General features: G+C 71.4%; 404 protein-coding genes, 1 tRNA gene, 20 pseudogenes and 2 riboswitches (1 of these 427 running past the window's edge). Of the genes and pseudogenes, 196 read left to right on the forward strand and 229 right to left on the reverse strand.

Going from position 1 to position 446,933, the window contains the following annotated elements; genetic code table 11:
• The first annotated feature begins 178 nt into the window (after window positions 1–178).
• A complete protein-coding gene (locus ACZ6K0_RS08620; RefSeq protein ID WP_469234325.1) occupies window positions 179–805 on the forward strand; it encodes a hypothetical protein in 627 nt (208 codons plus the stop codon).
• A gap of 64 nt (window positions 806–869) precedes the next feature.
• Here ACZ6K0_RS08620 and ACZ6K0_RS08625 read toward each other — a convergent pair whose 3' ends face one another.
• The gene (locus ACZ6K0_RS08625; RefSeq protein WP_469234324.1) at window positions 870–1,277 is read right to left on the reverse strand and encodes a hypothetical protein; all 408 of its coding nucleotides are present in this window, start codon (window positions 1,275–1,277) and stop codon (window positions 870–872) included.
• 262 nt (window positions 1,278–1,539) lie between these two features.
• Between ACZ6K0_RS08625 and ACZ6K0_RS08630 the strand changes: the two are divergent.
• The 3 genes and pseudogenes from ACZ6K0_RS08630 to ACZ6K0_RS08640 all read left to right on the forward strand — a co-directional run.
• Window positions 1,540–1,947, forward strand: a pseudogene (locus ACZ6K0_RS08630) (transposase); the annotation flags it as partial.
• Between the two features lie 481 nt (window positions 1,948–2,428).
• On the forward strand, window positions 2,429–2,611 hold the full coding sequence (locus ACZ6K0_RS08635; protein ID WP_376413168.1) for a hypothetical protein: 183 nt from the start codon (window positions 2,429–2,431) through the stop codon (window positions 2,609–2,611).
• 109 nt (window positions 2,612–2,720) lie between these two features.
• Window positions 2,721–3,266, forward strand: coding sequence for an MOSC domain-containing protein (locus ACZ6K0_RS08640; protein WP_469234322.1), 546 nt, complete (start codon window positions 2,721–2,723; stop codon window positions 3,264–3,266).
• A gap of 230 nt (window positions 3,267–3,496) precedes the next feature.
• Here ACZ6K0_RS08640 and ACZ6K0_RS08645 read toward each other — a convergent pair whose 3' ends face one another.
• Window positions 3,497–3,745 carry a hypothetical protein gene (locus ACZ6K0_RS08645; RefSeq protein ID WP_469234321.1) on the reverse strand — a complete coding sequence of 83 codons (249 nt, stop codon included), beginning with the start codon at window positions 3,743–3,745 and terminating at the stop codon, window positions 3,497–3,499.
• A gap of 478 nt (window positions 3,746–4,223) precedes the next feature.
• Window positions 4,224–4,571, reverse strand: a complete 348-nt coding sequence (locus ACZ6K0_RS08650) for a hypothetical protein (RefSeq protein ID WP_469234320.1) — start codon at window positions 4,569–4,571, stop codon at window positions 4,224–4,226.
• Between the two features lie 415 nt (window positions 4,572–4,986).
• On the opposite strand from ACZ6K0_RS08650, the gene ACZ6K0_RS08655 reads away from it, so the two are divergent.
• Window positions 4,987–5,469: a WapI family immunity protein gene (locus tag ACZ6K0_RS08655; RefSeq protein WP_469234318.1), complete on the forward strand. Its 483-nt coding sequence runs from the start codon at window positions 4,987–4,989 to the stop codon at window positions 5,467–5,469.
• Between the two features lie 231 nt (window positions 5,470–5,700).
• On the opposite strand, the gene ACZ6K0_RS08660 is transcribed toward ACZ6K0_RS08655, so the two are convergent.
• From ACZ6K0_RS08660 to ACZ6K0_RS08670, 3 genes are all read right to left on the reverse strand, one after another.
• Window positions 5,701–6,900: a HEAT repeat domain-containing protein gene (locus ACZ6K0_RS08660; protein WP_469234316.1), complete on the reverse strand. Its 1,200-nt coding sequence runs from the start codon at window positions 6,898–6,900 to the stop codon at window positions 5,701–5,703.
• Window positions 6,901–6,957: 57 nt separating this feature from the next.
• Window positions 6,958–7,353, reverse strand: a complete 396-nt coding sequence (locus tag ACZ6K0_RS08665) for a hypothetical protein (RefSeq protein ID WP_469234314.1) — start codon at window positions 7,351–7,353, stop codon at window positions 6,958–6,960.
• A gap of 94 nt (window positions 7,354–7,447) precedes the next feature.
• Window positions 7,448–7,699 (reverse strand): hypothetical protein, encoded by a 252-nt coding sequence (locus ACZ6K0_RS08670; RefSeq protein WP_469234312.1) that lies wholly within the window; start codon window positions 7,697–7,699, stop codon window positions 7,448–7,450.
• 326 nt (window positions 7,700–8,025) lie between these two features.
• Between ACZ6K0_RS08670 and ACZ6K0_RS08675 the strand changes: the two genes are divergently transcribed.
• Together ACZ6K0_RS08675 and ACZ6K0_RS08680 are read left to right on the forward strand one after the other, a co-directional pair.
• Window positions 8,026–8,574, forward strand: a complete 549-nt coding sequence (locus ACZ6K0_RS08675; RefSeq protein ID WP_376413142.1) for a hypothetical protein — start codon at window positions 8,026–8,028, stop codon at window positions 8,572–8,574.
• A gap of 324 nt (window positions 8,575–8,898) precedes the next feature.
• The gene (locus ACZ6K0_RS08680; protein WP_469575987.1) at window positions 8,899–11,526 is read left to right on the forward strand and encodes a M48 family metallopeptidase; all 2,628 of its coding nucleotides are present in this window, start codon (window positions 8,899–8,901) and stop codon (window positions 11,524–11,526) included.
• On the opposite strand, the pseudogene ACZ6K0_RS08685 reads toward ACZ6K0_RS08680, so the two are convergent.
• A pseudogene (locus ACZ6K0_RS08685) lies at window positions 11,507–11,851 on the reverse strand (ATP-binding protein); the annotation flags it as partial. The gene ACZ6K0_RS08680 and the pseudogene ACZ6K0_RS08685 overlap by 20 nt on opposite strands.
• A 225-nt stretch (window positions 11,852–12,076) precedes the next feature.
• Here ACZ6K0_RS08685 and ACZ6K0_RS08690 point away from each other — a divergent pair.
• Window positions 12,077–12,556: a diadenosine tetraphosphate hydrolase gene (locus tag ACZ6K0_RS08690; RefSeq protein ID WP_469234308.1), complete on the forward strand. Its 480-nt coding sequence runs from the start codon at window positions 12,077–12,079 to the stop codon at window positions 12,554–12,556.
• A 27-nt stretch (window positions 12,557–12,583) separates the two neighbouring features.
• Here the strand turns inward: ACZ6K0_RS08690 and ACZ6K0_RS08695 are convergent, their stop codons facing one another.
• The gene (locus ACZ6K0_RS08695; protein WP_376413133.1) at window positions 12,584–12,802 is read right to left on the reverse strand and encodes a hypothetical protein; all 219 of its coding nucleotides are present in this window, start codon (window positions 12,800–12,802) and stop codon (window positions 12,584–12,586) included.
• Between the two features lie 165 nt (window positions 12,803–12,967).
• Between ACZ6K0_RS08695 and ACZ6K0_RS08700 the strand changes: the two are divergent.
• The 3 genes and pseudogenes from ACZ6K0_RS08700 to ACZ6K0_RS08710 form a co-directional block, all read left to right on the forward strand.
• Window positions 12,968–13,429 (forward strand): annotated as a pseudogene (locus ACZ6K0_RS08700) (RNA polymerase sigma factor); the annotation flags it as partial.
• A gap of 175 nt (window positions 13,430–13,604) precedes the next feature.
• Window positions 13,605–14,585: a CU044_5270 family protein gene (locus ACZ6K0_RS08705; protein WP_376413130.1), complete on the forward strand. Its 981-nt coding sequence runs from the start codon at window positions 13,605–13,607 to the stop codon at window positions 14,583–14,585.
• Window positions 14,586–14,714: 129 nt separating this feature from the next.
• Window positions 14,715–15,308 carry a peptidase inhibitor family I36 protein gene (locus ACZ6K0_RS08710; RefSeq protein ID WP_469234305.1) on the forward strand — a complete coding sequence of 198 codons (594 nt, stop codon included), beginning with the start codon at window positions 14,715–14,717 and terminating at the stop codon, window positions 15,306–15,308.
• A gap of 511 nt (window positions 15,309–15,819) precedes the next feature.
• Here ACZ6K0_RS08710 and ACZ6K0_RS08715 read toward each other — a convergent pair.
• Window positions 15,820–17,106 (reverse strand): alpha/beta hydrolase family protein, encoded by a 1,287-nt coding sequence (locus ACZ6K0_RS08715; protein ID WP_469234303.1) that lies wholly within the window; start codon window positions 17,104–17,106, stop codon window positions 15,820–15,822.
• A 262-nt stretch (window positions 17,107–17,368) separates the two neighbouring features.
• Here ACZ6K0_RS08715 and ACZ6K0_RS08720 point away from each other — a divergent pair, with 262 nt between their 5' ends.
• The 3 genes from ACZ6K0_RS08720 to ACZ6K0_RS08730 all read left to right on the forward strand — a co-directional run bounded on the left by ACZ6K0_RS08720 (window position 17,369) and on the right by ACZ6K0_RS08730 (window position 19,801).
• Window positions 17,369–18,559, forward strand: coding sequence for a sensor histidine kinase (locus ACZ6K0_RS08720; RefSeq protein ID WP_469234302.1), 1,191 nt, complete (start codon window positions 17,369–17,371; stop codon window positions 18,557–18,559).
• Window positions 18,556–19,227, forward strand: a complete 672-nt coding sequence (locus tag ACZ6K0_RS08725; protein ID WP_376413120.1) for a response regulator transcription factor — start codon at window positions 18,556–18,558, stop codon at window positions 19,225–19,227. The genes ACZ6K0_RS08720 and ACZ6K0_RS08725 overlap by 4 nt, the downstream gene beginning before the upstream one ends.
• A 334-nt stretch (window positions 19,228–19,561) precedes the next feature.
• The gene (locus ACZ6K0_RS08730; protein WP_469234300.1) at window positions 19,562–19,801 is read left to right on the forward strand and encodes a hypothetical protein; all 240 of its coding nucleotides are present in this window, start codon (window positions 19,562–19,564) and stop codon (window positions 19,799–19,801) included.
• Between the two features lie 39 nt (window positions 19,802–19,840).
• Here ACZ6K0_RS08730 and ACZ6K0_RS08735 read toward each other — a convergent pair whose 3' ends face one another.
• Window positions 19,841–23,188 carry a S8 family peptidase gene (locus tag ACZ6K0_RS08735; RefSeq protein WP_469234299.1) on the reverse strand — a complete coding sequence of 1,116 codons (3,348 nt, stop codon included), beginning with the start codon at window positions 23,186–23,188 and terminating at the stop codon, window positions 19,841–19,843.
• 338 nt (window positions 23,189–23,526) lie between these two features.
• Here ACZ6K0_RS08735 and ACZ6K0_RS08740 point away from each other — a divergent pair.
• The 3 genes from ACZ6K0_RS08740 (at window position 23,527) to ACZ6K0_RS08750 (ending at window position 25,137) form a co-directional block, all read left to right on the forward strand.
• A protein-coding gene (locus tag ACZ6K0_RS08740) for an IS5 family transposase (RefSeq protein WP_469234369.1) occupies window positions 23,527–24,326 on the forward strand; the annotation gives its coding sequence in 2 pieces (ribosomal slippage) (window positions 23,527–23,866 and window positions 23,866–24,326; 801 coding nt in all).
• A 117-nt stretch (window positions 24,327–24,443) separates the two neighbouring features.
• Window positions 24,444–24,683 carry a hypothetical protein gene (locus ACZ6K0_RS08745; RefSeq protein WP_469234297.1) on the forward strand — a complete coding sequence of 80 codons (240 nt, stop codon included), beginning with the start codon at window positions 24,444–24,446 and terminating at the stop codon, window positions 24,681–24,683.
• A 19-nt stretch (window positions 24,684–24,702) separates the two neighbouring features.
• Complete coding sequence (locus ACZ6K0_RS08750; protein WP_469234296.1) at window positions 24,703–25,137, forward strand: hypothetical protein; 435 nt, start codon at window positions 24,703–24,705, stop codon at window positions 25,135–25,137.
• Window positions 25,138–25,302: 165 nt separating this feature from the next.
• On the opposite strand, the gene ACZ6K0_RS08755 is transcribed toward ACZ6K0_RS08750, so the two are convergent.
• Together ACZ6K0_RS08755 and ACZ6K0_RS08760 are read right to left on the reverse strand one after the other, a co-directional pair.
• Window positions 25,303–26,079, reverse strand: a complete 777-nt coding sequence (locus tag ACZ6K0_RS08755) for a hypothetical protein (RefSeq protein WP_469234294.1) — start codon at window positions 26,077–26,079, stop codon at window positions 25,303–25,305.
• Window positions 26,080–26,369: 290 nt separating this feature from the next.
• A complete protein-coding gene (locus ACZ6K0_RS08760) occupies window positions 26,370–27,647 on the reverse strand; it encodes an IS4 family transposase (protein ID WP_469234292.1) in 1,278 nt (425 codons plus the stop codon).
• A gap of 274 nt (window positions 27,648–27,921) precedes the next feature.
• Between ACZ6K0_RS08760 and ACZ6K0_RS08765 the strand changes: the two genes are divergently transcribed.
• The 3 genes from ACZ6K0_RS08765 to ACZ6K0_RS08775 all read left to right on the forward strand — a co-directional run bounded on the left by ACZ6K0_RS08765 (window position 27,922) and on the right by ACZ6K0_RS08775 (window position 30,958).
• Window positions 27,922–28,668, forward strand: a complete 747-nt coding sequence (locus ACZ6K0_RS08765; protein WP_469234290.1) for an ISAs1 family transposase — start codon at window positions 27,922–27,924, stop codon at window positions 28,666–28,668.
• Window positions 28,665–29,072 carry a transposase gene (locus tag ACZ6K0_RS08770; protein ID WP_469234288.1) on the forward strand — a complete coding sequence of 136 codons (408 nt, stop codon included), beginning with the start codon at window positions 28,665–28,667 and terminating at the stop codon, window positions 29,070–29,072. The genes ACZ6K0_RS08765 and ACZ6K0_RS08770 overlap by 4 nt, the downstream gene beginning before the upstream one ends.
• 149 nt (window positions 29,073–29,221) lie before the next feature.
• Window positions 29,222–30,958 (forward strand): eCIS core domain-containing protein, encoded by a 1,737-nt coding sequence (locus ACZ6K0_RS08775; protein ID WP_469234287.1) that lies wholly within the window; start codon window positions 29,222–29,224, stop codon window positions 30,956–30,958.
• Window positions 30,959–31,079: 121 nt separating this feature from the next.
• Here ACZ6K0_RS08775 and ACZ6K0_RS08780 read toward each other — a convergent pair whose 3' ends face one another.
• Window positions 31,080–31,538, reverse strand: a complete 459-nt coding sequence (locus ACZ6K0_RS08780; protein ID WP_469234285.1) for an RICIN domain-containing protein — start codon at window positions 31,536–31,538, stop codon at window positions 31,080–31,082.
• Window positions 31,539–32,201: 663 nt separating this feature from the next.
• Here ACZ6K0_RS08780 and ACZ6K0_RS08785 point away from each other — a divergent pair.
• Both ACZ6K0_RS08785 and ACZ6K0_RS08790 read left to right on the forward strand, forming a co-directional pair.
• Entirely contained in the window at window positions 32,202–32,486 is a 285-nt protein-coding gene (locus ACZ6K0_RS08785) for a hypothetical protein (protein ID WP_469234284.1), read from the forward strand.
• Between the two features lie 886 nt (window positions 32,487–33,372).
• Entirely contained in the window at window positions 33,373–33,630 is a 258-nt protein-coding gene (locus tag ACZ6K0_RS08790) for a hypothetical protein (protein WP_376413100.1), read from the forward strand.
• Window positions 33,631–33,818: 188 nt separating this feature from the next.
• Here the strand turns inward: ACZ6K0_RS08790 and ACZ6K0_RS08795 are convergent, their stop codons facing one another.
• From ACZ6K0_RS08795 to ACZ6K0_RS08805, 3 genes are all read right to left on the reverse strand, one after another.
• Window positions 33,819–34,982, reverse strand: a complete 1,164-nt coding sequence (locus tag ACZ6K0_RS08795; protein WP_469234282.1) for a pentapeptide repeat-containing protein — start codon at window positions 34,980–34,982, stop codon at window positions 33,819–33,821.
• A gap of 552 nt (window positions 34,983–35,534) precedes the next feature.
• Window positions 35,535–36,005, reverse strand: coding sequence for a hypothetical protein (locus ACZ6K0_RS08800; protein ID WP_469234280.1), 471 nt, complete (start codon window positions 36,003–36,005; stop codon window positions 35,535–35,537).
• 158 nt (window positions 36,006–36,163) lie between these two features.
• Window positions 36,164–36,604 (reverse strand): MarR family winged helix-turn-helix transcriptional regulator, encoded by a 441-nt coding sequence (locus tag ACZ6K0_RS08805; RefSeq protein ID WP_469234278.1) that lies wholly within the window; start codon window positions 36,602–36,604, stop codon window positions 36,164–36,166.
• 134 nt (window positions 36,605–36,738) lie between these two features.
• On the opposite strand from ACZ6K0_RS08805, the gene ACZ6K0_RS08810 reads away from it, so the two are divergent.
• Window positions 36,739–38,232 carry an MFS transporter gene (locus ACZ6K0_RS08810; RefSeq protein WP_469234276.1) on the forward strand — a complete coding sequence of 498 codons (1,494 nt, stop codon included), beginning with the start codon at window positions 36,739–36,741 and terminating at the stop codon, window positions 38,230–38,232.
• A gap of 296 nt (window positions 38,233–38,528) precedes the next feature.
• On the opposite strand, the gene ACZ6K0_RS08815 is transcribed toward ACZ6K0_RS08810, so the two are convergent.
• The 6 genes from ACZ6K0_RS08815 to ACZ6K0_RS08840 all read right to left on the reverse strand — a co-directional run bounded on the left by ACZ6K0_RS08815 (window position 38,529) and on the right by ACZ6K0_RS08840 (window position 43,185).
• The gene (locus ACZ6K0_RS08815; RefSeq protein ID WP_469234274.1) at window positions 38,529–39,020 is read right to left on the reverse strand and encodes an SDR family NAD(P)-dependent oxidoreductase; all 492 of its coding nucleotides are present in this window, start codon (window positions 39,018–39,020) and stop codon (window positions 38,529–38,531) included.
• A gap of 48 nt (window positions 39,021–39,068) precedes the next feature.
• On the reverse strand, window positions 39,069–39,506 hold the full coding sequence (locus ACZ6K0_RS08820) for a hypothetical protein (protein WP_469234272.1): 438 nt from the start codon (window positions 39,504–39,506) through the stop codon (window positions 39,069–39,071).
• Window positions 39,503–40,027 carry an RNA polymerase sigma factor gene (locus ACZ6K0_RS08825; RefSeq protein ID WP_469234270.1) on the reverse strand — a complete coding sequence of 175 codons (525 nt, stop codon included), beginning with the start codon at window positions 40,025–40,027 and terminating at the stop codon, window positions 39,503–39,505. Before ACZ6K0_RS08825 ends, ACZ6K0_RS08820 begins: the two co-directional genes overlap by 4 nt.
• On the reverse strand, window positions 40,014–40,451 hold the full coding sequence (locus ACZ6K0_RS08830) for a DUF3995 domain-containing protein (RefSeq protein WP_469234269.1): 438 nt from the start codon (window positions 40,449–40,451) through the stop codon (window positions 40,014–40,016). Before ACZ6K0_RS08830 ends, ACZ6K0_RS08825 begins: the two co-directional genes overlap by 14 nt.
• Window positions 40,452–40,849: 398 nt before the next feature.
• A complete protein-coding gene (locus ACZ6K0_RS08835; protein ID WP_376413076.1) occupies window positions 40,850–41,494 on the reverse strand; it encodes a GAP family protein in 645 nt (214 codons plus the stop codon).
• 170 nt (window positions 41,495–41,664) lie between these two features.
• Window positions 41,665–43,185: an MFS transporter gene (locus ACZ6K0_RS08840; protein WP_469234267.1), complete on the reverse strand. Its 1,521-nt coding sequence runs from the start codon at window positions 43,183–43,185 to the stop codon at window positions 41,665–41,667.
• Between the two features lie 134 nt (window positions 43,186–43,319).
• Here ACZ6K0_RS08840 and ACZ6K0_RS08845 point away from each other — a divergent pair, with 134 nt between their 5' ends.
• Window positions 43,320–43,841 (forward strand): MarR family winged helix-turn-helix transcriptional regulator, encoded by a 522-nt coding sequence (locus ACZ6K0_RS08845; RefSeq protein ID WP_469234266.1) that lies wholly within the window; start codon window positions 43,320–43,322, stop codon window positions 43,839–43,841.
• A gap of 751 nt (window positions 43,842–44,592) precedes the next feature.
• Here the strand turns inward: ACZ6K0_RS08845 and ACZ6K0_RS08850 are convergent.
• Together ACZ6K0_RS08850 and ACZ6K0_RS08855 are read right to left on the reverse strand one after the other, a co-directional pair.
• Entirely contained in the window at window positions 44,593–45,108 is a 516-nt protein-coding gene (locus ACZ6K0_RS08850) for a hypothetical protein (RefSeq protein WP_469575569.1), read from the reverse strand.
• A gap of 136 nt (window positions 45,109–45,244) precedes the next feature.
• Window positions 45,245–45,607 carry a winged helix-turn-helix transcriptional regulator gene (locus ACZ6K0_RS08855; protein WP_469234262.1) on the reverse strand — a complete coding sequence of 121 codons (363 nt, stop codon included), beginning with the start codon at window positions 45,605–45,607 and terminating at the stop codon, window positions 45,245–45,247.
• Window positions 45,608–45,662: 55 nt separating this feature from the next.
• Here ACZ6K0_RS08855 and ACZ6K0_RS08860 point away from each other — a divergent pair, with 55 nt between their 5' ends.
• Window positions 45,663–46,892 (forward strand): MFS transporter, encoded by a 1,230-nt coding sequence (locus tag ACZ6K0_RS08860; protein WP_469234261.1) that lies wholly within the window; start codon window positions 45,663–45,665, stop codon window positions 46,890–46,892.
• A 145-nt stretch (window positions 46,893–47,037) separates the two neighbouring features.
• Here ACZ6K0_RS08860 and ACZ6K0_RS08865 read toward each other — a convergent pair whose 3' ends face one another.
• Together ACZ6K0_RS08865 and ACZ6K0_RS08870 are read right to left on the reverse strand one after the other, a co-directional pair.
• A complete protein-coding gene (locus ACZ6K0_RS08865) occupies window positions 47,038–48,297 on the reverse strand; it encodes a PQQ-binding-like beta-propeller repeat protein (protein WP_469234259.1) in 1,260 nt (419 codons plus the stop codon).
• A 100-nt stretch (window positions 48,298–48,397) separates the two neighbouring features.
• Window positions 48,398–49,215, reverse strand: a protein-coding gene (locus ACZ6K0_RS08870; protein WP_469234257.1) for an IS5 family transposase whose coding sequence is annotated in 2 segments (ribosomal slippage) — window positions 48,398–48,759 and window positions 48,759–49,215 — 819 coding nt in all. Because the reading frame shifts where the segments join, the coding sequence is not laid out codon by codon here.
• A 362-nt stretch (window positions 49,216–49,577) separates the two neighbouring features.
• Between ACZ6K0_RS08870 and ACZ6K0_RS08875 the strand changes: the two genes are divergently transcribed.
• Window positions 49,578–49,775 (forward strand): hypothetical protein, encoded by a 198-nt coding sequence (locus ACZ6K0_RS08875; RefSeq protein WP_469234256.1) that lies wholly within the window; start codon window positions 49,578–49,580, stop codon window positions 49,773–49,775.
• A gap of 19 nt (window positions 49,776–49,794) precedes the next feature.
• Here ACZ6K0_RS08875 and ACZ6K0_RS08880 read toward each other — a convergent pair whose 3' ends face one another.
• Window positions 49,795–50,628, reverse strand: coding sequence for a tat (twin-arginine translocation) pathway signal sequence (locus ACZ6K0_RS08880; RefSeq protein WP_469234254.1), 834 nt, complete (start codon window positions 50,626–50,628; stop codon window positions 49,795–49,797).
• A 1,034-nt stretch (window positions 50,629–51,662) separates the two neighbouring features.
• Between ACZ6K0_RS08880 and ACZ6K0_RS08885 the strand changes: the two are divergent.
• The 4 genes and pseudogenes from ACZ6K0_RS08885 to ACZ6K0_RS08900 all read left to right on the forward strand — a co-directional run.
• Window positions 51,663–52,421, forward strand: a pseudogene (locus tag ACZ6K0_RS08885) (collagenase); the annotation flags it as partial.
• A gap of 260 nt (window positions 52,422–52,681) precedes the next feature.
• Window positions 52,682–54,202 carry a hypothetical protein gene (locus ACZ6K0_RS08890; RefSeq protein ID WP_469234253.1) on the forward strand — a complete coding sequence of 507 codons (1,521 nt, stop codon included), beginning with the start codon at window positions 52,682–52,684 and terminating at the stop codon, window positions 54,200–54,202.
• Window positions 54,203–54,355: 153 nt separating this feature from the next.
• Complete coding sequence (locus tag ACZ6K0_RS08895; protein ID WP_469234251.1) at window positions 54,356–54,838, forward strand: hypothetical protein; 483 nt, start codon at window positions 54,356–54,358, stop codon at window positions 54,836–54,838.
• A 243-nt stretch (window positions 54,839–55,081) separates the two neighbouring features.
• Window positions 55,082–55,480, forward strand: coding sequence for a hypothetical protein (locus tag ACZ6K0_RS08900; RefSeq protein ID WP_469575574.1), 399 nt, complete (start codon window positions 55,082–55,084; stop codon window positions 55,478–55,480).
• Between the two features lie 82 nt (window positions 55,481–55,562).
• On the opposite strand, the gene ACZ6K0_RS08905 is transcribed toward ACZ6K0_RS08900, so the two are convergent.
• The 3 genes and pseudogenes from ACZ6K0_RS08905 to ACZ6K0_RS08915 all read right to left on the reverse strand — a co-directional run.
• Entirely contained in the window at window positions 55,563–56,369 is an 807-nt protein-coding gene (locus ACZ6K0_RS08905; RefSeq protein ID WP_469234248.1) for an IS5 family transposase, read from the reverse strand.
• A gap of 593 nt (window positions 56,370–56,962) precedes the next feature.
• The gene (locus ACZ6K0_RS08910; protein WP_469234246.1) at window positions 56,963–57,565 is read right to left on the reverse strand and encodes a GNAT family N-acetyltransferase; all 603 of its coding nucleotides are present in this window, start codon (window positions 57,563–57,565) and stop codon (window positions 56,963–56,965) included.
• Window positions 57,566–57,660: 95 nt separating this feature from the next.
• Window positions 57,661–58,035: pseudogene (locus ACZ6K0_RS08915) on the reverse strand (transposase); the annotation flags it as partial.
• Window positions 58,036–58,457: 422 nt separating this feature from the next.
• Between ACZ6K0_RS08915 and ACZ6K0_RS08920 the strand changes: the two are divergent.
• Together ACZ6K0_RS08920 and ACZ6K0_RS08925 are read left to right on the forward strand one after the other, a co-directional pair.
• Window positions 58,458–59,312 carry a metalloregulator ArsR/SmtB family transcription factor gene (locus ACZ6K0_RS08920; RefSeq protein WP_376413237.1) on the forward strand — a complete coding sequence of 285 codons (855 nt, stop codon included), beginning with the start codon at window positions 58,458–58,460 and terminating at the stop codon, window positions 59,310–59,312.
• The gene (locus tag ACZ6K0_RS08925) at window positions 59,309–59,908 is read left to right on the forward strand and encodes a dihydrofolate reductase family protein (RefSeq protein WP_469234244.1); all 600 of its coding nucleotides are present in this window, start codon (window positions 59,309–59,311) and stop codon (window positions 59,906–59,908) included. Before ACZ6K0_RS08920 ends, ACZ6K0_RS08925 begins: the two co-directional genes overlap by 4 nt.
• An 18-nt stretch (window positions 59,909–59,926) precedes the next feature.
• Here the strand turns inward: ACZ6K0_RS08925 and ACZ6K0_RS08930 are convergent, their stop codons facing one another.
• Together ACZ6K0_RS08930 and ACZ6K0_RS08935 are read right to left on the reverse strand one after the other, a co-directional pair.
• Window positions 59,927–60,310, reverse strand: a complete 384-nt coding sequence (locus ACZ6K0_RS08930; RefSeq protein WP_469234242.1) for a hypothetical protein — start codon at window positions 60,308–60,310, stop codon at window positions 59,927–59,929.
• Between the two features lie 252 nt (window positions 60,311–60,562).
• The gene (locus tag ACZ6K0_RS08935; protein ID WP_376413232.1) at window positions 60,563–61,129 is read right to left on the reverse strand and encodes a TetR/AcrR family transcriptional regulator; all 567 of its coding nucleotides are present in this window, start codon (window positions 61,127–61,129) and stop codon (window positions 60,563–60,565) included.
• A 151-nt stretch (window positions 61,130–61,280) separates the two neighbouring features.
• Here ACZ6K0_RS08935 and ACZ6K0_RS08940 point away from each other — a divergent pair, with 151 nt between their 5' ends.
• From ACZ6K0_RS08940 to ACZ6K0_RS08960, 5 genes are all read left to right on the forward strand, one after another.
• Window positions 61,281–62,753 (forward strand): MFS transporter, encoded by a 1,473-nt coding sequence (locus ACZ6K0_RS08940; RefSeq protein ID WP_469234240.1) that lies wholly within the window; start codon window positions 61,281–61,283, stop codon window positions 62,751–62,753.
• Window positions 62,754–62,957: 204 nt separating this feature from the next.
• Complete coding sequence (locus tag ACZ6K0_RS08945) at window positions 62,958–63,344, forward strand: hypothetical protein (RefSeq protein ID WP_469234238.1); 387 nt, start codon at window positions 62,958–62,960, stop codon at window positions 63,342–63,344.
• Between the two features lie 188 nt (window positions 63,345–63,532).
• Window positions 63,533–64,477, forward strand: a complete 945-nt coding sequence (locus ACZ6K0_RS08950; RefSeq protein WP_469234236.1) for a hypothetical protein — start codon at window positions 63,533–63,535, stop codon at window positions 64,475–64,477.
• A gap of 221 nt (window positions 64,478–64,698) precedes the next feature.
• Complete coding sequence (locus ACZ6K0_RS08955) at window positions 64,699–68,658, forward strand: CHAT domain-containing protein (protein WP_469234235.1); 3,960 nt, start codon at window positions 64,699–64,701, stop codon at window positions 68,656–68,658.
• 154 nt (window positions 68,659–68,812) lie between these two features.
• On the forward strand, window positions 68,813–69,559 hold the full coding sequence (locus ACZ6K0_RS08960; protein WP_469234367.1) for a hypothetical protein: 747 nt from the start codon (window positions 68,813–68,815) through the stop codon (window positions 69,557–69,559).
• Here ACZ6K0_RS08960 and ACZ6K0_RS08965 read toward each other — a convergent pair.
• Window positions 69,511–70,099 (reverse strand): annotated as a pseudogene (locus tag ACZ6K0_RS08965) (IS5 family transposase). The gene ACZ6K0_RS08960 and the pseudogene ACZ6K0_RS08965 overlap by 49 nt on opposite strands.
• A 247-nt stretch (window positions 70,100–70,346) precedes the next feature.
• Window positions 70,347–71,732, reverse strand: coding sequence for an MFS transporter (locus tag ACZ6K0_RS08970; RefSeq protein WP_469234365.1), 1,386 nt, complete (start codon window positions 71,730–71,732; stop codon window positions 70,347–70,349).
• 26 nt (window positions 71,733–71,758) lie between these two features.
• On the opposite strand from ACZ6K0_RS08970, the gene ACZ6K0_RS08975 reads away from it, so the two are divergent.
• A complete protein-coding gene (locus ACZ6K0_RS08975) occupies window positions 71,759–72,283 on the forward strand; it encodes a TetR/AcrR family transcriptional regulator C-terminal domain-containing protein (RefSeq protein ID WP_469234233.1) in 525 nt (174 codons plus the stop codon).
• 165 nt (window positions 72,284–72,448) lie between these two features.
• Here ACZ6K0_RS08975 and ACZ6K0_RS08980 read toward each other — a convergent pair whose 3' ends face one another.
• On the reverse strand, window positions 72,449–72,895 hold the full coding sequence (locus ACZ6K0_RS08980; protein WP_376413218.1) for an anthrone oxygenase family protein: 447 nt from the start codon (window positions 72,893–72,895) through the stop codon (window positions 72,449–72,451).
• A 90-nt stretch (window positions 72,896–72,985) separates the two neighbouring features.
• On the opposite strand from ACZ6K0_RS08980, the gene ACZ6K0_RS08985 reads away from it, so the two are divergent.
• Window positions 72,986–73,564 (forward strand): TetR/AcrR family transcriptional regulator, encoded by a 579-nt coding sequence (locus ACZ6K0_RS08985; RefSeq protein WP_469234232.1) that lies wholly within the window; start codon window positions 72,986–72,988, stop codon window positions 73,562–73,564.
• A gap of 193 nt (window positions 73,565–73,757) precedes the next feature.
• A tRNA-Met gene (locus ACZ6K0_RS08990) sits at window positions 73,758–73,831 on the forward strand.
• A gap of 51 nt (window positions 73,832–73,882) precedes the next feature.
• Here the strand turns inward: ACZ6K0_RS08990 and ACZ6K0_RS08995 are convergent.
• Both ACZ6K0_RS08995 and ACZ6K0_RS09000 read right to left on the reverse strand, forming a co-directional pair.
• Window positions 73,883–74,521: an SMI1/KNR4 family protein gene (locus ACZ6K0_RS08995; RefSeq protein ID WP_469234230.1), complete on the reverse strand. Its 639-nt coding sequence runs from the start codon at window positions 74,519–74,521 to the stop codon at window positions 73,883–73,885.
• A gap of 163 nt (window positions 74,522–74,684) precedes the next feature.
• A complete protein-coding gene (locus ACZ6K0_RS09000; protein WP_469234228.1) occupies window positions 74,685–75,470 on the reverse strand; it encodes an alpha/beta fold hydrolase in 786 nt (261 codons plus the stop codon).
• 906 nt (window positions 75,471–76,376) lie between these two features.
• Between ACZ6K0_RS09000 and ACZ6K0_RS09005 the strand changes: the two genes are divergently transcribed.
• A complete protein-coding gene (locus ACZ6K0_RS09005) occupies window positions 76,377–76,607 on the forward strand; it encodes a hypothetical protein (RefSeq protein ID WP_376413211.1) in 231 nt (76 codons plus the stop codon).
• A gap of 260 nt (window positions 76,608–76,867) precedes the next feature.
• Here ACZ6K0_RS09005 and ACZ6K0_RS09010 read toward each other — a convergent pair whose 3' ends face one another.
• The 7 genes from ACZ6K0_RS09010 to ACZ6K0_RS09040 form a co-directional block, all read right to left on the reverse strand.
• Window positions 76,868–78,226, reverse strand: a complete 1,359-nt coding sequence (locus tag ACZ6K0_RS09010; protein ID WP_469575991.1) for an ABC transporter substrate-binding protein — start codon at window positions 78,224–78,226, stop codon at window positions 76,868–76,870.
• 306 nt (window positions 78,227–78,532) lie between these two features.
• The gene (locus tag ACZ6K0_RS09015) at window positions 78,533–79,339 is read right to left on the reverse strand and encodes an ABC transporter ATP-binding protein (protein WP_469234226.1); all 807 of its coding nucleotides are present in this window, start codon (window positions 79,337–79,339) and stop codon (window positions 78,533–78,535) included.
• Complete coding sequence (locus tag ACZ6K0_RS09020; RefSeq protein WP_469234224.1) at window positions 79,336–80,481, reverse strand: ABC transporter ATP-binding protein; 1,146 nt, start codon at window positions 80,479–80,481, stop codon at window positions 79,336–79,338. The genes ACZ6K0_RS09015 and ACZ6K0_RS09020 overlap by 4 nt, the downstream gene beginning before the upstream one ends.
• On the reverse strand, window positions 80,478–81,353 hold the full coding sequence (locus ACZ6K0_RS09025; RefSeq protein ID WP_469234222.1) for an ABC transporter permease: 876 nt from the start codon (window positions 81,351–81,353) through the stop codon (window positions 80,478–80,480). The genes ACZ6K0_RS09020 and ACZ6K0_RS09025 overlap by 4 nt, the downstream gene beginning before the upstream one ends.
• Window positions 81,350–82,369: an ABC transporter permease gene (locus ACZ6K0_RS09030; RefSeq protein ID WP_469234220.1), complete on the reverse strand. Its 1,020-nt coding sequence runs from the start codon at window positions 82,367–82,369 to the stop codon at window positions 81,350–81,352. Before ACZ6K0_RS09030 ends, ACZ6K0_RS09025 begins: the two co-directional genes overlap by 4 nt.
• Window positions 82,366–84,021, reverse strand: a complete 1,656-nt coding sequence (locus ACZ6K0_RS09035) for an amidohydrolase (protein WP_469234218.1) — start codon at window positions 84,019–84,021, stop codon at window positions 82,366–82,368. Before ACZ6K0_RS09035 ends, ACZ6K0_RS09030 begins: the two co-directional genes overlap by 4 nt.
• 8 nt (window positions 84,022–84,029) lie before the next feature.
• Window positions 84,030–85,106, reverse strand: coding sequence for a C45 family autoproteolytic acyltransferase/hydolase (locus ACZ6K0_RS09040; protein ID WP_469234216.1), 1,077 nt, complete (start codon window positions 85,104–85,106; stop codon window positions 84,030–84,032).
• Window positions 85,107–85,253: 147 nt separating this feature from the next.
• Here ACZ6K0_RS09040 and ACZ6K0_RS09045 point away from each other — a divergent pair, with 147 nt between their 5' ends.
• The gene (locus ACZ6K0_RS09045; protein ID WP_469234215.1) at window positions 85,254–86,282 is read left to right on the forward strand and encodes a LacI family DNA-binding transcriptional regulator; all 1,029 of its coding nucleotides are present in this window, start codon (window positions 85,254–85,256) and stop codon (window positions 86,280–86,282) included.
• 844 nt (window positions 86,283–87,126) lie between these two features.
• On the opposite strand, the gene ACZ6K0_RS09050 is transcribed toward ACZ6K0_RS09045, so the two are convergent.
• Entirely contained in the window at window positions 87,127–87,900 is a 774-nt protein-coding gene (locus ACZ6K0_RS09050) for a DUF4232 domain-containing protein (protein WP_469234213.1), read from the reverse strand.
• A gap of 218 nt (window positions 87,901–88,118) precedes the next feature.
• Between ACZ6K0_RS09050 and ACZ6K0_RS09055 the strand changes: the two are divergent.
• A pseudogene (locus tag ACZ6K0_RS09055) lies at window positions 88,119–88,579 on the forward strand (hypothetical protein).
• Window positions 88,580–89,222: 643 nt separating this feature from the next.
• Window positions 89,223–90,440, forward strand: coding sequence for an MFS transporter (locus tag ACZ6K0_RS09060; RefSeq protein ID WP_469234211.1), 1,218 nt, complete (start codon window positions 89,223–89,225; stop codon window positions 90,438–90,440).
• An 81-nt stretch (window positions 90,441–90,521) separates the two neighbouring features.
• Here the strand turns inward: ACZ6K0_RS09060 and ACZ6K0_RS09065 are convergent, their stop codons facing one another.
• Window positions 90,522–91,979 (reverse strand): membrane-associated oxidoreductase, encoded by a 1,458-nt coding sequence (locus ACZ6K0_RS09065; protein ID WP_469234209.1) that lies wholly within the window; start codon window positions 91,977–91,979, stop codon window positions 90,522–90,524.
• Between the two features lie 69 nt (window positions 91,980–92,048).
• Between ACZ6K0_RS09065 and ACZ6K0_RS09070 the strand changes: the two are divergent.
• Window positions 92,049–92,924: pseudogene (locus ACZ6K0_RS09070) on the forward strand (IS5 family transposase).
• Between the two features lie 349 nt (window positions 92,925–93,273).
• Window positions 93,274–93,756, forward strand: a complete 483-nt coding sequence (locus ACZ6K0_RS09075) for a DedA family protein (protein WP_469234207.1) — start codon at window positions 93,274–93,276, stop codon at window positions 93,754–93,756.
• A 158-nt stretch (window positions 93,757–93,914) separates the two neighbouring features.
• On the opposite strand, the gene ACZ6K0_RS09080 is transcribed toward ACZ6K0_RS09075, so the two are convergent.
• Together ACZ6K0_RS09080 and ACZ6K0_RS09085 are read right to left on the reverse strand one after the other, a co-directional pair.
• Window positions 93,915–95,288, reverse strand: a complete 1,374-nt coding sequence (locus ACZ6K0_RS09080) for a M1 family metallopeptidase (RefSeq protein ID WP_469234205.1) — start codon at window positions 95,286–95,288, stop codon at window positions 93,915–93,917.
• A gap of 65 nt (window positions 95,289–95,353) precedes the next feature.
• Window positions 95,354–99,247 (reverse strand): Pls/PosA family non-ribosomal peptide synthetase, encoded by a 3,894-nt coding sequence (locus ACZ6K0_RS09085; protein ID WP_469234361.1) that lies wholly within the window; start codon window positions 99,245–99,247, stop codon window positions 95,354–95,356.
• 360 nt (window positions 99,248–99,607) lie between these two features.
• On the opposite strand from ACZ6K0_RS09085, the gene ACZ6K0_RS09090 reads away from it, so the two are divergent.
• Both ACZ6K0_RS09090 and ACZ6K0_RS09095 read left to right on the forward strand, forming a co-directional pair.
• A complete protein-coding gene (locus tag ACZ6K0_RS09090) occupies window positions 99,608–100,081 on the forward strand; it encodes a carboxymuconolactone decarboxylase family protein (protein WP_376413591.1) in 474 nt (157 codons plus the stop codon).
• 119 nt (window positions 100,082–100,200) lie between these two features.
• Entirely contained in the window at window positions 100,201–101,127 is a 927-nt protein-coding gene (locus ACZ6K0_RS09095; RefSeq protein WP_376413593.1) for an RNA polymerase sigma-70 factor, read from the forward strand.
• A 28-nt stretch (window positions 101,128–101,155) separates the two neighbouring features.
• Here ACZ6K0_RS09095 and ACZ6K0_RS09100 read toward each other — a convergent pair whose 3' ends face one another.
• The 6 genes from ACZ6K0_RS09100 to ACZ6K0_RS09125 form a co-directional block, all read right to left on the reverse strand.
• Window positions 101,156–102,097 carry an SCO0930 family lipoprotein gene (locus tag ACZ6K0_RS09100; RefSeq protein ID WP_469234203.1) on the reverse strand — a complete coding sequence of 314 codons (942 nt, stop codon included), beginning with the start codon at window positions 102,095–102,097 and terminating at the stop codon, window positions 101,156–101,158.
• 160 nt (window positions 102,098–102,257) lie between these two features.
• Window positions 102,258–102,986: a zf-HC2 domain-containing protein gene (locus ACZ6K0_RS09105; protein ID WP_469234201.1), complete on the reverse strand. Its 729-nt coding sequence runs from the start codon at window positions 102,984–102,986 to the stop codon at window positions 102,258–102,260.
• Window positions 102,983–103,561: a sigma-70 family RNA polymerase sigma factor gene (locus ACZ6K0_RS09110; protein ID WP_376406271.1), complete on the reverse strand. Its 579-nt coding sequence runs from the start codon at window positions 103,559–103,561 to the stop codon at window positions 102,983–102,985. The genes ACZ6K0_RS09105 and ACZ6K0_RS09110 overlap by 4 nt, the downstream gene beginning before the upstream one ends.
• Window positions 103,562–103,644: 83 nt before the next feature.
• A complete protein-coding gene (locus tag ACZ6K0_RS09115) occupies window positions 103,645–104,640 on the reverse strand; it encodes a DUF1996 domain-containing protein (RefSeq protein ID WP_469234199.1) in 996 nt (331 codons plus the stop codon).
• A gap of 153 nt (window positions 104,641–104,793) precedes the next feature.
• Window positions 104,794–106,833 carry a calcium-binding protein gene (locus tag ACZ6K0_RS09120; protein WP_469234197.1) on the reverse strand — a complete coding sequence of 680 codons (2,040 nt, stop codon included), beginning with the start codon at window positions 106,831–106,833 and terminating at the stop codon, window positions 104,794–104,796.
• Between the two features lie 224 nt (window positions 106,834–107,057).
• Window positions 107,058–108,071, reverse strand: coding sequence for an SMP-30/gluconolactonase/LRE family protein (locus ACZ6K0_RS09125; protein WP_469575590.1), 1,014 nt, complete (start codon window positions 108,069–108,071; stop codon window positions 107,058–107,060).
• Between the two features lie 121 nt (window positions 108,072–108,192).
• Between ACZ6K0_RS09125 and ACZ6K0_RS09130 the strand changes: the two genes are divergently transcribed.
• A complete protein-coding gene (locus tag ACZ6K0_RS09130) occupies window positions 108,193–109,269 on the forward strand; it encodes an ArsR/SmtB family transcription factor (RefSeq protein WP_469234193.1) in 1,077 nt (358 codons plus the stop codon).
• Between the two features lie 25 nt (window positions 109,270–109,294).
• Here the strand turns inward: ACZ6K0_RS09130 and ACZ6K0_RS09135 are convergent, their stop codons facing one another.
• Both ACZ6K0_RS09135 and ACZ6K0_RS09140 read right to left on the reverse strand, forming a co-directional pair.
• Window positions 109,295–109,864, reverse strand: a complete 570-nt coding sequence (locus ACZ6K0_RS09135) for a SixA phosphatase family protein (RefSeq protein WP_469234191.1) — start codon at window positions 109,862–109,864, stop codon at window positions 109,295–109,297.
• A gap of 43 nt (window positions 109,865–109,907) precedes the next feature.
• Window positions 109,908–110,369: an RrF2 family transcriptional regulator gene (locus tag ACZ6K0_RS09140; protein ID WP_469234190.1), complete on the reverse strand. Its 462-nt coding sequence runs from the start codon at window positions 110,367–110,369 to the stop codon at window positions 109,908–109,910.
• A gap of 227 nt (window positions 110,370–110,596) precedes the next feature.
• Between ACZ6K0_RS09140 and ACZ6K0_RS09145 the strand changes: the two genes are divergently transcribed.
• From ACZ6K0_RS09145 to ACZ6K0_RS09155, 3 genes are all read left to right on the forward strand, one after another.
• Entirely contained in the window at window positions 110,597–113,272 is a 2,676-nt protein-coding gene (locus ACZ6K0_RS09145) for an FAD/NAD(P)-binding protein (protein ID WP_469234359.1), read from the forward strand.
• Between the two features lie 120 nt (window positions 113,273–113,392).
• Window positions 113,393–113,638: a helix-turn-helix transcriptional regulator gene (locus tag ACZ6K0_RS09150; protein WP_329619159.1), complete on the forward strand. Its 246-nt coding sequence runs from the start codon at window positions 113,393–113,395 to the stop codon at window positions 113,636–113,638.
• Window positions 113,638–114,162 carry a hypothetical protein gene (locus ACZ6K0_RS09155; protein ID WP_469234187.1) on the forward strand — a complete coding sequence of 175 codons (525 nt, stop codon included), beginning with the start codon at window positions 113,638–113,640 and terminating at the stop codon, window positions 114,160–114,162. The genes ACZ6K0_RS09150 and ACZ6K0_RS09155 overlap by 1 nt, the downstream gene beginning before the upstream one ends.
• Before the next feature lie 25 nt (window positions 114,163–114,187).
• On the opposite strand, the gene ACZ6K0_RS09160 is transcribed toward ACZ6K0_RS09155, so the two are convergent.
• From ACZ6K0_RS09160 to ACZ6K0_RS09170, 3 genes are all read right to left on the reverse strand, one after another.
• Window positions 114,188–114,910, reverse strand: a complete 723-nt coding sequence (locus ACZ6K0_RS09160; protein WP_469234185.1) for a VOC family protein — start codon at window positions 114,908–114,910, stop codon at window positions 114,188–114,190.
• A gap of 54 nt (window positions 114,911–114,964) precedes the next feature.
• Entirely contained in the window at window positions 114,965–115,582 is a 618-nt protein-coding gene (locus ACZ6K0_RS09165; protein WP_469234183.1) for a TOPRIM nucleotidyl transferase/hydrolase domain-containing protein, read from the reverse strand.
• A gap of 69 nt (window positions 115,583–115,651) precedes the next feature.
• On the reverse strand, window positions 115,652–116,800 hold the full coding sequence (locus tag ACZ6K0_RS09170; protein ID WP_469234357.1) for a sensor histidine kinase: 1,149 nt from the start codon (window positions 116,798–116,800) through the stop codon (window positions 115,652–115,654).
• Window positions 116,801–117,098: 298 nt separating this feature from the next.
• On the opposite strand from ACZ6K0_RS09170, the gene ACZ6K0_RS09175 reads away from it, so the two are divergent.
• The 4 genes from ACZ6K0_RS09175 (at window position 117,099) to ACZ6K0_RS09190 (ending at window position 121,636) form a co-directional block, all read left to right on the forward strand.
• Entirely contained in the window at window positions 117,099–117,653 is a 555-nt protein-coding gene (locus tag ACZ6K0_RS09175; protein WP_469234181.1) for a GlcG/HbpS family heme-binding protein, read from the forward strand.
• 2 nt (window positions 117,654–117,655) lie between these two features.
• A complete protein-coding gene (locus tag ACZ6K0_RS09180) occupies window positions 117,656–118,249 on the forward strand; it encodes an ankyrin repeat domain-containing protein (RefSeq protein WP_376406293.1) in 594 nt (197 codons plus the stop codon).
• A 217-nt stretch (window positions 118,250–118,466) separates the two neighbouring features.
• Window positions 118,467–120,008 carry a FadD3 family acyl-CoA ligase gene (locus tag ACZ6K0_RS09185; protein ID WP_469234179.1) on the forward strand — a complete coding sequence of 514 codons (1,542 nt, stop codon included), beginning with the start codon at window positions 118,467–118,469 and terminating at the stop codon, window positions 120,006–120,008.
• 14 nt (window positions 120,009–120,022) lie between these two features.
• A complete protein-coding gene (locus ACZ6K0_RS09190; RefSeq protein ID WP_469234177.1) occupies window positions 120,023–121,636 on the forward strand; it encodes a flavin-containing monooxygenase in 1,614 nt (537 codons plus the stop codon).
• A gap of 87 nt (window positions 121,637–121,723) precedes the next feature.
• Here ACZ6K0_RS09190 and ACZ6K0_RS09195 read toward each other — a convergent pair whose 3' ends face one another.
• The 9 genes from ACZ6K0_RS09195 to hsaA (ACZ6K0_RS09235) all read right to left on the reverse strand — a co-directional run bounded on the left by ACZ6K0_RS09195 (window position 121,724) and on the right by hsaA (ACZ6K0_RS09235) (window position 130,547).
• Complete coding sequence (locus ACZ6K0_RS09195; protein WP_376406299.1) at window positions 121,724–122,641, reverse strand: alpha/beta hydrolase; 918 nt, start codon at window positions 122,639–122,641, stop codon at window positions 121,724–121,726.
• A complete protein-coding gene (locus ACZ6K0_RS09200) occupies window positions 122,638–123,402 on the reverse strand; it encodes a glucose 1-dehydrogenase (RefSeq protein ID WP_469234175.1) in 765 nt (254 codons plus the stop codon). The genes ACZ6K0_RS09195 and ACZ6K0_RS09200 overlap by 4 nt, the downstream gene beginning before the upstream one ends.
• Entirely contained in the window at window positions 123,402–125,102 is a 1,701-nt protein-coding gene (locus tag ACZ6K0_RS09205) for an FAD-dependent oxidoreductase (RefSeq protein ID WP_469234173.1), read from the reverse strand. Before ACZ6K0_RS09205 ends, ACZ6K0_RS09200 begins: the two co-directional genes overlap by 1 nt.
• Window positions 125,103–125,116: 14 nt before the next feature.
• Window positions 125,117–125,668 carry a MaoC/PaaZ C-terminal domain-containing protein gene (locus tag ACZ6K0_RS09210; RefSeq protein ID WP_469234171.1) on the reverse strand — a complete coding sequence of 184 codons (552 nt, stop codon included), beginning with the start codon at window positions 125,666–125,668 and terminating at the stop codon, window positions 125,117–125,119.
• Window positions 125,668–126,150, reverse strand: coding sequence for a flavin reductase family protein (locus ACZ6K0_RS09215; protein ID WP_376406307.1), 483 nt, complete (start codon window positions 126,148–126,150; stop codon window positions 125,668–125,670). The genes ACZ6K0_RS09210 and ACZ6K0_RS09215 overlap by 1 nt, the downstream gene beginning before the upstream one ends.
• Entirely contained in the window at window positions 126,138–127,031 is an 894-nt protein-coding gene (locus tag ACZ6K0_RS09220) for a VOC family protein (RefSeq protein ID WP_376406309.1), read from the reverse strand. The genes ACZ6K0_RS09215 and ACZ6K0_RS09220 overlap by 13 nt, the downstream gene beginning before the upstream one ends.
• A gap of 27 nt (window positions 127,032–127,058) precedes the next feature.
• Entirely contained in the window at window positions 127,059–127,934 is an 876-nt protein-coding gene (gene hsaD, locus ACZ6K0_RS09225; protein ID WP_376406311.1) for a 4,5:9,10-diseco-3-hydroxy-5,9,17-trioxoandrosta-1(10),2-diene-4-oate hydrolase, read from the reverse strand.
• Between the two features lie 12 nt (window positions 127,935–127,946).
• On the reverse strand, window positions 127,947–129,113 hold the full coding sequence (hsaA, locus tag ACZ6K0_RS09230; RefSeq protein ID WP_469234168.1) for a 3-hydroxy-9,10-secoandrosta-1,3,5(10)-triene-9,17-dione monooxygenase oxygenase subunit: 1,167 nt from the start codon (window positions 129,111–129,113) through the stop codon (window positions 127,947–127,949).
• A 264-nt stretch (window positions 129,114–129,377) separates the two neighbouring features.
• Window positions 129,378–130,547, reverse strand: coding sequence for a 3-hydroxy-9,10-secoandrosta-1,3,5(10)-triene-9,17-dione monooxygenase oxygenase subunit (hsaA, locus tag ACZ6K0_RS09235; protein ID WP_469234166.1), 1,170 nt, complete (start codon window positions 130,545–130,547; stop codon window positions 129,378–129,380).
• Window positions 130,548–130,730: 183 nt separating this feature from the next.
• Here hsaA (ACZ6K0_RS09235) and ACZ6K0_RS09240 point away from each other — a divergent pair, with 183 nt between their 5' ends.
• Window positions 130,731–131,603 carry an IclR family transcriptional regulator gene (locus ACZ6K0_RS09240; RefSeq protein ID WP_469234164.1) on the forward strand — a complete coding sequence of 291 codons (873 nt, stop codon included), beginning with the start codon at window positions 130,731–130,733 and terminating at the stop codon, window positions 131,601–131,603.
• A gap of 63 nt (window positions 131,604–131,666) precedes the next feature.
• Here ACZ6K0_RS09240 and ACZ6K0_RS09245 read toward each other — a convergent pair whose 3' ends face one another.
• From ACZ6K0_RS09245 to ACZ6K0_RS09280, 8 genes are all read right to left on the reverse strand, one after another.
• A complete protein-coding gene (locus ACZ6K0_RS09245; protein WP_469234162.1) occupies window positions 131,667–132,752 on the reverse strand; it encodes a 2Fe-2S iron-sulfur cluster-binding protein in 1,086 nt (361 codons plus the stop codon).
• Entirely contained in the window at window positions 132,745–132,972 is a 228-nt protein-coding gene (locus ACZ6K0_RS09250) for a ferredoxin (RefSeq protein ID WP_469234160.1), read from the reverse strand. Before ACZ6K0_RS09250 ends, ACZ6K0_RS09245 begins: the two co-directional genes overlap by 8 nt.
• Window position 132,973: 1 nt before the next feature.
• On the reverse strand, window positions 132,974–134,128 hold the full coding sequence (locus tag ACZ6K0_RS09255; RefSeq protein ID WP_469234158.1) for a Rieske 2Fe-2S domain-containing protein: 1,155 nt from the start codon (window positions 134,126–134,128) through the stop codon (window positions 132,974–132,976).
• A 26-nt stretch (window positions 134,129–134,154) separates the two neighbouring features.
• Complete coding sequence (dmpG, locus tag ACZ6K0_RS09260) at window positions 134,155–135,177, reverse strand: 4-hydroxy-2-oxovalerate aldolase (protein WP_376406326.1); 1,023 nt, start codon at window positions 135,175–135,177, stop codon at window positions 134,155–134,157.
• A gap of 400 nt (window positions 135,178–135,577) precedes the next feature.
• A complete protein-coding gene (locus ACZ6K0_RS09265) occupies window positions 135,578–136,513 on the reverse strand; it encodes an acetaldehyde dehydrogenase (acetylating) (RefSeq protein ID WP_376406328.1) in 936 nt (311 codons plus the stop codon).
• A gap of 4 nt (window positions 136,514–136,517) precedes the next feature.
• Window positions 136,518–137,300 (reverse strand): 2-keto-4-pentenoate hydratase, encoded by a 783-nt coding sequence (locus ACZ6K0_RS09270; protein ID WP_469234156.1) that lies wholly within the window; start codon window positions 137,298–137,300, stop codon window positions 136,518–136,520.
• A gap of 282 nt (window positions 137,301–137,582) precedes the next feature.
• The gene (locus ACZ6K0_RS09275; protein ID WP_376406332.1) at window positions 137,583–138,494 is read right to left on the reverse strand and encodes an SDR family oxidoreductase; all 912 of its coding nucleotides are present in this window, start codon (window positions 138,492–138,494) and stop codon (window positions 137,583–137,585) included.
• Window positions 138,491–139,279 carry an SDR family oxidoreductase gene (locus tag ACZ6K0_RS09280; RefSeq protein ID WP_376406334.1) on the reverse strand — a complete coding sequence of 263 codons (789 nt, stop codon included), beginning with the start codon at window positions 139,277–139,279 and terminating at the stop codon, window positions 138,491–138,493. Before ACZ6K0_RS09280 ends, ACZ6K0_RS09275 begins: the two co-directional genes overlap by 4 nt.
• A gap of 78 nt (window positions 139,280–139,357) precedes the next feature.
• On the opposite strand from ACZ6K0_RS09280, the gene ACZ6K0_RS09285 reads away from it, so the two are divergent.
• Genes ACZ6K0_RS09285 through ACZ6K0_RS09300 form a run of 4 tightly spaced genes read left to right on the forward strand, consistent with a single transcriptional unit; the run spans window position 139,358 to window position 142,888 of the window.
• Window positions 139,358–140,185 (forward strand): enoyl-CoA hydratase family protein, encoded by an 828-nt coding sequence (locus ACZ6K0_RS09285; RefSeq protein WP_469234154.1) that lies wholly within the window; start codon window positions 139,358–139,360, stop codon window positions 140,183–140,185.
• A gap of 14 nt (window positions 140,186–140,199) precedes the next feature.
• Entirely contained in the window at window positions 140,200–141,048 is an 849-nt protein-coding gene (locus tag ACZ6K0_RS09290) for a CoA transferase subunit A (RefSeq protein WP_469234355.1), read from the forward strand.
• Window positions 141,045–141,824, forward strand: a complete 780-nt coding sequence (locus tag ACZ6K0_RS09295) for a CoA-transferase subunit beta (RefSeq protein WP_469234152.1) — start codon at window positions 141,045–141,047, stop codon at window positions 141,822–141,824. Before ACZ6K0_RS09290 ends, ACZ6K0_RS09295 begins: the two co-directional genes overlap by 4 nt.
• Window positions 141,821–142,888, forward strand: a complete 1,068-nt coding sequence (locus ACZ6K0_RS09300; protein WP_469234150.1) for an NAD(P)H-dependent flavin oxidoreductase — start codon at window positions 141,821–141,823, stop codon at window positions 142,886–142,888. Before ACZ6K0_RS09295 ends, ACZ6K0_RS09300 begins: the two co-directional genes overlap by 4 nt.
• Before the next feature lie 148 nt (window positions 142,889–143,036).
• Here ACZ6K0_RS09300 and ACZ6K0_RS09305 read toward each other — a convergent pair whose 3' ends face one another.
• From ACZ6K0_RS09305 to ACZ6K0_RS09320, 4 genes are read right to left on the reverse strand one after another with little or no spacing between them, the layout of a single operon-like run.
• A complete protein-coding gene (locus ACZ6K0_RS09305) occupies window positions 143,037–144,194 on the reverse strand; it encodes an acetyl-CoA C-acetyltransferase (RefSeq protein ID WP_469234148.1) in 1,158 nt (385 codons plus the stop codon).
• 48 nt (window positions 144,195–144,242) lie between these two features.
• The gene (locus ACZ6K0_RS09310) at window positions 144,243–144,857 is read right to left on the reverse strand and encodes a TetR/AcrR family transcriptional regulator (RefSeq protein ID WP_469234353.1); all 615 of its coding nucleotides are present in this window, start codon (window positions 144,855–144,857) and stop codon (window positions 144,243–144,245) included.
• 13 nt (window positions 144,858–144,870) lie between these two features.
• Window positions 144,871–145,659, reverse strand: a complete 789-nt coding sequence (locus tag ACZ6K0_RS09315) for an SDR family oxidoreductase (RefSeq protein WP_376406344.1) — start codon at window positions 145,657–145,659, stop codon at window positions 144,871–144,873.
• Window positions 145,656–146,822, reverse strand: coding sequence for an acyl-CoA dehydrogenase family protein (locus ACZ6K0_RS09320; RefSeq protein ID WP_469234146.1), 1,167 nt, complete (start codon window positions 146,820–146,822; stop codon window positions 145,656–145,658). The genes ACZ6K0_RS09315 and ACZ6K0_RS09320 overlap by 4 nt, the downstream gene beginning before the upstream one ends.
• Before the next feature lie 45 nt (window positions 146,823–146,867).
• Here ACZ6K0_RS09320 and ACZ6K0_RS09325 point away from each other — a divergent pair, with 45 nt between their 5' ends.
• The 5 genes from ACZ6K0_RS09325 to ACZ6K0_RS09345 all read left to right on the forward strand — a co-directional run bounded on the left by ACZ6K0_RS09325 (window position 146,868) and on the right by ACZ6K0_RS09345 (window position 152,553).
• Window positions 146,868–147,755: an enoyl-CoA hydratase gene (locus ACZ6K0_RS09325; RefSeq protein WP_469234144.1), complete on the forward strand. Its 888-nt coding sequence runs from the start codon at window positions 146,868–146,870 to the stop codon at window positions 147,753–147,755.
• Entirely contained in the window at window positions 147,755–148,924 is a 1,170-nt protein-coding gene (locus ACZ6K0_RS09330; RefSeq protein ID WP_469234142.1) for an acyl-CoA dehydrogenase family protein, read from the forward strand. The genes ACZ6K0_RS09325 and ACZ6K0_RS09330 overlap by 1 nt, the downstream gene beginning before the upstream one ends.
• Window positions 148,924–149,916: an acyl-CoA dehydrogenase family protein gene (locus ACZ6K0_RS09335; protein WP_469234351.1), complete on the forward strand. Its 993-nt coding sequence runs from the start codon at window positions 148,924–148,926 to the stop codon at window positions 149,914–149,916. The genes ACZ6K0_RS09330 and ACZ6K0_RS09335 overlap by 1 nt, the downstream gene beginning before the upstream one ends.
• Window positions 149,917–150,082: 166 nt before the next feature.
• Window positions 150,083–151,477, forward strand: coding sequence for an MFS transporter (locus ACZ6K0_RS09340; protein ID WP_469234140.1), 1,395 nt, complete (start codon window positions 150,083–150,085; stop codon window positions 151,475–151,477).
• Window positions 151,474–152,553 carry an acyl-CoA dehydrogenase family protein gene (locus ACZ6K0_RS09345; protein WP_469234138.1) on the forward strand — a complete coding sequence of 360 codons (1,080 nt, stop codon included), beginning with the start codon at window positions 151,474–151,476 and terminating at the stop codon, window positions 152,551–152,553. Before ACZ6K0_RS09340 ends, ACZ6K0_RS09345 begins: the two co-directional genes overlap by 4 nt.
• A 10-nt stretch (window positions 152,554–152,563) precedes the next feature.
• Here the strand turns inward: ACZ6K0_RS09345 and ACZ6K0_RS09350 are convergent, their stop codons facing one another.
• Window positions 152,564–153,757: an MFS transporter gene (locus ACZ6K0_RS09350; protein WP_469234136.1), complete on the reverse strand. Its 1,194-nt coding sequence runs from the start codon at window positions 153,755–153,757 to the stop codon at window positions 152,564–152,566.
• Window positions 153,758–154,041: 284 nt separating this feature from the next.
• Window positions 154,042–155,145 carry a chitinase gene (locus tag ACZ6K0_RS09355; RefSeq protein ID WP_469234134.1) on the reverse strand — a complete coding sequence of 368 codons (1,104 nt, stop codon included), beginning with the start codon at window positions 155,143–155,145 and terminating at the stop codon, window positions 154,042–154,044.
• A gap of 165 nt (window positions 155,146–155,310) precedes the next feature.
• On the opposite strand from ACZ6K0_RS09355, the gene ACZ6K0_RS09360 reads away from it, so the two are divergent.
• On the forward strand, window positions 155,311–155,880 hold the full coding sequence (locus ACZ6K0_RS09360) for a HutD/Ves family protein (protein WP_469234132.1): 570 nt from the start codon (window positions 155,311–155,313) through the stop codon (window positions 155,878–155,880).
• A gap of 7 nt (window positions 155,881–155,887) precedes the next feature.
• Here the strand turns inward: ACZ6K0_RS09360 and ACZ6K0_RS09365 are convergent, their stop codons facing one another.
• The 5 genes from ACZ6K0_RS09365 to ACZ6K0_RS09385 form a co-directional block, all read right to left on the reverse strand.
• Window positions 155,888–157,354, reverse strand: coding sequence for a purine-cytosine permease family protein (locus ACZ6K0_RS09365; RefSeq protein WP_469234130.1), 1,467 nt, complete (start codon window positions 157,352–157,354; stop codon window positions 155,888–155,890).
• 125 nt (window positions 157,355–157,479) lie between these two features.
• Entirely contained in the window at window positions 157,480–158,190 is a 711-nt protein-coding gene (locus tag ACZ6K0_RS09370) for a pyridoxal phosphate-dependent decarboxylase family protein (protein WP_469234128.1), read from the reverse strand.
• Between the two features lie 193 nt (window positions 158,191–158,383).
• Window positions 158,384–159,253: a YhjD/YihY/BrkB family envelope integrity protein gene (locus tag ACZ6K0_RS09375; protein ID WP_469234126.1), complete on the reverse strand. Its 870-nt coding sequence runs from the start codon at window positions 159,251–159,253 to the stop codon at window positions 158,384–158,386.
• A gap of 38 nt (window positions 159,254–159,291) precedes the next feature.
• Window positions 159,292–159,705 carry an SHOCT domain-containing protein gene (locus tag ACZ6K0_RS09380; protein ID WP_376406368.1) on the reverse strand — a complete coding sequence of 138 codons (414 nt, stop codon included), beginning with the start codon at window positions 159,703–159,705 and terminating at the stop codon, window positions 159,292–159,294.
• A gap of 67 nt (window positions 159,706–159,772) precedes the next feature.
• Window positions 159,773–161,782: a SpoIIE family protein phosphatase gene (locus tag ACZ6K0_RS09385; protein WP_469234124.1), complete on the reverse strand. Its 2,010-nt coding sequence runs from the start codon at window positions 161,780–161,782 to the stop codon at window positions 159,773–159,775.
• Between the two features lie 289 nt (window positions 161,783–162,071).
• Here ACZ6K0_RS09385 and ACZ6K0_RS09390 point away from each other — a divergent pair, with 289 nt between their 5' ends.
• Complete coding sequence (locus tag ACZ6K0_RS09390) at window positions 162,072–162,776, forward strand: DUF5701 family protein (RefSeq protein WP_469234122.1); 705 nt, start codon at window positions 162,072–162,074, stop codon at window positions 162,774–162,776.
• Between the two features lie 207 nt (window positions 162,777–162,983).
• On the opposite strand, the gene ACZ6K0_RS09395 is transcribed toward ACZ6K0_RS09390, so the two are convergent.
• From ACZ6K0_RS09395 to ACZ6K0_RS09410, 4 genes are all read right to left on the reverse strand, one after another.
• A complete protein-coding gene (locus ACZ6K0_RS09395; RefSeq protein WP_469234120.1) occupies window positions 162,984–164,081 on the reverse strand; it encodes an alpha-hydroxy acid oxidase in 1,098 nt (365 codons plus the stop codon).
• Window positions 164,078–165,211, reverse strand: a complete 1,134-nt coding sequence (hppD, locus tag ACZ6K0_RS09400; protein WP_376406376.1) for a 4-hydroxyphenylpyruvate dioxygenase — start codon at window positions 165,209–165,211, stop codon at window positions 164,078–164,080. Before hppD ends, ACZ6K0_RS09395 begins: the two co-directional genes overlap by 4 nt.
• A gap of 252 nt (window positions 165,212–165,463) precedes the next feature.
• A complete protein-coding gene (locus ACZ6K0_RS09405) occupies window positions 165,464–166,882 on the reverse strand; it encodes an amidase (RefSeq protein ID WP_469234118.1) in 1,419 nt (472 codons plus the stop codon).
• 104 nt (window positions 166,883–166,986) lie between these two features.
• Window positions 166,987–168,150, reverse strand: a complete 1,164-nt coding sequence (locus ACZ6K0_RS09410) for an alkene reductase (protein ID WP_469234116.1) — start codon at window positions 168,148–168,150, stop codon at window positions 166,987–166,989.
• A 146-nt stretch (window positions 168,151–168,296) separates the two neighbouring features.
• Between ACZ6K0_RS09410 and ACZ6K0_RS09415 the strand changes: the two genes are divergently transcribed.
• From ACZ6K0_RS09415 to ACZ6K0_RS09425, 3 genes are all read left to right on the forward strand, one after another.
• Entirely contained in the window at window positions 168,297–171,749 is a 3,453-nt protein-coding gene (locus ACZ6K0_RS09415; protein WP_469234114.1) for an AfsR/SARP family transcriptional regulator, read from the forward strand.
• A 108-nt stretch (window positions 171,750–171,857) separates the two neighbouring features.
• A complete protein-coding gene (locus ACZ6K0_RS09420) occupies window positions 171,858–172,514 on the forward strand; it encodes an RNA polymerase sigma factor (protein ID WP_469234112.1) in 657 nt (218 codons plus the stop codon).
• On the forward strand, window positions 172,511–173,578 hold the full coding sequence (locus ACZ6K0_RS09425) for a CU044_5270 family protein (RefSeq protein WP_469234110.1): 1,068 nt from the start codon (window positions 172,511–172,513) through the stop codon (window positions 173,576–173,578). The genes ACZ6K0_RS09420 and ACZ6K0_RS09425 overlap by 4 nt, the downstream gene beginning before the upstream one ends.
• 97 nt (window positions 173,579–173,675) lie before the next feature.
• Here the strand turns inward: ACZ6K0_RS09425 and ACZ6K0_RS09430 are convergent, their stop codons facing one another.
• Window positions 173,676–174,896, reverse strand: coding sequence for a saccharopine dehydrogenase family protein (locus tag ACZ6K0_RS09430; RefSeq protein ID WP_376406388.1), 1,221 nt, complete (start codon window positions 174,894–174,896; stop codon window positions 173,676–173,678).
• A 117-nt stretch (window positions 174,897–175,013) separates the two neighbouring features.
• Between ACZ6K0_RS09430 and ACZ6K0_RS09435 the strand changes: the two genes are divergently transcribed.
• Complete coding sequence (locus ACZ6K0_RS09435) at window positions 175,014–175,748, forward strand: TetR/AcrR family transcriptional regulator (RefSeq protein WP_469234108.1); 735 nt, start codon at window positions 175,014–175,016, stop codon at window positions 175,746–175,748.
• 90 nt (window positions 175,749–175,838) lie between these two features.
• Here ACZ6K0_RS09435 and ACZ6K0_RS09440 read toward each other — a convergent pair whose 3' ends face one another.
• From ACZ6K0_RS09440 to ligA, 3 genes are all read right to left on the reverse strand, one after another.
• Window positions 175,839–177,449 (reverse strand): MFS transporter, encoded by a 1,611-nt coding sequence (locus ACZ6K0_RS09440; RefSeq protein WP_469234107.1) that lies wholly within the window; start codon window positions 177,447–177,449, stop codon window positions 175,839–175,841.
• A gap of 177 nt (window positions 177,450–177,626) precedes the next feature.
• Entirely contained in the window at window positions 177,627–178,274 is a 648-nt protein-coding gene (locus ACZ6K0_RS09445; RefSeq protein WP_376406393.1) for a TetR/AcrR family transcriptional regulator, read from the reverse strand.
• A gap of 182 nt (window positions 178,275–178,456) precedes the next feature.
• Window positions 178,457–180,532 carry an NAD-dependent DNA ligase LigA gene (gene ligA / locus ACZ6K0_RS09450; protein WP_469234105.1) on the reverse strand — a complete coding sequence of 692 codons (2,076 nt, stop codon included), beginning with the start codon at window positions 180,530–180,532 and terminating at the stop codon, window positions 178,457–178,459.
• A gap of 260 nt (window positions 180,533–180,792) precedes the next feature.
• Between ligA and rox the strand changes: the two genes are divergently transcribed.
• From rox to ACZ6K0_RS09470, 4 genes are all read left to right on the forward strand, one after another.
• Window positions 180,793–182,220, forward strand: a complete 1,428-nt coding sequence (gene rox, locus ACZ6K0_RS09455) for a rifampin monooxygenase (protein ID WP_469234349.1) — start codon at window positions 180,793–180,795, stop codon at window positions 182,218–182,220.
• Between the two features lie 433 nt (window positions 182,221–182,653).
• A complete protein-coding gene (locus ACZ6K0_RS09460) occupies window positions 182,654–183,304 on the forward strand; it encodes a helix-turn-helix transcriptional regulator (protein ID WP_376406397.1) in 651 nt (216 codons plus the stop codon).
• A complete protein-coding gene (locus ACZ6K0_RS09465) occupies window positions 183,304–183,990 on the forward strand; it encodes a Pvc16 family protein (protein WP_376406399.1) in 687 nt (228 codons plus the stop codon). Before ACZ6K0_RS09460 ends, ACZ6K0_RS09465 begins: the two co-directional genes overlap by 1 nt.
• Before the next feature lie 4 nt (window positions 183,991–183,994).
• On the forward strand, window positions 183,995–185,980 hold the full coding sequence (locus ACZ6K0_RS09470; RefSeq protein WP_469234103.1) for an ATP-binding protein: 1,986 nt from the start codon (window positions 183,995–183,997) through the stop codon (window positions 185,978–185,980).
• Window positions 185,981–186,071: 91 nt separating this feature from the next.
• Here ACZ6K0_RS09470 and ACZ6K0_RS09475 read toward each other — a convergent pair whose 3' ends face one another.
• On the reverse strand, window positions 186,072–187,763 hold the full coding sequence (locus tag ACZ6K0_RS09475) for a peptidoglycan-binding protein (RefSeq protein ID WP_469234101.1): 1,692 nt from the start codon (window positions 187,761–187,763) through the stop codon (window positions 186,072–186,074).
• Between the two features lie 291 nt (window positions 187,764–188,054).
• Between ACZ6K0_RS09475 and ACZ6K0_RS09480 the strand changes: the two genes are divergently transcribed.
• The 12 genes from ACZ6K0_RS09480 (at window position 188,055) to ACZ6K0_RS09535 (ending at window position 200,943) form a co-directional block, all read left to right on the forward strand.
• Window positions 188,055–189,635, forward strand: a complete 1,581-nt coding sequence (locus ACZ6K0_RS09480) for a phage tail sheath family protein (protein ID WP_376406405.1) — start codon at window positions 188,055–188,057, stop codon at window positions 189,633–189,635.
• Window positions 189,636–189,708: 73 nt separating this feature from the next.
• Complete coding sequence (locus ACZ6K0_RS09485; RefSeq protein ID WP_024754772.1) at window positions 189,709–190,152, forward strand: phage tail protein; 444 nt, start codon at window positions 189,709–189,711, stop codon at window positions 190,150–190,152.
• Window positions 190,152–190,571: a hypothetical protein gene (locus ACZ6K0_RS09490; protein WP_055639579.1), complete on the forward strand. Its 420-nt coding sequence runs from the start codon at window positions 190,152–190,154 to the stop codon at window positions 190,569–190,571. Before ACZ6K0_RS09485 ends, ACZ6K0_RS09490 begins: the two co-directional genes overlap by 1 nt.
• A complete protein-coding gene (locus ACZ6K0_RS09495) occupies window positions 190,568–190,720 on the forward strand; it encodes a DUF6760 family protein (protein ID WP_376406407.1) in 153 nt (50 codons plus the stop codon). Before ACZ6K0_RS09490 ends, ACZ6K0_RS09495 begins: the two co-directional genes overlap by 4 nt.
• Before the next feature lie 1,713 nt (window positions 190,721–192,433).
• Window positions 192,434–193,636, forward strand: coding sequence for a hypothetical protein (locus ACZ6K0_RS09500; protein ID WP_469234099.1), 1,203 nt, complete (start codon window positions 192,434–192,436; stop codon window positions 193,634–193,636).
• Window positions 193,637–193,736: 100 nt separating this feature from the next.
• A complete protein-coding gene (locus ACZ6K0_RS09505; RefSeq protein WP_376406411.1) occupies window positions 193,737–194,174 on the forward strand; it encodes a phage tail protein in 438 nt (145 codons plus the stop codon).
• A gap of 1 nt (window position 194,175) precedes the next feature.
• Window positions 194,176–194,916, forward strand: a complete 741-nt coding sequence (locus tag ACZ6K0_RS09510; RefSeq protein ID WP_376406413.1) for a CIS tube protein — start codon at window positions 194,176–194,178, stop codon at window positions 194,914–194,916.
• Window positions 194,913–196,727, forward strand: coding sequence for a VgrG-related protein (locus ACZ6K0_RS09515; RefSeq protein WP_376406415.1), 1,815 nt, complete (start codon window positions 194,913–194,915; stop codon window positions 196,725–196,727). The genes ACZ6K0_RS09510 and ACZ6K0_RS09515 overlap by 4 nt, the downstream gene beginning before the upstream one ends.
• Window positions 196,728–196,740: 13 nt before the next feature.
• On the forward strand, window positions 196,741–197,139 hold the full coding sequence (locus ACZ6K0_RS09520; protein ID WP_024759521.1) for a GPW/gp25 family protein: 399 nt from the start codon (window positions 196,741–196,743) through the stop codon (window positions 197,137–197,139).
• Window positions 197,140–197,150: 11 nt separating this feature from the next.
• Window positions 197,151–199,139 carry a putative baseplate assembly protein gene (locus ACZ6K0_RS09525; RefSeq protein ID WP_376406418.1) on the forward strand — a complete coding sequence of 663 codons (1,989 nt, stop codon included), beginning with the start codon at window positions 197,151–197,153 and terminating at the stop codon, window positions 199,137–199,139.
• A complete protein-coding gene (locus ACZ6K0_RS09530) occupies window positions 199,136–199,705 on the forward strand; it encodes a phage tail protein (RefSeq protein WP_376406420.1) in 570 nt (189 codons plus the stop codon). Before ACZ6K0_RS09525 ends, ACZ6K0_RS09530 begins: the two co-directional genes overlap by 4 nt.
• A 5-nt stretch (window positions 199,706–199,710) precedes the next feature.
• A complete protein-coding gene (locus ACZ6K0_RS09535) occupies window positions 199,711–200,943 on the forward strand; it encodes an NADase-type glycan-binding domain-containing protein (RefSeq protein ID WP_469234096.1) in 1,233 nt (410 codons plus the stop codon).
• 62 nt (window positions 200,944–201,005) lie between these two features.
• Here ACZ6K0_RS09535 and ACZ6K0_RS09540 read toward each other — a convergent pair whose 3' ends face one another.
• Complete coding sequence (locus ACZ6K0_RS09540) at window positions 201,006–201,161, reverse strand: hypothetical protein (protein ID WP_469234094.1); 156 nt, start codon at window positions 201,159–201,161, stop codon at window positions 201,006–201,008.
• A 145-nt stretch (window positions 201,162–201,306) separates the two neighbouring features.
• Complete coding sequence (locus ACZ6K0_RS09545; protein ID WP_469234347.1) at window positions 201,307–202,494, reverse strand: alginate lyase family protein; 1,188 nt, start codon at window positions 202,492–202,494, stop codon at window positions 201,307–201,309.
• A gap of 296 nt (window positions 202,495–202,790) precedes the next feature.
• Here ACZ6K0_RS09545 and tpx point away from each other — a divergent pair, with 296 nt between their 5' ends.
• Complete coding sequence (tpx, locus tag ACZ6K0_RS09550) at window positions 202,791–203,291, forward strand: thiol peroxidase (RefSeq protein ID WP_376406428.1); 501 nt, start codon at window positions 202,791–202,793, stop codon at window positions 203,289–203,291.
• A gap of 110 nt (window positions 203,292–203,401) precedes the next feature.
• Here tpx and ACZ6K0_RS09555 read toward each other — a convergent pair whose 3' ends face one another.
• Window positions 203,402–203,812 (reverse strand): Fur family transcriptional regulator, encoded by a 411-nt coding sequence (locus ACZ6K0_RS09555; protein WP_376406430.1) that lies wholly within the window; start codon window positions 203,810–203,812, stop codon window positions 203,402–203,404.
• 208 nt (window positions 203,813–204,020) lie between these two features.
• On the opposite strand from ACZ6K0_RS09555, the gene katG reads away from it, so the two are divergent.
• Window positions 204,021–206,240 carry a catalase/peroxidase HPI gene (katG, locus tag ACZ6K0_RS09560; protein ID WP_469234092.1) on the forward strand — a complete coding sequence of 740 codons (2,220 nt, stop codon included), beginning with the start codon at window positions 204,021–204,023 and terminating at the stop codon, window positions 206,238–206,240.
• Between the two features lie 61 nt (window positions 206,241–206,301).
• On the opposite strand, the gene ACZ6K0_RS09565 is transcribed toward katG, so the two are convergent.
• Genes ACZ6K0_RS09565 through ACZ6K0_RS09580 form a run of 4 tightly spaced genes read right to left on the reverse strand, consistent with a single transcriptional unit; the run spans window position 206,302 to window position 209,988 of the window.
• Window positions 206,302–207,504: an ABC transporter permease gene (locus ACZ6K0_RS09565; RefSeq protein ID WP_376406433.1), complete on the reverse strand. Its 1,203-nt coding sequence runs from the start codon at window positions 207,502–207,504 to the stop codon at window positions 206,302–206,304.
• Complete coding sequence (locus ACZ6K0_RS09570; protein ID WP_469234090.1) at window positions 207,501–208,256, reverse strand: ABC transporter ATP-binding protein; 756 nt, start codon at window positions 208,254–208,256, stop codon at window positions 207,501–207,503. Before ACZ6K0_RS09570 ends, ACZ6K0_RS09565 begins: the two co-directional genes overlap by 4 nt.
• Complete coding sequence (locus tag ACZ6K0_RS09575) at window positions 208,253–209,332, reverse strand: peptidoglycan-binding protein (RefSeq protein WP_469234088.1); 1,080 nt, start codon at window positions 209,330–209,332, stop codon at window positions 208,253–208,255. The genes ACZ6K0_RS09570 and ACZ6K0_RS09575 overlap by 4 nt, the downstream gene beginning before the upstream one ends.
• Complete coding sequence (locus ACZ6K0_RS09580) at window positions 209,329–209,988, reverse strand: hypothetical protein (RefSeq protein ID WP_469234086.1); 660 nt, start codon at window positions 209,986–209,988, stop codon at window positions 209,329–209,331. Before ACZ6K0_RS09580 ends, ACZ6K0_RS09575 begins: the two co-directional genes overlap by 4 nt.
• 134 nt (window positions 209,989–210,122) lie before the next feature.
• Here ACZ6K0_RS09580 and ACZ6K0_RS09585 point away from each other — a divergent pair, with 134 nt between their 5' ends.
• The 3 genes from ACZ6K0_RS09585 to ACZ6K0_RS09595 are packed head-to-tail and all read left to right on the forward strand — an operon-like array spanning window position 210,123 to window position 212,823.
• Window positions 210,123–210,818 (forward strand): response regulator transcription factor, encoded by a 696-nt coding sequence (locus ACZ6K0_RS09585; protein ID WP_376406442.1) that lies wholly within the window; start codon window positions 210,123–210,125, stop codon window positions 210,816–210,818.
• A complete protein-coding gene (locus ACZ6K0_RS09590; RefSeq protein WP_469234084.1) occupies window positions 210,815–212,320 on the forward strand; it encodes an ATP-binding protein in 1,506 nt (501 codons plus the stop codon). The genes ACZ6K0_RS09585 and ACZ6K0_RS09590 overlap by 4 nt, the downstream gene beginning before the upstream one ends.
• On the forward strand, window positions 212,317–212,823 hold the full coding sequence (locus ACZ6K0_RS09595; protein WP_469234082.1) for a GerMN domain-containing protein: 507 nt from the start codon (window positions 212,317–212,319) through the stop codon (window positions 212,821–212,823). The genes ACZ6K0_RS09590 and ACZ6K0_RS09595 overlap by 4 nt, the downstream gene beginning before the upstream one ends.
• Before the next feature lie 58 nt (window positions 212,824–212,881).
• Here ACZ6K0_RS09595 and ACZ6K0_RS09600 read toward each other — a convergent pair whose 3' ends face one another.
• The 3 genes from ACZ6K0_RS09600 to ACZ6K0_RS09610 form a co-directional block, all read right to left on the reverse strand.
• Window positions 212,882–213,751 (reverse strand): poly(ethylene terephthalate) hydrolase family protein, encoded by an 870-nt coding sequence (locus ACZ6K0_RS09600; RefSeq protein ID WP_469234080.1) that lies wholly within the window; start codon window positions 213,749–213,751, stop codon window positions 212,882–212,884.
• Between the two features lie 274 nt (window positions 213,752–214,025).
• Complete coding sequence (gene gap, locus ACZ6K0_RS09605) at window positions 214,026–215,021, reverse strand: type I glyceraldehyde-3-phosphate dehydrogenase (RefSeq protein ID WP_376406450.1); 996 nt, start codon at window positions 215,019–215,021, stop codon at window positions 214,026–214,028.
• Window positions 215,022–215,197: 176 nt separating this feature from the next.
• Complete coding sequence (locus ACZ6K0_RS09610) at window positions 215,198–216,154, reverse strand: GlxA family transcriptional regulator (RefSeq protein ID WP_469234077.1); 957 nt, start codon at window positions 216,152–216,154, stop codon at window positions 215,198–215,200.
• Between the two features lie 230 nt (window positions 216,155–216,384).
• Here ACZ6K0_RS09610 and ACZ6K0_RS09615 point away from each other — a divergent pair, with 230 nt between their 5' ends.
• Complete coding sequence (locus ACZ6K0_RS09615; RefSeq protein WP_469234075.1) at window positions 216,385–217,689, forward strand: serine hydrolase domain-containing protein; 1,305 nt, start codon at window positions 216,385–216,387, stop codon at window positions 217,687–217,689.
• Window positions 217,690–217,702: 13 nt separating this feature from the next.
• Here ACZ6K0_RS09615 and ACZ6K0_RS09620 read toward each other — a convergent pair whose 3' ends face one another.
• A complete protein-coding gene (locus ACZ6K0_RS09620; RefSeq protein ID WP_376406456.1) occupies window positions 217,703–218,236 on the reverse strand; it encodes a GNAT family N-acetyltransferase in 534 nt (177 codons plus the stop codon).
• A 48-nt stretch (window positions 218,237–218,284) separates the two neighbouring features.
• Entirely contained in the window at window positions 218,285–218,842 is a 558-nt protein-coding gene (locus ACZ6K0_RS09625) for a TetR/AcrR family transcriptional regulator (RefSeq protein ID WP_376406458.1), read from the reverse strand.
• A gap of 74 nt (window positions 218,843–218,916) precedes the next feature.
• On the opposite strand from ACZ6K0_RS09625, the gene ACZ6K0_RS09630 reads away from it, so the two are divergent.
• On the forward strand, window positions 218,917–220,098 hold the full coding sequence (locus ACZ6K0_RS09630) for an FAD-dependent monooxygenase (protein WP_469234073.1): 1,182 nt from the start codon (window positions 218,917–218,919) through the stop codon (window positions 220,096–220,098).
• A gap of 31 nt (window positions 220,099–220,129) precedes the next feature.
• Here ACZ6K0_RS09630 and ACZ6K0_RS09635 read toward each other — a convergent pair whose 3' ends face one another.
• The gene (locus ACZ6K0_RS09635; RefSeq protein WP_469234071.1) at window positions 220,130–221,053 is read right to left on the reverse strand and encodes an SIS domain-containing protein; all 924 of its coding nucleotides are present in this window, start codon (window positions 221,051–221,053) and stop codon (window positions 220,130–220,132) included.
• A gap of 338 nt (window positions 221,054–221,391) precedes the next feature.
• Here ACZ6K0_RS09635 and ACZ6K0_RS09640 point away from each other — a divergent pair, with 338 nt between their 5' ends.
• Entirely contained in the window at window positions 221,392–223,416 is a 2,025-nt protein-coding gene (locus tag ACZ6K0_RS09640; RefSeq protein WP_469234067.1) for a phosphocholine-specific phospholipase C, read from the forward strand.
• A gap of 48 nt (window positions 223,417–223,464) precedes the next feature.
• On the opposite strand, the gene ACZ6K0_RS09645 is transcribed toward ACZ6K0_RS09640, so the two are convergent.
• Window positions 223,465–224,088, reverse strand: coding sequence for a DUF6197 family protein (locus ACZ6K0_RS09645; RefSeq protein ID WP_469234066.1), 624 nt, complete (start codon window positions 224,086–224,088; stop codon window positions 223,465–223,467).
• Window positions 224,089–224,484: 396 nt separating this feature from the next.
• Window positions 224,485–224,638, forward strand: a riboswitch (cyclic di-AMP (ydaO/yuaA leader).
• Between the two features lie 5 nt (window positions 224,639–224,643).
• Between ACZ6K0_RS09645 and ACZ6K0_RS09650 the strand changes: the two genes are divergently transcribed.
• Window positions 224,644–225,564 carry a LysM peptidoglycan-binding domain-containing protein gene (locus tag ACZ6K0_RS09650; protein ID WP_469234064.1) on the forward strand — a complete coding sequence of 307 codons (921 nt, stop codon included), beginning with the start codon at window positions 224,644–224,646 and terminating at the stop codon, window positions 225,562–225,564.
• Here the strand turns inward: ACZ6K0_RS09650 and ACZ6K0_RS09655 are convergent.
• The 4 genes from ACZ6K0_RS09655 to ACZ6K0_RS09670 form a co-directional block, all read right to left on the reverse strand.
• A complete protein-coding gene (locus ACZ6K0_RS09655) occupies window positions 225,558–226,844 on the reverse strand; it encodes an alpha/beta family hydrolase (protein WP_376406470.1) in 1,287 nt (428 codons plus the stop codon). The two genes, ACZ6K0_RS09650 and ACZ6K0_RS09655, sit on opposite strands and share 7 nt — an antisense overlap.
• Before the next feature lie 102 nt (window positions 226,845–226,946).
• On the reverse strand, window positions 226,947–227,546 hold the full coding sequence (locus ACZ6K0_RS09660; RefSeq protein ID WP_376406472.1) for an LURP-one-related family protein: 600 nt from the start codon (window positions 227,544–227,546) through the stop codon (window positions 226,947–226,949).
• 132 nt (window positions 227,547–227,678) lie between these two features.
• Window positions 227,679–228,545 (reverse strand): universal stress protein, encoded by an 867-nt coding sequence (locus ACZ6K0_RS09665; protein ID WP_469234345.1) that lies wholly within the window; start codon window positions 228,543–228,545, stop codon window positions 227,679–227,681.
• Between the two features lie 237 nt (window positions 228,546–228,782).
• Window positions 228,783–229,547, reverse strand: a complete 765-nt coding sequence (locus ACZ6K0_RS09670; RefSeq protein ID WP_469234062.1) for an alpha/beta fold hydrolase — start codon at window positions 229,545–229,547, stop codon at window positions 228,783–228,785.
• A 178-nt stretch (window positions 229,548–229,725) separates the two neighbouring features.
• On the opposite strand from ACZ6K0_RS09670, the gene ACZ6K0_RS09675 reads away from it, so the two are divergent.
• Window positions 229,726–232,377 carry a SpoIIE family protein phosphatase gene (locus ACZ6K0_RS09675; RefSeq protein ID WP_469234060.1) on the forward strand — a complete coding sequence of 884 codons (2,652 nt, stop codon included), beginning with the start codon at window positions 229,726–229,728 and terminating at the stop codon, window positions 232,375–232,377.
• A gap of 197 nt (window positions 232,378–232,574) precedes the next feature.
• Window positions 232,575–232,832: a type B 50S ribosomal protein L31 gene (locus ACZ6K0_RS09680; protein WP_376406478.1), complete on the forward strand. Its 258-nt coding sequence runs from the start codon at window positions 232,575–232,577 to the stop codon at window positions 232,830–232,832.
• Between the two features lie 459 nt (window positions 232,833–233,291).
• Here the strand turns inward: ACZ6K0_RS09680 and ACZ6K0_RS09685 are convergent, their stop codons facing one another.
• The 3 genes from ACZ6K0_RS09685 to ACZ6K0_RS09695 all read right to left on the reverse strand — a co-directional run bounded on the left by ACZ6K0_RS09685 (window position 233,292) and on the right by ACZ6K0_RS09695 (window position 234,777).
• Window positions 233,292–233,789: a peptidylprolyl isomerase gene (locus ACZ6K0_RS09685; RefSeq protein WP_376406480.1), complete on the reverse strand. Its 498-nt coding sequence runs from the start codon at window positions 233,787–233,789 to the stop codon at window positions 233,292–233,294.
• Between the two features lie 127 nt (window positions 233,790–233,916).
• On the reverse strand, window positions 233,917–234,138 hold the full coding sequence (locus ACZ6K0_RS09690) for a hypothetical protein (RefSeq protein ID WP_376406482.1): 222 nt from the start codon (window positions 234,136–234,138) through the stop codon (window positions 233,917–233,919).
• A gap of 30 nt (window positions 234,139–234,168) precedes the next feature.
• Entirely contained in the window at window positions 234,169–234,777 is a 609-nt protein-coding gene (locus ACZ6K0_RS09695) for a DUF6629 family protein (protein WP_376406484.1), read from the reverse strand.
• Window positions 234,778–234,878: 101 nt separating this feature from the next.
• On the opposite strand from ACZ6K0_RS09695, the gene ACZ6K0_RS09700 reads away from it, so the two are divergent.
• The gene (locus ACZ6K0_RS09700) at window positions 234,879–235,400 is read left to right on the forward strand and encodes an AMIN-like domain-containing (lipo)protein (RefSeq protein WP_469234057.1); all 522 of its coding nucleotides are present in this window, start codon (window positions 234,879–234,881) and stop codon (window positions 235,398–235,400) included.
• 62 nt (window positions 235,401–235,462) lie between these two features.
• On the opposite strand, the gene ACZ6K0_RS09705 is transcribed toward ACZ6K0_RS09700, so the two are convergent.
• The 3 genes from ACZ6K0_RS09705 to ACZ6K0_RS09715 form a co-directional block, all read right to left on the reverse strand.
• Window positions 235,463–235,966: an NUDIX domain-containing protein gene (locus tag ACZ6K0_RS09705; protein ID WP_469234055.1), complete on the reverse strand. Its 504-nt coding sequence runs from the start codon at window positions 235,964–235,966 to the stop codon at window positions 235,463–235,465.
• Window positions 235,967–236,113: 147 nt separating this feature from the next.
• A complete protein-coding gene (locus ACZ6K0_RS09710) occupies window positions 236,114–236,872 on the reverse strand; it encodes a response regulator (RefSeq protein WP_469234053.1) in 759 nt (252 codons plus the stop codon).
• Window positions 236,869–238,317: a sensor histidine kinase gene (locus tag ACZ6K0_RS09715; RefSeq protein WP_469234051.1), complete on the reverse strand. Its 1,449-nt coding sequence runs from the start codon at window positions 238,315–238,317 to the stop codon at window positions 236,869–236,871. The genes ACZ6K0_RS09710 and ACZ6K0_RS09715 overlap by 4 nt, the downstream gene beginning before the upstream one ends.
• Window positions 238,318–238,451: 134 nt before the next feature.
• Here ACZ6K0_RS09715 and ACZ6K0_RS09720 point away from each other — a divergent pair, with 134 nt between their 5' ends.
• Both ACZ6K0_RS09720 and ACZ6K0_RS09725 read left to right on the forward strand, forming a co-directional pair.
• Window positions 238,452–239,360, forward strand: a complete 909-nt coding sequence (locus tag ACZ6K0_RS09720; protein WP_469234049.1) for an ABC transporter ATP-binding protein — start codon at window positions 238,452–238,454, stop codon at window positions 239,358–239,360.
• Entirely contained in the window at window positions 239,357–240,196 is an 840-nt protein-coding gene (locus ACZ6K0_RS09725; protein WP_469234047.1) for an ABC transporter permease, read from the forward strand. The genes ACZ6K0_RS09720 and ACZ6K0_RS09725 overlap by 4 nt, the downstream gene beginning before the upstream one ends.
• A 15-nt stretch (window positions 240,197–240,211) precedes the next feature.
• Here ACZ6K0_RS09725 and ACZ6K0_RS09730 read toward each other — a convergent pair whose 3' ends face one another.
• The gene (locus ACZ6K0_RS09730) at window positions 240,212–241,081 is read right to left on the reverse strand and encodes a YhjD/YihY/BrkB family envelope integrity protein (protein ID WP_376406498.1); all 870 of its coding nucleotides are present in this window, start codon (window positions 241,079–241,081) and stop codon (window positions 240,212–240,214) included.
• Between the two features lie 95 nt (window positions 241,082–241,176).
• Window positions 241,177–241,650, reverse strand: a complete 474-nt coding sequence (locus tag ACZ6K0_RS09735) for a winged helix-turn-helix transcriptional regulator (RefSeq protein WP_376406500.1) — start codon at window positions 241,648–241,650, stop codon at window positions 241,177–241,179.
• A gap of 114 nt (window positions 241,651–241,764) precedes the next feature.
• Here ACZ6K0_RS09735 and ACZ6K0_RS09740 point away from each other — a divergent pair, with 114 nt between their 5' ends.
• On the forward strand, window positions 241,765–242,259 hold the full coding sequence (locus ACZ6K0_RS09740) for a PaaI family thioesterase (RefSeq protein WP_469234044.1): 495 nt from the start codon (window positions 241,765–241,767) through the stop codon (window positions 242,257–242,259).
• 78 nt (window positions 242,260–242,337) lie between these two features.
• On the opposite strand, the gene ACZ6K0_RS09745 is transcribed toward ACZ6K0_RS09740, so the two are convergent.
• Complete coding sequence (locus ACZ6K0_RS09745; protein WP_376406504.1) at window positions 242,338–242,703, reverse strand: luciferase domain-containing protein; 366 nt, start codon at window positions 242,701–242,703, stop codon at window positions 242,338–242,340.
• A gap of 135 nt (window positions 242,704–242,838) precedes the next feature.
• Window positions 242,839–244,059: a PP2C family protein-serine/threonine phosphatase gene (locus ACZ6K0_RS09750; protein WP_469234042.1), complete on the reverse strand. Its 1,221-nt coding sequence runs from the start codon at window positions 244,057–244,059 to the stop codon at window positions 242,839–242,841.
• Between the two features lie 183 nt (window positions 244,060–244,242).
• On the opposite strand from ACZ6K0_RS09750, the gene ACZ6K0_RS09755 reads away from it, so the two are divergent.
• The 4 genes from ACZ6K0_RS09755 to ACZ6K0_RS09770 all read left to right on the forward strand — a co-directional run bounded on the left by ACZ6K0_RS09755 (window position 244,243) and on the right by ACZ6K0_RS09770 (window position 247,464).
• Window positions 244,243–245,112 (forward strand): AAA family ATPase, encoded by an 870-nt coding sequence (locus tag ACZ6K0_RS09755; RefSeq protein ID WP_376406508.1) that lies wholly within the window; start codon window positions 244,243–244,245, stop codon window positions 245,110–245,112.
• Window positions 245,109–246,518 (forward strand): VWA domain-containing protein, encoded by a 1,410-nt coding sequence (locus tag ACZ6K0_RS09760; protein ID WP_376406510.1) that lies wholly within the window; start codon window positions 245,109–245,111, stop codon window positions 246,516–246,518. Before ACZ6K0_RS09755 ends, ACZ6K0_RS09760 begins: the two co-directional genes overlap by 4 nt.
• 61 nt (window positions 246,519–246,579) lie before the next feature.
• Window positions 246,580–246,789 carry a helix-hairpin-helix domain-containing protein gene (locus tag ACZ6K0_RS09765; RefSeq protein WP_376406512.1) on the forward strand — a complete coding sequence of 70 codons (210 nt, stop codon included), beginning with the start codon at window positions 246,580–246,582 and terminating at the stop codon, window positions 246,787–246,789.
• Window positions 246,790–246,879: 90 nt separating this feature from the next.
• Entirely contained in the window at window positions 246,880–247,464 is a 585-nt protein-coding gene (locus ACZ6K0_RS09770) for a nucleosidase (protein ID WP_469234040.1), read from the forward strand.
• Window positions 247,465–247,555: 91 nt separating this feature from the next.
• Here the strand turns inward: ACZ6K0_RS09770 and ACZ6K0_RS09775 are convergent, their stop codons facing one another.
• Window positions 247,556–248,830 carry an alpha/beta hydrolase family protein gene (locus ACZ6K0_RS09775; protein ID WP_469234038.1) on the reverse strand — a complete coding sequence of 425 codons (1,275 nt, stop codon included), beginning with the start codon at window positions 248,828–248,830 and terminating at the stop codon, window positions 247,556–247,558.
• A gap of 491 nt (window positions 248,831–249,321) precedes the next feature.
• Between ACZ6K0_RS09775 and ACZ6K0_RS09780 the strand changes: the two genes are divergently transcribed.
• Window positions 249,322–250,470 carry an LLM class flavin-dependent oxidoreductase gene (locus ACZ6K0_RS09780; RefSeq protein ID WP_469234036.1) on the forward strand — a complete coding sequence of 383 codons (1,149 nt, stop codon included), beginning with the start codon at window positions 249,322–249,324 and terminating at the stop codon, window positions 250,468–250,470.
• Window positions 250,467–251,831 carry an NtaA/DmoA family FMN-dependent monooxygenase gene (locus ACZ6K0_RS09785; RefSeq protein WP_469234034.1) on the forward strand — a complete coding sequence of 455 codons (1,365 nt, stop codon included), beginning with the start codon at window positions 250,467–250,469 and terminating at the stop codon, window positions 251,829–251,831. Before ACZ6K0_RS09780 ends, ACZ6K0_RS09785 begins: the two co-directional genes overlap by 4 nt.
• A gap of 64 nt (window positions 251,832–251,895) precedes the next feature.
• On the opposite strand, the gene ACZ6K0_RS09790 is transcribed toward ACZ6K0_RS09785, so the two are convergent.
• The 4 genes from ACZ6K0_RS09790 to ACZ6K0_RS09805 all read right to left on the reverse strand — a co-directional run bounded on the left by ACZ6K0_RS09790 (window position 251,896) and on the right by ACZ6K0_RS09805 (window position 257,351).
• Entirely contained in the window at window positions 251,896–253,830 is a 1,935-nt protein-coding gene (locus ACZ6K0_RS09790; protein ID WP_469234032.1) for an alpha/beta fold hydrolase, read from the reverse strand.
• A 191-nt stretch (window positions 253,831–254,021) separates the two neighbouring features.
• Entirely contained in the window at window positions 254,022–255,182 is a 1,161-nt protein-coding gene (locus ACZ6K0_RS09795) for a PP2C family protein-serine/threonine phosphatase (RefSeq protein ID WP_469234030.1), read from the reverse strand.
• Between the two features lie 25 nt (window positions 255,183–255,207).
• The gene (locus ACZ6K0_RS09800) at window positions 255,208–256,668 is read right to left on the reverse strand and encodes an MFS transporter (protein WP_469234028.1); all 1,461 of its coding nucleotides are present in this window, start codon (window positions 256,666–256,668) and stop codon (window positions 255,208–255,210) included.
• Entirely contained in the window at window positions 256,665–257,351 is a 687-nt protein-coding gene (locus ACZ6K0_RS09805; protein ID WP_469234027.1) for a TetR/AcrR family transcriptional regulator, read from the reverse strand. The genes ACZ6K0_RS09800 and ACZ6K0_RS09805 overlap by 4 nt, the downstream gene beginning before the upstream one ends.
• A gap of 292 nt (window positions 257,352–257,643) precedes the next feature.
• On the opposite strand from ACZ6K0_RS09805, the gene ACZ6K0_RS09810 reads away from it, so the two are divergent.
• The 3 genes from ACZ6K0_RS09810 to ACZ6K0_RS09820 all read left to right on the forward strand — a co-directional run bounded on the left by ACZ6K0_RS09810 (window position 257,644) and on the right by ACZ6K0_RS09820 (window position 260,244).
• Window positions 257,644–258,228 (forward strand): TMEM165/GDT1 family protein, encoded by a 585-nt coding sequence (locus ACZ6K0_RS09810; RefSeq protein ID WP_469234025.1) that lies wholly within the window; start codon window positions 257,644–257,646, stop codon window positions 258,226–258,228.
• Window positions 258,229–258,315: 87 nt separating this feature from the next.
• Window positions 258,316–258,840 (forward strand): hemerythrin domain-containing protein, encoded by a 525-nt coding sequence (locus ACZ6K0_RS09815; RefSeq protein WP_469234023.1) that lies wholly within the window; start codon window positions 258,316–258,318, stop codon window positions 258,838–258,840.
• A gap of 75 nt (window positions 258,841–258,915) precedes the next feature.
• Window positions 258,916–260,244, forward strand: coding sequence for a M20 metallopeptidase family protein (locus tag ACZ6K0_RS09820; protein ID WP_469234021.1), 1,329 nt, complete (start codon window positions 258,916–258,918; stop codon window positions 260,242–260,244).
• Here ACZ6K0_RS09820 and ACZ6K0_RS09825 read toward each other — a convergent pair.
• Entirely contained in the window at window positions 260,233–261,120 is an 888-nt protein-coding gene (locus ACZ6K0_RS09825) for a LysR family transcriptional regulator (RefSeq protein ID WP_376406538.1), read from the reverse strand. The genes ACZ6K0_RS09820 and ACZ6K0_RS09825 overlap by 12 nt on opposite strands.
• Window positions 261,121–261,238: 118 nt before the next feature.
• On the opposite strand from ACZ6K0_RS09825, the gene ACZ6K0_RS09830 reads away from it, so the two are divergent.
• Together ACZ6K0_RS09830 and ACZ6K0_RS09835 are read left to right on the forward strand one after the other, a co-directional pair.
• Complete coding sequence (locus ACZ6K0_RS09830; protein ID WP_469234019.1) at window positions 261,239–262,603, forward strand: MFS transporter; 1,365 nt, start codon at window positions 261,239–261,241, stop codon at window positions 262,601–262,603.
• Window positions 262,600–262,920 carry a cupin domain-containing protein gene (locus ACZ6K0_RS09835; protein ID WP_376406542.1) on the forward strand — a complete coding sequence of 107 codons (321 nt, stop codon included), beginning with the start codon at window positions 262,600–262,602 and terminating at the stop codon, window positions 262,918–262,920. Before ACZ6K0_RS09830 ends, ACZ6K0_RS09835 begins: the two co-directional genes overlap by 4 nt.
• 32 nt (window positions 262,921–262,952) lie before the next feature.
• Here the strand turns inward: ACZ6K0_RS09835 and ACZ6K0_RS09840 are convergent, their stop codons facing one another.
• Complete coding sequence (locus ACZ6K0_RS09840) at window positions 262,953–263,507, reverse strand: tetratricopeptide repeat protein (protein WP_469234017.1); 555 nt, start codon at window positions 263,505–263,507, stop codon at window positions 262,953–262,955.
• Window positions 263,508–263,657: 150 nt separating this feature from the next.
• Here ACZ6K0_RS09840 and ACZ6K0_RS09845 point away from each other — a divergent pair, with 150 nt between their 5' ends.
• Window positions 263,658–265,070, forward strand: a complete 1,413-nt coding sequence (locus ACZ6K0_RS09845) for a threonine/serine exporter family protein (protein WP_469234015.1) — start codon at window positions 263,658–263,660, stop codon at window positions 265,068–265,070.
• Window positions 265,071–265,108: 38 nt separating this feature from the next.
• On the opposite strand, the gene ACZ6K0_RS09850 is transcribed toward ACZ6K0_RS09845, so the two are convergent.
• The 3 genes from ACZ6K0_RS09850 to ACZ6K0_RS09860 all read right to left on the reverse strand — a co-directional run bounded on the left by ACZ6K0_RS09850 (window position 265,109) and on the right by ACZ6K0_RS09860 (window position 267,572).
• Window positions 265,109–265,417, reverse strand: coding sequence for a CU044_2847 family protein (locus tag ACZ6K0_RS09850; RefSeq protein WP_469234013.1), 309 nt, complete (start codon window positions 265,415–265,417; stop codon window positions 265,109–265,111).
• A 157-nt stretch (window positions 265,418–265,574) separates the two neighbouring features.
• The gene (locus ACZ6K0_RS09855; RefSeq protein WP_469575643.1) at window positions 265,575–266,927 is read right to left on the reverse strand and encodes a L,D-transpeptidase; all 1,353 of its coding nucleotides are present in this window, start codon (window positions 266,925–266,927) and stop codon (window positions 265,575–265,577) included.
• A 159-nt stretch (window positions 266,928–267,086) separates the two neighbouring features.
• Complete coding sequence (locus ACZ6K0_RS09860; protein ID WP_376406552.1) at window positions 267,087–267,572, reverse strand: SRPBCC family protein; 486 nt, start codon at window positions 267,570–267,572, stop codon at window positions 267,087–267,089.
• Between the two features lie 150 nt (window positions 267,573–267,722).
• On the opposite strand from ACZ6K0_RS09860, the gene ACZ6K0_RS09865 reads away from it, so the two are divergent.
• The gene (locus ACZ6K0_RS09865) at window positions 267,723–268,307 is read left to right on the forward strand and encodes a PadR family transcriptional regulator (RefSeq protein ID WP_469234009.1); all 585 of its coding nucleotides are present in this window, start codon (window positions 267,723–267,725) and stop codon (window positions 268,305–268,307) included.
• Window positions 268,308–268,412: 105 nt separating this feature from the next.
• Complete coding sequence (locus ACZ6K0_RS09870; protein WP_376406556.1) at window positions 268,413–268,862, forward strand: peroxiredoxin; 450 nt, start codon at window positions 268,413–268,415, stop codon at window positions 268,860–268,862.
• Between the two features lie 2 nt (window positions 268,863–268,864).
• Here the strand turns inward: ACZ6K0_RS09870 and ACZ6K0_RS09875 are convergent, their stop codons facing one another.
• Window positions 268,865–269,221, reverse strand: coding sequence for an SHOCT domain-containing protein (locus tag ACZ6K0_RS09875; RefSeq protein WP_376406558.1), 357 nt, complete (start codon window positions 269,219–269,221; stop codon window positions 268,865–268,867).
• Between the two features lie 9 nt (window positions 269,222–269,230).
• Window positions 269,231–269,671: a DUF6325 family protein gene (locus ACZ6K0_RS09880; protein ID WP_469234007.1), complete on the reverse strand. Its 441-nt coding sequence runs from the start codon at window positions 269,669–269,671 to the stop codon at window positions 269,231–269,233.
• 157 nt (window positions 269,672–269,828) lie between these two features.
• Here ACZ6K0_RS09880 and ACZ6K0_RS09885 point away from each other — a divergent pair, with 157 nt between their 5' ends.
• The 4 genes from ACZ6K0_RS09885 to ACZ6K0_RS09900 all read left to right on the forward strand — a co-directional run bounded on the left by ACZ6K0_RS09885 (window position 269,829) and on the right by ACZ6K0_RS09900 (window position 272,929).
• Window positions 269,829–270,227, forward strand: a complete 399-nt coding sequence (locus ACZ6K0_RS09885; protein WP_376406562.1) for an SHOCT domain-containing protein — start codon at window positions 269,829–269,831, stop codon at window positions 270,225–270,227.
• A 92-nt stretch (window positions 270,228–270,319) separates the two neighbouring features.
• Complete coding sequence (locus tag ACZ6K0_RS09890; RefSeq protein ID WP_358473204.1) at window positions 270,320–270,763, forward strand: RrF2 family transcriptional regulator; 444 nt, start codon at window positions 270,320–270,322, stop codon at window positions 270,761–270,763.
• A 72-nt stretch (window positions 270,764–270,835) separates the two neighbouring features.
• Window positions 270,836–272,026 carry a globin domain-containing protein gene (locus tag ACZ6K0_RS09895; RefSeq protein ID WP_469234005.1) on the forward strand — a complete coding sequence of 397 codons (1,191 nt, stop codon included), beginning with the start codon at window positions 270,836–270,838 and terminating at the stop codon, window positions 272,024–272,026.
• A 288-nt stretch (window positions 272,027–272,314) separates the two neighbouring features.
• The gene (locus tag ACZ6K0_RS09900) at window positions 272,315–272,929 is read left to right on the forward strand and encodes a rod shape-determining protein MreC (RefSeq protein WP_376406566.1); all 615 of its coding nucleotides are present in this window, start codon (window positions 272,315–272,317) and stop codon (window positions 272,927–272,929) included.
• Between the two features lie 14 nt (window positions 272,930–272,943).
• Here ACZ6K0_RS09900 and ACZ6K0_RS09905 read toward each other — a convergent pair whose 3' ends face one another.
• From ACZ6K0_RS09905 to ACZ6K0_RS09935, 7 genes are all read right to left on the reverse strand, one after another.
• Window positions 272,944–273,315 (reverse strand): peptidase inhibitor family I36 protein, encoded by a 372-nt coding sequence (locus ACZ6K0_RS09905; RefSeq protein ID WP_376406568.1) that lies wholly within the window; start codon window positions 273,313–273,315, stop codon window positions 272,944–272,946.
• The gene (locus ACZ6K0_RS09910; protein ID WP_469234003.1) at window positions 273,312–274,025 is read right to left on the reverse strand and encodes a hypothetical protein; all 714 of its coding nucleotides are present in this window, start codon (window positions 274,023–274,025) and stop codon (window positions 273,312–273,314) included. Before ACZ6K0_RS09910 ends, ACZ6K0_RS09905 begins: the two co-directional genes overlap by 4 nt.
• Window positions 274,026–274,450: 425 nt before the next feature.
• Complete coding sequence (locus ACZ6K0_RS09915) at window positions 274,451–275,236, reverse strand: polysaccharide deacetylase family protein (RefSeq protein ID WP_376406572.1); 786 nt, start codon at window positions 275,234–275,236, stop codon at window positions 274,451–274,453.
• A 198-nt stretch (window positions 275,237–275,434) separates the two neighbouring features.
• Window positions 275,435–275,812 carry a hypothetical protein gene (locus tag ACZ6K0_RS09920; RefSeq protein WP_376406574.1) on the reverse strand — a complete coding sequence of 126 codons (378 nt, stop codon included), beginning with the start codon at window positions 275,810–275,812 and terminating at the stop codon, window positions 275,435–275,437.
• Window positions 275,813–275,922: 110 nt separating this feature from the next.
• A complete protein-coding gene (locus tag ACZ6K0_RS09925; RefSeq protein WP_469234000.1) occupies window positions 275,923–277,470 on the reverse strand; it encodes an ATP-dependent DNA ligase in 1,548 nt (515 codons plus the stop codon).
• 58 nt (window positions 277,471–277,528) lie between these two features.
• On the reverse strand, window positions 277,529–278,587 hold the full coding sequence (locus tag ACZ6K0_RS09930) for a DUF6397 family protein (RefSeq protein WP_469233998.1): 1,059 nt from the start codon (window positions 278,585–278,587) through the stop codon (window positions 277,529–277,531).
• Window positions 278,588–278,707: 120 nt separating this feature from the next.
• Window positions 278,708–279,121, reverse strand: a complete 414-nt coding sequence (locus ACZ6K0_RS09935) for a roadblock/LC7 domain-containing protein (protein WP_376406580.1) — start codon at window positions 279,119–279,121, stop codon at window positions 278,708–278,710.
• Window positions 279,122–279,277: 156 nt separating this feature from the next.
• Here ACZ6K0_RS09935 and ACZ6K0_RS09940 point away from each other — a divergent pair, with 156 nt between their 5' ends.
• Window positions 279,278–279,703, forward strand: a complete 426-nt coding sequence (locus ACZ6K0_RS09940; RefSeq protein WP_469233996.1) for a PPOX class F420-dependent oxidoreductase — start codon at window positions 279,278–279,280, stop codon at window positions 279,701–279,703.
• Window positions 279,704–279,728: 25 nt separating this feature from the next.
• On the opposite strand, the gene ACZ6K0_RS09945 is transcribed toward ACZ6K0_RS09940, so the two are convergent.
• From ACZ6K0_RS09945 to ACZ6K0_RS09965, 5 genes are all read right to left on the reverse strand, one after another.
• Entirely contained in the window at window positions 279,729–280,352 is a 624-nt protein-coding gene (locus tag ACZ6K0_RS09945) for a GTP-binding protein (RefSeq protein WP_376406584.1), read from the reverse strand.
• A complete protein-coding gene (locus tag ACZ6K0_RS09950) occupies window positions 280,333–280,749 on the reverse strand; it encodes a DUF742 domain-containing protein (protein ID WP_453550592.1) in 417 nt (138 codons plus the stop codon). Before ACZ6K0_RS09950 ends, ACZ6K0_RS09945 begins: the two co-directional genes overlap by 20 nt.
• 13 nt (window positions 280,750–280,762) lie before the next feature.
• On the reverse strand, window positions 280,763–281,197 hold the full coding sequence (locus tag ACZ6K0_RS09955) for a roadblock/LC7 domain-containing protein (protein ID WP_317592368.1): 435 nt from the start codon (window positions 281,195–281,197) through the stop codon (window positions 280,763–280,765).
• Complete coding sequence (locus ACZ6K0_RS09960; protein ID WP_469233994.1) at window positions 281,194–284,361, reverse strand: sensor histidine kinase; 3,168 nt, start codon at window positions 284,359–284,361, stop codon at window positions 281,194–281,196. The genes ACZ6K0_RS09955 and ACZ6K0_RS09960 overlap by 4 nt, the downstream gene beginning before the upstream one ends.
• Before the next feature lie 122 nt (window positions 284,362–284,483).
• Entirely contained in the window at window positions 284,484–285,311 is an 828-nt protein-coding gene (locus ACZ6K0_RS09965) for an MHYT domain-containing protein (protein WP_376406590.1), read from the reverse strand.
• A 151-nt stretch (window positions 285,312–285,462) separates the two neighbouring features.
• On the opposite strand from ACZ6K0_RS09965, the gene ACZ6K0_RS09970 reads away from it, so the two are divergent.
• From ACZ6K0_RS09970 to ACZ6K0_RS09990, 5 genes are all read left to right on the forward strand, one after another.
• Window positions 285,463–286,104: a class I SAM-dependent methyltransferase gene (locus ACZ6K0_RS09970; RefSeq protein WP_376406592.1), complete on the forward strand. Its 642-nt coding sequence runs from the start codon at window positions 285,463–285,465 to the stop codon at window positions 286,102–286,104.
• Window positions 286,105–286,421: 317 nt separating this feature from the next.
• Window positions 286,422–288,620, forward strand: coding sequence for an InlB B-repeat-containing protein (locus ACZ6K0_RS09975; protein ID WP_469233992.1), 2,199 nt, complete (start codon window positions 286,422–286,424; stop codon window positions 288,618–288,620).
• Between the two features lie 113 nt (window positions 288,621–288,733).
• Window positions 288,734–289,042 (forward strand): hypothetical protein, encoded by a 309-nt coding sequence (locus tag ACZ6K0_RS09980; RefSeq protein WP_376406601.1) that lies wholly within the window; start codon window positions 288,734–288,736, stop codon window positions 289,040–289,042.
• A 132-nt stretch (window positions 289,043–289,174) separates the two neighbouring features.
• Complete coding sequence (locus ACZ6K0_RS09985) at window positions 289,175–290,089, forward strand: hypothetical protein (protein WP_469233990.1); 915 nt, start codon at window positions 289,175–289,177, stop codon at window positions 290,087–290,089.
• Between the two features lie 149 nt (window positions 290,090–290,238).
• Window positions 290,239–291,621: a tannase/feruloyl esterase family alpha/beta hydrolase gene (locus ACZ6K0_RS09990; protein WP_469233988.1), complete on the forward strand. Its 1,383-nt coding sequence runs from the start codon at window positions 290,239–290,241 to the stop codon at window positions 291,619–291,621.
• Between the two features lie 76 nt (window positions 291,622–291,697).
• On the opposite strand, the gene ACZ6K0_RS09995 is transcribed toward ACZ6K0_RS09990, so the two are convergent.
• Together ACZ6K0_RS09995 and ACZ6K0_RS10000 are read right to left on the reverse strand one after the other, a co-directional pair.
• Complete coding sequence (locus ACZ6K0_RS09995) at window positions 291,698–292,243, reverse strand: MOSC domain-containing protein (RefSeq protein WP_376406607.1); 546 nt, start codon at window positions 292,241–292,243, stop codon at window positions 291,698–291,700.
• A gap of 99 nt (window positions 292,244–292,342) precedes the next feature.
• Window positions 292,343–293,464 (reverse strand): fatty acid desaturase family protein, encoded by a 1,122-nt coding sequence (locus ACZ6K0_RS10000; RefSeq protein WP_469233986.1) that lies wholly within the window; start codon window positions 293,462–293,464, stop codon window positions 292,343–292,345.
• A gap of 369 nt (window positions 293,465–293,833) precedes the next feature.
• Here ACZ6K0_RS10000 and ACZ6K0_RS10005 point away from each other — a divergent pair, with 369 nt between their 5' ends.
• Window positions 293,834–296,755, forward strand: a complete 2,922-nt coding sequence (locus tag ACZ6K0_RS10005) for an SNF2-related protein (protein ID WP_469234342.1) — start codon at window positions 293,834–293,836, stop codon at window positions 296,753–296,755.
• On the forward strand, window positions 296,752–298,146 hold the full coding sequence (locus ACZ6K0_RS10010; RefSeq protein ID WP_469233984.1) for an SWIM zinc finger family protein: 1,395 nt from the start codon (window positions 296,752–296,754) through the stop codon (window positions 298,144–298,146). The genes ACZ6K0_RS10005 and ACZ6K0_RS10010 overlap by 4 nt, the downstream gene beginning before the upstream one ends.
• 24 nt (window positions 298,147–298,170) lie before the next feature.
• Here the strand turns inward: ACZ6K0_RS10010 and ACZ6K0_RS10015 are convergent, their stop codons facing one another.
• Entirely contained in the window at window positions 298,171–298,632 is a 462-nt protein-coding gene (locus tag ACZ6K0_RS10015) for a nuclear transport factor 2 family protein (RefSeq protein WP_469233983.1), read from the reverse strand.
• A gap of 741 nt (window positions 298,633–299,373) precedes the next feature.
• Between ACZ6K0_RS10015 and ACZ6K0_RS10020 the strand changes: the two genes are divergently transcribed.
• The 3 genes from ACZ6K0_RS10020 to ACZ6K0_RS10030 all read left to right on the forward strand — a co-directional run bounded on the left by ACZ6K0_RS10020 (window position 299,374) and on the right by ACZ6K0_RS10030 (window position 300,971).
• The gene (locus tag ACZ6K0_RS10020; protein ID WP_376406746.1) at window positions 299,374–299,877 is read left to right on the forward strand and encodes a hypothetical protein; all 504 of its coding nucleotides are present in this window, start codon (window positions 299,374–299,376) and stop codon (window positions 299,875–299,877) included.
• A 156-nt stretch (window positions 299,878–300,033) separates the two neighbouring features.
• Window positions 300,034–300,540 carry a helix-turn-helix domain-containing protein gene (locus tag ACZ6K0_RS10025; RefSeq protein ID WP_469233981.1) on the forward strand — a complete coding sequence of 169 codons (507 nt, stop codon included), beginning with the start codon at window positions 300,034–300,036 and terminating at the stop codon, window positions 300,538–300,540.
• 5 nt (window positions 300,541–300,545) lie between these two features.
• Window positions 300,546–300,971: a transposase gene (locus tag ACZ6K0_RS10030; RefSeq protein WP_469234333.1), complete on the forward strand. Its 426-nt coding sequence runs from the start codon at window positions 300,546–300,548 to the stop codon at window positions 300,969–300,971.
• A 49-nt stretch (window positions 300,972–301,020) separates the two neighbouring features.
• On the opposite strand, the gene ACZ6K0_RS10035 is transcribed toward ACZ6K0_RS10030, so the two are convergent.
• A complete protein-coding gene (locus ACZ6K0_RS10035) occupies window positions 301,021–301,944 on the reverse strand; it encodes a hypothetical protein (RefSeq protein WP_376406750.1) in 924 nt (307 codons plus the stop codon).
• 348 nt (window positions 301,945–302,292) lie between these two features.
• On the opposite strand from ACZ6K0_RS10035, the pseudogene ACZ6K0_RS10040 reads away from it, so the two are divergent.
• The 3 genes and pseudogenes from ACZ6K0_RS10040 to ACZ6K0_RS10050 all read left to right on the forward strand — a co-directional run.
• Window positions 302,293–302,529: pseudogene (locus ACZ6K0_RS10040) on the forward strand (helix-turn-helix domain-containing protein); the annotation flags it as partial.
• Between the two features lie 203 nt (window positions 302,530–302,732).
• Window positions 302,733–303,188 (forward strand): hypothetical protein, encoded by a 456-nt coding sequence (locus ACZ6K0_RS10045; protein ID WP_469233979.1) that lies wholly within the window; start codon window positions 302,733–302,735, stop codon window positions 303,186–303,188.
• Window positions 303,189–303,240: 52 nt separating this feature from the next.
• Window positions 303,241–304,080, forward strand: a complete 840-nt coding sequence (locus ACZ6K0_RS10050; protein WP_469233977.1) for a transposase family protein — start codon at window positions 303,241–303,243, stop codon at window positions 304,078–304,080.
• A gap of 100 nt (window positions 304,081–304,180) precedes the next feature.
• Here the strand turns inward: ACZ6K0_RS10050 and ACZ6K0_RS10055 are convergent, their stop codons facing one another.
• Window positions 304,181–305,032: a LysR family transcriptional regulator gene (locus tag ACZ6K0_RS10055; RefSeq protein WP_469233975.1), complete on the reverse strand. Its 852-nt coding sequence runs from the start codon at window positions 305,030–305,032 to the stop codon at window positions 304,181–304,183.
• A 95-nt stretch (window positions 305,033–305,127) separates the two neighbouring features.
• Between ACZ6K0_RS10055 and ACZ6K0_RS10060 the strand changes: the two genes are divergently transcribed.
• Both ACZ6K0_RS10060 and ACZ6K0_RS10065 read left to right on the forward strand, forming a co-directional pair.
• The gene (locus ACZ6K0_RS10060; protein ID WP_376406617.1) at window positions 305,128–305,859 is read left to right on the forward strand and encodes an SDR family oxidoreductase; all 732 of its coding nucleotides are present in this window, start codon (window positions 305,128–305,130) and stop codon (window positions 305,857–305,859) included.
• Between the two features lie 10 nt (window positions 305,860–305,869).
• Window positions 305,870–305,998, forward strand: a pseudogene (locus tag ACZ6K0_RS10065) (IS982 family transposase); the annotation flags it as partial.
• Window positions 305,999–306,063: 65 nt separating this feature from the next.
• Here ACZ6K0_RS10065 and ACZ6K0_RS10070 read toward each other — a convergent pair.
• From ACZ6K0_RS10070 to ACZ6K0_RS10095, 6 genes are all read right to left on the reverse strand, one after another.
• The gene (locus ACZ6K0_RS10070; RefSeq protein WP_469233973.1) at window positions 306,064–307,701 is read right to left on the reverse strand and encodes a flavin monoamine oxidase family protein; all 1,638 of its coding nucleotides are present in this window, start codon (window positions 307,699–307,701) and stop codon (window positions 306,064–306,066) included.
• 109 nt (window positions 307,702–307,810) lie between these two features.
• Window positions 307,811–309,223 carry an amidase gene (locus ACZ6K0_RS10075; protein WP_469233971.1) on the reverse strand — a complete coding sequence of 471 codons (1,413 nt, stop codon included), beginning with the start codon at window positions 309,221–309,223 and terminating at the stop codon, window positions 307,811–307,813.
• A 221-nt stretch (window positions 309,224–309,444) separates the two neighbouring features.
• A complete protein-coding gene (locus tag ACZ6K0_RS10080) occupies window positions 309,445–310,128 on the reverse strand; it encodes an ABC transporter ATP-binding protein (protein WP_376406623.1) in 684 nt (227 codons plus the stop codon).
• Window positions 310,128–311,897 carry a branched-chain amino acid ABC transporter ATP-binding protein/permease gene (locus tag ACZ6K0_RS10085; protein ID WP_469233968.1) on the reverse strand — a complete coding sequence of 590 codons (1,770 nt, stop codon included), beginning with the start codon at window positions 311,895–311,897 and terminating at the stop codon, window positions 310,128–310,130. Before ACZ6K0_RS10085 ends, ACZ6K0_RS10080 begins: the two co-directional genes overlap by 1 nt.
• Window positions 311,894–313,132 carry an ABC transporter substrate-binding protein gene (locus ACZ6K0_RS10090; RefSeq protein ID WP_376406627.1) on the reverse strand — a complete coding sequence of 413 codons (1,239 nt, stop codon included), beginning with the start codon at window positions 313,130–313,132 and terminating at the stop codon, window positions 311,894–311,896. The genes ACZ6K0_RS10085 and ACZ6K0_RS10090 overlap by 4 nt, the downstream gene beginning before the upstream one ends.
• Window positions 313,093–313,968, reverse strand: a complete 876-nt coding sequence (locus ACZ6K0_RS10095; protein WP_376406630.1) for a branched-chain amino acid ABC transporter permease — start codon at window positions 313,966–313,968, stop codon at window positions 313,093–313,095. Before ACZ6K0_RS10095 ends, ACZ6K0_RS10090 begins: the two co-directional genes overlap by 40 nt.
• Before the next feature lie 162 nt (window positions 313,969–314,130).
• Here ACZ6K0_RS10095 and ACZ6K0_RS10100 point away from each other — a divergent pair, with 162 nt between their 5' ends.
• The gene (locus ACZ6K0_RS10100) at window positions 314,131–315,084 is read left to right on the forward strand and encodes an AraC-like ligand-binding domain-containing protein (protein ID WP_469233965.1); all 954 of its coding nucleotides are present in this window, start codon (window positions 314,131–314,133) and stop codon (window positions 315,082–315,084) included.
• A gap of 15 nt (window positions 315,085–315,099) precedes the next feature.
• Here ACZ6K0_RS10100 and ACZ6K0_RS10105 read toward each other — a convergent pair whose 3' ends face one another.
• Window positions 315,100–316,131, reverse strand: coding sequence for a hypothetical protein (locus ACZ6K0_RS10105; RefSeq protein WP_469233964.1), 1,032 nt, complete (start codon window positions 316,129–316,131; stop codon window positions 315,100–315,102).
• Between the two features lie 181 nt (window positions 316,132–316,312).
• Window positions 316,313–317,167 carry a bifunctional 5,10-methylenetetrahydrofolate dehydrogenase/5,10-methenyltetrahydrofolate cyclohydrolase gene (locus tag ACZ6K0_RS10110; RefSeq protein ID WP_469233962.1) on the reverse strand — a complete coding sequence of 285 codons (855 nt, stop codon included), beginning with the start codon at window positions 317,165–317,167 and terminating at the stop codon, window positions 316,313–316,315.
• A gap of 27 nt (window positions 317,168–317,194) precedes the next feature.
• Window positions 317,195–317,303: riboswitch (ZMP/ZTP riboswitch) on the reverse strand.
• 142 nt (window positions 317,304–317,445) lie between these two features.
• On the opposite strand from ACZ6K0_RS10110, the gene ACZ6K0_RS10115 reads away from it, so the two are divergent.
• On the forward strand, window positions 317,446–318,690 hold the full coding sequence (locus tag ACZ6K0_RS10115) for a GAF domain-containing protein (protein ID WP_376406780.1): 1,245 nt from the start codon (window positions 317,446–317,448) through the stop codon (window positions 318,688–318,690).
• Window positions 318,691–318,734: 44 nt separating this feature from the next.
• Window positions 318,735–320,258, forward strand: coding sequence for an acetaldehyde dehydrogenase ExaC (exaC, locus tag ACZ6K0_RS10120; protein ID WP_376406638.1), 1,524 nt, complete (start codon window positions 318,735–318,737; stop codon window positions 320,256–320,258).
• Between the two features lie 367 nt (window positions 320,259–320,625).
• On the opposite strand, the gene ACZ6K0_RS10125 is transcribed toward exaC, so the two are convergent.
• Both ACZ6K0_RS10125 and ACZ6K0_RS10130 read right to left on the reverse strand, forming a co-directional pair.
• Window positions 320,626–321,291, reverse strand: coding sequence for a response regulator transcription factor (locus ACZ6K0_RS10125; protein WP_469233960.1), 666 nt, complete (start codon window positions 321,289–321,291; stop codon window positions 320,626–320,628).
• 28 nt (window positions 321,292–321,319) lie between these two features.
• Window positions 321,320–322,501, reverse strand: a complete 1,182-nt coding sequence (locus ACZ6K0_RS10130; protein WP_469233958.1) for a sensor histidine kinase — start codon at window positions 322,499–322,501, stop codon at window positions 321,320–321,322.
• Between the two features lie 162 nt (window positions 322,502–322,663).
• Between ACZ6K0_RS10130 and ACZ6K0_RS10135 the strand changes: the two genes are divergently transcribed.
• The 3 genes from ACZ6K0_RS10135 (at window position 322,664) to ACZ6K0_RS10145 (ending at window position 325,664) form a co-directional block, all read left to right on the forward strand.
• Complete coding sequence (locus ACZ6K0_RS10135; protein ID WP_376406643.1) at window positions 322,664–323,389, forward strand: ABC transporter ATP-binding protein; 726 nt, start codon at window positions 322,664–322,666, stop codon at window positions 323,387–323,389.
• On the forward strand, window positions 323,389–324,726 hold the full coding sequence (locus ACZ6K0_RS10140; protein WP_469234331.1) for an FtsX-like permease family protein: 1,338 nt from the start codon (window positions 323,389–323,391) through the stop codon (window positions 324,724–324,726). Before ACZ6K0_RS10135 ends, ACZ6K0_RS10140 begins: the two co-directional genes overlap by 1 nt.
• 290 nt (window positions 324,727–325,016) lie before the next feature.
• Window positions 325,017–325,664 carry a DUF4097 family beta strand repeat-containing protein gene (locus ACZ6K0_RS10145; protein WP_469233956.1) on the forward strand — a complete coding sequence of 216 codons (648 nt, stop codon included), beginning with the start codon at window positions 325,017–325,019 and terminating at the stop codon, window positions 325,662–325,664.
• A 297-nt stretch (window positions 325,665–325,961) separates the two neighbouring features.
• Here ACZ6K0_RS10145 and ACZ6K0_RS10150 read toward each other — a convergent pair.
• The 3 genes and pseudogenes from ACZ6K0_RS10150 to ACZ6K0_RS10160 all read right to left on the reverse strand — a co-directional run.
• Window positions 325,962–326,145: pseudogene (locus tag ACZ6K0_RS10150) on the reverse strand (transposase); the annotation flags it as partial.
• A gap of 742 nt (window positions 326,146–326,887) precedes the next feature.
• Window positions 326,888–327,160 (reverse strand): GlsB/YeaQ/YmgE family stress response membrane protein, encoded by a 273-nt coding sequence (locus ACZ6K0_RS10155; protein WP_376406653.1) that lies wholly within the window; start codon window positions 327,158–327,160, stop codon window positions 326,888–326,890.
• 786 nt (window positions 327,161–327,946) lie between these two features.
• Window positions 327,947–328,609 (reverse strand): VanZ family protein, encoded by a 663-nt coding sequence (locus ACZ6K0_RS10160; protein ID WP_469233953.1) that lies wholly within the window; start codon window positions 328,607–328,609, stop codon window positions 327,947–327,949.
• 182 nt (window positions 328,610–328,791) lie between these two features.
• Between ACZ6K0_RS10160 and ACZ6K0_RS10165 the strand changes: the two genes are divergently transcribed.
• The gene (locus tag ACZ6K0_RS10165) at window positions 328,792–329,472 is read left to right on the forward strand and encodes a DUF4230 domain-containing protein (RefSeq protein ID WP_469233951.1); all 681 of its coding nucleotides are present in this window, start codon (window positions 328,792–328,794) and stop codon (window positions 329,470–329,472) included.
• 333 nt (window positions 329,473–329,805) lie between these two features.
• On the opposite strand, the gene ACZ6K0_RS10170 is transcribed toward ACZ6K0_RS10165, so the two are convergent.
• The 8 genes from ACZ6K0_RS10170 to ACZ6K0_RS10205 all read right to left on the reverse strand — a co-directional run bounded on the left by ACZ6K0_RS10170 (window position 329,806) and on the right by ACZ6K0_RS10205 (window position 338,154).
• Entirely contained in the window at window positions 329,806–330,114 is a 309-nt protein-coding gene (locus tag ACZ6K0_RS10170) for a zinc-binding dehydrogenase (RefSeq protein ID WP_469233949.1), read from the reverse strand.
• Between the two features lie 113 nt (window positions 330,115–330,227).
• Entirely contained in the window at window positions 330,228–331,187 is a 960-nt protein-coding gene (locus ACZ6K0_RS10175) for an ABC transporter substrate-binding protein (protein ID WP_469233947.1), read from the reverse strand.
• A gap of 1 nt (window position 331,188) precedes the next feature.
• Window positions 331,189–333,162 (reverse strand): ABC transporter permease subunit, encoded by a 1,974-nt coding sequence (locus ACZ6K0_RS10180; RefSeq protein WP_469233945.1) that lies wholly within the window; start codon window positions 333,160–333,162, stop codon window positions 331,189–331,191.
• Window positions 333,159–333,368, reverse strand: a complete 210-nt coding sequence (locus ACZ6K0_RS10185) for a hypothetical protein (RefSeq protein WP_469233943.1) — start codon at window positions 333,366–333,368, stop codon at window positions 333,159–333,161. The genes ACZ6K0_RS10180 and ACZ6K0_RS10185 overlap by 4 nt, the downstream gene beginning before the upstream one ends.
• Window positions 333,368–334,453, reverse strand: a complete 1,086-nt coding sequence (locus ACZ6K0_RS10190) for a quaternary amine ABC transporter ATP-binding protein (RefSeq protein WP_376406667.1) — start codon at window positions 334,451–334,453, stop codon at window positions 333,368–333,370. The genes ACZ6K0_RS10185 and ACZ6K0_RS10190 overlap by 1 nt, the downstream gene beginning before the upstream one ends.
• Window positions 334,450–335,976 (reverse strand): GMC family oxidoreductase, encoded by a 1,527-nt coding sequence (locus ACZ6K0_RS10195; RefSeq protein WP_376406669.1) that lies wholly within the window; start codon window positions 335,974–335,976, stop codon window positions 334,450–334,452. Before ACZ6K0_RS10195 ends, ACZ6K0_RS10190 begins: the two co-directional genes overlap by 4 nt.
• Window positions 335,973–337,481 (reverse strand): aldehyde dehydrogenase family protein, encoded by a 1,509-nt coding sequence (locus tag ACZ6K0_RS10200; protein WP_469234330.1) that lies wholly within the window; start codon window positions 337,479–337,481, stop codon window positions 335,973–335,975. Before ACZ6K0_RS10200 ends, ACZ6K0_RS10195 begins: the two co-directional genes overlap by 4 nt.
• 244 nt (window positions 337,482–337,725) lie before the next feature.
• Entirely contained in the window at window positions 337,726–338,154 is a 429-nt protein-coding gene (locus ACZ6K0_RS10205; RefSeq protein ID WP_469233941.1) for a hypothetical protein, read from the reverse strand.
• A 125-nt stretch (window positions 338,155–338,279) separates the two neighbouring features.
• On the opposite strand from ACZ6K0_RS10205, the gene ACZ6K0_RS10210 reads away from it, so the two are divergent.
• The gene (locus ACZ6K0_RS10210; protein WP_469233939.1) at window positions 338,280–338,510 is read left to right on the forward strand and encodes a glutamate synthase-related protein; all 231 of its coding nucleotides are present in this window, start codon (window positions 338,280–338,282) and stop codon (window positions 338,508–338,510) included.
• A 27-nt stretch (window positions 338,511–338,537) separates the two neighbouring features.
• Here the strand turns inward: ACZ6K0_RS10210 and ACZ6K0_RS10215 are convergent, their stop codons facing one another.
• Entirely contained in the window at window positions 338,538–339,374 is an 837-nt protein-coding gene (locus ACZ6K0_RS10215; RefSeq protein ID WP_376406784.1) for an RNA polymerase sigma factor SigF, read from the reverse strand.
• A 254-nt stretch (window positions 339,375–339,628) separates the two neighbouring features.
• Here ACZ6K0_RS10215 and ACZ6K0_RS10220 point away from each other — a divergent pair, with 254 nt between their 5' ends.
• Window positions 339,629–340,051 (forward strand): ATP-binding protein, encoded by a 423-nt coding sequence (locus ACZ6K0_RS10220; RefSeq protein WP_376406675.1) that lies wholly within the window; start codon window positions 339,629–339,631, stop codon window positions 340,049–340,051.
• Window positions 340,052–340,100: 49 nt separating this feature from the next.
• Here the strand turns inward: ACZ6K0_RS10220 and ACZ6K0_RS10225 are convergent, their stop codons facing one another.
• The 3 genes from ACZ6K0_RS10225 to ACZ6K0_RS10235 all read right to left on the reverse strand — a co-directional run bounded on the left by ACZ6K0_RS10225 (window position 340,101) and on the right by ACZ6K0_RS10235 (window position 341,990).
• Window positions 340,101–340,526, reverse strand: a complete 426-nt coding sequence (locus ACZ6K0_RS10225; RefSeq protein WP_376406677.1) for an SsgA family sporulation/cell division regulator — start codon at window positions 340,524–340,526, stop codon at window positions 340,101–340,103.
• Window positions 340,527–340,763: 237 nt separating this feature from the next.
• Entirely contained in the window at window positions 340,764–341,249 is a 486-nt protein-coding gene (locus tag ACZ6K0_RS10230; RefSeq protein WP_376406679.1) for an ATP-binding protein, read from the reverse strand.
• Window positions 341,250–341,357: 108 nt separating this feature from the next.
• Complete coding sequence (locus tag ACZ6K0_RS10235) at window positions 341,358–341,990, reverse strand: SpoIIE family protein phosphatase (RefSeq protein ID WP_469233937.1); 633 nt, start codon at window positions 341,988–341,990, stop codon at window positions 341,358–341,360.
• 371 nt (window positions 341,991–342,361) lie between these two features.
• Here ACZ6K0_RS10235 and ACZ6K0_RS10240 point away from each other — a divergent pair.
• Window positions 342,362–342,598: pseudogene (locus ACZ6K0_RS10240) on the forward strand (MarR family transcriptional regulator); the annotation flags it as partial.
• Here the strand turns inward: ACZ6K0_RS10240 and ACZ6K0_RS10245 are convergent.
• From ACZ6K0_RS10245 to ACZ6K0_RS10280, 8 genes are all read right to left on the reverse strand, one after another.
• The gene (locus ACZ6K0_RS10245; RefSeq protein ID WP_469233935.1) at window positions 342,496–343,575 is read right to left on the reverse strand and encodes a PP2C family protein-serine/threonine phosphatase; all 1,080 of its coding nucleotides are present in this window, start codon (window positions 343,573–343,575) and stop codon (window positions 342,496–342,498) included. The pseudogene ACZ6K0_RS10240 and the gene ACZ6K0_RS10245 overlap by 103 nt on opposite strands.
• Window positions 343,576–343,637: 62 nt before the next feature.
• The gene (locus ACZ6K0_RS10250; RefSeq protein ID WP_469233933.1) at window positions 343,638–344,006 is read right to left on the reverse strand and encodes an STAS domain-containing protein; all 369 of its coding nucleotides are present in this window, start codon (window positions 344,004–344,006) and stop codon (window positions 343,638–343,640) included.
• A gap of 145 nt (window positions 344,007–344,151) precedes the next feature.
• Window positions 344,152–346,737: a SpoIIE family protein phosphatase gene (locus ACZ6K0_RS10255; protein WP_469233931.1), complete on the reverse strand. Its 2,586-nt coding sequence runs from the start codon at window positions 346,735–346,737 to the stop codon at window positions 344,152–344,154.
• Window positions 346,738–346,806: 69 nt separating this feature from the next.
• A complete protein-coding gene (locus ACZ6K0_RS10260) occupies window positions 346,807–350,550 on the reverse strand; it encodes a HAMP domain-containing protein (RefSeq protein ID WP_469233929.1) in 3,744 nt (1,247 codons plus the stop codon).
• Between the two features lie 345 nt (window positions 350,551–350,895).
• Window positions 350,896–351,057 carry a hydrophobic protein gene (locus ACZ6K0_RS10265; protein ID WP_376406786.1) on the reverse strand — a complete coding sequence of 54 codons (162 nt, stop codon included), beginning with the start codon at window positions 351,055–351,057 and terminating at the stop codon, window positions 350,896–350,898.
• Window positions 351,058–351,145: 88 nt separating this feature from the next.
• Window positions 351,146–351,511, reverse strand: coding sequence for a hypothetical protein (locus ACZ6K0_RS10270; protein WP_469233927.1), 366 nt, complete (start codon window positions 351,509–351,511; stop codon window positions 351,146–351,148).
• A 106-nt stretch (window positions 351,512–351,617) separates the two neighbouring features.
• Window positions 351,618–351,992, reverse strand: coding sequence for a PRC-barrel domain containing protein (locus ACZ6K0_RS10275; protein WP_469233925.1), 375 nt, complete (start codon window positions 351,990–351,992; stop codon window positions 351,618–351,620).
• 75 nt (window positions 351,993–352,067) lie between these two features.
• Window positions 352,068–352,289 carry a DUF6458 family protein gene (locus tag ACZ6K0_RS10280; RefSeq protein WP_266975923.1) on the reverse strand — a complete coding sequence of 74 codons (222 nt, stop codon included), beginning with the start codon at window positions 352,287–352,289 and terminating at the stop codon, window positions 352,068–352,070.
• 163 nt (window positions 352,290–352,452) lie between these two features.
• On the opposite strand from ACZ6K0_RS10280, the gene ACZ6K0_RS10285 reads away from it, so the two are divergent.
• The 3 genes and pseudogenes from ACZ6K0_RS10285 to ACZ6K0_RS10295 form a co-directional block, all read left to right on the forward strand.
• A complete protein-coding gene (locus ACZ6K0_RS10285; protein ID WP_376406685.1) occupies window positions 352,453–352,809 on the forward strand; it encodes a PRC-barrel domain containing protein in 357 nt (118 codons plus the stop codon).
• A gap of 49 nt (window positions 352,810–352,858) precedes the next feature.
• Window positions 352,859–353,005 carry a hypothetical protein gene (locus tag ACZ6K0_RS10290; protein ID WP_266975921.1) on the forward strand — a complete coding sequence of 49 codons (147 nt, stop codon included), beginning with the start codon at window positions 352,859–352,861 and terminating at the stop codon, window positions 353,003–353,005.
• 825 nt (window positions 353,006–353,830) lie between these two features.
• Window positions 353,831–354,058 (forward strand): annotated as a pseudogene (locus ACZ6K0_RS10295) (SpoIIE family protein phosphatase); the annotation flags it as partial.
• Between the two features lie 434 nt (window positions 354,059–354,492).
• Here the strand turns inward: ACZ6K0_RS10295 and ACZ6K0_RS10300 are convergent.
• Window positions 354,493–355,323 carry a DUF1206 domain-containing protein gene (locus tag ACZ6K0_RS10300; RefSeq protein ID WP_469233923.1) on the reverse strand — a complete coding sequence of 277 codons (831 nt, stop codon included), beginning with the start codon at window positions 355,321–355,323 and terminating at the stop codon, window positions 354,493–354,495.
• A gap of 179 nt (window positions 355,324–355,502) precedes the next feature.
• Between ACZ6K0_RS10300 and ACZ6K0_RS10305 the strand changes: the two genes are divergently transcribed.
• From ACZ6K0_RS10305 to ACZ6K0_RS10315, 3 genes are all read left to right on the forward strand, one after another.
• Window positions 355,503–355,760, forward strand: coding sequence for a WhiB family transcriptional regulator (locus tag ACZ6K0_RS10305; RefSeq protein ID WP_469234329.1), 258 nt, complete (start codon window positions 355,503–355,505; stop codon window positions 355,758–355,760).
• A 322-nt stretch (window positions 355,761–356,082) separates the two neighbouring features.
• On the forward strand, window positions 356,083–356,523 hold the full coding sequence (locus ACZ6K0_RS10310; protein WP_376406690.1) for a VOC family protein: 441 nt from the start codon (window positions 356,083–356,085) through the stop codon (window positions 356,521–356,523).
• 1,285 nt (window positions 356,524–357,808) lie between these two features.
• A complete protein-coding gene (locus ACZ6K0_RS10315; protein WP_469233921.1) occupies window positions 357,809–358,015 on the forward strand; it encodes a hypothetical protein in 207 nt (68 codons plus the stop codon).
• Between the two features lie 140 nt (window positions 358,016–358,155).
• Here the strand turns inward: ACZ6K0_RS10315 and ACZ6K0_RS10320 are convergent, their stop codons facing one another.
• Complete coding sequence (locus tag ACZ6K0_RS10320) at window positions 358,156–359,409, reverse strand: GH25 family lysozyme (protein ID WP_469233919.1); 1,254 nt, start codon at window positions 359,407–359,409, stop codon at window positions 358,156–358,158.
• 724 nt (window positions 359,410–360,133) lie between these two features.
• Between ACZ6K0_RS10320 and ACZ6K0_RS10325 the strand changes: the two genes are divergently transcribed.
• Window positions 360,134–360,694 (forward strand): DUF2690 domain-containing protein, encoded by a 561-nt coding sequence (locus ACZ6K0_RS10325; protein WP_469233917.1) that lies wholly within the window; start codon window positions 360,134–360,136, stop codon window positions 360,692–360,694.
• A gap of 246 nt (window positions 360,695–360,940) precedes the next feature.
• A complete protein-coding gene (locus ACZ6K0_RS10330; protein ID WP_469233915.1) occupies window positions 360,941–361,993 on the forward strand; it encodes a peptidoglycan-binding domain-containing protein in 1,053 nt (350 codons plus the stop codon).
• A gap of 286 nt (window positions 361,994–362,279) precedes the next feature.
• Here ACZ6K0_RS10330 and ACZ6K0_RS10335 read toward each other — a convergent pair whose 3' ends face one another.
• On the reverse strand, window positions 362,280–362,480 hold the full coding sequence (locus ACZ6K0_RS10335) for a hypothetical protein (protein WP_469233913.1): 201 nt from the start codon (window positions 362,478–362,480) through the stop codon (window positions 362,280–362,282).
• 449 nt (window positions 362,481–362,929) lie between these two features.
• Here ACZ6K0_RS10335 and ACZ6K0_RS10340 point away from each other — a divergent pair, with 449 nt between their 5' ends.
• From ACZ6K0_RS10340 to ACZ6K0_RS10360, 5 genes and pseudogenes are all read left to right on the forward strand, one after another.
• Entirely contained in the window at window positions 362,930–363,784 is an 855-nt protein-coding gene (locus ACZ6K0_RS10340; RefSeq protein ID WP_469233911.1) for a helix-turn-helix domain-containing protein, read from the forward strand.
• 588 nt (window positions 363,785–364,372) lie between these two features.
• Window positions 364,373–365,650, forward strand: coding sequence for an ice-binding family protein (locus tag ACZ6K0_RS10345; protein WP_469233909.1), 1,278 nt, complete (start codon window positions 364,373–364,375; stop codon window positions 365,648–365,650).
• 304 nt (window positions 365,651–365,954) lie between these two features.
• Window positions 365,955–366,509, forward strand: coding sequence for a DUF5819 family protein (locus ACZ6K0_RS10350; RefSeq protein ID WP_469234327.1), 555 nt, complete (start codon window positions 365,955–365,957; stop codon window positions 366,507–366,509).
• The gene (locus ACZ6K0_RS10355) at window positions 366,499–367,674 is read left to right on the forward strand and encodes an HTTM domain-containing protein (RefSeq protein WP_469233907.1); all 1,176 of its coding nucleotides are present in this window, start codon (window positions 366,499–366,501) and stop codon (window positions 367,672–367,674) included. The genes ACZ6K0_RS10350 and ACZ6K0_RS10355 overlap by 11 nt, the downstream gene beginning before the upstream one ends.
• Before the next feature lie 354 nt (window positions 367,675–368,028).
• A pseudogene (locus tag ACZ6K0_RS10360) lies at window positions 368,029–368,163 on the forward strand (aldehyde dehydrogenase family protein); the annotation flags it as partial.
• A 930-nt stretch (window positions 368,164–369,093) separates the two neighbouring features.
• On the opposite strand, the gene ACZ6K0_RS10365 reads toward ACZ6K0_RS10360, so the two are convergent.
• Both ACZ6K0_RS10365 and ACZ6K0_RS10370 read right to left on the reverse strand, forming a co-directional pair.
• Window positions 369,094–370,077: an NADPH:quinone reductase gene (locus ACZ6K0_RS10365; protein ID WP_469233905.1), complete on the reverse strand. Its 984-nt coding sequence runs from the start codon at window positions 370,075–370,077 to the stop codon at window positions 369,094–369,096.
• 20 nt (window positions 370,078–370,097) lie between these two features.
• The gene (locus ACZ6K0_RS10370; protein ID WP_469233903.1) at window positions 370,098–370,676 is read right to left on the reverse strand and encodes a PadR family transcriptional regulator; all 579 of its coding nucleotides are present in this window, start codon (window positions 370,674–370,676) and stop codon (window positions 370,098–370,100) included.
• Between the two features lie 124 nt (window positions 370,677–370,800).
• Between ACZ6K0_RS10370 and ACZ6K0_RS10375 the strand changes: the two genes are divergently transcribed.
• On the forward strand, window positions 370,801–371,193 hold the full coding sequence (locus tag ACZ6K0_RS10375) for an ester cyclase (protein WP_469233901.1): 393 nt from the start codon (window positions 370,801–370,803) through the stop codon (window positions 371,191–371,193).
• A 119-nt stretch (window positions 371,194–371,312) separates the two neighbouring features.
• On the opposite strand, the gene ACZ6K0_RS10380 is transcribed toward ACZ6K0_RS10375, so the two are convergent.
• Entirely contained in the window at window positions 371,313–371,543 is a 231-nt protein-coding gene (locus ACZ6K0_RS10380; RefSeq protein ID WP_469233899.1) for a hypothetical protein, read from the reverse strand.
• Here ACZ6K0_RS10380 and ACZ6K0_RS10385 point away from each other — a divergent pair.
• From ACZ6K0_RS10385 to ACZ6K0_RS10395, 3 pseudogenes are all read left to right on the forward strand, one after another.
• A pseudogene (locus ACZ6K0_RS10385) lies at window positions 371,536–371,703 on the forward strand (LysR family transcriptional regulator); the annotation flags it as partial. The gene ACZ6K0_RS10380 and the pseudogene ACZ6K0_RS10385 sit on opposite strands and share 8 nt — an antisense overlap.
• Window positions 371,696–371,857: pseudogene (locus ACZ6K0_RS10390) on the forward strand (transposase); the annotation flags it as partial. The pseudogenes ACZ6K0_RS10385 and ACZ6K0_RS10390, both read left to right, overlap by 8 nt.
• A 12-nt stretch (window positions 371,858–371,869) precedes the next feature.
• A pseudogene (locus tag ACZ6K0_RS10395) lies at window positions 371,870–372,012 on the forward strand (transposase); the annotation flags it as partial.
• Between the two features lie 167 nt (window positions 372,013–372,179).
• Here the strand turns inward: ACZ6K0_RS10395 and ACZ6K0_RS10400 are convergent.
• The 3 genes from ACZ6K0_RS10400 to ACZ6K0_RS10410 all read right to left on the reverse strand — a co-directional run bounded on the left by ACZ6K0_RS10400 (window position 372,180) and on the right by ACZ6K0_RS10410 (window position 373,992).
• A complete protein-coding gene (locus ACZ6K0_RS10400) occupies window positions 372,180–372,620 on the reverse strand; it encodes an aminotransferase class III-fold pyridoxal phosphate-dependent enzyme (protein WP_469233897.1) in 441 nt (146 codons plus the stop codon).
• Window positions 372,599–373,090 (reverse strand): aminotransferase class III-fold pyridoxal phosphate-dependent enzyme, encoded by a 492-nt coding sequence (locus tag ACZ6K0_RS10405; RefSeq protein WP_469233895.1) that lies wholly within the window; start codon window positions 373,088–373,090, stop codon window positions 372,599–372,601. The genes ACZ6K0_RS10400 and ACZ6K0_RS10405 overlap by 22 nt, the downstream gene beginning before the upstream one ends.
• A 317-nt stretch (window positions 373,091–373,407) precedes the next feature.
• A complete protein-coding gene (locus ACZ6K0_RS10410) occupies window positions 373,408–373,992 on the reverse strand; it encodes a helix-turn-helix domain-containing protein (protein ID WP_469233893.1) in 585 nt (194 codons plus the stop codon).
• 124 nt (window positions 373,993–374,116) lie between these two features.
• Here ACZ6K0_RS10410 and ACZ6K0_RS10415 point away from each other — a divergent pair, with 124 nt between their 5' ends.
• The 3 genes from ACZ6K0_RS10415 to ACZ6K0_RS10425 are packed head-to-tail and all read left to right on the forward strand — an operon-like array spanning window position 374,117 to window position 376,377.
• Complete coding sequence (locus ACZ6K0_RS10415; protein ID WP_469233891.1) at window positions 374,117–374,953, forward strand: EamA family transporter; 837 nt, start codon at window positions 374,117–374,119, stop codon at window positions 374,951–374,953.
• A gap of 28 nt (window positions 374,954–374,981) precedes the next feature.
• Window positions 374,982–375,629 carry an FMN-binding negative transcriptional regulator gene (locus ACZ6K0_RS10420; RefSeq protein ID WP_469233889.1) on the forward strand — a complete coding sequence of 216 codons (648 nt, stop codon included), beginning with the start codon at window positions 374,982–374,984 and terminating at the stop codon, window positions 375,627–375,629.
• Window positions 375,630–375,669: 40 nt separating this feature from the next.
• On the forward strand, window positions 375,670–376,377 hold the full coding sequence (locus tag ACZ6K0_RS10425) for a B3/B4 domain-containing protein (RefSeq protein WP_469233887.1): 708 nt from the start codon (window positions 375,670–375,672) through the stop codon (window positions 376,375–376,377).
• Window positions 376,378–376,712: 335 nt separating this feature from the next.
• Here the strand turns inward: ACZ6K0_RS10425 and ACZ6K0_RS10430 are convergent, their stop codons facing one another.
• From ACZ6K0_RS10430 to ACZ6K0_RS10450, 5 genes are all read right to left on the reverse strand, one after another.
• Entirely contained in the window at window positions 376,713–377,522 is an 810-nt protein-coding gene (locus ACZ6K0_RS10430; protein ID WP_469233885.1) for a strictosidine synthase, read from the reverse strand.
• Between the two features lie 56 nt (window positions 377,523–377,578).
• Window positions 377,579–378,445: an alpha/beta fold hydrolase gene (locus ACZ6K0_RS10435; protein ID WP_469233883.1), complete on the reverse strand. Its 867-nt coding sequence runs from the start codon at window positions 378,443–378,445 to the stop codon at window positions 377,579–377,581.
• Between the two features lie 167 nt (window positions 378,446–378,612).
• Entirely contained in the window at window positions 378,613–379,617 is a 1,005-nt protein-coding gene (locus ACZ6K0_RS10440) for an NADP-dependent oxidoreductase (RefSeq protein WP_469233881.1), read from the reverse strand.
• A gap of 123 nt (window positions 379,618–379,740) precedes the next feature.
• A complete protein-coding gene (locus ACZ6K0_RS10445) occupies window positions 379,741–380,481 on the reverse strand; it encodes an aldo/keto reductase (protein WP_469233879.1) in 741 nt (246 codons plus the stop codon).
• Window positions 380,482–380,576: 95 nt separating this feature from the next.
• A complete protein-coding gene (locus ACZ6K0_RS10450; protein ID WP_469233877.1) occupies window positions 380,577–381,269 on the reverse strand; it encodes an SDR family oxidoreductase in 693 nt (230 codons plus the stop codon).
• 117 nt (window positions 381,270–381,386) lie between these two features.
• On the opposite strand from ACZ6K0_RS10450, the gene ACZ6K0_RS10455 reads away from it, so the two are divergent.
• Entirely contained in the window at window positions 381,387–381,956 is a 570-nt protein-coding gene (locus ACZ6K0_RS10455) for a TetR/AcrR family transcriptional regulator (RefSeq protein ID WP_469233875.1), read from the forward strand.
• Between the two features lie 383 nt (window positions 381,957–382,339).
• On the opposite strand, the gene ACZ6K0_RS10460 is transcribed toward ACZ6K0_RS10455, so the two are convergent.
• From ACZ6K0_RS10460 to ACZ6K0_RS10475, 4 genes are all read right to left on the reverse strand, one after another.
• Entirely contained in the window at window positions 382,340–382,468 is a 129-nt protein-coding gene (locus tag ACZ6K0_RS10460; protein ID WP_469233873.1) for a hypothetical protein, read from the reverse strand.
• Between the two features lie 443 nt (window positions 382,469–382,911).
• Window positions 382,912–383,247, reverse strand: a complete 336-nt coding sequence (locus ACZ6K0_RS10465; RefSeq protein WP_469233871.1) for a hypothetical protein — start codon at window positions 383,245–383,247, stop codon at window positions 382,912–382,914.
• A 136-nt stretch (window positions 383,248–383,383) separates the two neighbouring features.
• Window positions 383,384–384,349 (reverse strand): SpaA isopeptide-forming pilin-related protein, encoded by a 966-nt coding sequence (locus ACZ6K0_RS10470; RefSeq protein WP_469233869.1) that lies wholly within the window; start codon window positions 384,347–384,349, stop codon window positions 383,384–383,386.
• 173 nt (window positions 384,350–384,522) lie between these two features.
• Window positions 384,523–385,356, reverse strand: a complete 834-nt coding sequence (locus ACZ6K0_RS10475) for a LysR family transcriptional regulator (RefSeq protein ID WP_376406706.1) — start codon at window positions 385,354–385,356, stop codon at window positions 384,523–384,525.
• Between the two features lie 72 nt (window positions 385,357–385,428).
• On the opposite strand from ACZ6K0_RS10475, the gene ACZ6K0_RS10480 reads away from it, so the two are divergent.
• Together ACZ6K0_RS10480 and ACZ6K0_RS10485 are read left to right on the forward strand one after the other, a co-directional pair.
• Window positions 385,429–386,304 (forward strand): PhzF family phenazine biosynthesis protein, encoded by an 876-nt coding sequence (locus ACZ6K0_RS10480; protein ID WP_469233866.1) that lies wholly within the window; start codon window positions 385,429–385,431, stop codon window positions 386,302–386,304.
• Window positions 386,301–387,359 (forward strand): ornithine cyclodeaminase family protein, encoded by a 1,059-nt coding sequence (locus ACZ6K0_RS10485; RefSeq protein ID WP_469233864.1) that lies wholly within the window; start codon window positions 386,301–386,303, stop codon window positions 387,357–387,359. The genes ACZ6K0_RS10480 and ACZ6K0_RS10485 overlap by 4 nt, the downstream gene beginning before the upstream one ends.
• A gap of 381 nt (window positions 387,360–387,740) precedes the next feature.
• Here the strand turns inward: ACZ6K0_RS10485 and ACZ6K0_RS10490 are convergent, their stop codons facing one another.
• From ACZ6K0_RS10490 to ACZ6K0_RS10505, 4 genes are all read right to left on the reverse strand, one after another.
• A complete protein-coding gene (locus tag ACZ6K0_RS10490) occupies window positions 387,741–389,288 on the reverse strand; it encodes a hypothetical protein (RefSeq protein ID WP_469233862.1) in 1,548 nt (515 codons plus the stop codon).
• 12 nt (window positions 389,289–389,300) lie between these two features.
• The gene (locus ACZ6K0_RS10495) at window positions 389,301–390,491 is read right to left on the reverse strand and encodes a cytochrome P450 (RefSeq protein ID WP_469233860.1); all 1,191 of its coding nucleotides are present in this window, start codon (window positions 390,489–390,491) and stop codon (window positions 389,301–389,303) included.
• Between the two features lie 580 nt (window positions 390,492–391,071).
• Window positions 391,072–392,121: an SPFH domain-containing protein gene (locus tag ACZ6K0_RS10500; RefSeq protein ID WP_469233858.1), complete on the reverse strand. Its 1,050-nt coding sequence runs from the start codon at window positions 392,119–392,121 to the stop codon at window positions 391,072–391,074.
• Window positions 392,122–392,124: 3 nt separating this feature from the next.
• Window positions 392,125–392,556 (reverse strand): NfeD family protein, encoded by a 432-nt coding sequence (locus ACZ6K0_RS10505; protein WP_469233856.1) that lies wholly within the window; start codon window positions 392,554–392,556, stop codon window positions 392,125–392,127.
• Here ACZ6K0_RS10505 and ACZ6K0_RS10510 point away from each other — a divergent pair.
• Together ACZ6K0_RS10510 and ACZ6K0_RS10515 are read left to right on the forward strand one after the other, a co-directional pair.
• The gene (locus ACZ6K0_RS10510; RefSeq protein ID WP_469233854.1) at window positions 392,555–392,986 is read left to right on the forward strand and encodes an MmyB family transcriptional regulator; all 432 of its coding nucleotides are present in this window, start codon (window positions 392,555–392,557) and stop codon (window positions 392,984–392,986) included. The two genes, ACZ6K0_RS10505 and ACZ6K0_RS10510, sit on opposite strands and share 2 nt — an antisense overlap.
• A 32-nt stretch (window positions 392,987–393,018) precedes the next feature.
• A pseudogene (locus ACZ6K0_RS10515) lies at window positions 393,019–393,851 on the forward strand (IS5 family transposase).
• Window positions 393,852–393,968: 117 nt separating this feature from the next.
• On the opposite strand, the gene ACZ6K0_RS10520 reads toward ACZ6K0_RS10515, so the two are convergent.
• Window positions 393,969–394,373 carry a type II toxin-antitoxin system PemK/MazF family toxin gene (locus tag ACZ6K0_RS10520; protein ID WP_469233852.1) on the reverse strand — a complete coding sequence of 135 codons (405 nt, stop codon included), beginning with the start codon at window positions 394,371–394,373 and terminating at the stop codon, window positions 393,969–393,971.
• Between the two features lie 168 nt (window positions 394,374–394,541).
• Between ACZ6K0_RS10520 and ACZ6K0_RS10525 the strand changes: the two are divergent.
• The 3 genes and pseudogenes from ACZ6K0_RS10525 (at window position 394,542) to ACZ6K0_RS10535 (ending at window position 397,806) form a co-directional block, all read left to right on the forward strand.
• Window positions 394,542–395,772, forward strand: a pseudogene (locus ACZ6K0_RS10525) (IS701 family transposase).
• Between the two features lie 241 nt (window positions 395,773–396,013).
• A complete protein-coding gene (locus ACZ6K0_RS10530) occupies window positions 396,014–396,685 on the forward strand; it encodes an adenylate kinase (RefSeq protein WP_469233850.1) in 672 nt (223 codons plus the stop codon).
• A gap of 310 nt (window positions 396,686–396,995) precedes the next feature.
• Window positions 396,996–397,806 (forward strand): annotated as a pseudogene (locus tag ACZ6K0_RS10535) (IS5 family transposase).
• A gap of 15 nt (window positions 397,807–397,821) precedes the next feature.
• On the opposite strand, the gene ACZ6K0_RS10540 reads toward ACZ6K0_RS10535, so the two are convergent.
• The 5 genes from ACZ6K0_RS10540 to ACZ6K0_RS10560 all read right to left on the reverse strand — a co-directional run bounded on the left by ACZ6K0_RS10540 (window position 397,822) and on the right by ACZ6K0_RS10560 (window position 400,825).
• Window positions 397,822–398,367 carry an AAA family ATPase gene (locus tag ACZ6K0_RS10540; protein WP_376406722.1) on the reverse strand — a complete coding sequence of 182 codons (546 nt, stop codon included), beginning with the start codon at window positions 398,365–398,367 and terminating at the stop codon, window positions 397,822–397,824.
• A 197-nt stretch (window positions 398,368–398,564) separates the two neighbouring features.
• A complete protein-coding gene (locus ACZ6K0_RS10545) occupies window positions 398,565–398,768 on the reverse strand; it encodes a hypothetical protein (protein ID WP_469233848.1) in 204 nt (67 codons plus the stop codon).
• Window positions 398,769–399,055: 287 nt separating this feature from the next.
• Window positions 399,056–399,613 carry a YceI family protein gene (locus ACZ6K0_RS10550; RefSeq protein WP_376406726.1) on the reverse strand — a complete coding sequence of 186 codons (558 nt, stop codon included), beginning with the start codon at window positions 399,611–399,613 and terminating at the stop codon, window positions 399,056–399,058.
• 159 nt (window positions 399,614–399,772) lie between these two features.
• A complete protein-coding gene (locus ACZ6K0_RS10555; RefSeq protein ID WP_469233846.1) occupies window positions 399,773–400,195 on the reverse strand; it encodes a YybH family protein in 423 nt (140 codons plus the stop codon).
• Window positions 400,196–400,288: 93 nt separating this feature from the next.
• Entirely contained in the window at window positions 400,289–400,825 is a 537-nt protein-coding gene (locus tag ACZ6K0_RS10560) for an allene oxide cyclase barrel-like domain-containing protein (RefSeq protein WP_469233844.1), read from the reverse strand.
• 528 nt (window positions 400,826–401,353) lie between these two features.
• Here ACZ6K0_RS10560 and sigJ point away from each other — a divergent pair.
• Entirely contained in the window at window positions 401,354–402,292 is a 939-nt protein-coding gene (gene sigJ / locus ACZ6K0_RS10565) for an RNA polymerase sigma factor SigJ (protein WP_469236251.1), read from the forward strand.
• Between the two features lie 70 nt (window positions 402,293–402,362).
• On the opposite strand, the gene ACZ6K0_RS10570 is transcribed toward sigJ, so the two are convergent.
• Complete coding sequence (locus tag ACZ6K0_RS10570; protein ID WP_469236252.1) at window positions 402,363–402,866, reverse strand: hypothetical protein; 504 nt, start codon at window positions 402,864–402,866, stop codon at window positions 402,363–402,365.
• Window positions 402,867–403,250: 384 nt separating this feature from the next.
• Between ACZ6K0_RS10570 and ACZ6K0_RS10575 the strand changes: the two genes are divergently transcribed.
• Both ACZ6K0_RS10575 and ACZ6K0_RS10580 read left to right on the forward strand, forming a co-directional pair.
• Entirely contained in the window at window positions 403,251–403,415 is a 165-nt protein-coding gene (locus ACZ6K0_RS10575) for a hypothetical protein (protein ID WP_469236253.1), read from the forward strand.
• 118 nt (window positions 403,416–403,533) lie between these two features.
• A complete protein-coding gene (locus tag ACZ6K0_RS10580) occupies window positions 403,534–403,926 on the forward strand; it encodes a hypothetical protein (protein ID WP_469236254.1) in 393 nt (130 codons plus the stop codon).
• A gap of 250 nt (window positions 403,927–404,176) precedes the next feature.
• Here the strand turns inward: ACZ6K0_RS10580 and ACZ6K0_RS10585 are convergent, their stop codons facing one another.
• A complete protein-coding gene (locus tag ACZ6K0_RS10585) occupies window positions 404,177–404,314 on the reverse strand; it encodes a hypothetical protein (protein ID WP_376406740.1) in 138 nt (45 codons plus the stop codon).
• A gap of 249 nt (window positions 404,315–404,563) precedes the next feature.
• Here ACZ6K0_RS10585 and ACZ6K0_RS10590 point away from each other — a divergent pair, with 249 nt between their 5' ends.
• Window positions 404,564–405,757, forward strand: coding sequence for an FG-GAP-like repeat-containing protein (locus tag ACZ6K0_RS10590; RefSeq protein ID WP_469236255.1), 1,194 nt, complete (start codon window positions 404,564–404,566; stop codon window positions 405,755–405,757).
• An 810-nt stretch (window positions 405,758–406,567) separates the two neighbouring features.
• On the forward strand, window positions 406,568–407,041 hold the full coding sequence (locus tag ACZ6K0_RS10595; protein ID WP_469236256.1) for a hypothetical protein: 474 nt from the start codon (window positions 406,568–406,570) through the stop codon (window positions 407,039–407,041).
• Window positions 407,042–407,664: 623 nt separating this feature from the next.
• Here the strand turns inward: ACZ6K0_RS10595 and ACZ6K0_RS10600 are convergent.
• The gene (locus ACZ6K0_RS10600) at window positions 407,665–407,883 is read right to left on the reverse strand and encodes a hypothetical protein (RefSeq protein WP_469236257.1); all 219 of its coding nucleotides are present in this window, start codon (window positions 407,881–407,883) and stop codon (window positions 407,665–407,667) included.
• Between the two features lie 53 nt (window positions 407,884–407,936).
• Complete coding sequence (locus ACZ6K0_RS10605; RefSeq protein ID WP_469236258.1) at window positions 407,937–408,554, reverse strand: TetR/AcrR family transcriptional regulator; 618 nt, start codon at window positions 408,552–408,554, stop codon at window positions 407,937–407,939.
• A 68-nt stretch (window positions 408,555–408,622) separates the two neighbouring features.
• On the opposite strand from ACZ6K0_RS10605, the gene ACZ6K0_RS10610 reads away from it, so the two are divergent.
• From ACZ6K0_RS10610 to ACZ6K0_RS10630, 5 genes are all read left to right on the forward strand, one after another.
• A complete protein-coding gene (locus ACZ6K0_RS10610; RefSeq protein WP_469236259.1) occupies window positions 408,623–409,957 on the forward strand; it encodes an alpha/beta hydrolase in 1,335 nt (444 codons plus the stop codon).
• 115 nt (window positions 409,958–410,072) lie between these two features.
• Entirely contained in the window at window positions 410,073–410,216 is a 144-nt protein-coding gene (locus ACZ6K0_RS10615) for a hypothetical protein (RefSeq protein ID WP_469236260.1), read from the forward strand.
• A gap of 79 nt (window positions 410,217–410,295) precedes the next feature.
• Window positions 410,296–410,577 carry a hypothetical protein gene (locus tag ACZ6K0_RS10620; protein ID WP_469236261.1) on the forward strand — a complete coding sequence of 94 codons (282 nt, stop codon included), beginning with the start codon at window positions 410,296–410,298 and terminating at the stop codon, window positions 410,575–410,577.
• Between the two features lie 11 nt (window positions 410,578–410,588).
• Window positions 410,589–410,963, forward strand: a complete 375-nt coding sequence (locus tag ACZ6K0_RS10625) for a hypothetical protein (RefSeq protein ID WP_469236262.1) — start codon at window positions 410,589–410,591, stop codon at window positions 410,961–410,963.
• Window positions 410,964–411,037: 74 nt separating this feature from the next.
• Window positions 411,038–411,343: a hypothetical protein gene (locus ACZ6K0_RS10630; RefSeq protein ID WP_469236263.1), complete on the forward strand. Its 306-nt coding sequence runs from the start codon at window positions 411,038–411,040 to the stop codon at window positions 411,341–411,343.
• 103 nt (window positions 411,344–411,446) lie between these two features.
• On the opposite strand, the gene ACZ6K0_RS10635 is transcribed toward ACZ6K0_RS10630, so the two are convergent.
• Genes ACZ6K0_RS10635 through ACZ6K0_RS10650 form a run of 4 tightly spaced genes read right to left on the reverse strand, consistent with a single transcriptional unit; the run spans window position 411,447 to window position 415,031 of the window.
• Entirely contained in the window at window positions 411,447–412,652 is a 1,206-nt protein-coding gene (locus ACZ6K0_RS10635; protein WP_469236264.1) for an ABC transporter permease, read from the reverse strand.
• Entirely contained in the window at window positions 412,649–413,344 is a 696-nt protein-coding gene (locus ACZ6K0_RS10640) for an ABC transporter ATP-binding protein (protein WP_469236265.1), read from the reverse strand. The genes ACZ6K0_RS10635 and ACZ6K0_RS10640 overlap by 4 nt, the downstream gene beginning before the upstream one ends.
• Window positions 413,341–414,480 carry a peptidoglycan-binding protein gene (locus ACZ6K0_RS10645; protein ID WP_469236266.1) on the reverse strand — a complete coding sequence of 380 codons (1,140 nt, stop codon included), beginning with the start codon at window positions 414,478–414,480 and terminating at the stop codon, window positions 413,341–413,343. Before ACZ6K0_RS10645 ends, ACZ6K0_RS10640 begins: the two co-directional genes overlap by 4 nt.
• Window positions 414,477–415,031 carry a hypothetical protein gene (locus ACZ6K0_RS10650; protein ID WP_469236267.1) on the reverse strand — a complete coding sequence of 185 codons (555 nt, stop codon included), beginning with the start codon at window positions 415,029–415,031 and terminating at the stop codon, window positions 414,477–414,479. The genes ACZ6K0_RS10645 and ACZ6K0_RS10650 overlap by 4 nt, the downstream gene beginning before the upstream one ends.
• Before the next feature lie 222 nt (window positions 415,032–415,253).
• On the opposite strand from ACZ6K0_RS10650, the gene ACZ6K0_RS10655 reads away from it, so the two are divergent.
• From ACZ6K0_RS10655 to ACZ6K0_RS10670, 4 genes are all read left to right on the forward strand, one after another.
• Window positions 415,254–415,910: a response regulator transcription factor gene (locus ACZ6K0_RS10655; protein ID WP_469236268.1), complete on the forward strand. Its 657-nt coding sequence runs from the start codon at window positions 415,254–415,256 to the stop codon at window positions 415,908–415,910.
• Window positions 415,907–417,115 (forward strand): sensor histidine kinase, encoded by a 1,209-nt coding sequence (locus tag ACZ6K0_RS10660; protein WP_469236269.1) that lies wholly within the window; start codon window positions 415,907–415,909, stop codon window positions 417,113–417,115. Before ACZ6K0_RS10655 ends, ACZ6K0_RS10660 begins: the two co-directional genes overlap by 4 nt.
• Window positions 417,116–417,287: 172 nt before the next feature.
• Window positions 417,288–418,175, forward strand: a complete 888-nt coding sequence (locus ACZ6K0_RS10665; protein ID WP_469236270.1) for a PhzF family phenazine biosynthesis protein — start codon at window positions 417,288–417,290, stop codon at window positions 418,173–418,175.
• Between the two features lie 223 nt (window positions 418,176–418,398).
• Window positions 418,399–419,490 carry a PP2C family protein-serine/threonine phosphatase gene (locus ACZ6K0_RS10670; protein WP_376409390.1) on the forward strand — a complete coding sequence of 364 codons (1,092 nt, stop codon included), beginning with the start codon at window positions 418,399–418,401 and terminating at the stop codon, window positions 419,488–419,490.
• Window positions 419,491–419,520: 30 nt separating this feature from the next.
• On the opposite strand, the gene ACZ6K0_RS10675 is transcribed toward ACZ6K0_RS10670, so the two are convergent.
• Window positions 419,521–421,917 carry a SpoIIE family protein phosphatase gene (locus tag ACZ6K0_RS10675; protein WP_469236271.1) on the reverse strand — a complete coding sequence of 799 codons (2,397 nt, stop codon included), beginning with the start codon at window positions 421,915–421,917 and terminating at the stop codon, window positions 419,521–419,523.
• A gap of 544 nt (window positions 421,918–422,461) precedes the next feature.
• On the opposite strand from ACZ6K0_RS10675, the gene ACZ6K0_RS10680 reads away from it, so the two are divergent.
• The 3 genes from ACZ6K0_RS10680 (at window position 422,462) to ACZ6K0_RS10690 (ending at window position 433,736) form a co-directional block, all read left to right on the forward strand.
• Window positions 422,462–429,898, forward strand: coding sequence for a DNRLRE domain-containing protein (locus ACZ6K0_RS10680; protein WP_469575700.1), 7,437 nt, complete (start codon window positions 422,462–422,464; stop codon window positions 429,896–429,898).
• A 63-nt stretch (window positions 429,899–429,961) separates the two neighbouring features.
• Window positions 429,962–430,813, forward strand: coding sequence for a hypothetical protein (locus tag ACZ6K0_RS10685; RefSeq protein ID WP_469236273.1), 852 nt, complete (start codon window positions 429,962–429,964; stop codon window positions 430,811–430,813).
• Window positions 430,814–431,057: 244 nt separating this feature from the next.
• The gene (locus tag ACZ6K0_RS10690) at window positions 431,058–433,736 is read left to right on the forward strand and encodes a SpoIIE family protein phosphatase (protein WP_469236274.1); all 2,679 of its coding nucleotides are present in this window, start codon (window positions 431,058–431,060) and stop codon (window positions 433,734–433,736) included.
• 168 nt (window positions 433,737–433,904) lie between these two features.
• On the opposite strand, the gene ACZ6K0_RS10695 is transcribed toward ACZ6K0_RS10690, so the two are convergent.
• Window positions 433,905–436,253: a hypothetical protein gene (locus ACZ6K0_RS10695; protein ID WP_469236275.1), complete on the reverse strand. Its 2,349-nt coding sequence runs from the start codon at window positions 436,251–436,253 to the stop codon at window positions 433,905–433,907.
• A gap of 274 nt (window positions 436,254–436,527) precedes the next feature.
• Between ACZ6K0_RS10695 and ACZ6K0_RS10700 the strand changes: the two genes are divergently transcribed.
• Window positions 436,528–437,058 (forward strand): hypothetical protein, encoded by a 531-nt coding sequence (locus tag ACZ6K0_RS10700; RefSeq protein WP_469236276.1) that lies wholly within the window; start codon window positions 436,528–436,530, stop codon window positions 437,056–437,058.
• Window positions 437,059–437,103: 45 nt separating this feature from the next.
• Here ACZ6K0_RS10700 and ACZ6K0_RS10705 read toward each other — a convergent pair whose 3' ends face one another.
• On the reverse strand, window positions 437,104–437,634 hold the full coding sequence (locus ACZ6K0_RS10705; RefSeq protein WP_376409369.1) for an SRPBCC domain-containing protein: 531 nt from the start codon (window positions 437,632–437,634) through the stop codon (window positions 437,104–437,106).
• A gap of 138 nt (window positions 437,635–437,772) precedes the next feature.
• Here ACZ6K0_RS10705 and ACZ6K0_RS10710 point away from each other — a divergent pair, with 138 nt between their 5' ends.
• Both ACZ6K0_RS10710 and ACZ6K0_RS10715 read left to right on the forward strand, forming a co-directional pair.
• On the forward strand, window positions 437,773–438,156 hold the full coding sequence (locus ACZ6K0_RS10710) for a winged helix-turn-helix transcriptional regulator (protein ID WP_376409367.1): 384 nt from the start codon (window positions 437,773–437,775) through the stop codon (window positions 438,154–438,156).
• Window positions 438,157–438,498: 342 nt separating this feature from the next.
• Window positions 438,499–443,220, forward strand: coding sequence for a glycosyl hydrolase family 18 protein (locus tag ACZ6K0_RS10715; protein WP_469236277.1), 4,722 nt, complete (start codon window positions 438,499–438,501; stop codon window positions 443,218–443,220).
• 317 nt (window positions 443,221–443,537) lie between these two features.
• Here ACZ6K0_RS10715 and ACZ6K0_RS10720 read toward each other — a convergent pair whose 3' ends face one another.
• From ACZ6K0_RS10720 to ACZ6K0_RS10730, 3 genes are read right to left on the reverse strand one after another with little or no spacing between them, the layout of a single operon-like run.
• Window positions 443,538–443,885 (reverse strand): YciI family protein, encoded by a 348-nt coding sequence (locus ACZ6K0_RS10720; protein WP_469236278.1) that lies wholly within the window; start codon window positions 443,883–443,885, stop codon window positions 443,538–443,540.
• The gene (locus ACZ6K0_RS10725; RefSeq protein WP_469236279.1) at window positions 443,882–444,688 is read right to left on the reverse strand and encodes a Vgb family protein; all 807 of its coding nucleotides are present in this window, start codon (window positions 444,686–444,688) and stop codon (window positions 443,882–443,884) included. The genes ACZ6K0_RS10720 and ACZ6K0_RS10725 overlap by 4 nt, the downstream gene beginning before the upstream one ends.
• Window positions 444,685–445,362, reverse strand: a complete 678-nt coding sequence (locus tag ACZ6K0_RS10730; protein ID WP_469236280.1) for a CatB-related O-acetyltransferase — start codon at window positions 445,360–445,362, stop codon at window positions 444,685–444,687. The genes ACZ6K0_RS10725 and ACZ6K0_RS10730 overlap by 4 nt, the downstream gene beginning before the upstream one ends.
• 262 nt (window positions 445,363–445,624) lie before the next feature.
• Here ACZ6K0_RS10730 and ACZ6K0_RS10735 point away from each other — a divergent pair, with 262 nt between their 5' ends.
• Window positions 445,625–446,044, forward strand: a complete 420-nt coding sequence (locus ACZ6K0_RS10735) for a LysR family transcriptional regulator (protein ID WP_469236281.1) — start codon at window positions 445,625–445,627, stop codon at window positions 446,042–446,044.
• 378 nt (window positions 446,045–446,422) lie between these two features.
• On the opposite strand, the gene ACZ6K0_RS10740 is transcribed toward ACZ6K0_RS10735, so the two are convergent.
• On the reverse strand, window positions 446,423–446,933 hold the 3' portion of the coding sequence (locus ACZ6K0_RS10740) for a pentapeptide repeat-containing protein (RefSeq protein ID WP_469236282.1). The gene runs 149 nt beyond the window's last position; the window shows 511 of its 660 coding nt (coding positions 150–660); the start codon falls outside the window, past its right edge; the stop codon is at window positions 446,423–446,425.

The following is a 446,933-nucleotide window of genomic DNA, read 5'->3' on the forward strand; positions in this document are numbered from 1 at the left end:
TACGCTCGCGCGGGTTCGACGACCAAGACCCACCCCGGCCGCAGTCGGCGGGGCAGCACCGCTATGAACGGGAGAGCGCGGTGCAGGACGACTTAGTGGCGGCCACGGCCCGGAGACCGTCTGACACATCACGACCACACTGGCGGCCTGGGCACGGACGAGACCCGGGATCGCCCGAGTGCGGCAGGAACAATGGACCGAGGACCGCAACCGCCGGGCCGACGTCGAGGTGCTGCTGGAGAACGGTACGAACATCCCGCTGGAGGCACAGCGCAAGCTGATGACCGACGACGGCTGGCGGCAGCGCCACCTCGACTACGTCCGCCAGGGCGTGGTGGACGTCTGGTTCTGGCGGCCGCGGGTGCACTTCCCGCACATTGTGCGCAGCGAGGGCCTGCCGGTGTGGTTCCACTCCGTCTCCAAGCGGGAGGCGGCAACGTCGCTCGGGCACCCGCACCGGCAGGTGGGCAAGTGGTGGAAGGCGCCGGACCTGTCGGTGTACGCCCACTGGCACTACGTCCTTGGCCAACCCAACCCCGCCCTACTCGCCTGGGGCCAGCTCGTCGCCTGTACCGAAAGCCGCACACGGCCCAGAGACGAGATCCACGTCACCACAAGGCTTCAGTACGACGCCCTCGTACTGCACCGCCTGCTCCACCAGAGCATCGACACGATCGCCCAGGTCCTCGGCCACGACGCCGGCAAGATCCGCTACCTCGTCGCACCGCGTCCGCTCGACTCCGGTCACCTTCTCGCTGGGTCCACCGGAGCCGGCGACCTCGGCGGTGAGCGTTCTCCGCGGTGATGCGGCGACGCAGGGTCGCGTCCGCGGCGTTCCTGAGGAGCGGCGAAGTTGCCCGTCGGGGCGCTCACACCGGGCGGGCGATGGCGCTGTCGATGATCGCGCACAGGGCTGAGAGGTCCCCGCGCTGGACGACTGTCCATGGGTCGTTGGCGAGGGTCTGCGGGATGCCCCGGACACGGTGGACCACGGCGAACAGTGCTACCCGCTGCTCCGCCCTGAGGGTAGAGGTCTCGGCCACGTCGTAGACGAGGCCGTCCAGCCGCGTGCGCGCCGACTCCGAGACACCGCCGTGCCCGTATCGGTCGGGATCGTCGCGGTCCTCCGGGTCCAGGCCGGCCAGGGCCTCCTCCACGGCATCGGCCAGCGGACCGCAGATCCAGGCCCCGTCCGGGAGAGGCAGCGCCCGCATCCACTCCCCCGCGCGCAGCCCGACGGCCGCGGCCTCCGTGAGGACCCTCAACCGGAAGTTCAAGCCGATGCTCTACGCCGAGGCCGCCATCCCGTACTTCTGGCGTCTTGAGTTCGCCCCCGCGCCCCGGCTCATCATCAGCGAGCTCGACAACGGCCGGTACGTCGAGATGACCACCGCGCTCGCCGGAGCGACCACCGGCTCGGTACCCCGTTCCCCTTCGACATCGACCCCGCCGGGCCCCGCCGAGCTCGCCCCGCCCGAGACCGCCCTCACCGACGACGAGGTGGACGGTGCGCTCGCGTTGCTGGACACGATGAGCGTCGACTCGATCGACGGTCTCCTGCGGCGCCTGGTCCGGGATGCCGAAGGCCGCGACGCCGAGCCGAGCGCTTGCGCCCTCGACGCGCAGAGCGTCAAGACCTCAGCCAACGTGCCCGCGGCTGGCCAGGGCATCGACGCAGGCATGAAGGTCGCAGGCCGCAAACGTCACATCGGCGTCGACACAGTCGGCCTCCTCCTGGCCGTGTTGGTCACCGCCGCCAGCGTTTCCGACAACGCCGGCGGCATCCATGTGCTGCGGACCTTCGGTTGGCTCATGCACCACCGCCGCCTCGCCTGCGACTACGAGACCCACCCTCGCCGCTCCGAAGCCATGATCAAGGTGGCGATGGTCGACCTCATAAGCCGCCGGCTCACTCACGAATCGACCCCGAACTGGCGCGACGCATGACCACTGGGCACGGCATCATCGCGAGCTCGCCAACACCTGCCGCAACACCACGAATCGCTGATCCACCAGGTCTACACACTCATGCAGAGCCGGAGCCGGTAGACCGGCACGCTCACGCATCACGGCAATCGCCTGCACATTCCGCCCAGCCGAAACGAGGCTGTCCACCTCCGCCTGCTCCTCAACCGAGAGCCGGTCCCACAGCGCATTCCCCATACCCGCATTGAACCTCACGGACCGCACTCAAGAGCGACCGCGATCCGCTTGAACCACCGCCTTGCCAAGCAGCCCTCGCAGGACGAAACGCCCTTAAGGCCTCGTCACCCGTACCTGCAGCGGCGGGGAGACCTGGTGGCAGATCTCGGTTCGAACCACCCCCGAGTCCCGACCCATCGCCCCTGATCTCGTACCGTCCCCCGCCCTGCCGGCCTCCGGCCCAGTCCGCGTCGGCGACATCGAGCTGCTCCTCGCCCACGCCGCCATGACGGCCGGCGCCGTCACCGCCACGCGCTACAGCACCCGCAAGCACCCTCCGGCGCTCAAGTACGGGGTGCACGCCGAGTTCAAGGACGAGACGGCCGCGTTCCTCAGGCTGCAGTGGGTGCTCCGGCCCGGTGAGGAGCGCCAGGACCATACCCGGGGCCTGCACCGCGACGAGGTGTAGGGCCGCATCGACCCGAACGAGAGCAGCGCGGTCCGCCCGGAGGGTACGCACTAGGATCGGCCTGGCTGCAGACCTGGAGCAGGTGGAGCGAGAGCACGTGGGGTGAGCGATGGCCGGCCGGGTCACGGCGGTGAGCCGCAACGAGACGTACGCGTTCAGCAAGCCCAATCGGGAGTCGATCACGCTGCTCGCCGGGCTCGGGGTCGAGGGGGACGTCCACGCGGGCGAGACGATCCGCCACCAGTTCCGCATGACGTACGAGCCGGACCTTCCCAACCTGCGTCAGGTCCATCTGATGCACGAGGAGCTCTTCGACGAGCTGGCTCTCAAGGGCTTCGACGTCTCCGCGGGCCAGCTCGGCGAGAACATCACCACCCGTGGCGTGGACCTGCTGGGCCTCCCCACTGGGGCGCTGCTCCATCTCGGGGAGCAGGCGGTGATCGAGGTGACGGGGCTGCGCAACCCCTGCGCGAAGATCAACGACTTCCGCGCGGGACTGCTCGGCCAGGTCTTCTCCCTCGACCCGGACACGGGCGAGTTCACCTTCAAGTCCGGCGTCATGGCGGTGGTCCGCCGCGGCGGGCCGGTCCGCCCGCACGATCCTGTACGGGTCGAGCTCCCGCCGCCCCCTCACCGCCCCCTGGAGCGCGTCTAGACGGCGTTGCCGATGACGACGTGCACAGTCGCGACGCCCCTGCTGACCAGGAGCCCTACTCGTGCCGTACGTCGTCGCCCCCCAATGCGCCCCCGGCGGCCCCCGTGTCACCGGCACCTGGGACAACGAGAACCCGGCCGATCGACGGTTCCGGACATGGCTAGGGCTCAACGACGTGCCAGGCGCCACCACGGTGATCAAACGGGATGAAGCCTGCACGGACGTCGGACCTACGACTCCGCGAGGTGCAAGTTCCCGTCGGCGGTGAACCAGGCACGCTCCCCGCCCAACACGTCTTTCATCATCCAGGCGAGCCGCTCTCGGCCGCCGACGGAGAGATCGAACGAGTCGGCGAGCTCTTCCCCGACCGTTGCAGAGATAGTGCACACCCTTGCCGCCGGTTGACCACTGACCAGCAAGACGGCAGGCGGATCGAACTGGCGTGTTACGCGATGCAACGGCGTGAGCGGCTCACTCATGGGAGCGATTCATCAGCCGACCTTCGACGTCCTTATCCGTCGGAGTACGCATCTCTAGGATGATGAAGCTGTAGGTCTCGGCGATTTTCCGAGAGCCTCGTTGGAAGCCAGTCACATGGACCATGACTCCAGTCCTCGGCAAACAGCCTCGATCCGCACCCGGTCGAACGCACAATGCGTTCGGCCGTGACGATTTCGTGGCTCCGGTCACCTGACAGGGGCATCTCGCCTACGCTCGCAAGTGCGCGGAGCCACCTCATGGCAGCTCGCGTGCCGGCACCGCCGCTTCCTTCCACGGCTGCGGCAGGTGCCGACCCACCCCCGCACCGGCCTCTCCGGCCGGCACGGGAGACTTCCTCACTCCTCCCTCAAGAGGCATCCCCCGGCTCGGGGGCGCCCTCGGCGGGGTGACCGGAGGTGACGATGACGAACACGCCCGCCGGATCCTCCATGAGCACCCCTTACGTCACCAGCGTCTTCAAGCGGCCCCGGGTGGTCTCCACCCGGGAGCCGTCGACACGTCCTCCCCGATCACCTCGGCGATGGCCCGGGCACGCATCTTCCTGCCGGACGTCGCCAGCAGGGTGACTGCCCTGCGCCGGGCCTCCTCCATGTCAACGGGCCCCGGCGTGCTGCGGTCCCAGCCCGTGACGACGGCTTCGACATCCTCTTCTTCGACTCCGGCGGCGCCGCTGTCCAGCCCCGCCCCATCAGCCCCGGGATCGACAGGCTCTTCCTCCGGCTCTGGGCAGGGGGCGGGATCCTCCGCGAAGAGCTGTTGCAAGATCGCACGAGCGTCAGCGACGCGCTGCAGGTTCGCCTCCACGCATCCTGGCGCCGACTGATCTCGGCGGACTCCTTGTCCAGGACCTCCGCCTCGGCGCGCAGAGCGCGCTCCTTCCGGTCGAGGATGCGCGCGACCGTGGTCGGGTGCCGCCCGAGAACGCCGAGGCCACGACCTCACTGCATGGATGACCCGCGCCCTCGGCCAGGTCCGCAACCGGTCCAGGGCTTCGCCACCCTTCTCCAGAACGACTAGGACGCCGTCGTCAACGGCCTCACACTGAACTGGAGCTCCGGCGCCGTCGAAGGTCAGGTCACACGCATCAAGTTGATCAAACGCCGGTCGGCCGAGCGTCCTTCGCGCTCCTGCGAACCCGCGTCCTCGCCCAGCCGCCGCCATGACGCGGGACAGTGCCGTGACCTGGGGGTTACCGGGCTGGATATGACATCCTGCTGTAGTGCTTCTGAGTGATCGAATGAGCAGCGTCGAGCTCTGTCCGTTGCGCTACCAATTCCCCGCCGCCCCCGGAAATCCATACGACGACAACTGGCTGGTCGTCGGCGGAAAGGTGACGACCCCCGAGGGCAGTTGGTCGTTTGATGACTCATGTCTGCTGACCGATGAAGCCCGTGAAGTGACCACCTGGCTGCGCGCGGTGGCGGCGGGGACAGTAGCCGTGGCCGGCCGGGATGCCGAAGGTGAACTGTCCCCGGACACCTGGTTCGTCGAGCCGGTGCTGGCCTTCAGTCTCGCCGATCGAAGCGAGGGCGGGGCTGTGATTCGCGTCCACCTGTCTTTGGAGGCTGAACCCCCATGGCAGCGGGGTGACGAGAGCACGGGCATTTACCAGTACGCCGTGGAGGTACGGGTGGACACGGACGCCCTGCTCCACGCGGCCGACCAATGGGATCTTGCTCTCGCGTCCTTCCCGCCCCGCTGATCGGCAGCGACAGCGGGCATCACGAAATATCCGCCACAGCCTTGAAATCGGCCAGGGCTGCTCGTCGCCTCACGTGCTCTGTCTTTCAACTGAGTGAGGAATTGGAGCCAGCGCTTCACAGGTGGGGAGCAGGGCCGCCCGTTTGTCGAGCGTGCGTATCGCGCCGAACAGCCCTGGCCGCCTTTCACGTTCCTGAGTACCACTCCGCTCGCGGCGCAGTGCTGCGGGGCTTCAGGCTGTGCGGTGCACGCCGACGAAGGACTTCAGGGCTTCCTGCGAGCACGGAAGGCCGAGTTCACGCAACCGGTCGGCGGACGAGCGGATGACCCAGGCATGCTGATGGCCGGCGAGATCGTCCAGCAGTTGCTGCTGCGCCACTGTCAGGTCGGTGTAGCGGGGTGCGGGGTGCGGAGCGGGGAAGAGTTGCTCGATGGCTTTGCGGGTGCGGGATCCGGAGCGGTCCCGGGCGATGCGGGGCAGGCATGCGTCGAGCGCCTCGCGCGCGGCGGCCGGCTCTGAGGTGGGCGGGAGCGCGTGGAGGGTGCGCTCGATGTGGCCGTGAAGGTCGCCTTCGAAGTAGTCGGTCACGTGCTCGAACGTGTTGTGGGCTGCGGCGGTGAGTTCCGTGACGGCCCTGCCGAGCAGGTCGGGGCCGACGGGCGCTTCGTCGAGGCCGGCGAGGCGGACGAGGGCGGTGGCCGCGGCCCACCGCATCAGCGGGTCTGCGGCATCCAGGTACGAGGTGATGTCCTCGACCGTGGAAGGGGGGCCGACGAGGCCGGCGGCGAGCAGCGCGGTGGCTGCGGTGACCGGGTCCTTCTCGTGTGCGGCAAGGGCCATGAGGCGGGGCAGGGAGGTGGCGGAGACTTCGGGAAACCAGGCCAGGAGGTAGGCGATCTGGGTCCGCAGACGGGCGTCATCGTCGTCGAGCAGGACAAGAAGGCCGGGGAGTTCGGCGAGGACCGCGTCGTATGACTGAAGCGCCGACCACCGGGAGTCGGGCGAGTTGCCGGCCGCCACCCAGTCCCGCACCTCCTGCAGTTGCGCGCGCTTGTCGGCATCCGTCTCGACGGCCAGCTGGTCCTCGTACCACGGCAAAAGTTCCGCCGGCCCGCACTCCGCTGCGGCCGCACGCCATCCGGCCACGTTGATACCGGTGGTCACGTCGTACTCGTCGTGCCAGTCGACAGCCAGGCGGGTGAGCAGCAGCATCGTGTCCTGGCGGGGGGCCGCAGGCCCCGCAACGGCGATCCTCGCGAGAAACGGCACGGCGACCGGAGAGGCCGAATACCGCGAGCCCTGATGAAAGATGCTGCCGAACAGGCTGATGAACGCCTGCTCCCGCGCCTCATCGTCACTCCCGCACAGGGCGCGTATATGCCCTGGAACGTCATCAGCGGAGGGTGTGGGGTGGGCGGCGGCCGAAGCCACCGTGAGACGGTCAGGCGGCGGACTGCCGGCCGTGGTTGTCGAGGTGGCAGCGGGCGGTCAGGCGTCAGGGTCGATTTCGGGGTGCGTGAACCGCACGGGCTTGCCCAGCGACCGGGCGTAGGCGATTTCGGCTCGGGTGCTGTCTCCGATGTAGTCGCCGACTACGAGCACCTCATCAGCGAGCCGGATCTTCGCCCGGTGCAGATCGTCGAGTCGAACCTTCAGAGCCTCGGCCTCGGCCTCGGCAGGATCGGACCAAAAGTCGTGCGGCGACTTCATGTCACAGCCCGGTTTGACGACAATCTTTCCAGCTTTGGTCTCCCGCAGATCGGCCTCGTTCATCTCGGTCATGAAGCGGGTGGAGCCGCAGATCACGACGATACGCGGGAGGCTCAACAGCTTCTTCGCGTCGGCGAGCTTCTCCTCGGGGGTGAGCAGATGCGGGTATGACACTGGTTCCTCCAGGTGGTGTGGTCCAAGGGGTGCCTGCGGGGACGAGAACGAGGGTGCCCAAGATCGTTTTGTGGCATCTAGGCCACCGTGCGGTTCAGCGGATGCCCTGAAATCCGGGTCCGAGACCACGCCGCCTGGACCGAGGACGGCGCGCAGGGCGCGGCTCCGACCCCCGCTCTGTCCCGGCCGGCGCCGGATCGGGTTCGACGGGCAGGCCGAAGCGGCGGCGGGCCGTGGACGTCGCGGCCGTCACCGCGGCCAGCACCTCGGCGACCTCCGGGTCGACCTGGGCGAGCGCGGCGGCCAAGGTGTCGATGGCGACCAGGGCGTCATCGACGGCCGCCATGCTTCAGCCGGAACCGGCTGCAGCGTCCGCGAGCTCGCACGCCGCCTCCGCCAGTTGATCCGCCTGCTTCTCGACACCGAGCCCGCCCGGTCCACCAGCCCCATGTCGACCACAACACCACGAACGGCCTCGGGGACACTCCCTTCTGGCCTGGCTGAGGTCCCAGGGGTCCCGGCACCGGCCCTGTCCAAGCCCCAGGCGCGGCGTCCTGATTGCAACGCTTCTCGTTCCTGAAAGTTCTGTGGCGCCGTCACTTCCCGTGCCACAGTGAATCGTGTGAGACCGGTCCCGTGCGGGCCGGGAGGCGCTGGATGTCTGGGGGACGAGTGGAATCTGGAACCGACAGGCCCGGCGACGGTCAGTTGTACCTGGTGCGGGATCTGGTGCGCTCGGTAGTGGCGTCCGTCGCGCCGGAGGAACTGCCGCTTGTGGAGGGGCTTCGCCGCTTCGACGACGCCACGGTGACACGGCGACTAGGCCGCAAGGGCGGGCGTCGCGAGCCGCTGGGGTTCGGAATCGGAGAGGTCGCCGCGCTGGTAACACCCGTCGTATGGCTGGTGCTCGACGGAGTGGCGCAGCACATGGTGGCCACGACGGTGACCCATACCTCCCAACGGGTGACGGGTGTGATGCGGCGGCTGTTGCGACGCCCGGCCTCGGTAGCAGCGGTCTCGGCACTGACGCGGGATCAGCTGGTCCAGGTTCGGGCACTCATCCTGGCCGCGGCCCAACAGCGTGGGCTCCCGGCTGAGCGGGCGGACGAGATCGCCGATGCGGTGGTGGCTCGGCTGGCCCTGTCCGACGAGTCGGATGCGCCCGCTCCGCCGGCGCCAGAGCCTCCGGCCGATCCGGGCTCGGCCACCGGGCAGGACTAGGTGTCTGCCGGGCTTGGACCCGAAGAGCGGCTTCGGATCAACGAGAAGGTCCTGGGCGCGGGAACGGGCCCCCGGTTCGTCGCTCTGTTGCTTCTGATGCTGACCGCCAGCGGGGCCATGATCCTGGAAGTATTCAGAGTCCTGGCCGACGGGGACGTGACCGGATGCACCCTCGCTGCAGGTGTGGACCCCGCTGACGGCAGTTTCTGGAACACGTCACTCAGCATCACTGGTCAGGGCATAGCGTTTCGGTCCTGCATGTCCACCTGGGCACCCGCGCCGCCGTGGTGGCAGCTGGCCTGCTGGCCCCTGCTGTTGATGGTCATGGCCTGGCTGCTTTTCGCCGTGCTGCCGCGGTGGAAGGCCCGCCGCAGCCGTGTCGTCCCGCTGGATTCAGTCGACCCAGGCGGTGCACTCCTCGCCCAACTCCGCGAGCTGTGCGCCGCGACGGATGTGGCTTCACCGCCCCGGGTGGTGATCGACCCCACGGCCACCTCCGTCAGCGCAGTGGTGTTCGGCCGCACCCGCCGTCCCGTCGTCTGTCTTCACGGCGGCCTGCTCGCCGTCCGCCGCAGCGATCCAAAACGGTTCCAGGCTGTGCTGCTGCACGAGCTCGCCCACATCGCCAACCGTGACATCACCTTGACCTACCTCACGGTAGCCCTGTGGCGGGTCTTCCTCGCGCTGGTACTGCTGCCGTATGTGCTCTGCTTAGGCTATGTGATGTATGGGGTCGTTGCGAACGGCGACATGCCGCGACTGGACCGGTCGGCGGCGTTGGCCGTCGTCATGGTCGTGCTGCTGTATCTCACCCGCTCCGACACCCTGCGCAGCCGGGAGATCTACGCCGACCTGACCGCAGCGCGCTGGGGCGCGGACCCGCACGGCTGGTCCGTCACCGCCACGCCGCACCGGAGTGCGGCGCGCGGCACTCTCGACTCGTTCCTCGAACTGTGGCGCACACACCCGCGTTGGGGCCTGCGTCAGGGAGCACTCGCTGACCCCGCGCCGCTGTTCCGTATCGCCGTCCTGCCTCTCTTCCTCCTCGGCACCGTGCCAGTCATGGCCGTACCCCAGGTGATCCGGCAGATCGCGCTGTATCACGTCAATTTCACCAACAACCTGATGGTGATCCTGGTCGTCATTCCTGGTGCGCTGGTAGCCGGTGTGATCGTGGTCGCCCTGTGGCGGGCGGTTGCGTATGCCCTGCTGACCGGTTCCCGAGTGCCTTCCGGGGGGTGGGCCGGGGGGTGGCTGGGGGCCGGGATGTCGGTCGGCCTGATCCTGAGCGGCTGGGGCGCGGGCTGGTCCTGGCTGCCGGAGCGACCGCTGGTCCTGCTCGTACCTGTGGCGGCGGGAGCAGCCTTCGGTTGGTGGGTCACGGAGTGCGCACGTCTGTGGATCGGAACCTCGCGCGGCCGGACTCTGCGCCCCGCGCTCGGCCTGTGTGCGGCTGTCTCCTCCCTCGCCATGATGGCGTGGCTCACGTGGTGGATGCTCGTCGGGGTCACAAGCCTGAACAGAGACAGTCCGAACGCCCGTATGGTTGCCCGCGACATCTTGCAATGGCTTCCCTCCGCAGATCCGACCGGGGACCTGAGCAGAGTTCCCGGCATCGCCGTGGTGTTCCCTCAGTTGAGCAGCATTGCGGAAACACCGATGTGCGCCCTCGTCATCACCTTCCTGTGGGTCCTGCCACTGCTCGCCTGGGCGAAGGGACCAGTAGCGGACAGTCCCGGTTGGGAGCCGACCCGGGCAGCTCTGAGGGAAGATCCTGTGGCCTCTTTGCGTAAAGTCCTACGACCCGGGTTGACGGGTGGGGCACTGGCGTGCCTGGCCGTCGTGGCCATCCAGACGTACGTCCACACCGGACAACCAGTACCGGAGGCGCGGGGCGGCCTCTACGCCCTGCGGTACACAGCACTCCTGCTGCTGGCACTATGCCTGCCGGCAACCATGGCCGCCGCCGTGGCGAGCACCGCAGACCGACGCTACCGCCTGCTAGGTGGCCTGATAGCCGGTCAGGTAGCAGCTCTGATGGGGCTCACCGCCATGGCCCTGCTCGTGTCCATTGACGGCTGCGTCACCCCCCTCAACGTCCTGTCGGACAGCTGCGCCTGGCGGCCGGCCTGGTGGCGGCCGTTGTTCCCGTTTACGTTCATTCTGAACAACGCTCTGGTCCTCTGCGCACTCACCGCCGTCATCACGGGTCTGGCCGCCGGCCTTCTCCGCCCTCGACGGCCACCGAACGCGCGCGTCACCAGTCATGTGGATGCGCGGACCCGAGGAACGCGCACTCAATTCCTCGCGGTGAGTCTGCTGTGCGCCGCGGCAGTCGCGGCCACCGCGACGGACGGAGCTGTCCGGAGGTACCAGCTCGGCCTCAGGACCAACGACGTCACATACCAACGCAGCCTGGTGCAGAACTGGGGGCTCCCGGGTCCGCCGCTGGCAGAAGCCACCCGCCTCAGGCAGATCCGGGCCTGGTACCGCCTCCGCGGCGACAAGCTCATCGACGCAGCGATCTGGTACGACCAGCAACTCACCGCCGCCCTCCGTGCGGCGAAGGACGACGAGGACCGGTGGGGCACGTTGTACCAGCTACTTCCGTCGGTCTGTAGCGACTGGGGGACGGCCGCCTGGTTCGAGACACTCTGGTTCCGCGTGCCCGCCGAACCGCACGTACGAGCCGACTGGCATCAGATGGCCACCTGGGCGGACACCGGAAGCCGCCGCTGCACCCAAGCACTGGACGCACGCGACCCCAAGGCCCTGCTGAACGCACTGAGCAACCTGCGCGCGGCCGCCTTCTGCGCCGAATCCGTCAACGCCGCGATCGACGGAATCCTGCGTGAAGGCGACTATCGGGGCACCTCCCGCCCGGCCGCTACGGGCCCCACGGCCGTCTGCAACCACACCGGCCAGGAGCCGGCTCCTGGAAGCTCGTATTGAAGGTGAGGCGGTCGACGATGGCCGCGCAGAGTCGCGGGTCGGTGAAGGTCTTGGTCCGACCGCCGAAGGACTCGTTGGAGGCGATGGCGCCGCTGTTCTTCTCCTCGCGTTCGGTCAGAACCTGGAAGAGGAGTTCGGCGCCGCGGCGGTCGAGTTCCATGTAGCCGAGCTCATCGATGTGGAGAAGATCAACGCGGCCGTAGCGGGCGATGGTCTTGTTGAGCTGCTTCTCGTCGGCGGCCTCGACCAGCTCGTTGACGAGCTTCGTGGCGAGGATGTAGCGGACCCGGTGGTCCTTCATCGCGGCCTCGGTTCCCAAGGCGACGGCCGCACCATCCCCAGCGACCTGTGGCAGTACCTGTGCTTCCTTGAGGCCTGGTGGGTCAGTCAGGCTCGCTGAACTCCACCAGACGCACAGTGGCGTCACGAGGTATCCGCCACACTTGAAGACAGCCTGGGCCGCTCCTCGCCCCATGCTTGGTCTTTGAACTGTGTGAGGGGGATGGGGAGTGAGGAGCGGTCCTTGATCACCAGAATGTAGGTTTTGGCCATGCCTAATGACTGGCGGATGGATCGGATCGGGGCTGCGCTGAGAGGCGAGAACCCAACCGTGTTGCGACGGTTGACGTCGGGGTTCGCGGTGATCGGGGATGTTCAGTTCCTGCCGGGCTACTCGGTTCTACTCGTGGACGAACCGGATGTGCAGCGGCTGTCGGGCCTGCCGAGGGCGAAGCGGCTGTCGTTCCTGTCTGACATGGACCAGCTTGGTGAAGCGGTCGAGCGTGCCTGCCGGCGGCTGGACCCGGCATTCCGCCGGGTCAACCTGGAGATCCTGGGGAACACGGACCCGTTCTTGCATGCGCATGTCTGGCCGCGGTTCGAGTGGGAGCCGGCCGAGGTGGTGGGGAAGCCTGTGTGGCTCTATCCGCGTGAACGGTGGAGTGACGAGCAGTTCAGGCTCGGTCCGCGGCACGGCGTACTGCGGGAAGCGATCTGCAGTGAGCTGGACCGACTGCGATCGGGGACCTGACTGCCGCGGGCCCGGTGATGGTGAGGGTCAGCCGCTGCTCGCTGGAGGCATCTGAGCGGCGCGGCGCTCGCGTGCGGCGGCGCCGTCGCGGAACTCGGCGAACTCGCCGGCCTGGTTGTTGTCGTAGGCGGCGAACACCTTGTACGCGCCCAGGCGGCGTACGTCGGCGGCGGGGACCCAGGTAGCGTAGGCTCCGCGGCCACCGCACCAGCCGGAGCAACTCTGCGGCCCCGACCAACAACCCATCGGCGTCGAGCTACAGCTGACGCACCGCTCGTGATCACCTGACGTCGGATAGCCCTCTGCGGATATCCGACGTGATCACCCGTCCGGCTACCGTTCCGCCCATGCCTTCCTTGTCTCTGGCGGAGGAGAAGTGGAACCGACGGAGATGTGCGGACACTTCTTGCTGTGGAGCTCCCCTTGAATGAACGTGTCCGGTCCGGTGATCGGGCGGCGTTCGCAGAGATCTTTGACAAGCATGCGCGCGTCGTCTATGCCCATGCCGTCCGGACGACGGGCGACTGGGCCCTCGCCGAAGACGTCATGTCACTCACTTTCTTGGAGGCCTGGCGGTTACGCGACAAGCTGCGCGAGGACGTCAGAAGCGTCCGGGCATGGCTGTTGGGCATCGCGACCAACGTCATGCGCAACACCGCCCGATCGGCCCGCCGGCATCGTGAAGCGATGTCCCGTCTGTCTCTCTCGGAGACGTCGCCCGACTTCTCGGACGAGGTGGTCAGGCAGATGGCCGACGCTCAGCGGTTGGCCGCCGCAGCCCGTGCGCTGCAACGGCTGAAGCGGACCGAGCGCGAGGTCTTCGCCTTGGTCGTCTGGTCCGATCTGGGATACGCGGCGGCCGCTGAGGCGCTGGGAATTCCGGTGGGCACCGTGCGCTCCCGCCTCTCACGCGCGAGAGAGAAGCTGCGCCGGCTTGTTGACGAGGAGTTGGCGGAGATCCGCGTGTTGTGGAACCGCAGACCGGCAGCGGACACATACCGGATAGCGAGGTGGCAGAAGGCCGCGCTTCCCACAGGAGGGGTACACGATGAATTCGGAGCAGCGCGAACAGGCAGAGCGCGAGCAGGCGAGCCATGTGCTGCCGCCGGCTGCCTACTCGGACCCGGCGCCTGGACGGACGGAAGCCCGCCGTCGGCATCTCATGAGCGAGATCGACCGACAGACGCGAGCCCGTTCCTCTCGGCGGCCGAGGCGACGCATGGTTCTGGTGTTGAGCGCGGCGATGGCCGCCGGCGCGACCGTCGTCGTTCTCAGCCTCGGCTCCGGAACCACTCCGCACAACGCGCCGCCGGCCTCGGCAGCATCGGTCCAGGTGCTGGAGAGGGCCGCCCTGGCTGCCCATGCGACGTCGCAGACGAAGGTGCTCGACGGGCAGTATGTGTACGTCAAGACGGTCGGCCACACGTCGGTACTGTCCGAGACCAAGGCCGGGCAGATGGAACTCCTGCGCCAGGACGAGGGCATGGAGCAGTGGACGTCGGTGGACGGCAGCGAGCCCACTCTGCAGCGCAAGGCCGGCAAGGACAGCCTGCTGCCAGATGCTCCTGCCAACCTGAACTCGCCGACGTACAACTTCCTGGCTGCCCTGCCGACCGATCCCCACGCCCTGTTGAAGCTCATCCGTGACGACGCCGAGAGAAACCATGGAGCCGGTTCGGACTCCACGACCGGCCCGGACCAGGAGGCCTTCGTCACGATCGGCGATCTGCTGCGCAACGGGGTGACTCCCCCCGCAACCGCTGCTGCGCTCTACCGCGCTGCCGCCCTCATCCCCGGAGTCGATGTCGCCCCCGCGGCCGTGGACGCCGCCGGGCGCAGCGGGGTTGCCGTCGCCCGAGTGCACGATGGCGAACGCACTGAGTGGATCTTCGACACGAGCACGGCCCGTCTTCTCGGCGAGCGCACGGTCCTCGTCAAGGACAGCGCCTGGGGCAAGACCGGCACCGTCGTCACCTCCGTCGCCCTCGTCAGCAGCGGCATCGTCACCGAGGTCGGACAGGTTCCGTAAGGACCTTCGCGTAGGGATACAGGGTTGGCAGAGACCGGACAAGATCGAACATTAGGACGATCGCGATCGAGAACTCGCCATCCCCGATCACGGTCACCTCCTTTACCCAGAGTTTGCTGTGGGATTCCTGTGAATCAGTCGCACAACCCACCACAGGAGACACAGCATGCGCCTTGGACGCATCCTCGTCCCGGGTGCCACCGCCTTCTGCGCCTTGATGCCAAGCGCGGCAACCGCAACCGCGGCACCGGAGCCCTCCACCTCGCCCGAGGTCGGATTTGCCACGCAGGCCAAGGAGACCCAGCTGCAGGAGCAGTTGGCCAAGACAAACCGGTTATCGCCACCTACAAGGGAAAGAAGATCGACCTGGCCAACGGCTGGCAGGGGGCCCAGGCCTGTTCCGAGACACCTAGCGGTGAGGTCTTCTGCTACGACACGGCCGAGCAGGCGGACCGGGCACTCGCCGGCATCGCCCCGACCGTCGCGAAGGGCGACAGAAGCGCTGGAGCGTCGGCGAAGGAGAGCGGACAGCTCGGTCCCACCGCGTCCGGCGACTGCAGCTACGGGTGGGTGTGCCTGTGGGAGAACTCCGACTACACCGGGCGCCGGCTTCAGTCGTCACTACTGGACCGGCGGGACCTGGAACGACAAAGCCGACTACATAGAGATGTGACCGACGGGAAGAACCTCGCGCTGGCGTCGTCCTATCCGCCGGCGTCCTGAGCAGGCACATGCAGGACACCGGCGACAGCGTGCGGCGAGCCCGAGACGCAAGCGCGTGATACTCGGCGGTGAGCACCATGCGCCGCCGGCACGGACCTGTCGCCTTTGACGACGATCAGGCGGTGCGTGCCGTCCGTGGCCGTACGGCTGTCGAGCGGGCTGCCGAGGAGGCGGCCCGCTCGACAGGTACCCGTATGCCGACCCCGGGCAACTGACCCTCGATCATCGCCCGGCCCTGGGCCCCGGTTCAGCAGGTGGGTCCTGGACCACCACGTCGGTGTGGGCGTCACTGTGCTCGGTCTCATCACTACGGGTACAGGGCTCCTGTTGAGGTTCCAGCTGGAGCTGGTGATCGAGCTCGCGGAGCAGTGCGCGCCGACGTTCACCATCCGGTCCACGCCATCGACCTGGACCGCAGCAGACTCTCGTGGGCACTCAGGTTCGTGGCCGTGTACGGATTTCCGTCTGTGTCAGCAGGCCGAGCACGGCGCGGGCCGCCGGGCGGTCCGGTTCAGCGCAGCACCTCCAGCTCCGGCCAGTCGTCGCCGGGCCGGTCGAGGAAGCCGGTGGGCCGCCCCGTCAGGTACCGCCCGAAGAAGGCGGCGACGGCGGTGCGCTGGGCGGCCAGGGAGCGCCGGGGGTCGACGGTGCCGATGAGTCCGGCCGCGTCGGGGACCGGGATGCGGCGGACGAGCTGGGGCAGGAGGACCTGGAGGTCGGTGTACGAGCCGTGGGCGGCGTTCCGCAGCCGCAGGGCGTGCCGGGGGCCGGTGGACGCCGCCCAGCAGGAGGCCCAGCTCGGTTCGGTGCGCAGGGTCTTCGTACCGGAGGCCATCAGCAGGAAGGGCTTGGCGAGGCCGCTGTCGGCGACGGGTCCGAGGAGGGCGCCGTCGAGGTTGGCCGCCGCGCGGACGCGGGGCTCGTCGTGGGCGAGCTGGGCGGCGACGGAGCCGCCGAGGGACTGCCCGAGCACGCCGGTCCTGGCGGGGTCGGCGGCTTCGGCGAGCCCGTCCGGGAGCGGGTCGGTGCCGGTGTCGGGGCGGTGCCCGCGGGCGAGCCGGTCGAGTGCGCCGAGGACGAAGCGGGCGTCGGCGAGGCGAGCCCGGGAGTGCCCGGCGAGGAGGGCGGCGATGACCTCCGGGGTGAGGTCGTCGGGGAGCGGGAGGGCGCGTTCGACCCGGCCGCCGGGGAACTCGACCTGTTCGGCCTCGTATGTGGAGTCGAGGGCGACGACGAGGTTGCCGCGGCTTGCCAGCTCCTCAACGAGGGTGGTGCCGAGGGCGCGCGAGCCGCCGTCGCCGGAGGAGAACAGCACCACGGGCAGCCGGCCGGCGCGGCGGGCGACGGGCGCGCAGGTGCGGGCGTGGGTCCTGATCCCCCGCCAGTCGGCGACGCCGGCGGGGACGCCGAGGGCTGGTGCGGATTGCGCGTCCCAGTCGGCCGCCGCGGCCTGGGGCAGCCAGGGGGCCGTCGGGTGCCCGGCGCCGGGTTCCGCCGGGTACCAGAGGCCGGCCATGAGCTCCCGGTAGGGCTTGGCGGGGAGGAGGGGGTCGGGGCGGCTGTGGTCGACCAGGTGCAGCGCGACGGTGCCGACGGGCCAGGGCCCGGTGGGCGCGGGCAGGTGCAGCGGGACGGGGGTGCCGGGGGCGGGCGTGGGGCCGTGTCCCCCGGCCGGGGCGGCGGGGCGGCTTCCCGGGGCGGGGGCCGCCGTGCGGTGTCCGGGGGCGGGGGCGGCGGCCACGGTGGCGAGCGCGGCGGCGCCGAGCGTGCCGAGCAGGGCGCGGCGGGTCGGGGGCATGGGCGGGCTCCTCGGGCGGTACGGCTGCGGGGTCGTTACCAGGGTTCCGCCGCCGGGGGGTGCGGAGCGCCCTGCCGGGGGACGATCCCGCGGGTGGGCGCGGGTCGCCCCAGGGAGCGTCGGCTCCTCCGCGCGGAGGAGCCCCCGGTGTCCCGGGGTCTCCCCCGGTGTCCGCCGGTGGGCGGACGCCTCAGCGGGCGCGGGGCCCTACCGTGGGGCTCCGGCGAGGACGCCGGACGACGCGGACGCGAGGACGGACACGATGGCCGAGACCGGCGCTGTACGGACGGGCCCGCCGGGCGCCCTCGCCTGGCTGCCGGGGCAGGTGCCGCCCTTGGTGGCGGACGCGGCGCTCGCGGCGGCCCTGTTCCTGGTGACGCTCGGGCCGGGGCGGGTGGCGGACGGTACGGGCTTCGCGCTGCAGACCGCTCTGGTGCTGCCCTTGGTGTGGCGGCGGCGGGCGCCCCGGGCCGCGTTCGCGGTGATCGCCGCCGCGGCGTTCGCGCAGTGGCTGCTGGGTGTCCAGCTGCCGGCCGACGCGGCGTTGCTGGTCGCCCTTGGGACGGTGACCGCGCGGGCGCCGTACCGGTCGGTGTGGGCGGCGGCACTGGTGGCGGTGGCCGGGGCGGTGCTGGCGGCGGCGCGCTGGGCGCCCGAGGGCCGGTTCCTCGCCTCGGCCGCCGCGATGACGGCGGCGGTCGCCGCGAGCGCGCTGCTCGGGGCGAACGCCCGGATCCGGCGGGCCGCGCGGGCGGAGCGGCTGGCGCGGCTGGAACGGGACCGCGACGAGCTGGAGCGTCGGGCGGTGGAGGATGAACGCGCCTGGATCGCGCGGGAGTTGCACGACAGCGTGACGCACGGCCTGTCGGTGGTGGTGGCACTGGCGGACGCTCTCGGGCACGCCCGGCCAGCCGACGCCTCCGCCGTGACGGCCCGGATCGCGGAGACCGGGCGGCAGGCGCTGACCGACATGCGGCGGGCGCTGGGCCTGCTCCAGGACGCCGGTCCCGTCACCGGTCCCGACGCGAGGCCCGGGGACGACCGGCGGTCGCCGCCGGGGATCGGGCAGCTCGGGGCGCTGTGCGAGCGGATGGAGGCGGCGGGCCTCGTGACCCGGCTGCGGGTGGACGGCGAGGCCACCGGCGTGCCGGCCGCGGCGCAGCTGACGGTGCACCGGCTCGTCCAGGAGTCGCTGACCAACGCGCTGCGCCACGCGCCGGAGGGGTCGCGCGCCGAGGTGCGGGTGTCCTGCGCGCCAGGGGCGGTCACGGTCGAGGTGACCGACGACGGGCGGGCCGGAGGGACCGGGCGGCCGGGAACCGCCGGGTCGGGGCGGGGTCTCGCGGGGATGAGGGAGCGCGCCGCGGCCTTCGGCGGGGTGCTGGAGGCGGGCCCTCGGCCGGACGGCGGCTGGCGGGTCTTCGTACGGCTGGATCCCGGGAGCTCGCCGTGAGCGTCCGGGTGCTGCTGGTGGACGACGAGGAGCTGCTGCGGCTGGCGTTCGGCATGATCCTGCGCGCCGAGCCGGACATGGAGCCGGTCGGGGAGGTGGCCGACGGGGCGGCGGCGGTGGAGCTGGCGCGGCGGCTGCGGCCGGACGTGGTGCTGATGGACGTGCGGATGCCGGGCACCGACGGCATCGAGGCGACCCGGCGGCTGCTGCGCGAGGTGCCCGGGACGCGGGTGCTGGTGCTCACGACCTTCGACCTGGACACGTACGCCTTCGAGGCGCTGCGTGCCGGGGCCTCCGGCTTCCTGCTGAAGAACAGCCGGCCGGAGGAGCTGCTGGGGGCGATCCGCGACGTGGCTCGGGGGGACGCCGTGGTCTCCCCCCGGGTGACCCGGCGGCTGCTGGACCGCTTCGCGCACCGGCTCCCCGCCGCCGGGGACGACAGCGGCGGGGGCGACGCGGAGCGGCTGCGCGTGCTGACCGCGCGCGAGCGGGAGGTCCTGCTGGGGGCCGCCCGCGGCCTGACCAACACGGAACTCGCCGCCGCCCTCGGTCTCGCGGAGCCCACGGTGAAGAAGCATCTCGGCCGGGTCATGGCCAAGCTGGGGCTGCGGGACCGGGTGCAGGCGGTGATCTTCGCGTACGAGTGCGGGCTGGTCGGGCCGGGGTAGGCGTGGGCGGCCGTCGGGCGGGGGCCGGCGGCTCAGGCGAACCTGACGGCGGTCCAGGCGGTGGCGACCGTGGCGTACTCGGCGCTGGTGGTGCCGTAGAGGTCCTTGACCGCTTTCAGGGTCGCGGTGCGGGTCAATACAGCTGGGCCGTTTCTCTCGGATCATCGTCCTGACCATCGGACAGAGCGCGGACTCACGCCGGGGCTACCAGCAGGTCGCCGACGGCGACGGTCGGCTGGCCCAGGCCGCACGCCTGGCCGGGGACTTCCCCACCACCCTCGCCGCCGCGCGGACCCTGGGCTGGGAAGGGCGTCACCAGCGGGCCCTCGGAGACGTGTGGTGGCTCCAGGGAGAGCCGGCACGCGCGGCCGACGCCTACCTGGCCGGGCGCCTCGAAGCCGAACAGCACGCAAAATCCGGCGAAACCGCCCACAACCAAGCCCTGCGCACCCTCGCCGTCGCCTTCCTCGACCCCCACCAGGCCGACGACGAACTCGACCTCGCCGAACAGCTCCTCGCGCACGGCGCGGGCGCGGGACGCGCGAAGGCCCGGCGCCACCAGGGGAATGGGTGACGCCGGGCCGGCTCGGTGGTGTTGCTTATGTGCCGAGGTTCACTTGCCGAGGAAGGCGTTGTGGACGGTGACCGTCGACCGGTTGTCCTGCTTGTCGGTGACTACGGCCTTCAGGGAGAGCGCCTTGCCCTTCTCAGGCGCGCGCACGGTGACCTTGCCCGCGACGACCGGGACGGACCGCCAGTTCTGGCCGTCGTGCGAGACCTGGACCCTCAGGGTCTTGAGGTTGGCTCCGGCTGCCGCGCCCTGTACGACGACGGGGAAGGTCTGGAGGACGCCCGCTGGAGCGGTGGAGTCCAGCGCGAGCTTCGGCTGGAAGCGGACCGTGGAGACGGGCAGTTCCGCCGGGGCGCCAGCGCTGCGGGCTGAGGTGAACGTCCACGAGGCGTCGATGCGCGTGCCGGTGTGGTTGTACTTCGGGTCGCGGTTGACCGTGGTCGCCACCGTGTACGTCGCGGACTCCGCCGGCAGCGTGAAGCTCTCCCGGTCGACGGCGCCGTCCTTCTGCGCATACAGCACACCGTTGCGGTGGACTGTGGTGGTCGCGCTGGTGTAGCGGGCGTTCCCGTAGTGGCCCGCTCCGTCGCTGACCATCGTGAACGCGCCGTAGATGTCGTCGTCGGAGCGGACGATCCCCTCGCCGGGCTCCATCCGGGGTCCGACCACACCGACGTTGACGTTCCTGGTGTACGTGTTCCCCGGCTTCAGTTGGGGCTCGGTGCCGAGGGAGTACGCCACGTCGATGGGCCGGCCGCCGTCGGCGTCCGCCTCGCCCAGAACGAGCGCGGTGACGCTCCAGCCGATCCCGTCGTCTGTGCTGAGGTACAGCTTCTGGGTGCCCGGTGCCGGGTGGGCGGGGTAGAAGTCGACGAAGCCGCCCGCGTCCGGCAGTGAGCCCTCTGCCGAGAGAGCTCCGGCGACGCCGGGTGCGGACGCCCCGAAACCTACCTTGATCAGGGCGAGATCCTTGGCCGAGTAGACCTTCTCGTATCCGTTGGGCAGTTCCTTGACCGCGCCGCCCGCGAGGGTCTGGTAGACGCTCGTGCCCCGCTCCCAGCGGGCCGACCACTGCTGAGTGAGGGTGACGTCCGCTCCCACCGAGCCCTGCCGTGACATGCGGACGTTGTCGAAGCTCCGCGCGTCGAAGCCCTGGGAGTACCCGGCCTCGGCCGTCGAGACTGTGTAGAACATCCCCACGCGCGTCTGCCGGGCGGCCTCGTCCGGCACCTTGACCGTCACCGGCCTGGTGGTCCGGGCGTCGAGGGTGACGGTGCTGGGTCCGGTCACCGTGAGCCGGGGGTTGTGGATCAGGTCGAGGCCCTTGCGCGGGTCGGCGGGGTCGACCTGCATGTCGGCCTGGAGGTTGTAGGTGCCGCGGGGCAGGCGGACCGTCGCGGAACCCGCGGACAGGTCCGGGAGGAACTGCTGTTCCGAGGCGAGGCCCTGGTAGCCGTACAGGTCTGCGCCCCAGACGGCGCCGGGCGCGTCGGGCCGTCCCACCGTCTCGAAGGTGACGTCGTAGGACTCGACCTCACGGTCCACCGTGGCCGGGGTGCGCACGCTCTGGCCCGCCCCGGACGCGACGACCGTGGCCGCGTACGAGCCGTCGATCGCACCGCCGATACGGGTGTCGGCCGTCAGGTCCACCGAGGCGGCGCCGCCCGCCGGGACCGTGATCCGCTGTGCCCCGAGGGTGAAGAACCCGGCGGGCGCAGGCTGCCCGTCGCCGCCGGTGGGCGCCTCGAGCGACAGGTCGAGCGTCACATCGGCGGTGCCGCCGTTGCGGTAGGTGACCTGTTTGGTGACCGGTGTGTCGTCGTCGTGGGGCCACTGCGGGCGGCCCAGGTGGAGCGGTCCGCCTTCGGAGAGGACCGTCTGGTCGATCGCCCGGTCGACGGAGAGGCGGCCCGCGCCCTGCTCGAAGACCGATTGCGCGCCACCCTTGGCCGAGCCGGTCAGGGCCGCCTTGAGCTGCGCCCCCGTCCAGGTGGGGTTCTTCTGCTTGAGGATCGCCGCGGCGCCCGCGACGTGCGGGGTCGCCATCGACGTACCGTCCAGGCCGACGTAGCCCGGGGGGTTCTGGTCCGGGGTGCCGGTCGCGGCGGCGGCCGTGATCCCCACGCCGGGAGCGCTGATGTCGGGCTTGACCGCGTGGTCTTCCTTGCGGGGACCGTGCGCGGAGAAGGGGGCGAGCCGGTCGTCGTCGTCGACGGCACCGACGGTCAGGGCCGCTTCGGCGGTGCCCGGCGAGTTGACCGTGCCGGGGCGGGGATCCCAGAGGTTGCCCGCGGCGACGGCGAACAGGACGCCCTTCTCCGCGGAGACCTTGTTGATGTGGGCTTCCAGTGGGTCGATCCCGGGCCGGTCGGCGCTGCCGAGGCTCATGTTGATGATGTCGGCGCCCTGGGCCACGGCCCAGTCGATCCCGGCGATGGACTCGGAGTCGCTGCCGTAGCCGTGGTCGTCGAGGACCTTGGCGCTGAGCAGCCGCGCCCCGGGAGCCACGCCCTTGAAGCGGCTGTCCTTCGCTCCCGTACCGGCCGCGGTGGAGGCGACGTGCGTGCCGTGCCCGACGCGGTCCACGGTGTCCGCGGAGCGGCTGAAGTTGCGTGCCGCCGCGACCCGTCCGGCCAGGTCCGGGTGGGTGTCGTCGATACCGGTGTCCAGGACCGCGATCTTCACGCCGGTGCCGTCGAGCGAGCGGCTCCAGGCCGCGGGGGCTCCTATCTGACCGGTGGAGCGGTCGAGCGAAGCCTTCCGCACGCCGTCCAGCCAGACCTTCGCGATGCCGGAGGTCCTCGCCGCCGAGCCGTCGGCCTGGGGGCGGGTCAGGGCCTCCCATAGCGCCTCGGTGCTGTCGGTGGCGCTGGTGACGGCATCGGCGCCGAGAGAGGGCAAGGTCCGGTTGACGGTGGTGCCCTCGGAAGCCCGCACCTCGCTGCGGGCGGACTGGGCCGCCGCTCCCCGGTAGCCGACGATCACCTTGAGCCCGCCCCGGTAGGCCTTGCGGCTCTCCGGCTCGGCGAGTCCGGTGACGTCGAACAGCCGCTGGTCGAGCGTGCCGTCGGCGACAAGCTGCCGGGCGTCGCGCGGCATCACGTAGGTGCGGCCTTCGTGGACCTGGGTGAAGAAGGGGATGTCCTCCCGGCCCTTGGCCCGCTCGATGCCCGCGACCCGGCCCTTGGCGTCCACGAGGACCCGGTCGCCGGTGATCAGGACGACGGTGTGCACGTTCTTGCCCGGCCCGGCGTTCTTGCCGCCGGCCTGTGACGCTGTGGTGAGGCCGCCGTCCTGTGCCGACACCGGGCTGGTCATACCCGCTGTCAGAGCCACGGCGGCAGCGGCGGCGACCGTGACCGCGTACGCCTTGTTTACTGGTGTGCGCAAAACTCCCCCTGCTCAGGAGCGAATCGGGCGGGCGGGGGCCTGGCCCGAACGGGGGCGTATTCAGACATGCGTACGCCCCGGATTCCTGAAGTATGTCGAGGGCGTTCCGGGGCACTCAATGATCGTTCTGTGACGGGACGTTGACCATATGAAGACGCGAAAGACGCGCCGGAAGGGGTGGGCGGGTTCCTTCTTCCGCCGCGAACAGCCGGATAGACAGCACATCTTGAGACACTTCGGGCGATCTTGGCTCCGGGTGCGGAGGAGCCTGAAGAGCTGGCGAGGTGCTTAGAGGTCATCTCATTTGGTCGGTCGGTAGGCTGCGGGCCGTGGTGGGGATCGTTGAACGGCTGGTGCCGGACAAGTTGTGGGAGCTGTTCCAGCGGGTGGTGCCGGAGGCTCCATCGCGTCCTCAGGGTGGTGGCCGGCGTCGGCATGGTGACAGGGAGGTGCTGGCCGCGATCGTGTTCGTGGCCACGTCGGGCTGCACGTGGCAGCAGCTGCCCTCCGCGTCGTTCGGGCCGTCCGGAGCGACGGCCCACCGGCGTTTCGCCGAGTGGACGAAGGCCAGGGTGTGGGCCAAGCTCTACCGCCTGGTCCTCGACGAGCTCGGGTCTCGCGGCGAGCTGGACTGGTCCCGCTGTGCGATCGACTCGGTGAACATGCGGGCTTTGAAAAGGGGGACCTGACAGGTCCGAATCCTGTCGACCGGGGCAAGTACGGCTCGAAGATCCATTTGATCACCGAGCGGTCCGGTCTGCCCATCTCTGTCGGAATCTCGGCGGCGAACCTGCACGACAGTCAGGCCCTGATCCCACTGGTGAAGGGCATACCGCCGATCCGGTCCCGCCGTGGACGCAGGCGGCGCAAGCCTGGCAAGCTCCACGGCGACAAGGGCTACGACTACTCCCACCTGCGGCGATGGTTACGCCAGCGCGGTATCACCCATCGCATCGCCCGCAAGGGCGTCGAGTCCTCACAGCGGCTGGGTCGTCATCGCTGGACCGTTGAACGCACCATGGCCTGGCTCGCTGGCTGCCGACGCCTGCACCGACGCTACGAACGCAAAGCCGACCACTTCCTCGCCTTTGCCAGCATCGCCTGCACCCTCATCTGCTATCGCAGGCTCGCAGGATGAGATGACTTGTGAGTACGCGTACTCAGGTGCACGAAGCGCTGGGAGTGGAACCGTGGCTGTGTGGACGCTTACTTACATGCGCCAGGCCGGACCCTGTTACCGCCGATCATTACCGGGATGGTCCTTCTCATCATCCTCGCGATCCTTCGCGGCGTTGGTTGGCTCTTCTCCTCCAACCACCAGTGCAAGGGCCGGAACAACGCTGCGGACTACAACACGCCGGGTGAGGCGATTGCCGCCGGGCTCGCCCACATCGGTGAGGACGTGTATCGCTGGACCGGGCTGGCGGCGGTCGTGGTCTTTGCCGGCATGTGTGGGTGGGCAACGATTGCCTTCGTGGCTGGCCGACGGGGCTGAATCGCCGAGGGGGAGTGCCTTGCTGATCCTTGACCGAGTGCGCTTTGACCTGTGCCTGACGACGGGAGTGCTGCAGATGCGGAAAACGAACAAGCGGAAGGTGTCGGCCTTATTGGCCGTGGTCCTGACGGGGGCCCTCTCGGCCTGCGGCGAGCAGGAGCCCGATGCGGAACGGGTTGCGTCCTGGCGGGAGGACTACTGCTCGGACCTATCGGCCTGGCAGCGGATCACCCACGACCCGCCCGAGAAGGGCTACGGTAATGAGCCCGTACTCACCGCCGCGGCGGTGATCTCCGCGGCAAAGGTCATCGACCGCGAGCATCTCGATCACGCGGGCAGTCACATCCTGTACGACACGGCCCAGGCGGTCTCGCACAACGATCAGGACGCGGAGAAGCGAGTGTCGGAGTACTGCGCTGCGGTGGGCTTCGAGACGCTGATGAAGTACCTCTAGGGCGAATTGAGGATACAGGCCGCGAAGGAAGAAAAAGGGCGCACAGCCGCACATGCTGCGCCTCGGAGTTTCCTTCGGTCAACGTGGCCTTCGACGATGCCTGAGCTGTGGGGCACGGTGGGGCCCGCCGTCACCGCGTTGAAGTCCTGCCGCAGGATGGCCGTTTCAGCATGAGCTTGCAGGAGTGAGGGTGACACGGCTCGGCACCTGGCTTCCGGGACGGGACAGGGTGAAGAGAAAGCACTGCCCGACCGTTTGGGCGGTATTGGTCAGGAGAGCGGAGACGGTGGTGGCGCGTTTGTCGTGTGCCACCTTCCTGACGGTGAGCCGGCCCAGGGGCCTTGTCCGGTCGAGGACGTCCTGGGCCTGCGTAACGGTCGTGGGGTCGTCGTCCGAGTGTTCCAGGATCCGCCCTGCCTCGCGGGCCAAGGCGTCGATCTCCCGGGTGGGCAGGCAGGCGGCGGTCTCCCGCGTGGCGATGTTGACGTGCCAGGCACGATCCGGGCCGAGGGTGTACGTGAAGATGCCACACGAGGTGATCCGGTCGGGGCTGCTGCCCAGAATGCTGGCTCTCTCGTAGACGGTCGCCTTCTCGACTACCGCGGTGAACCCCTTGCGAGCCGCATCGTAGGTGATGACAGGTGCCTCGGTGTGCTTCCAGATGAGGGTGGTGAGCGCGGCGGGGTCAGTGGTGGCGCTCGTGCGGAGCGCCTCAGCTGACTCCCTGGCCGTGCGGTCGATGAGGTCGCGGAGTTCGGCTTCGGCCGCCGTCCGGTTCTTCTCAGTGGTGCTGCTGGTGTTCCACAGGACGTACCCGACCACGGCCACGAGACTTACGCCAACCGTGATCAGCAGAACTAAGGAGACCAGGCAGCCACCAGTTATGAAGTGCTCGATCCGCTTCTTGACCGGCGTGCCGCCGACGGGGCCAGGTGAGGGCATAGCCCGAGTCTCCTACGAAGTCGTCGCACTGTTTCGCTGATTGGACCTGACGGGTTGCGAACGGTGAGGCGATCTGGCCAAGCAAGCTGCCCAGGGAGGAGCACGCGGCGCGGGCGAAGGAACCGGTTTGCCGCGTTTTGGTCTCTTCTCGGCAATCGGGCGGGATCCAGTCCGGCAGCGGGGCAAAGCTGAGGCGATTCGATGGAGCAGCTCCCACGGGCCGTCGTGCGCCAGACGCTCAACGTTGCCCGCCACGACCTACAGCCCACTGCGCCAATTGAGATGACTTCTTAGCCGGTGGTTCGTGAGGTGTCCAGGGACCGGGCGAAGTCGGCGAGCGTGTGGAAGGACGCCAGGTCGGCGTTGATGACGGTGTGGCGAGCGGTACGGAGTGTGACGGTCAGTGAAATCCGGTCCGGGTCGAGGCCGACCGCCGTGGCCGTCTGCGCCGCAGTGCGCCGAGCGGCCTGGAACACGATGAACAGTCCGAGCAGCTCTTGGAAGACGTCGCGCGGGTGATGGGAGCGCAGGACAGTTCCCGAGCCGAGCGCGGTGACCTTCAGCCCGTAAAAGGCGGTCTCGACCTCCCGCCGCTCGTGATACAAAGCGGCCAACTCGCTTGCCGGGTAACGGCAGTGGTCCAGAAGTGTGGTCACCAGACGCAAACGGCCGGTGCGCGAGGTTCCCGTGGCCTGGTCGGTCACGGTGATGTCGGCTTCGATGACCCGCACGGCAACACCATGGACCTGGGGAGCCACCCCGCGACGTCGGTCGCGGTCAACCCAGCGCACCAGCTGGTTGCGCCCGGTGGGCGTGGAGACCATGGAGATCCAGCTTCCGTCCTCGAGCACGTGGACGGCGGGCAGGATGCGGCCGGTGTTGATCCGCCACAACAGATGCGCCCCCGTGCCGGCTGCCTGCCGCATCAGCTCCAGGCCGTCGGAACCACGATCAGCCAAGTGCAGCATGCCCGGTCGTAGTGCCCCGCAGAGTTGCTGGGCCTGGCTCTTCTCACTGTCGGAGACAGGCCCTGTCACCACATCCACCAGCGCCCGGGTTCCGCATTCGACCAGGGCGGTAAGCCGGACCAGCGGATACGTCGAGGCACGACGTGCCCGGTAGTAGCCGAAGAACGCGGCATTGGCCGGGCTGTCGGCCACCTCGAGGGTGGTCCCGTCCCAGGCCACCGTTCGCAGCCCGCGCCACCACGCGCCGAGGGTTTCCGCTGAGGCCGTGCAGCCCTTGAGTTGGTCGAACAGCAGGGCGAGCGGCTCAGGCCCTATCCGGCGGCGGGCCTGGCGCAACGCGGCGGCGGAGCGATCGCAGACCTCCCCTGCCAGCCCCGCGACCAGCGAGGCCCACACACCGCGGTATCCCTCGCGAGGAAAGAGCGCCATGGCCAGCACGAAGTACACCACCACCCGCGACGGTAGCTTGCGGACCCGCCTCTCCACCCGAAACGTCGCCCTCAACACCTCGTCGACCACGGCCGGCGTGATGATCTGCGTCAGCTCGCCGAGATGCCCGGCCGCGAACGCGCCTCGGCCGGAATCAGCGCGGATCGGCACGCCAGATTGGGTGGGCAACACAGCTCCCGCAGGTACGGCATCTTGGTCAGCTCCCGTCCTACGCCAAGACCCGCCGCCCTACATCAACTTCCCCCAAGGTCTTGACAGCCCGCTCACCGCCCTATCTTCCCGGCATTGGTTTCAAAGTCCCGGTCGGCGCATGAGTCCGCTGTTCACGGCGGTGTGAGGGTTCGGGTCGGCCCGTCACGAACGCAACGAAGCTCCGGTTGAACGGGGTGACCTTCCCAAGTCGCCTCGTACCACCGGAGCTTCGATGTGCCGTCAGTCTGCCACCGACTGCCTGATCAAGTCGCCCGCGCTGGACGGCGTGGCGGGATTGCCGCTGGTGGAGCGGCTGCAACTGCTACCCGACCCGCGGCGACGCCGTGGGGTGCGTCACCCGTTCGTGGCGGTGCTGCTGGTCGCTGCCTCGGCGGTGGCCGGCGGCGCCCGTTCGTACGCGGCCATCGGCCAGTGGTCGGCGAACGCCCCGCAGCACGCCCTGGCCCGCCTCGGCACCCGGATCGTGGGCGTACCGGGCGTGCGGGTCGCGCCGAGTGCCGCCACGATCCGACGGGTCATCGGCCTGGTCTGCCCCGGCGGCCTGGCCGATCTGACCGGTGCTGATCCCGCAGGGTCGGACTCGATCGCCCTGGACGGCAAGACCGCCCGCGGCTCTCGGCACGGCACCTCACCCGCCGCCCACCTCCTGGCCGCGATGACCGGCGAGGGGCGGACCGTCACCCAACTCCGCGTCCCCGGCAAGACCAACGAGATCACCTGCTTCGCCGCCCTGCTGGAGCGCCACGACCTGGCCGGGGTCACCGTCACGGCCGACGCCCTGCATACCCAGCGCAATCACGTGCGGTTTCCGGTCGAGGAGAAGAAGGCCCACTACCTGCTGGTGGTCAAGGCCAACCAGCCCGAACTACATCGCCGGCTGCGAGCGTTGCCATGGAAGGACGTCACGCGCGCCGTTACGACCGCGAGATCGGCCACGGCCGCAGGGAGACCTGCGTGACCAGGGCACTCACCGTCACCAGCCTCGGCCTGGACTATCCCCACGCCATCCAGGCCGCACGCATCCTGCGACACCGCACCGATCTCAAGACCGGCACCGTCAGTCGCCAGACCGTCTACGCGATCACCGACCTGACCTCGCAGGAAGCCTCGCCCGAGCGGCTGGGCCGACTCGCCAGGTTGCAGTGGACCATCGAGAACCGGCTCCACGTCGTCCGAGACACCACCTTCGCCGAGGACGCCTCCAAGATCCGCACAGGCCACGTCCCGGAGAACATGGCAACCCTGCGGAACCTGGCGATCAACGCCCTCCGCACCGCAGGGCACCGCAACATCGCCGCCGGCCTCCTCCACGTGTCCTACGAGCCCTTCACCCGCCCACTCGACCTCCTGGGCATCGCCTGACCAGCGCACTCACAAGATCACCGGACTTTGCGACACCCCTGGCGTCGATCTTCTGTGCCTCCATGGTCGCGAGGTCTGCCCTTTCGCACCTGGCATCTGGTGGCGAGGGTGAGTAGGAAGTTCTCGTCGTCTACTCCAGGGGAGTGATCATGGATTTCGCCAAGGAAGAGAAGAAGAAGGCCGGACCTGATTCCTCAGTCAAGCAACGGTCGGCGACTTCTGGCGGCTCTGCGGTTCAAAGACTCCTCGCACTGCAGAGCAGCGCGGGGAACACCGCCGTAGTGCAGCTGCTCCGCCAGGCTGGGCATCCATGGACTCCGGGCCAGCATCAGCATGGTCCCGCATGCGGGCATCAGGGACACGGATCCGAGGTCCAGCGGTCCGCGCAGGTCGAAGCTGTCCAACGGAGTCCCCGGGGCGGGGAGCCCGCGGAAGGCCATGAGGCCCTGGCGGACAGCAGCCCGGTCGGACAGAGTGCCTTGCTCGACGCTGCCATGGCGTCGCCGAGCCGTTCGCTTCCCGACTCCCTGCTCGCGGAGGCGGTGCCGTTCTTCCAGAACCCCCATCTCCCCACCGTGCAGCTCCACGACAACCCGGTGGCTCAGCGGGCCACTGCGGCTCTGGGAGCCCAGGCCATGACGGTCGGCACCCACATCTTCGCTCCCCCGAGGGCCGTCGCCGACAAGACGGTCATGGGTCACGAGCTGAGCCATGTGAACGAAAACCTCAAGGGGACGCTTGAGACCGGTATTCGCAACGCTGCCGGAGTGACGATCACCGACCCCAACCAGGGTTCTGAGCGCACTGCGCATCGGGATGGCGTCTCCTTCGGCGCCGGTGGCGCTACCGCTCCGTCCATCACCGCCCAGCGCACGCCCACGCCGGATGCCGTCTCCGCGGCCGGGCACGGGCATGCGCCGATGGCGGACGGAGCCGTGCAGCGCATGGAGGGCGGGGACCGGGCGGACCTGGACGACATTGTGGGACGGGCCGACCGACTGGCTCGCGGCGCGCGGCCGTTCCGCCGGATCCCAGCGCCACCCCCATCGAATGACGTCGCATACTCGTCGTCCGAATCCGAATCCGAATCTCCGGGAATGGCCGCGGCAGGCTCAGCTCATGAGCAGCTTCCCTACCTGCCGAGGCACCAAAGCCTGAATGAGCTGCACGACCTGCTCACGAACGAGCTGAGCGGGGGCGGTCCCAACAAAAAACTGGAGGTGACGTTCAAGGTGGACCAGGGCAGTGCCGAACTCCAGCGGGCCGGCGGGCACGCCTGGATCGAGATCAAGGGGACAGGGGGGAGATCCACCTCGTTCGGGTTCTACCCGATGGATAACCGTTACCGAACATTGTTCGGCAGTGTGAAGGGCGGCGTCGTTTGCCCTGAGTCGTACGCTCGTCCGGCGACTCATAGGGAGAGCAAGACGGTCCCCTTGAAGGACGTCGTCGCGGGATACCACCTCGTCCACGCCAGGGCTCAGGCCGACTACAGCTTCGCCCTTCACAACTGCTCGACCTTTGCGGGTGACGTGTGGAAGGCCATGACCGGCAAGGCCATCCCCACCGAGTGGTTCTCTGCGCACGGCGCGATCAGCACGGTTGTCGCGAACCCTCGCGCATTTGGTCAAGGCTTGGAAGGTCACCAGGCGGCTCGCCACGAGAAGAGGGTGGCGAAGAATCTGACGCTCCTTGGAGACTCTGAGAACCAGGCGCCTTCTTCGGGGGCGACAGTCGGAATCGGGCCGCGTGTGCTTCCCGGCGCAGGGGGCGCGATGCGCGCTGCGGTTCCGATGACCGGTGACGTGGATGAGATAGCCGAGCAGTTGGCCCGTAGCAGGTACTTCCAGAACGATTCGTCCGAGTCTTCCGACGAGGTGGACTGACAGTCTCGGCAGGGAGTGCGGACGCGCACCGTTCCGTCATCCCGACCTCACCGGTGGTTCCAGGGCGAAACCCGTGCCCGGGTCCTCATCCGAGGGCACGGGCGTTTCCTCCGCCGGGTGTCTACTTCCAGTAGTGGTCGCGGTAGGTGCCGCAGGTGTACTGGATGACGGGCGCCGTGGAGTTGGTGCTGCCGTTCAGGACCGCGAGGCACTTGCCGCTGTTCCAGTTCACGAACTGGTTGGCCTGCTTGGCGCTGTCGTAGCGGAGCGCCCAGTACTGGTCCACGTACAGGCCGCAGGGGTACTGCGTGGCCGGGACGAAGTCGCCGGTGCCGGCGGCGTCGACGGACAGGCACATGCCGCTGTTCTTGTTCCGGACGGAGTACCAGCGCTCGCCGCGCCCGTCGCCCTCGTACCGGACCTCCCAGTAGTGGTCGGCCCAGCTTCCGCACCCGTACTGGTTGAGCTGCGTGGCGGGGTTCTGGCTGCCGCCGGGCACGGCGAGACAGAGGCCGGAGTTGTAGTTCCGGATCCAGCCGTACGCGTTGATCCCGAGCGGTACGACGGACTTGGGGTCCACTCCGGGCCGGGGCACCGGCTTGTCGCCGGTAGCGGCAGCGGCGCGGGCGGCGGCACGGGCGTCGACGGGGGTCGGCGCCTTGTCCTCGGCGGGCTCGGACTGTTCATCGTGTTCCAGGCCGCTCGGCGCACTGCGGCGCAGACGGCCACGGCGGTCGGCCTCGGCCCGGACCGGATTTCACTGACCGTCACACTCCGTACCGCTCGCCACACCGTCATCAACGCCGACCTGGCGTCTCACGCAGAGGTCGGCGCGACACCACGCATCACCGCTGCCACCCTCAACCCCCGAGCCGTGGGCCCCAAACAGCGGCGCCCACGGATCCTTCCCCGCCGCGTGAAACGCAGCCAGTCCAAGTTCGCCTGCAACGAGACCAGGAACCATAAGGCGTTACAGAGAGCAACAACAACGACCACTGTCGCCCCCTGCCCCACCCTTGACAGCCTGCTCACGGCCCTATCTTCCCGGCATTGATTTTGAATCGGCTCTGGCCGCAGTTTCGTAAAGCCAGCTCGCCCGCCCCGCCTTGGCTACAGTGGATGCCGTCTTGGATCATCGATGCGCCTATCCGAGTGCCTTCCGGATCTCCCGCGAGCCAGCGACGCACGGTGGGGGTAGGTCTTTTCGCACGAGGTGACCTTGGGATCCATGAGGAGATCAGCCATGTACGCAGTAGTTCGACGGTATGAACGGGTGACTGATCCTGCTGAGGCGGGGCGCCGAGTGAAAGAGGGGTTCGTACCTCTCCTACGCCAAGTGCCTGGATTCGTGGCCTACTACTGGGTTGACGCGGCAGATGGAGTGATGCTCTCCACCAGCGTCTTTGAAGACCAAGCCGGAGCCGAAGAGTCGGTCAAGAGGGCCGCTGACTTCGTACGGGACAACCTCTCGTCGCTGCTACCTGAACCTCCCCAAGTCACGGCCGGCCAGGTTGTGGCTGCTGGGTAGCGGCCTCCGGAGTGGTTCTGGATCCACGCGCCCTCCATGCCGGTGACCAGGCAATTCACGGAACTCCGGCCAGAGCCAGATTCGGGGAGCCCCATCAGTGACCCCCGCAGCCCCGCTCCTGCCGTGCGCGGCCGTCGGCCCAGCCCCGTGTCACCCCGCGGGGCCGGGCCGCGCCCGCCTACCGGCTCATGTGAACGCGGGCAGGACGGGACGGCCCCGGAGTCCTGGCTCAGGCAGCAGCCTCAAGGTCACGGTCAGGACTCCGTGACCTTGCTCTTCAACACGCGGTGTCGGCTGGAAGGCAGCAAAAGAGCTGCCAGAGGTGCGTCGTGCAGGAAAGGATCAACAGCATGGATCCTGCTGTGACGGCCGCACTTATTGCTGCTCCTGTAGCTGCGATCGCGTCCGGTGCCGCCTTCGCCGCCGGAATCGCGCAAGGCAGGGGATCCCGGCGAGGGCCAGTGGATGCAGTGCGTCAGGAGCATCAACGCGATGCCTACGCGTCATTCTTAGCTGCCCTGCACGCATACGAACGCGGCATCGACCCGGGTCGATGAGGAGCGGGCCGAAGCCGAACTCAGGGGCGCTGCGACGTCGTGGACGCCGACGGACCTCCACACGCGGACGCTGAAGCTTGCCGGGGAGGTCTCCATCGAGGAGATCTTGTCGGCGCAGGCCGCTGTAGAACTGCAGGGACCTGAACCCGTTGTCGAGGCAAGCGCTATCGCCGTCGGCCTCGTGAGCGACACCCACTTCACCGCAGCCGCCGTGGCCTATGGCGGCCCTGATGCCGCAATCAGCGACTTCCTGGGCCGTTACGCCAAGATCCACCCGGCACGCAGGCAATTCACTCTGGCGGCGCGGGCGGCAGAAAGCCCACCTGGCCGTGACCGCAGAGCACGCCTTTGTCTCGACCGTCGACGGCACCATGTCGAAACTCCAGCTCGGAGCCCCAGGCACCAACCTCGAGATCATCGCTGAGCTGACGACGATCGTGTGTGATGTCGCCGGGCGCCGGCTCGAGGTCTTGCTGCGAGCCGGGGAACAACAGCTTCTCCAATCGGTACCGGCCAGACTCTCGGACGGCGGCGAGGAACGCTCCACAACCAGGAACAGCGACCAGCGGATCGCCTCGGGCGAGTAGACGAGACGCACCACAGAACTTGAACCAGCGCCCGTTCTCGTGAACAAAGCCAGCGCGTACAAGCTTGGGAGACATGCCAGCTCCGGATCTGCCTGGCGGTCCCTGCCCCTGGGCGATCAGGTCGCCGCTGAGGAGGAGTGGTGCCGTCAGGCGGATCGCGGTCGCCGCTGTCTTGACCGGCGCGTTGGTCAGGGAGCGGACCGCAGCTGCGGCGCCTGCCACGTCATCCCCGGGGGCTGGAGTAGGGGCGAGGGCTCGGGGCCGGGGTCATCGGTGGTGACGACTCCGGCGGCCGCGTGGTCGAAGTCGGCGGGCCAGCGGGTGTGCTCGCTGGCCACGGCGCCGGTCAGGCGTGCTTCGACAAGGTTGGCGGTGCTCAAGTCGGTGCCGCGCAAGTCGGCCATGCGGAGATCGGCGCGTCGGAAGACCGCGCCGTGGGCGACGGCCTTGCGCAGGTTCGCCTCGCGCAGGTCGGTCTCAGTGAAGTCGGCGTCGCGCAAGTCGGTCTCGACCAGCTTCGCGCCCCGTAGGTCGGCCAGAATGCAGCGAGCCCGGCGGAGAATCGCAGTCGTGAGGTCGGCGTGCCGCAGGTTGACCGAGACCAGGGACGCCTGGGTGAGATTGGCGTGGTACAGGCCCGCGGCCTCCAGGCAAGCACGGTCGAAGTTGACCTCGGGGAACCAGAGTCCGTCGCAGTCGGCCCGGCGCAAGTCGGTGATGCTGAGATTGACCCAGGACTGCTCCCGGTGTTGGCACAGCACGCCGAGTGCGGTCAGCGCCACCTGAGCGTCGGCGGCGCGAGTCTCCAGGGGTGCGATGTCGTTGATGGGCACGCCTGCCGCCGGTGATTCCGGCCCGGCGGGTGGCCAGGGCAGGTGCGTACGCAGATACGCGGCCTGGATGGAGATGATGGCCTCCCGGTCGCGGGCGGACTGCTCCGCGATTCGCCACAGCGCGTGCAACCCACCGATCCGCACATCCAGCTTGTCGCTCCCGAGCTGGTCGACGGCCCGGCTGAACCGGTCGGTGACGTAGCCCTCCTGGGTGGCGCGCAAACCGTCCTGACTCACCCGCAGTTGCCGCCAGGTGGCAAACGCCCCGAAGAGCACGACCACGCCGCCGACCACCTGCAAAAGCGCCGTACGGACATCGTTCACCGCCTTCAGTCGATCCTGTGCCGCGACGCTCGACCCGGCGAGATCGTGGTTCACCACTACACCTGGCAGTAGGACGAACACTGCGCCCAGAACGACCAGCCCCGCCGCCCCGGCCAGCAGAGCCACAGCTGCGCGACGCCTGCCCAGCCCGTCGCGCCGTGCCCGCCGCCCACGGTCCGGTTCCCCCATCTCCATGGGCACAGGAGCTTAGGCTCCGCTTAGTAAACGATCAAGAGTGCTGTGGCACTGGCCCGTGGCATGAGAACGGCCTTATGGGTTGAGTGAGTTGTGAGGTGCACGTGGCCCGTGCGGCCTGTTCCGATCCTGCCCTGTCCGGGTCCCGCGCGCACACTTCGGCGAGTTACTCAAAGAACTCGCGCCCGGTGGCAGGCCGTGCGGGAGTCGGCGCTCCACGAGCGGTGTGGCGGAGGCGGGCGGCCGGCGCCGGGCCCGAGCAGCGCCTGGTCTTCGTCGACCGGCTCCTGGTCACGCTGGTCCACTAGCGACTTGGGATCCCGCACGCCGCTCTGGCCAAGTCGTACGCAGTGGACCGCTCCACCGCCTCCGGAGCGATCCGGGCCTGGCCTCGGGCACTGCCGACGAGGACCGCCAGGTCACCCAGGATCGCGAACACGACGCGTCCGTCATGGCCTGGCCGGCGACCGTACCCGCGCACAGCGTGTTGCCGTCGGCGAGGAGCGCGGCAAGCAGCATGGGCGGGATGCGGTCGTTGTGCGCGAGGCTCACTCACACCACGACGTGGGGGTGGCGGGCGAGTTCCTCTGCGAGGTCGGCCGGCAGGTCGGAGGATTCGGCCGCCCGCTCGGCCACGGCCGGGTCGGGGTCGCTGGCAAGGGTGGCAAGGACGTCGGGTGGCAGGCCGGTGACGTAGGAGGCCAGCTCGCCACGGACTTCTGGGGCGTGGTGCTCGGCGAGTTCTCGCACCACTACTTCCGGCGCGATCCCGGCCTGGGCAGCGGCCGGCAGGAAGGAGGAGTCATGGCGTGGCACCTCGGCCCAGGGAACCATGCCACGCGCGATCAGCGAGGGGACGTCGACGTCTTCGTAGGCCAGGAGGATGCGTGCCTGGACCTCGGACAGGTCATCGCGATAGGTCAGTACGTGACGGACGTCTTCGTCGCCCGTCTTCGCGAGCGTCTCGAACAGGTTCTCCGGGAGGGCCGGATTGGCCGCGATCCCCTCCATGACGACCTGCACCAGATCTCCCTCACACTGCCCTGAACGTCCCCGTCACCCTCGTGTTGCGGGGTGGAACGCCGAGACCGACGGGTGATGCAACGTCTCCGGGATTCAAACCCGGGTTTCCAGCTCCGGCGAACCGGCGACCGGCGACCGGCGACAGCCAGGCTCTCCGCTCAGCCGGTCTTCTCCATGCCCGGGCGCAGGCGCTCCAGCAGGGCATACAGGGTCGCGCTCTCGTCCGCGCCGAGCGTGTCGAGCGCGCCATGCGTCGCCTGCATCTCCTCACGCACGCGCCGGATGACCTCCCGGCCCTCGTCCGTCGCCACGACGTTCTTGACCCGGCGGTCGGCCGGGGCGGGCGCGCGGCGCACCAGGCCACGAGCCTCGAGGCGGTCGACGATCCCGGTGACGTTCGAGGCATCGCACACCAGCAGGGTGGCGAGCGCGCGCATCGGCAGCGGTCCATCGAGCTGGGCGAGAAGCTTGGCCTGCGTGGACGTCAGCCCGTGGTGGGCCGCGGCGGCCGCGAAGTCGCGCCACTGAGCCGTGCCGATGGCGGCGAGGAGCTCAAGCAGCTTGAGCTTGGTGGGCGTCTCGGGGGTCGTCGCGCTCATGGTTCGAGCGTACTCAAGGTCCTTGACATTATCAATTGTTTACTTGACCTCCTCAACTATCGAGGTCTAACTTCGACGCATTACTTGATGACATCAAACATCTACATCCTGAAGCACTGAGAAGGCCCCCACTCATGAGCCCCGTGACTCCTCCGTCCACCGCCGACCCCCGGCGCGAGACGCTCGTCATCTTCGCGCTGAGCCTCGCCGCCATGGTCGTGTCGATGATGCAGACCCTGCCGGTCCCGATCCTCGGCCTCATCCGCGCCGACCTCGGCACCTCGACCGCCAACGTGAGCTGGGTCACCACCGCGACCCTGCTGTCCGCCGCCGTCTTCACCCCGCTGCTGGGCCGCTTCGGCGACCAGCACGGCAAGAAGCCCACGCTGGTGGCCGTCCTCGGTGTCATGGTCGTCGGCTCCGTCGTCGCCGCCCTGGCGACCTCGCTCCCGCTGCTGATCCTGGGCCGCGTCCTCCAGGGCGCCGCCACGGCGATCTTCCCGCTCGCCCTGTCCGTCCTGCGCGAGGAGGTCCGCCCGCAGAAGCTGCCCGGCGCGATGTCGCTCGTGAGCGGGACCCTCGCCTTCGGCAGCGGACTCGCACTCGTCGCCACCGGCCTGCTGACCTCCGGGTCCGGTGCCGACTACCGCAGCGCCTTCTGGATGGCGACCGGCTTCGCCGCGCTCGCCCTGCTCGCTGTCGTCCTCCTGGTCCCCGCCACCCGCCACAAGACCGGCGGACGCACCGACTTCCTCGGCGCGCTGACCCTCGGCATCACCCTGCTGCTGCTCCTGCTCCCCATCTCGCAGGGCCACGAGTGGGGCTGGACCTCCGCCCGCACGCTGGGCACCCTCGCCGGCGCCGCCGTCATGACCGCCGTCTGGGTCGTCACCGAGCTCAAGGTCCGCGAGCCACTCGTCGACATGCGCATGTTCATCCACCGGCCGGTGCTCATGGCCAACCTGGCCGGCATCCTCGTCGGCTTCGGCATGTTCGCGAACTTCCTCGGCGTCTCGTACCTCGTCCAGATGCCCGAGGCCCTCACCGGCTACGGCTTCGACGCCTCCATCCTGCGCGCCTCCGTACAGTTCCTCCTGCCCGGCGCGATCGTCTCCCTGCTCGCCTCCCCCATCGGCGGTCAGCTCGTCCGCCACCGCGGCCCGCGCACAGTGCTCATCCTCGCCGCCGGACTCGGCGCCGCGGGCTTCGGCTGGCTCGCCCTGGACCACGGCCACACCGCCTCGGTGATCGGTGCCGGTGTGGTCGTCGGTGCGGCCGTCAGCTTCGGTTACGCGGCCATGCCCGCCGTCATCATGGCGAGCGTCCCGCACCACCAGAGCGGCATCGCCAACGGCATCAACTCCATCTCCCGTTCCACCGGCAGTGCGATCGGGAGCGCCGTCGTCACCACGATCCTCGCCTCCAAGACCATCGAGCACCTGCCCGCCGGCGTCCCCGCTCTGCCCGCCGAGTCCGGCTTCACCCTCACCTTCTGGCTCGGCGCGGCGGCCTTCGCCCTCGTCGCGGTCATCGGGCGGCTCGGCCTGAAAGGCCGCCAGGAGCCTCGTATCGCTCCGGCGGCGAACACTCCCTCCGCCGCCAAGATCGCCGAACCGACCGCCCGATGAGCAGACGCGGCCCGGACCACGACCCGAGTCCGGCGGCAAACCGGTGAAAACCGGCACCGCGCCTGCTCGCGCAGGTGGAGGACCATGGACGGCATCGACTCGTCGGTGACGCCCGCGCCACCGATCGTCTTGCCACGCTTGCGGGCGGACTCGTGGCCCTCCAGGGTGCGGTCGCGGATTAGCCCTGCAGACCGTCCCCTGCTGAGTAGCCCCTTGTCCGGCTTCAGGTTGCAGTCAGCCGCCGTACACATGCCGGTGGCGGCCTTCGTCTCGGCTTGGGTGCAGGGGTGTGTTGCTCAGGCATCGGTGTCGTTGTAGGCCAGGTTGCCGCCCAGTTCGAGGGAGGCTTCGGCTTGGGCCAGCAGTTCCTGGGCCTTGGCCTTCACGCCGTCGATGGCGTCGGCGCCGGCGACGAAGCGCTGCAGCGGCTTTGCCTGGCCGGCGATGGTCAGCAGGGCGCGGGCGAGTTTGACGGGGTCGCCGGTCAGCTGTCCGTTCATGCTCTTCCAGGCTTCGATGGTCGCGGTGGTGCGCTCGGCGTAGTCGTCGATGGTCGGCTCGGGCCAGGTGGTGGAGGCGTCCACAAGCAGCTCGGTGCGGAAGAAGCCGGGTTCCACGATCGTGGTGTGGAATTTGTAAGGCTCGACGTCGTAGCGCAGGGATTCCATCCAGCCCTCGACGCCGAACTTGGAGGCGGCGTAGGCGACGCAGAACTCCTGTCCGATGATGCCGGCGGAGGAGGACAGGGTGATGATGTGACCGGCGCTCAGGGAGACCGCGGAGGCCATTGGGCTCCGCGGCAGGCCAGTCACAGTGAAGGCACTTCGTTAGGAGTTCTAAGTCACGTGCTCCCCGAGCCGCACCATGGCTCGTTCCAGCTCCCCGCGCGTCCCGATCGGGACGAGGGCAGGGCGCCCAGGGACGCGTACGCCTCCCGTGAGGGCGACCCTCGTCCGCCCGTCGCCCATCGCGTCGGCCGCCATCCCGACCACCAGGAACCGGCTCTGCAGCCAGCCCCAGCCGGGGCGCAGGACGCCGTGGAAGTGGGCGCGCAGACCGTACCGGCTGCGGGCCAGCGCCTCGACGCGGTCGCCGTCGACGCCGAGGACCCGCACGGACCGCATGTCGGGCTGGAACTCCCCGAAGCCCCCTTCGAGATCGCCCATCACGCCCCACACCTCGTCGAACGCCGCGGGCAGCACCTGCTCGACGACGTGCGCCCCCCGGATCGCTGCCCCCATGACGCGCAGCCGCCCCACATTGCTCTGTGTCATCCGTTCCACGCCTTTCGGAAACTCTGCCGGGCCCGGTGCAGCCGCGACTTCGCGGTGCCGGCCGGAACACCGAGTACGGCAGCCGCGGACTCCTCGTCCATGCCTTCGACATCGCGCAGTACGAGGACGGCGCGATGTTGCGGAGACAGTCGCGAGAGCACGTCGTCGATGTCGGCGGCCAGCTGCGGATCGCCCCGCTGCGGTACGTCGGCCAGCTCGGCCGGCCGCGCCCGGGCCGCCCGCTTGGCGACGCGGACCGCCTCGCGTACGGAGATGCCCCGCACCCACCCGTACAGCGCCTCCGGGTCCCGCAGCGACCGCAGCGACGTGAACACGGCGACCAGTGCTTCCTGTGTGGCGTCCGGGCCGTCGTCCAGCGCGATCGAGCGGCAGATCCGGGCGATGTACGGGGTGAGGTGATCGAGCAGGTCGTGCAGGGCCAGCGTGTCGCCCCGCCGGGCGGCCCGGGCGAGCGCGACGCCCCGGTCGACACCCGTGTCGGCGTGGTCAGCGGGCTGCACGCAGCGCCGCCCACCCGAAGACCAGGCACAGGGGTGTGTACAGCAACGCGTTCAGCCACGGGAACGCCGCACCGGACCCGTCGCGGCCGGTCACGATCCACACCAGTCCGACCGTCGCGCGCAGCAGCATCCCGGCGGCGACTGCGGCCGTGACCAGACGTGTCGTCCTGCCGCCGCGATCACGCACCCGGGCGAACACGGCCAGGGCGGCGAGGCCCTCCAGCGCGGCAAGCGGCAGCACGACGGACGGTCCGAACGAGACGGCACTGCCGAGGACCGCGAGCGAGAGCCCCCGCTCGTCGTGGGCCGGCCACGTCAGGCCGGTGGCCCAATAGACGTGCACCACAGCGAGGACGGCGAGCAGCGCCGAAACGGCGCGCGCGCCGGTGGCCGTGCGAGGCCGCTGAATTTCAATGACCGCCATGGGTCCCCCTCCGAAACGAGCCCGGCGTCGAGCGCCGACACCTCAAGGAGGAGCCGAAGCACCCAAAGGTTCCCTGTGAGCCGCCTCACACCGCATCCGAGGGTCACCACCGCACCCGGCGGCGAACTACCACCACATCACCTACGACAAGCACGCCGGCGGCAACTCCAACACCTCCGCCGGCTACTCCTTCGAAGCATGCCTGCGCGGCGTTGACGTCCGCGAAGGAGACGCACCCCTGGCCCGCGGCGCCCGCCGACGGGCGCGGTCCTGGGATTCCGTTACGCGTCTGCGGGGGGCGGGCGGGACGCCGGCGGATCAGCCTGGGGGTGCGCCTGGGCAGGGGGTGCAGGCGTTGGACTCGGATTTGCTGATGATCGCCACTGGCGCCGCCTGCGTCAGGCGACCAGTTCGTAGATACTCCGGGCCGTCAGCCAGAGGCCGGCGAGCAGAGCAAGGGCGACGATCAGCTGCTCCTGGTGGTCTCCCAGCCAGGTCCGTAGGGCATTCAACCGCGCGTTCGCGGCCTTGGGTGCCCAGAGCGTGTACGTCGCCATGACGATGAGGCTGAGTGTGGCCAGGAGGCAGTAGCCGGCCAGTGCGAACCAGTCGGCTGCGGTGGAGAGGTTCGCGTCGACCGCGGTCGCGGCGCCGGCGCCGACCAGTCCCCAGGGCTGCAGCACCCACGCCAGACCGGCTGCCGCGAACGGAGAGGCGTTGTCGATCCGGGCCGTCCAGCGTGGCGGGCCGTGCGGGCGGGGCGGCCGGCGGTGCCGATACACCCCGTACACCACGAGCGCCAGACCGATGGCGAGTTTCACGGCGATCGCGGCGGTCGAAGGCACGCTGTGACGGGCCGGGGGTTGCCCGCCGGTCAGCACCACCACGACAGCGATCACCGCAACCAGGTTGGCCAGCCACGACAACAGGAACGCCAGGCCCTGACGAACGCCGCGCCGCGAGGAGAGGAGGAGGATGAAAGCGCTGTTGTGCAGAGGCCCCAAGGTGATGGCCGTACCGATCACCACCAGGTCGAGGACCATCGGACCAGTCGCTCCTGGATGTCAGGGCCGCCTGCCACTCGTGGACGAGGGACCGGCCGGCAGAAGGAGGCGGCGTTGCTACGTTACGCATCCCGACTCTGCTGTGCGGTGTCCCGGCCGGTCAAGCAGGCCACGCCCATGAAACCCTGCCGGTCCGTCGGGAAACCGCATCACCGGCTCACGTCTGCCTGGGCTTCAACAAGGGCAGCGCTGAGGCTGGGGCCGTCGGCAGTCGCCACGGGGGTGCCGTGTTGCTCTCCTTCGGGGCGGCCCTTCTTGGGCAGCAGGAAGGTGATCGCGAGGAAGACCACCAGCAGGCATGCCTGGACGATCAGCGCGCGGTGGAAGCCACCGGTGAAGTCACCGGTCTTGGCCTGGGCGAAGAACACCGAGCCGAAGACCGCGACGCCGATGGAGCCGCCGAGCGCCTGGACCGCCGACAGGACACCGGAGGCGGAACCGATCTCGTCGTCGTCGACCGCGGCCAGGATGAAGCTGAACAGGGCGGCGATCACCATGCCGGCGCCGATGCCCGCCACTGTCACGCCGGGAACGATGTCCCAGATCGAGAACGAGGCGGTGTCGAGGCCGTCGAGCTCGAACCACAGCACTGCCGCACCGGCCAGTTGGACCAGCGGTCCGATCTGGAGCACCTTGCGGCCGATCTTGTCGGCGAGGAACGCGCCACTGACCGCGCCGCCGATCGCGGTTCCCACTGCGAGGGGCAGGTTGCCCAGTCCCGCGTCACCGGCGGTGAAGTGCCGGCCGATCTGGAGGAACAGGGTCAGGACGAGCTGGGTGCCGATCAGTCCGCCGAAGAACAGGGCGATGCCGCCGAGGCCGACGGTGAAGGCCGGCTTGCGGAGCAGGCCCGGGGTCACCAGCGGCTCGCGGCCCGCGGCGGCTGTACGGCGCTGCTGGAGGGCGAAGAGAGCGAACCCGATCACGGAAGCGGCCATGGACAGCCACGTCCACAGCGGCCAGCCCTCCTCCTGCCCCTGGTTGAGCGGCAGCACCAGCAGGGCGCAGGAAGCCGCGACCAGGGCGGCGCCGGTCATGTCGACCCGTACCGTGCGGTCGCCCGCCTTCTTGGGCACGAACTTCGCGGCGACGATCAATGCCGCGATTCCGATGGGCAGGTTGATCAGGAACACCGACCGCCAGCCCAGGTCGAAGAAGTCGCCCTCGATGAGGAAGCCGCCAAGGACCGGGCCGATGATGCCGCCCAGGCCGAGAACGGGTCCGAAGATCGCGAAGACCTTGGTGAGCTCGGGGCCGGAGAAGTTCTCCCGCAGCAGGCCCAGGCCCTGGGGCAGCAGCATCGCTCCAGCGGTGCCCTGCAGCAGGCGGAAGGCGATCAGCGACTCGATGTTCGGCGCGATCGCGCACAGCAGGGAGGTCGCGGTGAAGGCCGCCAGGCCGATCAGGAACATTCTGCGCCGGCCGTAGCGGTCGCCGAGTCGGCCGCCGAGCACGAGCCCGGCGCCCAGGGTGAGGGCGTAGCCGCCGATCACCCATTGCAGTCCGACGGAACCGGCACCGAGCGATCTCTCCAGGTCCGGTCCGGCGACGTTGACGATCGAGGCGTCCAGGAGATCCATGATCTCCGCGACGATCATCACCGCCAGGATCAGCCATCGCCATCGGTAGGGCTCGTTCGTCTTGTCAGGGGTGGGGGACGGGGCACGCACGCCAGATACCTCCATGGTGAAGTAATTCCACCGTGAAGGTAAAGTGATGGCGGTAGGTTGTCAAAGCGAAGTGACCGTGCGGTCCGTGCGAACCGTGCGGACCGCGTGGCAGGAGAGAAGGGTGGAGAGTCGGCATGGAGGAAGCCGTGCGCGACGGCGTCGCGGAGCAGCGTGAGCGGCTGATGGAATCACTGAGGATCTACGGCGGCCACTACGCCGAGCTCAGCCGGCGCTTCGCCGCCTGGCTGGGCCTGCACTCCACCGACGCGACCGCGGTCCTGGAGATCGCCGCCGCCGAGGAGCGCGGCACTCCCCTGTCCCCGGCACGGCTGAGTGAACGGATCTCCCTCTCCACCGGCGCCACCACCGCACTCCTGAACCGCCTCGAATCGGCGGGGCACATCACCCGCGCCCGCGAGCACTCCGACCGACGCATCGTCACTCTGCGCAGCGGAGCACACATCCAGGAACGTGCGGACGAGTTCTTCGGCCCGCTCGCCCACCGCCTCGACGCCGCGATGTCGCACCACCCGCCCCGACTCCTGGAACAGTTCGAAGCGTTCATGGCCGAACTGAACACCACCATGAACAGCCACCTGACCGACCAGGACACGTGCCCCCCACCCGCCCGCACCCCTGATCACCGGACTCCCTGACCGGCTTGCTCCCAGCCGCCCAGCTCGCTTCCCCCACCCGCTCATACTCGCCTCCCACATCGCGCACTGCGCACCTATGGGAAGACGCCTTCAAGTTCGAGAGGGACCGACCAGGGCTATTCGTGGGCACCACTGCTCCCTGGCTGCCGTGGCTCACGCGACCAACCCGTGGGAACTGGTCATTCTGTGCCCGTCCTGCAGCCGCGGAAACCGGCTGGGCCGCATGGCTGCAGCCGCGCAGGCGCTTCGCGAGTTAGCCGGTCCAACCGCCGCGCCGGCGATGGGCGTGGCGTAGAGCAGCGCGCGGTGTTCGGCGTACCGCTTCCGTTTCATGGCCTGGATGGTGCCCTCGTCGGGTCGGAGACGACCCGACGAGGGCACCCCGAGCACACGAGGGGCCCGCACCCATCGGTGCGGGCCTGGTTTTGGCAGGTAAAACGCCGCCTCCGACCGGTTCACTCGTCCGAGGGCGAGTTGAGGCCGGCCACTTCCACGGGGCGGTTGCGTCACCTGGACCGGGCCTGGCGGCACTTTCGTTGCGGGCGCGGCGGATCGCGGCGGCCTGGACGGCGGAGGCGGTTTCGCGTTCCTGGGCGAACGCGGCGCGGGCGTCGGCGGGGATCAGGGAGGGGATGCCGGTGATGGCGCGGTGGCCTGGGTCTGCACTCGCCGGCCCCGGCCGCAGAGTCCTGCTCGGCGGCCGGGAACAGTGCGGGGGGGGCTGGCGGTCTGGGCGTACCAGACGGACTGGTCATGTGGGGAGGCCGGCGAGCGGATGCTCGTTCAGTTCGTCTGCGGGTTGATCAGGTGGTCGCCTGAGCAACCGACCGCGACCAGGCCGCTGGGTGGTCGGTGTCGCCGAGGAGGGCAAGACCCGGCGCGGAAGGCTCGACAGCAGCCTGTGGCGTTGTCGGCCTTTGAGGAGCGAGTTGTCCGGGTCGGCCTGCGTGGCGGCCATGGCCAGCAGAGCTCCGGGGAAGTGGGCGCCATCGACGGTGTCGATGAGCTGCTCGTCGCGCAGCCAGTCCAGCAGCCGGACCGCGGTGTTCATCGGCATCCGTGTCCCCCGGGCGAGGGCACGGGTGTCGACGCCTTCGGCGGCGTGGATGAGCAGAAGCATGTCGCGTGCCCATTGCGTGGTCTGCCCTCGCGCCGGGACCACGGCGGGGGTGGTGCTGTGGCGTGCCGTGTCGGTGAGGACAGCTGGACGCAGGGCGCTGGCCGACCACCACGGCGCGCCCGCGGGAGCCGAGACCGTGCTCGACATGGGACGCACGGGGGTTCCACGCTCAGGTCGGGCACTGACGAAGCGCGGGCCGCAGCCTTGAACTTCCCTAGGTGGCGCTCTCGTTGAGGCCGAACCTGCTCGTTCCGAGGAACCGCAGTTATCGGCGAAACGAGGGTTACCGCTGCGCGTCTGCTTGGGCGCGGGCGCGTTCGATGTCGGGGACGTGGCTCTCGGCCCATTGCCGGACCGCGCGCAGGGGTGTCAGCAGTGACCGCCCGAGGTCGGTGAGGGCGTACTCGACATGCGGAGGGCTCGCGGGAATCTCCGTGCGAGAGATCAGACCGTCGTACTCCATCGCGCGAAGGGTCTCGGTGAGCGCCTTCGGTGTGATACCCCGGATGTGCGCCTTGAGTTCGGTGAATCGCATCGGCCTGTTGTCCAGCGCGTTGACGATGAACACCGTCCAGCGCGCCCCGATCCGGTGCAGAACGGTGCGACTGGGGCAGGTCGCGGCCATGACGTTGTAGGCGTTACCCATGCACGACTCCCGGTAGCGTTGTAGATACCGATATAGATTCTATACCGTCCGGGTTGTGACCATTCCCGAATGCACGATCCGTCCCTCGATAGCTCGGCACAGCCGTTTCGTCGCAGCAATCGTCATCGACTCGATCGGCACCGGTGTCTTCGTCCCCGTATCGATGCTGTACTTCCTGGCCACGACGTCGCTGACACTGGTGCAGGTGGGCGCGGCACTGACGACGGCCGGGCTGCTGGCGCTCCCTGCGGGCCCTCTCGTCGGAGGACTGGTCGACCGGTACGGCGCCAAGCCGGTACTGCAGGCGGCAAACCTGGCCCAGGCGCTCGGCTTCGCCGGGTATCTCGTCGTGGGGCAGACATGGCAGATCGTCATCTGCGCCTGGTTGAACAGTGCCGGGCGGGCGGTGTTCTTCAGCTGCTACGGCGTGACCGTCACGGCGCTGGCCGCGCCCGGCCAACGCGAGCGATGGTTCGGTCTTCTGGGTTCAGTACGCAACCTCGGCTACGCAGTCGGCGGGCTGCTCTCCGCCGTCGCGGTCAGCTTCGGCACCAACGGCGTCTGGGCCGCGATCGTGATCGTCAATGCCTTGTCCTATGTCACCGCCTTCGTTCTGATGCGGGCGGTGCCGAACATCCGTGCCGCCAAGGCGGGCCAGGACGCTGCCGGAGGCTGGGGGCACGTGCTCAGGGACCGGCGGTACCTGTCGCTGGTCGCGCATCAACTGTGCTTCGCGATCTCCTTGTTCGCCCTCAACATCGCGATACCCGTCTACGCCGTGGACGTGCTGGGACTGCCTGGCTGGACCGCCGGCGCGATCTTCACGCTCAACACCCTGATGGTCGGCTTCGGCCAGGGCCTCGTCATCGGGTGGCTCAGCGGGCGAATCCGCAGCCGCGTCCTCGTCGCCGGACACGCCTGCTTCGCGGCCGGCTACCTCCTGTTCCTTGCCGCCGACCACGTGGCTGCGCTCGCCCTCGCGGTCGGCATCGTATTGCTCGGCGCATGCAGCTACACCTTCGGCGAAGTCCTCTGCGGCCCCATCACCTCGACTGTCGCCGCGGAGAGCGCCCCAGACGCTCTCCGCGGCCGATACCTGGCCCTCAACCAACTCGCCGTGACCGTCGCAGGAGCGGTGGCCCCGGCCGCCCTCTCCGGGTTGCTTTCCAGTGGGGCAACCGCGACCTGGCTCACCCTGGTCGGCGTCAGCGCCCTCGGAGCCACACTCGCCACGACGATCGGCAGAGTGGTTCCAGCGGCGCGGAGCCGCATCGGAGGTGCTTAGGCCGTGTCCTACGTGGTGAGGCGGGCGAGGCGCTTGCAGCAACAGAGAGCGGCGACGAGCCCAAGGAAGGCCAGGTAGTCGTGGCGGTCCCGGGTTGCGGCCGGCCGCATCGGCGCACCGACCGCAGATCGACCGTAGCCCCAGCTCACCCGGTCGCGGGGTACACGTTCATGTCGATGCCCACCGCGGCGTACTCGTTGATCATGTACGGGCTCTCGCTGTCGTAGAGGCCGCGGTCCTTGCCCGTGCGGGCGTCGAGGATGACGCCTTCGGCGTCGGCGGTGGCGTAGACGGCACCGTGGAAGGCGTTCAGCACCTCGGGCTTCTTCCGTGAGGGGTCGTCCTCGGAGATGGTCCAGAGCACCTTGCGGCTCTGGGCGTCGATGCCCTGTGCGATCTCCTTGGTGTCGCAGACGACCACGGACCGCTGGTCGTGGAAGCAGTGGATGAAGCTGCCGTTCGGTGCGCTGGGGACGCGCTCGCCCGTACGGCTGTCGCGCAGCGTTCCCGCGACGAAGAAGCCGCCTCCCACCTGCTCGACCTCCACGCCGGCGCGGCCCTCCTGCTTCCAGCGCGGGGAGCCGTCCGTGAGCGCCAGGCCCGCGAGGGCGAGGTCCTCCTGCGGGGAGTGCCAGCCGTCGATCGACTGGAAGGTCGCCTCCTTACTGAGCTGGGCGCCGATGACGACGCCGCCGTCCAGCGCGGCGCCCGCGAAGCCGTCCTTCTGCCAGGTCACCTGATGGCTCTTCAGGTCGACCGCGTAGGTGGTGGCGCTCTGGCCGCCGTCACTGCCCGCATCGTCCGGGCTGGTGAGGACCCTGACGGCCGCGGTTCCGCCCTCGGCGCCGATCACCGCCGGCTCCAGGTCACTGACGGTCGCCCCCTTCGGCGCGGGCAGCCGGACCGTCCAGGACACCTTGCCGCTGTCCGCGTCGACGGAACGCAGGTAGACGTCGGTCCGGTCACGCTTGGTGCCGGAGCCCTTCGTGTAGTCGGCGTACGCGAAGAGGACGCCCGTGTGTCCGTCCTGCTGGGCGAGGACCGGGGGGATGGTCTGGTCGTCGCTCGGCATGCCCTCCTTGCCGGTGTACCAGTCCTTGCGGCCGAGGGGGGACGACCAGAGCTTCTGCCCGGAGTGGGTGTCGTAGGCGTCGAGGGCCTCGGAGGTCCGGTGGTACAGCCTGGGCCCGTGCAGGGCGAACCCCCAGTCCTTGACGTCCTCGTCCACGGGCAGTGCGATCTCCTTGCCGAACTTCGCCGGAGGATCGAACGCCTTCGGCTTCGCCGCGGCGGGAGACTTGGCGCCGGAGGCCGCACCCGGGGCCCTGGCGTCCGCGTCCGTCCCGGACGCGCCGTCGGAACAGCCCGCCAAACCGGTCAGCACAGCCACGAGAGCCAGATGCATGACGTGCCGGTGCGTCACTCGCACAGTGATCTCCTCTTTTGGACAACTCCTCAGCAGCCTAGTGGCGTTGTCCTCGCAGCGCGTTCGCTTAGACCGTGCCCTATGAGGTGAGGCGGACGAGTCGGTTGTAGCAGCACAGGCCTGCGGCGAGGCCGAGAAAGGCCAGGTGGTTGCGTGGATGGCGCTCGTAGCGGTGGTTGAGCCGGCGGTATCCGGTCAGCCAGGACATGGTCCGCTCGATGCCCCATCTGCGGCGTCCGAGCCGTTCTGATGACTCGATGCCTTTGCGGGCGATACGGACTCCGATGCGTTTGCCGCGGAGCCATTTCCGCAGGTGGGGGATGCCGTAGGCCTTGTCGGCGTGCAGGCATTGAGGCTTGAAGTGGCGGCCGCGGTGGGGGTCGTGTCTCGTTTGGAGACCCGTGATCACGGGCTTCAGGGCCTGGCCGTCGTGGGTGTTGGCGCCGAGAGGCCGACAACGAGGGGCAGTCCGTTCGCGTCCGACGGGACGTGCATCTTGGAACCCGCCTCGCCTCGGTCCACGGGGCTCGGGCCGGTGAGGTCGCCCCCCCCTTTCGCCCTCACGTGGGCAGAGTCGAGGACGGCGCGGGACAGGTCGAGCAGGCCGGCGTCATGGAGGCGGTGCAGGATCTCCTCATGCAGCCGGCCCCACACTCCGGCCCGGGACCAGATCAGGAACCGGCGGTGCGCGGTCGACTTCGATATCCCGAAGCAGGGCGGAAGAGCCCGCCAGGCGCAACCACTGACGAGCACGTAGAGGATCGCGGCGAACAGCGTCTCATCAGGCGTGTCCTGCGTCGCGCCGCCCTGTGGCCGCACCGTGGACGGCGGGATCAGCGGCTTCGCGATCTCCCACAGCCCGTCCGGAACAATCCAACTCCACGTACCCCGGCCCATATCAAGGCCAACGACGCCTCATCACATAGGACGCGGTCTTAGTGCTCCGCGACCGCACGGGTTCGCCGGGGTGGCGGTCAGGCGGTTGCACGACACTCCTCTGCGCAGGTGCGCGCGAGGGGGCGCCGAGATCGGACGAGCAACAGGAATAGGCCCCCTCACCGCCTGAACGGGACTCCCTTCAGAGAAACCACACCCACCCTTCGGCATTCCACTCCCCCGCATTCCCCAGTTGGTCCACTCGCGAACCAACTGGGGCGAAGAGCAGCGCTGGGGAGCACTCGAGATCGGCATCACGACTGGTGGCGCTACGACGGAACGATGCGCCGGCCGACGGCGACGTCGACGTGGGGCCGGTGCACGTGCGGCCGACACGGAGAGAACACCTCCGTCATCGCCTGAAGACGGTCCGGGAGGACGACGTCCCTGACGCCTACGACACCTCCGGCCCGTACCGGGACTGGACGGCCCACATCGACGAGGTGGGCGCCAGGACGGTGACGCTGCCGGAGGATCTGACGAGTCTGCTGTGCGTGGCGGCGCGAGCCGGCTCGCGTTGACGACTGTGCTGAGGGCTGCTTACCAGCCTCCGTTGAAGAGCCCGGCGAGTGCCTCGGCCGAGTGTGTGGCGGTGCTGGTGTTGGCAAAGGCGACAACGAGCACAACGCCCGATAGGAGGACCGACACCGTGATCCCGAGTTTCATGGCGCGCCGGGACCGGGCGTCGGAGGTGACCCTGTGCTGCCGCCACTGCACGACAGTGATGACCCCCAGGCCGACGGTGACAAGGGCAGCCATCGCGGCCAGGACCGCGTGGTAGAGGGCGAGGTCGCTCACCATGGCGGTGAGGGCGGGCGCGTGCGGGCCGGCGGGGTAGTCGGCGAGCTGCTGCCGGATCTGGGCGAGCGTGGTGGCGAGTTCACCGTCGGCACCACCGTTGGTGAGCAGGGGAAGCAGCGACGCGAACGGTGCTGTCGCACCTTGGACGTTGGCCACCAGCCCGACGAGAGCGAAGGGCCCGAGCAACGTGACGAGGAGCGCCGGAGGCGCGAGGAGGAAGCCGCCGGGACGGTCGACAGCCGCCCGGCGCCACTGTCGCCACAGGACGACGCCGAGGGTCACGGTCGCCGCGAAGAGGAGGGCCGACAGGCCGGCCTTGACGAGGTGGAAGCGGAACCAGAAGGCGACCGCGTCCTCCAACTGGCGGGGGAAGTCCTGGCTGCCGGACTCCCAGTATCCGACCATGCCGCTACGGAATGACGCGCTGAGGTTGCCGGTGTCGATGCCCTGATGGGCCAGGGAGTCGGGTACGACGAAGAAGGCGGCCAGGAGCACCGTGGTCACTCCGGTCAGGACGCCGATCTGCCGTCGCGGTGTGCCGGTGAGCCGGGGCAGGGAGTCGAAGCTGTTCATCAATGCCCTTGCTGAAGGAGAAGTGGACCTTCCGTGCGGATGGAGGCCGGGGGCCGGGGCCCCGGTGACGAAAGCCAACGCGATGACGGGCGGCTGGTCTGTAAGGCCAACCTCCGACTTGAGGGTGGGGCTACCCTCACCTGGCCTAGGACGTGCATCGTAAACGCTGCCCGCATGACTCATCAGCGGCTGCGGGCAGCGCTGGATACACGAGCCGGGGGGGCGACCCTCAGTGGCTTGACGGTGGTTGCGACTGTTCCGACGGCGCGTGCCGGCCCTTTCAGCACTACGAGGGAACAGGGCTCCACGACGCCACGAAGGCCGAAGTCGCTGGTCGTCGAGGGGACCCGCGCAGTGCTTCAAAAGGACGGAACGACGCTTCTCGAGAGGCTGAACGGGAAGGACTTCGACTTCGAGGACGGCCGGCGCCTCTCCCGTACGGGAAGCTGGGCCGATCGGGGGGCGGCGGCTGGTGGCGGTGCGCCATTCGTACCGCTCGTACCGCGCCAGCGCCGACGCGGCCTGCCCCGAGGCGAGCGGGACGGCGGCCGCCAGGTGTCCGTCGGCCGGCCGACAGGCCTCCACCTGGGCCGACTCGGCCTCGACCAGGGCGTCGGCCGCCTGCTGCAGGTACCGGCGTGTGCGGCGGGTTCGGAGCGCTCCCTCCGTCGATCACGGCACTCCGACGCCGCGCGAAGAGTCGCGGCCTTCACTCTCGCCGCCACGACTGGTGACGCACAGGCAGGTGCAGCCATGGAGCGACGAACGAGCGCAGTACGTCCTGTGAACAGTATTGAAAAGCCATGTGACATGTGCAATTTTACTCAGCATCCGTCGCGGACGGGCCCACCAACTCCCCTCCCCAGGAGTGCATCTTGCGCGCCATGGCCATCGCCACCGCCCTGCTCATATCGGCCTTCGCGGCCGCTCCCGCCCAGGCCGAGCCCAAGCCGGACCACGTCTTCACGGACCCGGGCCAGCGCCCGGCCCACGGCAAGGTCAACGGCGCCCCCGGCGCAACCGCCGGCGGCGGGCTGGAATCGCGCATCCTGCCGATCGTCCACGACTGCAGCCCGTCGCTGCGGATCCGGGCCCAGGAGATGACCGCCGCCCAGCTGACGGCGACCTGCGCGAGCCTGGCCAACCAGGACGCCTACTTCCACAGCGTCGCCAAGGACTCGGGGCCTGTCACGAACGACCACAACACCACCCTCGAGGTCGATGTCTTCAACTCGAGCGCCGACTACAAGGCCTACGCGAGGAAGATCTACGGCATCGACACCAACAACGGCGGCATGTACCTGGAGGGAGACCCCTCCGCGACGGGCAACCAGCCCCGGTTCATATGTTACGAGCGCACCGACGTCAGCCCCGGCTGGCAAATCTGGAACCTCAACCACGAGTACACCCACTATCTCGACGGCCGCTTCAATCTCTACGGCGACTTCGGCGCCAGTCAGACCACCCCCACCGTGTGGTGGGGCGAGGGCATCGCGGAGTACATCTCCTACTCCTACCGCGGCGTCACCTACGCCAACGCGGTAGCCGAGGCCGGCAAGCACACGTACTCCCTGCGCACGCTGTTCGACACCACCTACGCCAACAGCGACGTCAACCGCACCTACAACTGGGGCTACCTCGCCGCCCGCTACATGGTCGAGAAGCACCCGGCCGACGTCGCCACCGTGCTCGGCCATTACCGCACCGGAGACTGGACCGCCGCGCGTTCCTTCCTCACTTCACTGGACTACGAGAGCGACTGGAACGCCTGGCTGACGAGCGTGGCAGCCGGCGCCTGACCCGTACTCCTCCGGTAGGTCCGGGGCAGCGACTCGTCCGCCGCCCCGGATGGGCGGGACGCGGTAGCGATGAAGCCCACCTGCGCCTGACGGCTGCGTCGTCGCACGAACGCGCTCGGAGCGAAAGTCAGAATCGATCTCGATGACGGCCGCCTCACCAGTCATGGTCGAAGCCCTGCGGACGGAGCCGCAGGTCAGCGCCAACGAGGGAGCCATCGGGCGGCCCGGTTCAGGAGGCGAGGTGGCAGGATGACATGGTGTCCGACTCTCTCCGTGAACTGTGGCTGCGCGGCATCGCCTTCAACGCGGCGGCGCCCGCCGACGTGCTGATACGCCTCCTGGACGAAGCGGCCGGTGAGGCCGGCCTGCTGATGTGCGAGGGCCGCGACCTGCCCGACGCCGTCATCGACGCGGCCCTCCGCCACCCGGTCGAGCCGATCCGCCGCGCCCTCGCCCGCAACCTGTACGTCGACCCCGCACGACTCGCTCCCTTGGCATCGGACCCTTCGGGACTCGTCCGTGCACATCTCGCCCGCGGCACCCGGGTCCAGCCCCGATGGGTCCGGCCCCTGCCGGACGACATCCTCGTCACCTTCCTGACCGCCGAGGAAGGAGGCGAGGACGGCAGGGTCTCCGAAAAGGACATCGTCGGGGAGCTCTGGTCCTCCCGGCACGTCCCTCGGTCCTTCCCGCGGGACATGGCCGGTCACGACCACCCCGCACTCCGTCTGTGCGCCGTCTTCCAGTGGCAGTCGCTCACCGCTGCGCAGCGCAATGATCTGCTCGACGACCCCGACCCCGCGGTGCGGAAGGCGGCGCGGGAACGCAGATGGGTGCTGGACCCGGAGGCAGTGGAGGCCAAACTGCCGTCCCTCGAACCACGCGACACGTGGTTCGTGCTCGGCACCTGTGCCCTGTCACCCGCGGTCGTCGAGCAGTGCTTCGCGGACGACGAGGTGCGCCCACTGGCCGGGAACCGCCATACCCCGGCCGACGCCCTCGCCCGGCTCGCCCGCCACCCCGATGCAGAGATCCGCAGGCTGGTCGCCACCCGGCCCGACCTGGGACCGGCGTCGACGGAGCTGAGGCAGGATCCGGACGAGGACGTGCGGATGCGTGCCCGCCTCCAGCCCTCCATCCGTACCTGGGCCGAATTCGAGGCGGTCCAGAGTGTGGTCGATCACGGTCCCGACTGCACCTGCCCGATCACGGAGCCGGCCACCGAGCCCTCGCCCGACTGGTACGCCACCTGCGCGACGTCCCAGGAACCGGTGCTCCGCCGGGTTGCGGCGAGCTGGCCCGGCCTGCCCGCCGAGCTCGTCGGGACACTGGCGCTGGACGATGACGAGGAGGTACGGATCCAGCTGGCCTGCCACCACCCACTGGCTCCGCCGCACCTTCTCCTGGACGTCTTCGTGACCCGCCCGGCCCACCGGCCGCACCTGCTGACCCTGCCCGCGTTCCCCCGCACCGGCCGGACCCACCTCATCGGCCACCCGGACCCCGAGGTACGCGCCCTGGCCGCGGCCGACCCCACCCTGCCCGAACCTCCGCTGGAAGACCCCGACGATGCAGTACGCCGGGCAGCCGCCGCCAACCCGACCCTGACACCGGAGACCCTGGAAACCCTCCTCACCGACCTCCGCACCGCAGAGGGCGCCGCGGCCAACCCGTCCCTCCCCGTCCCCCGCATGCACGCACTCTTCGACCGCTGCCTGAACGGCGCCGCCACCCCGTTGGCGGCGGCCCGACGCCGAGAGACGACGCCCACGTAGCGATCACGGGCAGGCAATCGCCGTCGGCCATCCACTGAGAGGTCGTTGTCTTTCTGGTCGTGACCGTTGAGTTTCCGCTGGTCAGGGGTGAATTCCGCGTCGGTGCGGGAGCGTTGGGGCGTCGGGTTGCTTCTTGATTGGTGGGGGTGGCTGGTGGCGTCGGTGCTGGGGTTGCTGGAGGCGAAGGCCTCGACCGCGCGGGAAGCGGTCGAGCGGGCGCGGGAGGAAGTCGCCAGGATCGTGGCCGTGCTCGAAGAGGCCGAGCGAGTGCTCGAACGGCTGGTCATCGCCCGTGAGGCGGTGGTGGAGGTGCTGGCCGAGCCGGCTGGCCAAACCGTGGAGGTGGTGGAGGACAACGCGGTGGCCGCCGCGATGACGGGTTCACCGGTGCCCTGCCAGAACGGGCAGCTGACCAGGGCTGTCCTCGCGCCGGGCTACCAGCGGATCATCTCGGTGCTGGAGACCGAGGCGGCGGCGGGCCGGGAAAAGGCGCGAGCCAAGGACCTCACGACGGCCCTGGGACTGGACGCGGTGCCCGCGAAGATCGAGGGAGTACGTTCGCGGGCGAATCGCCTGGCAGAACACGGGTGGATCACCCGGCACCAGTCCGGGGAGTTCAGCATCCTGACGGCGTGACTGTCCGCTGTCACTGAACCCGGGTCGTTTGCCATCCAAGGTGGACCGACCAGCTGAACAGGTCTGATGGCTCCGTTGTTAGGGTCCCGTCCTATGACTTCTTCAAATCCCGCAGCCAAAACGAGGTTCCTCGTCCTGCACGACTATGGGATGGGCGGTTCATGGTGGTGGGTCCACGCGCGGTCGGCCCGAGAGATCCTGGAAACGTTCGCGTGGACCGAGGTTGTCACCAGGCAGGAGTCGGTGACCTGGGCCGAGGGCGACAACCTCGAAGAAGTCGACATCGATGCGCCACTCATGCCTCCAGGTCTGGACGGCCTGCGGGCCGAACGCGACGCACAGCGCGGGCTTCCTGGCTTCGGGGCACTCGCGGACAGGAGCATCGTGTACGTGCGGCGTCACTGGGACGGCGAGGACGACGGCGGCCCGGTCTACCTCATGGAGGTTGAATCGGACGGGCGCCGGACCCGCGAAGTGGAGCTGGCTGAGGACGGGAGCGGCCGCATCAGGAGCGGACCTGACGACTGGCCCTTGAACCCGCCGGTCGTCGACTTCTTCGACCCGGAGTTGGCAGGCCAGGAGATCACCCGGGAAGCGTTCGAGGAGCAGTGGGAACGCGCCGTACCGGCTTCTGGCCTGTAGCCGCCCACGGCACGTGATCCTGCTTCGATGGCAAGTGGTCCAAGTCCGGTGACAGAGAACAGTGAGGGCGTGACGGCGCGGTTCAGGCTGCCAGGGACATCGTCGTGGTCGTGTGGGTGCGGCGGGCGAGGCGGCGGCACATAAGCATGGTCATCGACCACAAGATCATGGACTCGCTGGTGGCGGGCAGCGTCTCGTAGTCGCGGACCAGCCGACGCGAACGCATCAGCCAGCTCAGCGACCTCTCGACCACCCACCGCCTCGGCAGCACTACGAAACGCGGCTCGTCACTCCGCTTGACGATCTCCAGGACGAGGTGGAGTTTCTCCCGTGCCCAGTCGGTGAGCATGCCGGTGTAGCCGCCGTCCGCCCAGATCAGACGGAGCGAGCGGTGTGCGGCCCCTACCCGTTGCAGGAGGGGCACCGCGGCCTCGCGGTCGCCCACGTTGGCGGCGGTGACCGCGACTACCAGCAGCAGGCCGAGACAGTCCGTGATCACGTGCCGCTTGCGGCCCGGTACCTTCTTCCCGCCGTCGTAACCGCGGGAGACGGTCGGAACCGAGCTGGCGGCCCGCACTGACTGCGAGTCGATGATGCCGGCGGTCGGCTCGGCTGCCCGCCCCCCACTGACGCGGACTTCGCCCCGCAGCCGGTCGTGGAACTCCACGTCCAGGCCCTGGCGGCGCCAGCGCCGGAAGAACGCGTAAACCCGGTCCCATGCGGGGAAGTCGGCGGGAACCGAGCGCCACTTGATGCCGTTGTCGACGACGTATCGCACCGCGTCGAGCATCTGCCGGTGGCAGTAACCCTCCGGACGGCCGCCCCGGCCCTCCAGCCAGGCCGGTACCGGCAGCAGGGGCCGGACCCCGGCCCACTCCGCGTCCGTCATGTCCGACGGATAGCGACGTGCCCTCTCCGGCTGATCCGCCGCGTTCCCGAACCTGTGCGCGAGACAATCGCACGACACGACGGACGAGTCGAACTCCGGGACGACAACCGCGTACAACTGCGACAAGCAGGGCCTCCTGGCGTTCGGTGAGACTTCAACACCTTCCGAATCGCCACGAGGCCCTGTTCTTCATGCACGAACCTCTCCGAGATCATCCGATCAGGATCCTTGTTCGATCCCCAAGCTCGGTGATCGGTATGAATACGCCTTCTGAGGCCAACGCGCCCGGCAAGCGATTCCACATCTCGGTTCTGGCACAGATCTTGGGGAGCGGTCGCGGAGGGTGTCCAGACCGCTTGACGTGCGCTGACTCGTCATCGAACGGGTGAGATTGGCCCCTGCATGCCGGACGGACGGTCACCCGTCGGCATGCCTGTGCTGTGCCATCGCGCGTTCGATCACCCCTCGCTGATCCTCTGGCTCCACGAACCAGCCAGCTGATCATTTGCCAGACACCCCTAGAGCCTTTCTCTTTGATGCTCTGAGGAGTGTCGCGCCTGGCTGGGCTGGGTGGTGGACAAGCCCTCCGCCGGTCAGGCGTCCCAGGCACGAGGACGGTTCAGCTCTTCCCACTCGGGGCGGAGTAGCGAGAACACGGCGAGGTCGTGGCGGCGGCCACGGTGCAGGCAGGCGGCGCGGCTGATTCCTTCCTGGGTGAAGCCGGACTTGGCAAGGACGGCGAGCGCGGGGGTGTTGTCGGTGTGCGTTTCCGCCGTGAGCCGATACATCGGGAGTTCGCCGAAGGCTAGGTCCACCACAGCGTCCAGGGCAGCTGTGCCGTGGCCGTGCCCGCGATGCTGAGCAGCGAGCAGCAGCTCGACCTGGGCTGTGCCGTTGACGATGTTCTGGCTGGTCAGTGCAACGTAGCCGACAGGAGTGCCGCTGGAAGGGTAGATAAGGAAGTCGTCGCGATCGTCGTCCTCGATGTCGCGCTCGATGCGCTCGCGCATGGCGGTGAGTGAGCGCGGCCAGATGCCTATTTGGTGGGCGGCTACGGGGTCGGATCGCCAGTTGTGTATGAACTCGGCGTCGTCTATGTCGAGTGCTACGAGGCCGACGGACTTGGCCCGCCAGGAAAGCTCTCTTTCAGCCCCTGAGTCCTGCTCGTCGCCTGCAATCCTGATGCTTTCCGTCATAGGCGGATGTTATGGGGGCCTTCAGGCCGGGACCACCACGTTTCTCCGCTCCGTGGCGCGTCGCCATGCCTGGTCAGCGACGAGCCCACATAGGAGGTGTTGCGCTCCTTGTATGTCTCGGCGTCGAAGCCAGGCGGGCGGCCTCCGGCGCGGCCTCGCCGTACGCGGTGGCCGACCTGGTCCGCGGGCTGCGGAATGACGGCCCGGATACCTCGGCGACTGAGATGCCCACGGATCGCGCGGGAAGAATAGGCGCGATCAGCGAGGACAACCGCGGGCCGGGTTCTTGGTCTGCCGACCCCGCTTCGTGGAATCCGGATTCCGGACATGACCGCTTCGAAGGCCGACGCGTCACCGGCCTGGCCCGCGGTGACATGGTTGGACAGAGGTCGTGCCCGGCTGTCACTGGCCAGGTGGACCTTCGTACTCAAGCCACCACGTGAGCGTCCGAGCGCCTGATCCTCGGGCTCGGACCGGCCCGGCGCCCCCTTTTCTGATCGCGCACGTGGGGGGCCGGTGACGCTCGCGCTGCCGGTGGTCTTGCCGCGCTTGCGGGCGGGCTCATGGGCTTCGAGGGTGCGGTTGCGGATGTGCTCGCGCTCCAAGGCCGGACATGGTCGCGCGCACGGTGAACACGACCCCGGAAGGGGCGTGCGAGGCCTTCGGTTCTTCGGCGAGGAAGTCCGGGCCTACGTCGCCGGCCTTCAGCCCTTCCGTGAGCGCGGCGAGTTCGATGCCTCGGTTGAGCCGCTTGTGTTCGTGGCGACGAGGGTCACGGCGGCTCCGGAGGAGCGGATCTGCCCGGCGAGCTTCGCGGCGGCCTCCAGCTCGGGGCGCCTGGGGGCTTAATATTCCTTGACACGAATATTCTCTGTAGAGAATGATTGTGTTCATGGATGCACTCCTCACCGCACTGGCCGACCCGGCCCGCTGGCGGCTCGTGAGACTGCTGGCCGAGCGGCCTCGCCCGGTCGGCGTGCTTGCCCAGCTCGCCGAGGCGCGCCAGCCGCAGACGACCAAGCACCTGCAGACCCTTGAACGTGCCGGCATCGTCACCTCGCAGCGCACCGGCCAGCGCCGTATCTACGCGCTTCAGCCCGCTCCCCTGCGGGATCTGGCAGCTGCGTTGAACCGGCTCGCCGACACTGCGGACCAGGTCGGTGGCTCGCGTACGACCTACGACAGCTACGGGCTCAGCCTCCGCGCGGAGCGGCTCGCCGCAGAGGAGTCCGGGTGGGCCGATGGTCGCTCGTTCAGGTTCCACCGGTCGCTGCCTGGGCAACCCGAGCTGGTCTGGCGCCATCTCACCGAGGCATCCCTGCTCGCCCACTGGTGGACGCCGGACGACCTTCGCGTCTCCGAGCTCGTCTTCGAGGCGCGACCGGGTGGGCGGGTCGTCCAGGAGTACCGCGATGCCGAGGACTCCGACGGCTCTGACCTGGTCGCCGGTCGCGCGGAGGGAGTCGTCGAAGACGTGCGCCCCGGCGAGAGCCTCAGCTACCGACTCTCTCCGGTGCTGCCCGATGGGCGCATCGCGTTCACTGCCCACGTCGACCTCGGCCTGAAGCCCAGCGGTACCGGCACGGACCTCGACGCCCACTGGCGGATCACTGACAGCACGGTCGACTCCGCCGACTTCATCGCAGGCATCGAGATCGGCTTCGGCCAGAGCCTCGACAAACTCCTGGCGGCCCTCGCCGCAGACCCGAACGACACCGACAGTGCCGATAGAAGGAGCGCGAAATGACCGACTCGACCGGCCGCAGGGTGACCGCGAACCTGGCTCTCAGCCTCGACGGGCGTTACAACGGTCCCGGTGGGGCGAACGATTTCAGCGCATTCGCCCCGTACGTGACAACCGAGGTCGCGCGAAACCATCTCACCCGTATCTGGGAGGGCGCGACGACGGCGCTGCTCGGCAGGGTCAACGCCGAGGGATTCCTGGGGTACTGGCCATCGGTCGCCGCGGACGAGGGTGCCGATCCGCGTGATCGTGGATATGCGAAGTGGCTGGTCGACACGGAAAAGGTGGTGTTCTCGACCACCCTGGCCGAGGCGCCGTGGGCACACACCCGCGTGGTGAACGCTCCCGCTGCGGACATCGTCGCCGACCTCAAGGCCACCGGTGAGGGGGACATCCTCGTCAACAGCAGCGCCAGCGTCATCAAGGCACTTCTCTCGGCAGACTTGTTGGACCGGCTGTATCTGATGATCTTCCCCGAGATCGTCGGGGGCGGGCAGCGGCTGTTCGACGACGGCCTGCCGAGCACGAAGTGGACGCTCGCCCATCAGGAGACCGGCGATCTGGGTGAGATCGCCATGGTCTACGACCGGGTGCGCTGATCCGACCGATCAGCACACTCAGCGCGCGAGGCGGCCGGCCCGGCTGGTTGAGGGGGGTGGCACCGCGACGCTGCTGGGTCCGCCGCAGGTGAAGCGGCGCAACACCTGCTCGGCCTTTTGGCGGCCTAGCCGGAGCGCGGTTGCGTACTCGGCCGTCTGGGCGTGCTGCTGCTTGATTGGCTCCCAGTGGATCGGCCGCGTCAGCGAGGCGCGAGCGATGGCCAGCCGGGCGGGGTGGGGTCCGGGCGGTACGGGCGGATGCTGCCGATGTTCTTCAGCCGCGGCAGCCTCCGCCGGATCCTGAACGCGGCCGCCGGCCCCACCGCCTGAGGGGGCGTCGTGGCACGCCCCGAAGTCGCCGTCGGCTACACCGTCACGGAGCGGGGCGAGCGCGGTGAGCATCTCCGCTCCCTGCGGAAGAGCGCCGGCCTTACCCGCGAGCTCGTCGACGAACCCGACGCCTACGACCCGTACCTGGACGTCGACTTCACCCCGAGTCGCGGCGGCGGTCCGCCGACCGACGGATTCAGCCAGGCCGCGTACGTCGGCCAAGGGCCAAGCGCCGGGGGCCGAGCGGGGCGGGCCGGTGTCGGCGTGCACCTCACTCTGCCGTGGCACCGCGTTCGAGGGCTGATCCCGGGGACCGGGTCGAGGTCACAGCAACCGGTCGACCAGCCCGTCGATGTAGTCCGGTGTGAGCGGGCCCATGCCGAACAGGACGCGGATGTACATCGGGGCCAGGATGTGGTCCAGCACGTCGAACGCGTCGGGTGCGTGCTCGCCACGGTCGCGGGCGTGATCGAGCATGGACTGCAGTTGCCGCATGCGTTCGGCGCGGAGGTCGTCACCGGCCTGCAGGCCCTGCTGACCGTTACTCGACAGGGCGACGGCCAGGTGCAGCACCGCCGGGCCGTCGGGTCCGGTGATCTCGCGGGCCACGTTGGCCGCGTATGTGCGCAGGTCACCGGCCAGGCTCCCGGTGTCGGGCATCGGCGACCGCGTGTTGAGGCGGGTGAGCGCCACGTCGGTGAGCAGGGTTTCCAGGCTGCCCCACCGGCGGTAGATGCTGCTGTCGGCCACGCCCGCGCGGGCCGCGACCTCGCCGACGGTGAAGTTGCCGTAGCCACGCTCGCTGATCAGGTCGGTGACGGCCTGGTGCACCTGCGCGCCGACGCGGGCGCTGCGCCCGCCGGGCCGCCGGGCTCCCTGTCGCTCGTTCATGCCCCCACCTTAACGCAGTCAGCACTTGCGTTTGCGAGGCGGGCGTCCGTATGGTCTCCTAACGCAGTCGCCGACTGCTTTAGAGCGCTCAGGCGTATCGCCACCCGTGTCGACCGCGGCCGGGCGCGACTACCGATCGAGGGGGATCTCCATGGCCGCATCGCAACCGACCGCAGGCAGTCGACCAAACCGGGCCGTGCTGCTCACGGTGATCTGTCTGGGCCAGTTCATGGTCCTGCTCGACAACACGATCGTCGGAGCGGCGCTGCCGGACATGCAGCACCGGCTGCACACCCAGCTGACCGGTCTGCAGTGGATCGTCGACGCGTACGTGCTCCTGGTCGCCATGCTGTTGCTGTCCGGCGGCGTCTTCGCCGACCGGTTCGGCCGCAAGCGGGTGTACCTGACCGGCGTCGCGGTGTTCACCGCCGCGTCGCTGCTGTGCAGCCTCGCGCCCTCGGCCGGCTGGCTGGTCGCCGGCCGGGTGCTGCAGGGCATCGGGGCCGCGGCGCTGAGCCCTGCCTCGCTCGCCCTGCTCGCCGCCGCCCATCCCGTGCCGCAAGAACGGATCAAGGCGATCGGGCTGTGGGCCGGATTCAGCGGAATCGGTCTGGCCGCAGGCCCCGTGGCAGGCGGAGTGCTGACAGAGGCCTTCGGCTGGCCCGCCATCTTCCTGGTCAATCTGCCCATCGGCGTGATCCTGCTGCTGGTCGGCCTGCGCCACCTCGACGAGTCCCGCAATCCGAGCGCCCCCGCGATCGACATCCCGGGGACGGTGCTGTCCGTTCTGGCGGTGGGGGCACTGACCTACGGGCTGATCGAGGGCGGCGCCCGCGGCTGGATCTCGCCGGTCATCCTGGGCAGCTTCACCGCCTCGGCGATCCTCCTCGCCGCCTTCGTCGCCGTCGAAGCGCGTCGCTCCGCACCGATGCTGCCGTTGCGGCTGTTCCGGCAGCGCCTGTTCACCGTGTCCAACACCGCCATGGTCGTGGTGGGGTTCGCGCTCATGGGTTCGTCGTTCTTCTTCTCCCAGTTCTTCGTGTACGTCCAGGGCAGCTCGATCCTGCGCGCCGGCCTGCAGACCCTGCCGCTGTCCCTCGCCATGGTGATCGTCAGCCCGTACGCGGGCCGGCTCGCCGCCCGGCACGGCTTCCGCGTCGTGGTCACCACCGGCCTGGCCCTGGCCGGCCTGGGACTGCTGGCGCTCGGCATGGTGCACGCCGACACCGGCTACGGGAACGTGTGGTGGCGGCTGGGACTCGCCGGTACCGGCTTCGCCCTGACCATGTCCCCGCTGACGGGCGCCGCCATCCAAGCGGTCAGCCCGCAGGAAGGCGGCCTCGCGTCAGGCATCAGCAGCACCACCCGGCAGATCGGCGCGGTGCTCGGCGTGGCGGTACTCGGAGCCATCGTCCGCACCCGGCAATCCGGCGGCGCCTCCTTCGAGACCGGCATCACCAGCGCCTTCCTCGCGGCCGGCGCCATCACGTTGGCCACCGCCGTGTTCACCGGCCTGTGGCTGGAGAGGGCCAAGCCCGCCGAAGGCTCCGCGGCGCCGCGACGTTCCACCGATCCGGATGCGGTCACCACCACGAACGAGGCATCCGCGATCAGCCCGAGCTAGACCAAGACCATTCCATGGCCCTCTTCTCCCACCGGCTACGCCAAGCGCCGGTACGTCCAGCTCGGCACCGCAACCGCCACAGCGCTCACCATTGCTCCGTACGTGATCGCCCGGACAAGTCCTGGTCGATTGAGTAGGCTCCTCTGAATCGTGCAGGGGGGGGCAACGATGTCGGACAGGTATGCCGGGTCACATCTCAACGCGTTGTTCGACCGCAGGATCGATGCATCGCGTGCCGTCACCAGCCTGTACGTAGGGGCGGCGGCCGATCTGTCCCTGATCACGGCCTTCCTCATGGCGATCTTCCGGGCGGACGCAGAAACCGGAGACATCGTGCTGTGCGTCGATGGCACACGTGCGGGCGTTGTGGGAAGGGCCCGTTTCGAGGCGATCACCGGTGCGTCGGACTCCGTCGACCGCGGCATCGAGATCGGCGCGGGAGACGGCGCCACCCTTCCCGGAGCCCCTACCACCTTCACCCTCATGAGGCTCACGTGCAGCGGGTGCACTCAGGTCGCCTTCCGGGTCTCGGGTGACGAGCCACCACCCGACTGCCCGGAAGGACACGGCCCCATGGCGGACGCGGCATGAACCTCGGCGCCGTCGCGGGGTCGGCCACCTCACTGGTTTCCGGTCGGTTCCTTCTGGTCGGGTATCTGCCCACGTGCGCCGGATCCTTCTTCCTCCTCAGCCTCGTATGGGCGGGGGCACCGAACCGCCCACCGGCCTTTCGTAGCGCCTGGAAGGCAGCCACCACGCTCGGCGCCGGGGAGATCCTCATGCTCTTCCTGCTGCTGCTGGTGGTGGCCGTACTGTTTCACCCGCTTCAACTGTCCGTCGTCAAGCTCCTCGAGGGCTACTGGCCCGCCCGCGTGTCGGCCCTCACGACGTACGGTGTCCGGCGGCAGAACCAGCGCCGGGCGCGGCTGTCCGCCGGCACCGCTCTCGCGCCAGGGATCCCTCCGACACCGAGTGAGGTCCGTCGTGCCGGACTGGCCCTGGTCGTCCTGCGCCAGAGCTTTCCCTCCGAGGGCGACCTCACGCGGCCGACTCGCCTGGGGAACGCCCTGGCCGCCGCGGAGGACCGGGCGGGCCGCCCGTACGGCTGGGACGCCCCGGTCGCCTGGCCACGGCTGTACCCGCTGCTGGGAGATCCGGTGCGCGTCGTGGTGGACAACCGCCGCGACATGCTCGACGCGATGGTCCGGCTGTCGGTGACCGGAATGGTCTGTGGCATCGGCTCGGTCGTGCTGCTCGCTCCGACCGGCCGGTGGGTCCTGCTGTCGGCCGTGCCCCTGCTCCTCGCCCGCCTCGCGTACGGAGCTGCTGTCGCCGCCGCCCTCTCGTACGGCGAGGCGCTCAGGGTGGCCTTCGATCTGCACCGGTTCGATCTGTACGGCGCACTGAGGATCGACGTACCCGCCACCCGGGACGAAGAGCGCCAAGTGAACACCGCGCTCTGCGACTTCTGGAGGCAGGGACGCGACCTCGGGCAGGATTACACCCACCCCGGAACCACAGCCACAGCCGCAGCCGATGCCGATGCCGATGCCGATGCCACGTCCCTTCCCATTCCCGCTCCGGCTCCCGCTCCCCTTCCCATTTCCCCTCCGGCTCCGGCTCCCGCTCCCGCTCCCGCTCCCGCTCCCGCTCCCGCTCCCGCTCCCGCTCCCGCTCCCGCTCCCGGGATGTCGGACCCGGGCGGTCCGGCGAACATCCCCTGACGAGGAGGCTCATGCACGACGAGGCCGTCCGACGACTGGAACAACGCATCGCGCGCTACGAGACGGCAGGCGATGCCTCCCTCCTGCACGCGCCGGACGCGCAGGAGGATGTGGACGCTGCTCTGCAGGCGGTGGCGGCCCCGGGCGGAGCGACGTCCGACGCGGCGTGCACGCTTGGGGTCTTCCTCTGTCACAGGGGCGAGACGAGCCGTCCTCAGAACATGGCCGACCTCATCCTGGTCATCGAGATCTTCCGCCACATTCCGGAGAGGGCGGACGCACTGCCCCGCCCCGCGCGCAACTCGATCGCCCATTTCTGGAACGACCAGGCTATGGAGCTGTTCCAGACGGCCGACGGGAGCGCCGGGAGCCTCCCGGACCTCGACGAAGCGGTCCGGTTCTTCCAGAACTCGGTGCTCATGCTGGGACAGGGACACGCGATGGCGACGATCGTCACCGCACGCGCCGGGGCCGCGCTCATGGCCCGCTTCCGGATCTCGGGCCAGCCGGCCGACCTGGACGACGCCATCGTCCACCTGCGCTCTCCCCTCGACGATTTCCAGGTGGAGGACGAGAACACGCGCGCCGTGTGCTCGACCAACCTCGGCCGGGCCCTGCGCCTGCGCTTCTGCCTGCGGGGCGGCCCGGCGGACCTCGGGGAGGCACTCCTCCATCTCTGCGACGCCCACCGGGCGGGACCGGCCGACGAACTGGTCCATGCCGCCGCTCTCCGGCTGCACTGGGCGGGCGCGGACGACCCGGTCCTGGCCACCGTGCGGGAGCGGATGACACCGACGGACTGGAACGCCGTCACCGAGCCGCGCCCCCCTGGCTGGCACTGGTCCTGGACCGCCCAGGAAGCCCTCCGGCATGCGCGCGCGACCGAGGATCTCACGGTCCTCGACCACGCCCTGGGCCTCCTGCGCCGGGCCGCCGGCGCCTGCCCGACGGGCGGCCCCGATCACCTGGCGGCCCTGCGCGAGGTGGAGGCCGCCCTGCTGTCCCGGTTCTCGCTGGCGGACGACGACGCCGACACGGAGGCGCTGGCCGCCGTCGCCCGGCTGAGCGTCGATCTGGTCGCCGCCCGACCCGACCTCCTCCCCGATCAACTGGCGTACCTGACCCGGTCGCTCCGCACCTGCTGGCGCAGAAGCGGCAGGGTGAACTACCTCAACGAGGCGATCGAGCGGCTCGGGTGCGGTGGGGACAGGCTGGCCCCCCACCATCCCGCCCGGTACGTGCTCCACGCCAACCTCGGAGCGGTGTACCAGGACCGGTACGAAGCAACCGGCGACGACGCCGATGCCGCGGCGGCCGAGGCGGCCATGCTCACGGCCCTCGCACTGCTTCCGCCCGATCATCCCGAACGCCCCCTGGTGGAGGAGGAGTTCGTACGGCTCGCGCTGATGCGGGGCACCCCGGACAGCCTGGATGCGGCGCTCCTCCTGCAGCGGGAGAGAGTGCGCGACGACGCCGGAGACGCCTCGGCAGCCGACGGCCGGATCGTGCTGGCGAAGCTGCTCGGCGCCCGGGCGCACCTGACCGGGACTCCCGCCCGCTGGGAGGAGACCATCGCCGAGGTCGAGCGGCTGATCTCCTCGGACGACGTCCGGGGCGAGGATCTTTCCGTGCTCGCCACCGGCCTCGGCATCTACGAATGGGAGCTGTACCAGCTCACCGGCGACCGGACCCGACTGGACCGCGCCGTCGCACGCGCCGAGTCGGCCCTGGACGCCTTCCCGTACGACGGGCCCGACCGCGCGACCCTGGCCTCCAACCTCTGCAACCTGCTGGCCGAAAGGGCATATGCGACGGGCTCGGCCGATGACGTGCATGCGGCCGTGGCGCATGGGCGCGAAGCGTTCGCCCTCGCGGCCGGGCCGGGCCTCGACATGGTCGCCAACCTCGCCCGGGCCCTCGGCCAACGCTTCAGGCTCCACGGAAATCTGGCCGACCTGGACGAGGGCATCTCTCTCGGTCGCATCACCGACGCCCTCAGTGAGATCACCGACGAGGTGCGCGACAGCCCTTACTGGCACGCCGTGCGGGGGAATCTCGCGCTCCACCTGACATTGCGCCACGCCGAGACCGGCCATGCGGAAGACCTCTCGGAGGCCATCGAGGTAGGCCGGGAACTCATCGGGGACCCCCGTGTCCCGGCGGCGCGCAATGCCGCGTACCACTCGAACCACGTCGCAGCGCTGCTCGCCCGCAGCCGTGCGCACCCCGACCTCGCGGATCTCGACGAGGCGGTCACCACGGCCCGGCAGGCGCTGGCCCTTGCGGGTCCGCTCGCTCCCGACCGGGCCACGTACCTCTCCCATCTGGCCGGCGCCCTCGCCGAGCGCCACTCCGTACGCCCCTCCGCCGACGACCTCGACGAGGCCGTCGACCATGCGCGCTCGGCGGTCGGCGTTCCGGAGCACCACTCCGACCTGCCACGGTTGCTCCACACCCTCGCCACCCTCCTCGTCCGGCGTGACGGACGTTCCACGGATGCGCGCGAGGCGACGGCGCTCTGGCGTCGGGCCGCCTCGCTCACGGCGACCCCGGCCATGCGACTGCGGGTCACCTTGGACTGGGGCGCCGAGGCGGCGTCCCGCGACGACTGGGAGCAGGCACTGGAGGCCTACGCCCTCGCCATCGGGCTCCTGCCTGAACTGGCCTGGATCGGCATCGGGCAGACCGACCGGCAGCGGCTCCTGTCGAAGGCCACCGGTCTCGCCTCCGATGCCGCGGCGTGCGCCCTGTCCGCCGGCCATCCACCCGAGCGGGCGATCGCGATACTCGAACAGGCCCGCGCCGTCGTCTTCACCGGCGAATGGCAGTGGTCGGCCGAGGTGACGGCCCTCAGGGCCGTGGACCCGGACCTGGCCGACCGGCTCACCGCCCTTCGCGCGCAGCTCGGCAGGCAGCCTGAGGCCCGGGCCCTGGACGCGGCACCGAACGGAGCCCTGCCCCTCGCGGGCGGCGCAGGACCACACCCGGACGCCGTGATGGCGCTCGGACGCCGGTGGGACGAGGCCGTGGCCGAGGCCCGGGAGCTCCCCGGATTCTCCGCCTTCCTGCGCGATCCCCCGGCGCCGGTCCTCGAACTGCCACGGGGCAGCGCCGCGGTCGTCGTCAACGTCAGCCGGTACCGGTGCGACGCCCTTCTGATCACCGGTCGCGACGTGCGCGCGGTGCCGCTGCGGACCACGGCCCCGGAGATCGCCGAGATGGCGGTCGGTCACCTCCGCGCGCAGTTCCCGTACGAGCACCGGAACCCGTCCGGGGCGGAGGCCCCGGCCGCGGCCCTCGTACGCGAGCACTCCATCGGCGAGACGCTCGGCCGGCTCTGGAGGGGCATCGCCGAGCCCGTGCTCGACGCTCTCGGCCACGTCGGACCACCGGGACCGGATCAGCCCTGGCCACGCGTCTGGTGGTGTCCCACCAACATGCTGACTCATCTTCCGCTCCACGCGGCGGGTGAGCACGATGTGGACGGGGCCGGTCACGACAGCGTCATGGACCGCGTCGTCTCCTCGTACGCTCCGACACTCCGCGCTCTCTCCACGGCACTCGCCGCGGTGTCCGGGCCGGTGACGGAACCGAGCGTGCTCTTGGTCGCACCGGAGCCTTCGGGGCACCGCACGCTCCCGGGCGCCGTGCGCGATGCGCAGCTCCTGTCCACGTTCGCGCCCCGCACCCGCCTGACGAGGCTCCACGGCGCGGAGGCGACCGTTCGTGCCGTCACCGAAGCGCTGGCGCACCACACATGGGTCCACTTCAGCTGCCACGGCGACCAGAGCATCACTGACCCCTCATCGGGGGGACTGATCCTCCAGGACGGCCGCCTCACCGTGGAGGACCTCGTACGGGCGCGGCACCCGGCCAACAATCTCGCCTTCCTCGCCGCGTGCAAATCGGCTTCGGGGGGAGCCACCGTTCCGGACGAGGTCCTCACCCCTGCCGCAGCCTTCCACCACGCCGGGTTCCGGCATGTCGTCGGCACGCTCTGGGCGGTCGACGACGCTGCCGCGAGTGACCTGACGGAGCGGATGTACACGGGGCTTCTCGTGGACGGCCGCCCCGACGCCACGCACGCCGCGACGGCCCTCCACCAGGCGGTACGCCAATTACGGACCGCGTCGCCGTACCGGCCCGGCGCGTGGGCGGCCTTCGTCCACCTCGGTGCCTGAAGCGGGACGGCGCGCCCCGGCGTGGCAGCCGCCTTCTCCCCTCCCCCGAACTCGCCCAGGCCTCGGCCTCACCGCGAAGGCAGCGCGCACCTGCCTCGTCCACCAGGCCGTTTCGTTCGGATCTTGCGAGGCTTGCCATACTTCCCGAGTGGAGATGCAAGCCGAGGAGGCAGCGCGGCGTTGGCTGGCTGATCAGGGCGTCAGCCAGGTGCGCGACGGGTGGGTGAGCGGCGAGAAGCCGGACGCGTTGCTCACCGCCAACCAGGTGGCGCACTCCTGGGCCAGTGATGTGTTCGCCGAAGACCTGCATGCAGCCGACCAGGTGCGGTTGGCTTTCGGGCTGCTGGACCTCCTCGACGAGTACTGGGTCACGTGCGAGATCCGGTTCGCGAACGAGGGTGCGGAGGGTCCCCTGCCGGCCGACGTGCTGTGGGACGGCTACCGTCAGCGGCTGGAGGCGGACCGGGAGGCCGAGGCCGTCACCTACTCGCTGTGGGTGGACTGGTTCGAGGACCACGCCACTTCCGCGACGGCCTTCGCCGAGGTTCTCGGTAACGACATCGACCGGGTGGCGGCCGAGCGATCGGAAGCCCTGCTCCGCCGAGCCCGTCGGGTTCTGGAGTGTTCGGGACCGGTGCGCTGGACGGTGAAGGAGCTGACGTACAGCACCGCCATGCGGCTCCCTGACCTGCACTCGGCCGTCTTCCGCGGCCTCCTGGCGAGCTTCCACGACGTCTACGGCGACCTGGAGCCAGCTGCCGCACTGGCCCTCCTCGACCGGCTGGATCTCCCCACGAACACCCAGCACCTTGCCGAACTGCGCCACGTACTCGCCGCCGGGCATAAGAACCACTACCGCAGCCCTGGTACCTGGGACGATGCGGTTCGCTCCTGTTCCTGAGTCGTTGGCCTGGCAGACCAAAGAAAGATCCCGGCGATGTGGAGTCCGGCCAGGTAGATGGTCGCGGTCTTCTCGTAGCGGGTGGCGATGCCTCTCCACTGCTTCAAGCGGAGGCGTACAAGCAGCGCAACACCGTCGAACGCCTTTGTGGTCCGCCGCGGGAACGGCCGATGGCGTGGTCTGCCGGTTCGCCTGCTCGGGCCCTTCTTTGCGGGCTCCAGCCGCGTGCTGGTGTGCGCGCACGATGGTGGAGCCCACCGAGACAGCCCAGTTGAGGACTTCGTTGGCATCCGCCCGCGCGACCAGCGCGATGAACACCCGCTCCCAGGTGCCGTCGACGGCCCACATCCGCAGCCGGTTGTAGACGCCTCGCCAGTTGCCGAACTTCTCGGGGAGGTGGACCCACTGTGATCCCGACTGGAACTTGAAGGCGATCGCGTCGATCACCTCTCGGTGGTCCCACCACCGGCCACCCCGCCTTGGTATCCGATATGGGAGTGACGGCTCGATCCGCGCCCACTGCGCGTCAGTCAACGGCACACACGAACACGGACGGCGGGGCTGGTTGGAACGGCGCTGCTGTCAGGCGGTCGGCCCGGCGCGGAGCCGTCGCACGTCCCGCACGAGCGTGCACGAAGCGCTGAGGAAGATCACAACTCCAGCCACGAGCCAGAGGACCGACGCCCCGGAGCGGTACTCACGAACGGCAAGAGCGAGCAGCATCACGCTGGTAAGGGCGCCGAAGGCCGAGATCAGAGCGCTGATGCGGTGAGTCACACGGACATCATCAACGACAACCTCGGCCAGCGGAAGTGATCCAAACGAACCGGCCTAGCTGGTTCCTCCCCCATCGGGCCACGCCACACCGCGAGTTCATCCGCCCTTTTGCGGCGGCGTCACGCGGGGCCCGCCCCAGGTCCGGAGCGGGGGCGAGGTCGGCCGGTCGGGTGGGTGAGGGGCGGAGCAGGCGGGCGACGAGGACTGCTCCACCGGCGGTCAGGACCGCGCTGAGCAGGGCGGCGATCCGGAGCTCGTGGGTGAAGGCGTCGAAGGCCGCGTTCCGTAGGGCCTCGGCAGTGCCGGCGGGCAGGTTCCGGGCGGTGTCGACGGCACCGCCCGGAGTGCCCTCCGCGGAGGCCAGTTGTTCGGCGGTGAGGTTCGCCGGAGCCCGGGATTCCATCTGTGCTCGGTACACGGCGGTGCCGATGCTGCCCAGAATCGCGATGCCCAGTGCGCCGCCGAACTCCGCGGAGGTCTCTGCCAGGGAGGAGGCGGCCCCGGCCCGCTCCGGTGGCGCGGCGGAGAGCATGACGTCGGTGACGACGGCGGCCACGCCGGCGATGCCGAAGGACACCACGGTCAGGCCGCACACGAGGTGGAGGATGCCGGAATCGGACCTGATGAGGGTCAGCCCGACGTAGCCGGCGGCCGCCACCAGCAGGCCGGCGGTCATGACCCGGGGCTTGCCGATGCGTTGTGCCATGCCCGCGGCCAGGGCAATGCCCACGGGCATGACGAGGAAGGTGGGCAGCGACCACAGGGCCGACTCAAGCGGACTCATGCCCAGGACGAGCTGCATGAACTGCCAGTTGAACAGCGAGAATCCGATCATGGCGAAGGTGGCCAGGGCGTCGATGAGGAGGGGCACGTTGAACCAGCGGGTGCGGAACAGTGCGATGTTGATCATCGGGTTCCGAGTGGTGTGCTGGCGGTGCAGGAACAGGGCTCCCGCCGTCATGCCCGCAAGGAGGGAGCCGGCCCCTGCCCACTCGATTCCGTGCTCGGCGGTCGTTTTGATGCCGTAGATCACGGCGAGGACCGCCACCAGGGACAACAGGGCGCCGAGCAGGTCGAAGCGGCTGCCCGGCTTCGGGTCACGGAACTCCGGCAGCAGCGGCCCGAGGCACAGGAGCAGGGCCATCACGGGAATGTTGATCAGGAAGACCGAACCCCACCAGAAGTGTTCGAGCAGCAGGCCTCCCACGATCGGGCCGACGACGGCGCCGCCCGCGAATCCGGCCGTCCAGATGCCGACGGCGGTGGCCCGCTGCCGGTCGTCGTGGAAGAGGTTGCGGATCAGCGCGAGGGTCGAGGGCGCGAGCGTGGCGCCCGCGATGCCCATGAGCGCGCGGGTGGCGATCAGCATGTCCGGACTGGACGCCCAAGCGGCCAGGGCGGAGGCGAGATCTCGTCGCCATCATGGTGGAGACCGCGCTGTCCGACACCCCCCTGCCCGACACACCGCCACAGAACTGGCGGCACGGTCTCGAGCGCGCCGCCCGCCGCGACTGGGAGCTCTACCACCGCCACCCGTGGATCCTGGCGAAGGTCCTGGCGACGCCCCGCGCGCACTTCAGCCCCGCACTCGCGGCGGACAGCGAGAGCGCCTTCTCCTCGTTCGACGGGCTCGGCCTGGAACCCGCAGACGCTTTCCGCTACATGTTCATGTTCGCCTCCTACGTCCAGGGCGTGGCACTGACCTACGTCAGCGACGTGGAGGCCGAGCGGCTGTCGGCCAACGCCACCCGCCGGGGGGTCACTTCCCCGGAAGCCGTACGAGCTCCGCTCATCGCCCCTGGCGCCTATCCACGACTCGGCCCGGCGATGCGCGCGGGCGGCGACCCCTGGGATCTCGACGCGCTGTTCCTCGCCGGCCTTTCCGGAGTCCTCGACGGCATCGAGGCCGATCTCACCCGGCGCGGCCTCACGGGTCGGCCGGGCTAGGGCTCGCGGCACGCCGTATACGCGGATGCACGGATACGCGGATGCCCACGAGCTCGACTCGTGGGCATCCGTGCATACACGTGCGTGTCCTGCGGAGTCGGGTCTCACACGCCTGGGGAGTGGGGGTCGTGCGCCGCGCCGCCTGCGCGGTGTCGGCCCGCGGGCTCAGACGAGGGCGGCGACCAGCAGGGCGAAGGCGGCGATGATCACGGCGACGCGGACGTAGTGGAAGCGGTCCCAGCGCTGCATCTGCTCCTTCCAGTCGGCGGGCCGGTTGTCAGGGGTCCACGTCTTGCCCCGGTTGTTGATCGGGACGAGCAGCAGGACCGACATGATCACGCTGACGATCAGCAGCGCACCGGCGGTGACGACGAGGCCGACGCCGTCTTGTCCCCATCCGGCGATGGCCCAGACCGCGACGAGGACGAGCGAGCTGATGTACCAGACCGGCATCACGGCGCCGAGCATCCGGCCCCCGTGGGCGCGGCCTAGTTGGCCGCTGTCCTCGGGGAGGGCGTTGAAGATCGGGTTCATGACGAAGGCGACGGAGAACTCCACCCCCACCATCACGCCGACGACCACGGTGGTGAAGACCTCGAGCGCGTTGAGCATGATGACCCCTCCGGGATCTAGCGTTGCTAGCTGATGAGGCAACGCTAGTACTACTGCCGCTCGATTGTCTAGCGGTGCTAGGATCGAATCATGTCGGTACAGGAACGCAAGGAACGCGAACGGGCGGACCGCGAACGCCTCATCGTGGCGACGGCTCGCGAACTCGCCGAGCAGCAGGGCTGGGACGCGGTCACCACCCGCCGGCTGGCCGAGCGCATCGAGTACAGCCAACCCGTCCTCTACAGCCACTTCCGCGGCAAGCGCGAGATCATCGGCGCCGTGGCTCTGGAAGGCGCCGCCGAGATGGCCGCGTCGCTACGGGCCGCGACCCGTACCGCTGACGGCCTGCGCGCCCGGGTCGTCTCCCTCGCCCGCGCCTACCTCGACTTCGCCGACGGCAACCCGGCGGTCTACGACGCCATGTTCCAGCTCGACGGCGGCCTGGCGTTCGCACAGGAGGACACCCCGGAACCTCTGAAGGACGCGTTCGCCGCCCTGCTGGAGACCCTCGGGGACGTCGCCGGGGACGGCGTCCACCCGGGACTGTTCACCGAGTTGTTCTGGGCGGCCCTGCACGGGCTGGCCACCCTGACCCGGGCGGGACGGCTGCCGCCGGAGGAGGCCGAGCGGAGGACGGAGCTGCTGGTGGACCGGCTCGCCGTGGTCTGACGCACCGTGCCGGCGGACACGCAGCCGGGGTGTCCTCGGTCGCGGCTGCCCGCCCGCGGCATCGCCCCCGGATGTCCACGACGAGCTTGGGCGGTTTTCGAGCCGGACGCGGTGCGTCCGGACCGGGATGCCACGGCCGTCGAGCGGACTGGTCTTGGGGGCGCCGTGAGTGGCGTAGTGTTGGGCCTACCGACGCGGGGTGGAGCAGCTCGGTAGCTCGCTGGGCTCATAACCCAGAGGTCGCAGGTTCAAATCCTGTCCCCGCTACTGAAGTGACATGAGGCCCGGATCCTGTGGATCCGGGCCTCATGCGTGCTCCTACCGTCGAGTGCGTTCGTCCGTGGCTGCGGCCGAGGGACGCGGCGAGGACCGGGCTGTGGCGCGGTGCCCCCACGGGGCGCTCGCTTCGATCGCTGGGGAGGACAGCCCCAGCGCGGCGTTGTGCTTGCCGTCCTGCATGTGGTTGAGCCAGCGCTCGTACCAGCTGAGGAAGTCCTGTGCCGAGGAGACGTTCGGAGGCCAGAAGCCGTCCGCGTTGCCGGTGACCACACGGCCGGCAAGGGGACCGGTCACTCCGATGAGACACAGATCGCTGCATCCCATCTCGATGATGTGGAGGAACAGATCACCTTGCAGCGCGTCCGGGTGGTCCACATGAGTAAAACCCCGTGGGCTGCCATCCGCCGGCTTCCGGTTCATGGTGAAAAGCCTGCACTCATCCAGGGGAAGAAGACCGTAGAAGGGGCCGGCACCGCTACCTCCGAGTTCGACGAGGAACGCTCGGTAGGCCGCCGGCAAGAGAATGCGGTGCTCCGTCTCGAAGGCGTCGGCTCGCGCAGAGCTGATACGTGGAGCGAGGCGGAAACGGTGGCCCTCTCCACGCACGGAGTGGCTGCGCTGCACCTGGTACGGCATCTTCGCCAGCTTGGCGCGTATACGGGGTATGCGGGAGTCCATCGGAGGATCTCTTCTCTCGTCTCCGAGACCCTATCGATCAATCCGGCAGAGACAGAGGCAGAGACAGCGCCGTCGACGGTCGAGACGAAGGCGTCCTCTGCCGTCATCCGCCCTCCAGCGGCAGCTCCGCGTCCATCGCGTGCCCGTGGCAGGCCGGAAGGCGTCAGTTCGCGCGGCAGAAGGTGCGAACCGCTGTCGTGAAGGCCTCCGGCGCCTCCACGTTGCTCATGTGGCCCACCCCGGGAATCACCACCAGCTCGGCGTGCGGGATCGCGTCCCGGAAGGCGTGGGCGACGTCCAGGGGGGAGCGGGCGTCCCGCTCGCCCCAGAGCAGCAGGGTCGGCACGGTGATCCGGGGCAGCAGGTCCGTCTCGTCGGCCTCGGCCATCAGGGAGAGCTGCGCGGCCATGGTCTCCGGCCGTACGTCCCGGTTCATGGCGTCCAGCAGCGTCGCGAAGCGCTCCGGCGGGCCGTCGGCGTAGAGCCCCGGCAGTGTCGGGTCGATGTCCTCCCGGGGCTCCGCGAGCATCCGCCGCGCCCCCGCGACCCGCGCCGCGACCTCCCCTGGTGGCAGGGAGCCCTTCCAGCCGGCGTACGTGTCCACCATCAGCAACGACCGCACCAGTTCCGGCCGCCACCGGTACAGCTCCAGGACCACCGTCCCGCCCCAGGACAGCCCCGCGACATGGGCGGGACCGAGCCCCACGTCCTCGATCACTGCGGCGAGAGCGCCCGCGAAGTCCGCCAGCCCGAAGCCCGCCGGCAGCCCGCCGGACCGCCCGGACCCCGGCTCGTCCCAGGCCACCACCGTGAACTCGTCCGCCAGCGCCCCGACTTGCGGCTCCCACATCCGCCCGTCGAGCCCGGCCCCGTGAACGAGAACCACGACCGGCCCCCGCCCCTCCCGCGTATAGGCGACGTCGACGCCACCGACCCGCACCACAGCCATACCACCAGGCTAGAGCGTGTCTTGTGGACCAGCGACCCCTCAGCCGCGCGCCCAGACGCACCTGTCAAGCGGTAGTACGTCAGGACCCGGACGGGCCGGATCGGCCGGGTTCGGACGCTCAGAGGACCACGTGGCCCGTGGTGGAGGCGGCTGCGTCCCGGGATGTCGTTCGGTCGGTCCCCGGATCCTGCGAGGCGCCGGCCCCGAGGCCAGGAGCGGAGCTGAGGAGCAGGGGGCGTGGTCTCCGCTTTCGGAGCCGAGACCACGACCCTCCGCCCTTCGCCACTCCCCCGGTGGCGGCCCGCAGGCTACTCCGGAGTGGGCTCCCCTCGGAGCGCTTGACCGACATGGGCCGGGCTCAGCCCGATCGCGCGGGCGATCGTCTCCCTGTCGACGCCTCGCGCATGCGCGGCACGCATGACGGCGTTCCGGCGGGCGACGAGGGCCCGGCGGCGCTCACGCGACGCGACCGTCCGTTGGAGAAAGCGCGCCCAGTGCAGGAGCGCACGGCCGGTCCATTGGGTGAGGGGTCGGGGTTCGGGTGCGGTCGGATTGGCCAACAGGTCCCCCTTGCGGTCGACACGGGTGTCGCTACCGAAGGTGACGGGCCGCCAGGTCCGGCCACAAGGGCGCAAAACCAGCCGTCGCAACAGGTGGGACGGCTGGGAAGATCGGCCGTATGCGTGAGTGGGATCCCGGTGATATGAAAGCCGCCGCGGCAGCCAGCACCTCCAGCTGCACTTGGCGTACGAGGGCGTGATCTTCGAGCCTGCCCGTGTCGACCGCTCGTCCGCCGCGGCGGGATGCTCTGCCCGTGCTCGCCGCACGCGACTGCATCGTTGGGACTACTGCGTTCTCGGCCCTGCGGAGGACGATCCCGCCGAACCGCCGCGAGAGGGTTGATCCGTGCGAACAACCATCGGATACACCGTCGAAAGCATCGGCTACGTCGTAGGAGCCCAGGGGCTCGTCAGCTTCGCCTCGCAGACCTTCTTCGGCACGGAGTGGGGCTGGCTGCACAAGATCGTCGACCTTCCGTCCAGCGCGTACCTCGGCTTCGTCGCCGTGGGGCTGGCGCTTGTCGTCGGCGGGGTGAAGACGCGCAAGACACCCCAGCGCCACAAGGCCGTCGCCTGACCGGCGTATCTCTCAGCCCGCAATGCCCAACCGGCAGGGACGAAGCTCGGCCACCACGGGGGCACTCCGCCTGGGCACGGAGGGATGGCGGCGCCCTCCCCGAAGATCGAGAGGACGCACCAGACCCGCCGTTCACCGTCGGCCACGGGAAGCACCGGATCCGCACCGCAGGACGGAACCCGGGAACGGCCCCGGCCCTCGCGTCAGAGCCCTGACCTGCACCTTCACGATGCACACCCTTGAGTGGCGGTCAGGTCAGACTACTTGCCGGTCCCCCCGAGCTGTGCCGCCCACGGGTAGTAGACGAAGGAGAACGCCGCCGGCGCCCCGGTGATCCTGCTCCCGAGCCAGACGTCGTTCGTCAGCTGGATGCCGGAGAACATCGGGTTCGTCTCGTCGTGCAGTTTCCGCTCCATCTGCACGACCAGCTGGGAGCGGGCGCTGTCGTCCTTCGTGCCGACGGCCTTGGCGTAGAGCGCGTCGATGCCGTTGTAGCCGGACTGGTTGAAGGTGCCGCCGGTCACCGCGGTGAGGCCCAGCCAGTCGAGCGGGTTGGGGATGTTCGGCCAGAACTGCGTGTACAGCAGGTCGGTGCTGCCGCGCGTCGCCGGGTCGTACAGGTAGTTCGAGTAGCCGGTCGCGGGAACGACGTCGAGCTTGAAGTTCAGGCCGATCCTGTCGGCCGCGTCCTTGATGGCGACGCCCAGTTGCTGCGTCTCCGGCTGCTGCGGAACCACGAGGCTGATCTGCTTCGACTTCACGTCGCCCGGAACTCCGGCGAGCAGCTTCTTCGCCTCCTCGATCTTCGCGGTGCCGTCGGTCTTGACCGAGTCGGCGTACGTGGTCAGGTCGTCCTTCGCGAAGCCGTACACGGCCGGCACGGTCTGCAGGGAGACGGGGGTGCCCTCCCCCGCGTACACCTGGCCGCCGATGCCCTTCCAGTCGATGGCCGTCTGGAGCGCCTTGCGTACGTCGGCGTTGCCCATCGCGCCCTTCTGGTTCGCGACCACGAGGGTGACGGCCAGCGGCGCGGGGCCCGAGTAGAGCTTGCCCGCCGGGGATGCCTTCAGCTGTGTCAGCGCGGCCGTCGGCGGCTGGTACGTTCCGTCGATCTGGCCGGAGAGCAGGCCGGAGGTGATCGCGGAGTCGTCGGTCAGGAAGGTGAAGTCGATGTTCTTCACCTTCAGCGGCAGCGCCTTGTTCCAGTAACCGTCGTGGCGGCTCACACTGATCGACTGGCCTTGCGTCCACTTGCCGTACTTGTAGGGGCCCGTGCACATGACGCCGACACCCGGCGTACCGACCTTCTTGCCGAGCTGCTCGTAGAACTTCTTCTGGACGACGACACCGGCGTAGCTCGCCAGTTCGTCGTTGAAGAGGTAGTCGGGCGTCTTGAGCTTGACGGTCACCTCGTCGGCGCCCGTCTTCGCTATCGAGGCGACGTTCGCGTACAGGTAGCCGTAGAAGCTCGACTTGTCCGTCATGTTGTGCTGCATGCTCCACACGACGTCGTCGGCGGTCATCGGCGATCCGTCCCAGAAGGTGACGCCGCTGCGGAGCTTGTAGACCCAGGTCGTCGGATCGGGGTTCGTGTACGACGTCGCCAGGTTGGGTTTGATCCGGAAGTCCGGCGTCTGGACGAGGGAGGGTCTCGCACATGTTCGAGTTGATCATGTTCGGCGTGTAGTCGGCCGACTGGAAGGGGTCGACGGTCTGCGGCTCGCCCTGGAAGACGTTCCAGGTGATCTTGTCGACCGAGCCCGAGCCCGCCGGCGTGAGGGTCGTCAGCGCGTCGGAGGACCCGGCCGTTCCGGTGCTGGAGGGGCCTGAGGAGCAGCCGGCCAGCGCGAGGGCGGCCGCGGCGGTGACGGCGAGTGCCGCCGTCCGTCCGCAGGGGCGGGGAGAGTGCATCGCGGAACTCCTGTTCACTGTCTTGCTGTGAGGGTTTCGGGGTCCCACCCGCTGCGGGGGACGCTGTCGCGCAACAAGCGGGTGTAGGGGTTCTGAGGGTTGTCGAGCACGTCGGCGGTGGGTCCTTGCTCGACGACGGCGCCGTGGCGCATGACGATCGTGTCGTCGGTCACCTGGCGGATGACGCCGAGGTCGTGGCTGATGAAGAGGTAGCTCACGCCGCGTTGGTGGCGGATGTCCGTGAGCAGGTTGAGGATCTGCGCCTGGATCGAGACGTCCAGGGCGGACACGGCCTCGTCGAGGATGAGGACGGCCGGGTCGGCGGCGAGCGCGCGGGCGATGGCGACGCGTTGGCGCTGCCCTCCGGAGAGGGCCCTTGGCAGGGCCGCGAGTTGTCGGTCGTCGAGTCCGACGAGCTCGGCGAGTTCGCTCACGCGCTGCCTGGTCTCGTCGCGGCCGAGGCGGAAATGGACACCGACGACTTCCGCGAGGCAGTCGCCGATGCGCTGACGGCGGTCGAGCGAGGTGTACGGGTCCTGGAAGACGATCTGAATGTCCCGGCCTCGCTCGCGGCGGCTTCGTGCGGAACGCGCCGGCTGGGTGCGGTCCTCGCCCCGGAAGGTGATGCGGCCGCCGGAGGGGCGCTCCAGGCCGATGATCATCCGCGCCGTGGTCGTCTTGCCTGAGCCGGATTCGCCGACGATGCCGAGGGCACCGCCCGGCGCCAGGGCGAAGCCGACGCCGGCGACCGCGGTGGCCTCGGCACGCCCGTGGCCGAACGTCTTGGTCAGGTGCTCGACCACGAGCAGGGGTTCGGTCATCGCTGGACCTCCTCGTCCGAAGGGGAGCCGACGTGCTGGGTGCCGATGTGCTTGGAGCCGACGTACTCGGAACCGGTGCGCTCAGAGCCGATGTGCTCGGAGCCGACGTGCTCGGAGCCGACCTCTGAGCCGACCTCTGAGCCGACCTCGGAGTCGATGCGCTCGCCTGCCATCCGGCCGCGAAGCGCGGGCATCCGGACGCATCGCGTGTCCGACGGACCGATCTGCAGCAGAGGCGGTACGCCCGACCCGCACGCCTCTTCCGCGAAGCGGCAGCGCGGCGCGAACGCACAGCCGTCCGGCGCCTCGTAGGCGGTCGTCGGGTGACCGGTGATCACGGGCAGCCGGTCGACACGTCGGTCGATCTCGGGGCGTGCCTGCACCAGTGCGGCGGTGTAGGGGTGAAGTGGGTCCGTGTGCAGCCGCACCGACGCTTGGCGCTCCATGACCTGTCCGGCGTACAGCACGATCGTCTCGTCGCATACGGCGCCGGCGAGCTCCAGGTCGTGGGTGATGAAGAGCATCGCCATGCCGTACTCGCGCTGCATGCGTCCGAGGATCGCCATCACTTCCGCCTGGGTGGTGACGTCGAGCGCGGTGGTCGGCTCGTCGGCGAGGACGAGCCGGGGGCGCGCGGCGACCGCGGCGGCGATCATCACCCGTTGCAGCAGGCCGCCGGAGAGCTCGTGGGGGTACTGCCCCAGCCGGCGCTCCGGGTCCGAGATCCCGACCTCGGCGAGCAGCTCCTGTGCGCGCTTGCGGGCCGCGGTCTTCGGCATCCGGTCGTTGGTGCGCATCGCCTCGGTGAGGAAGTCGCCGATCGTGCGTACGGGGTTGGTGTGGGCCCGTGCGTCCTGGAAGATCATCGCGACGTCCTTCGCGCGATAGGCCCGCAGGGCGTCGGTGCGGAGGTCGAACACCTCGGCGCCGGCGAAGCGGACACCGCCGCGGACGTCGGCGCCGTCGGGGAGCAGGCGCGCGATGGTGCGCACCGTCATCGACTTGCCGGAACCGGACTCGCCGACGAGGCCGAGGGTCTGTCCGCTGTCGAGCGAGAACGAGACGTCGCGCAGCACGGTCCGCGGCTCTCCTGCCACGGGCAACTGGACGGTCAGGTCGTCGACTTCGAGAAGTGCGTTCACGAGCGTGCCTCCCAGCGTTCTGTGAGTCGGTCGCCGAGGATGTTCACGGCACCGACGGTGGCGACGATGAGCGCGCCGGCGAGCAGAGCCTCCTGCGGGTGCTGCCGCAGCACACCGGTCATGCCGGTGCCGACCATCGCGCCCCAGTCCGACGTCGGGGGCTGCATGCCGAGGCCGATGAAGGAGAGACCGGCGAGGTCCATCAGGGCGAATCCGAAGGCAAGCGTGGCGTTGGCGACGATCAGCCCGCCCACGTTGGGCAGGATGTGTCGCAAGGTGATCCGCAGCCCGTGCACGCCCTGGACCCGCAGTGCCGCGATGTACGGCAGTGAGCGCTCTCGCAGTGCGGCGCTGCGCACGATCCGTGCGATGTACGGGATGTAGGCGAGGGACAGTGCCGCTACGGCGGCCTCCAGGCCGGACCCGAAGAGGGCGGTCGCCAGGATCGCGAGCAGCAGGCCGGGGAAGGCGAACACGGCGTCGACGACGCGTACCACCATCTGGTCGAGCCAGCCGCCGAACCACACGGCCGCGAGCCCGAGGAGCGACCCGAGGAACGTCGAGATCAGCACGACGAGGAAGGGCCCGATCAACGCCGTACGGGAGCCGTGGACGAGGCGCGAGAGGAGGTCTCGTCCGTTCGCGTCGGTTCCCAGCAGGTGCTCCCCGCTCGAACCCTGGTAGGCACCGGAGAGGTCGACGGCGTTCGGATCGTGCGGCGCGAGGAGAGGTGCGAGGACGGCGAAGGAGACGACGAGTCCGAGGACGGCGATCGCCCCTCGGCCGGTCAGGCCGATGCCTGTCGTACGACGCGTCGTCAGCCGGCCGGCCTTTCCGTCCTTGAGGCGTCGCACCGCTGCTGTGGTGCTCATGAGTCCTTCTTCCCGATCGACACGCGCGGGTCGAGCAGTGTGTAGGCGATGTCGATGAGGGTGTTCAGCACGATGAAGGCGGCGACGTACACGAGGCAGATGGCCTGGACGACGGGGAAGTCCTTCTGGTGCACCGAGGTCACGAGGAACTGGCCGAGTCCGCCGAGCTGGAAGACCTGTTCCACGATGACGCTTCCCGCGATCAGGCCCGCGGCGGTGAGACCCGCGACGGTGAGGACCGGGATCGCGGCGTTGCGCATCACGTGTCTGCGGACGACGACCCCGCGGGGCAGTCCGCGGCTGATCGCCGTCTGCACGTGGTCGGCAGACAGCTCCTGTCGGATCGCGGTCTGGGCGAGTCGCGCGACGAACGCGACGGACGCGAGTGCGAGCGCGACCGACGGAAGAACCAGGTGGTAGACCGCGTCGAGGCCCGCCTGGCCGGCTCCGAAGACCGGAAACCACTCCAGGTCGACGGCGAAGACGATGATCAGCACGACGGCTCCGACAGAGGTCGGCACCGCCATGGCGGCGGTCGCGCCGGCCATGGCGGACCGGGACAGCCGGCCGGGCTTGAGACCGGTGAGCGTGCCGATGGCCAACCCGACCACCAGGACGATCGCGGCGGCCATGAGGACGAGCAGCGTGGTCGTGGAGGCCCGGCTTCCCACCAGCGACGCGACGGGCTGGTGGTAGATGATCGACGTGCCGAAGTCGCCCTGCGCCACTCCGCCCAGCCACGACAGGTACTGCTGCCAGACGGGGTCGTCGAGGTGGTACTCGGCCGTGATCAAGGCGAGTGCCTCGGGGCTCATGGTGCGCCCGTGCGTGAGATACGTGAGCGGACTTCCCGGTGCGGCGTAGAGCGCTCCGAAGACGACCAGGCTCGCGATGAACAAGGTCACGGCCAGTCCCGCGACGCGCGTCGCGATGAACCGCGGGATCTCTCCGGCGGGTCGCCGCTTCGCCTTCGCCTGCCCTGATCGCACGGGGGCCGTCATGCTCGCGTGGCTCATCGGTTCACCTCCGGCTGCGCGTGGACCACTCGGCCGCCCACGACCGTCCGCAGCACTCGCGTGTCGAGCAGTTCGTCCAGGGGGCGGGTGAAGATGTCCCGGTCGAGAACGATGAAGTCGGCGTACAGCCCCTCGGCGAGACGGCCGTGAAGGTGGTCGGAGCGGCTTGCCCAGGCGGCGTCGCGTGTCGCGTGCACGATCGCGTCCGCCAGCGGCAGGGCGTAGTGCGCGATGTTCGCGGGCAGCGAGGGATCCAGTGCCGAACGCCGTGTCGCCGCGATGAACATGTTGGGCAGCGGTGCGTGCGGCGAGGTGGGCGAGTCGGTGCCGAGGACGAGTGTGGCTCCGGCGTCGGTCATCTCGGGCCACGGGAAGCCGCGGTCGACCCGCTCGTCGCCGAGGACGCGTCGCCAGTTCTCCTGGATGGCGGGATCGGCGTGCACGGGCTGCATGCTCGCCGTGATGCCGAGTGCTGCCAGGCGGTCGATGTCCGCGGGGTCGACGACTTCGAGGTGCTCGATGCGGTGGCGCCGCTCCTTGGGGCCGTTGAGGGCGACGGCGTGCTCGACGGCGCTGATCGCGACCCGGGTCGCCTCGTCGCCGATGGCGTGCATGGCGACCTGCAGGCCGGCCGCGTCCGCGGCGGCCACCACCGGCGCGAGTTCGGCGAGGGTCCAGATCGGGTCGGCGTTCGTCCCGTTCGCGTAGGGCTTTCCGAGCGATGCGGTGCACCCGTCGACGGTTCCGTCGACCATGACCTTGATGCCGGTCACGCGCAGGTACGGGGTCGACCGTCGGGTGGCGAGTTCGACGGCGCGCTCGACCTGGGCGAGGTTTCGGCCTTCGTCGCCGGTGGGCTGGACGCTCCAGAACGCGGCGATCCGGGTGGTCAGGGCGCCCCTCGCGTCGGCACGACGCATCGCCTCGTGGTCGGCTTCGCCCAGCGCCATGTCGGTCGAGCCGGTGATCCCGGACTCGGCGTACGCGGCGAGGGCGACCGCGAGGGCCTCGTCACGGTCGGAGTCTCCGGCGAAGGCGTCGAGTACCGGCCACACGAGTTGGTGCATCGCGGTCTCGTCGACCAGGCCGGTGGCCGCGCCCCGCTCGTCCCGGTGGACCGTGCCGCCCGGCGGGGACGCCGTGGTCTCGTCGATGCCGGCTTCGGCGAGGGCTGCCGAGTTGAGCCAGATCGAGTGGAAGTCGTACGCCTGCGCGTAGACGGGCCGGTCGGCGACGACGGTGTCGAGCATGCCCCGATCAGGTACGCCGCCCGGGATGTCACCGTGCTTCCACCCGGTGGCGAGGATACGAGGTGCGTCGGGGTTCTCCTGCGCCCATGTCCGGATGCGCCGCTGGATCTCCTCCACCGTGTTGGCGCCCCAGAGGTTCACCTGGCCCGCCGCCTCGCCGGTGCCGACCACATGGGCGTGGCCGTCGACGAATCCGGGGAGTACGGTCGCGCCGTCGAGGTCGTGGATCAGGGCGTCCGGTCCGGCCACGCGGGCGGCGGTGGCCTCGTCACCGACGTAGGCGAGACGGTCGCCCACCACGACGAGGGCCTCGGCCCAGGTGCGTCGGTCGCACGTGAAGACACGGGCGTTGCGGTAGAGATGCGCGGGGAGGGGAGCGGGGATGGTCACGTCGTTGTCCATCGGGTTCCTCAGAACTGGTCGAGGCCCTCGCGGGCCGCGGTGTCGGGGTTGCCGGTCCGGTAGTCGAGGGCGAAGCCGGGAACGTCGAGAGATGCCGTGAGCAACGTGCCCCACTGTTCGTGGCCCGGCCGGGATGCGTCGGCGTGGACGCACACCACTGCCGCGGCGCCGTCGCTGCCGCAGAAGGCGGCCGCGCGCTCCGGCCCGGAGTGACCGGTCATGCTGCCGCGTACGGCGCGTGCGTGCTCGTACCGCTCGACCGACATCGATTCCGGGGTGCCGGAGTCACCGTCGGCGAGGCCGGGGTCGAGGAAGTGGTTCGTGTGGATGACCCAGCCATCGGTGTCGGGCTGCACCACGGCGAGTCCGGAGGGCGACATCTCGATGGAGGCCGCGGCGGCGCGGCCGTCCCGGTAGGTGACGACGGTCAGCACGGTGGACGCGCTCAGGGGCGCGGAGGCGATGATGTCGCGGGCCTCCGCAACCGTCGTCGCCTCCTCGAGGACGCGACGCGCGACGGCATGGACGGGCACGCCGCCGGTCGCGTCGTCGGAGCGGTGCCGCAGGATGTTGAAATGCAGGCCGAGGCCGGCGTCGTTCACCCCGATCTTCGCGGCCGTGCCGAACTCGGTGAAGAGCTTCACCCGGCGCCCCGTCCCGGTCACCAGCGACAGCAGGAGACCGTCAGGCGTGAGCGAGTCGTGCCAGTCCCACGTCTGGATCGTCTCGGGTGGGCCGCCGACGGGCGGTACGTACACGGCGGTCGTGCACTCGCCCTTCCCGGACGCGGGCGCGGCGGCGAGTACTTCCGTCCGTGCGCCGACCGCGGCCACCTGCCACGGCTCGATTCCCGACGCCTCGGCGATTCCGTCGGCCTCCTCGGCCAGGCCCGGGGACCAGTCGCGCAGGGCGTCGTAGCTGTGGGCGGAGATGTCGCGAACCGTCGTTTCCGGAACGCCCAGAACCTTGAAATGCGCCAGGTAGCGGGCGCTGACGTCACGCACCTGGTCCGCGTAACGCGTGCCGATCTCGCGGCCGCGGTCGTGGGGGTCGGTGGTGGTCGTACGCAGTGTGTGCAGCTTCATGTTGCTCTGAAACCTTTGCCTTGTGAGGCCCATCACAGAGAGGGACGGGCGACACGCTAGGTAGGTAAAACGTTTAATACAACGGTCTTCCTCGCGTCACTTTCCGCTCCCCTGTTCCCCTGTTCCCCTGTTCCCCTGGAGGTCGCCATGGCTCGGTCGAAGGGCGTCACCATTCGCGACGTCGCCCAGCGGGCGGGTGTCTCCGTCGCGGCGGTCTCCATGGCGCTCAACGGCACCGGGACGCTGAGCGCCGCCACGCGGCTGCGCGTCCGGGCCGTCGCCGAGGAGATGGACTACCAGGCCGACGCCCTCGCGCGCGGCCTGCGACGTTCGTCGGTCGGGGCGATCGGCCTCGTCATGCGATCACTGGACTCGCTGGGCGAGTACGCGCCGCGGGGCGTCGACGTGTTCGCCCGCTACATCGGCGCCGTCTCGGCGCAGGCGATGAACCGCGGACTCAGCGTGATGCTCGTACCCGACCCGACCAAGCGGCCGACACCCCCGCTGGCACTGTCGCTCGACGGGTACATCGTGACGATGCCGCACGTGGACGACCCGGTGGTGGAGCTCCTCGAACGGCGCGGCATCCCGTACGTGACGCTGGGACGCGACCCCAGCCGCCCGGAGTTCACCGACTGGGCCAACGAGGACGAGTCCGCGAGCTTCCGGCGGATCTACGAGCACTTCGCCGCGAACGGCGCCCGGTCGATCGTGCTGTTGCGCGGAACCGACCCCAATGCCTGGAACATGGACAGCGAGGCGACGTACCGCGCATGGTGCGAGGGCGTCGGGATCACCCCGCGCGTCCACATGTCGGCCGAACGCGCCGGCGAACGCGGTGGCGAGGACGTCGCGCACGCGATCGTCGACGAAGGGGTCCCCGACGCGATCCTCTGCCACACGGGCCGCCAGGCGGCCGGCGTGCTGGTGGGCCTCACAGCTCGCGGCGTCTCCGTGCCCGACCGGACGATGCTCGCCGCGGCTTCCGACTCCGAGCACACCCGGCACAGTCGCCCCGCCATCTCGGCGGTCGAACTCCACGCCACGGAAACGACATTGGCGCTCCTCGACCTCCTCCAGGCCCGCATCGCGGACGAACCCGGCGCAGGCCCGGTCCTCACCACCTCCCGCTTCCGAATCCGCGCCTCGTCCCGCCGCAACCACCCGGGCGCCTGACGGCTGGTCAGGCGGGGACGCGCGCTCTCCGACTCGGCACCGCAAAGGACGGACGGCTGCCGACCGGGACATCGACACCACAGACGCCCTGCCACCGCTTCGGATCCGCAAGCGCGCGGTCGGGCTGAGGTGGGGAGCCCTACGCTCACGACCATGGATCCTCAGATGGCATTCGGTGACGACCCGTTCCCCGCCGGCGAGCCCTGGGATGTGGTGTTTGACGCGTTGTGGGTGTCGCACAGCGAATTCTGGCTGGTCGCCGGAGCCGGACCTCGCGCTGACGTCGTGAGCGCGATTCCTGAAGGTGACTCAGTAAAGGGCAATGGGCAGGCAGTCGGTGTGCCCACGCTCAGTCCTGGTACATGGGTCGCCGTTGCACTCTCCGTCTGGGAGGACCCTGCGCCAGACGGGAAAGGTGTCCTGCTGGGCACGTCCCGTATTGAAGCGCCTGACAGAGAGGTCTCACTCGTCAACGTGGAGGGACGGGAGCCCGGACCTGTCTTGGTACTGCCTGAGGCGGACGACCATCAGGTGAGGGTATGGCGGTGCCCCGACAGCCCTGAGCGATACGACATCCGACTGTGGCCATGCCCCACCCCGGAGTGAGGCGCGATGGCTCTTCGACCACGAGGCGTACGCGAACCACCAGGACTTCCCGATCTCCCAAGCCGAGATCGTACCCTTTCGGGTCAAGGCAACGCGGGCTCACCGCAGCAGCCGGAGCGGGCGGCAAGAGAGCTGTGCCCCCGCCTCGTACGGGACCGGCGTTGGCCCGCCTCCAGCGATGGGGGCGCGACGGTTGCCGCGCCCCTGATCACTCAGTGCCTCGTGGTCGAGCCACTCCTCAGAGCTGGGTGATCGGGCGCATCGCGAGCCCCTCGGTGCCGGCCCAGCCGTTCACCCGCGCCGCGTCGTCGACGGAGACCCTGTCGAGGCCGTCGGGCAGGTCGAAGATGAGCGTGCCGCGCAGCTCGGTGCCCTCGCCGGCGACCAGGGTCGCGGTGAAGCGGTCGGACTGGTCGTACTCCGCCTCACCACCCTCGTCGTTCCCGAAGACGTACAGGCCGGCGTATGCCTTGCCGCCCCCCTCGACGACGACGGGCTCGGTGTCCGGCTCCCCGAGCGTTTCGACGATCGGGGCGTCGTTGCCGGCCTTGAGCCGGACCTGCGGGGCCTCGTTGAGGACGCACGGCGTCTTCGCGTTGTTGGTGACGGTCAGCAGGAAGTGACGGGGGGTCTCCCCGCGCTCGTCCTGGAGCTCGACCGCGGTGGTGAGCCCGTCCGCCTTGCAGTCCGCGTACTTCGTGCCGTTGCCGCCGCCGGTCTCGCCGCTGTCCCCGGTCTCCGTGGCCGTCGGGCTACTGGTACCGGTGCCGGTACCGGAGTCTCCCGTGGGCGCGGTGGTCTCCGGGGCACTCCCGCCTGCCGACGCGGAACCCGAGGGGGCCGCGGTCGACGGGGCTACGGTCGAGGGGGCAGCGGTGGTCGGCGGCGCGGCAGCCTGGTCGTCGCCCTGGCAGGCGGTGGTCGTCAGCAGAGCCGCGACCACGGCCGCGCCCAGGACAGCGCCGCGCAGGCCCCGACGCGGTGAACCGTCTCTGACCGTCTTCGAGTTCATGCCGTTCTCTCTTCCCCCGTGACCGGCCCGAAGCCGGCCCGTATGCAAGCGACATCGCTATTGTTGCCGCTCGGGGAAGCCGGTTCACCAGCATCCCGCGACTGTTACAGCCCTCGTACGAACCGGCAGTCATGACGTGACCTGGTCACGGAAGGCCTCTGGCCGGTCCTCTTCCGATTCGGTCGGCGGCTGTTCGACGTCCGGGATACTGGTCGCCCATGGATGAGGTCAAGGTCGTCGTCGCCCATTCCGAGCGCGCGACCCTGCGCGTCGGCGACGTGTTCCTGAAGGTGGATGCCGATCAGGCGCGCATCGACGTCGAGGTCGAGGCGATGTCCCACGCGCCGGTCCCGACCCCGAAGGTCCTGTGGCGCAAGCCGTCCGTGCTCGCGATCGCTGCGGTCCCAGGGACGACGCTTGGGCGCCTCGGCGGGCCGTCGACCGGGTCGTCGGCGGCGTGGGCCGCGGCGGGCGCCGCCATCCGGAAGCTGCACGACGCGCCGTTGCCGCCCTGGCCGGGCCGGGCCGGCCGGACCGTCGTCGCGCTGGCGGCGGAACTCGACGACGAGTGCGAGTTGCACGTGAGGAACGGCTGCTGGCAGTTCGCTGGCTGATCGAGCACGGCTTCGACCCGTTCGCACCAGGCTGTGAGGTCGACGTGCTGAGATCCCGGGTGTGAGGCCAGGGATCAGTTGGTGACGTCGTTTCGGTTGCCTCCGGCAGTGGTCACGGCAAACCCGGAACAGGAATGAAACTCGGCCACCACGGGGGCGCGCCGCCAGGGCACGGCGGGGTGACGGTGCCCTCCCAGAAGATCGAGACGGCGAACCAGGAAACACCCAGGAGCGTCACCGTGAGGGCAGCGGCATGAAGGGGGACGGTTTCCGAGAAGGGCGCCCACCGCGACCCAGACCAGCAGTAGGACCGTCCAGAGGCCCGGGATGAACAGCCACAGCAGGAAGCCGCTGTTGGCCGCGTTGTTCACTCCCACGTCACAGGCGTTCCACGACCTGCCGAGAAGCATGGAACTGGACACCGCGAGAACCATCGCCACCGCCGCCCCGAGACATCCATGCAGCCGTCGACGTGCCACAAGCCCCCCGTTCACCGTCTGCTGCGACAAGCATCGGCTGTCGATCGACGACGGGGCAACCAGCACACGATGCTCCTGCACTCGTGACGGTGTGACTGCGCAAACTGCTGCCGTCCCGCGCTGGTCGGGGGCTGGTCGTTGGCGTCGGGAATCTGCCAGAGGATGGTGCCCGTTCCTGCTGGACTAGTGGTCACACTCTGCATGTGATGCCCAACTCAGGACGGGATTCATGTCCACAGCAACCACCACTTCTGTCCCCTCTCCTGCACCACCGGATCGCTCGGCCTTGGTTTCCTGGCTGGCTGTGATTTCGGTGATGCTGGGGATCTTTTCGATCGTCACCACGGAAATTCTGCCGATCGGGCTGCTGACCTCGATCGGATCGAGTTTCACCATCTCGGACGGAATGGCTGGTCTCATGATGACCATGCCAGGATTCCTGGCCGCGGTGTCAGCACCCTTGGTCACGGTGGCCACCGGGCGCATCGACCGGCGGGTCATGTTGGGTGTGTTCATCCTCTTACTGGCGCTGGCCAATTTCCTGGCCGCCATCGCGTCGAACTACTGGCTGGTCCTGGTCTCCCGCGTCATGGTGGGGGTCACCATCGGCGGCTTCTGGTCCATCGGAGCCGGGCTCGCCGGCCAGCTGGTGCCTGCCAAGTCCGTGGCCCGCGCTACCTCGGTGATCTTCTCCGCGGTACCGCTCGGCTCCGTACTCGGGGTACCGCTGGGCACTTTCATCGGTGACATCGCGGGCTGGCGGACGGCGTTCCTCGTCATGGGCGGCTTCACGCTGGTCGTCCTCGCCCTGCTGCTCCTGTTCGTCCCGCCGCTCCCCTCCGACCGGGCGACGCGCCTCGACGTCCTCGGCGGCATGCTCCGGAGCGTCAACACCCGCTTCGCCCTGGTGATGACCTTCCTCGTCGTGCTCGCTCACTTCGGCACGTACACGTACGTCACCCCCTTCCTGGAGCAGGTGACCCAGGTGAGTTCGGGTCTCATCACGGTCTATCTGCTCGTCTACGGAGCAGCCGGAGTAGCCGGCAACTTCCTCGGTGGATCAGCTGTGGGGCGCTATCCGCGGGCCACTTTCGGCGTGGCCGCCGCGTTGATCGCCGGTGCGACCCTGCTCCTCCCGGTCCTCGGCCGGTCGGACGTGGGAGCGGTAGCACTGCTCATCGTCTGGGGCGTCGCGTACGGAGCCGTGCCGGTCTGCTCGCAGACCTGGTTCGCCAAGGCTTCGCCCGACTCCCCCGAGGCGTCCTCCGTCCTCTTCACCGCCTCCTTCCAGGCCACCATCTCCATCGGGGCCCTGGCCGGAGGGGCCGTCCTCGACCGCTCCTCACCCTCGACGGTCATGGTGCTGGGTGGATTGGCAGCCGCCCTGATGGCGCTGGTGGCCTGGGCCCACTGGGCGGGGAGGTTCCCCTCGCCCAAGGGTTCCTAGGGCCTGTTGCGAAAGTGCTGGTCACAGCCCCTCACTGTGGACTGCGACCAACACGGTCGCCTCACTTGCAGGCAGGACGGGCTATTGGCGGTTGAGGTTGCGGGTCACTCCGGCGGCGATGGTTGTGGCGAGGATCCAACCTGTTGCGATCAGGAGATAGGACAGCCACTGGTAAGGGCCGGTCGGAGCGAATGCCTTTTCCTGGCCGAAGTCGATGATGGGCAGGAGGAGGTCGAGGGCATAGATGACGGGGTTGAATTCCGGGCCTTTGCCCCGCTCGGCCGCGGGTGGATGGTTCAGTCCGTAGGCGACTGAGCCGAGGAGCAGAAGAGCCAGGAGCCAGGCCACAGCACGAATGGGGCGGAAACCGTAGCCGACAGTGGCGTCCTGGACGTAGCCCCAGAGTTTTCCGTACCAGGGCAGCGTGGTCCGGTGCCGGCGTTGCTTGGCGAGTTGGACTGCACGGGCTTCGGCGTCGTCACCGACGCGGCGGTACGAGGCCGCGAGTTGCTCGTAGGCGTGCTGGACGAAGCCGTCTTCGTCTCGCTCGAGCAGGGCGAGTCGTTGTGCGGCCGGCAGCCGCGGGGCGAGGGTCTCGTACGTCAGGCCCTCCAGACGTACCGTGACGGGCCAGACTTCGGGCTTGGCATGGATGACCTTGAAGTTGGCGTAGTGCATTTTGACGTGGCCTGAGACTGGAGCCGCGTCCCAGAGTGAGAACCCTGCTGCCTCACAGCTACTGATGCCCAGTGCGACACCGCCCGGGTTGCTGAGCCGGGCCTCGATGAAGGTGAGCCAGCCGGTGACCTTGGTGGCGGTGAGTCTGACGCGGCCTTCGGCCACGAGGCCGCCCGCGTTGAGTCTGGTCCCGACCGTCAGGTGGGCGGCGTTGAGGGCATCACCTGGCGAGTTCTTGATGTGGGCGTCTTCGAGATCAAGGGCGCCTTCTATGCGGGCGGCTCCGATGCGGATCTCGCCGTGGGCCACCAGTTGGGGTGCCCAGATGTCGTTGCCGATGGAGGCATGGCTGAGCTGGAGGACGCACCCGCCGTCGGCGCCGAGGCGGGCGCGGTCGAGGAAGATTCCGCCGGAGACTTGTGCGCTGCCCAGCTGCACGCTTCCGGGGATACGGCAGCCAGTGAGCCGGAGGTCGTCGTCGACGCGTATGGCGGTGGCCATGAGGGTGGGGAGGCAGGACGCACTGAGGTCAAGCTGGCGGGTCTGCGCTCCGCGGAAGTCTGGCGGTTGCTCGAAGTGGCAAACGTTCAGGCGGATGGGGTGCGGTATCTCTGCGTGCTGAAGGTTCAGGAGGCCGGTGATCCGCGCACCGGTGAGGTAGAGGGCGGGCACCTCGCCGGGTTCGGACGGACCACCGAGGAGGAGGGTGCGGATGACCTCGGCGCGGACGGTCCGTTCGGGACCCCAGGCGCTGGGTTGTTCGGGGTTCTCGTCCTGGGACTGGCGCAGGTCGATCGGTTCGCCGCGAGGGAATGCCTGACAGAGGCGACGTTCCAGCGAGGTCATTTCCACGATCTCCACTTGCGGGACATTACCCCGTAGGGGCGATCTATTGCGAAAGTGGATCTTGGTTGTGAGTGATCACGTGCTGTGGATCGTGGTGACCTGACGAACAGCCAGTGGGCCCGGCTGGAGCCGTTACTGCCGCACGGCATCAAGCCGGGCCGTCCGCCGGTGTGGACCCGGCGGCAGCTGATAGACGGCATACGGTGGCGGACCCGGACTGGTGCACCGTGGCGCGATGTGCTCGAGCGGTACGGCCCGTGGGACCGGGGTGATGACCTGTTCCGGCGCTGACAGCGGGACGGCACCTGGGCCCGGATCGTCACCCAGCTCCAGGCACAGGCGGACGCGAAGGGCCTGATCACCTGGGAGGTGAACGTCGAGTCCACCGTCTGCCGGGCCCACCAGCACGCGGCTGGGGCGGCGACAATGGGGGATCTCCAGAAGGCGCCGCCCGGAGGGATCGCCGTCGAGCCGGCCGACCATGGGCTCGGATGCTCCAGGGGCGGGCTGACCACCAAGATCCACCTCGCGGTTGAACAGGGGCAAAGGCCGCTGTCCTTTGTGATCACGGCTGGTCAGCGGGGTGACTCCCCGCAGTTCGAGCCGGTCCTGGAGGCGATCCGGGTGCCCCGGCTCGGACCGCGTCGGCCACGCAAACGACCGGACCGGGTCCGTGCCGACAAAGCCTACGACTCCCGTAAGAACCGAGCCTTCCTACGCAGGCACAGCATCAAGGCGACGATCCCGGTCCCTGCGGATCGGCTCCGCAACCGCGAGAAGCTCGGCTCCCGCGGTGGCCGCCCGCCGAAGTTCGACACGACCGACTACCGCGAGCGCCATGCGGTCGAGTGCGGGATCAATCGCCTCTAGCGCCACCGGGCTGTGGCTACGAGATACGAAAAGCTGGCCGTCCGCTATGAGGCGACCGTGTTGGTCGCAGTCCTCAATGAGTGGCTGTGACCAGTACTTTCGCAACAGGCCCTAGCCGCTCCGTGTCAGCTTCCCTTCCGGGGCCGTCGCTGGTGAGCCGACCGGCTTCACTGACCGCGCCTGGCGTTGCCCGAGTAACCCGGCGCCCTGTACCCGCCCTTTGCGCGTTCGGTTAGGCTTACCTTGCCCGGCACACACCGGGCGTGCGGGATCGGGTTCCGGTGCCGCAGGTGGGACCCGGCAGACGGAGAAGGCAGAGGCAGGGCGCAGGTGAGAGACGGTGATCAGGCTCGTGCGCGTCGTGCGCCCGGTGGGGCGGGAACGCCCATGCGCGTGACGGGGGACGCGGGTTTCGGCCGGGCGTCCGGGACGAGGCGTCGTGGATAAGATCGCGCTCACGGCCGGAGCCCTGTACGTCATCATCCTGCTACGCGCCGGAGGTACGTTCGCCGTCGGGTGGCTCGCCGCCGCCGGTGCCCGGCGCAGCAGGTTCGCCGGGCGGATCTCTTCGGCGAAGTTCCAGCGCGCCGAGCAGGCGATCCAACGGTGGGGCGCGCCGGTGGTGGCCGTCTCCTTCCTGACCGTCGGTTTCCAGACCGCCGCCAACTTCCTCGCGGGCAGCATGCGCATGCCGTTGCCGCGCTACCTTCCCGCCCTGTTCGTGGGCGGAGCGGCCTGGGCGCTGATCTACGCGACCGCGGGGCTCGGCGTGCTCGAAGTGCTGGGAAGGCTCTTCGCCGAGCAGACGGCCCTCGGGGTGTCCGCCGTGGCCGTCCTCGTGCTCGCGGTGTGCGGTGTGGTGGTGTACCGGAGGAGAAGGGCCGTCCCGTCCTCCGGTGACACGGTGGCCGACGGATCGTGAGCCCCACCCGCAACGGCAATGCCGCGGCGGGCGCGATGTACCCGGGGCCTCAGCTCTCGTCGGACGTGATCCGTAGGGCGAGGTCGTACGCGAGGGCTGCGGTAGCCCGTCGGCGGGCCGCGAGTGGGTCCGGGTGACGACCAGGAGGGCCGGCGAGGTCAGACCTGCTGGGGACCGCCGGTCGTGGGCGGGTACGTGGGGCGGGTCGGGATCGAGGGGGTTGCCTGCGGTGGGGTGGGGAGCGGGGGGAGGGCGGGGTTGTGGAGCCAGGACGCGAGCAGGGTGTCCACCGGTTCGGTCGCGTACCGGGCCACGTGGGCGGTGAAGGTCGCGGTGGTCACCACGCCCTGGCGGTGTACGCCGGCCCAGTCGCGCAGCATGCGGAAGAAGGCGCCGTCGCCCAGCGCGCAGCGGATCGCGTGGACCGCGAGTCCCCCGCGCTGGTACAGGCGGTCGTCGAACATCAGCTTGCGGCCGGGGTCGGCGAGGATCAGGTCCTGGGGCTGTGAGGCCAGCAACCGGTGTGCGGTGCGGGCCAGTTCATGGGCGGTGCGGCCGCCGGAGCGTTCCGACCAGAGCCATTCGGCGTACTTCGCGAAGCCCTCGTTCAGCCAGATGTGCCGCCAGTCGCCGATGGTCACGCTGTTGCCGAACCACTGGTGCGCGAGCTCGTGGGCGATGAGGCGTTCCGAGCCCCGTACGCCGTCCACGTGGTTCGCGCCGAAGAGCGACAGGCCCTGGGCCTCCACCGGTACGTCCAGCTCCTCGTCGGCGACGACGACCGCGTACTCGCCCAGGGGGTAGGGGCCGAACAGCTCCTCGAAGAGCCGCATCATCGCGGGCTGCCGGGCGAAGTCCCGGGAGAACTTCGGCAGCAGGTGCGCCGGTACGTGGGCGCTCTGCGGCACCCCGCCGAGGCCGGGATCGCCGAGCAGCACGGTCTGGTACATGCCGATGGAGAGGCCGACCAGATAGCTGGAGGTCGGGGCGGTCTGCTCGTATACCCAGGTCGTCGTGGAGGCCTTCGTCGTCCGGGTGAGCAGCCGGCCGCCGGCCACCACGGTGTAGGCGGACGGTGTGTTGACCGAGATGTGGTACGAGGCCTTGTCGGCCGGCCGGTCGTTGCAGGGGTACCAGGAGGGCGCGCCGACCGGCTGGCTGGCCACCAGCGCGCCGTCCGTCAGTTCCTCCCAGCCGAGGCCGCCCCAGGGGCTGCGTACCGGCTTGGGGTTGCCCGACCAGTGCACCTCCACGGTGAAGGCGGCGCCGGCGGGGAGGGGCTTGGCCGGCCGGATGCGCAGCTTGCCGCCCCGGTGGGTGTAGTGCGGCGCCCGGCCGTTCACCTGGACCCGGCCGACCTTGAACTCGGCGAGGTTGAGGGCGAACTCGGTGAGCGGTGCCCGGCCGACGATCGCGCTGAGCCGGGCCGTCCCGGCCAGCCGGTTGGGGCCGGGCCGGTAGTCCAGTGTCAGCTCGTACCGGTGCACGCGGTATCGGGCGTCTCCGTTGGCCGGAAAGTACGGGTCCGACACCGTTGTCCTCTGGCCGCTCACTGCCGCTTCCGCTCCCTGCGCTGTGCTCGTGCGCCACGGGCCCCTCAGGACCGCCACGCCTCGATCGGATTGCCCAGCCAGCGGGAGTCGGCGGGGACGGATTCCCCGGCCATCACGAGAGAGGCGGGTCCCAGTGTGCTCCGGGCCCCCACCGTGCTCCCGGGCAGGACGATTCCGCCCGGGCCCAGGGTGGCGCCCTCGCGGAGGACCACAGTATCCGTCCTCAAGATCCGGTCGTGGAAGAGGTGCGTCTGCAACACACAGCCGCGGTTCACGGTGACGGCGTCGCCGAGGGTCACCAGGTCCGTCTCGGGCAGCCAGTAGCTCTCGCACCACACGCCCCGGCCGATCCGGGCTCCGAGGCCGCGCAGCCACAGGGCGAGGAGCGGGGTGCCGGGCACCGATCCGGCCAGCCAGGGCACGGCCAGGACCTCGACGAACGTGTCGGCCAGCTCGTTGCGCCACACGAAGCCGCTCCACAGCGGGTGCTCCCCCGTCCGGTGCCGGCCCACGAGGAGCCACTTCGCGGTGACGGAGACCACGGCGGCGGTCGCCCCGGCGGCGAGGAGGACCGCTCCGGACAGCAGGGCCGTCCCCACGGTACCGAGCCCGTCCGTCGTGGCCAGGGCGCACAGCGCGGCCACGGTCAGGACGGCGAGCGCGGCCGAGCAGAAGACGGGGACCAGCCGGCACAGCTCCACCAGGCCCCGGGCCCACAGCAGGCGGGCGGGCGGGTCGTAGGTGCGGCTCTGGTCCGCGTCGGCGGCGGACCGCGGCAGCTTGACCGGCGGCAGGCCCAGGTACGAGCTGCCCTTCTTGGCCTTCTTCGGGGTGGCGGACAGCACGCCGACCAGCCCGTCGTCGGGGACGCTGCGGCCCGGCGCGGTCATTCCGGAGTTGCCGAGGAACGCCCGGCGGCCGATCTCGGAGTGTCCGATGCGGACCCAGCCGCCGCCCAGTTCGTACGGGGCGGTCAGGGTGTCGTCGGCGAGGAACGCGCCTTCGCCCACGGTCGTCAGGCTCGGGAGTGCGAGCACCGTGGACACCTCGGCGCCGCGGCCGATCCTCATGCCGAGCAGCCGGAGCCATACGGGGGTGATCAACCCGGCGTACAGCGGGAACAGGGTCTCCCGGGAGAGGTCCATCAGCTGCGTGACGGTCCATGCCTGCCAGCCGACGCGGCTGTGCGTCGGGTGGGTCCCGGTGCGCAGCCCCAGGCTGAGCAGTCGTACGGAGACGAGCAGCAGCAGCGCGTACGCGAAGCCGAAGGCGAGCGCTGCCGGCACCACGGCCGTCAGTGCGCCGCGCAGGGCCTCGGGGAGTCCGGCGTCGGCGGGGACGAACAGGCCGACGACGAGCAGCGCCGGCAGCGCGGCGAGCACGGGCAGAGCCGTCAGGCAGAGGCCGGCCGCTCCGTACAGGGCGCGCCAGTGGGCGGCGCGCGGCGGGCGGTCCTCGGGCCAGTTGCGCTTGGCCTTGCCGAGCTTCACGGCGGGTGCTCCGGCCCAGCGCTGGCCGGTCGGGACCTGGCCGGTGACGGCGGAGCCGGGGGCCACCTCGGCCCGCTTGCCGACCCGTGCGCCCGGGAAGAGGAGGCTGCGGGTGCCGACGACCGCGCCCGCGCCGACCTTGATGGGGCCGATCACGAGCCGGTCGCCGTCCAGCCAGTGCCCGGAGAGGTCCACCTCGGACTCCACGGCGCAGCCGCGGCCGAGCTTGAGCATGCCGGTCACGGGAGGCAGCGAGTGCAGGTCGACCTCGGGGCCGATCTTGGCTCCGAGGGCTCGTGCGTAGCGTTCCAGCCAGGAACCGGTGAGGGAGGTCGCTCCGACGTGGTCGGCCAGCCGCTCGGCCGTCCACAGCCGCAGATGGACGCTTCCGCCGCGCGGGTAGCGCCCCGGCTTGACCCCGCGCAGCAGGAGGCGAGCACCGCCGGCCGCGAGCGCCAGTCGGCCCGGCGGGCTGTAGAGCAGGACCGCGCCGGCGGCCACGAGCCACCACGAGGCGGTGGGCGCCCACGGGAAGGGGCCGAACCGGTGCAGGACGTTGCCCAGGGCGAGGAGCGCCACCGTCCAGCGCAGGCCGACCAGGGTGAACAGCGGGAGCAGGAGCAGCGACTGCGTCACCTGGGACCTGAGCGGGACGGGGGCGACGGTCCGGGCCGCGCCGTCGTCCTGGACGGACTTCTCCAGGCGCCGGGCGAGCTTGCGCAGGATGGGCTGCTGGTAGATGTCGACCACGGCCGCGCTCGGGTAGCGGGTGCGCAGCCGGGTGGTGAGCTGGGCGGCGGCGAGGCTGTTGCCGCCGATCGCGAAGAAGTCGTCGGCGGCGCCGGTGACGGCCACTCCGAGGGTCTCGCTCCACTGCTCGGCGAGCCAGGCCTCGGTGCCGTAGAGCTGCTCGACGGAGCCGGTGGGTTCCGTTTCGGGCAGCGGCCAGGGCAGTGCGTCGCGGTCCACCTTGCCGGAGGTACGGGTCGGCAGGTCGTCGACCGGCGCGAGGAGCGGCACGAGGGCGGCAGGCAGTTCGGCGCGCAGCCGCTCGACCGCGGCCGTGTGGTCCCAGCCCTCCTGGGTGACGAGGTAACCGACGAGGAGCTGGTTGCCGCTGCGCGCGGTGCGGACGGCGGCGGCCGCGCCGGCGACGCCGGGCAGGGCCTGGAGCGCGGCGTCCACCTCGCCGAGTTCGATGCGCCGGCCGCCGAGCTTGATCTGCTCGTCGCCGCGGCCGAGGAAGACGAGCCCCTCCGGTTCCGCGCGGACGAGGTCGCCGCTGCGGTAGGCGCGCTGCCAGCCGAGGGAGGCGAGCGGGGCGTACTTCTCGGCGTCCTTCCCGGGGTCGAGGTAGCGGGCCAGGCCGACGCCGCCGATCACGAGCTGGCCGCTGCCGCCCATGGGCACCGGTTCGCCCGACTCGTCGACGACGGCCAGTTCCCAGCCGTTCAGCGGGAGACCGATGCGAATCGGTTCCTCACCGGTCAGGAGCGAGGCGCAGGCGACGACGGTGGCCTCGGTGGGGCCGTACGTGTTCCACACCTCGCGGCCCTCGGTGACCAGTCGCTGGGTCAGTTCGGGCGGGCAGGCCTCGCCGCCGAAGATCAGCAGCCGTACTTCGCCGAGGTCCTCGGGCTCCCAGAGCGCGGCCAGGGTCGGCACGGTGGAGACCACGGTGATCTCCTGTTCCACCAGCCAGGGGCCGAGGTCGGCGCCGCTGCGGACCTGGGAGCGCGGGACGGGCACGAGGCAGGCGCCGTAGCGCCAGGCCAGCCACATCTCCTCACAGGAGGCGTCGAACGCGACCGACAGGCCGGCCATGACCCGGTCGCCGGGTCCGAGCGGTTCCTCCGCGAGGAAGAGCGCGGCTTCGGCGTCGACGAAGGCGGCGGCGCTGCGGTGGGTGACGGCGACGCCCTTGGGCTTGCCGGTGGAGCCGGAGGTGAAGATGATCCACGCGTCGTGCTCGGGTCCGGGGCGGGCGGCGGGGGCGTGCCCGGGTTCCGGGGCGCGGGTGGCCTCGACGGACTGTCCGGCGCCGAGCACCGCGCGCACGCCGGCCTCGCCGAAGACCAGTTCGGCCCGCTCGTCGGGGTCCTCGGCGTCGACCGGCACGTAGGCGGCTCCTGCGGCGAGCACGGCGAGGATGGCCACGTACAGCTCGTTGGTCCCGGAGGGCACGCGTACGCCGACCCGGTCGCCGAGCCCGACCCCGGCCGCGGCGAGGTCGCGGCGCCGGCGCTCGACCTCTGCCGCGAGCGCACGGTAGGTCAGCCGGGTGGTGCCGTCGTCGAGGGCAGGTTCGTCGGGGTACGCCCGGACGGTCGCTTCGAGAATGTCGACGAGCGTACGGGGCGGGGCGGCGGGACCGGCGGAGAACCGGGCCGCCTTGCCGGGCTCTTCGCCCGTGGCCCCGTCCGTCACCTCGCCCATCGCCCCGTCCATCACCCCGTCGTCGAGCAGAGTGAGTTCACCGCGCTCAGGTGTGGCTGACATCGGCCCTCGCGTCTCGATCCCGGAACGTCCGGGTCGCCGGTGGAGCCCGGGTCTGCCCAGGTTGTTCCGGTCCAGCGCCAAACAGCCCGTCAGTCTAGTGCGCCGGAACGGATTTCCTTTGTCGAACCGCTTGCGCGCGGCTGAGGAGAGGCGGTATTGCGGCGGCTCTCCCGCTCTCCGTGGGACGCCAGGGCGGTACGTCCGGTGGGGGGTGAGAGACCCAGGTCACATCCGGTCCTGTCACAGGGCGCCGGGCCGCCTCGTCTCAGGGGGTGACAGCACGTTCCACCACACCAACCGGAGCACACCATGGACGCGCGACTGAACCTCTTCGCCAGCTCGGTCACCGGCAAGGCCTTCAAGCACCTCATGGCGGCGGGCAGGGTCGTCAAGGACTCGCCGCTCCCGGTCGCCACGCAGGAACTCGTGTCGCTGCGCGTGAGCCAGATCAACAGCTGCGCCGTCTGCATCGACATGCACACCAAGGAAGCCACCCTCGCCGGTGAGACCCCGGTGCGGCTGAACCTGGTGGCGGCGTGGCGGGAGGCCACCGTCTTCAGCGAGGCCGAGCGCGCGGCGCTGGAGCTGGCGGAGCAGGGAACCCGTACCGCGGACGCGGCCGGCGGAGTGGACGACGAGGTGTGGGCGCGGGCCGCCCGGCACTTCGACGAGGAGCAGCTCAACGCCCTGGTGCTGCTGATCGCCTTCATGAACCTGGCGAACCGGCTGAACGTCATCACCCGCCAGCCCGCCGGCGACTACGAGCCCGGCCAGTTCCACTGAACCGACCGCCGGCAGCGGGGGGTTACCCTGACCTGCCGGCGATCCGGATGATCATGGGAAGAGGCCCGCGTCGACGAAGTACGGCCGGGTCGAAGGACGTTACGGGGAGAGGAAACGGCGTGAGCAAGGTCGAGGAGTTCGAGGAGCTGCGGCCACTGCTGTTCTCGATCGCCTACCGGATTCTCGGCAGTGTGAGCGAGGCCGAGGACGCGGTCCAGGAGTCGTGGCTGCGATTCGACGGCTCGGCCACCCGGCCCACGTCGACGAAGGCCTTCCTGTCCGCCACGGTGACGCGGATCTCCATCGACGTGCTGCGCTCGGCGCGCGTGCGGCGGGAGGCGTACGTCGGGCCGTGGTTTCCCGAGCCGCTGCTGAACGACCCGTACGAGGACCCGGCGCGGGCGGCGGAGCTCGCCGACTCGGTGTCGATGGCGGCCCTGCTCCTGCTCGAACGGCTCGGCCCGCGGGAGCGGGCCGTGTTCCTCCTGCGCGAGGTCTTCGGCTTCGCCTTCGAGGACATCGCCGCGGCCGTGGATCGCTCCGAGGCTGCGTGCCGGCAACTGCTCGTACGGGCACGGCGGCACATGGACGCCGGGCGACCCCGGTTCGCCGCGGACCGTCACGAACGGCAGGAGCTGGCCACCCGGTTCTTCGACGCGCTGAAGGACGGCGACGTCGACGGACTGCAGCGACTGCTCGCCGCCGACGTGCAGCTCCTCGGCGACAGCGGCGGCAAGACCCCGCAGCTCGCCAAGGCCGTCGCCGGCACGCAGAACGTGGCCCGGCTCCTGGCCTCCGTCTTCCCCCTGCTGCTGCGCATCGGCGTCACGCTCACGCCCCACGAGGTCAACGGCCAGCCCGGTGCCGTCTTCCGCGACCGCGAGGGGAAGGTCCTCCACACCATGGTCCTCGACGTCCTCGACGGGCAGGTGCAGGCCATCCGGGCCGTGGCCAACCCCGACAAGCTCGCCCACCTCGGGCCCGTCGCCGACGCCTGGGCCGTCAACGACGAGGTCAAGCGAGCCCGTCGACGCCGCTCGTCCTGACGCCGGCCCGTCGGCGCGGCGAGGGCGGTTACTTGGCGAGCTTGCCGTCGGCCGTCACGGCGAACCACGTGCCGCCCACGCCCTGACCGTTGGTGTCGCCGGGCGTCTTGTCACCGGTGAACCAGTACAGCGGCCAGCAGTCGATCGTCAGCTGCTTCGTGCCGTCCGCGCGGGTGTAGGGGATCAGCTTCTTCGGGTCGATGCCCTCGACCTTGGCGACGTCGACCAGCTTGGCCGGCCGCCACTTCTCCAGGCACGCGCCTGCGCAGTTCGACTTCATGGGCCAGGCGGTGTCCTTGGTGAAGCGGTACAGGGTCCGGCCCTTCCCGTCCCTGATGATCTTGCCGAGCTTGTCGTTCTCCGTCAGTGAGAGGGCGGGAAGCGCCGTTTCGCCCGGGGCAGCCGTACCCGGGGCAGCCGTGCCGGGCTCCCCCGCGCCCGCCTTCTTGCCGTCCGGGGTGACCGCGAACCAGGTACCGCCCACGCCCTGGCCGTTGGTCTGGCCCGGGGCGATGTCCTTCGCGAAGCGGTAGACCGGCCAGCCCGCGATCGTCAGCTGCTCCACGCCGTCGGCCCGCTTGAGCGAGGCGACGCGTGACGCGTCCACACCACCGGGCCGCGTGCTGCCTGCGGGGACCGGGGGCCAGGTCGTGGCGCAGTCGCCGGCGCAGGCGGAGGTGGAAGGACTGGCGGTGTCGTTGTCGAACCGGTAGAGGGTGAAGCCCTTCGCGTCGACGACCACGGAGCCGAGCTCGGCATCGTCGCGGACCGCCAGCGGCCCCGACGCCGTCGGGCCGGAACCCTCGGGAGCACCGTTGCCGTACGAGTCACCTCCACCGGCGGTCGCGGCCGGCGGGGCGACCGTGGCGGCGCCGGCTCCCGCGCCCGTCTCCTGCGTTCCGCAGGCCGTCACCCCGAACAGCAGCGCGGCCCCGGCCGTGGCGACGGTGAGCTTACGCATGTTCATCATGACAACTCCTCTTATCTCGTACTTCGTTGTGCTGTGTCGGCACCGGAAACACGTGGCCCGTCCGGGCCCGGTTCAACGGATTCGAAAAAGTTCTCCGGGCATGCGAACGCCGGCCGGGCCCAGGGCCCGGCCGGCGCTCTCAGGTGGTGCGGCCGGTGTTCTACACGGGTACGGAGACGAACCTCTTGCCCGCCTCGTTCTCGACCACGACGGCGGCGACGTCGGCGGGGGCGACCGCCGCCGAGCCGTCGAGCGCGGCGCCCTTGCCCTCCCCTTCGCGGGCTCCGGCGCCCACGACCCAGCTGCCGGCCGCCGTCCGGCTGCCGTCGCGGCCCACCACGATCAGCGTGCAGCGCTCCCCCTTCGGCAGACCGGTGACCGCCGCGTGCACCCGGACCCAGCCGGCCGCCGGTGTCACCCGTACCGTCATCCGGGCGCCGGTCGCGGCGTCCGCCGCCGACGCGACCCGGGTGCCCGGCGGCGGTGTCGCGGGTGGTGCCGTGACCGTCGGCGGGGGCGACGGGGGCAGCGCGACGGGTGCGCCGGTGCCGGGCAGCGCCGTGCCGGCCCAGAACACGCCGGCGAGCACGGCCGCCGCCGCCAGACCCGTCAAGGCCTGGCGGCGGCGCCGTACGCCCGCGCGCTCGGTGCGCATCTGCCGCAGTGTCCGCTGGAGCAGCAGATCGCCCCCTTCAGGGGGCCCGTCCACGAAGGCCTCCGGTGGCACCTCGCCCAGCGCCGTCTCCATCTCGCGGAGCGCGTCCACCTCCTCACGGCAGGCCTCGCACTCCGCCGCGTGAGCCTCCACGCGCCGGGCGTCGGCGTCGTCGAGGACGCCGAGCACGTACGGGCCGAGCAGGACCTCCTCCTCATGGCGCTGCCGGTTCATGCGACCACCTCCTTGAGTCCGGCGGGCTGCTGCGGCACGCTCGTCCGGCTTCCTTCTCTGAACGTCTCGCGCAAGGCCTTGAGCGCGTAGTGCGAACGGGATTTCACCGTGCCCGCGGGAATGCCCAGGGTGTCGGCCGCCTCCGCGACGCTCCGCTCGCGGTAGTACAGCTCGGTCAGCACGTCCCGGTGCTCGGGCGTCAGCCGGTCCAGTGCGCCGAGCACGGTCATCGCGTCGACGACGGAATCGGCGTGGTCCTCCTCCACCGGGGGCGTCGCGGGCGACTCCGCGACCTCGGCGGGCCGCGCGGCCTTCGCCCGGTAGCGGTCGGTGATGATGTTGCGGGCCACGGTCAGCAGCCAGCCGCGTACCGAGCCCTTGCCGTTGACCAGGGCATCAGCATGCCGCCACGCGCGGATGAGGGTTTCCTGCACCACGTCCTCGGCGGTGGCCCGGTCGCCCGTCAGCCGCGTCGCGTAGGCGAGCAACGCGCCCCCGTGTTCCTCGTACACCGATCTGATCAACACCTCGTCGCCCGAGCCGCGCCCGCCCCGCGGCCACAGTGGTCCGGCCATCACACCCACTCCGTCTCTCCGTTGCCTGCGTCGTGCCCAACACGCAGACTCCGGACCCCCGGTTCACGTGACCTGCGTCACACCTAAAGACGGCAGTGGCGGCCCGCGTTGAGGCAGTCGGTGACCGCCTCCATCCGGTCGTCCGTCATCACGTTGACGAACATCGCGTGGTCGGTCTTCGGGCTGTGCCGCTGTTCGGGGAAGGAGTCCAGGGCGATCGGCACACCCGGACCGGGTGCGTCGTAGGCCAGCCGGATCGTCAGCTCGGGGACCGTGAAGGTGTCCTGCGGGCACACCCCGTTCGCCGCCCGGAAGACCAGGTGGGTGCGTTCGGGTCCTGCGGTGTCCAGGCCGTTCCAGCAGCTGGGGAAGGTCAGGGTACGGGTCAGCCGGTCACCCGCCGGGCAGCGCGGATAGCGGGTCGTGAACCGGTCGGGGTGGCTCGCGCAGCCCCAGCGCGCCCGCACGTTCGCGTCGCTGCTGGCGGTCAGCGCCACGGCGTCGCCCGTGACCGCGCGCAGGAAGCGCGGCATCGGGACGACCTTGCCGACCGGGTTGCCGCCGAACTCCAGGCGTACCTCGGCCGGTTGGAGGATCTCACCCGCGTTGCCGTGCCCGGCCGCCTTCTCGTACGCGTGCCGGGCCGGCCGGTCCATACGGCGCAGCACCGGCCAGTAGTACGTGGAGCGATCGCCGCCGCGGCAGGTGGTGGGCGCGGCTGCAAGGCTCGCGTCGGTGGAGCGGGCGTCGGTGGACAGGTTGCCCACGTAGGCGTGGGTGTGGTGGGCGCCGCCTCGCAGGCCCGGCGAGATCACCAGGTTGTCCTGGTTGTAGTGCTCCTCCTCGTTGCGGCCGCAGTCGATCACGGCCGTGCCGGTCGAGGCGTCCGGCCCCGGAAGCGACGGCTCGCCCCGGGCGGGCGGTACATCGCGGATGTCGACGAAGTCCCCCGGCGCCGCCGTGGCGGAGGCGCTCCCGTGCGGCGCCCCGTCGTCGGACGCACCGAGGAGGGCCACGGTCAGGGCACCCCCCACGACCAGGCAGACCAGCACGGCGAACCAGCGACGTTCTCTCCCCATGCCCGCCACCGTCGCCGCCGCACACCGCCGGCGTCAACTGCGGGCCTTGGCCGGCCCGGACGCCCGGGCCGGGATCAGGGGCGGGCTCAGGGCAGGTCAAGAGCCGCCGCCACGGGGGTGACAGCGGCTCCTCAGTGGCCTTGCACGGGTCGGTCAGGGGCAGCTGACGCGGGCGTCGCCCGGGTCGGTGGTGCAGGTGTCGGTGCCGTAGCCGCCGTTGGCGGTGTCGTTGGCGAGGACGCCGTCGGTGGTCGTGAGGCGGTCGTTGCCGTACGAGCCCGTCAGGGTGTCGTTGCCGGGGCCGCCGTTCATCGTGTCGTCGCCGAAGGCGCCGTCGAGGTTGTCGTTGCCGTAGCCGCCGTGGACGGTGTCGTTGCCGTAGCTCGCGCGGACCGTGTCGTTGCCGCCGAGGCCGCAGATCACGTCGTTGGCGTAGCCGCCGTTCAGGGTGTCCGCGCCGGTGGTGCCGATGATCGTGCAGCCGCGCGCGTTGTTCACCGACGTGTTGGTGGTCGCCGTGTTGTCGGAGCCGACGGGGTCCGTCGGGGTGGCCGTGACGGTCGCCGTCTGCGTGAGGGTGCCGGTGGAGCGGGGCTCCGCCGTGATCGTGAAGGTCGTGCTCGCGCCCGGGGCGAGCGAGCCGAGGGCGCAGGTCGCCCTGGTCGTGGTCGACGTGCAGGTGCCCTGTGCGGGGGTCGCGGAGGTGAGGGTCACGCCGGCGCCGGCGAGGGTGTCCGTCAGGGTGACGCCGGTCGCGGTGGCGGTGGACGTCGCCCGGTTGGCGACCGTCACCGTGTACGAGACGCGGTCGCCGATGCTCAGGGAGGGCGTGGCGCTCGTCGTCACCGACAGGTCCGCGTGCGGCGGCGGGGGCGGGGTGGTGTCGCCTCCCTGGTAGCGGGCGAGTGCGAAGGCGAAGCCCGCCCCGTATCCGGCCGCGACGATCTTGCCGTCGGGCTGGACGAGTACCGCGCGGGCTTCGTCGAAGTCCCCGAACCCGGTGACGACGAAGCCGTCGCCGCCGAAGCCGGTGTCCACGGTGCCGTTGGGGTGGAAGCGGGCCAGGCCGAAGTCGTTGGCCTCGGCGCTGTCGGGGTCGTCGGCGCGGCCGGCGAGGACGATCTTGCCGTTCTGCTGCAGGGCCATCGCGTACGCGATCCCGCCGTCCCCGGGGAAGGCCACCGAGGTGCGGCCGCCGGTGCCGAAGCCCGCGTCGGGGCTGCCGTCGGCGAGGTAGCGCAGGAGCGCGAAGCCGGCACCGCCGGACCCCGCGGCGAGGATCCTGCCGTCGGGCTGCACCGCGACCGCGTTGCCGAACTCGGTGCCGCCGAAGTCCGCGCGGACCATGCCGTCGCCGCTGAAGCCGGTGTCGAGGGTGCCGTCGGGCAGGTAGCGGACCACGCCGATGTCGAAGGCGGTGCTGCCCACGTAGCCGACCGACACGATCCGGCCGTCCGGCTGGAGGGTCATGCTCCGGGCGATGCCGCCGGCGTCCTGAGGGGAGGAAGGGGTGAAGCCGGCGACGACCGCGCCGTCACCGCCCAGACTCGGGTCCAGGTTCCCTTCCGTGTCGAGGCGGACCAGGGCGAACCCGCCACCGCCGCCCTTGCCCGCGGCGACGATCCGGCCGTCGCTCTGGACAGCCACGTCCGCGCCGTCGGCGGAGCCGCCGAACTCCTCGACCCGTACGAGGCCGGCGTCCCCGAAGTCCGGGTCCAGGCTGCCGTCGGGCAGGTAGCGGGCCACGGAGAAGAAGCAGCAGCCTCCGCCCTCCTCCGCGATCACCTCGGTGGTTCCCGCCACGACGATCTTCCCGTCGGCGGGCTGGATGGCGACCGCGTTCGCCGCGTGGGCGCCGCCGCCGAAGTCGCTGGTCACCAGGCCGCCGGTGCCGAAGGCCGGATCGAGGCCACCGGCCGGCAGGTAGCGGGCGAGCGCGAACCCGCCCTCGCTCAGCCCCGCCACGACCAGTTTTCCGTCCGGCTGCCGCGCGATGTCGCGGCCTTCCGCGTATCCCGGGAAGGCCGTGGTCACCCGGCCGTCCGGACCGAACGTCGGATCCAGGTCCCCGGGTGCGGCCAGCGCCGCACCCGGCAGCGCGAGCACGAGCGCCGCGGTGAGGACGGCCGAGGCCCCGGCCCTCCCCCACGGCCTTCGGCGCCACCGCGCGGGTCTCGGATGTGTAGGGGTCATGGGTGTACGGCCTCCGTCGTCGAGAGGGTGCGGACAGCTGCGGCGCACAGCTTCGTGACCGAAACCCGCCCGTGGGACGCGGGCATCGCCGTACTGCGCCCACTGGCCCTCTCGAACCACCCCGGCGAGGGAGCGCGCGCGGGGCCGCCGACCGCCCGCCAGTGGGGCGACCCCGCGCCGGCACGGACCCCCTCACCCGCGCCGGCATCCGGGCTCGCGCCGGGTCAGACGGTGCCGCAGGTCGGGTCGGCGAGCGCGCTCACCGTGTACGGGGGCAGGCCCGGCGGATGGTCGAGCTGGCTGTTGACCACGTACAGGCGGCAGCCGTGGCGTGCGAGCGTGGTCGGCACGTCGAAGGGGCCGTCCGTGAGGCGGTGCGTCACCGTGCCCGTCCGCAGCTCCTCGTCCAGCCGGGCGATGTACACGCCGTGCGGTGCGCCGTAGTTGAGCACGGCGTACAGGGTCCGGCCGCGCAGCACCATGCCGTCGGGGCCGAAGGACTCCTCCCCCAGGTCGAGCCGGCTGACGTTCCTGTCGGCCGTACCGATCCGCCAGACGGCCTCGGTGCCGTTGGACGCGACCAGCAGGGTGGTGCCCGAGGCGTTCGCCACGATGCCGTTCAGCAGCCAGTACCGCGCCGGGAACTGCGGGAACGCGGAGCGGATGTCGAGCCAGGGTTCGAGCGGGCCGAGGACGCCGCCCCGGAACTCCGCCCGGAGAACGACCGGGTTGGCCCAGTCGGTCACGTACACCGCGTCCCTCGTCACGGCCAGGTCGTTGAGGTCGGGTGCGCCGAGCGGTCCGTCGGGGGCCGTTCGCGTGGCCAGCAGTCGCCCGTGACGGTCGTGGACGGTCAGCGTCGCGCCGCCCACCGACAGGACATGGCCGCGCCGGTCGGTGTGCACGCCCAGGGTGCTGGAGCGGCCCTCCAGTCCGCGTGCCGGGAAGGGCTTCAGGTCGGCGCGGTCCACGCGCCCCCGGTAGAGGGCGCCCGTGCCGTCCGAGGACACGTACATGGTCCCGTCCGGGGTGATGGCGATGCCCTCCGGGAGGACGCCGGGGGCGCGGGAGACGACGTAGGAGGCGGGGAGGTCCCGGGCGGCGGCCGGGCCCGGCGTACCCGCCAGGGCCGCCAGGAGCGTCGCGGCGGCGGTGAGGCAGAGAGCGGAACGGGACGGGGGACGGAAGGGGGTTCGGGTGGCTCTGCGGGGTGTTCGGCGTGCGGGGGTGCGGCGCATCGGTACGGCCTCCTGCGAGGAGTCGACGACGTGGACACCGGGAGCGTGCGGCCACATCGGCGGTGACGCATCGCCTTTCACCCCTGGGTAAAAGGGTCCGTCGCGCCGATAATCAACTCGTATGATCCGCCTTCATTTCACGGCCGACGATCTCCGCCGGATCACGCTCGCCCCGGCGGTCAACGCCCTGTCCGAGACCGCCCTGAGTCTGCGGTTCAGTCTGCGCCAGGGCCCGGGACCGGGATCGGGACCGGCCTCGGGACCGGCCTCGGGACCGAGTTCGGGATCGGGTTCGGGGAGCCGTCGACACGGGCGGTTGGAGCGGCCGCGTCCCGCCGCCCGGCAGTGGCACCGGTCCCTCCGCGGGACCGCGGGCGCCCGGGCCGGAGTCCTGGCCGAACTCGTCACCGACGAGGGATTCCTCCCCGACTTCCTGCTCCAGCCGACCCTGAACGACTTCACCGACGCGCTGGAGGCGGCCGCCTCGACACCGGCCGAACAGCTCGCCCTCGACCTCGGGATCCTCCCGGCCGCAGGCGGGAAGGGGCGCCTGACCCGCCCCGGGCCGTGGGCCCGTGACCTCGCCCACGGATCGCCGAACGCGACGCGCGCCCTGGTCGCCGACACCCGCCGCTACTTCCACACCTCCGTCCAACCGCTCTGGCCCCGGATCAGCCGCGACGCCCTGACCGACCGCGCGCTCCGTGCCGAGATGCTCCTGCGCGGAGGCGTCGACGCCCTGCTCACCACGCTCGCGACGACCTGGAGATGGCAGCCCCCGACGCTCCACCTTCCGTCCGCCTCGGCGTACGACATCCCGCTGTGCGGTCGCGGGCTCCTCCTCGTTCCCTCCTGGTTCGCGACCGGCCCGCTGGTGATGTACCGCCCCGGGGCGGCGACCGTCCTGGTCTATCCCCTGCACGACGACGGCACGGCCGAGGCGGCCCCGGACGGAGCCGACGGGCGGCCGGAGGCGCTCGCCGCGCTCCTCGGCCGGACCCGCGCGCAGGTGCTCGCGCTCCTCCGCACGCCCGCCACGACCACCGCCCTGGCCGAACGCGCCGCCGTCTCCCTTCCGGCGGCCAGTCAGCACACGCGCGTCCTGCGCGAGGCCGGCCTCGTCGCCACCACCAGGACCGGCGTCGCCGTCCTCCACTCCCTCACGCCTCTCGGGCACACGCTCCTCGCCGGTGGCTGATCGGCGGCGCGCCTTCGTGCGCGGCTCACGGGGAGCGTCGACCGCGAGGGATCTCCAGGTGTGTCAGGAGCGCTGAGCCCGGGCGGAGGTCCTGCCAGGTGCCGTGCCAGGTCAGGACGGCCGTCGCCGAGGTCGGGAACTTGGTCCGTACGCGGTCCAGCGCGTCCCCGGCTCCGTGGGCGGCGAGCAGCAGGACCAGGTCTTCGAGGCCCGGGTTGTGTCCGACCAGCAGGACGGTTCCGGCCTCGTCGGGTACGGCGTGGAGGACGTCGAGGAGCTCTTCCGCGTCAGCCCCGTACAGGCGCGGGTCGTGGCGGGGCGGCGGCGGACCGTCCAGTTCCGCTGCGGCCAGTTCCCAGGTGTCGCGGGTGCGCCGGGCCGGGGAGCACAGGACGAGGTCGGGTTGTTCCCCGGTCTCCGCGAGGAAGCGGCCGGCCGCCGGGGCGTCGCGCAGACCGCGTGGGCCGAGGGGCCGGTCCCGGTCGGGGACGCCTTCCGGCCAAGCGCTCTTGGCGTGTCGCAGGACGACCAGTCGGCGCGCTCGGGCGGTTGCGGATCCGCCGCGCTCGGGTGGGGTGTCGGTGGAGGGTGGCACGTCTCCGAGCGTAGGGGGTCCGGTCGGCCGAGGGCCATCGACGCTACGGGTACGTGCGGACGTCGTCGTGGTAGTCGCGGGCCCTCTCCCGTACGAGCTCGGGCAGGCTGTCCGCCGCCAGGTCCGCGAGGGTCGTGCTCTCCAGGACCTGGCGCAGGCTCGTCCGTACGGCGCGCCACACGTCCGGCATGGGTGCGGCCGCGCCCTGGTACTCCAGGCCCGTCAGTTTCAGGTCGCGCACGCTGACGAGCGGTCCGTCCATGGCGCGGATGACGTCGGCGAGGGTGATCTCGGCGGGCGGCCTGGTGAGGGCGTAACCGCCGTCGGGACCGCGCGCGCTTCGGGCCAGTCTCGCCTGTCGCAGATCGCCGAGGACGACGAAGAGAAAGCGGACGGGGATGTCCTGGCGACCGGCGATGTCCTCGGCCTTCAGGGGGCGGTCCGGGGAGCCGGCCAGCTCCGCCATGGCCCGGATGGCGTAGTCCGTTCGTGCTGAGATCCTCACGGACTCAATGTCTCACGAGTGGCGGGCTTCTGACCTGGGCGGCTTGTGTCGGGATCGTCAACGGGCGTGGCCGGGCGGTGTTGTTGTCCGGAAGCGGCGTTGCCACTGCACTTTGTTCATCGACATAGTGAACATTCGTCGTGCAGTGCCCACCCCCTGGTTCGGAGGTCTCCGTGGTGTCCGTGGTGTCCGTGGTACCTGAGTCCGGGCGGTCCTCGCGGCCCACCGTGGCCGTCGTCGGCGCCGGCGCGGCCGGTGCGCTCGTCGCCGTCCAGCTGTGCGAGGCGGCGGCCCGGCGCCGTACCGCGCTCGACCTCGTCCTCGTCGACCCCGCGCCGGAGGCGGGCCGGGGCGTCGCGTACGCCACCGCGGTCCCCGAGCACCGGCTCAACGTGCCCGTCGGCGGCATGAGCTGCTATCCGGACGACCCGGGCCACTTCCGGCGCTGGCTGTGTCGTCACGGCGAATCCACCGTCACCGCGGCGGACTTCGCCTCCCGGTACCGCTACGGCTCGTACCTCGCCGACACGCTCGGGCGCGCCGTCATCGCCGCGCACGGCACGGTCACCGTACGGCGGCTGCGCACCCGCGCGACGGGGTGCGCCGACGCGGCCGGGGGGCGGCTGGAGCTCCGGCTGGCCGACGGCGGCACGGTGGCGGCGGACAGCGTGGTCCTCGCCACCGGGCCCGCGGCGGGCCGGGCGGGCTGGGCGCCGGCCGAGCTCGTCGCCTCCGACCGGTTCGTCGCGCGCCCCTGGTCCCCCGGCGCGCTCGACGCGGTCGGCGCGGCCGACGACGTCCTCCTCGTCGGGACCGGGCTCACCGCCGTCGACCTCGCGCTCGTCCTCGACCGTCCCGGCCGTACGGTGCACGCCGTGTCCCGCGGCGGGCTGCTCCCCCAGCCGCACGCGGTCGCCCCGCTGCCCGCCGTACCGCCGCCGCCGGGCCTCGCCGGTATGCCCTTCCACCGCCTCCGCCGGGAGGTGACACGGCACTTCGCCGCCACGCGGCGGGTCCACGGCGACTGGCGGCCCGCGCTCGACGGGCTGCGGCCCGAGATCGTACGGCTCTGGCAGGGGCTTTCCGACGACGAGCGGACGGAGTTCCTCGGCCGCGACGCCACCCCGTGGAACGTGCACCGGCACCGCATGGCTCCGTCCACGGCGGAGACGGTCGCGCGGGCGCGTGCCGCGCGGAGGCTCCGCGTCCACGCGGGCCGGGTCGCCTCCGTGGCGCCGGGGCGGGACGGCGGCCTCGTCGTCTCGCTCGACGACGGACGGGAGATCAGGGCGGCCTGGGTGGTGGACTGTACGGGGCCGGGGCTGCGGGCCGACGGCGATCCGTTGTGGGGCGGTCTGCTGGCCGACGGCCTCGCCGTACCCGGGCCGCTCGGCATCGGTGTGTCCACCGACGGCGGTCGGCTGCTCGACGCCGAAGGCCAGGCCGGGCGGCCGCTGTTCACCCTGGGGGCGCCCCGGCGTGGCGAGTTGTGGGAGACGACCGCGATCCCCGAGATCCGCGCCCAGGCCAAGGAGGTCGCCGAGGCCGTGCTCGCCCCGCTGGCCCGCGCTCCCCGGTCGGCACGCCGCCGGCCCACCGACCAGTTCGGGCTGCCGCTCTCCACGCATGCCGCCGCCGCGGCGTCCTTCCGCTGCGGGCTCGGCCGGGTGATCACCGTACGGGCGAAGGCGGCCGAGGCCTTCGCGCGCGCCACCGAGCTGGACCCCGGGTTCGCCCTCGGGCACGCCGCGCTCGCCCTGCTCGGGCACGAGTGCGGGGCGGACGTCGACGTCGCCCGGGAGCTCGCGGACGCCCAGCGCAGTGTGCGGGAGCGCGGGGACGAGCGGGAGCGGTCGTTCGTCGACGTCGTCACCCGGCGGATCGCGGAACACGAGACCCACGCGGCGGGCGGGATGCCGGGGGACGGCGACACGGCGCTCGTCGAGCACCTCGGCCGTTATCCCGACGACGCGTTCGCGCTCGGCATCGCGGTGCCGACCATCGCCTTCTCCGGTGTCGCGGACCTCGACGGGTCGCTGGCCCTGGGGCTGGTGGAACGGACGGCGCCCGCCTACGCGGGGCACTGGTTCCACACCTCGCTCCTCTCCTTCGTCCGGCAGGAGCAGGGGCGGATCGGGGAGGCCGGTGAGCTCGCCCGGGCGGCGCTCGCCGCGGAACCCGCTTCCGGCCACGCCGTGCACGCGCTCGCCCATGTCCACTACGAGTCCGGTGAGCACGGCGTCGGCCGGGACTGGCTCGACGGCTGGATCGGCGGCCAAGGGCGGGGGGCCGTGCACCGGGCGCACTTCTCCTGGCACGTGGCGCTCCACGAGCTGGCCCTCGACGACTCCGCGGCCGTGCGCCGCCGGTGGTTCGCCCAGCTGGCCCCGGGTCAGGTGAACGGGGTGCGGGCCCTGGTCGACTCCGGATCGCTGCTGTGGCGGGCCAGGATGTCGCGGAACTGGACCGGCCGCGTTCCCGTCGACGGGGTGCTCGACGCGGTCGCCCGGGAGCTCGTCGAGCGTCCCTCGACCGCGTTCACGGCCCTGCACAGCGCCGTCGCGCTCACCGCCGCGGGCGATCTCCCGGCGCTCCGCCGGCTGAGCACCCACGCGGCCGGCGCGGACCCGGTGCAGCGGGAGGTCATCGTCCCCCTGTGCGGCGCGCTGGAAGCCGTACTGGAGGAGGAGTGGGCGACGGCGGTGCGCGAACTGCGCGGACTGCTGCCCTCGCTGCGCCGGGTGGGAGGCAGCGCGGCCCAGCGCGAGGTCGTCGAGGAGACCCTGCTGTACGCCCTGGTGGAGGCGGGGCACAGCGACACCGCCCGCCACCTCCTCGAACAGCGCCTCGACCGGCGTGCGTCGCCGCTCGACCGGCGGAGGCTGGCGGGGCTGACCGCCTGACGGGAAGCGTCGGCGGCGTCGGGACGCCACACGGCACGTGATCGGTGGGGCAGGGGCATTCGCTCCTGCCCCACCGTTTGCATGTTGCAGCCCTGCTCCCGAATGTAGTACTTCTTATACATGAGCGAGCAGGTGCACAACAGGCTGGCGGTTGTACGGGCCGAGCGGAAGGTGTCGCGACAGGCACTGGCCGAGGCAGTGGGCGTCCACTACCAGACCATCGGCTACATCGAGCGCGGCCAGTACAACCCCAGCCTCGACCTGGCCCTGAAAGTGGCCCGGTTCTTCCGGCTGCCGGTGGAGGCGCTGTTCTCCCTGGAGCCGTTCCAGCCGCTCACCGACGAGGTCTACGGGAGGAAGCAGTGATGACCGCGACGCGCTACGACCGGCGGATGTACGCCGTGATGAACGACCGCCGGGCAGCGGCGGTGTACGCCACGGCGGGGCGGCGCCGGCTGCTGGTGGGGGCCCATGTCGTCCTCACCGGCGTCGGGGTGGCCGCGTGGATCGGTACGGTCTTCGGTTCCGGGTGGATCCTGGCCGTCGCGGTCGCCGCGACGCTGCTCCCGTGGGTCGTGCTCACCGGGGCGCTCAACGGCTCCACGCGAGGACTCCTCGAACTGCGCGGCCGGATGCTGGACGAGCGGCAGCTCGTCGAGCGGGACCGGGTGCGGGCCGTGGCCCACCGGCTCACGCTCTGGCTGCTCGTGGCCGCCGCGTTCGGTACGGGCGCCTACGGCGTCCTGGCGGACGCGCCGCTCCGGGCCGCAGTGACCCCGGTCCTCGTCGGGGTGCTCGCCGCGCACTGGATGATGCCGCTGTGGGTGGCGGGCCTGCGGGTCCAGGACGAACCGGGCGAGCCGGAAGCGGAGTTCGGCGACGCGTCCTGAGGACGCGCCGCCCGGGGACGCCTTCTCAGCGGGGCGTCAGTACGCGGAACTCGTTGCCGTCGGGGTCGGCCAGTGCCACCCCGCCGGTGTCGTTCCCGTCCGTGTCGATGCGGGTCGCGCCGAGGGAGACCAGCCGGTCGACCTCCGCCCGCAGGTCACCGTGGGCCGGCGGAGCGAGGTCGAAGCGCAGCCGGGTCCTGCCGTGCCTCGGGTTCAGCGGCGGGCCGCCCCAGGTGACCTTCGGTCCCCCGTGCGGCGAGCGGATCGCGGTCTCCTGGTCCTGGTCCCAGACCAGCGGCCAGTCCAGCGCCTTGCTCCAGAAGTACCCGACCTCCTGCGTGCCGTCGCAGCTGAGCGCTCCGATGAATCCGCAGTCGGCGAGGAACGTGTTGCCCGGCTCGATGACGCAGAACTCGTTGCCCTCGGGGTCGGCGAGCACGACGTGCCCCTCCTCCCCGGTCTGGCCGATGTCGAGGTGCCGGCCGCCGAGTTCGAGCGTCCTCGCCACGACCTGCTGCTGGTCGTCGAGGGACGTACTCGTCATGTCGAAGTGCAGCTGGTTCTGCACCGCCTTCTTCTCCTGGGTGGGGAGGAAGCGGAGCCGGAAGCCGGTGTCGTCGTTCGGGAGGAGCACGATGCCGTCGTCGGAGGCGGCGCTCACCTCCCAGCCCAGGAGACCGGCCCAGAAACGTGCCAGGAGGGCGGGGTCGTTCGCGTCGAAGCTCAGCGCGTGGAGGTGGGACGTCATCCGCCGGAGACTGCCCGAAGAGCCCCTGCCGATCAACCGGTTTTCGGCTCGCGGTCACACGCTCGCGAGGAGGTCGTCGAGCGGGGCCGGTACCTGCCCTGAGTCGAGGGCCTCGGCGAGGAGGGTTCCGTAGCGGATCTTGCGGCCCTTCTTCGTCCCGAGGAAGCGCCGCAACTGCTGGTGCCGGGGGCGGCCGTTCTGCGCGGGCTGGTGCAGGAAGGTCTGCCAGGGGCGGAGGTCGCCCTCCGCCTGGATGATCTCCTCGACCCTCGCCGTGCCCAGGGCGCGGATGAACTCGTCCTCCAGGTCCGCCGCGCACACGTAGATGTCGCGCCCCGATGCCCCTGCCCGCGTCAGGCCCCGGTCGTAGAAGGGCTGCTCGCGCTCGTCGCACAGGCCTGCCAGGCGCAGGCCGAGGCCGGGCGGGCCGAGGAGGCCGGCGTAGCGGGCGATGTTCATCGCCCCGCCCATCGACAGCACGCACACGCCCTCGGCGGCCAGGTCCCGGCCGCGCCGCGCGGCCAGGGCCTCGACGGCCGCGAGGTCGCTCAGGCCTTCCAGCAGCACCGCCGTCCGTACGTCAAGACGCTCGGCCAGCTCGCTCGCCGGCTCGCCGGGGCCGCCGCTCGCCCAGTCGCCGACCGCTACCCGGAACGCTTCCATCTGCACCATGCGGCGAGTCTGTACTGCCGCCGACGGCACGGCACGGGATTTTCGGCGGCCGGCCACGGTGCCGGCCCCTCAGGACGGGAGGGGGACGGCGGCGGAGAGCACGGTGCCTTCGCCGGGGGCCGACTCGACGGCGAGGGTGCCGCCGAGCTGCTGGAGGCGGGCGCGCATGGCGGGCAGGCCGTGGCCGCGTACGCCGCCGGGCCTGTCGGTGGGAGTGAAGCCGCGGCCGTCGTCGGCGATGTCGAGGACCACCTGGTCGTCGAGGTAGGTCAGGGTGAGGGCGGCGGCGGTGGCGTCGGCGTGCTCGCGGATGTTGGCGAGGGCGCCCTGCGCGATGCGCAGCAGCGCGGACTGCACGCGTTCGGGGAGGGGCGTGGTGGGGGTGCCGTCCTGGTGGAAGCGGACGTGGAGGGTGTCGGAGGTCTCCCGGTCCGCGAGGGTGCGCAGCGCGTCGTCGAGGCTTGTGCCGTCGGCGAGGTCGGCGGGGGCGAGGTCGTGGACGAAGCGGCGGGCCTCGGCCAGGTTGTGTTCGGCGATGGAGGCGGCGGTACGGATGTGGCGGCGGGCGGTCGCCGGGTCGCTGTCCCAGAGCCGGTCCGCGGCCTGGAGGAGCATCTGCTGGCTGGACAGGCCTTGGGCGAGGGTGTCGTGGATCTCCATGGAGAGCCGCTGGCGCTCGGCGAGGGTGCCCTCGCGGCGCTCGGTCGCGGCCAGTTCCCTGCGGGTGCGGACGAGGTCGGTGATGACGGTCCGGAGCCGGTCGGCCTGCCGCTGGGAGTGGATGAACACCGCCGTGGCGACGGCGGCGACGGCCGGTGGGGAGAACAGCAGGTTGGGGTCGAAGCCGAAGCGCAGCCGCAGTTTGACCTGGGCGGCCACGACGGCGGCGGTCAGGAGCGCGACGAGGACGACCGCGGGCCGGGTGCGCAGGGAACGCAGGCCTGTGTAGAAGAGCGGGACCGCGCACCAGCCGAAGCTCGGCGCCAGCACCACCAGGGTGAGCCAGGTGCCGATCACGGCCGTCAGCCAGAGCGCGGGGGCGGTGGTGGGCGCGCCGGACGCCGCGGGCCGCCGGGGGCCCAGGACCGGGCCCAGGACGTACAGGAGGGCCAGGACGACGGCGAGGGCGATCACCCAGGGCGTGGAGGGGGCGCCGGGGTGGACGATCAGGTACCGGGTCAGCGACGAGCACAGGAGGACGAAGAACGCCACGTGCATCACGGTGGCGAGCCAGCGGGCGTCGGGGTCGGCCGCCTCCGTGTCGAGGGGTGGCCGTTCGTGTGTCCGCACTGCTTCGCTCCTTGCCGCCGGCCGCTTCCCCCAGGGCCAGGCTATCCGGAGAGATCCATTCCGCATCAACCGATCGGCTGACCCCCGGGTCCTCCGCAGGGGCCGCCGGAGGCAGCCCGTAGGCCGACCGTCCGGGGCCCTGGGCGGCACCAGGATGGAGTGCAGAGCGGGAACGCAGAGCTTCCCGAGGCCCCTCAGGGGGCGCCGTCCCAAGGAGCTGATGATCGTGAAGAAGCTGTCCCTGCGCACCCGTGTCCTGACCGGTACGGTCGCCGCCGCCGCGCTGGCCGCCGGTACCTTCGGCGCGGTCTCCGCCAACGCCGCCACCCCGGCCGCCGCCCCCGCCGCGGTCACGGCCGACGCGAAGAACAAGAACACGACGGAGTCGACGCACCTGACGATCGAGGCCGCGACGAAGGCCGCGCAGGCGACCCTGGACGCCGCAGAGAAGGAGAACCAGCGCGTCTCCGTCGCCGTCGTCGACCGCAACGGCAACACGATCGTCACCCTCCGCGGCGACGGCGCCGGACCCCAGTCCTACGAGTCCGCCGTGAAGAAGGCGTACACCGCCGTCTCCTGGAACGCCCCCACCTCCGAGCTCGCCAAGCGCCTCACCAACGCCCCCACCCTCAAGGACATCCCCGGCACCCTCTTCCTCGCGGGCGGCGCCCCCGTCACCGCCAAGGGCGCCCCCATCGCCGGCATCGGCGTCGCCGGCGCCCCCTCCGGCGACCTCGACGAGAAGTTCGCCCAGGCCGGCGTCGCCACCCTCGGCGAGTGACCATGGGTGACCACGACCGCCGCCTCCTGGCTGCCGCCCGCCGGGGCGACGCCGGGGAGGTGCGCGCCGCCCTGGACGCGGGGGCCCGGGTGGAGGCCCGGGACGAGGAACTGCGTTCCCCGCTGCTGCTCGCCGCGCTCGGGAGTCATGTCGAGGCGGCCCGTGTGCTGGTCGCGGCCGGGGCCGATCCGAACGCCCAGGACCGCCGTCACGACAGCGCGTGGCTCGTGACCGGCGTGACCGGAAGCGTCGCGATGATGCGCGCCCTGCTTCCCGGGGGCCCGGATCCGGCGGTGCGCAATCGTTTCGGCGGGGTCTCGCTGATCCCCGCGAGCGAGCGTGGTCACGTCGCCTATGTGCGGGCGGTGCTACGGGAGACCGACATCGACGTGGACCACGTCAACGACCTCGGCTGGACGGCCCTGCTGGAGGCCGTGATCCTCGGGGACGGCGGTCGCCCGCACCAGGAGGTCGTCGAGCTCCTCCTCGCCGCCGGTGCCGACCGGGAACTCGCCGACGCGGACGGCGTCACGCCCCTGCGGCATGCCCGGCGCCGCGGGTTCGACGCGATCGCGGCACTGCTGGCCACGGTCTGAGGGATCCGCCTCCCGCCGAGCCCCTCGCGGTGAGCCTCTCGCGCCGAGCCCTTCCCGGCACCGGCGGGCGCCGGAGGTGAAGAACCTCCGGCACCTTCCCGGTGAGCGGGAACTGGCTCCTGCGCCGGGCCGCCTCTCCCTGCCAGGCTCCGGTCCGCTGTGGTTCCGGGCCCCGGCCCCGACGAGGGGCGGGGCGGCAGGGAGGACGTGACGGATCATGACAGGCGCGCAGACGGTCGCCCGGCTCGCGGACCGGGCCGCGGAGAGATACGGGGGCGAGGAGGCCCTCGTCTTCGGTGAGGACCGGTGGTCGTTCGCGGAGCTGCGGGACCGGGTCGACCGGGTGGCACGCGCGGTGATCGCCCAGGGGGTGCGGCCGGGCGACCCGGTCGCATTGTGGGCGCCCAACAGCGCCCGCTGGGTGGTGGCCGCGCTGGGCGCGGTGGCGGCGGGCGGAGTGCTCGTCCCGGTGAACACCCGCTACAAGGCGGCCGAGGCCGCCGACATCCTGCGCCGGTCCCGCGCCCGGCTCCTCTTCACCGAGGACGACTTCCTCGGGACGGACTACCGGGCCGTGCTCGCGGAGTCGGGAGAGGAACTCCCGCTGCTCGACAGGACCGTGGCCCTGCACTCCGCGGAATGGGACGGGTTCCTGGTGGGCGCGGACCGGGTGACCGGGGAGGAGCGGCTGGCCCGGAGCGCCGCCGTCCGGCCCGGGGACACCGCCGACGTCCTCTTCACGTCCGGGACCACCGGCCGGCCCAAGGGCGTCCCCGCCACCCACGCGCAGAACCTGCGCGTGTACGACGCGTGGGCGCGCGCGGTCACGCTCCGGCGCGGCGACCGCTACCTTCTCGTGAACCCGTTCTTCCACACCTTCGGCTACAAGGCGGGTGTGCTCGCCTGCCTGTTGCACGGGGCGACGATCGTCCCCGAGCGGGTCTTCGACGCGGAGACCGTCCTCGGCCGGATGCGGGACGAGCGGATCTCCGTCCTCACCGGCGCGCCCACCGTCTTCACCTCGCTGGTCCACCACCCGCGGCGCGCGGCGTACGACCTGTCCTCGATGCGAATGGCCGTCACGGGGGCGGCGAACATCCCCACCGCGCTCATCGAGCGGATCAGGACGGACATCGGCGCGCGGAACATCAGCACCGCGTACGGACTGACGGAGGCGACGGGCGTGGTCGCGATCTGCCGGCCGCACGAGTCCCCCGAGACCCTGGCGGGCACCTCCGGAACGGCCCTGGAGGGCACCGAGCTGCGGATCGACGCGCCGCCCGGGGAGCCCGGCGAGATCCTCACGCGCGGCGATCACGTCATGCACGGCTACCTCGACGACCCCGAGGCCACCGCCGAGGCGGTCGACGCGGACGGCTGGCTGCACACCGGGGACGTCGGCGTCCTCGACGAGCGCGGGTTCCTGCGGATCACCGACCGGCTCAAGGACATGTTCGTGGTCGGCGGGTTCAACGTGTACCCGGCCGAGGTGGAGCAGGTGCTGCGCGGCCATCCGGACGTCCTGGACGCGGCGGTCGTGGGCGCGCCGGACGGGCGGCTCGGGGAGGTCGGCGTCGCGTACTGCGTGCCGGCGGCGGGGACCCTGATCGACGCGGCGGACCTTTCCGCCTACACGCGGGAGCGGCTGGCCAACTTCAAGGCGCCGCGCGCCTTCCACTCCGTGGCGGCGCTCCCGCACAACGCCGCCGGAAAGGTCGACAAGGCCGCTCTGCGCCGCCGCACCACCACCACCGGATGAGGAGAGTACGAAACGTGAACGACAGCATCACCGACTCCGTCGACATCGTGGTCGTCGGGGCAGGCGTCACCGGCCTGTACGCCGTCCACAAGCTGCGCGGGCTCGGCTACCGCGTGCGGGGCTTCGAGCGCGGGGACGACGTGGGCGGCGTCTGGTACTGGAACCGCTACCCGGGCGCCCGCTGCGACGTGGAGTCCGTGGACTACTCGTACTCCTTCGACGAGGACCTCCAGCAGGAGTGGGACTGGAGCGAGAAGTACGCCACGCAGCCGGAGATCATGCGCTATCTGCGCCATGTCGCCGACCGGTTCGACCTGCGCCGCAGTTACACCTTCTCCACGTCGGTCCTCTCGGCCGAGCTGGACGAGAGGACACTGCGCTGGACGGTGCGCACGGACGGCGGGGAGGTGGTCTCGGCACGGTTCTGCGTGTACGCCGTCGGCTGCCTCTCCAGCACGCACGTACCGGACATCCCGGGGATCGCGGAGTTCGGCGGCGCCACCTACCACACGGGCGCCTGGCCGCACGAGGGCGCGGACCTCACCGGTCTGCGCGTCGGCGTGATCGGCACAGGCTCCTCCGGCATCCAGGCCATCCCGCTGATCGCCGAGCAGGCGGCGCATCTGACGGTCTTCCAGCGCAGCGCCAACTACAGCATGCCGGCCGGGAACGCGCCGCTGGACGAGGAGACGCGCCGGCGGCAGAAGGCGGGGTACGCCGAGCGGCGGCGGCTCTCCCGGCTCAGCGGCGGCGGCTCGCCCCACGCGGCGCACCCGTCCGGGACGTTCGAGGTGTCGGAGGAGGAGCGGCGGGCCGCGTTCGAGAAGCGCTGGGAGCTGGGCGGGGTCCTGTACTCCAAGACGTTCCCCGACCAGCTCACGGACCGGGCGGCCAACGACGCGGCGCGCGCGTTCTGGGAGGAGAAGGTCCGCGCGCTCGTCGACGACCCGGACTCCGCCGACCTGCTGGTCCCCGCCGACCACCCGATCGGCACGAAGCGGATCGTCACGGACTCGCACTACTACGAGACGTTCAACCGCGACGACGTGCGCCTCGTGAGCCTGCGCGAGAACGCGATCGACCGGGTCGACGGCGGCGGGATCGTCCTGGCCGACGGCGCGCGGGTGGAGCTGGACGCGATCGTGTTCGCGACCGGCTTCGACGCGATGACCGGCGCGCTCGACCGGATCGACATCCGGGGGCGCGGCGGCCGGAGGCTGAGGGACGTGTGGAGCGGGGGTCCCCGCACCTATCTGGGCCTGGGGGTCGACGGCTTCCCGAACCTGTTCAACCTCACCGGTCCCGGCAGCCCGTCCGTCATGGCGAACGTGGTGCTGTGCGCCGAGCAGCACGGTGACTGGCTCATCGACTGTCTGCGCCACCTCGACGCGTACGGCTACCGGGGGATCGAGGCGAGCCCGGAGGCCGTCGAGGAGTGGGTCGCACAGTGCCGCGACCGGGCGGACGCCACGCTGTTCCCGGCGGCGAACTCCTGGTACCTGGGGGCCAACATCCCCGGGAAGCCCCGGGTGTTCATGCCGTTCATCGGGGGGTTCGGGGTGTACGGGGACATCATCGCGGACGTGGCGGACTCGGGGTACAAGGGGTTCGACCTGCTCACGGGCTGACCCGCGCGGACACGGCCCGATGCCCCCGCTCCCTCCGGACCAGGAGGGGGCGGGGGCATCGGGCGTGCGCGGGCGCGGTGGTGCGTGTCAGTGCGGGGCGAGTGCCGTGCGCAGGACGCCGAACGCGGTCGCGCGGGCCTCGGCGGCTTCCGGCAGGGCCTCGGCGGACATGGAGAGGAAGCCGTGGAACATCCCGGCGTAGTGGTGGGCCTCCACGGCGACGCCGGCGGCGGTGAGGGCCGCGGCGTACGCGAGGCCGTCGTCCCGCAGGGGGTCGAAGCCGGCGGTGACGAGGTGGGCGGGCGGGAGCCCGGACAGGTCGGCGCCGGCCAGCGGGGCGGCGTAGGGGGCGGTCCGGTCGGCGGGCTCCGGCAGGTAGGCGTCCCAATACCAGCGCAGGTGGTCGGAGGTGAGGAAGTACCCCTGGCCGTTCTCGCGGTGCGACGGCCGGGAGCGGGTGGGGTCGAGCATCGGGTAGTAGAGCGCCTGGCAGGCGATGCGGGGGCCGCCCCGGTCGCGGGCGAGGAGGGTGAGGACGGTGGCGAGGTTGGCGCCGGCGCTGTCCCCCGCGACGGCGATGCGGCGGCCGGGGAGCGTCCTCGCCGCCCACAGGAGCGCCGTGTAGGCGTCTTCGGGGGCGGCGGGGAAGGGGTGCTCGGGGGCGCGGCGGTAGTCCACCGCGACGACGGTGGCGCCCGTACCGAGGGCGAGGGCGCGGCAGAAGCCGTCGTGGCTTTCGAGGTCGCAGAGGGTGAAGCCGCCGCCGTGGCAGAACAGGACGACGGGGGCGTTCTCCTGGGCGGCCGGGTCGTAGACGCGTACGGGCACGCCGTCGGCGTCCCGGTCCTCGACGTGGGCGACGGGGAGCGGGGTGACGGCGGGCTTCTGCCGGGCGGCGAGGAAGGCCCGTACCTCGGTGACGTCCGTCATCTCCGTGCCCAGGGGCGGGAAGTGGGCGGCGGCGAGGTCGATGAACGCCTGGACCTCGGGGGCGGGGCGGGTCATTCGTTCGCTCCCTTCGGGGGCAGGGCGGGCATCCGGCCTGCCGACGCCCCGCCGTCCACGGCGAGTTCGGCGCCGGAGAGGTAGGAGGCGTCGTCGGAGGCGAGGAAGGCGACGAGGTGCGCGACCTCGTCGGGCTCCCCCACGCGGCCGAGCGGCGCGGCCGGGTGGGCCGTGGTTCCGAGGTGGGCGGTCATCGCGGTGGCGATGGCCCCGGGGTGGACGGAGTTGACGCGGATGCCGTCGGCGCCGAGTTCGAGCGCTGCGGTCTTGGTCAGGCCGCGCAGCCCCCATTTCGCGGCGCCGTACGCGCCGTGTCCCCAGATGCCCTGGAGGCCGGCCTGCGAGGAGATGTTGACGACGGACCCGCCGCCGCTCGCCCGCATCGCCCCGGCCGCGGCGCGGATGCCGAGGAACGGGCCGATGAGGTTGACCCGGAGGAGCGCCTCCAGGCGGGCCGGGTCCTCGTCGACGATGGGCGAGGTGGAGTAGATCGCGGCGTTGTTGACGAGGACGTCGAGCCGGCCGAAGGTGTCGACGGCGGTGGCCACGGCGGCGGCCCAGGAGTGCTCGTCGGTGACGTCGTGGCGTACGAAGCGGGCGGCGGCGCCGAGGGAGGCGGCGGTCGCCTCGCCCTCGACCTCGCGTACGTCGGTGAGGACGACGCGCGCCCCGAGGGCGACGAAGAGGCGGGCCTCGGCCTCGCCCATGCCGCGGGCCGCGCCGGTGACGAGCGCGACCTTTCCGGTGAGGTCGACGGCCATCAGCGGCTCTCCTCGTCCGCGCGGGGGCCGGCGATGTCGTTGACGGCGAGCCAGCTGAAGGTCATGGCGGGGCCGATGGTCGCGCCGGGCCCCGGGTAGGTCTCGCCCGTGACCGCCGCCGAGACGTTGCCGGAGGCGTACAGGCCGGCGATCGGTGTTCCGTCCTCCCGGAGGACGCGGGCCGTCGCGTCGGTGACGAGGCCGCCCTTGGTGCCGATGTCGCCGGGGTGCACGGGGATCGCGTGGAAGGGCCCCTTCTCCAGGGGCGCCAGGTTGGGGTTGGGGAGCGTCGGGTCGCCGTAGTAGCGGTCGTAGACGCTGTCGCCGCGGTGGAAGTCCTCGTCGCGGCCGGCGCGGGCGAAGCCGTTGAAGCGGTCCACGGTGGCGCGCAGCCGCTCGGGGGCGACGCCGATCCGTGCGGCCAGTTCCTCCACGGTGGCGGCCTTCTTGACGAATCCGCTCTCCAGCCACGGCTTGGGGAAGGGTTGGCCGGGGAGCAGGCCCATGAAGAGGTAGCGGGACCTGGCCGTGGCGTCGAGGATGAGCCAGGACGGGACGGTGCTCGCGCCGGGCTTGTCGTGGGCGTACATGGCGTCGACGAACTCGTGGTAGGGCGCGGCCTCGTTGGCGTAGCGGTCCCCCGCTCCGTCGACGATGACCATACCGGGGACGCCCCGGTCGGCGACGAGGAAGAACGGCTTGCCCTCGGGCACCACGACCGACGGCGCGCCCCACACCTTGTCCATCAGGTCGGTCCCGGCGCCGAGCGCCGTGGCCGGTTCCAGGGCGTCGCCGGTCTGTCCGTCGGCGGCGGCGCTCCACGCGCTGGAGGTGGGTGCCGGGAGGTGCTTCTCGCGCAGGTTCTGGTCGTGCGAGAAGCCGCCGGAGGCGAGGACGACGCCGCCGGTCGCCCGGACCGTGAGGTCGCGGCCGCCTCGGACGACGCGGACGCCGGTGACGCGGCCGTCCTCCTCGACCAGGCCGGTCAGCGGCGTGGCGAGCCAGAGCTCGCCGCCGAGGGTGTCCAGGGAGTGCCGCATGCGGGCGATCAGCGCCTCGCCGAGGGAGAGCAGCCGCTGCCCGGTGAGCAGGGCCTTGACGGCCCGGCCGCCGACGCGGGCGGCGGTCCGCCGGCCGGCCCAGGTGCGGCCGGCCATGTTGAGCCCGCGGAAGTCCTTGGAGGTGATGGTGAGGCCGTACGTGGGCAGGCCGGCCCTGCGCATGGTGGCGCGCTGTTCCGGTCCGAGCTTCTTGAAGTCGAAGATGCGGGGTTCGATGGAGCGGCCCTGCGGGTAGCCGCCGAGGCGCTCCGGGTAGTAGTCGGAGTAGCCGGGGGTGTAGACGAACCTGACGGCGGTGCGGTCATGGAACTCCCTTACCATCCGGGGTCCGTGGGCGACATAGGCGTCCTTGCGGGCGGCGGGTACGCGGTCGCCGACGGTGGCGTCCAGGTAGGCGCGGGCCTTCTCGGGGGTGTCGCCGAGCCCGGCGGCGTCCAGGTGGAAGTTGTTCGGCACCCAGATGGCGCCGCCGGACAGGGCGGTCGAGCCGCCGTACACGTCGGTCTTCTCCACCACGAGGACGGTCAGCCCGCGCAGCCGGGCGGTGATCGCGGCGGCCATCCCGGCGGAGCCGGAGCCGACCACGACCACGTCGTAGGTGTGGTCCCAGGTGTCGTTCATCGGGTTCTCCCTCGTCATCGGGCTCTCCCTGGTCAGCGGGGGGTGATACGGGCGTCGGTGCGGACCGGCGCGTCGTCGCGTTCCGCGGCGGTGGCCGTGAGCCGGTAGCCGTCGGCCGTGTCCCAGACGCGCAGCCGCAGGGTCTCCCCCGGGTGGAACACTCCGGCGAAGCGGGTGCGGCAGCCGGCCACGGCGCTCGCGTCGGCGCCGAGGAGGCGGTCGGTGACGGCCTTGACCGCCATTCCGAAGGTGCAGAGGCCGTGCAGGACGGGCCGGTCGTAGCCCGCGCGGCGGGCGGTGATCTCCTGGCCGCCGTGCAGGACGCCCGCCAGGTCGATGTCGACGCCCGGCAGGTCGAAGACCTGGAGTCCGACGCCTCCCGTGCCGCCCGCGACCACTCCGAACGTGGGCAGCACCTGGAGCCCCCGTTCGTGTCCCTCGAAGACGTAGCGCAGCTCGCGCGGGTCGGTCTCGGGGACGCCCGCGCCGAGCGCCAGGTGGTACAGCCGCACGTCGCGCGCGTCCCAGACGACGTCCGTGCGCACGGGCTGCGCGGACGTCGCCTTCTCGACGTCGAGGGGCATCAGAACGCCCCGACGGCGTAGCGGCTGCGGAAGAACAGCAGCGGCCGGCCGTCCTCGCGGGCGTCGAGCGCTACCACCTGGGCGGTGACCAGGGAGTGGTCACCGGCCTCGTGGACGGAGTGCAGCTCGCACTCGACGTAGGCGAGGGCTCCGTCGATGCGGACGGTCCCGTGTTCGCTGACGTTCCAGGGCACGTCCGCGAACTTGTCGGCGCCGCTGCGGCCGAGCGCGGCGCAGGTGTCCCGCTGCTCCTCGGCGAGGATGTTGACGCAGAACCGGCCCGCCCGTTCGATCCTCGGCCAGCTCGTTGAGGAGTTGCCGACGGCGAGCATGACCAGCGGGGGGTCGAGGGAGAGCGAGGCGAAGGACTGGCAGGCGAAGCCGGCGGGTTCGCCTCCGTCGAGCGCCGCCACGACCGTGATGCCGCTGGCGAAGCGGCCGAGGACGTCCCGGAAGTCGGCGGGGTCGATCAGCCGTTCCACTGGTGGCCCCAGAAGCTGTCGGCGGTGATCTCCTTGGCGACCCAGGTGGCGGGGTCGACGATCAGGCCGTCCCAGCCGTACTCGACCTGGAAGCCGCCGGGGGCCTGGGCGTAGAACGACACCATGCGGTCGTTGGTGTGGCGGCCGAGGCTGGAGGCGATGGGGATGCCGGCGGCCTTGGTGCGGTCCAGGCCGCGGCCCACGTCGTCGAGGGTCTCCAGCTCCACCATGAAGTGCACGATGCCGGGCGGCAGGGCGCCGGGGTAGAGGCCGAGGCTGTGGTGGCGGCTGTTGGGGCTCAGGAAGTGCATCCAGTGGAAGTCCCGCTGCTCAGCGGCGGTCGGGACGGCCTGCGGCGGGAGCTTCATGGAGTCGCGCAGCTGGAAGCCGAGGAGGTTCTCGTAGAAGTCGAGGGCGGCCTCGATGTCCGGGACCGGGAGCACGACATGGCCGAGGCCGAGGTCGCCGGTGACGAAGCGGTTGCCGTACGGGGTGCCGAGCGGGGTGTGGTCCTGGGCCTGGCCCCAGTAGATCTCCAGCGGGTTGCCGCAGGGGTCGGTCAGGTGGATCAGGCCCTGGACGCGGCGCTCGGCGAGCTCGGCGTCGTCGGCGGCCTTGACGGCGACGCCGGCCGCCTCCAGTGCGGCGGCCGCCCCGGCGAGCGCGGCGGCGTTGGCCACCTCCCAGCCGGCCGCGAGCAGCCGGTCGCCGTCGCCGGCCTGGACGGCGATGCGGTAGGCGCGGTCGTCGACGCGCAGGAGGAGGGTGTCGTCGGTGGTGCCGGCCGCCTGCACCATGCCGAGGACGTCGAGCGCGTAGCGGCGCCACGCGTCGAGGTCGGTGGTCTCCAGGCGCAGGTATCCGAGAGCACGGATGTCCATGGTGGTGTTCCTCTTCCGTTCGTGGTGTCAGTGGGAGAAGAAGTCGAGGGCGAGTCGGTTGAACTCGTCGGCCTGCTCGGCCTGGGCCCAGTGGCCGCAGTGCGGGAAGACGTGCAGGCGGGCGTCGGGGATGGTCTTGAGGGCGACGAGCGCGCCGTCGAGGGGGTTGACGCGGTCCTCGCGTCCCCAGGTGAGGAGCACCGGCTGGGTGATCCGGTGGGCCTCGCGCCAGAGCATCGTGTCCTCGGCCCAGGCGGGGTTGGCGAACGAGGCGCCCATCCGGGCGTTGCCGAGCCTGGTGTCGGGATCGTTCGCCGAGGCCCAGCGTTCCTCGACGAGTTCGTCGGTGACGATCGACCGGTCGTAGGCCATGACGCCGAGGAAGGCGCGGAGTTGTTCCTTCGTCGGCTCCGGGGAGGCGCTGAACTCGAAGAGGCGCTTGATGCCCTCGGTCGGGTCGGGGGCGAAGAGGTTGACGGAGACGCCGCCGGGGCCCATCAGAAGGAGCTTGGCGACCTTGTCCGGGTGGTTCAGGGCGATGCGGACGGCGGTGCCGCCGCCGAGCGAGTTCCCGACGAAGTGCGCCCGCTCGATGCCCAGTTCGTCCATCAGCGCGGCGACGGCGGCGGCGCTGTAGCTGAAGTAGTCCTTGTCGAGTACGGGCTTGTCCGAGCGGCCGTAGCAGGGCTGGTCGACGAGGATCGTACGGAAGTGCTCGGCGAAGACCGGGAGGTTGCGGCCGAAGTTGCTCCAGCCGGAGGCGCCGGGGCCGCCGCCGTGCAGCATGATCACGACGGGTGCCGGGTGCGGTCCCGCGGGTCCGGCCTCGTGGAAGTGGAGGGTGAGTCCCGCCGCCTTGGCGGTGCGGGACGTCGACGCGTGGGTGAGTTCTGCCGCTGCCATCGGGGGCGCCTCTCAGGCCATGGTGTCGTGGATGTCGATGCCGAGCGCGCACTGCCCGTACATGACGAGGGCCCGCTCGGGGTCGTTGGCCGCGTGGCCGCGGCCGGTGTGGGCGTCGCGCCAGGCGCGCTGGACCGGGCCGGGGCCGGTGCGCATGGCGTTGCCGCCGGCGTTCTCCATCAGGAGGTCGACCGCCGCGACGCAGCGTTCGGTGGCGAGGACCTGGTCCCGGCGGGTACGGGTGCGGAGCTCCATCGGGAGTTCCTCGCCGCGCTGCGCGAGCGCGTACATGTCGCCGATGTTGCGGGTGATCTGCAGCCAGCTCGCGTCGATGTCGCTCGCGGCGCGGGCGATGCGGACCTGCGCGAAGGGGTCCTCGGCGACCTTCTGGCCGTAGGAGACGCGGAACCGCTGCCGGGTGGCCTCGGTGTACGAGTCGTAGGCGCCCTCGGCGATGCCGACGATCGGGGTGGTGATGGTGGTGGTGAACACGCCGGCGTACGGCAGGCGGTACAGCGGTTCCTGGTTGAGCTCGTGGCCGGGCACCTTCAGGGCGGTGACCGGTCCGAAGCTCAGGGCGCGGTGGTCGGGGACGAAGACGTCCTCGACGACGACGTCGTTGCTGCCGCTGCCGCGCAGGCCGACGGTGTCCCACACGTCGTCCACGCGGTAGTCGGAGCGGGGGATCAGGAAGGTGCGCATGTCCACCGGGTTGCCGTCGGCGTCGGGGACGAGGCACCCGAGCAGGGCCCACTGGACGTGGTCGCAGCCGGAGGAGAAGTGCCAGCGGCCGGAGAGCCGGAAGCCGCCGTCGACGGCGGTCGCCTTGCCGGTGGGGGCGTACGAGGAGGCGATACGGGTCCTGGGGTCCTCGCCCCACACCTCCTGCTGGGCGCGCGGGTCGTACAGGGCGACGTGCCAGGGGTGGACGCCGACCACGGAGGCGACCCAGCCGGTCGAGCCGCACGCCTTGGCGATCTCCTTGACCGCCGTGTAGAAGACCACCGGGTCCGCCGCCCGGCCGCCGAAGGCCTCGGGCTGGAGCAGCTGGAAGAAGCCGGTGTCCTCGATCTCCTTGATGGACGCGTCGGGCACGCGGCGCAGGGCCTCGGCCTCGGCCGCGCGCTCGCGCAGAGCGGGGGCGAGATCACGGATCGCTGCCAGGACGTCGTCGGCCATGGGGGCATCCCCTTTCGGGTCGTGGTGGGGGAAGTGCCAGGACCGTACGACGCGGTGTCGCGCGGCGAAATGCGGTGCTCCCACTGAGCGGGAAGGAGCGGCGGACGCGGCGCGGTGGAGGGGGCCGTAGGGGGCGGTGGCGGGGTCGTATACGACGGTGACGGGGTGTGGTCCACGGCAGTGGCGGTCGTGGACGGCGGCGGCGGCGGTGGAGGTCGTGGACGGCGGTGGCGGTGGCGGTGGCGGTGGCGGTGGCGGTGGCGGTCAGAGCATCGGGTCGTGGACCGCGATGCCCAGGGCGTCCTGGCCGAAGAGGACCAGCGCCCGTTCCACGTCGTTGGCCGCCTGACCGCGGCCGGTGTGCAGGTCGCGCCAGGCGCGCTGGAGGACGTCGTCGCCCCCGCGCAGGGCGCTGCCCCCGGCGTTCTCCATCAGCAGGTCCACGGCCGCGATGGCCCGTTCGGTGGCGAGCACCTGGTCGCGGCGGGCCCGTGCGCGCAGGGACGTGGACGGCTCCCGTCCGTCGCGGGCGACCGCGTACAGGTCGGCCGTGTTGCGGCTCAACTGCAGGAGGCTCGCTTCGATGTCGCTCGCGGCGCGGGCGACGCGCACCTGCGCGAAGGGGTCCTCGGCGACCCGCGGGCCGGCGGAGGCACGGAAGCTCGCCCGGGCCGCCGTGACGTACGCGTCGTACGCGCCCTCGGCAATGCCGACCATGGCGGTCGAGACCGCGGTGGTGAAGACCGCGGCGTACGGCAGCCGGTACAGCGGCTCGGGGTTGGCCTCGTGTCCCGGGGCGCGCAGCGCGGTCACCGGGCCGAAGCCGAGGGTCCGGTGGTCGGGGACGAAGGCGTCCTCGACCACGATGTCGTTGCTGCCGCTGCCGCGCAGGCCGACCGGGTCCCAGACGTCGTCGACGCGGTAGTCGGCGCACGGCACCAGGAAGGTCCGCATGTCGACCGGCCGTCCCTCGGCGTCGGTGACGAGACCGCCGAGGAGAGCCCATCGGGCGTGGTCGCAGCCTGCCGAGAGGTGCCAGCGGCCGGACAGCCGGAAGCCGCCGTCGACCGGGGTGACCTGGCCGGTGGGGGCGTGGGAGGAGCAGACGCGGGTGGTGGGGTCCGCGCCCCACACGTCGTCCTGGGCCTGCGGGTCGAAGAGGGCCACGTGCCAGGGGTGGACGCCGAGGACGGCCGCGGCCCAGCCCGTCGAGCCGCAGGCCCGGGCGATCGCCCGCAGCGCGGCGTAGAAGACGTCCGGGCCGGTGGCGAGGCCGCCGAAGGCCCGGGGCTGGAGGAGCCGGAAGAAGCCGGCCCGGGCGAGCTCCTCGATCGTGGAGTCGGGCACGCGGCGCAGGGCCTCGGTGTCGGCGGCGCGCTCGCGCAGGGCGGGGGCGAGGGCGCGGACCGCCGCGAGAACGTCGTCGTCGCGCATGTGCGTGCCTCTCGGATCCTGAGACCGCCGTGGGGCGACGGAATGACGCTAGGGAAACTACGCGTTACTGTTCCGAGACGGAACACCCTCTTCCCAGTCACCGGAATCCTCTGGCAATCTCCACGCAATACCGGAGATTACGGACGCGGCCAGGGCTGTCTGCCGTCCGTGTGGGAGGTGCCGATGACGACGCCCGCGGTCGAGGCCGAATGTCCGCCGCTGTCCCTGCTGGAGAAGGCGGCGAAGGTGCTGAGCGCCTTCCAGAGCGCGGGGCCCCGACTCACTCTGACCGAGGTCGTGCAGCGTTCCGGCATCCGCCGGTCCTCCGCGCACCGCATTCTCGATCAGCTGGTGCAGCTGCGCTGGCTGGAGCGCGAGGGCCGGGACTACCGGCTCGGCATGGGCATGTTGGAGCTCGGTGCGATGGCCTGGCACCACAACCGGCTGCGCCGGGCGGCGCTGCCCCATCTGCACGCCCTGCACGAGTCCACGGGCCATCTGGTCCACCTCACGGTGCTCGACGGCGCCGAGGTGGTCTATCTGGAGCGGATCGGCGGGTCCGACGACTCCGGCGTGCCGTCGCGGACGGGCGGGCGCCAGCCGGCGTACTGCACGGCGTCGGGCAAGGCGATCCTGGCCTTCAGCGACCCCGCCGTGACGGAGCAGGTGATCCGGCACGGGCTGCGGCCGCGCACGCCGCGCACGATCACCCGCCCCGAGTCCTTCCGCGGCGAGCTGGCGATGGCGCGGGAGCGCGGGGTGGCGTTCGACCACGAGGAGGGGTTCCGGGGGGTCTTCTGCGTGGCGGCGCCGCTGCGCGGTGCGGGCCGGGCGATCGCCGCGATCTCGGTGTCCGGCAACGGCGTCCACCGCGAGCTGGAACGCATCGCGCCCGCCGTGCGCGGCTGCGCCCGATCCGTGTGGCACGCGATGTTCGGTCCGGGGCGCCTCACGGAGAAGCAGCCGCAGCCGGCCGGGGCGGTGGCCGCTCCCGACTTCCCGCAGCCGTCGATGGACAACATGATGACCTGGCTGCGTTTCAGCGAGTGGATGTGACGACGACGTCCCCGGCGGACACCTGTGGGTGTCCGCCGGGGACGTCGTCGGGACGAAGGAGTGTCAGGAGTAGGTGATCGCGACCCTGTCGGTGAGCGGCAGGGCCTGGCAGGCCAGGACGTATCCCTCGGCCACGTCCGCGTCGTCCAGGACGTCGTTGCGGAGCATCTTCACCTCGCCCCCCACGACCCGGCAGGTGCAGGCGCTGCACGCGCCCTCCCGGCACGAGTACGGGGCGTCCACGCCCGCCGCGAGGAGCGCGTCGAGCAGCGGCGTGGCCGGGGGCCAGGCAAGGGTGCGGGTCTCGCCGTCGAGCTCCACCTCCACCTCCGCCTCTACCTTCACCTCCGTCTCCGCCGTGCTGCCGCCGTCGTCCGCCGTACTGCCGCCGTCCGGCTGGGCAGGGGCGTCGAAGACGTGTCCGCCCAGGGAGAAGAAGCGTTCCCGGTGGATGCGGTGGCCCGGCGTGCCGACCGCGCGCAGCGCCTGCTCGACGGCGTCCATGAGCGGTTCCGGGCCGCAGACGAAGGCCTCGCGGTCGGCGTACGGCGCCAGCGCGGCGGCCAGCCGGTCCGCTCGGGGCAGGCCCTGGAGCGATTCCAGCCAGTGGACGACGAGGAACCGGTCGGGGTGGTGCGCGGTCAGTTCGCGCAGTTCGTCGCGGAAGATGACCGAGGACTCGTCGCGGTTGGCGTACAGGAGCACGACCCGGCCCTGCCCTTCGGCGAGGGCCGACTTGGCGATGGAGAGCACCGGGGTGATGCCGCTCCCGCCGGCGGCGAGGAGGAGGTCGTGGTCGAGGGAGTCGGGGGTGAAGGTGCCGGCCGGGGGCAGCACCTCCAGCTCGTCCCCCGCCGTCAGGTGGTCGCACACCCAGTTGGAGCCGTGCCCGCCGGCCACCCGTTTGACGGTGATCTTCAGGGGCTCGCCGGTGTGGGGCGAGCCGGCGAGGGAGTAGCAGCGGGCGGCCGGCTTCCCGTCCGCCCCCGGCAGCTTGACGGTGAGGAACTGCCCGGGGCGGTACGTGAAGCGGTCGGCGCTCTCCGGCGGCGGCTGGAGCACCAGGGAGTGCGCGTCGGCGGTCTCGGCGATCACCTGGACGACGCGCAGCCGGTGGGTGCGCGCCGTCCCCGTGGTCCTGTCAGGCATCGGCGACCTCCAGGGTTCCGTCCGCCACCGCGCGGTCGATGCTGGACCGCAGCGCCCGGCAGGTCCGTATCCGGGCGCTGGTCGCGCCCTCGCTCACCCGGTCGCGGAACTCCGCGCAGACGACGGCCGCGTCGGCGGTCCACTGCACGGAGGTGTGGGCCCGGCTGAACTTCTCGCACAGGACCCGGTTGCCGCAGGTCGCGCACTCCACCGGTCGCACGTCAGGCTCCGGTCCCCGGCGCCGCCGCGCGGCGGGCCAGGTTCTCCTCGACCTCCGCGTGCCAGGCCTTGTTGGCGCGCTGGGTGTCGATCTCGAACTCGAAGCGGCGGGTCATCTCGTCCTGGACGTCGGCGACGTCGACGTAGAACTGCTCGTACCACCGGCGCAGTTGGTAGACCGGGCCGTCCTCCTCGGTGAGCAGGGGGTTGTCGATCCGGGTCTTGTTCTTCCAGATCTCCACGTCCTGTTCGAAGCCGACGGCCGTTCCCTCGGCGGCGAGCCGTGCGGCCTCGTCGGCCTGTTCCCCGGTCATCCCGGGGAGCCGCTTGACGATCGCCCCGTACTGGAGCAGGAAGCTGTTCGCGTCGATGGGGTAGTGGCAGTTGATGAGGACGACCTCCATCTCGACGCCGCCGCCGACGTCGCTGTAGAGGTGGTCGATCATGTAGGAGGGGCCGTAGTAGGAGGCGTCGGAGCGCAGGCGGCCGGCGCTGAGGGTGCCCAGTTCCATGTCGCCGCGGGGGCTGCTCTCCATGTACTGGGTGGCGACGTGCCCCTCGAAGACGTTCTTGAAGTACTCAGGGAAGGCGTAGTGGACGTAGTAGAAGTGCGCCATGTCCACGACGTTGTCGACGATCTCGCGGCAGTTGGAGCCCTCGACCCGGAGGGTCTTCCAGGTCCAGTCGCTCCACTGGTCCGCGTCGGGTCCGTGGATGCCGGCGATCTCGGGGACGGTGACCTCGGGCGGCGGGGGGTTGCCCTCGGGGTCGTGCCAGACGAAGAGCTGCTTGTTCCGCTCCAGCGCGGTCCAGGAACGGGTCCTGGCGCGGGGCGGGACGCGGCGGGCGTACGGGATGCCGGCGCAGCGGCCGTTGCCGGCCCAGCGCCAGTCGTGGAAGGGGCAGGCGACGGCGTCGCCCTTGACGGTGCCGTGGGCGAGGTTGCCGCCCATGTGCGGGCAGTAGGCGTTCAGGACGTGCAGCTGTCCGTCGTCCTCGCCCTGGAAGACCACCAGCTTGGTGCCGAAGGCCTCGATCTCGTGCGGGTTTCCGTCCTTGAAGTCTTCGGCGAGGCCGAGACAGTGCCAGCCCCTGGCGAAGCGCGCCGGCGGCCTGCCCGCCTCGATGACCCTGACCTCGTCGTGGAGAGCAGTCATCTCGTTGTCCCTTCGTGTGTGGAGGTTCAGTTCCGCGCGGCGAGTTCCACGGCGATGTCGATGAGCTGGTCCTCCTGGCCGCCCACGAGGCGGCGTTCGCCCGCGCGCAGGAGGATCTCGGCACCGGAGACGCCGTAGCGCTCGGCCTGCCGGTAGGCGTGCTTGAGGAAGCTGGAGTAGACCCCGGCGTGGCCCATGAGCAGGGCGAGCCGGTCGAGTCGGCACTCCTCGTCCATGACCGGGCGGACGACGTCCTCCGCCGCGTCGATGATCTTCAGGACGTCGATGCCGGTGCGGATGCCCATCTTGGCGCAGACGGCGACGAGCGCCTCGACCGCGGTGTTGCCCGCGCCCGCGCCGAGCCGGCGGGTGGAACCGTCGATCTGCAGCGCTCCGGCCTTGATCGCGGCGATGGAGTTCCCGGTGCCGAGGGCCAGGTTCTCGTGTCCGTGGAAGCCGACCTGGGCGTCGTCGCCGAGTTCGGCGACGAGGGCCTCGACGCGGGCGGTGACGTCGTCCATGACCATGGCGCCGGCCGAGTCGACGACGTACACGCACTGGCAGCCCGCGTCGGCCATGATCCGGGCCTGCCGCGCCAGGTTCTCGGGCGGTGTCGAGTGGGCCATCATCAGGAAGCCGACGGTCTCCAGGCCCCGCTCGCGGGCGAGTCCGAAGTGCTGGACCGCGATGTCGGCCTCGGTGCAGTGGGTGGCGATGCGGCAGATGCTCGCGCCGTTGTCGTGGGCGGCCCGGATGTCGTCCTTGACGCCGAGTCCGGGGAGCATGAGGAAGGCGATCCTCGCCTGCCGCGCGGTCTCCACCGCGATCGAGATGAGTTCCTGTTCGGGCGTCTTCGAGAAGCCGTAGTTGAAGGAGGATCCGCCGAGTCCGTCGCCGTGGGTCACCTCGATGACCGGGACGCCGGCGTCGTCGAGGGCGGCGACGACGGAGCGTACGTCCTCGCCGGTGAACTGGTGCCGCTTGGCGTGCGAGCCGTCGCGCAGCGAGGAGTCGGTGACGCGGATGTCGAGGGTGTCCGAGTAGGGCATGCGGTGGGCTCCTTACGCGAAAGGGGGTGCCTTGTCGATCAGGCCGGATCAGGGAGCGGCGTCTGGTGTCGTGCATCGCAAGGCGGAGGAGGGAGTCGACGCGGTGGGGGTACCTCCCGTGCCCGAAGGGCTACGGGGGACGTCGGCGAGTGACGACAATGCCGCGAGGCGCGGCACCAGACGCCGCGAGCCCGGCCTGATCGGCAAGGCACCCCCTAGGTCGTGTCCGGAAAGTAGCGCCGTCTGCCCGGAGGGCAGGAGCCGCGGCGTCTGGTGCGTGCGATCGCAAGGCGCCGGGATGCCCTCGTAGCGGTGGGGGTACCTCCCGTGCCCGGAGGGCCACGGGGGACTACGTGGGCATTTCGGCAACGCGGCGAGCGTGCGTGCCAGGCGTCGCGACTCAGGCGGGACTTTCCGGACACGGCCTAGGCGCGAGGAGCGCCTTGGCGAACTCCTCGCCGACCCTGGTGGCGGCGGCGGTCATGATGTCGAGGTTTCCGGCGTAGGGCGGCAGGTAGTCGCCCGCGCCCTCGACCTCCAGGAAGATCGCGACGCGCGCCATGCCGCCGTTCTCGGGGCTCGGGTCGTCGAACTGCGGCTCGGTGCGCAGGCGGTAGCCGGGGACGTAGGCCGCGACCTGCTCGGCGATCTCCTTGACGGAGACGGCGATGGCGTCCCGGTCGGCGTCCTCGGGGATCGCGCAGAAGACGGTGTCCCGCATGATGACGGGGGGCTCGGCGGGGTTGAGGATGATGATCGCCTTGCCGCGCGCGGCGCCGCCGATCGTCTCGATGCCGCGCGAGGTGGTACGGGTGAACTCGTCGATGTTCGCGCGGGTTCCGGGTCCGGCCGACACGGAGGCCACCGAGGCGACGATCTCCGCGTACGGCACGGGGACGACACGGGAGACGGCGTACACCATGGGGATGGTGGCCTGTCCGCCGCAGGTGATCATGTTGACGTTGGGCTTGTCGAGGTGCTCGCGGAGGTTGGCGGGCGGGACGACGGCGGGGCCGACGGCGGCCGGCGTCAGGTCGACCGCCTTGATGCCGAGCTCGGCGTAGCGCGGGGCGTTGGCCCGGTGGACGTAGGCGCTGGTGGCCTCGAAGACGATGTCGGGCTTCTCGTCCTGGGCGAGGAGCCAGTCGACGCCCTCGTGACTGGCTTCCAGGCCGGCGCGGCGGGCGCGGGCGAGGCCTTCGCTGTCGGGGTCGACGCCGATCATCCAGCGGGGTTCGACGTGTGCGGAGCGGAGCAGCTTGTAGAGCAGGTCGGTGCCGATGTTGCCGGATCCGACGATCGCCGCGGTCGCTTGGGTCCTGGTGTTGATGATCATCACCTCAGATGAAGGGCAGGGAGACCGAGCCAAGACCGGTGAACTCGGCGGTGAAGGTCGCTCCGGGCGTCACGTCGACGGCCCGGGTGCAGGAGCCCGGCAGCACCACGTGTCCCTTCTTCAGGGACACCCCGAAGCGGGCCACCGTCCGGGCCAGCCAGGCGACGGAGAGGGTCGGGTCGCCGAGCACGGCGTCGCTGCGTCCCTCGGCCAGCAACTCGCCGCCGCCGGTCAGCCGCGCGTCGATCGCCTTCAGGTCGAGCTCGCGGGGGTCGCGACCCTCGCCGATGACGTATCCGGCGGAGGAGGCGTTGTCCGCGATGGTGTCGGCGATGGTGATCCGCCAGTCGCGGATCCTGCTGTCGATCAGTTCCAGGGCGGGCACGACGCGTTCGGTCGCGGCGAGCACGTCCGCGGCGGTGCACGTCTCGCCCGGGAGGTCGTCGCCGAGGACGAAGCCGACCTCGACCTCGACGCGCGGGTGACAGTAGCGGGAGACGGGGACCGGGACGTCGGGGTGCAGCTCCATGTCGTGGAGCAGATGGCCGTAGTCCGGTTCGTCGACGCCCATCATCCGCTGCATGACGGGGGACGACAGGCCGACCTTGTGGCCGCGCACCTCGGCACCCGCCGCGAGGCGGTGCCGGATGTTGACGAGCTGGATCTCGTACGCGTCCTCGGTGTCGATGCCGGGGAAGGCCGAGGTCAGCGGGGCGATCGGCGTGACGCCGTGTTCGGCGGAGCGCAGCAGCTCGGCCGCCTCGTGTCTCTGGCGGTCCGTGAGCATGGCGGGTCCCTCCTGCGGGCGGTTGGGGCTGTCCGGCGAGGCTAGGCGGGTCCCGATGACGGCGGGGAGCGCGATTTCCCGGTGAGCGGGAAAGGCCCCCGGAGCAGCTGAACGCCCTGCGGAGCGCGCCGCGTGACGCCCTGCGGAGCGCGCCGCGTGACGCCCTGCGGAACGCACTGTGCAACGCGCCACGTGACGCCCTGCGGAACGCTCTACGGAACGCACTGCGGGGCGGGCCGGCGGCGATCGGCCGCGAGCCCGCCCCGCAGGGTCGGAGGTCGGTCAGCGTGCTCCGTACACGGGCTGCGGGGGTTCCGCGTCCGCGAGGAGCTTCAGGGCCGTGTCGCCCGCCTCCGACGGGGTCCAGCGTGCACCCTTGTCGGCCGTCGGCCCGGGCCGCCAGCCCTCCATGACGGTGATCCGGCCCGCCTCCGCCTCGAAGACCCGTCCCGTCACCCCGGCCGAGGCGGCGGAGCCCAGCCAGACGACGAGGGGGGAGACGTTCTCCGGAGCCATCGCGTCGAAGGCGTCGCCCTCGGGGGCGGCCATCGTCTCGGCGAAGGTCTGCTCGGTCATGCGGGTGCGGGCGGCGGGGGCGATCGCGTTGACCTGAACGCCGTAGCGGCCGGACTCGGCGGCGGCGACGAGGGTGAGGCCGATGATTCCGGCCTTGGCGGCGGCGTAGTTGCCCTGGCCCACGCTGCCGAGGAGCCCGGCTCCGGAGCTGGTGTTGATCACCCGCGCCTCGGGCGTCCGGCCGGCCTTGGCCTCGGCGCGCCAGTGCGCGGTGGCGTACTTCAGCGGCAGGAAGTGGCCTTTGAGGTGGACGCGCATGACGGCGTCCCAGGCGTCCTCGTCGAGGTTGACCAACATGCGGTCGCGCAGGAATCCGGCGTTGTTGACGAGGGTGTCGAGGCGGCCGAAGGCCTCAAGGGCGGTGGCGACCAGCGAGGCCGCGCCGTCGGCGGTGGCGATGTCACCGCCGTGCGCGACGGCCTCCCCGCCCGCCGCGGTGATCTCGTCGACGACCTGCTGGGCGGGGCCCCCGCCCCCTCCGCTGCCGTCCGCGGCGACTCCGAGGTCGTTGACGACGACCCGGGCGCCCTCGGCGGCGAAGGCGAGCGCGTGCGCGCGGCCGAGGCCGCGACCCGCCCCGGTGACGATGACGACGCGTCCGCTGCAGAGTCCTGTCATGGTGTGTTCCTTCGGTTGACGGTGGCGGCGTCGAGGAAGCCGGGGCGTTCCCCGCCGCCGTGGACGTGGAGGCTGGCACCGCTGATGTAGGCGGCGCGGTCGGAGGCGAGGAAGACACAGGCGTCGCCGATGTCGGCGGGCTCGGCGAGCCTGCCGAGGGGTACGGTGCGGCCGACGGCGGCGACGCCCTCCTCGTCCCCGTAGTGCAGGTGGGAGAGTTCGGTGCGCACCATGCCGAGGACGACCGTGTTGACCCGCACCCGGGGCGCCCATTCCACGGCCATGGAGCGGGCGAGGTTGTCCAGGCCCGCCTTCGCGGCTCCGTAGGCCGCGCTGCCGGGTGACGGGCGGGTGCCGCTGACGCTGCCGATCATGATGATCGCCCCTCCCCCGGTCTGGTGGCGCATCACCTCGTACGCGGCGAGGGAGGCGGTCAGCGGGGCGACGAGGTTCAGTTCGACGACCCGGGCCTGTCGCTCGGCTCCGCCGTCGTCGAGCATCCGGAACGGGGTTCCGCCGGCGTTGTTGACCAGGGTGTCGAGCCGTCCGTGGTCGTCGCGCACCCGGTCGAAGAAGCCGCGGACCGCGTCCGGGTCGCGCAGGTCGACGGGGAGGAAGCGGGCCGTGCGTCCCGCCGCCTCGACGGGCTCGTCGGGAGGCCGGCGCGCGCAGGTGACGACCTCCGCGCCGGCTTCCAGCAGGGCGCGGGTGATTCCCGCGCCGACACCCCGTGTTCCGCCGGTGACGACGGCGACGGATCCCGACAGATCGATGATCGCTGTCAATGGGCACCTCCCGCAGCGCGCGAACCGCTGCTATCTTCCACCTAACAAACGTTAGGTGGAAAGGTAGCTGATCTGCTCATGGGTGTCTCCACCTCCGCCCCGGAAGAGGGCATCGCCGTCGTCACCGTGGACTTCCCCCCGGTCAACGCCCTCCCCGTACAGGGCTGGTACGACCTGGCCGCCGCGGTACGCGCCGCCGGCGCCGACCCCAAGGTGCGCTGCGTGGTCCTGGCCGCCGGGGGCCGCGGTTTCAACGCCGGCGTCGACATCAAGGAAATCCAGCGCACGACCGGGCACGACGCCCTCCTCGGCGCCAACCGCGGCTGTTACGAGGCGTTCGGCGCGGTCTACGACTGCGAGGTGCCGGTGGTCGCCGCCGTGCACGGCTTCTGCCTGGGCGGCGGGATCGGCCTGGCCGGCAACGCCGACGTCGTCGTCGCCTCCGACGACGCGACCTTCGGTCTGCCCGAGCTGGACCGGGGCGCGCTGGGCGCGGCCACCCACCTCTCGCGGCTGGTCCCCCAGCATCTGATGCGGGCCCTGTACTACACCTCCCGCACCGTCACCGCCCAGGAGCTGCACGGGCACGGCTCGGTGTGGCGGGTCATCCCGCGCGAAGGGCTGCGGGAGGCGGCCCTCGAGGTGGCCCGGGAGATCGCGGCCAAGGACGGTCAGCTGATCCGGCTCGCCAAGGCCGCGATCAACGGCATCGACCCGGTGGACGTCCACCGCAGCTACCGCTTCGAGCAGGGCTTCACCTTCGAGGCCAATCTCAGCGGTGTCGCCGACCGGGTCCGGGACACCTTCGGCGCGGGGAAGCCGAGCACGCGGGAGGAGACGGACAAGCCGAACGAGGCGAACGAAGCGAACAAGTCCGACGAGACGATCGAGGAGGAGCAGTCGTGAGCAGGGACAAGACGATGACCGCCGAGGAGGTCGTCGGCCGCCTGGAGAGCGGGATGACGATCGGCATCGGCGGCTGGGGCTCGCGGCGCAAGCCGATGGCTCTGGTCCGGGCGCTGCTGCGTTCGGACCTCACCGATCTGACCGTCGTCTCGTACGGCGGCCCGGACGTCGGGCTGCTCGCCGCCGCCGGGAAGGTCCGCAAGCTGGTCGCCGCCTTCGCCACCCTCGACTCGGTGCCCCTGGAGCCGCACTTCGTCGCGGCCCGGCAGAGCGGTGCGTTCGAGATGGTGGAGCTGGACGAGGCCATGGTCATGTGGGGGCTGACCGCCGCCGCGCAGCGGCTGCCGTTCATGCCCGTCCGGGCCGGGCTCGGATCGGACCTGATGAGCGTCAACCCCTCGCTGCGGACGGTCACTTCGCCGTACGACGACCGCGAGGAGTTCGTCGCCGTCCCCGCGCTGCGCCTGGACGCCGCGCTGGTCCACCTCAACCGCGCCGACGTGCACGGCAACGGCCAGTACCTGGGCCCCGACCCGTACTTCGACGACCTCTTCTGCGAGGCCGCGGACACCGCGTACGTCTCGTGCGAGCGGATCGTGGAGACCTCCGAGCTGCTGAAGGACTCCGGGCCGCAGTCGCTGCTCGTGAAGCGCGCGTTCGTCAGCGGCGTCGTCGAGACCCCGAACGGCGCGCACTTCACCTCCTGCGCCCCCGACTACGACCGCGACGAGACGTTCCAGCGGGCCTACGTCACCGCCGCCCGCGACCCGGAGGCCTGGCGGGTCTTCACCGAGCGGTTCCTGTCCGGCGACGAGGACGCGTACCAGGCCGCGGTCGCGGCGTTCCACGAGGAGGAAGCATGAGCGGCAGCCGTACGACGGAAGCGACGACGGCGACGCGGGCCGAGTACTGCGTCGTGGCGTGCGCCGAGGCGTGGCGGGACGCGGGCGAGATCCTGGCCAGCCCGATGGGCACCGTCCCGACGATCGGGGCCCGGCTCGCACGGCTCACCTTCTCCCCCGACCTGCTCCTGACCGACGGCGAGGCGCTGCTCATCGGCGACGTGCCGGCGGTCGGTGCCCCGCCCCGGGTGGTGGAGGGCTGGCTGCCGTACCGCCAGCACCTGGCGCTGGTCACCACCGGGCGGCGGCACGTGATGATGGGCGCGAGCCAGATCGACCGGTACGGCAACCAGAACATCAGCTGCATCGGCGACTGGGCGCGGCCCAAGCGCCAGCTGCTCGGCGTCCGGGGCGCACCCGTCAACACCCTCAACAACCCGACGAGTTACTGGGTCCCCAAGCACTCGGCGCGGGTCTTCGTCGAGCGGGTCGACATGGTCTCCGGCGTCGGCTACGACCGCGCGGCCGCGGCCGGCCCCTCGGCGACCCGCTACCACCGCATCCCGGAAGTCGTCAGCAACCTGGGGGTCTTCGACTTCGACACCCCGGACCGCACCATGCGGCTGCGCTCGCTGCACCCCGGTGTCACCGTCGAACAGGTCACGGAGGCCACCGGGTTCGGGCTCACGGTCCCCGAAGAGGTGCCCTACACCCGTGAGCCGACCGCGGAGGAACTGCGGCTGATCCGCGAGGAGATCGACCCGAAGGGGCTGCGCGACCGCGAGGTCCCCGCATGAGCGACGTCACGATCGCCACCCCCCTCACCGAACTGGTCGGGGTGCGGCACCCCCTCGTCCAGACCGGCATGGGGTGGGTGGCCGGTCCCCGGCTGGTCTCGGCCACCGCCGCGGCGGGCGCGCTCGGGATCCTCGCGTCGGCGACCATGACCGTCGAGCAGCTCCGCTCGGCGGTGCGCGAGGTGAAGTCCCGTACGGACGCGCCCTTCGGCGTGAACCTGCGCGCCGACGCCGGGGACGCGGGCGAGCGCGTGCAGATCATCATCGACGAGGGTGTACGGGTCGCCTCGTTCGCCCTCGCCCCGTCGCGCGAGCTGATCGCGCGGCTCAAGGACGCGGGCGTCGTCGTCATCCCCTCCATCGGGGCCAAGCGGCACGCCGAGAAGGTCGCCGCGTGGGGCGCCGACGCGGTGCTCGTACAGGGCGGCGAGGGCGGCGGTCACACGGGGAGCGTCGCGACCACCGTCCTGCTGCCGCAGATCGTGGACGCCGTGGACATCCCGGTCATCGCGGCCGGCGGCTTCCGCGACGGGCGCGGCCTGGTCGCGGCCCTCGCCCACGGCGCGGCCGGGGTGGCCATGGGCACCCGCTTCCTGCTCACCTCCGACTCGACCGTGCCGGACGCGGTGAAGGCCCGCTATCTGGCCGCCACGGTCCAGGACGTCACCGTCACCACCGCCGTCGACGGTCTGCCGCACCGCATGCTGCGCTCCGAGCTCGTCGACGCGCTGGAGCGCTCGGGCCGGGCCGCGTCGCTGCTGCGGGCGGTGCGGCACGCCGCGGCCTTCCGGCGCGAGACGGACATGAGCTGGGCGCGGATGGTCCGTGACGGTCTGGCGATGAAGCACGGCAAGGACATGACCTGGAGTCAGATCCTGCTCGCGGCCAACACCCCGATGCTGCTCAAGGCGTCGATGGTGGAGGGCCGGACCGATCTCGGGGTGATGGCCTCCGGGCAGGTCGCGGGGCTCATCGACGATCTGCCGTCGTGCGCCGAGCTCGTCGACCGGATCATGGCGGAGGCGCGGGCCACGCTGCGGTCGCTGCCGCGCGCCACCGGCTGAACGGCCGAGCGGCCGAGCGGCCAAGCGGCCGACCTCATGAACATGCCCGCCGGGGTGTCGTCACCCGGCGGGCATGTCGCATGAGGGGCCGTCGTTCAGGGCCCGTCGATCAGGCCCGTCGATCAGGGCCGTCGATCAGGGCCGTCGATCAGAGGCGCTCGATGATGGTGACGTTGGCCTGGCCACCGCCCTCGCACATCGTCTGGAGGCCGTAGCGGCCGCCGGTGCGCTCCAGTTCGTGGAGCAGGGTGGTCGTCAGCTTGGTGCCGGTCGCGCCGAGCGGGTGGCCGAGGGCGATGGCCCCGCCGTTGACGTTGACCTTCTCCGGGTCGGCGCCGGTCTCCTTCAGCCAGGCGAGGACGACCGAGGCGAAGGCCTCGTTGATCTCCACGAGGTCGATGTCGTCGAGCGTCATCCCGGCCTTCTTCAGCGCGTACGCCGTCGCCGGGATCGGGGCGGACAGCATGCGGATCGGGTCCTCGCCCCGTACGGACAGGTGGTGGACGCGGGCGCGCGGCGTCAGGCCGTGCTCGCGTACGGCCCGCTCGGAGGCGAGCAGCATCGCCGAGGCTCCGTCGGAAACCTGCGAGGAGACGGCGGCGGTCAGCCGGCCGCCCTCGACCACCGGGTTCAGGCCCGCCATCTTCTCCAGGGTGGTGTCGCGGCGCGGGCCCTCGTCGGTGGTCACGTCGCCGTACGGCACGATCTCCCGCTCGAAGCGGCCCTCGTCGATGGCGCGCGCGGCCCGCTGGTGCGAGCGCAGGGCGAACTCCTCCATGTCCCGGCGGGAGATGCCCCACTTCGTGGCGATGAGCTCGGCGCCGTGGAACTGGTTGACCGGCTGGTCGCCGTAGCGGGCCCGCCAGCCCTCGGAGCCGATGTACGGGCCGTCGGTCAGTCCGAGCGGCGCGGCGGCCTGGCGGCTGGCGAAGGCGATGGGGACCAGGGACATGTTCTGCACGCCGCCCGCGACCACCAGGTCCTGGGTGCCGGACAGGACTCCCTGCGCGGCGAAGTGCAGGGCCTGCTGGGAGGATCCGCACTGTCGGTCGACGGTCACGCCGGGCACCTCCTCCGGGAGGCCGGCGGCCAGCCAGGCGGTGCGGGCGATGTCACCGGCCTGCGGGCCGACGGTGTCGAGGCAGCCGAAGACGACGTCCTCGACGGCCGCGGGGTCGGCGCCCGCGCGCTCCATCAGCGCCTTGAGCACATGGGCGCCGAGGTCGGCGGGGTGGACGGCGGCGAGGCCGCCGTTCCGCCTGCCGACGGGGGTGCGCACCGCTTCGATGATGTATGCCTCGGCCATGGCCGCTCCTCTTTCCTGTGTCACGTTTCCTGTGTCACGTTTCCTGTGTCACGTTTCCTGTGTCACGCGTGCGTGTCGTGTACGGAGTGCGATGCCCTCCAGCACCACGGACAGGTACTGGCGGGCGATCTCCTCCGGGCTGTGCTGTCCCCCGGGCCGGTACCAGGACGCGGCGACCCAGACGGTGTCGCGCACGAAGCGGTACGTCAGCCGGACGTCGAGGTCCGCCCGGAACACCCCGGCGGCCACTCCGCGTTCCAGGGTGCCGAGCCAGGCCTTCTCGAACTGCTGCTGCGAGTCGTCGAGGTAGCCGAAGCGCGGCTGCTCCCGGAGGTGCCGGGACTCCCTCTGGTAGATGGCGACGGCGGCGCGGTGCCGGTCGATCTCCCGGAAGGACTCGGTGACGAGGGCCTCGATGGTCTCCCTGGGGCCGTGGCCCGCAGCGAGCACGGCGTCGTACCTGCTCCACAGCTCGTTCAGGAAGCCGGAGAGGATCTCGTCGAGCATCGACTCCTTGGAGTCGAAGTGGTAATAGAGGCTGCCCGCGAGGATGCCCGCCGCGTCGGCGATCTTGCGGACGGTGGTGGCGTTGTACCCCTGGGCGGCGAAGACCTCGGCGGCGGTGGCGAGGAGCTCGTGGCGTCGCTCGGGCGCCGGGCTCACCACGGTCTGCGGCTCATGGGTGCTGGCTGCTGACCGAGAGGACCTCGCCGGTCAGGTACGAGGAGTACCCGCTGGCGAGGAACACGATCACGTTGGCCACTTCCCAGGGCTCCGCGTACCGCCCGAAGGCCTCACGGGCGGTGAGCTCTTCGAGGAGTTCGGGAGTGGTGACCTTCGCCAGGTGCGGGTGCATGGCCAGGCTCGGGGAGACGGCGTTGACCCGTACCCCGTACTCGGCGGCCTCCAGGGCGGCGCAGCGGGTGAGCGCCATGACGCCTGCCTTGGCCGCGGCGTAGTGGGCCTGGCCCTTCTGGGCCCGCCAGCCGACCACGGAGGCGTTGTTGACGACGACGCCGCCGGTGCCCGCGGTCTTCAGCCGGCGCAGTGCTGCGCGGGTGCAGCGGAAGGTGCCGTTGAGGGTGACGTCGAGGACCTTGTCCCACTGCTCGTCGGTCATGTCGACGAGGTCGGCGGTGCCGCCGAGGCCGGCGTTGTTGACGAGGATGTCGAGGCGTCCGTGGCGCTCCTCCGCGAGGTCGAGGAGGGCCGCCACCTGGGCTTCGTCGGTGACGTCGCAGGGCAGGGCGGCGACGCGGTCGGCTCCGAACTCCGCGGCCAGTTCGGCCTCGGACTCCTTGAGTCTGCGGGCGTGGGCGTCCGAGAGGACGACGCGCGCGCCTTCCTCCAGGAGCCGCCTGGCGGTGGCGCCCCCGATGCCGGCGCCGGCGGCGGCGGTGACCACGGCGCTCCGGCCGGCGAGCAGCCCGTGGCCCGGGACGTAGGGGGGTGGTGTGCGGGTCACGGGCGGACCTCCTTGGGCAGGCCGAGGACGCGCTCGGCGATGATGTTCCGCTGGATCTCGTTGGAGCCGGCGTAGATGGTGTCGGAGCGGGAGAAGAGGTAGAGCCGCTGCCAGTCGGTGAGGTCGTACGGTTCGCCGGCCGCGAGCATGCCGTCGGCGCCGCAGACGTCCATGGCGAGTTCGCCCAGTTCCCGGTGCCAGGTGGCCCAGAAGATCTTTCCGATGGACGCCTCGGGGCCCGGGGCGCCGGCCGCGACGCCGCCGAGCATGCGCAGGGCGTTGAACCTGATGGTCTCCAGACCGATCCAGGCGCGGGCGATGCGGTCGCGGATCAGGGGATCCGTCGCCGCGCCGTTGCGCCGGGCCAGGTCGATGACGGCCTCCAGCTCGCGGCGGAAGCCGACCTGCTGGCCGAGGGTGGAGACGCCCCGCTCGAAGCCGAGGGTGGCCATGGCCACCTTCCAGCCGTCGCCGGGGGCGCCGACGACGTTCGCCTCGTCCGTCCTGGCGCCGTCGAAGAACACCTCGTTGAACTCGGAGGTGCCGGTGAGCTGGACGATGGGCCGGATGTCGACTCCGGGCCTGCGCAGGGGGACGAGCAGATAGGAGAGGCCCTGGTGGCGGACCGACCCGGGTTCGGTGCGGGCGACGACGAAGCACCAGTCGGACTCGTGCGCCTGTGACGTCCAGATCTTCTGGCCGGTGACCACCCATTGCCCGCCGTCGCGCTCGGCGCGGGTCCGTACGTTGGCCAGGTCCGACCCGGCGTCCGGCTCGCTGTAGCCCTGGCACCACAGTTCCTCGACGGCGACGATCGGCGGGAGGAAGCGCTCGCGCTGCTCGGGCGTGCCGAAGGCGATGAGGGTGGGTCCGAGGAGCTGTTCGCCGATGTGTCCGACGCGGGCGGGGGCGTCGGCGAGGGCGTACTCCTCGTGGAAGGCGACCTGCTGTTCCAGGGTCGCGCCGCGTCCGCCGTACTCCTTCGGCCAGCCGACACAGGTCCATCCCTCGGCGGCCATGTGCCGCTCCCAGGCGAGGCGTTCGGCATGGGCCTCGTGTTCCCGACCGGGTCCTCCGCGCCCGCGCAGGGCGGCGAACTCGCCGGTGAGGTGGGCGCGCAGCCAGCTGCGGAACTCTGCGCGGAACTCCTCGACGTTGCTCATGGCCGTACGTTAACCTACCAAACACTTGTTAGGGAAGGAGGGCGAGTGTCCGCTGCCCGCACCACATCGACATCCACATCGACGTCCCCATCGACGTCCACGTCGCCTGTCCGGTACGAACGCCTCGGCCCCGTCGCCGTGGTCACCATGGACCGGCCCGATTACCGCAACGCCCAGAACTCCGCGATGACGTACGCCCTGGACGAGGCCTTCTACCGCGCGGCCGACGACAGCGAGGTCAAGGTCGTCGTACTCGCCGGGGCGGGAAAGCACTTCTCCGCCGGACACGACATCGGCACCCCCGAGCGGGACGCGCACCTGCCGTTCGCGCGCAGGGCCGGTCTCTGGTGGGACCACTCGGACAAGGAGGGCGCCGAGAGCCGCTTCGCCCGCGAGTCCGAGGTCTATCTGGGCATGTGCCGGCGCTGGCGCGAACTGCCCAAGCCCATGGTCGCGTCGGTGCAGGGCGCCTGCGTCGCGGGCGGCCTGATGCTCGCCTGGGTCTGCGACCTGATCGTCGCCTCCGATGACGCGTTCTTCGCCGACCCGGTCGTCCGCATGGGCATCCCGGGCGTCGAGTACTTCGCCCACCCGTGGGTGATGCCCCCGCGCATCGCGAAGGAGTTCCTGTACACCGGCGACCGGATGAGCGCCCGCCGCGCCTACGAGGTCGGCATGGTCAACCGCGTCGTCCCGCGCGAGGAACTGGCCGACCGGACCATGGAGTTGGCCGACAGGATCGCCGAGATGCCGCGCATGGGCCTCGCCCTGACCAAGCGCGCGGTCAACCAGGCCGAGGACCTCCAGGGCATGCACACCGGCATGGACTCGGTGTTCGGGCTGCACCACCTCGCGCACGCGCACAACGCGGAGACCGCCCCCGACGCGCTGGGCGGCATGGACATCCGGGCGATGAAGGCGGCGGGAGCCTGATGGACCTCGACTTCACCACGGCGGAGGACGCCTTCCGGGCCGAGGCCCGCGCCTGGCTCGACGCCCACGTGCCCGCCGCCCCCCTGCCCTCACTGGAGACGGAGGACGGCTTCGCGGCCCACCGGGAGTGGGAGCGGACCCTCTTCGCGGACCGCTGGTCGGTGGTCTCCTGGCCCGCGGAGTACGGGGGCAGGGGCGCCTCCGTCCTTCAGTGGCTGATCTTCGAGGAGGAGTACTTCGCGGCCGGCGCGCCAGGCCGGGTCAGCCAGAACGGCATCAACCTCCTCGCCCCCACTCTCTTCGAGCACGGCACCGACGAGCAGCGGTCCCGGATCCTCCCCTCCATGGCGTCCGGCGAGGTCATCTGGGCGCAGGCCTGGTCCGAACCGGAGTCGGGTTCGGACCTCGCGAGTCTGCGCTCCACCGCCGTCCGCACGGAGGGCGGCTGGCTCCTGAGCGGGCAGAAGACCTGGTCGTCCCGGGCGGCCTTCGCCGACCGCGCCTTCGGCCTCTTCCGCAGCGACCCGGAGGCGGGCAGGCCGCACCAGGGCCTGACCTATCTGATGTTCCCGCTCGACGCGGAGGGGGTGACCGTACGGCCCATCGGGCGGCTCGACGGCAAGCCCGCCTTCGCCGAACTCTTCCTCGACGAGGTCTTCGTGCCCGACGAGGACGTCATCGGCGCACCGGGCCAGGGCTGGCGGGTCGCCATGAGCACGGCGGGCAACGAGCGGGGGCTCACGCTGCGCAGCCCCGGTCGTTTCACGGCCGCCGCCGAGCGGCTTGCCGCGCTGTGGCGGGCGGGCGCCGACCCGTCCGACACCGCCCTGCGCGACCGGGTCGCCGACGCGGTCATCAGGGCCCGCGCCTACCGCCTGTTCACCTACGCCAACGCCTCCCGCATCGCCGACGGGGACACGCTCGGCGCCGAGTCCAGCCTCAACAAGGTCTTCTGGTCCGAACTCGACATCGCGCTCCACGAGACCGCGCTCGACGTCCTCGGCCCGTACGGCGAGCTGTCCGACGAGGCCACCGAGGCGCCCGCCCACGGCAGTTGGGCCGAGGGTCACACCTTCTCGCTCGCCGGGCCGATCTACGCGGGCACCAACGAGATCCAGCGCGACATCATCGCCGAGCGGCTGCTCGGCCTGCCGAAGGGACGCCGGTGATGCGGTTCCTCCTCGACGACGAGCAGCGGGAGTTCGCCCGCTCGCTGGACGCCATGCTCACGGCGTCCGACACCCCGGGGGCCGTACGCGCCTGGGCCGCCGGTGACACCGCGCCAGGCCGTGCGCTCTGGTCCCGGCTCGCGGAGGCGGGGGTCTTCGCCCTCGCCGTACCGGGGCCGTACGACGGGCTCGGCCCGCTGCCCGTCGAACTGGTCGTGGCCTTCACCGAGTCGGGTCGCCACGCCGTCCCCGGCCCGCTCGTGGAGACGGTCGCCGCGGCCTCGCTGCTCGACCGCCTCGGCGACCACGAGGCGGCGGCGGCCTGGCTGCCGCGGATCGCCTCCGGCAAGGCGGTGGTCTCGCTGTGCGTGCCGGCCGCCGGCAGCCCCTACGCCCTGGACGCGGACGCGACCGACGCCGTGCTGGTCGTGGAGGGCGACACCCTGCTGGTGACGGAGGAAGCCGGTCCCGTCCAGCCCTCCGCCGACCCCGCGCGCCGGCTGGCCCGGCCCCTCGGCGGCACCGTCCTGGCGAGGGGCCCCGAGGTGGCCGCGGCCGCCGCGCACGCCGCCGACGTGGCGGCCCTGGTCACCGCCGCGCAGGCCCTGGGACTGGGCCGCGCGCTGCTCGACCGGACCGTGGCGTACGTCAAGCAGCGCACCCAGTTCGGGGTCGCCATCGGTTCGTTCCAGGCGGTGAAGCACCGCCTGGCCGACACGCTCCTCGCCCTGGAGTTCGCGCGCCCCCTGCTCCACTCGGCCGCGCTGGCCCTGGCCGGGGGGGACGGCCCGGAGGCCGGGCGCGAGATCGCCGCGGCGAAGGTCGCGGCGGGCGACGCCGCCTACGCCGCCGCCCGCGCGGCCCTGCAACTGCACGGCGCCGTCGGCTACACCGACGAGCTGGACCTGTCCCTGTGGATCCGCAAGGCACGTCCCCTGCGCGAGGCCTGGGGCACCCCCGCCGCCTGCCGCGCCCGCGTCCTCGCTCCCTGACGCGCCCGCGCCCGCGTCCCCGCCCGCCGACGCCATCGGCTCGCTCTCCCGGCCCACCCGCCCGGGAGAGCGAGCCGCGTACGGGCCGTACGCCATCGCACCGCTCACCGCTCACCGATCCCCCGCTCACCGATCCCCCGCTTCCTCACCGCACCCGGGAGCCCCCTTGTCCTCCGCACCGTCCCCGCACTCCCCCGAGAGACCGTCGGACCCCGCGCTGCTGCGCCGCGTGGCACTGTCGAGCCTGCTCGGCACGGTCATCGAGTACTACGACTTCCTGCTCTACGGCACGATGGCCGCGCTCGTCTTCGGCCCGCTGTTCTTCCCCGGCTCCGATCCCGCCGTCGCCACGATCGCCGCCTTCGGGACGCTGGCGGCCGGCTACGTGTCGCGGCCGCTCGGCGGCGCCGTCTTCGGCCACTTCGGCGACCGGCTCGGCCGCAAGTCCATGCTGGTCCTGACGATGGTCCTCATGGGGGTGGCGAGCCTGCTGATCGGGCTGCTGCCGACGTACGGCGCCATCGGCGTCGCGGCGCCCGTCCTCCTCGTCCTCCTCCGCGTCGTGCAGGGCCTCGCGATCGGCGGGGAATGGGCCGGCGCCACGCTCATGGTCGTCGAGCACGCCGACCCGAAGCGCCGCGGCCTGTGGAGCGGGGTGATGCAGATGGGGTCACCGATCGGCTTCCTGCTCTCCACGGTCGCGGTCACCCTGGCCACGCTGCTGCCCCGCGAGTCCTTCCTCGCCTGGGGCTGGCGCGTCCCGTTCCTGTTCAGCGCCGTGCTCCTCGCCATCGGCCTGTACGTGCGCGTCAGCATCACCGAGAGCCCGCTGTTCCGGCAGGCGGCGCGGACGGAGGGCGCGGGCAAGGAACCCGGCGTGCCGCTGGCACAGGTGCTGCGCAGGCCCCGGAACCTCGTGCTCGCGTGCGCCGTGGGCATCGGCCCCTTCGCCCTGACGGCACTGATCAGCACGTACATGCTCACCTACGCGACGGCCATCGGATACGCCACCTCCGAGGTGATGACGGGTCTCGTCTTCACCTCGGTCACGGGCCTGGTGACGATCCCGCTCTTCTCCGCGCTCTCCGACCGCGTGGGCCGCCGGGCCGTCGTGCTGGGCGGCGCGGCGGGTGTCGTCCTGCTCGCCTTCCCCGTCTACGCCCTGGTGGACGCCAGATCCCCCGCCCTGCTGGTCCTCGGCATGGTCCTCGGCCAGGTGGTGCAGTCGGCGATGTACGCGCCGCTGGGCCCGCTGCTCTCCGAGCTGTTCGGCACGCGGGTCCGGTACACCGGTGCCTCCCTCGGCTACCAGCTGGCCGCGCTGATCGGCGGCGGCTTCACCCCCTTGTTCGCGAGCAGCCTGCTCTCCGCGTCGGGCGGCGCGCGGAGCGCTCCCCTCGCGGTCCTCGCGCTCGCCTGCGGTCTGGTGACCGCGCTGGCCGTGTGGCGCGTCGCCGAGACCCGGGGCCGGGACCTGTCGCTGGAGGACCCGGCGGCGGGCCCCGCCCCCGCTGCCGTACCGAGTCGTGTCGAGCCCTACGGGAAGGAGCAGAGCGCATGAGGCTGACGGAGGAACAAGAGGAACTGCGGTCCGCTGTACGGGCGCTGCTCGGGCGCCATCCGGGGGACGCCGCCTGGCGTCCGCTGACCGAGCAGATCGGCGTCGCGGGGCTCGCCGTTCCGGAGGCGTACGGCGGCGCCGGCTGTGGGGCCCGTGAGGTCCATGTGGTGATGGAGGAGCTGGGCAGGGAGCTGAGCCCCGTCCCGTTCCTCGGCTCCGCCGTGCTCGTGGTGCGGGCGCTGCTCGCCTCGGGCGACGCGGCGGCGTGCGCGGAGTCGCTGCCGGGACTGGCCTCCGGTGCCGTGGTGGGGGCCCTGGCCTGGGCCGAGGCCGGTTCCTGGGAGCCGGCGGCGGTACGGGCCGAGGCCCTGCCCGCGCCCGGCGGTGGCTGGCGGATCACCGGGGTCAAGGAGCACGTGCTCGACGGCGCCGGGGCCGAGGTGCTGCTCGTGGCCGCCCGGACGGGCGCGGGGGTCTCGCTCTTCGAGGTGTCCGGGGACGGCGCGGGCGTGGAGCGTACGCCGACGGTGACGATGGACTCGACCCGGGAGCAGGCGCGACTGGTCCTCGCCGGGGCGGAGGGCCGGCTGGTCGGGGCGGAGGGCGACGGCGAGCGGGTGCTGTGGGAGGTCCTCGACGCGGCCTGCGTGGCGCTCGCCGCCGAGCAGGTCGGCGCCGCCGCGCGCTGCCTCGAACTCACCGTCGCCTACGCGGGGCAGCGCGTGCAGTTCGGCCGGCCCATCGGCTCGTTCCAGGCGGTGAAGCACCGGCTCGCGGACGCGTACGTCCTGGTGGAGTCGGCGCGTTCGGTGGCGCTCGGGGCCGCGTTCGCGGCGGCCGAGGGGGCGCCGGACGCGGCCCGCTGCGCGGCCGCCGCGAAGTCCGCCTGCTCGGAGGCGTTCTCGGTGGTGGCGGGCGAGATGATCCAGCTGCACGGCGGCATCGGCATCACCTGGGAACACGACGCGCACCGCTATTTCAAGCGCGCCCACGGCTCGTCCCTGCTCTTCGGCCCGCCGGCCTGGCACCGTACGCGGCTGGCGGCCGACCTGGGCCTGGCATCGGTCCCGGGGTGAGCGCGGGCGGTCAGGGGCTCGCCACCCGCACCGGCCGTCGGATCAGGTAGACGGCGGCGGAGGCGACGAGCACCAGCATGCAGGCGATGAAGACCAGTCCCGCCCCTTCGAGTCCGAGCGGGTCGGCCAGGAGCCCGACGCCGATCACCGGGATCGAGATGCCCGTGTACGCGACGACGAACAGGGTCGAGATGACCGCCGCGCGCCGGTCCTCCGGCGCGGCGGCGGCGACGGAGGACAGGGCCGCGCGGAAGGCGAGGCCCTGTCCGACGCCGCCGACCACGGCCGACAGGACGACGAACACCAGGAGGTCCGTGGAGAGCGCCGCCGCCAGGAGGACGAGGCCGACGAAGAGCACGGCGCAGCCCAGGGGCAGGGAGCGCGCCACGCCGACGCGGCCGACGGCGAGCTGTCCCGCGGTGGAGGCGAAGAAGGCCAGGGCCACGACCAGACCGCTGACGGCGTGGTTGTCCACGTGCAGGAAGCGGGCGAGGAAGGCGGGGCTGACCGAGGTGAACACGCCGAAGAGGGCGAAGCCCACGAAGGACGCGATCGCCGCCGGCACGAACACCGCTCGCACCTGGGCGGGGAGCGCGGGCCGCTGCGGCCGGACGGCGGACAGGGGCCGGCGCTCGCGTACGGTCTCGGGAAGCCGCAGCACGACGAGGACGCTGAGGAGCACGAGGGCGAGGTGCACGGCGAACGGCAGGAGCAGCGGCTCGGGGGCGTATTCGGCGAGCAGGCCCGCGAGCAGCGGGCCGCAGCCGAGACCTCCCATGTTGGCGGCGGTCGCCACGAAGGTCGCCCGGGACGCGCCGCCGCGCGGGGCCAGCTCCATGACGTACGCGGTGGCGGCGCCGGTGAAGAGTCCGGCCGACAGACCGGACAGCAGCCGGCCCGCGTACAGCCAGCCCACGGCGCTCGCGCAGAGGAAGCAGACGGCGCTGGCCGCCGAGAACCCCAGGCCCCAGAGCAGCGTCGGCCGCCTGCCGATCGTGTCCGAGGCGTTGCCCGCCAGGAGGAGGACGCCGATGACCCCGAAGGCGTACACGGCGTAGACGACGGTGACGGTCAGCTCGGAGAAGCCGAACTTCTCCTGGTAGAGGGGGTAGAGCGGCGTCGGCAGTGTGGTTCCGGCCATGCACACGACGAACACGGCTCCGGCGAGGAGACACCGGAGCCAGCCCTGACGTTCACCTTCCATGGCGCCGACCGTAACCCCGGCGGGCGTCGCGGCACCGGTACGACCTGCGGAAACCGCGACGGCGTCACCCGGCCCGCCCCGGGTGGGCCGGGCCGGGTGACGCCGCTCCTAGGTCGTGTCCGGAAAGTAGCGCCGTCTGCCCGGAGGGCAGGAGCCGCGGCGTCTGGTGCGTGCGATCGCAAGGCGCCGGGATGCCCTCGTAGCGGAGCTACGTGGGCATTTCGGCAACGCGGCGAGCGTGCGTGCCAGACGCCGCGGCTCAGGCGGGACTTTCCGGACACGGCCTAGCGGCCCTGGAGTGCCTTGACGTTGTTGCCGAAGGTCCAGTTCTTCGATCCGTCCCAGTTCGCCGACCAGGTCATCAGGCCCTTGAGCGCCCCGCCGTAGTGGTTCCAGGCCTGGGCCACGGCCGACGGCGCCATGTGGCCGCCGCCCGCGCCCGGCTGGGCGGGCAGGCCGGGCACCTGCTTGTCGTACGGCACGCGGATCGTCGTGCCCTGGATGACGAGGCCGCGGTTCAGGCAGTCGGTCTGGGCGACGAACCCGGCGACGGTTCCGGCGGAGTAGGAGTCGCCCGAGCAGCCGTACATGCTGCCGTTGTAGTACTGCATGTTGAGCCACCACAGGCGCCCGTTGTCGGCGTACTTCTTGATGATCGGCAGGTACGCGCCCCAGATCGACCCGTAGGCCACGCTGCCGCCGGTGACGTACGCGGTCTCCGGCGCCATCGTCAGTCCGAAGCCGGCGGGCATGCGGGCGAGGACTCCGTCGATGATGTACACCAGGTTGGCCTGCGAGGCGGAGAGGGTGCCGATCGCGCCGCTGCCGACCAGGCCGGTCTCGATGTCGATGTCGATCCCGTCGAAGTTGTACTTCTGCAGGAGGGGCACGACCGTCGCGATGAAGCGGTCGGCGACGGCGCGCGAGCTCAGGTCGATTCCGGCGGCGGCGCCGCCGATGGACATCAGGATGGTCGCGCCGGCCGCCTTGGCGCGGCACATCTCCGCCGGGGTGGCGACGCGGACGGTGCTGTCCATGCCGTCCTCCCACAGCACCGTCCCGTCCGAACGGATCACGGGGAAGGCGGCGTTGATGACGTTGTAGCCGTGGGCCGCGAAGCGGGGGTCGTCGATGGGCGCCCAGCCGAAGGGCGGGTGGACTCCGTTGGCCGCGCCGTCCCAGTTCTCCCAGTACCCCTGGAGCACCTTCCCGGCGGGTTTCGGCTTGGGGGCACAGGTGTCCGCGGCGGCTGCCGCGGGGGCGGGAGCGGACACGGCGGTGCGCTCGGGCCGCGCGCTGTCGGCTGCGGCGGGGGCGGCGAGGGTGGCGGCGGCGAGCAGGGTGACGAGCCCCGCTCCGAGGACACGGGTGATCCGAGGGCCTGGCATGCGTGCTCCTTGGGACGTGGGGGGGGTGGTCCTAGGCATGGCGCGCGCTGCAGGAGACCGTAGGTTGGTCCAGACCTTTCGTCAACCACTCGCGCGGACACGACTCTCCCGCGACCTGACCGTATGATCCACATCCGTACCGGACCGACGTCAGGAGCCCGCCCCATGCACCACTTCGATGTCGAGACGCTGACGGCGGGCCGGTGGCGCAACGGCGGGGGCGCGACCAGGGAAATCGTCTCGGCGCCGGTGGGCGACGAGGAGTTCGGGTGGCGCGCGAGCATCGCCGACATCGACCGGGACGGGCCGTTCTCGGCGTTCCCCGGCATCGACCGGACGCTCACCCTGCTGTCGGGCGCCGGCGTGCGGCTGACCGCCCCCGGGGCGTTCGACCGGCTCCTCGCGCGGGCGGGCGAGCCGTTCGCGTTCTCCGGGGACCTCGCGCTCGCCGCCGAACTGCCGGGCGGCGCCTGCCGGGTGCTCAACATCATGGTGCGGCGCGGACGCTCGACGGCCCGGGTGGAGCGGGTCACCGGCCCGGTCGCGCCGCCCGCCGGGCACGCCGGGGTGCTCTACGTCCTGGACGGACGGTGGCAGGCGGGGACCGCAAGGCGCGTCCTGGCGTCCGGTCAGGGTCTGTGGTGGGACGCGGACGAGCCGGCGCCGGGCGGAGCGGTCGTGCCGCTCGCGCCCGACGCCGTCGCCTTGTGGGCGGATGTCACGCCCCTGGGGTGACCTCTGGTCAGCCGGCCGTGGCGACCGGGGCGTCCGGGTTGACGGCCTCGGCCGGGTCGCCGGCCTCGGCGGGGTGGACGGTCGCTGCGGGCGGGTTGGCGGTGCGCCGCGCCCACAGGCCGTACAGGACCGAGGTGACCACGAGGCCGACGATCCACGAGATGTCGGCGCCGCCGAGCCGCTCGGTGAGCGCGCCGGTGTACAGCTTGGTGGCCAGGAACGGGACCTGCACGACGACACCGACGACGTAACAGGTCAGCGCGGTGACGTTCCAGCGGCCGTAACGGCCCTCCGGGTCGTACAGCGCGGGGATGTCGACGCGCTCGCGGGAGATCAGGTAGTAGTCGACCAGGTTGATCGCGCTCCACGGGGTGAACACCATCAGGAGCAGGAGCACGAAGTTCTTGAAGTTGGTGAGGAAGTCGGCGCTGGCGGCGAGCGCGATGACGACGGACACCGCGGTGAAGCCGACGATGTACGCGGCGCGCGCGGCGGCCGAGATCCGGGAGCGGCCGTCGAACGCGGTGACGGTGGTCAGGATCGACATGAAACCGCCGTACGCGTTCAGGCAGTTCACGGTCAGCTTGCCGACCACGATCACCAGGTAGACGAGGACCGCGAGGAACGCCGGGCCCGCCAGCTCGCCGAGGAAGCCGACCTGGTCGGTCAGGAAGGCCTTGCCGGCGACGGCCGCGGTGAGCGCGCCGAGCGTCATGGACCACTGGGAGCCGATGACGGAGCCGGCGAAGGTGGACCAGAACGTCGCGCGCGTGCTGATGTCGCGCGGCAGGTAGCGCGAGTAGTCGGCGACGTACGGGCCGAAGGTCAGCTGCCAGCCGGCGCCGAGGCCCACGGCGAGGAGGAAGGTCGCGGCATCGAAGCCCTTGGTGCCGACGTGCGCGCCGACGTCGTACTGCGTGAAGAGCCGCACCAGCAGGTAGCCGAGGCCGAGCACGCCGACGACGGTGGCGATGCGGCCGGCGATGTGGATGAGCCGGTAGCCGGTGACGGCGACCACGGCGGTCAGCGCGCCGAAGATCAGGATGCCGGCACTGGTGTTGTCGATGTGCAGCATCTCGGACACGGCCTGCCCGGCCAGCACGCTGCCGGTCGCGGCGAAGCCGAGGTACATGAGGATCACCAGGAGCAGCGGCAGGACCGCGCCGTACACGCCGAACTGCGCACGGCTGGAGATCATCTGCGGTACGCCGAGCTTCGGGCCCTGCGCGGAGTGCAGCGCCATCACGGTGCCGCCGAGCACGTTGCCGAGCAGCAGCGCGGGTATCGCCCACAGCGCGTCGGCGCCGAAGACGACGGCCAGGGCGCCGTCGACGATCGCGGTGATCTGCATGTTGGCGCCGAACCACAGGGTGAACTGGCTGCGCGGCGTACCGTGCCGCTCGGCGTCCGGGATGACCTCGATGGTGCGGCGTTCCATGGCGAGTCGTTCCCCGGGGGCGTGCTGGACCGGCATGTCGGTGACCTCTCCGTCGACCAGTGGGCTGCGCTGAATCTGGCATAGAGATGAACAGACATCAAGATCCTGAATGAATAATTTCAACGATGCCCCGACCCCGGCCACGATCCGCCGGACACGCCCTAGACGGTACGGAGGTGGTCGGCAGCGGCCAGGACCTCGCGGAGGAGGGTGTCGACGTCGTCGGTGGTGGTGAGGTGGTTGCAGACGCAGGCGCGCAGGACCGTTTGCCCGTCGTGGCTGACCGTGGCCAGATAGGCGTGGCCGCGGGCCTGGACACGCGCGGCCACCGCCGCGTGCGGGTCCGTCCGGCCCTGTCGGCCTGCTTCCGGGCGGGCGGCCAGGCGGAAGCAGACCACCGGCAGCGGGCCGCTGGTGCACAGCTCCAGCAGGGGGTGCTCCAGGACACGTTGCCGCAGGTAGCGGGCGAGGTCCTGGTAGTGCTGGAGGAGGGCGACCACACCGGAGCGGCCGAGGTGGCGCAGGGTGGCCCAGAGGGTGAGGGCGCGGGTGCCGGGGCGGGTGAGTTCGATCGTGTACTCGGACATCCAGGGCCAGTCCTGGTCGCCGTCGAGGTAGGAGGCGCGGAAGGTGAACGCGTCGCGAAGGCGTGAGGGGTCGGTGACGAGGGCGGCGCCGCAACCGACCGGCACGGACAGGGCCTTGTGCGGGTCGACGGTGAGGGAATCGAGGCCGGCGACCCACTCGGCGGCGGCTGCCAGTTCGTCCCGGAAGACCTTCGGGTGCACGGCCAGCGGACCGGCGTCGCCACCGTACTCCGGCCGGGCCGAAGCCGGGCGGGCCGGGCGGTCGGTCTCTGGCGGTGTGGGCATGGGCTCGCTGCGCCTTCGCTCGGGGTGGCGGCCGGACGGCCATGATCCGAAACGACGGTCGCGCTCGCAGGTCACGCTCTGCCGACTCCTCGGCTCCCCGACTCCCCGGCCTGCTGCCTGCCGCCCGCTGCCCGCTGCCCGCTGCCCGCTGCCCGCTGCCCGCAAGGAGCACGCACGGCGCCGGCGACGGTCGTCAGGTGCCGTTCACGTCCTCCGAGGGCGGGGGCACGTCGTTCCCGCCTCGCCTCAGGTACCTGTCCAGCGGCGGTTCCTGGGCGATTACGGCGCCGATGGTGACCGCAAAGGTGACCGCACCGCAGACGACGATCATCCACGACAGCATGACGAGGACCAGGCCGAAGGAACCGTACTCACCCATGGCCCGGTCGACCGCCGCCGGCACGTAGATCCGGGCCGTCAGGCCGAGCGCGGTGGTGGCGGTGGCGGCCAGCAGCGCCCCGGGCAGGAGCGCCAGCCAGGGGACGCGCTTGGCGAGGAGTAGGTGCTGGGTCCACAGCCACACACCGGTGGCCAGCAGGAAGGTGAGAATGACGCCCACCAGGGCGCCGGCGCCGAAGCCGCCCCGGATCGGGCCCTGGAGGACGAGCACGATGAGCAGCACGAGGAGCCACGCCACCCAGCGCCAGGCCGCGATCCGGGTCTTGGCCCTGGGCAGCCGCCAGGCGCGCTCGCAGACCCGGGCCATGGCCCGGCTGAAGCTCGTCGCCGACACCAGGGCCACCACCGCCCCGACCGCTCCGGTCGTCTCGCGGAGTTCGTCGCTGTTCGAGCCGTTCAGGACCTGCTGCAACTGCTCGTCGGATTCCCCTGTGAAGCCGAACATCGCGCGGAGGGACTCGCCCAGCTGGTCGCGGACGCTGTGCGGGGCGAAGGCCGCGAAGGCGAAGAGGAGGGGGACCGCGGCCAGGAACGCCTGTGCGGCGAGCCTGGTCCCCGCGTCCAGGAGGTTGGCGGACAGCAGCCGGCTCGTGAGTTCGGTCAGCACGGGGAAGCGCTGCTCGGCGCCGGTACGCAGACGCGCGAGCCGCAGCTTCCACTCCATGCCGTCTCCTCACCCCGTTCGCCCCGCGCCGGCCTCCGTCAGGCCAGGAGTTTCGCCTTGGCCTTCTGGAACTCCTCCTCGGTGAGCGCCCCCTTCTCCTTCAGGTCGGCGAGCCGGGCGAGTTCGTGGGAGGCTCCGGCACCGCCGGAGCCGGACTCGCCCGAAGCGCCGCCCGCCGACTTGCGGATGTAGTCCTGGAAGGCAGCCTCGCTCTCCCTCGCGCGCGCCGTCTCGCGCTGGGTCATGCCCGTCCCGCGTGCGATGACGTAGATCAGGACGCCGAGGAAGGGCACGACGAGGCAGAGGATCAGCCAGCCCGCCTTGCCCCAGCCGCTCAGCTCGTGGTCACGGAAGATGTCCGTGATGATCTTGAACAGCAGGAACAGCCACATGATCCAGAGGAAGAACCAGAGCATGGTCCAGAAGAGGTCGAGCAAGGGGTAGTCGTCCATCGCCTTCTCCGTCCCGAGGGCCGATCTTGGCCGTTTCGGGCAGTATCTGCGGTTTGCGCCGTTACGGCTACTCGGACGGGTCGGCGCGGAAGGCGATCATCGCGGTGTCGTCGCGGTGGTCGGAGAGGCCCTGGAGGTTGTGCAGCAGTTCGGGCAGTGCCGCGTGACGGTGCCGGGCCGCCTCGCGGGCCAGTCGCCGCTGTCCGTCGGTGAGCGAGGCCCGGGGCGTCTCGACCAGGCCGTCGGTGTAGAGCAGGAGGGTGTCCCCCGTACCGAGGACGCGGGTGTGCGTACTGCGCGGGACACCGAGGTCGACGCAGAGCGGCAGGTCCTCCTCCGTGCCGTTGAGGAAGAGCGGGTCGCCGTCGGCCGGGATGAGCAGGGGCGGCGGGTGACCGGCGTTGGACCAGCTCAAGGACCAGCGGAGGTCCGGCAGCCGCCGCAGCTGGGTGTGGACGGCCGTCGCGAAGGGCGCCGCGCCCAGACCCTCGGCGACCTCGTCGAACCGGGCGAGCACGTCCGCCGGGGTGGCGCCGGGCCCGCGGCTGTAGGCGAGGGCGCGGAGCATGTTGCGCATCTGGGTCATCGCGGTGGCCGCGGCGAGGTCGTGTCCGACGACGTCGCCGACGTCGAGGACGAGCGTCCCGTCGGGCAGGACGAACGCGTCGTACCAGTCCCCGCCGATCTCGTTGGCCGAGCTCGCCGGCTGATAGAAGGCGGCCAGGATCGCACCGCGGACGGTCGGCGGCCGGGTGAGCTGGGCGCGCTGGAGGGCGAGCGCGGTGCGCCGGGCGCGCTGGAGGTCGAGGGCCTTGCGGATCGGCTGCTGGGCGTGGTGGAGGACCTCGCGCAGCAGGTCGGTCTCGGTCGGGCCGAGGGTCGGGGTGTCGCCGTTGGTGCTGGTGGCCGCGTAGCCGAGGACGGTGTCGTCGACGACCAGCGGGATGAGGGTGACGCTCGTGGCTCCCGAGGCGGCGAGCCACCGTTCCGTGACGGCCGGCAGGAGCTCCGCCGGTACGGAGCCGCCGGCGGGGATGCCGAAGGTGCGGGGGACGCGGAGCTCCAGGACCTCGCGGACCGTCCGGGAGACCGTGACGCTCTGCCCGAGCAGGGCCGGTGGCGCCGGCAGTCCGGGGCGGGTGGCGGAGGCGACCCGCCGGGCGGTGACGCGGGCGTGCTCGGGCAGCGGCCACTCCTCGTGAGAGAGCAGCAGGATGAGGCAGGCGTCGGTCAGTTCGGGGACGACGATCTTCACGACCTCGCCGAAGGCCTCCCCCAGGCTCTGCCCCGTGACGGTCGCGACCCGGGCGAGGAGCCGTTCCCGCAGCTGCGCGCGCCAGGTGTCCTCGATGTCGACGGTGGCGGCGATCCACTCGGCGACCCGGCCCTCCCGGAGGACGGGGACGCTGCGCGTGGACAGATGGCGGTACGAGCCGTCGGCGGCGCGCACGCGGAAGGTGCACTGGAAGACGCCGCCGGGGCCACGGGTCGCCGCCTCGCGCCAGCACGCGCCGAGCCTGTCGCGATCGCGGGGGTGGATGTGCGCGTACCAGCCCTCGTCGGCGCGGGGATGCCACGGGACGCCGGTCAGCTGCTCCCAGCCGGGGACGATCTCCTCCATGGTCCCGTCGGCGTGCATGACCCACACCATCACCGACACGGCGGAGACGAGGGCCTGGTACCGCTGGAGCGCGAAGGTCTCGGTGGTGGTGTCCATCGCCACCACGAGGATCCCCTCGCCCTCGGCGGTGGCCACGGGGCTGCAGGAGTAGACGAAGTACCGCGCCTGCGCGGGAGCGGCGGGGTCGGGCTCGCGCGCCCCGGTGACCTGGCGGGCCCGACCCGTGGCCCGTACCTCGTCCAGGACCGACAGGAACCGCCAGCCGTCGGGGTCCTGGAACGTCTGCCGGGCGGGCAGTCCCAGCTGCCGGGCGCCGAACATCGTCGTGAAGGCGGCGTTCGTGTAGAGGAGCCGGCCCTCGGGACCCGCGAGCAGCGCGACCGCGGCGACGGCGCCGTCGAAGACCGCCGGGTCCAGGGGCCGCGCGGGATTCGTGCCCGGTCCGAGGGAGCTCATCGCGGGTCCGCCGGGGCTCGGTCCGGGTCCGTCGTCACCACGGTGGCGCCCTTCACTCACCGTCCTCCTGATCCGCGTAGCCCGTAGCCACGCCGCCGCGGGTTCCAGCCTGCTGGAGCGACGGCGGGGCGGCGAGGCGGGTCGAACCAATCGAGTGACCGGACCGGGGACGGCCGACGGCAGGGCTGTTGATCCGCAGTCCGAGAGAACGTCCGTCGTGGCGGGAACAATCCCGCAGACCCTGCCGTTCACTCCAAGTCCCCGCCTCCGCCTCCACCCGAGGAGTACCTTGCCCGACACGTCGTCCACCGCCACCACCGTGCCTTCGCTCCCGCAGCTCGACGCGCAGGCCGAGCGCCTGATCGAGCTCGGGGTGCACGAGATCGCCGGGGTCTCCGCCGACGCGCTGCGGGCCTTCGCCGCCGAAGCGGCCGCCTCGGCCGCTGCCGAAGCGACTTCCGGCGGCGGCGATGACGGCGACGGTGGCGCTCTGCTCGTCGTCCACCCGGACCGCGCCCCGGCCTCCGTGCTCGCCCCGCTGCTCCGCCGCGACGACAAGCCCGGCTTCGTGGTCGTCGACATGCCCGACGTCGACGACTTCGCCCCGTACGACATCGAGCTCCCCGACGCGCCCTTCTACGTGGTCACCGGCCTCGACCGCGGCGACCACATGGCCAACTGGAGCCCGGAGGAGGCGCTTCCCGCCCTCGCCAAGGAGGACCGCACCCCGCTCCTGCTCACCGAGGGCATCCACTGGGTGCTCCAGCAGCCGGCCGCCCTCGAACGGAACCGCTGCTTCATGACCATCGGCTCCCGGCTGCGCAAGGCGAACGGCTCCCTGGACGCCCGCACCCCGGCCATCTGGATCAGCAACGGCACGGGGCGGGACGGCCGCGAGCGGCGCAACGCCCCGAAGGTCGGCTGGTGCTGGTGGGGCAACCGTCACACCTGGCTGGGCTTCGGCTCGGCCACGGGCCGGGGGCCCCGGACCTGAGCGATCGGCGCCCCCGCGGGCGCGCACTCCTCTACACTGGAAGACGTACCGCCCCGGTGGACTCCCCCGTACTACCGGGGCGGTTCTGTGTCCACGACCACCTCAACTGCCCCCGCACCCCGGCGTTTTCGCCCCCGCGCCCGTACCGTGGGACCGGCGTGGTCCTCAGCGGGGAGCGGCACATGGCGAAGGTCGTCCTGACACCCCCTAGGGCGTACGCGCCGTACGGAGCCGTGCGGCGGAGGCGATGTCGGGGCAGCCCGCCAGGGCGAGGGCGTTCTCCAGTTCCTCGCGGAGCAGGGTGAGGACCTTGGCGACGCCCGCCTCTCCCCCGGCGGCGAGCCCCCACAGCACGGGGCGGCCGAGCAGGACGCCGGAGGCGCCCAGGGCGAGGGCCTTGAGGACGTCGGTGCCGGTGCGGACGCCGCTGTCGAGAAGGATCCGGCTGCGGCCGGCGACGGCGTCGACGACCGCCGGGAGGGCGTCGAGCGCCGCCAGTGCGCCGTCGAGCTGGCGGCCGCCGTGGTTGGAGACCACGATGCCGTCGACCCCGAGGGCGGCGGCCCGGTCGGCGTCGGCGGGGTCGAGGATCCCCTTGAGGACGAGCGGCAGCCGGGTGTGGTCGCGCAGCCAGTCGAGGTCGTTCCACGACAGGGAGGGGTCCACGACGCCGGCGGTCTGGGCGGCGATGGCGCTGACGCCGTCCTGCGCGCCGTGCGGAACCCCGTCTCGGCCGCGCTCGAAGTGCACGGCCGAGACGCCCTCGGGGAGGGTGAAGGCGCCGCGCATGTCGGCCTGTCGGCGGCCCATGTACGGGGTGTCGACGGTCAGCATCAGGGCGCTCGCCCCGGCGGCTTCGGCGCGGGCCAGCAGCTCCTTGGTGTGGGCCCGGTCGCGCAGCCAGTACAGCTGGAACCAGACGGTGGCTCCGGTCGCGGCGATGTCCTCGACCGGGGTGCTGCTGAAGGTGCAGGCGGTGAAGGGGATGCCCGCGGCGAACGCGGCCCGGGCGGCGGCGAGTTCGCCGTCGGGGTGGACGGCGCGCTGGTAGGCCATGGGGGCGACGGCCACGGGGAGGGCGGCGGGGTCGGTGAGGAGGGTGGCGGCGGTGCGGGTGGCCGAGACGTCGGCGAGGACACGGGGCAGCAGGTGGAGCCGGTCGAAGGCCGCGCGGTTGGCGGCGAGGGTGAGTTCGCCTCCGGCGCCGCCGGCGATGAACCGCTCGACACCGGCGGGCAGCACGTCGGCCGCGAGGGCCTCCGCGTCGGCGGGGGTGAGCAGTCCGTCGAGTGCGGTGGGGGTCACTGGGCGTTCTCCGCGCGGGTGTTGCCGTCGTGTTCGGCCTTCTCGGCCTGGACGGCCTCGTACAGCGCGCGGACGTTGCCGCCGCCGAACGTGTCGGCGCCGATCCGTTCGATGATCTCGTAGAAGAGGGTGCGCTGGGGGTGGACGGTGCGGGTGAAGATCTGGAACAGCTGGCCCGCGTGGTCCTCGTCGGCGAGGATGCCGGGCTCGCGCAGCTCCTCGATGGAGTGGCGGCTCAGGTCGAGGCGCGCGGCGAGTGCCTCGTAGTAGGCGTCGGGGGTGGAGAGGAAGACGATGCCGCGCTTGTCGAGGCGGGCGACGGTCTCGACGATGTTCTCGGTGGCGAAGGCGAGGTGGTGCACGCCGCCGCTGCCGTGGCGTGCGAGGAAGTCGCCTATGTGGCCCGCCTGATGGTCGGGGCTGGGGGCGAGGACCGTGAAGGTGAGGTCGCCCGCGGGGCTGCGGACGGCCTTGGAGTCCATGGCCTCCCTGCCCTGCACCATCAGTTCCTCGTAGACGGACTCGTAGCCGAAGACCCGCTCGTAGTAGCCGGTGGAGGCGGCGAGTTCGCCCGTCCTGACGGTGACGGCGACGTGGTCGAGGACGGTCAGCGCGGGCGACTCGGCGACGGACGGGGCGAGTTCGGCGACCGCGGTGAAGCCGGGCAGCGGCAGCGGCGTGCCGTGCGCCTCGGCTCCGGCGGGCGGACGCTGGACGAGGGTGTGGCGTACGTCGTCGAATCCGGCGGCCACCCGAGCGGTGCCCCAGCCGCCGTCGTGGTCGGCGGGCGCGGCCTGCGGGGTCGCCCCGCGGGCGACGGCTTCGGCGAACACGGCACGCACGTCGGCGGTGGTGAGGGCGATGTCGGCTATGCCGTCGCCGTGGACGGCCGTGTAGGCGGCGGCCGGGTGCGCGGCGTCGAGGGCCTGGGTGACCACGAGGACGATGTCGCCCTGCCGCAGGGCCAGCGAGCGGCTCGCGCCCTCGGCGCCGGTGCGCTCGGCGGTGGCGAACACCTGGAATCCGTATCCGCCGGTGAACGCCTCGGCGGCGGCACGGGCGTCGGTGACGTACAGCTCCACATGGCTGACGAGCAGCGAGGAGAGGGAAGGAGTGGCGGGCTGGGCCATGACGACGGGTCCTTATGTCCGGGGACGGTGCGGGCAGTTCGCTTCCGCGACGCTCGTGGGGCGCGTTCGGTCGCGTGTGTCTCGACGTGGTCGAGGCAATCCTGACTGCTCGCACCGATCATGGCCACCCTCTTGGGGAACGGCGCGTCGCCGAAGGTCACCGGAAGAATCGCCCGGCACCGTCTCCCGGAAGGGAAGTCATGCGCGGATCGGCGACGACGACAGGACGACGCACCGTCGCCGACCGCGGTGTCACGCGTCCTGGATCCGCCGGAAGGGGCGGTCCGCCTCCAGGGCGAACGCGACCTCCAGCAGGGTCCGTTCGCTGCCGGGACGGCCGGCGAACATGACACCGATGGGCAGGCCGTCCTCGGTCGCGCTCGCGGAGGGCAGCGAGATCGACGGCGTTCCGACGACGTTGTCGACGGGGGTGAACGCCACGTACGCGAGGATCCGTTCGATCAGGGTCGCGTAGGGAACGGCCGGGCTCAGATGGCCGATCGGCGGTGTCGTGTGGGCCAGCACCGGGGAGAGGACGAGGTCGAGTCCACGGAATCCCGCCGCGTACGCCTCTTTTGTCTTCTTGAGCCTCCGCACCACGCCCGGAGTGCCCTTCCAGTGCTTCAGGTACTCCTCGCGCAGCCCCCGGCTGAGGCCGTCCATGCGGTGCCGGTCGAAGTCCGGGCCGAGCGTGCGGCCGGTGGAGCCGATGAGGAACGACAGCAGTCCCCAGTAGGTGAGGAAGTCGTCGGTGAAGCGGGGGTCGATGGCGAACTCCACCGGCTGCACGGTGTGTCCGAGCCGTTCGAGCCGCTCCACGGTCTCCGCGACGGCGTCCCCGGTGACGGTGTCGGAGGGGACACCGCTCGGTGAGTCCCGCAAGTACCCGATGCGCAGCCGCCGTTCCGAAGGGCCTTCGACCAGGCCGAGGGGCGGCAGCTTCGGGTTGCGCCAGAACCTCTCGGCGTCGGCGAGGAAGGCCGCGGCGTCCCGCACCGAGCGGCTCACGATGCCGTCGGACACGAGGTCCAGGGGCAGTTGGCGGCTCTGGGCGTTCGGGACGACCCTGCCGCGGGTCGGCTTGAGGCCGACGAGTCCGCAGCAGGCGGCGGGTATGCGGATGGAACCGCCGCCGTCGTTGGCGTGGGCGATCGGCACGGCCCCGGCGGCGACGAGCGCCGCGCTGCCGCCCGACGAACCTCCTGACGAGTAGCCCGTGTTCCACGGGTTGCGCACGGGCTCGGCGCCCTCGAACTCGGTGGTCGGGCTGAACCCGAACTCGGGCAGCCGGGTCTTGCCCAGCACCGTGACGCCGCTGCTCAGGAACTGCCGGGTGAACGGCGCGTTCCGCCGTGCCGCGCGCGGGGTGAAGGCCGCGCTGCCGTGACCGGTGGGCAGTCCCACGTAGTCGGTGTTGTCCTTGACGAAGGCGGGGACCCCGGCGAAGGCTCCGCCCGCCCAGGCCGCGGGCGCCGGCGCGGCGACGTGCGCCTGGACCGCGTGGAGCCGCGCGTCGACCGACCGGACCCGCTCGGCGGCGTCCCTGGCGACCTCGGCTGCGCTGACCTCGCCCCGCCGGATCGCGTCGGCGAGACCGACGGCGTCGTGCTCCCCCAGCGCGTCGTCCCGGAAGGCGTGCACCGTGGTCCGTTCTTCTCCGAAAGTCGTCACCGCTACTTCAGCCCCCGGCCGCATGAATGGCTGTCCGCCGTCGAATGGTTGTCCACCATCATCGCCTACCGACAAGTAACACGCGAGGGCATCCACCGAGGGTTTCAGTCGAGCGTCGGGTAGTCCGTGTAGCCCGTCTCGCCGCCGACGTACATCAGGTGCGCGTCCCGGATCGGGTTGAGGGGTGCGCCGGCGCGCATCCGGGCGACGAGGTCGGGGTTGGCCAGGAAGGACCGGCCCAGGGCGATCAGGTCGGCACCGGCGGCCAGGAGGCGCTCACCGGCGGCGCGGCCGCCGTCGGCGGGCAGCGGGCCGGGCCACGGCAGGGCCGGGTTCGCGACGAGGGTGCCGGGCCAGGCCGCGCGGAGGGCGTGGAAGAGGGGCTGGTCCGGGTCGGCGAAGACCACGTGCAGGTAGGCGAGGCCCAGGTCGCTCAGTTCGCCCACGAGGGCGGGGTAGACGGCGTCGACGTCGTCCTCGTGCATGGCGTTGGCGGTGACGCCGGGGGCGATGCGCACGCCCACCTTCTCCGGGCCGATCTCGTCGGCGACCGCGCGGACGACTTCGAGGGTGAAGCGGATGCGGTGGGCGACGGAGCCTCCGTAGCCGTCAGTACGCAGGTTCGTGGCGCTGGACAGGAACTGGTGCAGCAGGTAGCCGTTGGCGGAGTGGACCTCGACGCCGGCGAAGCCCGCGTCCACCGCCCGACGGGCGGCCGCGGCGAAGTCCGCCACGGTGGACTCGATCTGATCGACCGTCATTTCCCGGGGGACCACGGACTCCTGGTGGCCGGACGGGGTGAAGATCGTGTCGGGCAGCGGGACCGGCGACGGGGCGAGCGGGTGGTGCCCCGTGGTCTCCGGGTGTCCGACCCGGCCGCCGTGCTGCAGCTGCAGGAACATCTGCCCGCCGGCCTCCCGCACGGCGTCGGTCACGCGGCGCCAGCCGGCCACGTGCGTGTCGTCGTGGACGGCGGGGATGTTGGGGTACGTGGCGCCCACCGCGTTGGGCGTCGCGGCCTCCGCGATGATCAGCCCGGCCGAGGCCCGCTGGGCGTAGTACGTGGCCATGATCGGCTCCGGAACACCCGTCGCGCTCGCGCGGTTCCGGGTCATCGGCGCCATGACCAGCCGGTTCCGCAGTCGCAGGGCGCCGAGGCGGGCGGGCTCGAAGAGCGGGGAGGCAGCGGCGCCGGTCGTGTCGGCCTGCGGGGAAACCGTCGCGGTCGTGATCTCGGTCGCGGTCGTGGTCGCGGTGGTGGTGCTCATGGTCGTGCTCCTTCATCCGTCTCTTCGGCTCTTCGGTCTTCTGCGGGGCGGCGAGCCCTGCTGAACAGACCTTCGCCGAGCACGCTTCGGGTCCGCTGACGGTCCGCTGACGGTCGGATGATCATCACTGTGTAGGGTCGGGATCCATGAGGTTCGGGGTGCTCGGTCCAGTGGCGGTGTGGAACGCCGACGGAGAACCCGTACGCGTGCCGGAGACCAAGGTGCGGGCGCTCCTCGCCGACCTCCTGGTCCACGACGGGCAGGCCGTGTCGGCCGACCGCCTCGTCCATGACATCTGGGGCGACGCCGCCCCCGGCAATCCGGCCAACGCGCTCCAGGCCAAGGTCTCCCAGTTGCGCAGGGCCGTCGGCCGCGACCGCGTGCTCCACCAGCCGGCCGGGTACCGGCTGCGCCTCGACGACGGCCCTGCCGGGGTCGACGCCGGGCTGTTCCGGCAGCTCGCGGCGCGGGCTCGGCTCGTCGCCGACCCGCGCGCCCGGGCGGCGCTGCTCGGCGAGGCCCTCGACCTGTGGCGCGGGCCCGCGTACGCGGACTTCGCCGACGAGGAGTTCGTACGGCCCGCGGTCCAGCGCCTGACCGAGGAACGGCTCACCGTCGTCGAGGAACAGGCGGAGGCCCGGCTGGAGTTCGGGGATCCGCTGCTGCTCGGCGAGACGGCCGGTCTCGTGACCCGGCATCCGCTGCGCGAGCGGTTGCGCGCCGTGCGGATGCGGGCCCTGTACGGTGCGGGCCGGCAGAGCGAGGCGGTCACCGCGTACACGGAACTCCGCACCCTGCTCGCCGACGAGCTGGGCCTCGACCCGAGTCCCGGTCTGGCGGCGCTGTACGAGGCGATTCTGCGCCAGGACGCGGGGCTGATACCCGTCGCGGCCTCCGACGAGCCGCCGGTCGTCGTCCGTGCCGCACCGGACGGGGAGGCCGGGGAGGCCCGGGAGGTCATGAAGGTCGGAGAGGTCATGGAGGCGGAGGCCACGGCCCCGCCCGTCCTCTCCGACCCGCGGGCGCTCACGCCCCGCCGGCAGCACCTGCCCATTCCGCCGACGACGCTCGTCGGACGCGGCCCCGCACGGGAGGCGGTCGCCGGGCTCGTCCGCACCGAGCGGCTCGTCACGCTGACCGGGCCCGGCGGAGTGGGCAAGACGCGGCTGGCGCTGGCCGTCGCCGAGCAGCTCGCCCGCGACGCGGGCGGCGAACCGGGCGGCGCCCCGGGGGGCGAGGCGGGCGGCGAGGCGGGGGACGACGCGGCCGACGGTGCCGTACCCGGCAGCGGTGGCCTCGACCACCCCGTCCCCGACGGCGTGTGGTTCGTCGAGTTCGGCGGGCTCCGCTCGGACGCGGACGAGCTCGTCCAGGCGGTGGCCTCGGCCCTCGGCGTCCGCGACACGGCGTCGTCGGCGCGCGGTGCCGCCGGCGCCTCGGCCGCGCTGCACGGTGCGCTGCGGGACCGCCGTGTCCTGCTCGTCCTCGACAACTGCGAGCACGTGATCGAACCGGCCGCCGAGCTGGCCGCGTCCCTGCTGCGGACCGCGCCGGGAGTCCGCGTGCTCGCCACCAGCCGGGAGTCGCTCCGCCTCCCCGGGGAGGCGGTATACGCCGTCGCGCCCCTCGGCCCCGACGACGCGGCCCTGCTGTTCACCGAGCGGGCCGTCGCGGCGGCACCCGAGTACAGCTCTGAGTACAGCTCCGCATACGGCTCCGAGTACAGCTCCGAGTTCGGCTCCGAGGACGCGGACGAGAGCGAGCCCGGCGAGGTGCGGGACGCCGTCGCGGAGATCTGCCGACGCCTCGACGGGCTCCCCCTCGCCCTGGAACTCGCCGCCACCCGCGTCCGGGCCCTCGGCGTGCGCGAACTGGCCGCCCGGCTCGGCGACCGCTTCCGTGTCCTCGCCTCCGGACAGCGCGGTCTCCCGGCCCGGCAGCAGACGCTGCGCGCGGTGATCGACTGGAGCTGGGACCTGCTCGACGCCCCCGAGCAGGCCGTCCTGCGCCGCCTCGCCGTCCCCGTCGGCGGATGCACGCTGGACGCGGCGGAGGCGGTGTGCGCGGGCGGCGGCATCGACCGCGACGAGGTGGTCGACCTGGTGGGCCGCCTGGTCGACCGCTCCCTCGTCTCGGCGACGCGGACCGCCGAGGGCCCGCGCTACCGCCTGCTCGAATCGGTCGCCGCGTACGCGCGCGAACGCCTCCACGAGGCAGCCGAGTCCGGAGCCGTGGCGGATCGGCACGCCGACTACTACCGCCGGTTCGCCGAGGACGCCGAACCGCATCTGCGCGGCGCGGGCCAGCGGCGCCGTCTCGCACGGCTGGACGCCGATTCCGCCAACGTCCGCGCCGCCCTCGATCACGCTCTGCGGACGGCCGAGCCGGGCGCCGCGGCGCGCCTGGCCGCCGCCTTGTGCCCCTGGTGGCTGCTGCGGGGCCGGCTGCACGAGGCGCGACGTACCCTCGGCGCGGTCGTGGACGCCTTCCCGGCCGATGTTCCCGCCGACGTGGCTGCCGAACCGCGTGTCCTCCTCGGCGCCTTCGTCATGCTGACGGGCGGGCGCGCACCGGAGACGGACTGTCCCGAGGCGGACATCGCCGACCCGGCGCGGCGGGGTCGCGCGCTGTGGCTGTTCGCGTACGGCCTCTACCACGCGGGCGATCCGGCGACGGCCCATGCAGTCAACTCCCGTTCCCTCGACCGTTTCGCCGAGGCCAGCGACCGGTGGGGCACCGCGGCGGCCCGGGCCCTGCGCGCCCATACCTCCTTCGCTGCCGGAGACCTGCGGACCGCGCGGGAGGACGGCTTCGACGCCGCCTCGGCCTTCCGTGAGCTCGGCGACGGGTGGGGCGAGCTGCTGACCGTGCCGGTGCTCGCCGCGCTCGCCGAGATCGAGGGCGACTACGCCGCCGCCATCGCCCGCCAGACCGAAGGGCTGCGCCTCGCCGAGGGCCTGGGCCTCGCGGTGGAGGCCTCGGCGCGGCTCGGCGGCCTCGGCCGCCTCGCGCTCCTGGCCGGCGACTGGGAGCGGGCCCGCGTCCTGCACGAGCAGGCCCGGCGCGCTGCGGCGGAGCAGGGCCACATGTTCGGGGAGGTGTTCGCGCTCATGGGTCTCGCCCTCGGCGCACGCCGCTCCGGCGACCTCGACGCCGCCGAGCACCACCTGCGGACGATGCGGGACGCGTACCCGTCGTCGACGGCGGGAAAGCACCTCATCCATGTGGAGCTCGGCTTCGTCGCCGCCCTCCGTGGTCAGGTGGCGCAGGCGTCCGCGTATCAGGCGGACGGCCTGGCGTTCGCGGAGCGGCTTGCGGACCCGCGTGCGCTCGCGCTCTCCCTCGAAGGCGTCGCGGGGGTCGCGGCGGGCACGGGCGAAGCGGCGGACTGTACGCGCGCCGCGCTGCTCCTCGGCGCTGCGGACGCGGCCCGGCGGAGCGTGGGGGCGCCGCTCCCGGAGGCCGAGAGCGGCGATGTGCGCCGCATCGCCGCGGCGGCCGTGGCGGCGCTCGGCGAGTCCGCGTACGCCACCGCGTTCCGCGAGGGTGCGGCCCTGCCGCTCGCGGAGGCGGTGCGCACGGCGGCCGCCCGGGCCTGACGCGGGGCCGGATCGGCGGCGGAATCGCCACGCGCGTGCCCCTCGGGGTGGGTGTGGCGTGCGTCACGTTCCGGGAACCCGTTCGGGCCGGTCGGACAGTCCGGTGATATGGACATGAGTGTGCGTGCCCGAATACGAGCGGGCGACTCGGACGCGTTCGGGTCTCTCTTCGACGACTACGCCCGGGCGGTGCACAACCACGCCTTCCGGCTCACCGGCGACTGGTCCGCGGCCGAGGACGTGCTGTCGCTGACGTTCCTGGAGGCCTGGCGGCTGCGGGCGTCGGTGGACCCGGAGGGCGGGTCGCTGCGGCCCTGGCTGCTCGGGATCGCCACCAACGTCGTACGGAACACCCGCCGGGCCGCCCGGCGCCACGAGGCGGCCCTGAACCGGCTTCCCCGCGAGGAGGTGTTCCCCGACTTCGCCGAGGACCTCGTCGGCCGCATCGACGACGCGGGCCGGGTGGCGGCGCTCCAGGGGGCGCTGTCCCGGCTGCGACGCCCGGAGCGCGAGGTCGTCGCCCTGTGCATCTGGTCGGGCCTGGACTACGCGGCCGCGGCCGCGGCCCTCGACATCCCGGTGGGGACGGTCCGTTCCCGCCTGTCCCGCGCCCGCAAGAAGCTCCACAAGTACGCCGGAACCGGCCTCTCGTCACCGACCTCGTCACCGACCTCGTCACCGAACGGGAACCCGGATCCGGGCCGCGGACAGATAGATGGTGACCGCGCCCCCGCGGTCCGGCCCACCCAGGAGGAAGCCCGATGAGCACCACCCCGTCCCGGCCCACCCCGGCCGAACGCGAGGAGATGGCCCGGCTGTTGCCCGTCCCTGCCGAGCGGGACCGGCCCGGCCGCCACCACCAGGCCCTCAAGGACCAGCTGCTGCGCGAGTTCCGGCAGGACGCCGCTCCGGCCGCCGCTCCGGCCGCCAAGCGCCGCTTCGGAGTCCGCCGTCTGACGATCGCCGCGGTTCCGCTCGCCGCGGGCGCCCTGGCCGTGACGCTGGCGACGAGCGGTCAACTCGACCCGCGGCCCGGCGCCGACCCGAACGCCGCCGTGGCCCCGGGCACGGACCGGAGGACGACGGAGGTGACGCCGGCGGCGGTGCTGCTGGACCGCATCGCCACCGTCGCCGCCGCCAAACCCGCGCCCGCCGTCCGCGACAACCAGTTCGTGTACGTCTCCAGCACGGTCGCCTGGTCGAGCCAGAGCGACGTCGACCCCACGATGCGCCTGGACACGCCCCACAGCCGCACGGTCTGGCTCTCGGTCGACGGAAGCCGGACCGGCCTGCTCCGCGAGCGGGGCAAGGACATCCCGCTGGCCGACGCGGTGGACAAGAGCGGCCGGCCCGTGAAGCCCGTCGGCAATGCCCGTCCCACTCTGAACAGCCCGACGTACCGCTACCTGGCGTCGCTGCCCACCGACCCCGACGTGCTCCTGAAGAAGATCTACGACGAGACGAGGGGCCAGGGACCGGGACCGGACCAGGAGGCGTTCGTGACCATCGGCGACCTGCTGCGCGAGCAGCTGGCCCCGCCGAAGGTGAGCGCCGCCCTGTACAAGGCCGCGGCCCGGATCCCGGGTGTCTCGGTCGTCGACGACACCGTCGACGCGGCCGGCCGGCACGGTGTCGCCGTCGCCCGCGTCCACGCCGGCGAGCGGACCGAGTGGATCTTCGACAAGAACACCCTGGAGTTCCTCGGCGAGCGGGGCGTCATGGTCGAGGACACGCCGTGGGCCAAGACCGGCCAGGTCACCGCCACGACGGCCGTCCTGTCCCGCGGCATCACGGACAAGACCGGCGAGAAGCCCGGCCGTACCGACTGATCCGTCGCGACCGGGGACGTACGACGTACCGCGGGGCGGCGTGGCCTCAGTGGCCGCGCCGCCCTGCCTGCGGCGGGACGCCCCGGCGCCTGCCGGGTCACTGCTCGCGCAGGCCCCAGGGCGATCCGTAGGCGGTGAGCAGGTCCAGGAAGGGGCGCGGGGCGAAGGCCTCGGGGCCGAGGACGCCCGACTGCGACCAGGTGCCGGCGGCCAGGAGTTCCAGGGCGACGACCGGGTTGACCGCGGTCTGCCACACGACGGCCTGGCAGCCGTACTCGCGCATCGACCACTCGTTGTCGACCACGTGGTAGAGGTAGACCTCGCGCGGCTCGCCGTCCTTGACGCCCTTGACCCACGTACCCGCGCAGGTCTTGCCGGTCATCCGGTCGCCCAGGGTCGCCGGGTCCGGGAGGACGGCCGCCACGATGTCGCGGGGCGAGACCTCCGCCGGGCCGAGGCTCGTCGCCACCGTGACGGGGGCCGTGCTGTCGAGGCCCAGCGCGTGCAGGGTCCTGAGCTTGCCGATGAAGTCCTCGCCGAGGCCGTACTTGAACGTGACGCGCGCCGCGTCGATCCAGCGCGGTACGAGCAGGACCTCCTCGTGCTCGACGTTCACGCACTCCACGGGGCCGATGCCCTCGGGGAAGTCGAAGACCTCGGGCTCGCTGAACGGCTCGGTGGTGAACCAGCCGCGGCCGGCCTCGTAGACGACCGGCGGGTTGAGACATTCCTCGATGGTCGTCCAGATGTTGAACGACGGGGCGAAGTCGTATCCCTCGACGGTGAGGTTGGCGCCGTCGCGGATGCCGATCTCCTCGATCTCGTCGAAGAGCTCGTCCGCGGCGTAGCGGGCGAAGACGTCGGACATGCCGGGCTCGACGCCCATGCCGACGAGCGCGAGCCGCCCGGCCTTCTCCCACTCCTCGGCCTGCGCGAACTGGGCGTCGCCCAGCTTGACCCCGCACAGCTCGTACGGGCGCTCCGGGTGGGGGCGCGAGAGGGACATCGCCATGTCCAGGTAGTGCGCGCCGGCCGCGGCGGCGGCCTGGAACAGCGGCATCACGAAGCGCGGGTCGGTGGCGTTCAGGAGGACGTCGCAGCGCTGCTCCGTGAGGAGGGCGGCGACCGCCTTCTCGTCGGAGGCGTCCGTGCGGCAGGCGCTGAACCGGGTCGCGTCGTCGCCCAGGGCGGCGACGGCCGCCTCGGCCCGGGCGAGGTCGTAGTCGGCGACGACCATGTGGTCGAAGAACGGGCGGCGGGCCGCGATCCGGGTGATCGCGGTGCCCACGCCACCGGCGCCGACGAGCAGTACACGCATGACAGGAATCTCCCTCTCCGAAGGTGTGACCTCTGGTGCAGGCGATGAAACCCCCGTTGCCTCGCTAACGTCTATGGCGTTGGCATAAGGTGCCCCGGGCGGCGGAAGGAGCCTGTCATGGGCAAGCAGGTGGTGCCGGAGTCGGCGCGCAGACGGCGGAGGCCGACGAAGAACGGCGCGGTGCTCTCGGAGCGGCTGATCGTGGAGACGGCGCTGCGGATGCTGGCCGAGCACGGCGGCGAGGGGCTCACCGCGCGGCGCCTCGGACTCGCGCTGGGCGCCGATCCGAGCACGCTCTACCGGTACTTCGCCGGGATGGACGACCTGACCCTGGCGATCGGGGCGGAGCTCGTCGGGCGGGCTCTGGAGGGCTGGTCGCCCACCGGTGACTGGTGCGGCGACCTGCGCCGTCTGGGTCTGCGCATCCACGGCGCCTATCTCGCGCATCCGCAGGCCGCCGTCCTCACCGCCAGCCGTGTGACCGGGCGGGAGCAGGAGACGGCGGTGGACGAGGCGATCCTGGCCGTGCTGCGGACCGCGGGTTTCCCGGACCCGGACGCGGTACGGATCTACCACGCCTTCATCGACCAGAGCCTCGCCTTCGCCGCCCTGGACGCGGCCTCGCTCGCCCTGCCCGCGGCCGCCCGCGAGGCGGACGAGCGCATGTGGGAATCGGCCTACGCCCGACTGTCGGCGGCCTCGCACCCGCACATCGCCGCCACGGCCGGCCTGCTGGCCGCACGCATGAACCACAGCGCGTATCCGGCGGCCCTGGACATGCTCCTGGACAGCGCGGCCGCCCGGCTCGGTCGGCTGACCGGGCGGGCGACCGCGCGGCCCACGGAGACGTAGTCCGCTTGCGCGGCCCAGGCGTAGTCCGTTTCCGCAGCCCGCGGAGACGTAGTCTCCCTCCGCGGCCCGCGGAGGCGCGGTCTCCCCTCGCTACGCGGCGTCGACCCGCTCGGCGGTGCGCTCCGCCGCCCCGTCCGACGGCAGGTTCCGTGCCGCGCGGCGGCGGCCGGGGAGGACGACGAGGACGATCGCCGTGCCGACGGCCATGATGACCCCGCCGACGAGGCTCGTCGCGGCGACGCCGTGGGCGAAGGACTCGTGGACCGCGCCGACGAGGGCCTGGGCCTGCTGGGGTCCGGCGGCGGGGTCCTGGGCCACCCGTTCGGCGACGGCGAGGCCTGCGCCCACGGAGTCCTGGGCCGTGTGGAGCGCCGCGGCGGGCAGGCGGTTGCCGACCAGGTCGGCCAGTTCGTCCCGGTAGGCCGTACCGAGCAGGGAGCCCAGCACCGCGATGCCGAGGGAACCGCCGAGCTCGAGCGCGGTGTCGTTGGCTCCGCCGCCGACGCCCAGCTCCGACTCGGGGAAGGTGCCCATGATGGTGTCCGTGGCGGGCGAGACGCTCAGGCCGATCGCCAGGCCCAGCATCATCATCGGGGCGAGGAAGTCGCTGTACGTCGAGGCCGTGTCGATCCGGGTGAGCAGGAGGACGGCCGCCGTGCCGATCACCATGCCGGCCACGACCGTGACCTTCATGCCGAGCTTCGGGGTCAGCCGCCCGGTCGCCGCCGCGCCGACGAAGACGGCTCCGGCCAGCGGCAGCAGCCGCACGCCGGTCTCGAGCGCTCCGTAGCCGAGGACGAACTGGAGGAACTGCGTCGCGTAGTAGATCGCGCCGAAGGTTCCGAAGAAGAAGAACAGCACCGCGAGCATGGAGCCGCTGAAGGGGCGCAGCCGGAACTTCCGGACGTCGAGCATGGGGTGCGGGTGCCGCAGCTCCCACCACACGAAGGCCGGCAGGCTCACGCCCGCCACCACGGCGGCGGTGACCGGGCCGGCACCCCAGCCGAAGTGCGGGCCCTCGATGGTCGCGTACACCAGGGCGCCGACGGCGACGATGGACAGCAGGCCGCCCACGTAGTCGATCCGGCCCATGCCCTCGGCCTTCGACGGCGGCACCAGGAACAGCGCGCCGACGACGGCGAGGACCGCGAAGGGGACGTTGATCAGGAACGTGGAGCCCCAGGCGTGGTCCTCCAGGAGCCAGCCGGCGACCAGCGGTCCGACGGCGATGGCGAGGCCCGAGGTGGCGGTCCAGGCCGTGATGGCCCGGGCGCGCTCGTGGCGGGGGAACATCGCGACGAGCAGGGAGAGCGTGGCCGGCATGACGACGGCGGCGCCGATGCCCATGATCGCCCGGGCCAGGATGACGGACGAGGTCTCGTCGACGAGGCTGCCCAGGACGGAGCCGGCCGCGAAGACCACCAGGCCCGTGACGAGGGCGCCCCGGCGGCTGTACTTGTCGCCGATCGCACCGAGCACCAGCATCAGCGCGGCGTACGGGACGGTGTAGCCGTCGATGACCCACTGCAGGTCGCTGCTGCTCAGACCGAGGTCTCGGGTCATGTCCGGCGCCGCCACGATCAGCGACGTGTTCGCCATGACGACGATCAGCAGACTCAGGCACAGGACCAGCAGGGCCCACCAGCGCCGCGCGTACGGCCCGTCCGTCTTCTCGACGGGGGTTTTCAGGAAGGGGGACATGAGGGGGGCTCCTAGCAGGACGAATTACTTGCCCATTGATGTGCAGATTAGATTATTGCCCATCCCTGTGCAAATACTGCGGCTCCCCCGCACATGGCTCTGCCCCGGCGGTGTACGCCGGGGCAGAGAAGAACGGTCGGAGGGCGGGAGGGCCGGTCGTCCGGCGCCTCCCTGGGCTCAATCGGCGGCGGGGGCCTCCGGGAGGACCACCGCGGCGACGTCGTCGACCACGACGCGCGCCTTCGCCTCCGGAACGCCCGCGGCGACGAGTACGGCAACGGCGACCGGGGCCCCGTCGTCCGCGAGCTCGCCGGTGTTGACCGATTCGAGGAGCGCGACCGTCAGGGCCTCCAGCCCGGCGCTCAGCACGGCGGGCGGAAGGTGCGCGGGAAAGACACCGTCCCGCTGGCCCCGCGCCAGGATGCCGGTGGCCTCGGCGCGCGCGGGCGCCAGGATCTCGGCGACCCGCTCGACACCCAGGTCGCGGCGGGCCAGCGCCAGCAGCATCCGGTAGCGGTCCCCCACGGGCCACAACGAGAACACGAAGTGCGCGAGCGCCCGCTCGGCCGGTTCCGCCGGCCGCGCACCCTCGGTCAAGGCGCTCCGCAACGTCTCGGAGGCCTCCTCGGCGAGCGCCTCCAGCAGGGCGTCGCGCCCGGGGAAGTGCCCGAAGAGCGTGCGCCGGACGACGCCCGAGGCCCGCGCCAGCTCCTCCAGCGTGATGTCGGGGTTCCGCCCGAGCTCCCGCCGGGCCGTGGCCAGGATGCGCGCCCGGTTGGACCGCGCGTTGCTGCGCAACGGCTGACGGGCGGCGGGCTTGGTCACGTGAACCTCGGTGGATCGCGAACGAAAGGGGACTCATTCTGGCATGCGGGCGCACGGCCCGGCCCGCGCCGACGCTCCGCCGGAGCCGTCGGCGGACGTCGCCGGCGCTGTGGGTGGAAGTCGCCGGCGCTGTCGGCCGACATCGCCGGTGCTGTCGGCGGACGACGCCGGCGCGCGCCCCGTCAGTCGAGGTAGGCGGCCGTGAGCGCGGCGAAGGCCTCCGGGGTGAGCACCTCCACGCCGAGCTCCTGCGCCTTGACGGCCTTCAAGCTCGGCTTGCCGTTCGCGGCGGGAGCGGCGACCAGGTAGGAGGTCTTGGAGTTGACACCACTGCCGACGCGCCCACCGGCCTTCTCGATCAGCGCGCCCATCTCGGAGCGGCCCCAGCCGTCGAGCGGGCCGGTCATCTTCCCCGTCACGACGACGGTCCTGCCGGTCAGCGGCCCGTCCTCGGCCTGCTCGGAGTCCTCCCGCCGCGGCTCGGTCATGGTGACGCCGGCCGCGATGAGCTTGTCGATCACCGGGGCGAGCGCGGCGACCTGCTCGACGATGACCGGAGCCTTCTCCGGGCCGATGCCCTCGACGTCCTGAAGGACCTCGGCGTCGGCCGCGCGGATGGCCTCCATGGTGCCGAAGTGCTCGGCGATGCGGCGGGACATGCGCCGGCCGGTGCCCGGAATGCCGAGCGCGCAGAAGACGCGGCTGAGGGGGCGGGACTTGGCGAGCTCGATCTGCTCGGCGAGCTTCGCGCCGCGCTTGGCACTGCCGGAGGCGGCGGTGAGCCGGTCCTCGGTGAGGGCGAACAGGTCGGCGACGTCGTGCACGTCGCCGGAGGCGATCAGCGCGTCGACGTACTTCCTGCCGAGGCCGTCGATGTCGAGGATGTCGCGCCCGGCGACGTACTCGATGAGCGGGGCCAGCGCGCAGGCGGTGCCCTTCGCGCAGCGCCACCGCTCCTGGGTCTTGTCGATGGCGCCACCGCAGTGGGGGCACTCCTCCGGCAAGGGGACCGGGGTGGCGTCCTGCGGGCGGAGCTCGACGACGGCGGCCTCGACGCGCGGGATGATGTCGCCGGCCTTGTGGACCGTGACGGTGTCGCCGATGTGGAGGTCGCGCCGGAGGATGTCGGCGGGGTTGTGCAGGGTCGCGCGGGTGACGGTCGACCCGTCGAGCTCGACCGGGGCGAGGATCGCGGTGGGCGCGAGCACGCCCGTACGGCCCACGTCCCAGATCACGTCCTCCAGGACGGTCTGACGCTCGACCGCCGGGAGCTTGTAGGCGATGGCCCAGTAGGGGAAGCGGCTGCCGGATCCGACCGCGGCCTGCTCGGCCGCGCTGTCGGCCTTGATGACGACGCCGTCGATGCCGAAGGGCAGGCCCGCGCGCAGCGCCGCGATCGCGTCGACCTTCTCCTGCGCCTCTGCGAGCGTGGCGACCACGTGCAGCCCGGCCGGGTTGTCCGCCGTCGTCCGCACACCGGCGCGCGCCACCGCGGCCAGCGTCTCGGCGTGGGTGGCCCCGGCGGGGAGGAAATCCCCGCCGTCGAGGTCGACCGCGCCGTACGCCCAGAACGTCATGGCGAGCCGGTACGGACGGTCCTTGGCCCGCAGGGTGCCCGCCGCTCCGTTGCGCGGATTCGCGAAGACCGCGCCGCCGTGCGCGGTGCGCACCTCGTTGGCGGTCTCGAACTGCTCCTGGGTGAACAGGACCTCGCCGCGGGCCTCGAAGGTGGCGGCGACCGGCAGCTGCTCGGGCAGGCCCGCGATCGTGCCGATGACGTGGCTGACGTCCTCGCCCCGGGCGCCGTCGCCCCGGGTGATGATCTGCACGAGCCGTCCGTCGCGGTAGCGGGCGGCGACGGCCGCGCCGTCCATCTTCGGTTCGACGGTGAACCCGCCCGTCGGCTCGTGGCCGAGCCGGCGCTGGAGCGACGCTCCCCAGGCCGCGAGCTCCTCGGGGGCGAAGACGTTGTCCAGGCTGAGGAGGCGCGTGGTGTGGGCGACGTCGCCGACGGGGGCGGCTCCGTCGGCGACCTGGTCGGTGGGCGAGCCCGGCGCGACGGCGTCGGGGTGCTCCTCCTCCCACGCCTTCACGGCCAGCCGCAGCCGGTCGTACGTGACGTCGTCCATGAGGCTGTAGCCCGCGCCGTAGTACGTGCGGGACGCCTCGCGCAGGCGGTCGACAGCGGCCTCGTACGCGGCACGGTCGGACGTGCTGGACATGCCGGAGAACGCCTCATCGGCGGAAAGGATCGTCATGGGGAACATCCTTGCCCATGCCACTGACAACGGCCGTGACGCGACGACCGCACCCGGCGTCCAGCGTCAGGGGCAGGGTCCGGGACCGGCGACCGGCGACCGGCGACCGGCGACCGGCGACCGGCAACGACGAAGGCGAGGAGTTCACGCACTCCTCGCCTTCCTCAAGGTATAGCCCACACGGGGACTTGCGGCAAGACCCCGGGTATGACGCAGAATCAGCGATCTCAGCCACGACCTGCGGAAACGGAAGATCATTGATACTCGACGTCATCATCGCCGGCGGCGGACCGACCGGACTCATGCTGGCCGCCGAACTGCGGCTCCACGGTGTACGGGCCGTCGTCCTCGAGAAGTTGACCGAACCGACCCGGCAGCAGCGTGCGCGCGGCATTCACGTGCGGAGCGTAGAGGTGATGGACCAGCGCGGCCTGCTCGACCGGTTCCGGGCGGTCGGCGAGCCGTTCTCGGTCGGCTCCCTGTTCTCCGCCATCGTCAAGCCGTGGCCGGAGCAGGCGGACACCGCGCATCCGTACGGTCTTCTGCTCCCGCAGACCGAGACCGAGCGGCTGCTCACCGAGCACGCCGTCGAGCTCGGCGTGGAGATCCGGCGCGGCTGCGAACTCGTCGGTCTTGAGCAGGACGAGGACGGGGTGACCGCCGAGCTCGCCGACGGGACCCGGCTGCGGGCCCGCTACCTCGTCGGCTGCGACGGCGGCCGCAGCGCGGTGCGCAAGCTGCTCGGCGTCGGCTTCCCCGGTGAACCCGCGCAGAACGAGACGCTGCTCGGCGAGATGGAGCTCGCCGAGGACCCCGAGACGGTGGCCTCGGTGACGGCGGACGTCCGCAAGACCGTCGTGCGGTTCGGCACCATCCCCAACGGGGACGGGACGTACCGCGTCATCGTGCCCGCCGCGGACGTGAGCGAGGACCGCCCGGCCACGCCGACCCTGGAGGAGTTCAAGGAGCGGCTCCGGGAGGTCGCCGGCACCGACTTCGGCGCGCACTCGCCGCACTGGCTCTCCCGGTTCGGCGACGCAAGCCGTCTGGCGGAGCGCTACCGGGTCGGCCGGGTGCTCCTGGCCGGCGACGCGGCGCACATCCACCCGCCGACCGGCGGGCAGGGCCTCAACCTCGGCGTGCAGGACGCGTTCAACCTCGGCTGGAAGCTGGCCGCCGAGGTGAACGGCTGGGCGCCGGACGGCCTGTTGGACAGCTACCACGCCGAGCGTCACCCGGAGGGCGACCGCGTCCTGACCAGCACCCTCGCGCAGGGCGTGCTCCTGGAGGACGGGCCCGGCCCGAAGGCCCTGCGCGAACTGTTCTCGAAGCTCCTGGACTTCGAGGAGGCCAACCGGTACGTGACCGAGGAGATCACCGCGATCGGGGTCCGCTACGACCTCGGCGAGGGCCACGAGCTGCTCGGCCTGCGGATGCGGGACCTGACGCTGAAGCAGGGGCGCCTGTACGAGCTGATGCGCGGTGGCCGCGGGCTGCTGCTCGACCGGACCGGCAGCCTCTCAGCGGAGGGTTGGGCGGACCGGGTCGACCACGTCGTCGACGCCGCCGAGGAACTCGACGTACCCGCCGTGCTGCTGCGGCCGGACGGGCACGTGGCATGGGTCGGTGACGACCAGGACGAACTGCTCGTCCACCTGGCGAAGTGGTTCGGCACCGCCGCCGGTTGACCGGATCGGCTGCGGCCCGGGGAGCGGGCCGCAGCCGTCGTCGTACGGCTCCGGGCGACGAACGGCGAGAGGCGAGAGGCGAGCGACGAACGGCGAACGGCGAACGGCGAACGGCGAACAGCGAACGGCCGGCGGCGACGCGGGCCGCGCCCCTCACGTGACGCGAGCCACACGGCAGATGGGATGGCAGGCCCCGGGACGGTGGGTCGGATGAACGGCAGCGGAACGTTAGCGCGACGTGAGCACCACTGAGGAAGCTGGGAGGGACCACGGTGGCCGGTGAGCCGGCCGCGGACCAGCAGAACACAGGGGGCCCCACCATGCGCGCCGACCAGCGGCCGCCAGAGACCGGCATGCCCGTTTTAACCGCCGAGCCCGGGTGCCCGACCACACCCGGACCCTCGTGTCGCGCGGGAAAGGGCAGGTAGCCGGAGTGCTCACACAGCGGGTGACGGTGACCGTCCACGCATCCGATCCGCTCAGCAGGGCCGGGCTCATCAGCCACCTGCGGCACCAGCCGACCGTCGACTTCGTCCCCGAGCAGGACGACGGGTGCCGGGACTCCCCGGCGGTGGCCGTGATGCTCGCCGACCGGATCGACGAACCCACGACGGCCGAACTGCGGCGCCTCCTGCGCGGCAGGGACCAGCGTGTCGTCCTCGTCGCCCGGGAGCTGCGCGAACCCGACCTGCTCGCGGTGGTCGAGTACGGGGTGCGCGCCATCATCTGGCGGCACCAGGCCACCGAACAGCGCCTGCTGAGCGCCGTGCACAGCGCCGCCCGCGGCGAGGGCGAGCTGCCGCCGGACCTGGTGAGCCGCCTCCTGAACCAGGTGGGGCGGCTGCAGAGGGCGACGACGGCGGGGACGACCACCGGCGGGGCGGTGCCGCTCTTCGGGATGGCGCCGCGCGAGGTGGACGTGCTGCGGCTGCTCGCCGAGGGCCTGGACACCCGGCAGATCAGCGAGAAGCTCGCCTACTCCGAGCGCACCGTCAAGAACATCCTGCACGCGCTGATGACGCGTCTCCAGCTCACCAACCGGGCGCATGCCGTCGCGTACGCGCTCCGCGAAGGCTACATCTGATGATCCATGAGATCGACGAGGCGCTGCGCCGGCTGCTCGCGCCCGCCGTCACCGGCGACATCGCCTTCGACGCGCCGACCCGCGACTGGGCGGCGCGCCGTAACTCCCCCACCCTGAACGCCTATCTGTACGACATCCGGGAGGACGTGGCCCGGCGGGAGCGCGGTGCCTACGCCGAGCGGGACGCCAACGGGATCGTGACGCGCAGGCGTCAGCCGCCGCGGTGGTTCCGGCTCTCGTACCTGGTGACCGCCTGGACGGCCCGGCCGGAGGACGAACACCGGCTGCTCTCGGGCGCGCTGGCGCTGCTGCTCCCGCACGAGGTGCTGACCGGCGACGCGGTGCCGGAGTCGGTCCGGCCGATCACCGAGTCCCTTCCGCTCTCCGTCGCGGTGCCGCCGGCGGAGTCGCGGTCGCTGGCGGACATCTGGTCGGCGCTCGGCGGCGAGCTCAAGCCTTCCCTGGACGTCGTGGTCAGCACGCCGTTCCCGGTCACCCCCGTGTACGAGGTGGCGCCGCCGGTCACCGAGGGTGCGGAGCTCGTCGTGCGCGGGATCGACGGCGTGCCCGGAGACTCGCGGCCCCGGATGATGCGGCGCTCGGTGACGATGAGCACCACGAGCACCACGAACGGGACGACCGGCACGACCGGGACGACCGGCACGAAGAACGCGGGCGGGCGGTGACGGCGTGCTGGATCTGATCGCCGCGCTGCGTGCGCGCGTCGCCGCGCTCGTGGACGCCCGCGGCGCCGGAGACCCCACGGCGGGCGATCCGCTGCGCGGCCTCTACGTCACCGAGGAGACGGCCCGCCGGATCGCGGCGGAGCCGGTTCGTACGGCGGGGCACGACGACGCCGTCCCGCTGCCGGACACCGACGGTTCGTCCCGACTCGCCCTGCTCGCCCGGACCTTCGGCCTGTCGGCGCTCGACGCGCACATCCTCGTCGCGGCCCTCGCGCCCGATGTGGACCGGGGCTTCGAGGCACTGTACGGGTACCTCAACGACGACGTCGGCCGGCGCCGCGCCACCGTGGCGCTCGCCCTCGACCTCGCCGGCACCGGTCCCCTCGACCCGGCAGCGCGCGACCGCTTCCACTCGGCGGCCCCCCTGCTCTCCGGCGGGTTGCTGATCGTCGAGGACGAGGACCGGCCACTGCCGGGACGGGCACTGCGCGTGCCGGAGCGGCTGGTCGCGCACCTGCTGGGTGACGACAGCCGCCTCGACGCGGAACTGCTCGGCAGAGGTGTGGAGTTGCTGCCGCCGACCGAGACGGGCCAGGCCCCGGCGGCGACGGCGGCCGGGACGCTCGGTGCCCGCGTCGCGGCCGCCGGGCCCGTGACCGTACACCTGCGGGAGCGCGTCCCCGGTGCCGCCACCGATTCCGTCGTGGCCGCGCTGCGCGAGGCCGGGCGGCCCGTACTGCGGTACCGGCCGGAGTCCGTCGACGCCGTGGCGGCGCGCGCGCTCCTCCGCGAGGCGCGGCTGCGTGGCGCCGCCGTGGTCGTCGAGCCGCTGCCGACGCAACCCGGTCCGCTCGTACGGGCGTTGGCCTCGTCCGGGGCGACGGTGGTCCTCGCGGGCACCGACGCGCCCGACCCGAGGTGGGCGCCGGACGCGGAGCTGCTCGCGCTCGACGCCCCGGGTGTGACACCGGGTTCCGGCGACCTCTGGCACCGGGAACTGGGGGTGCTGGAGGGGGACTTCGATCTGGACGAGGCCACCGCGCCGTACCGCCTCAGCGGCGACCAGGTCCGCCGGGCGGCCCGCTCGGCGCGGGCCCTCGCGGCGTTCGAGGGAACCGCGCCGACCCTCGCGCAGGTGCAGCGCAGTGCCCGGCTCGTCTCCGCGCCGCTCCTCGACAGCCATGCGCGGCGGATCCGGCCCGCCGTCGGCTTCGCCGACATCGTCCTGCCCGAGGAGCCGCTGGGCATGCTGCACGAGCTGACGGGGCGGGCCCGCAACCGGGAGCGCGTACTCGGCGAGTGGCGGCTGCGCACCGGCGGCGGACGCGGTCGCGGTGTCGTCGCGCTGTTCGCCGGCGAGTCGGGCACCGGAAAGACGCTGGGCGCCGAGGTGGTCGCGGGCGAACTGGGCCTGGACCTCTATGTGGTGGACCTCTCGTCGGTGGTGGACAAGTACGTCGGCGAGACGGAGAAGAACCTGGAGCGGATCTTCGTCGAGGTGGACCGCACCGACTGCGTGCTGCTCTTCGACGAGGCCGACGCGGTCTTCGGGAAGCGGTCGGAGGTGAAGAGCTCGCACGACCGGTACGCCAATCTGGAGAGCGCGTATCTGCTCCAGCGGCTGGAGTCCTTCGCCGGGATCGCGGTGCTCACCACCAACCTCCGGGCCAACATCGACGAGGCGTTCACCCGCCGGCTCGACCTGGTAGTGGAGTTCCCGTTCCCGGACGCCGAGCAGCGGGTCGCGCTCTGGCACTCCTGCCTGGCGGGCACGCCGAAGGCCGACGGCCTGGGCGAGGAGATCGCGCGCTGCGCGGCGCAGTTCGAGCTCGCGGGCGGCGCGATCCGGTCGGCGGCGGTGACGGCCGGCTATCTGGCGGCGGCGCGCGGCACGGCGGTGACCGGAGCGGACGTACGGGCCGGGGCGCGGCGCGAGTACGAGAAGGCGGGGCGGCTCGTGCTCGACGCGGGCATGCCCTGGGCACCGTAGGAACATCAGGGGGGCGTGCCCCCTGAGACCTCGACGAGGGGGCCACCCGTGCGGGTGGCCCCCTCGTCCGTTCACGTCCTGGCCGGCCGGCTCAGCGCTTCACGCTGCCGCCGACCATCTTCTTGAGTGTGTTGCCGTCGACGGTGCCCGTGGCCGGCAGTCCGACGGCCGACTGGTACTGCTTGATGTGGTCGGTGACCTGGGTGCTGTACTTGCTGGTCTTGTCCCGCTTCCAGCGGAAGTGGTCGATGCCGTACTGGGCGTTGGTGCGCGCCACGACCATGTCGCCGGAATCGAAGCCGCGGTTGATCGCCCACCAGAAGGCCGCCATCAGCTGCGTGGTCTGCCAGGTGGTGGTGCCGGGCTTCACCGAGTCGACGGTGATCCCCTGGGCCCACAGAGAGGTGAGGGTGGCCCGGCCCAGCTCGCCCGCCGTGTCGGTGTGGAAGATCGCGGCGGAGTTCTTCCCCTTGTTCTCTCCCTCCGAGACGACGAGGTTCTGGTAGCAGATCAGGGAGGCGCGGGTCCGCGTGTCGATCACTCCCCTGGTCCAGCCCGGCTTGAGGTCGCAGGCGTTGTCGAGGGAGGCCAGCCGCTCCTGGGCGAACTCGACGACGAGCTCAGGTGCGTCGCCCATGCGCCACGGGGGTTGGTTCCTCACCGGGGCGGGCGGGGGCGTGGTCTGCTTGTTCCCGCCGGTGGTCGGTGCCGGTGCGGTGGCATCACCGCCGTCGTCCTGCACGGGCTGGGTCGACGTGCCTTCGCGGGGCAGGGCCTCGGTCGTTTCGCCGCCCGAATTGCCGCCGGCCCCACCGCCTCCGCCGCCGTTCCCGCCGTCTCCGCCGCCCCCGCCGTCGCCCTGTTCGAGGGGCGGCGGTGCCGCCCCGTCGGTGGGGGGCGGGGCGCCGCCGGAATCGTCCCCGCCGGGCGGCGGCGCTGCCGCGTCGCTGGGCGGCGGGGGCGCTTCGGGCAGCGTGTCCCCACTGCCCTGCGGCGCGGGTCGGGGCGCGTTCGTCGCCCGGATCTCCTTGGCCGCGCTGACGATCTTCGGCGAGAAGTTGAACCAGAGCACGACGAAGGCGATCACGGCGGTCAGGAGGAGTCCGCCCACCACCACGAGCCAGTTCCCGAGGACGGGCCGCTGGTCGAACGTGGCGTCGAGGTCGAGGGCGGTGTCGTCGCCGGCCCGCCGCACGGCCACGGTGAAGCGGTGCGACTCCTCGGCACCGGTCCACCGCACCGACTGCGGCCGCACCACGAGTTCGCCGAACGCGGCGCGGCCCGGGGCGATCTGCACGGCGTTGGGCCGTACGTCGAAGGTGAGGCGGTTCGCCTCGTCGCGCGCCACGAGGGACGCGGTCAACGGGGTGTTGCCGAGGTTGTCCACCGCGATCCGGGCCCGGCCGCGGAAGCGGCCTATGAGCGCGGGTGGCAGCAGTTCGGCGCGCGTCTCGGTGAAGGGCGTGACGGTCAGCCGGCCCTCCAGCACGTCCCGGGCACCGGTGTTCTCCCGGGGGTCGACACGGATGCCGTACGCGACGGGTCCGGCCTCCACGTCCGACGAGCGGGGCGGGGCGAACGAGATCTCGGCGGTCCCCTCGCTGCCCGGGTAGAGGCGGAGGACGTCCGGCTCCACCCGGGACCAGCCCGAGGGTTTGCCGACGATCGAAAGCCGGTACTCCTCGACGGTGTCCCCGGTGTTGCGTACCCGCAGGCGGGCGGAGGTCCGGGCCCCTGGCTCGACGGTCACATCGGCCGGGTCCAGAGAGGTCCACATGGTCATGGGCGAAGGCTAGGGGGGAGGGCGGGGTGCGCGGCTGCCCGAACGACCCTGTTCGCGGGCAGGATGCGGTGCCCCCGACGCCCCCTGTGGCGACCCGTCGGGCACGGGACTTTCGGGCAGGTCCTCCTGCCCTCGCGCCCGCCCGTTCACTCCTCCCGCGAGGGACGGGTTCGGAGGAGAGTCGGTCGTGTCGGAGCGCCGCGACGACGCCGATGCCGACGCCGCGGCCGTGAACCGCCGTGTCTCCGCGGTCACCGGCCGACAGACCCCACCACCGAGGAGCAACCGAGCGTGCCCACCTACCTGTCCCCCGGCGTCTACGTCGAGGAAGTCGCCAGCGGCTCCCGTCCCATCGAGGGCGTCGGGACGTCCGTCGCCGCGTTCGTCGGCCTTTCGCCCGTCGGGCCGCTGAACGAGCCGGTGCTCGTCACCAACTGGTCGCAGTACGTGGCCTCGTTCGGCGACTTCACGGACGGGTACTACCTCGCCCACTCCGTCTACGGGTTCTTCAACAACGGCGGCACGGCGGCGTACGTCGTGCGCGTCGGCGGCGGGGACGCGCTGGGCGCCACGCAGGCCATCGGGTCCGCCGAGCCGGCCGTGCCGCAGCTCGTCGCCGGTGAGGCCGTCGCGCTCGGCGCGTTCCGTGTCGCCGCGATCGCCGCCGGATCGGAGGCGGGCGGGTCGCTCACCGTCGAGGTGCAGGACGTCGAGGGCGACGCCGAGCGTTTCAAGCTGGTCGTCAAGGACGGCGAGAAGGTCGTCGAGAGCTTCGACGCCTCCGCCAAGAAGAGCGCCCGCAACTACGTCGTGGCGCAGGTCAAGCAGCGCTCCAAGACCATCCTCCTGGAGGAGGCCGCGGCCGGCGGGCAGCTCGCCAGGCCCGAGGCGCAGGCCGTGACCCTCGCCCCGCCCGCGCAGGTGCCCGCACCGGTCGCGGCGCGGGCCGGCGCGTCCGCCGCGCTGGAGTCCGGGCAGTTCATCGGCGACTCCGCCGACCGCACCGGCTTCGGCGGCCTGGAGGCGTACGACGAGATCAACATGGTCGCCGTGCCCGACCTGATGGCCGCCTATCAGCAGGGGCTCATCGACCTGGAGCAGGTCAAGGCCGTCCAGCTCGGTCTCATCGCGCACTGCGAGCTCATGGGCGACCGGATGGCGATCCTCGACCCGCCGCCCGCCCTCAACGCCCGCGACATCCGCACCTGGCGTCAGGAGACGGCCGGTTACGACTCCCGGTACGCGGCCCTCTACTACCCGTGGATCAAGTCGTTCGACCCGGCCACCGGCCAGACCCGCACGGTTCCGCCGTCCGGCCACATGGCCGGCGTCTGGGCCCGGAACGACTCCGAGCGCGGTGTCCACAAGGCTCCCGCCAACGAGATCGTGCGCGGCGCCGTCGACCTGGAGCTCCAGATCACGCGCGGCGAGCAGGACCTGCTCAACCCGATCGGCGTGAACTGCATCCGTGCGTTCCCGGGCCGCGGCATCCGGGTGTGGGGCGCGCGGACCCTGGCCTCCGACCCGGCCTGGCGCTACCTGAACGTCCGCCGTTACTTCAACTACCTCGAGGAGTCCATCCTCGTCGGTACGCAGTGGGTCGTCTTCGAGCCCAACGACCAGTCGCTGTGGGCGCGGATCCGCCGCAACATCTCGGCCTTCCTCGTCAACGAGTGGCGTCAGGGCGCCCTGTTCGGCCAGCGCGCCGAGGACGCCTTCTACGTGAAGTGCGACGCCGAGACGAACCCGCCGGAGTCGGTCGACCTCGGCCGCGTGGTCTGCGAGATCGGCATCGCCCCGGTGAAGCCCGCCGAGTTCGTGGTCTTCCGCCTCGCGCAGTTCCAGGGCGGTGGCGGCGACCTGGAGGAGTAGACCTCCCCCGCCGCGCCACCGCACCGCCCCTCCCTCACGCCAGCACCCGCCCCACGAACAGGAGTGATCCCCCATGTCTCTCGACACCGGTGACGCCCTCACTACCCACAATTTCGGCCTGCAGATCGACGGCGTCATGGTCGAGACCCTGCAGGAGATCAGCGGCCTCTCGATGGAGCAGGACGTCATCGAGTTCCAGCAGGTCTCGGCCGACGGCAAGCCGATGATCAAGAAGCTCCCCGGTGTGAAGAAGGCCGGTGAGTGCACGGTGACCCGCGGCGCGACCCAGTCCGCCGCCTTCACCGAGTGGATCGCGTCCTCCATCGCCGGCGACATGGGTGCGGCCCGCAAGGACGCGTCCATCATCTTCCTCGACTACCAGCTCAGCGAGGTGAAGCGCTACAACCTGCGCAACGCCTGGTGCACCAAGGTGGAGTTGAGCGCGACGAAGGCCGGCGACGCCGCCGCCCTGACCGAGCAGGTCACCATCACCTTCGAAGAGCTGACCCTCGGTTAATGCGACGCGAAGGATCGGCGGGTACGCAGCAGCACCGCCAACAGGAGCCCCTCCGCACGGAGTTCGAGTTCGAGCTGCCGCGCGGGTTCGTCGACGAGGCGGGCACCGTGCACCGCAACGGGGCGATGCGGCTGGCCACGGCGAGGGACGAGCTGCTCCCGCTGCGGGACATCCGGGTCCGTGAGAACCCGGCGTACCTGTCCGTGGTGCTGCTCGGCCGGGTGATCACCCGGCTGGGCACGCTCCCGTCGGTCCACGACGGGACGGTGGAGAACATGTTCGCCTCCGACCTGGCGTTCCTCCAGGACTTCTACCGGCAGATCAACGCGGAGGGCCACACGCGGGCCGCCGTCGCCTGCCCGCACTGCGAGGAGTCCTTCGAGGTCGAGCTGGCCGGGAGCCGCCTGGGGGAATCGTGACGTACGCGGTCGACCGGATCGAGGAGGAGACCGCGTACCTCGCCTTCCACTTCCACTGGGGCATGGACGACATCCTCGACCTGGAGCACGCGGACCGGCGGAGGTACGTGGCGCAGGTGGCCTCGCTGGTGGAGCGGGCGCAGGCGTAAGGACAGGACAGGGAAGGGAGGTCGGGGACGATGGGCATGTTCGAGAAGTGGCGGGCGCGGAAGTCGCCCGGGGCGGAGGCCGGTGCCTCCGAGGAGAGCTCGGCGTCCGTGGCACGTGCCACGGCGCCCGGGGACGCGTGGCGGGCACTGCCGCCCGTGCAGCGGGTCCTCGACGCTCCGCGCACCGTCGCGGAGTACGGCTTCGCCGCGTCGCTCGCGACGCATTGGAACCCCTCCTTCCAGACCGACCTCGGCCACGGCGCGGTCCCGGACGCGCCCGGCGGCCTGCTCTTGGACGCGGTCCGGCCCGTACGGCAGCCGGCGCCCGGCCCGGAGGGGGCGGAGCCGCCGGAACTCCCGGGGCTGCGACTCCCGGTGGCGGGAACGGCTTCGGGTGCGGGCCCGGCTTCGACCTCGGCTACGGCTACGCGTTCGGGATCGGTCTCGGCACAGCGTTCGTCTTCGGCTTCGGGACCGGGCTCGGCACCACGTTCGGCACCGCGTTCGGCTTCGAGTGGGGAACGTGACGCGCGGACCGGTGGCGCCACGCCGGCGGCCGTCCAGCGCGCCACCGCCCCGGCGGGCGTACGGAAGGACACGGGGACGAGTCGTCGTCCGGTACGGGACGAGGCTGCGGCCGCTCCGGTGCGCGGGGCGAGCGCGCCGCGCGCGGCCGGGCCGACCGACCCGGCCCGCCAGGTGTCACCGTCCGCGCCCGTCGCTCCGCCCTCTCCTCCGACCGCCCCGGTGTCCCGAGCGGTTCCCCCGGCGATTCAGCGGGCCGCCGCGCCCACAAGCGGCCCGGTCCGGGCTCCTGAAGCGCGTGCCGTGGCCAAGCCCGTCACAGCGCCCGACGCGCCCGTCGGTCACACCGAGCGCGCCCCCCGTGTGGGGACGCCGACGGTCAGTGCCCCGGACGCGGCGCCCTCGCGCCCCGCACCCGTACGCCGCGCACCCGTCCGGCGCTCGCCGCTGGTCTCCGCCCGGCCCGTGCAGCCGCTCCGTCAGCTGGCCCCGGCCGGTACCGCGCGGCCCGGTGGCACGGCCGCACCGGGCACGGCTCCCGTCCAGCGGGCGGCGGCACCGTCGCGTACGCCCGAGGGCGGACCGACCACCCCGGCCGCAGTGCCGCCCACCCCTGCTTCCCCCACCGTCGCACCGGGGCCCTCGGCCCCCGTGCGGCCCCAGAACGTCCCGGGCTCCGCTCCCCCCGCGGGGCCCGGGACACCCTCCACTGCGGGCGACACGTCTGCTCCTCCCGTGCAGCGGCGTCCGCCCGTACGTCGTTCACGTCGCGCGCCCGGCGCCGACTGGAACACCACGGCGTCCACCCCGCCGTCAGCCCCCGTGACTCCGTCACCCCCGGCGGCCCCGGCGCCCGCCGCCGTGCCCGTACCCCCGGCCACCCCGGCACCCACTCCCGCGCCCGTACGTCCGGCGCCCCCCGTGACGCCGGGGACCCCGGCTCCTCCCGTACGCCCGGCCGCCGAGGCGCCCTCGGCGAAGCCGGCGACCCGTCCGGGTCCGGCCGCCGTGACACCTCCGGCCCGGCCTGGTCTCGGCGCACCCGTACAGCGCTCCACCCCCGACGCACCCACGTCGCGTACGAGCCCCGCACCGCGCAGGTCCCCGATCGGAGCGCCGGTCACGCGGCCGTCCGCGAGCCCGGAACCCTCTCTCCCGTCCGACACCGCGTCAGCGTCGGTCCAGCGGATGGCAGCACCCCAGCCGCCCGCTCCCGGCACCGCGCGCACCCCGCGCACCCCGGGAACACCGCCCGCCAACGCTCAGAGCGCCCCCGGGAAGCCCCGCGCCACCGGCACCACGCCGAGCCCGGCGCCGCACCCGGCCAAGCCGGGTACCTCGGCGCCCCCTCCGACGACGCCGAAGGCCCCCGCCGCCGCGAGCCCTGCCCAGCCCGCCGTCACCGCGCCCGTACCCCCCGTCGTGCAGCGCGCCGCCACCCCGCCTCGTCCTCAGGTCCCGGCCACATCGCCCGCTCCCCCGACGGTCGCGAGTCTTCCGACCGGTCCGCGCACCCAGGTCGCACCGACTCCCGCCTCGGCCACCCCCGCACCGCCCGCAGCGCCGACGGCAGCTCCCGGACCGGGACCGACCAGGCCCACCGCGCCCGGAGTCATCCCCGCGCCCGTCCCCCTGGTCACCGTCGCCGACGTCCCCCGGGCCAAGGCGCCCGCCGTGCAGCGCCGGTCCGCACGTCCGCTCGCCTCGACGCGGCCGCTCGCCCCGAGCCTCCCCGGCCCCACGACCGGCCCCATGAGCTCCCCCCGGAACCCCCAGACCTCCGCGAGCCCCACCGTGCGCACCGCGCCCGGCCAGCGCGCGCCCGCGCCCCTCGCCGCGCCCGGCAGCCCCGCCGCACCCGTACCCGCACCCGTCGTACCCGTCGTTCCCCTCGTCACGTCGGCGCCCGCGCCCGCCGTCCAGCGCAGTGCCGCCGCGACTCCCGTCGCCGGCACTCGCCCCGTCGTCCCGATCGGCACGCCCGCGCCGGCGCGGCCCGTCGCCCGACCGGTGTCCGTCCAGCGTCAGAGCGTTCCCGCGACCGCGCCGACCAGCCCGACCGCCGCCACTCCCGCGACACCCGCTCCCCAGGCCGTGCCCCAACCCGCACAGCCCGCGCAACCTGCCCCACCGGCACAAGCCCCACCGGCCCCCCGCGCCACCACGGTCACCCGTACCGCGAGCCCGGGGACGCCTTCCGTGCAGCGCAGCAGCACCAGCCCGGCCACCACCACCCCGGCCGCCGCCGCCCCACTCCCCACCGACGCCGAATCCCCGACCCACCTCGACGAGTTGGCGCGTCGGCTCGTCACCCCGCTCTCCCGTCTCCTGCGCGCCGAGCTCCGCGCGGACCGCGAGCGGGTGGGCCGGCTCCGGGACCACGGTCGCTGACCGGATCCCACCGGAGTTCGCCCCGGGCCATCGCCGGCATCCGTCCGGCACCGCCCGGGCCCCGCCCGACACCGACCGACTAACCGAGAGACCCGCCACCATGCCCACGCAGCTGGACCCCGCATCCACCGTCTTCTTCAAGCTCACCATCGACGGCGAGGACCTCGGCCTGTTCAACGGCTGCGACGGCCTCTCCTCCGAGGTGGAGGTGGAGCAGCGGCAGGAGGGCGGCATCAACGGCTTCGTCTGGCAGCTCCCCACCCGCGTCACCTTCTCCACCATCCGCCTCACCCGCCCCCTCACCCCCGACACCGCCAAGGTCGCCGCCTGGATCTCGTCCCTGGCCACCGGCATCACCCGCCCGACCGCGCAGATCGCCGCGCTGCGCGCCGACGGGTCGATCGTCGCCCAGTGGGGTCTCGTCGAGGTGCTGCCGGTCCGCTGGACCGGTCCGACGCTCGATCCGGCGAGCCCGGCCGTCGCCACCGAGACCCTGGAGATCGCGCACCACGGGTTCACCGACGCGGGAGGTGCCTGAGATGGCCGGCATCCTGGGCGCCCTGGCCGCGCGCGGACTCTCGCGCGCCTCGCTCGCCATCCATCAGCCGCCCACCGATCTCGGCGGGTCCATCGGCGGCAGGCTGGGCGAGGTGAAGTTCCAGTTCAACCCGGACCAGCTCCAGTTGAGCCGGTCCGCGCACTGGCACACCGAGCCGGCCGTCGCGTACACGCGGGGCGCGCCGCCGAAGTTCACCGGCAGCGAGCCGGCCAAGCTCCAGTTGGACGTCTTCCTGGACCGCTCCGGCGACCCGACCTCCAACGACGTGCAGCAGCAGGTGGAACTGCTGCTGTCCTGCTGCGAGGTGACGCAGCAGTCGATCAGCGCGAAGGCGCCGTCGCCGCCGTGGGTGAAGTTCTCCTGGGGGTCGTTCTCGACGGTGCGGTTCGTCGCGTACGTCACCTCCGTCTCGGCGACGTACACCCTCTTCAGCCCCAGCGGCATTCCGATCCGCGCCACCTGTTCGCTCTCCCTCACCGAGGTGTCGACCGCCACCAAGGGGCAGAACCCGACCTCGGGCGCGCTCTCTGCGCGGCGCGTGCACCGCACGGTCGCCGGGGACTCCCTGGCCTCCCTCGCCTGGCGGGAGTACGGGGACGCGACCCGCTGGCGGGTCATCGCCGAGGCGAACGGCATCGACGACCCGATGCGGCTGCGCCCCGGCACGGAACTGCTGCTCCCGTCCACCACCGAAACGCCGGAGACCGAGGGCACCTCATGAGCGAGAAGACCTTCACCACCGTCCTGCACGTGCAGCTCGACGGCACACCGCTCCCGGACCCGCTCGCGGTCCGGCTCACCGAGGGCTGGGTGGATGCCAGTGTCAACGTCCCCTCCGCCTTCCAGCTGACGTTCAGCGACAAGGACGGCACTCTCACCGCGAAGTTCCCCTATCTGAAGGTCGGGGCCATGGCGGTGCTGTCCCCGTTCACCGACGGCCGGCTGGGCGAGCCGATGCTCACCGGTGAGGTCACCGCCGTCGAGGTGGACGCGGCGCCGGGCCACGGGCGTTACCTGATCGTGCGCGGGTACGACCCCGGCCACCGCCTTCTGCGCAGCCGGCGCGTCGAGGGCTACCCGAACATGACCGCCTCGGACATCGTCCGGAAGCTCGCGTCCCTGAACCGGATCCCGCTCGGCAAGGTCGACGCCACACCGACGGTGTACGAGCTGGCGACCCAGCCCAACATCACCGACTGGGACTTCCTGTCCCGGCTCGCGCGCGAGAACGACGTCCGGCTGTCCCTCGACCCGGCGGGCCGGCTCGTGTTCGCCGCGCTGCCCCCGGCCTCCTCCGCGCCGGCCGACACCACGCCGGCCGCGCAGAGTCCGTACGTCCTGGACTTCGGCTCCAACACCCTGCACAGCCGGGTGTCGGTGACGGCCGCGGGGCAGGTCGGCAAGGTCGACGTGCGCGGCTGGGACCCCCGTACGAAGCAGGCGCTGTCCTCGCCGACGCCCGCCGTGGCGAGCCGGGACATCGTGTCCGACATCACCCCGGCGCAGCTCTCGGCGCCCTTCGGTCCGGCGGAACTCGCCGCGACCGGCACGCCGTTCACGACGCAGTCGGAGGTGGCGCAGGCCGCCGCCGCGCTCGCGGACGACGTCACCGGGTCGTTCGCAGAGGTGGAGGTCTCCGTCACGGGCAATCCGGCGCTGAAGCCGGGGCAGCCGGTGGCCGTGAAGGGCGCGGGTTTCCCCTTCGAGGGGCGCTACACGGCGACGGGGGTGCGTCATGTCTTCGCCTCGGGGCGGCAGTTCACCACGTGGCTGACCGTGTCCGGGCGGCAGTTCCGTTCGCTGTACGGGACGGCATCCGGCGGCGGCGAGCCGGCGCCGCCCATGCCGGGCGTGGCGGTGGCGCTGGTCACGAACACGAAGGACCCGCTGTCGCTGGGCCGGGTCAGGCTGCGGTTCCCGTGGCTGTCGGCGACGTACGAGAGCGGCTGGTGCCGGGTCGCGCAGCTCGGCGGGCGCGGGGGCGGCGGTCTCGTCCTCCCCGAGGTGGACGACGAGGTCCTGTGCGCCTTCGACCGGGGGTCGCTGGAGCATCCCTACGTCCTGGCGGGGCTGTACAACGGCGTCGACCGGCACACCCCGGCCACCGACCGCGTACCGCCGGTGGATCCGACGAGCGGGCGGGTGCAGTGGCGGGCGATGACGTCCCGTACCGGTCACACGGTGGAGCTGCGCGAGGAGGGCGGCCGGACGCGTGCCTCGCACGGCATCCGGCTGCGCACCGCGAAGGGGGGACTGAGCGTCGAGCTGAACGAGGCCCGGACGACCCTGACCATCGACAGCGACGGGACGGTCACGATCTCCGGGGCCCGGGGGGTGACGGTCGAGTCGGGGACCGATCTGACGCTCTCGGCGAAGGGGCGCATCCAGTTGAACGCGGGGCTCGGCGTGGACATCAAGGCCGGGGCGAAGTTCAAGGTCTCGGCCCTGACCCAGGCCGTCGTCAACGCACCCGCCTTCATCACCTCGACCGTGCCGATGCCCAACCCCATCGCGGCGAACCTGCCCTTCTGAGGAGGACCGACCCATGAGCGAACACTTCGTCGGCGCGGGCTGGGCGTTCCCGCTGCGCACCGGTCCGAGCGGCTCGATCGCTCTCGTCCGGCGCGACCGCGAGATCGAGGAGTCGATGCGCCTGGTGCTCGCCACGGCGCCGGGCGAGCGTCCGATGCGGCCCGAATTCGGCTGCGCGGTGCACGAGTTGGTGTTCTCTCCGGTCAACGACGCGACGATGGGCCGGGTCCGGTACGAGGTGATGTCCTCGCTCGACCGCTGGGAGCCGCGCATCGAGGTGGAGGACGTCACGGTCGCCCCGGCGCCCACGGACCCGACCACGCTGTACATCGACGTCCGTTACCGGGTGCGCGGCGCCAACAACCCGCGCAATCTCGTCTTCCCCTTCTACGTCATCCCCTCCGAGGACTGAAAGAGCCACCCATGGCCCTGCCCGCACCCCATCTCGACGACCGGCGTTTCCAGCAGTTCGTCGACGACGCCAAGCGCTACATCCAGCAGGCGTGCCCCGAGTGGACCGACCACAACGTCTCGGACCCTGGCGTCACGCTGGTGGAGGCCGTCGCGCACATGGCGGACCAGCTCGTCTACCGTCTCAACCGGGTTCCGGAGAAGAACCATCTGGCCTTCCTCGACCTGCTGGGCGTGACGCTCTTCCCGCCGTCCGCCGCCCGTGCCGACATCACGTTCCGGCTGTCGGCGCCGCAGCCCGAGCCGGTGCTGCTGCCCGCCGGCACGGAGGTCTCCACCGGGCGTACGGAGACGGAGGAGGCCGTCGTCTTCGCGACGAGCGCCGATCTGACCGTCGTGCCCTGCGAGTTGACGCACCTCCTGCGGCAGGAGGCGGGGGGCACGCCCGAGGACCGTTCGCAGGACCTCCGGGGCGGTGAGGACGTCCCCGCGTTCTCGCCGCTGCCGCGCGTCGGCGACCTGCTGCTCCTCGGGCTTTCGGCGGCCGTGCCGGACTGTGTGCTCGTCCTCGACCTGGACAGCCGCGTCGACGGCGTCGGCGTGGACCCGCGCCGGCCGCCGCTCGTGTGGGAGGCGTGGACGGCGGCCGAGGGCTGGACCGTGTGCGAGGTCGACGAGGACTCCACGGGCGGGCTGAACCGGCCGGGCGAGGTGGTGCTGCACATGCCGTCGGGGCACGCGGTGTCGCGGCTCGGCGGGCATGCGGCGGGCTGGGTGCGCTGTCGTGTCGTGGACCCCGTCGAGGGTCTGCCGTCCTACAGCGAGTCGCCGACGGTACGGGCGGCGGGCGCGTTCACCATCGGCGGCACCGTCCGCGCGGCGCACGCCGAGACGGTGCGGAGCGAGCAGTTGGGCGCGTCCGAGGGCGTCCCGGGGCAGCGGGTGCGGCTCGCGCACGCGCCGGTCGTGGACCGGCCTCCGCTGCTCCTCCAGGTCGCCGAGCGGGCGGGCGGCGACGTGGACGAGGAGGATCCCGAGGGCGGCTGGCAGGAGTGGACCGTGGTCCGCGACTTCGCCTCCTCGCGCCCCGGCGACCGGCACTGCACGCTGGACGCGACGACCGGCGAGATCGCCTTCGGCCCGTGCGTGCGCCAACCGGACGGCACGCTGCGGCAGTTCGGGGCCGTGCCGCCGAAGGGCGCGGCGATCCGCGCCGCCCGGTACGGCACCGGGGGCGGCCGGGCGGGCAATGTGGCCCGCTCCACGATCACGGTGCTCCGCAGCTCCATCCCGTACATCGCGCGGGTGGAGAACCGCGAGGCGGCGCGGGGCGGGGTCGACGGGGAGACCGTCGAGGAGGCCAAGGCCCGCGCGCCCATCACCCTGCGGGCGCAGGAGCGGGCCGTCACCGCCCGCGACTACGAGGAGCTGGCGCGGCGGGCCGCGCCCGAGGCCGCGCGGATCGCCTGTCTGGCGGCGGACGCGGCCGAGGCCGGCGACAACGCGGTCCGGGTCCTGGTGGTGCCGCAGGCGGTGCCGGACCGGGGCGGGCGGCTGCGGTTCGAGCAGCTCGTGCCGGGCGACGAGCTCCTTTCGCGGGTGACCGGATTCCTCGACGAGCGGCGCCCGCTGGGCACCCGGCTCGCCGTGGGGCCGCCGTTCTACCAGGGGGTGACGGTGGTGGCGACGCTGCACTCGTTCCGGGCGGCGGAGGCGGAGCGCGTACGGGCCGAGGCGCTGGACATGCTGTACGCGTACCTGGACCCGCTGACGGGCGGGGCGCACGGCGAGGGCTGGCCGTTCGGGCGCCCGCTGCGGGCGGGAGAGGTCTTCGCGGCGCTCCAGCGGGTGCCGGGCGTGGAGCTGGTGGACGAGGTCCTGCTGCATCCGGCGGATCCGCTGACGGGACGGCGGGGTGACACGACGGACCGGATCGAGCTGTCGCCCTCGGCGCTGCTCTTCCCGTTCGACCACCGCGTGCGTGTGATCGAGGCGCGGTGAGCGGGTCCGCGCGGGGTACGGTGCCCGGGCTCGCGACCCCGTACCCGCTGGGGGCGGCGCTGCCCGCCGTCTACGCCGAGGACGATTTCGGGCAGCGGTTCGTGGCCGGCCTGGACGTGGTCCTCGCTCCGCTGTTCACCGTCCTGGACTCGCTGGAGGCGTACTTCTCGCCCGCGCTGGCCCCCGCCGACTTCGTGGACTACCTCGCGACCTGGGTCGGCGCGGAGCTGGACGGCACCGAGCCGCTTCCGCTGCGCCGCCACGCGGTCGCCTCCGCGGTGGCGCTGCACCGGGTCCGCGGCACCCGGCAGGGTCTCGCGGCGGCGGTCCGGCTCGCCTTCGGCGTCCCGCCGGAGATCACCGAGAGCGGTGGTGCGAGCTGGTCGGGCCGCCCGCTCGGCCCGTTCCCCGGGGCGCCCGTGGCCGGGCTGCACGTCGTCCTCCGGGTCGCCGACCCGGCCGCCGTCGATCCGCACCGGCTGCGCGCGGTCGTGGGCGCGGCCCGCCCCGCGCACCTGCCGTTCACGGTCTCGGTGACCACTTCCCGTACTTCCGAAGGAGCCTGACCCCCATGAGTGACGCGTCCCTGTCCCGCCCCTGCCCGGACTGCGCGAGCCCGGTCCGCGCGGCGGACCAGTCGTTCTGCGACAGCTGCGGGGCGTTCCTCCGCTGGGACGCGCCGGCGGCGACAGCCCCCGTCGGCGCTTCCGCCGGTGCTTCCGCCGCGGCGCCGGACGCCGCCGCCCCGGACCGGGAGGAGCCGGCGCCCGCCGCGGCCGGACCGGATCCGGAGGCGCCGGACGTCCGGGAAGGCGCGCCCGCCGCCGGATCCGAGGAGGTCACGGCCCCGCTGCCCGCCGTGGACCCGTCCCGCGAGGCGCCCGTGTCCGCGACCGCGTCAGCACCCGAGCCCGCGCCTGCGCCCGCCGCCGTGTCCGAGGCGAGGCCGGTGTCCGAGGGGGCTTCGGACACGGTCGCACGCTCCCTCCTCGTCCCCGTCCCGGGGAGCCGGCCCGCGGAGCCGGCCGTCGCCGCTCCCGTGCTCCCGGCACGCCCGGAGGCGGCGCGGCCCGCGACCAGGTCCGCCGCGGCGCCCGCCCCCGTCGAGGGCGGCACCCCGTGCCCGGCCTGCCGGCTCGCGAACACTCCGGGCCGGCACTTCTGCCGGTACTGCGCGACGCCCATGGTCCCCGAGCGGCTGTCCACGGCCGAGGGCCCGTACGCGGGCCGGCGTCCCGGGCTCACCCGCGACCGGGGCCGCTGGATCGTCCGCGCCCTGATCGCGACGGCGGTCGTGGCGGTCGTCGTCGGCGGGTTCGTCGGCGGCCCGCCGGCCGCCCGCGCGGTCCAGGACCACTTCGCCACGCGCGTCCCGGTCCATCCCGTCAACTGGGCGGCCTCCCACTCCGCGCCGAAGCAGGACCCGAAGCTGGCGGGCGACGGGTACTCCAACACCTGGTGGGGCACGGGTTACGCGGGTGACTCGGCGGGCCAGTACCTGGAGGCCGTCTTCGCCGAGCCGACCGATCTGCTGAGCGTCCTGATCACCCCGGGAAGCGCGAAGAACACGACGCAGGCGGACGGGCAGGCGACCCCGCGCACCTTCGAGCTCGTGGTCAAGGACGCCTCGGGCGAGACGCGCGTCTCGCAGCACCTCATCAACGACGGCGGCACCCAGCGCGTCGACCTGCGGGTGCGTGACGCGCTGTCGGTGCGCCTCGTCCTGCGCACGGCGTGGCGGGCCGACCCGCGCAAGCAGGTGGCCATCGCGGAGCTGGAGTTCTTCGGCAGGTCCGTGTCCTGACGCCGGTTCGCCGGCCGTCGGGACGGGTCACCCGCTGCTCCTCGAAGCAGCGTGCCGGCGGCTCAGATCAGGCGGTGCAGCAGGTCCCAGAGCCAGTTCATCAGCACCACGATCAGGACCACGACGCCGATGACCACCACGGTGACCCAGGAGCAACTGCCCCCGGCTTCCACGTTGTTGTCGTCTCTTCCGCCCAGCTCACCGTCGAACAGATCCACGGCCGTCGCCCCCCGCGCTCACTCGTGGAGCCCCCCGGCTCCGTCGGAGTACTGTCGCACGCCCCGCGCCCGTCGAGCAGCTGTCTGTCGTACTCAGAGACGGGCGCGGGTACTCAGCGCGTACTCAGGGGAGTTCGCCGGGTGTTCAGCGGGGGTTGGCGGCGTGGGTGAGGGTGCCCCAGGCGACGAACAGGTTGTTCGTACCCGCCGGGCGGTTGGCCTCGGTGAGCCGCTGCGTGTTCGTCATGGCGTACCCCATGCGGTCGTGCAGCGCGTTGAAGCCGACCTCGGTGACCGGCCCGAGGTGGTCGCGGAGGGTGCCGCCGCAGAGCCAGCCGGGGACCGGCTCGCCGAGCTCGTACTTGGCCTGGAGGCCGAGGGCGTGGCGCAGCCGGTCGGCGACCTCGGGGTAGAGGTCCTGTCCCTGGATGCGGCTCGTCTCGGCGATGTGGGAGATGGCGGCCAGGCCGTACCCGGTGTGGGTGAGGTCGCGGCAGGTCTCCTGGGTGAGTCCGTCGACGAAGGTGGTCTGGCCCTGCCAGTACTTGACGAGCTCGTCGCGGGTGTCGAGGCCGCTGCCCGGCGCCGCCTTCGGGAGGGCGCCGTCGCTCGCGAGGTAGATGTACGCGGGGACGCGGCCGCGGAACTTGCCCACGGCCTTGTCGTAGGCGGCGCGGTCCTCCAGGAAGACGGCGATGCCGATCGCGGCCTCGGTCATGCTGAGCTCCCAGTTGCCGTTGGAGTGGGAGCCGTTGGTCACCTCGGGGAGGTAGACGGTGCGCAGCATCGTCTTGAAGCGGTCGACGCGGGCCTGGGGCCAGGCGGTGGAGGTGTAGCGGATGATCTCGGCGGCGCGCGGCCAGGAGGAGCCCGCCCAGCCGGTCTGCAGGGGCGCGTTGGAGTTGGTGTGGTCCGTGATCACACCGGACCAGGCGTCCATGATCTCGATCGCCTTCCGGGCGTACCGGTCGTCGCGCGTGATGTACCAGGCCAGGGAGAGCGTGTACGCGGCGATGGCGTCCTCGCGCTCGTCGGTGCAGCCGAGGTTCGGGTTGGAGTACGAGCCGCACTCGACGACCGCGCGGGGCTTGGGGACCCGGGACAGCGAGGCGTACTTGCTCGCCATCATCTGGTCGAAGGCGCCCTTCCAGGGCTGCGCCCCGGCGTTGACCTTCTCCCGGGTGAAGTCGAGCTGGCCCCGCGAGACCAGGACACCGGGGTGGACGAAGGTCGTGGGGGCGGCCTCGGCACGGCCGCCGGCGGGGCCGGCGAGCAGCGCGGCGAGGAGGGCGGTGAGCAGCAGGGGGGCGGAGAGCAGCGAACGCCTTCGGATGCGTGCCGTACGGGATTCATCGCGCCATCTGGACAAGGGGTTACCCCTTCTTCATGTATGTGAACGCGGGACGCCTGTCGAGTGGGGAACCTAAAGGTCTGAACCATTGCCGTCAAGGGCGTTCGAGACGTTGGACCGAAACGCTGTTCATGTACGTGAACGGCCGGGAGTCCCCCGAGCCGGACGCCGCCGGTCGGCCCTCCCCGGCCCGCCGCCATGGCCCGTGTCATCGGCGCAGGTCCGCACGCCGTACGATTTCCCGCGTTGCCACTCACACCGTCCGAAGGAGATCTCCCATGGCCCAGGTCACGCTGAAGGGCAGCCCCGTCCAGGTCAACGGCGCCCTGCCGGTTCCCGGCAGCCAGGCTCCCGACTTCACGCTCGTCGCCGAGGGGCTGGCGGACAAGACGCTGAAGGACTACGCCGGTCAGCGCAAGGTCCTCAACATCTTCCCCAGCGTCGACACCCCGACGTGCGCCTCCTCCGTCCGCGCCTTCAACAAGAAGGCCGGCGAGCTGGAGAACACGGTGGTGCTCTGCATCTCCGCCGACCTGCCCTTCGCCCAGGCCCGCTTCTGCGGCGCCGAGGGTCTCGAGAACGTCAAGAACCTCTCGACGCTCCGGGGCCGCGAGTTCCACACCAACTACGGTGTGGAGATCGCGGACGGGCCGCTGGCCGGTCTGACCGCGCGCGCCGTCGTCGTCCTCGACGAGAACGACACCGTCCTGCACGCGCAGCTCGTGGGCGAGATCGCCGACGAGCCCGGCTACGACGAGGCCCTCTCGGTCCTCAAGTAGTCGCCGCGCAGTCGCCGCCCGACCGCGGCGCACACGCAGCGGAGGAGCCCCTCCACCGTCCACCGGTGGAGGGGCTCCTCCGCGTTTCCCCTGCGTTCCCTGGCGCCCGCTCAGGCGCAGGCCGGGCAGAGTCCGCGGTACGTCACGTCGGCCTTCGACACGGTGAAGCCGAACCGCTCCGCGGGCGGGAGGACGGCCAGCGGGTCACCCGTCGGGTGGACGTCACGGATGACGCCGCAGCCGGAGCAGACCAGATGCTGGTGCGGCCGGTGCGCGTTCGGGTCGTAACGCTTCGCCCGTCCGTCCGTGGACAGTTCCACCACCTCCCCCAGGGCCACCAGCTCGCCCAGCGTGTTGTAGACCGTCGCCCGCGCGATCTCCGGCAGCCGGACCACGGCCCGGGCGTGCACCTCGTCCGCGGTGAGGTGCACGTGGTCGCCGGCCAGGACCTCCGCGACGACACGCCGCTGGGACGTCATCCGCCAGCCTCGCGCTCGCAGTCGCTCGAGCAGGTCACTCATGTCTACTCACCTCTTCGGCGCGCCAGCCGTCGGACAGTGTTTGGCAGGGTTCTTGACTTGGACTAGGTCCATCGTAGGATCTGTTCTGTTGACGGCCAAGGGGCAGGAAGGCTCCAGCACGGCGGGAGACGGCGACGTGACGGACCATCCCGCGCGTGTCGTCACACTTCCTGAGCACCGTGATTCGCCAGGTCCGGAAGGATTCCGCATGTCTGAGAACCATGAAGCAATCGTCGGAGACGCGCAGGCGGAGGGCAGCGGTGGCTGCCCGGTCGCGCACGGACGCGCCGCGCACCCGACCCAGGGCGGCGGCAACAGCCAGTGGTGGCCGAACCGGCTCAACCTGAAGATCCTGGCCACGAACCCCGCCGTGGGGAACCCGCTCGGCGCGGAGTTCGACTACGCCGAGGCGTTCAACGCCCTCGACCTCGCCGCCGTGAAGCGGGACATCGCCGAGGTGCTCACCACCTCGCAGGACTGGTGGCCCGCCGACTTCGGCCACTACGGCCCGCTCATGATCCGGATGGCCTGGCACAGCGCCGGTACGTACCGCATCAGCGACGGCCGCGGTGGCGCCGGCGCCGGCCAGCAGCGCTTCGCGCCGCTCAACAGCTGGCCGGACAACGGCAACCTCGACAAGGCCCGCCGTCTGCTGTGGCCGGTCAAGAAGAAGTACGGCCAGAACATCTCCTGGGCCGACCTGATGATCCTCACCGGCAACGTCGCCCTGGAGACGATGGGCTTCGAGACCTTCGGCTTCGCCGGCGGGCGCGCCGACGTGTGGGAGGCCGACGAGGACGTCTACTGGGGCCCCGAGACCACCTGGCTCGACGACGAGCGCTACACCGGTGACCGCGAGCTGGAGAACCCGCTCGGCGCTGTCCAGATGGGCCTCATCTACGTCAACCCCGAGGGCCCCAACGGCAACCCGGACCCGGTCGCCGCGGCCCGCGACATCCGCGAGACGTTCCGCCGCATGGCGATGAACGACGAGGAGACCGTCGCGCTCATCGCCGGTGGCCACACCTTCGGCAAGACCCACGGCGCCGGCCCCGCGGAGAACGTCGGAGCCGACCCCGAGGCCGCGCCCCTGGAGGCACAGGGCTTCGGCTGGGCCAACGCGTACGGCACCGGCAAGGGCGCCGACGCGATCACCAGTGGTCTCGAAGTCACCTGGACCACCACTCCCGCGCAGTGGGGCCACGACTTCTTCAAGCACCTCTTCGCGTACGAGTACGAGCTCTCCACGAGCCCGGCCGGTGCGCACCAGTGGGTGGCGAAGAACGCCGAGGCGATCATCCCCGACGCGCACGACGCGTCGAAGAAGCACCTCCCGACGATGCTCACCACCGACCTGTCGCTGCGCTTCGACCCGGCGTACGAGCAGATCTCGCGGCGGTTCTACGAGAACCCGGAGCAGTTCGCGGACGCCTTCGCCCGCGCCTGGTACAAGCTGACGCACCGTGACATGGGTCCGGCCGTCCGCTACCTCGGTCCGGAGGTCCCCTCCGAGGTCCTCCTGTGGCAGGACCCGCTGCCGGCGCGCGAGGGCGAGACGCTCGACGCCGCGGACATCGCCTCCCTCAAGGAGCAGATCCTCGGTTCCGACCTCACGGTCTCCCAGCTGGTCTCCGCGGCCTGGGCCTCGGCCTCCTCCTTCCGTGGCAGCGACAAGCGGGGCGGCGCCAACGGCGGCCGCATCCGCCTGGAGCCGCAGCGCAACTGGGAGGTCAACAACCCGGACGAGCTCGCGCAGGTGCTGCGTACGCTCGAGAGCGTCAAGGCCTCCTTCGACGCCGCGGGCACCAAGAAGGTCTCGATCGCCGACCTGGTCGTGCTCGCGGGCTCCGCGGCCGTCGAGAAGGCGGCCAAGGACGGCGGCTTCGACGTCGAGGTGCCGTTCACCCCGGGCCGCGTGGACGCCGCGCAGGACCAGACGGACGTGGAGTCCTTCGCCGCGCTCGAGCCGCAGGCCGACGGCTTCCGCAACTACCTCGGCAAGGGCAACCGCCTCCCGGCGGAGTACCTGCTGATCGACCGCGCGAACCTGCTGACCCTGAGCGCGCCCGAGCTCACGGTCCTCGTCGGCGGCCTCCGCGTCCTGGGCGCGAACCACCAGCAGTCCGCGCACGGTGTCCTCACCACGACCCCGGGCTCCCTGACGAACGACTTCTTCGTCAACCTGCTCGACATGGGGACGACGTGGACGGCGACGTCCGAGGACGCGACCACGTACGAGGGCCGCGACTCCGCCACCGGCGAGGTCAAGTGGACCGGCACCCGCGCCGACCTGGTCTTCGGCTCCAACAGCGAGCTGCGCGCGCTGGCCGAGGTCTACGCGAGCGACGACGCGAAGGAGAAGTTCGTGAACGACTTCGTGTCGGCGTGGAACAAGGTGATGGACCTGGACCGGTTCGACATCGCCTGATCCACACCGTCCGGTCCTCAGGGCGCGTCCCGGCTCCTTCGGTGCCGGGACGCGCCCGCGTTCAGCTCGCGTTCAGCGCCACCGTCGGGTGCAGGCGCGAGGCGCGGATCGCCGGATAGAGGCCGGCGACCACCCCGATGAGGAGCGTCGCGGCCAGGCCGCCCGCCAGCGACCAGGGCGGGACCACGGCCGTCCAGCCCTGGACCCGGGCGAAGACGTACGTCGCCGACGCCCCGAGCAGCGCGCCCGTCGCGCCGCCCAGCGCCGACAGGAGCAGCGACTCGGTCAGGAACTGGAGCCGGATCGCGTTGCGGGTCGCGCCGAGCGAGCGCCGGAGGCCGATCTCCTGGCGGCGCTCCAGGACGGAGATCACCATGGTGTTGGCGACTCCCACTCCCCCGACCAGGAGGGCCACCGCTCCGAGCCCGAGCATCAGGGTCGTCAGCCCCTCGTCGGTGGCGGCCTTGGCTGCCAGCGCGTCCGAGGGGCGGGACACCTTGACGCCGCCCTCGTCACCCGGGCTGATGGTGCGGGCCAGGACCGCCCGTACGTCCTCCACCGAGGCGTCCGTGGAGCGCTCGAAGACGGTCGAGGGATGGCCGTCGAAGCCGAAGTAGTGCTCGGCGGCGGGGAATCCGACGAGGGCCACCCGGTCCAGGGTGGGGACCAGTTCGAGCGGCGCGAGGATGCCGACGACGACCACGCGCGTGTCGTTCATCATGATCGTCTCGCCGGTGCGGGTGATGCCGAGACGGTCCGCGGCCACCGCGCCCAGGACCGTCACCGGGAGCCGTTCTCGCGCCGGGTCGAGCCACACGCCCTTCGCCACCTCGCCGCCGAGCGCCGACAGCAGGTCGATGCCCGCGGCCTGGGTGGTGACGCCCGCGGTGCGTTCCTCGGGGACGACGTCGCTGCGGCGGACGCGGGCGTCCACGTCTCCGGTGGCCGTGGCGTGCCGCACGGGCCCGATGCGCTCGACCATCGCGACCGCGTTCTTGGGCAGTCTGATCTCCTGTCCCATGGCGTCCTTGCCGGCCTCGGCGGTGAGGAGGTTGGTGCCGAGGCGGTCGAGCCGGGCCATGAGGTCCGCGCGGCTCGACTCGGAGAGTCCGACGACCGCGACCATCGTCGCGATGCCGATGGCGATGCCGAGCGCCGACAGCACCACGCGTGCGCGGCGTGCGCGCAGGCCGACCGCGCCGACGCGGAGGATGTCACCGGGAGAGAGGCGGGAGGGCTTGAGGCCATGGTTCTCGGGCTTCACGAGCGGGCCCCTTCCCCGGCGGATCCGGACCGTGTGTCCGAGACGATCTCGCCGTCCTTGAAGCGGACCCGGCGCGGCAGCGAGTCGGCGATCTCCTGGTCGTGGGTGATCACGCAGATCGTGGTGCCGGAGGCGTTCAGCTCGTGCAGCAACTCCATGACGATCTCGCCGGACGCGCTGTCGAGCGCCCCGGTCGGTTCGTCCGCGAGCAGCAGCCGGGGCTCCTTCACGAGGGCGCGGGCGATGGCGACGCGCTGCTTCTCTCCGCCGGACAGTTCGTTGGGCGTGTGGGAGCCGCGGTGGTCGAGGCGGACCCTGGCGAGCGCTTCCCGCGCGCGCGTCCGCCGCTCCCTCAGCGGTACGCCCGCGTACAGCAGCCCGTCGGCGACGTTGTCGACGGCGTCGCGCCCCGCCGCCAGGTGGAAGTGCTGGAACACGAAGCCGATGTGCCGGGCGCGCAGGGCGGAGAGCCGGGAGTCGGAGAGCCGGGACACGTCGTACCCGGCGACGCGGACGGTGCCGGTGGTGGGCTTGTCGAGGGTGCCCATGACGTTGAGCATCGTGGACTTGCCGGAGCCGGACGGGCCGACGACGGCGAGCAGTTCGCCCTCCTCGACGGTGAGGTTCACCGCGCGCAGGGCGTGGACGCCGCCGGGGTACGCCTTGCCGGCGTCCCGCAGTTCGATCACGGGAGCACCGCTCGTCCCGGTCGCGGGGGTCGGCGTCGTGCCGGTCGCCGGGGTCGGCGTCATGATGCCGCCACCCCGACCTTCAGGCCTTCGCGCACGTCCGGGCCGCTGACCTCGATCTGTCCGTCGGCGGTCATGCCCGTCTCCACGCGCACGGTCGTCGTGCCCGTCCCCCGGACGATCTGGAGGCCGTAGCCGCCGTTCTCGCCGCGCAGGGCGACGACCGCCTCGACGGGGACGGCGAGGACTCCCCTGCGCGCCTCGCTGACGAACCTCACGCTCGCCGACGCCTTGGCGTCCTCGCCGGTCGCCGCGCCCACTCCGCCGTCCAGGACGACCTCGACGGTGATGCCGTCCTGGGCGCCCGCACCGCCGCCCGCCGCGGACTCCTCGGGGCGCACGGTCCCGGCGACCCGCCCCGCCGCGGTCTTCCCGCTCGGCAGGGTGACCTCGACCTTGGTGCCGCGCGAGGTGAGCGCCCCGTCGGACTGGTCCAGTTGGGCCCGTATGACGGGCTGGGTGGAGGCGATGGTCAGGACGGGGCCGTTCGGGGCGACCTGGTCGGCGAGGGCCGCGTCGGCGGAGACCACCTTGACCTTGCCGGGCTGGAAGACGACGTCGCCCTTCCCGACCCTGCCGGTCGGCTCGCGGTTCAGGGACGTCTGCCACTGCTTGACGGCGGCCTCGGTGTCCTTGCCGTACCGCGTGTCGACGTACAGGCCGGCTCCCCAGCCGAGGTCGCGGAGGTTGCGCTCCAGCTGGAGGACGTCGCTGCCCCGGTCGCCCGTCTTCATCTCGCGGAACATGGGGACCGGTCCGTAGAGCAGGGTGACGGGCTTGTCGTTCAGCTCGTACAGGGCCTGCCCCATGGTCAGCGTCTTCCCTTCGGGGGCGGCCACGGTGACGGTGCCCTCGACGGCGGACTTGACGGTCCGGCGCTGTGCGAAGTCGAGCGTGCCGTCGACCGTCTTGGACCGGACGAGGTCGGTGCGGACGACGGTCGCGGTGGCGGGCGGCAGGTCGCCGCTCTTGCCGGACGTGCCGGTCTCGCCGCCGCGGTCGAGGACGAGGACGCCCCCGGTGACCGCGGCGGCGACGGTCGTCGCGCCGAGCGCGAGAAGGGCCGAGCGGCGCCTCACTGCATCCCGTCCAGACCGTCGAGCAGCTTCGTCTTGCACGCCTCGCGGGCCTGCTTGTACGCCGGCGAGTGCGTGTCGATGGTCGGCGAGGCGGGGTTGGGGTCGCCGCCCGGCTGGGCGTTGCCGCCGCTCATGGTCGGGTTGGTGAAGCGGGAGACGCCGTTGTCGCGCATGCACTTGGCGTGCGCGAGCATCGACTCGTAGTCCTTCTGCTGGTCGCGCTTGGGCTCGGCCTGCATGGCCCGCTGGAGTTCGGGGGCGCAGACGCCGTTCTTCCCGCCCTTGGCGGCCTCGTTCTGGCCGGGCCGGGACGAGATCTCCTCGATCTTCGACCAGTCGAGGTGCCCGCTGAGCTTCGGGTCCGGGTAGTCCTTGTAGCCGCCCTTGGTGCGCATGCACCGGACGTACGTCAGCTGGGCGTCGTAGAAGGCGCTCTTCCCGGCGGGCGCGGTGCTCGGGGCGCTGCCGCCGCCGTCGGCCGAGGCGGACCGCGAGGCGGACGGGGTCTCCGGTACGGAGGCGATCTCGTCGTTCTTCTCCGCGCCGCCGGCACTGTCGCCGCCGCCGCAGGCCGCCGTGAAGGCGAGGACGGGGAGCGCGGCGAGCGCGGTGAGGCGCAGCCGGGCCGTGGCACGGGAGGTCGTGGTGGGCTTCATGGGCTCCACCCTCGCCACGGCACGTGATGACCTGTCCATGGCCACATGATGAGAACGTAACAATGCCCCGGACCTGCGGATCCGTCGCCTCCCCGGGCGCCGGATCGGCGATCGGGATGCCCATAATCGTTCCCATGCCGCATGTACTGCTCATCGAGGACGACGCGTCCGTACGGGACGGAATGGAGCTCGTGCTGCGCCGGCACGGGTACGCCGTCGACACGGCGGCCACGGGCGAGCAGGCGCTCGCCCTGCTGGACGGCCCGGGCGGTGCGAAGGTCGAGCTGGCCGTGCTCGACCTGATGCTGCCGGGCATGGACGGCTTCGAGGTGTGCCGCCGGATCCGTGCCCGGACCACGACCCTGCCGGTCATCATGCTGACCGCGCGCGGCGACGACCGGGACATCGTGACGGGCCTGGAGGCGGGCGCCGACGACTACGTGGTCAAGCCGGTCACCGCGCCCGTCCTCGAAGCCCGTATCCGGGCCGCGCTGCGGCGGGCGGAGCCCTCCGGTCCCGTGCGGGGAGCGGAGAGCGACCCCGCCGGACTGGTCATCGACCGCGCGGGCCTGACCGTCACCAAGCACGGCGTCCCGATCGCGCTGCCGCCCACGGAGCTCCGGCTGCTCCTGGAGCTGTCGGCCTCCCCCGGCCGGGTCTTCAGCCGCGAGCAGCTCCTCGCGTCCGTCTGGGACCACACGTTCCTGGGCGACTCCCGGCTGGTGGACGCGGCGGTCGGGCGGCTGCGGGCCAAGCTGGAGGACGTACCGGCGAAGCCGCGGTACGTGCAGACGGTGCGGGGCTTCGGCTACCGCTTCGGGCCGCTGTGAGGCGACGGTCCGGGCGGTCGCGGGGCGGCCGGCTCGTCGGCGGGCTGCGTACCCGGCTCGTCGTCGCCTTCGTCGTCGTCGCGCTCGTCAGCGCCGTGACCGCGACCGCGCTCGCCTACCGGGACGCGCGGACCGCCGTTCTCCAGCGCACCCAGAACGCCGCCGTGAACGACCTGCGGGAGCGGGTCACCGCGGTCGCCGCCGACTTCGACGTCCCGCCCGACCAGCGCTCTCTGTCCCGCTTCGCGGCGAAGGTCTCGGACGGCATCGGCGCCCGCATCGTGGTCGCCCGCTACCAGGACCTCGTGGCCGTCTCCGACTCGCTCGCCGACACGGACGGCCGGATCACCGCCGAACTGCGCACCGCCGTGCGCACCGGGACCGGGGCCCGCTTCCAGCGGGTGATGTGGCGGGGCGAGCCCTATCTGGTCGTCGGCATGCCCGTGACGTACGCCGACGGGGACCGCAGGACCTCGGGCCTCGAGGTCTTCGCGATCACCGATCTGCGGGCCGAGCGCGACGACACCGCCGCCCTGCTCGACTCCGTGCGGTCGGGCGTCCTGCCGGTGGTGCTGCTCGCCGCCGTGCTGGCGCTGCTCGCCGCACGGACGGTGCTGCGTCCCGTGCGGGAGCTGGGGCGGGCAACGCGGGAGCTCGCGGCCGGGGATCTCGGCAGCCGGGTCGCCGTCACCGGGCACGACGAACTCGCCGACCTGGCGAGGACGTTCAACGACACCGCCGACGCGCTCCAGGCCTCCGACGCCGAGCTGCGCGAGCAGGAGGCGAAGGCGCGCCGCTTCGTGGCGGACGTGTCGCACGAGCTGCGCACGCCCCTCGCGGCGATGACGATGGTGGCGACGGTCCTCGAGGAGGACGCCGACCAGCTGCCGCCGGACGCGGCGCGCGCGGCCCGTACGGTCGGCGCGGAGACGGCCCGGCTGGCGCGGCTCGTCGAGGATCTGATGGAGATCTCCCGTTTCGACGCGGGCGCGGTGCGGCTGAACGCGGCCGAGACGGACCTCGCCGAGGCCGTACGGGCGTCGCTGGCGCTGCGCGGCTGGACGGACCGGGTGCGGACGGAGCTCGCCGAGGGCGTGCGGGCGAGCGTCGACCGGCGCCGCGTCGACGTGATCGTCGCGAATCTCGTGGGGAACGCGCTGCGGCACGGGGCCCCGCCGGTCACCGTGACGCTCGGGACGGCCGTCGCCGAGGACGGGGAGTGGGTCACGCTGGCGGTCGCCGATCACGGTCCGGGGCTGCCGCCGGGGGCCGGGGACCGGGTCTTCGACCGCTTCTACAAGGCGGACGCGGCCCGCACGCGCGGCGCGGCCGACGCCGGCGGACAGGGCAGCGGCCTCGGCACGGCGATCGCGCTGGAGAACGCGCGGCTGCACGGCGGCACGATCGACGCGGCCGACGGGCCGGGGGGCGGCGCGGTGTTCACGCTGCGCCTGCCCCTGCGGCGCACGGACGAGCGACGTACCGGAGAGGAAGCGGAGTGAGGATCCCTCAGGGAGCCGCGGTCGCCGTGCTGGCGACGGCGGGGTTCGCCCTCGCCGGCTGCGGTGTCCAGCCGACCGGGGTGATCGGCGCGGGCGAGCCGGCGTCGGGGCTGACGCGCGGGATGCGGCTGTACTACGCCTCGGACAGCGGTCTGCGCGGGGTGCCGCTGCTCGACAGGGAGCTGAAGGACCTCAACTCCGTGATGAAGCTCCTCGCCCAGGGCCCCGGGCCCGCCGAGCAGCGCGACGGGCTCACCTCGCTGGTCCAGGAGCTGGGCGGCTACACGGTGAGCGGGACGGGTGCCCGCGTCACGATCCGCATGGACGGCGCGTATCCGCTGTCGGGGCACGACCAGGGCACGGGGCAGCTGGTGTGCACGCTGGCACGCGCCCAGTCCGTCCTCGACCCGAAGGTCAGCGCGGACGACGTCGAGGTCACCGTGCGGGCGGCCGAGGGGGCGGTGCTGGGCCCGTACCGGTGTGCGGAGTTCCTCGACGGGTGAGACCCGCCCCGGGAGGGACGGGTCTCACGAGCGGTCCACGCCGGCACGCGGCTCGGCGTCAGGCCGTGGGACCGGGTATCTGCAGGGCCTTGGTGTTGCGTTCCCAGCCGGACCAGAGGTCGTCGTCCACGCAGTAGCCGCAGCCGGGGCCGAAGAACATGCCCCGGGCCTGCTCGTCGCCCATCAGCCAGAAGCGCAGCCAGGCGGTGGTCGGGGCCCGGAAGTCGCCGCCGTCGCCGATGGAGCTGAGGTGTCCGGCGCCGCGGACCTCGCCGTAGACGGCGGGGACGTGGGAGGAGTCCCGGTAGAACGCCTTCACGAGGGCGGGCCACACCGTGAGGTCCCGCTGACCGGCCAGGTAGAAGACGGGTTCGTCCATCAGGTCGGCGCTGGCGAGGGGACCCGGCTGGATGGGCACGGCGGTGTCGACGCGCGGGTCGATCGCGGCGTTGATCGCCGCCGCGCCGCCCTGCGAGTGCCCGGCGGAGCCGATGTGTTCGAGGTCGACCTTCCCGTAGAACGGGCTGCCGCTGTCCGCGTTCCACCGCTCCAGGACGTCGATCCCGGAACGCATGGTGATCGCGAAGTTCGAGGTGGGGGTGTTGGCGGCGGCGACGATGAAGCCCTGGCTCGCCCAGTGCCGCAGCAGCGAGCTGTAGATCCCGGGCACGGCCCCGGTGCCGTTGCCCCAGATGACCACCGGGTGGCGCTCTCCCGACTTCCCCATGTTCCGCGGGTAGTAGAAGGTGTGCACGACGCCGATGTCGACGTTCACCTCGTACGGGCCGGTCTGGCCCCAGTCGGTGCCGAGCGACGCGATCCTGCCCGTCGGCGCCTCCGCCGCGCCGGCGGTGCCCGGCGTGGCGACGGCCGCGAGCACGACGGCGAGGAGGGCACTGCCGAGCGCCCGGCTGAATCTCCCTGACATAGGAACTCCTTCATGGGTACGGCGCGTTGCGCGTCCTCGCAATCGCGGCCAGTGCCCATGGTCGGGCTCGCCGACACGGGTGTCTCCCGGCAGGAGCCCAGTGCTGTCGGGGCGGGATTGGGCGTCTGCCCAATCAAGCGAGCGGGACCCGCACCGCAACGCACCGCACATGGCGGAGCGCTCCGGCCGGGCGTCCTCTACGGGACGGCCGGGCCGGAGCGCTCTCAGGGGGGGCCGGGCAGGTGTGCGGGCCTGCCGGGCCGGTGGCTTGTGGTCAGCCGGCGAGGAGTTCGAGCGAGTCGATCACACGGTTCGAGAAGCCCCACTCGTTGTCGTACCAGGCGACGACCTTGATGTGGCGGCCTTCGACACGGGTCAGGGCCGAGTCGAAGATCGACGAGTGCGGGTTGCCCACGATGTCGGCGGAGACCAGCGCGTCCTCCGAGTACTCCAGGACGCCGGCGAGCGGGCCCTCGGCCGCGGCGCGGTACGCCGCCAGGACGTCCTCGCGGGTCACGTCGCGGGCGACGGTCGTGTTGAGCTCGACGATCGAGCCGACGGGGACCGGTACGCGGATCGAGTCGCCCGACAGCTTGCCGTCGAGGTTCGGCAGCACGTGGCCGATGGCCTTGGCGGCACCGGTCGTCGTCGGCACGATGTTGACGGCGGCGGCGCGGGCACGGCGGGCGTCGCGGTGCGGGCCGTCCAGGAGGTTCTGCTCCTGCGTGTAGGCGTGGACCGTCGTCATGAAGCCGTGCTCGATGCCGGCGAGCTCGTCGAGGACCGCGGCCAGCGGGGCGAGCGCGTTGGTCGTGCACGAGGCGTTCGAGACGATCGTGTGCAGCTCGGGGTCGTACGCGTCGGTGTTGACGCCGTAGGCGAGCGTGACGTCGGCACCGTCCGCCGGGGCGCTGACGAGGACCTTCTTCGCACCCGCGTCGAGGTGGGCGCGGGCGGCCTTGGCCGAGGTGAAGCGGCCGGTCGACTCGAGCACGATGTCGACGCCCAGCTCGGCCCACGGCAGCTGCGCCGGCTCGCGCTCGGCCAGGACCTGGATGCGGCGGCCGTCGACGACGAGCGTGTTGCCCTCGACGGTCACGGGACGGCCGAGGCGGCCCGAGGTGGTGTCGTAGGCGAGCAGCCGCGCGAGGGCGGCCGGCTCGGTGAGGTCGTTGACGGCGACGACCTCGAGGTCGCTGTCGCGCTCCAGGAGTGCGCGCAGCACGTTCCGTCCGATGCGGCCGAATCCGTTGATCGCGATGCGAGTCATGAGCGGTGTCCCTTCCGTTCCGTTCCGTTGCGCTTCAGACTCGCGTACGAAATCCGCCCGTGACAGCGGCGTGATCGCCACGGTCCGCAAGGATCGCGCCAGCCGTATGCCAGACGGGTGCCCGGCGCGCGCCAGGCAGGGGGAAAGGGGCGCGCCACGCGAGGGAAAGGGAGGCGTTACTCGCCCTGGGCGAAGGTCCGCCGGTACTCGCTGGGCGTGGTGCCGAGGATGTGCTGGAAGTGCAGCCGCAGATTCGCTCCGGTGCCGAGGCCGACGTCGGCGGCTATCTGCTCGACGCCCCGCCCGGACCGTTCGAGCAGCTCGCGGGCCATGTCGATGCGGGCGCGCATCACCCACTGCATGGGCGTGTACCCGGTGTCCTCGACGAACCGGCGGGAGAGCGTCCGCGCCGACACCGCCGCGTGCCGGGCGAGGATCTCCAGGGTGAGGGGCTCGCCGAGCCGGTGCAGGGCCCATTCGCGGGTGGCGGCGAACCTTTCGCCGAGGGCTTCGGGCACGCTGCGCGGTACGTACTGCGCCTGGCCGCCGCTGCGGTACGGGGCCGCGACGAGGCGGCGGGCCGCGTGGTTCGAGGCGGCCACGCCGAGGTCGCCGCGCAGGATGTGCAGGCACAGGTCGATGCCGGAGGCGGCGCCGGCGGACGTCAGGACGCTGCCCTCGTCGACGAACAGGACGTTCTCGTCGACCCGGACGAGCGGCCGTTTCGCCGCGAGCGCCCGCGCGTAGTGCCAGTGCGTGGTGGCGCGCTTGCCGTCGAGGAGACCCGTGGCGGCGAGCGCGAACGCGCCGGTCGAGATGGCGGCCAGCCGGGCGCCCCGGTCGTGGGCGGCGATCAGCGCGTCGACGACGGCCTGCGGCGGGTCCTCGCGGTCGGGGAACCGGTAGCCGGGGACGAAGACGATGTCGGCCCAGGCGAGGGCGTCGAGGCCGTGGGCGACGTGGTACGACAGTCCGTCCCCGCCCGCGACGGGTCCGGGCGCCGCGCCGCAGACCCGTACCTCGTACGGCATGCTCGCGCGGGTCGTGAACACCTGCGCCGGGATGCCGACGTCGAGCGGCTTCGCGCCTTCGAGGACGAGGACGGCGACGCGGTGGAGGCGGGAAGCGGGCACGTGAACGAGGGTACGCGGCCCCTTGGGCCGTCGGCGTTCCGCGTACCAGGAACAGCGCACTCCAGAACTCGTCCCCCGTGTCAGGAACCGCTCTCGCGCGTTGGCACTCATGATCCTTGGGCGTCGGGGGTCGCACCGGTCACGGTGGCGCGTCCCCGGGCCCTCGGCCCACCGCTGCCGTGGGCCGTGCCGAACGATCCGGACGCACCGGAAGAAGCCGAGGAACCACTGTGCCCCTGCCGTCCCACCGCCGCCGCCTGGCCGTGAGCGCCACCCTGATCGCCGCGCTCGCCGCGGGAGTCGCCCCGGCCACCAGCGCCTTCGCCGCGCCCGCAGCCCCCGCGGCTCCCTCGGCTTCCGCGGCTCTCGCCGCCAAGGCCGCGACCTCCACCGCCCCGACTCCCACCCCCGACATGGAGGGTGTGACCGCCGCGCTGAACTCGGCGATGACCAACGGGGCGCCGGGCGCCATGGCCCGGTACGCCGGTCCCGACGGGGTCCGGACGCGGACCGTCGGCGTGCGGGACCGCGTCTCGGGTGCGGCCATGGACACCCGGGCCCGCTTCCGGATCGGCAGCGTCAGCAAGACGTTCTCGACGGTCGTCCTCCTCCAGCTGGTGCAGGAGGGGAAGCTGGCGCTCGACGCGCCCGTCGACGACTACCTGCCCGGGCTGCTCCCCGACGGCCGCATCACGGTCCGGCACCTGCTCACGCACCGCAGCGGTCTCGCCGACTACACGGACGACATGTTCAACAACACCGTGCCCGGCTTCGAGGCCGTGCGGAACCGGGTGTTCAGCTACCAGGAGCTCGTCGACCTCTCCCTGGCCCTGCCCCGGACCACCGAGCCCGGTGTGGCGTACAAGTACTCGAACGCCAACTTCGTGGTGGTCGGCATGCTGATCGAGAAGGCGACGGGCCGGCCGGTGGCCGACGCGTACGAGCGCCGCATCTTCAAGCCGCTGAAGCTGCGCGACACCTCGTACGTGCACCCCGACACGCGCATCGAGGGGCTGCACGTCCGCGGGTACCTGCACCCCGACGAGGAGGGTGGCGCGCTCGTGGACTCCACGGAGCAGACCGTGTCGTGGGCGCAGTCCGCCGGGGCCGTCATCTCCAGCCCCGGCGATCTGAACACCTTCACCAGCGCCCTCATGCGCGGCAGGCTCCTGTCGCCGGCCATGCTGGAGGCGATGACGACGGTGACGCCGACGGACACCACCGACACCCGTTTCTACGGGCTCGGGCTGCGGCGGTACGACCTCTCGTGCGGCACGCAGATCTTCGGCCACACCGGGACCGTGCAGGGCTTCTACACGTACGCGTTCTCGACGCGTGACGGCAGGCGCAGCCTCTCGGCGGTGGCGAACACCTCGAACCACGGCTCCGCGAACACGGCGCTCGGCGGAACGCTGGAGGCGGCGTTCTGCGGCAAGAAGCCGGCGGCCGCCCCGTCGTCGCGCGCCGCCGCCTCGTCGGCGGACGCCGGCCTGACGCAGCTCCCGGCGGAACGGGACCTGCCCGAGCGCCACTGAGCCGAAGCTCCGATCAGGCCTCGTACTCGGTGAGGTCGATGGCGTAGACGCGCAGCGGGACGTCGAAGGCCGGGTGGTTCGTCTCGCGCTCGGCGGTCATGCCGAGCTTGCCCATGATGTTCTCGGCGGCCGAGTTGCTGATGTGGGTGACGGCGACGACCCGGTCGAGCCCCCGGTCCTGGAGTGCGAACTCCAGGACCGCGTGGGCGGCCTCGGAGGCGTACCCCTGGCCCCAGAAGGGCCTGCCCAGACGCCAGCTGATCTCCACGTCCGACATCAGCTCCGGCAGCCCCTGCGGCACGGAGAGCCCCGCGAAGCCGATCAGCTCGCCGGAGGCGAGGAGCTCGACGGCGAAGAGCCCGAAGCCCTCGTCGTCCCATTCCTCCTCGTACCGCTCGATGTCCTCGGCGGTCTCCTCCAGATCCCGCACCGATCCGTCGCCGATCCAGCGCATGACCTCGGAGTCGGCGTTGATCTCGGCCAGGGGGACGAGGTCGTCGTCGGTCCAGCGTCGGAGGAGGAGGCGGGGGGTACGGATCTCGGTCATGCCCCCATCCTGACGCATGGCACGGGGCCGCCACGCCACCCGCCCCCGTCAGTGCAGGGCCGCCGTCACGAGGGTGGCGATCTCCTTCTCCGTGACCGGTCCGCCGTTGATCAGGCGGTCGAAGACCAGACCGTCGACGCAGGTCAGCAGGGTGATGGTGCGTTCGTCCGCGTCAGTGAGGCCTTGGGCGGCGAGGAAGGCGCGTACGGCTTCGCGGGCCGTGTTCTCGCGCGGGGTGAGGATCTCGCGGAGTTCGGGGTGGTGCACGCTCTCGATCGCGCAGGCGTAGCGGGCGAGGGAGCGGTGGCGGCCGGGGCCGGTGAGGCGGCGCGCGGTGAAGGCGGCGATCCCGGCGGCGAGTTCGGCGGGGTTCCGGAACGCCCGGGTGTGCCGGCCCGCCTCCTCCAGCTCCTCCTGGTCGAGCGCGACCAGGCGGCGCACGAGTGCGGTGAGGAGCGACTGACGCGTGCGGTAGTAGGCGGAGGTGGTGCCGGGAGGCAGGTTCGCGGACCGGTCCACGGCGCGGTGGGTCAGGCCCCGCATGCCGTGCTCGGCGAGCACGTCGATGGCCGCGTCGGCGAGGACGGTACGTCGATCGGTGAGCATCCCCCCTTTCTACACCTGTAGAGGACAGGAGTAGCCTCCTCCTTCTACAGGTGTAGAAGGAGGAGGGGGTCGGCATGGTCGACGGGAACGCGGTGGTCGTCGGCGGAGGGATCGGCGGGCTCGCCGCCGCGCTGGGCCTGTGCCGGGTCGGCTGGGAGGTGACCGTCGTCGAGCGCTCCCCCGTCCTCGACGACGCCGGCGCGGGGATCTCCCTCCACGCCAACGGCATCCGCGCCCTCGACGTGCTGGGCGTCGGCGACGCGGTGCGGGAGGCGGCGCGGCCCCAGTACACGGGCGGCACCCGGGTCCCGGGCGGCGGGTGGCTGTCCCGGATGGACGGAGCCGCCCTGGAGCGGACGCTGGGCACACCGATCGTCGGCATCCGCCGCTCCGTGCTGCACCGCCTGCTGCGGGCGGCACTGCCGCCCGAGTGCCTGGTCACCGGGGCCGAGGTGACGGCCGTCGACCGCACGGCGCCGGGTCGTGTACGCGTCGCCGTCGGGGACGGGACACGGGACGCGGCCCTGGTCGTCGCCGCGGACGGGGTCCGCAGCGCGATCCGGGCCCGGCTGTTCCCCGGCCACCCCGGTCCCGCCTACAGCGGTGCCACCGTGCTGCGGGCCGTCACGGACGTCCCCGTCGGCCTCGCCTCCGACTTCGAGCTGACCTGGGGGCACGGGGCCGAGTTCGGCCACATCGCGTTCGCCGACGGCCGCGCCGAGTGGCATGCCGTCCTGGGCTCGCCCCCGGGCGTGCGGTATCCCGACGCGCTCGCGGCGATGCGGGTCCGCTTCGCGGACTGGCACGATCCGATCCCCGCGCTGCTCGACGCGACCCGCCCCGACGCCGTGCTGCACCACGACATCCACGAACTCGTCGCGCCCCTGCCCTCCTTCGTCGCGGGCCGCGTCGCCCTCCTCGGCGACGCGGCACACGCCATGACGCCCCATCTCGGTCAGGGCGCCTGCCAGGCGTTGGAGGACGCGGCCACCCTGGCCGCCGCGCTCGCCGCGGCGCCGGACCCCGACACGGCCCTGACCCGGTACGACGCCGAGCGGCGCCCGCGCAGCCAGGCCGTCGCCCGCGCCGCCCGGCAGGCAGGCCGGATGGGCGGGCAGCTGACCCGGCCTCTCGCCGTCTCCGTACGCAACACCGTCCTCCGGCTGGCACCGTCCCGGGTGGCCGTCGGCGCGATCCTGCGGCACGCGGACTGGACGCCGCCGAGCCTGCCTGGCACCGGACACGAGGTGGCCTGACCCGGGCCCGCCCTGAGGGAGGGCCGGGCGGTCAGGCGTGGTGGTCGGCCAGGACCACGGAACGGGTCAGGTTCCGGGGGGTGTCGGGGTCGAGCCCCTGGGCCTCGGCCACCGCCACCGCGAGGCGCTGGGCCCGGATCAGGTCCGCGAGCGGGTCGAGGTCGCTCTCGACGACCGTGCCGCCGACCTTCCGCACCTCGTCCGCGAGGCCCGCCGGGAGGGCGCCGAAGCCCCAGGCGACGCGCCCCGGGCCGGTGATGCTGATCGGACCGTGCCGGTACTCCATCGCCGGGTACGCCTCCGTCCACGCCCCGGCCGCCTCACGCATCTTCAGCCCGGCCTCCAGGGCCAGACCGTAGGTCCAGCCGGTGCCGAGGAAGGTGAACTGCCCGGCGGTGCGCACCGCTTCGTCGAGCGGGACGCCGAGGGCGCGCTCGGCGTCCTCGGCGGCCTCCGCCAGGGGCCGTACGCCCGCCGGCAGGGCGTCCTCGGCCTCCAGGTGCGCGCGGAACAGGGCGAGCGCCGTGGTCGCGAAGCGGGTCTGGACGACCGACTCCTCGTCGGCGAAGTCCAGGACGGCGACCTCGTCGGCGAGGTCCATCACGGGGGTCGTGGGGTCGGCGGTGAGCGCACCCGTGGGCACCTCGCCGCGCAGCCGGGCGAGGACGGCCAGGACCTCGCTGGTGGTGCCGGAGCGGGTGATGGCCACGACGCGGTCGTAGCGGCGGCCGTGGGGGAACTCCGAGGCCGCGAAGGCGTCGGTCTCGCCGTGGCCGCCGGACTCGCGGAGCCCGGCGTAGGCGAGGGCCATGAACCAGGAGGTGCCGCAGCCGATCACGGCGACGCGCTCGCCCCGGCGGGGCAGGGCGGCGGTGTGCCGGGGAAGACCGCGCGCCGCCTGGCGCCAGACGGCCGGTTGCGAGGCGATCTCCACGGCGGTGCGAGAGGTGGTCATGCAGGACTCCTTGCGAGGAGGATGCGCGAGCATCGCTGGAAGACGCGTGAGGGCGGGCGCCCACGCCCTGGGACGCGGAGGCTACCCGCTGCGCCCGGTGTTCACGGACGGCTGCCGGACGTGTCTCCGAAGCCTCGCCGACCGCGACCTCGGCGGCGCCACCCTCCGCGACGCACATTCGCTATTGGTATGAGATCGGACCAATCTTCACATCGGTTTTCCCTGGCCCTGGTCTGTTCACCCAGGAATTACGGCACAGACGTATACCTTTAAGCTCCCCTCCCCCATCATGTCTCCCGACGTGCCGCCCTGGCACGCCGTGACACGAGAGGCGGGGCATGCTTCCCATCAGCCGCAGGGGATTCGTCGGGATCGGCGCGGGGCTCGTCGCCGGGGCGGCGCTGCCGCCCGGCCGGGCGTCGGCCGCCGCGCGTGCCGCGACCGGCACGCTCACCGACGTCCGGCACGTGGTGATCCTCATGCAGGAGAACCGCAGCTTCGACCACTACTTCGGCACGCTGCGCGGTGTCCGGGGCTTCGGCGACCGCGCCGCGGGCAATCTGCCCGGCGGCTGGGGCATGTTCAACCAGCCCAACTGGGGCGGCCGTCAGTACCCGTGGAAGCTCAGCGACACCCCGCCCGCCGGCGGTGTCGACGGCGAGACCCTCGCGCAGTGCAACGGCGACCTGCCCCACAGCTGGACCTCGCAGCACGCGGCCTGGAACAAGGGCCGCATGGACAACTGGGTCACGGGCGTGGGCAACACCCGGACGCTCGGCCACCTCGACCGCGAGGACATCCCCTTCCATCACTCGCTCGCCGACCACTACACGATCTGCGACGCGTACTTCTGCTCGACGCTCAGCGCCACCGGCCCCAACCGGACGTTCCTGTGGAGCGGCAAGATCGACGGCTCCAGCAAGGACGGCGGCGACGAGTCGGGGCTGACCTGGGAGACGTACGCCGAGGCGCTCCAGCGCGCCGGGATGACCTGGAAGGTCTACCAGAACGCCCAGGACAACTACGGCGACAACGGCCTCGCGTACTTCAAGAAGTTCACCGACGCACGCCCCGGCGACCCGCTGTACGACCGGGGCATGGGCTCGGTCCCGAAGGTCACCGGATCGACGCCGGACGACATCGCCGCGGCCATCCGCGCCGACGTCGTGGCCGGCACGCTGCCGCAGGTGTCGTGGGTGGTGGCCAACGAGGCGTTCTCCGAGCACCCGTACGCGCCGCCCGGCGACGGCGCGCACTTCGTCGACCTCGTGTACCGCGCGCTGGCCGCCGACTCCGAGGTCTTCGACTCGACGGTGCTGTTCCTCAACTACGACGAGAACGACGGCTTCTTCGACCACGTGCCGCCGCCGGTCGCCCCGCCGGGGACGCCGGGCGAGTACCTCGACGGCGTACCGATCGGCCTGGGCTTCCGGGTCCCGATGATCGTCATGTCTCCGTGGACCCGGGGCGGTTGGGTGAGCTCCGAGGTCTTCGACCACACCTCCGTCCTCCGCTTCATGGAGACCTGGACGGCGGCTCTCGGCACGCCCGCCACCTGTCCGAACATCAGCGCCTGGCGGCGCCGCGTGACGGGCGACCTGACGAGCGTCTTCGACTTCGCCCACCCCGTGTACGGCGTGCCCGCCGGCCTCCCGTCGACGGCGAAGGTCATCGGGCAGTCCACCTGCGGCCCGCTGCCGAACCCCGCGCCCCAGAACAACGCCCAGCCCGCGCAGGAGTCCGGCACCCGCCCGGCGCGCGCGCTGCCGTACCAGGTGAACGGCAACCTGGACCGGTTCGAGTTCGGGGCCGCCGGCAAGATCCTGGCCTGGTTCTCGATGACGAACCAGGGGACGGAGGCCAAGCAGGCGGCGCACTTCTCGATCCACCCGTACCAGCACCGCGACACGGCGGCCTGGCAGTACACGGTCGACGCGGGCGGCACGGCCTCCGACTACTTCAACATCGGGCTCGGGTCGGGGTCCGGGAAGTACGACATCTCGATGATGGGCCCCAACCGCTTCCTGCGGCGCTTCATCGGCGACGCGTCCAAGGCGGGCAAGGCCGTGGAGGTCGCGGCCCGGTTCGCGCCCGAGGCGGGGACGGGCCGGACGGCCCTCTGGTTCAGGATGACCAACACCTCTGCGGCGCCGGTGACCTTCACGATCCGCTCGAACGCGTACCGCACGGACGGACCGTGGACGTACACGGTCCCGGCGAACTCCAGCCGCGAGGACTTCTTCAACGCGGTGGCCTACAACGGCGGCTGGTACGACTTCACGATCCTCGCCGACATCGACGGGACCTGGTCACGCCGGTACACCGGCCACATCGAGACGGGAGCCCCGAGCGTCACCGGCTGAACCCCCGCACCCGGCAGGTGACGGGCACGGGCGGGGCGCCACCGCCCGTCACCGGCCGGCGTGCGCGGCCCGGCGGATCGTCGCGTCGAGGAGGTCCACCGCCTCGGCGGCCGTCCGGCCGGGCGCCCGGTTCCACGGACCGATCAGGTCGTGCCACCCCCGGGACCGGAGCTCGGTCATGATCCAGGCGGCGGCCTCGTTCATGGTGTCCGCGCCGCCGTGGCCGAGGCGGTGGGCGGCGAGGAGCGCGCCGCAGACGCAGCGCGCCCCCCGCGCGTCGCGCAGCTTGTACGGGGCGTTCTGCCAGCCCCACTCGGTGAGCACCAGCCGCGCGTAGCCGAGGTGCACCGAGGGCCGCAGCTCGGGGCGGCCGATCCGGCGCCAGGCATGGAGGCGGTCCGGGAGTACGGCTCCGATCCGGCCCGGGAGTGTGCGCTCGGCGGGGGCGGGCGGCGGCAGCGCGTCGAGCGCGTCGGCCACGAGTTGGTCCACGGACACGGAGAGCAGCGCCCGCCAGTCGGCCGGCGGCGCGGGGACCGCCGGCTCGGCGACCGTCGGCGTGGGGGCCGTCCAGTCGGTGACGATCCGCTGCCAGGTGGCGCTCTCGAAGAGAGCGGCCGCCTCGCGGTCGAGGGTGTCCGGGCTGAGCGGGGAGGTGGTGGTGGTCGGCATCCGGAGGGCTCCTGGGTCGGGTGCCTCCATCATTCAAGAAGAATGTCGGGTTTGCGACTTTTGACCATACCTAGCCCCCCATCGGAGTCCGGCTCGGGCGAACAGCCCACAGAGGCTAATTTCCTCCTATTTACTCACCAACGGAATTACGTCGCATATTCGGACATTGCTCACCGGGTGACGCGGTTCACTTTCCCTCGCCGCCGCCGGGCACCCATTCGGCCGCAGGCCGTACCGCGCACGGAAGTTCACCGGGGTCCGAGTCCGGTCGATCTTGAATTCCTTGAATTCGGAGATCCAATTCCGGGAGCGAACGACCAGCTCCTCTTGTTATCCGTCGCATTACTGGCCTACGGTCACCCCCATTCGAGCGGAACGCCTAATCCTGCCGCCGCCCGAAACACCTCCCTTTCACCCGACGGCAGGAGCGGGGGACCCACGAATTCGCCGGTCCGGAATCCGGAACGGCTCGGGGTGAAGCCGCGTGTGCGCGGCCGGACATCTCCCGTCCGAACCCGACAGCTCACCCCGCAGGCGCCGGAGAGGAATCCCGTCATGCCTGCACACGGTAAGCACCGCCGCCCCCGCCGCCGCACCGTCTCCCGCGGTCTCGCACTCGCCGGAACGGGCGGGGCCGCCCTGGCCCTGCCGCTGGTCATGCCCGCCACGGCCGGCGCCGAGACCGTCTCGTCCGCACCCCGGATCGCCGCCCAGTCCCACGCGGCGCAGTCCCACGCGGTGCAGTCCTTCGCGGCGCAGCCCGTCACCGCGCGGCCCGCCGCCGTGCCGTCCGCTCCCGTCGCCGCGCGTACGTACACCGTCGTCAGCGGTGACTCGCTTTCCTTGATCGCCCATAAGAAGGGAATTCAGGGCGGCTGGAAGTCGATTTACCGGACCAACAAGTCCGCCGTGGGTGACAATCCGTCACTCATTCACCCCGGTCTCGAACTGACGATTCGTCGGGATTCCGCGAAGGCCGCCCCGGCGCCTGCCACCGTGCAGAAGAAGAAGAAGAGCTCCACCACGACGGATCGGGCGAGCCGTTCCGAGCGCCGTGCCGCGGCGCCGGCCGCCGCCTCTGGCGCCTCCGCCGCGCAGGCCGTTCCCGCTGCCGCGCCTGCCGTCCAGGCCGCCCCGGCAGCCGCCACCCAGTACGCCGACAACCTCGACGGCTGGATCCGCGCCTCGCTGGACATCATGGCCCAGCACGGCATCCCCGGCTCGTACGACGGAATCCTCCGCAACGTGATGCGCGAGTCCTCCGGCAACCCCCAGGCGATCAACCTCTGGGACTCCAACGCCGTGGCCGGCACCCCCTCGAAGGGTCTGCTCCAGGTGATCCAGCCGACCTTCGACGCCTATCACGTGCCGGGCACGTCCACGGACCTGTTCGACCCGGTCGCCAACATCACGGCCGCCTGCAACTACGCGGCCGACCGCTACGGCTCCATCGACAACGTCAACGGGGCCTACTGACGCCGGAAGTGCTCGGCGAACCAGTCCGTGGCGAGCTCCGCCACCTCCTCCAGGGCGCCCGGCTCCTCGAAGAGATGCGTGGCGCCGGGGACGACGGTCAGCCGGTTCTCGCAGCGCAGCAGGGCCTGGGCCCGTCTGTTGAGGTCCAGGACGAGCGCGTCCCGGCCGCCCACCACGAGGAGGGTCGGGGCGCGCACCCGGGCCAGGTGCTCGCCCGCCAGGTCGGGCCTGCCGCCGCGTGAGACGACGGCGGCGACACCGGAAGAGGGATCGGCCGCCGCCCACAGCGCGGCGGCCGCGCCCGTACTCGCCCCGAAGTATCCGATCGGCAGGTCGCTGCCCCCGGGCTCCCCGGCCAGCCACTCCGTGACGCTCGCCAGCCGGCCGGCGAGCAGCGGGGTGTCGAAGACGTGCGCCCGGTCGGTCGCCTCGCTCTCGGTCAGCAGGTCGAACAGCAGCGTCCCGAGCCCGGCCCGGTTCAGGGCCGCCGCGACCGCGCGGTTGCGCGGGCTGTGCCGGCTGCTGCCGCTCCCGTGGGCGAAGAGGACGACGCCGGTCGCGCCGTCGGGGACGGCGAGCCGTCCCCCGAGGGTGGCTCCGGTCACCGGGATCCGGACGTCCGAGTCCCGCACGACGGGTCCGCGCGCGGCCCGGCTGCGGTCGAGGCAGGCGAGCACCTCCGCGTCGGTCGTCTGCGAGAAGTCCCGGTAGAACTGACCGATCGCGTAGAAGAAGTCGGGCTCGCGGACGCACACGGTCTCGTCGGCCTCGCCGCCGACGCGTGCGGTCCAGCCGCGCGGTGCGACCGGCACCGCCAGGACGATCCGCGCGGCACCCTTGGCACGGACCACCCGGCAGGCGGCCAGGGCCGTGGCGCCCGTCGCGAGCCCGTCGTCGACGACCACGACCGTCCTGCCGTCGAGGGGCACGGGCGGGCGACTTCCCCGGTAACGCTGGGTGCGCTGTTCGAGCTCGACGTGCTCGCGCTCCTCCACGGCCGCGAGATCCCGCTCCCCCACGCCGGTCTCGCGCAGCACGTGCTCGTTGAGGACCCGCACCCCGCCCTCCCCGAGGGCGCCCATCGCGAGCTCCGGCTGCTGCGGCACCCCCAGTTTGCGGACGAGACAGATGTCGAGGGTCGCGTCGAGCGCGTCGGCGACCTGCGCGGCCACCGGTACGCCGCCGCGCGGGAGCCCCAGGACCACGACGTCCTGGCCCTTGAGGTGGCCGAGGCGGGCAGCGAGCTGCCGGCCCGCGTCGGTGCGATCAGTGAAGTCCATGGCCCGCCGCCCTTCCGCACGCGGCCCGGGCGCGGGGCGGAACGCCGTGTCCCGTCCCCTGCCCGTCCCTCCAGGGTAGACGGGTCGCCTCGCCGGGACAGCTCAGCGGGACTGCAGGGCGTCGAGGGCGACGGCCTGGGCTATCGCGAGCCGCCGGTCCAGTTCCGGGTCGGCTATGTCCACGACGTACCGGTCGCGCACTCCGAAGCGCTTCTCGACGGACATGACGTGCCGTCCGGCCTCGGCGAAGTCGAAGTGGTACGGCACGACGAAGGGGAGCAGGTCCGTGAACGGGAGGAACTCCCAGCCTCGCCGCAGGAGCCCCACGGTCCGGTTCCGCTCCTGACCGGTCGACTCCCGCGTCTCCGCCCCGGCCCGGTTCAGGTGCCAGGTGCTGCGCAGCAGGGACGCGCCGAAGTCCTTGCGGAAGCCGCCCAGCCGCGTGCCGGAGGCGCCGTGGACGTCGTAGGTCGCCCCGAGGTCGATGACCTGCCGGGCCCGGAAGGTGAAGAGGACCTGCCGCCGGGACTCGTCGGTGTAGAACGTGACGTGTTCCTTGAGGGCCATCCTCTTCTGGTGGGCGAAGGCGACCAGTTCGGCCTCCTCGCCGTCCGGGCCCATGGTGTGCACCAGGTAGCGGTTGGCCATCAGGGTGACCTTCTGCCGTACCAGGAAGCGGTGCTGCGACTGTGCGAGGCCCATCGGTGGTGCTCCTGCCGGTCCTGGACGGTCCGTCGGTGACCGTCCCGTGGGGATGTGAGCACGATGATCCGATGTGGAAGGGGCACGCCGCTGTCCTCGAAAGTCGTCGGTCGCGAAGACCTTCGGAGCGGTTCAGCCGCGCGGCTCCTCGGAGCCGGCCCGGACGACGGCGACGGGGCACTCGGCGTGGTGCAGCAGCGCCTGGCTGACGGAGCCCAGGAGCAGTCCCGCGAAGCCGCCCCGGCCCCGTGCTCCCGTCACCAGGAGCTGGGCGTCGGCGCTCTGCTCCAGCAGGACGGGACGGGTCCTGCCGCGGACGAGGCGCCGCTCGACGGACACCTCCGGCCACCTGGCCGTCGCCCCCGCGAGCGCCTGCGCGAGGACGCGTTCCTCCTCGCCGCGGATCTCCTCCGTCCCGTGGAAGAGCGGGGTCGGATCGGCCGGTCCCGAGGACGGTTTCCACACGTGCACCGCTCGTAGCTCCGCGCCGCGGGCCGCCGCCTCGGCGAAGGCGAAGTCGACGGCCGCGTCCGCGTCACGGGAACCGTCGACGGCGAGCAGCACGGGCCCGCTCGGCTTCTCACGGCCCCGGACGACGAGCACGGGGCAGTCGGCGTGGGCCGCGAGGTGGACGGCGACCGAGCCGAGGACCAGGCCGGTGAAGGCCCCGGTGCCGCGGCTGCCGACGACCACCAGGTCGGCGGAGGCGGACCGGGCGGCCAGGATCGTGAGCGGTTCGCCCGTGACGATCTCCCCGGTGACCTCGATGCCGGGTGCGCACCCGCGCGCGTGCGCGACGGCGCTGTCCACGATCTCCTGGGCCTGCTGCCGCAGACCGCCGTCGGGCGGCCCGTACGGCGACGGGCCGAGGGAGACCTTGAGCAGCGGCCAGATGAAGGCGTGGACGACGGTCAGTCGCGTGCCCCGCGCGCGTGCCTCGTGGGCGGCGGTCTCCACGGCGCGCAGCGCCGAGTCGGAGCCGTCCGTCCCGACCAGCACGGAACCCCGGTCCTGGGCACCACGAACGCCCTCGGCACCCCGACCGCCCTCGGCCGCGCGTCCGTCCTCGGCGTCCCGTCCGCCCGTGCCCTGCTCCTTCTCGGCCCGTCCCACCACGTGTCCTCCGCCTTCCCGTCCTCCGGCCGGCGCGCGAGCGCACCCTTTCACCGGTCAGGTGCCCGGCGGCCGGGGTGTCACCCGGGACGGAAGTCCCCGGTGACACCGCGGAAGGTCCCGTCAGGCGGCGAGGAAGGCCTCGACGGCCTCGGCGAGGGCCTGCGGGGTCTCCTCGGGGGCGTAGTGGCCGGCGTCCTTGAGGACTTCGAGGCGCGCGTTCGGGTACCAGCGCAGCCAGGTCGCCTCCATCGTCTCCGAGCCGAGCGCCGGGTCGTGGGCGCCGACGACGAGGAGGACGGGAGTGGGGTTGTCGCGGACGCGCTCGTGGAAGTCGGGACCGGACCAGGAGTCCAGATAGGCGCGGAAGGCCGTCGCCGATGAGCGGCTGACGGAGCGGTCGACGAGGGCCTTCAGCCAGGCGTCGTCGTACCGGCCGCCGGTGGTGTTGTCGATGATCGCGCGCCGGTTCGCCGGGGAGTCGGCGGCCCCGGCGAAGAGCTCCCAGGTCTCCCCGTCGAGCGGGAATCCCGCGGCGGAGACGGGTGAGACGCCGATGAGGGAGCGGACGCGGCCGGGCGCGTCGAGCAGCATCAGCTGTGCGGCCTTGCCGCCCATCGAGTGCCCGATGACGGAGAACGAGTCCCAGCCGAGGTCGTCGGCGACGGCGAGGGCGTCGGCGGCGACCTCCTCCATCGTGTAGGCGCCCTCGATGTCACGGGCCTCGCCGTAGCCCCGGCAGTCGACGAAGGCGTACGTGCCGACGGCGGGGTCGAGATGGTCGCGCAGCGGGGCGAAGCTGGTCCGGTCGCCGAACCAGTTGTGCAGCACGAGGGCCCGTGCGGGCCCTTCGCCTTGAACGTCGTACGGAAGAACCCGGCCCGTCATCGTGCCCCCTGGCAGCGAGGTGGTGGCGCCGCGCGTCTGCGGCGGCGATGGTCGACGACCGAGTGTGACGGTGCGGACGCGTGCGGTCAACAAGGCCGGGCGGCGCACACGAGGCTCGGGGGTGTCACGCACGGGGTCCGGGATGCGGGGTCTTTCGCCGCGGGCGCATCCTGGCTGTGTGACCTCGCACGGCACGTCCGGCCCCGGCCCGGCGGCGGACGGTTCCGGGCGCCCTTCCGGGACCGGGGCCGACGGGACCTCTTCCGGCGCGCTGACGCGGGCGCTCGCGGAGGCGGCGCTCCGGGCGGTCGAGGCGGTCGGCGGGTACGCGGGCGGGGTGTACCTGCGGTCGGAGACCCCGGGCCTGCTGCGGCTCGCGGTGCTGGTGGGCCTCCCGGGACCGTTGTTCCGCCCGTGGTGGCGGATGCATGTGAACCGGCCGTTCCCGGTGGCGGAGGTCCACCGCTCGGGGCAGGCCGTCCATCTGGCCGACGTCGAGGACGCGATGCGGCGGTTCCCGCAGCTGGTGGCGAGCCTGCCGTTCCCCTTCGCCTCGCTGTACACGCCCGTGATCGCGGGCCGCGAGCGGTTCGGGGTGCTCGTGGCGCTGCGGGCGCCGAGGCCGGGCGAGGCCGTGAGCGCGCGCGACCGGGGGCGGATGGCCGGCGACGCCCGCCGGCTCGGCGAGACGCTGGCCGGCCTGGCGGCGCACGGGACCGCGGTCGAGTGGACCGGTGACCCGGTGTGCGTGCAGCTGTCGTCGGGTTCCGCGCCTCCCGTGCGCTTCGGTTCCTTCGACTGGGACCTGGACTCGGGCACGGTCACGATGGACGGCGGGCTGCGGGAGATCCTCGGGACGGGGGCGGTCTCGCCCTGCTCGATCGAGGTGCTCACCTCCCGGCTGGATCCGGAGGACGCGTACGCGCTGTGGGCGGCGGCGTTGCAGGCGACGGGAGAGGACGGACGGCCGACGGTGCGCAGGATCCGGCTGAGGGGTCCGGACGGCGGACTGCACCTCTTGGAGGTGTCGGCCAGGGCCCGGCAGAACACGCCGGAACGGCCCGGTGACCCGCGTACCGGCGGCCGGCTCGCGGGCACGCTCGTCGACCTCGGGACGGGTCTCGTCGGCTCGGACGCCACGGACCGGCTGCCGCGGGCGATCCTGGCGATCGACCGGCTGGGCCGGATCACGTACCTCAACGAACGGACGGAGCGGCTCCTCGGCCGGCCGCGCGGCGCACTCGCGGGGCGGCCCTTGTGGGAGGCGCTGCCCTGGTTCGGGCTCCCCTTCCACGAGGACCAGCTCCGGGCCGCGCTGCTCTCCGACGAGACGGTGCGCTTCCTGGCCCGTCCGGAGCGGGGACGGTGGCTCACCGTCTCCCTGCATCCGGGACGGGACGGCGTGACCATGGTGCTCATCCCGGAGGAGGAGCCCACGGGCCTCGCCCAGGCCGGAGCACAGGCCGGAGGGCAGGTCGAAGCACCGGCCGGAGCACAGGAACGAACCCCGGAAGGAGCACCGCACGCGCCGCCGGTCGTCGGGGCGCCGACCGGCCCGACGGGGGCGCGCCGTCCCGACCGGGCGGACGACGACGGTCTCGGGGGCGGCGGTGACCGGGCAGCGGCCCTGTACCGGCCGGTGGCGCTGGCGATCGCCCTCTCGGAGGCCGTGACGGCCCGCCAGGTGTCGGCCGTGGTGACGGAGGAGTTGCTGCCGGCCTTCGGCGGGCGGCAGCTGGCGATCTATCTGCTGAGCGACCGCCGCCTGTATCTGGCCTGGGAGACGGGCTTTCCGCCGGGCTTCCTGGAACCCTTCGACGGGGTCACGCTGGACTCCCACGTGCCGGGTGTGGAGACCCTGACGACGGGCCGACCGCTCTTCTTCGAGTCGATGGACCAGCTGAGGCTGGCGTACCCGAGTCTCCCGCTCGACACCCACACGGGGGCCCGCGCCTTCCTGCCGCTGATCGCCTCGGGGCGGCCGGTGGGCTCCTGCATCCTCGGCTTCGACCGCCCCCGCACGTTCAGCCCGGAGGAGCGGACCGTGCTCACCGCCCTGGCGGGCCTGATCGCACAGGCCCTGTCACGGGCGCAGCGTTACGACACGGAGTCGGCGGTCGCGCGGGGGCTCCAGGACGCGCTGCTGCCGCACCGGCTGCCCGTGCGGGCCGGGGTGGACACCGTCGGCCGCTACCTGCCGGGCACCGAGGGCATGGACGTGGGCGGCGACTGGTACGACGTGATCGAGACGGCGCATGACCGGCTGGCGCTCGTGATCGGCGACGTCCAGGGGCACGGGGTGGCGGCCGCGGCCACGATGGGTCAGCTGCGCAGCGCCGTACGGGCTTTCGCGCTGGGCGGCCATCGGCCGCAGGACGTCATGCGGGGCACGAACCGGCTCCTGATCGACCTGGATCCCGGCCAGTTCGCGAGCTGCTGCTACGTGCTGCTCGACCCGGGGACGGGAGAGGTGCGGGCGGTGCGGGCCGGGCATCCGCAGCCGCTGCTGCTGCACCCGGACGGGACGTCGCAGCTGGTGGAGCTGGCGGGCGGGGTGGTGCTGGGGGTCGACGACCGTGCCTCGTACCCCGTGACGCGGCTGCGGCTCGCGCCCGGCGCCGTCCTCGCGCTGTTCACGGACGGGCTGGTCGAGCGGCCCGGCACGGACATCGACGAGGGGATCGAGAGCCTGCGGCAGGCGCTCGCGGCGACGGGTTCGATGGCGCTCCCGGAGGCGGCGGACCGGCTGATCCGGGAGGCCCGGCAGGCCACGGCCAGGCCGGACGACATCGCTCTGCTGCTCGCGGCCCGCTGGCCGGAGAGCCGATGAGCAGGACGTCCCGGCCGAGGAGCGGGACGCCCTGGCCGAGGAGCAGCACGTCCCCGGCCGTCACCCGGTCGGGCCCGTGGCGCTGGTCGGTCGGCCCATGCCCGGGGAGGCTGAGGGTGCCCGTGCCGGATCAGGCCGGACGAGCCGAGACGCTCACGTCGGGCGGACGAGTCAGGGCGCAAGCCCGAGGAGGACACGTGCAGCAGGACAAGCAGCCCGAGTACGGACCCGTGGTCTTCCGGGACCGGTCGGCCGGGTACGCCTTTCTGACCCGGTCCACCGCGACCAGCGAGCGGACCATCGCGTGGGACGACGGCAACACGTACCCGGTGATCGACGTGGAGATCTCCTCCGAGAGCCACCCCTTCTTCACCGGAAAGGCGCGGACCGTGGACTCCGAGGGCCGGATCGCGCAGTTCGAGCGCCGCTTCGGCGAGGAGGGCCGGGCGAGCTGATCGGCCGCTGAGGAATCCGATGTGGCGCTGCCGGTGGTGGACCCGGCGGACATCGCGGAGGTCGCCGCTGCGGCGCTGCGCGATCCGGCGCACGCGCGGCGTACGTACGTCCTGACGGGTCCTGTCGCGGTGTCGCCGCGCGAGCAGGCGCGGGCTCTCGCCGGGGCCGTGGGCGAACCGGTGGAGTTCGTGGCGCAGAGCGCGGCGGAGGCGCGGTCGCACCTGGTGCGGTTCCTGAGCGGAACGCGTTCGCCTTCGCCTGAGGCGAAGCGGCCCCGTGCTCGGGGCCGGCTGCCGCGTCGGCCGGGGCGGGGAGCCGTGCGTCCTGTGGACGGTGCTCCCCTGCCCCGCCGTGCGGGCGAGCGAGGGCCACGGGCCCTCGGCTCATGCTCCGCGGAGGCTACCGATCAGTGCTTCTGATCCCAGTGCTGCTGATCCGGCCTCGGGTCAAGAGCCTGGTCAGACCTTGACGACGCCGGACTCGGCGACCTTGATGGTGGCCTTGGTGGCGCCGGAGGAGGAGCCGAGGCCCTCGATCTTCTTGACCAGGTCCTGGCCCTCGACGACCTCGCCGAAGACGACGTGCTTGCCGTCGAGCCAGTCGGTGACGATCGTGGTGATGAAGAACTGCGAGCCGTTGGTGTTCTTGCCGGCGTTCGCCATCGAGAGCAGGTACGGGCGGTCGTGCTTCAGCTGGAAGTTCTCGTCGGCGAACTTCTCGCCGTAAATGCTCTTGCCGCCGGTGCCGTTGCCCCGGGTGAAGTCACCGCCCTGGAGCATGAAGCTCGGGATGACGCGGTGGAACGGGGAGCCGGCGTAGCCGAAGCCGTGCTCGCCGGTGCAGAGCTCGCGGAAGTTCTTCGCCGTCTTCGGGACGACGTCGTCGAACAGCTTGAAGACGATCCGGCCGGCCGGCTCGTCGTTGATGGTGATGTCGAAGTAAACGTTGTCGCTCATGGGGACATCCTGTCATTACTCGCGCACGGCGCGCGCACGGGCCACCCCCTCCCGTGTCGCGGCGCGCCGGTGCCCCGCGCCACCCGTGGGGGCGCGGGGCGCCGGACGGCGCGGACAGGCCCCTGGGTCAGAGCAGTCCGCCGGCCTTCGGCGTCTGGAGGGCGGACCCGGCTCCCTGGACGGTCTCCACTGTCTGGGTGACGGTCTCGGCTCCCTGGTCCTCCTGGAGGAGGCCGGTGGCACCGCCGAGGGGGTTCTCCGCGGCGCTGGCGTGCGGCGGCGGGGTGATGAGGGCCGTGACGACGCCTGCGGCGAGGGAGGCGATGGCGAGCATGCTGCGCTTCTTCATGCCCTGGTCAACTACTGAGGCGCCGAGGGGTTACGCCCGACTTCGGACCCAGACGAGGAGCACCACGGACGCGACGGCCGCGAGCGCGCACCAGGTGGAGACGAACTCCGCGCTCCACAGCAGCGCGCAGACGACCGCTCCGGCCCCCGTCAGGAGCCCCAGCAGGCGCAGGATCCGGTCGCGGGCGAGGAGCAGCGCGCCGACCGTGGCGAGGAGATAGCCGGTGATGAGCAGGGCCGCGTACGGCAGGTCGACGACGTAGCCGAGGGTGTGGCCGCGGATCTCGGCGGTGACCGGGCGGGTCGCGAGGCGGTACGCGAGGACGGCGGTGGTCGCGAGGCCCGCGGCGAGCGGCACGGACAGGCGCCGGCGGTCGACGGGGCGCGCCGCGGTCAGGACGCCGACCGGGACCCAGACGGGCAGGAGGGGCAGCGCGATAACGGCCCAGGCGAGGGTCGCGGGGCCCGCTCCCCCGCCGGAGCGCCAGACGGCGGCCTCCACGACCTGGTGGGCGCCGAGGAGCAGGGGCAGGGCGGCGAGGGGCGCGTCCCCGGCACGGCGTACGGAGGCGACCGAGGCCAGGCCGACGGCCGTGATCCCGAGGCCCGCCCAGAGGTCGGCCGTCGCGCTCCAGCACATAACGCACTTTTACCGCATATATGGCGGAACCGTATGGTTGTGGTGGATGTCTCTGCCAGTGACACCACTTGTCCCCGGAGCAGGAGAAATTGGGGGACGTCATGCATCACCGTCACACTCTCGCGGCCGTCGCCGCAGGGATCCTTCTGACCGCCGGGATCGGCGCCACGATCCCGGCAGGCGCTTCCGGCGCCCCGTCCCGCACCTCGACACCACCGACCACGGCCCAGGTCGTCAACGCCCGTTGGGGCGGACACACCGGCTTCGACCGGATCGTCATCGACATACGGGGCGGCGTGCCCCCGGTCACCGTGCGGCAGGCGAGCGCGCTGCACTACGACGGCTCGGGGCAGCGGGTCCCCCTCGCCGGTACGTACTTCCTGCAGATCACGCTCTCCCCCGCCGCTGCCCACGACGACAGCGGGCGGAACGTCTACCAGGGGCCGCGGCTCCTGAAGATCCATCTGCCCGCGCTCAAGGGGCTCGCGCTCACGGGCGACTTCGAGGGGGTGGTCACGGTCGGGGCCGCCTTCGACACCAAGCCCGCCTACAAGACCTTCACGCTGCACTCCCCGGAGCGCCTCGTGATCGACGTCGCCCACCCGGTCGGCTGCCGGGCCTGAGACGTCACGACGGACGGACCGGCACGGGTGGGGCCGCCCGGGCGGACGGCCCCACCCCCTGGTCAGTCCGCGGCGGTGCCGGTCTCCACGTACACCGTCGATCCGGTCCTGCGGGCCCGGTCGATCTCGGCGAGGCGGGCGAACTCGCACGGCGTCATCTCGCGCTCCCACTCCTCAAGGGAGCGCACGCTGTACTCGCTGTGCTCGTCGGGGTCCAGGACGACCGCGGCGATCTGCTCGTCCGTCAGCGTGCCGCCGTCGAAGATGAAGCCGATGTGGTTGGCCGGCCACTCCTCGCCCCGGTCGGTCGTGAAATGGGTACCGAGGAGCCGCGGCTCCCCGGTGAAGTCGAGGCCGGTCTCCTCGTGGCACTCGCGCACGGCCGTCTGCCAAGGGGTCTCCCCCGGGTCCATGTTCCCGCCGGGCCACTGCCAGAGCTCGGCGCGGTAGGAGGCGCGGAGCTGGAACGGGCGGCCGCCCGTGTCGGTGAAGTACAGGCAGGCGTACGCGGTCGCTCTCGGCAGGGTCGCGACGTACTCGACGGGCGGCAGCCAGATGTTCGCCATGGGCGGCTCTCTTTCGACGGGCCGATGGGATTCCTCCATCCAATCGGCCCGGGAGCCGCCGCCCCGCCCGTGGCGGGGAGATCACCGGATCGTGTGATCACCGGGGCAGGCGAGCCGGGTCGGGCGATCCTGGTCGGGCGGGCCGGCTCAGGCCACGGAGACGAGGCCCGCCTCGTACGCGATGATCACCAGCTGCACGCGGTCACGGGCGTCGAGTTTGGAGAGGAGGCGCGTGACGTACGTCTTCGCGGTGGCGATGCTGATGTGGAGCGCGGCGGCGATCTCGGTGTTGGAGAGGCCGCTGCCGACGAGGGTGAGCACCTCGCGTTCGCGGTCCGTGATGCCCTCGGTGCCGCGACGGGGTGCGGCGGCAGGCCGGTGCGGGCGCCCGGTGAACTCCTTGATGAGCCGGCGGGTGACGCCGGGCGCGATGAGGGCGTCGCCGGCGGCGACGATCCTGACGGCGGCGAGGATGTCGTCCAGGGCCATGTCCTTGACGAGGAAGCCGGAGGCCCCGGCGTGCAGCGCCCCGTAGACGTGGTCGTCGTCGTCGAAGGTGGTGAGGACGACGACCCGGGCGCCGGTGGGGCCCGAGGTGACGAGGCGGGTCGCCTCGATGCCGTCGGTACCGGGCATGCGCAGGTCCATCACGACGACGTCGGCGCCGGTCTCCTCGACGAGGCGGACGGCCTCCGCGCCGTTCGCCGCCTCGCCGACCACGACGAGGTCGGCGGTGTCCGTCATGACCATCCGGAGCGCGGTGCGGACGAGGGGCTGGTCGTCCGCGAGGACGACACGGACGGGGCCGACGACGTCGGCGGGCTGCTCGGCGGCGGACTGCTTGACGACGGGCTGCTCGGCGGCGGACCGAGTGCCGGGGTTCTGCTCGACGGTGGACTCGCTCATCGGGCGGTGGCTCCTGTGGGGAGGGGAAGGCGGGCGGTGACGCGGTAGCCGCCGCCGGGGCGGGGGCCGGCGGCGAACTCTCCGTGCAGCAGGGCGACGCGCTCGCGCATGCCCGCGAGGCCGTAGCCGGAGCCTCCGCCGGGGCGTTCGCGCTCCCTGCCGGGAGCAGGGCCGCGGTCCTCGACGGTGACGGCGACGGCCTCGGGGTCCCGGTGGTCGACGGTCACCGTGCAGGTGTCGGCGCCGGAGTGGCGCACGACGTTGGTGACGGACTCCTGGACGAGACGGAACGCGGAGAGGTCGATGTCCGGGGGCAGGGGGCGCGGGGCGCCGACCCGCCGGACCGCGATGCGGACCCCGGCGGCCCCCGTGACCTCGGCGAGCCGGTCGAGCGCGGCGAGGCCGGGCATCTCGGGGAGGGCGCGCGGCCGGGCCGGTCCGGGCGGCTCGGCGGCACGGCCGCCCTCGGTCCCGGTGCCGGTCCCGACGCCGGTCCCGGGCGCGGTTTCGCCGTGCGCCGCCGTCCTCGTCCCCGCCCCCGTCCCCGTAACCGTCCCCGTAACCGTCGCCGTCTCCACCGCCGTCCCCGTTGCCGTCGCCGTCTCCACCGCCGTCTCCGTACGGAACGCCTCCTCCGTACGGTCGGCGAAGGTCGCGTCGGCCTGGTCCGCGGTGCGCAGGGCGCCGAGCATGCGGCGCAGTCCCGCCAGGGTCTCGCGGCTCGCCGTCTCGATCTCCGCGAGGGCCTGCCGGGCGCCCTCGGGCTGCGTGTCGATGACACGCCGGGCCGCACCCGCCTGGAGGGCCACGATGCCGATGCTGTGCGCGACCGTGTCGTGCATCTCGCGGGCGATGCGGAGCCGTTCGGCGGTGACGGCCTGCTCGGCGACCTGGGCGCGGCTCTGCTCGGCGTACTCCCGGGCCTGCGCCTCGGAGCGGCCGAGGAGCCAGGCCACGAGGGCGGTGAGGCCCACGGCAAGACCGCTCGTGGTGCCGGCGCTCCAGCCGGAGAGCAGCCGCACCGCCAGGTACACGACGATCAGGCCGAGGGCGAGCAGGAGTGCCCGCCAGGCCTCGCGGCGGGGGCGGGCCGCGGCGATGGCGTAGAGGGCGACGTCGACCGCGAGGTACTGGGCGAAGGGGATGGCGGTGACACCGAGGGGGGTGGAGGCGATGACCGAGGCGACGAGGAGGTAGTGCAGGGCGGCGGTCGGGCGACGGGCGAGAAGGGCGCTGCCGCGCAGGGTGAGGAGCGTGGCGACGGCCAGCATGAGGAGGCCGTCCCACCGCAGGATCACGAAGCCGGGCAGGACGTCCGGCCCCTCCTGGCCGGGCACGCTGATCCGGAGGAGGGCGGTGAAGACGATGCCCGCGGCCCAGGCGACGGCGGCCCACCCACCGGGCGTGAGCCTCTTGAAGAAGGGTGCTGACGGGGTGGCGGACATGCGGTGATCGTAGAGGGCCGTCCTCTGCCGGGACATCGGACCGGGGGTGTACACCCCGGGGTGACCGTGCGGCCCGCCGAGTGTCCTTGCTGGTCCGATGCCCCGGAAGGCCTCCGCGCGGCACGGTGGTGCACATGATCGAAGTCAGGCAACTCACCAAACGCTACGGCTCCAAGACCGCTGTCGACTCCCTCACGTTCACCGTCCGGCCGGGCGTCGTGACCGGGTTCCTCGGGCCCAACGGGTCGGGGAAGAGCACGACGCTGCGGATGGTCCTGGGGCTGCACACACCGACGAGCGGCACGGTGACGGTCGACGGGCGGCCCTTCGCGGACCGGCCGCGCGGCCTCCGGCACGTCGGCGCGCTCCTCGACGCCGGTGACGTGCACGACGGGAGGACCGCACGGGCGCACCTGGCGGTCCTCGCGCGGAGCAACCGCATCCCGCTCTCCCGGGTCGACGAGGTGCTCGACGAGGTCGGGCTCGCGGGGGCGGCCCGGCGCCGGGTCGGCGGGTACTCGCTCGGGATGCGGCAGCGGCTCGGGATCGCCGGCGCGCTGCTCGGCGACCCGCCGGTGCTGTTGTTCGACGAGCCGCTCAACGGGCTCGATCCGGAGGGCGTGAAGTGGGTGCGGGGGCTGTTCCGGCGCCTTGCCGCGGAGGGCCGCACGGTCTTCGTCTCCAGCCATCTGATGACGGAGATGGAGCACACGGCGGACGAGCTGGTCGTGATCGGCCGGGGTGAGCTGATCGCGGCGGAGAGTCTGTCGACGTTCGCCGCCCGTGGAGCGCGGCTGAGCGTGACGGTCGGTACGCCGGATCCGTCGGCGCTGACGCCGTTGCTGCTCGCGGAGGGGGCGGAAGTGACGGAGGAGGACGGTCGGCTGACGGTGACGGGGCTGCCCGCGGCGCGGATCGGCGCGCTCGCGCTGGAGAACCGGCTGCTGCTCGACCAGCTGACCACCCGTACCGCCTCTCTGGAGGAGGCGTTCATGGAACTGACCGCCGACAGTGTCGAATACGTGGCAGGAGACGCCCGATGACCGCCCTCGATGTGCGTACGGCTTCCGTGGTGGAGCCGCGTGCCCGTTTCCGTGACCTGGTGGCGTCGGAGTGGCTGAAGCTGTGGTCGCTGCGGTCCACGGGCTGGACGCTGCTGCTGAGCGCGCTGGCCGTGGTCGCCTTCAACGCCGGAACCGCCTGGGACCACTACCGGTACTGGTTCCAGTACGACGCGGAGAGCCAGGCCGCCTTCGTGAAGCAGGGCATGGCGCTGTGGGACGCGTTCACGGGGAACGCGCAGATGGTGCTGATCCTCTGCAGCGCCGCCATGGGGGCGGTGGCGGTGGTCGGCGAGTACGGCAGCGGGCTGATCCGGACGACGTTCGCGGCGGTGCCGGCGCGGAGCTCGGTGACGGGGGCGAAGGTACTGGTCGTGGCGGCCGTGCAGACGCTCTTCGGGGCGGTGGTCGCGGCCGGTTCGTTCTGGTCGACGCAGGCGATCCTGGACGTACGGGGTGCCGGTCTGCCGATCACGCACCCGGGGGCGCTGCGGATCGTCGTCGCGTCCGCGCTGCTCGCGCCGGTCTGCGCGCTGGTCGGGATGGCGCTGGGCGCGCTGCTGCGGCAGAGCGCGATCTCGATCGTCGGCTCGGTGGTGCTGCTCCTGCTGCTGCCGTCGGTGCTCTCCGACCGGCGGCACCTCACGGCTGTGCTGGCCCACGCGACGCCGCTGCACGCGTGGCGGCGGCTGGTGCCGGCGGGGTTCGGCGAGGTCCTGTACCCGTGGACGACCGGTGCGGCATGGCTGGTGTACGCGCTGTGGGCGCTGGGCGCGGCCGTGGTGACCGTGCTCGCGGTGCGCCGCAGGGACCAGTAGCGCCGCACGGGCCGGTCACGCGCCGCCGGTGAGGTCGCGGCCGAGGCGGCGGCGGACGAGGTGCTCGTGGACGAGGCGCCCGGCGAGGGCGCCTCCGTACACGACGAAGCCGACGCCGACGAGCCAGGACTGGAGGACGAGGACGGTGCCGAACTGGCCGTACGTGACCGCGTTGGAGGCGATGAGCGGGGAGAAGACGAGCTGGGAGAAGATCCGCAGCCCGAGCAGTCCCAGCGCGGTGAGGACGGCTCCGGGGGCGAGGGCGCGCCAGCGGATGCGGCCGCAGAGGAGGAAGCGCTGCGACCACCAGAAGAAGAGGAAGGTGCCGACGAGGTCGGCGACGGCGACGGCGAGGGTCGTCGAGGCCGGTGACTCCTCGGGGGCGGGGGTGGCGACGAAGAGGAGCAGGGCGGCGACGAGGACGGCGAGCCAGACGACGTGCCGCCACATGGTGTGCCAGCGGGCGGTGGGGAGGTCCCAGGCCCGCTCGTACCCGGTCTGGACGGCGGATCCGAAGGTGACGCCGAACGCGGCGAGGGCGGCGAGGCCGAAGGCGGTGGTGCGCTGGAGGGCCTGCCCCGGCTGGCCGAAGAGCCGCTCGACCTCCTCCTCGGAGACCTCGGAGACGCCGAGGCCCTGGACCAGCCAGCGGGCGAATCCCTTTCCGCTGGCGAGGTCGGCCGCCGCGACGACGATGAGGAGCGGGACGAGGGTGAGCAGGCTGAGCGCCGCGAAGCCCATGGCGCGGTGCATGAGTTCCATGGCGCGGCCGCGGTTCCAGGCGAGGCCGACCGATGAGGCGAGAAGGCGGGTGTGGAGCCGGTGGAACCAGTGACCCTGCTCGGTGGGGGAAGCGTCGTCCGGCGGGCCGGGAGTGGGGGGCATGGTTCGTGGGGTACCCGTCCGGGGGCCGGGACACCACCGAGGTGAGTCCTAACGGGTGACGCCCCGCTTGGTGGGGGCGGGCCGGGTGGATCGAGTCAGCGGGTGAAGGGGCGTGCTCCGGGGCCGGGGCGGACGGTGACGTCCCGGGCGGCGAGGGTGGCGTGCTCCTCGCCCTCGCACTGGACGACCACGCGGACGGGCGACCCGCAGTCGGTGTGCCGGATGTCGAGCACGGGCCCCTCGGGATCTCCCGCGTAGGCGTCCCCCCACTGCTTCAGGGCGAGGAGTACGGGCCAGAGGTCGACGCCCTTGGGGGTGAGCCGGTACTCGTACCGGGTGCGGGCACCGGGTTCGCGGTAGGGCTCGGCGCGCAGGACGCCGGCCGTGACGAGCTTGCGGAGGCGGTCGGCGAGGACGGCCTCGGAGAGGCCGAGGTGGCGCCGGAACTCGTCGTAGCGTCGGACCCCGTTGAAGGCGTCCCGCAGGATGAGCAGGCTCCACTTCTCGCCGACGAGGTCCAGGGTGCGGCGGACCGAGCAGTTCTCGGTGTCCGTCTCCAGCCACTTCATCGTCACACTCTAGCCACCTGACTGCGTCGTTGACAGTCAACTGGCGCGAGAGCTAGCTTCGCCGTACAGAGTCAGCAGGTGGGCGGGTCGGACAGGCCCTCACGGAGCGGAGTGGTGACAGTGCGGTCACGGACGGTCGAGTGGCAGGACGCGGGGGCGAGCGCCCGGGCCGCGGGGACGATGGCGGGGCTCGACTTCCTGCGCGAGATGGTGGCCGGGCGGCTGCCCGGGCCCCCGATCGCCGCGCTGCTCGGCTTCGGCCTCGAAGAGGTCGAGGAGGGCCGGGCGGTGTTCGCCTTCGAGCCGGGCGAGGAGCACTACAACCCGATCGGGAGCGTGCACGGCGGGGTGTACGCGACCCTGCTCGACTCGGCCGCCGGCTGCGCGGTGCACTCCACGCTCCCCCAGGGCACGGCGTACACCTCGCTCGACCTGTCGACCCGCTTCCTCCGGCCGATCACGATGGACACCGGGAAGGTGCGGGCGATCGGGACCGTCCTGTCGCGGGGGCGCCGCACCGCGCTGGCGGAGGCGGGCCTGTACGACGCGGAGAACCGGCTGCTCGCGCACGCGACCAGCACCTGCATGCTCTTCCCGATGCCCGCGTAGGCACCGCGCAGACGCCGGGTAGGCACCGCGTGGACGCCCGCCGGACGTACCGGTCCGGTTCGACGCGCCGGGCGGTGCTCAGCGGGTGCCGGGGACCGGGCGGGTGCGGGTGCAGCCGTCCGGGGCGACGTCGGGAACGCCGTTGGCCTGGAGCGCCGCGCTCACCAGCGTGGCGAGCAGGTCGATGTCCGAGCCCATGTCCAGACGGACCGTCACCCACCCGGAGCCGGCGCACAGACGGACCGCGCTCGACCCGAGGAGAGCCGGGCGCAGCTTCGCGACCATGGCCCTGGTGAGGTGGACGTCGGCCTCGTGCTCCCCGTGGAAGTGCACGATCTCCTGTGTCGCGGTGCCCAGACCGAGCTCGGCACCGCAATGGGTGCGGCCGGGGGTCAGCGAGGGCCAGCTCATCAGACGTTCACTGGCATGCCTGGCCGTGTTCATACCGAGGAGCGTGCCGGGCCACGGGGCCGCGCACAAGCATCCTGGCGAAAGAATCCCGCGCAGGTGTGAAACAGGCTCCGGGCTGGCCGAAGTGACCGTGTGTCACGGGGCCCGTGGGACCGGGGTGGCGTGGGGTCACTCCGGCCGACGGGCGCGGACGCGGGCCGCGAGGACGGCCACGTCGTCCTCGGCCCGGTGCGCGTCGAGGCGCCGCAGCACCTCCTCGACGACCTGGTGGGGGCCCGGGTCCGGGGGAAGCCTGAGCGAGGCGAGGCGGGCCAGCGACACGTCGATGTCCTCGCCGCGGCGCTCGACGAGACCGTCGGTGAAGAGCAGCAGCGTCTCGGCGGGGGTGAGCGTGCGGGTGGTGGGCTCGTAGCCGCCGACGCCGGTGCCGAGCGGCGGGCCCACCGGGAGGTCGACCAGCTCCGCCGAGCCGTCCGCGCCGAACACGGCGGGCGGCAGGTGACCCGCGCTCGCGAAGGTCGCGGCACCGCGCGCCGGGTCGACCCGGACGAGGAGGCAGGTGGCGGGGCGGCGGGCGTCGTCCTCGGCCACCACGGAGTCGAGGTGGCGCAGGACACGGTGCGGCGGCAGGTCCGTGGCGGCGACCTCGCGGAGCACCGTGCGGTAGGCGTTCATGTCGACGGCCGCGTCGAGGCCGTGGCCCATCACGTCACCGACGACGAGGAGGGTGCGGCCGAAGTGGAGCCGTACCGTCTCGAACCAGTCGCCGCCGACGAGGGTGCGGGCCCCGGCGGGGAGGTAGCCGCCCGCGATCTCCAGGTTGGGGTGCGGTCTGCCCGGCTCGGCGACGAGGGCGCGCTGGAGGTGGAGGGCGGTGTCCTCGGTGGCGGCGAGGCGGCGCGCGTGGCGGATGTGGCGGGCCGCCAGGCGGGCGGCGTGGTGGACGGTGGCGGCCTCGTGGGCGGTGAGGGCGTGGCCGTCGGTACGGGTGGCGGTGACCGTTCCAAGGGGTTTCTCGTCCTCGCCGACGGCGAGCGCGACGGTGAGGCTGTGTGCGGGGCCCGGGGCAGCGTGTGCGGGACCCGGGGCAGCGTGAGTGGGGCCCGAGGCAGCGTGTGCGGGACCCGGGGCAGCGTGTGTGGGGCTCTCGGCGCGGGGATCGGCCCCGGGCCGGTCCGGCTCCGAGGTCAGGCGCGCCGTCGCCGCCCGGCGCGGCGGGACGCCCCGCTCGCCTGCGAGGTCGACCACGGCGGAGCCGCCCAGCCGGCGCACCAGGAAGGTGGCGAGTTCGCGGCAGGTGTTCGTCTCGTCGAGCGTCGTGCCGATCTCGCCGATCGCCTGCTCCATCGCCCGCACCCTGGCCAGGAGGGCCTCGTCCCGTTCCGCCACGACACCTCCACCGCCGCGCGGTCTCCGGGCGGTGTGCCCGGTCCCCTCATTGCACCAGCGGGTCGCGGCCCGCGCGCGGGCACGGACCTCGCGCGGAACGGTTGTGCGGTGCTGCCGGATCTGATCAAGTACCCCTGAGGCTACTGGCCAGTAAGAGTTTCCGCTCCCCGGGGGGGGACAGGCATGACGACCGGATTCTTCAGCTCCGTGGACGATGTCGCCGAGCGGCTCGCCACGACCGGCTACCTGGCGTCGCAGGCCGTCGCCACCACCGTCTTCCTCGCCGACCGGCTCGGCAAGCCGCTCCTGGTCGAAGGACCCGCTGGCGTCGGCAAGACGGAGCTGGCCAAGGCCGTCGCCGAGGTGACGGGCGCCCGGCTCGTCCGGCTCCAGTGCTACGAGGGCGTCGACGAGGCCCGCGCGCTGTACGAGTGGAACCACGCCAAGCAGCTGCTGCGGATCACGGCGGGGCGCGGCGAGTCCTGGGACGAGACGCGGACGGACATCTTCTCCGAGGAGTTCCTCCTCGCCCGGCCGCTGCTCACCGCCATCCGGTCCGAGGAGCCGACCGTCCTCCTCGTCGACGAGACCGACAAGGCCGACGTCGAGGTCGAGGGCCTGCTCCTGGAGGTGCTCGGCGACTTCCAGGTGACCGTGCCCGAGCTCGGGACGATCGCGGCGGTACGGCGGCCCTTCGTCGTCCTCACGTCGAACGCGAGCCGCGAACTGTCCGAGGCACTCCGGCGGCGCTGCCTCTTCCTGCACATCGGGTTCCCGGAGGAGGAGCTGGAGCTCCGGATCGTCACCCGCAAGGTGCCCGGGCTCGACGCCGCGCTCGCGGCGTCCGTCGTCCGGGTCGTGGGGGCGCTGCGCGCCATGGACCTGCGCAAGGTGCCGTCCGTGTCGGAGACGATCGACTGGGCGCGCACCCTGCTGGCGCTCGGCGCGGACCGGCTGGACGAGCACGTCGTACGGGACAGTCTGGGGGTCCTCCTCAAGCACCAGGAGGACATCGTGAAGGCCGCGGCCAAGCTCGACCTGGACGCGGTGTGAGCCCGTCGGAACCGGCCGGTGCGGTTCCGGAGGCGACGGGGGCGGCTTCGGAAGCCGCCGGGACGGCGGAACGGCTCACCGGTCTGGTGGCGGCACTGCGCGACCACGGGTTCGGGATCGGGACGGGCGAGACCGTGGACGCGGGGCACGCCCTGGAGGCGGTCGGGTTCACGGACCGCGAGCGGGTGCGGGAGGCACTGGCGGCCACGCTGCTCCACGGGGAGCGGCAGCGTCCCGTCTTCGACCGGGTCTTCGACCTGTACTTCCCGGTCGGCGGCGGGGTGCGGACGGCCTTCGACGGCACCGCGGCCGACCTCGCCGAGCTGCGGGAGCGGCTCGCGGCGGCGCTGGCCGCCGACGACGGGGCCGCCCTCGGGCTGCTCGCCGCCGAGGCGGTGGGCGGATTCGGCGGCTTCGGCTCCGGCCCGGAGACGGACGGCTGGTCCTCGTACCAGACGCTGTCCCGGCTGCGCCCCGAGACCCTCCTCGCGCGGGTCCGGGCGGCGCGGCGGAGCGCGGAGCCCGAGTTCGCCGACCGGCTGCTCGACGACGAGATCCGGCGGCGGATCGAGGCCTTTCGCGAGCGGGTCAGGACCGAGGCACGGCGGCGGGTCGCCGAGCGGCAGGGCCGGAACCGGGTCGCGCGGCGGGCGGTCGCGGGGACGGCGGACGGGGTGGACTTCCTGCTCGCCGGGCGGGCTCAGCTGGACGAGCTGCGCCGTACGGTACGGCCGCTGGCGCGGAAGCTGGCCACCCGGCTGGCGGCCCGGCGGCGCCGGGCGGCGCGTGGGGAGATCGATCTGCGGCGGACACTGCGCCGCTCGCTGGCGACCGGAGGCGTCCCGGTGCGTCCGGTGCTGCGGCGGCGCCGTCCCGGACGGCCCGAGCTGGTGCTGCTCTGCGACGTGTCGGGGTCGGTGGCCGGTTTCGCACAGTTCACGATGCTGCTGGTGCAGGCCCTGCACGACCAGTTCAGCCGCGTACGGGTCTTCGCCTTCGTCAATCGGGTCGACGAGGTGACGGGGCTGATCGCGCGGGGCGCCGCGGACCCGGCGGGGCTCGGCGACCGCATCCTCGCGGAGGCGGAGCTGACCGGCTGGCACGGGCAGAGCGACTACGGGACGGCGCTCGGCGAGTTCGCCGACCGGTACGCGGAAGCCGTCGGCCCGCGCACGGTGCTCTTCGTCCTCGGTGACGCGCGGACCAACCGCGCCGACCCCAACCTCGCGGCGCTGAAGCGGGTCGCGGACCGGGCGCGGCGGGTCCACTGGCTCAACCCCGAGCAGCCCTCACTGTGGGGCACGGGCGACTCCGAGGCCCCGGCCTACGCCGAGATCGTGGACATGCGCCCGTGCCGCAACGCGCGCCAGCTCGGCGCGCTGATCGGCCGCCTGCTGCCGGTCTGACACACCGGCCCCGCTCCGATGACACCGGGCCGTGCGGCACCGGGCGTGACACGATCGACCCATGTCCACCGCATCAGACGGTCCCGGGACGGACCTCCCCCGCGGCATCGGCGCGCCCGCGACGCGCGCCCTCGTCGCCGCCGGCTACACCCGGCTCGCCCAGCTCGCCGACGTACCCGCCGCCGAGCTGGCCGCCCTGCACGGCGTGGGGCCGAAGGCGCTGCGCGTGCTGGGCGAGGCGCTGGCGGAGCAGGGCCGGTCCCTGGGGTAGACGGCCGGTCCCAGGGGTGGACGCGCTGCTTAGGGGGGTCGTACGGGTGTCGGTTGTCCGGCGGCCGGGCCGCCGATTAGCGTGACCTTCATGGAACTCTTGGGAGAGATCGTCGCCGGCCGCCCTCTGTACGTCGTCGCCGTGAAGGAGGAGGCGCAGTTCCTCGACACCGATCTGCCGGTGCTGCTCACCGGCATGGGCAAGGTGAACGCGGCGACCGCCCTCGCGACCGTGCTCGGCCGGGGGCCGCGGCCGTCCGGGATCGTGAATCTGGGGACCGCCGGGGCGCTGCGCCCGGGCTTCATGGGGACGCATGTCGTCGGCACCGTGCTCCAGCACGACTTCGACGGTGCGCTCCTCGCCACGCTGACCGGTGAGACGTACGGAGAGCCGCTGACCCTGCCCGACGGCGGTGACGTGGTCCTGGCCACCGGGGACGCGTTCATCGCGGACGAGGCCTCCCGCGCCCGGCTCGCGGAGCGGGCGGCGCTCGTCGACATGGAGGGGTACGCGCTGGCCACGGTCGCCCAGGTCACCGGGGTACCGCTGCGGATGGTGAAGCACGTCAGCGACGAGGCGGGGGACGGAGCGGCCCGCACCTGGCGCGAGTCGGTCGCCGAGTGCGCCCGGGCGCTGGCCGACTGGGCGGCGGCGAACACGCCGTACCGCGCCTGAGGCGAACGGCCCGCACCCCTGGATCCCCCCGGGATGCCCTGGAGCCCGCCCAAGCCGTCACAGCGGCCCGGGCGGGCTCCCGGCATGTGCGTCAGCGGTGCTGGAAGTGGACCTCCGGGTTGTCCGGGGTGGGTCCGTCGAGGACGGGCCGCGCGAGTCCGCGCAGATGCCGGTCGAAGAAGGCCGCCACGTACGTCCGTGTCACGGCGACGGCCCGGTCGGCGGGCAGCACCGGCCCGGGCAGGCCGAACCGGCTCTGGATGACCGGGAAGTCGGAGAAGGTGACGTGCTCGGCGCCGGCCACGGTGACCCACCGCTTCCAGCCGTCGAGCGTGGGCCACATCCGGTCCCAGCTGGCGTCCTGCCCGCCGGGGAGGTGCATGCCGTCGTGGGTGCCGAGCATCAGGAACGGACGGCCGCGCAGGCCCTCGGCCGGCAGGTCCTCCCAGAAGGAACCGTCCATGTTGACCCCGGCGTCGATGCGCGGGTCGGCCACCATGGCGGTGGCCGCGCTCGCCCCGCCGATCGAGTGGCCCGCCATGCCGACGCGGCGCGCGTCGATGACACGGGCGTGGCGCCAGGCGGGGCGGGGGCCGGTGAGCCGGTCGAGGACGAAGCGCATGTCGGCGGCGCGCGTGGAGGTCACCACGCTCGGGTGGACGCCGCCCTCGTCGAGCGCGGTGCAGGCGACGCAGGTCAGGGTCCGGCCGCCGGGGACGGAGATGCCGTACGACTCGTAGGCGTGGTCCACGGAGGCGACGACGTAGCCGCGCGAGGCGAGGTCCTCGGCGAGGTGGGAGAGCGTCCAGCGGGAGCCGCCGAATCCGGGCGAGAGCAGCACGAGCGGGTACCGGCCCGGGGCCGGGCGGGCGTCGGTCCCGCCGTGGGTCCGCATCCGGGCGAGCGCGTCGCCCGTGACGGCGGAGCCGACGCCGAGCGCCTCGATCAGGAGGCGCGCCTCCTCGCGGGTGGCGTACGGGGCGGGGCGCCCGTCGCCGGGCCGCGCGGCCGGGTAGTGGAGGGTGACCATCAGTTCGCGTCCGGCGGCGGTGGGGACCCACGGATCGGTGCGGGACCGGTCGACGAGCGGCAGGACCGTACGGCCGATGGCGTACGGCCCCGTGGGCGCGGGCAGCGCGGGCCGTGCGGTGCCCGGTACGACGGGCACCGCGCCCGACTGCGCAGCGACGAACGGGGCCAGGGCGGTCGCCGGAGCCACGCCGGTGACCGGGGCGACGGCGGTGACCGGAGCCGCGACGGTGGCCGGAGCCGCCGCGACGGACGGGCCGGCGGTGGCGAGGGCTCCGGGTAAGGCGAGGGAACAGGCGAGGACGGCGGCCGCGGCCGCGCGGGTGAATCGGGTCATGCGGGCACGCTAGAGGCGACGGCCGGGGCGGCGCGTCGTTCTCCGGGTGCATGTTCACTCCTCCCCACGGCCGACAACTCCCCTCCTCCCACGGCCTGCTGACGCTCCCACCTGCCGGGACGGCCTTGACAGCGCGGAAGCCCGCCTGCCTATGGTGAGACGTTCCTTCCTGGATCGCGGGACGGAGCGGGACCGAAGACGAGGGGAGGCGCACGTGCACGCATCGAACGCGGCACCGCGCGACCTCGTCCGACCGGTGGCGCCACTGGTCTGCCGCCGGCACGTCGACTTCTGCCGTACGTCCTCGGCCATCTGTCCTTCCGCCGACGCCTAGGGACTCCCCGGCCCTGATCCGCCGGACGAGCAGCCCCTGACCCCGCCTCTCGCGGGTGCGCGCGTTCCGTGACATCCCACCGCACTGCCGTACGCCGGCGCGCCTTCGCGCGCCCGTGTCCCGCCGCGCGCTCCTGTCTTCCGGAAGGACTTCTCCCATGCCCCGCCCTGCCCTGCGCCTGGCCGTCGAACTCGACGGCGACGGTGCCCATCCGGCCGCCTGGCGCCGCGCCGCGCACGCTCCCGGCGACCTGCTGAGCCCGCGCCGGCTCGCCCGGAGCGCGGCCGCCGCCGAGAACGCCGGATTCACGCTCGTCACCCTGGACGACTCGATCCTGCCGCCGTCGTCCGGCGCCGACCCGGTGGGCCGGATCGGCGCGGTCGAGCGGGCCGCGTTCATCGCCGCGTCGACGAGCGTCCTCGGAGTGGCCCCGGTACTGGCCACCACCTACGCCGAACCGTTCCACGTCTCCTCGCAGCTCTCCTCCCTCGACCACGCCTCGGCCGGCCGCGCCGGCTGGGTGGTGGGCGTCGAGGAGGACCCGGCGGCCGCACGGGCCTGGGGGCGGCCCCTCGTCGAGGGCTCCGCGGCCCTCGCACGCGAAGCCCACGACGGGCTCCGTGTCGTCCGGGACCTGTGGGACTCGTGGGAGGACGACGCGGTGATCCGGTCGGTGGCCACGAGCCGCTATCTGGACCGTGAGCGGCTCCACGCCATCGACTTCACCGGCGAGACGTACTCCGTGAAGGGCCCGTCCATCGTGCCGCGCCCCCCGCAGGGCCGTCCCGTGGTCCTCGCCCGCCAGGGTCTCGTCCCGGCCGGTCTCACCGATGTGGCGCTGGTCGGCGCGGCGACCGCGGCCGAGACCGGCGCGGCGGGCGAGGCGGCGAAGGCCGCCGGCGCGCCGCTGGCCTTCGCCGAGATCGAGGTGGCCCTCGACACCCCGCGCGAGTCGGCCCGGGACCGGATCGCCGATCTGGAGCGGTACTCACCCTGGGAGGAGCGCCCCGACCGGCTCCGGTACACGGGGTCCGCCGACGGTCTGGTGAGCCTCCTCGCGGAACTCGCCGCGCAGGTCGACGGGGTCCGGCTGCTGCCGCTGGTCCTCGACGAGGACCTGGCCGTCCTCTCCCGTCTCGTCCTGCCGGAGCTGTTCGTCCGGCGGCTCGCGACGCGCCCGCTGCCCGGCACCACCCTCCGTACCTCGCTGGGCCTCTCCCGGCCCCTCAGCCGCTTCGCGAGCGGCACGGACACCGACTCCGCCACCGACACCGCCGCCGCTCTCGTCCGGGAGGAGACCCGATGACCCGCACCGACCCCACCGACGTCCCCCGCCCGGACGCCCAGCTGCACTTCGGCGTGTTCTTCCAGGGGGTCAACCACTGGACGATCTGGTCGGACCCGGCCAGCGGTTCGCAGATCGATCCGGCCTCGTTCCTCCGCGTGGCGCGGACCGCCGAACGCGGGCTCTTCGACGCCTTCTTCCTCGGCGACGGGCTGAGGCTGCGCGAGTCGGGAGGAGGGATCCACGAGCTGGACGTCGCGGGCCGCCCCGACTCGATCACCCAGCTGTCGGCGATCGCCGCCGCCACCGACCGCATCGGTCTGGTCTCCACCTCCAACACCACCTACAACGAGCCGACCGACCTGGCCCGGCGCCTCGCGGGCCTCGACCTGCTCTCCGGCGGCCGGGCCGGCTGGAACATGGTGACCACGCACAACGCCTGGACCGGGGAGAACTTCCGGCGCGGCGGCTTCCTCGACCACGCCGACCGCTACACGCGCGCCCAGGAGTTCCTCTCCGTGGCGCGCGCCGTGTGGGACGGCTGGACGGAGGGCGCGACGGCCGAGTCCGCCGACGCGCGTTCCTGGTCGGTGCCGGGGGCCGTCGGCCGCGTACGGTCAAGCGGGGCGCACTTCGACGTCGATCTCGCGCCGACCCTGCCGCGCAGCGCTCAGGGCCACCCGGCGATCTTCCAGGCCGGGGACTCCGGTGAGGGCCGGGACTTCGGGGCGCGGAACGCCGACGTGATCTTCTCCGCGCACGGTCTGGAGTTCGACGACGCCCTGGCCTTCGCCGAGGACGTCCGGCGACGGCTGCGCGCGGCGGGGCGTCCCGAGAACGCCCTGCGGATCCTGCCGGGTACGGAGATCATCATCGGGGCGACGGAGAAGGAGGCGGAGGAGAAGGCCCGCTGGGTCCGCCTCGAACAGGTCACCCCCGCCGTGGCCCTCGGCATCGCGGGCCGGCTGTGGAACATCGATCTGTCCGATCGGGACGCCGACGGCCCCCTGCCGGCCGAGGAACCGGTCATCGCCGAGTACACGGGGACGTTCGGGTCGAGCAGGTTCAGGGACACCTTGGCGACGGTCGCCGAGTGGCGCGAGAAGGCGGAGGCCAACGGCTGGTCGCTGCGGGAGGCCGTCATCGAGCTGGGCCCGCAGCGCGGGCACGTGGGCACTCCGGCGGCGCTCGCGGAGAAGTTCGCGCATTTCGTGCGGCACGGCGCCGTCGACGGCTTCAACGTCTCGCCGTACCTGATCCCGGAAGGGCTCGACGACATCGTGGACCTGCTGGTGCCCGCGCTCCAGGAGCGCGGGGTGTACCGGGCCGCGTACACGGGGACGACGCTCCGCGAGCATCTGGACCTCGCGCCGTTGAAGTGACGTGGTGGGGGTGGGGGTGCGATGTCCGTCCGCGCCCCCACCCCCTCCGTACTCCGTCCTGGGCTCAGCCGAGGGGCAGTTCCAGGAACGAGGGCTCGTCCTCCGGTGAGCCGAAGGCGGTCTGCGTCCAGGTGATGGAGGCGCCGCCGTACAGCGGGTCCATGCTGTCGACGACCAGCATCAGCCGGTGGCCGGCCTGGATGTCGTACGCGGCGGCCTGGAGCTGCCAGGTCACGGTGGTGTCCTGGTCGGGCGTCAGGCCGTACACGTTGAGCGGTTCGTGGGTGATGATCCGGGCCGTCTCGTCCTCGGCGACGTCCAGGAGATGGGCGACGAGGCCCGCCGAGGTGGCGGTGGAGCGGACCGTGAGGCGCAGGCGCGGGGTCCCCCGGACGCGGCGGGCCGCGCGCCCCTCCCCCTCGGGTCCCTCGGGTCCCTCGGGCGCGAGGAGCGGCTCGGTCGTCCAGGCCACGGCGTGCCGCCGGTCGATCTTGCGGGTGTCGTAGATCTTGGGGTTGCCGGCCCACTCCGCCTGGCCGGTCTTCATGAGCGGCAGGTCCATGGCGGTGGCCTCGGTGTCCACGCCCGCGACGAACGCGCGCCGCCAGCCGGTCTCCTCCGGCGGGGCGTTCCCCTCGTCGGCGCGCGGGACGAGCAGGCCGTCGGCGCCGCCGGCCCCGTCGCCGGTGAGGCCGAGCACCTCGACGCGCGTGGTGACCTCGCTCCAGTCGGCGCGGGTCTCGCGGACCGCCGGTTCGACGATCCGGTTCTCCCCGGTCGGCTCGCCGGTGCCGGGGTCCGTGACCGGTTCCGTGACGTACGTGAACATCACCTGGCTGGAGACCTGTTCCCAGTCCTCGACGCCGTTGCTCTCGCCCTTGAGGTGGTGGTCGAGCCAGGCGTACGCCTCCTCCATGGGGACGTTGGCCTTGCGGGGCTCCGTACCGAGGAGCCCGGGGCCCTCGGGGGCGGCGTGGTCGCCGATCCACAGGTTGAGCCGCTTGGGCACCCGCAGGCCCTCGAAGGTCGTCAGGACCTGGTTGACCGGGAAGAGGCTCTCGTGCCAGGTGTTGGAGAAGAAGGTGGGCGTCTCGTTCCCGTTGGTGAGGGGCAGGTACGACTCGGGGGAGCGCCTCCGCCCCCACCTGACGACCTCGTCCAGGTTCCGGTCGGCCTGGAAGTCGGCGAGGATCTGCTGGTTCGCCTCGCTGAACTTCTCCTCCACCGGTCCGCCGGTGAGCGAGATCAGCGCCTTCACGGCGGCGAGGTGCCGGGTCTTGTTGTCGTAGAGGCTGGTGGCGAGGTTGCCCCAGGTGCTGAGGGCGACGACGGCGGAGACCCGGTCGTCGTGGGCGGCGACGAGCTGGCTGATGCCGGAGCCGTAGGACTCGCCGAGGAATCCGATGCCGCTCGGGCCGAAGTGCTGGACGGCGAAGTCGATGACGGCGGAGCCGTCGGCCCAGTCGTCGGCTCCGGCCACTTCGACGAAGCCCTCGGAGGTGGAGGGCAGTCCGGGGATGCCGAGGCCGCGGGGCGTGTAGGCGATGACGTGGTAACCGCGGCGGGCGAGGCTGAGGTACGCCCAGAGGAACAGCGGCCAGCCGAACGGAGTCCAGCCCGCCGGGACGACGACGAGCGGATGCGGGCCGGGGCCGAGCTGGTAGAGGCTGAAGGCGGAGAGCTTGACGCCGTCCGTCGCCTCGATGCGGTGGTACGCGGGCCAGGCCACGCCGCGGATCTCCTCGACGTGCGCCGCGAGTTCGGCCGGGAGCAGCGCCTCGGCGCTCGCCGTGCCGGGGCCGCCGCCGCCGAGGAGCGCGGTGGCGAGGGTCTGGCCGAGCCGGACGGCGTCCGGGTTCACCGTTCCGTCGGCCGCCCAGAGGCCGCTTCCGCTTCCCGCGATCCGGGCGGTGTCGGCGGCGGTGAGGCCCACCGTGCCGTCCGGGAAACCGGGGAAGTCTTCGAACGAGCCGGCGGTGAAGGGGTTGTCCTGGGGCACGTGCACCCGTTCCTCTCGAGTGGACTGCAGACCGTCCGCGATGCGGACGGTCGCAAGCCTCACGTATGCGGGCCGGAGCGGCCAGAGCGCACGAACGGCGCACGTGTCACGCAACCGTGCGTGAACGACACAAGCCGCCCCGAACTCGATGTTTGGGGGCGCCGAGGACGGTCAGGAGGAGGGGCGAGCGGTCAGGAGGAGGGGCGAGCCGGCTCGGGCGGGCTGACGGACTCGGGCGGGCGGGCCGGCTCGGGCGCGCGGACGACGAGCAGTGCGGCGACATCGTCGTCGAGGCCGTCGACGCCGTACGCGGCGAGGTCGCGGTGGAGGATTTCGGGCAGCTCGTCGGCCGGATCCCGGGCCCAGCCGCGCAGCCGCGTCTCCAGCGGATAGAAGGTGCCGGCCCGGTCGCGGGTCTCGCTGACGCCGTCGGTGAAGAGCAGCATCCGGTCCCCCGGGCCGAAGGGCACCTCCTCGATCCGGTGGTGGTTCTCGGCGAGGCCCGCGAGGTTGACGGGCAGGGAGGGGTCGGCGAAGACGACCGGCGTGACCTCGGCCCCGCGCTGGATCAGCGGGGCGGGATGGCCGCAGCTGAGGAGCCGGGCGATGTCCCGGTCGTCGGGGAACTCCACGAGCACGACGGTGGCGAAGCGTTCGGCGGCGTCGGACTCGGGGTCCCAGCCGTTGTAGCGCGTCAGGCCCTCGTCGAGGGTGTCGGCGAGGGCGGCCAGGTCCGGGGCCCGGTTGACGGCGGCCCGGAAGGCGCCGAGCAGGACGGAGGCGGTCTCGACGGCGCCGAGGCCCTTGCCCTGGACGTCGCCGAGCATGATCCGTACGGCTCCGGGGACCCGGACGGCCTCGTAGAAGTCGCCGCCGATCCGGGCCTTGGCGGCGGCCGCGACGTACAGCAGGTGCAGGTCGAAGCGGCCCAGGCGGTCGGGCAGCGGACGCAGGACGACGCGCTGGACGACCTCGGCGACCGCGGTGACCTCGCGCAGGTCCCTTTCGTAGCGGGTGCGGACCAGGCTGACCCAGGCCGAGGCGGCGGTGACGAGGGCGATGACCACCTCGCTGGCGAGGAGTTCGGGGACGAGGGCCTCGGACCGGCCGAGGTGGAGCAGCGCGCGTACGCCCATGGCGAGCAGGCCGATGCCGATGGTCCCGCGCACGCTCCAGGTGACGGCGGCGAGCGCGGGCGCGGCGACGAGGAGCCGCTCGAAGCGCTCCTCGTCGGGGGTGAAGAGATCGGCGGCCGCCGTCATGACGAGGATCAGGAAGGGCAGGGCGCGACCGATGTTGAACTGGGTGCGCTCCGCCCTGCCGGGCGGGCGCCGGTGGCCGGCATCAGGCATTTCATGATCGTACGCAGAACCGCCGTCAGGGCCCGGGTGGCGTCGGCCCCGGGCGTGTCCCCCGGGGGTGCGCCGCCTCGGGCAGGGCGAGGGCGGCGGGGATCGCGAGGGCGGCGATCACGGCGAGGGCGGGCAGGACGAGGCCCCGGTCCGGGACGAAGCCGCCGCCCGGGACGAGGGCGAGGAGCAGGGTCGCGAGGGCGACGCCGAGCGCGGGTCCGATGTTCATGGCGGTCTGCTGGAGGCCGCCGACGACACCGGCGTGGGCCTCGGGGGCGCGGTGCACGACGACGGAGGTCGCGGTGACCATGAGGACGACGAAGCCCGCGCCGAGGAGGGCGGACGCGGTGCAGACGGACCCCGCGGAGGCCGTCGCGTCGAGCCGGGAGAGCAGCAGGACGCCGAAGGTGAGGAGGACCGCGCCGGCGGTCGCCGTGCGCCGGGGCCCGTAGCGGCGCAGGAGCGGCGGGCAGAGGAGCGCACCGAGCACCATGATGGCGGCGAGCGGCAGGAAGCGCAGGGCGCAGTCGAGGGGGTCGAGTCCCTGGACGTCCTGGAGGAAGTACGTCGCCACGAAGAGCGTCCCGGAGAGGGCGGCCGAGGCGGCGAGGAGGACGGCGAGCCCGGCTCGGACGGGCACGCTCCGCATCAGCTCGGGTGGCAGAAGGGGGTGCGGGGCGCGGCGTTCGTGCCGGACGAGCGCCGCTCCGGCGGCGAGGGCGGCGGCGATCACGAGCACGGTGGTCCCGGTTCCGCCGGGTCGGGGCGCGTCGACGAGTCCGTGGACGAGGAGGCCGAGGGCGGCGGCGAGCAGGACGGCACCGAGCGGGTCGAGCGCGGCGATTCCGGTGGAGGGGTGCCGCTCCGGGCGCGCGGCGCGCGGTTCCGGTGCGGCGAGGGCGAGCAGGCCGATCGCGAGGGTCGGCGGCACACCGAGGAGGAAGACCGCGCGCCAGCCGTACGCGGAGACGAGCGCGCCGCCCACGACGGGGCCGGCCGCCGCGGCGAGCCCGATGGCGGCGGTGCGCACGGCGATCGGCGTCGCGAGGCGCTCGGGCGGGAAGGCGGTGCGCAGCATGCCGAGGGTGGCGGGTTGGAGGAGGGCCCCGCACACCCCTTGGAGCACGCGCAGCGCGATCACGGCGCCGATGCCGGGGGCGAGGGCGATGCCGGCGGAAGCGGCGGCGAAGCCCAGGGCGCCGACGGCGAAGACCCGGCGGTGGCCGAAGCGGTCGCCGAGGCGGCCGGCGAAGACGAGGAGGCTCGCGACGGCGACGAGGTAGGCGGTACTGGTCCACTGCACCTGCCCGACACCGGCGTGCAGGTCGCGCTGGAGGGCGGGCTGGGCGACGGTGAGGACGGTGCCGTCGAGGGCGACGACGGCCGCGCCGACGACGCTGCAGGCGAGGGTGACGGCGGTCGGCGCGCGACGGGCGCGGCGCGGACCTGTCGAGGTCGAGGTCGAGGTATCGGGGCCGACGGTCACGGGGTGGGCTCCACGGGTCCGAGGTGGGCGTCGAGGGCGGCGGCGAGGAGCGGGGCGGGGTCGGTGCCGCCGGTGGCGAGCCGGAGGCTGCCCCAGTGCCAGAGCTGGGCGATGCCGTGGAGGTTGGCCCAGAGGGCGCCCGCGCGGAGGACGGCGTCGGCACCCGGCCCGGAGTCCGTGGCGCGCTCGACGAGCCCGGTGAGGTGGGCGAAGAGCGGCAGGCTCGTCTCCCGCAGCCCCAGCCGGCCGCTTTCGAGCAGGTCGTGGCGGAACATCAGCTCGTACATGCCGCGCCGGGTCCCCGCGTACGCGAGGTAGACGCGGGCGAGGATCGCGATCCGTTCGCGTGGCCCCGCCTCCTCCCGGTCCTCCTCGGCGAGGCGGTCGGCCAGTTCGGCGAAGCCGTGACGGGCGATGGCCGACAGGAGGTCCAGGTGCGTGGGGAAGTAGCGGCGGGGGGCTCCGTGGGAGACACCGGCCCTGCGGGCGATCTCGCGCAGGGACAGAGCCTGCACGCCTTCGGCGTTCACCAGCTCGACGCCGGCCCGGACGAGTCGTCCGCGCAGCCCGTCGTCGTGCTCGCCGAATCCTTCGCTCTCGCCCGGTCCTTCGCTCTCGCCCGGTCCTTCGCTCTCACCGGGTCCTTCGTTCTCGCCCGGTCCTTCGTTCTCGTCATGCTGCATAGACACTGTCTACCAAGATCGAGTAGACGGTGTCTACCCGCCCCCACGCCCTGTTCGGTTACACTGAGGGACAGCGAAGGGGAGTAGCCCTGCGAACCGGTCGTCGACACACTGGAACCCCCGGGTTCCCGGTGACCGGGTCCACGTACGACGTGGACGGGCGAGACCTTCGGCCAGGCATCAACCGCGTCCGCGCTTCCGTGGGCGTGGTTCGTCATGCCGGGCCGAGTGGTCCTCCCGTCGCCATCGAGGTGCGGAGCCCACGGGCCCGGACCGAGCAGAGAGCCCCGTTATGCACCTCGACCCCTTGGCGATCCTCACCGCCTTCGGGCTGATCTTCCTCGCCGAGCTTCCCGACAAGACGATGTTCGCGTCGCTCGCCATGGGCACGCGGATGCGTCCGCTGTACGTCTGGATCGGCACCTCGACCGCCTTCCTGGCGCACGTCGCCATCGCCGTGGGAGCCGGCAGCCTGCTCGGGCTGCTCCCCGGCTGGATCGTCAAACTGGTCTCGGCCCTGTTGTTCGGCTTCGGCGCCTTCATGCTGCTCCGCAGCGGAGCCGACGACGAGGACGACGACACGGGCGGCCGGACGGTGACCGGCTTCTGGCCTGTCTTCTCGACCGCCTTCATGGCCGTCTTCATCAGCGAGTGGGGCGACCTCACCCAGATCACCACCGCCAACCTCGCCGCCACCAACGGCACCTGGTCGACGGCGATCGGCTCGCTCGCCGCCCTGATGAGCGTCTCCGCCCTCGCCCTGGTCGCGGGCCGGTTCATCGCCAAGCGCGTACCGCTCAAGACCGTCCAGCGCGTCGGCGGCGTGTGCATGGCGGGCCTCGCGATCTGGTCGCTGGTCGAGGTATTCACCGGCTGACGCCGGCCACCGGGCCATCCCGAACACCCCCCGTCCGGTTCCGGACGGGGGGTGTGCTGCGTCCGGCCCTGGTGCGATCATGCGGGGATGACCACCACCTCCGAACCGGGCGACCGCCTCGCGGCGTTCGGAAACCAGCTCGTCGACGTGCACATCTGGCTCCGCGAGGAGCTCGCCCGCCTCCGCGAGGACGTGGGCTCCTTCCTCTCCGGAGACGGCGACCGCCCCCGGAACCTGCGGGCGCACTGCCTCGCCTTCTGCACCGCGCTCACGCGCCACCACACCGCCGAGGACCAGGGCGTCTTCCCCGTCCTCGCCGCCGCGTACCCCGCCCTGCGGCCGGTGCTCGACGAGCTCGCGCGCGACCACGAGCAGGTCGAGGAGATCCTGCTGCGCCTCCAGGGCCTGCTGGACGGACTGCCGACGGACACGGCGCCCGGAACCGGTCCGGACTCGGCGGAGGTACGGCGGGTTCGCGGCGAACTGGACGGGCTCATCGCCCTGGTGGAGTCGCACTTCACGTACGAGGAGAAGAAACTCGTCACGGCCCTCAACGAGCTCGGCACCCCGCTGCCGGACGACTTCACGCTCTCCGACCTGACGGGCCGCTGACACACCCGGGTGGGAGGCTGGTGGGGCACGGTCCCCATTGGCCACGGCGAGAGCCGGTACGGGAGGGAGGCTCCGTTGCACGGCGAACTGGACGAGCGGGCAGCGCAGGTGGCGGACCGGGTGGTCGCCTGGCGGCACCATCTCCACCGGCATCCCGAGCTGTCCAACCGGGAGGTGAACACCGCCCGCATGGTGGCGGACGAGCTGCGCGCGCTCGGCCTCGACGAGGTGCGTACCGGCATCGCCGGACACGGCGTCGTGGGCGTCCTGCGCGGCACGGCGGCGACACCGGGCGGGCGGGTGGTGGCCCTGCGGGCGGACATGGACGCGCTGCCGGTCAGGGACCTGTGCGGGACCGAGTTCGCCTCCGAGGCCGTGGACACCGGCCGTCCGGGCGGCCTGTTCCCCGTCTCGCACGCCTGCGGCCATGACTGCCACACGGCGATGGTGCTCGGCGCGGCGGCCGTGCTCGCCGGGGTCCGCGACCGGCTCCCGGGCACCGTGCTCTTCGTCTTCCAGCCCGCCGAGGAAGGCCCGCCGGTCACCGAGGAGGGCGGGGCGCGGGCCATGGTCGAGGCGGGCGCCTTCGCCGATCCGGTGCCGACGATGGCCTTCGGACTGCACGTGACGCCCTACCCGAAGGGGTACGTGGGGTACCGGATCGGCAATCAGTACGCCGCTTCCGTCCTCGTTCGCGTCGTCGTCACCGGGAAGCAGACCCACGGCTCCACGCCCTGGGAGGGCGTCGATCCGATGCCGGCGGTGGGGGCGGTCCTGACGGGCATCGGCCAGCTGTACCGGCAGGTCTCGGCGTTCGCCCCGGTCACGGTCTCCATCGGGCACGTGGAGGACGTCGGCCGGTTCAACGTCATCGGGCAGACGGTGACGCTGTGGGGCACGGCCCGGTGCGCCGTGGAGTCGGACATGGCGGAGGTCCAGCGGCGCCTGACGACGCTCGTGGAGCACTCGGCGGCGGCGTTCGGCGCGACGGCCTCGGTGGAGTACCTCCAGTACGTACCGCCCGTGCACAACACCCGGCCGTGGGTCGAGTCGGCGCTGCCGACCTTCCGCCGGGTGGTGGGCGAGGAGCGGGTGGTGGAGACCGGGGGGACGCTCGGGTACGACGACGTCTCCGAGTTCGTACGCCGCTTCGGCGGCCTGTACGTCACGCTCGGCGTCCAGGACGCCGCCCTGGACCCGTCGGGCCGGCCCGTGGCGGTGCCGGGCGGGCGCGGGATCGCCACCAATCACCACCCGCGCTTCTACGCGGACGACGACACGCTCGTCACCGGGGTCCGGCTCCACGCGCACGTCGCGTACGACCATCTGACGGGGGCGCTGGCGGGACCGGCGTCTCCGCCCGCCGACGCGCCCCGGGGAGCGTCGGACGGGTCAGGTGCGTGACGTGCCGACCGCCTCGACGAAGGCCCTGAGCAGGGCGGAGTCGGCGGCCGTGGGCCAGACGAGGCCGTACTCGACGGGCGGGGCGTCGCGCAGCGGGACGTAGGCGATACCGGGCCGTGGGTGGTAGCGGGCTCCGAGCGCCGCGCCGGGGGCGACGCCCCGGCCCGCGCTCACATGGGAGAGGACCTCCTGCCAGGTCGCCGCGACCGGCCCCCGGCCGACGGGGGCTCCGGACGGGGTGCGGCGGGGGTAGTGGTGGTCGCGCCAGTAGCGGGGGTTCGCGCCCTCGGGGGTGATCAGGGCGAGGCCCGCGAGGTCCTCCAGGCCGAGGGACGCCCTGCCTGCCAGCGGGTGCGCCACGGGCAGGAGCAGGACCCGGTCCTCGGCGACGACGACGGGGCCGGTGGTGAGGTCCGGCTCGCGGACGGGGAAGGCGACGAACTGGACGTCGAGCGTTCCGTCCCTGAGGGGGCCGGGTCCGGCGTCGAGCGGGACCTCGTGGACCGTGATCTCGCAGCCGGGGTAGCGGGCGAGCAGCGTGTCGGCGGCGGCCGTCAGCAGTTCGCCGCCCCAGGGCGTGGCGAAACCGGCCCGCAGTCTGCCCCGGACGCCCCGCCCGGCCTCGGTGGCGCGTTCGAGGGCGGCCCGCAGCTGCCGGTACGCGGGCAGCAGGTCCTCGTACAGGCGCAGGCCGACGGGGGTGAGCTGGACGCTGCGGCTGGTGCGGGCGAAGAGCGGGGTGCCGACGCGTCGCTCCAGCTTCTTGACGGTCTGGCTGATCCGGCCGGTGGAGACGCCGAGGCGCTCGGCGGTGCGCCCGAAGTGGAGCTCCTCGGCCAGCGTGAGGAACGCCTCCAGTTCGTACCGTTCGAGCATCGCTCCCCCTCCTGATCGTTGAGTGTGGCTCAACGCCGATTCGATGATCGCATCTTGTTCGGCGGGGGCGGCGACGAGGAGCCTGGAGGCGTCGCCCCCGCCGTACGGAAGAGAGTCCGTGGAACCGGAACCGAACCCGCCCGCCGTCCCCGTGTCAGCCGTCCCCCGGTCAGCCGCGCCCGTGCCCGCCGCGCCCGACCCGGCGCCCACCCAGTACCCCGCCCAGTCCCCCGCCCCGACCCTGAACGTCCCGCTCTTCGCCGTGGCCGGGGCCGTCACCGTCGCCAACATCTACTTCCCTCAGCCGCTGCTCGCCGCCGTCGCCCACGGCCTGGAGGTCTCGGAGCGGACGGCGGGCCTGATCGCCTCGGCGGCCCAGATCGGGTACGCGCTCGGCATCCTGCTGCTCGTGCCGCTCGCCGACACCGCCCGGCTGCGCCGGCTCACCTCGGCTCTGCTCGCGCTGACCACGGCCGCGCTGCTCGTCGCCGCGGCGGCGCCGGACGTGCTCACGCTGACGCTCGCCACCCTGGCCCTCTCCACCACGACGGTGCTGCCGCAGATCCTCACCCCGGTGGCGGCCGTCCTCGCGGGTCCGGGACGGCGGGGCCGGGTCGTGGGACTCGTCGGCCTCGGCCTCACGCTCGGCTCGACGCTGTCCCGTACGGTCTCGGGCGCCGTGACCGACGCGAGCGGGAGCTGGCGCGCCGCCTATGTGGTGGCCGCGGCCGCGACGGCGGCGCTGCTGTGGGTCCTCCCCCGGCGGCTGCCCGAGCGGACGGGCGCACCCTCGGAGCGCCGCTCCTCGTACCTCCGGCTCCTGGCCGGGCTGCCCCGGCTCCTCGCCGACCACCGGGACCTGCGGATCTCGGCGCTGCTCGGCGCGTGCGTCTTCGCCGCGTTCAGCGTCTTCTGGGCCGTGCTCGCGTTCCATCTGGCGGCCCCGCCCCTCGGGTACGGGCCGGGCGCAGCCGGGCTCTTCGGGGTGCTGACCCTGCCGGCGGCGCTGGCCTCGGCGGCGGCCGGACCCCTCGCCGACCGGTACGGGCCGCGAGCGGTGAACACCGGGGGTCTGGTCGCCGCGGGGCTCGGGCTCGGGGTGGCGGGGCTCGCCCCGTACTCCCCCGTGGCGCTCGCGGCCGGGGCGAATCTGCTGGTCGTGGGGGTCAGCTCGTGCCAGGTGGCCAATCAGGCCCGGATCTTCTCGATCGGCCGGGCCGTGGCGGCCCGGGTGAACACCGTCTTCATGCTGGCGACGTTCGGCGGCGGCGCCTTCGGTTCCCTCGCGGGGTCCTGGCTCTACACGACGTACGGCTGGTCCGCCGCCCTCCTCGCGGCGGGGGCGTTCGTCGTGGTCGCCGGTCTCGTGGTGGCCGGCCCGGCGCGACCGGCGGTGCCGAGTTGCGGCCCGGACGCCACACGGGACGCTGGGAGTATGCGTCCGCGCACCTCGCAGGAGAGAACCCCGCAGGGAGAGACATGATCCTGGACCTCACCGCGCTCGCCGACGAGCACCTGGCCGCGGCCCGCACCGCGCCGCACGGGCGCAGCGCCCACCTGGTCATGCACGACGGGGTGCTCCGGCAGACCGTCATCGCCCTGACGTCGGGCACGTCCCTGGACGAGCACAACGCGCCACCGGCCGGCAGCCTCCAGGTGCTGCGGGGCCGGGTGACGCTGACGGCGGCCGGGTGGGCGGAGGAGCTCCCGGCGGGGGCGCTGCGGATGATCCCCAAGGAGCGGCACGGGCTGACCGCGGTGGAGGACACGGTGGTGGTCCTGACCGCCGTGAACGACTGACGGACGTCCCGCCCGCCCGGATTCCGGGCCGGTCACTCCGTCGCGTCGAGGTCCTCGGCGTAGTACTCGATGGCCTTCCGGTACTCGCGTACGGACGGGTCCTCGCTGGTGGCGGCGAGGAGGCGCAGCAGGGTCCGGACCGACTCGTGGTGCTGCCCCGTGTTGTAGAGGGCCATGGCCAGGAAGGTGCGCAGGGACCCGTCCTCGGGGAACTCCTCCACGGCGCCGGTCAGCAGCGTGACGGCGTCCTCGTACCGGCCGAGGATCCGGTAGGTGCTGCCGAGACCGAGGAGGGCCCCGCGCCGGTCGTCGGGGGTGAGACCTGGGCTGCTGGTGGTCGAGCCGGTGCCGGTCTCGTTGCCGGTGCCGGTTTCGGTTTTGGCGAGGGCGCGCTCGTAGTACGGCACGGCCTCCGCCTCCAGGCCGAGGACGTCGTGCGCCCAGGCCGCCTGGTAGGCGACCTCGGCGTCGTCCGGACGGCGGGCGGCGAGCGCGACGAGCAGCTCGCGCGCCTCCTCCTTGCGGCCCGCTTCGCGCAGGGCGACCGCCTCGGCCAGCGGGCCGTTCTTCTCCTCGTGGTGCTCCATGACGGCCATCCTCGCAGCTCGGACGGCCGGGGATCATGGTGGGAATCACTGCGGGTCTCACGGTCGAGTACAGGTAGAGGCTTTGTCGGCCGAGCACGGAGCATGCGGCGGGCGGATGTGAGGGTGCGAGTGCGCTGCTAACGTGCGCGAATGCGTCTTTTGTCCCGTCTTGATCTCCGTGGTCTCGCCCGGCGGGCTGCCGCGCTGCGGCCCCGGCGGCGGGGGAAGACCGTGACCGTGCCGGAGGCGGAGGCCGCCGGCCGGGAGTGGCTGCGGGATCTGGCCGCGCTCCTGTGCGAGCTCGGCTCGGAACTGCTGCGCGCCGGGGAGCGGACGGCCGAGGTCGAGCAGTCGCTGCACGACGTGGCCGCGCGCTACGGCATGCGGGCGCGGAGCTTCGTGGTCCCCACGGGGCTGTTCGTCCGGGTCGGCGGCGGCCCCGACGGCCGGGGCGGGGAGCTCGACTTCGCCCCCGTCGAGGGCCCTGACCTACGGCTCGACCAGGTGGAGGCGCTCCAGTCGCTGGTCGAGCGGATGCGTACGGAGCAGGTGCCGTTCGAGGACGCGCGCGGATCGCTGCGGGAGCTCAGGGCGCGGCCCGAGCGCTTCAGCCCGGCCGCCACCATCCTCGGCTACATCCTGCTCACCGTCGGCCTCGGCGCGATGCGGCACGCGACGGTCCCCGCCGTCATCGGGTACGCGGTCCTCGGTGCGGGCGTCGGGCTGCTGCGCCTGTTCGGCGACCGGCTCCCGGCCGCTCGTACCGCTCTTCCGGTGGTGGCGGCGATCCTGGTCACGGCCTCCTCGCAACAGTGGGCGGGGCCGCTCCTGCACGAGGCACCCACGGTCCTGTACATCCCTCCGCTGATCGCCTTCCTGCCGGGCTCCGCGCTCACGCTCGGCGCCATCGAACTGGCCACCGGGGCTGCCCTGTCGGGCATCGCCCGGCTGGCCGGGGCGGCGAACGTGCTCCTCCTCCTGGCCATCGGCATCCTCGTCGGCACCGAGCTGGTGAGCCCCCGTCCGTCGGGCGGGCCCGCGTCCCCCACCCTCGGGCCCTGGGCACCCTGGGTCGGGGTGCTCCTCCTCGGCTTCGGCTTCCTGCTGTACTTCTCCGCCCCTCCGCGGGTCACGGGCTGGCTCCTGGGCGCGCTGCTCACCGAGCGGCTGGTCCAGTCGGTGGCCTCGGAGTTCGCGGGCGCGACCTTCGGCGCCTTCGCGGCGGGCATGCTGCTGCCGCCGATGGCCAAGTGGATCGCGCGCCGCTCGCACACCCCGGACCAGGTGGTGTTCCTGCCCTGCTTCTGGCTGCTCGTCCCGGGCGCGGTCGGCCTCACCAGCATCTCGGAGATCATCGTGGCGGGCGACACCGGCGGCGGCCTGGACAGCATGGTGAGCATGGTGATCACCGTGGCCTCGATCGCCATGGGCGTCCTCGTCGGCGCCGGCATCCAGCGGCGCCCCCAGCTGCTGCTCGGCGCACCGGCTCCTACGACTCCGCCGCCTCCGGACGGAGCGGCGGAGCCGGGGGCTCGGGGTACCGCGGACACCCTGCGCGAGTAACGGATCCGGGCGCCGGCAGGGTCCGTCGGCCACCCGTGTCAGCGGGGCGACTTCGTCCATTCGAGGGTCACGCGCAGGCTGGCGTTGGCGCTGCCCTGGACGACAAGGGCGGTGAGTTTGCCCGCGTCCAGGCCGAGCTGGCAGCCGAACTCGACGGTCGCCCGGTCGGGGGCAGCACGGTCGAGCGCCTCGCCGATCTGCCCGGCGAAGGAGGCGAGTGCGCCGGTGACCGCGGAGAGGTCCGGCAACCGGTCGCCGAATCCTTCGAGCTCGGTGTCGGGGCCGAGCCGCCGCGCTTCCACGAAGAGGGTCGCGTCCCCGACCTCGACCTTGGTGACGTCCGGCATCGAATCTCCCTGGGTACGGCGGGGGGGCGGACGGGCTGACAGGACGTCAGTATCACCGGGCGGTACGGGACCCGGGGCGCCCGCCACGCGCACGACCCGCCCTCGCGCACGCACGCCCCGTCCTCGCGCGCACACCCCGCCCTCGCGCGCGTACGGCTCAGAGCGCGGGGCGCAGGGAGGTCTCCGTGGTCGCGGGGCCGGCGGTGACCGGACCGGCGAGCGCGCTGCCGCGCCGCCACTCCGCCCAGCTGAGGTTCCAGTCCCCGAAGCCGTTGCCGAAGGGGGTCATCGGCTCGCCATAGCCGTTGACAACCCGGACGAGGTCGCCCTCGCGGACCGTGCGGAACAGCCAGGCGGCGTCCTCGGTGCTCATCCCGGTGCAGCCGTGGCTGACGTTGTCACTGCCCTGTGCGTCGACGGACCAGGGCGCGGCGTGCAGGTATTCGCCGCTCCAGGTCACCCGTGTGGCCCAGCGGACCTTGAGGTCGTAGGAGTCCTGGCTGCCGCGTGCGATGCCGATCGAATCGCCCCGCATGCGGACGAGGGGCTCCTTGCCGAGGACGACCTTGATGCCGCTCCGGGTGCGGTAGCCGGCCTTCCCGGTGGTGACCGGGAAGGTGCGGACCGCCCGCCCGTCGCGGAACACGGTCATCTCCAGGGCGGAGACGTCGGTGACGGCTTCGATGCGGTCGCCGGTGGTGAGGGTGAGCGGCCGTGACGGGCCGCCGAAGAGGCCGCTGCCGACGTGGAGCCCGTTGAGGGCGCTGTGGACGCGGATGCCGGTGCGGGCGGGCCAGTAGTCGCGGGGCCGGTAGTGGAGGGTGGCGGAGTCGACCCAGTGCCAGGAGCCTTCGACCCTCGGGGTGGTGCGGATCTGGAGGGCGCGCTCGACGACACGGCGGGCCGCGGGGTCCTCGGCGGGCACCGGGTGGCTGAGTTCGGCGGTGATCGGCTGGCCGACGCCGTACGTACCGCCGCCCTCCGGACCGAAGGTGACGGTCAGCCGCTCTCCGGCCGGTGCGGCGGCGGTGCGGAACTCCAGCCGGGTGAGGTGGCGGTGGGGTGCGTCGGCTCCCGAGGCGGGGCGTTCGACGACGAGGCGGGCGGTGTAGCGGCCTCCGGCGGGCAGGGCACCGGCGCTCGTCCAGCTCGTGCCGTCCGCGCTCGGTGTGCCGGCGACCCGGCGGCCGCGCCGGTCGGTCACGGTCACGTCGGCGAGCCGGCCGGGACTGCGCAGCAGCAGGGAGACGGGGCCCGTGGCCTGCGCGCCGAGCGTGACGGGGTGTCCCGTGAGGGTGCGGGCGCCGCTCAGGACGAGCGTGCGGCGGGGAACGGAGCACAGGCCGCCGTCGGTGGCACAGCCGTCCACCGAGATCACGGTGGTGGGGTCCGGCGCCCCGGCCGTGGGTGTGTCCCGGTCTGCGGGCGACTGGGCCGCTGTGCCGACGAGGACGGCTCCGACCGCCAGGGACATCGCCCCCCACCCCCGTACGTATCTGCGTGACGACACGTCGGACACCCTCTCCTTCCGGACGGCAGCGTCGGCGGGGTGTCGCCGACCGCAGCATCAAATCGGATGAGAGGAGGAACGGATGATCAAGACACCGCGTGTGGCGGCGGAGGGGGGACGGAGACGACTCGAATGGGTCAGCGGTGGCTCGACGGCAGGTCAGCGAGGCGGTTCGGGCAGCTCCTCGCCGGTCTCCAGCAGCGACTTGAGGCTGGAGACCAGCGCGGGCCACCCCTCCCCGATGAGGCCCTTCATGAGGCCGTCGGTCTCCAGTTCGCCGTGGGTGACGGTGAGTTTGACGGTGTCGCCCGAGGGCTCGATGGCGAAGGTCGCGCGGGACCGGCGCTCCCGGGCCAGGCGCGCGTACACCTCCCGGTCGAGGCCGACGGCCTCCGCCCACGCCGGGGTGAAGGTGTGCCAGGTGTACGAGAGAAGGCGGCCGGGCTCGGCGTCGAGGACGACCTGCTCGGGGTCGGCCGTCCTGCGGCCGCCCTCGTCCCACACCATCGTGGCACCGGGGGTCCACTCCGACTCGAAGGCCACGCCCCAGTAGCGGCGGGTGAGCTCCGGGTCGGTGAGTGCCTTCCAGAGCTCGTCGGGAGTGGTCCGGATGTAGGTGGTGTAGACGAACGTGTCGCTGCCCATCACGCTGCCCCTCGGGTCTGCTCCCCCACGGCCTGCTCCCTCCACCCTAGGCAGGCGCGGGAGCGACGTGCCAGCGAAGCGCCCGTGGTGCTGGTGCGGTCGTTGAATAGGTGCGGAGAGAACTATTCAACGTGCTGCTAGCGTGGCCGGATGTCCCTCAAGCACGCCGTCCTCGCCGCTCTCCTGGAGGGCGAGGCCTCCGGATACGACCTGGCCAAGATCTTCGACGTCTCCGTCGCCAACTTCTGGGCCGCCACCCCGCAGCAGCTCTACCGCGAGCTGGAGCGGCTCGCCGAGGCCGGTCTGATCACGGCCCGCGTGGTGGAACAGGAACGGCGTCCCAACAAGCGGATGTTCAGTCTGACGGAGCCGGGCCGGCGGGATCTGTACGCCTACACGTCGGCTCCGCCGCGGCCGAGCGCCATCCGCGACGAGCTGATGGTCCAGGTGCAGGCCTGCGACGAGGGCGACACGGCGGCCGTCAGGGGTTTCGTGGCGCAGCGGATGGAGACGGCCCGGACCAAGCTGGCCCGCTACGACCGCATGCGGGAGCGGATGCTCGACGGGCGGGACGAGGAGACGTACCTGCGCGAGGCGGAGCGGGTCGGCCCCTATCTCACGCTGATGCGCGGCCGGTTCTTCGAGGAGGAGAACCTGCGCTGGGGCGAGCGGGCCCTCGTGCTGCTCGACCGGCGCGCCGCGGCGCGCGGTGCCGTGCCGCAGCCCACCCGCTGAGCCGTCCCCTTCGGGGGTTACGGGATCATCTACTCTGCGGTAACGTCACCGGCCGGCCACCGGAGGCGCCGGTGGCCCGGACGGACGGATCGGGGACGGGCCTCAATGAACGTCGGTGACCTTGTCGAGGACTTCACCCTTCCGGATGAGACGGGCACTCCGCGCTCCCTCTCGGAGCTGCTGACCGAGGGACCCGTCGTCCTCTTCTTCTACCCGGCGGCGCTCACCCCCGGCTGCACCGCGGAGGCGTGCCACTTCCGCGACCTCGCGGCCGAGTTCCGTGCCGCCGGCGCCCTGCCCGTGGGCATCAGCACCGACGCGGTGGAACGGCAGCTGGAGTTCGCGGAGCGGCACTCCCTCGGCTATCCGCTGTTGTCGGATCCGGACGGAGCGGTGCGGGACCTGTTCGGCGTGAAGCGCGGCTTCTCGCTCGCGCCGACCAAGCGGATCACGTTCGTGATCGGCCAGGACCGGCGCGTGCGGGAGGTCGTACGCAGCGAACTCCGCATGAGCGCGCACGCGGACCGCGCGCTGGCGGCCCTGCGCCGCCCCTGAGGTCACACGCCGAGCAGTCTCGCCTTGGCCGCCGCGAACTCCTCGGGGGTGAGCAGGCCTTGCTGGGCGAGTTCGCCGAGCCGGGTCAGCTGGTCGGTGACCGTCGGGGCCGCCCCGGAGGCCGGTGCCGCGGCCGGCGGGAGCGGGCTCGGCGCCGGTGCGGCGACCTGCTGCGGCTGCGGCTGCTGTTGCTGTTGGGCCTGGAGGTCGGCGATGGCCTCTTCCTGGTCCTGTTCCCGGCGTGCGGAGCGGGCGGAGCTGCGGCCCGCGGCGTAGGCGGCTCCGCCGACGAGGGCGCCACGCAGCAACGGCGCTCCGCGGGGCCTGACGACCGGGCGGAGGAGGGGACGGCGTCGCATGAACATCGGTCAGGTCCTTCCGGCCACGGATACGGCTACGGCCTCGCGGTAGGCGTCCCGCGCCTGTTCGACGTGGTCGGGCGGGATGCGCACGGTCCCCGAGACACGGCCACCGGCCTCACGGATCGCCTCCGCCGCACGCGCGGCCCACACGTGTTCCACGAGCAGCATCAGCGCGCAGGAGCCCGGTTCGAGGGTCTCGGCCGCCTCGGCCGCGTCCTCGGGACCCAGGAGGTTCGCCTCGGGCCCGATCTCGGCGGTGGCCTCCTCGTACTCCTCGTACTCGACGAGCTCGGAGGTGGACACCTCCCCCGTCACGGACTTGACGACGACGAGCGAGTCGATCAGGCGCACCTGGCCCGCTCTGCGCAGGTCCGCGACGGCCGTCACCGCCGCCACTTTCAGCCGCTCCCCCGGGAAGGCGAGCACGACACATTCCACCGGCCCCATGACGCTCCGTTCCTCGTGCGGTCCTCGGCCACCATCCGAACACGGCGGGGGGCGGGCCGCACCCGGGCCCGCCACGACATGCGGGGGCGCGGTGCCTGCACGAGACTCACTCGTACGCCGGGCCTCCCCGGCCCGCGCGGGAACGGAGTGTGCAGGAATGGACGACTACCCTCTCCTCAACGTCTTCTGGACCATGCTGTGGTTCTTCATCTGGATCATGTGGCTCTTCCTGCTGTTCAAGGTGATCACCGACATCTTCCGTGACCACGACCTCGGCGGCTGGGGCAAGGCCGGCTGGCTGATCTTCTGCATCCTGCTCCCCTACCTCGGCGTGCTGGTGTACGTCATCGCCCGCGGCAAGAGCATGGGGCAGCGCGACGTCAAGCAGGCGAAGGCCTCCGAGGCCGCGTTCCAGGACTACATCCGCAAGACGGCCGGGACGACTCCGGCGGGCGGCGGCGCCGCCGACGAACTGACGCGGCTCGCGGATCTGAAGGAGAAGGGCGCCATCACGGACGAGGAGTTCCAGAAGGCGAAGGCCAAGATCCTGACCTGAGGGCGGGACGGCAGGGACGGCGGCGTGCGGGCCTCGGGCCCGGCGCCGCCCCTTAATGCGTACGCGAAATACCGCTTTGATAGGGTCGGGTCGTGAGGTTGACGAAGTTCACCGACCTGGCGCTCCGTGCCGTGATGCGTCTGGCGGTCATCGCGCAGGACGAGTCCGTCACCACGCGCGAGGTGGCGGAGTCGATGGACGTGCCCTACGCCCACATGGCGAAGGTCGTCACCCGGCTCCAGCATCTCGGCGTGGTCGAGGCGCGGCGCGGCCGCGGCGGCGGCCTGGCCCTGACGGAGCTGGGCCGACGCTCCTCGGTGGGCTGGCTGACCCGCACCCTTGAAGGCGAGGAAGAGGTCGTCGCCTGCGAGGGCGATCCTCCGTGTCCGCTGCGGACGGCATGCCGACTGCGGGGTGCGCTGCGCGAGGCGCAGGAGGCCTTCTACCGCGTGCTCGACCCGCTGACCGTGGCGGAGCTCGTCGCCTCGCCGACGGGACCGCTGCTCCTCTCCCTCACTCCCCGCCCCTCCCCCTGAGCCGTGCGCGTCCCTCCCTCGGCACACGCACACTTTTAAATACGCAGATCATTTACCAGATTGAGAGTTCCCATGCTGTCCGAGCAGGCCGCCCCGGTCATCCGTGCCACTCTGCCCGCCGTCGGCGGTGCGCTCGACGAGATCACCGAGCGTTTCTACGCGCGGCTGTTCGCCGCCCACCCCGAGCTGCTGCGCGACCTGTTCAACCGGGGTAACCAGGCCAACGGCGAGCAGCGGAAGGCGCTGGCGGGTTCCATAGCCGCCTTCGCGGTCGCGCTGCTCGACCGCCCGGACAGTCGCCCCGATCTCATGCTGTCCCGCATCGCACACAAGCACGCCTCGCTCGGCGTCACCGCCGAGCAGTACAAGACGGTGCACGAGCACCTCTTCGCCGCGATCGTCGAGGTCCTCGGCGACGCGGTCACCCCCGAGGTCGCCCAGGCCTGGGACGAGGTGTACTGGCTGATGGCCAACGCGCTCATCGCCGTGGAGGCCACGCTCTACCAGGAGGCCGGCGTCGCCGAGGGCGAGGTCTGGCGGCCGATGGAGATCGCCGAGCGGCGCGAGGAGACGGCCGACACCGTCTCCTTCGTCCTGCGCCACACCGACGGGACGCCGACGACCCCGTTCCGGCCGGGTCAGTACGTGAGCGTCCAGGTCGCCCTGCCCGACGGCGCCCGGCAGATCCGCCAGTACAGCCTCTCCGCCGCTCCCGGCCACCCGCAGTGGCGGATCACGGTGAAGCGGGTCGACGGCGACCCGGCGGGCGAGGTCTCCTCGTGGCTGCACGCGCACGCCCGCGTGGGCGACACCGTGGACGTGTCGGCCCCCTTCGGCGATCTGGTCCTGCCCGAGGGCGACGGACCGCTGCTGCTCGCCTCCGCCGGCATCGGCAGCACCCCGATGCTGGCGATGCTCGACCACCTCGCCGCCACCGGATCAACCCGTCCGGTCGCCGTCGTGCACGCGGACCGCTCCCCCGCGTCCCACGCGCACGCCGCCGAGCTGCACCGTCTCGTCGGCGCGCTGCCGCAGGCGGCCCTGCACCTCTGGTACGAGGAGCCGGGCGAGGCCGCCACGGCCCAGCGGGGCCGCGCCGATGTCACCGCGCTCGACCTCCCCGAGGGCACGACGGCATACCTCTGCGGGCCGCTGCCGTTCCTCCGCACGGTGCGCGGCGACCTCCTCGGCCGTGGGACGGCCGCGTCCGACATCCACTACGAGGTCTTCGGTCCGGACCTCTGGCTCGGCGCCGAAAGCTGACGCCTCCTTCCCGAAGGCCACCACCTGCGCCTTCGATCCCCAAGCAACATGGCATTCAGGCTGCGGATACTGCATAGTGAGGGCCCGTATCGGCCTCGCATTCAGCGGGTACGGAGCGAATGGACGGAAGCGATGGGATCGTTCGGATCAGTCGACGGCGGTCGGGGCACGGGGCGGCGGCCGGTACGCGGGATCGCGCTCGACATCGGTAGCTCGCGGACCCGGGCGTGGGCCCCGGGGGCGGGTGTCTTCGCGGACGTGCCGAGCGGTCCCGTACGGCGTGGCCGGGTGACGGACACGGACTCCCATCTCCGGCTGCTGCGGCGGCTGACCGCCACAGCTCCCGGCGACGGCGGACACGACACCGTCGTGATGCTGACCCACCCGGTCCTCGCGGCTCCGGCGGAACGGGAGGCCGCGCGCCGGGTGGTGGACGGGCTCGGCCCGGTGCGGGTCATCGCCGTGGACAGTGCCCGCGCCGCGGCGGCCTATGCCGCCCCGCCCGGCGGCGGTCCGCTGCTCGTGGTCGACCTGGGCGCCCAGCTCACCGAGGTGACGCTCGTCGTCGACGGCCTGGTCGAGGACGCGCGGCTGGCCGAGGTCGGCGTCGACGACGTGCGGGAGTCGGGACGGGTGCCCGACACGATCGCCGGGACGGCCGCCGACCTGGTCAGCGACCTGTGGCGGCAGGACCGCACCGGGGCCGTCCGCGGCGCGCTGCGCCGCGGAGTCCTGGTGACCGGCGGAGGCGCGCTCCGACTGGACGTGACGAGCCGCCTGGCACACCTCCTCCGGGCCCGCCTGCGGCTCGCGAACGACCCGTCGACGAGCGTCGTCCGCGGTGCGGGGCTGATGCTGGCCTCCGCCCTGCGTCACCCGGGCGGCCCCCTCGGCCGCGACTGATCCGCCCGGCCGGTTCAGCAGCCGGTCGACCAGATGTGGGAGTCGCCGCGGTCGTTGGCGGCGCCGTTGTATCCGACCTCCTGCCCCGGGGCCAGACAGATGGTCATGCTCCCTCCCTGCCAGGCACTCTCGTAGACCCGGACGTGGTCCTTGATGCCGGGTCCCGAGATGCCGTGGTTGACCCAGGAGGAATCGGTGTCGGAGATCCAGCTCTCCCACCAGCCGTCGTCGCCGCTCCAGTTGGCACGCTGGCCGCCGAAGTTCGAGTCCTGCCACACGCAGAACTCCCCGCTGGGGCATTCGGCGGCCCCTGCGGAGGTGGAGAGGGCGAGGCCGGCGGTGACGGCGAGCAGGGCCGCTCCGGAGAGGGCGAGGATGCGCTTCACGAGTGGTCGTGGCCTTTCTGCGGGTGGATGGGCGCGGGCAGTGCGACTGCCCGCAGCAGCGCGCGGTCGCGCAGCTGCCGGTATGCGGTGAGCTCATCGCGGTGCAGGGAACGCACCACGATCAGCTCGACGGACTCCAGCCGGGCACGGACGTCGTCGAGTCCGCTCTCCCGGGCGCAGCGGGCCGCGACGGCCGGATCGGGGCCGGCGGGACGTGGACGGTCGGGTGGAGTCGCGCACCGGGTCCAGCGGGCGAGCGCCTCCTGGTGGGCGGGGTCGTCGCGCATACGGGCCTGGGCCTCGGCGCGGAGGTTGTCGACGGTGACCTGGGCCCGGAACCAACGGCCCGGGTCGCCGTAGAGCCTGCCTCGCGCGGAGGCGAGGCAGCCGTCCTTGTGGGCGGTGACGGTGGCACCGGTGGCGAGCGTGACGGAGAGCTCGCGGGGCCCCGCTCCGAAGAGCGCGGCCTGAAGGGTCCGGTCCTCGTCCGGGGCGCGGGCCCGTGGCGTGAGGGTGAGGCCCCGGTCCGCGAGGCAGTCGACGACGAGCCGGTGCTCGGCCGCTTTCAGGAGGGTGTCCTGGGCTGCCCGATCGGCCGGGACACCCGGCTTCCCGGACCCCTCAGGTCCGACGACGGCGCAGCCGGAGAGAAGCAGGGAGGCGGCTGCGGTGACGAGGGCGCGGCGGGCGCGCGGTGTGCTGCGGAACATGGGGTCCCCTTCGAACGTCCCAGGTCGGCGGGGTCCGGGTGATCGTCCGGAGGGCCCGGGAAGATCACTGCCCGGGGCCGGTCCGGCCATGCCGAGGCTCACTCGAACGGGTCGAACGCGCCGGATCGCGCGCCCCTTGGGCGCCCTCAGGAACCCCTTCAGAAGCCGTCACGGGGCCGCTGGTGCCGCTGGTGCCGCGCGGGAATGCCCAGGCCTGGTCCAGGGAACGACAAAGCCCCGGTTGGACGGGGGATTCCAACCGGGGCCGATAGCCGTGACACGAAGAGCGGTCACCTCTAGGGGGGGACCATGGGGACCGGACCCCTTCGACGTCACATACGTATGAACGGAAAACCTTTCCCGAATGTTCCATGTACTACCGCGTGGGCGATGTGAGTCACCTCACCCGGTTTCGACAGGTCCGGTCAGTCCTTCTCGGGGCCGTAGACGACCCCGGGCTCGGCCTTGCCGGGAGCGAGGAGTTCGGGCACCGTCACGAAGGTGAAGCCCCGGCGCTTGAGCTCGTCGACGATCGAGGGGACGGCCGGGACCGTTCCGTCGTAGATGTCGTGGAGCAGGATGATGCCGTCGCGCTGGGCCTGGTCGACCACCCGCTGGCGTATCAGCGCGGAGTCGGTGGTGGAGTAGTCCTTGGCGGTGACGGTCCACAGGATCTGGGCGAGGCCCAGCTCCTTGCTGACCTCGGAGACCGTGTCGTCGGTCCGGCCCTGCGGCGGGCGCATCAGGGTGGGCTTGCGGCCGGTTATCTTCTCGACGGCGGTCTGGGTGAGGGCCAGCTCCTCCCGTACCTCGGCCTCGTCGAGACCGGTGAGTATGCGGTGGCTCCAGGTGTGGTTGGCGACCTCGTGTCCCTCGTCGGCGATGCGCTTGACGACCTCGGGGTAGCGGTCGACGTGCTTCCTGCCGAGCAGGAAGAAGGTGGCGGGGACCTGCTTCTCCTTGAGGACGTCGAGGAGGTGGGGCGTGTCCTTGCCCGGCCCGGCGTCGAAGGTGAGGGCTATGCACTTCACCTTGGCGCAGTCCACGCGTCGGGCTCCCGCACCCGCCTTGTCGTCCGTTCCGGCCTTGGCCCGGGCGTCCTGCGGGGTGACCCGGTCGACCCCGCACCCGGCGAGCGTCAGCATCAGCGATGCGGCGGCGAGGACGACGGCCGCCGTTCCCCTGCGGCGGCCCGGCCTGAATCGGAGCATGGTGGAACCCGCTTTCCCCTGTGAAGGTGTGATGTCGGTACGGTCGCCACCGCCTGGTCAGGACGGATCATGCGACGTCAAGGACTCTACACACGGTGTATACAGGTGATCGCAGGGGGGGTGCTCAGGGGGGCGCGGGCATGCGTGAGCCCCGGGCGGCGCCCGTCCGCTCCGCCCGGGGTGTCCGTGCCTGACGGCTCAGCGGGAGGCGAGCAACAGGCGGGCCTCGGTCTCCTGGTCGCCGGAGACCGACTGCAGGGACTGGACGTCGAAGCCGGCGGCGAGCACACGCTCGACCTCGTCGACGGCGTGGTACCCGCCGGTGAGCGTGGCGCCGACCAGCGCGGACAGATGCGTGGGGGCCACCTCCTCACGCCGCCCGGCGGCCGTGTCGAAGGTGGCCATCCAGACGGTGGTGGCCGGCCCGTTCGCCGCCTGCGGGCTCGGGGTCTCCATGTCCTCCAGCTGGTAGACACGGTCGAGGACGTCGAAGACGGCCTGGGCGTCCTCCCGGCAGCAGTCGCTCAGCTGCACCGTGACGTCGGTGTCGATGTGCAAGTCGTACACGTCGCTCATCTCCTCGCGGCTCGCAGCCCTCGTCGTGCCACGCGCCCTCGTGCCACGTCTCCAGCATCCCTCGTGGCACGGACTCCCGCGAGGCACCGAGCGGTCCCGTCGTCCCGCGCTCAGCGACCGCCGGTGATCGCCTCGACGGTGTCGGCCTCCGAGGCCGGTTTGTCGGGACGGTGGCGTACGACGCGGGCGAAGCGGAGGGTGATGCCGGCCGGGTACCGCGTCGAGCGCTGGAGCCCGTCGTAGGCGATCTCGACGACGAGCTCGGGGCGCACCCGTACGGTGAACCCGTCGTCCGCCACGGCGAGTTCGCCGAGCCTCCGGGTCTGCCAGCGGAGCATGTCGTCGGTGAGCCCCTTGAACGTCTTGCCGAGCATGACGAAGCCGCCGTCCTCGGCGCGCGCCCCGAGGTGGAGGTTGGAGAGCAGCCCGGTCCTGCGCCCGTGGCCCCGCTCGACCGCGAGGACGACGAGGTCCACCGTGTGGACGGGCTTCACCTTCAACCAGGTGCGGCCCCGGCGGCCGGCCACGTAGGGCGCGTCCAGGGCCTTGACGAGGACGCCCTCGTGTCCGCGCTCCAGCGTCCCGGCGAAGAACCGCTCGGCCTCCTCGACCCGTGCGGGATCGGCCGGGTCCGTGACGACGAGGCGCCGGACCCGCTGGGACTCGGGGAGCAGCCGGGCGAGGACGGCATGCCGGTCCCGGCCCGGCCGGTCGATCAGGCTCTCGCCGTCGGCGGCGAGGACGTCGAAGAAGACGGCCGTCAGCGGCAGGGCGGCCCGCGCGCCGGCCACGTCGGTACGGGAGCCCACGCGGGCGGCGATGGACTGGAAGGACGCGGGGCGCCCGGTGCCGGGATCGAGGGCGATGGCCTCCCCGTCGAGGATGAACGCGTCGGAGGGCACGGCACGGGCGCTCGCGACCACTTCGGGGAGCCGGTCGGTGATGTCGTCGAGGGAACGGGTGTGGACCCGCACGTCGTCGCCGCTGCGGTGCACCTGGACCCGGATGCCGTCGAGCTTCTCCTCCACCGCGCAGGCTCCCAGGGCGGCGATCGCCTCGGCGACGGAGGCGGCGGTGTGCGCCAGCATGGGCTGCACCGGGCTCCCGACCCGCAGAGTGAACCGGTCGAGCGCGGTGACCCCGTGGGCCAGGACCGCCTGGGCCACCGGGGGCAGCGAGCCTTCGAGCATGACGGCGCGGCGCAGCTCGGCGGCGGGCACGGTGGCGGCTTTCGCGACGCCTTCCAGGGCGACGGCGTCGAGGGCCCCTTGCCGTACGTCCCCGGAGAGGAGCCGGAGCAGCAGCTCCTGTTCGTCGAGGGTCGCGGCGGTGAACAGGGCGCGGACGAGCCTGTCCCGCTCCGCCCGGGCGCCCGACCCCGAGACGGCGGCGAGCTCCGAGAGCGCGGTGTCGACGCGGGCGATCGTGAGGCCGGGCGCCTCGGCGGGCGGGACCGCCGGCGGCGCGACGTTCTTGAGGACGCTCCACCCGACGCCGATCCGCCCTTGTGGGAGGCGGCCCGCGAGATAGGCGATGACGAGTGGGCTCTCCTCGGGCACGGCCTCCGCGAAGAGCTCGGCCAGCAGCGAGATCTTGCGCGAGCGCGCGGAGGTGGCGGCGACCTCCCGGGACGCCTCCGCGACACGGGCGAGCAGCATGGGCCCATCCTCCCCACACCGCGCCCGCGCCGCACGCCGACGCCCGTCCGGTGCCACGTCAGGGCCAGGCCACCGGGCGCTTCCCTCTCCCGCCGCGCGGGGCACCTGCTGTCTTCCAGCGCAGGAGCCGGTCGAGCAGCCGGGAGCGGGAGGAGCCGCCTCGCGGCGGTAGCTCCGCCCCCGGACGCACCGCGGGGAGCCGCATGGCGGGAATCTCCGACGCAGGCACCGACTCCGCCACCGAGCCCGGCTCTGGACCCGGCTCCAGGGCCGGGTCCGGCTCCGGCCCCACGCCCAGGCCCCGTGGCGGCTCCACACCTCTCGGGGGCAACGGCGCTCGCGCCGGGACCTCACCGGGGTGCGGGGCGGGGCGGTCCGCGCGTGCCTCCTCCAGGGCCAGGGTCAGGCTCATCCGGTGCCAGAGGACCTCGTCCGGCGCGTCGGCCAGCGCGAGCAGGTCGGTGATCTCGCGGGCCGCCTGAGAGACCGGTTGGCCGGGCTGCGGTGGCGGGCGCAAGCGGTCGAGGTGGGCGCGCTCGTACGGATCGCCGACCACCTCGGCCAGATGGACCGGGTGGAGCATCGAAGCGATGGCGGCCGCGCGCGCCCAGGGATCGTCGGTCGCCCGGAGGAGCAGCGCCAGACGGCGTGCCCGCCAGTTCCTCGGCCGCGCGTCCTCGTGCGCGTCCAGTCTCTCGCGCACGTCCAAGGGCAGCCGCCCCGTGAGCAGGGCCGGGTGGGCGAGGGCGAACTCGGTCACCTCTGCCGCGAGGTACCTCCACACCACCGCCCGGTAGCGGTTCAGGTAGAACCGCACCGGACTGAGGTGTCCCGTCCTGGCCAGCCGTGTGAACCGGTCCGGGGGCACGGAGAGCAGCGCGGCGGCCTCCCGGGTGCCCACCTCCCGCACCCGCTCGCGCAGGCCCTCGGGGAAGTCCGGCGCGGCCCTGAGCCGGTCGATCTCGGCCCGCTCGACACGCCGCCGCTCCCCGTCGCCCACCGGCACCGTCCTCACCAGGCCCAACTGCGCGGCGAGCCGGAACTCGCCGCGCCGCAGCTCCAGTTCCTCCGCGGCCTGCCCCGGTGTCACCGTGCGCGCACCTTCGTCCACCGTCATCGCGTGACCCTCCCCCGTACGTCCGTGGTCTCTCGTACTCCGACAAGAGAAACGTAACGCAGAGCGACGACACACGTGCGGTCTGTGGACAACACCCTGTGGACAACCCGCCGTCGGAACTCAGAACGCGGTGTCGCCCGGGCGGCCCGGCTGGCGTGCCGCCACGCCGAGGTGCTCGCCGACCCGGTTGACCAGCAGCGTCATCTCGTACGCCACCTGGCCGACATCGGCCTCGGCCGCGCTGAGGACGCAGAGGCAGCTGCCCTCGCCCGCCGCCGTCACGAAGAGCAGCGCCTCGTCGAACTCCACCATCGTCTGCCGCGCCCGGCCGGCCCTGAAGTGCCGGCCGGAGCCCCTGGCCAGGCTGTGCAGGCCCGAGGAGACGGCGGCCAGGTGCTCGGCGTCCTCGCGCGCGAGACCACTGCTCGCGCCCGTCACCAGACCGTCGTTCGACAGCACCAGCGCGTGCTGTATGAACCCGACCCGTTGCGTCAGATCGTCGAGAAGCCAGTCCAGTCCCTTGTCCAGCGCCATGCGTGGTCCTCCCCCTTGGTGGTGCGTCCCCGTCGACCCGCAAGTCTTCGGCTCCGCGTGTCGTGGCAAGCCTTACGCACTGTCGTGGACAGGGCAAGCACCGCACCGCGCCCGCGCGTGCCGTCCGATGTCCGAGGCGCGAGGCACTATGGGGGCATGACGAGGATGACCGAGGATCAGTGGCGGGCCTTCGTGTCCGCGGGGACCCGTACCGGCAAGCTGGCGACCGTCCGTGACGACGGCAGTCCGCACGTCGTGCCGATCTGGTTCCTGCTCGACGGCGACGACTTCGTGTTCAACACGGGCAAGGACAGCGTGAAGGGCCGCAATCTCGCCCGCGACCCGCGGGTGTCGCTGTGCGTGGACGACGACACCCCGCCGTTCGCCTTCGTCACCCTGACCGGTCGCGCCGAACTCGGCGAGGACCCGGTCGAGTTGCGCCACTGGGCCGCCCGTCTCGGCGCGCGCTACATGGGTGAGGACCGGGCGGAGGAGTTCGGGGAGCGCAACGGCGTCCCCGGCGAACTCCTCGTCCGGGTGCGGATCGACAAGGTGATCGCCCGGGGCGGCGTATCCGACTGAGGGCGGGGCGCCGAGCACCGCGCCCTCAGCCGACGCTGTCGAGGAGCCGGGCGGTGTGCATCCGCCCGGCGTACTCGACGAGACGGATGAGCACCTCCTTGCCCGAGTCGCGGTCGCGCGCGTCGCACAGCACCACGGGGGTGCCGCGGTCGAGGTCCAGCGCGCGGGAGACGTCGTGCGCGCCGTAGGTGCGCGCGCCCGTGAAGCAGTTGACGGCGACGACGAAGGGGATCTTGCGGTGCTCGAAGTAGTCGACGGCCGGGAAGCAGTCCTCCAGGCGCCGGGTGTCGGCGAGCACGACGGCTCCCAGGGCGCCCTGCGACAGCTCGTCCCACAGGAACCAGAACCGGTCCTGACCTGGGGTGCCGAAGAGGTACAGGGAGAGCCCGGACCGGATCGTGATGCGGCCGAAGTCCATCGCGACGGTCGTGGTGGTCTTCTGGGCGACTCCCCCGGTGTCGTCGACGAGCTCGCCGGCGCGGCTGAGCTGTTCCTCGGTCCGCAGGGGCCGGATCTCGCTGACGGCGCCGACCAGGGTGGTCTTGCCCACGCCGAATCCGCCGGCGACCAGGATCTTCAGGGCGAGGGCGGCGGTGTCCACCCCGTCGCCCGCGCCGGTACCGGTGCTCTCAGAGCGCTCGTAGGCCATCGATGACTTCCCTCAGGATTCTTTCGTCGGGGAGCTGTGCGGGAGGTACGGGCCTGCTGACGCGGACGAAGCCCGATTCGAGGAGGTCGCCGAGGAGCACCCGGACGACTCCGACGGGCAGGTCGGCGTCGGCGGCGAGCTCCGCCACCGACTGCGTCTCGGCCCGGCACAAGGCGAGCAGGGAGCGGTGTTCGGGGCCCAGGAGGCTCTCCTCGGCCGCTCCCGGCGGGTCGTCGTCGACGACGACGAGGGCGATGAGGTCGAACCGTACGTTGCTGGGACCCGGGCGGGTCCGCCCGCCGGTCATCGCGTACGGGCGTACGAGCGGCCCGGCGTCGGCGTCGTACCACTGACTGCCCGGTGCGGACGGGCCGCCGCCGGTGCTGTCCTCGTTCATGGAGGTCTCCGGGTCAGCCGGCGGCCGGCGGGGTCACCGTGAGCCGCGGCGGGGTGTGCAGATGCTCGCCGACGCGCTTGACGAGGCGGGCCATCTCGTAGGCGATGAGGCCGATGTCGGCGCTGACCGAGCTGAGGACCGCGAGGCAGGAGCCGTCGCCCGCCGCGGCGACGAAGAGGAATCCGTCGTCCATCTCGACCATCGTCTGGCGGACTCCCCCGGTGTGGAACTGCCGTCCCGCGCCCTTGGCGAGGCTGTGGAAGCCGGAGGCGATGGCGGCGAGGTGCTCGGCGTCCTCCCGGCTGAGTCCGCTGGAGGAGCCGACGGCGAGTCCGTCGTTGGAGAGCACGACGGTGTGGCGGACCTCGCGGACCCGCATGACGAGGTCGTCGAGGAGCCAGTCGAGCTCACCGGACCGGTGAGGGGAGATCCTCTCGTGGTCGATCATGCGTCGTCTCCTTCGAAGCGGGGGGCCATGGGGTCGATGAGGTCGTGGTGCGGCGCGTGGGACTCGGCGCCGAAGCCGGTCCCGAGGGGACGTCTGCTGCCGGGGGCGGGGCCGCCGCCGCGCTGCCAGCCGTCCTGGTAGGCCGCCATCCGGTCCCGGACCTGCTCCGGGGTGCGCGCGTCCGTGCCGGGTGCCGCGGGTGCGAAAGCCGGGGCCGGAGCGGGTGCCTCGCGCAGCTGCGGGACGAGGTTGGCCTGCCGTACGCGGCGGGGCAGATCACCGTCGGGACCGCCGAGGGCGCCGAGGGAGCCGGGGGTGCCGGGGGTGCCGGGGTCCCCGTAGCCGCCGTGGTCTCCTCGCGGGCCATGAGCGCCGGGACCGGCCGGAGTCGTCGGCGGCTGCGCGGGAGTCGGCATCCGTGGCAGCGGCGGAGTCGGCGGCACCGACGACGATGCCGGCGCGGCCGGGGCCGGGGCCGGGGCCACCGGGGCCGGGGCCGCTACGGGCGGCGTCGGGCCGGAGGGGCCGCGCTGGCGCAGGGCGGTGACACCGGCGGGAGGGGGACTCTGCTCCGGTCGCGCCGCCAGGGCGGGGACCGCCGTCGGGCGGGTCAGGGGTTGGGGGCGGGACTGCGGGCGGGGGCGGTCCGTCGGCTGGGGACGGTTCAGGGGCTGCGGGCCGGCCGGCGGCTGCGGGGTGCCTCCCCGGGGGGCCGCGGCGGGACCGAGAGGGAGGGTCGGCGTCGGGGTACGGGGGCCCTGAGGGCGGCCGAAGCGGCGGGCCTCCGCGCGCTGCGCCTCCTCGTGTTCCCGTGCGGCGCGCGAGGCGTCCGCGACGGAGCCGCCGGCACGCGGGTCCCTCGCCCGCGGCTCGCCCGTGCGGGGGTCGCCGCCGGGGGTCGCGTCGGCCGGAGTCCGCCGCCGCCCGGCGTTCCCGGCCTGGGTGGCGGTGTCCACGCCCTCGGGGCCCGGCCCGGCGGTCGCCGGGGTTCCCCGCCCGGGCGGCAGTGCGCCCTGGAGAAGGTCGGTCGGAAGCAGCACGACGGCTGTCGTCCCGCCGTACGGGGAGGTCCGCAGATGGACCTTGATGTCGTGGCGGGAGGAGAGACGGCTGACGACGAAGAGGCCGAGCCGGTCGCTGTCGAAGAGGTCGAGGGCCTCGGACTGGGCGATGCGGGCGTTGGCATCGGCGAGGGTCTCCTTGCCCATGCCGAGCCCACGGTCCTCGATCTCCAGGGCGTAGCCGTTGCCGACGGGTTCGCCGCTGACGCGCACCTTGGTGTGGGGCGGGGAGAACTGGGCGGCGTTCTCGATCAGTTCGGCGAGGAGGTGGGTCAGGTCGGCGACGGCGCCGCCGACGACCGCCGTCTCGGGCAGCCGACGCACCTCCACGCGCGCGTAGTCCTCGATTTCGGATACGGCGGCCCGGACGACGTTGGTGAGGGGGACGGGCATGCGCCAGGCGCGGCCGGGGGCGGCACCGGAGAGGATGATCAGGCTCTCGGCGTGGCGGCGCATGCGGGTGGTGAGGTGGTCGAGGCGGAAGAGGTCCCCGAGCTCGTTGGGGTCGTCGGCCCGCCGCTCCATGCTGTCCAGGAGGTTGAGCTGGCGGTGGACGAGGACCTGGCTGCGGCGGGCGAGGTTGACGAAGACCCCCGAGATGCCGCTGGCGAGTTCGGCTCGTTCGACGGCCGCGGACAGAGCCGCGCGGTGGACGGTGGTGAGCGCCTCACCGACCTGGCCGATCTCGTCCTGGGAGACGGGGCCGGGCGGTGCCTCGGCCCGCACGTCGATCTCCTCTCCGGCGCGCAGGCGGCGCATGGCGGACGGGAGTTTGCGGCGCGCGATCCCGAGGGCGGTGTTGCGGAGGCTGACGAGCTCGACGACGAGGCCCCGGCCGATACGGACGGAGATGACCAGGGAGGCGGCGACGGCGGCGAGGCCGAGCAGGACCGCCGCGCCGCTCAGGCTGAGTGCGCCGCCCGCGAAGGGGTCGGCGCGGTCGGCCGCCGCCGTGCGCGCCTCGGTCTCGATCGCGGTGAGTCCGCTCCGTACGGCGGCCAGGGTGTCGTCCCAGTCGGCGGAGGTCACGGCCTGGGCGGCGGGGCGGCCGGACGCCGCGGCGAGGACGCTGTCCTCGGCTCGGACGAGTCGGGCGTGGTCGCGGCCCGCCGCGAGCCGGGCCCACTCCGCGCGGGTGGCGGCGGGCAGGTCGGAAGTGGCCGAGGCGGTGAGGGTGCGCCGGGTCTCGACGGCTCCGGCGAAGACGCGGAACCGCTCCGGGGTGAGGCGCCCGGTGAGGTGGGCGGAGCCGAGGAGGGCGTCCTCGCGGGACAGCATCTCGCCGGCGCGGCCGAATTCGAGGAGCACGCGTGCCTCGGAGCCCTGCTGGGTGTCCTGGATGCCGGTGAGGGCGCCGCCGACGGCGAAGCCCGCGGAGACGGCGGCGGTGTACTCCTCGTACACCTGGTCCCCGTCGGCGCGCCCGTCGACGGCGGCGGTGCGGAGCCGGGCGAGGCCCTCGACGGTGCCGACGAAGACGCTCACCCGTGTGGGGACGTCGCCGGGCAGGTCCCCGGTGTCGCCGACGGTGTGGTCGTCGTCGAGGCGAAGACGGTCGAGGGCCGCGTCCGTGCGGCGTATCCGGTCCTCGAGTTCGGCGGACCGGGTGGCGCCGGGCGCCGCGACCTGGCGTACGGCGGCGCGCCGTTCGGCCTGGAGCGCGCCGATCGCGGCCGCCACGGGCTCGCGGATCTCGGCGTCGACGCGCTGGAGCTGGCGGAGCCGCGCGACGTCCTGTGCGGTGGTGACGGTGGCGAAACCCCAGAGGGCGAGGAGCGAGACGACCGGGACCATCAGGAGCGAGACGATCTTGGCGCGGACGGTCCGGGGACGCAGTCCGAGTCGCGCGGGGCGGCCCCGGCCCGAGAGGGAGGACCCCGAGAGGGAGGACCCCGGAAGGGAGGACCCCGAGAGGGAGGACCCGGCGGTGGGGGTGTCCGGGGCGTCCGGGGTGGTCGTGCGACCGGCAGTGGGGAAGGCCTCGGGGGCGTGGTGCGGCCCCTGCTCCTCGGCGGGTGGCCCGGCGTGTGCGCGTCGCCCGCGCGCGGCCGCCGGCGGCGGAGCCGTCGCCTCGGCGTCCTTGGTCTTGCGGGGAGTTCGCATGGGCTCCTCGTTCCGGCTGCGTCTGTCTCTGGTGCGGTGTGAAGGTGCAGGTGAAGGTGTGGGTACAGGTGAAGCTGAGGGTGAAGCGGATGGAAACAGTGACGGTGAGGGTGAGGCTCAGGTCATGAGCGGTAGGCGCCTTCGGCGGTGCGGAAGCCGGCGGGCGCGACGTCCACCGCCCGTTCGTCCGGTTCGGTGAGGCGCTCGGCCGAGGCGTACGCGGCCCGCTCCCCCGCCGTCGGGGAGAGGGCGACGAAGGCGGAGGTGATGAACAGGTACGAGCCGAGTCCGACGGCGAGCGGGAAGATGAACTGCATGACCGTGGCGCCGGGGAGAACGGCGGAAGAAGGGACGACGTCGACCCGCACCGCGAGCATGCCCGTGTAGTGCATGCTGCTGACGGCCGCTCCCATGACGAGCGAGGCGACGGCCACGGCCGCCGGTGCGTGGATGTTCAGGGCCGCCCACAGCGCCGCGGTGGCGGCCACGACCGCGATCACGACCGAGAGGGCGACGAGCAGGGGGTCGAACCGGACCTGTCCGTGCAGCCGGAGCGCGGCCATGCCCATGTAGTGCATGCTCGCCACGCCGACGCCCGTGGTCAGTCCGCCGATCAGGAGCGAACGGACCCGGTCACGGCCGTACCCGACGGCGAACACGCCGACGCCGACGACCGCCATGGCCACGACCAGGCTGAGGATGGTGAGGGGAACGTTGTAGCGGATGTCGGTTCCGGTCACGCCGAAGCCGAGCATCGCGACGAAGTGCATCGTCCAGATGCCGGTGCCGATCGCGGAGGCGGCGGTGAGCAGCCAGTTCCGCCGCGATCGGCCGGTCGCGTCGAGCGCCCGTACGGTGCAGCGCAGCCCGAGGGCAGCGCCGATGCAGGCCATCGCGTACGACAGCGCGGGTGTCAGCCAGCCGAAGGTGGCGTGGTCCAGGTGTCCCATGGCTCAGGGACGCTAGTGCGCACACGGGGGCGCACCAGGGGCGCATTTCGAAAGCTGATGGAATATGACAGAGAGATGATCCCGAACGATCACGCCGAGTTCGAACGTGCACACAGAACGTTCACACCTCCGGGTGGTGGATCATGAGCGCATGAGCGATGACCCCACACACGTCCGAGAGTTCTTCGGCACGCGCGCCGCCGACTGGGACCGTCGGTTCCCCGACGACGGCCCCGCGTACGCCGCCGCCGTGAGCGAGCTCGGTCTGCGCCCCGGTGACGCGGTACTGGACGCCGGCTGCGGCACCGGCCGCGCCCTCCCGCCGCTCCGCGCCGCCGTCGGACCGACCGGCACCGTGCTCGGCGCCGACCTGACCCCCGAGATGCTCGCCGAGGCGGTACGGGCGGGACGCGGCCGACCGGGGCAGGGCGCACCCGACGCTCAGGGCGACCCGGACGGCGCCGGGACGCTTCTGCTCACCGATGTCGGCCGGCTGCCGGTGCGCGACGGCGCGCTCGACGCCGTCTTCGGGGCGGGGCTCATCTCCCATCTCGCCGACCCCGTCGCCGGTCTGGGGGAACTCGCCCGGGTCGTCCGTCCCGGGGGCCGCCTCGCGCTGTTCCACCCGATCGGGCGTGCCGCCCTCGCGGCCCGGCACGGCCGGCAGATCACGCCGGACGACCTGCGCGCCGAACCCCGGCTGCGTCCGCTCCTCGCCGAGGCCGGCTGGCGGCTCGTCAGCTACGTGGACGAGGACGCGCGCTACCTGGCCCTGGCCGTTCGCGAAGGCTGAACCGCACGCCTGAACCGCCGCACCTGAACCGCCGTACCTGAACCACCGCACCTGAACCGCACACCTGGACCGCCGCGTCCGAACCGCCTCGTCCGAACCGCCGCGTGTGTCGACCGGGGCCGCCCCCTGCGCCGACACGCGCCGGGGCGCACCGCCTTGCGGAGGGCAGACAGCCGGACACTCCGCCATCGAGGGTGATTCTGCCGATCATCGGGTGATCACCTCGTGGGCGCAAGGAACTCTCCCCCCAGTTTCAGCAGATGAACCAGGTGCACGACGTGCGGATGGACACGTGCCCCGGGAAACAGGAGGAAGAGATGGCCCGCTACAGACAGACGGGCGGTGTGGCCCTCGGCGCGATGGTGCTGGGCGTCTCCACCGTGGCCGGCTTCGCCCCGGCGCGCGACGGTGGTGAGGCCGGCGCGTCCGGGACTGCCGCGCACGAACGGACCGTGCGGGAGGCCGTGGCGGCGGGGGCGCTGAGCCCGGACACCGGCGAACGGATCACGAGGGCCCACCCGCCATCGGACACCGGCGCGGGCGTGCGCGCGACGGAGGGGGACGCGACCGAGGACTTCGGGGCCGAGCACGTCAGGGGCCGGGTCGCCCGGGTCGTGCCCGCCGCGCTCGCCCCCGTGTGCGGCAGCGGCTACGGCAGTGAAGTGACGTTTCCTCTCTTCGGCGACGTGACCGTGCAGGCCGTCGAGGAGGCCCGCTCGATGGTCGGCTCCACCCTCGTCTGGCACGGGACCGTCGCCGGCACCGTCGACCAGAACGTCGTCGTGACCCTGGACGGCGGCTGCGACAAGACGCCCGGCAACGAGATCCTGAGCGCCCAGTTCCTGCTGGGCGGTGACCTCTACGCCATCGAGCCGCTGGCGCCGGGCCGGGTGAGGATCGTTCAGCTCACCCCCCTCACCGACGAGGACGAGCAGCCCACCGGTGCCCCGCCGGCCGCCGCGATCGCCGCGGAGGCCGACCCCGGGAAGAAGCCCGCGGCCGCGGCCGAGGACGACACCCGGGCCGCGCCCGAGTCCGCGGCCGCGCTCACGGCAGCGGCGGCCGCCGCCTGCAAGGGCGGCAAGGGGTACGCCCTCATCGACACGCTCGTCGGATACACCCCCGGCGCCCGCACCGAGGCGGGCGGCGACGCCCAGATCAAGGCCCTCGCGACCAAGGGCGTCACCCTCGCCAACGACGCCTTCTCCGCGAGCGGCACGAAAGTCCGGCTGAGGCTGGTCGGCACCACCCTGGTGACCGTGCCGGCCGCCAAGGACGGCGTCACCAACAGCCTGCTCAGCGCGCTCGTGCTGCCCACCGACGGCGTCGCCGACAACGTCCCGCAGCTGCGCGACCAGTACGGCGCGGACCTCGTCTCGGTCATGGCCGCCGGCCGCGCGGCGGGCGGGCTGGGCTACACCCCGCCCGACCCCGGCCCGTCAACGGCCGCCTGGGGCTACAGCGTCGTCGGTCGCGGTGCCATCGGCAACTACTCCATGGGCCACGAGATCGGCCACAACCTGAGCGCCGACCACGACCGCGTCACCCAGCCCGTGCAGCCCGAGAACGGCGCCACCGGGTACTTTCCCGCCAAGGGCGGCTGGTCGTCCCTGATGGCGTACGAGTCCAGCTGCCGCAAGGCGACCAAGGGCGCCTGCACCCGGATCAACCACTTCACGAACCCGAAGCAGACGTACCGCGGAGAGCCGATCGGCATCCCGATCGGCAAGCCGAACCAGGCCGATTCCTCCGACGTGCTGAGCAGGACGGGCGTCGCCGTCGCCGCCTACCGCGCGGCCAAGACCCCGGACGCGCTGTGCGCGGTGACCTCCTCGGTCTCGCCCGCGGGCGCCGGCACCGTCGAGGCCGCCCTCCCCGGCCCGTACCCGCAGGGCACCACCACGGTCCACTCGGCGGTCGCCGCCAAGGGGTACGTGTTCAGCGGCTGGAAGCTCGACGGCAAGGCCGCCAAGGGCGGGGCGACCGGTTTCCGCGTGCCGGCCGGCGACCACACCCTGGTGGCGGTCTTCACGAAGGGCACCACCCCCACGTCGACCGTCACCACCAAGACCAGCGGCAGCGGCACCGTGAAGAAAGCGCCCGCCGAGCGTGCCGAGCAGGAGGGCGCCGACCTCCTCTACGAGGCCGTGCCGGCAGCGGGCTGGGACTTCGCGGGATGGCGGCTCGACGGGTCGAGTGCGGGTGACGACGACACCGTCGCGATCGACGTCGGCACCGAGGACATGGAACTCACCGCGGTCTTCGAGCAGCGGCGTCACGCCCTCAAGGTGGAGTGCGGGGGCGGCAGAGGCACTGTCTCGCTCTCGCAGGACGGGCCGTACTCGGACGGCGACACCGTCGTGGCCACGGCGGTGCCCCACCCCGGGTACGTGTTCGTGGACTGGCTGCTCGACGGAGAGCCGTACGGCGGTGACGAGGACCGGTCCCTCGGCGAGACGGCCCTCACCTTCGAGGAGGAGGGGCACACCCTGACGGCGGTCTTCGCCCGCGCCTAGGCAGTTCCCTGATCGCTCCTGACCGGAACCGTCCCAACGCGCCCTTCTGTCCCGGCACTTCGCTGTCTACGGTGGAGGTGCCGGGCAGTCGTGCCCGGGAGAGGCGGCGGGCGATGGCACGTGTTCCGGAACGACTGCGCAGACTCCTCCCCGCCGCCCGGCGGGCTCCCGGGGCCGCCGCGCCCGCGCCGCCGCGCGCCCGGCAGGGCCACAACCTCTTCGAGGCGGCGGCGGAGTACGTGGCCGCGTGCGCCGAGGACGATCCGGCCCGGGCGGAGGAGGCGGCGAGCCGGGTCTCCCCCGGCGCGCTGTCCTTCGGCGTCAACGAGCTGGCCTGCCGGGCGCTCATCGCCCTCGCCCGGGAGCGCGGCGAATCGCCGACCACCGTGGCCCGCTCGCTGCTCGGCCTCCGGGACGCCTGAGGGATCGCCCCCGAAGGCCCCCGGAGGATCCACCCGGGGGCCTTCTCCGAGGGGGATCTCTCGCTCGTACACCCTCGACGCGCGGGTTACTCACTGGTTAAGGTGCGCCGACTACCAGATGGGGAGGCTGCCGTGACCGGGACGGACCCGATCGCCGAGGCGCGCACCGCCGGAGACGGCGGGGGTGACGCCGATGCCGACGCGCTGTTCGTGCTGACCGCGGCGCTGCTGACGCCCGCGAGCTTCCCGAGCGTGCTCGGTGACGACTATCCGGCCGCCTGCGCCGCGCTGGGGCTCCAGCCCTACGCGGACGGGTACGGGCTCGTGTTCGGCCAGGACGGCCTCGGCGCGCGGTGGACGGTCGTCGTCGACGACGTGTCGCTCGTCGCGGTGGCCATCTCGTCCTGGGACTGCGGCATGGCCTACGACCTCTCCCCCGACGAGAACTCCGTGGTGGCCGGGCTGCCGGGCTGGCCGCTCGAGGTGGTCAGCGCCGCACCCGGCGTCCCCGCACCGCACGACCCGGAGCCGGAGGAGGGCGATCCCGCCCCGCTGGTCCCGCCGTCCGGCGACGTGTGGGGCCCGGTCCAGCGCCGGCTCGGTGCGGACGAGGTGGCGCTCCGGTGGGAAGCCTGGCGTGCCCAGGTGGAGGACGACGCCCCGGTGAACGACGACACCAAGGGCGCCGGGACGCCCGGGCCGGGCGGCGCGACGTCCAGGCCGGGCGCCGGGACATCCGAGCCGGCGGAAGCGAGCGGTCCCTCCGTACCCGACCCGTACGACGGTGTACGTAAGGCCCTGCGCGAGCTCCGCGGCTATCTGGAGGAGGCGCCTCCCGTGGGACGGGTGCGGTCGCAGTCGACGGCGGAGGACGGCGCCCGTCTCGTTCGCGCGGACGGCCCCGGCTGGTCGTTCGTGGCCCGGACCGACGACATGGCCTTCGTCCTCCTCGACGAGCTGCCGCGCGAGGTGCTGCCGGTCTCCAGGGGACCGGAGCTGCCCGCGCTCCTCGACGCGCTCGACGCGATGGCCGTCCGCACCTCCTGAGCACGTCCTGAGCACGCCCACGCCAAGAAGCACTCCTCCCACATGGGACAACGGCCATAGGTGTGGCCCCGGACCATGGTCCGGCGGTGGTGGTGCGCCGCACGATATGGCGCCGCACCCCCTTCCCGTCGTCCCCACGGAGGCTCACCATGCGCCTGCACCCAGGCATTTCCCTGTTCACCGCACTGCTGGCGGGGCTCACCGTCCTCGCCCCCGCGAGCCCCGCCGGAGCCGGAACGGAGGCCCCGGCCTCCGCGCACTGCGCGCGCCAGGAACGGCTCCACGTACCGGGCGCCGAGCACCAGCGGTCCGCGTGCCTGGCCGATCTGACGACCGCGGGGCTCGCCGGTACGCCGTACACCGACATGGCCGACCAGGCCGGTCTCGCGGCGAAGGCGACCCGTAACCCCTCGGGGGTGCCCGGCGTCCAGATCGACGGCTACTTCCCCGACACCTCACGGCTCAACGCCACCCACGGCTGGGCCCACGACGCGCAGTTCGTGATCCGGCTGCCCGACGACTGGAACGGCGGGCTCGTCGTCACCGGCGCGCCCGGCAGCCGGCGCCAGTACTCCACGGACGCGCTCATCTCCGACCGGGTCCTCGCCCAGGGATTCGCCTACGCGGCCACCGACAAGGGCAACACCGGCCCGGACTTCTTCACCGACGGACGGGCCCCGGGCGACGCGGTGGCCGAGTGGAACCGCCGGGTCACCGAGCTGACGCGGGCGGCCAAGAAGGCCGTACGGCAGCGCTACGGCCATGCCCCCGCCTCGACGTACATGACGGGCATCTCCAACGCCGGGTACCTGACGCGCTGGCAGCTGGAGAACCGGCCCGAGCTGTACGACGGCGGGGTCGACTGGGAGGGCGTGCTGTGGACCACACACGGCCCCAACCTGCTGACGAGCCTGCCGGTGACGGTGGCCCGCTCACTCGGCCGGGCCTCCGACGAGGACCTGGTCGAGGCGGGTTTCGCGCCCGGGTCCCGTTTCCTCTGGCCGTACCACGAGAAGGCGTACTGGGGGCTCACGCAGAAGATCTTCCGGGCCGAGTTCGACCCCTCGTACGACCCGGCCTGTCCGGGTGCCACGGCCGGGCGGACGGTGGAGGAGATCTTCGCGGCCTGCGCCTCGGACGCCTCGTACGACTATGCCTCCCGGCCCGCGTCCGTCCACCGCGCGGTCGCGAAGGTCGCGCTGACCGGTCGCATCGGCAAGCCCCTCATCACGCTCCACGGCGACCTGGACACCCTGCTGCCCATCGCCACCGACTCCGACGTGTACGCCGGGATGATCGACGCGCGGGGCCGGGGCGGGCTGCACCGGTACTACACGGTGCAGGGCGGGACGCACACGGACGGCCTGTACGACACGTATCCGGACCGGTTGCGTCCGATCCTGCCCTGCTACCGCTCCGCGTTCGACGCGCTCACGCGCTGGGTCGAGGAGGGTACGCCGCCGCCCGCGGACCGTACGATCGCGCGGCCGGCAGGCGGTGACGTCGTCGACTCCTGCGCCCTGGAGGACTGACTGGGACCGACTGAAGTCTGACGGAGGTCTGACTGAGGTCTGAAGAGCAATCGACGAGCGCGGTCAGGGAACGCGCTCAGACCATCTCCAGGGGGCGGTGCGGTCCCTCCGGCAGCTCGGCACGGATCGTGTCGCCCGGCCGCACCTCCCCGCCGGTCAGCACGATGCCCATGATGCCCGCCTTGCGGACGACCTCGCCGTTCTCGTCACGGCCGAGGACCTGCTTGAGCAGGCCGTGCTGGAAGTTGTCGATCTGCGCGCACGGGTTGCGCAGTCCGGTGACCTCGACGACGGCCTCGGCGCCCAGGTGGAGCCGGGTGCCGGTGGGCAGGCCGAGGAGGTCGATCCCGTGGGTCGTGACGTTCTCGCCGAGGTCGCCGGGGGCCACCTCGAAGCCCGCGCCCGCCACGTCCTCGAAGAGCTCGGCGTGGATGAGGTGGACCTGCCGCAGGTTCGGCTGGGACGGGTCCCGGGCGACGCGCGAACGGTGCTTGACCGTCACTCCCGCGTGGACGTCGCCCTCCACACCGAGGCCCGCCAGGAGGGTGATGCCCTCCCGGTTGGGCTTGGTGAACGAGTACGTGCCGTTGCTGCTGACCGTCTGGACGGTGCCGCTGCTCATGCTGAGGAGCTCCCCTTCTCCGCTACCGCTCGGTCGTGGCGAGCGGTGGATACACCTCACCCGAACCGATGATCACCTCGCGTGTGACCACCTCAGACCCTACTCGGCGCTCTCCGCCCGCTCCGCGCGCAGGGGCTCGCCCACCTCGTGCAGGTGCCCGAGGGCCTGGCGGTACGACTCCACGAAGCCGGTCTCCGTGTACGGCACGCCCAGCGCGGCGCAGTGGGCGCGTACGGCGGGCTGGGCCAGTCGGAGGTGGGGGCGCGGCATGCTCGGGAAGAGGTGGTGCTCGACCTGGTAGTTGAGTCCGCCGAGGAACCAGTCGGTGAGGGCGCCGCCGCGGATGTTGCGCGAGGTGAGCACCTGGCGGCGCAGGTGGCCCCAGCTGTCGCCGTCGGCGTGCTCGTCCGGGCGCTCCATGCCCTTGTGGTTGGGGGCGAAGGCCATGCCCAGGTGCACGCCGAGCAGCATCTGGTGGAGGAGGGCGAAGACCAGCGCCTGAAGGGGGTTGAGGAAAGTGAGCAGCAGGGCCGCGTAGCCGGCGAAGTGGGTGAGGAGCAGGGCGCCTTCGACGAGCCGCTCGCGCCGGGTGCGGCAGGGGCCGTCCTTCTCGAGGAGGGACCGGACTCCGTACACCTTGAGGGCGATGCCCTCCAGGGTCGTCAGCGGGAAGAACAGCCAGGCCTGGTGGCGGGTGAGGAAACCGTGCAGGCCCGTACGGCCCGCGGTCTGGTGCTCGGCGAAGACGAGGATGTCGGCGGCGACGTCCGGGTCCTTGTCGAGGTGGTTGGGGTTCGCGTGGTGGCGGTTGTGCTTGTCGTTCCACCACTCCCGGCTCATGCCGAGGAGGAGGTTGGCGTGGACGAGCTGGATGACGCGGCTCGCCCTGCGGTCGGCGGTGATCTGGGCGTGGCCGGCGTCGTGGCCGACGAAGGCGGCGCGGGCGGAGAGCAGCGCGAGGGGGACGGCGAGCGGGAGCACCCACCAGGAGGAGCCGATCAGGGCGAGTCCGGTCACGACGGCGGCGATGCCGAGGAGGTTGACGACGATCCCGCGGGCGTACCAGCCGGGGCGGTGTTCCAGGAGGCCCTGCTCCCTGACCGTCCGCAGGAGCGGGGAGAACTCGCTGCCGCCCCTGGCGCGGGCGGGAGCCTTGGCTGCGGCCTTGGCTGTTGCCTCGGCGGGGGCGGGCGCCGGGGGCAGGACGGTGGCCTGGGACATGGCGGGCTCCGGTTTCTGTGGGTCGGGGTTCGAGCGGTGGGCGCCTCCACCGAAACTACGGAGAGGTGATCGTCGGGGGCCATGGCGTCACCACCCGTCCACGTCAGGGGGCGCGCAGGGGTGCCGGGGTGGGGTGAACCCCACCCTCTTGGGGCGCGATACGACTGTGGCGTGGATCACGCGTGCGGCGGACGCGTCGAGGTGGTGACTTCAGGTATCCTCGGCCGCTCGGTCGCCAGGTAGTCAAATTTGAGGAATGCGTTGTCGCTGTCGTACGGACCTGATGATTCCGCCCACGAACTCACCCTCCGCCCCGCCGTCTTCCTTCCCGCCGTCTTCCTTCCCGCCGACCCGCCCCGAGCGGGTCGGATCGCCTTCTGGTCCCCGGAGGGCGACGCGCTGCCGGACGGCGTCGTCTCCACGAACACCGAACCCACGAACACCGAAGTCACGACCACCGAGCTCACGGTCGTGGACGGCGACAGCCTCCGGCCCGTGACCGTCCCCGCGCACACCCTCTCCGTACGGGACGCACTGCCGCTGCTCGCCGGAGCCCGGTTCGCGGACGACGCCTCGCCCGCCGCGGCGTTCTGGGGCGCCGCGACCCTCCTCGCCCTGGACCTCGTCGCACGCGGGCTGCTGCTGCCCGGTCTGACCCCCGGCGACCACGACGCGTGGCGGGCCGGGCCGCTCGGCCCCGAGGAGCTGGCGCGTCTGCGCACCCTCGCCGCCTCGATGCCGCCGAGCGCCCACGCCGTGCCCCTCTCCCCCGACGAGCCGTTGCTGCTGCCCGAACCCGAGGCGCTGCTCCGGGCGTTCGCCGACGCGGTCGCGGACACGCTGCCGCGGACCCCGGCGGCGTCCCTCGCGGCCGGCGGGCCCGCGTTCGCGGCCGACGCGCCGCAGTCCGTCCCCGAACAGCGGGCCTGGGCCGCCGACGTGGCGGCGGGTCACGACGCGGGCGTGCGACTGTCGCTCCGGCTCGAACTCCCCGGCTTCACCGCCGAGTCGCGTGAGGCGCCCGCCTTCCGCGCGGTCCTCCAGCTGCACGGCGTCGCCGACCCGACGCTGGTCGCGGACGCCGCGGAGGTGTGGGCGGGGTCCGGCGCGACGGCCGGCGCGTTCGGCCCCCGGGCCCGGATGGACGCGCTCCTCGCACTCCGGCGCGCCTCCCGTGCCTGGCCGCCGCTGGCCCCGCTCCTGACGGCGGCCGTGCCCGACACCGTCGAACTCGCCGACGAGGAGGTCGCGGAGCTCCTGGGCCCGGCGGCCCGGGCCCTCGCGGCGACGGGCGTCCAGGTCCACTGGCCGCGCGAGCTCGCCGACCGGCTCACCGCCCGGGCGGTGATCGGCCCGGCGGCCGCGGAGGACGAACAGAACGGCGCGCGCCACGGAATCGGCGGCGGGCCCCTTGCGGACGGCGACACGCCGGACGGAGGCGACCGGACGCCGGGCGGGAGCCACGACACGCCGGACGGAGCGCGCGGCCCCTTCGGCGGCGCCCTGCCCTCCCTCCTCTCCGCCGACGCCCTGCTCGCCTTCAACTGGCGCTTCGCGCTGGGCGGGAACGAGCTGACCCGGGCCGAGCTCGACGGGCTCGCCGAGGCCGGGCGCCCCCTCGTCCGGCTGCGGGACCGCTGGGTCCTCGTCGACCCGGCCGAGGTGCTCCGGGCCCGTTCCCAGCAGGACCGCAAGGTCACGCCCGTGGACGCCCTCTCGGCCGTGCTCACCGGCACGACCGAGATCGACGGCCGCCCCGTCTCGGTGGCCGCGTCCGGCTGGCTGGAGCGGTTGAGGGAGCGCCTCGCCGAACCGGAGGGCGACCGGCCCGAGGTCGAGCAGCCCGCCGCGCTCGCCGCGACCCTGCGCGACTACCAGCTGCGCGGGCTCGACTGGCTGCACCGCATGACCTCCCTGGGCCTCGGCGGCTGCCTCGCCGACGACATGGGCCTCGGCAAGACGATCACCGTCATCGCGCTCCATCTGCACCGGCAGACCGACCCCGCTTCCGCCGGGCCCACGCTGGTCGTCTGCCCGACGTCACTCATGGGCAACTGGCAGCGCGAGATCGAGAAGTTCGCGCCCGGCACGCCGGTCCGCCGCTTCCACGGCGCCACGCGCGACCTGGAGGACGTCACCGACGGCTTCGTCCTCACCACGTACGGCACCATGCGGCTCGACAGCGAGCGGCTCGCGGCGCGCGGCTGGGCACTGCTCGTCGCGGACGAGGCGCAGCACGTCAAGAACCCGTACTCGGCGACCGCGCGTGCCCTGCGGACGATCGGGGCACGCGCGCGCGTGGCACTGTCCGGCACCCCGGTGGAGAACAACCTCTCAGAGCTGTGGGCGATCCTCGACTGGACCACTCCTGGCCTCCTCGGCAGTCTCGGCGCCTTCCGTACGCGCTTCGCCGCCGCCGTCGAGGGCGGCGGGGATCCGGCCGCCGCCGAGCGGCTCGGCGCGCTGGTCCGCCCGTTCCTGCTGCGCCGCCGCAAGTCGGACCCGGGCATCGCACCCGAACTGCCGCCGAAGACGGAGACCGACCGGACCGTCTCCCTCACACCGGAACAGGCCGGTCTGTACGAGGCGGTGGTCCGCGAGACCCTGGAGGCGATCGCCGCCGCCGACGGCATGGAGCGCCGCGGGCTCGTGATGAAGCTGCTGACCGGTCTGAAGCAGATCTGCAACCACCCGGCCCAGTACCTCAAGGAGGACCTGCGCCTGAAGAAGGACCGGCCGAGGATCGAGGGCCGCTCGGGCAAGCTGGAGCTGCTCGACGAACTCCTCGACACGATCCTCTCCGAGGGCGCGAGCACCCTGGTCTTCACCCAGTACGTGGCGATGGCCCGGATCCTGGAGGCGCATCTCGCGGCCCGGGGCGTGCGGGCGCAGTTCCTGCACGGCGGTACGCCCGTCGCCGAGCGCGAGGCGATGGTGGCGCGGTTCCAGGACGGGGAGGTCCCCGTCTTCCTCCTCTCGCTGAAGGCCGCCGGCACCGGGCTCAACCTCACCCGCGCCGAGCACGTCGTGCACTACGACCGCTGGTGGAACCCGGCCGTGGAGGCGCAGGCCACCGACCGCGCGTACCGGATCGGTCAGGACCGGCCGGTGCAGGTGCACCGGCTGATCGCCGAGGGCACGGTCGAGGACCGGATCGCCGCCATGCTCGACCGCAAACGGGAACTGGCGGACGCCGTTCTCGGGACGGGCGGGGACGCCCCACCGGAACTGACCGAACTGACCGACGCGGAACTGGCGGAGCTCGTACGACTGCGAGGGGACGGACGATGAGCGGGTACGGACACGGACACGCGGGCGGACACGGGGGCGGGGACGACGAGCGGACGTTCGCGGCGCTTCCGCCGGCCAAGGGCGCGGCGTTCGCCAGGACCTGGTGGGGCCTGGCGTGGCTCAAGGCGCTGGAGGACACGGCGCTCGACGGCCAGCAGCTGAAGGCCGGACGCCGCCACGCGCGCGCGGGCGCGGTGGGCGCCGTGTCGGTGCGGCCCGGCCGCATCACGGCCATGGTCAAGGACGGCGACGGTACGGCGCACCGCAGCGACGTGCTGGTGCGGGAGTTCTCCGAGGACGAGTGGGAGCGGCTGCTCGACCTGGCCGTGGACAGCGTGGGGCACATCGCGGCGCTCCTCGACCGCGAGATGCCGCCGCACCTGGTGGAGGACGCGGCCGTGGCGGGCCTCGACCTGCTGCCGGGGATCGGCGATCTCGATCCGGAGTGCGGCTGCGAGGCGTGGGACCACTGCCCGCACACGTCGGCGCTCTGCTACCAGGTGGCGAGGCTGCTCGACGAGGACCCGTTCGTGCTGCTGCTGATGCGGGGGCGCGGAGAGCGGACGCTCCTCGACCAGCTCCAGAGCCGCAGCGCGCGGCGGGCCGCGTCGCCTGCGGTGCGCGGCGGGTCCGGGAAGGGAACCGGGAACGGGGACGGGTACGGGTACGGGAACGGGTACGGGGACGGGGACGGGGCGGAGGGTCCCGGGGGCATGCCGGGCGTGTCGGCGGTGGAGGCGTACGCGGCGCGGGACATCCTGCCGCCGCTGCCCGCCCCGCCCACGCCCCTGTCGGCACCGGGCGAACCGCCCTCCCTGGACTCGGAGACGGATCCGGAGCCCGGGGTCGATCCGACGGCGCTGGAGTTCCTCGCGACGGACGCGGCGGCCCGCGCGCACCGGATGCTCCTCGGGGCGCTCGGGGGTGGCGGACGGGAGCTCGTGGAACCGTCGCTGACGGTCGCTCAGGACGCGGTGCGCCTCGCGGCGGGTTCTCCCGCGTCCTGGATCACGGCGCGGCTGGCGGCCGGTTCGGGCCGGTCGCGGGCGGATCTGGACGCGGGCACGCGCGCGTGGCGGTTCGGCGGGGGCGCCGCCCTCGCCGTACTGGAGGAGGAGTGGACGCCGGACGCCGAGACCCTCGCCCGGGCCACGGCGCAGCTCGCGGAGGCCTGGGAGGACGGCGAACGGCCGGTGCTGCGGCGGACGGCCGGCGGGCGCTGGACGGTGGTGGGCACGGAGGCGCAGCTGCGGCTCGGTGCGGACGGCCGCTGGTGGCCGTACCGGAAGGCGGCCGGCCGCTGGTCCCCCACGGGCTCGGCGGACCGCGACCCGGCATCGGCCCTGGCCACGGCCCTCGCGGCCGATGCCTCCGGCACGGACGTCGCCTAGACGAACGGGTCCGAGGTCCGGGCCTCAGCGGCGGTCGCTGAGGCCGGCGACCACGGCGGTCAGCCGATCCATGGCGTGCGCCACGCCGAGCCCGTCCATGTAGTCGCGGACATGCACGATCTGGCCGTCGCGGACCCTGATCACGAGGAGGCCGGGAAAGCTGAAGGACCGGCCGGTCGTGGTCACGGTCCCGGTGACGACCTGCTCGACGGTGATCACTTCGGAGTCGGTGCTTTCGTGCACGACGACTTCGCGGATCTCCTGCGGTTGCGCCGGGCTTGCGCCCCAGGCCGCTCGGTAGCCCGCGCGGACCTCTTCGCGTCCCTGGTAACGCGGAGGCATGCCGGGGAAGAGGAACGGGAACTCGTGGACGGCGTCGAGCGCGTACAGATCGGCCAGGTCGTCCGCGGATTTGTCGAGCATCGCCCGCTGGTAACGGGCCAGGACCTCACGAGGGCCGGGAGTGGCCGAGGTTGTGTCCGGCATGGTGGTTGGGCTCCGTTCGTCAACGCGAGGCTGAGCTGCTTCGAGCGATGGGCTGGGACTCCGGGCGCGTGCGGACGTGGCGAGGGCCTCCAAGTTCCGGTTGTGACGCCCGACTTGGAGACCTCTTGATCGCACTTTACGTGAGGATCGACGACGCAATCGGAGGAACGCGATGGAGGGGACGACCGCCCCCAGCCCAGCGACTCCGAACATCGGGCCGATGGACGACACGCACCCTTGAAGGGCGGCTCGACCTGGAACAACACGGCGGACAGACCTTCGAGCGCGTCGCGATCAGGGTCGCCCGGCGCGTGCTCGCGGGCCACGACGGGTGGAGCCCGGCCGGGCGTGTGGGAGCCACTGAGAGGTGCACAACCTGAATTCGCGCTGGTCACGTGTGCTGGCGTGGGCGACCGGTGGCGTACTCACACCGGTCGGGGTGGGAGGCTGGAGAGTAGATCATCTGACGCGTCGGGGATGGGGATTCCGGCTTTGTCGTGTTCCCTGCGGCAGGGCTGCACGAGATCGCCCGCTGACCGACGATCATCACGCCAGACAGGCCCCGACAACCAGCACGAGTACGACATCACTCGCCCACGCCACCCCCGCGACCTGCACATTCAGGATGAACACAACTCACTGAGGGCACTGCACGACGCTCCTGTGCCTGTCCAGTGGCTCGTCACCCAGTCTTGGCCGGGTAATCAACGGTGTCAGTGATCGCGGCTATGGTTCCCGGTCATGGGGTTCTCGGGGTCTTTCATCGTGGCGCGAGCCGGTCGGCCGCTGACGGAGTTGGCGGCGATGCGGGCCTCGGACTGTGTGCCGTTCTGGTGGGCATGTGATGGCGAGTGGCAGATCCTACAAGCGAGCCCTATCGCGGATCCGGACCCTTCGATCATTGGTGAGACGCGCGCTTCTGTCCTGGTCTGTCATGTGGTCGACAGCGACTTCGCGACGGTTCAGGCAACGAGTCCCGATGGCCTGTCATGGCAATGCGCTTTGTCGCCGGAGATGGCGCGGGATTACGGCCTCCCCGGTGAGTGGGTCGGTGATGTGTCCGAAGTGGGCGAGCGAGCTGCAACCTGGGCCCGAGGGGCTGGCCTTCAGCCGGACCCGGTGGCGCTCAGGGCTGCCCTGGTGGCTGAGTGTGATCCGCTGGCGGAGGACTTGGTCTTCGCGCTTGTTCACGCCTTGGGGTTCCGATTCCGTGACGGGGTCGACCTGGAACCGCCAGCCATGTGACTGGGGGGTGCCCGTTCGTAAACTCCGCCCTGCCGACTCGCCAACCGAAGTCCTCAGCCCAGTGACATGACCTGCTGGTCGTCGGTCAGCAGACTGTCTCCAAGACCGATCTTGGAGGTGGTCGTGGGGCGTCGACCGAGTCTGTTCGTCCGGCCGGTGAGCGTGGAGGAGGGCCTCCGGCTGCAGCAGATCAGCCGGACCGCGAAGGACCCGGTGAAACTCCGCCGGGCGATCGTGGTGCTGGTGTCCGCTCAAGGCCAGACGGTCAAGGACATCACCATGCTGATGCAGGTCGGCGAGGACTACGTCCGCGATGTCATCCACGCCTTCAACGAGCGTGGGTTCGACGCGCTGGACCCAAAATGGAGCGGGGGACGCCCCAGGACGATCAGTGACCAGGTGCGCGAGCACATCTGCCTGATCGCCCGGACGTCCCCCACAGACTGGAAGATCACCGCGTTCTCCACCTGGAGCCTGAGCAAGCTCGCCGACCACCTCATCAAGCAGAAGGTAACCGCGGCCATCAGCCGTGAGACCCTGCGCCGAATCCTGCGCGTCGGCAAGGTCTCCTGGAAAACCACCACTACCTGGAAGACGTCCACCGACCCGGAGTTCATCGCCAAGATGCACCGCATCCTGGCGCTGTACGCTACGGCGGCGTGAGGCACATGCTCGCCGCCCTCGATCTGACCACCGGCAAGCTGTACGACCGCATCCGCCGGCGCAAGCGCTGGCGCGAGTTCCTCGACCTCCTCAAGAGGCTGCGCGCCCGCTGGCCCGGGGAGAAGCTGTATGTGGTGCTGGACAACTTCTCCCCACACAAGCACGCAGACGTCCGCGCCTGGGCGATCGACAACGACATCGAGCTGGTCTTCCTGCCGACCTACGGCTCCTGGCTGAACTGGATCGAGGCCGAGTTTGCGGCCCCGCGTTACTTCGCGCTCAACGGCACCGACCATCGCAGCCACGACGAACAAAACGCCGCCATCGCCGCCTACGTCCGCTGGCGCAACACCCGCGCGGAACCGAAGATCAACTTCGCCCCCGGCTCACCTATCCGCGCCTGGACGCATTACCCGGCCAATGCTGCGTGACGGGCCACTAGCTCGACATCCCTGGTCAGCCGCAGGAGCGTCGATGGTGTCAGTCGCCCAGGCCGTACAGCCCGGCCAGCTCGGATCCGCCGGCCCAGTGGATGTTCTTGATCTTGTTGAGCGTGTTCGGGTCGCTGACGTACGGCTCGGCTCCGCTCTCGTAGAGCGCCCAGACGTGCTCGTTGCCGTCGGAGTTGCCGTACGCCAGGCCCTCCATCATCGAGGGGGCGCGCATGCAGAAAGCCGTCCCATCGGTGATGTCTGTCTCGTACGACGTGGGTCGCACCCAGACGTTACTGCGGTTGTCGCGGCCGTACGACGTGGAGAAGATGTACTTGTCGCCGACGACCGCCATGCCCTGGGTCTTCGTCGGCACCCAGCGCTTCTTGCCGGTGTACGTCAGCGCGCCGCTGCTGCTCGTCGAGTACTGCCACATGCTTTCGTGGCTCGTCTCGGAGAAGTCGCCGGTCCACAAGGTGGTGCCCTGGCCACCGCCGAGTCCGAGGAACGAACCCTTGCCGGCGATGTCCTGCGTCCCCTTCGGCTGGATCACGTTGTTTGTGTTGGCGCCCGCCAGCTCCGCATGCACGGTGGCGGTCGACCAGTACTTCACGCTGCCCTCGCCGCTGACGTACACGTGATCGCCGGTCACGACTATGCCGCCCGCGTGGGTGTTGGGGATCAGCATGTGACCAAGGCTCTGGCCCCGGCGTGGGCCGCTCAGGGCGATGCCCCAGATCGCGCTCGCGCCGTCAGCGCTCGAGTGGTACGCCGAGATCAGCAGGACGTCCTCGGTCGTCCCGTCCCAGTTGTTCCAGTACGCCAGACCCTGCGGAGTGAATCCGCCGTCGTACAGACCCTGCGGCACGACCACGCTGTTGTGGAACGTGCTGTCGTACGTCTCGCTGGCGGACGGCCCGGCGTAGAAGTCCTGGGTCCCCGTCGTCGTACGACAGTTGGCATCCTCGGCCAATGCCGATATCGATGCCGATGCCGACGTTGATGCCGATGCTGACTGTGCGGTGGCGGTCATGACGGCACCACCAGCCACTAGCGCGGCGATCGCGATGGACATCGTTATTCGGGTGGGCAGCATGTTGATTCCCCTTTGGGGTCGCGGGCACGGAGGTACTTGGGCGTGCTTGATCGCGCGTATGTTCCCACGGGCTAGATCCAACGTTGTACATCCGGTCGCGTGTTGTCTAGTGCGTCGGCCACGAACGTTGACCGGGTCTGACGATGTATCCGTGAATGTTCGTGGTGTCGGGGTTTGACGGCTAACTCGCTGGCAACGTGGTTGCTGTCGGGAGCGAGGTGCCGCATGGCAGAGCCAGTCAGAGCACGTCGGTTGACTGATCAAGAGGGACAGCGCCTGCAGCAGATCGTCCGGCGGGGCCGCCACGAGTCGGTGCGGGTACCTCGGGCGCTGATCATCATGGCGTCGGCGTCGGGCACCAGGGTGGCGGCGATCGCGCGGTTGGTCGCCGGCCACGAGGACACCGTCCGGGATGTGATCCACGCGTTCAACGAGAAGGACCTGGAAGCGTTGGACGCTCAGTGAGACCTACCCAACCTGAATGTCCCCTGGTCAGCGGTGCTGGCGTGGGTGGCGGGTGGCGTACTCGCGCTGGTCGAGGGCGGGAGTGTGGCGAGTAGATCATCTGACGGGTCGGGGTTGGGTGTTTCCGGTTTTTGCCGCGCCGTGGGCGGCGGGGTTCCTGCGATCTCGGGCGGAGTGCCTGGTCGTTGGGGAGAGATTCCGTGTCGTCGCTGGAGAAGATCGCAGGTCGCCGGGCCGAGCTGGACCAGCTCGCGGAGGCGCTGGCCAAGCAGCTTGCCGAGGTGGACGCCGAGCGTGAGGAACTCGCGGTGGCGGAGCGGGTGCTGCGCCGTCTGTACGAGCAGGAAGCCGAGGCCGCCGCCGGGCAGGACGCCGGTCTGCCCGAGCGGGTGCAGGTCGGGGGCCGGCCGGTGTTGAAGGTGCCGCACCGCAGTGAGGTGGCGGATGCGTCCGCGCTGCCCGGCGACTACCAGCGGATGCTGCAGATCGTTAAGGCCGCGGGCGGGCCGGTGATGGTCAAGGACGTCGGCGCCGATCTCGGTATCGAGGTCTCGGTGCCGGGCCGGCTGGAGCCGTTGCGCGGGAAGCTGTCGAAGCCGGCCGGGCGGGGCTGGCTGCACAAACTGGCGAACGGCACCTTCACCACCCGGCTGTAATCCATGGCCCGCAGGCCGTAACGTGCGGGACCCCGGCGCGAGTTGATGATGCATGCCTACAAACAACACCCCGACCGGGGACCACACCGAGCTTGTCTACCAGTGCAGGCTGCCGCTGTCCACGCACACCCTGCGGTTCCTGACATCGCTGCTGAGTGCCCATCTGAAGAAGATCGGCTCGCGGTGGCGCAAGCTGCCGGTCGGGCGGATCGCGGTGATCGGGCTCGCCGCGCTGCGGCATGACCAGCGCCTGGCCGACCTCGCCGGCGCCGTCGATGTCTCGCGCACCACCCTGGACCGGTGGCTGAAAGAGACCATCGACCTGCTGGCCGCCAAGGCGCCGCGGCTGGAGCGGGTGCTGGCGAAAATCGCCCGCGAGGGTGGCAGCGTCGTCCTGCTCGACGGGTCGCTGATACCCACCCAGCGCCGCGCCGGCCTGCCCATCAGGCGCCGCTGGTCAGCCAAGCACAAACGGCACGGGCTGCTGGGCATCACCCTGACCGACACCCGTGGCCGTCTGTTGTGGACCTCCACCGCCCGGCCGGCCCGCGGCTCGGAGATCACCGCTTGTCGCCACGACGACCTGGTCGGCCGACTCCGAGCGGCCGGCCTCACCGCGATCGCCGACCTCGGCTTCGTCGGCCTCGACGACAGCGGGCCGGACACCGACCCGGCGGTCATCACCGGCTACAAGAAGCCCAAGGGCAAGAAGCTCCCGCCCGCGAAGAAGCTGGTCAACCAGCTGATCGCGGCGGAACGGGCGGTATGCGAGCACGCCTTCGCGCACCTGAAGAACTGGCGCGTGCTGACCAAGCTCCGCCTCGACGTGAAGTGGGCCACCCGCCTCGTCCGGGCGCTGATGATCCTCACCCAGCACGAGATCGCCCGCTGACCGACGATCATCACGCCAGACAGGCCGCGACAACCAGCACGAGTACGACATCACCCGCCCACGCCACCCCCGCGACCTGCACATTCAGGATGAACACAACTCACTGGAGACGTGTCGCGGTCCGGATGAGGTCGGCGACGGCTCTGGACCGGCTGTGCGGTGGCCAGGCGATCACGGTGGTGACCGTCGGCGCGTCCAGCACGGGCACGGCGGCGAGGTCACCGTGCAGTTGGGCTCGGCACGACGCCGGTGAGACCGCACAGGCACGGCCGAGCGCGACGAGCTGCAACAACTGCGCATGGTCGCGGACCCGCGGGCCGGGCCCGGGCGGGTAGGTGCCGTCGGGCTTGGGCCAGCGTGGGAGGGGCAGGCCCGGCAGCCCGGTGATGTCGGCCATGTGCACATGGGCCCGTGCGGTGAGCGGATGCCCGGCCGGCAGGACCACGACCTGACTCTCCGTGCTGAGCTCCTCGGTGTGGAATCCGGCCGTCGAGTCGAACGGCCGGTGCAGCAGCGCCACGTCGGCCCGGCCTTCGCGCAGGAGTCGTTCCTGCTCGGCCGGACCGCACAGGATGACGTCGACGGGGACCGCGCCGGGTTCGGCGGCGTACGCGTCGAGCAGTCTCGCCAGCAGTTCCCTGGACGCGCTGGCCTTCGTGACCAGGACCAGGCCGGGGCGGCCGGTCACGGAAAGGGCGGCGCGGCGGGTCCGACGCTCGGCGGCCTCGACCGCGTCGAGAGCCGCCCGGCCCTCGACCAACAGCACCGAGCCGGCCTCGGTCAGCGTGACAGTGCGACTGGTCCGATCCAACAGCACTGCCCCGAGCCGGCGTTCGAGCTGCTGGATCGCCCGCGACAACGGTGGCTGCGCGATCCCGAGCCGTTGGGCGGCACGCCCGAAGTGCAGTTCTTCAGCGACAGCGACGAAATACCGCAGTTCCCGGGTCTCCATCCGGCCACGCTATCCCGGATCGATACCCTGACGGTATCGTTGCGCAACCGATCGGTCTTGGACCCCCGCCGAGGCCCGAAGGCAACATCGTCCCCATGACTGAACGGACGATCGCGCTGGTCACCGGCGCGAACAAGGGAATCGGCTACGAGATCGCCGCAGGCCTGGGCACCCTCGGCTGGACCGTCGGCGTCGGCGCCCGCGACGACCGGCGCCGAAGCGCCGCGGTGGAGAAGCTGCGCGCCGCCGGCATCGACGCGTTCGCCGTACCGCTGGACGTGACCGACGAGGCGAGCGCGACCGCCGCCGCACGGCTGATCGACGAACAGGCCGGACGCCTCGACGTGCTCGTCAACAACGCCGCCATCGCAGGCGACCTGCCACAGGAGCCCACCCGGATCGACCCCGCCACCATCCACACCGTCGTGGACACCAACGTGATCGGCGTCATCCGCGTCACCAACGCGATGCTGCCGCTGCTGCGCCGCTCCGCCGCACCACGGATCGTGAACATGTCCAGCAGCGTCGGCTCCCTCACCCGGCAGTCAGGACCCGCCGCCGAGCAGACGGCAGGTCCCGTGTCCGCGGCGTACGCGCCGTCGAAGACGTTCCTGAACGCCGTCACCCTGCAATACGCCCGGGAGCTGAGCGGCACGAACATCCTCATCAACACCGGCTGCCCCGGCTACGTCGCCACCGACCTCAACGGCTTCCGCGGCGTGCGCACCCCCGAACAAGGCGCGGCGATCGCCGTCAAGCTCGCGACCCTGCCCGACGACGGCCCCACGGGACAGTTCTTCGACGACGCCGGCGTAGTGCCCTGGTGATGTGCACGGCGGCTTCACCTCCGAACGCCGCTGGATCCGCCACGACCAGGCCCACCTGCGGCCCCTGTTCCCCTGCCTGCCCGGTCAGTCCGGCCACAACCGGCGCCTGCGCAAGGCCACCGACCTGATCGCCCAGGTCCCGTCATACATCTGGACGGCATCTTGTCGGGCCCGCCGGAATCACTCCGGCGGGCCCTTCGGTTCCTACAGGACGCCGAGGTCGCCGAGGATCTCGTCGGCCGCGCGCTGACCCGACTCGGCGCCGCCCTCCATGTAGCCCTGGGCCGCCTCGGAGGTGTGCTCGCCCGCGAAGTGGGTGTTGCCCTGACGGACACCCTCGTAGCCGGCGTACTGGTGTGCGTAGCCGGGCGGCCAAGCCGAGTACGAGCCTCGCGCGTTCGGGTTGAGCGGCCAGGCGGCGAGCGTGGCCTTGCCGGTCCAGTGGGCGGTGAGGCCCGGGAAGACCGGTTCGAGCTGGGCCAGCGCCGCCTGGGCGTAGGCGGCGATCTGCGGGTCGGCGGCCGTGCGGAACGGCGTCGACGGGGTGAAGTCCGCGGCGTGCCCGCCGCCCGCGTAGACCGTCAGGATGCCTTTCCCGCCGGGCTGGGCCCGGCTGGAGTCCCAGGAGGTCTGGTAGCCGGTGTCGCTCATCGTGCTGCCGCTGGCGATCCCCCACGGGCCGGAGGCATTCCAGTGACGGGTGTCGAACTGCATCGACAGCTTGCAGTTCTGCCCCATCGTCATCGCGGCGATGCCGGCGAGCTTGCGGCTGTCGAAGCCGGCGGTGGACAGGTTCACCCGCTGGAGCACGCCCACCGGCAGGGCGAGCACCGTGTGGTCGGCGAGCACCGTCTGCGAACAGCCGTCGACGGTGAAGGTGAGCGACTGGCGGCCGCCCGCCGCGGCCGCCACCTTCGTGAGCCGCCAGCCGTGGCGTACGGTCCCCGGGGGCAGGGCGGCGGCGATGGCCTGCGGGATCCGCTGGTTGCCACCGCGGACGCGGTAGCGGGTGTCGCTCTCCCCGAAGAGCGCGAAGCCGTTGGGAACGGGCTGGTAGCCGAGGAGCCCGACGATGCCGAGCGCCGACGAGGCATGGGTGTCCACGCCGAACTCGGTGGTGTAGGCGACGTCGAGGAGCTGCCCGAACGGCGAGCTGTGCCCGCCCGGGACACGGGTGGCGATCCACTCGTGGATGGACATGTTCGACAGGGTCACGGCGCCGGGGCCGTTGGCGGAGTTCCAGGCGACGGGCCAGTCGAAGGTGGCCTCGTCCTGCTGGATGACCGGCTTCAGCTTCTTGAAGTCGGCGCTCGCCTGGGCGTAGGTGTAGTACGCGCCGTCGAAGCGGTAGACCTCGGTGGAACCGGCGGGTTCGGCGGCGCGCAGGTCGTCGAGGGGCAGGCCGAAGCGGGAGGCGAGCGACTGCATGACGACGTGCGGGGTGTCGATCATCTCGCCGCCCCATTCGGAGGTCTGCCCGTCGGCCCAGTAGGCGCCGGCGGGATTGGAGTACATCCGGCCGCCGACGCGGGTGTCGGCCTCGTAGACGGCGCAGGCGATGCCGTGGTCGGCCAGCTGGAGGGCGGCGGTGAGTCCCGCGATGCCGGCGCCGACGATCGCGACCACCGGCGGGGTGCCGGAGGCCGTGGAGGCCTGGGCGGTGGAGGCCGCGGCCACGCCGGTGGTCGCGGCCAGGCCCACGCCGGCGGCGAGCCCGCCGAGGACGGTGCGGCGCGACGGTGCCCCGGCGGCCCGACCGGCGGTGGCGGCGGCGATCTCGGCGGCGGTGGCGTGTTCGGCGACGATCCGGCGCAGCATACGGGCCGGTGCGGTGCGTGCCATGTACGGCTCCTTCCAGAGGGGGCCGGTTCCCTGGGAGGGGAACCGGTGGCGGCGGTGGCGCGGTGTCACCGCCGACGAGGGGAGGCGCCACGCGCGGAGGGCTCGGGGATCAGCCCTGGTAGCGCGCGGGGCGGCGGAGCGGCCAGCGGTCCAGCTCCTCCAGTTCGGCGGCGACCCGAAGGAGGACGGCCTCGTCCCACGGCCCGGCGATCAGCTGGCTGCCGACGGGGAGGCCCTCGGCCGAGGTGAAGGTGGGCAGGCTGACGGCGGGCTGGCCCGTGATGTTGCAGATCGCGGTGAAGGAGATCATCTGCGTCTCGGTGGTGCGGGGGCCGCCGGGGTCCGCGTTGGCCTCCTTCAGCAGGGCGTCCACCTGCGGCGGCAGGCAGGCCATGGTGGGGGTGAGCAGCAGGTCGAACTCCTGGCCCCACTGGGCGCGGACCGCCCGGGCCTCCTCGGCCAGCAGGTTCGCGGCCCGGGTGTACTCGCCGGAGTGCCGGCCGGCGGCCCGGTCCATCCGGAACCGCAGGTGCGGCTCGGCGAGCTCCGGCTGCTGGTACGGGGCCGCCCAGAGCGCCGCGTCCAGGACGGTCTGCGCATACCCGGTGATCGCCTCCTCGCTGAAGAAGCGGGGTGCGGCGGGGGCGACGTGGTGGCCGAGGGCGACGAGGAGCCGGGCGGTGTGCTCGGCCGCCGCGACGCACTGCGGGTCGACGGGGAGACCGGTGGGCGCCTCGGTGAGGAGGCCGATCCGCAGGCGACCGCCGTCGCGGCCGACCTCGTCGAGGTAGGGCCGGTCGGGGGCGGGTGCCTGGTACATGGCGAGTCGGTCGGGTACGGACATCGCGTCGAGCAGGGCGGCGGCGTCGCGGGTCGTGCGGGTGATGGCGCCCTCGACGGTGGCGTGCTCCCAGCCGGGGACCTGCTGGGGGACGCGGCCGCGGCTGGGCTTGAGGCCGAGCAGGCCGCAGGAGGAGGACGGCATGCGGATCGAGCCGCCGCCGTCGTTGGCGTGGGCGACGGGCGCGAGGCCGGCGGCGACGGCCGCCGCGGCACCGCCGCTGGAGCCGCCGGCGGAGTGCTCGGGGCTCCAGGGGTTGCGGGTGCTGCCGAAGCGGCTGTTGTCGGTGGTCGACAGGAGCCCCATCTCGGGCGAGTTGGTGCGGCCCATGAGGAGGAATCCGGCGTCGAGGAGGCGGCGGACCACCGGCTCGGTGAGGGTACGGGGGCGGTCGTCGACGCCGTACGAGCCGTACGTGGCGGGCTGGCCCTCGACCTGGGTCAACTCCTTGACGGGAACGGGCACTCCGTGGAAGGGCGCGAGGAGGTCACCGTCGACGACGGCCTGTTCGGCGCGGCGGGCGGCGGCGAGGACGGCGTCCTCGTCGAGCCAGGTGAACGCGGCGAGCTCGCCGTCGTGCTCCGCGATCCGCCGGAGGTAGGTGTCGGCGACCTCGACAGGGCTGAGGTCGCGCCGGCGGATCGCCGCCGCGAGGTCGGTGGCTGAGGCGAAGGGGTCCATGGTGAACGGCTCCAGGGAAGGAAGGGCGGGGCGGTCGGCGGACCGCGCGGGGCGAGGCGGTCGGCGAACCGTGCGGGGCGGGGCGGTCGGCGGACCGCGCAAGGGGACGGCGGATCGCGCAGGGCGAGGTGGACGGCGGGCCGCCCCCGAGGGGGGCGGTCAGCGGACCGCGCTCGGGATCGGCGGACCGCACGGGGGCGCTGCGCTCGGGGGCGAGGCGGTCAGTGGACCGCGAGGATCTCGTCGAGCCGGTCGCGCAGGCCCGGTTCGTTCGGCGCGTCGAGGACGACCCTTCCGGCCTCCATCACCACGACGTGCCGACTGTGGTCGAGGAGCGTGCCGGCGTGCTGGTCGACCAGGAGGACGGCCACTCCGGAGGCAGCGATCGCGCCGAGGGCCTCCAGGACGTCGGCGACCACGGAGGGCTGGAGGCCCTGGGTGAGTTCGTCGACCGCGACGAGGGTCCGGCCGGCCAGCATGGCGCGGGCGATGCCCAGTTGTTGCTTCTGCCCTCCGGAGAGCGTCCCGGCCTGTTGCCGGGCACGGTCCGTGAGCAGCGGGAAGACGGTGTACGGGTCGACGGCCGGGACGACGTCGCGGCGACGGGCCAGCCGGAGGTTCTCGGCGACGGTGAGTGCGGGGAACACGCCCCGGTCCTCGGGCATGAGCGTGGCACCGGCCCGTGCGAGGAGTTCGGGGCGGCCCGGCGGCAGGGCGCGGCCGTCGAGGGTCACGCTCCCGCCGTGCCGGTCGGCGAGGCCGAAGACGGTCCGCAGCAGGGTGGTCTTCCCCGCGCCGTTGCGGCCGATCAGGGCGGTGATCTCGCCGCCGCGTACGGTCAGGTCGGCCGGCCGGACGACGGCGGCCTGGCCGTATCCGCCGGCGAGGCCGGTCAGTTCGAGCATCAGCGCACTCCCAGGTAGGCGGCGCGGACGGCCGGGTCGGCCGCCACCGCGTCGAGCGGACCGCGGGCGAGCACGCGTCCCTCGGCCAGGACCACGACCTCGTCGGCGAGTTCCCGGACGATGTCCATGTCGTGCTCGACCACGAGCAGGGCGCAGCCGGTGCGCCGGTTGACCTCGCGGAGTTCGCGGGTGAGGCGGCGGGCGTCGTCGGGGCCGAGTCCGGCGGCGGGTTCGTCGAGCAGCAGAAGCCGGGGCGCGGCGGCGAGCACCATGGCCAGTTCCAGGCGTCGGCGGTCGGCGAGCGGGAGGGTGCCGGCGGGCCGGAGCTCGTCGTCGGCGAGGTCGCCGAACTCGGCGGGCGGGTCGGTGGGTTCGGGTGCCTCGATCCGGGCGAGGCGGAGGTTGTCGGCCGGGGAGAGTTCGGCGACGACGCTGGGGATCTGGAACATCCGGCCGACGCCGAGTCCGACCCGGCGGTGGACCGGAAGCCCGGCCGCGTCGGTGCCGAAGAGGCGCAGGGTGCCGGCGTCCGGGGCGAGCTGCCCGGCGACGACGTTCAGGAAGGTGCTCTTGCCGGCTCCGTTCGGGCCGATCAGGCAGACGCAGCGGCCCGCTTCGACGGTGAGGTCGACTCCGGCGAGCACCTCGACGGGGCCGAACGACTTACGGACGCCGGTGACGACGAGCGGGGTTTCCGGTGCCGCTTCACGGCCGGGTTCCCGCGTCGTGCGGCGTGGGACGCGGCGGCTCGTGACCGGGAGCCGGACGGCGGGTCCCGGGCCGGCCAGCCAGCGGCGCGGGGCGGCGGTGAGCCCGGCCGGCGCCACCTGGACGACGAGCAGGAAGAGGGCGGCGAGGGCGAGGACGTACCAGCCCTGCCAGGTGGAGCCCAGGAACTGCTGGCCCGCGGTGACGGCGATCGCGCCGACGAACGGCCCCGCGGTGGACTCGCGTCCGCCGAGGGCCAGCCAGATCAGTACGGACGTCGACAGCCCGAGGCCGAACACCTGCGGCGACACCAGGCCCGCCACGGGCGCGTACAGGGCTCCGGCCAGGGCCGCGACGGCCGCGCTCGCGGCGAACGCGGTCGTGCGCACCCGGGTGCCGTCGATGCCGCTCTGGGCGGCCCGGTCGGGGTTGCGGGCGGCGGCCACGAGCCGGGCGCCGAAGCGGCCGCGTACGACGAGCATTCCGCAGAGGGCCACCACGGCCGCGACGGCGGCGAGGGTGACGTAGTAGGAGGTCACCACGTCGGGCCCGGAGACGGACAGGCCGTTCGTCCCGCCCGTGACGGGGGTGAGGGTGGTGGCGGCGCGCTGGAGCAGCAGTCCGACGCCGATGGTCAGGAGGATCAGTGGCGCGTCGGGGACCCGGGCGGCCAGGCCGATGCGTACGACGGGCAGGGCGATCGCCACGGCGGCGACGACGGCCGCGGTGACCGTCAGCGCCCAGGGGAGCCGGTGCTCCTGCCCGAGGGCGACGGCGTACGCGCCGAGACCGAAGAACGCGGCGTGTCCGACGCTGAGGAGTCCGGCCCTCCCCCAGCTGAGGTCGAGGCCGTAGGCGAAGAGGCCGTAGCAGAGGCCCAGGGTGAGGGTGGAGACGGCGAAGGCGTCGAGACCGAAGGGGGCGGCGAGCAGGGCCGCGCCCGCGACCGCGGGGAGGGCGCGGCGCAGTGTCCGGCGGAGGCCGCCGACGGGCCTGGAGGCGGGCGGGGCGGTCGCGACAGCGGACGCGATGGGGGCTCCCGGCGCGGCGGGGACGGTCACGAGCAGCCCTTCTTCGGGGTCGTGTCGGCGACCATCGGGTGGGTCCGGGTCACGGTGTACGCGCCGTCGCGGCCGATGGTGACCTCCCGCATGTCGGCCTGGAGGACGTGGTTGGCGGCCTCGAATCGCGTGCCCTTGCCCAGGGGGCTGTCGAAGGACAGGCCGCCGATCGCCTTGTTGACGGCCTCGGGGTCGCTGGAGCCGGCCTTGGCGGCGGCAGCCAGGAAGAACCTGACGCCGAAGTAGGCGTTGCCCGCGACCTCGGGGATCGGCGCCTTCCACTGGTGGGCCGTCCGGTAGTCCTTCACGAATCCGCGACTCTCGGCGTCGTCCAGCCGGTCGCTCCAGCGCACGGTGTGGGTGCGGCCCGCGACGAGCGCGCCGAGGGCGGGCTGGAAGTCCGCGTCCAGGGGCGCACCCTCGAAGCCGAGCTCCGGGGTGAGGAGGCCGAACTGCTGTGCCTGCTTGCTGAAGGTGACCGCATCCGCGCCGACGACCATGGAGAGTACGGTGTCGGGCTTCTCGGACCTGAGCCGGCCGATGACGGGCTGCCAGTCGGTCTGCCCGAGGGGGCTGTACTCCTCGGCGACGACGCTGCCGCCCGCCTCCTTCACCAGCTCCTTGGCGATGCCGCCGTAGAAGCGCGGGTAGTTGTAGTCGGAGCCGACGAGGGCGACCTTGGTGCCGTACTTCTTGATCAGTCCGGGCACGGTGGGGGTCAGCATCTGGCGGGTGGACTCGCCGAAGCCCCACTGGTAGGCGAAGCAGTGCTCGGTGTCGCCGAGGATCGCGGTGCCGAAGGGGACGTGCGCCTCGTCGGCGACCCTGCCGACGGCTTCGGCCGTGTCGCCGGTGATGGTGCCGAACAGCATCGTCACCTTGTCCTGGCGAACCAGACGGCGGGCGAGCTGGGTGGAGTTCGCCGGGTCACCGGCGTCGTCGACGACCACGTACTCCACAGGCCGGCCGTGCACGCCTCCGTCGGCGTTGACCTTCTTGACGGCCAGTTCGAGACCGTTGCGCAGAGCGGTGCCCACCTGGGAGACCGGCCCGGTGAGGGGGACGACCACACCGATCCGCACCGGTCCGCCGACGGCCGGCGCCTCGTCGTCGGAGAGTGCCGCGCCCTGACAGCCGGTGAGCGCGAGGGTGAGGGTGCCGGCCGCCGCGAGCACGGCGGTCCGGGTCGAGCGCGTCATGCGGTGGCCGCGGGCGCGGGGGTACGACGGAACCATGCGGAGAACCTTCCGATCCAGGGGCGCGAGCGCAGTGCGGCGATCGCGACGACGACGGCGTAGAAGAGGGCTTCGGCGAGGGTGTCGGAGAGCCACGTGCGCAGCAGGACCGACAGCGCGGAGATCAGCAGGGCGGCGCCGGCGGCGGTGGCGAGGGCGCCGGGGCGGCTGAGCAGCAGGCCGAAGAAGACGGGGACCAGCAGGCCGAAACCCATGCTGGGGTTGACGGCGAGGACGGGGCTGTAGAGGGCTCCGGCGAGGACGGCCAGGAGGCCGCCGATCGCGAAGGCGGTGGCGCGCATGCGGCGCGGATCGGTGCCGAGCAGCGCCGCCATGGCCGGGTTGTCGGCCACTGCGCGCAGCCGCAGGCCCCAGTCGGTGCGGTGGGCGGCGAGGAGGACGAGGCCGATGACGGCGATCGCGGTCAGCGCGCAGACCAGCCGGTAGGCCGGGTACGGGGTGCCGAGGACGTCGAGGGTGCCGTCCACGGGTACGGCGACGGTGCGGGAGGTTCCGGTGAAGAGGAGTTCCGCCCCCTGCCGCAGGGCCATGCCCAGGCCCCAGGTGACGAGCATGGCAGCGAGCCCGTCGGAGCCGGGTCGGCGCAGCAGCAGCCGCTCGACGATCAGGAGCAGGGGCGCGCCGACGGCGAGGGCGAGCAGGGTCCGGACTCCGAAGGGGGCGGTGGTCGCGGTGGCGGCGACGTAGGCGCCGACCATGGCCAGGTCGCCCTGGGCGAGGTTGACGACCCGCGTCGCCGCGAAGATCACCGCGATGCCGACCGTGAGCAGGCCGTAGAGGCCGAACTGGCCAACGATGGCCAGAAGTACATCCATCTGTTACCGCCTGTGTGCTTCCGGGTGCAGCAGGGACTCTGCGAGCATCTGGCAATCCCGTGGTGGGCACTGGTCCGGCAGCGCAGAGTTCTGTGCCCGCAGTGCGCGGACCGGACGGCGCGAAGGGTGCGTCCGGTGCGGGCGGGGTGGGAGGAGCACGACATGCCGGTGGAGCGACGGGACGACGGCAACCTGGTCTTCGGCTATCTCGACACCGCGTCGGCGGATCTGTCGGGAGCCTCCGACACGGTGCTGGTCCGTGCCCTTGTGGGCGGCGAGGGGTACGCCGCCGAGATGCGGCCGAGCCAGTTCGGCGCGCTGAGCGGCTGCGACATCAGCGGGGAGCAGGCGATCCGGGTGATGCCCCGGCCCTCCCCCGCGGCGCCCAGGCCCGGCCATCTCCTCGGTCTGCTGGTGTCGGGGCGGGGCGAGCTGGAGCAGGACGGGCGGCAGGCGGAGCTCGCCCCCGGGGACTTCGTCCTCTACACGGGTGCGCGTCCCTTCCGGCTGGAACTCGATTCCGGCCACCGGTACTTCGTGCTCACCCTGGACGCGGGGACGGCGGGGCAGTTGGCGACGACGGGCGGTGCGGTGACCGCCAACGCCGAGCTGCCGCGCTCGCCGAGCGGGCGGGTGCTCGCGGCGGTGGTCGGTGAGCTGGCCGAACGGGCGCACGGTTTCGGCCCGTTGGCCCGCCGGGAGATGGGCGAGCACGTCTCGGCGATCCTGCGGACGCTGCTGCGCGAGGCGGGCGGCTCCGGGGCGGCGGTCGGCGGCGGGGCGGCGGGGGCGCTGGACCGGGTCCTCGCGTACATCGACGACCGGCTGGCGGAGGACCTGTCACCGGGGACGATCGCGGCGGCGCACCACATCTCCGTACGCCATCTGCACGCGCTCTTCAGGGAGTCGGGAGTGACGGTGAGCGACCACGTGCGGCGCCGCCGACTGGAACGGATACGGCAGGACCTCGTCGATCCGGCGCTGGCCCACCTCCCCGCGTACGTCCTCGCGGCCCGCAGGGGGCTGGGCGAGGCGAGCCATTTCAGCCGGGTGTTCCGGGCGGAGTTCGGCCTGTCGCCGCGGGCGGTACGGGAGCAGGCGCACGCGCGGGCCTGATCCGCCGGAGAGGCCCTACTGGAGGAGGCCGGTGAGCTTCCCGCCGGTGGCGGACCGGGCGGCCAGGCTGCAGGCGACGGTGTCGGAGCCGAGGAGGTAGCTGGTGCGATAGGGGTACTGGACGAAGGTCGTCCAGCGGCTCCCCAGGGGCTGCAGGGCGGCCTTGGCGCGGAGCGGTGCGCGGCAGAGTTCCGTGGCCGCCTCGCGTACCTGCTGGTCGTCGGCGTAGGTGCCGGTCAGCCGTGGCCGGGCGACGAGTTCGGCGTCGTGCGGCGTGTCGCAGTCGCGCCGGAGGGCGGTGCCCGGCGTGGCCCGGTCGATGTCGAAGCATTCGCCGACGCGCAGGGCCTCGAAGGAGACGGGCCGACCGGAGGGGCCCGTACCCGTGGGGGTCGTGGAAGGGGTCGGCCGGGTCGCCGTCGCCGCGGGAGCGGTGCTCGGCGTACGGGAGGGCTGCGGGGAGCCGCTCTTCCCCTGCGGGCCGGGGCCCGCGTCGGGTGCCGCGTGCGTCGGCGTGCCGGCCACGGGACCGCCCTGCGACGGCGCGCCGGTCGGCGGCGTACCGGTCGACGAGGTGTCGACCCTCGGGGCAGGCGTCCTGGCGGCGTCCGCGGCGTCCTCCGTGGTGACGACCGGGGACGGTGCGGCCGGCGGGCCGCCGCCCGGCCGTCCGGCGGCAGGCCCTTCGAGGTCCTCCCCGCCGCCGACGGCCATGAAGCCGCCCACGACCAGCCCGGCCAGGACCAGGGGTACGAGCGGCACGCCGAACCAGCGGGCGCGCCGCGCGGCCGGCCCCGGGCGGGCTGTTCCGAGGCGTGCGACACGCGGCCACGCCACGGCGGTGTGCCGCTCGGCTGTGATCGACTCGGCAGTGTTCGACTCGGCCGTGTTCTGCTCGGCGGAGTGGGGCCGGGTGGCGGAGTGGGCCTGGGCGACGGCGTGGGCCTGGGCGACGGCGTGGGCCTGGGCGACGGCGTCGGACGCGGCTGAGGGGTGGTCAGCCGGCCGGCGGTCCGGCGATGGAGTGGCGGTCGGGTGGTACGGCACAGGCACCAGGGTTGCCTGTCGGCAGCCGTGAGGCGAGTGATCAGGGGCCGTCGAGCACGGCCTGTACGGAATCGTGACCATCGCCGACGCCCGATTGTCCGACGATCGCCGGAAAACGCCTCCCCGACCGGTCGGCGCGCCGCCGACGCGCCGCGCACGCCGACGCCACGCCGTAGGTGCCCTACAGGCCGAGCTGGCGCTCCGCGCCCTCGACCGTCTGCGCGAGGAGCACGGCGATGGTCATCGGGCCGACACCACCGGGGACCGGGGTGATGAGGGAGGCGCGCTCGGCGGCGGACGCGAAGTCGACGTCGCCGATGTTGCCCGGGTTGTAGCCGGCGTCGATGACGACGGCGCCGGGCTTGATGTCCTCGCCCTTGATGAAGTTCGGCTTGCCGACGGCCGCCACCAGGATGTCGGCCTCCCTTATGACGGAGGAGAGTTCCTCGGTGCGGGAGTGGCAGTAGGTGACGGTGGCGTCGCGGCCGAGGAGGAGCAGACCGGCCGGCTTGCCGAGGATCGCGCTGCGCCCGACGACGACGGCCCGCTTGCCGCTCGGGTCGACGTCGTACGCGTCGAGGAGACGCATGATGCCGCCGGGCGTGCAGGAGACGAAGCCGGGCAGCCCGAAGCCCATGGCGGCGAAGGAGGCCATGGTGACGCCGTCGACGTCCTTCTCGGGAGCGATGGCCTCGAAGGCGGCGCGCTCGTCGATGTGCGGACCCACCGGGTGCTGGAGGAGGATGCCGTGGACCTCGGGGTCCTCGGAGAGCGCCGTGATCGCGGCGACGAGCTCCTCGGTGGTCGTGGAGGCGGGCAGCTCGACGTGCCGGGAGCGGATTCCGGCCTTCGCGCAGCGGTTCTGCTTCATCTTCACGTACGTCACGGAGGCCGGGTCGGCGCCGACCAGGACGGTCGCGAGACAGGGCGTGACGCCGGTGCGGCGGGTGACCTCGGCGGCGCGCGCGGCGGTCTCCTCGACCGTACGGCGGGCGAGGGCGGTGCCGTCCATGAGGGTGGCGGTGCTGGTGGACATGGCAACTCCTGGGCGTCGTGTCTGACGGTGGTTCGCCCAGGCGCACGGCATCGGTACGGTCGCACCGCTCGGGTGCGCTCCGTCCGGGCCGCTCCCCGGTGGTGATCCACCTCAAGCGCCAGTCACGGCCCGGGGCCCACTCTACGTGCTCCTTGCGGAATGCCGGGGGCCGGTCCCGGACAGGGCGCATATGCCGTGCTGCCCAGGCGCTTGTCGGCGGCCCGCCCGCGCACGACGATGAGCCGGACGTGCGGAGCGACCTCGACGGGGAGGCCGAGTTGAGCGATGCGTGGGTGGCCGGGGCGGCGGATCCGGGTACCGGGAGGACGCCCGGCCCGGTGCGGGCGGTGGTCGCCGCCTCGTGGCGGCGTTCCGTGCGGGCGCGGGTCAGTCAGGAGGGCGCGGCGCGGGTCGAGCTGGACGAGGACGACCTGGCCGCGCACCGGGACGGCCACCCCCTGTCGGCGGCGATGCCGGTGATCCGGGAGCTGATGGGGACGTACGCGACGGACGGGGAGCATCTGCTCGCGGTCTGCGACGCCGCCGGGCGGATGCTCTGGGTGGAGGGCCATCCGGGCACGCTGCGCAAGGCCCGGGCGATGAACTTCGTGGCCGGGGCCCGCTGGTCGGAGTCGGCGGCCGGGACGAACGCGCCGGGGACCGCGATCGCCGTCGACCGGCCCGTGCAGGTCGTCGCCGCCGAGCACTTCCGACGGCCGGTACGGGCCTGGACGTGCGCGGCCGCTCCCGTGCACGACCCGCTGTCCGGCCGGGTGATCGGCGCGGTGGACATCACGGGCGGGGACCGGCTCGCGCATCCGCACAGCCTCGGCTTCGTCCAGGCGGTGGCGCGGGCGGCCGAGTCCCAGCTGGCCCTGCTCGGCCCGCCCGTGCGGCCGGACGGGCTCCGGCTCGCCGCGCTCGGCCGGGACGAGGCGGTGCTCTCGGTGGCCGGGCGGCCCGTCCGCCTGTCCCGCCGGCACAGCGAGATCCTGGTCCTCCTCGCGCACCGCCCGGACGGGCTGGGCGGAGACGAACTCCTGACGCTGCTGTACGAGGACGAGTCCGTCACCCCGGTGACCCTGCGGGCGGAGCTGTCCCGGCTCCGCGCACTCCTCGGCCCCGACGTGCTGCGCTCGCGCCCGTACCGGCTGGCGGGCGTGGTCGACGCGGACTTCACGACGGTCGACCGGCGGCTGGCCTCCGGGGCCGTCTCGGCGGCGGCCGGCGAGTACGCGGGCCCGCTGCTCCCGGCCTCGCTCGCCCCCGGGGTCGTACGGCTGCGGGAGCGGCTCGCGGACCGGCTGCGGGCGGCGCTGGTCGACCGGGGTGATCCGGGGCTGCTCGCCGACTGGGCGTACAGCGCGTGGGGCGAGGAGGACGTGGTGATCTGGCGGGCCCTGTGCACGGCCGCACCGGCCCCCCAGCTCCCTCCCGTACAAGCCCGGCTCGACTCCCTGGAGGCGGAACTGACCGCGGGTGCAACGGGATTGCAACGTACCGGCGCGCAGACTCGGCGATGAGCGCCGGTCAGGGACGGCCGGCGCGCCCGAGGGAGGCCATGCCCATGACCCGTTACGCCGCACCCGGTACCGAGGGCGCGCTCATGTCGTACGCGCACCGCTACGACCACTGGATCGGCGGTGCGTACGTCGCCCCGGCGCGCGGTCGCTACTTCGAGAACCCGAGCCCGGTCGACGGCCGTGCCTTCACCGAGATCGCGCGCGGCACGGCCGAGGACGTGGAGCGCGCCTTGGACGCGGCGCACGCGGCGGCTCCGGGGTGGGGCCGGACGGCGCCGGCGGAGCGCGCGACGCTCCTGCTGCGGATCGCGGACCGCATGGAGAGCAACCTGGAGGCGCTGGCGGTCGCCGAGAGCTGGGACAACGGCAAGCCGGTCCGGGAGACCCTCGCCGCCGACATCCCGCTCGCCATCGACCACTTCCGCTACTTCGCGGGGGCGCTGCGGGCCCAGGAGGGCTCGCTGAGCGAGATCGACGACGACACCGTCGCGTACCACTTCCACGAGCCGCTGGGCGTCGTCGCGCAGATCATCCCGTGGAACTTCCCCATCCTGATGGCGGTCTGGAAGCTGGCGCCGGCGCTGGCCGCCGGCAACGCGGTGATCCTGAAGCCCGCCGAACAGACCCCGGCCTCCGTGCACTTCTGGCTGAGCCTGGTCGCGGACCTGCTGCCGCCGGGCGTCCTGAACATCGTCAACGGCTTCGGCGAGGAGGCCGGAAAGCCGCTCGCGTCCTCGCCGCGCGTGGCGAAGATCGCCTTCACGGGCGAGACGTCGACGGGCCGCCTGATCATGGGGTACGCCGCGGAGAACCTCAAGCCGGTCACCCTCGAACTCGGCGGCAAGTCCCCGAACATCTTCTTCGACGACGTGTGGGCGGCGGACGACGACTTCCGCGACAAGGCCCTCGAAGGCTTCACGATGTTCGCCCTGAACCAGGGCGAGGTCTGCACGTGCCCGTCGCGGGCGCTCGTGCAGCGCGGCCACTACAGCGAGTTCCTGGAAGCGGCGATCGCCCGCACGGAACAGATCGTCCCGGGCCACCCCCTGGACACGTCGACGATGATCGGCGCCCAGGCCTCGGCCGAGCAGCTCCGGAAGATCCTCGCGTACCTGGAGATCGGCCAGCAGGAGGGCGCGAAGATCCTGACGGGCGGTCAAGCGGTCTCGTACGAGGGAGACTTGGCGGGCGGCTACTACGTCCAGCCCACGATCTTCGAGGGCGACAACCGCATGCGGGTCTTCCAGGAGGAGATCTTCGGCCCGGTGGTGGCGGTGACGTCCTTCACCGACTTCGACGACGCGATCCGCACGGCCAACGACACGCTCTACGGCCTCGGCGCGGGCGTCTGGACCCGCGACACGAACACGGCCTACCGCGCGGGCCGCGCGATCCAGGCGGGCCGGGTCTGGACGAACTGCTACCACGCGTACCCGGCCCACGCGGCCTTCGGCGGCTACAAGCAGTCGGGCATCGGCCGCGAGACCCACCGCATGATGCTCGACCACTATCAGCAGACGAAGAATCTGCTGGTGAGCTACTCCCCGAAGAAGCTCGGCTTCTTCTAGCGGCACGAAAAGAGGCGCCTGACCTGGGCTTTGCCCGTCAGGCGCCTCTCGTTCGCCTTGCCGAGAAAGGGGTCTCGTTTGCGCCGAAACTCCCAGTTCATCCCACCGGTATCCCGCTCCTGACCAGCTCTTCCGGACCAGTCACGGACCCCCCAGACGCCTCGCCCCGGCTGACGCGGCCCCACTCCTCCATGGGCTGCTCGATCCGGTCACGGCCGACCGGGACGCTTCAACAAGATCGTGTTACGAGCTCGTAGGGAACAGGATTCTGGGGCCGACACGTGTTGAGAGCACTCCCAAAACCTGCGGCACCGACGCAAGGCTCACGGAGCTGTGGGCGCTGCTGGACGGCGCCCGGGGCCAATCCTCAATTGTATTCGAACCAGGCCAGAATGGCCTTGACGCGCCGATTGTCCTCGTCGGGAGGCATGCCGAGCTTCACGAAAACGTTCGCCACATGCTTACTCACGGCAGCGCCGGAAAGAAACAGCTCCGTCGCGATTTCTGCGTTGGAGTGCCCTTCGGCCATGTGGGCGAGCACTTCCCTCTCCCGAGCGGTGAGCCGGGCAAGCGGCCCCTGTGGCGAGTCCGCGCGGGTGACGTGGCGAACAACCTCGGGGTCGATCACGACGCCACCTGCGCAGACCGTCTCGACAGCTCGCAGGAAGTCGGCGACTCTGCCCACTTTCTCCTTGAGCAGGTATCCGACGGCTCCGTCGGCACCCGGGCCGTTCAGAAGCTCCCTCACATAGGGGCCCGTGACGTAGGCGGAGAGAACCAACACCGGCAGGTCCCGGTGACGGGAGCGCAGATCGATCGCGGCACGCAGTCCGTCGTCGGTGTTTTTGGGGGGCATGCGGACATCCGTGATCACCATGTTCGGGGCGGCTCCGGCATGCACCAGCTCGTCGACTGCGGCAACCAGTTCGTCGGCGTCCTCGCATTCGCGGATGACATCATGAGCATGGGAGGTCAAGATTTCCCGGATGCCGGCCCTTATCAGCACGCTGTCATCTGCCAGAACAATTCTCATGAACCCCCTCCCCGGGGAACGTCCTGCTTCAATTCATCACCATGGGGGTTGACTGGGAGCGGACGCCACAACCAGCGTCCCGCCGCCCGGGGGGGCTGAGAATTTCGAGATTCCCGCCGACACTTCGCATTCGCTCGCGCAGTCCGGCGAGCCCGGAGCCCGTGTCGATTCTCGCACCGCCGACACCATCGTCGTGCACACGCACGTGTACGTCTGTCGTGGCGCATCGTAGGTCGATCCGACCATTTCCCACACCTGCGTGTTTCGAGATGTTCGTCAGGGCTTCGGACACCGTGAAGTATACGGCGGTCGCAGTCGGTGACGAAAGCTGGGCGTCATCGCCGGTGCTGGTCAGTTCGACCCGCAAAGGTGATCGTGCGGCCAGCTCTCGGACGGCGGCGATGAGACCGAGGTCGCTCAGTTCACGGGGATGGATGTCGCGCACCGTGTCCCTCAGCCGTTCGAGTGCGCGCTCCGCGTGAGCCTGGGCCTGCCGTGCCAGCCGCACGATTCGTTCCTGGTCGGCGGCTGCGGCCGTGGCCGTGGCTTCCAGCATCCCGAGACGCATGACGACGGCGACGAGTTCCTGTTGGGCGCCGTCGTGCAGATCGCGTTCGATGCGTTGTCGCTCGAATTCGAAGGCCGCTGTCAGCGAAGCCCGACTGGTCCGGAGCTCCTCCAGTTTCGCGAGCAGATCCGGGTCCCGGTTTCTGGAGAAGGCGCGCAGGAGAAAGTCGCGAAGAAATGATGTGCCGGTCAGTACGGTAGTGGTGACCGCGCCGAGAACGATGCCTGCGGGCATCGCCAGGAGGGTTTCCCCAACGGATTCAGGGGTGAATGGACCGACCTGCGCAGCGATACCGAAGAGCCAGAAGACGGGGGAGAACACCAACGCGGCAGCGCCGATGAATCCGAAGAAGGCCACCAGCAGTGACAGTGCGGACAGGAGTACGGCGGTCACGAAAACCGGGAGGTCGGTGCGCCACATCGACCGTGAACGCAGCCGGAGTACCACCCACTTTGCCCAGCTGTGGTCCGAGGGTTTCAGGGGCATCGTCTCGACGCCGCACCACCGGGCTCTCGAACGGTCCGTCTCCGCCACCACCGGGGCCGAGACCGGCGCGACGAGAATGGAAAGCAGCAGAATCGGAAAAGCCATTGCCGCGATGCATTCCGTCAGCACCCTCCGGGCAATACGAATCTGCGCCATGCCCGCCATTGTCGCATACTGCGGATCGCGCAAAAGGTAGACCTAGGTCTACCTTCAAGCAGTGCAGACACCCGTGTGGCTCCCGCCGCGCCCTGCTTAGCTCGATGCATGCCTATCTCAGCTGCCGCTTCCGTGCCGTGCATCCGTTTGCGCGACCTACATATGGACTTCCCCGTCCCGGGCCGTCGACGCGAGACGACGCGCGTCCTGCACGACATCGACCTGGACATTCCCGAAGGCCGGCTGACCGCCATCGTCGGCCCCTCCGGGTCGGGCAAGTCGACGCTCCTGCTCTGCACGGCTGGTCTGGAGCAAGCGACCGCGGGTTCCATCGAGGTCCTGGGAACGGATGTCCTGTCGCTCCCCCCTCGCAAGCAGGCCGCATTCCGCAGTGAGAACGTCGGATTCATCTTCCAGGAGTACAACCTCGTCAGCTCGCTGACGGTCGAGGACAACATCGCCCTGCCGGCGCGACTCGCCGGCCATCGGGTACCCAGGTCGAGGGTCGGCGACGCCATGTCGAGGCTCGGTATCGCCCAGCACGCGCGGCGGCGCCCCGACCGGCTCTCCGGAGGGGAACGCCAGCGCGTCGCGGTGGCCCGGGTCGTCGCGAATCAGCCGCGGATCGTCTTCGCCGACGAGCCGACCGGCGCGCTCGACCTCAAGTCGGGTCACGTCGTGCTCGATTGGCTGCAGGCACTTCCCGCGCAGGGAACCACGGTCCTCATGGTCACACACGATCCTCGTGCGGCCGCACGTGCTGACCAGGTCGTAGTACTGGGGTCCGGGCGAGTGCACGCCGTCATTCCTGGTGGCGACTCCCACGCGGTGAGCGATGCCGTCCTCGCGGCGCAGTCGGAGGACGAAGCGGGTGAGCAGGCGTCGTGATGCGACTTGTCCTGTCGGACATTCGGATGCAGGCGTCCATGTGGTTGTGGACGTTCCTGAGCGCAGTGGTCGGTGCGGCATGCGCAGCGGGCTCGGTCATCGCCATGTTCACCGCCGTCTCGGCAGCGCGGGCGGCGGGTGATGCGCGGATGGTCTCCGCGTCGATCGCACTCGGCGGCAACATCGTCTTCTTCACCGTGCTTGCCGCCGTGGGCATCGTCGCATCCACCGTCGGACTGACCTTGACGACCCAGCGACGCGATCACGCCCTGTGGGCGATCCTCGGGATCCCGCGCAATCGCATCAGATCCATTCTGCGCACGGAACTGATCGTGCTCGGCACTGCAGCCGGCGCGCTGGCAGTACCGCTGGCCCCTCTTGTCGCGAGCACCACCCTCTCACAGTGGACGACCACGGGACTCGACCTGCACGGAGCCACGGCCGGATTCCAGCTCTGGCACGTCGGGGCGAGCGTGCTGTCCGGAGTGGTTCCGTGTCTGCTCGGCGGCTGGGGAGTCACGCGCCGCGCCGCCAAGACACCGGAGATGCGCGCGTTCCGAGACCTCTCTGATCCACCGGCGCGGCCCGGCGTCACGCGCAGTGTTCTCGCCCTCTGCCTCCTCGCCGGTGTGGTCGGGATGTGGATTCCCGGGCTGGGACTCGAACTCGAAGGCGGGATCGCGCAGCGGACGGCCTTCGCTTTCGCCGGTGACCTCTTTCTCATCTGCCTGTTGCTGCTGATGGGGCCGTGGGTGCTCACACCTCTGATGAGGTTCTGGACCGCACTCCTGCCCTCGCGCGGTGTCGCCTGGCACCTTGCCGTGCAATCGTGCCGCACCCGCGCGGCGAGAAGCGTCGCCACGGTGCTGCCCTTCGCCCTCTCCTTGTCGTTCGTCGGACTCTTCATGGTCATGGGGAACGTCATGCCCGGAAGCGCCGCCGGGCTGGACGATGTCCTGGTCGTGCTGGGCTGGGTCTTCGTCGTGTCCTGGGTCGGCGGCCTTGCTGTGATCGCTCTGGTCGGGCGGGAACGCACACGTGATTCCGCCATCGTGGCGGTGGCCGGTGCGCGACCGGGCGTGGTCACCCGATCAACGATCTATGAGGGAGTGATCTACGCGGGGACGGCGATCATCTTCGGTGCGATCTCCATCGCGGTGACGAGTGCCACTATCGCCGTGGGCGCCAAGATCAGCGTCGTCCGGGTTCTGGACGGCCTCCCCTGGGCGACTCTCGGCGTGCTCGCCGGCGTGACGCTTGCGACCACCTGCCTCGCTCTGGCTCTCCAAGCCGCCCGTGTGTCGCGCACGGTCGCAGCCCGGGCTCTGCGCTCGTGAAGCAGGGCGACGTCCGTACCGGTCGCCGCGACAGCAGAATCCCCCGCCCGGTATTCAGGTTGCCTGCTGACACCACGGAACGAACTCGCCACCGATGCGATCGCGCCCTTTGAACCAACCACCACCATGAACGGCATGCGTCACCTGCATGTCCAGAACTATGAAGGAATGAATCAATGGGAATCAGGCCTCACGCTGTGCTCGTCCTCGGGGGTGTCGCGATCCTCACTGTCGCAGCCACGGGATGCAGTCCGGACGGTGCCCCGGCGAACACAGTCGTGGAATCGAAAATGTTTGATTTCAGTGGGGACAGCCTGACCGTGAAGTCCGACTCCGCCGACCTGGAACTCGTAGCCGCCGATGTCAAGGGCGTTCGGGTGACGCGGCAGGTCAGCGGTACGAAAGTTGGCGGCGAAATAGAATCCGGATGGAAGCTCGAAGGGGGCGTTCTCACGCTCTCGCTGGACTGCACGGGCCTCTCCGTCAACTGCGGCGCGAAGTACACCGTGAAGGTACCGCGCGACGTCGCGATCACTGCCGAGAGCGACAAGGGTCTTGTTGAAGCCACGGGCTTCACCGCAGACTTCTCGGCCAAAGCCGGCGACATGCGGTTGTCGGACCTCAGCGGGCCCCATCTGGATCTGGAAGGCCGCGATGGAACCATCGAAGCCGACAGGATCTCCGCCAGGTCGGTCACCGTCGCCTCACGGAACGGCGACAACGAGCTGAACTTCGTCTCCGCACCTGACCTCGTCGATGTGCGAAGCCAGGACGGCGACGTTCGGCTCGGCCTGCCGGAGGCGACGTACGCAGTCGACACGGCCGCCAAGAAGGGCGACATCACCATGGATGTCACGAAAGACGACACAAGTGACCATGCCGTGAGGATTCACACCCGTAACGGAGACATCGTCATCGGCAAGGGGGAGGCGCCTTGATGGCTGTACCGCAAATGCTCCCTGGGTCGGCGCCAGTGGGGCGGGCGACGTTACAGGACATGATCGTCTCGCTGGGTGCCCTGCTGCCCACCGCAGCCGGGCCACCTACTGAAGTACGGTCGCCGTGCGGGACTGCGCCGAGATTCGAGCACCTGATTGAATGAGTGGATGCCATTCTTCCGCTCCCCCGACGGCCTGATCGGTCTCAGGCGTCGACAGACCGCAACCTCAGGGCTGTCCCGTAAATGATCTCCGAGCCCGCCTCGGACATGGTCGATCCCGGTCAAGTCCGTTGATCTATCCGGCGAGGGCGAGGTTGTGCATCCGCGCGATGCCGAGTACGGCGTGGTGGACGCCAGCGCCCTTTCAAGCGGCAGTCTCGGAGGATCTTCCAGGTCTTCATCCGGGCGAAGACGTGCTCGACGCGGGCCCGGACCTGCTTGTGGGACTTGTTGTGCTCCTCTTTCCAGCCGCGGAGTTCCAGCAAGACTCCGACGCCGTGATCACACCATTCACTGCGTGATCATTCCGCTGCTTCAGGTTCCCCCTGCTCGAACGCGATGCGGCAACGTTCCACCTGGTCGCCACCTGCTCCATGAACCAGCGCATGACCTCGTAGGGGACAACGCGCTCGTCAGGGCTGTAGACGCGGACGGTCGGTTGCAGACTGGGGTCCTCGCCCTGGCGATTTCCTCTCTCGTAGCCCGTTGGATCGAGGCATTCTCCGTGGAGAAACTGTCGGCCCGCCCCTCGTTGTGTGCCGGCTCGCCGCCGCCACGGGCCATCGGTCAGGGACCCACTCCGTGCCGACCAGGATCCGGGCCATACGCGGACCAGCTGCCCGCAGCCGGGTCGAGTCGTGGCCGTTTCCGCTGGTCAGAGGCCATGCGAGGCGCGTACCACCAGCACTCGAAGAACCTGCTGGTGTCCTACTCACCGAAGCTGCTCGGCTTCTTCCAGGGACACAAAGAGAGGCGCCTGACCTGGGCTTGTACCCGTCAGGCGCCTTGGGCTCACGCCGATCCACGCAAGAGGTCGCCCGCGCTGCGTCCGTCTCCCCCTCCCGCAGCTGTCGCGCTCCTGACCAGCTGTTCCGGTCTCCTTCCGGTCCGGGTCCGGTCCGGCTCGGAAAGGGGAGCGGTCGGCCGCGCCGCACACGCAGAAGGCGCCCCTGCCCGGGAGGGGAAGAGGAGCCTTCTCCGTGTGTCGGCCTGGGTCTGGGGTCAGGCATGACGATGTCGGTTGCCCGTGACGAGGCGGTAGAGGGCGAGAAGGATCACCGAGCCGATGACGGCGGCGATCCAGGTGGAAAGTTCGAAGAATCCGTCGATGGCGTCGACGCCGAGGATCACCTTGCCGAGCCAGCCGCCGAGCAGGCCGCCGCCGATGCCGATGAGCATGGTGATGATGATGCCGCCCGGGTCCTTGCCCGGCATGAGAGCCTTCGCGATCGCGCCGGCCAGCAGACCGATGAAGATCCACGCGATGATGCCCATGATGCGCCTCCGGTTCGTCGCCTGAGAAGTTCGTAAGCGTCGCCTGCACCGATCCGGCGCCGCCAAACATCTCTTCTCGAAGAGGCGCACCGCAGCCTCCCCGATCCGGGCACGGATCTCAGGGCGCGCCGGAACGGGGAAGTTCCCCCCGCCGACGGGTTCGGCGCGACGGCTCACCGGTCGTCGCCCCGTGCGACGAGCCGCATCAGGTGAGGACGTTGACGCACCGGTCCGGACCGAAGAGAGCCGGCGGGTCGGACCGGATGGCCAGGGATGCGGGGAGGGCGACGTGGGTGCGGCGGGCCGCCCGGGCAGGCGGGCCGAATTGCCCCCGAGGGCGTCCGGCTCGTCGCCGGCCGCCACCCGGTCCGGACCGCCATGGGCCGCAAGCGCCCGCCTCCGCGATCTGCCGGCCCCTGCGGGGACCGGCAGGCCTCCAGCGCGATGAGCCGCCGCACGACCACGACCCGGTTCGCCCATGGGCAGGGCCTCGTGACGACCGGCCGGTAGCGGCCGGGCTCCACGGAGTGGCCGTCGTGGCCCATGCCCCAGCCGGATCGGCAGCGGTTTCCACCTGGGGCGGCCTTCGGGGACGTACGTCATGAACACGTTCGGCGGCGCGCATGAACGTGCCGGCGCAGGGGGAGGTCGGCCGGCGAGTCGGAGACGCGTCTCGACGGCGGGGGCTGGACCGGCGGCTTCGGGATCGGGCGTCTCGGGAGCGGCACTCCGGGTCCTGACGGAGCCGCGCGACAGGGTGCTCCGGGGGCGCTTCCCGCCACGGCGTCAGGCGGACGAGTCGTCCGGGCGCCGCTTCCACCAGCGGGGGCGGGTGCGAGGGCGGACGGCGCGCCCCAGCCGCCGGCCGACGAGTACGTAGCCGAGGAGCGCTCCCGTCGTGTTGAGGAAGACGTCGTCGATGTCGAAGGCGCGTCCCGTGACGAGCGCGCCCTGCACCAGTTCCACGAGCAGCATGGTGGCCGCGGTGACGAGCGCGACCCGAAGGAATCCGCGTGTCCTGCGGGACAGCAGCGGCAACAGGATTCCGAAGGGAACGCCGAGGGCGATGTTTCCCCCGAGCTGCTTGACGGATTCCACGAAGCCGGGCTGGTGGAGGTAGTTCTCGATCGACCGGCCCGGTGTCAGATTGCTGTGGGTGAGGGGGACGGATGCCGGCGAGGCCTCCAGGGTGAGTCCGGCCAGGACCACGGCGAACGCCACCATGCCCGCGAGGGCCGTCAGAGTGACCAGCGTCCGCACCAACCGCCCCGGGCCTCGTCGGACCGGGGCCGCCGGCCCCGCCTTCGGCGCTCTCGTACCCGGCTCCGCCCCGGCTGCTCCCGTCCCGGTCGGCTCGGCCCCGGCCGGCTCCGTCCCGGCGGGCGCCACCGCTGCCGTCTTGCCTCCCGCCGCTCCGGCCCGTCTCCCCGACACTCTCCAACCGATCATGCGCCTCTTCCTCCTCTGGACTCCCGTGTGCGGATAGGCCCCGCGTACCCGGGGCGAGGTGGCTGCATGCCGTGCGATTCATCGGGGACCGCACATCTGACACACCCGCCTCAGGAGCATCAACCCGTACCAGCGCAAACGGAGTTGGGAATGGGAGGCGCCGAAGCGGGCACCAGGCGACCATGGGAGAAGACACCGAGAACAGACCCCCGCCGCCCGGCCGGACGAGGAGGCGCTCCGGAGGGAAGTGGCGCCTCGTCATCGTCGCTCTGCTCGTGCTCGCCGTCGCCCTCATGCTGATCGGCCAGTTCCTCAGGCTCCCCGGTCTGGACGTCTTCGGGACGCAGGTGAAGGACCGCTCCGGTCCCGCCGTCCTGAAGGCCGTCCAGGACCTGAGCCGGTACGAGGGCGCGGCGGGGACCTATCAGGTGGTGGTCGACCTGGAGCACGACGCGCGGTTCCTGCCGGACTCGATCCGCGGCACCCGCGTCCTCTACGTGGCGAGCGGCAGCGTCGGCGCCTACGTCGAACTGGGCCGCCTCGGGGACGGCACCGTGACCGTCGACGCGGACCGGACCGAGGCCACCCTGCGCCTGCCGCACGCCAGGCTGGCCGCTCCCGCGCTCGATCCCGAGCGCTCGTACGCCGTCTCCAAGCAGCGTGGTCTGCTCGACCGGCTGGGTGACGTCTTCTCGGACAACCCCGCGAGCGAGCAGGACGTCAACGTCCTCGCCGCCCAGCGGATCAGCGACGCCGCCCGCGAGTCCGGCCTGACGTCCCGGGCCGAGCGGAACACGACCGAGATGCTTCGGAAACTCCTGCTCGGCCTCGGCTTCGAACGGGTGACGGTCACCTACGCATGATGCGGGATCCGCGCGGGTCACGCCCTGGAGGCGGACTGATCGGCGCAGGAGGCGGCGGGGGCCGCGGCCGCTCCCCACGCGCCGCAGCGCTTCAGCGGGGGCGGCGCGCAGGCGGCCGGCCGGATCAGCCGATTTCGAGCATGCCCTCACGCAGGCGGTCCGGTGTGTGCGAGAGGCCTCCTCCGCGCGAGGCGAAGTGGACGGCGCCCCGGTCACCCTTGGCCACGAACGCCTGGGCGACCGCCAGGCCCGGTCCTCGGGAGGCACCGCTGACGAGGACACGACGGCCCGGGGCGGCGGCTCCGTCACGTGTACGGAGATGCAGACCGCGGGTCAGGCGACCGTCAGAACGATCTTTCCCGTGGTGCGGCCCTGTTCGCCGATCACGTGGGCCTTCGCCGCCTCGGCGAGCGGCAGCACGGTGTCGACCATCGGCCTCAGCGCGCCGCGCTCCACCAGGGCCGCGATCTCGCGCAGGCCGAGGTGGTCGGGTTCCACCAGGACCCACGCGGCCGGCACACCGTCCTGGGCGGCGGGCACGTCGTCGGGGCCCGGCAGCGTGATGAGCCTGCCGCCGTCACGGAGCACCTTCAGGGAGCGCTCGGCCGTCTCCCCGCCGACCCCGTATGCCGTAACCGTCATCGGGGGCATTCTGTTCACCTGGTGCGTCCTGTCGCGCCGGCGACGCGGGCGGAGGCTCAGGCTGTGGGGAAGTGCGGCGGACCGGCAAGCGCGCCCGGTCCGCCGCGGGCGCGTCAGGAAGGGAGCCACGCCCGCCAGGTGGCTTCGTTGCCCTTCACCCAGCGGCCCGCCGCCTCCTCCGGTGACAGCTTCTCGTCCGCGATCATGAGGGCGACGTCGTTCTGCATGTCGGTCGTCCACCGGAACTTCTTCAGGAAGGCGGCGGCGTCGCCTCCGCCGTCCGCGAAGCGGGTGTTGAGGAACTTCTGCAGCGGGGTGTGCGGGTAAGCGCAGGTCACCTTCTCCGGTTCGGCGTCGCAGCCCTCCTTGTACTCGGGCAGCCTCACCTCCGTCATCGGGACCTTCTCGAACAGCCACTGCGGCTTGTACCAGTAGCTGAGGAACGGCTTCTTCTCCTTGGCGAACTGCTTGATCTGCGTGATCTGCGCCGCCTCCGAACCCGCGAACACGACCTGGTAGTCGAGGTCCAGGTTGTCCACGAGCGCCTTGTCGTTCGTGACGTAGGACGGGGAGCCGTCGAGGAGCTGGCCCTTGCCGCCGCTCTCCGCGGTACGGAACTCGTCGGCGTACTTGTTCAGGTTCTTCCACTCGGTGACGTCCGGGTGCTTCTCGGCGAAGTACGCCGGCACGAACCAGCCGATGTGGCCGGTCACCCCGAGGTCCCCGCCCCGGGTGATCGTCCCCTTCTCGTCGATGTACCGCTTCTCCTGGTCCGGGTGGCCCCAGTCCTCCAGGATCGCGTCCACCCGGCCCTGGCTGAGGGCGTCCCAGGCGGGTACCTCGTCGATCTGGACGGTGTCCACCCGGTAGCCGAGCTCGTGCTCCAGCAGGTACCGCGCGACGGCGACGTTGGCCTGCGCGCCCACCCACGACTGCACGGACAGGGTCACCGTGCGGGAGTCCTTCGCGTCGGCGTACGGGGAGGCCTGACGGGTCATGTCGGCGGCGCCGCAACCGGTGAGGGCCGTCAGGGCGACGGCGGTCGTGAGTGCGGCAAGGCGCGTGCGAGGCATCTCAGGCCCCCCTTCCGGCAAGGCCGCGGCGTTCCGTCGGCTGGGTGACGCGGTCGAGCGTCAGACCGAGGCAGACGATCGCCGCCCCGGCCACCAGACCGGTCGCCAGGTCGCCCTGGGCGAGGCCGAAGACCGCGTCGTACCCGAGTGCGCCGCCGCCCACCAGGCCGCCGATGACGACGACGGCGAGGACCAGCACCACACCCTGGTTGACGGCCAGCAGCAGCGCGGGCCGTGCCAGCGGCAGCTGGACCTGGAACAGCTGCTGCCGACCGGTCGCGCCCAGCGAGCGCGAGGATTCGAGCGCGGCCGGGTCCACCGCGCGCACCCCCTGCGCCGTGATGCGTACGACCGCGGGCAGTGCGTAGACCACGGCGGCCGCGACCGCCGGGGCACGGCCCACACCGAACAGGGCGACGACGGGGATCAGATAGACGAACTGCGGCATCGTCTGGAAGACGTCGAGCACGGGACGCAGTACGCGTCCGAGGCGTGTGCTGCGGGCCGCGGCGACGCCGAGGGCGACGCCGAGCACCAGCGTCACGGCGAGGGCGGCCAGGACCTGGGACAGCGTGTCGAGCGCCGGGTCCCAGACACCGAGCACACCGATCGCGGCCATCGCGAGAACGGCGGTCGCGGCGGTGCGCCAGGTGCCGATGAGCAGGGCGAGCGCGCCAACGGTGAGCAGCACCGCCCACCACGGCAGCCACTGCAGGCTGTCGCGCAGGGGGTTGAGGGCCCATGTGGTGAACCGGGCGGCCCAGTCGGCGGTGCCGCCGACGAGGGGCACGCCGGAGTAGAGGTGGGCGGTCATCCAGTCGACCGCTCCGTTGACGGGTGGGGCGATGTCTGCCGTCCACCCGTCCGGCCAGGAGAGCCGGCCGGACAGGCGACCCGCCGCGGCGACGACGGCGGTCACCCCGAGGGCGACGGCCCAGCGGAGTCCGGCCCGGTGGGCCGGAGCCGCGCCGATGCGCTCCCCCGCCGCGGCGGTGACCCGGTCCAGGACGACGGCGAGCAGCACGATCGGCACGCCGGCGGCGAGCGCGGCACCGACATCGACGGCGGCCAGCGCCTGGTAGACGCGGTCGCCGAGACCGCCCGCGCCGATGACGGACGCGATCACGGCCATGCCGAGGGCCATCATGATCGACTGGTTGACGCCGAGCAGCAGCTCCTTGCGGGCCAGTGGCAGCCGGGCCGTCAGCAGCCGCTGCCTGCCGGTGGCGCCGAGGGAGGCGACGGCCTCCATGACACCGGCGTCCGCGCCGCGCAGCCCGAGCGCGGTGAGACGGGCCATGGGAGGGGCGGCGTAGACGACGGTGGCGAGGACGGCCGCGGGGACGCCGATCCCGAAGACCAGGACGACGGGCAGGAGGTAGGCGAAGGCCGGCAGCACCTGCATGGTGTCGAGGACCGGGCGCAGGAACCGGTGCGTACGGTCGGACAGGCCGGCGGCCAGCCCGAGGAAGCCTCCGAGCAGCACGGACGCGGCGACGGCGACGAGCATCAGGGCGAGCGTCTGCAGGGTGGGGACCCACATGCCGAGCAGTCCGCACGCGGCGAAGGCGGCGACGGCGGTCAGTGCGAGCCGGACGCCGGCGACGCGCCAGGCCACCAGACCCGCGGTGGCGGTGACGCCTGCCCAGCCGAGGGCGAGCAGGACGAGGTAGACCGCGCGGACGGAGATGACCACGACGTTGCTGACGTGGCCGAGGAAGTAGAGGAACAGCGGGTGGCCGTCGCGGTTGTCGATGATCCAGTCGCTGGCGCGGTCGAGCGGGCCGGACAGATCGACGGCGAGCGACGCCGGCCAGCTGCCGCCGCCGAGGAGCAGGGAGCCGAGGACGAGCGCGGCAACCGTACCGGCGCCGATCAGCCGGCCGCGGTGGCACACGAACGCGCGCAGGGCACCGGGCGCCGTGTCGGGGGCGGATACACGGCGGGGAGAGGCAGGGGGGACCGCGGCGGTCATCGGCCCCACCCGCCCGCGTCGCGCGTCAGCTCCACGGGGCGGGCGAAGACGTCCGTCCCGCCGTGGACCGGGCCGGCGGTGGTGCGGCCGGCGTCATGGACCGGTCGCGGGCCGACGAGGAACGCCCGGACGTGTCCGGTGCGGCATGCTCCCGCAGCGGCGCGGGTCGTGCCGCCCGGCGGCGGCCAGGTCGTACGGGCGTACATCAGGCCACCGCCTTCCCTGTCGTGGCCGGGACCCCGGCGACGACACCGAGGAGTCCCACGTGGTCGACCACCCCGAGGCACCGGCCGTCCTCGACGATCCGCGCGTTCGCCCCCGTACGGGCGACGGCCTCGATGGCCTCGTGGACGGTGGCGCTCGGGGCGAGCGCGGGACCGGCCTCGTACTCGTCGGCGAGCGCGGGCCGCATCGCCGAACGGACGGTCAGCACCTGTTCGCGCGGCACGTCCCGGACGAAGTCCCTGACGTAGTCGTCGGCGGGCGCGCCCACGATCTCCTCGGGCGTCCCGAGCTGCACGATGCGGCCGTCGCGCATCAGCGCGATGCGGTCGCCGAGCCTCAGCGCCTCGCTCAGATCGTGCGTGATGAAGACCATCGTGCGCCCCTCCTCCCGGTGCAGGCGTACGACTTCCTCCTGCATGTCCCGGCGGATGAGCGGGTCCAGGGCGCTGAACGGCTCGTCGAACAGCAGGACTTCGGGGTCGACGGCGAGCGCGCGGGCCAGTCCGACCCGCTGCTGCTGGCCGCCCGACAGCTGGCTCGGCCTGCGGTGCTCCATGCCGTCCAGGCCGACCTTGCTGACGAATTCCGCCGCCCGCTCGCGCCGTTCACCGCGCCCGACGCCCTGGATCTCAAGACCGTAGGCGACGTTGTCGAGCACCGTCCGGTGCGGCAGCAGCCCGAAGTGCTGGAAGACCATCGCCGCCCGGTGTCGGCGCAGCTCGCGGAGCCGGCCGGTGTCCATGGACAGCACGTCCTCGCCGTCGATGGTGATCGTGCCCGAGGTCGGCTCGATGAGCCGGGTCAGGCACCGAACGAGCGTCGACTTGCCCGAGCCGGAAAGACCCATGACGACGAAGACCTCGCCCTTGTGGACGTCGAAGGAGACGTCGCGAACGGCGGCGGTGCAGCCGGTGCGCTCGCGCAGCTCGGTGGCGCCGAGGGCACCGAGCTGCTTGTCGGCGGGCACGCGGTCGGCCTTCGGTCCGAAGACCTTCCACAGATCGCGTACGGAGAAGACGGACTCCGTCGAATTCCGCGGAGGCGTGGTGGTGTGCGGCGTGCTCATCGGGTCGTACCTCCCAGCAGGTCGGCGCATTTCTCGCCGACCATGAGTACGCCGATCATCGGGTTGACGGCGGTCATGGTCGGGAAGACGGACGCGTCGGCGATCCGGATGCCGTCAAGGCCCCGGATCCTCAGATCGGGTGCGACGACGGCGAGTTCGTCGTCGGCGGCCCCCATCCGGCAGGTTCCGGCCGGGTGGTAGACGGTGTGCGCGACATGGCGGGCGTACGCGCTGAGTTCCTCGTCGGAGGTGACCTCCGGGCCCGGGCACACCTCGCGCTTCAGCCAGCCTGCCAGCGGTTCGCTCGCCGCGATCTGCCGGGCGATGCGGATCCCGTCCACGAGGGTCCGGCCGTCGTAGTCGTCCTCGTCGGTGAAGTACCGGAAGTCGAGCGCGGGCTTGTCCTCGGGGTCGGCGCTCGTCAGGTAGAGCCGGCCGCGGCTGCGCGGCTTGGGGATGTTGGGGGTCATCGACACGCCGTGCGCGGGTCGTTGGTAGCCCAGGCGCTCGGGGTTGTCGGTGAAGGGGATCTGGTAGAAGTGGAACATCAGGTCCGGCCCCTCCGCCTCCGGGTCCCGGCGGACGAACAGCCCGGCGTCGGAGTCCATGGCGGAGTTCTCCGGGATCGGACCATGTGTCTCCCACACGATGACCGACTCGGGGTGGTCGAGCAGGTTCTCCCCGACGCCCGGCAGGTCGTGCACGACGGGTATGCCGAGCTTCTCCAGGTCGGCACGCGGCCCGATGCCGGAGTGCAGCAGCAGGCGAGGGGTGTCCACGGCGCCCGCGCACACCAGGATCTCGCGCCGGGCGCGCACGACGTGCTCCGCGCCTTCCTTGGTGCGGAGGTGCACACCGGTGGCGCGCGTACCCTCGATCTCCAGGCGGAACGCCCAGGTCTCCAGGGCGATGTGCAGGTTCGGCCGGTCCAGGAACGGGTGGAGATAGGCGACGGAGGCGGACGACCGCTTGTTGTTCTCCGGGTGGTAGGCGAGGTCGAAGAAGCCGACGCCTTCGTGGAAGGGCCGCTTGTTGAAGCCCTCGACGCTCGGAACGCCGAGCGCGGTCTGCGCCGCGTCGACGAAGTCCCGGGCGATCGCGTTCCGGTCGGCCTCGTCGACGGGGACGATGTTGTTGCGCAGCCGGGCGAAGTAGGGATCCATGGCTGCCGCGTCCCAGCCCTCGGCACCCGCCTCGGCCCACTCGTCCCAGTCGGAGGGAAGGGGCTTGAACGCGATGAGGGTGTTGTGCGAGGAGCACCCGCCCAGCACCCGCGCACGGCTGTGCCGGATGTACGAGTTGCCTCGGGGCTGCTCGGTGGTGGGGTAGTCGTAGTCCAGCTCGCCGCCGAGCAGGCCCATCCAGCGGCGCAGGGTGAGGACGTCGTCGCGGCCGACGTCGCTGGGGCCGCCCTCGATGACGGCGACGCTGACGTCCGGGTCCTCGGTCAGCCGGGAGGCGATCACCGAGCCCGCTGTACCGCCGCCGACGACGACGTAGTCGTACACGTGCTGATCGTTCACGCCTGGTCCTTCCGTGTCTCGCCCGCGAACCAGCGCACGGGGCGCGGAGCGAGGTTCTGGTAGATGTGCTTGGCCTCGCGGTATTCGGCGAGGCCACCGTGGCCCAGTTCCCGGCCGATGCCGGACTTGCCGAAGCCGCCCCATTCCGCCTGCGGCAGGTAGGGGTGGAAGTCGTTGATCCAGACGGTGCCGTGGCGCAGCCGGGCCGCGACGCGTCGGGCACGGTCTTCGTCGGCGCTCCACACCGCTCCGGCGAGGCCGTACTCGGTGTCGTTGGCGAGGGTGACGGCCTCCTGCTCGGTGCGGAAGGTCTCCACGGTGAGGACGGGGCCGAAGATCTCCTCGCGGACGACCCGCATGCGGCGGTGACACCGGTCGAGGACCGTGGGCCGGTAGAAGTAGCCGGGACCCGCCGGCTTCTCGCCGCCCGCCCGCAGGACCGCGCCCTCGCCGAGGGCGGAGGCCACGTACTCCTCGGTCCGTTCCAGTTGGGCCGCGGAGACCAGAGGACCGCACTCGACGCCCTCGTCGGTGCCGCGTCCCAGCCGGATCAGGGTGGCCCGCCGGGCGAGTTCGGCGACGAAACGCTCGCGCAGCGACTCCTCGACGATGAGGCGGGAGCCCGCGGAGCAGACCTGACCACTGTGGATGAAGGCGGCGTTCAGTGCCTGGTCGACGGCGGTGTCGAAGCCCTCGGGCGTCGCACAGGCGTCGGCGAAGACGACGTTGGGGTTCTTGCCTCCCAGTTCCAGGGCGACCTTCTTCACGCTGTCGGCAGCCGCCCTGGCGACCTTCGTGCCGCTGGCGATACCGCCCGTGAACGAGACGAGGTCGACATCGGGGTGCTCGGCGAGCCGGGCACCGACGGTGCCGCCGGGCCCGGTGACGATGTTGGCCGCGCCGAGCGGCAGCCCGGCCTCCAGGAGCAGTTCGATCAGCACGACGGTGGTCAGCGGGGTGATCTCGCTGGGCTTGATCACGAACGTGTTGCCGGCGGCGAGGGCGGGCGCGATCTTCCAGCTGGCCTGGAGCAGCGGGTAGTTCCACGGCGTGATCAGGGCGCAGACCCCGACCGGCTCGTACACGATGACACTGCGGATCTCCTCCGAACCGGCGTCGACGACGCGTCCGCCGTTCTCGTTCGCCACGAGGTCGGCGAAGTACAGGAAGGCATCGCGGACACAGTCGACGTCGACGCGGCCCTCCTCCAGCGTCTTGCCCGCGTCCTGGCTCTCCAGGGCACCGATCCGCTCGCGATCACGCTCGAGGAGGGTGGCGACCCGCCGCAGCAGGGCGGCCCGCTCGGCGACCGGCGTACGCGGCCAGGCTCCGTCGTCGAACGCGGCTCGTGCCGCGGCCACGGCGTCGTCGGTGTCCTGGACACCGCCCTCCGCCACCATCGCGAAGGCGGTCGCGTCGACGGGATCGATGATCTCGCGCGTGGCGCCGGAAAGGGCTGCGCGCCACTCTCCGCCGACATGGATGGTCTGTTGTACTGCGATCACGTCGTGCACGGCCCTTCGTTCCTTTGAGTTCCCCTGCCGGTAGTACCGGCGGTTCGGCCGCCTGCCCTGGGTCTCTGGAACCATGCGCAATGCCTTATGGAGAGTGTCCTGCCTCACACTCAAAGGATGAATAAGTTGCACATACAGGACACGTCATTGCGAGCGGGGGCGGACACGGCCATCGGAGAGCATCAGACGGCTCCTGACCAGCTCTTCCGGACCGGTCACGGACCACATCCCCGGCTCACCCCACCGGCGGGTCACCCTGGTTGACGCGGTCCCACTCCTCCATGGCCTGCTCGATGAGGCGGTCGGCGTGATCCCGGACGCCGTCCAGGAACTTGGCGTAGTGGCGGAAGAGAACCTCGATGCTCTGGCCCGCGCGGCGAGCACATTCGGCCGGGCCAACCCCCGAGTACAGCCAGAACGAGATGCCTGCGTGCCTGAGATCGTAGGGCCGCTTGGCCAGCCCGGAGCTGAGCTCCATGCGCGTGAGCACGTACTTCCGCGCCCGCGCCCACGTCGTGCCATAGGCCGATGGGTCCACGTAGTTGCCGGCCTGGTTCCGGAACAGCCGACCGTCCGGTGCCACGCCGAAGCGGTCGATGTGTGAACGCCTCCAGATGAGTACCGCGCCCGCGCCGCTGAGCAACCGCAGTGCGGAGCCGGGCAACCTGTGCCGGATTGGGAACGGCAGCCGGGACCTCCGCGAGATCGCCGACAGGCAAGGAGTCGCGCTTCACCCGATCCAGGGCCCGCCGCCACTCCCCCGTCGGCTCCTCAGCCCACGCGTTCTTGTTGAACGTCCACGAGTACAAGGCGCGCCGCAGCACCCGCGGCTCCGACCAGGTCGCGCTCGGGGGCACCAGGGCAGTCGGATCGCGTCGCGAGTTCCCCGCCGTCCGCGAGGCGATGCCGGAGGAGGACGTCACGCCCGACTTCATGGTCGTCGACGGGGCGGAAGGCGGCACCGGGGCCGCGCCGCTGGAGTTCGCGGACACCGTCGGGCTCCCCTCGCCCAGGGCCTGACGACGGTCCACCGCTCCCTCGGCCGTATCAGCCGGTTTCGAGCAGGCCCTGACGCAAGCGCTTCACGGTGCGCGAGAGCAGGCGGGAGACATGCATCTGGGAGCAGCCCAGGTGTTCCCCGATCTGGGACTGGGTGAGTTCTTCGACGAACCGCAGATGGAGGATCTGCCGGTCGCGCTCGTCGAGGTCGGCGATCAGCGGGGCCAGGGCATGGAAGTCCTCCACCAGCTCCATGGCGGGGTCCTCGCTGCCGATGAAGTCGGCCAGGGAGGCCTCGCTCTCCTCGCTCTCGCCGCTCAGCGCGGCGTCGAGCGACGAGGAGTTGTAGCCGTTGGAGGCAAGCCGGGCCTCGGTGACCTCCTCCTCCGTGAGGCTCATCAGCTCGGCGAGTTCCTTGACCGTCGGTGTCCGGCCCAGACGCGTGCTCAGCTCCTCGGTCGCCTTGGCCAGTTCCACCCGGGCCTCCTGCAGGCGGCGGGGTACGTGCACCGACCAGGAGGTGTCCCGGAAGAACCTCTTGATCTCCCCGACGATGTAGGGCACGGCGAACGTGGTGAACTCGACCTCCCGCGAGATCTCGAAACGGTCGATCGCCTTGATCAGTCCGATCATGCCGACCTGGACGATGTCCTCCATCTCGTCGCCACGATGACGGAACCGCCCGGCCGCGTAGCGGACCAGACTCATGTTCATCTCGATGAGGGTGTTGCGCGCGTATTGGTACTCGTGCGTTCCCTCCTCCAGCACCGCGAGCTCCCGGAAGAAGACCTTCGACAGGGCCCGCGCGTCCTTCGGCGCGACCGCCAACGCGTCCGGGATCACCGGCAGCGTTCCCGTTCCGGCCTCAGTTCCCTTGGCCGACATCGTGGTGAGCGTCACGCCATTCCCCTTTCACGTGAGTCCCGAGCCGGAAATCGTGGCCCCGTGTCAGCTCGCCTACCCGGAGCGGTGAAGTCCACACGAACGAATGTGCCGAGAGCTTCCCGAGGGGCACTCAGAAGGCTTCCCCGCGATGCCTGTCGGGGCCCTGGAGCGCCGGAGGCCCGCTTCCTGCGCAGGTCGCTGGGCAGAAGGAAGACACAAGGAAGGTGCAGCACCCGGTCGTTCGAAGGAGAGAGATGACACAGGACCCCTCACTGAGAGCCGTCGGGTGGGCTCGATCGCTGCCCGTCGGCAGCAGCGTGAAGACAGCACGCGACTGGACGCGTGACCATCTGGCGACGCTCGGCTGGGACCGTACCGCACCGGACTTGGTGGACTCCGTGGTGCTGGCCGTCTCCGAGCTGGTCACCAACGCCCACGTCCATGCCCACAGCGACGCGCAGCTCATCCTCACGTGGGACGAGGAGTGCCTGCACGTGACCGCGCACGACGCGTCGTCCCGTGTTCCCGAGCCACGCCACCCCGACGACGACGCCCTGGGCGGGCGCGGCCTGCTCCTGATCGGCGCCCTAGCCGACGACGTGCGGATCCGCTCCTGCCCGCGTGGCAAGGACGTCACCGCCTGCTTCGGGCCGCCCTCGCCCGACCGAACGGAATGAGGCACCCGCTTCCCGCCTCCACGTGCGGCCACGGCCCGCACGCCTCACCTCAGCGCCTGAGACAGGCGAGCAGGGGCTGCCAGTCGATGTGACTCTCCTCCGTGCCCTGTGGCACCAGCGTGAAGGTGTCGCGTACGAGGCGGGCGAGGCCGTCCTGGTCGCACCTGACCGTGGCGCAGTGCCCGGCCGGACCGAGCCGCAGGAGAAGCCGGCCGTCGGGAACGGGCCACAGGTGGACTTCCCCCGCGCCGGTGGGGGTCAGCGATCCGCTGAGGACCATCTCACGGTCGACCCGCCACAGGACGGGATCATCTTCCAGGAGGTGGAAGACGATGCTGAGCGCGTGGGGGTCGCGGGAGGTGTAACTGACGGTGGTCGCTATCGGGACCACCGCGTCCGGGGTCAGCAGCTCCATGGCCATGGGCTGCGTGAGGACGCGCGGCGAGGGAAGGGGTGCGACGGGGTGCTGTGGCATGAGGTCCTCCGGTTGACGGGACGTGGCGAGCGGGTGCGGTGTCCGCCTGACCCGTCCCATCCCTCCTACACCTCATGAACGCGAGACGGATGCGCCGATGGCGTCGCGGTTTCGTGAAGGTCGCGGGAACGGGCCGCCGGAGGTCGCGGGAGCACGGCCCGTCAAGGGCAGGGGGAGCAGAGGGCGTCAGAGGCCGGGGAGCCGTGGCCCGTCCGCTGTGCCGCCGCTCGGGGTAGGTCAGTGCGGTCGCCGGTCCGCCGGGGCAGCCGCGTCGGCGTACTCCGGCAGGAGGGAGAGGCACGCCCGGACCCGCTTCCCCTCCGGGTGCGGCTCCACGCTCAGGCTCTCGCAGACGGCGACGACGATCTCGACACCGTGCTGTCCGATCCGGCGGGGATCGTGTCCGCGGGGTACGGGGGCGGCGGCCGTGCGGTCGAACACCGAGATCTCCAGGGTGTCGTGACGCAGCTCCAGGGACAGGCGGCAGGGGCCGGCCGTGTGCCGGAGCGCGTTCGTCACGAGCTCGCTGACCACCAACTGCGCCAGCTCGACGCGCTCGTCGGCCACCGGTTCACGCCGCACGGACGGGGCCGCCGCGAGGAAGTCGGCCGTGAAGGCGCGGGCGGAGGCGATCGCGCCGCCGCCGGAGGCGTCGTCGTAGACGACACTCGCGAACAGCAAGGGGTCCCGTGCCGCAGGCTCCGCGGTCATCGCGTCCGTCATCGCGCTGGTACTCCCCTCGTCCGGTGGGTGCGCCGGGCACCTCGTACCCCGCCTTTCCCGTCTTCATGGTTTCCACACCGCTCAACGGGATCACACATCGGTGACGTGTCAGGGAGGGGGCGGAGCCGTTTCCCCGTCCCGGCTCGCGTCCGGTGACCCTGCCCCGTGGCCGCGCCAGTCGAGACAGAGCACGAGGACGGCGTCCGGTGCGCCACGGGGTGTATCGCGTAGAGCCCGCACGACGGCTCCGGGAGCGTCCACGCCGCTCAGGTGGCAGGTCCGGGCGAGCACCCGCGCGACGGGGGCGTCCGGTGCCTCGTGCTCCCTCTCGGTCGGGGGCTCGCCCGTGCCGCAGGCGACGAAGACCAGCCGGTCGCCGGGCAGGAGGCGCAGGCGCTGGGTGGCGTAGGCGGTGTCCTCGACCATGCCGAGGGGCAGTTGGCGGTCCAGTTCGACGCGCTCGGTCACCGTGCCGCGGATCCGCCAGCGGGCCGGCGACCCGGCGTCGACCACCTCGATCTCGCCGGTGGTCAGATCGAGGCGGAGCAGCAGGGCGGCCAGAGTGCTCTTCCCCCGGTACTGCCCGTAGAGCGCCTGGTCGGTGAGGCTGGCCTGCCCCACCAGGTCGAGTCCGGCCCGCCGTGCGTTGCGGATCGCCGTCAGGGCGAGGGGGCTCACCAGGGGCGGCGGGGGTGTGGCGGTCGGCGACGCGCAGGGCGTGCCCGAGCGTCTCGGCGACACGGCCCGGACTCCCGGTGGTCTCCGGGGTGCACCGGTCCACGGGCAGGACGACCACGAGCACGCCGAACCGGTCGCCGCGGACCGTGACGGGAAGGCAAACGGTCGCCGTGGGCCCGACATCACGGAAAAGATATGGTTGCTGGGTGCGGAAGACGCGACCGACGGGGCCCGCGTCCACGGGTACCTAGGGCATCCATACGGGTACCTGCACCGGGTCCAGAAGGAGGTGTGGTGCAGCCCGCGCAGTACGCCTTCCACTGTCACGTGTCGATCCACCTGATCCGTACCGCCTTCTGGAGAGATGTGGAGATGGCCGGTCCGTCGCAAGGCCGACGTCTTCGGCCCCGGACGCCCGAGGAGTGTCGGCAGGCATGAACACCAACCCCGACCCGTCCCCGCGGGAACCGGAGCAGGCGGCCGAGGCCGCGCGGGAGCTCATCGAGCTGCTGGAGGTGCTGTGGGAGCGCGGCCGGGACATGGTGTCGGCGACACCGGTCTCGGCGAGTCAGTTGCGCGTGCTGTACAGCCTGGACCGCGAGGAGGGCATCAGCCTGCGCACCCTGGGCGACTTGCTCGGTTCCGCGCCGCCCTCGGTGAGCCGCATGTGCGACCGGCTGGAGGCGTTGGGCTTCGTCCGGCGCCTGCCCAGCCCCGTGAGCCGGAGGCAGTTGGAGCTGCACCTGACCGTGCACGGCAAGGCGTACCTGCGGGAGCTCCGGACCCAGCGGGAGAAGGCCCTGCTCGCGGTCATCGCCGACATGTCGCCGACGAGCCGCAAGGCCCTGCTGCGGGGGCTCACGGGGTTCCACGAGGCCGTGGAGCAGAGCGGGCCGACCGCCGCGTCACGCCCGCGCACGCCGCTGAAGGACGTCAGCTCGGCCTGATCTCCGCGCGACGCCGGCTCCGGCTCCGGCTCCGGTTCCGGCTCCGGCCGGGCGCACACCCCACGTCCCCATTGCCACTCCTGGTCGCCATGACGTGTCGTACCGGGCAGCACCGAGACGAAGGCGTCACCCCGGTACTGCGCGTACACGGCCTGGTCGGCCAGCGCGGCCTGGTCCGCGAGGGAGAGACCGGCCCGGCGGGCGTTGCGCAGCGCGTTGATCGCGAGGTTCGTCAGCAGGGCGGCCTCGATGCCCTCTCCCATGCCGTTGGTGACGGTGAGGGTCAGACGGCCGTCGGAGACCGACCAGTCGTAGTTGTCGCCGAAGATGGCGTAGGCGGGTTCGAGATGGGCGGCGAGGGCGAACTCGGGGCGGGCGCACGAACGACCGGGCAGGAGCTGCCACTGCATCTCCGCCGCGAGCGTGAGCCGCGTCGCCCGCCGTGCCAGGACGTACAGGTCCGTGTCACGCTCGGCGACCAGGATCTCGTGGCCGAGCGCGTCGCAGACCTGGGCGAGTCCGGGGAACAGGGGGCGGATGTCGGTTCCCCGGGGCAGCTCGGCGGTGAGGACGCCCAGCCGGTCCCCGCGGACGGTGACGGGCAGGTGGAGCAGCACCGACGAAGGCCCCTCGACGACGCTCACCAACTGGTGCGGAGCTGCCCGGCGGAGCGCCTGCTCGACGTCGGCGATCTCGTGCACGGTCTCCCTCTTCCTTCCTCCCTGGGCTCGGTCCCGTGCCCGGAAACCGCGCTCCCCCTCCGCTATCTCCCGCCGCCGGCCGCGGCCAACGCCTCCGCCAGGCGGTCGTGCGGCGGGAGCGTCGTCGTCAGTCCGGTGATCTCCAGAATGCGTCGCACCGCGGAGTTCGGCGCGGCGAGATACAGGTCTCCGCCGGCCTCCCGCGCCCTGTGAACCGACCTGATGAGAACGTTCAGGCCCGAGGAGTCCATGAAGCCGAGCGCGGACAGATCGAGGACGAGATGGGGCCGCCCCTGGCCGAGCTGTTCCGCCAGGTGGTCGTCGAGTCGGCCTGCGGTCTCCATGTCGAGCTCACCCGCCACGGACAGCACGGCCGTGCGGGCGTCATGGATCTCGACGCCGATGTCCAGGTTCGGTTCTCGCTCGGGCATGTTCCCTGCTTTCCGGGTGGGGGGAAGGTCGTTGGGCAGACGGTCTGGGGACGGTCGTCGGCGGACGGTCCGGGTGAATTCCGTTGGCGGACAGTCCCGGGGGACGGTCGTCGGCGGACGGTCCGGGATCGGGACACCTGGACGATCAGGACACCTGGACACCGACCACACACGTGTCGTCGTCCGTGTCCGACTTGCTGCGCGCCAGCAGCTGGTCCAGCCGGTGTTCGAGGCTGTCGGACGGCAGCCGGGCGACGGCGAGCAGCTGGGCGACGGAGTCCTGGACGGGGGTGTCCCGCCGTTCGACGAGGCCGTCGGTGTACATCAGCACGATGTCGTCGGGTTCGAGCCGGAGCTCCGACTCCTCGTACTCGGCTTCGGCGAGCGCCCCCAGCAGCAATCCGCGCAGGAGCGGCAGGTCGGCGGCCTCGTTCCCCCGGACGAGCACCGGCGGCAGGTGCCCCGCCCTGGCCCATCGCAGCGTGCGCGTGCCGGGGTCGAAGATCCCGCAGACGGCGGTGGCCGTCACATGGGCGGTGAGGTGGTGGGCGACGCTGTTGAGCCAGGACAGGAGCTGTCCCGGCCCCGCGCCGGTGACGGCGAGGCCGCGGAGGGCGTTGCGGAGGACCACCATCCCGGTGGCGGCCTCCACTCCGTGGCCCGCGACATCCCCGACGCACAGGAGCACCTTCTTGGAGGGCAGCACGACGGCGTCGTACCAGTCGCCCCCGACCAGGGACTCGGACTCGGCCGGGCGGTAGCGCACGGCGACGTCGAGGGCCGGCGCGTCGAGCGGCGGTTTGACCGGCGGCATGATGGCGTGCTGGAGCTGGAGGGTGAGCCGGTTGCGTTCCTCGGCGGCCTCCTCCGTGGCGGCCAGCCGGTCGCGGGTGGCCGTGAGGGCGACCTCGGTCCAGTGCTGCGCCGAGATGTCCTGGTAGGCGCCCCGGACGGTCTCGAGGCCGCCGTCGACACCCAGGGCGGGTTCGGCGGTCACCCGGATGTGACGCGTGACCCCGTCTCGTCGCAGCATGCGGAAGGCCGCGGAGCCCACCTGCCTCTGCTGCAGCACCGTCTGGAGGAATTGCCGGATGGTGCCGGAGTCGTCGGGGTGGGCGTGGCCCGCCAGGTCGCGGAGGGCGACCGGCGCCTCTGTCGGCCGACGGCCGAAGAGCTCGAAGAGCTGGCCGTGCCAGGTGATGTCTCCGGTGAGGGCGTCCTCCTCGAAGGCGCCGACCCGGCCGAGACGCTGGGCGTGCTGCAACAGGCCGGCCAGGCGCGCCGATTCGTCCTCGACGCGCCAGATGAGGAGGACGCTCCCTCCGTACCGGCTGATGCTGATGTCTGCGAGCGAGGTGAGCGGCACCTGGTCCACCAGGGCGGTGAGCCGGGTGCGGCGGGCGCGGAAGGTCTCGCCCGTGGCGTAGACCCGCTCGATCCGTTCGAAGAGTTCGCTCTCGTCGGCCGTCGCGGGGTACGCCTCCAGGAGCAGCGCCCCGTCGACGGCGCCGCGGGGCCGGCCCGCCGGGTCCTGGAAGTGCGCGTTGGCGTGCCGGATACGGAAGTCGGCGAGCCTCCCCGCCTCGTCCAGGTGCGGGGTCAGGACGAGGGCGGGGTCGTAGAGCCCGTCGGAGAGTTCGGCCAACTCGCGTGATCCGTCCCCGGCGGGGACGAGGGAGCGCGCCGGGGCCGCCTGTTCGGGCAGCGTCTCGAGGGTGTGGGCACAGAGTTCCGCGAGTGCCTCGATCTGGCGTTCCACGGCCTGTGGCTGGGGGTCCAGCGGGCGGGCCCAGCAGATCTCGAGGACGCCATGGATACGGCCGCCGGTCCCGGCGGGGACGACGACCCGTCCTCCGTCGGGGTGGCGCGCGCCGCCGATCGAGGGGATGCCCGCGGCGGACAGGGAGGGGTACCAGACGGTGCGGCGGCCGGTCAGGGCCTGTCGGGCCGCGGTGGTCACCCCCGGAGGTACGTAGTGCCAGCGGGCCGCCTCGTCGGGGCCGAACCCTGCGTGGCCGCGCAGGCTCAGCGACGCGTCCGAGCCGGTGGTCCAGATCGCCACGGCGATGGCGCCCAGGGGTTCGAGGGCGTGCGCGAGCAGCGAATCCGCGACGGCCTGAGTGTCGTCGGCGCTGAGCGCCGCGCTCTCCGCCGTACGCAGACGCAGCGCGACCGAGGCGGCGGTTCCGGCGGTGCCGGACTCACCGATGGTCGTCCTCACGAACTCGCCCGCGACCTCGGCGACCCGGTCGCGGGCCGCCTGGTTGATGACGTCCGCGGCCAGCTCCAGTCGGGAGAGCCCGGCCCGGTCGGCGAGTTCGGCGAGCTGCAGCGCTGCCTGGGCGGGGCCGCAGCCGAGGCGCTCGACGAGGACTCCCTTGGCGAGTTCGATCAGGGCGCGCCCCTCGGTCGCCGCGTGCGCGGCCCGCACCTCGCCGCGCAGGCGCTCCACGGTGGCGGCGAGCCGGCCGTCGGTGAAGTCGTCCCGCCTCGGCGGGCGTTCACCATCGGAGGGAGGGGAACCCGGGGCGCCGGGGGGCGCCTCGGGGAACTCCGGGGCCTCGCGTGCCTCGCGTGCCTCGCGTGCCTTGCGGGCCTCAGGCACCTCAGGCACCGAAACGCCCTCCCCATGAAGCCCGGCAGACGGGTCTCCGTCCCGGAAGCGGGGGCCACTCACGTCGGCGACTCCTCGGTCAGGACGGCCTCGCGGCCGCCGTACGGGCGGGGACATGGTTCGCAGGAACGGCGCGGGGCGGCCCGCCGCGGCGTGCGGGACGGCCCGGCTGGGACGGGGGCGGGACTACCCATCGTTCAGCCAACGGCCGACACAGGCGATGAGCTCGTCGGCGTCGACGGGCTTGGTCACGTAGTCGCTGGCGCCCGACGCGAGGCTCTTCTCGCGGTCGCCCGGCATGGCCTTGGCGGTGACCGCGATCACGGGCAGTTCCGCGTACTGCGACAGCTGCCTGATCCGTGCCGTCGCCGTGTAGCCGTCCATCTCCGGCATCATCACGTCCATCAGGACGAGGGACACGGCCGGGTTCGCCAGGAGCGTCTCGATCCCCTTCCGGCCGTTCTCGGCGTGCAGCACCGTGACGCCGTGCAGCTCCAGGATGCCGGTGAGGGCGTAGAGGTTGCGGGCGTCGTCGTCGACCACGAGGACGGTCCGGCCGTGCAGCGTGGTGTCGATGGCCTGGGGTGCCGGGGCCCAGTGGTCCCCGCGGACCAGGGGCACGACGTCGCCGGGCTGCTCCGCTGACAGGTGCAGGGCGATCCGCTCGCGCAGTTCGTCGAGGCTGGAGAGGAGTTCCAGCGGACGGCGGCGGGCCAGCTCCTGCAGGGCGCCCTCCTCGTCGGCGGGGAGCCGGCGGTTGTTGTGGGCGAGGACAGGAACGGTGCGCAACGCCTCGTCGCCGTCCATGGCCTCCAGGAAGCGCAGGGCGTCGCCGTCCGCCATGTCGACGTCGAGCACGACGCAGTGGAACGGCTGGGTGGCGAGCGCGGTGGCGGCCTCCTGAGGGCCGACGACCGCGATCAGTTCGATGTCCGTCCGCTCGGCGTGGCCCACATCGGCGGAGAGCTGTGTGACCGCGTTCTCGGCGACGACGGCGAGGAGCCCGCGGGGGCGCTCCTCGATCACGAGGAGGCGCCGTGTGGGCCGGGCCGTCGCCGTGCCGTGCCCTGCGGGCAGGGCGAGGGCGGCACCCCGGTCCGGTGCCGAGACCTCGGTGGCCTCCACCGGACGGGCGGCGGGGTCGGGCTTCTCCGTGAAGTCGGTGCGGGTGACGGGCAGGTAGAAGGTGAAGGTGCTGCCCTCGCCGGCCACGCTGGTGACCGTGAGGGCGCCGCCGAGCAGATACGCGATCTCGCGGCTGATGGAGAGGCCCAGACCGGTGCCCCCGTACTTGCGGTTGGTCGTCCCGTCGGCCTGCTGGAAAGCGCCGAAGATGGCCTCCAGGTTCTCGGTGGCGATGCCGATGCCCGTGTCCGTCACGCGGAACGCGACGACGGGGCCGCCCCGGTGGACCGACACGGGGAGCTCGTCGTCCGCTGCCGGTTCGATGCGGAGCTCGACGCTGCCGTGCTCGGTGAACTTGACGGCGTTCGAGAGCAGGTTCCGCAGCACCTGCCGGAGCCGGGAGTCGTCGGTGACCAGGTCGACGGGGACACCTGCGGCCGTGGCGACCGAGAAGGCGAGGCTCTTCTGCGAGGTGAGGGGGCGGAAGGTGGCCTCGACGTAGTCGAGGAGCCTGCGCAGGGGCACGCGCTCCGGGTTGACGTCCATCTTCCCGGCCTCCACCTTGGACAGGTCGAGGATGTCGTTGATCAGCTGCAGCAGGTCGGACCCGGCGGAGTGGATGATGCCGGCGTACTCGACCTGCTTGGCCGTGAGGTTGCGGGTCGGGTTCTGGGCCAGCAACTGGGCCAGGATCAGAAGGCTGTTGAGCGGGGTGCGCAGTTCGTGGCTCATGTTCGCCAGGAACTCGGACTTGTACGTCGAGGCCAGCGCGAGTTGCTGGGCGCGGTCCTCCAGCTCCTGCCGGGCCTGCTCGATCTGGAGGTTCTTGGCCTCGATGTCGCGGTTCTGGGTGGCGAGCAGGGCCGCCTTCTCCTCCAGTTCGGCGTTGGAGCGCTGGAGCTCCTCCTGCTGCACCTGGAGTTCCTCGGTGCGCGAGCGCAGTTCGCCCGCCAGCCGCTGGGACTCGTCGAGGAGTTCGTCGGTACGGGCGTTGGCGACGATGGTGCTGAGGTTGACTCCCACCGTCTCCATGAGCTGCTCCAGGAAGTCCCTGTGCACGGAGGTGAAGGGGCTGAAGGACATGAGCTCGATGACGCCGAGCACCTGGTCCTCGACGACGACCGGCAGCACCACGAGGCTGCCCCTGGCCGTGCTGCCGAGTCCCGAGGAGATCGTGACGTAGTCGGCGGGGACGTTCTCGGCGGCGATGGTGCGGCGGCCGCGCGCGGCCTGTCCCACGAGCGACTCGCCCAGCCGGAAACGGTCCCGACCCTGGTCCCCGGCGGGTCGGCCGTAGGAGCCGACGAGGCCGAGTTCGACGCCGCCCGCCCCCTCCTCGGCCAGGTAGAACGCGCCGTACTGGGCGGCGACGAGCGGGGTCAGCTCGTCCATGACGAGATCGGCGACGACAGCCAGATCCCGGTGGCCCTGCATCAGTGCGGAGATCCGGGCCAGGCTGGACTTCAGCCAGTCCTGTTCCTGATTGGCCCGCGTCGTCTCGCGCAGCGAGCCGACCATCGCGTTGATGTTGTCCTTGAGCTCGGCCACCTCGCCCGAGGCCTCGACGGTGATCGAGCGGGTCAGGTCGCCCTCGGCGACGGCGCTCGCGACCTCGGCGATGGCGCGAACCTGGCGGGTGAGGTTGCCTGCCAGCTCGTTGACGTTCTCGGTCAGCCGCTTCCAGGTCCCGGAGACGCCCTCGACCTCGGCCTGTCCCCCGAGCCGGCCCTCGCTGCCGACCTCACGGGCGACGCGGGTGACCTCGGCGGCGAAGGAGGACAGCTGGTCGACCATCGTGTTGATGGTCGTCTTGAGTTCGAGGATCTCGCCGCGGGCGTCGACGTCGATCTTCTTGGAGAGGTCGCCGTTGGCGACGGCCGTGGTGACCTGGGCGATGTTCCGGACCTGTCCGGTCAGGTTGTTCGCCATGGAGTTGACGTTGTCGGTGAGGTCCTTCCAGGTGCCGGCCACGTTCGGCACCCGGGCCTGGCCGCCGAGCCGGCCCTCGGTGCCGACCTCACGGGCGACGCGGGTCACCTCGTCGGCGAACGCCGAGAGCTGGTCGACCATCGTGTTGATGGTCGTCTTCAGCTCCAGGATCTCGCCGCGCGCGTCGACGTCGACCTTCTTCGAGAGATCGCCGTTGGCGACCGCGGTGGCGACATGGGCGATCGCCCTCACCTGAGCGGTGAGGTTCCCCGCCATGGAGTTGACGGAGTCGGTCAGGTCGCGCCAGGTGCCGGACGCGCCCTTCACGTCGGCCTGTCCGCCGAGAATGCCCTCCGTGCCCACGTCACGGGCCATACGCGTGACCTCGTCGGCGAAGGAGGAGAGCTGGTCGACCATCGTGTTGATGGTGTTCTTGAGCTCCAGGATCTCGCCGCGCGCGTCCACGTCGATCTTCTGGGAGAGGTCTCCCTTGGCGACGGCGGTGGCCACCTGGGCGATGTCCCGGACCTGGGTGGTGAGGTTGCCGGCCATCGCGTTCACCGAGTCGGTGAGGTCGGCCCAGGTGCCGGACACGCCGGGCACCGCGGCCTGTCCGCCCAGCGTCCCCTCCGTGCCGACCTCGCGGGCGACCCGCGTCACCTCGGAGGTGAACAGGGAGAGCTGGTCGACCATCCCGTTGAACACCATGGAGATCTCGCCCATGAGGCCGTCCGTCTCGTCGGGCAGCCGGGTACCGAAGTCACCGTCCCGCACCGCGGTGAGTCCGGCGAGGAGCTGTCGGAGCTCGGGCTCGCCCACCGCGGCCGGCCCGGGCGGCACCCGGGTCGAGGAGCCTTCGGTCGTGGTCTCAGACATGCCCCATCCTCGTTCGGCAACAAGCGTCCGCATACGGACCGTTCGACCCCGGTCACAGGGCCGGACGCCCGCTCCCCCAGGACGACTCCGGCCGCGATCGTTGCCGCACGGCAATGATGACGACACTACCCCTCCGTGATCGACAAGAGGAGGGCGGTGCCGCGTCATACGGCCGGAACACGCCGTCGGCCCGGGTTCCCAGGGGCTCCAGGACGGAGACCCGAGGACGAATCGGCGCCGGCCGCCCGAGCACGCGGGCGAGCCCGGCACGCTCCGAACGGGGAGTGCCGGGCTCGTTCATGCCAGGGGGTCGGGTCCACACCGCCGGTGGACGACCGGGGCCGCCTACCAGCGGTACCAGCGGCCCGTGCCGCCCTTGGGCCGGGCCACGAAGCCCAGCAACCACAGGACGAGAACGAGGACGGCGATCCACCAGAGCACCTTGACCGCGAAGCCGAGGCCGAAGAGCAGCAGGACGAGCAGGAGAACAAGAAGCAGGGGAACCATGCGCATCTACCTCCTGAGGACGGTGGTGAAGGAGCCGGACGGACTGGTACGAGGTGTACGCGCCGCCGGGAAGGGGAGCCTCGCCCCTTCAGAAGTGGCGTTCGAGGAGCAGGGCCACCGGCCCGAGGCCGCGTCGCCGCGCCCGCCGTCCCAGCGCGTACGCGAGGGTGAGCGCGGCCGCCGCGCCCGCGGCGGCACCCGCCGTCATCGCCTTGTGCGCGCGGACGGCGGTCCACAGCGTGTTCCCGGCACCGCGGGCCGCCTGCGCGGCCGTACGGGTCTCATCGGGGAACGGGTCGGGAAGGGCGGACAGCTCCCCCATGTCCGCGTGGATGTCCGCGTGGATGTCCGCCGTGTCGGGGTCGTACGGCTCCGTGATGTCGGGATAGCCCGGCACGGCATACAGCCTGGTCCAGGGGATCGGGTTCTGTCCGCTCTTCTCCGAAGCACTCATGAGGCCCGTCTCACCGGTAATGCCTGGGGCAAACCTGATGGGTAGTACCGGACCTGCTCCTCGTGCCGACGCCGTGTGGCCCGAGGCGAACCCGGGACACGTCTTGTCAGAGGATACTGGGGCCGCCCGAGAAGGGTCCGCCGGTGCGGTAGTGGCGGGTGATCTCCTCGTGGTACTGACGGTCCGCGAGGTGCTTGTCGGAGACGAACTCGGGTGCGCCCTTCACCTGTTCCTTGGTCAGGGCGAGGTGGATCGTGTAGTCCTCCAGATCCACGCGGGTCACCGCGCTCGCCGGGATCAGCGCCTCCTTGCCGAAGATCCAGACGCCCGTGTCGACGACCAGATAGGCGTCGTCCACCTCGTCGGAGTGCTTGTCCACCTTGCCGATGTGTCCGTCGGCCGCCTCGACTCGCCACCCGATGAGGTCGATGCCCGCCAGGTGGCCGGACTCCGTGCTGTAGGACCAGATGCGATCGGTCATCACTGTCACTCCTCTGTCGCTGTACGTCTGTCGCTGTACGTCGTGCCTGTCACGGCATCGAACGCGCGGGCCGTCTCAGAGCAGGTCACGCCGGTCGTCGGTGGCCGTGGGCGCCACGGGCGGAACCACCATCCGGCGGCGGCGAAGGACACTCGTGTAGACGGCGGTTCCCAGGAAGCCGACCGCCATGAGGATCAGACCGACCAGATCGAGGTCGACCGCTTCGAGCTCCCAGTCGGACGCGAAGGTGAGGATGGCGCCGACGGCGATCATGATGATGAACAGTCCCAGACCCATGATTGCTCCCTCCCATACGGGTTGGACAGCGTCCGCGTACCCGGCCCCCCCGGGGTTCATGCGCCTCTCGGATCCGGGTGGTGTGGGACGGCGGCGACGGGCAACACGGAGTGACAGAGCACGAAGCCCGGTGGCACTCGCCCGCGACGGAAGGAAGGCAGCCATGGCGTACGACATCTGGACCTACAGGGAGACCGCGGCCCCTGCAGCACGTCTCGACCTGACCGGGTACAGGGTCGAGGCCACGGACGGGTTCGCAGGCACGGTCGACACGCACGAGCCCTCGGCCGGCCGCGCCCATGTCGTGGTGGACACGGCTCCCTGGATTCCCGGCAGACGCGTCATCGTTCCGGCGGGGGTCGTGACCGCGGTCGACCCGGCCACGGAGAGCCTCCACATCGGCTGTTCCAAGCAGCAGGTCGAGGAGGCCCCTCCCTTCGAACCCGGCCCCGACCGCGACCGGGACGACGAGCCGCACCGGATGGGGCTCGTCGACTACTACCTGGCGTTCTTCCGATAGGCGATCCCCCGCAGGAACGTCCCCGCCCTTACGAGCCAAGGAGAATCCCATGAGCGCACTGCTGACCCGTATCAAGCGATTCGCCCACAGCCCTCAGGGCCGTAGCGCGGCGGCGTCCGTCCGACGGGCCGCCGCCGACCCCCGCAGGCGCACCCAGGTGCAGCGCCTCCTCACCAAGCTGCGGGGCCACCGCTGACGGCCCCTCACCCGGCCCGGCAGGGCCGGTGGAACGACGCCCCGCGGCACGTACGGCGCGGGGCGTCGCCGCGCGCGGCGCCCGCCCCGGTCAGCTGTTCCGGCGCATGACGAGAAGGCCGCCGGGGCCGGCTCCGGTGACCGGCGGCGAAAGGCGGGCTGGTGCCGGTGGAGAACGACACTCCGGGCTCGGTCCTGGCCGACGTGCTGGCCTCGCCCCATCGCCTCGCGCCCCGTGCGATCCCCGAACTCGTGCAGGACGCCGGTCGGCGGCTGGGGCTGTCCGGTGCCCGCGCGTACCTGGCCGACCTCCAGCAGCGCGATCTGGTCGCGCTCCCGGCTCCCGAGCAGGCGCGCAGGTTCGTCGCCGACGGCGGGACCGCGGACCTGGAGACGCTGCCCGTCGACAACTCGCTCGCCGGACACGCCTACCCGTACCGAGACCGTGCAACTGAGCCGACTGGACGCCGACGGCCCCCGACGGACGGGATGGATCCCGGTCGTGGACGGCATCGGCCGCGTGGGGGTGCTGCGCGTGACCGCGCCGGAACTCGACGGGTCCCTGCTGCGCCGGTGCGAGGCCCTCGCCGACCTGATCGCCATGATCCTGGCGGCGAAGCAGCTGTACAGCGACCTGTCGGCCGAGACCATGCGCCGGACGATGAGCCTGCAGGCCGAGTTGCTGTGGGCGTTCCTGCCGCCGCGCACCATCGGCACCGCGGCGGTGACCTCCAGCGCCGTCCTCGAACCCGCGTACGAGGTGGGCGGGGACGCGTACGACCACAGCCTGGCCGGACCAGTGCTGCACCTGACGCTTCCGGACGCCATGGGCCACGACCTCGCGTCCGGCGGCTGCAGCGCCGCGGCGCCGGCTGCCTGCCGATCCGCCCGGCGAGCCGGCGGCCGCCTCGACGACATCGCGGTGGAGATCGACCGCACCTCGGACCGCTGGATCCCGGGGCGACTGCTGACCTGCGTCATCGCGAAACTCGACACCACCACCGGCCGGCTGGACTGGATCAACTGCGGTCACGCTCCCCCGCTGCTGATCCGCGACCGCCGCGTCGTGACCGGCGCACTCGACCGCACCCCCCATCCGCCACTCGGGGGCGGGAAACCGGAGGATGGCGCGGCCGCATCACTCCCGGACAGACCGGCTCGGCAACGAACGCCTCCGGGAATGTCGGCCGTCCGATGGACGGATGAGAAGCCGTTCGCTGTCGCTGAGCCACATGCCCCAACGCCACATGCCACAACGCCACAACGCCACAACGCCACAACGCCACAACGCCACAAGGGTCGGATCGACGATCACCGGATCGGGCACGGTATCCACCCGCACGTCGCGCTGCCCGTGCCAGGTCAACGCCCTCGTGTTCCTCTCCTCGCTCTCGGCTGCGCTCGACATCCGGCGGCTGCCCGGTCCCGGCGATCCCATGCGCTCCGCCTCCCGCCGCCGGAGCGCCTGCCCGTGCAGGGGACGGCGGATCAGACCTCGCGCCACGTGGACTGGCCGAAGGAGAACGCCCCGAAGAGCGCGAGACCGACGGCCACGGCGACGAGAAGCCACGGGCCTGCCGGGGCCTCTGCGAACGAGCGGATCGCGTCGTCCATGCCCTTCGCCTCGCCCGGATCGGACTGACTCGACGCCTTCAGACCGAAGAAGCCGACTGCGGCGAACACGAGCCCGCGCGCGACGCCGCCCGCTGTGCCCGTCACGTCCATGAAGCGGCGCTGCAGCGTGGACATCCGCTGCCGTTCCAGATGCTTCCGGTACTTCCGCAGCACGGCCCGGCCGGCGATCCACAGCCCCGCGCCCAGGATGCCGAGGGCCACCGCCCCCACCCACCACGGGCCGCCGGGCAGTGACAGCAGACGGCTCGTGAGGTCACGGCTCTGCCTGTCAGTCGAACCCGCCCCGCTCCCCCGGTCCCCCGCCGCGAAGGACAGGACGAGGAAGGTTGAGACCGCGTAGAACGCAGACCGGCAGCCGGACAGAGCGCGCTTGCCGGGGCGGTCGCCCTTCGGCCCGGCGGCCCCGAAGACCGCCTCCGAAAGCCGCCACAACGCCATGCCGGCGAGGCCGATGCCGAGGGCCCAGAGCAGGACGAACCCGAACGGCGTCGAGACCACCTCCGCGAGGGCCCCGCCCCGGTCGGCCTGCTCGCTCGTGCCCGTCAGGCCGATGCGTACGGCCAGGGCTCCGACGAGAAGGTAGAGCACCCCTCGCGCCACGAAGCCCGCCCTCGCACCTGCCCGTACGACCCCACCGCGGTCCGCTCCTCTCGCCACTTTCGTGGACGACTCTCCTGTGGTCATGACCGGTCACTCCCCTCGGGTTGGAACCTTCGGGTGCCCCCGTCTCCCCGATCCGAACCTGGCCGACCCGCCACACGTCGTCGCGCCGGGGAAGGGGCCTACTCGCGGGGCTGACAGCGTTTCAACTGCCGCCGATCGGTCAGCCGAATGGCATGACACCCACAGACAGCAGGAATGACATGGACGGCTGGCGCGCATCCGCTGCCTGCCAGGACGTCGACCCCGACCTCTTCTTCCCAGTGGGGACCGGCGCGCCTGCTCTGGTCCAGGCCGAGGAGGCCAAGGAAATCTGCCGAGGCTGCCCCGTTCAGGAGGCCTGTCTCAACTGGGCCATGGACGACTCCCGCCAGGTGACAGGCGTGTGGGGCGGTCTCGACGAGAACGAACGCCGCGCCCTGAAGCGGCGGTTGCGCCACCGCGCGGTCAAGGCGCGGTGAGGATCCCGCCCGAACAGAGGGCGCGTGCGACCCGCGGGTTCCTCCGGACGGTACGAATGCCGTCCAGTGGCGTCGCGGCCGGTTCCGAGCCGCGAAACCTGGGTCCTACGCGATGCGGGTTCTCGGTCTCGGCAGGGCATCCGGTGGCCGGGCCGCAGCCTTTGGCCGATGGTGAACGTGTGGCGCATCGACCTGTCTCCCCCCGACGAATGACCACCGGCCGGCGGCTGCGGGCGGACGGATGTCGAGAACGTGCCACCGGCTCCGTCCCCGGGGCATCAGCGGCCACCACCGGTCGCACGAGGAAGAAGGAGAGACCAGGATGGCGATTCAGCGGATGGACAACGTCGGCATCGTCGTCGACGACATGGATGCCGCCATCGCGTTCTTCGTGGAACTCGGTATGGAGCTGGAGGGCAGGGGGGAGGTCAAGGGCCTCTTCGCCGACCAGTGCACCGGACTCGAAGGCGTCCACTGCGACATCGCGATGGTCCGGACCCCCGACGGCCACAGCAGGCTCGAACTGGCGAAGTACCGCAGCCCCGCGGCGACCGGCGATGGGCCGCGCCACCGGCCGCACAACGTTCTGGGCACGCACCGCGTCATGTTCGCCGTCAACGACATCGAGGACACCGTCGCCCGCCTGCGCCCTCACGGCGCCACACTCGTGGGCGAGATCGCGCGGTTCGAGGACAGCTATCTGCTCTGCTACGTCCGCGGCCCGGAGGGCATCATCGTCGGACTGGCCGAACAGCTGAGCTGAGAAGGCGTCGCCGGGGGGCCGCAGGTCGTATGAGGCCGTTGACTGAAGAGTCTGGGGCGGGGTCCGCCGCGAAGCACGGCCGTCAGGGTGCGTACCGGGTCCCGTTCCGTCAGGTGGCTGCCCACGGTGGTGTTCCGGTCGACCACGAACGCTTCGAACTGTTCCAGGAGCTGGGGCGGGTAGTGCGACATCGCCGCGTCGAGGCGGTGGGCCAGCGGGCCGAAGAACTCGTCCGCCCGTTCCTGGATGTGCCCGCCGCTGCGCAGCGTGACAATGGGCCGGTCGGAGTGTTCGCGGGCGCGGGTGGTGTGCCCTGCGGTTGACGCTGATCCCGCCGCCGGTCTCGGTGGTGATCTGTGGTGTCGTCGCGAACCAGCGCACCGGAGTGGCCGGCGAGACTGATGACGGCGTTCTCGCCGCCCCAGCAGCGGTCACGGGACCGGGCGATGCCCGCCTTGTCGCAGCCCTTGTACGAGCGCTCGATGAAACCGGGGTCGTGGCCCCATCCCTCGCCGACCCAGGAAGCCTGCGGGTTCTGCGCGGAGTTGCGGCCGTCGACGCCGGAGGAGTCGTACCCCAGGGTGACGGCGGGCGATCCGCCACCGAGGGCGGGAGGCAGGTCGATCGGGTAGGAGTAGGAGAATCCTTCCGCGTTGCCGCTCGCGCTCCAGGCGGAGGAGGGGTTGAGGGCGTGGCGCTGTACGAGCCGCCCGCTCCGGAGGCCACGGCCTCGACGGCGAGGACCGTCACGGTGCCGGAACTGGTCCACGTGCCGGCGGCGGCGCTGTCGGCACGGGTGAACCCCGCCCGCGCCTTCACGCTCATCGGCACCGATCCGTCACCCTCGACGGGCGGCCCGAACGTCTCCGGACTCACCTGCTTCCGGATCAGCACCAGCCCCGACCCCGGTCGTCGGCTGGAAGTGCGGGGACCCCGGTACGAAACTCGCCGACTCCAACCGCAAGGCCCTCTACGAGGCCGTCCCCGACGCGTGGGGCACCAACATGCTCTACGTACAGGCCCAGGACAACGCGGGCAACTACAGTCAGCCGGCCGTCTACACCTCCTACGCCCCCGCCCAGCCGGGCCTTCTGCCCGTCTTCGGCGACACCAACGGGGACCGGACGAGCGACGTCCTGCTGCCGGACGCCGCCGGCAACCTGCGGATCATCGGTGGCAACACCGACCCCGACACCGACCCCGACACCACCCCCTCGGCCGGATCCGCGGCCGCTCCGGGCAACGACGCGACGCACAGGGCGACCTGGTCCTCGGCCGCTGTCGAGTGGCGGGCGCGGACCACTCTCCGTACACCGGGAAGATCAGCGACGTCACGGTCCACGCCTACCCGACGGACCCGTGGTCCGGCCGCTCCGGCCCTGTCGTCTCCGGGGCCCAAGGCAGCAAGTGCCTCGACGACTACCAGGGCGGTACGGGGCTCACCAACCCGATCGTCATCTGGGACCGCAACGGGACGCTCGCCCAGAAATGAGCTCTGTCGCCACGCGACTGACGCGTCACTCCCACGACGGCGTCGGGCGAGAGCGGTGTGATCGCCCCTTCCGGGTCAGACCGTGGGAGCGGAGACATCCGGAAGACGGGGGCCGGGCCTGCGAGGCCCGGCGCTACTGGTCAGCGGCCTGAGCCGCCGCCCACCAGCGCCGTCCAGGTGGCGATGCCGGCGATTCCATCGGCTGTAAGGCCTCGGGCCTTCTGGAAGGTCCTCAGCTTCGTCTCCGTCCCAGCGCCGAATACGCCGTCAGCGGTGACCGCGTGGCCGTTGTCGGTGAGCTGACGCTGGAGCGCGGTGACCGCCCGCCCCTTCGCCCCGGCCTTCAGGGTGACCACGAGACGGGCCCAGGTGGCGGGCCCGACGATGCCGTCGGCGGTCAGGCTCTGGGCCCGCTGGAAGGCCTTGACCTGCTGCTGCGTACCCTCGCCGAACACACCGTCCGCAGCTGTCGCGTATCCCCTCGCGCCGAGCAGGAGTTGGGCCGTGGTCACGTCCGCACCACGCTGCCCCGCCTCCAGGGTCGGCCAGGAGGCACCGGGCTGGGGCCGCGGGGCACCGCCGCCCAGGTGTGCCAGGGCGCGCAGCTGGGCGAGGGTGCCCTGGTAGACGTTACGGTCGGCGCTACCGACGGTGCCGTTGCGGCCAGGCATGCCGGGCACCCGCTCGGTCTCGGTGTACTGCCAAAACGTCCAGGCTCCGGCACCCGGTACGTTCTGCGGCTCTTTCGCGCCACTTCCGTACCGGGCGAGCCACAGCGGATAGCCCTGGAAGACCTTGCCGTTGCCGCCCATGCAGTCGTTCACGAACGAGGCCCGGGTGTAGACGATCGGGGTCACTTTGAACGCCGTCTTCACACGCTGGAGGAACGCCCTCAGCTGATCGGCGCGCAGGGCATTCGGGCAGACCTCCTTGCCATTGACCCACACGCTCTCCACGTCGAGGACGGGCGGCAGTTCTCCGGCCCTGCTGCCCGTGTAACCGGCCGCGCGGGCGGTTCGGACGAAGTGGTCGGCCTGCGCGGCGCCGTCGCGGGTGCTCTTCGGGTCGAAGAAGTGGTACGGCGCCCTCATCAGGCTTGTCGCGGCGACGGCCTTGTGGTCGCGGACGAACCAGGGGTCCCGGTAGCTGCTGCCCTGGGTGGCCTTGAGGAAGGCGAAGGAGTTGCTCCGTGCGACGCGCTTCCAGTCGATGGCCTTCCCGGTCCCGTCATGGTTGTGATGGCTGGTGTCGACTCCCTTCACGGCATACGTACCCGGGTGGGCGGCGGCGCTCGGCTGCGCGTCGGCGAGTGCGCCGCCGACGGCGAGGGTCGCGGTGACCAGGGCGGCGACGACGGCGTGCGATGCGCGGCCGGTGCGGGCATGGCTGAACACAGATGTCTCCTTGGAAGAGGCGATCGATCGATCGCGAGGGGGTGGTTGGCTCAACAATGCGCCCACCGGTCGAGCGGGTCCTAGACTTTCAGGCCGTCAGCTGATTCATGCACAGGTCATGTGCCATGCATGGGTGTTGACCTGGCCTTATGCAACCGGTTCTGGGGGGAGCGCATCAATGGGCGTGGATGGCGGCGCACCCGCGGCGGACGCGAAGCAGCGGCTCGCCCGGCTCCTGCGGGGCTGGTGGGAGCAGCACCCGGGGAAGGTCACGCAGGAGGCGCTGGCCCGGCGGATCACCGAGCGTGGGGTCCGTACGAGCCAGGAGATGCTGTCCCGCTATCTGCACCGGACCCGTCCCACGCTGGCCCGGACCGACGTGATCCGCGCGATGCACGAGGTCCTCGGCCGGGCAGCGGAGGAGCTGACCTCGGCGCTCGCCTTACACGAGGAGGCGTCGGAGGCGCCCGGATCGGCGCCGGCGGCCGTGTCTCCTCCGCAGTCTCCGCCTGCGCCCGCACCTCCGCTCAGGCCCGTATCTCCGGCTCCGGCTCCGGCTGCGCAGGCACATGCGCCTGTGACTGCGGCTGCGGCTGCGGCTGGAGTTGCGCGGACTTCTGAGGGGGGTGCGGTGGTGCCCGAGGTACCGGGCGAGGCGGAGGACGAGGTTGTCCCGGCTGTCCCCGACGATCGTGGTTCGGTGCCCGCTCCGGATCCTGAGCCCGTGGCCGCCTCTACGGCTGTACTCGCGCCTGCCGCGTCGACCACCTCCGGATCGCGTGTCGCCCGGACGCTCTGGATCGCGCTCGCCTCGTTCGTCGTTGTCGGCATGTCCGTGGTCGGTGCCGTCGTTCTTGACGGCGACACGGACCGCCGCAAGGAGGCGCGGCCGCCCGCCGGGCCGCCGGCGTCCTCCTCCTTCCCCGTCTCCGCCGCGCCGACGTCCACCGCCGAGTGCCAGGGCGCGTCCTGCTTCGGCATGGACCCGAAGTACGCCGTCTGCCAGGGGGATGCCGTCACCTACTACACGGGCAGCGGGCACGGCATCCGCGTGGAGCTGCGGTTCAGCGCGATGTGCCAGGCCGCATGGGCCAAGATGAGCGGCACCTCGCAGGGTGACGTCGTTCGGGTCACGAACAATGCCGGGCGTTCGAGGCACTACACCCAGCAGTGGGGCCATGACGCCCACAGCACGATGGTCGAGGCGCTGAACCCGGACGACGCGAAAGCCTGCGCCCGTACCCCGCGCGGAGAGGTGTGCGCCACGGTGCCGGTGTCGCGCTGAGCCACACCCCTCCCCCGTTACATAAGCGCTGGTCAGAGCCATGCATAGGTCGCCGCGCATAGGTGCATGAGGGAGCGGGGGCGGAACGCTGGCCGGTGTCGTGCGGCGTCGTGCAGAGTGAGGTCACGGCCGCCGGAGCGGAACGCATCCCTTCTTCTCACGCCCTGTCGAGGGCGTGGTTCCGCCTGCATCCGGCAGCGCCGCACCCATCCCCTGCTCGCCCCTTCGCTGACCAAGGAGTCACGCATGTCCTCGTCCACCGTACGTACGGCCGCAGCACCCAGGACCACCACTCGTCTGATCGCCTCCGTCCTCGCCGTGGCCGCGCTCACCGGCACGGGGCTCGCCTCCGGTGCCGCGGCCGGCGCCGTCCCTGCCACAGCGCCCGCCGTCGCCCCCGTCGCCGCTTCCGTGGCCCAAGCGGCGGACGTGTCCTGGCCGACCCTGAAGTCCGGGGCCCGGGGCGCGGAGGTCACTGCGCTGCAGCACCTGCTGGTCGCACGGGGCCACTCCGTGGCCGTCGACGGGGCGTTCGGCCCGGCGACCGGCCGTGCCGTCACCGCGTTCCAGCGGGCCCAGCGGCTGGCCGCCGACGGCGTCGTCGGCTCCGCCACGTGGAGCACGCTCGTCCCGACCCTGCGCGAGGGCGGCCGGGGCCCTGCGGTGAAGGCCGTACAGACCCTGCTGACAGCGCGCGGCCAGAAAGTGACCGTCGACGGCACTCTGACGGCGACCGTCGCGGCGAAGGTGGAGGCCTTCCAGAAGTCCTGCGGTCTCACCGCCGACGGCGTCGTCGGCCGGCAGACCTGGGCGGCGCTCCTCTCCGCCCGGCCCGCGGCTCCGGTCGGCTCTCGGGCCACCACCGCGCGGAAGATCCTCGGCACGTCCGGCATCACCCTGGCCACGGGGCACCCCGGTGGCCGGCACGCCGGATCGACAGCGAAGCAGAACGTCGTCGACACGGCCGACGCAAAGGGCGCGCTCACCAGCCCGTGGGGCGACAAGCCCAACCGCAGGGTCGTCCTCGACACCCGGATGCTGAACGGCCTGCTGAAGTTGCGCACGCAGTTCGGCTACCGGATCTCCGTCTCCGAACTCGTCGGCGGCGACCACAGTTCCAACTCCAAGCACTACGCGGGTCTGGCCATCGACATCAGTTACATCAACGGTCGTCACGTGGGCGACGGCGCCCCGCACCGGGGCCTGATGGCGGCCTGCCGCCAGCTCGGCGCAAAGGAGGTACTCGGCCCGGGCGACGCCGACCACGGCCGCCACGTCCACTGTGCCTGGCCGCGCTGAGCCACGCACTGGCCTCGGGGCGGGGTCCGCACGGAACCCGCCCCGAGGCGTACGCGGCGCGGGCGGGTAGCCCGGTCTCCTGGACTTCTGGAGGATGCTCCGACCAAGATCCGGGCCACACGCGGACCAGCCGACTGCAGATTGGTCGAATCGTGGCCGTTTCCGCTGGTCAGCGGCCACACGAGGCGTGTCCCACCAGCAGACGAAGAATCTGCTGGTGAGCTACTCCCCGCAGAAGCTCGGCTTCTTCTAGGGCGGGCGTTGACCTTGCCGTCCCGGCCGCCGATCAGGGCGACGCCAGAGACGATGTGCAGGGTCTGGCCAGGGCGTGCGAGTGCCAGTCGGTGCGGGCGCAGGGCGCGAAACCGAGAAGGTTCAGGCGGGCGCGGGACGGCCCCTGCCCTGCGTAGATCACGTCCCACCGGACATCTCCGGTGAACCAGTCTGCCAGAGCCTTGTTGGTGGGCTGCTTGTTGAGGATCTTCATGTGCTGCTTCTTCCCGGGCCGGCCGGCCTTGGTGGCCGCGGTGCGCTCGGCGGCGTCACAGCACGTCCTGTTGGGAGAGCAAGAGAGGCGCCTGAAGTGGGCTTTCGCCCGTCAGGCGTCTCGCCTGTACGACCCATTCGTCGACGATCGACCGGCGCGGGAACCAAGTGCCAGGCGGGAGGGGTCCGGACCGGCCCACCGGACCTGCGCTCACCTCAGACGGCGACGACATGAAGACCCTGATCACGCTTCCAACCGGCACCTGTCCGATCAAACCGGGTAGGAACCAGGTCCACCGGCTCATGGCCCAGCGCGCCGCACGGCAAATTACACCGTCACAATCCTTTTCCCGCCGCCCGACACAGGCGGCACGGCGCGTGATCAGCAGGCGGTGGTCCATGCCACCCTACTCAGGCACGAAGTGGCTTGGAGCCGGAGGTACACCGCCCATGGCGGCCAACAACAACCCCACTGTCACGGGACGACGACTGGGAACGGAGCTGCGTCGACTCCGTAAGGACAGTGGTCTGACCGGCACACAGGTGGCGGCGCGGCTGCTGATCTCCCAGGCCAAGGTCAGTCACATGGAGACCGGCCGTCGTGCTGTCAGCCCCCGCGACGTGCGCGACCTCTGCAGGCTCTACGACGTCGCCGACCGGCATGTCGTCGACAGGCTGACAGAGCTGGCCAAGGAATCGAGCCGGCAGGGCTGGTGGCGCGCTTACGGCGACATCCCCCACAGCGTCTACCTCGACCTGGAGGCGGCCGCCGCGTCCATTCGCGTGTACGGGCCCATGGTGATCCCCAGCCTGCTACAGACCCCCGCCTATGCTGCCTCGGTCATCGAGGAAACGATCCCTCTGCTTACGGTCGACCAGGCCGCCGCGCAACTGCGGGTGCGGCTTCGCCGCCAGTACCGGATCTACGATCTTGCCCGTCGGTTGCGCCTGTGGGTCGTCCTGGACGAATCAGCCCTGCGCCGTGTCGTAGGCAGCCGGGAGATCATGCGCGAGCAACTGGAGCACCTGCACGCGCTCAGCACCGAGCCACACATCATTGTGCAAGTCTTTCCTCACAGCGCGGGCGCTCACCCAGGCCTGTCGGGACAGTTCTCCATCCTGGAGTTCCCCGACAACCGCGAGGCAGCGGTGTACCTGAAGAGGTTCACCAGCGGTCTCTGCCTGGACAAGCCGTCCGACATGCAGCAGTACAGCGTGACGCACGCCCACCTGCGCGCCCGTGCCCTCACCCCGGAGCTCAGCCGGCACCTCATCACGGACGCCATCAAGGGCTACACGTCATGAACACCTGCGGGCGACGCCCCAGTCCGTGACGACGACCACCACGCCACCAGGCGGAATCAGAGGCGGCCGCACGGACGCCGACACGGTCAGGCCCCGCATCGGATCGACACCCTCACCGCTCTCCCGGTCGCTCTGCTGCCTGATGCGGCGGGCCCTGCCCTTCAGCAGCTGCCGCTCCTACGGCTCTGCTGCCTTGTCCGCCTCTTATTCCATCCCCCGCGCGTCGGTCCGCATCTCCCGGTAGCGGTGCGCCACGCCCACTCTGAAGGACTCCTGATTTAACCCGGCCGGCCGTACATCCGTGTTCACATCCAGGTCGGCTTTATAGACAGATGTACGAGGCCAGTTCGTGCGTGCCGACCGAGCCCCACTTATCCAGTGATGTTCGGGCCCGCGAAGGCAAAAGGCTGCATATTTTCATCATGCCCCGCGAAGTTGAATGTGTTTATATCAATCCCCCCCCTCCCCACTCTTACTTGGCATTAGTGCGTGGATTTTCCTGCGTAATATGCAGCGACAGCTAGAAGGCATCCCGGGTGATCGGTAGGGCCCGGAATGCCATGGCCCCCCACAGAAATTGGCCTCTTGATGAAGCTGCACATCCCTCGAAGGACTCAGCGCCGCCTTCTGTCCGGCGGATTGGCCTCGACCCTCGCCGCAACGGTCGCCGTCGTCATGGTCGCCGTGACGTCGACACAGGCACAGGCCATCGCAACGCCCGTGCCTCTGGGCACGACAGCCAGCTATTCCGTTCTGGCGGGTCAGGGAGTCACCAACACCGGCAACTCGGTGCTCGACCACGACCTCGGGACGCACCCGAACCCCGCCATCACGGGGTTCCCGCCCGGCCTCGTGCTCGGCGCAGTGCACCCCGCGGACGCACAGGCCGCCCAGGCCAAGAGCGACCTGATCGTGGCGTACAACAACGCGGCCGGCCAATTGACGGGCCAGGCACCGGACTTCCCGCTCGCCGCCGGAATCGGCGGGGGCCAGGAACTGCTTCCTGGCGTCCACCGGGCCACCTCCGGTGTCGGCCTCACCGGCGATCTGATCCTGAACGCCGGAGGAAACCCCAACGCTGTCTGGGTCTTCCAGATCCCCGAAGCCCTCACGACTGCCTCCAACAGCCGGATCCTGCTCACGAACGGCGCTTCGCCGTGCAACGTCTACTGGCAGATCGGGAGTTCGGCAACCCTCGGCACCACCTCCACCTTCGTGGGCACCATCATGGCTCTGACCTCGATCTTCGTGAACCAGGGGGCGAGTGTCGAGGGCCGCGCGCTGGCCCGTAACGGCGAGGTGACGCTCAACAACAACAGGATCTTCCTCGGCGGGTGCGCCACGGGGGCGACAACGACCGGCACGACCACCGGAGCAACCGCGGGAACGACTACCGGCGCGACCGCAGGCACGACGACCGGAACCACGACGGGTACGACTCTGGGTCTGATCGGCGGCAGCCTCATCGGCGGGCCGAGCGTCAACCTGGTGGGCGGCGGCACCTCGGGGAACATCGCCGGCAACACCTCCGGGAACACTGCGGGCAACACCGCCGGGAACACCACGGGCGGAAACACGTCGGGCAACACCGCCGGAAACACGACCGGCGGGTCCATCACCGGGGGGAACGTCGCCGGCGCGAACGGCGGCAAGCCCGGCGGCCCGCACCACGGCGGCCCGGACAACGGTCCGGACCACGGCGGCCCGGACCACGGCGGCCCGGACAACGGTCCGGACCACGGCGGCCCGGACCACGGGCATGACGAAGGCCCCGGCAAGCCGGACCACGGTGAGCACCCTGAAGGGCACTACGGCTACGCCGACAAGCCGGCGGGCCATGAGGGTCACGAAGGCCACGAGGGCTAGGCAGCAGGCCTTACGAGGCTCGTTCATCGGATGCCGGTGCGCGGCGGAATCCTCACCGAATCCGCCGCGCACCGCGCGCAGTCGCCGAGAGCCGCAGAGACCTCAGGCGTCAGCAGCACTTACGAGAAGGAATGGGTGGGCGGTGTCGAGCGCAACCGAGTCGGCGGCAGTGAAGGACCTTCAGCAGTGCGATTCCGATACGACCTCCCGGCCACCTCATGACAGCACGGTCGTGCCGGACATCTGGCGCCCGGGCGCCCGGGCGCTGAAGACAGGGCTGTACACCGCCGTCGTCCTGTGCCTGATGACGACGCTGGTCCATGTCGTCATGGTGTTCCTTCATGTGGCCCCGCCCAACCCAGTGTCAAAACGCTACAGCCCACAGGTCAACGGATGGGTATACCCCTTCTTCGAACAGAACTGGCGGCTCTTCGCCCCGGACCCCGACTCCTTCAACCGGCAGGTCCTGGTGAGAACCGCGCACACGGAATCCGACGGATCGGTACGGGTGAGCCGCTGGTTCGATCTCACCGCCGTGGACAATTCCGCAGTCGATCACAGTGCATTCCCGAGCCATACGGCTCAGAACCTATTGCGCCGCGCCTGGAGCTCCTACGTCGATACACACGGAGGAAGCGACACGGCACGCTCGGAAAGGGCTGTGATGCTGCAGAAGTATCTGCGTAACATCGCCGCGGACCGCGTCGCCGCCCACGACGACAGCGACACATTCGAGTTCATTCAGCTCCGGGTCATCACACTGCCCATCGCTGCGCCCGGCACCACCGGGAACCGCCCGCCGGTGCCCACCGAGAACCGGCTCCTGCCCTGGTGGAAGGTGACCCCCCGTGGGAACTGAGCAGACTCCCCAACTCCCCCCGACAGCCGCCGCACCACATCGCACCGTGGACCGGGAGACATCGCTCGTCACCACCGTCCACCGATGGCTTCTCGACCGGGCCGGCACTCTGTGGGCACTTCTCACCGCCCGGCCGCTGTCGCTGTACGCCGCCTCGGTCCTGCGCATCGGCTACGGGCTGCTCTACCTGGTCTTTCTGCTCCGCGAATTCCCGCACCGCACGGAGATCTGGGGCCCCGACTCGCCCTGGACACCCGCACTGGCAGCACAGCTCTTCGACCAGACGGGCTGGAACAGCATCCTGACGCTGTCCGACAGCCGTGCCTACTTCGAGCTCTGCTACGTACTGGCTCTCGTCACGTCCGCGCTGTTCACGCTGGGTTGGCGGACCCGCGTCATGTCCGTCCTCTTCGCCGTCGTGGTGATCTCGTTCCATGCGAGAGCGATCTTCATGACGGACGGGGGCGACAACCTGGTCCTGCTGATGGTGCTGTATCTCGTTCTCACCGCATGCGGTCGGCGCTGGTCCCTGGACGCACGCCGAGACCGGCTCAGGACGGCTCGCGCGGCCCAAGCGCCGCAACCGGCGAAGGGCTTCTACGCGCAGCAACTCAAGGACGCTCGCATGACCTTGACCACGGTGGTGCACAACTGCGGCATCCTCGTCATCGCCGCACAGGTCTGCGTCCTCTACGGATCGGCCGGCCTGTACAAGGTCCAGGGTTCCACCTGGGGCGGCGGCACCGCTCTCCACTACGCGCTGAACCTCGAACTGTTCCAGCCCTGGCCCGCGCTCTCCCACCTCGTGGACGCGTTCCCGATGGTGATCGCGATCGCCAGCTACGTGACGGTCCTCGTGCAGGTCGCCTTCCCGTTCGTACTCTTCGGCAGGCTCAAGTATCCCGTTCTGACCGTACTGCTCGGCATGCACATCGGTATCGCCGTACTCATGGGGCTACCCCTCTTCTCCGGCGCGATGATCATCGCGGACGCCGTGTTCCTCCCCGACCGCTTCTACGCCTTCCTACCTCTCCTGTGGCGACGTGCGGCACAGCACGTCGGAATGGGGCCCGAAACCCGCCAAGCGGCAGGACCAGGCTCCGTACCCGCGCAGACGGGACCGGAGGCACCCGCCTCGAAGTATCGGGCCGTTCGGGGCGGGTAGACCCTCATGCCGTTTGTCAAGCCGCGAGAAGGTGGGCGGTGTGAGTTGGTACCGGCGTCCGTCGAGGCGTCGATCCGGCCGGGGCCGTAGGGATAGACCGGCTGCCAGGCCGTCGCCCACTCGCCTTCCAAGTCAGCGAACACGCCGCGCAGCCGGATGTGGTCCTGCGCCACCATCTGACGCCCGACCCATGGGCCGACCCTGGTCGTCATCGCTTTCGGCCAGGATCTCCCTAATCCGCTCCAAGGTCGCCCTGGAGATGGTCGAACCCCGTTGCAACCATTGATCAAGCCACTCAGCGTCCGTCATCATCCCTGGTCAGCCGCCTTCCACGTCTACGGAATTTCATCAAACTCCGCCCACGCGGCCTTCGGCGGCTACAAGCAGTCGGGCATCGGCCGCGAGACCCACCGCTTGATGCTCGACCACTACCAGCAGACGAAGAATCTGCTGGTGTCCTACTCGCCGAAGCGGCTCGGCTTCTTCTAGGGACACAAAGAGAGGCACCTGACCTGGGCTTTTACCCGTCAGGCGCCTCTCGACGGCCTCATCCATCACAGCAGCCGACTTGCGTCGCAACTCCTGGTTCATCCCACCCGTATCCCGCTCCTGACCAGCTGTTCCGGTCTATTTCCGGTCCAAGCTCGGTCCGCCGGCGGGAGTCCCGCCTGGGTGGATGCGGTCCCATTCCTCCATCGACTGCTCGATGAGCCGATTGGCCTGCTCCTGGACCCCGTCCAGGAACTTGGCGTAGAAGCGGGAGAGGACCTCGACGCTCTGGCCGGCCCGGTGACCGCGAGCACCCAGCCCTCGCGCTCGGCGCCGGGCCGGCCCTGAGGGAAATGACCGAGGTAGAAGCGGCCGTCGGCAGAGGCGATATGAGTGTCGGCCCGGCCGTCGACGGCGAAGGGGAAGTCGCCGTTCGCGGCGGGGAAGGTGTCGATCACGTCGGTCGCCTGTCCCGGACCCAAGAGCCAGTTGTGCAGTCTCAAGCGCTCGGTCGTGGTGCGGAATCCTACGGAGCTCCCTTCCACCGTCATGGCATCACCTCTCTGACCTGCTGCTTTCCGGGTACCCCCGGAAGGTCGTCTAGGTTGACATGCCCCTGAAGCGTGCACCAGTCTTTCCGCGCTCTTTCCTGTCTGCCCGAGGCGAACTAGTGTCCTTTGTCATCCAATCGAGTCGTTTGACATCGGACCCAGCCGTTTCGACTTCTCTGACAGTGAATCTAGTCGTGAGGGCTGAGCAGGCTGGGGGTGCTGTATGTCGGCATCGGCTGAGGCCATCCCGTGACTGCGGATAGCGCCGACGGGCAGCCACGATCCGCGGGCGCTTCCGGAAGGTCGCGTAAGCCCGCGATCTGCCGACTCTGGCGTGGCCGGGGGATTGCTGGTGAGGGAGCAGCGTTCCGAGTCTGCGCTATTGGGGGATGGTGACCAGGATGCGGCCGTGGCCGCCGCCGGCGTCGACGTGGTCGTGGGCCTTGGCGATGTCGTCCAGCGGGTAGCGGTCGTGGACGTCGACGGTGAGGGCGCCGACGGCGGCTGCGGAGTTGAGGTCGCGGGCGGCCTGGCGCTTGGCCTCGGCGGGGAAGTCGTCGCTGCCGAGCAGCCGCAGGGTGACGTTGTTGAACAGCAGGGGCCAGAAGGGGATCTCGGTGCGGTCCGCGCGGGTGGCGTAGGCGGCGATGACGGCCTCGTTGGCGACGACGGCGTTGTCGAGGTCGGCATTGTCGGACAGCGCGACCTCGATGATCCGGTCGACGCCCCGCGGCGCGTACGAGCGGATGGCCGCGACGGGGTCGCCAGTGTCCAGGGCGACGGCGTGGGAGACGACGGCCGGGTCGACGCGGTCGAGGTCCGTGGTTCGGCGGACGGTGGCGATCACGGTGGCGCCGGCCCAGTGGGCGAGCTGGGCGGCCAGGGAGCCGACGCCGCCGAGAACTCCGTGGACCAGGATCAGTTGGCCGTCGACCGGGCCGTCGGCGAAGACGGTGCGGTGGGCGGTGATACCGGGGATGCCGAGGCTCGCGCCCAGCTCGTCGCCGAGGTGGTCGGGTAGCGGGACGGCCAGATCCGCAGGGACGACGGTGTACTGGGCGGCCGTGCCGAAGGGGCGGTAGGACTGGGCCCCGTACACCCAGACTCGTTGCCCGACGCGGCGGGCGTCGACTCCGGCGCCCACGGCGTCGATGACTCCGGCGGCGTCGCTGTGCGGGATCACTCGCGGGTAGGGCATGGACGAGCCGAGCCAGCCGCGCCGCTTCTTGGTGTCGCCGGGGTTGACACCCGAGACGGTGACGCGGACACGGACCTCGCGGGGGCCGGGGATGGGATCAGGGAGTTCGCCGACGTGCAGGACATCGGCGGCGGGTCCCTGGTCGTCGTACCAGGAAGCAAGCATGGAGAAACCTCCGTGGGCGGTCAGCTCGCGGGAGCGGCGGGCGCATGCGGATCGTTGTCAGTGACCGTGGTGTCGAATGCGGGCGGTTTCTCGCCGAGGGTCTCGCGCAGCCAGGTCCGTTCGGCGCGGCTGGTGGCGCGGGCGGTGAGCAGCATGCCGCGCCGGTAGGGGTCGGCGATCTCCTCGGCACGCAGGGGCCGGTCTTTGTCGTAGAAGAAGCTCGCCGGTTCTTCCAGGAATTCCAGCCGTCTGCGCAGCACTGCGTGCTGTTCGGTCACGTCGGGCAGGTGGGAGAGGAATGCCAGGACGATGTAGAACCGGGTGAAGTCGGTGATCTCGTGGTCGGCGGGCTTGCGCAGGCGCTGAAGCATGTCGGCCCGTCCGGCCGGGGTCAGGCTGAGCACGTACCGGGCCGCCCCCGCGGCCGGGTCGGCGCGCCGCTCGATCAAGCCCGCCCTGGTCAGACGATTGATCGCCGGATACAGGCTGCCGTCGCTGACCGGCCGCGTGTAGCCGGTCAGCTGTGAGACACGGCGTCGCAGCTCGTGTCCGGGCAAGGGTCCCTCGGCCAGGAAACCGAGTATCGCGAGTTCGAGCATGGGTCCATCCTCGCGCACACATCGAATCGATGCAAACATCGATTCGATGTTACGCTTCCCAGGTATCCACCCATCGTCTTTGGAGAGGCACAGCACGATGCCGGCGCAGTCCAGCGAGTCAGTGATGAACCGCTTCGTCGAGTTCATCAACACGGGCGACGAGGGTCTCGCTCGCGAGGTCATTTCTCCGGACGCGGTGTTCCACGCACCCAGTCACCCGGAACCGCTGCGGGGGCCTGATGGGTACATGGAGGTCCTCGGGATGATGCGCAGCGCCTTCCCGGACGTCCAGTGGACGCTGGAGGAGACGGTCACCGAAGGCGACACGGTCGCCGCGCGGTTCACCATGCGAGGAACCCACGACGGTGAATTCTTCGGGGTCCCCGCGAGCGGCAACAAGATCTCGGTGCAGGCCATGAACTTCTACCATCTGGCCGACGGCCGGATCGTCGGCGAACGCGGTCAGCCCGACCTCCTCGGCGTGATGCAGCAGATCGGTGCCGTACCGGCGCCATGAACCCAGGCGGGCTGCGTACCTTCTTCGCGCGGAACTACCGCCGTCGGGAAGGGCCCGTACGCCGCCATGGCGGGGGGTGAAGGCACACACCGGGGCGCGGGCCGCCGGCGCGGGTTCTTTCACCGCAAGAGGTCGGTCTTCTTCGAGTAGCCGGCGGCGGCGCCCACAGAGACAGCGTTGGCGGTGACAATCACGGTGATGGCCAGCCACGATGCCGCACCAAGGTGCTGGTCCAGGACGAGTACGCCGATCAGAGCGGCAAGCACCGGGTTGACGCTCATGAAGATCCCGAAGAAGCGGGCGGGGACCCGGCGCAGCGCGAGCAGGTCGGCGAGAAACGGCCATCTCATCCGCCACAACACCCCCACCGGCGGCCTCGCCGAGGGCCTGTGCGACCTGGCCGTCCTCCGAACCCCCGTCGACACCCGCCGCTACGCCCACGCCCTCGTCGGCCACGAACGCCGCTACGTCGCCCTCGCCTCCGACGACCCATGGGCCAGGCGACGGTCAGGGCATCCCGCTCGTCGTGTCCCTGACCGGCGCAAACCGCAACGACGTCACTCGGCTGTTGCCCTTGCTCGCGAAGGTTCCGGCTGTTGCCGGCCTGGTCGGGCGCGCTGCCGCCCCGACATGCTGCTGGCCGACCACGGCTACGACCACAGCGACTTCCGCCACCGTCGTTGAGCGGACCATCGCCTGGCTCTGCACGGATTCCGACGCCTACGCGTTCGATGGGAACGACGAGCCGACATCCACGAAGCCTTCCTTGGCCTCGCCACCTGCCTCATCACCCACCGACACGTCCAACGCCCTTGTTAGGACCTCTAAAAGGTGGCGCCGGTAGTGCCCGGCGAATTACAGGTGAGGTTGCAGATCGTCGCTGTGTTGCCTTTCGACGAGCCGTAAGGAAGTGGCAGCTGAGCTGCAGGTACTCGGCGGGTCCCCGGTTTCGGTAACCGCGGACCCGTCCCTAAACTGCCGCCGCCTTACACGCCCTCTTCACGGCTTCGTGCCCCCTGAGGAAACAGATCTGCACCGCCCGACGATGCCGATCCGTCGTCGCGGGTGGAGATCAGGGGTGGTGCGATCTGCACGACCGGGTCGCCTCGGTCGTCCGCGCGGGCCAGGAGTCCGAGGCCGCGCATGCGTGCGAGAAGGAACTGCTTGACGAGTTCGTCCTGGCGCTCAGGGGTGAAGCCTCGGCCGTCCGCTCCGGCGACGAGTTCGAGGGCCCAGAAGAAACCGTCGCCGCGTACGTCGCCCACGATGCTCAGATCGGTCAGTTCGGCGAGCCGCTTGTGGAGGTGGCCGGTCAGGCCGCGGACGTTGTCCAGGACGCCGTCTCGTTCGAAGATGTCGAGGTTGGTCAGGGCGGTGGCGGCGGCGACCGGATGCCCGGCGAAGGTCAGCCTGTGCAGAAGGGGCACGCCGTCGTTGAAGAAGGGCGCGGAGACTTGTCGGACACCAGGACGGCGCCGAGTGTGGCGTAGGACGAAGTGAGGCCCTTGGCTGTGGTGATCATGTCGGGGATCGCATCGTACTTGGTCACTGCGAAGTATTCGCCGATGCGGCCGAAACCGGTGATGACCTCGTCGGCGACCAGGAGGAAGCCGTACTTGTCCGCCATCGCCGGTAGCCCTGCCCAGTAGCCTGCCGGAGGCGTGAGGCAGCCTCCGGAGTTCTGCACGGTTCGGCGATGAGCATGGCCACGTTCTCCGGGCCGGCCTCCAGCACCGCCGCTTCGGTTTCGGCCAGCAGCCGCCGGGTGAAGGCGCCCTCGTCGGTGTCCTTCGACATCCCCCAGGTGGGCCGCTTCGGCCTGGCGATCTGCTACGACGGCCGCCAACCCACAAGTGCGCCGCAACTGGTCGATCCGCTTGCCCAGGACATGCGCCATCCGCGTCAGCTCCAGCCCGTCCCCGAAACGCCCACATCGGCCTCACGCGTCAGCGCCGGCTCACGGATGCCCTGGGCCCACTCGGCGTCGTGGCGCCAGGGCGTGCCGAGCCCGGTCCGTCGATCGACAACACGAGGAAGTGCCACGTGCGTGAGACTGAGCAGCGGCGCCCTCGGTGTGAGGCAGCGGAAGGATCGGCTGGTCGGCGAGCACGTCCTGTGCCACGAGGGGCGAGACCGTACAACATCCATTCAAGGCGTTTGATATCGAACCCAGTCGTCCAAGGCGAGCGGAGCGGGCCCGCATCCGTGGCCTGGTCAGGCCGCGGATGCGGGCCCCGGCGGCAGATGGACGGTCATGATCAGATGGCAGGGCTCGTCGCCCACCCCGCGATAGGCATGGGGGGCGTCACCGTCGAACGTGGCGGTCTGCCCGGCTTCGACGGGGTGCTCCGCGCCATCGACGACCAGGACCATGCGCCCCGCGGTGACGCTGACGGTCTCCACGACGCCGGCCTGATGGGGGTGGCTGGGGTACTCCTCGCCCGGCTCGAGACGCCAGAGCCACACCTCGACCGGGGCGGGGCCCGAGGTCGTCAGCATCAGCCGGGCCTCGCTGCCCTGCTCGCCCGCCCACAGCGGCATCACGGCGCTGGCCGAGACCACGCGGACGCGCCCTTCGGTCGGGCCTTCCATCAGCGCGGAGACCGAGACACCCAGCGTGTCGGCCAGCCGGACCAGGGTCGCGAAGTTCGGATTGCCCTGCGCCTTCTCCAGCCCGACCAGGGCCCCCTTGCTGACCTTGGCCCGGCGGCCAAGCTCGTCCAGGGACAGGCCGGCGCGAGTGCGAGCTGAGCGGACGTTGTGCGCGAGCGTGCGCAGGGCCGCCTCTGTCTCGGTCACCTGGTCACCATCCCCATCGGTTCGGTCGGTCAATGGAATGCACCCCCCGGTCGTTCAGTTGACAGGGGACAGTCGTTCCATTGTACGGTTTAGTCGTTCCACTGTAATCGTAAGGGATCGTCTCGTGATAGCTCTACTGCTGGCCCTGGGCAGCTCACTGGCCTACGGATGCGCCGACTTCCTCGGCGGTCTGGGCGCCCGTAAGGCCCACGTACTCCGCACTGTGATGGTCGCCGCGCCGGCCAGCCTGGCGGTCGAGCTGCTGTTGTGGCCCGTGCTCGGCGCCTCGTTCAGCCCCGCCGCGCTCGGCTGGGGCGCCGCCTCAGGCGTGGCCTCGGCCGCCGCGTTCGCCCTGCTCTACAAGACCCTCGCCATCGGCCCGATGAACGTGCTCTCCCCGGTCACCGCGCTGGTGTCCGCCGTGCTCCCGGTCACGGTGGGCCTCCTGCAGGGCGAGCACCTGGGGATGGCCGGCCTTTGGGGTCTGCCGCTCGCGCTGGTCGCGGTCGTGCTGGTCAGCGCCGGACACGGGACGGGCTCGTCCCGGCCGTCGCGTACGGCGCTGCTGCTGGCCCTCGGCGCGGGCGCGGCCATCGCGCTGCAGCTGATCTTCCTGCACCAGGCGCCGTCCGACAGCGGCGTGGCGCCGTTGATCATCGGCAGAGCGGTCGCCTCGGTCGTCACGATGACCGCGGCCGGGCTCCTGTACCGCAGGCTCGGCCCCGAGAAGCCCGCCTACGCTCTGTCGGCCACCGCCGGTGTGCTGGACTCGCTGGCGAACCTGCTGTTCCTGCTCGCCGCACGCAGCGGCGACCTCACCGTCGTCGCCGTGATCACCGCCCTCTACCCGGCCGGCACGGTCCTGCTCGCCCGCAGCGTGCTCGCCGAACGCATCCACAAGGGACAGGTCGTCGGCCTGGGCGCAGCCGCGGTCGCCGTCAGCCTCCTCGCCCTCACCTGATCGCCCTGCGCACCTCAAGGAGCCCCGCATGTTCATCCAGCCCTGGGACGCGGCCCTGGACGAGGCCGAATGGCAGACCTGGATCGCCGAAGGCCACGACTTCGGACTGCTCAGCGTCAACGGCCTGCTCGGCCACGCGCCCACCACCGTGCCCACCCACTTCGTCCCCGACGGCAACCGGCTGCTGGTCCATCTGGCTCGCCCGAACCCGGTCTGGGAGTCGATCGAGTACGACCCGAACGTCACCTTCACCGTGATCGGCGATTACGCCTTCGTCCCCGGGCCCTGGCGCGCCAAGCCCGACACGCCTCCCACCGACGGCGTGCCCACCAGTTACTACGCGGCCGTCCAGTTCATCTGCCAGGCCCACATCGTCGACGAGCCGGAAGCCAAGGCCGAGCTACTGCGCCGACAGATGGCCCAATTTCAGCCCGACGGCGATCACGCCCCCATCGAGGTCGACCAGGCGCCGTACGGGCGGATGCTGCCCGGCATCCGCGGTCTGACGCTGGAGGTGACGGAGGTCCGGGCCAAGTTCAAGTACGACGACCACAAGCCCGTAGAGCACCGCGCCACCGTCGCCGAGCGCCTCACCGACCGCAAGCAGGCCCTCGACGAGCCCACGGCCCGCCAGCAGCGGCGCCGCCTGGACCGCATCGGCGCCTGGAAACCCTGACCCCGCCCACCCCGCACCACCTCGGAACGGAGCTCTACCCATGACCGCCTTCCGCATCACCCCCGCCGTCGCCACCGCCTTCCCCGACACTCTCATCGCCGTGGTCACCGCCAGCGGACTGCGCGGCCACGAGCCCTGGCCCGACACCGCCGCTGCACTCGACGGCCTTGAGCAGCAGCTGGCCGCCGGCGCCTGGGCCCCGGCCGACGAGAGCGACCCTCGGATCGAGGCGTGGCACACCGCCTACCGCTCTTTCGGCACCAACCCCCGCCGTATCCGCCCCAGTGTCGACGCCCTGGGGCGCCGCATGGCCAAGAAGGGCACCCTGCCGCGCATCAATCCGGCCGTCGACTCGTACAACGCCGTCTCCGTCCACCACGGCCTGCCCGCAGGAGCCTTCGACCTCGACCACGTCTCCGGCGCCGTCGAGATCCGGTACGCGGACGGCACCGAGGAGTTCACCCCGCTCGGCGAACCCGACACCACCGAGAACCCCAAGCCCGGCGAGATCATCTACACCGACACCACCAGCGTGCTGACCCGGCACTGGAACCACCGCGACGCCCACCGCACTCGCGTCACCGAGGACTCCACCCGCGTCGCCTTCGTCCTCGAAACCCTCCACGCCACCCGCGACGGCCACCTGCTCAAGATCGCCGCCGAGGAGCTGCACGGCCTGCTGATGCTCCACGCCGAGCACACGCGCGTGCACAACCTCAGCCCGGAACATCCGGAAGTCACAGCTTGAGCCCGCGAGGCCGGCAGCCGGCCATGAGCCGGTGGATCGCTTCCGTGGCGAGGATGGCGCCGAGGCCGTGCCCGCGCCACGGCTCGTCCAGGCTCACCCTGTCCATGACGAGCAGGGCAGAGTGTAGGGAGCGCGGCTTGGTGAGCACGGGATCCTGCGGGAACGTCGGATTCCGCGAGTGATGAGCACTGCTTGAGTCGGGTTGATCATGAGCAGGGCGCGCCACCGGGACCTTCTCGGTAGTCACCGTAAGTAGCTGACGGGTGGCGACCAGCCCGGGGTGGATGGATCGATTGCTCAGTAGGTCCGTCGGACCTGCTCCACGCTCTGGCCGTTCACTCCTGGTAGCGCGGGAGGATGTCGCCGTTCTTGACGAAGGTCAAGGCGGCGGCGACGTCGTATGCATGGATCGCGGAGGCGAGCGGTGCCAGCCGGTTGGTCAGGCCCTCGATCGCGTTGCCGGTGAAGAATGCGTCCCGTGCTGCGCTGTCGCTGAACCCGAGGACGAGGGAGGCGTGGAATCGCTGGTCATGGGGGTTGTCGTGGGCGACGCGCGGGGTGTCCCAGAGCTTTTCGCTCCAGGGCAGGAACGTCTGCGTGCGCAGTTCCTTCAACGCTGCGGCGTCGGCGAGCGCGGGAACGAGCTGCTGGTTGACGAACTTCCGGAACTCGCCTGCGCCGACCCCGTCTCTGCGGCGCAGGTAGATCAGGGTGCGGGCACCGACCGTCTCGCCGGGGCCGGCGACGTCATACCAGCGGGAGGAGTTCGGCGGGCCGGCGTACAGCAGGGTGCGACGGAACACGTTGATCTCGTCGGCGTGGGCCAGCTTCGCCTGCTTGCGCCCTTTCAGGGGCGCAAGCGCCGATGGGAAGGTGACCTCGGCGACGCCGTCGATCTTCCGGTCCGCGGGAATCGAGGTCTGCACCCCATCGGTCGCCGGCCACCGGCCCGGGTTGTGCTCGGCGAGGTGGATCTGCCGGTACTCCTCCAGGCCCGGGGTGGCGGAGATGATCCCTGAGTGCGGTCCCTTCCAGTGGTCCATGCCGGTCTGGCGGGGCTGGTCGGTACGCACCCACAGCAGGATCGAGGAAGTGAGGTGCTTCTTCTCCACGCCCAGCTGAGCGGCGGACGGTGAGGTGCTCATGGTGCTGCTCTTCTCTCCCTCGTCGCCGAACGTGCAGCTGCGGTGTTCGCCAGAGGTCAACGGGCGAGGAACTCGACCGCGAGGGGGGCGAACTGCTGGTGGTACTGGAAGATGCCGCCGTGACCGGAGTCGGGGTAGATGATCAGCTCGCTGTCCTTGATGCGTCGGTGCAGGTCCTCGGAGAGGACCGAAGGCACCATGCGGTCGTTGTCGCCATTGGCGATCAGGGTGGGCTGGGCGAGCTGCGACAGGTCGTCGGGGGTGGAGCGCCCCCACTTCTTGATCGCCTTCAGCTGCGTCTGGAATGCCTTGACCTTGATCTTCGCATCGCGGTCGGCAGTGCGCTCCTTGAGCCGGCTGACGAACGAACGCGCGGCGGGCTTGCCGGTGGTGTTGCGGTTGAAGAACAGGAATTCCTTGGGATCCGACCGGGTCAGGGTGGCGCGCAGCATGTCCCAGTACGTGATGCCGGCGACCTTGTCGATGTCCTTGCCGCCCTTCGGCCCGGTGCCGGTGAGGACGAGCTTGCGCACGAGCTCGGGGTGCTTCACCACCAGGGCCTGGGCGATCATGCCACCGAGGGAGAAGGAGAAGACGTCGATCTTGTCGAAGCCGAGCGCCGTGATGAAGGTGTAGGCGTCATCAGCCATCGCCTCGATGCTGTCCGGCACCTGGCCCGTGGAGGCCCCGACACCGCGCTGATCGAAGGCGATGACGTGACGGCCCTTCGCGATGGGGTCGACGATGCGCGGGTCCCAGTTGTCCAGGGTCGCGGCGAGGTGCACGAAGAACACAACGGGGATGCCGCCCTTGGGGCCCAGCTCGCGGTAGGCGTAGGTGACGCCGCCGGCGGTGACGGTGCGGGTCGGGGCGTGAGCGTACGAGGTGATGACGGGTTCGTTCGACGTGCCGGTGCTGCTCATGATGGTTTCTCCCGGTGTGTTTCTGGTCGCCCGCCGCGGGTGGCGGAGGGTCAGCCGGGGCACGGCTGCCCTGTCGAAGCCGGGTGCCTTGCCCGCGACCGGGCGCACCACGCCTTGCTCGATGCGGTGGTGATCTGGTGGAGCCGGTCGATGCCGGCGCGCCCGACCTACGTCATCGAGACGACGACCTTGCCCGCCTTCGCCCGGCCCCTTTCGACGTACTCCATGGCCTGGATGGTTTCGTCGAACGGGAAGACGGTGTCGACGACGGGGCGGATCTTCCCGGTGTCGATGAGGGGGGTGAGTTCCCGCAGCTGATCGCCACTGGCCTTCATGAACAGGAAGGAGTACGTCACGCCCAGGCGCTTGGCCTGGCGCCGGGTCTTGGAACTGAGCGCGGTCATGGCCAGGCGGAGGACCGGGTTCGCGCCTAGTTCACGGGCGAAGGCCAGGTCGGGCGGGCCCGCCACGCTGATGGCGATGCCGCCGGGCTTGAGGACACGCAACGACCTGGCCAGGTTGTCGCCACCGAGGCTGTCGAGGACGACGTCGTAGCCGTCGAGGATCTCGGTGAAGTCCTGGGTGCGGTAGTCGATGACTTCGTCCGCGCCGAGTTCCCTGACCAGGTCGACGTTGGCGGTGCTCACGGTGGTGGCCACGTGCGCGCCAAGTTCCTTGGCCAGCTGGACGGCGATGGAGCCGAGGCCGCCGGCGCCCGCGTGGATGAGGACCTTCTGACCCGGTCGCACGCGGGCGCGCTCGACCAGTGCCTGCCATGCGGTCAGGGCGACCAGGGGCAGGGAGGCGGCCTCGGTCATCGTGAGGGCGGCCGGTTTGGGCGCCAGGTCGTCCTTGTGGACGGCAATGAACTGGGCGAAGGTGCCGATGCGGTCCTTGTCGGGCCGGGCGTAGACCTCGTCGCCCACCGCGAAGCGGGTGACGGACGGGCCGACCCGGACGACCTTCCCGGCGAGGTCGTTGCCCAGGACAAGGGGGAGACGGTAGGGCAGGAACGCCTTGAAGTCCCCGTTGCGGATCCTGAGGTCCAGGGGGTTGACGCCCGCCGCGTGGATCTTGACCAGGACGTCGTCGGCGCCCATCTGCGGGTCGGGCATTTCGGCGGCGCGCATCCCGGCCTGGCCGCCGTACTTCTCGACCATGAAGGCCTTCATCGTCGTCTCCGTTCCGTGTCCCGTCCCTGGAAGGGGGCGGGGTCTGTGCTCGCCCCGGGCTTCTCCCAGTACGAGATAGTTTGTGTTGTTTTCCTGGCTGCGGCACATGGGCGCACTGCGTCCTCAGTCGCGTTCACCCATCAGGCCACCGGCACGACCGGGGCGGTGACGCGATCGGCAGCGCCTCCCTGGAGGCGGTCCAGGGAGGCGCCGATCCCTTCGTGGGGCGCGCCGAGCGGCACCGCGCTGACCTCGGTCAGGCGGGTGTACTGCTCGTCGGTCAGCTGGACGTCGAGGGCGCCGAGGTAGCTGTCGAGCTGGGCGAGGTTGCGCGGGCCGATGATCGGGACGCTCGTGCTGGATGCCCACGATCGGGGCCCAGTTCTTCAGGTCCGCGAGGCTCACCGCGCGCGAGACGCGCCAGGCGGGGAAGTTGGATAGTGCGGCGTGGTGGATCTTGCCGGCGCTCACCAGGTCGTCGAGTCCGCGCAGGAGCTCCTCCATCGGAGTGAGCTCGTCGGGGAAGTGCACCCACAGCAGGTCGATGTAGTCGGTGCCCAGACGTTTCAGGCTGGCCTCCACCGAAGCGACCATGTTCTTGCGGCTGTTGCCCGTCTTGGAGATGTCCGGCTGCGGCGCGGCTCCGAGGGCGAACTTGGCGGCCAGGACGAAGTGATCGCGGTCGGCGGAGATCAGCTTTCCGGTCAGTTCCTCGGACTCCCCGAACTGGTAGCCGTCCGCGCTGTCGAGGAAGGTGCCGCCCGCCTCCGCGAACCGGTCGAACATGCGGCGTGCCTCGTTCGGCTCGGCGCCGGCATCCCAGCCGGTTCCGAAATTCGCCGTGCCGAGCGCGTACTCGGACACGCGCAGTCCGGTCCGGTGTCCGAAGGTCGTGTATCGCATGAGAGGTCCTTGCGCGAGCGGTGGGAAGGGGGCGCGCCGCGGTGGCAGGGTGAACGTCAGCCTGCGTTCGGCTCGGGTGCCGCGGACAGGCTCTGCTTGACGTACCGGCTGGTCTCGTCGGCGAGGATCTCGGGCAGGCCGGCCTCGATGCCGTACAGGGCCTGGGTCGCGACGTCGGAGGCGGCGACCTTCTGTTCTGCGGGAACGCCCGCGGCCATGTCGGTGTCCATGTAGCCGACGTGCAGCGCCGAGACGGCGATGCCGCGCGGTGCCAGCTCCTCACGGGTCGCGTCACTCAGCGCCCAGGCGGCGGCCTTGGAGGCCGCGTAGGAGCCGAGGCCGGCCGGGTGGAACCAGGACAGGGCGGACAGGACGTTGAGTACGGCGCCGCCGCCGTTGCCCTCGATGACGGGGGCGAAGGCGCGGGTCGCGGCGAGCGGGCCGAAGAAGTTGGTCTCCATCTCCCGGCGCACCTCGTCCAGGCCGCCGCCGATCAGGGTCGCGCCGGTGGAGATGCCCGCGTTGTTGATCAGCAGGGTCGCATCCGACGCGATGCGGGCGGCCTCCCTTATCGACGCCTCGTCCGTCACGTCGAGGTGCAGCGGGATGACGCCTGGTACGTCGACCGTCTCGGGGCGGCGGGCCGCCGCGTACACCTTCGCGCCGCGCCCCACGAGCTGGGCGGCGAGGTGCCGTCCGAGGCCCCGGTTGGCGCCGGTGACGACCGCGACCGCTTTGTTCAGTTCCATGCCTGCTCCTGGTCTTCGGCGGGTGCCGTCGAGCTGCCCGCACGGTTTAGATTATGCAACCAATCTAAACACGGGTCTACGATAGATTCCAGTCGACATCCAAATAGGAGGGTGATCATGGGCCGCGTATCGCAGGCGCAGGCGGAGGAGAACCGCAGGCGGGTGGTGGACACCGCCTCGCGACTGTTCCGGGAGCAGGGCACCCAGGTGAGCGTCGCCGACCTGATGAAGGCGGCCGGCCTGACCCACGGCGCTTTCTACAAGCAGTTCCCCTCCAAGGAGGCGCTCGTCGACGAGGCCACCGCCCACGCCTTCGACGAGCTCACCCGGAGCCACACCGCAGGGCTCGCCCAGTACGACGGGCAGCGCGACGCCGCCCGGCGGGCGCTGATCGACGCCTACCTCTCCGTCGAACACCGCGACGACCCGGCGAACGGCTGCCCGGTCGCCGCGCTCGCCACGGACATCGCGCGCGAAGGCGGGGGGCATGAGGCCCGGCGTGTCTACACCGAAGGGGTGGCCGACTTCGCCGACTTCCTCGGCGGTGACGACCAGGACGGCATCGTCCGCCTCTGCACCCTGTTCGGTGCGCTGGCCCTGTCCCGGGCCACCAAGGGCTCCCCGCTCTCGGAGGAGATCCTTGCCGCCGCGCACGCAACCCTGATCAGGGGCGCGGCGGTCGAGTAGGCGATGCGGGTGATCCAGCGAACACGGGGGCCGAGCTGACACCATCTGCGGCACCTGGCCCTGTGCTCACTGTGGATCGTGCCGGATTGGTTCGGCGTCGTCTGCGATGCGCAGGATCTGCTGTGCTTCTCGGAGGAAGTCGCGCCTGCGGGACGTTGGCGCGAGGGGGGCGGGTGTCCCGGTCGATGATCCGGAGGCCGGCCCTGTGCCGCAGGAAGGCGTTGACGCAGTGGTGCACTCAGCGAGGCTCTCTCCGGCTACATCGGCGGTGCGGAGGATTCCGGCCGCTTGACGACGCGCACTGTCCGCGACCGCATCACCAGAAGGAAGTCCGGAACGTGGCTGCGTACCTTGCCGTCGACCCGCGCCACCATGCGCAAGGGCTAGGCGTAGATGCCGCACACCGACGGGTCGAAGTCGGCGAGCAGCAGGCGTGCGAGCTCCAGGCGGCTCTCGTAGACGACCTGGCCTCCCGTCGTCGCCGAGGCGTAGTCACCCGAATAGTGCGACATGCCGTGCACGGAACGAACCCGGCGCCGCGGGTCCGACTCATCGAGGTCCCTCAAGCGCAGCAGATAGAAGGGGACTTCGCGAGCCGACCCGTCGACGTACCTGATCGACGCGGTAGGAGTGTTGTGCCCGCTGTGACTTCTCCTCGCGCCTTGTTTGGCCATACTGGAACGGCGCGAAGCGGGCACACTGCTTAAACCGGAAGATCGCAAACAGTCGAGCCCTTTCGATGCCTGTCATGCGTTGTCGCAGGGCGCCGCTCCGCCCGTTGCAGAAGACGCGAGCGGCGGCAGCGACGGTCTCGTGGCCTGGGATTTGCGTGATGACGCGTAAGCGATCAAGGGCGAAGGGCGTCATCACCACGGCCCGCATCGCGGGCGCTCGACCGCTACTGAACGTTACCGCTGCCCATGATCACGCGGAAGTGCTCGCGAAACTGCGGAACCTACAGCAGAGCCTGAGTACGGCAGCCACTCGCTGGCGTCCTCGGTAAGTTCCCCGTGGCCGGATCGAGTAGTGCCTGGGCTGTCTCGTACAGCTCTTCAGACTCCTCCTCCATGGCCCGGACCGCGTTCATGCCCCGGTCGAGGTGCACCCTGGAGAAGGTCATCGTCCCGACCTCCGCCTCCTCGTGGAGGATGGCCACGTCCCACCGCTCCAGAGTGTCGGCCTGTGGGGTGTCTCCGAGTTCGTCGGTGTAGGAGATGCGCAGGCGCAGCTCGGAGGGATCTCCGGGCAGCAGGGAGGGTGCGTTCGCTGCTGCAGCCTGGCGACGCGCCATGGGCAGCGGGCCAGCCGACTCCTAGAGCTGGTCTGTCTACCGACGTGCGCGATGCGGCCCTCAGGCCATCGAACATGCTGAAGGCCCCGGGAACCGCGGGGCGGTTCTCGGGGCCTTCAGCCGAAATCGAGTTGGGTCAGACGGTGTTGGATCGTCGGTGCTGGTCGGAGCCCGGGGTTCTGTCGGCCTTCTTGCGTCGGCGGTTGAGGTAGACGGTGGCGGCTCCGGCGAGCAGCAGGGTTGCGCCGCCGGACAGCAGGGCGATGGTGGTGGAACTGGAGCCGGTGTGCGCGAGGGAGCCTGGGGGGCTGGTGCCGCCCGTCGGTGAGGCGGAGCCAGTGGCGGCGTCACTGTCGGCCGGGGCGGAGGCGGGGAGCGGTTCCTCGGCCGGGGAACGGGCGGAGGGGGAGCCGCTCGGGATCGGCTGGCCGGAGGCAGATGCGGTGGGCCGGGTTGTCGGCTTCTGAGTGGGGCGTGCGGTCGTGGTGGCGGTGTTGACGAGAGAGGCCGCGACGGGCTGGCCGGGGAGGGCGGTGACGTCGACGGATGCCGTCTGCGGCCGGTGGCCTGCGGGTGCCTTGGTCTGGGTGATGGTGTAGGTGGTGCCGTTCCTCTTGCCGACGGGGAGAGTGGCCTTGGCGGTGCCGTCCTTGCCGGTGGTCAGGGTGAAGGTGCCCTTACTGTCCTTGGCGCCCTTCGGGATGACGTTGGCAACCGCGCCGGCCAGGTCCTTGCCGGTGGTCTTGTCGGTGACTTTGAGGGTGAGGCTGGCGGCCTTGTACGGGTCGGTGATCGGCAGGTCCGTGGGTGGGCCGGGGACGATGACAACGTCCTGGTCGGGGACGGTGTCCAGGACGGGGCTGCCGGAGGCGGTCTCCTTGAGCCGGGCGATGCCCGGGACCAGGCCGGTGAGGGTCAGGGTGCCGTCGCTGCCGGTCTTGCCGTCGGCGAGGGTCTTGCCGGTGGAGTCGAGCAGCTGGAACGCGGTTCCCGCTACGGGCTTTCCTTCGGGGTCCGTCTTGATGATGCGCAGACCGCCGACGTCCACAGGGTCGGACTCGCTGGACTGGGTGGCGGCAGTGGACGGCGTCGGGGCCGCCACAGCGAGGGGGACGGCCGTGAGCGCGGTCGCGGCGGTGAGAGTGATGACGAGCGGGCCAACAGCAGACGAAGAATCTGCTGGTGAGCCACTCCCCGAAGAATGCACGCGACGAACACCCCACCCGGCCCCTTGCCGTCCAGGCGACGGTACGGGCCAGAAACCAGGGTCGCTGATCAGGCGAGCCGTTTGAGGACGGCTTCGACGGCGTCGATGAGGGCATCACCCTCGGTTCCGGGGCGCCTGATCAGCCCGAGTTCGACGTCGGGGAGCGCGGGAAGGCCGTGTACGACGGTGCCCGGTTCGACGGTGGCCGGAAGGAGGGCGGCGGCGCCGAGGCCGGCGCGGACGGCCGCCCGGACGCCGGGCAGGCTGGTGCTCTCGAAGGCGGTGCGCCAGCCGCGTCCGGCGGCTTCGAGGGAGTCAAGGAGTGGTTGGCGCCAGCGGCAGGGCTGGGAGAAGAGGACCAAGGGGAGGGGGTCGAGGGTGGTGTCCAGGCTGGGGGCGGCGGCCCAGGTCATAGGGAGGCGCACCGTCCACCGGGGTGGCTCGGGGAGATAGGACGGGTCGCACAGGGCCAGGTGTATGCGTCCTTTGCCATATGCCTCGCGGAGTACGGGGCCGGGGCCGCTGATCAGCTCCAGGGTGGCCCGGGGGTTCATGCGGGTGAAGTCGGCCAGGGCCTGAGGGAGCGGCGCCGTGGTGAGGTCTTCGAGCAGGCCCACGCCGCAGTGCCCCTGGACGGCTGGGCCGGTGGCGCCGAGTGCCTGGGTGGACAGGGCCAGGATGCGTTCGGCGTACGGCAGCAGCGCCTCGCCGGCCTTGGTGAGGGTGACGCCGGTGGCGGCGCGGTGGAGGAGTGGCTGTCCGACGGTGCGTTCCAGCCTGCGCAGTTGCTGGCTGAGTGCGGGCTGGCTGTGCCCGAGCGCGGTGGCGGCGCGGCTGATGCTGCCGGAGCGGGTGCAGGTGACGAAGACCCGCAGCTGTGCCATGTCCAGATCCGATCCCATAACCAGACGTTATGTGGGATCTCCGGGATTAGCCAGTTCCTTCTGGCCTGGTGGGCTCGTAGCCTCAGCCGCATGTTCTACCACCACGTCGATGTCTTCACCGGCCTCCCCTACAGCGGCAACAGCCTGGCTGTCTTCCCCGACGCCGCCGGGCTCAGCGGCCCCCAGATGCAGCGGATCACGCAGGAGCTGCGCCACTTCGAGTCGATCTTCCTGACCCCGGACAAGACCTCGGGAAACTCGGGCCGACAGGCGCGGGTCTTCGACCTCATCGAGGAACTGGACTTCGCCGGGCACCCCGTCATCGGGGCCGGGTGTGTGCTGCACGCCCTGCACGGTGCCGACGAGGACGAGACGTGGACGCTGCGCTTGAAGGCCCGCACCGTGGAGGTGACCACGAGGCGGCTCGGAACCGGACGGTACGCCAGCGAGCTGGATCAGGGTCGGGCCGCCTTCCTCGGCCGCCCCGAGCCCTCGGACGCGAAGGACCTGGCGTCCTTGTTCGGCCTCGACGCCAAGGACCTCGATCCGGACCTGTCCCCTGAGGTCGTCTCCACAGGGCTGCGCTACCTGGTGCTCCCGGTCCGCGAAGGCGCCCTCGACCGTGCCCGCATCGCCTCGGACATCAGCACACGACTGGCGGACCTCGGCGCCCAGTTCGCCTACGTCCTCGATGCCACCGCTCTGGAGGCGCGGCACTGGAACAACGACGGGCTGACCGAGGACGTGGCCACCGGCAGCGGAGCCGGCTGCGCCGCAGCCTACCTGCGCCGTCACGGCTGCATCGGCGACGGCGAAGCCGTGACCCTGCGCCAGGGCCGGTTCACCGGACGCCCCAGCGAGATGACCATCAGCGCCCACGGCCACGGGGAGGACATCCACTCCGTGCGGGTAGGCGGCGAGGTCGCCTTCGTCGGCGAGGGACGGCTGGAGGTGCTTCCTCGGTGAGCGCCGCGACCCGGCAGACGATGCAGGCGATACCGGCATACGTCGGGCCGGACACGATCCGCACGCTCGTGGGGTACGAGGACGTGGTCGAGGAAGTGGCGGCAGCCTTCGCCGACTTCAGCCGCGGACTGGGCGACTCGCCGGCGGCGGTGTTCGCGCCGGCGGGCCGGGACGGCGACGTGCACGTGAAGTCGGCCTGGCTTCCGGGCCGTTCCGTCTTCACGGTGAAGGTGGCCACCTGGTTCGCGGAGCGTGCCCGGCGTGGCGGCACGCCTGGAGCCGGTGCCGTCGCCGTGTTCGACGCCCGGACCGGGGACCTGCAGGCCGTGCTGGAGGACGAGCACCACCTGTCCGACATCCGCACCGCGGCCGCCGGCGCGCTCGCCGCGCGCACGCTGGCCCGGCCGGACTCCGCCGTGGTCGGCGTGCTGGGTACCGGAGTTCAGGCGTATCTGCAGATCCTGGCGGCTGCCGACGAACTGCCGATCCGGGAGGCGAGGGTCTGGGGCCGCCGCGACGAACGCGTGCGCCGCCTCGCCGCCGCGCTGGTCACACGCCGCCCCGACCTGCGGGTGACCCCGGTGGGCACCGCCCGGGAGGCGTGCGAGGGCGCCGACGTGCTGGTGACGGCCACCGCCAGCACCGAACCGCTGGTCGACGCCGAGTGGCTGGCTCCCGGCCTGCACATCACCGCCGTAGGAGCCGACGACCCGACCAAGGCCGAACTGTCCCCGACCTGCCTGTACCGCGCCGACCGGATCGTGGTCGACAGCCGCGCCCTCACCGCCGTCCACGGAGACCTCGCGCGGGCCCAAGCCGCCTTCCCGGAACCCACGGAACTCGGCGAGGTGCTTGCGGGGTCGGCACCGGGCCGCGAACGGGCCGACGAGGTCACCGTCTGCAAGCTCATCGGCCTGGGCGTGCAGGACCTCGCGGCGGCCCAGGTCACCCTGGACCTCCTCCGGGGCACGGTCCCGCAGCGCAGTCGGCCACCGGCCTGTGCCACGGACCTGCACGCGGGCACCGCCCCCGACGGGCCGGTGGCAAGGAGCTGACCGCACCGTGTCCGCCCGTCCAGACCGTGGCGGCGAACCGGATCGCGGGCAAGGCGGCGGTGGCGTGCATGTCGACGCCCCGACCTCCCGACGGCGTTGAGGACCAGACCGAGCGCGCCGAGCCGCCGCTGCTGCAGGGCACCGCACGGTGCCGCGCGGTGACGTGGCCGCACGCATCAAGCGGGCCGTGGGCTTCTACGAGGACGAACTGGCACGCTTCCATCACTTCAACGAGATCGGGCTGACCTGCCGAGACTCTCGGTGGCGGGAGGCCGTCTCCGCCTGCTCAGTCCTGACAGACCACGAGGACTTCGTCGTCCACACACCGAACGCCCACCGCGTTCGCGGTCCATATGCGCTTCGAGGACAGCATGACCGCAGTCAGCGGCTACCTAGCGATTGGTCTCCCGGTTCACCGAGCAGCAGGTTGTCATAGAGGGGACATCCCACGGTGAAGCACACCTCGACTCCGAGATTCAGTGTGCTGTCCAAGGACTTGAGGAATTCGTCTCCCACGCAAACAGGGCATCCGCCGTGTTCGTCCGTCGCTCCGAGGTAGTCCACGCCGGCTCGCCTTCGCTCCCTTGAGACGGCGTTGAAGAACCGCGTCGCCCATGGTATTTGCTTCTCGTTGAGGCCAACGCCACCCACGTTCGAGCGGTCGGCAGTAAGGAACACGTCCGATGTCAGCTTCCACACGCCGTCCACGTAGCGTACGTATCCGGCCCCGTCGCTGCCCAGTTCGCGGAAGGCCCCCGGCACTCTCCCTCGAACCTCCATGGTGAAACGTACGCAGTCCAATAGTTCCTGCTGCTTCTCTCCGCTCAGGTGCGCTGTACGTGGCCGCGCCCATTCGATCATTTGGTGTACGTGTTCCTGTGTCAGGTTTGGTCGGGGTTCGCGTAACACTCCAGCCAGTGCGCCGCACGCCGTAAGTTCCAGCACCCGGTCGTCGGTGTCGCCGCGTGCACGCCAGGAGGTCGCATAGGTGGCCATCCAGTCTGCCGACCGGTAGACGAGTTCTTCCTGTTCTGCGGAGGTCAGGTCTCCCACCGCGTCTCCCATCTCGGTGACCAGCTCCCGAATGTGGGTAAGGATTCGCGGGGTGTGATTCCCGATCAGAAACCCCCGAGTTCGGTCTGGGATCCCTTTCCTGTTCGGGGGGTTGACCCACGTATTCACGTGCTCTGCTGTTCGCGCCAGCACGTCGATCATTTCGGGGGGCCAGCTGAACCTGGCTCCGAACCTGCGCACCGCCTCGGGGCTTGGTGCGCGTCCGCGCACGTCAGCTCGCCAGGCCTTGTGCGGGTGGTCACCCCGGTAGACGAGCCACGTAGCGCCCGCCATGTGATGCGCTGCGATGACACGGAAGATGCGGGTGAGGGCCGCGTCGTTGTCCGGGTCTGCTCCTGCTTCGTCCAGGGCAACGAAGAAACCCGCGATCCCCCACATGGCGGTGCCTTTGCACCACGCCTCTCCGAGGGCCGGAAGCTCCCAGTCGGCCAGGCCGTGATCGGACCCGCGCACCCACTTGAAGCCCTGGTGCACCATGGCGGCGCACATCTCCCCGAGGTGGCCGATCCACTCGGCGCCGCCCGGTGTCCGGCAAAGCCCCCGGAAGGCCCCGTGCCGCCAGGCGGCGTCCACGACAGCCAGCGTCCGGTACTCGTCGCTTTCCTCCAGCGAGTTGACTGGGGCCCGTCCGTGGGTCAGCAGGTGCGTCTCGAAGTCGAGGAAGTCCTTGATGCCCTCGACCCAGTCCCGATTGCTGCCCGACACGCGTTTTCTCAGTTCGCCGATCAGCTTTGCTTTCATGACGGGGCTGCCGCACTTGTCGATCTCCGCGCAGGCGTCGTACACCGACACCATGAACGCGTCCTTCTGGTTTCCGTAGAGCCAGTCGGCCCAGCAGTGACCGTAGGTCTTCATGCCGTGTCTCTCCTATTCGACGGCGCAGGGAAGGCGCTCGATCCCGTTGACGAGGCTCGCCTTCACCCAGGTGGGCTGGGCTGTCGCGTGGAAGCCGGGAAGTCGCGTGAAGAGCTCTTTGAGGAGGGCCGTCATCTGCCGGCGGGCCAGGTGTGCGCCCAGACAGACGTGGGGGCCTCCCCCGCCGTATCCGACGTGCGGGTTGGGTGACCTCGTGACGTCGAAGGCGTGCGGGTTCCTGAACACCCGCTCGTCCTGGTTCGCGGAGCAGTGGTAGAGGATCACGCGATCCCCTCGCCGGTAGGTGTGCCCGTGGAGCGTGTAGTCGCGGGTGACGTTGCGCCTGACCCACGCGACCGGCGTTGCGCACCTGACGATTTCCTCGACCGCTGTGGGGAGGTTGTCCAGCAGCAACGCCCGCTGTGCCGGATTCTGCGTCAGCAGGTGGATTCCGTGCGACAGTGCGTGGCGGGTCGTCTCCACCCCGGCCGCGATCAGCAGGGTGAAGAACCGGCCCAGTTCGAGATCCGTCAGGAACTCGCCGTCCACGTTCGCATTGACCAGGGCGCTGATCAGATCCTCGCCCGGCCGCTCACGGCGGGCCCCGGCCAGGCCGGTCACGAATCCGTGCATCACGGCGAACTTCTCTTTGATGAATGCTTCTCGCTCTTCAGGTCCCTGGAAGTCGAGGTTCCCCGAATCACTGATCGCCAGCACGATGTTGACGGCAGGCATGAGCTCCTCGCTTGCCGACAGAGGTATCCCCATCATCGAGAAGACAGTCCCGAGGGTCAGCGGTGTCGACACCGTCTCCACGAAATCGCTCTCGCGCCGATCGGCCAGACCACCTAACAGATGGGTGACCCGCTCCTGGATGTCCGCCTCGAACCGGGCGAGGACCCGCGGAGTGAACGCCCCGGAAATGATCCGGCGCAGGCGGGCATGGCGGGGGTCGTCCATGCTCTCCATGGAACCGCCGTACTTCTCCGTGCCTGCCGGCAGCTCGTCCAGGCGCACGGCGGTGGGCTCGGAGCTGAACACCCCGGGGTTCCGGGCGGCCTTGACCACATCCGTGTGCCGTGTGAGCGCATAGAAGCCGGCCGTCCCCTCACGCGGACAGAAGACCGGACCATCGGTCGCGCGCAGCTCGGCGAACAGCTCATCCCGGACAGCCGGCGGCCGCGCCCAGAACGACGCGGTCATGAGATCCCGATTGATCACCACATCCCCCAAGTTCCCGACGTGTGGCGTAGGTTCGCGGCACAGTACGAGGGTGCCCGGCCTGGTCCCACGACACACTGAGGGACTGCCCTAATGGAGATGCTCCGGAGACACGGGGCGTGCAAGAGACCTCCCACTCCCTCCCCTGGTACGTGCCCGGGCCGACCGAGCTCAACCGGCACCTGGTCCACGCCGACCCCCCGGACCACACCCGGCTGCGGGCCCTGGTGAACACCGCGTTCGCACCGCGCCGCATCGCCCTGCTGGAACCTTTCATCACCGAGGTCGCGCACCGACTCCTGGACCGGGTCGAGAACAGCGCGCACGTCGACGTCATCGCGGACTTCGCAGCCCCGCTGTCAGCTACTCGCCCCCAAGTCTGTTCGCCCGCCCATAGACGCCAACTGCCCCGCGGTGTACCCGTGGCGCCGGCTCCGAGTCGCCCGACTACAGCGTCAACGTTCGCCCTCCAAAGCTGCGTGGAGACCTTGAACGTCAGCGCGGGAGAGACTGTCAATGATGTCCAGGCAGCGGGTGGAACATGCCGGACAGCAGCTGACGGCTACCCCATGTCCGGTGCCTGACGACGGTCGGCGAGTGGGCGCGTCTCGGCATCGGCCTCAGCCGCGTCGGCGAGGGCCTCGGCCGCAGCTTCCGCGGCCTGCGCAGCATCGTGGGCGGCCTGGGCGGCCGCCTTGTCCTCCGAGGACGTCTCACGGGTGGCCGGCGACTGGGGAAGCACCTCGCTGAAGGCGCGCGACACGCCCTGCAGGGCGGAGGTGACCTCGCTGGGGATCACCCAGAACGTGCTGCCCGACCCTTGGGCGAGCTGGGGCAGCATCTGCATGTACTGGTAGGCGAGGAGCTTCGGGTCGGGGTCGTTGCGGTGCACGGCCTGGAACACCTCGTCGATGGCCCGGGACTGGCCCTCGGCCTTGAGGATCTCGGCGGTGCGGTTGCCCTCCGCCCGGAGGACGGCGGACTGCTTGTCGCCTTCGGCTGTGAGGATCTGCGACTGCCGTTGCCCCTCGGCCCCCAGGATCGCCGCCCGCTTGTCGCGCTCGGCGCGCATCTGCTTCTCCATCGCGTCCTTGATGGACTGCGGAGGGTCGATGGCCTTGATCTCGACCCGGTTGACTCTCAGCCCCCATTTGCCGGTGGCCTCGTCCAGAACGCCCCGGAGTTGGTTGTTAATGGTGTCGCGTGAGGTGAGGGTCTTCTCCAGATCCATGGAGCCGACGACGTTGCGCAACGTGGTGACGGTGAGCTGTTCGACGCCCTGGAGGAAGTCGGCGATCTCGTAGGCGGCCGCTCGCGGGTCCGTGACCTGGAAGTACAGGACGGTGTCGATCTCGACGACCAGGTTGTCCTCGGTGATGACCGGTTGCGGTTTGAACGAGACGACCTGTTCGCGCAGGTCGATCACCGGATAGACCCGGTCGACGTAGGGGATGACGAGGTTGAGCCCCGGCCTCAGGGTGCGGCGGTAGCGGCCGAGCCGTTCCACGTTGCGAGCACGCGCCTGGGGCACGATGCGTACCGCCCGCACCACGGTGAACACGGCGATGAGCGCGACGATCACGCCGGCTATGAGGAAGGCCGAGACTTCCATCGCTTACTCCCGGGGGTAGACGAGGGCGGTGGCGCCGCTGATCTCCAAGACGTCGACGGTCACTCCCGGAGGAATCACCAGCGTCTCGTCATAGGCGCGGGCCGTCCATTCCTCGCCTCCGATGCGAACCCTGCCACCCAGGCCCGTCACCTCCGAGACGACATATGCAGACCTGCCCACCAGCGCATCCACGCCGAACCGCTCAGCCTGAGGCTTGAGCAGGTGACGCGCCGCGACGGGGCGCACGAAGAGCACACTGACCGTAGCCAACACGGTGAAGAGCAAGAATTGGAAGGGCAACGGAAGCCCCAGCGCCGCGGCCCCCGCCGTGACCAACGCGGCCGCACTCAGGATCCCGAGCGCGGCAGTGAGAGTGAAGATCTCCGCCACTGCCAGCGTCCCTGCAGCGATCAACCACATCAACCAAAGATCCATGGCGCCCTCCTGGCCACTGCGGCTCCACGGAGGCCGGGGAAAGGAATACCACCTCTTTGACACTTTTACCCCTTCTGTGCGATCTCACCCCTTGTCGCCCTGCTCAGCGTCGTCGACGTCTGCACTGCCGTCGCCCACGCCCTGCAGCTCTACGACAGCGAACGCACCCACCCCTTCAACCTCGGCCAAGCCACTGCGGCCCGCGTCCGCCGCCGACTGCGTTGACACCCTGCACCTCTACGCCGGGCGGCATCCCGACGGCCCCCAGCTCACCAAGCTGATCGGCGAGCCGTCCCTGCACAGCGACACCCTCCGCAGCCTGTGGCCCGACCACGACGTTCCCGCCCGCACCACTGGCGGATCTAGGGCCATTCGTTTGATCACTCCCGGAACAGGGAGTGATCCAGGGTTGAGGACCTTGGGCGTTTGAGGCGCCGGGAGACAACCGCGAGGCACCGGAGAATGCGGAATTCCAGATCAGCGGTTCGTTGTTTCCGTGTGCCGTTGACTGACGCGCAGTGGGCGCGAATCGAGCCGTTACTCCCATATCGGACACCAAGGCGGGGTGGCCGGTGGCGGGACCACCGAGAGGTGATCGACGCGACCGCTTGGAGGTTCCAGACCGGATCGCAGTGGGTCCATCTGCCGGAGAAGTTCGGCAACTGACGAGGTGTCTACAACCGGCTGCGGATGTGGGCCATCGACGGCACCTGGGAGCGGGTGTTCACTGCGCTGATTGTGCAGGCCGACGCCGACGAAGTCCTCAACTGAGGAGCCCGCAAAAAGGGGCTCCAGCAGGCGAACCGGCAGACCACGCCAGCGGCCGTTCCCGCGGCGGACTGACCACAAAGATCCACCTCGCCTCCGATGCCCACTCCCGGCCACTGGCCTTCATACTCACCGCCGGACAGGCCGGCGACGCACCCGCCTTCGCACACGTCATGGCCCGCCTTCGCGTTCCTCGACGGCGAGGACGTCCCCGCACCAGGCCGGACGTGGTGCTGGCCGACAAGGCGTACTCCTCCCGCGCGATCCGCGAGCACCTACGCAAGCGCGGGATCCGCGCTGTGATCCCAGTTCCGGCCGATCAACGCGGTCACCGCCTGCGGCGCGGAAGCCGAGGCGGCAGGCCACCAGCCTTCGACCGTGAGGCATACAAGCAGCGCAACACCGTCGAACGCTGCATCAACCGCTTGAAGCAGTGGAGAGGCATCGCCACCCGCTACGAGAAGACCGCGACCATCTACCTGGCTGGACTCCACATCGCGGGCATCTTCCTCTGGTCCGCTCGGTGATCCAAACGAAACGGCCTAGTACTCCAGCCGTAGTTCGTGATCTCGATCGTGAGGGGCGCCGAGGAGGCAGCTGGACGAGACCGACCACGCCGTCGCGGGCGTCCGTTCCTTCTCCGCCTACCCGAGTCCACCGAGACGGAGGGCGTTCCTTATATCGCTGAGCTTCGCGGTCGTCGCCGGGGTCCACTCCTTCGCCTGCTCACCCAGACGGAGGGCGTTCTCAAGCTCGCTGAGTTTCGCGGAGGACAGAACGCCCGCTCGCTCGATCAGGTCGTCCCGGGACACGGTGGTCAGCCACGTGCAAGGGGTAAAGCCCGGACGCGGCAACGCGAACCGCAGCACGCCTTCAAAGGGCAGTCCTTCCACGGCGCCTACTGCCACTTCGACGCCCAGACCGGTGATGTCGACACCCGCCCGAGCGACGACCTGCATCACCCGGATCCCGGACGCGTCGTCTCCCGACAGCAGCACGACCGGCCGCCGCTCGTCGAACTCCACCCACCAGACTTCGCCACGTTGCACATGTCCTCCTGACACAGGAACGGCGGGCGGACGCTGGGCGACCCCGACGCGCTGTCGAGACGGGTGCGGCCACCCGTTGATCATCGGTGTGTGAAGACAAACGATCACGCGGTGGTCGCAGGTCACAGCGTAGACCCTGCCCGCTGGCAGGAGGCGTTCGAGGGCCTGATGAGCCGGATAGCGGGACGGTTCACACGGGTCGAACCCCGGTTCCGGGTCGGGAAGTTGGCGCTCGGACTGCTGTCGGACCTGTCGCGCAAGAACTGCTGGACCATCGCCGAATGGGCCGGGGAGAGGACCCCGGACGGCATGCAGCACCTGCTCGGCCGGGCCAAGTGGGCGCCGACCGGGTCCGCGACGATGTGTGTGACTACTTGGTGGACCACCTGCACGACGACCAGGCGGTACTGGTGGACGACGAGACCGGGACGCGAAGAAGGGCACCGACACGGTCGGCGTCCAGCGCCAGTACACCGGTACCGCAGGCAGGATCGAAAATTCCCAGGTCGCCGTCTACCTGGTCTACGCCGGCCGGCGCGGGCACGCGGCAGTGGACCGGGAACTGTACTTCGGGCGTTCATGGACCTCCGACCCTGACCGCTGCCGGGATGCCGGACTCGACCAGGACACCGCCTTCGCGACCAAGCCGGAACCGGCCACTCGTATGGTTGCCCGGTTCCTGGACGCCGGCCACCAGGCCGCATGGGTCGCCGGCGACGAGGTCTACGGCGGCAACCCCAGGCTGCGAACCGCCCTGGAGGAACGCGCCACCGGCTACGTCCTCGCGGTGGTCTGCTCGCACGAAGTCACCACCGGGGCGGGGAGGTTCCGTGCGGACACCCTGGCCAAGAAGGTGCCCAAGCGGGCCTGGCAGAAGCTCTCCGCAGGGGCCGGGGCCAAGGGCGACCGTCTCTACGACTGGGCAGTCATCGACCTCGCCGACCCCCGACCCGGGAGTCGTCAGCTGCTGATCCGCCGTAACCTCAGCACCGGCGAACTCGCCTACTACCGCTGCTACTCGCCCGCACCCGTGCCGCTGACCGTGCTGGTCAGAGTCGCTGGATCAAGATGGCGGGTGGAGGAGTTCTTCCAGTCGAGCAAGGGCCTGGCCGCACTCGACGAGCACCAGGTCCGCCGCTATGCCTCCTGGCCCCTCTGGTTCACCCTCGCCATGCTCGCGCACGCCTTCCTCGCCGTCGTACGCGCAGACGAGCACACCCGCCCCGCACCCGATGCCCTCATTCCGCTCACCTGCAACGAGATCCAGCACCTGTTCATCACACTCGATATCCGACCCGTCCACGATGCCGCCCACCGGCTCGGTTGGTCCGACAGGCGGCCCCGCCACCAGGCCCGGTCCCAGGCCAGCCACTACCGTCGACAAGCCACTCGGGCATGAAGATCACGATCTACGGCTGGAGTACTAGGCCGTGTTTTAGAGGTTGCTGGTGTGCTGGGTGGGCCGTTCGGGGAAAGGGCGAAGGCTCACGCTGGGGGTTATCCCCCGATCCGATCTTGAGGTACGCCGGATCGCGCCCCGGTGGGGAACGGCACTAGCGTTCAGTCACGTCTGCGAGTCCCGCGAACGATCCCGGGCCACGCATGACGAAGGCCACGCATGACGAAGGGGTACCTCATCGATGCGCATCCTCCTGATCGGGCCGCCCGGGGCCGGCAAGGGCACGCAGGCAGTGCGCCTTGCCGCGCATCTGTCGATCCAGCACATTTCCACCGGTGACCTGTTTCGCGAGCACATCGACCAGGGCACTGATCTTGGCCAGAACGCCCACACGCACATACACGCCGGCCTTCTTGTACCGGACGAGGTCACGATCGGGGTGATCAAAGAGCGCCTTGCCCGCCCGGACGCCGAGCGCGGATTCCTGCTGGACGGCTTCCCCCGCAATCTTGCGCAGGCGCAGGCGCTGGACGGCATCCTGGCCGACTCGGAATCGAGGCTGGATGCCGTGCTCGACCTGGAGATTCCCGAGGACCAGGTGGTCGGACGGATCGCTGGACGACGTTTGTGCCGTCAGCACCGCGAACACATCTTTCACGTCGACTACAGCGCGCCTGAAGTGGCAGGAGTCTGCGACCTCTGCGGCGGTGAGCTGTACCAGCGCGAAGACGACCGCGAGGCAACCGTTCGTAAGCGACTGGAGGTCTACCGCACCGAGACGGCGCCGGTCGTCGACCACTACCAGGCTCTGGTGACCACGATCTCGGCCCACGGCCAAGTCCAGGAGGTCCTGGACCGCGCACTGGACGCAATCGGCCAAGGCCAGGCTGACGCCGCCGGTACGTCGAGCTGACGCCCCCCTCCGCCGTGAACGTGCGGGCTGCCGTCTTCGAGATCGCCGCCGAGGACTGCAAGATCCTCCTGCCCCAACCGCCGCCTCGGGCCCGTACATCGCCGAGATCTGGAGCGTCTCGCCTCGTGCCGTGATGATCCCGGTGTGGGAGGAGGGGATCTTTCAGATGACCAACGGGCGGTGCTGGGGCCGTTGTTGCCGGTCGCGGCGGTGGGCAGGCCGTCGCTCGGTCGGCGGCGGTTGATCGACGGGATCCGCTGGCGGGTGCGGACTGGTGCTCCGTGGCGGGATCTGCCGGATCGAGCCGCTGATGCCGGCCGATCCGGTCCGCGGTCGGCGGTGGGCGGTGGGCCGACCATCGCCGCACCCTTGAGGCCATCGCGTGGAAGTACCGCACCTCCTCGCCCTGGCGGCCTTCCGGACGAGCTCGGCTCATTCCAGACCGCTCACAAGCGGCTGATCAGATGGGCCGTAGACGTCACCTGGGTGAGGATCCTCGCCGCGGTCCTGGCCGCGGCCGACGCAGGTGACGACATCGGCTGGACCGTGTCGGTGGACTCAACCGTCTGCCGGGCCCACCAGCACGCCGCCGGAGCCAGGAAAAGGGGGCTCCAGGCCGAGCCGAACCCGACGATCATGGGCTCGGACGCTCCCGCGGCGGCCTGAGCACGAAGATCCACCGTGTCAGCGACAGCCACGCTCGCCCTTTGGTCCTCCGCGTCACCGCTGGCCAGGCGGGCGACGCACCAGCCTTCGAAGCTGTGATGGTCGGCATCCGTGTTCCGCGAAGCGGACCTGGAAGACCGAGGACCCGGCCCGATGCCGTCCTGGCGGACCGCGCGTACTCATCCCGCGCGATCCGGAGTCTCCTCCGCCGACGCGGAATTCGCGCTGTCATTCCCCAGCCGTCCGACCAGGTCGGCCACCGTCCACGGCGAGGCCGCTCTGGTGGCCGGCCGCCCGCTTTCGGCACCGAGGCGTACAAGCAGCGCAACGCGGTCGAGCGATGCATCAACCGGATCAAGCAGTGGCGCGGCCTTGTTCTGCGAACGGACAAGCATGCCATCGCCTACCAGGCCGCACTCCACCTCGCTGCCATCCTCATCTGGACCCGACACTGAGCGGCGAAGAACCTACTAACCGGAGGTGCTGGGCAGCCAGCTGGTAGCGCCCGCCACTTCGCGCGCTATGTCGACCACGGAACGCCCGTCGGTCGCCACTCGCACCGTGTCCAGTGGTGTCCGCTCCTCCAGGATCCGCGCCTTACGAGCGCTGCTCTCCAGCTCGTGCTCCAGCTCCGAGCCCAGTTCCCGACCGATCAGCCGCTCACGGACGGTGGCATCGGAGGCGGTGAGCGCCACCCGCACGATCCTCACATTCGCACCCATGGCGCGCTGGAACATGCCCTCGTTCTCGGCCAGAACGCTCACAGTGTGCGTGTAGATCAAGCGGCTGTATCCGAGCTCGGCGTAGTTCGACCAGAGCGCCGTCAGATTGCGCTCGGCGATCTTCCTGCGGCGGGGGTCCCCCTCCGGAGCAGGATGCGCCTGCCCCATGAAGTCACCTTCGATTACGCAGTGAGCAACCATCGCGGCGCGCAGACGCGCTGAGACCTCCCACCCCACCGTCGTCTTGCCGACGCCGGCGCGCCCTCCGATGAGCAACACCTCTGCTTGATCCATAACTGCACCCTGCCACCGAATAGTCGAACCGCGAACCGCGCGAACCAAATGTGCGCGGATCAGGGTGACAGGCCCTAGTCCTCGTCGAAGTCCAGGCGCACGACCGCCGGCGGGATGAGGATCCGGGTGTAGCCGTTCGTCGTGTACGCCCTGCCGGGTGGTGGTGTCGTTGCCCAGCCGGAACCCCACGGTCAGGGTCACGTCTGTGGGGGTGTGGGGTTGTCGGCCGCGATCTGGTCGACCAGCCAGATGACAGCGGACGGGTCGCCCTGGCCTCGGGCGGTCGCGAGGTTTTCGAGGGCTTCGGAGATGGCCCGGCCGACCCGTTGGCCGACGCCCTGTTCCAGCTTGGTGTGGAGGATGCTCTGTGCCTCGAAGCACCAGTCGACATCTCGCGCCACTCGGCGTGTCCATGGGAAGGGGCTGGCCGCCATGCCCGGCGCCTGGGTCCTCTCCAACGGTGTGGGGCACAAGACGTGGATGTGGACCCATGAGTTCGGCCACTCCTTGGGCTTCCAGCACTCCGACACGCTGAAGGCCTGTCCGGTCGCGGGCGCCGCCACGACCGTGAACGGCGCGTGCACGGTGTCCGGAGGCGATGACCCGACCGACACCATGGGCGGCGGCGGGAGGAATCGGGACACCGCGCGATCGGTGGATGGAGGCCTGGCCGCCAGTCCTGGGCGGGTCACTTGTGGAGAACGGCCTGGATTTCGAGGCTTATCGACACCTTGTTGCTGAGCGCGACGCCACCGGCGTCGATGCCGAAGTCGCGCCGATTGATCTCCGCGGTCGCGGAGAAGCCGGCCCGCTGTCCATCCCGCTGGTCCGAGGTGAAGGCGTTCGCCTTGAGGGTCAGCGGCACCTGCCGCGTGACGCCGTGCAAGGTCAGCTCACCGTCGACGGCCCAACCGTCGACGGTCTGGCGGATGCCGGTCGAGCGGTAGCTCATCGTCGGGTACGTGTCGACGTCGAGGTAGTCGGTGGCGTGGAGGTGGTTGTCGCGCTTTTCGTTGCCGGTGTCGATGGATGCGAGGTCGATCGTCGCGGTGACCGACGAGCGCAGTGGGTCCTTGTCCGTGACGAGCGTGACGTTGTGGGTGGTGAACCGGCCCCGCGTCTTGCTGATCATGAGGAGGCGGACGGAGAAGGCGATCTCGGAGTGCGCCGGGTCGGCCTTCCAGGTGCCGGCCACATAGCCCGGAATCGCGACGGTCGCGGGGGCGGTGTTTACGGTTTCGTCCATGGCTTCCTCCATGGTTGTGCGGCCGCGGCCGCGCGGTGAGGGGGATGGTGCGTCGGTGCCCGTGATTCATCGCGAGCGGCGCGCCCGCCGGCGTCACGGAGCCCAAGACGTCGGTCGTAACGGACAGTTGCCTGGTGTTGCTCGAACTCCTGTGATCTGTCAGGGCTCGAGGTCGACCCCTCCTTTGCCGCTCGCGATGTCGAGCGGCACCGAGACGTGGTCGTGCGTGATCAACCATGCGCCGTCGATCTTCCGGAAGCAGTACGTGACCCTGACCCACATCCCGCCCATCGCCCTTCCGTCCTTCAGCGTGCCGCTGAGACGGGCAAAGGCGTGCCCGAAGGCCAGGTCGTCGCCCACGGTGGGGGTCAGCTCGCGAACCTCGTAGGTCACGCTCTCGAAGAACGCGAACACGGGCGCCCAATTCTTGAGTTTCGCCTCCATCCCCACACTTTGGAGCGGCGGCTCGATGTCGAAGGACACGATGTCTGTTGCGTACAGCTTCTTCAGGCCTTCGGGATCCTTGGCCTGGAGCCCCTTGGCGATCATGCCGACCTGCCGCCGAATCTCAGCTTCATCCATCTCGCGTTGCGTAGGCATCGCGACCCCGCCTTCCCTTTCGTCGAGGAACCCTGGCTTCTCACACGCTCCGCTCTGCGGATTACGTTTCCCCTATCAGCGCAGAATTTCGGCCCGCACCCTCTCTTTGGGAGTTGCGATGTCCCAGTAACGAACGATGCCCCGCGCATTACTGAAGTCGCCTGTACCGCCGGTGATGGCCATGACGAGCGAGCTTGTTCCACTGACCCAGAGCGACTGCATGGTCAGTGAGCCACGCTTGATTTCCATCGTGATCAGGCATTGTGTCGTGAGTTCTTCGCCACTGATGTGGATGACCTGGCACGACCCACCCCCACGTCCGACACTGCGGCCGTCCCTTATCGCGGTGCCGGAGTAGACGTATGTATCACCCAGGCTCGGCCCCTTCGGGTCGAGATCGGTATACGCGTACTGATCGTTCTGAACCTCGAGTTCGAGGACCTCGACTTGTCGCCCTTCCGGAGCATTGGCGTCGGCGCTGTTCACGGCAAAGATGCCGACCAAAGCAGTCACCAGCGAAATGGTGAAGCATTTCGTGAGCGATGCTCGTGCGTTGTTGTTCCTCCGCTCCCTGTCGTGCACGCCGATGGAGCCCAGCCTTCTGGTAGCCACGATGGAACCTCCTCATTCACTCAAGCGGTTTCTGGCCCTGGCGGGCGGTGCCGGTCAGGCGGCCGGAGGGTCGACCTCGCCGCCGACCCTGGCGTGCCCGGATCAGCTGTCCCGGGGGCTTGTCGATCCCCGGTAAGTGCAGTGCGGGCTGGCGCACATGAAGCGAGATGACGGGGGCGTGCACGCCGCCCGGCACACCGCCGACACCCCAGCGGTGCCTCGGGATGCCACAGATCTTTGATGCGGGTACGCGCGGCGGCGGCCCCGTCGAGGATCTCCACCGTGAAACCGTGTGCGGTCAGCGCAGCGGCCGCCCGCTCCAGACGTTGCGGGCGCCGGGTCGGTGAAACAGCGTTGCCGCCGTCGAGGTCGTCATGTTGAACTCCCTGCTCAATGGGTGATGTGTTCGTCTCAGCGGTTCGACAACACAGCCCCGCGGAATGTGAGGCCGGTGCGTCGCCTCACATTCCGCGGGGCTGTGTTGTCGAACCGGTAAGGGCAGATACGACGAAGGGAGCCGTCGGCACCATGAGCACCCGATCCGAGCCAGGACACGGCCGGCCCGATCCGGGCCTGGACGCGCTCATGAGCGAGCGGCGCCAACTGATCAATCTTGCGTACCGGCTTCTGGGCTCCCTGGCCGAGGCCGAGGACGCCGTCCAGGAGACCTACACCCGCTGGTACGCCTTGTCACGGCAGCAGCAGGACGCCATCGAGAACCCTGGCGCCTGGCTGACGACCGTCGCCGGCCGTATCTGCCTCAACCTGCTCGGCTCGGCACGGGCCAGGCGAGAAACCTACGTGGGCGAATGGATCCCCGAGCCACTGCCCGAGCATTCGGAGTGGATCAGTGGGCGGGCGGACGGTGCGACGGCCGATCCGGCCGACCGGGTCACCCTGGACGAGTCGGTCAACCTGGCCTTCCTGGTCGTGCTCGAATCGATGACCCCGGCCGAACGCGTCGCGTTCATCCTGCACGACGTCTTCTGCCACTCGTTTGCCGAAGTGGCCGAAATCGTCGGCCGTACCCCGGCGGCATGCCGCCAGCTGGCCTCCTCGGCCCGCCGCCGCATCCGGGCCGCGCAGCCTTCCACGACTGCGGCAGCCCAACGAACCGCCGTTGTCAGGGACTTCAAGCAGGCCTGGGAGGCCAAGGACATCGACGCCCTGATCGGCCTGCTCGACCCCGATGCCACGGCGATCGCCGACGGCGGTGGCCTCGCCATCACCTTCCCGCACCCCATCGAAGGCGCTGAGCAGATCGCGCACGCCTGGCGAGAGATCGCCCGCCGCAGGCCCGAAACCATGACGTTCCTGGAGCGTACGGTCAACGGTCAGCCCGGTCTGGTGGCTCAGCAGGACGGCGTCATCGTGTCGGTGTACGCGTTCGAGGTCGCTGACGAGCGGATCAAGCACATCTGGGTCGTACGCAACCCCGAGAAACTCCATCGCTGGACGACGGGTTGAGACGCACGTATACAAGGATCCGGCTCGCCATCCCAGAGAAGAAGCGGCACGCGGCCGCGGCCGCCAGCGCTCAGACCGCCATCACCAACGCCAAGGCGCGACTCGCCCAGGTGGTCACCAGGCCGCCCGCATGCAGATGCCGCAGGTCACCATCGCCCACCAGCGCCGGCCGCAGCCGTGAATGGGTCCGCCAGACCGTCGCCTGACCCACCGCAACGACATACGGGAAGCGCCCGCCCCGAGGGACGGGCGCTTCCCGTATACCGGGGGCTTGCTGGATCGCGGGTTCGTCGAGAATGCCGCCACCGAGGGCACTGCCCTGAGCGGCGCTGGTCTCGGCCTGTTCGCCGAGAGGCACGAGGGTGCGGGCGGCCGCGTCCAGAGTGGCGACGGCGGCACGGATCGCGTTGAGACGCCGAGCGCGCCCAGCGTCCCCGGCGGCGACGAGGTCGCCGAACGTGTCGTCGAGCAGCCGGTCGACGTCACCGAGCCGGAAGCCAAGGGTGTTCATCTGCTCAGGGAAAAGGGTCTCGGCGATTGCTGGCCGGTACGTCATCAACAGAAACGCCGCCACCGTTCCGAGCTCGGCGGTGGAGCGGCCAAGGCCGCTTCGGTGAGGCGGCCACGGATGCGGTCGAGGGCCATGTCTACGCTGCTGGTGGGCACGGTCGCGACGACGTCAGTCATGGGTTCCCCTGGGATTGCGAGAGAACGGCCGTCAACGGTACCGGCGCGACGGGCGGTTCGGGGAGCGCGACTCGCTCAGCTGAACCGGAAGACCGCCCCTGCCGAGACGGGGCGTTCTGCAGGCGGTCGCCGATCCAGTCGTGCCCCGGCGCCACGGGCACGTCGCGCACGATGACCGGCCGGCCGTCGATAACCGAGCCGGGGCCGACGAGGTATCCGCCGCTGCGCAGTCCGTATCGTCACCGCCGGCGGCACGGTGAGGAACCGGCTCGTGGACGCGACGCCGGCCACGCCGACCACCGACGACGCGCCGCTGGAGGTGGGCCGGATGCTGGTGAAAGAGGTCGCCGACGCGGCCGTCAGGGTGTGCTCGGTGGGCGCCCAGGGCGCGGACCTTCGCATCGCGGTCGGTGGCACGGCACCTCCCGCCTGCTGAGAGGGGACGACTCGTAGGAGGCTCGTGGGACGGCTCGGACCGGGGATAATCGCACTCCCAGGGCCGTCCCACGCGCGCGCGTGGCGGTGGCCCGGCCGAGCGAAGAGACGAAGGATCGATGACGCCGAAGGTGGGCCAGCGCGTGAAGCTGGCGGTAGAACTCGCATGGACAGGGCAGGTCGCCGTGGTCACGGAATCCCCGGAGGAGCCGGGCGACGTCGTGGGATTCCTGGCCCTGGCAGCGGGCACCGAGGGCACCATCGAAGAGGTGAACGACGACCGGCAGGAGAGCCAGGAGGTCCGCGAGTACGTACGGCTCAAGTCGCTCCTTGACGACTTCGGCCACCAGATGCCGCCGGGGAGCAGGGCCCAGCTGGAGGAGCAGATCGCCGCCCTGGAGCCCGCGTGGACCGCCTACGCGGAAGGTCAGATTCCGGTCCGGGTCCGCGTCCGGCTCGACAACGGCTTCGTCCTCCGCGACACCTCCGGGGATGTCTTCGTGGCCGTCTGATCCTCCGTACCGGACGTACGCGGGTCGGACCGCACCGGCCACCAGACCGTCCTTGTGGGTCCGGCTCTTCACCGGGCGCGTCTCGCCGCCGATGGTGGCGGTCAGGGTGAGGACGGTGCCGGGCTGTCCGTGCGCCCCGAGCCACTCCAGGAACTTCGCGTCGGCCGTCGCCGCATCTCCACCACGGACGCCGGCCGTCAGGGCCGACGGCTCCGTCGGTCACAGCAGGAGGTCCGCTTGTGCTTCACGCTCAGCCCCATATCTTCTTGTAGTTGGCCTTGTCGACGTTGGTCGGGCCGGTGACCGGCGGGTTGGCGACGTTCTTCCACATGAGGGAGAAGGCGTTGTCGCTCCTTGTGGCAGAGGCCGAGTGCGTGTCCGATTTCATGTGCGGCGACGGACTGCCGGTAGCCGGGCTTGCTGAGTTCGCTGGGCGGGTCGAGGTACTGCTTGTTCAGGTAGATGTAGTTGGTGGCCTCGATTGCGCGGGGCCGCGCCCAGTCGCTGACTGGCGGAGGGCTCGGCCACAAATCCGGTGACCACCTCCGAGGTGCTTGATCGGCTGTCCGTAGGTTGGGATATCTTCCTGGCGCGGCGCGTCGAGACTCTTCTCCGTGCCGCGTAAGGGAGGGAATCCATGCGCAACACTCTGCTTCAGCGCGCGGCCGCGTTGGCCACGACGCTGGGGCTCACATCGCTGGGGCTGCTTGGGGTCGGCGCGACGCCCGCGCAGGCGGCGACCAGTGACTGCCCCAAGGGCTACTTCTGTGCCTGGGCAAACACCGCCGGCACGGGCTCGATGTTCAAGACGAGGACGAGCGTGCCCACCCTGGGGAGCTGGGACAACAAGATCCGGATGCGATACAACCGCACCGGCTTGAACGTCTGCATGTACGACCAGCAGAACTACGGGCTTGCGGGCGGGCTCTCATGGGATACCCCTGCCGAGTCCTATCCGACCAGCGGCGGTAGCGCTGAGATCAGCTCCATCAAGCTCGTGCCCACGCTGCGCGAGTGTGAGGCGGAGCCGTATCCCCACTGGGAAGCGGTGGTGTCCCCGAGGACGAGCGGGTTCGGCGACATGAACGGCGACCGGCGGGCGGACGCGATTCTGCGCGACGCGGCCGGGCGTCTGTGGTTCATGCCCGGCGACGGCACCGGGCGTCTGATCGGCTCGGGCGGCTGGAAGGCGTTCGACGCCCTCGTACGGCACGGTGACTTCAGCCGTGACGGCCGCGAGGACGTGATCGCCCGGGAGAAGGCCACCGGCAAGCTGTGGCTCTACCCGGGCACCGGCAGCGGGGGCCTCGGTGCGCGCAAGCTCATCGGCAGCGGCGGCTGGAACTCTCTGGGCCGGCTCGCCGCGTTCGGCGACCTGTCCGGCGACGGTCGCTCCGACCTCCTTGCCGTGGAGAAGGCCACCGGCAGGCTTTGGCTCTACCCCGGAACGGCTTCCGGAGGCCTCGGCGCGCGCAAGCTCATCGGCGCCGGCGGCTGGAACAGCTTGAACGCCCTCGTCGGCGCCGGCGACATGACCGGGGACAACCGCGCTGACCTCATTGCCCGGGAGAAGGCCACCGGCAAACTGTGGCTCTACCCCGGCACCTCGGCCCGGACGCTCGGTGCGCGCAAGCTCATCGGCACCGGCGGCTGGAACTCCATGCAGCACATCTTCGCCGTCGGCGACACCTCCGGCGACGGACGACCCGACCTGCAGGCGTCCAACAGCGGCCGACTCTACGAGTACCAGGGGCTCGCCACCGGCAGCCTGCGCAAGGTCGACAACTACAACTACTCCTGGTGGGCCCTGGAAGGCACCACCGCCTTCTGATCCGCCCCTGAACGGCCGGTCCCGGGCGACCTGCCGGGACCGGACCGGTCCCGCTCCGCCATGTGCCCGGGCAGACCGCAGGTACGGTCCGCCCGGGCACAGCCGTCACGATGCCGCGGTGCAGTGGACGACGGTGGTCTCGCAAGCCTCCGCGTAGACCAGGTCAAGGGCTACCGCTCCGGACCGAGCCCCGCCCCCGCCCCCATCACCGTGGTCACGCAATGCGCCGGCGGACGCCACAGAGGTGTTGACCGGACTACGGGCCGACGCGCAGCCGATGTGCACATCACCTGCCTGGTCTAACCGTTACTCGTTGTGCATCCGCATGACGAAGGAGCGCAACGGAGTTGGACGCAGCATCTCGTGACATCCAGTTGATTCGCCTGCCGCGTTGGGGGCGGGTAGCCAAAGGCGGGGCGGTGGCTGGCGGCCGGGCCGACCAGGGCAAGGAGCCGATCCTTGCCCTGAATGAAGGCGACCCGCGCTGCGCGGAGTCCAAACGCAACGAGCTCATGATGGGGTCCAACAGCCTGCTCGTCAGCCGGGTGGTTCTCCCCCGCTACGTCTTCCTGCGCGGCTACAAGGCGATGCGGCTGTTCAAGGACGTCCAGGAGATGTTCCCTGCCGGGCGGCTGGAGCGGATGCGTGAGTCCGGGGCCGAGGTCGGCATGACACCCCGGCACATCGACGAGGGCCTGCGGGTCATCTCCTCAATGATCTTGCACACGGGCCGGGACCTCGACCAGCTCACCGCAGAGGACGGCTTTTACCTCCGCGCTTGTCGGGCGACGGGAGACCGGCGAGGCATACGTGGGCACCCACAGCGCGTGGGACCTGCTGCGTGGAGCGGGGGTCATCAAGTCGAAGGACACCCTCAAGGACGCGCTCCGGCACGGCCGGCGGCCCACCGCCGAGCTGGTCGACGCCTACAACATCCAGTCCACGCAGGTCCGCAACCTGCACGTCCGCTACCTCGATGAGCGCCGCCCTGGAATCGACTACGGCACCTTCCGTGGACTCGTACGCGAACTCGCCGGCGTGTTCTGGGCGGACATCGAGGCACACCACCCCGGAATCGACACCCTCCGGCTGCCCGACGAAGTCGTTGACGGCTGGAAGGAACGCCTGGTCACCTACGTCCACAAGAGCGGAGAGGTCAAAGAACGCCGGTCCCGCATCGACGTCATGATGCGCGTGCGGCTTCTACCTCGACGTCCAGGAGTGGGCGCACGAGGATCCGTTCTGGGCTCAGTGGGCAGTGCCGAGCCTGATCACCCGGGGTGACGGCGCCGGGAATCACAAGATCTACAAGCAGACCACGGCACGGATGCACCAGCGGGTCCGCGAGCGGCTACCGCACCTTCCCGTGCTGCTGGAGACAGCGGAGCGAGTGCACCGCGAGGCGTCGCGCTGCTGGAGGCAGCCCGCGTCGCTCCTTTCGATGCTGTCTTCGAGCACGACGGGACGCGATACCTGCGGGTCCTTCCCCAGGTGAATCAAGTGCCCAGCCGACTCGATCACGGTTCGCGGCACATCTTCATCAAGGAAGTCGGCAGCACCGGGCGCCGGATCAACCAGAGCCTCGTGGAGGACGACGCCTTCTGGGCCTGGGCGATCATCGAAACGCTGCGGCACACAGGAGTCCGAGCCGAGGAACTGACTGAACTCACCCACCTCGCCCTGGTCTCCTACAAGCTTCCGGACACCGGCGACCTGGTGCGGACCTACCGGGGCTTCCTCGACCGGCGCCGAGCCGAGCGGCCCCAAGAGGAATACCGCGAACCGACCCCTGCGGAGTGGCACGACTTCCAGCAGCACTTCGAGCTCCGCAAAGTCTCCCTGGGCACCTGCGGGCGATCCTACGGAACCCTTGCAAGCACGAGCATGCTTGCATCCGTTGCCCGGTCCTACAGATGGATCCTCGCCAGCGGCCCCGCCTCCTGGAGATCCCCCAGAACCTCCGCGAGCGCATCCGCGAGGCCCGCGCCAACGGCTGGCTCGGCGAGGTCGAAGGACTTCAAGTCAGCTTTGACGCCGCGATGGCCAAGCTCAACAGCCTCAAACGGGCTCCGACCGATGGACGGCCACACCTGGTTGACCTTGGCATGCCGGTCTTCACCGACCACGCACCACAGCTTCAGCCAGGGTCGGGAGAGCCTGGATTCCGGTCCTGATCCGGTCACCGGGCGAGTTCGGCTTGGCGAAGACTGCGGAACACCTCCGGGGTCGTCCATCCGCGCAGCGTGGCGTGAATCGTCGAGCGGAAAGCGACCTCGGCCGTGGTGGCATCGAGGGCCCCGGCGAGTTCGAGAGTCACGAGCCCGTGCAGGGCAGCCCAGATCGACAGGGCGATCGACGTTGCTTCGCCGGCGAGGACGGACGCCGTCAACGCGCGATCGATCGCCGCGAGGAGCGGACGGATCGGGTCGCTGGCACCGGCCTCTCCCGACGGGTCGAAGGACTGCACACCACCGAACAGCACCGTGTAGAGGTGGCTGTGTCCGCGCCCCCAACGACGGTAGGCGACGGCGAGTGCGTAGAGGTCGGCGAGAGGGTCCGCGGAGGTCTGTACCGCCGACAGGTCCTGGAACAGGCCGGCGACGGCTCTGTCGCGCACCGCACCGATCAGCCCGTCCTTACCGCCGAACAAGGAGTACACCGCCGTCGTCGACGCCTCGGCGGCAGCAGCCACAGCGCGGACCGTGACGGACTCCCGCGGACGGGTGGCGAGCATCTCGGTCGCGCACTCCACAAGCCGCTCTTTGACGGCCTCGTCGTTTGTTCTGGGCCTACCCACGGTCAGCAGCCTACCCTCTCTGATAACGTCGTTTTGAAACAGCGTTCTGAAACTGTCGGAGGTCCGCCGTGCCCACGTCCGCCATACGTCTCGTCCGCTTCACCGGACGCCTACTGTTGGCCCTGGCCGCCGTCGCGGCGCTGGTCGTCGTCTTCCTCGCACTGATCGCCCTCACGGACGGGGCAGGTTCGGGGCTCGCCGCGTGGTTGACGACCCTCGGGACCGGGACTGTCCTCGCGCTGTGGCGGGGTCGGCACCGCACCTGGCCGGCGCGGCTCGTGCCGTTCCTGCCGGTGGTCGTCGCGGCGGCGTTGACGGCGGCGGTCTGCATCCCGATCGTGCCGACGGCCCGGCGGTATCCGCCCGGGCTGCCCTTCGTGTCCACTCAGCACTGGAACCTGGCCACGGGCAGCCGGGTCGCGGTGTACCACTACCCGCCCGCGAACCCCGGCCCCCGGCATCCCGTCCCGTTCGTGTACCTCCACGGAGGACCCATCCGCGGCATCTCGGTGCAAGACCACACCTTTCTGCAACTCCTGGCACGCCAGGGCTACGACGTCTACGCCTACGAACAGGCCGGCGGCGGACGAAGCGACCTGCTCCCCATGGACCAGTACACGATCTCCAGGGCGGTCCGTGACCTCGCCGCCTTCGTCGACCGCCTGGACAAGGGCAAGGTCGACATCCTCGGATTCTCCGGGGGCGGAGTCGTGCTCACCCGAGCCCTGGCCGACCCAGGCGTCGCCACACGCCTGCACCGGGCGATCATCGCCGAGCCCGGGCCCATGGACGGCCCCACCGCACACATCACCGGGCACAAGGGCCGAGCATCCGCACAAGGCCTCGCCCCGAACCCGACCGGACCGCGATCGACGCACGTCCCCCGGTACGCCGTGGCATTCGGCCTCATGCGACTCGGACTCCTCAGCCCCGACACCGGACTGATCGGACAGGCCGAAGGCGCCAACGCCTTCACCGCCGCAGACCTCGGCAGCGACACCGCATCCGCCTACTGCGCGGGCGACGCGCACCGCATCCCCAGCGAGGACACCGAACAGAACTTCTCCTTCAGCCCCGCCGCCAGCCTCCGCGTCCAGCAGACAGTCAAGGACTCGCCCTCCATCGCACCGCTACTGAGGCAGTCCCGGACCCCCGCGATGCTGATGATCGCCGAATGCTCCTCCCAGGTCCGTCAATGGGCGACCGCCATCCTCGCCAATGACCCCGCCATCCAGCGCACGCAGTACATGCCCCGAGTCGGCCATCACATGTGGAACGGCCTCGACGACAACAACGACCGGGCCGCCGACGTCATCACTGCGTTCCTTCAGGACAAGCCGGCCCCTCTGCCGAACTACCCGACCCGCGACGAGATCCCTACCTTCATGCGCGACCACAGATGAAGTCGCTGCAGCCCGGCACCGGCGTAGACGGGCGAAACCGCGAAGCCGCCTGGGCCCTGCGCGAAGTACAGCCAAGGACGAGTTCTTAGCCCGGAAAAAGGCCGCGACCACTGCCATGGCGCTAGCCGCCATCGTCTCCGGCAACGTCGACCAGGCCGACGAGTACGGCCTCACCATCGCCGCGCAGGCGCTCACCCGCCACCGGCTCACCGTCGACCTGATCCACCGAGACCTCGACCGTCCAGTCGTCGACCGCTGACCACCCCTCCGGCGAAACCGGCAGCCCATCCCCGAACAGATCCGTTAGCCCCAACGCCCCTGACCAAGGAGGAACCACCGTGACCATCCTTCCCCTCCCCGTCTTCGACGCGTGGACCGCTCGCCATCTCGCCCGGCCCGAGACCTGGCACGGCCTCAGCGGCACGAAGGTGACCGGCGAAGCCGTCGCTGCCCACCTCCAGGCCGTCGCCGCCCTTATGGAACGGGAGAACTGGGACCCCCATATCTGCGATCGCAGCAGCCGCCGCAACCTGTCCTACGCCCTGCGGCACACCAGCGACGACGGCCTGGGCGACGACGACACCGGGTTCGAGGCCGTGCATCACAATGTCTCCCTGTGACGAGTACCTGGATGACCACGGCCATCGCGATCGTCGGCACGCTGCTGGGTAGCGGACTGACGGCGTTCGTAACCGCTCGGACTGAGCGGCGGAAGAATGAGGCTCTGGAGCGACAGCAGATACGCCACGAGGCCGCACAAGATCGCACTCAGCTTCGTGACCTACGGGTCGAGCACCAGAAGTGGCGCCGGGATCGCCGACAAGCTGCCTACCAGGGCTTGATGGATGCAGCGCATGAAGCACAGGGGGCTATCTGGCAACTGGCACGGCTGACGCTGGAGCCCTACGACCAGCATCGCTATGACACAAGGCGTGGTGCAGCCATCGATGCAGTACGGGCGACTCGGCAGGCAGCGACCACGGTTGAGCTCGAAGGCAGCCGGTAGCCACGTTCGGGGGCGGGCTGTACGTCGTCTACGAGCCTGACACGCGCCGGGGTGATCCCGGCATCCATGCGACGTTGCGCCGGATCCAGGTGGTCCGCCGGTCCGGGACCATCGAGAACCCGCCCAGCGAGGTCGACATCATCGGCAGGGCGAACCCCTTCTCCATGGACGGCGGGCTGACCTCGATCTACGGCACCGAGGTCTGCAACTTCCACGACACCTCGCAGATATCGCTGGACGGCAGGTTCGACCTCGACGAGCGGTTCCTGGCCGAGACCTTCCTGGCGCACGACACCGGGACCAAGGACCGATCGGGTCGGGGGGTCGTGCACATCCTGGGCGGGATCAAGTGGGGGTGGCGGGTACGGCGGGCGGAGTGACGGTTCCCGTCCCGCCTCCGGCCTGCCGCTTCGACAGCTGCGGAGTGGCAGGCCGGACCCGTGCCCGGAACCGGGCCGGTCGGTCGGTCGACCGGCAATCCTGTCAGGAGGCGGCCAGGGCCTCCGTCGGTGAGAGCCGGGAGGCGCGGACGGCCGGGTAGAGACCGGCCAGGGTTCCGATGGCCAGGGTGGCGGCGATGCCGCCCATGACCGCCCAGGGGGGTACGACCGCGGGCCAGTCCTGCGAGAGGGCGTACCCGGTGGTCACGACGGTTCCGAGCAGTGCACCGCCTGCGCCGCCCAGGAGGGACAGCAGCAGAGACTCGGCGAGGAACTGGGTACGGATGTGTCCCCGGGTGGCGCCGAGAGAGCGACGCAGGCCGATCTCGGCGCGGCGTTCCAGGACCGAGATGACCATGGTGTTGGCGACTCCGACGCCGCCGACGAGCAGCGCCACCGCGCCGAGGCCGAGGAGAAGTCCGGTGAACGCCTTGCTCGCGGCCTGTTTGGCCGCCAGGGCGTCGGAGGGGCGGGAGACCTTGACCTCGTTCGGGGCCTGCGGGTTGGCGGTGGCGCCGAGGACGGATCGGACCGCTTCGACGTCGGCGTCGGCGCTGCGCACGTAGACACGGGTGGGCCGGCCGTCGAAGCCCAGTACGGTGTCGGCGGCGGGCCAGCCGACGAGGGCCGCGGAGTCCAGTTCGGGGGCGAGGGCGACGGGTTCGAGGATGCCGATGACCGTGAACCACCGTCCGCCGATCAGCACGCGGGTGTCCGGACGGGTGGAGCCGATGCCCAGGCGCTCGGCGGCCTCGGCCCCGAGCACGGTCGCCGGATACCTGCCGGTCGCCGCGTTGAGCCAGGTGCCGCTGCGCAGCCCGGCTCCGGTGGCGGCGGGCAGGCTCGTCCGTGCCGCGTAGGCGGTGATGCCTCCGTTGTCCGTCTCGGGGATCTTCTCGGTGCGGAAGATGTCGGTGTCGGGAAGCTTGCCGATGGCCGATGTGGAGGTCACCGGCCGGATGCGGGAGATCATCCCTTCCGCGGTGGGCGGGAGTTGGGCCGCTCCGCCGGTCAGCGTGTCTCCCGGGGCGACGGTGAGCAGGTTGGTCCCGAGGGCAGCCAGGGTACGGTCGAGCTCGGCGCGGGAGGACGAGGAGACGCCGACCACGGCGACCATCGCGGCGATGCCGATGGCGATCCCCAGCCCGGAGAGCACGGCGCGCATCGGGCGGGTGCGCAGGCCCACCGCGCCGACCCGAATCACATCGCCGGCCCGTATCCGGGCGGGCCGCAGTGCGTCGGTGGTCATCGGCCCTCCTCCGTGCGGGGGGCTTCCCGTCGGAGTACGTCGTCGATGACCCGGCCGTCTCGCATGTGCACCTGCCGGGGCAGAGAGGCTGCGAGCTCCCGGTCGTGGGTGATGATCACGACGGTGGTGCCGGAGGAGTGGAGGTCGCGCAGCAGCCGCGTCACCGCCTGCCCGGACACCGAGTCCAGGGCCCCGGTCGGTTCGTCCGCAAGCAGCAACGCGGGGTCGCCGGCCACGGCGCGGGCGATGGCCACACGCTGGCGCTCTCCGCCGGACAACTCGTGTGGGTGGTGGTCCGTGCGGTGGCCGAGGCCGACACGGTCCAGTACCTCCACCGCGCGACGCCTGCGCTCGGCGGGCCGCAGCCCGCAGTAGAGGAGGCCGTCGGCCACGTTGTCCAGGGCCGAGGTGCCGGCAGCGAGGTGGAACTGTTGGAAGACGAACCCGATCCGGGAGGCGCGTAGAGCGGACAGTTCAGGGTCGGACAGCGCGCCGACGTCGTGGCCGTCGAGGTGCACGCGACCGGTGGTGGGCCGGTCCAGAGTACCGAGCAGATTCAGCATCGTGGACTTGCCGGAGCCGGAGGGGCCGACGATGGCGGCGAGTTCACCGGGGCCGATGGCCAGGGAGACTCCGTCGAGAGCGGTCACTCCGCCGGCAAAGGTCTTGGTCACATGCGTCAGGGTGATCACTTGGGCATCCCCACCCTGGCGCCCTGGGAGATGCCGCCGGAGATCTCGACGCGGCCGTCGGCGAAAAGCCCCGTCGTGACGCGAACGTACTTCGAGGTCGACCCCTCCACCAGCTCCACCCCGAAGCCTCCCTCGGCAAGGGCGAGCAGCGCGGAAACCGGCACGGTGAGGACGGCCTCGCGGGTGCCGGCCGTGAAGATCACGTGGACGCCGGCCTGGTCGTACGCACGGACGGCCTCGCGGGCCTTGGCAGCCGTGAGTCCGATCACTGCTTTGATTTTCGTCTCCGCCTTCCTCTGTCCCTCGGCGGGCTTGGACACGGTGGAGACCTCGGTGATCGTGCCCAGCACGACGGATCCGTCCGGGAGCCTGACCTCGACGGCCGTGCTCTGCTTGGCCAGCCGCTGGTCAGCGGTGTCCAGCTCCGCTGTGACGGCCTTGGCGGTGCCTGTGTACGACAGCACGTTCTGACCCGGCCCTGTCTGATCCCCCGGCTCGGCCTCCAAGCCGGCGACGCGGATCTCGCCGGGAGTGAAGACGACCCGCCCGAGTTCCACGGTCCCGGTCTTCTTCAGACCGAGGTCGCCTTGCCATCGCCGGACGGCTCTCGCCGTGGCCTCGGTGTACTCCTCGTCGGGTGTGAACCCGGTGTAGCCGAGCGCGCGGAGGTTCTGCTCCAACTGCCTGACATCGGGCCCCTCGGAGCCCTTCGCCAACGCGCGGTAGGCCGGCAACGGTCCGAACAGCACCACCACGGGCTGGTTGTCCACCGCGTACAGCGCCTTGCCCCGCGTGATCTCCGTGCCCTGCTTCGGTAGCCGGGTGAGCGTGCCCGGGAGCCGACCGACCGCGGTCCGCTCCGTACCGAACCCGAGCTGCGCGTCAGCGCTCCTGGTGTCCTTGAGCGTCTGCCGGAGCACCTCGGCCGTCGCCGGAGGTATCCGGCTCGACGTCTTGTGGTCGGCTTTGCCGGTGTCGTCCGGGCCGATCACGGCCGCCGTGCCCGCCCCGGCCGCGACCAGGGCGAGGGCGGCGACCGTCATCGTCGTGGCGCGCCGTGTGCGGTGTCGCCGCCGGCCACGCGCGGGCGGAGTCCGGTCCGCCTGCCGCTCGCCAAGGGGGTGGTCGACCGTCACCGGACGCTCCCCGCCTTCTGGCGGTCGCCCTCGGCCCCGCCGCACTTCTTCCACGCGTTCTCGAAGTCCGGGTCCTCGGCCTGGGCGGGGCCGATGTCGATGCCCTGGCCCTGCTTGGGGTCGGCAAAGTCCGCCACACCGTTCTCGCGCATGCATCGCGCCAGGTCGAGCATGGCCTCGCGGTCCTCGGAGTCGTTCCGGTCGGCGGGCGCCGGCGGCGCGACCGAACGGCACGCCTCGATGGCCTTGTCGGCCTTCTCCTTGTTCGCGCCGTCGATGGAAAGCCCGATGCCCTGACCGGGCTTGGGGTCCGCCACGTCCAGGCCCTGGTGCCGCAGGCACTGCGCGTACTTCACGTTCATCTCGTCACGGCTCAGGCCGGGAGCGGTGGTGCTCGTCGCGCCCTTGGTGCCGCCGTTCGCGGAGGCCACTCCGGTGCCGTCTGCCCCGGAGCCGCACGCGGTGAGCGTCAGGGTCAGGGCGAGGGGCAGGGCGGCGAGCAGGGCGGGGGTGCGGGGGCGCACGTGCGTCGTGCGAGGTGTACGAGGCATGCGAGGCATCTCCTTGCCGAGGGGCCGGTGCGGTACCGGCCGACGGAAGGGATGCAACTCCCGGTGCTGTTGCCCCACTGTTTCCCCATCGCGGGGTCGTCGACCCCGAAGAACGCCGTCGATGGTCGCTTACGAGAAGGAAACGGGCCCACGGACAATCATGGGCGAGAGCGGCCGTGGCCTCCCCGATGGGCGGTGGCCCCGAGCGAAGAGAGGCATTGGATGCGGATCCTGGTGGCGGAGGACGAGCGGCTGCTCGCCGACGCGATCGCGGAATGGCTCCGGCAGGAGACCCATGCGGTCGACGTCGCGTACGACGGCGCCGCGGCCCTGGAGCGGACCGACGTCAACGACTACGACGTCATCATCTTGGACCGGGATCTTCCTCTGGTACACGGCGACGAGGTCTGCGCCCAGCTCGTCGCATCCGGCCATCAGGCACGACTGCTGATGCTCACCGCGGCCGGCGAGGTCACCGACCGCGTCGCCGGACTCTCCCTCGGCGCCGACGACTACCTCACCAAGCCCTTCGCGTTCCCCGAGCTCGTCGCCCGGGTCCTCGCGCTCGGCCGGCGCGCCCGCCCGGCCGCGCCACCGGTGCTCCGCCGCAGCGGCATCACGCTGGACCCGGCGCGCCGCGAGGTGTTCCGGGACAACCGCTACGTACCACTGGCGAAGAAGGAGTTCGCCGTCCTGACGGAGCTTCTGCGCGCCGACGGTGCGGCGGTACCCACCGAACACCTGCTGGAGAAGGCGTGGGACGAGCACACCGATCCCTTCACCGGGGTCGTCCGCCTCACCGTGCTCAAGCTCCGCCGCAAGCTCGGCGACCCGCCCGTCATCGAGACCATCACGGGCGTGGGATACCGGATTCCATGAAGAAGCGCCGCGTCACCCTGCGCGCCCGGCTCACCCTGGTCTACGGCGGCCTGTTCTTCGCCGCCGGCATCGTGCTGCTCGGCGTCACGTACGTCCTCTTCGCCCAGCAACTCGACCGGGGCGGGGATCTGAGCGTCCATTCCGATTCCAGCGGGAACTCGGCCTCGCGGCAGGATTCTCTGCCCGACAACCTCAACTGGGTGGCCGGCGAGCAGAAGAGACTGCACGACGCCGCCACCGCCTCGCTCATCACGCAGGGCAGCATCGCGCTGACCCTCGTCGGCGGCATCGCGGCAGGCTTCGGCTGGCTCATCGCCGGCCGGGTACTGGCCCCCCTGCACCGGGTCACCGACACCGCCCGTCGCATCGCCTCCGCACCGGCCGCCGACCGCGGCCTGCACGAGCGCATCGCGCTGGGTGGCCGCGACGACGAGGTGAAGGACGTCGCCGACAGTTTCGATCTGATGGTCGAACGGCTGGACCGCTCCTTCGACGGGCAGCGCCGCTTCGTCGCGAACGCCTCGCACGAATTGCGCACCCCGCTGACCGTGGGCCGTGCCCTGGTCGAGCTGGCCATGCACCGCGCGTCGGCCTCCACCGACGTGAAACGGCTCGGCGAGGACCTCCTGGAGATCAACGACCGGCACGAACGGCTCATCAGCGGACTGTTGCTGCTGGCCGGCTCGGAGAACCTCGTCCCCGAGCGGCAGACCGTCGATCTCGCGGACGTGGTCGCCCATGTGGCGGCCCAGAGCGCCCCCGAGGCCGACAAGGCCGGGATCACCGTGTACGAGGAACCCGGCCCGGCCCCCACTGCCGGAGACGCTCTGCTGCTCGAACGGCTCGTCCAGAACCTGGTGGAGAACGGCATCCGGCACAACACCGGCGTGGGCGGCTGGGTACGTGTCATCAGCCGCACCCATGAGGACGGCCGGGCCGAGATCGAAGTGAGCAACACCGGCCCCGACGTGTCGCCCTACGAGGTTCCCACTCTGTTCGAACCGTTCCGCCGCCTCGTCACCGAGCGCCTCGTCACCGCCAAGGGCGCGGGCCTCGGTCTGTCCATCGTCCGCTCGGTAGTCCGCGCCCACGGCGGCGACGTCACCGCCCGTCCCCGCCCCGCCGGGGGCCTGATCGTCACCGTGACCCTGCCGCGGGACAGCCGGCGCCTCCCAGGGGACACGCAACCGGCTCGCTGCCGGTGAGCTCGTAGGTGTAGACCCTGCACTTCCGGAGCCCCTTCAGCGACGAGGAGCTGTCGGAGCTACTGACGACCCTGTCGATGGTGCACCGCCGTAGGTCGTGTCCGGGCACGGAGCTCCGGGACGGTGCACGTACCTGGGGAACTACCTCGGGGCCCGGCGCCGTTCTCCCGGCATGAACTCCGTACGGGAAACCCCCGACGTCCTGCGTTACACCGCCTTCTCCGACGATCCCGAGGGGGGCAATCCCGCTGGAGTCGTTCTCGACGCCACGGGCCTCAGCGACGAGGAGATGCAGGCGATCGCCGCCGAAGTCGGCTACAGCGAGAGCGCGTTCCTGACAGCGCCGTTCGAGGGAGCGGGCTCCGGCGCGTCGGACGCCGGGCGCACGTACACCATCCGCTACTTCAGCCCCAAGGCGGAGGTGCCCTTCTGCGGTCACGCCACCGTCGCGACGGCGGTGGCCCTCGCTGAGCGCATCGGTCCCGGCGACCTGGTGTTCACCACGCGTGCCGGGACCGTGCCGGTCACCGTGACGCGGGAGGGCGGGGCGCTGCGGGCCACGCTCACGAGCGTCGAGCCGCACATCGAGGAGGTCGCGGCCGATGACCTGGCAGAGGCACTCGCCGCGCTCGACTGGCCGGCCGGCGACCTCGATCCCGCCCTGCCTCCGCGCATCGCCTTCGCGGGCGCCCGTCATCTGGTCCTTGCCGCCGCGAGCCGAGAGCGCCTGGCCCGCCTGGCGTACGACTTCGCGCGCCTGGAGGCCCTGATGCACCGGCTCGACCTGACGACGCTGCAGTTGGTCTGGCGCGCCTCCGCGGAGGTCTTTCACGTCCGCGGGCCGTTCCCGGTGGGCGGTGTGGTGGAGGACCCGGCGACCGGGGCGGCGGCGGCCGCCTTCGGCGCGTACGCCCGTGAGCTCGGACTCGTGCCCGAGGCGACGGTCCTCACCCTCCACCAAGGGGAGGACATGGGGCGTCCTGGCGTCCTGACGGTGGAGCTGCGGGCGGGCGACCGGCGGATCAGGGTCGGCGGCGCAGGGACCCGCATCTCGGCCTGATCCTGGCCCTCATCTGCGGGTACCCGCGGCGTTGGCGGCGAAGCCTTCACGACGTGCACGAGTACTCCCGGCACTCGATGACACCGTCCGTGACCGCCCCGTTTCTGCGAGTCAGTGACGAATCGTGCGGTCGCGCCCTGGCGAGCCGGCCGGCGGGCTCTGTCACACGCGGAGCCCGCTCGTCACGTCGCTGAGCGAGCCTCTCGCGGATACGCTGGGATTCATGATCGAGTCCGGACGGCCGCGGCTCCGGCGGAGCTACGGCTACGGCAGGCTCGTGCGGCTGTCGCCGGTGATTCTGACTGTCGTGATCGCCGGCCTGGCCTACGCCACTCCGCCGGAGATGGCCTTCAGCCGCCTCCTGCCCGCGGCGCCGGCTCTGGCCGCCGCCATGTGGCCGGTCCTCCCGACTGTCCTCCTCGGGACCGTCTGCCTCCTTCTGATGATCGGCCTCAGCTTCGTCTTCCCCGATCTCGGGACGTGGTGGACCTGCGGGGGAATCATCGCGGTCACCGTGGCCGCCGCATACGGAAGCCATGTCCGGCTTCAACGGGAGCGCACGCTCTTTCAGGTACGGCTCGTCGCCGACGCGGCCCAGCAGGTGGTGCTGCGGCCCCTGCCGCACCGTTTCCGGAACGTCGAGATCGAATCGCTGTACCTCGCGGCCGCCGCGGAAGCCCGCATCGGCGGGGACTTCTACGAGGTGGTCGATACGCCGTACGGAGTACGGCTGCTCATCGGCGACGTGCGGGGCAAAGGCCTGCCGGCGGTGGGGGCGGCCGCGGCGATCGTCAACGCCTTCCGGGAGGCGGCACACGGCGAGGCCTCCATGGCCGACGTCGCCCGCAAGCTCGACGCGAGCTGTGCCCGGCACAACGCCGCCCATCCACCCGAGGCGCCGATGGAACGCTTCGCCACCGCGCTGCTCGTCGAGATCCCGCATCAAGGGAGCCGCATCACCATCGTCAACTGCGGACACCCCCCGCCCTTGATCCACAGCCTCAAGGATGTGCGCACCCTCGAGCCGTCCGTCCCCTCGCCTTTGCTCAGCCTCGCGGAAATGCTCGGCGACCAGTACTTTGCGGACGCCTTCGACTTCGCTCCCGGCGAGCTTCTCCTCCTCTATACGGACGGGATCGCCGAAACCCGCGCCCGGGACGGTGAGTTCTTCCCGTTGACGGCGTGGATGCGCCGACAGCCCCCCACACCTCCCCGCGATCTACTCACGGCGCTGCACCACGACCTCCTCCGTCACAGCAGAGGCAGCCTCGACGATGACATCGCCGCCTTGGCCGTACGCCTGCACACGCCGTGAACCATGCCCGCGGCGGGCGGCACATGGCCGTCACGGCACGGGCAGGGCCTGTTCCGCCCAGATCGTCTTACCTGTCGGCAGGTAACGCGTACCCCAGTGCTCGGTGAGCTGGGCGACCATGAACAGTCCACGTCCGCCCTCCTCGTCGTTGCCGGCGTAACGGGCATGCGGTGAGGTGTGCTGCGAGTCGGAGACCTCACAGATGAGAGAACGGTCCCGGATCAGGCGCAGACCGATCGGGCCGGAGGCGTGACGGATCGCGTTGGTGACCAGTTCACTGACCACCAGTTCCGTGGTGAACACCAGATCGTCCAGTCCCCACCGCACAAGCTGTTCCGCGGCCATCGAACGTGCGCGTGCGACGAGCGCGGGGTCCGAGGGCAGCTCCCAGGCCGCCACCTGGCGTGCGTCCAGCGCACGGGTGCGCACGACAAGGAGCGCCGCGTCGTCCCGCACGTGGTCCGGCACCAGCTCCGCGACGATCTGGGCGCACAACAGGTCGGGCGACGATCCTCGCTGTTCCCCGAGTACAGCCGCCAGGCGGCCCAACCCCACGTCGATGCCCTGCCCCCGCGCCTCCACGAGGCCGTCGGTGAACAGGACGACCAGGCTTCCTGCGGCGAGCGTCACTTCCGTGCCCTCGTACGGAAGCCGTCCCACGCCCAGAGGAGGACCTGGTGGCAGACGAAGGAAGCTGACGGGGCCGTGCGGCTGCACCACAGCCGGCGGCGGGTGTCCCGCCGCCGCCCAGGTGCTCGTTCGAGAGGCCGGATCGTAGACCCCGTAGACGCACGTCGCTCCGACGGCGCCGCTGCCGTCCGAGCCATGCACGTACTGGTCCGACGCCTCCTTGCCGACTTGATCGTTCAGCCGGGCCAGGAGTTCGTCAGGCGCGAGGTCCAGCTCGGCCAAGGTGCGCACCATCGCGCGCAAGCGCCCCATCGTGGCAGCGGCTCCCAGCCCGTGGCCGACAACGTCCCCCACGACGAGTCCGACACGTGCGCCGGACAGCGGAATGACGTCGAACCAGTCGCCGCCGGCGCCGAGGTGGCTGTCGGCGGGCAGGTAGCGACTCGCCGCCTCGACCGCGCTCAGCTCGGGCAGCGATCGTGGCAGCAGACTGCGCTGGAGCATGAACGCCGCGGTGCGCTCTCGTCGGTACCGCCGCGCGTTGTCGATGCACACAGCGGTCCGCGACGCCAGCTCCTCTGCCACCGCCCGATCGTCGTCGTCGAAGGGTTCCGATTCCTCGCCCCGCACGAAGGTGACAAGGCCCAAGGGCGTCCCCCGCACGATCAGCGGGACGTACAGCCGTGTGGGCGCGACCGCGGCGTCCGCGGTCGCACGGCCCCCTGCCAAGCTTTCGGCCTGCGACGATCCGGTGGCATACGCGACCCGCTCGCCCACCCGGGAGGGTTCTCCGTCGGAATCGGCCACGCGCACCAGGTCCCATGCCGTGACGGGCTCCGGTTCCCCTCCTTCGAGCACCTCTGCCGCCACGTCGACCAGCACGGCGTCGGCGTACTGCGGCACGACGATCTTGGCGAGCTCCGCTGCCGTTACGGACGGGTCGAGTGTCGCTCCGATCCGTGCACCGGCCTCCGCGAGGAGAGCGAGGCGCTGCTGCGCACGGTAGTGGTCGGTGACGTCAATGGACTGTTCGCACACCCCCACCGGCTCTCCCCGGCCGTCCAGCAGTCGGAAATAGGACGAGGACCAGACGCGCTCACTCCGCGGGTCGGCCGGGGCGCGCCCTCGGAAATGCACGTCGATGACCGGCTCACCGGTCTCGAGGATCTGTTGGACGAAGTCCTCGGGCGGCACCAGATGCTCGGTGGTGAGGACATCGCCGGGAAAGAGTTCGGTCATGGAGCGGCCCAGCGATGCTGTGAGGTCGCCGCCGAGCTCCCGGACACTGGATGCGTTGGCCCACAAGAGGCGCGCGCCGGGGCCGTAGATGGTCAGTGTCACGGGCGACTGGGTCACGAGCCCCTGCAGCATCGCCTGCCGGGTCTCCCACCAGCGAAGTCCCTCCAGCTCGGTGGCCATGAGGACGGCTGTGGGGGCCCGGCCGGTGGAGTCCCCGTCGGAGGCGGGGGCCAGGGGGCGCAGAGCCACTGCCACACGTAGGGGGTGTCCGCTACGGTGGCGCACGTCCACGACGGCACTGCGTTGCCCACCGAACCACAGTCGCTGATCCGGTCGCCGCTCTTCCGGTCTGTCGCGGTCGGCGTGCGGGGTTGCGAGCAGCTCCGCCGCCCGGCGTCCCAGTACCTGCGAAGCGGGATATCCCAGGAGGGCCTCGGCCTCACGACTCCACCCGACGAGCACTCCGTCTGCGGCGATCAGGGCGATGGCGGCCGGGGGCGGACCGAGGTGCCCGCCGTCGTCCGCCCCGGCGGGAGGAGTGAAAGGTAGCCCTTCCATGGTCCTATCATCCTTCCGTGCCGTCGCGACCGCAGTGCGCTCGGTCCAGTGCGGACGGCCACGACACAGCGCGGGCGGGGCGCGGCCCTGCAGCGCATTCGCTCTACGTCAGCTTGCGTGTGCGAGCGGTGGAGTGCCGCCGTTCGCACGTGTCGTCGCGACACCGAAGTTCAGGCTGCCGTCGCCTTGAGCCCGTCCCGGAGTTCGAGGTCGACATCTCCGCTCCCCGTGACGACTGTTGCCCGGCTCGACGCCGATCCGCGGCGGCACCGTGTCAGCCCTGCTGCGCATCGGCAAAATGCCTTGCAGCACAAGTGAGCTTCAGACGGCACACTCGGCGGGCCGGGAAACGAGGAAGTACCCCTCTTGGAAAGAGGGGAATACACGACAAGTCGGCGACGTGGACAGCGAGATACAACGTCACCGCGTCCCTTGCGTATAACACCAACGAGAAGCCAATTAGTCCTAAAAAGGACGATATTAGGTTGCGGTAAATTCCCTCCCCGTCACCAACAGGTGATCGACAAGGGGAGGAACGAACAGGATGAGACGACGGACGTCCGCTCTGCGTGAGCGGCATCCGCTGCCTTCGCCCGGCCGGGTGAGGCGCATAGCCCTGGCCACGGCGCTGGTGATGACCTTCGGGCTGATGGAGGGGATGGCGACCGCGGCGATACCGGACCGGGTGCCCGCCGAGAAGCCGCAGGACGTCAAGGGTCCGGCCGAGGCGGAGGACGCCGCGTCGGCATTGCTGATGGCGCGGCTGCAGGACCGGCGGATCGAGGTCACCGGGGAGCGCACCGAGTCCACGACGAGCTGGGCCAACCCGGACGGCTCGATGTCGCTGGACTCCTACACCGGTCCCGTCCGCTTCAAGGACGATGACGCCACCTGGCGCACGGTCGACCCCAGCCTGGTCGAGGCACCGGGCGGCGGGGTCCGAGCGGCGGCCCACCCACTGAATCTGGCACTGTCGGGAGAGTCGTCGGCCGCGGAGGTCGCGCGGGTCAAGGCATCGGGCGGTGCACCGGGCGCGAAGAAGACGCCGGCCGTCCCCCTGGTCTCGCTCGACAGCGGCGAGGGTCACGCGATGACCCTGTCGTGGCGCGGCGCCCTGCCCGATCCGACGGTGCACGGCACCGAGGCCCGCTACCCGGGGGTGGCGACCGGCACCGACATGGTGATCGAGTCGACCCGCACCGGTTTCGAGCAGTTCCTGGAGCTGAAGGACCGTAGCGCCGTCGACGCCACCGGCTCGGTGACACTGTCGCTCAAGGCCAAGGGGCTGACGGTCAGGTCCAACACCGACCGCTCGGTGACGTTCCTGGACAAAACCACCGGCAAGGAAGCGGGCGTCCTGCCCGCGCCGGTGATGTGGGACGCGACGGTCGACCCGAACACGGGCGAGCACGAGAACCGGGCCGACGTCGGTCTGAAGGTCACGCAGAACGGTGATGCGGTCGACCTCACGCTCACCCCGGACGCGGCCTTCCTCGCCGACCCCGCAACGAAGTTCCCGGTCACGGTCGATCCGGCCGTGAACATCGGGGCGAGCTTCGACGCCTTCGTCCAGCAGGGGTTCACGTCCGACCAGTCGGCCGCAACCGAGCTCAAGCTCGGCAACAACGGCGAGGGCCAGGTCGCCCGTTCGTTCCTGGCCTTCCCGATGGCGAAGATCACCGGCAAGGTCGTCAAGTCGTCGAGCCTGAACCTGTGGAACTTCCACTCCTGGTCGTGCAGCGCGCGCAGCTGGGAGGTCTGGGACACCAGTTCCGCCTCCAGCGCCACGCGCTGGACCACCCAGCCGAACTGGAACCGGAAGTGGTCAACCTCCACGGCCACCAAGGGCTACTCGTCCTCGTGCGCCGACGGCTGGGTGAGCACGGACATCACCACACTGGCCACCACCTGGGCGGGGAACGGCAACGGGACGAACACGCTCGGCATCCGGGCCACGGACGAGACCGACGAGTTCGCCTGGAAGAAGTTCAACTCCGGTAACGCGGCCTCGAACACGCCGTACATCTCGGTCACGTACAACACCAAGCCGGGCGCGGCCACTCCGCTGTCCCCGCTGACCGGTACGGCGACGAACGACACGACGCCGACCCTGTCGGCCAAGGCCGTCGACGCCGACGGCAACACCGTCCGGCTGACGTTCGACGTCTGGAAGTCCGACGGAACCGCGGCACTGCAGTCCGGCACCTCGGTGTACGTCGCGTCCGGCGCCACCGCGACCTGGACCCCCGGTACGGCCCTGGCGCAGGGCTCGTACAAGTGGCGGGCGGCGGTCTACGACGGTCAGGACTGGAACGGCACCTGGTCGGCCTGGCAGACCTTCACGGTCGACACCACCAAGCCCGGTGCGCCGTTCGTCTCGTCGACGGACTACCCGCAGGACAACCTGTGGCACGGCGGCGGAGGGGTGGCGGGCACGTTCACCTTCACCGCGGCCTCCGGCACGACGGACCTGGCCGGCTACGTCTACTCGCTGGACGGCGCCGCGGCCGTGACCGTCACCGCGACCGGTACGGCGACGGTGACGGTGACCCCGGCCGCCGACGGCCACCGCACGCTGCGCGTCCAGGCGAAGGACAAGGCGGGCAACCTCTCGACGGCCGTCGTGTACGACTTCCTGGTCGGCCAGGGCGCGATGGTGCAGCCTGCCGAGGGCGCGGTCAGCGCGCGGCGCGTACAGATCGCGGTCGACGCCCAGCCGAAGTACACCCGCGTCACGTACCAGTGGCGGCGCGGCCCCGGTGCCTCGGTCTACGACGTTCCGCTCGCGAACCTGACCAAGCAGGACAACACCCCGATCACCGCCCCGAAGACTCCGCTCACGGAGATCGGCGCGTACGCGAACTGGTCGGTCCTGGAGACCCTCGGCCAGGTCGGCGGTGTCGTCCAGGTCCGCGCGACGCTGTACACCAACAGCGACACGGACCCCGCGTACATCAGCGAGTGGCGTGGCTTCACCGTCGACCCGAACGCCGACGGCGCCGCCTCCGACGAGGTCGGCCCCGGCTCGGTGAACCTGCTGACCGGCGACTACTCGGTGAACGTGACGGACGTCGACGAGTTCGGCCTGTCCTCGACCCGTACGGCCTCCTCCCGGGGCACGGACCGCGGCTGGATGCCGCAGGGCCAGCGCCTGACCGCCAACCAGCAGGACGTCTCCACGGACCTGACCGGCTTCTCGGCGGCCACGGCGACGCTCACCCGGGACACCACGTTCGGCCAGGACGGCTCCACCGACTCACTGAAGGTCGTCCCCACCACCAACACCAGCGGCGACTCCTTCGCCATGGTCGGCGGCGACCAGAACGCCCTGCAGCTGGGCATGAAGCCGGGCAGGACCTACCGGTTCTCCGCCTGGGCCTACGCGCCCTCGGCGACCGGCCTGTCCCCGCAGCACGCGCGCGGCCTGCGCCTGTACGCGGGCTTCTCCACTCCCGGAGGCTTCGTCGAGCCGACCTCCCGGAAGGTGCCGTACACCGACGCGTGGGCCGAACTGACGCTCGACTTCACCGTTCCGAAGGACGCCACCACGGCCTTCCTGCGGCTGTACAACGGCTTCCCGGCCAACTCGGGCAAGGCCGTGTACTTCGATCACCTGTCCCTGCGCGAGCTGGTCGCCCCGTTCGGTCCGGAATGGGCCGGCGGCGCGGCGGGCGGCGTGACGGACAACGAGCTGCACGCGCTGACCTTCCCCGGCAAGGACGTCGCGGTCATCACCGGCTACGACGACTCCACCATCACCTTCGCCAAGAGCTCGGACGGCACGTTCAGCCCCGAGCCCGGAGCAGAGGGGCTGATCCTCGCCGCGTCCGGCGCCGACTACGTCCTCACCGACGACGACGGCACGGTCACCCGCTTCAAGAAGCAGACCGGCTCGGACGTCCACGTCGTGGACTCCGTCTCCGGTACGGACGACGCGTCGACCAGCCGGTACGTGTACGACACGACCGACGGACGCACCCTCGTCAAGCGCGTCATCGGCGAGGCAGAGCCTGGCGTGGACGACACCGGCCAGTGCACGGGGGCCGTCCCCGCGCGCGGCTGCGAGGTGCTGGAGTACGTCTACGCCACGGCCACCACCGCCACGGCCACCACGCCCGGTGACGTCGCCGACCGGGTGAAGGCCGTGCGCGTCTGGTCGTGGGACCCGGCCGCGAACGCTGTGAACGCCGTCGACGTGGCCGCCTACCGCTATGACGACCAGGGCCGCCTCGTCGAGGCGTGGGACCCGCGCAAGGGTTCGGCCGCGGACACGTCGGTCCTCAAGACGGTCTACTCGTACGACGCCGGAAACCGTCTGACGAAGATCGACACCGCGGGCGAGCTGCCCTGGATGTTCGACTACGGCAAGGCCGGGGCCGACCAGGACCCGGGCCGTCTGCTCCAGGTCCGTCGTCCGGCGCTGCAGCCGGGCAGCAAGGACGTGGTCGAGGGCGAGACCGCCTCGAAGGTGGTCTACGAGGTCCCGCTGACCCGGGCGGCCGGTGGTCCGTACGACCTCGACGGCGCGAGTGCCGCGAAGTGGGGTCAGGCGGACGTGCCGACGGACGCGACCGCCGTCTTCGACGTCGAGTCCACCCCGGCCGTGAACACGGCCACCGCCACCGTCCCCGGCAAGGACGGCTACCAGCAGGCGGTCGTCCGCTACCTGAACGCCTCGGCGCAGGAGGTGAACACCGCCACCTGGTCGCCGACCGGGGCGGGTGACATCGACACGGCCGAGTACGACCGCTTCGGCAACACCGTCCGCACCCTCGACGCCACCGGCCGCCTCCTGGCGCTCGGTCTCGGCGAGAACGTGGACGAGAAGGTCGTCGAGCTGGGGCTGCCCGACGAGTCCGCGGCCCGTGCCGCGCTGCTCGACTCCCGCAGCGTCTACAGCCGTGACGGTCAGGACCTCCTGGAGGAGACCGGTCCGGTCTTCCGTGCCCTGCTGGACGAGGCGGTGCCGGCGCAGGTCGACCCGCCGATGCCCGCACTCGCCGCCGCAGCCTCGGTGGTCGTGCGCGAGCACACCGTCCACAAGTACGACGAGGGCAAGCCGGACGGCGCGGCCTACCACCTGGAGACCACCACCCTCGACGGCGCCCGCATCGAGGGCTACACGAACGACGTCGAGGTCCGGGTCACCAAGACCGGCTACGACACCCCGATCGGCGGCACCTCCGGCTGGACCCTGCGCACCGAGACCTCGGTGACCACGGACGCCGTGGCCGGCGGCGCGAACCTGACCGCCACCGTCAAGTACGACGCGGCGGGCCGCGCGGTCGAATCCCGCAGGCCGGGATCGAACGGCGCCGACACCGGCACGGTGAAGACCGTGTTCTACACGGCCGGCGCCAACCCCGACGACGCCGCGTGCGGCAACCGTCCGGAGTGGGCGGGCAACCCCTGTGTCACGCTGCCCGGCGGCAAGGTCACCGGTGCGGACACCACCCGCATGCCCGACACCCTGCCGGTCAAGCGGATCACCCGCTACTCCCGCTTCGGTGACGTCGAGGAGACGTCCGAGACCAACGCGGGCAAGACCCGTGTGTCGACCACCGTCTACGACGCGGCCGACCGGATCTCCTCGACGGGGATCACCGGCGACCTCGGCCAGGACCTTCCCGAGGTCACCACCGAGTACGACCCGGTGACCGGCAACGCGGTCAGGACCATGGCCGGCGGCAAGACCATCAGCCGGACCTTCGACGCGCTCGACCGTCTGCTGTCGTACACGGATGCCGACGGCGGCACGACCACGACCGAGTTCGACAGGTTCGGCAAGCCGGTCAAGGTCAGCGACAACACCGGATCCACCACCTACACCTACGACCGCACCCAGGAACCGCGCGGCATGGTCACCTCCGTGACCGACTCCGTCGCGGGAACCTTCACCGCGAGGTACGGCCCCGACGGCCAGCTCACCGAGCAGACCTACCCCGGCGGTTACGTCCGCAAGGACAGCTTCAACGCAAGCGGCGCGGCCACCGGCCGTACGTACAGCCGTGTCTCCGACGGCGAGGTCGTCTACGGCCAGCACCTGGACATGACGGCCCAGGGCGCCGTCGCAGCGGACACCAACTCCACCGACAGCAAGGAGTACGGCTACGACCGGCTCGGCCGCCTGGTCAAGGCCGCCCAGACCACCGTCGCCGGCTGCACCACCCGCGCCTACGCCTTCGACGAGGCCGGGCGCAGCATCACCGGCCGCATGAACCGCACCTCCAAGACGGTGTACGACGCCGCCGAGGACGGCTCGTGCACCAGCGCCGGTGGCACGGTCACCACCAGCGCGTACGACAGCGCCGACCGGCTGCTGACCGCCGGCTACACGTACGACGCCTTCGGCCGCACCACCGCCACCGGCACCGGCTCCGTCAACACGTACTGGGACAACGACCTCGTCGCCTCCCAGACCACGGGCGACAGGCGCCAGTCCTGGTCCCTCGACCCGGCCCACCGCTTCACCTCCTTCACCACGGAGGCCAAGCAGGCGGACGGCACCTGGGCCAACGCGACCAGCAAGCTCAACCACTACGGAGACGACTCCGACGAGCCCCGCTGGATCATCGAGGACACCACCCAGGGCACCCTGACCCGCAACGTCTCCGGCCCGGACGGCGACCTGACCGCCACCACCTCCGCCACCGGCGACGTGGAGCTCCAGTTCGCCAACCTCCACGGCGACGTGGCCGTCACCCTCGACACCGCGACGACCGCGCCGAAGGTCTTCACCTTCGACGAGTTCGGCGTCCCGGCCGAGGGCCAGGCCGCCCAGCGATACGGCTGGCTCGGCGCCAAGCAGCGGTCCTCCGAGGCGCTCGACGACGTCATCCTCATGGGAGCCCGCCTCTACGCACCCGCGCTCGGCCGGTTCCTCCAGGTCGACCCGGAGCCCGGAGGCAACGCCAACCCGTACGACTACTGTGCGGGCGACCCCGTCAACTGCACCGACCTCGACGGGAACTGGGGCTTCAGCTTCAAGAAGATGTTCAAGGCGGTCGCCCGCGTAGCGGAAGTCGCCTCGTACATCCCCGGCCCCATCGGCAACATCGCCTCCGCCGTCGGCGCCCTCTCCTACGCCGCCACCGGCAACTGGCGCAAGGCCGCCGAGATGAGCGTCGGCATCGCCTTCGGCTCCGCCGGCCGCCTCGCCGTCAGAGGCTTCAAGGCGGCGCGTGCCCTCCGCAAGGCCGGCCGCGTCAAGCGCATGGCCTCACGGGCGAAGAGGGTCTTCAGGCGCTCCCGGTGCAACTCCTTCGCGCCGGACACACCCGTGCTGATGGCCGACGGAAGCTACCTGCCGATCGGAGACGTCCGGACGGGGGACCTGGTGGCGGCGATGGACCCGGCGACGGGTCTGACCACCGCCCAGCCCGTCCTGGAGGTCTACACCGGCTCGGGCACCAAGCACATGGTGGCGATCGACACGGACCTCGACCCGGCGACCCCGCCGCTCATGGCGACCGCGGACCACCCGATGTGGGTCGAGGACAAGGGCTGGACCAAGGCCGTCGACCTCGTGCCCGGCGACGCGCTGCGGTCGGCGGACAACGCGGCCCACACGGTGCGCGCCGTCCGCAACCTCGGCGAGCTCGCGGACCAGCTGGTCTTCAACCTCAACGTCGGAAACGTCCACACGTACCTCGTTTTCGACGGAACCGCGGACACGCTCGTCCACAACGCCAGTTGCCACCTCAACCGGCACGCCAGGAAGGCTCCCCGTAAACGGGGCGTCTATGTCATCAAGTACAACAACGGCTCTTACTACGTCGGCAAGTCGAAGAACATGCACCGGCGCATGCACCAGCACGACAAGAAGGGCAAGCTCAACAATGTGCAGTCGATTCGCTATCACGAGCGGAGCAAGGGAAGCCTCCGCAGGCTCGAACAGGGCTTGTACAATCGCTACAAGTGCTATGGCGGCGCGACGCTGACCAACAAGATCCGACCGTCCAGGAAGTACGCTCACTGCTGACGGAGAGGGGGGTGGGGACGGAACGTCCCCACCCCCCTTTTTTCTTTTCCCGGAGGAGTACGCATGAAGATCGCCCGACGGCGCGACGGGTGGTCCGAGATGTTCGTGACCGACGAACCGTGGGATCCCGCATATACCGAGCGGTTCGAGGACGGTACGTGTGACGGGCTGGTCATCGGAGCGCCCGCACACCGGAAAACCGGTCCCGCCGTCGACCTCGCCTTCCTTTCCGACCTTGCCGGACTGCGCAGTCTCCGCGTCCTGAGCGGTGTCCCGGACCTCTCCCCCGTGACGCGATGCCCCGGGCTCGTACGGCTGCGGCTGCCCGCGTCCGCCACCCAGGAGCTGGACCTGTCCGGGCTGCCGGAGCTCCGGGAGCTGGAAGTCCCGTGGCCGGTCGTGGCCCGGTCCCTTTCTCTGCCGGCGTCCCTCGACGACCTCGTCCTTTCGGAGTGGAAGGGAGCATCCCTTTCCGCGCTCGGGCCCAAGCCGGCCCTGCGGAAGCTCCGGCTCGAAGCGAACCGGAAACACGTCACCGACATGGAAGGTGCCGCGCTCTTCCCTGCCCTGCGTGAACTCCGCCTCTACGACGGCCGGCTCGCCCGTTCCGAGCTGCTGGCCGGGGCCGCGGCACTGGAGGACGTGTCCCTGCTCTCCGCGAAGACCGACGCGATCGCTTTCGTCTCCGGTCTCGCCCTCCTGCAACGCCTTGAGCTGGAGAACAGCGGTGACATCGCCTCGCTCGCCCCTGTCGCGGACCATCCGGCACTCCGCGAGGTGATCGTCTCCGGTTCGACCCGGGTGGTCGACGGAGACCTCTCACCCCTGCTCGACAACGCTCGACTGACCTTCGTCGCGCTCGAACGCGGCCATGCCCACTACAGCCACGCACCGCGCGAGGTCCGCAAGGGCTGACAGGCTTCGCCGACCGGCCGGCGGAGCTGCTCTCCGGGCTCGATCGCGGTCCGCTCCCGTCGACGTGGGGCCGACACCGGTCACGGCGTGTGTGCGCCATGGCACCCGTGTCACCACCCTCGGTGCGCATCGCACCCGGGAGGCGTCCGCCGGGCCTACAGCGCAGTACGTGCCCGTGGGCCGGTCCGTTCCGTGCCCGGGCCGCCCGCTCGCCCGCCGTTCGGGCCGGTGCTAGACATGGACTATGGCCGGACTCCTCGGCCGCCTGCGCTCCGCGTTGAGCGTCCGCACCGTCGCCCGCCAGGTCTTCTCCCTACAGGCGGCGATCGTGGTGCTCCTCGTCGTGGCCGCCGTGGTTGCTCTCGTACTGCAGTCCCGGTCCGACAGTGAGCGGGAAGCGCGCAACCGGTCACTCGCCGTGGCCGAGACCTTCGCCAGCGCGCCGGGCATCGAGGAGGCCGTGGCCGGTCCCGACCCGACCGCAGCGCTCCAGCCACGCGCCGAGGAAGCGCGAAAGGCGTCCGGCGTCGACTTCCTCGTGGTGATGACCAAGGACGGGATCCGCATCACCCACCCCGATCCGGCACAGATCGGAAAGCACTACATCGGCACGATCGGCCCCGCGGCAGCAGGCGGAACGGTCAGGGAGACCGTGACCGGCACCCTCGGCCCATCCACCCGCGCTGTCGTCCCCGTGACCGACGCCGAGGGCGACGTGATCGCACTGGTGTCCGCCGGTGTCACGCTCGAAGCCGTGAGCGGAGTCGTCGAGCATCAGCTGCCCCTGGTACTCGGTGCCGCGGCGGCCGCGCTGGCAGTCGCCACCTTCGGTACCGCTCTGGTCAGCAGGCGGCTGCGCCGTCAGACCCACGGCCTGGAGCCCGCCGAGATGACCCGCATGTACGAGCACCACGATGCGGTGCTGCACGCCGTGCGCGAAGGCGTTCTGATCCTCGACGGCGACGGTCGGCTGGCGCTGGCCAACGACGAGGCACGCAGGCTGCTCGGCCTGAGCCCGGAGGCGGAGGGCCTGCTTGCCCGTGAGCTGGGCCTCGCCCCGGACATCGCCCGGCTGTTGACTTCCGGGCGCTCGGCCACCGACGAGGTGCACCTGGCCGGGGACCGGCTGCTGGCCGTCAACCAGCGGCCGACCGACCCCGGAGGCGGGCCGTCCGGCTGTGTCGCGACACTGCGGGACACCACCGAACTGCAGGCCGTCACCGGCCGGGCCGATGTGGCGCAGGAACGCCTGAACCTGCTGTTCACCGCCGGATTGGAGATCGGAACCAGCCTCGACATCGAGCGGACCTCCCAGGAGCTGGCGGACTTCGCCGTCCCCCGGTTCGCCGATTTCGTCACCGTCGACCTGGCCGACCCGGTCCTGCGGGGCGAGGAGCCGTCGCAGGACGGTGCGGCGATGCGCCGTGTCGCGTTCCGGGGTATCCGGGACGACACACCGCTCTACCCGCCCGGAAAACTGATCCAGTTCGTCCCGTCCACCCCGCAGAGCCTCGGCTACGGCTCGGGCGAGACGGTCCTGGAGGCGGACATGACCGCCTTCTCCGGCTGGCAGGCTCAAGACCCCGCACGGGCCCGGAGACTTGTCGAGGCCGGCATCCATTCGATGATCGCGGCTCCACTGCGCGCCCGCGGCGTCATCCTGGGTGTCGTCACGTTCTGGCGGTCGCGCAAGCCCGCGTCGTTCGAGCACGACGACGTGACACTCGCCGAGGAACTGGCCGCCCGTGCGGCGGTCACCATCGACAACGCCCGGCGCTTCACGCGCGAGCACACCATGGCGGTCACCCTGCAGCGCAGCCTGCTCCCCCGCGCCCTGCCGGAGCAGAACGCCCTCGACGTGGCCCACCGATACCTGCCCGCGCAAGCGGGCAGCGGCGGTGTCGGCGGGGACTGGTTCGACGTCATCCCGCTGCCCGGCGCCCGCGTCGCGCTCGTCGTGGGGGACGTGGTCGGCCACGGGCTGCACGCCGCCGCCACCATGGGCCGACTGCGCACCGCGGTCCACAACTTCTCCTCCCTGGACATGTCGCCCGACGAACTCCTGTGGCACCTCGACGAACTGGTCACTCGGATCGACCAGGACGAGAGCGGCGACGGCGACATCGCGCCGGTCACGGGCGCCACCTGCCTGTACGCGCTCTACGACCCGGGCTCTCAGGTGTGCACGATGGCCCGCGCCGGCCACTTCGAGCCCGCCGTCGTGCACCCCGACGGCAGCGCGGCGTTTGCCGCCGTACCGGGCGGCCCGCCCCTCGGGCTCTCCGGACTCCCCTTCGAGACGGCCGAGATACGACTCCCCGAGGGCAGCAGCCTCGTGCTCTACACCGACGGTCTCGTGGAGGACCGCACCCGCGACATCGACGAAGGGCTGGAACTGCTGCGGCGGGCTCTGGCTCACCCCGGCCGCACGCCCGAGCAGACCTGCGACGCGGTTCTGGACGCGTTGCTGCCCGAGCATCCCACGGACGACATCGCACTGGTGGTCGCCCGCACGCGTGCGCTCGACAGCGCCCGTACAGCCACCTGGGACGTCGCGTCCGATCCGTCGGCCGTCGGACAGGTTCGCGCCGCCGTCGCCCGCACGCTGGCCGAATGGGGCCTGGAGGAGGAGTCGTTCACCACCGAGCTGATCCTCAGCGAGCTTGTCACCAACGCCATCCGCTACGCCGCCGAGCCCGTCCGCGTACGTCTGATCCGCGACCGCGCCCTGATCTGCGAGGTCTCGGACGGCAGCAGCACCGCTCCCCACCTGCGGCGCGCGGCGACCACCGACGAGGGCGGACGGGGCCTGTTCCTGGTGGCCCAGTTCGCCGGCCGCTGGGGCACCCGCTACACCGCGGACGGCAAGGTCATCTGGGCCGAACAGCCACTTCCCACCGGCACAACGGGCAACGACCGGTGATGCCCGGCGACCCCTTCGGCCGTTGGCCGCTCCGGCCCTCCGCCGTCCCGGCGCCAGGGGGATTCCCCCGTCGAACCCCGCCCAGGAGAGCCACCCAGCACACAGGGGAAGGGCCCCGCCCCGGGCGAACCGGGGTGGGGCCCTTCCTGTTCGTGCTGCTCGTTCGGGCTACTCCTGGACGGTGCGGCGACGCCGCATCCACCACACCAGGGCCGCGCCGGTGGCGGCGATCGCCGCGGCGATGCCGGAGACCAGGCCGATCGGGGTGTCCGATCCGGTGTCGGCGAGGCCGCCGTCCGGGTCCGGCCGGTTCGCCGGAGGCGTCGTGCCCCCGCTGCCGCCGGTGTCACCGTTGCCAGGCTTGGTCGGGTCCGGGCCGGGTGACGTGGGCGGATCGGTCGGGTCGCTCGGCGTCGGTGTCGGGGTCGGAGTCGGGGTCGGGGTCGGGGTCGGCGTAGGCGTCGGGTCGGGCTTCCCGTCATCCGTCAGGCCGGCGCCGTTGCCACCCAGGAACGCGGTGTCGCTGTCGCGGGCGGAGGTCTCGGTACGCACGGAGTCCTTCGTCGCGCGGGGCAGTTCACGGTGCTGGGCGGTGAACTCGACGCCGGTGACGTTCCGCTTGGGCGCCTTTGCGAAGTCGATGCCGCCGACGAAGAACGTGTAGATCCGGCCGTCGCCGAGGGGCCATTCGTAGGTGAAGTCGCCCTTGGTGAAGGACTTCACCATCTCCTTCCACACGGTCCGCTTGTCCCAGTGGGCGTTCTCACCGCGCAGCGGCCACCGCTTGAGGTTGTTGCTGTTGATGATGGGACGGAAGTCGGTGGCCTTCTTCGCGTCCTGCTGGCGGATCCACTCGGCCGCGACGCGGGACTTGTAGACGCGGCGCAGGTCAGCGTACTTGGGGTCGGTGTCGATCTGCTTCTCGACGTGCGGGACGAGATACTGGGTGATCAGCCGGTGGCTGCGCTCCTTCTCCTCCTTGCTGAGCTTCTTCGAGCAGTCCTCTCCCTGTACGGGGGTGTCGAAGTCCATCGCCGCGTGGTTGACCTCCAGCGGGGCGTCGAGGATGTAGATCCCGCCGTCCTGCTCGCGGACCTTCGCCCGGCCGGGAACGATCCAGTTGCGTCCCGATCCCCAGCACGGCACCCCGTCGACCTTGGGTGCGGCGTCCATGAACTCCTTGCCCGGGGACTTCTTGGGGTCCATGGCACGGGAGAAGTCCCGCTTCATCTCCATGTCGGCCACGAGGAGGACACGGCCGGCGTCGGTTTCACCGAACGCCTTGTCCATGATGGTCTCGGGCTGGTCGGGGTTGAGGTTCACCCACTGCCGGTCCGGGGTGAGCGCCAGCCACGTGAACAGGGCATCGGATGCCAGTTCGAGCTTCGCCTGTCCGCCCCAGCCCGGGTTGTCGTCCTCATCGGGCATGAGGTCGGCCTTCATGGAGTAGTCCAGAGCCTTGCCCTTGACCGGGTTGCCGACGTACTGGAGCTCCAGAGTGGAGAAGTCCACCCCTCCCGGGCCCCGGCCGAGCGCGGACCGGGCGTTGTCCGCCAGGTACTGGTTCTGCAACTGCCGGGCCTGGGCCTGGTTCTGTCCCGACCCGTAGGCCATCGAGGCGCCCGGGCCCTGGGTGCCGCGGTTCGGCTGCGGGTTGAACACGTTGTACGTCTTCGTGTACTTCGTCTCCGGCCACACGCCCTTCGCGGTCGCCCGGCGCTCCGCGATCCGGATCGGATTGTTCCCCGTCCCCCGCTCCGCCCGCAGCTTGTCGTTCTCGGCCTTGTAGTCGCGGAGGGTGGCCCCGTTCGGCTTCTCCGACGTGAACATCGTCAGGCGGTGCCGGGTGAAGTCGTACTTCGCGTCCTTGTGCCGCAGGATGATCTTGTCGGCCCGGAGCTGGGCCGGCTTGCGCTTCCCGTCGGACTTGAACTCCCCCAGGTCACCGGTGCGCTGGTTGTAGGAGTCGTACCGCCGGGAGGCGATCTTCTTGCCGTCCTTGTCGAAGATCTCGATCGTGACCTCGCACAGCCAGTCAGGGCCGACCATGTTGAAGTCCTGAACCGCCTTGACCTCGAACACGCCCCCCTTCTGCTTGCTGACCTGCGCGCTGATCAGGTTGACCTTCCAGCTGCCGAACGGCTTGGGGTTGCTCGACTCGTTCCGATGCCGCTGATAGCGGGAGTAGATCGCCTTGCGCATGTCCTCCGGGTCCTTGGAGGCCGCATACGCCTTGTCCCACTTGTCGATGTCCGCACGGCTGCCGGTGACCTGCCCCAGCTCGGCCGCAGTGGGCGCGGGAACGTTCTCGAAACCCTTGAACGCGTTGTTGTAGTAGTACTCCTCGTCCGGCCCGGACTTCGTCCAGTGGTGCTGACCCGTCGGCGCACCCGAGTTGTTCGGCGTACGCGGGATGGTCTTCTTCAGGTGCATCTGATCGCACCGCTTGCCGCCGGTGATCTTCGCGTAGTCTCCGGGCGCGGCCGACGCCACGGACGGCAGGCCGACCAGCAGCACCGCCGCCGAGGAAACGACCGCCAGAGCGGCAGATAAGCGCCTCTTCAGACGCTGTCGTATAGGTGTGCTCACGTAGTGTCCCTGGTCGTGGGGGCCACGGGACTCAAGACTGCGAGGGCAGGCCGGACAAGGGGCCCCCGTATCGTGCCCGCTCCTGCCGCCCCACCACACTAGAGGCCGTCAACACCCCACGTACAAGGTGTTGTTGACGCGCCGTGTGATGACTCCGCGAAGATCCTGCGCGGGTGACGGCGCGGTTCGGTAGGTTCTGCCCATGACCACACCCCACTCCGCCTACGACTCCACCCGCCACCCCGACCTCCTGGTCTGGCTCACCGAACGCCAGGCCGCCTTCGAGAGCTGGGCTCGGGAAGCCGGCGGCGTCGACAGGTTCGACTTCTCCGACGCCTCCCTCGACGCCTTGGAAGACCTGGTCGAGGAGACATTCGCCGAGTCGGAGGAGATCACCGCACAGCGCCGCTCCCCCTTCGTCCAGGGTGCCGTGTGGTACATCGGCGAGACCCTGCGCCGCCGGCGCGAGGGCTGGGTATGGAAGTTCGAACCGGACGTTACCTTCGGTCTGCTCCCGGCGTTCTATCCTGCGGTCCCGGACCCCGCGTACCTGGACACCCCCTGCGTCGGCGCACCCGACGCCAAGCCCGGCGAACACTGGTACCCCCTGAACACGCTGCGCCGACTCCTCGCCACCGAAGACGAGTTCGACAACCCGATCGACGAACGGCTCGTCGGCGTGATCGAAGGCTGGTACGACGAAGACGAGGAGGACGACGACGACGACGAGTGACTGGCGCCCGCAGTGCGGGCGACAGGACTCCCGAAGCGCTCGGTGTCACGTCGGCTGCAACGCTGCCGGCAGACCGTTCAACCGCAGGCGGGTGGCGCCGCGCAGGTGGGGGAGGTCGTGCTCCGGCCGTGCGGACGGGGTCAGAAAGGCCGCTTGCTCGGTCCAACAAAGGTGGGTGCCGCCGTCCACCGGTTGCAGTTCGACAGTCACCAGCGAGGCCCACCGCACGATGTCGTCCACGCGGGACGTGTACGTGTAGACGATTCTCGAGGCCGGCACGATGTCGAGGTACCGGGAAGCGTATGCAAGTCGTTCCGGCTCAGAGCCCGCGATCGTGAAGACACTCGACGCGGTCTCACCGCCGTTCACTGTGAAGTCGTGGTCGTAGGAAACCCGGCGGCCTGGCAACGCGAACCATCGGTGCCGCGCCGGAGTGTCGGCGAAGGCCCCGAAAACCGTACCGGGGGCTGCGGCCAGGTGCCGCTCCACGGTGAAGGTGTCGTGCCGTACCTTCGGCACGGCGCCATCGACGGTCCCGTCAACGGTCGAAGCCGGTGCAACGGGTTCAAGAGGCATGTTTCCCTCACAGAGATGGAGGCGGAACAGGGGATCTTCCTTGGTTACCATCCGTATGTAACGGGGGCGCGACACTGCGATCAAGACCTCGCCCTCACGCACTTCGAAGTCAGCTACGCACTCGAAGGGAACAGACCCATGGGATCCACGCCGGGTGCGCAAGCGGAGGCCGCGGGCCTGAGCCCCGAGTGCGTGTCGACCATCGAGCTCGTACGTGACGTGCTTGCCCGTGTCGGGGACAAGTGGACCGTCCTGGTCATCACCAACCTCGCCGACGGGCCGCTGCGCTTCACGACGCTCCACGGTCGGATCGCCGGGGTGTCCCAGCGCATGCTGAGCCAGACGCTGCGACTGCTGACCCGTGACGGCCTGGTGCTGCGGACGGCCTACGCCGAAGTACCGCCTCGGGTCGAGTACGAGCTCACGCCCTTGGGCCGGTCACTGAGCGACGCCATCACACACGTCGTGCGCTGGGTGCAGGACCACCAGGCCGAGATCGTCCGGAACCGCGCCCACGAGTAGAGCGCCTGCCGCAGCACGCGCGGCGGCCGGCGAGTTGCCCCGAGCGTCACGAGGGCCGGCTCGATGGTGACCAGGGCATGACCAGGGCATCTGCCGGCGTGCGCCGGGCATTCCCTGGCGTGCGGCGAGCCCTCCGGAGCCGTGGAACCCCGGCGTCCACCCGACGCGACAGCCGGGCGCTCAACCTGCCCTGACTCCGAAATCACCACCCACACGCGCCACAAGGACCGTCGGCAAGCTGACGGGACCTCATGAGCGATCGAGGCCTACAGTTGAGAAACCATGTAGCTTCCAACGATTCGGTTGTTCCCGATCTGTTGGACGTGAGCAAGGAGGAATCTCTTGTTCCGCCGATTAATCGCCGCGGTGGTGGTGATGGCCGGGCTGACAGCGACACTTGTCGTTCCGGCCTCCGCCACCGAATTCCCTGCGGCCACCACGCCCCTGGTCACCTGGAACATGCAAGGGGCCAACAACAAGGCACAGAACGGCAGCAAGTGGACCAACACCGTTCAGCGGCTGGCACTGCAGGTGCCGATCCTGATGCTTCAGGAGGTCGGCCCGCACCCGCCTGACAACAGTGCCCCACAGCCCAGCCAGACCTTCACCACGACCGACAGCCAGAACGTCACGCATCAGCACACCGTGCTGCACCAGACCTGGGTCGTCGGCAGCGGTATCCGCAACACCATCCCGACCCGTGAGGTCTACTTCCTCCAGACCGACGACGACGCGACCAACCCGCGGCGGATCGGCGGCCGGGTCAACACGGCGCTCGTCCTGACCGAGGCGCCCGACGAGATGATCGTCGTCGGCAACCCGGTCGACGCCGGCCGGAACGCGCTCGGTGCGCGCTTCGGCAACGAGTGGTACTTCACCATGCACGGCCTGTCCGGCGGTGGCGGTGACTCCGGGGCGATGCTGGACGCCATCGACGACCGGATCGAGGGCCTCGGGAACCAACGTGGCGTCACCTACAACGCCACGGTCGGTGGCGACTTCAACGTCGACCCGAGGGTCCTCGCCGAGCGGACGAGCTTCCCGCCGACCATGCGGATCCACGGCTCGGGGCAGGCGACCCACCAAGGCAGTGGTGAGCTGGACTACTTCGTCACCACCCACTTCGACCACGCGCTGACGGTCACGGTCCGGCCCGAGGGCGACTCCGACCACCGGCCGACCCAGTCCGGCCAGTTCAACGCGGCCGGCACCACCCCGGCGCCCGGGCCCAGCCCGTCGCCCGGGCCCAGCCCGGCGATCGAAGAGCTCCGGTTGATGCCGACCGGTGACGGGATCACGGCCGGTGTGTACAGCACCGATGACGGTGGCTTCCGGGACTACCTGAAGACCATCCTGAAGGGCCTGACCACCATCGCGGTGGTCGGTGGCACGGTGGCCAGTCTCGTCTTCAAGCGCACGGATTTCGTCGGTGAGCTGAAGAACGGCAAGCGGGGCGACCCCGACCACATGGGGTTCGACGGCAAGGGCATCGACGCCATCAAGGCCGAGTCGATCCCCGCGCTGCAGACACTGCGGCCGAACATGATGACCCTGGTCGCGGGCACGGCCGACCTGGCCGGCGGTGCCGACGGTACGGCGACGGCCGGGAAGATGCGGACCTTCCTGGACGAGATCTACCGGGCCTCGCCGACCACCACGGTCCTGCTCGGGACCCTGCCGCCGTCGACGAACCCGACCTACCAGGCCCGGATCGACGCCTACAACAGCGAGCTCCGCACGATCGCCTACGCCAAGATCAAGGACGGCGCACGGCTGGTGCTGGTCGACCTGGGCTCGGTCACCCCGCAGGACATCACCAACGAGATCTACCCGACCGACGCCGGCCACCAGAAGATCGCGGACGCCTTCGCCGAAGGCGCTCGGATCGCGGTCCTGCAGCGCATGATCAGCGGCCGCTCGTACGGCTGGGAGCCGATCGGCAAGATCCGGGACGCCGCCCCGGCCGGTTCGAAGATCGCGTTCCCCGACCTGAACGGCGATGGCAAGGCCGACTACGCGGTGGTCGGTACGGACGGCAAGGTCACCGGCTGGCGCAACGACGACCCGCGCAAGGCCGGGGTCTCGCTGGGCGACATCAGCCCGGCCGACCGCGGGAACGACCCGGACCGGGTCTACTTCGCCGACCTGGACGGTGACGGCAAGGACGACTACATCCGGATCCTGATGCCGCCGGACTCGCCCACCGGCATCCCCGCGATGCGGATGTCACGGAACACCAGCAGTGGCGGCAACATCAGTTGGGACAGCCCGACGATCGTCGCGAACAACCTCATCTACGAGCCGGATCTGTACTTCACCGACATCGACGGTGACGGCCGCGACGACCTGATCACGCTGGACCGGATGAGCTTCCCGACCGCCTGGCAGAACAAGGGCAAGGGAATGCCGACTCCGGGCGGCTGGGAGAAGGTCGAGGGTTTCGCCACTCCGGGGCAGGCGCGCGGCGCGCAGGTAGCCTTCGCCGACATCACCGGTGACGGCAAGGCCGACACGGTCCGGGTCGAGTTCACCACCGGTGAGGTCCGGGCCTGGCAGAACACCGGCGCTCCGTGGAGCGTCACCAAGGGCTGGAAGTCGCTGGGCGTGATCCGCTCCGACGATCCGTTCCAGGGCACCATCGGCACCTTCGCCGACCTGGACGGCGACGGGATCGAGGACTTCGCCATGATCCGCTCCGGTACGACGGCGAAGACCGCCGTCAGGGCGGCCGCGGCGAGTGGTGCCGGTGACATCGAGGGCTGGCTGGTGCCGAGCTACGGCGATGGCAGCCGCAGCGACGGCGGTGCCGGTGATCTCGGTGTCAACGGTGGTGCCGGTGATCCGATGGAGTCGCACCCCGGTGGCGACGACGGCGGTTCGCGGCCGGGTGCGTCCGGCGACTGCCGGCCGGACGGTCTGGCGGCCACGCCGGGCGTGGCGACGCCGTACTGCAAGGTCTATCAGGGTGACGGCCGGGAATGGCTCGGTCAGGGCCGGGACCGCCGGGTCGTGGGCTACTTCAACGGTGGCCGCACGGGCGCCGACGGCACGCCGCACTACCTGGTGAAGAACATCCCGTGGTCGAAGGTGACCCACCTCAACTACGCGTTCGCGTCGGTGGAGAACAACCAGATCAAGGTCGACTCGAACGCCACCCAGAAGGAGTGGCCCGGCGAGGTCGGCGCCGAGATGGATCCCTCGCTGCCCTACAAGGGGCACTTCAACCTGCTGACGAAGTACAAACGCCTGCACCCGCGGGTGAAGACGCTGATCTCGGTCGGTGGCTGGGCCGGTTCCGGTGGCTTCTACGCGATGACCACCAACGCCGACGGCTCGGTCAACCAGGGCGGGATCGACACGTTCTCGCGCTCGGTCGTGGACTTCCTGCGGACCTACGGGTTCGACGGTGCCGACATCGACTTCGAGTACCCCACGGTCCTCGAGGACACCGGCAATCCGACCGACTGGGCGGTGTCGAACCCGCGTCGCAAGGGCCTGCCCACGGCGTACGCCGCGTTGATGAAGACGCTGCGGGACTCGCTGAACCGGGCTTCGGTCGCGGACGACAAGTACTACCTGCTCACCTCGGCGTCGTCGGCCTCCGGCTACCTGGCCCGCGGGATGGCGAACCAGACCGCGCTGGACCACCAGGACTTCACCAACCTGATGGCCTACGACTACCACGGCACCTGGAACGACGTCGTGGGTCCGAACGCGGCGCTGTTCGACGACGGCAAGGACCCGGAACTGGCCGACCAGTACGCCACTCCGGAGTACGGGAAGATCGGGTACTTCAACACCGCTTGGGCGATGAAGTACATGCGTGGCGCGATGCAGGCCGGGCGCGTCAACATCGGTGTGCCCTACTACACGCGCGGCTGGCAGAACGTCACCGGCGGTACGAACGGTCTGTGGGGTACGTCGCAGAAGCCGAGTGGGTGCGAGCCGGGTACGGGCGTCAAGCGGCCGTGCGGTGACGGTGCCTTCGGCATCGACAACATCTGGCACGACGAGACCAACAACGGCAGCGAGCTCGGCTCCGGGACGAACCCGCTGTGGCACACCAAGAACCTGGAGAAGAACATCACGCCGGTCTACGCGGGCAGCGTCGGGCTGAAGCCGGAGACCGACATCACCGACCGGCGCACGGGCCAGTACACCCGGTACTGGGACGACGCCACGAAGACGTCGTGGCTGTGGAACGCCGAGAAGAAGGTGTTCCTGTCGACCGAGGACGAGCAGGGCATCGACGCGGTCACCGATCTGGTCAAGTCGACCGGTGCGGGCGGCGTGATGATGTGGGAGCTGGGCGGCGACTACTCCTGCCCCGCGGACGTCCAGCCGGACACCCCGTGCGGGATGGGGTACACGCTGACCACCCGGCTGAACGAGAAGCTGGGCAACATCGGCGCCTATGACAACAGTCTGCGCACCGGCAGCGGTGGCGTCGCACCGACGGTGACCGCCGACCTGAGCGTCGAGATGGTCAACTATCCGACCGCCACGGCGAACCTGTGGCCGTTGCAGCCGACCGTCCGGATCACCAACAACACCGGGCGCACGCTCGGCGGTGGCAAGGACACGAAGCTGTCGTTCGACATTCCGGCCTCGACGTCACCGCTGGTCAAGGACGCCAACTGGCAGACCGATGCCCAAGGTGGCCAGTGGAAGCTGGTGCCCGGCACGACGTTCCACCGGGTCAGCACGACGCTGGACTACTGCCAGATCATCCCGGCCGGGAAGTCGCTCGACGTGCCGATCATCTACTTCCTCCCGATCACCGGTCCGGTGAACACGAGTCTGTCCATCGGCGGTACGGCGTACGCGCCGGTGAACGACAACCTCAAGGGACTCGGTACGGCGACCCCGCCGGCTGGTGGTTGTAGTGCCGGGAACTGGGACGCGACCAAGGTCTACTCTCCGGCCGGCCAGCCGATCGAGCAGACCACGGTCAAGTACAACGGCAAGGTCTGGAAGGCCAAGTGGGAGACGAAGGGCAGTGCTCCGGGCACCGGGCCCGACGCCGACCACGAGCCCTGGAAGCTGATCGGCAGCGCCGGCTGACCGTCCTCAGCCACCCAGCCTGACACTCCACGTCCTGATCGAATAACCGGAGAGTGCTTCTGAACTGCAACGATGGGACTCATATGGGGTCCTGTTGGCTGCACGGGAAGAAGCACTCTCCCTGGCCGATGTCCGCCATGCTGCGGGCCGAGCCTCACAGGAGCCGTGGACAGCCGCCGGCGAAGTCGTCGGTCAGTTCGTGGTCGAGGACGTAGGAGAGCCGGCAGAAGAGGCGGCGTGACGCTCAGGACCTGGGATGTCGTGCCGGCCAGGCACGCCGAGTGTCCGAGCGGAGGGCCTCGCGGGCCGCATGCGGCTCAGGCCGATTCGAGGATCGGGCGGATTTCGAGCGCCTCCGGTGTGGGGAAGCCACGGGCCAGCTCGACGGCCTCGGCGTGGTCGGCGACTTCCAGCACGAACCAGCCTCCGAGGGTCTCCTCGCCGCTGTGCACAGGCCCCTCGGTCACCACTGCGGACCCGTCCGCCGTCTTGCGCACGGTGACGGGGCCTTGGCGCTCGGTGTCGAGGGCATCGCCACCCACCAGTTTGCCCGCTGCCGCGACCTCGCCGATCCAGGTCTCGTACGCCTTGCGGTAGGCGTCGCGGTCGGCCCGGATCCGGGCGCGTGAGGCATCCGTCTCGAAGATCACGAGGGCGAATTTCATGAGGCGTTCCTCTGTTCGGTGTGCTTGCTGGTGATCGATGTTCTGGTGGTGGTCGGTTTGATGCGGGCCAGTGCGCCCGTCTCCAGGGCCGTCCACAGGGCACCGTCCGGGCCCACCGTGATCCCGTGCGGCTCGGAGGCCGGGGTGGGCAGGTCGTGGACGGTGACCGAGCCGTCGGAGGTGACCGAACCGACGCGGTTGCCACCCCACTCGGTGAACCACGCCGTGCCGTCGGCGCCGGTGGTGACGGCGTGCGGCCGGGCGGAACGGTCGGGCAGCGGGTACTCGGTGATCCGGCCGTCGGGTGCCATCCGGCCGATCTGACCGGCCGCGATCTCGGTGAACCAGACGCTTCCGTCAGGGCCCACGGCGATACCCACCGGTGCGGCGGCCTCGGTGGGCAGCTCGTGCCCCGTGATGCTGCCGTTCATGTCGATACGACCGATCGCGTTGGCCTGGTTCATCGTGAACCACATCGCGTCGGCCGCCGCGATGGCGGAGGGGAACACCCCGGCGCGTGGCAGCGGGAACTCCGTGGCCGTTCCGTCGATGGCGAGACGGCCGATACGGTCGGCGGCGGTCTCGGTGAACCACAGGGCGCCGTCCGGCCCGTTGCAGATGACCGTCGGGCCGCTGTCCGGGGAGAGTGCATGGCTGGTCGGCTCCTGCCCAGGGACCAGCCGGCCGATCCTGCCGCTGTGCACCATGGTGAACCACAGGGCGCCGTCCGAGCCGACGGCGATCGCGTACGGTCCGCTGTCACGACCGGACACCGTGTACTCCTCGATGGCCGGGGGCGTCACTGCTGCTCCAGACCTTCGGCGGCGGCGATGCGCTCGATGTCCTTCGGGGATCCGGCCATGATGGTCCGGACGTGCGTGGTCACGAGCTCGACGGGCCAGTCCCACCAGGCGGCCCGTGTGAGCCGTTCGATGTCGTCGTCGTCGAAGCGCTGTCTGATCCTCCGGGCCGGGTTCCCGCCCACGACGGTGTACGGAGGCACGTCGGCGGTGACTACCGCTCCGGCCGCGATCACCGCACCGTCGCCGATCCGAACCCCCGGCATCACGGTGGCTCCGTATCCGAACCACACGTCGTTGCCGACCACCGTGTCCCCGCGGCTGGGCATGCCGGTGACGAGGTCGAGGGTCCGGTCGGTCCACTCCCCGCCGAACATGGTGAAGGGGAAGGTCGACACCCCCATCGACGGATGGGCAGCGCCCGCCATCAGGAACCGGGTGCCCGTGGCGATCGCGCAGTACTTGCCGATGATCAGCCGTTCCGGACCGTAGGCGTACAGCACATTGCGCTGCACGAAGTCCGTCGCCCCGTCGGGGTCGTCGAAGTAGGTGAAGTCACCCACCACGACGTTCGTCCCGGCAACGAGTGGCTTGAGGAAGACGACCCGCTCGTAGGCAGGCAGTGGATGGATGGTGGCCGGGTCAGGTGCCTGGGCAGAGCTGGGGTCAGTTGTCACGCGGCAATCTCTCCGTAGGTGTTCGTGCTCGGCTGGCGAAGCCCGGGCGGCGAGGCGCGCGGTCCACGCCTTTCGGGTCGTCGGCCGAATGGAGCGGTCCGGTCCAGCGGCCTCATGCCGGCTCATGTCACCTGCGGGAGGCGGCCTCCTGGCCCGATACCAGCATCCATACCGGGCAGCCCGGGAACAACGGCCGATCTTAATATGGTCGTTAACCCAGTGGCTGACGAATCCGGGGGACCCGTGTGGAACCGGGGGCAGGATGGAACTGCGGGACATAGAGCTCTTCCTGACGCTCGCGGCGGAGCTCCACTTCGGCCGCAGCGCCGAACGCCTACAGGTCTCCCCGGCCGTCGTCAGCCAGGCGATCAAGAAGCAGGAACGCGTCATCGGCGCCCAACTCTTCGAGCGAACGAGCCGCCACGTGCGGATCACCCCTACCGGAGTGGTGCTGCTCCAGTGGCTGAAGCCGACATACGAGGGCATCCAGGAAGCCATCGCAGCGGGTGACCACCATCGCCCAGAGCTCGGCCGGCACGCTGACGCTGGGGGTCATGGGTGCGCAGATGCACGACATGACTCGGGTCCTGTCCCACTTGTCATGGCCCTCCTCCGCCGTCAGTTCCTCGTAGGCTCTTCCGTGGCGGATGGGAATCCGCGATTCACCGCGTGCCATCCGTGAACAGCGGTCAGGCGTAATGGACTTGACAAGGCAGCAGCACAGTATGGCAAGTGCCAGCCGACGCCTGTCTGCGACGAGGACCTCCGAGCGGCTGGCGAAATCGCTGGCAGGCATGGACGGACTGCTCGCCCCGCCGATGGTGCCCGGCACGTTCCGGCGCGCGTTGAAGAAGGCCTCGCACGAGTATCTTCGGGGCCCGGTTAGCGAGCTCTTTCCACATCTCCTGCGGCACGCCGGCGCGACCCACAACTATGAGGCGGGGATGCCGTTGTGGGACGTGCAGGTTTTGCGCGCGAGCTGGGGGGTAGCGAACGGCAAGGCTAGGAACGGCTATCGGAATGAGCGGCACCACGGGCTCGGGGGCATGAGGCCGTGTGGTCAGGCGTCCTTGACGGTGAGGCCGATGTGCTGGGCCAGGGCGGGGGCGAGGTCGAGCAGCTGGGGAGCGCTGATGGTGGCGCCCTTGAGGGCTGCCACGCCGGACGTGATGCCCAGTGCGGTCGCTTCGCTCAGGTCGACTCGGGTGAGGGTGGCTTTGGTGAGGTCGACTCCGTCGAGCGTCGTTCCTGGGAAGGAGACGCCGGTCAGGGTCGCGCCTGCGAAGTCGACGTCGCGCAGCAGGCAGTCGACGAAGGTGACGTTCGCCAGCTGAGCCGCGCGCAGGTTGACCGAGTCGAACTTGCAGTGGTGGAAGACGGCGCGGCGCATCTGGGTCCCGTGGAGCTGGGTGCCGGCCAGGAGGCTGGCGAGGCATTCGGTGTCCAGCCAGGTGGTCTCCGCGAGGTCGCTGCCCACGGTGCGGATGTTGTGCATCCATACGGTGTCGAAGCGTGCGCGCCGGAACCGGCCGCCCGTGAAGGTCACCGAGGACAGGGCCGACTCGCTGAAG

Source organism: Streptomyces sp. NPDC042346 (assembly GCF_055581845.1).

What these genes read in the sequence shown, in the direction of transcription:
- ACZ6K0_RS08635 (WP_376413168.1), top strand. Translation starts at nt 2,429, where the DNA reads ATGACGGCCGGCGCCGTCACCGCCACGCGCTACAGCACCCGCAAGCAC.
- ACZ6K0_RS08640 (WP_469234322.1), top strand. Translation starts at nt 2,721, where the DNA reads ATGGCCGGCCGGGTCACGGCGGTGAGCCGCAACGAGACGTACGCGTTC.
- ACZ6K0_RS08645 (WP_469234321.1), bottom strand. Translation starts at nt 3,745, where the DNA reads ATGAGTGAGCCGCTCACGCCGTTGCATCGCGTAACACGCCAGTTCGAT.
- ACZ6K0_RS08670 (WP_469234312.1), bottom strand. Translation starts at nt 7,699, where the DNA reads ATGGCGGCCGTCGATGACGCCCTGGTCGCCATCGACACCTTGGCCGCC.
- ACZ6K0_RS08680 (WP_469575987.1), top strand. Translation starts at nt 8,899, where the DNA reads ATGGCCTGGCTGCTTTTCGCCGTGCTGCCGCGGTGGAAGGCCCGCCGC.
- ACZ6K0_RS08690 (WP_469234308.1), top strand. Translation starts at nt 12,077, where the DNA reads ATGCCTAATGACTGGCGGATGGATCGGATCGGGGCTGCGCTGAGAGGC.
- ACZ6K0_RS08695 (WP_376413133.1), bottom strand. Translation starts at nt 12,802, where the DNA reads ATGGGTTGTTGGTCGGGGCCGCAGAGTTGCTCCGGCTGGTGCGGTGGC.
- ACZ6K0_RS08705 (WP_376413130.1), top strand. Translation starts at nt 13,605, where the DNA reads ATGAATTCGGAGCAGCGCGAACAGGCAGAGCGCGAGCAGGCGAGCCAT.
- ACZ6K0_RS08715 (WP_469234303.1), bottom strand. Translation starts at nt 17,106, where the DNA reads ATGCCCCCGACCCGCCGCGCCCTGCTCGGCACGCTCGGCGCCGCCGCG.
- ACZ6K0_RS08720 (WP_469234302.1), top strand. Translation starts at nt 17,369, where the DNA reads ATGGCCGAGACCGGCGCTGTACGGACGGGCCCGCCGGGCGCCCTCGCC.
- ACZ6K0_RS08745 (WP_469234297.1), top strand. Translation starts at nt 24,444, where the DNA reads ATGGTCCTTCTCATCATCCTCGCGATCCTTCGCGGCGTTGGTTGGCTC.
- ACZ6K0_RS08755 (WP_469234294.1), bottom strand. Translation starts at nt 26,079, where the DNA reads ATGCCCTCACCTGGCCCCGTCGGCGGCACGCCGGTCAAGAAGCGGATC.
- ACZ6K0_RS08765 (WP_469234290.1), top strand. Translation starts at nt 27,922, where the DNA reads ATGTGCCGTCAGTCTGCCACCGACTGCCTGATCAAGTCGCCCGCGCTG.
- ACZ6K0_RS08775 (WP_469234287.1), top strand. Translation starts at nt 29,222, where the DNA reads ATGGATTTCGCCAAGGAAGAGAAGAAGAAGGCCGGACCTGATTCCTCA.
- ACZ6K0_RS08785 (WP_469234284.1), top strand. Translation starts at nt 32,202, where the DNA reads ATGTACGCAGTAGTTCGACGGTATGAACGGGTGACTGATCCTGCTGAG.
- ACZ6K0_RS08795 (WP_469234282.1), bottom strand. Translation starts at nt 34,982, where the DNA reads ATGGAGATGGGGGAACCGGACCGTGGGCGGCGGGCACGGCGCGACGGG.
- ACZ6K0_RS08805 (WP_469234278.1), bottom strand. Translation starts at nt 36,604, where the DNA reads ATGAGCGCGACGACCCCCGAGACGCCCACCAAGCTCAAGCTGCTTGAG.
- ACZ6K0_RS08810 (WP_469234276.1), top strand. Translation starts at nt 36,739, where the DNA reads ATGAGCCCCGTGACTCCTCCGTCCACCGCCGACCCCCGGCGCGAGACG.
- ACZ6K0_RS08815 (WP_469234274.1), bottom strand. Translation starts at nt 39,020, where the DNA reads ATGGCCTCCGCGGTCTCCCTGAGCGCCGGTCACATCATCACCCTGTCC.
- ACZ6K0_RS08820 (WP_469234272.1), bottom strand. Translation starts at nt 39,506, where the DNA reads ATGACACAGAGCAATGTGGGGCGGCTGCGCGTCATGGGGGCAGCGATC.
- ACZ6K0_RS08830 (WP_469234269.1), bottom strand. Translation starts at nt 40,451, where the DNA reads ATGGCGGTCATTGAAATTCAGCGGCCTCGCACGGCCACCGGCGCGCGC.
- ACZ6K0_RS08835 (WP_376413076.1), bottom strand. Translation starts at nt 41,494, where the DNA reads ATGGTCCTCGACCTGGTGGTGATCGGTACGGCCATCACCTTGGGGCCT.
- ACZ6K0_RS08845 (WP_469234266.1), top strand. Translation starts at nt 43,320, where the DNA reads ATGGAGGAAGCCGTGCGCGACGGCGTCGCGGAGCAGCGTGAGCGGCTG.
- ACZ6K0_RS08850 (WP_469575569.1), bottom strand. Translation starts at nt 45,108, where the DNA reads ATGTCGAGCACGGTCTCGGCTCCCGCGGGCGCGCCGTGGTGGTCGGCC.
- ACZ6K0_RS08855 (WP_469234262.1), bottom strand. Translation starts at nt 45,607, where the DNA reads ATGGGTAACGCCTACAACGTCATGGCCGCGACCTGCCCCAGTCGCACC.
- ACZ6K0_RS08865 (WP_469234259.1), bottom strand. Translation starts at nt 48,297, where the DNA reads ATGCATCTGGCTCTCGTGGCTGTGCTGACCGGTTTGGCGGGCTGTTCC.
- ACZ6K0_RS08880 (WP_469234254.1), bottom strand. Translation starts at nt 50,628, where the DNA reads ATGAACAGCTTCGACTCCCTGCCCCGGCTCACCGGCACACCGCGACGG.
- ACZ6K0_RS08890 (WP_469234253.1), top strand. Translation starts at nt 52,682, where the DNA reads ATGGTGTCCGACTCTCTCCGTGAACTGTGGCTGCGCGGCATCGCCTTC.
- ACZ6K0_RS08905 (WP_469234248.1), bottom strand. Translation starts at nt 56,369, where the DNA reads ATGACGGACGCGGAGTGGGCCGGGGTCCGGCCCCTGCTGCCGGTACCG.
- ACZ6K0_RS08910 (WP_469234246.1), bottom strand. Translation starts at nt 57,565, where the DNA reads ATGACGGAAAGCATCAGGATTGCAGGCGACGAGCAGGACTCAGGGGCT.
- ACZ6K0_RS08920 (WP_376413237.1), top strand. Translation starts at nt 58,458, where the DNA reads ATGGATGCACTCCTCACCGCACTGGCCGACCCGGCCCGCTGGCGGCTC.
- ACZ6K0_RS08925 (WP_469234244.1), top strand. Translation starts at nt 59,309, where the DNA reads ATGACCGACTCGACCGGCCGCAGGGTGACCGCGAACCTGGCTCTCAGC.
- ACZ6K0_RS08930 (WP_469234242.1), bottom strand. Translation starts at nt 60,310, where the DNA reads ATGCTCACCGCGCTCGCCCCGCTCCGTGACGGTGTAGCCGACGGCGAC.
- ACZ6K0_RS08935 (WP_376413232.1), bottom strand. Translation starts at nt 61,129, where the DNA reads ATGAACGAGCGACAGGGAGCCCGGCGGCCCGGCGGGCGCAGCGCCCGC.
- ACZ6K0_RS08940 (WP_469234240.1), top strand. Translation starts at nt 61,281, where the DNA reads ATGGCCGCATCGCAACCGACCGCAGGCAGTCGACCAAACCGGGCCGTG.
- ACZ6K0_RS08950 (WP_469234236.1), top strand. Translation starts at nt 63,533, where the DNA reads ATGCTCTTCCTGCTGCTGCTGGTGGTGGCCGTACTGTTTCACCCGCTT.
- ACZ6K0_RS08955 (WP_469234235.1), top strand. Translation starts at nt 64,699, where the DNA reads ATGGCCGACCTCATCCTGGTCATCGAGATCTTCCGCCACATTCCGGAG.
- ACZ6K0_RS08960 (WP_469234367.1), top strand. Translation starts at nt 68,813, where the DNA reads ATGCAAGCCGAGGAGGCAGCGCGGCGTTGGCTGGCTGATCAGGGCGTC.
- ACZ6K0_RS08975 (WP_469234233.1), top strand. Translation starts at nt 71,759, where the DNA reads ATGGTGGAGACCGCGCTGTCCGACACCCCCCTGCCCGACACACCGCCA.
- ACZ6K0_RS08980 (WP_376413218.1), bottom strand. Translation starts at nt 72,895, where the DNA reads ATGCTCAACGCGCTCGAGGTCTTCACCACCGTGGTCGTCGGCGTGATG.
- ACZ6K0_RS08985 (WP_469234232.1), top strand. Translation starts at nt 72,986, where the DNA reads ATGTCGGTACAGGAACGCAAGGAACGCGAACGGGCGGACCGCGAACGC.
- ACZ6K0_RS08995 (WP_469234230.1), bottom strand. Translation starts at nt 74,521, where the DNA reads ATGGACTCCCGCATACCCCGTATACGCGCCAAGCTGGCGAAGATGCCG.
- ACZ6K0_RS09000 (WP_469234228.1), bottom strand. Translation starts at nt 75,470, where the DNA reads ATGGCTGTGGTGCGGGTCGGTGGCGTCGACGTCGCCTATACGCGGGAG.
- ACZ6K0_RS09015 (WP_469234226.1), bottom strand. Translation starts at nt 79,339, where the DNA reads ATGACCGAACCCCTGCTCGTGGTCGAGCACCTGACCAAGACGTTCGGC.
- ACZ6K0_RS09025 (WP_469234222.1), bottom strand. Translation starts at nt 81,353, where the DNA reads ATGAGCACCACAGCAGCGGTGCGACGCCTCAAGGACGGAAAGGCCGGC.
- ACZ6K0_RS09030 (WP_469234220.1), bottom strand. Translation starts at nt 82,369, where the DNA reads ATGAGCCACGCGAGCATGACGGCCCCCGTGCGATCAGGGCAGGCGAAG.
- ACZ6K0_RS09035 (WP_469234218.1), bottom strand. Translation starts at nt 84,021, where the DNA reads ATGGACAACGACGTGACCATCCCCGCTCCCCTCCCCGCGCATCTCTAC.
- ACZ6K0_RS09040 (WP_469234216.1), bottom strand. Translation starts at nt 85,106, where the DNA reads ATGAAGCTGCACACACTGCGTACGACCACCACCGACCCCCACGACCGC.
- ACZ6K0_RS09045 (WP_469234215.1), top strand. Translation starts at nt 85,254, where the DNA reads ATGGCTCGGTCGAAGGGCGTCACCATTCGCGACGTCGCCCAGCGGGCG.
- ACZ6K0_RS09050 (WP_469234213.1), bottom strand. Translation starts at nt 87,900, where the DNA reads ATGAACTCGAAGACGGTCAGAGACGGTTCACCGCGTCGGGGCCTGCGC.
- ACZ6K0_RS09060 (WP_469234211.1), top strand. Translation starts at nt 89,223, where the DNA reads ATGTCCACAGCAACCACCACTTCTGTCCCCTCTCCTGCACCACCGGAT.
- ACZ6K0_RS09085 (WP_469234361.1), bottom strand. Translation starts at nt 99,247, where the DNA reads ATGGACGGGGCGATGGGCGAGGTGACGGACGGGGCCACGGGCGAAGAG.
- ACZ6K0_RS09090 (WP_376413591.1), top strand. Translation starts at nt 99,608, where the DNA reads ATGGACGCGCGACTGAACCTCTTCGCCAGCTCGGTCACCGGCAAGGCC.
- ACZ6K0_RS09100 (WP_469234203.1), bottom strand. Translation starts at nt 102,097, where the DNA reads ATGATGAACATGCGTAAGCTCACCGTCGCCACGGCCGGGGCCGCGCTG.
- ACZ6K0_RS09105 (WP_469234201.1), bottom strand. Translation starts at nt 102,986, where the DNA reads ATGAACCGGCAGCGCCATGAGGAGGAGGTCCTGCTCGGCCCGTACGTG.
- ACZ6K0_RS09110 (WP_376406271.1), bottom strand. Translation starts at nt 103,561, where the DNA reads ATGGCCGGACCACTGTGGCCGCGGGGCGGGCGCGGCTCGGGCGACGAG.
- ACZ6K0_RS09115 (WP_469234199.1), bottom strand. Translation starts at nt 104,640, where the DNA reads ATGGGGAGAGAACGTCGCTGGTTCGCCGTGCTGGTCTGCCTGGTCGTG.
- ACZ6K0_RS09120 (WP_469234197.1), bottom strand. Translation starts at nt 106,833, where the DNA reads ATGACCCCTACACATCCGAGACCCGCGCGGTGGCGCCGAAGGCCGTGG.
- ACZ6K0_RS09125 (WP_469575590.1), bottom strand. Translation starts at nt 108,071, where the DNA reads ATGCGCCGCACCCCCGCACGCCGAACACCCCGCAGAGCCACCCGAACC.
- ACZ6K0_RS09130 (WP_469234193.1), top strand. Translation starts at nt 108,193, where the DNA reads ATGATCCGCCTTCATTTCACGGCCGACGATCTCCGCCGGATCACGCTC.
- ACZ6K0_RS09150 (WP_329619159.1), top strand. Translation starts at nt 113,393, where the DNA reads ATGAGCGAGCAGGTGCACAACAGGCTGGCGGTTGTACGGGCCGAGCGG.
- ACZ6K0_RS09155 (WP_469234187.1), top strand. Translation starts at nt 113,638, where the DNA reads ATGACCGCGACGCGCTACGACCGGCGGATGTACGCCGTGATGAACGAC.
- ACZ6K0_RS09160 (WP_469234185.1), bottom strand. Translation starts at nt 114,910, where the DNA reads ATGACGTCCCACCTCCACGCGCTGAGCTTCGACGCGAACGACCCCGCC.
- ACZ6K0_RS09165 (WP_469234183.1), bottom strand. Translation starts at nt 115,582, where the DNA reads ATGGTGCAGATGGAAGCGTTCCGGGTAGCGGTCGGCGACTGGGCGAGC.
- ACZ6K0_RS09170 (WP_469234357.1), bottom strand. Translation starts at nt 116,800, where the DNA reads ATGCACGTGGCGTTCTTCGTCCTCCTGTGCTCGTCGCTGACCCGGTAC.
- ACZ6K0_RS09180 (WP_376406293.1), top strand. Translation starts at nt 117,656, where the DNA reads ATGGGTGACCACGACCGCCGCCTCCTGGCTGCCGCCCGCCGGGGCGAC.
- ACZ6K0_RS09185 (WP_469234179.1), top strand. Translation starts at nt 118,467, where the DNA reads ATGACAGGCGCGCAGACGGTCGCCCGGCTCGCGGACCGGGCCGCGGAG.
- ACZ6K0_RS09195 (WP_376406299.1), bottom strand. Translation starts at nt 122,641, where the DNA reads ATGACCCGCCCCGCCCCCGAGGTCCAGGCGTTCATCGACCTCGCCGCC.
- ACZ6K0_RS09200 (WP_469234175.1), bottom strand. Translation starts at nt 123,402, where the DNA reads ATGGCCGTCGACCTCACCGGAAAGGTCGCGCTCGTCACCGGCGCGGCC.
- ACZ6K0_RS09205 (WP_469234173.1), bottom strand. Translation starts at nt 125,102, where the DNA reads ATGACGAGGGAGAACCCGATGAACGACACCTGGGACCACACCTACGAC.
- ACZ6K0_RS09210 (WP_469234171.1), bottom strand. Translation starts at nt 125,668, where the DNA reads ATGCCCCTCGACGTCGAGAAGGCGACGTCCGCGCAGCCCGTGCGCACG.
- ACZ6K0_RS09220 (WP_376406309.1), bottom strand. Translation starts at nt 127,031, where the DNA reads ATGGACATCCGTGCTCTCGGATACCTGCGCCTGGAGACCACCGACCTC.
- hsaD (WP_376406311.1), bottom strand. Translation starts at nt 127,934, where the DNA reads ATGGCAGCGGCAGAACTCACCCACGCGTCGACGTCCCGCACCGCCAAG.
- hsaA (WP_469234168.1), bottom strand. Translation starts at nt 129,113, where the DNA reads ATGGCCGACGACGTCCTGGCAGCGATCCGTGATCTCGCCCCCGCTCTG.
- hsaA (WP_469234166.1), bottom strand. Translation starts at nt 130,547, where the DNA reads ATGCGCGACGACGACGTTCTCGCGGCGGTCCGCGCCCTCGCCCCCGCC.
- ACZ6K0_RS09240 (WP_469234164.1), top strand. Translation starts at nt 130,731, where the DNA reads ATGACGACGCCCGCGGTCGAGGCCGAATGTCCGCCGCTGTCCCTGCTG.
- ACZ6K0_RS09245 (WP_469234162.1), bottom strand. Translation starts at nt 132,752, where the DNA reads ATGCCTGACAGGACCACGGGGACGGCGCGCACCCACCGGCTGCGCGTC.
- ACZ6K0_RS09255 (WP_469234158.1), bottom strand. Translation starts at nt 134,128, where the DNA reads ATGACTGCTCTCCACGACGAGGTCAGGGTCATCGAGGCGGGCAGGCCG.
- dmpG (WP_376406326.1), bottom strand. Translation starts at nt 135,177, where the DNA reads ATGCCCTACTCGGACACCCTCGACATCCGCGTCACCGACTCCTCGCTG.
- ACZ6K0_RS09265 (WP_376406328.1), bottom strand. Translation starts at nt 136,513, where the DNA reads ATGATCATCAACACCAGGACCCAAGCGACCGCGGCGATCGTCGGATCC.
- ACZ6K0_RS09270 (WP_469234156.1), bottom strand. Translation starts at nt 137,300, where the DNA reads ATGCTCACGGACCGCCAGAGACACGAGGCGGCCGAGCTGCTGCGCTCC.
- ACZ6K0_RS09275 (WP_376406332.1), bottom strand. Translation starts at nt 138,494, where the DNA reads ATGACAGGACTCTGCAGCGGACGCGTCGTCATCGTCACCGGGGCGGGT.
- ACZ6K0_RS09285 (WP_469234154.1), top strand. Translation starts at nt 139,358, where the DNA reads ATGGGTGTCTCCACCTCCGCCCCGGAAGAGGGCATCGCCGTCGTCACC.
- ACZ6K0_RS09290 (WP_469234355.1), top strand. Translation starts at nt 140,200, where the DNA reads ATGACCGCCGAGGAGGTCGTCGGCCGCCTGGAGAGCGGGATGACGATC.
- ACZ6K0_RS09295 (WP_469234152.1), top strand. Translation starts at nt 141,045, where the DNA reads ATGAGCGGCAGCCGTACGACGGAAGCGACGACGGCGACGCGGGCCGAG.
- ACZ6K0_RS09300 (WP_469234150.1), top strand. Translation starts at nt 141,821, where the DNA reads ATGAGCGACGTCACGATCGCCACCCCCCTCACCGAACTGGTCGGGGTG.
- ACZ6K0_RS09305 (WP_469234148.1), bottom strand. Translation starts at nt 144,194, where the DNA reads ATGGCCGAGGCATACATCATCGAAGCGGTGCGCACCCCCGTCGGCAGG.
- ACZ6K0_RS09320 (WP_469234146.1), bottom strand. Translation starts at nt 146,822, where the DNA reads ATGAGCAACGTCGAGGAGTTCCGCGCAGAGTTCCGCAGCTGGCTGCGC.
- ACZ6K0_RS09330 (WP_469234142.1), top strand. Translation starts at nt 147,755, where the DNA reads ATGGACCTCGACTTCACCACGGCGGAGGACGCCTTCCGGGCCGAGGCC.
- ACZ6K0_RS09335 (WP_469234351.1), top strand. Translation starts at nt 148,924, where the DNA reads ATGCGGTTCCTCCTCGACGACGAGCAGCGGGAGTTCGCCCGCTCGCTG.
- ACZ6K0_RS09345 (WP_469234138.1), top strand. Translation starts at nt 151,474, where the DNA reads ATGAGGCTGACGGAGGAACAAGAGGAACTGCGGTCCGCTGTACGGGCG.
- ACZ6K0_RS09350 (WP_469234136.1), bottom strand. Translation starts at nt 153,757, where the DNA reads ATGGAAGGTGAACGTCAGGGCTGGCTCCGGTGTCTCCTCGCCGGAGCC.
- ACZ6K0_RS09355 (WP_469234134.1), bottom strand. Translation starts at nt 155,145, where the DNA reads ATGCCAGGCCCTCGGATCACCCGTGTCCTCGGAGCGGGGCTCGTCACC.
- ACZ6K0_RS09360 (WP_469234132.1), top strand. Translation starts at nt 155,311, where the DNA reads ATGCACCACTTCGATGTCGAGACGCTGACGGCGGGCCGGTGGCGCAAC.
- ACZ6K0_RS09365 (WP_469234130.1), bottom strand. Translation starts at nt 157,354, where the DNA reads ATGCCGGTCCAGCACGCCCCCGGGGAACGACTCGCCATGGAACGCCGC.
- ACZ6K0_RS09370 (WP_469234128.1), bottom strand. Translation starts at nt 158,190, where the DNA reads ATGCCCACACCGCCAGAGACCGACCGCCCGGCCCGCCCGGCTTCGGCC.
- ACZ6K0_RS09375 (WP_469234126.1), bottom strand. Translation starts at nt 159,253, where the DNA reads ATGGAGTGGAAGCTGCGGCTCGCGCGTCTGCGTACCGGCGCCGAGCAG.
- ACZ6K0_RS09380 (WP_376406368.1), bottom strand. Translation starts at nt 159,705, where the DNA reads ATGGACGACTACCCCTTGCTCGACCTCTTCTGGACCATGCTCTGGTTC.
- ACZ6K0_RS09385 (WP_469234124.1), bottom strand. Translation starts at nt 161,782, where the DNA reads ATGAGCTCCCTCGGACCGGGCACGAATCCCGCGCGGCCCCTGGACCCG.
- hppD (WP_376406376.1), bottom strand. Translation starts at nt 165,211, where the DNA reads ATGGCCCAGCCCGCCACTCCTTCCCTCTCCTCGCTGCTCGTCAGCCAT.
- ACZ6K0_RS09410 (WP_469234116.1), bottom strand. Translation starts at nt 168,150, where the DNA reads ATGAGCACCACCACCGCGACCACGACCGCGACCGAGATCACGACCGCG.
- ACZ6K0_RS09415 (WP_469234114.1), top strand. Translation starts at nt 168,297, where the DNA reads ATGAGGTTCGGGGTGCTCGGTCCAGTGGCGGTGTGGAACGCCGACGGA.
- ACZ6K0_RS09420 (WP_469234112.1), top strand. Translation starts at nt 171,858, where the DNA reads ATGGACATGAGTGTGCGTGCCCGAATACGAGCGGGCGACTCGGACGCG.
- ACZ6K0_RS09425 (WP_469234110.1), top strand. Translation starts at nt 172,511, where the DNA reads ATGAGCACCACCCCGTCCCGGCCCACCCCGGCCGAACGCGAGGAGATG.
- ACZ6K0_RS09430 (WP_376406388.1), bottom strand. Translation starts at nt 174,896, where the DNA reads ATGCGTGTACTGCTCGTCGGCGCCGGTGGCGTGGGCACCGCGATCACC.
- ACZ6K0_RS09435 (WP_469234108.1), top strand. Translation starts at nt 175,014, where the DNA reads ATGGGCAAGCAGGTGGTGCCGGAGTCGGCGCGCAGACGGCGGAGGCCG.
- ACZ6K0_RS09440 (WP_469234107.1), bottom strand. Translation starts at nt 177,449, where the DNA reads ATGTCCCCCTTCCTGAAAACCCCCGTCGAGAAGACGGACGGGCCGTAC.
- ligA (WP_469234105.1), bottom strand. Translation starts at nt 180,532, where the DNA reads ATGACGATCCTTTCCGCCGATGAGGCGTTCTCCGGCATGTCCAGCACG.
- ACZ6K0_RS09465 (WP_376406399.1), top strand. Translation starts at nt 183,304, where the DNA reads ATGATCCATGAGATCGACGAGGCGCTGCGCCGGCTGCTCGCGCCCGCC.
- ACZ6K0_RS09475 (WP_469234101.1), bottom strand. Translation starts at nt 187,763, where the DNA reads ATGACCATGTGGACCTCTCTGGACCCGGCCGATGTGACCGTCGAGCCA.
- ACZ6K0_RS09485 (WP_024754772.1), top strand. Translation starts at nt 189,709, where the DNA reads ATGTCTCTCGACACCGGTGACGCCCTCACTACCCACAATTTCGGCCTG.
- ACZ6K0_RS09490 (WP_055639579.1), top strand. Translation starts at nt 190,152, where the DNA reads ATGCGACGCGAAGGATCGGCGGGTACGCAGCAGCACCGCCAACAGGAG.
- ACZ6K0_RS09500 (WP_469234099.1), top strand. Translation starts at nt 192,434, where the DNA reads ATGGCAGCACCCCAGCCGCCCGCTCCCGGCACCGCGCGCACCCCGCGC.
- ACZ6K0_RS09505 (WP_376406411.1), top strand. Translation starts at nt 193,737, where the DNA reads ATGCCCACGCAGCTGGACCCCGCATCCACCGTCTTCTTCAAGCTCACC.
- ACZ6K0_RS09510 (WP_376406413.1), top strand. Translation starts at nt 194,176, where the DNA reads ATGGCCGGCATCCTGGGCGCCCTGGCCGCGCGCGGACTCTCGCGCGCC.
- ACZ6K0_RS09515 (WP_376406415.1), top strand. Translation starts at nt 194,913, where the DNA reads ATGAGCGAGAAGACCTTCACCACCGTCCTGCACGTGCAGCTCGACGGC.
- ACZ6K0_RS09520 (WP_024759521.1), top strand. Translation starts at nt 196,741, where the DNA reads ATGAGCGAACACTTCGTCGGCGCGGGCTGGGCGTTCCCGCTGCGCACC.
- ACZ6K0_RS09525 (WP_376406418.1), top strand. Translation starts at nt 197,151, where the DNA reads ATGGCCCTGCCCGCACCCCATCTCGACGACCGGCGTTTCCAGCAGTTC.
- ACZ6K0_RS09535 (WP_469234096.1), top strand. Translation starts at nt 199,711, where the DNA reads ATGAGTGACGCGTCCCTGTCCCGCCCCTGCCCGGACTGCGCGAGCCCG.
- tpx (WP_376406428.1), top strand. Translation starts at nt 202,791, where the DNA reads ATGGCCCAGGTCACGCTGAAGGGCAGCCCCGTCCAGGTCAACGGCGCC.
- ACZ6K0_RS09555 (WP_376406430.1), bottom strand. Translation starts at nt 203,812, where the DNA reads ATGAGTGACCTGCTCGAGCGACTGCGAGCGCGAGGCTGGCGGATGACG.
- katG (WP_469234092.1), top strand. Translation starts at nt 204,021, where the DNA reads ATGTCTGAGAACCATGAAGCAATCGTCGGAGACGCGCAGGCGGAGGGC.
- ACZ6K0_RS09570 (WP_469234090.1), bottom strand. Translation starts at nt 208,256, where the DNA reads ATGACGCCGACCCCGGCGACCGGCACGACGCCGACCCCCGCGACCGGG.
- ACZ6K0_RS09580 (WP_469234086.1), bottom strand. Translation starts at nt 209,988, where the DNA reads ATGAAGCCCACCACGACCTCCCGTGCCACGGCCCGGCTGCGCCTCACC.
- ACZ6K0_RS09585 (WP_376406442.1), top strand. Translation starts at nt 210,123, where the DNA reads ATGCCGCATGTACTGCTCATCGAGGACGACGCGTCCGTACGGGACGGA.
- ACZ6K0_RS09600 (WP_469234080.1), bottom strand. Translation starts at nt 213,751, where the DNA reads ATGTCAGGGAGATTCAGCCGGGCGCTCGGCAGTGCCCTCCTCGCCGTC.
- gap (WP_376406450.1), bottom strand. Translation starts at nt 215,021, where the DNA reads ATGACTCGCATCGCGATCAACGGATTCGGCCGCATCGGACGGAACGTG.
- ACZ6K0_RS09620 (WP_376406456.1), bottom strand. Translation starts at nt 218,236, where the DNA reads ATGACCGAGATCCGTACCCCCCGCCTCCTCCTCCGACGCTGGACCGAC.
- ACZ6K0_RS09625 (WP_376406458.1), bottom strand. Translation starts at nt 218,842, where the DNA reads ATGCTCACCGATCGACGTACCGTCCTCGCCGACGCGGCCATCGACGTG.
- ACZ6K0_RS09630 (WP_469234073.1), top strand. Translation starts at nt 218,917, where the DNA reads ATGGTCGACGGGAACGCGGTGGTCGTCGGCGGAGGGATCGGCGGGCTC.
- ACZ6K0_RS09635 (WP_469234071.1), bottom strand. Translation starts at nt 221,053, where the DNA reads ATGACCACCTCTCGCACCGCCGTGGAGATCGCCTCGCAACCGGCCGTC.
- ACZ6K0_RS09640 (WP_469234067.1), top strand. Translation starts at nt 221,392, where the DNA reads ATGCTTCCCATCAGCCGCAGGGGATTCGTCGGGATCGGCGCGGGGCTC.
- ACZ6K0_RS09645 (WP_469234066.1), bottom strand. Translation starts at nt 224,088, where the DNA reads ATGCCGACCACCACCACCTCCCCGCTCAGCCCGGACACCCTCGACCGC.
- ACZ6K0_RS09650 (WP_469234064.1), top strand. Translation starts at nt 224,644, where the DNA reads ATGCCTGCACACGGTAAGCACCGCCGCCCCCGCCGCCGCACCGTCTCC.
- ACZ6K0_RS09655 (WP_376406470.1), bottom strand. Translation starts at nt 226,844, where the DNA reads ATGGACTTCACTGATCGCACCGACGCGGGCCGGCAGCTCGCTGCCCGC.
- ACZ6K0_RS09660 (WP_376406472.1), bottom strand. Translation starts at nt 227,546, where the DNA reads ATGGGCCTCGCACAGTCGCAGCACCGCTTCCTGGTACGGCAGAAGGTC.
- ACZ6K0_RS09670 (WP_469234062.1), bottom strand. Translation starts at nt 229,547, where the DNA reads ATGACGGGCCGGGTTCTTCCGTACGACGTTCAAGGCGAAGGGCCCGCA.
- ACZ6K0_RS09685 (WP_376406480.1), bottom strand. Translation starts at nt 233,789, where the DNA reads ATGAGCGACAACGTTTACTTCGACATCACCATCAACGACGAGCCGGCC.
- ACZ6K0_RS09690 (WP_376406482.1), bottom strand. Translation starts at nt 234,138, where the DNA reads ATGAAGAAGCGCAGCATGCTCGCCATCGCCTCCCTCGCCGCAGGCGTC.
- ACZ6K0_RS09695 (WP_376406484.1), bottom strand. Translation starts at nt 234,777, where the DNA reads ATGTGCTGGAGCGCGACGGCCGACCTCTGGGCGGGCCTCGGGATCACG.
- ACZ6K0_RS09700 (WP_469234057.1), top strand. Translation starts at nt 234,879, where the DNA reads ATGCATCACCGTCACACTCTCGCGGCCGTCGCCGCAGGGATCCTTCTG.
- ACZ6K0_RS09705 (WP_469234055.1), bottom strand. Translation starts at nt 235,966, where the DNA reads ATGGCGAACATCTGGCTGCCGCCCGTCGAGTACGTCGCGACCCTGCCG.
- ACZ6K0_RS09710 (WP_469234053.1), bottom strand. Translation starts at nt 236,872, where the DNA reads ATGAGCGAGTCCACCGTCGAGCAGAACCCCGGCACTCGGTCCGCCGCC.
- ACZ6K0_RS09715 (WP_469234051.1), bottom strand. Translation starts at nt 238,317, where the DNA reads ATGTCCGCCACCCCGTCAGCACCCTTCTTCAAGAGGCTCACGCCCGGT.
- ACZ6K0_RS09720 (WP_469234049.1), top strand. Translation starts at nt 238,452, where the DNA reads ATGATCGAAGTCAGGCAACTCACCAAACGCTACGGCTCCAAGACCGCT.
- ACZ6K0_RS09725 (WP_469234047.1), top strand. Translation starts at nt 239,357, where the DNA reads ATGACCGCCCTCGATGTGCGTACGGCTTCCGTGGTGGAGCCGCGTGCC.
- ACZ6K0_RS09730 (WP_376406498.1), bottom strand. Translation starts at nt 241,081, where the DNA reads ATGCCCCCCACTCCCGGCCCGCCGGACGACGCTTCCCCCACCGAGCAG.
- ACZ6K0_RS09735 (WP_376406500.1), bottom strand. Translation starts at nt 241,650, where the DNA reads ATGAAGTGGCTGGAGACGGACACCGAGAACTGCTCGGTCCGCCGCACC.
- ACZ6K0_RS09745 (WP_376406504.1), bottom strand. Translation starts at nt 242,703, where the DNA reads ATGAACACGGCCAGGCATGCCAGTGAACGTCTGATGAGCTGGCCCTCG.
- ACZ6K0_RS09755 (WP_376406508.1), top strand. Translation starts at nt 244,243, where the DNA reads ATGACGACCGGATTCTTCAGCTCCGTGGACGATGTCGCCGAGCGGCTC.
- ACZ6K0_RS09765 (WP_376406512.1), top strand. Translation starts at nt 246,580, where the DNA reads ATGTCCACCGCATCAGACGGTCCCGGGACGGACCTCCCCCGCGGCATC.
- ACZ6K0_RS09770 (WP_469234040.1), top strand. Translation starts at nt 246,880, where the DNA reads ATGGAACTCTTGGGAGAGATCGTCGCCGGCCGCCCTCTGTACGTCGTC.
- ACZ6K0_RS09775 (WP_469234038.1), bottom strand. Translation starts at nt 248,830, where the DNA reads ATGACCCGATTCACCCGCGCGGCCGCGGCCGCCGTCCTCGCCTGTTCC.
- ACZ6K0_RS09780 (WP_469234036.1), top strand. Translation starts at nt 249,322, where the DNA reads ATGCCCCGCCCTGCCCTGCGCCTGGCCGTCGAACTCGACGGCGACGGT.
- ACZ6K0_RS09785 (WP_469234034.1), top strand. Translation starts at nt 250,467, where the DNA reads ATGACCCGCACCGACCCCACCGACGTCCCCCGCCCGGACGCCCAGCTG.
- ACZ6K0_RS09795 (WP_469234030.1), bottom strand. Translation starts at nt 255,182, where the DNA reads ATGCCTGATGCCGGCCACCGGCGCCCGCCCGGCAGGGCGGAGCGCACC.
- ACZ6K0_RS09805 (WP_469234027.1), bottom strand. Translation starts at nt 257,351, where the DNA reads ATGCAGCATGACGAGAACGAAGGACCGGGCGAGAACGAAGGACCCGGT.
- ACZ6K0_RS09810 (WP_469234025.1), top strand. Translation starts at nt 257,644, where the DNA reads ATGCACCTCGACCCCTTGGCGATCCTCACCGCCTTCGGGCTGATCTTC.
- ACZ6K0_RS09815 (WP_469234023.1), top strand. Translation starts at nt 258,316, where the DNA reads ATGACCACCACCTCCGAACCGGGCGACCGCCTCGCGGCGTTCGGAAAC.
- ACZ6K0_RS09825 (WP_376406538.1), bottom strand. Translation starts at nt 261,120, where the DNA reads ATGCTCGAACGGTACGAACTGGAGGCGTTCCTCACGCTGGCCGAGGAG.
- ACZ6K0_RS09835 (WP_376406542.1), top strand. Translation starts at nt 262,600, where the DNA reads ATGATCCTGGACCTCACCGCGCTCGCCGACGAGCACCTGGCCGCGGCC.
- ACZ6K0_RS09840 (WP_469234017.1), bottom strand. Translation starts at nt 263,507, where the DNA reads ATGGAGCACCACGAGGAGAAGAACGGCCCGCTGGCCGAGGCGGTCGCC.
- ACZ6K0_RS09845 (WP_469234015.1), top strand. Translation starts at nt 263,658, where the DNA reads ATGCGTCTTTTGTCCCGTCTTGATCTCCGTGGTCTCGCCCGGCGGGCT.
- ACZ6K0_RS09850 (WP_469234013.1), bottom strand. Translation starts at nt 265,417, where the DNA reads ATGCCGGACGTCACCAAGGTCGAGGTCGGGGACGCGACCCTCTTCGTG.
- ACZ6K0_RS09860 (WP_376406552.1), bottom strand. Translation starts at nt 267,572, where the DNA reads ATGGGCAGCGACACGTTCGTCTACACCACCTACATCCGGACCACTCCC.
- ACZ6K0_RS09865 (WP_469234009.1), top strand. Translation starts at nt 267,723, where the DNA reads ATGTCCCTCAAGCACGCCGTCCTCGCCGCTCTCCTGGAGGGCGAGGCC.
- ACZ6K0_RS09870 (WP_376406556.1), top strand. Translation starts at nt 268,413, where the DNA reads ATGAACGTCGGTGACCTTGTCGAGGACTTCACCCTTCCGGATGAGACG.
- ACZ6K0_RS09875 (WP_376406558.1), bottom strand. Translation starts at nt 269,221, where the DNA reads ATGCGACGCCGTCCCCTCCTCCGCCCGGTCGTCAGGCCCCGCGGAGCG.
- ACZ6K0_RS09880 (WP_469234007.1), bottom strand. Translation starts at nt 269,671, where the DNA reads ATGGGGCCGGTGGAATGTGTCGTGCTCGCCTTCCCGGGGGAGCGGCTG.
- ACZ6K0_RS09885 (WP_376406562.1), top strand. Translation starts at nt 269,829, where the DNA reads ATGGACGACTACCCTCTCCTCAACGTCTTCTGGACCATGCTGTGGTTC.
- ACZ6K0_RS09895 (WP_469234005.1), top strand. Translation starts at nt 270,836, where the DNA reads ATGCTGTCCGAGCAGGCCGCCCCGGTCATCCGTGCCACTCTGCCCGCC.
- ACZ6K0_RS09910 (WP_469234003.1), bottom strand. Translation starts at nt 274,025, where the DNA reads ATGTTCCGCAGCACACCGCGCGCCCGCCGCGCCCTCGTCACCGCAGCC.
- ACZ6K0_RS09915 (WP_376406572.1), bottom strand. Translation starts at nt 275,236, where the DNA reads ATGCTCCGATTCAGGCCGGGCCGCCGCAGGGGAACGGCGGCCGTCGTC.
- ACZ6K0_RS09920 (WP_376406574.1), bottom strand. Translation starts at nt 275,812, where the DNA reads ATGAGCGACGTGTACGACTTGCACATCGACACCGACGTCACGGTGCAG.
- ACZ6K0_RS09925 (WP_469234000.1), bottom strand. Translation starts at nt 277,470, where the DNA reads ATGCTGCTCGCCCGTGTCGCGGAGGCGTCCCGGGAGGTCGCCGCCACC.
- ACZ6K0_RS09930 (WP_469233998.1), bottom strand. Translation starts at nt 278,587, where the DNA reads ATGACGGTGGACGAAGGTGCGCGCACGGTGACACCGGGGCAGGCCGCG.
- ACZ6K0_RS09935 (WP_376406580.1), bottom strand. Translation starts at nt 279,121, where the DNA reads ATGGCGCTGGACAAGGGACTGGACTGGCTTCTCGACGATCTGACGCAA.
- ACZ6K0_RS09940 (WP_469233996.1), top strand. Translation starts at nt 279,278, where the DNA reads ATGACGAGGATGACCGAGGATCAGTGGCGGGCCTTCGTGTCCGCGGGG.
- ACZ6K0_RS09945 (WP_376406584.1), bottom strand. Translation starts at nt 280,352, where the DNA reads ATGGCCTACGAGCGCTCTGAGAGCACCGGTACCGGCGCGGGCGACGGG.
- ACZ6K0_RS09950 (WP_453550592.1), bottom strand. Translation starts at nt 280,749, where the DNA reads ATGAACGAGGACAGCACCGGCGGCGGCCCGTCCGCACCGGGCAGTCAG.
- ACZ6K0_RS09955 (WP_317592368.1), bottom strand. Translation starts at nt 281,197, where the DNA reads ATGATCGACCACGAGAGGATCTCCCCTCACCGGTCCGGTGAGCTCGAC.
- ACZ6K0_RS09960 (WP_469233994.1), bottom strand. Translation starts at nt 284,361, where the DNA reads ATGCGAACTCCCCGCAAGACCAAGGACGCCGAGGCGACGGCTCCGCCG.
- ACZ6K0_RS09965 (WP_376406590.1), bottom strand. Translation starts at nt 285,311, where the DNA reads ATGGGACACCTGGACCACGCCACCTTCGGCTGGCTGACACCCGCGCTG.
- ACZ6K0_RS09970 (WP_376406592.1), top strand. Translation starts at nt 285,463, where the DNA reads ATGAGCGATGACCCCACACACGTCCGAGAGTTCTTCGGCACGCGCGCC.
- ACZ6K0_RS09975 (WP_469233992.1), top strand. Translation starts at nt 286,422, where the DNA reads ATGGCCCGCTACAGACAGACGGGCGGTGTGGCCCTCGGCGCGATGGTG.
- ACZ6K0_RS09980 (WP_376406601.1), top strand. Translation starts at nt 288,734, where the DNA reads ATGGCACGTGTTCCGGAACGACTGCGCAGACTCCTCCCCGCCGCCCGG.
- ACZ6K0_RS09990 (WP_469233988.1), top strand. Translation starts at nt 290,239, where the DNA reads ATGCGCCTGCACCCAGGCATTTCCCTGTTCACCGCACTGCTGGCGGGG.
- ACZ6K0_RS09995 (WP_376406607.1), bottom strand. Translation starts at nt 292,243, where the DNA reads ATGAGCAGCGGCACCGTCCAGACGGTCAGCAGCAACGGCACGTACTCG.
- ACZ6K0_RS10000 (WP_469233986.1), bottom strand. Translation starts at nt 293,464, where the DNA reads ATGTCCCAGGCCACCGTCCTGCCCCCGGCGCCCGCCCCCGCCGAGGCA.
- ACZ6K0_RS10010 (WP_469233984.1), top strand. Translation starts at nt 296,752, where the DNA reads ATGAGCGGGTACGGACACGGACACGCGGGCGGACACGGGGGCGGGGAC.
- ACZ6K0_RS10015 (WP_469233983.1), bottom strand. Translation starts at nt 298,632, where the DNA reads ATGCCGGACACAACCTCGGCCACTCCCGGCCCTCGTGAGGTCCTGGCC.
- ACZ6K0_RS10020 (WP_376406746.1), top strand. Translation starts at nt 299,374, where the DNA reads ATGGGGTTCTCGGGGTCTTTCATCGTGGCGCGAGCCGGTCGGCCGCTG.
- ACZ6K0_RS10030 (WP_469234333.1), top strand. Translation starts at nt 300,546, where the DNA reads ATGCTCGCCGCCCTCGATCTGACCACCGGCAAGCTGTACGACCGCATC.
- ACZ6K0_RS10050 (WP_469233977.1), top strand. Translation starts at nt 303,241, where the DNA reads ATGCCTACAAACAACACCCCGACCGGGGACCACACCGAGCTTGTCTAC.
- ACZ6K0_RS10055 (WP_469233975.1), bottom strand. Translation starts at nt 305,032, where the DNA reads ATGGAGACCCGGGAACTGCGGTATTTCGTCGCTGTCGCTGAAGAACTG.
- ACZ6K0_RS10060 (WP_376406617.1), top strand. Translation starts at nt 305,128, where the DNA reads ATGACTGAACGGACGATCGCGCTGGTCACCGGCGCGAACAAGGGAATC.
- ACZ6K0_RS10070 (WP_469233973.1), bottom strand. Translation starts at nt 307,701, where the DNA reads ATGGCACGCACCGCACCGGCCCGTATGCTGCGCCGGATCGTCGCCGAA.
- ACZ6K0_RS10075 (WP_469233971.1), bottom strand. Translation starts at nt 309,223, where the DNA reads ATGGACCCCTTCGCCTCAGCCACCGACCTCGCGGCGGCGATCCGCCGG.
- ACZ6K0_RS10080 (WP_376406623.1), bottom strand. Translation starts at nt 310,128, where the DNA reads ATGCTCGAACTGACCGGCCTCGCCGGCGGATACGGCCAGGCCGCCGTC.
- ACZ6K0_RS10090 (WP_376406627.1), bottom strand. Translation starts at nt 313,132, where the DNA reads ATGGTTCCGTCGTACCCCCGCGCCCGCGGCCACCGCATGACGCGCTCG.
- ACZ6K0_RS10095 (WP_376406630.1), bottom strand. Translation starts at nt 313,968, where the DNA reads ATGGATGTACTTCTGGCCATCGTTGGCCAGTTCGGCCTCTACGGCCTG.
- ACZ6K0_RS10100 (WP_469233965.1), top strand. Translation starts at nt 314,131, where the DNA reads ATGCCGGTGGAGCGACGGGACGACGGCAACCTGGTCTTCGGCTATCTC.
- ACZ6K0_RS10110 (WP_469233962.1), bottom strand. Translation starts at nt 317,167, where the DNA reads ATGTCCACCAGCACCGCCACCCTCATGGACGGCACCGCCCTCGCCCGC.
- exaC (WP_376406638.1), top strand. Translation starts at nt 318,735, where the DNA reads ATGACCCGTTACGCCGCACCCGGTACCGAGGGCGCGCTCATGTCGTAC.
- ACZ6K0_RS10125 (WP_469233960.1), bottom strand. Translation starts at nt 321,291, where the DNA reads ATGAGAATTGTTCTGGCAGATGACAGCGTGCTGATAAGGGCCGGCATC.
- ACZ6K0_RS10130 (WP_469233958.1), bottom strand. Translation starts at nt 322,501, where the DNA reads ATGGCGCAGATTCGTATTGCCCGGAGGGTGCTGACGGAATGCATCGCG.
- ACZ6K0_RS10135 (WP_376406643.1), top strand. Translation starts at nt 322,664, where the DNA reads ATGGACTTCCCCGTCCCGGGCCGTCGACGCGAGACGACGCGCGTCCTG.
- ACZ6K0_RS10140 (WP_469234331.1), top strand. Translation starts at nt 323,389, where the DNA reads ATGCGACTTGTCCTGTCGGACATTCGGATGCAGGCGTCCATGTGGTTG.
- ACZ6K0_RS10145 (WP_469233956.1), top strand. Translation starts at nt 325,017, where the DNA reads ATGTTTGATTTCAGTGGGGACAGCCTGACCGTGAAGTCCGACTCCGCC.
- ACZ6K0_RS10155 (WP_376406653.1), bottom strand. Translation starts at nt 327,160, where the DNA reads ATGGGCATCATCGCGTGGATCTTCATCGGTCTGCTGGCCGGCGCGATC.
- ACZ6K0_RS10160 (WP_469233953.1), bottom strand. Translation starts at nt 328,609, where the DNA reads ATGATCGGTTGGAGAGTGTCGGGGAGACGGGCCGGAGCGGCGGGAGGC.
- ACZ6K0_RS10165 (WP_469233951.1), top strand. Translation starts at nt 328,792, where the DNA reads ATGGGAGAAGACACCGAGAACAGACCCCCGCCGCCCGGCCGGACGAGG.
- ACZ6K0_RS10170 (WP_469233949.1), bottom strand. Translation starts at nt 330,114, where the DNA reads ATGACGGTTACGGCATACGGGGTCGGCGGGGAGACGGCCGAGCGCTCC.
- ACZ6K0_RS10175 (WP_469233947.1), bottom strand. Translation starts at nt 331,187, where the DNA reads ATGCCTCGCACGCGCCTTGCCGCACTCACGACCGCCGTCGCCCTGACG.
- ACZ6K0_RS10180 (WP_469233945.1), bottom strand. Translation starts at nt 333,162, where the DNA reads ATGACCGCCGCGGTCCCCCCTGCCTCTCCCCGCCGTGTATCCGCCCCC.
- ACZ6K0_RS10185 (WP_469233943.1), bottom strand. Translation starts at nt 333,368, where the DNA reads ATGTACGCCCGTACGACCTGGCCGCCGCCGGGCGGCACGACCCGCGCC.
- ACZ6K0_RS10190 (WP_376406667.1), bottom strand. Translation starts at nt 334,453, where the DNA reads ATGAGCACGCCGCACACCACCACGCCTCCGCGGAATTCGACGGAGTCC.
- ACZ6K0_RS10215 (WP_376406784.1), bottom strand. Translation starts at nt 339,374, where the DNA reads ATGTCGGCCAAGGGAACTGAGGCCGGAACGGGAACGCTGCCGGTGATC.
- ACZ6K0_RS10220 (WP_376406675.1), top strand. Translation starts at nt 339,629, where the DNA reads ATGACACAGGACCCCTCACTGAGAGCCGTCGGGTGGGCTCGATCGCTG.
- ACZ6K0_RS10225 (WP_376406677.1), bottom strand. Translation starts at nt 340,526, where the DNA reads ATGCCACAGCACCCCGTCGCACCCCTTCCCTCGCCGCGCGTCCTCACG.
- ACZ6K0_RS10230 (WP_376406679.1), bottom strand. Translation starts at nt 341,249, where the DNA reads ATGACGGACGCGATGACCGCGGAGCCTGCGGCACGGGACCCCTTGCTG.
- ACZ6K0_RS10250 (WP_469233933.1), bottom strand. Translation starts at nt 344,006, where the DNA reads ATGCCCGAGCGAGAACCGAACCTGGACATCGGCGTCGAGATCCATGAC.
- ACZ6K0_RS10255 (WP_469233931.1), bottom strand. Translation starts at nt 346,737, where the DNA reads ATGTCCCCGCCCGTACGGCGGCCGCGAGGCCGTCCTGACCGAGGAGTC.
- ACZ6K0_RS10260 (WP_469233929.1), bottom strand. Translation starts at nt 350,550, where the DNA reads ATGTCTGAGACCACGACCGAAGGCTCCTCGACCCGGGTGCCGCCCGGG.
- ACZ6K0_RS10265 (WP_376406786.1), bottom strand. Translation starts at nt 351,057, where the DNA reads ATGGTTCCCCTGCTTCTTGTTCTCCTGCTCGTCCTGCTGCTCTTCGGC.
- ACZ6K0_RS10270 (WP_469233927.1), bottom strand. Translation starts at nt 351,511, where the DNA reads ATGAGTGCTTCGGAGAAGAGCGGACAGAACCCGATCCCCTGGACCAGG.
- ACZ6K0_RS10275 (WP_469233925.1), bottom strand. Translation starts at nt 351,992, where the DNA reads ATGACCGATCGCATCTGGTCCTACAGCACGGAGTCCGGCCACCTGGCG.
- ACZ6K0_RS10280 (WP_266975923.1), bottom strand. Translation starts at nt 352,289, where the DNA reads ATGGGTCTGGGACTGTTCATCATCATGATCGCCGTCGGCGCCATCCTC.
- ACZ6K0_RS10285 (WP_376406685.1), top strand. Translation starts at nt 352,453, where the DNA reads ATGGCGTACGACATCTGGACCTACAGGGAGACCGCGGCCCCTGCAGCA.
- ACZ6K0_RS10290 (WP_266975921.1), top strand. Translation starts at nt 352,859, where the DNA reads ATGAGCGCACTGCTGACCCGTATCAAGCGATTCGCCCACAGCCCTCAG.
- ACZ6K0_RS10300 (WP_469233923.1), bottom strand. Translation starts at nt 355,323, where the DNA reads ATGACCACAGGAGAGTCGTCCACGAAAGTGGCGAGAGGAGCGGACCGC.
- ACZ6K0_RS10305 (WP_469234329.1), top strand. Translation starts at nt 355,503, where the DNA reads ATGGACGGCTGGCGCGCATCCGCTGCCTGCCAGGACGTCGACCCCGAC.
- ACZ6K0_RS10310 (WP_376406690.1), top strand. Translation starts at nt 356,083, where the DNA reads ATGGCGATTCAGCGGATGGACAACGTCGGCATCGTCGTCGACGACATG.
- ACZ6K0_RS10330 (WP_469233915.1), top strand. Translation starts at nt 360,941, where the DNA reads ATGTCCTCGTCCACCGTACGTACGGCCGCAGCACCCAGGACCACCACT.
- ACZ6K0_RS10335 (WP_469233913.1), bottom strand. Translation starts at nt 362,480, where the DNA reads ATGAAGATCCTCAACAAGCAGCCCACCAACAAGGCTCTGGCAGACTGG.
- ACZ6K0_RS10340 (WP_469233911.1), top strand. Translation starts at nt 362,930, where the DNA reads ATGGCGGCCAACAACAACCCCACTGTCACGGGACGACGACTGGGAACG.
- ACZ6K0_RS10345 (WP_469233909.1), top strand. Translation starts at nt 364,373, where the DNA reads ATGAAGCTGCACATCCCTCGAAGGACTCAGCGCCGCCTTCTGTCCGGC.
- ACZ6K0_RS10350 (WP_469234327.1), top strand. Translation starts at nt 365,955, where the DNA reads ATGACGACGCTGGTCCATGTCGTCATGGTGTTCCTTCATGTGGCCCCG.
- ACZ6K0_RS10365 (WP_469233905.1), bottom strand. Translation starts at nt 370,077, where the DNA reads ATGCTTGCTTCCTGGTACGACGACCAGGGACCCGCCGCCGATGTCCTG.
- ACZ6K0_RS10370 (WP_469233903.1), bottom strand. Translation starts at nt 370,676, where the DNA reads ATGCTCGAACTCGCGATACTCGGTTTCCTGGCCGAGGGACCCTTGCCC.
- ACZ6K0_RS10375 (WP_469233901.1), top strand. Translation starts at nt 370,801, where the DNA reads ATGAACCGCTTCGTCGAGTTCATCAACACGGGCGACGAGGGTCTCGCT.
- ACZ6K0_RS10380 (WP_469233899.1), bottom strand. Translation starts at nt 371,543, where the DNA reads ATGAGATGGCCGTTTCTCGCCGACCTGCTCGCGCTGCGCCGGGTCCCC.
- ACZ6K0_RS10405 (WP_469233895.1), bottom strand. Translation starts at nt 373,090, where the DNA reads ATGGCGCATGTCCTGGGCAAGCGGATCGACCAGTTGCGGCGCACTTGT.
- ACZ6K0_RS10420 (WP_469233889.1), top strand. Translation starts at nt 374,982, where the DNA reads ATGTTCATCCAGCCCTGGGACGCGGCCCTGGACGAGGCCGAATGGCAG.
- ACZ6K0_RS10425 (WP_469233887.1), top strand. Translation starts at nt 375,670, where the DNA reads ATGACCGCCTTCCGCATCACCCCCGCCGTCGCCACCGCCTTCCCCGAC.
- ACZ6K0_RS10430 (WP_469233885.1), bottom strand. Translation starts at nt 377,522, where the DNA reads ATGAGCACCTCACCGTCCGCCGCTCAGCTGGGCGTGGAGAAGAAGCAC.
- ACZ6K0_RS10435 (WP_469233883.1), bottom strand. Translation starts at nt 378,445, where the DNA reads ATGAGCAGCACCGGCACGTCGAACGAACCCGTCATCACCTCGTACGCT.
- ACZ6K0_RS10440 (WP_469233881.1), bottom strand. Translation starts at nt 379,617, where the DNA reads ATGAAGGCCTTCATGGTCGAGAAGTACGGCGGCCAGGCCGGGATGCGC.
- ACZ6K0_RS10450 (WP_469233877.1), bottom strand. Translation starts at nt 381,269, where the DNA reads ATGGAACTGAACAAAGCGGTCGCGGTCGTCACCGGCGCCAACCGGGGC.
- ACZ6K0_RS10455 (WP_469233875.1), top strand. Translation starts at nt 381,387, where the DNA reads ATGGGCCGCGTATCGCAGGCGCAGGCGGAGGAGAACCGCAGGCGGGTG.
- ACZ6K0_RS10460 (WP_469233873.1), bottom strand. Translation starts at nt 382,468, where the DNA reads ATGTCGCACTATTCGGGTGACTACGCCTCGGCGACGACGGGAGGCCAG.
- ACZ6K0_RS10465 (WP_469233871.1), bottom strand. Translation starts at nt 383,247, where the DNA reads ATGGCGCGTCGCCAGGCTGCAGCAGCGAACGCACCCTCCCTGCTGCCC.
- ACZ6K0_RS10475 (WP_376406706.1), bottom strand. Translation starts at nt 385,356, where the DNA reads ATGGGATCGGATCTGGACATGGCACAGCTGCGGGTCTTCGTCACCTGC.
- ACZ6K0_RS10480 (WP_469233866.1), top strand. Translation starts at nt 385,429, where the DNA reads ATGTTCTACCACCACGTCGATGTCTTCACCGGCCTCCCCTACAGCGGC.
- ACZ6K0_RS10490 (WP_469233862.1), bottom strand. Translation starts at nt 389,288, where the DNA reads ATGAAGACCTACGGTCACTGCTGGGCCGACTGGCTCTACGGAAACCAG.
- ACZ6K0_RS10495 (WP_469233860.1), bottom strand. Translation starts at nt 390,491, where the DNA reads ATGACCGCGTCGTTCTGGGCGCGGCCGCCGGCTGTCCGGGATGAGCTG.
- ACZ6K0_RS10500 (WP_469233858.1), bottom strand. Translation starts at nt 392,121, where the DNA reads ATGGAAGTCTCGGCCTTCCTCATAGCCGGCGTGATCGTCGCGCTCATC.
- ACZ6K0_RS10510 (WP_469233854.1), top strand. Translation starts at nt 392,555, where the DNA reads ATGGCGCCCTCCTGGCCACTGCGGCTCCACGGAGGCCGGGGAAAGGAA.
- ACZ6K0_RS10505 (WP_469233856.1), bottom strand. Translation starts at nt 392,556, where the DNA reads ATGGATCTTTGGTTGATGTGGTTGATCGCTGCAGGGACGCTGGCAGTG.
- ACZ6K0_RS10530 (WP_469233850.1), top strand. Translation starts at nt 396,014, where the DNA reads ATGCGCATCCTCCTGATCGGGCCGCCCGGGGCCGGCAAGGGCACGCAG.
- ACZ6K0_RS10540 (WP_376406722.1), bottom strand. Translation starts at nt 398,367, where the DNA reads ATGGATCAAGCAGAGGTGTTGCTCATCGGAGGGCGCGCCGGCGTCGGC.
- ACZ6K0_RS10550 (WP_376406726.1), bottom strand. Translation starts at nt 399,613, where the DNA reads ATGGACGAAACCGTAAACACCGCCCCCGCGACCGTCGCGATTCCGGGC.
- ACZ6K0_RS10555 (WP_469233846.1), bottom strand. Translation starts at nt 400,195, where the DNA reads ATGGATGAAGCTGAGATTCGGCGGCAGGTCGGCATGATCGCCAAGGGG.
- sigJ (WP_469236251.1), top strand. Translation starts at nt 401,354, where the DNA reads ATGAGCACCCGATCCGAGCCAGGACACGGCCGGCCCGATCCGGGCCTG.
- ACZ6K0_RS10580 (WP_469236254.1), top strand. Translation starts at nt 403,534, where the DNA reads ATGACGCCGAAGGTGGGCCAGCGCGTGAAGCTGGCGGTAGAACTCGCA.
- ACZ6K0_RS10585 (WP_376406740.1), bottom strand. Translation starts at nt 404,314, where the DNA reads ATGAAATCGGACACGCACTCGGCCTCTGCCACAAGGAGCGACAACGCC.
- ACZ6K0_RS10590 (WP_469236255.1), top strand. Translation starts at nt 404,564, where the DNA reads ATGCGCAACACTCTGCTTCAGCGCGCGGCCGCGTTGGCCACGACGCTG.
- ACZ6K0_RS10615 (WP_469236260.1), top strand. Translation starts at nt 410,073, where the DNA reads ATGGCGCTAGCCGCCATCGTCTCCGGCAACGTCGACCAGGCCGACGAG.
- ACZ6K0_RS10625 (WP_469236262.1), top strand. Translation starts at nt 410,589, where the DNA reads ATGACCACGGCCATCGCGATCGTCGGCACGCTGCTGGGTAGCGGACTG.
- ACZ6K0_RS10635 (WP_469236264.1), bottom strand. Translation starts at nt 412,652, where the DNA reads ATGACCACCGACGCACTGCGGCCCGCCCGGATACGGGCCGGCGATGTG.
- ACZ6K0_RS10650 (WP_469236267.1), bottom strand. Translation starts at nt 415,031, where the DNA reads ATGCCTCGTACACCTCGCACGACGCACGTGCGCCCCCGCACCCCCGCC.
- ACZ6K0_RS10655 (WP_469236268.1), top strand. Translation starts at nt 415,254, where the DNA reads ATGCGGATCCTGGTGGCGGAGGACGAGCGGCTGCTCGCCGACGCGATC.
- ACZ6K0_RS10660 (WP_469236269.1), top strand. Translation starts at nt 415,907, where the DNA reads ATGAAGAAGCGCCGCGTCACCCTGCGCGCCCGGCTCACCCTGGTCTAC.
- ACZ6K0_RS10665 (WP_469236270.1), top strand. Translation starts at nt 417,288, where the DNA reads ATGAACTCCGTACGGGAAACCCCCGACGTCCTGCGTTACACCGCCTTC.
- ACZ6K0_RS10670 (WP_376409390.1), top strand. Translation starts at nt 418,399, where the DNA reads ATGATCGAGTCCGGACGGCCGCGGCTCCGGCGGAGCTACGGCTACGGC.
- ACZ6K0_RS10675 (WP_469236271.1), bottom strand. Translation starts at nt 421,917, where the DNA reads ATGGAAGGGCTACCTTTCACTCCTCCCGCCGGGGCGGACGACGGCGGG.
- ACZ6K0_RS10680 (WP_469575700.1), top strand. Translation starts at nt 422,462, where the DNA reads ATGAGACGACGGACGTCCGCTCTGCGTGAGCGGCATCCGCTGCCTTCG.
- ACZ6K0_RS10685 (WP_469236273.1), top strand. Translation starts at nt 429,962, where the DNA reads ATGAAGATCGCCCGACGGCGCGACGGGTGGTCCGAGATGTTCGTGACC.
- ACZ6K0_RS10690 (WP_469236274.1), top strand. Translation starts at nt 431,058, where the DNA reads ATGGCCGGACTCCTCGGCCGCCTGCGCTCCGCGTTGAGCGTCCGCACC.
- ACZ6K0_RS10700 (WP_469236276.1), top strand. Translation starts at nt 436,528, where the DNA reads ATGACCACACCCCACTCCGCCTACGACTCCACCCGCCACCCCGACCTC.
- ACZ6K0_RS10705 (WP_376409369.1), bottom strand. Translation starts at nt 437,634, where the DNA reads ATGCCTCTTGAACCCGTTGCACCGGCTTCGACCGTTGACGGGACCGTC.
- ACZ6K0_RS10710 (WP_376409367.1), top strand. Translation starts at nt 437,773, where the DNA reads ATGGGATCCACGCCGGGTGCGCAAGCGGAGGCCGCGGGCCTGAGCCCC.
- ACZ6K0_RS10720 (WP_469236278.1), bottom strand. Translation starts at nt 443,885, where the DNA reads ATGAAATTCGCCCTCGTGATCTTCGAGACGGATGCCTCACGCGCCCGG.
- ACZ6K0_RS10735 (WP_469236281.1), top strand. Translation starts at nt 445,625, where the DNA reads ATGGAACTGCGGGACATAGAGCTCTTCCTGACGCTCGCGGCGGAGCTC.